Source organism: Caldicellulosiruptor acetigenus, from assembly GCF_026914305.1.
GTDB classification, from domain to species: domain Bacteria; phylum Bacillota; class Thermoanaerobacteria; order Caldicellulosiruptorales; family Caldicellulosiruptoraceae; genus Caldicellulosiruptor; species Caldicellulosiruptor acetigenus.
This window is the reverse complement of the sequence record NZ_CP113866.1, coordinates 2,360,001-2,739,610: the sequence shown is the minus strand read 5'-3', so window position 1 is coordinate 2,739,610 and position 379,610 is coordinate 2,360,001. Positions and strand designations below refer to the sequence as shown.

The following is a 379,610-nucleotide window of genomic DNA, read 5'->3' as shown; positions in this document are numbered from 1 at the left end:
GTGAATTTTCACCCTTTTTATATGTAATTTAAAATTCGCATTTTTCAAATGTTATCCACAATGTTATCAACAACTGTGGAAAACTAATTTCCACAACCGAAAATATGTTTTATAATTTTCAGAAGCACTATTAAATATACCAAAAAAAATTATCCACATCAATAAGAAAATATTTTTTGAGAGACAAATTTTCCACAGTGAAAAATTTGTCTACACCCTGTTAAAAGTCTGTGGATAAAAACTGTGGATATGTGGATTATTTTTGTGAATTGAATTTATCAAAATTAGATTTTCACATGTGGATATCTTGATTAACGATGGTTGACTTTTTATAAGATATTGACTTGAAGAAGATACAGAAAAAGAAAGGGTTTTAAAAGACTAAGTAAACATAGTTTTTTCTGTGGACAATTTTTCATGTTATTTTTGAGAATTTTTAAATTTTGTGTTTACATAAATAGAGAAAATAGCTTGTCAAATAGCTTTTCAATCAAAATGTGTGGATTTGGCACGTTTTTCTTGATGTTCAGGATTAAACTGAGAGCAAGCCCTGTGAAAATCAAAAGGCTTGTGAAAAACATCTCTTTTTGAAGATACCTTCTTTTTAAGATATAATACTCTGTAGCAAAAAGTAGTAGGTAAACAATAACTATAAATCCTATGTTCATGACCCTTTTTTTCTCCTCAATATTCTGATATTTCACTCTTTCATCATACCAAATCGTCTTATGAACGGCTTTACAACAATTGAAACCGAAATAGAATTTTTGTCAAACTTTAAAGGCTTTTTGTATGAAGAGTAATAAATATCGCCAAGGTGCAGAATGTCGCAATTGAGTTCAAAAGATTTTTTAAGTGTATTTTGAATGTCGTTTTTGATTGATTTGCTAAGCTCTTTTTTTATTTTTTCTATCAAAGAGCTTGAGATTAAAGAGTTTGAATGTTTTTCACCAAGGTTTGTCTCAGTAATTATTCGCAAAGTAAAGAAAGCTTTGCCGTCTTTTCTGTTTACATCGATGGTGCTACTGTTTTGTATAAGTTCTAAAGAAAATAATCCTTCGCGAAGCTTTATCGGATATATCCCGCTTTTTATTTTGCCAGTTGCCCATAAAAGTCCTCGCATCTGCTGATGTGTAAGATACCCTGCAAGCTTGTAGTTATTGAAAATGGCCATCTTTTCTACATAAAACATCTGTGTCTGAGAAGATTGTTTGAGAGGTGATTTTGTTGTCACAAAAGGAACAACTGCAGTTTTTGACTTTGTATTTGACATCTTTTGAAATTCGTATAGCCTAACAGGAAACGTTTTTGCGTTTGCAAAGTAGTTCTTTATCACGTTTTCAAGCTCTTTTGCGGGTATTGATTCTATGGGTGAGGTTGTATCTAAAAACTTTTCAATATCCTGCGATGTTACAATAAGGTATGCATCTGACCTCATTTCATGGTCGCGCAGGAGCATATCAAGGACATCTTTAATTCCCTGCTTAGCCATTTTTTCGTTGATGACAATTATTTTGTTATGAGCCCAGAAAAGTTTTTTATCAGACGAAAGGGTTGCATTTCGAATAGCATCAAATATGCTTTTGCCTGTTGAAGAAAAACACCATACACCTTTTTGTTGTGGACTTGATGGCAAATTCAGAGGAGATTTTAGTACCTTTGGTTTTAACACCTGGTACGTGAGCTTAAACTCTCCGCTTCTATTTTTGTCAATTCCAACAGCCTGGATAATCAAAATGTCATTGAGTTCTCTTCTGTTCCAGCAACCTGTCAGAAAAACTGGTATCAAAAGAATGAATAAAAAGATTACAAATTTTTTCATCTTTTTCTCGACCTCAACTTTATTTTTGCAAATATGAGAGTAAAAAGCGGTATGAAAAATATGAAGATGTATGAGTACAGGGTAAAATACCTATAGCTCATGAACCTGTCAAGAGACAAAAAGTCAGGGATTATATAAAACACAAAAGGTGCAAGCACAGATGTAAAAGGAATTGCATATGCAAAATGGTCTGCAGTATTTCTTAGCTCCTGGATGGTTGTAAGAAGGATGTACATAAAATATGTGATTTTGAGAAATATGCCCATTATCCAAATTGCCATGTGAAGCGATTCAAACCTCTCAAGAAACTCTGCAACACTTAGCACCTTTATTGCAGAGTAAAACGGGAACGAAAGCCTGCTTGCCTGTGCATAGCCAAAAAGAGAAAGTACAATCAATGTAATTGCAAGGTAAAATATGTCAACCAGCAAGAAAGCCAGTGAGATGGTTTTTGTCATGTCTTTTAATATACAGTTTTTGTTCTTTACTATATACGGGTTTATCATACCAATTGTGATTATTTCAGAACTCAGTGAACATAGGTATATTCCGCCAAAAATAGACTGTGATATATTTTTTTCTAAAACAGGTTTTAAAGCTGAAGGGTCAAAAAATCTTAAAGATATTATCATGATAATTGCAAGACTTAGCATTGTAATGAATGTTGTTATCTGTGCAAATCTTGCCAAAGGCTCTATTCCTTTTTTAAGTGCATAAAGACAAACAGTCAGCATTGTTACTATCAAAAACAGGATTGGTGTTTCTGGCAAGGCAGCTGTAGCCATGAACTCAACAAACTGTGCAACCTGTATTGCTGTGATGTGAAGGAAAAACCACACATAAAGAATAGACAAAACTATTGATGCTCTTCCAAATATGATACTGAGTATACTTGTAAATGTCTGGTTTGGAAACAAAGAACAAAGATAAATAAGGGGCAGTGATGCTAAGATGGAAAAAGGATACATGAACACAACCGAAAGCCACACATCCTGGTTTTTTGGCGGTGCATTGAATATTGGCAGAAATGTCAGCACCATTACTATTCTGTTGACAAAAAATAGACACAAAAACTGTGAATATGATATCTTTGAGTTTGACATTTTATCTGTCTACCACCCAACCTTAGAAATTTTTATTGAGAACGATAGGTCGCTTTTTCAAAATTCGCCAAGGAAGCCTCACAAACACATCTTTAAGGTCATGGACAACCATTGGAGCTATGGGTGCAAGATAGTTTACCCCAAATGATTTTAAGCTGCAAAGGTGAATGAGCATCAAAATCCAAACAAGCATTATCCCGTAAAGACCGCAGATAGATGACATGACAACACACGCAAACCTTACAATTGTAGCTGCATCAGAGATTGCAGGAATCATAAAAGTGGATATCGCAGTGAAAGCAACTGTCACAACCATCGGAGCACCGATGAGCCCGGCTGACACTGCTGCCTCACCGATAACAAGAGCACCGACAATAGAGATTGCCTGGCCCACCGGCCGTGGAAGCCTCACACCCGCTTCTTTTAATATTTCGTATATTACAAGCATTGTAAGTGTTTCTGCAAACGATGGAAAAGGTATTCCTGCCTGGGCGCTTGCAATGCTGATTAAAAGCGATGTTGGCAAAAGCTCCTGGTGGAATGTTGTAACTGCGATATACAGAGCTGGCAGCGTGGTTGCTACAAAGAATGAAAAGTATCTCAAAAGCCTTACAATGCTGTAGTAGTAGGGCCTTGAATAGTAATCCTCACTTGTCTGGAAAGCTTCAACAAAAAGGTATGGGACGGTTAGAGCAAAAGGTGTTCCGTCAACCAGTATTGCAACTCTTCCTTCCATGAGCTTTCCAACAACAACATCAGGTTTTTCTGAGTTTCCGACAGTTGGAAAGATTGAATACTTGCCATCTTCTATGAAAGATTCTATATACCCTGATTCGAGAATGTATTCCATATCAATTTGTTCGAGGCGCCTTTTTACATCATCTACAAGTTCTTTTTTTGCAATGGATTCTATATAACATATTGCAACATCTGTTTTGGATATTTTTCCAATCTTGATTGACTCAATCTTAAGTTTTGGGTCGCGTATCTTTCTTCTGATAAGTGCTGTGTTAGTTCTCAAATTTTCAGTAAAACCTTCCCTTGGACCTCTTACAACAACCTCTGTGTTTGGCTCCTCAATTCCGCGCGACTCCCACCCGCGCACAGATATCAAAAGACATCTGTCTATACCGTCAATGAAAAGCGCAACATCCCCGCACAATATACAGTGTACTGTCTTTGCCCAGTCTCTCTCTTCAGTTATGCAGTGGCTGTATAAAATGTTTTCTTTTATGAGCATGTAAGTCTCTTCACATGTAGATTGGTCCTTTTTGTAAATACTGATATCTCTCATGAGCGGTTTTAGGATGTGTTCATTTATTACCACCTTGTCAACAAGCCCGTCTATCATGACAAGAAAAGCTCTTATGTTGCTACTACCTATCTTGAACTCTCTTATTATAAGGTCGCTAAAATTTCCAAACTCATCCCTGATATTTTGGATGTTCTGTTCATACGATGAAGTGATTGAGTTAGAAGCAGAACCTTTTTTCATTTTTTCTCCCGCAAGATGCTTTTTCTGATACTAATTTTGCCCAACAGGGAAAAATAATATACAAGTAACTTTAAAAAGTGGTATAATTCTTTAACAAGAGGCTGAAAAAAGGTAATGGTGATGAAAAAGAAAGTTAATAAACAGCAAAAACAACCCTTTGACTTTTTTGCATGATTTGGAGTATAATAAAATTTGTTTTACTGTATGCTGAGAGGCAAGAATGTAGGTATAGCATAAACTTTTTTGGAGGGAGGAGTGCAGAATATGAAAAGAACATACCAGCCTCATAACAAGAGAAGAAAAAGAACTCACGGATTTTTGGTGAGAATGAGAACAAAAGGCGGAAGAAAAGTTTTAAAAAGAAGAAGACTGAAAGGTAGAAAGAGACTTGCAGTGTAGTGGAAGACCACTTTGAAGACAAAAAGTGGTCTTTTTGCTTAAAAAAAAGAAAAGTTGTAATAAGAAAATATAGTAACAAGGAAAGAAAGTGAATGAATAAGTTTGTTACGCTCAAAAAAAATGAGGAGTTTGAAGCATGCATAAGAAGAGGAAGGTTTGCGGCGCAGGAGAAGGTTGTTGTGTATTCATTGAAAAACGGGCTTTCAATTAGCAGGTTTGGAATTTCAATGTCTGCAAAGCTTGGCAAAGCAACAGCGCGAAATCGGTTTAAAAGAATTGTGCGGGCTTGGATTTTAGAAAACATTGATAAAATCAAACAGGGATTTGACATTGTGGTGATTGCAAGAAAGATAAAAGATGATAAAATAAAGGCAAGGGAGATACATTTAAAAGACTTCAAAGATGACCTTGAAAAGGCTTTTAAAAGACTGAGGCTCATGAAAGAGGAATGAAAGATGAGAGTAAAAAAATATATTTTACTAACATTAAAATTTTTGATAAGATTTTATCAGAAGTTTATATCACCGCTAAAGGTTGTGCCAAGCTGCAGATTTTACCCGACATGTTCAGAGTACACACTGCAAGCGATTGAAAAGTATGGGTTTTACGGGCTGTGGCTGGGATTTAAGAGGATTGTAAAGTGCCATCCGTTTCATCCCGGTGGATATGACCCTTTGAAGTAGAAATAATTTGAAACAGAATACAAAAAGTTAGAAAATTAGAGGAGGATAAGAGTTTTGAACCCGACATGGCTTGATTTTTTGGCAATTCCGCTCGGACGGCTTTTGAAGTTCATATACGACTTTTTACACGGCGCTCATATTCCAGGAAGCTATGGCATTGCTGTAATACTTCTTACATTGATAGTAAGAGGGCTTCTTCTTCCTTTGTATATAAAACAGATTCAGTCCACATCCAAGATGGCAGAGGTTGCGCCAAGACTTCAGGAGATACAGCAAAAGTACAAAAATGACCAGAGAAAGATGCAGGAAGAGATGTTAAAGCTGTACCAGGAGACAGGTTACAATCCTGCAGGTGGGTGCTGGCCACTTTTAATTCAGCTTCCTATTTTGGTTTCACTTTACTATGTATTTCAAAACCCACTTGTGTACGTACTTGGAAAATCACACCAGTATGTCAAAGACCTGATAACAGGCGCAACAGGTTACAGTATCACGCAGAGGATTGTTGATGAGGCGCAAAAGCTTGGGCTTGACATGCACTTTTTCGGAATAAACCTTGCCCAGAAAGAGCTGATAGTGCTTCCAATTTTGAGTGCTGCGTTTTCGTTCTTGTCAATCCTATATTCGATGAATAGCCAAAAGAAGTTCAACCCGCAGTATTCCCAGAGCCAGTCAAATGCTATGGCAGAGAGTATGAACAGGAGCCTTATGATTTTCAGCCCTCTTATGTCTTACTTTATAGCGTTGCAGGTGCCATCTGGTCTTGTGCTTTACTGGACGGTTACAAACCTATTTACAATCCTGCAGCAGTTTATAGCAAATGAGGTTGTGTATAAGAAGCTGAAACACAAAAAAGAGGAAGAAGAGAGGAGAAAACAGCTCGAAAAACAGGCTCAAAAAATGCAGGAGATTGAGTCAAAGGAAAAAAGCAAAGAAAGTGGCAATATAGATGAAAAAGAAGAAGTTAAAAGTGAGAGCAAAGAGAGTGATGAGAAGGAAAGAGAGAGAAAAAGAGAGTTAGAAAAGCTCAAGCAACAGATTTCTGGCCAGCACAAAACCAGTAAGAAAAAGAAAAAGTAAAAAATTTCTTGTGCGGAGGAGAAATTTTTATGAAATGGGTAGAAAAAACCGCAAAGACTGTAGATGAAGCAGTTGAACTTGCGCTAAAAGAGCTGAAGATTTCGCGCGATAAGGCTGAGATTGTGGTGATTGACGAGGGGTCGAAAGGAATTCTGGGAATAATTGGGGCAAGGCCTGCAAAGGTAAAGGTGATTGCAAAGCAGACGCCAGAAGAGAAGATTGAAGAGTTTTTAAAAAGTGTGCTTGCTAACATGGATGTCAAAATTGACAGGATGGATATGGTAAGAGATGGAGAGTTCATAAAAGTGAATCTTTTCGGGAAAAATACATTTAAGCTTATTGGCAAGGATGGCGAGGTGCTTGACGCTCTTCAGTTTTTGACAGGTGTTGTTGTCAACAGAGGAGTAAAAGAAGAGGAGACTGTTAGAATTCTTCTTGACTGTCAGAATTTCAGAAAGAAAAAAGAAGAAAGGCTCAAGAGGCTTGCACTGGCTTTAGCTGATAAAGTGGCAAGGAGCAAAAAGAGTATAAAACTTAAGCCTATGACTCCATATGAAAGAAGAATTATCCACACCACTTTGCAGAACCACAAGTTTGTAACAACATACTCAGAGGGTGAAGAGCCGTATAGAAAGGTTGTAATTACATTAAAATAGATAAAAAGAATTTGAAAAGCAGGGTAAAATACTTTTGCCCTGCTTTGTTTGTATTCTGAAAAGTCTTGTAAAAGAGGGGAAAATAAGAGATGGAGTTTGACACAATTGCTGCAATTTCAACGCCAATTGGTACAGGCGGGATAGGGATTGTAAGGATATCAGGAAAAGATGCTTTTGATATTGCAGAAAAACTCATAAGAAGCAGGAAGTATAAAAGCATAAAAGACATCCCTGCAAGGTATGCTGCGCTTGTTGATGTGTATGATGGTGATGAGTTTGTGGATGAGGCAATTTTGATAAAGTTCAAGTCCCCACATTCGTATACAGGCGAGGACATTGTTGAGATTCAGAGCCACGGAGGCATGGTTGTGCTAAAAAGAATTTTAGAGGCTGCAATCAAAAATGGTGCGCGCCATGCCATGCCGGGTGAATTTACAAAACGAGCTTTTTTAAACGGCAGGATTGACCTGTCTCAAGCTGAAGCTGTGATTGATATAATAAATTCAAAGACAAGGCTTTTGCAACAAAACGCTGCAAAACAGTTAAAAGGTATGCTAAGCCAGAGAATTGAAGAGATTTCTCAGCTTCTTTTGAATCTGGTTGCATCAATTGAAGCTTCAATTGACTTTTCAGAACATGAGGTTGATGAGGTGCCGCACACTGAGATTTTATCTACCGTCGATGCTGCGCTACAAAAAATCGATAAACTTTTAAAATCATACGAGACAGGAAAAGCAATAAAAAGCGGAATATACACTGTAATAGTTGGAAGACCAAACGTTGGAAAATCATCTCTTCTTAATAGGCTTTTAAAAGAAGAAAAGGCGATTGTGACAGACATACCCGGTACAACACGTGATGTGATTGAAGAGGTTTTGGACATAGAAGGTATCCCGATAATCCTTGCAGACACTGCAGGGGTGAGAAAAACAGAGGATGTTGTTGAAAAAATTGGTGTTAAGAAGACATTGGAAAGTATCGAAAGAGCCGACCTTGTTCTTTTCATGATAGAATCAAGCGGCATTTTGCAAGAGGATTTGGAGATTTTTGAGACAATCAAGGACAAGAGGTTCATTGTTCTTGTAAACAAGATAGACAAAGAAGTAAAAGTTTCGCATGAGGATATTAAAAGGATTTTTGGCAAAGAAGGGATTTTTATCTCTGTTGAACATGACAAGAACTTAGAGCTTGTTGAAAAAGCAATAGCAAACGAGGTTTTGGACAAAGACATTGAAGCGTTTGACAGCGTCCTTATAACAAACCTTCGTCACAAAGAGCTTCTTTTAAAAGCAAAGGAGTTTTTGCTCTCGGCAAAAGAGAACCTTGATTGCGTCCCTCTTGACATTCTTTCAATTGACATCAAAAACGCACTTGAAAGTCTTTATCAAATAACCGGTAAAAACGTCACAGAGGACATGGTTGACAGGATTTTTTCAATGTTTTGCATAGGAAAATGAGATTTAAGAAGGGGGTAGTGTTTAAGATTATGGAATTTGTTGCAGGTGAATACGACGTTGCGGTGATAGGAGCTGGTCATGCTGGAATAGAAGCTGCGCTTGCATCTGCTCGGCTTGGTCTTAAAACCATAATATTTGCAATAAACCTGGATTCGATTGGCAACATGCCGTGCAACCCGAGCATTGGCGGAACTGGAAAAGGACATTTGGTGCGCGAGATAGACGCGCTTGGCGGTGAGATGGGAAAAGCTGCAGATGCAACAGCCATCCAGGTAAGAATTCTAAACAGGGCAAAAGGCCCTGCGGTGTATTCACTCAGAGCACAGTGTGATAGAAGCCGCTACAGACTCTATATGAAAAGGGTGCTTGAAAATCAGGAGAACCTTGACATTCGCCAGGGCGAGGTGTGCGAGATAATAGTTGAAGATGGAAGGGTAAAGGGTGTGAAAATAACAACAGGTGCAATTTTTTTGGCAAAAGCAGTTGTGCTTGCAACGGGAACATTTCTTGGCGGAAAAGTAATTATAGGCGAGACAGTGTATGACAGCGGACCTGACGGTATGCACCCGGCAAGATATCTTACAGAAAACCTCAAAAAACTTGGCATTGAGATGATGAGGTTTAAAACTGGCACGCCTGCCCGTGTTCACAGAAGGTCTTTAGACTTTTCAAAGATGCAAATCCAGCCAGGAGACGAAAAGCCTTTGCCGTTTTCGTTTGAAAATGAAGATAATTTCAATATTGTTCAAGTGCCTTGTTATCTGACATACACAACAGAAGAGACTCATAGAATAATAAGGGAAAATCTTCACAGGGCACCGCTTTTCACAGGACTTATTTCTGGTATTGGACCCAGGTACTGTCCTTCAATTGAAGACAAGGTTGTAAGGTTTGCAGACAAGCCCCGACACCAGGTGTTTATTGAACCAACAGGTCTTGACACAGACGAGATGTATGTCCAGGGGATGTCAACGTCACTGCCAGAAGATGTGCAAGTAAAAATGTACAGAAGTGTAATAGGCCTTGAAAATGTCAAGATAATGCGCCCAGCATATGCAATAGAGTATGACTGTATAAACCCGCTTCAGCTTGAACCAACGCTACAGTTTAAAAAGATAAAAGGTCTTTTTTCTGCAGGGCAGATAAACGGGACATCAGGGTACGAAGAAGCAGCTGCTCAGGGAATAATTGCCGGGATTAACGCTGCAATGTATGTCAAGGGCAAAGAAATGCTCATTTTGGACAGGTCACAAGCTTACATTGGAGTGCTGATAGACGACCTTGTCACAAAAGGGACAAACGAGCCATACCGAATCATGACATCAAGAGCTGAGTACAGGCTGATTTTAAGACAGGACAATGCAGACCTTCGTCTTACCGAAATTGGCTACAAGATTGGGCTTATATCACAGCAAAGGTACGAAAAGTTTTTGCAAAAGAAAAAGATGATAGAAGATGAAATAAACAGGGTAAAAAATACTGTGATAGCCCCGAGCGAAAAGGTAAATAAGTTTTTACAAGAAAAGGGTTCATCACCTATTTCAACAGGTGTTAAGCTTTCTGACCTTTTGAAAAGGCCTGAGCTTTCGTATGAGGATTTGAAAGAGATAGACCCTGCAAGGCCTGACCTTCCTTGGTATGTTCAAGATGAGGTTGAGATTGAGATAAAGTACGAGGGATATATCAAAAAACAGCTTGCACAGATTGAACAGTTCAAAAAACTTGAAAACAAAAAGATACCCGAGTGGGTTGACTATAGCCAAATACTTGGACTTTCAACAGAGGCAAAACAAAAACTTTCACAAATAAGACCTGCTTCAATTGGCCAGGCATCAAGAATTTCTGGTGTGTCACCGGCAGATATTTCTGTTCTTCTCATCTGGCTTGAGTCGGTTAAAAAAGGTAAGAAGGATTGATTTTAAACCTTTACTTTTTAAAGGGGAATAGAAATGATGGAGCTTTTGGATAGAGTGCTTGAGTACTATAAAGTAAAAAATCCTTTGGTTGTGAAACAGCTTTTTTTAAAGTACATGAACTTGGTGCTTGAGAAAAATAAGCTTTTTAACCTCACAGCTATAGAAGATGAAGAGGAGTTTGTGATAAAACACATTGCTGACTCTCTTTCTCTCTTGAAATTTCTTGAAGAAGAAAGTTCAAGCCAAAACCCTGTTGCCATTGACATAGGCTCTGGATTTGGCGCACCGGGACTTTTTGTTAAAATTGCAATGCCGAGCATAAATGTCTGGCTTAATGACTCAAACAAGAAAAAGTGCAATTTCATGATTGAGGCAAAAGAAAGTCTTGGGATTTCTGGTGTGAACGTTGTGTGCGAAAGAGCAGAAGTTTTGGGCAGAAAAGAGGATTTTAGAGAAAAGTTTGATTTTGTATTTGCCCGGGCAGTTGACAGGCTAAACGTCTTGTGTGAGTATGCCCTTCCGCTATTAAAAATTGGCGGTGCATTTTTGGCTCAAAAAGGCTATGTATGTGAAGATGAGATAGAATTGGCATCCAATGCTATTGAACTTCTCGGTGGCAGGCTCACACGCGTTGAGAAGTTTGTGCTACCGTTTTCTGATGAGAAAAGAAGCGTTATTGTCATAAAAAAATTGCGACAAACACCGTCAAATTTCCCCAGAAATACAAAGCAAATTGTAAAAAAACCGCTGTAGTCAAATAGAAATTTGTTTTATCCTGTTTGAAAATGTCTGAAAAATCTTGAAATAAAAAGAAGGAGTTTTTGAAGGAGGAGAGAATATAATAAATAGATTACCAAAGAGGAACTAAAGGGAAGGGGAAAATAAAAATTGTTCTCGCTTTTGATACGCCAGACAAACAAGGCTGATATTGAAAAGGAACTATATTTTATTGAGGATGTGCCAATTGAAAAGGTTTTGCCAAATCCATATCAGCCAAGGACCAATTTTGATGAAAGGCTCATTGAAGAGCTTGCAACATCCATAAAATCTTATGGGCTTTTGCAGCCAATTATTGTGAGGAAAAAAGGAGAGCTTTATTATCTCATTGCTGGAGAGAGAAGACTTAGAGCCTGCAAGCATCTGGGATATTGCAAAATAAAGGCAATTGTGATAAATGTAACTGACATTGAAAGTGCCATTTTAGCGTTGATTGAAAACATACAGCGTCAGGACCTTGACTTTTTCGAGGAAGCTCAAGGGTACAAACAGCTTGCCGATGAGTTTGGACTCACCCAAGTTGAGATTGCAAAAAGGGTGGGGAAGACTCAGTCTGCCATTGCAAATAAAATAAGACTTTTGCAGCTGCCAGCCGAAATAAGATGGATGATTCGCGAACATGGTCTTTCAGAACGTCATGCACGAGCGCTATTAAAACTTGAGTCGCAAGAGGATATGAAGTATATCTTATCGCGAATAATTGAGGGCGGGCTTACCGTCTCACAAACAGAAAGGCTTATATCAGATTATCTGAGCGGTAAAAGAAATGCAAAAACTACAAGAGTAATAAAAGTTTCCATGAACGACTGCAGGGTGGTATATAATACCATAAAAAAGGCCTTGAAAATATTCCAAAAAACTGATATAAATTATGATATAAAAGAAAATAAAACCGATGCATACTACGAAATAATCGTTAGAATAAATAAAAAATCCCCGCAGACCTCCTCATAAAAAGAGGAGGTACTTTTTTTTTCTTTAAAAAAATAAAAGCCGCTCGACTTTTTGAGCGGCTATGTTTTAAATGTTTAGGGGCGGTTATTTAATCAAGCTTTCAACCTCGCTTGATACAAAGAACCTTTTCGCACTTGGAATATACACACTTACATATTTTAACTTGTACTGATTAGAACCTTCTAAGACCACATTCTTGTTTTGCGGAATGATGTATGTCCTGCTTCCTTTGTTTATCACAAGTTGGACGTTTGTTGGGTTGCTTGTGTCAAGGGAAACATCATATCCTTTTTCTTCTAAGTCGATGTTAGAAATATACGCACTTTCATTAAAGCTTCCAAGGTCAATGCCAAGAATCTCTGCCATATAGTCGCAGACCTCTGTGTTATCAATTACACCTCTTGGGATGTATCCATTTGGGTGATATGCATATAAAACTACCTCTTCACCTGTATGTTCATTTGAAGTCCAGCCAATGTATGAACGCTTGCTTATCATTGGACCTAAAACATAGTTTAACCTTCCCTGTGGAGCGTTTTTGATTGCATTTATCTCATCCTGTGTGAGATTGTCAATGCCGTAATACTGGGACACAACCTTTTTGATATTTTCATCTGTTCTGTTATTTCCAAGTATATCTTCCACTCCAGCTGCCGTTCTTGTTGCTCTTCTGATGTACTTCAGAAAATCGTTCAGTAGGATGCTGTCAATTGAAGTTGTGCCCATTCCAAGTGTCATGCCGCCGTTGTTATGGTCAGCTGCAATAATTACTGCTGTGTCCTCCCTTGATTTTGCAAAATCAAGAGCAACTTTTACAGCCTTGTCAAAAGCCAAGACCTCTGATACAACTCCAACAGGGTCGTTTGCATGTGATGCCCAGTCAATTTCACTGCCTTCTACCATCAAGAAGAACCCGTTTCTATTCTTGGATAGAACCTGAAGTGCCTTTTGAGTCATCTCTGCCAAAGACGACTCACCTGTGCCATTTCTGTCAAAGTCGTAGTGCATAGCATCCTGTGCAAAAAGTCCCCAGATTTTCTGACCAGAAAAGTTTTTTGCGTCCTGCCAGCTTGTTGTTACAAAAAAGCCGTTTTGTTTTAGGTATCCTGCTAAATCCTCTTTATCTTTTCTCTGATTTTTGTCGATGTATTTGTATCCACCACCGAGCACAACATCAACCTGGTTGTATACCATTTGCTCGGCGATAGATTCATAATCATTTCTGTTATCAGTGTGCGAGGCAAACGCAGCAGGTGTTGCGTGCGGGAACTGGCATGTAAAAACAAGACCGGTTGATTTTCTGAGCTTCTTTGTAGCTTCCAAGATGGTTACAATTGGCTTGTAAAAATCTTTTTCTTCTACCTGGCCTACACCTGGCATTGAGACCATCTCAGGGTAAATTGAAAGGTACCTGTTTTGTGTCTTGTACCCTGTTGCATATGCTGTTGCAGCAGGTGCTGAGTCTGTAATTGGATTGTTTGCTGAATATGTTCTCACAAGTCCACAGGCAATCTCATCCATTGCAAGGGGCTCTCCACCTTGGTACCAGCGCGCAAGTGTTGTGTGAGCTATTGTCATACCATCGGGAATCATCAAAATGACGTTTTTGACCTTTTGCTGGTTTTCTCTACTTTCCTGCTGCGCAAATGCAAGTGTTGATAAAATCAAGCACAGAATCAAAATGGAAGCAAGAAAAATATTTTTTCTTTGTACAAAGAATCTTTTCATGTTCTTCAAAAAACCTCCTTACTTCAAAATCCTTTTTGCTCGACCTTATTTTACAGATATATAGTTTTTAGCAACTATTGCCTGGCCTTCATCAGAGAGAACAAAATCTATAAATGCTTTTGTGACCTTGCTTGGATTTTTGGAAACTAAGAACAGGAACGGTCTTTTGATTTTGTATTTCCCAAGCTTTACGTTCTTTTCTGTTGGTTCAATTCCCTCAACCTTTACGCCTTTAACAGTGCTATCCAAAACACCTATTGAGAAATAACCGATTGCATTTTCATCCTGTGAAACTGTTGTTTTGACAGCACCTGTTGATGGCTGAACAATTGCTGAGTCTGTTATCTTTGCAGATTTGCCCATAACTATTTCTTCAAAAGCTCCTCTTGTGCCTGACCCCTCTTCTCTTGTGACAACAACTATTTTTGCGTCTTTGCCGCCAACTTCTTTCCAGTTTTTAATCTTTCCAGAGAATATGTCTCTTATCTGGTCAATTGTAAGGTTTGACACAGGATTGGATTTGTGAACAATCACAGCAATGCCATCTTCAGCAATCTTTATCTCCTGCCAGCCTTTTGAAGAAAGCTGTTTTGCTTCATCCTCTGTTAGCTCTCTTGATGATGTACCAATATCAACAATTCCCTGGATAGCAGACTTTATCCCGACCGATGAGCCTCCGCCCTGAACCTCAATTGATACCTTTGGATACTGCTGCATAAAATATTTTGCAAGCTCATCAGCAAGTGGCTGAACAGATGTTGAACCAGCAATCATAATTCTTCCTGAAAGGTTTGCTGAATATGCCTGAGGAATAAATGTGTACTTGAGCTCTGGGTTTGGCTCTCCTTTTGCTGACTTTACTGCATTTTTGGGTATTGTCAAAAGATACTGTGCTTTTGGAACAATGTTTTCTTTTATTGTTATAATAAGCTTGTTGTACGAAACTTGCGCTGAGAATTGAACCTTTGATTTTTTGTTCTTTAAAAGAGTTATCTTATCAAAGTTAGGACCTTTTGAAATTTCTTGTGAAAATGTAATTACAACCTGTTTTTGCGTGGTTGTTGCTGGAAGCGATTTAGACTTAACTGTCAAGCTTTGAGAGTAAGAGACAAAAGGTATTAGACTAAGCGTTGCAAAGAAGCACACAAGTACTATTGTAGCAATAACCATTTTAAAAAGCCCTTTTTTCATGGTACTGTACCCCTCCTCAAATTGTTTTTGCAACTTATAATATACTCCTTAAATGTTTAAGTTCTTTTAAATCTATGTTAAATGTTTGTTTATTTTGGGTTAAAATTGGATTAAAGAAATGTTAAAGATGTGTTAAAAAATGTGAATTGTCAATGAAAAGTTTGATGAATGCAATGTAAAAATAAAAAAGCCACTTAAACTTCAATCTCAATAAGCTCTGCTATTTGCTGGTCTGAAAATCCTCGTCGAATAAGCTTTTTTTATTATCTCTATTCTTTCTTCCAGTCTACCTTGTTGAATCCCTTGTTGAATTCCTTGTTGTATTCCATATTCAATTCCCTTGTTAAATTGTCTTTGGTTTGTTTCATCTAAAAGTCGTGCAACATTAGATATAAACTCTCCCATCTTTTTTCCCCTTCTGTTTGTACTTCTTGTTTTTATTGTCACTTCTTACCTTCAATCACCACCCAATTTGCAAACGGCTACTAGCTTTTTCACAAACTCATCATATTTCTTATATTATACAAATTTATTCTGCGTAATAAAATGTTAATCGAATGTTCCACGTGGAACATTCTTGTGATATAATTTAATTAAAAAACTCAAAGTGGGAAGTTGAAGATGACAAGAATTGTTGCAATTGTCAACCAAAAAGGTGGTGTTGGCAAAACAACTACCTGTGTAAATTTATCTGCAGCAATTAGCAAGATAGGGAAAAAAGTTTTAGCAATTGACTGTGACCCGCAGGGCAATCTCACAAGTGGTTTTGGGATTGACAAGAAGTCTCTTGTAAGAACCACATACGATGTTTTGATTGGCAGCTGCTCAGCTGAAGAAGCTATTATAAAGAACAAATTTGAAAACTTGAGCATTCTACCTGCCAATGTGAACCTTGCAGGTGCAGAGATTGAACTTGTATCTATGATTGCAAGAGAATTTAGATTAAAAGATGCTATCGAAAAAATAAAAGTTGAATATGATTACATCTTTATTGACTGTCCACCCTCTCTGGGGCTTTTGACTCTAAACGCTTTGGCAGCTGCTGACTCTGTTATAATTCCCATCCAGTGCGAATACTATGCCTTAGAAGGTTTGACTCAGCTTTCTAATACAATATCGCTTGTAAGAAAACACTTAAATAAAGCCTTAGAGATTGATGGTGTTGTTCTTACCATGTTTGACTCAAGGACAAACCTTTCTTTAGAGGTTGTTGAAGAGGTAAAAAGGTTTTTTGGGCAAAAGGTTTTTTTGAGTTTAATTCCGCGAAATGTAAGGCTGTCGGAAGCACCTTCATTTGGTCTCCCAGGGATAATTTATGACCCTGAATCAAAAGGTGCAAAGGCATACATAGAGCTTGCCGAGGAGTACATAAGCAGGATAGAAAATAGTTTGTCAAGAGGTGCAAATAAATGAAAAAGAGACTTGGAAGGGGTCTTGATGCCCTGTTTGGGGACGATGTAATCAGCTCTGAAAAGGAGAAAGAAGAAGTTATAAGCGAAGAGGAAAATATAGAGAGAATTGAGGAGATTGACATTGATTTGATAGACCTATCAGAAAATCAACCGAGAAAGATTTTTAATGAAGAAGAAATAGAGGAGCTTGCAAACTCAATTAAAAGTGTTGGGCTTATACAGCCTCTTGTTGTACAAAAAAAGGGTGACAAATATGTTTTAATTGCTGGGGAAAGAAGGCTCAGAGCTTGCAAACTTGCAGGAGTTCAAAAGGTAAAGTGCATTGTAAAAGAGTATGAAAATCCTTTAGAGATAGCCTTGATTGAAAATATCCAGAGAAAAGACTTAAATCCATATGAAAAGGCGCTTGCTTTTAAGAGACTTATGGATGAGTTTGGATATACACAAGAGGAGCTTGCAAAAAGGCTTGGTATTTCACGTTCAAAAGTTGCAAACACCCTTCGAATACTAAATCTTGGTAAGAAGATTATTGACCTTATTATTGAAGGCAAGATTTCAGAAGGACATGCAAAGGTCTTGCTTTCGGTTGAAGATGAGGAACAAAGGAATAAACTTGCCGAGCTTGTTGCTGAAAAGAATTTGAGTGTGAGAGAGCTTGAAAGTATTATAAAATCGAGCGATGATAAAAAGGAGTTTGAGGTTGAAAGTGAGATAATTCGAGAGATTGAAGAAAACCTCATGAAACTATTTGGCTTGAAGGTGAAGATTCAGAAAAAGAAAAATAAAGGCAAAATAGAAATAGAGTTTTCATCTGATGAAGAGCTTGAAAAAATAATTTCTATACTCATGCCATAATGATTCTTTGAAGCCAAAAATTTGTGTTTGAATTGTTCCACGTGGAACATTTTGCATAACTGCAAACAGTAAAATGTCAAGGGGGAAAATCGATGAAAAGTTTTATCACTACATATGCAACTGAGATAATTATCTTCTTTCTTGTTCTCAACATGGTACTTTTCATTGCACTTTTGATAGAGCTTGCAAAAAATAAAAATCTTAAAAGAAGATTTCTTGACCTTACATCAAACCAGGATTTCAAAAGTTTAGAGCAGATAATAAAACAGACAAATGAAAAGGTTGAATACTTTGAAGAGGTACTCAAAGCTTTGACAAAAAGTCACAGGATACTGAGTGAAAATGCAAAGCTGTGCATAAAAAAGGTTGGTATTGTCAGGTACGATGCTTTTGAGAATGTTGGTAGCAAGCTCAGCTTTGCTTTAGCGCTTCTTGACGAGTTTGACACAGGGGTTGTGATAAACAGCATATATTCAAGAGAGGGTTGCAGTGTATATGCAAAACCCATTGAAAATGGGCTTTCTAAATACCCACTTTCTGCCGAAGAGATGCAGGCAATCGACATTGCAAGAAAAAACTACATTTCAAAGGAGATAAAAGAGTAAAGAATATCACAAAAGAAGGGAGGGTACCTGCCAATGATGCTTGAGTTTGTCATTGGCGGGGAGAAAAATGGATTTTCAAAAAATAGAGTTTTCCAAAAGCTTTTATGAGAGCATCTTAAATGGAATGCTTGACCTTGTCAGGGTCATTGATATAGATGGAGTTGTTGTTTTTTGCAATACAAAGATGAAAGAAGAATTTGGCGACCAGACAGGCAAAAAATGCTATGAACTATTCTGCAAAGACTCGCGGTGTGAAGACTGTATTGCAATAAGGTCGATGAGAGAAAATTCAAGGTTTATGAAGTATGCACAGCACAAAGATAGGTTTTACTATGTCATAAGCTCACCAGTTCACAGTGAGGATGGAAAAGTGATTGGCACTGTTGAAGTATTCAGAGATATTACAGAGCAGAGAAAGATTGAAGAGAGGCTCAGACGTCAAAACGAAATCCTAAGGCGTGACTTGGAGTTTGCAAAGAGGCTTCAGCAATCGCTTCTGCCAGTCATACCAAGAATTGAAGGGTATAGAATTACATATACATACAAGCCGTGTGAAAGGCTTGGCGGAGATTTTTTGGATGTTATCAATATAGACGACAAGATAGTTTTCTATGTTGCAGATGTGGCAGGGCATGGCCTTTTGGCTTCAATGGTAACAATATTTGTCAAACAAAGCATCATCAAAAATGCTCACACTTACATAAACTCAAGTGCCCAGGAGATAATGAAGGGAGTTCTTTTGGATTTTATAGAGATGAATTTTCCAAGCGAGATATACATCACCATAGTGCTTGGCATCCTGGAAAAACAAAGTGGAAAAGTTACTATGATTTCTGCCGGGCATGTGACAGAGCCCATTTTGGTCAAGGCAAACAAGAAGGTTAAGATGTTTTCGATGAGAGGGCAGCCCATTGCATCAATTGACCTTGAACAGGGATTTGAGATGAAAGAGACAACTCTTGAGAAAAACGACAAGCTGATATTTTACTCAGACGGTCTTATTGAAAGCAAGAACAAACAGGGTGAGATGTATGGCAAAAAGAGGCTCATAAAAAGAATTCTGAGTATTAAGAACATCAACACAGAGCTTTTGATAAGAGATGTGAGAAATTTTGTGTCTGACATAGACGACGACATTGCTGTGCTGATGATTGAAAAGATGTAAAAAGTGTGGGAAAGCAGGATGAAGGTTTTAAAATTTATATATAGGTTAATTGTTATAGCTGCGCTGATTGTGTCTATTCTGCTGAGCTTGAACCTTTTTGGCATAGAGTTTTTGAGCCCTTATATGTTCATGAAATTTGAATACATAAAGACATATCCAAACATAAAATTCTATGAGTATGTCTTGCCGCTGAAAGACGGTGCTGTAGTGATTTTCAGAGGCAAGATTGGCGTTTTGACCGGCGATACAATAAAGTGGACAAAGATTGTGTACCAGAACCACAAAGGGTACTCTGATGGGCAGATTGCAGTGGCATATGTTCAGGGCGGAAAATATCTTCACATAATAACAGCATCTGAACAAAAAGATATCATGTACCCTGTAGAAATAAAAGATGTTAAAGTAAAAGGCGGAAAAGTTTGTGTGCTTCTCTCAAGCGGCAAAGAAAATTATCTCATTGGCTATGACACCAAGCAAAACATTCTTTTTTCGGCAAAGCTAAACGAAAAGGTGATAGACTTTGACATTGCAGGTGATTTTGCAGTAGCCATAGTTAAAAGTATCTCAACAGGGGATTTGGCTGTATCGTACATAGACAAACGAGGAGTTTATATGTCAAAAGTGCTTCCTGCCACATTTTCAAATTCAAAGAAATTGTTTGTGATACAAAACTACATTGTTCTGTGGGATGGCAAGACGCTCAGTGTATACGACCTGCAGCTTCAGAAAAAGAAAAAATCTTTTAGTCTCAGCAGCATTCCACAGCCTGCTGTGGGAAATCCAGAGGTTTTGGTCACCTCAAAAGATATTTTTGTTTACAACAGGTACACAGACAGGTTTTTGTTCAAAAGCCTAAAGCCGTTTGACTGGGCTGTAGCTACAAGCGACAAGATTGTAGTAGTAAAAGGCAACGATGTTGAGATTTACTCTTTGAACATAAACAGATTAAAGCAGCTCAAAGTTCCTTCTTTCGGGTTTGTAAAAGCTGTTCTAAGCCAGGACAAGTTGTACTATATATTTAATGATAGGATTGAATGTTATAAAGAAAGGTGGTAAAACCCACATGCCAAACGCAGCCGACTTGATAGTACTTGCGGTAATTTTGATAGGCAGCTGGGTTGGGTACAAAAAAGGTGTGCTCAGGATGGCATTTGATATAGGGTCGTACATAATCTCGTGGTTTGTTGCAGTGTTTGGATACAAGTTTGTAAGCGGCTTTATACTTCAATCACCGACTCTTAAAGAGGCTATCTACAGCTTTGTTAGACAAAAGGTTGTGATAAAGGACGATATTCTACCAACAGTGCCTCAGTTTTTTAAAGGTGCAATAATACAAGCGCAAGAGACCCTCAACAGAACCCTGCAAGATGCTGCAGCAGTTGTCCTTGCCAATTTTATTGCCATGATTCTGATATTTGTGGCAACAAAGATTGTAATCTCAGGCTTAAAAATGTCCATTGGGTTTATGAGAAAGGTGCCGGTTGTGGGGCAGGTGGACGGGTTTTTAGGGCTTTTGGCAGGTGTGGCTGTTGCGCTCATAATCATCTACATAGCTTTTTCAATTCTCTACTTTTTCCCAAACGCAGAGATTTTCAAGACAGCCCAGAAGGTCATAAAGACTTCAATGTTTGCTGAGTTTTTGTATGAGAACAATATAATTGTGATGCTCATGAGACAGTATTTGAAGATATAAGGTTTTAAAAACAAAAAAGGAGAAATGTAAAGAAATGAGAGTTGTGCCAGCAGAAATTATCGAACAAAAGGTATATGAAGCCATAAACCAGGCGGTATGCATCTTGCCAGACGATGTTAAAGATAGCCTGCACAAAGCTTATACCTCAGAAGAGGGAATTGCCAAATACACCTTGGAAAATCTTATAAAAAACATTGACCTTGCACAGCAAAAAATGCGACCTGTTTGCCAGGACACAGGCGCTGCAGTGTTTTTTGTAGAGATTGGTGAAGATGTGTTTGTTGAGGGTTCTTTAAAAGATGCCATAAACAGAGCAGTATCTAAAGCATACACAGACTTTTACCTTCGAAAGTCAATGGTAAAAAGCCCGATTGAAAGGGAAAATACACTTGACAACACACCAGCCATAATTCACATTGATATGGTAAAAGGCGATAAAATCACAATCCATTTTATGCCAAAAGGGTTTGGGAGTGAAAATAAAAGCGCGCTTTGCATGCTGACACCTGCTGATGGTGTTGAAGGGATTGAAAAGTTTGTTGTTGAGACAGTCAAAAAAGCCGGGTCTGACCCGTGCCCGCCAATTTTGGTGGGAGTGGGTATTGGCGGGACATTCGAACTTGCAGCACTTTTGTCCAAAAAAGCGCTTTTGAGAAAAGTAGGGCAGCGGCATCACAAAAAGTACTTGGCAGAGCTTGAAGAAAGGCTTCTTGAGAGAATAAACTCTCTTGGAATAGGTCCTGAAGGGTTTGGTGGCAAAACAACCGCGTTGGATGTCTTCATTGAAGAGTTTCCCACTCACATTGCAGGGCTTCCAGTTGCAGTGAATATATGCTGTCATGTTGCAAGGCATGTGAGGATAGAGATATAAGTTTTCCACAAACTGCCACAGATGCACAAAATTCCGAAAGTCATCTGTGGCACTTTATTTTTATGATGCCAAACAAACCCATACCTCTCAATTTCTCAAAACAGCAAAGTTTTGAGTGTAGTAAACATTCTCATAGTTCGGGTCAACAGCACATCCAGCTCCAACCACACTAAAACTTTCTTCAATATTTTGGCGATGCCCTTTTGAGTTCAAAAGAAGATGGTTTGCAAAAAATGGAAGCAGTTTTGTTCCCATTGCAATGTTCTCGCCAAGCTTAAGATATAAAATCCCTGCAGCTTTGAACCTATCTTGAGGAGTTTTGCCGAAACTATCTGTGTGAGAAAAGAAGTTGTATTTCGCCATGTTCTGGGAATGAGCTCTGGCAACTTTTGATATATTGTCTGAAAAAACAAAGTATGGCTTTTGCAGGTAAGCTCTTATTGAATTTAAGTGTAGCAGGTGTATCTTTTCAAAAGACAAAAGAAGACTTTGCATAGTATCCTTTTTTGAAGAAATGGGGTGTTCATTTAACAAAAACTCATCCCACAGACTCTTTTTCACCATGAAAATGCCACAAACCACGTTTGGCTTGGCAATTCTATCATAAAATATGAAAAGATAGTATGAATTTTTTATAACTGCAACGTCGAAGTTTTCCCCTAAATTGTTGTCAGTATAGGAATACGTTGAAATCCCTTTAAATATGACAAATTTATCGATAAAAGAAAGCTTCGATTTTTTAACGTTTTCAACCGTCGAGCCAATCTTTATGTTGCTAAACCCAGCAAACATCTTTGAATTTGTATAGTAAAAAACCAGCCTATCATTTTCAAATCCAGCAATGAAAAAATCTGAAAGATTTTTTGATACATAAAATGGAAAATCAAAAGGGCTTTTAAATGTTTGTATTTCAGCATCTGAATAAATCTTGTCAAAGTATGACTTTGAACAAAACATGTACACATTTCTTTTTTGCTGGCCTGCGGCAATGACAGCATTGTTGCCTGCCAGATGCATACTGATGTTTACAATAAATATTAATATTAACAATAGTGCGCAACATCTCAATAGATAACATCTCTTTGCAAACATCTTTAAAAAATCACCCACTCGCTGAGTTTTGCCACAATTCAATAATACCACATCCAAGAGTAAAAATATCAGCTTAAAAAAATTAAAGGTTTTAACAATCATTTAACACACTCAAAACAAGACTTTAACAAAAAAACAGTACAATTCATAATGATAGAACACCAGAAAAAGGAGATGTGAGCTTAAGATGAAATTCTTCAAGTTAACTTTTAAAAAACTATCAGGGTCATTAAAGACACGAATAATGTCCTGGTTTGTTATAATCTCACTCATACCCATTGCAATTTTTCTTATATTTTCCCTCTCTCTTATTCAGAAAGATGCAGAAAAAGAAATAAAAACAAGGCTTGAAAGCGCTAAAAATGTTGCATTGCAGGAGATAGAAAGGCTTTGCAAGCTCTCACTTGACTATAGCATACTAATCTCATCCAATCCGGAGCTCAGGGAAGCTGTTGCCAAAAAAGACCACCTCAAGGTTATTCAGATAATATCACCGCTTGCAAGCGAGCTTGGAATACACCGAATTGTTGTGACAGACGACAAGGGCATTTTAATAGGTCGAAGCGATGTTCTTTCAAAATTTGGAGATAACCTGAAAGACGATTACTTGGTCAGATGCGGGCTTGCACGGCTAAAATACACCTCTGTGCAAAGCGAAGACGGCACGGTGTATGTAAAATCTGTGTCAGACATAGTAACTAAAATGTCTGCAAACAACATGAGGGTGATAGGCACAATTATTGTTGGCTACAAGCTTGACAAAAAGTTTGTCGAAAACCTCACGCAGCTTACCAAAATGGACATTGCAGTATTTTCGTCAGATTTGAGCAGAAGAATCTCTTCTTCAAACAGCGAAAAGTTGATAGATAGTCACAACTTGCAAGAGATACTTTCTGGCCAGTACGAATACATTGCAGCAAGCACACCAAAAGGTGACTACCATTATATCCTTCTTCCCATCAGAAGAAGTGAAAGGATGGATGTAGCAGGAGTTTTAGCACTAGTTAGCAAAAATGGAATGGTTTCTAACTTTATAAGAGCATCCATGAGATTTTCTATTCTACTTTTCATTGCAACACTCATACTTGTTGTAATTGTGAGCCTATTTGTATCAAACAGGATAACAAAGCCTATTATTAAACTTGCAGAAAGTGCAAAGAAGGTTGCATCAGGAAGCTTTGACATCCAGATAAAGGTAGAAGGTAGCGAAAATGACGAGATTTCACTCTTGACTCAGGAATTTTCGCGCATGGTCAAAAACGTTCGTACCTATGCAACCAACATTGAACAGACCCTTAGCACAACTCAGCAGTACGTCGACAGACTCAACAAAATAGCCTCCGATTCTGCAAAGACAAGTAGAATAACAAGCGAGCAGATAAAAGAGATTATAGCTTTAGCAGAAAATCAAAAAACTGCGTTTGAGCAGACAACGCAAATGGTTTCAGAGCTTGAAAGCCAGATTCAAAAGATGTTTGACATCTTCAAGATGGTACAAAATGAGGTTTCAACAATCTACACCACAACATTAAAAGAACAAGAGTCTATAAAGATGCTGATAAATCACATGTACACTGCAAATTCAGCTATCAACGAGGTAGCAATGGATTTGGAAAAAGCAATAAAGGATTTTAAGGGTATTGCAAGAATGTCACAGAGCATCTCCAGCCTTGCAGAGAGGATAAAGATAATTGCTCTCAACGCATCAATTGAAGCAGCAAAGCAGAATATTCCAACTTTTGAGGTAATAGCATCAGAGATTTCAAGGCTATCGCAGTCGGCAAACGCTCTTGCAAAGTCGGTTCTTGATGCCATTGAGACAGGGCTTTCATCTTTTGACCAGACAAGCCGAAAACTTGAAAATACCCTTGGCATTGTAGAGGCAGGTGCTGAGGTTGCAAAACGCTCATCAGAATCGCTGTCAAGAATAGAGATGACAAACCAGCAGATAAAGACAAGAATTGAAAATGTTATGGATACAGTATCCAGCCAGCAGGAAAAGATTTTTACTATAAATAGCGTGCTGAAAAACCAGACACAGACAGTTTCGCAGTACTTTAAAATGCTTATATCAATAAGAGACATCTTTCAAAATCAGAAAAAGGCTGTTGACAAGCTGATTGACCAGTTTTCGGATGTCCATGAAGGCATTGTAAAGCTTGCTTCAATTTCTATGGGCTCAGAAAATAATTAGAGATATTTGTATGTTATAAATAAAAACAGGAAAAGGAGGCTTGGAAAATGAAAATGGCTATGTTTGTGTCCAGAAAAGTTGCGTTATTGGTTTTCATATTCGTTGCGGCAAATGGTATATTTTATCTTAGTCTGTGCATGAGCAATGACATTCTTTTTAGCCTTTTTAAATCTGGGCTTTGGTATACCATCTTTCAGCTTTGTAAAGATATCATACTTCTGTTTCAAATTTTAATTGGGTACGTCGCTGCACTTTTTATGGTTTTTATACGCTAATCTGAGAAAAAAGAATTTGCAAAAATCAAAGTCAAAGCGCAGGCAGTCTGTACTGTCTGTGCTTTTTTGTTATAATATAATTATATTGCATATTTTTTTATCATAAACTCAGCAAGAAGACTCCATCTTCTACAAGAGGGAGATGAATTGCTGAAAATATGCTAAAATACCACTTAGGTGATGTCAAATGTACAAAACTCAGAAAAATCATATAAGGTGTGATAAACAAACATACAGGTTGCTAAGAATTCTATGCCATCTTTCAAAAAATCTGTACAACTACGCTCTTTACCACGTTAGGCAACACTATTTCAGAACTCAGCAATATTTGCGATATGAAAGCGTATATCATCTTGTAAAGGAAAACGAAAACTACAGACTGCTTCCATCACAGGTTGCCCAGCAGACAGTACAAGCAGTAGACGAAGCTTTTAAGTCGTTTTTTAAACTACTGGCAACTAAGAAAGAGGGAAAAATCGATTGGAAAGTTTCTCCACCGAAGTATCTGCCCAAGGACGGAATGTTTCTTCTCATGTTTCCCAAAGACCAGTTCAAGGTAAAAGGGGATAAATTGAGATTGAGCCTTGGCAGGAATTTTTACAGGGAGTTTGGAGTAAGATACCTGTATTTTGACCTGCCAGCTATGGTTTTAGGCAAGAGGATAAAAGAGGTCAGGATATTGCCAAAGTTTCATGGCAGATGGTTTGAGATTGAATATGTGTATGAAGAGGAAGAGAAGAATTATAATTTAGATAAAAGCAAGTACTTATCTATAGACCTTGGGCTTGATAACTTTGCAGCTGTGGTTGATACCATCGGGACTGCCTTTTTGATAGAGGGCAGGTATATAAAGTCAGTTAACCGATGGGTTAACAAGGAAAGGGCAAGACTGCAATCAATTTACAGCAAGCAGGGAATCAAATGTGGCAAAAAACTTGCTCAAATTTCTTTCAAAAGAGAGCATATACTGAATAACTTTTTGAATCAGGCCGTGAGCCATATAATTAAGCATTGCCTAAATAATCAAATTGGCACAGTAGTAGTTGGAGAAATGAAGAACATAAAACAAGAGATAGAACTTGGCAAAGTGAATAATCAAAACTTTGAGAGTATTCCGTATGAGAAGTTTAAGAGAAAGCTTGAGGCAAAATGTCATTTCTATGGTATATGGTACGTAGAAGTAGATGAAAGTTATACTTCACAGATGTGCAGTAGATGCGGGATAGTAAAAAAAGACAATAGGAAACACAGGGGATTGTATGTATGCAGCGAATGTGGATATGTAGCGAATGCGGATATAAACGGTTCGATAAATATTTTAAGAAAAGTAGCTGGTGAGTCTGCTTTAAAGCAGATAGTCAGTAGTGGGTGTGTGAACCACCCTGTGAGAATAAGGGTAGCATAAGGCTACCAAACTTCTCACGAAGCTACCACCTCTGTAGGTGGTCGGTAGTTCACTCAGCTGCAAAAATCAAGACTGTAAAAGAAGGTGCTAAAATTATGCCGCCGTTTAATCCGTTTGTTAATGATTTTAACAAGCTCAGAAACTTTTCAAGGATTGTGTATCTGTACGGATGCTATTCAAGAGAAGATGCAGAAAACTTTAACATTGCAAAAAGGACGTTTGACGATGAACTTCGAAGAATGAGAATATTCTTGGGCGAAGAGAAGTATTTAATTGATGAAAAAGATGGGAAAAGAAAACTACCCTGTATTGTCGAAGACTTTTTCAAAGATGTGGAAAACCCGCTTGTAAATATATATTTTTCGAAGACATCAACAGCCCTGCAAACAACACTGTTTTTTATGACCCTACAGGTATTAAACGCAGAACATGACAAAAAAGCATCAGCTGGTCAAATATTGGATAAAATTTCTCAGGTGCTTGACCGCGATGTTGCCGATGCAGACCTTGAGTCAAGCCTTAAAAGGATTTTAAAACAGATGCAGCAACTGGGGATTATCAAATATTTGAAAGACGAAAAAGTGTATCTTCTTTGTTCTCAGGCAAAGGAAGTCTTTAAAGATTTTTCGATAGACGAAATAAAAAACATTTACATATCAGTTTTGTTTTTCATAAACTCACATGTGCCGAGCGTGCCGGGCTGGTACTTAAAAGAGAGCTTGGAAAAGTATCTTTTAGAGCTTGGCGAAAAAGAGTTTATAGAAAATGCCAGTAGTATGTTCTGGTTCACATATGTTCCGCATCACTACATCCTTGAAGAAGAGCTTGTATGGAAATTTTTAGAGGCAGCATCAAACAACAAAAAATTAAAAGTGTGGTACTGGCTACGCAAGAAAAATAAGAAAACAGAATTTGTTTGCCTGCCTGTCAGGATTGTATACGATGTAAAGCTTGGCAGATGGTATTTTTTAGTTGCAAAAGAAGAAGAGGTTTTAGCTCTTCCGGCTTGGAGAGTGGAGAAAATAGAGATTTTGCAAGAGAGCTTTAATCCAAAGCAAATCTTGCCGCTTGCAAATCTTATTGAAAAGTGTTTTTTTGTATCTGTGCCCAAAAGAAAAAAAGGTTTTGAGAAGATTACAATCAGGTTCAAAAATCCGTCTAATTCTTCATATAACTTTGTGCTTGCGCGGGTTAAAAGAGAACTCAAAAACGCAAGGATAAACAGGGTGGATGAGGAGACATTTGAAGTTGAGTATGAGCTTAGCAACATAAAAGAATTCAAAGGATGGCTGAGAAGTTTTGGTGAAAGAGCCTTGGTACTTGGCACAACAGAAGCTTCAAGAAAACTCAGAGAAGAAATGATAAACGAATGGAAGGAGATTTTGAAAAACTATGGAGATATTTCTTGAGGCAAAAAGTACATTTTACAAGGCTTTAGAGGAGATTATAAACAATGCATATGAGAAAGGGACAATTTCACAAAAGGAAATCTATGATATTCTCACCAGATACAACTGTAACTTCCAGGTAATTGAAGATAGGTTATTTGCAAAAAATGCTCAGTACCAGAAAAACATCTATGTGCTAAAACAGCAAGATAACAAAACCTACAGTCTCAGGATAGACTCTAAAATTGAGCCGTATGTTACAAACTTAGAGATAATGTGGCTGAAATTTATAATGTCAAGCAGGTATGCAGAGCTTTTCCTTGATAAGAATACAATTGAAAAGATAAAAAAGCTAAAAAGTAGCTATGTGCCGTCAATTGACACAAATTTGATTGTGCCAAAGAACTATTCAAAAATTTTGAAGAGAGAAAGCGTAAAAGATTTATCACCAAAGTTAAAGATGATTACAAAAAGTATACTTGAGAAAAGGCTTTTGCGATACACCTACACAACAAGACAGGGAGAGACTTTAAAAGATGTTGTTGGCATTCCTGTAAAGATTCAGTACTCTTTAAAGGATGACATGTTCTATGTTATATTTTACTCTATTGAGCACAGAAACTTTGCGAAGTGTATTATTCAGAACCTTGAAGATGTAAGATACGAAGAGGGAAGTTTTAATAGGGAATATGTTTTGAAAGAATATGAGCTGTATTTAAGAAACGCAAAAGCAAAACAGCCTATAATCATTGAAGTTATGAATACAAGAAACGCTTTAGAGAGAGCATTTTGCCTATTTTCTTCTTTTGAGAAGAGTGCGCGTTTTTTGAAAGAAAAAAACAAGCACAAGATGAAAATTTACTATTATGAGTTTGAAGAGGCAGAGATAATCTCAAGAATACTGTATTTGGGCAGAGATGTTGTTGTAACTCAGCCGCAGCGCATCAGAGAAAGTATAATCTCAAGGGTAAAAAATGCACTTAAAATGTATTTCGACAATGAGATAGTTTAAAGTCACTTTAAAATGGGTATATATTCTGTTAGAATTATAACCATACATACTCTGTGAAAAGGTAGAATTAACCATGAAAAGAATTAGAATGTTAGTAAATGCAGTTTTAGCTGTAATTATAGTCTTTTTCTTATCCCCTGCATATGCCAGTCATACACCGGTGAAATTTGAGGTTGACAAAAGCTATCCACCGTTTTCGTATACATCAGGTGGTCGAATCTATGGGTTTACCATTGACCTTGCAAACCTTGTGTTTGAGCCTGACAAGTTTAAACTTGAGCTTTCAAGCGATACATGGAATCAAGTTTACAAAAAACTTGTCGAAGGGAAAATTGATGTCGCAGCCCCTGTTGCCATAGTTGAAGAGAGAAAGAAAGAGGTGTATTTTTCAAAACCAATATTTACACGCCATGTGGGACTTTATACATCCAAAGAATTTTCGAAAAATATATCGCTTAAAAACCTTGAGGATTTCATGGTAGGAGTTATGCAATCTGATTACACAGAAACCTTTTTAAAAGAAAAGCTGGGCGTAAATAGATATTATACGTACCCTACAATTGAAGATTTGATTTACGCCTTGGTGGATGGAAAGATTGATGCTGCCTTGATGTCCCAGGAAATAGCCAATTACTTTCTTGTCAAAAATGGCCTGAGAGACAGGGCAGAGCTCAAAATCAAAAACATCTTTACTGTAAAAAGTGCATTTGCTGTGAGCAAGAAAAGACCAGAACTTGTTGCGTACATAAACCAGAGGTTAAATTTTCTTACAAACAAAGGTATATTTGATGAGCTTTACTATAACTACTTTTCTACATATTCACCTGAATATTATGAGAGAAAAAATAGGCAAATAGTAATTTCTACCCTGTATCTTTTGCTCATAATACTTTTTGCTGCATCTATGGCAATATTTGTAATGACAAGAATAAATAGAAGGCTTGAACATGGCAAACAGGCGTATGAAAAGTATGCCCAGCTTCTTGCAGAAAATGCAAATGCCATTGTACTAACTCTTAACTTAAATGGCGAGATAATTTATTTTAACAAGTTTTCTCAGGAGCTCACAGGCTACAAAAATGAAGAGGTTGTGGGCAAAAAGTGGGTTGATATTTTTATCCCACCGCACAGGCGTGAATATATAGAAAATCTTTTTAAGAGAATAGCCGAAGAAAAAATTTTAAATAACCACGAAAATGAGATTGTAACAAAAGATGGCGATATAAAATGGATTTTGTGGAACAATACCCTCATCGAAAGCCCATACTTAAACGAACCTATGATTATTTCAACAGGGCTTGACATAACACAGATAAAAAAGACGCAGCATCTTTTGGAAGAAAGCTATGAAGAAATTGAACAGACAAACCAGGAGCTTATAAATACATTAGAGATTTTAAACAAGCAGTCGGAAGCCTTGGAAGAGGAAAAGGAGAAATACAAGTTTTTGATAGAAAATGTCTCTGACTGCATCTTGGAGCTGGATTTCAAAGAAAAGAAGATAGAGTTTTATGGGAAACTCAAGGACATTTTTGATATTGAAGCTATAAAATCAAAAAATGATTTTTCAGCCTGGCTTGAATTTTTCCATCCTGAAGACAGAAGCGCTGTATTCAAAAAAATGCAAGATGCTATATTTCTTCATGAAGAAAATTTAGAATTTGAAGCGCGCATATTGGACAAAAACCGAAACTGGCGCTGGATATGCGCTCATGTTCAGATTTTTTACAATGTAGAAGGCAAACCTGAGAAGATTATTGCAGTAAACATTGACTGGACAGCAAAAAAAGAGTACGAGCAAAAAATAGAATACATTGCTTACTATGATGCTCTGACCAGCCTGCCAAACAGGAAACTATTTGAAGAGGTTCTGGAAGATTTTATCAAGAAAGCTGAAGAAGAAAAAGCTCAAGGAGCTGTAATACTCATAGACATTGACAATTTCAAAGACATAAACGACCTTTACGGGCATGAGGCAGGAGATGAGTATCTAAAAGCTGTGTGTCAAAAAGTATTAGAGTATCTCAAAAGCTTAAATCTGAATACATTTTTTGCAAGAGTTGGCGGTGATGAGTTTGCAGTAGTTTTGCACGGTCTTGCCAAAAAGGAAGAGGTAATTGAGGTTTGCACTCATCTTCTTAACATCTTTGAAAGTGAAATTTATATAGAAAAGCTGGAAAGAGACCTTTTTGCCTCAGCATCAATGGGCATATCCTTCTATCCTGACGATGGCAGAAGCGTCAAGGAAATATTCAGAAATGTTGACATGGCACTGTCTTCTGCAAAGGAAAATGGCAAGAACGATTTTCAGATTTTTTTGCCTTTCATGCTGATGAAAAATCTTAAAAAGATTGAAATTGAAAAGGGTCTCAAAAAAGCCATTGAAACTGACCAGTTTGAGCTTTATTATCAGCCTGTTATAAACTTAAAGGATATGGAAATTCATTCTGTGGAAGCGCTTTTGCGATGGATTTCACCTGAAAAGGGTATGATATCACCCCTTGAATTTATTCCTGTTGCCGAAGAGAGCGGGCTTATAGTAAAAATTGGAGAGATGGTCATAGAAAAGGCTTTTTCGGACCTCAAAGAGTGGGAGAAAAAGGGCATTGACTATCTGCACATGGCGATAAATCTTTCAGCACGGCAGTTTAAAATCAAATTTTTTGAGAACATGGTTCAAAAGCTCATTGAACGATATAGCATTGACCCGAGAAAGATTTCGTTTGAAATAACAGAAACAGGTGCTGTTGAAAACTTTGATGTGTCGCTCAAAATTTTAAGTTTTCTATGCCAGATGGGAATAAAGTTCTTGATAGACGATTTTGGCACTGGGTATTCGTCACTGGTTTATTTAAAAAGACTTCCAATTGGCGGTGTGAAGATAGACAGAAGTTTTATATCAGAGCTTGAATTTTCAAAAGAGAACAAGGCAATTATTGAAGGTATCATCTTGATGGCCCACAAGCTTGACCTCAAAGTTGTAGCAGAGGGCGTTGAGACAAAAAGACAGCTTGAGATTTTAAAAGAAGTAGGATGTGACCTTGCACAAGGGTATTTATTTTCAAAACCCCTGCCAAAAGCTGAGGTTGAAAAACTTTTGATAGCAAGGAAAATAACTGTCTAAAAGATTGATGGAGGCTGCCAAAAGGCAGCTTCTTTTTTATTTTTTGCAATGATATTTCGCAAAAAATTTGACTTTAATCAAAACCCATTGTGGGTATATAAAAATATGTGTAAAATTTTTTCTTCTTCAAGGCACAAAAGCTATTTGAAAAGAGGGGAGTATAAGGTGGGGTTTGTTGCACTTGAAGTAAAAGAACTTGTAGATATTCTTCTTAAAAATGTTGATATGCCCGAGATTATCACAAAGGTTGAGGTAAACAAAAATGAGGTGGTAGTAGGAGTAAAACCTGCTGCATTTTTGCCCCAGATGTCTTTAAAGTTTACCATAACATCCATGCAAAACAAACTCTCAATATTGTTTGACCCTTCCAAAAATCTCATTGTATATGGTTTTCTACTTGGAAAGTTGAAAGATGAAAAGATTGAAGGTTTGCAGCTTTTTAAAGACAGGCTTGAGATAGACCTTCAAAAGATTTTGGCTGGGAATGTAAAGGGAGTAAAAGTAAATAGGGTTGAGGTTGACAGTGGAGGTAAAATTGAGATAGATTTTTGTTGCGGATAAAAAAGAGTTTGTTAAGTAAAGAGCTTTTTTTGAAAATTGGCAAAACAAATGGGCTGCCGTTTTAAAGAAGAGGATGTAGCAGCCCATTTGCTATTTTTTATTTTATCTTGACTTTACGATGAACTTGATAGCTGTCTTCTTCTCACCATCGATGACGATATCTGCAAATGCAGGGATTACATAAAGGTCAATGCCGTTTGGAGCAACTTTTCCGCGAGCAATAGCAATAGCTTTTACAGCCTGGTTTACAGCAGATGCGCCAACAGCCTGAAGTTCTGCTTCACCCTGTTCTTTCACAATTGCAGCAAGCGCGTTTGCAACTTTTTGAGGCATTGATGTAGCAGCAACTTTTAAAACTTCCATACAACCACCCCTCCATATTGTTTTTTGATTTGTAACAAAGAAAAAGTTCAAGAATATATACTGATACAATATAAATTTTAATGGAAAAAAGTATAATTTTGCAAGAGTCAAAGTTGAATAAAATTTGAATTTAGCATTTGTAATTTTGAATAAGTTGGGCTAAAATAGAATTCAAATAAGAATTTTTAGAAAAATGTTCAAGGGGGTTTCAAGCATTTTAACTTTTTCAGAATTTTTAAACACCGTAATCCAAGAAAATAAATGGATATACACACACGAGCTTTTAGAAAAGATAAAAGTGCCACTGCCTTCGCAAAATCAGCTCAAAAGCTTTGAGGTTGCAAATTCGTTCTACAAAGAATTTTTGCACGTTGTTTATGCCGTAGATATTCTTTCCATGCTAAATTCACTGAAAATCTGGGCTGCAAACAACAATTTAGAAATGTTCGCGCTGCTCACAACAGACATGATTCCGATAGTATGGCTTGGCGAGGGCTATTATGGCATTATTGCAAAGTATAAAGAGAAAATGATAATTCCATGTGCTCTTTACCAGCACTTTGAAGACCTTTATATAAACTTTCCAATGTCTGATTTTGTGCCGTTTGACATATGCGATGCGTACAGGAAGCTCATGGAAAATGAAGAGAATGTTGCGATGAATATTGTGTACGCAAGAAGCATCGACGAGCTGAAAAGAGAGTTCAAGAAGAATTTCAAGGAGTTCGAGATAGTATTCAAAGGACCTGATTATTATGACCTGTACGTAAGTCCCATTGGCAAAAAGTACGTTGTTGCGCCACTGAAGGAGATTTTAAAAGACTTTTTCCAGAACCAGATTATATATTTCTCACAGCTTTTATCTGTTCAGGAGAATTTAAACAAGAAATAAAACTATTGTAGACCCAAAAGGAGAGGATAGAAAATTAGGAAGGTAACAGTTACATTCTATTCTCAGCAGGTGCTTCACAAGTTCAAGTGTATGTTTGAAGATGTTGATATTGGCATATTCTCTCAGATGTCACCTGTGTTTGAGATATTCATTGACAGAATTGTTCAAACTTTAAAATCCATGAATTTGAATGTACAAAAGGACATTGTAGATGATATAATAATAGAAATAAAAGAGTTTAAAGTACACTATGCACATTCATCAAAAGATGTCACAGAGGCTTTAAAAGAGCTAATTTTGCTTTCACAGAGAGAGTTTTTGGAGTGCAAAATAAAGTGCAATGTGTTTTTGAAAAGCAAAATTGGTACATCTTTGACAGCAAGAAACGTAGAAGTTTTGTATTCGCCAATTGAAGAGGAAAAGGACGAGACAGCAAAACTTTTGCGAGATTATCTTCTTGACATCCAGCCACTGAAAAGCATGGCAGAAAAGGATGTGGGATTTGTTAAAAAAGCTATTGAGACTATTTTTGAGTGAAAAATCTGTGTTCAAAGCTTTTGTAAAGTGGTATAAATATTATGAAAGCTTATTTTTTGAAAAAGAGGCTGGTATTGTTATGAAAAATAAAGATTATAAAAACAAAAATTTAATAAAGCCTGCTGAAGAACAGACAATTCTTGACTTTGTTGAAAAGAAGCTTTCAGAAAACGCGGCAATAAGAGAGCTCATGAAAGATGAATATATAAGCTTTGGCGGGATAAGAGACTTTTTGTACTTTAAATTTTGCCCGCTGTACTTTGGCCTGTGCCCGCACAAAAAGGACAAAAAAGATGAAGCTTGCAATGCCAATTTGTGCTGGCTTGAAAAGTTATCAGATATACACCCTTCTGGGGCAGAGAGCGACCATCAGTTTTTCCACAACCTTGTAAAGGACACTGTGCAGCCGAGCATCTGTCCTGAGTGTGGGGAAGATGAGCTTGAGCTCAAATGGCAGGACGAAGGGTATCTTGCAAAGCTTGGGCTTATAAACTTTGCAGATGTTGCGTACTTAGAATGCAAAAACTGTAAAAAGAGGTTTGTAACCCATGCAGACAGGATGGCAGTTGAATTTTTGCTCAAAGTATTTCTTGCAAAACCAAGCAAAAAATCACCTGTCAAAGCCGGACAGACAATAGTACTTGCGCTTGATAAAGTCGGGCTTGAAATTTTCATTGACCATCTTGATAAGGAAAAAGATATCAAGACACTGTGGAAAAGGCTTGACCCGTTTTCAATATCAGACCAGATAGGCGAGCTTGACCTAAACATTGCTGTTGCAGACTTTATGTGTGAATATTATAACATAGAATATGAAGAGAAAAACGAGGTTGACACCTTTTTTGAAGAAGAGGACACCGAAAAGTTCGACATCTCAGACCTATTCGACGATTTTGACGAAAAGTAAAAATATTTAAAAAGCTGCAGCCATTTTGGCTGCAGCTTTTTTGTTTTTTTAATGAACATATGTTTAAACCATCTCAATTTACCATGGATTTTCTCAACTCTTTAACTTTTTCAATCTGAAGATCTGTAAGTTCTGCAACCTCTTCATCGCTAAAACCCTTTTGTATTAACCTTTTCGCAAACTCGATTGTTGCTTCAAATTTGCCTGCCAAAAAATCTTTTGTCTTTGCCTCATCCAAAAGTCTTGCAACATTTGATATAAACTCACCCATAGCTTCCACTCCCTCCTGTTTAACCCGTTTTGCAATACCATCATACTCTGACTTTTGCTCTTCAGCCAGTCTCGGTCTTATAATATGATACGACCACTCCAAAAATCTGTCTACATTCTTTTTACTCAGCTTCTTTAAGTTCTTCTCAACTTCCAAAAGCCTTCCTATAAGCTCACTCCTGTCTTCTCTTGCCTGCTCAAGATAAAACACTATCGGTGTCAGCACATCCTCTTCTCTTTCTAAAAGCTTCTTCGCATCAAGCTCTATTATGTCAACTACTCTGTACCTGAATACATCATCCTTGAATATGTCAAACGCCTCCATAAGGTCTGTTGATACATTCCATCTCTCACCTATTCCGTTGTACACAACTATCGGTATAATTGCCGGCAGGATTTGTACCCCTTTTCTTATTTCTTCTGCCCATAGACTTATCATGTATTTTAAAATCTTTTGTTGCATTTCTCTTTTTACCTTCGATTGGTTCTCAATCAGGATATAAAAATACACTTCTTTGTCCTTTAGTTTTGCTTTTGCTACAACATCAACCTCAACCTGCGAAAACTGCTGAGTTACATAGTTTGTCTTGACAAGCTCAATTGTGTCTTCTTCAATGTTGTCTGCCCATGTGTAGTGCAGTATGTCTTTTACAAGCAAAAGTATCTCCTCTTTGTCTGCAAACAAAAACTTGAACGTTGTATCGTGCTCTTTTGGTGGTAATTTCTCGCACACAGTTTTTTCTCCTTTTTCTCAGGTTGTATATTTTTCTGTACACTTTTATTATACCACACTATAGAAACAAAAAATACTTTGCAAATACAGTTCCCCAGAGGTGGCTTACCCTCTTTTCTTTTCGATCCACAAAGAAGTGGCTACGAACACAACCTACACCTCAATCCCCAAAGGGCAGGCTACAAACCTGATTTGTTAGAAGATTTACTATCTGAGATGTATGTTTCAATCCCCAAAGGGAAGGCTACAAACAGAGCGTATATCTTGCTTGAATACGACCAGTTACCTTTGTTTCAATCCCCAAAGGGAAGGCTACAAACTAAACAGCCTCTTAGCTGCGAATTAGCAGTTTACATGTTTCAATCCCCAAAGGGAAGGCTACAAACCTATCAGAGAAGCGGTGCGAAATAATGCAAGAAACAGTTTCAATCCCCAAAGGGAAGGCTACAAACAGGAAATAGCTGGGGCAATGATGAACAGTATGAAGGAAGTTTCAATCCCCAAAGGGAAGGCTACAAACCGATGAAGTTGCACAGGGAAAGGTTTAAAGATTTAGTGTTTCAATCCCCAAAGGGAAGGCTACAAACTGGCGGTTTAGTTTTGGAATATTATAAAGCACCTAAGTTTCAATCCCCAAAGGGAAGGCTACAAACAGAAAAAGGACTCAAACAAAAAGAAATGGCTGAGATTTGTTTCAATCCCCAAAGGGAAGGCTACAAACAGGTTGGGAAGCTTGATTTTATTATATCAACTTTATGCACCGCTGTCAATGTTTTTATTTTAATACATGCCATTAAAACTGGAACAAATTTAGGTGTATCAAAGAAAAGGAGCCTATCAAACCTTTCCGTCTATCCAGCTGCTGCCAGAAATCCATTCAAACCTACAGCCCACAAGTATGAAACCGAATACAAACCAAACTCAAAAAATTTTGCACCTGAGGTCGACAGATATGACTTTTGGTCAAAATGTATTGGTATTCACGATTTCTTCAAAGATTATGAATAATATTACAACAATAGCTATATTAAAAGTGCTGCAAGGAGAATAAAACAAGGTAAAATCTCTAAACCTACAGGTATGACAAGGGAGAAAGCAAAAAGTGTTAAAAACTCAGGTAGCTTTCCCCCTTTGTTTTAAAACCTGTAATCGGGTCATAAAAGTCGCTAAGCTGGCTGTGTGGTATACGAAATATAAGATTTTCAAAATTAATAGGGAGATTTGTTGTCTTTGGAACAGAGATGATGTAGTCATAAAAACTTTTTCGTATCTCCAAAAATCTCTTTTTTCTTTCAAAAAAGTCTTTAATCTCACAAATTTCTTCAAATCCCTGCCAGATAATTTTTGCCTCTTCATCTGCCTCAACAAACACATCCACTTTGTAAGGTTCATCCTCAATAAGTTTAAAACTTCCGATTGCATCTGTCTCAGAGTCGGATGAGGTGTAAAGAAGTCTGTAAATTGCCTCAAGAAATTTTTGTGATGTACCTTTGTCATCGCTGCTTGTCTCGATTACGCCGCGCCTTGCAAGCTCTTTGTAATACTCAAAGATTAGCTCTGCAAACTTACTTTCATCAACCTTTTGAAATTGACTTAAAATCTTTTTGGTTGCATCAATCAATAGACTGTCATAGACCTCTGTTGCGAAAAGCCTTCCTCTATCAGATACAAGTTCAATAACTGTTACTTTGCTCTTTCCTTTTTTGCCTTCCCTGTTTGCCCTCCCTGCTGCTTGGATGATTGAGTCAAGCGGAGCAATGTCTCTTACAACATGGTCAAAGTCAACGTCAACTCCTGCCTCCACAAGCTGGGTTGATACAACAATTTTGTATTTCTTATTTTTAATTTGCTCAATTCTTCTCAATCTTTCTTTTGGAATTATATGAGTTGTCAGAATTGTAATTTCATCCTGCATATCAGGAAATCTTTGATTTATAAGTTCGTACAATTTTTTTGCACTGCTTACAGTGTTCATAACAAAAAGGTATGTTTTTTCTTTTTCAAACTCAAATTTTGCCACAAATTCTTCAAGCCCTATTTTTGAAAAATTATTGTCAAAATGCAGCACTGTTCGACAAAGTTTGTCAAAATACTTTTCTGGCTTTACTATCTCAACAGCAGTTTTTTTGTCAACAATAAACGGCATTGTGGCAGTTGAGAGTATAATGAAGCAGTTCAAACTTGAGCACATCTTCTCAAAAAGGTTCTTGCACAAAAACCAATACTCTGAGTTTATAGCCTGCACCTCGTCAAGAATAATAATCGAATTTGCAATTCTGTGGAATTTTCTCATGTTGGAGTTTTTGTTTGTCATAATACTCTCCAGAAACTGGACAAATGTTGTGACGATTATGTTTGAGTTCCAGCCTTCTATCAGAAGTTTTGCAATATCTGTGTCAAAGATTTCCTCTTGGTTGTTCTGAAGCCCATCTTTAGTTTTGTAGACGATATCGCTTAAGTGATGGTGCTTCAAAAGGATGTCTGAGGTTATGTCAAGGCCGCAAAAGCTCAAAATCTTAGATATGACGTCATAATTTTGCTCAATGATAGATAAAAAAGGAAGAGAATAAATTATTCTAAACTTGCTGCCAAATCTCTTCTGTGCAAGTTCTCTGAGCTTTAGTGCAAAAGCAAAAGAGATAATAGTTTTTCCAAGCCCTGTTGGAAGACAGAGAGTATAGATTCGTCTATTTTCGTCAATCTCACAATTTATTGCTTCTTCAAAAGCACTGTCTCTTAAAGCTTTTATTGAATTTTCGAAGTTTTCAGGCTTGAAAATTCTTCTCCTGAAACTGTCAACGTCGGTGTAAGAGAGGTTTAGCTCTGGAATATCAACCAAAGTGCCAAAGATTGCCTCTGTTTTGTCTGCATCCAGGAGGATAGAATACAACAGATTTAGCATGAAAAAGAATTTCATCTCTGTGTCAAAAAGTTTTCTGAAAGCTCTTTTAAAAAGCTTTATTGAGACTTTTGCATGGTCTACAAATTCTCTTAAGCTATCAATTGTCAGAAAACCAATTTCAGGGCAAAGGCAGGAAATATTTAAAATAAGAGTATTAAACTTCTCTTTGTCAATATTCTCAATTTGCTCGTAGCAAAGTTCTATATCATCTTCTGAGAGCAAGAGCATATCTGATGCTGCTTCTAAATCGCCATGGTGTTTTAAAGTCGCAAAAAATGCTAAAATTGCAGTAAAACCTTCAAAAGTTTTATCCTCTTGGATTTTCTTTTCTTCAATGAGCCTATTTAATGTTCCCCACACGCAAATAGCAGAGATCAGAGAGTGGCGCGTGTGCCTGCTTTTTGTTTTCTTTTTATCAAAAAGATACTTTTGAAAAAAAGAAGTTGCCTTGCCGATGTCATGCAGCAAGGCTGTAATTTTTGCAATCTGGGATAGAAACTTTGTTGAACAAAGTGCAATGTTTTTCTCCGAAGCAAAGCAGTTGGCTAAAATGCTTGTGTTTGTAAGATGAACCTCTAACGGTTTTGCTCCTTGTATACTGCCGTCTTTGCCGGGATGAGAAAAAAGGCCAGACAAATTTTTGCTATCAAAACAAAAGGATGTTCTTTCCATTCTGGACCTCCACATAACTTGATGGTCTTGCTAAAAGTTCTTTACCAGTAGGTTCGAAAATGACATCTTCGTATTTTACAACTTCTCGTGTACTGAGCATGTAAAGTGGCATTCTCTCTTTAAAGTAGCTTTTTCCGGCTTCAATCCGAAGAGGTATTTCCACTTTGCTATCTAAATAGCTTAAAGGAATTGGCGTGCAAAGGTTTACATAATCATCTGGCATGGTCTTTTCAAAAGCCTCAAATATACCAACAAATTCAAAATCAGCAAGAAATTCAGAAAGACCCATTGAAAGTGTAAAGTAACTTCTGTGCTGTTGCAAAAACTCTACAAGCCCTGAAAAAATGTTCTCTGATGTATGTGTGGCGTATATCCTAAAACAAGGATCTTTTAAAAGCTCAAACCTAATCTGTGTTCGTGGCTGGCGGTTTTTAGTTTTTATAGGCTGCCATCTTCCTTCTTTTGTATCGATATGATTTATTCCCATTCTGATTTTTTTCACAGGATTTAAAATTCTAATCCCGGCGCGAAACTTACCATATTCTAAAATGTCAAGATATTCTTTTTTGTCAAGTCCCAAGATAGCTCCCACCATTCCCTGAATGGTTGGGAATGGTGGGAAGGGGTATGTTATTGGCGAGGATGTTGAGTAAAACTTCCCAAAAAAACCAAAGTCGGCTTTGATATCAAATACAGCTACTTTCATCTCACATCACCTTGAAATTTAATTACTCAAACTGAAGAAGTTTGACCCTGTCACCCAAGAAAGAAAGAGCATCTTTTAGCTGGACAAATTTTCCTTCATAGACAAAGCTGATAGAATCGTCAACAGAAACTTGCACCTTTTGAATCTTATCCTGATGCTTTGTGAGTTTTTCAACAAGTCTTGTGATATCAAGCTGAAAGTCCTCTGGTGAACGTATAGCAGTATCTGACTTTTGGGAGATGAGCTTTACAAGTTTGTCAAGTTCACCAATGTAAAAACCGCTCTGGTTGTATTCAACCCTTACAAGAAGCCTTGGCATCTGACCAAACTTTGAACGTGAAATCAGGTTTTTGGTTCCGCACCAAAGAGCCTCTAAAAGAAGCTGGATATCTTCTTCTGTTACAGGCAACTCTTGGCATAAAGCCGCATTTTCATTTACAACACCATAAAAAGCAATCAACGCATACGGTAGAATATAGCATTCTGTAAATGTTCCTTGGTCTTTACCCTCTCCAGATGGCATAACTGTTGTGCCCTTTACAAGCATGTACTCAACTTTATGCAAAGACCTTCCGAATTTAAACTGAACAGGTCCCGTAAATGTAATTGCGCCGGTTTCCTCTGATAAGTCTTCATCTGACTTGCTTTTTCTCTTTTCGTCCTTGCTTTTTAAAGTGGTAGTACCACCAAAAAGTCTTATGTCAATGTAATCTTTTAGCTTGTCTTTGCTGAGATTGTACTTTGAGAATTTGTCAGATTTTGTCATGAGCTTTCCATCTTCAGAGATTTCTCTTAAGATGAAAACAGGAAGGTTTTTGTACTCTGCCCAGTAATCCCTGCAAGTTCTTTTTAAGCGCACATCTGTCACTATGCATGTATCTGTCTCAGGGTCAATTCTTGGTTTATTTTCATCAAGTGGGTCTCCGTTTGGGTTTGCATCTGTCACATCGTATAAGAACAGAACTTCAGACCTGTTTTTGATAATGTTATTGTTTAAATTTTCCATATTGAAAATTCCCCCTTCTGATTATTTGAATTTTTTTAAAAACACAAGGTTTTATTCTTCATCTTCAGCCTCTTCAGTGTCATTTGTCAATTTCTTTGCAAGGTCCCTGATTTTTTGACCAAGATTCATACCACAGGCAAAGTAAAAGCTCACCTCATCGCTTGAGAGCTTCCAGTCAGCTGGGGCTTTTAGCAAAAGCTCTGATGCTGTGGTAGCAACAAGTTTCTTTGCCTTGCCAAACGCTGAGTATTCCATAAGTTTGTTCTCAATCTTTGGCAGAAGTGAGATGATATCAGCTTGTTTTAACCTAAGCCCTTTCAAATTTTTGGCAAACGGCGGCATTCTTCCGGGCGCTTTTTTAAGACCCACTGACTGAATTCTCAAAAGCATGTCACAAAGCGCGCCAACAAGGATAATTCCTTTCACAGCGGGGTTTGCAGATGCAACAGGAAATTCATTTAAAATCTCATCAAACGGAGTTTCATAAGACATACCAAACTCATCTCCTTTTAGCTTTAAAATTTCAAGCTTGTTTAAAAACTCCAAAACCTCTATTGCATAGCTGCAGGAAATGTAAAAGTCGAAAAAGTCGTTATTTGCGATGCTGTCTTGCAGTCTTCGGCAAAAATGAACTGCCAAAAATTGAAAATCTATAAGTTTTTTCTTGAAGATGCTCTCAGTTATCTCTAAAAAATAGCTGTCAAGGTCAGACTTTTTCTTTAGACGGTTGCTCTTTGAGAAAAAGTGTTTAATTTGCTGGAAGGTAAAATTAATGTCAGGATTATTAAAAACCATTCGGTATTTTCTTTCTGTATGTCTTTTTGCATCAAATATGTTCTTGAGGTGTGAGGGAAGGATATCTTCAATCATCAGGACTATTCTTTCAGCACCCATTTGTGGAACCATGAACAGGAATGTCACTGAGATTGAATCATTGAATGTGCTTATTACATCTAAGATTTCATTTTCATCATCAGTAATCCTTTCCAAGACCTTTTCACCAAGGCTAATTTCTTTTTTGGTATTTTGTAAGATGTCAAGCACCTCTGAATATGCAGAGCTTGTGCTGAATATGAGCTTGGGAATGAGAAGGTATTTAAAGTTGTAAAACTTAAACTGCAGTTCTTTTTCCAAATATTTTCTTCCCTCACTGAGGTGTATCTGACAGTTTGAGCACACGGGGAAGTTTTTCCATGCGTTCTCAGATGAAAACCCACCCCTGATAAAACCGGGCTTGTCTATTGTATAGAATTTGAAAACATTGACCGTGCCAGATACATTTTCTCTTTTTTGTTTGCAAATAGAGCAAGTCTTGTCCTGTGAGCTTGACCTTTCAGCCCTTTCTTTTATAAGTTCCAGCAAAAAACTTTTAAATATTTCATATTCACCGATGTATTTTCCATCAATTGAAAAGGTCAAAAGAGCACTGCTTTTTTGTTTTTCAAATTCAACATCAAAAAGTAGCTCAGAGATATCTTCAATTATCTTTTCTCTGTTTTCATTCACAGCCTGAGAGATACTTTGAATAAAATAGGCATCTTCTTTTGATATATCCCCCTGCTTTGAGAGCTTTTTTGCAAGAGGCAGTGCCTTGTTTAAAAACCAGTTCTCCACTTTTTGCCTAAACACCTTTTCAACCTGTTCTTTTGTGGCTTGTTTTACCTGCTCCTCTGTCATGGTTTTTGAAGTTTTGGGTTTGGTCAAAATGCACACAGGTGAATAGTTTGTACCACCGCCTTTTGCTCCTTGACTGAAAAGATAAAGCTGAGCTCTTGAGACAAGGGGATTTTGAAGGTCAAGCCCACGGTATTCAAATCCTGTCTGTTTTTGTTTAAGACAAATCAAAATCACCTTTTCGCTTTCCACAGGTGTTAAAAATGATGAAAGATTGCTTGATTGGTCATCAGCGCAGCTTTTGCCTGAAGCTTTTGATTTTTTCTCAATCAAGAATTTTCCAATCTCAGCAACAGCTTCAATCATATTTTGCACCTCTTTGATTTTACTAAAATTTAGCTTAACACAACTAAATTAGAATTTCAACCATTTGACTTAATTTTCATATAAATCTGTCTAAGTTGTTTTTCTCAACACCCAGTATCTCTCTTTGGGAATAGAGGCGGCTTTGAAAATTGTAGATAATAACAGAGTCTTCATGGAGGTTTAGCTTTTGGGAAAGCTCAAACTTTAACTTTTTCAGCTTTGCCTCTGAAATTTCACCTTCAAAGACAGAGTTTTGCACCCAATTGAGGTATTTTCGGCACACCTTTAGAGCTTTTGCAACCCTCTTTTCATTAACATCGTACACAAGGATAGTGTACAACCTTTCTTCACCCCGCTACCACTGGCTCACATACGGCTGATATTCCTTTTCGCCCATGAGATGCTTTTCAATCTTGTAAAGCTCTATTCTTATAAGCTGCCTGTATGAAACATAATTACCAATGTTCTTAACAGAGATTGTTGTTGAGAGTCTTTGTTCAAGTTCATCAATAAAGAGCTTTTTTGCAGAATCTGTGATAACTATTCCCTCTAAATCCTGCTCAAAGTGCTCTGGCTTCAACATGTTCTTTGAGATTATTGAAAAGATAAGCCTGTCGACAATTATTGGCTTGAAGATTTCAGCAACGTCTAAGTTGAGTGTAAACCTTCTGAAATTTGTAGTGTGAAGATATCCTATTCGCGGGTCAAGGTGAGTTCTGTAAATTTCTGAAAGAACAATTGTGTACATCATTGAATTGCCAAAACTAATGAGTGCATTGAGTGCATTTTTTGGTGGACGTTTTGATCTTTTTTCAAACTTGAAGTCATCCTTGTCTATGATGAGGTCAAAGGCTGAGTAATAGGTTTGCCTGATGTTTCCTTCGATTGCCATGAGAGTATTAATATCATTGATGTTGGAAATGCTGCCAAATAAGTTTTCCATCTGCTGGATATATCGCTCAAGCTCATCAATGCCGCGGCTCTGGTAGTATTTTAAAACTTGTCTCATGTTTTTGTAGCCGCCTTCAACAAATGTTCTGGCAAGAGAAAGCCTCTTTTGTGTATCAAGGTAATGCTCTGCCTGTTTTAAAATCATGTAACCAGAGTTTAAGTATTCGCGTGGATAAAAGCTTCCAACGTAGTAGCCATACCTGTTGAAAAAGTGTAGAATTATCTCACTTTGAGTCAAAAACTCTAAAAATCTTTTGTTCAGCTCCACCTCTCCGAAGATGTAAATTTCAGAAGTATTTTCAACAGGTATGAACTTTTGCACACCTTCACTTTCAAAGTACAGAGTGTTGTTTTTTCTTTTCAAGACACCGTCTGAAAAAATGTAAATAGGTCTTTTCATGCCCAGCAAAACTCCTTATACGAACATTTTGCACATGCCTTGATTTTTTGAGGCAGCGGAGGGAGAAAAGATGAAAGAACTTCAGTGATTTCGCTGAGCAAACTTTCAATTGTTTCTATGTCTTCAAATGTCAGCTCAACATCATATGTTTTTTTCTCTTCAGGGATAAGCAGCTTTCCGCGGGCCTTTATGTTGTGTTTTAAAAGCTTGTAAAGGTAGAATTTTAGCTGAAGTATTGCTGCAGCAACTTTTTTTGATGACTTCTTTATTTCTCCCACCACCAAAACCTCATCTTCTTTTCTGATAAGGTCTAAAACAACGCCGTCAAAATAAACTTCTTTTTTGTCGTGCTTGTAAAACTGTTGCGATATTAACTTGCCAATCTCCAAAAAAGGATTGTCTTGCACAGGGCTTATGTTGCGCGAAAGAAGCCAAGCCTGCCTTTTGCAAACTACATATGCCTGCACAATGTGTCCTTTGATATCTAAAAACCTTTCCAACTTCTTTTCCTTCTTTCAAGTGATTGTCCCACAAACTTTGCAATTTTAATTATATCTGTTCGACACTACTTTTTAAGGTCAAATTTTATGCGAAGTTAATGTAAATTTTACTTTATTCATTAAAGTTTTTTTAAGACAGTTTTAAAATCAGTCGCCCCACTCATAATCAAAAGAATCCCAAAAATCAGGGTCGTCAACTATATCATCCATTTCGCTTGACATTTCATAGTCTGCATCAAAAAACTCAAAGTCGTTTTCGAATTCTTCTTTGCAATATTCATCTTCTTCGGCATAGTATTCCCACTCTTCTTCGGTTTGGGGCTCAACGTAATTTTCAATTTGTTTGCTTTTCAACATTTCTTCATATTCTTCATTGAAAGTGGAATTGCAGTACAGATAAAGGACATTTTCAGGATCGTGTGGCAGGTAACACTTTCCTTCTATTCTTTTTTTAAACTCTGAATAGGCTTGGTATTCAAGTAAAATCTGTTCATAAACTTCCTTTGGACTCTTTGGAAGATAAGACATGTTTTATTTCCCCCTTCTAACAAAAGGGATTTTCTAATTTTGATGATAGGACAAAAAAGAGAAAAGCTGAAGTCAAATTTTTTGCGAAGTTTAGGATTTGCAATTCCTTTCTTCACAATTCCCAAAGGAAAGGGTAAAAACTCTCTTCTTTTCTCAATCCCCAACGGGAAGGCTACAAACATGATGAGGTGCCTGAAAAGAAAATTTTTCAGCAATGTTTCAATCCCCAAAAGGAAGGCTACAAACGAAACAATAAGTCGCATTGAGAATGGTGCTTGTTCTCCGTTTCAATCCCCCAAGGGGAGGCTACAAACCCCTTCCCCACCTCAATCCCCAACGGGAAGGCTACAAACCCACTTTAAAAAAGCAATTGCCTCTTCTGCACTCCAACGTTTCAATCCCCAACGGGAAGGCTACAAACGAGGGGAAAAGCAATGATTGAAAGTCTCAAGATTTTGTTTCAATCCCCAACGGGAAGGCTACAAACCCTCATCAATCCATTCATAATCTTGGTATTGAATTGTTTCAATCCCCAACGGGAAGGCTACAAACTTATCATTGGCTTTACGTGGACTATATCCAGAAAGCGTTTCAATCCCCAACGGGAAGGCTACAAACATTGCAAGCGAGAACGAGAAAACGTCGCTGTTTAATATGTTTCAATCCCCAACGGGAAGGCTACAAACATGTTCAAGTGCTTGAAATTATTATATCAAGATTATACACCTATGTCAATGTTTTTATATCGAAACATCTGTGGATAAGTTACCTCATAAGAAGAAAATCAAGCAATGAAACTTGATGTTTGCTTTCCGTCTATCCAGCTGCTGGCAGCGTTCCAAATAAAGCCGTACATCACCTAAATGAAACCGCATACAAAACAAACCTCAAAATTTTTGCACCGTAGGTCGACGGAAGTGACTTTTGGTCAAGGTGAATATAAATTCTCAAAACAGTTTATATTTATAATAAATGCAAAGAGGATGATTTACAGAGTTCTTCTGAACATAATTTTTGCTTTTTTGCACTTTAGCTTCGATATAGTTAAATTAAGAAATCTTAGAGATAGAAGGTGAATGAATGAAAAGATAAGATTCAGCAGTTTTCACAGGGCTTTAATATGATGCTCAGAATTGTTGATGGCTTGAAGGTATTTACAATTGTTGTAGTTGTCGATTTTGTAGTAAAGGAATTTTGAATGGGATGAAAAAAGAACTAAAGTGAATATAAAATTATAACAGAAACAAATACAAGGCAGAATCAAAAAGAGACAGATAGTATCAAAAAGTCAAATTCATTACATTTCATACAAGAACATTGAATAAAATTTGCTTGATTGGTATAATAAAATAAGACAAAATAAACAGCTAATAAGAAGGTGAAAAATTCTAATGATAAGAAAAATTGGATTGGGGATTTCTCTAATATTTCTTCTTGGCTTTGTTATTGGTGCAAAAGGAGAGTTCTTTGCAAGTGAAGAAAGACAGTGGTTTTCAGTTTTAAAAACCTTTGAAAATTTTAAAAAGATTGAAACTGCACTTTTAAACTCTGACCAAAAAGTAGGCTATGTAAGACCATATGAGGCAAAATATACCTGGTATTGGTCAAAGCTTGATATGATTATGCCAGATGGTATAAACTTTGTTAAAACAGTGTTTGATGATGAAGTGGTTAAACAGGGCAATATGATAGCTTATGATGGGGAGTATATTTACAAAGCTTTCATCTTGGGTGATACAAGAAAGATTGTTATAATAAAAGCCTATCCTCCGAGGCAAATGGAAAAGACCACTGAGATAATACTGAATAAAAATTTTATGCCATGTCAGATTTATGTAAATGGTACATGTCTTGCTGTGGTTGGTTTGTATCAAAAGGTATCTTCTCTAAAAGAAAATATTTACTTTGATAAGCTGCGAACCCTTTCAATAGACAGTGTTCTTACAAAAACAGCATGCTACATTTATGACATTTCAAATAGGAAAAAGCCAACTCTCGTCCGAACTTTCTATCAAGATGGACGGTTATTTGACTCAAGACTTGTAAGGGATACTTTGTATTTAGCCTCTGTCAGATGGTCTGAAGGCTGGGAGCTTTTAAAGGGAGAAGGCAGCTGGAAGAACGACCCAAATTTTTATAAGCCATGCTATTATGACTCTGCAGTAAAAGGCGGGGAAAAGCAAATAGACTTTTCTGAGATATACTACGTTCCGAATTTTGTGTTTGATGAATATACAATAGTTTCATCTTTAAAACTTGGAACTTTGAAACCAGCTAAGATAATTGCAATTCTTGGTGGTATGGAAGATATGTTTGTGTCTCAAAAAAATCTGTACATTGCAATACCATGTAGGGCTAAAGTAAATACATCAAATAAAGCGAAAAATGATGGAAAAGAACTTAAAGGGCAAAGTCTTATCAGCACAACTGTGAGCAAGTTTAAGCTGACTGATGGAGGTTTTGCACCTGAGAGTTATGCCACTGTAAAAGGGAAAATTGTCTACCAAGGAGCTATGGATGAGATTGGTAGCTACTTTAGGATTGTTACATCTTCGTGTAGTTCAACACAAAAGCTTCTCAAAGGAGAAGTTGATTCAAACAACGTATATATTTTAGATAACAATATGAAGATAGTCGGCAAACTTGAAAACTTTGCTCCAAATAAAAAGATATATTCAGCAAAATCATTAGGAAAAAGAGTATATTTAGGAACATATCCCAATCCACCGCAAAATCTTTTTACATCTGAGATTCCAAAAAGGAAAGGCCCATTTATTGTTGTTGATATTTCCAGCCCACAAAAACCTAATCTCCTTGGCTATCTTAACATGCCCAGCTATGCTACATCTTTGTATTCGTATAATGAGAAATATGCCTTGGTTACATCTTATGAGCCAATTGAGAAATACAAAAAAATGGGCTATTACAACAGTATTAAAATTGCAATGTATGACCTATCAGATGTAAAAAGGCCAAAAGAGCTGTTCAGCACATTAATAGGAAGTGATGCTGGAGCTTACTGGGATGATAATAAAGACCAAAGAGCATTTCTTTTGGATAAAAAAAGAGGCATTGTAGCTTTAGCTGTAATAGTCTACAAAGAGGCTAAATTGCCATTTATGTGTTTTCGTGGAGCGTACGTTTACAAAATTGACTTTAAAAAAGGATTTGAACTAAAAAGCAAAATTTCTCATCCTCTTGAAGATAGAGATATTGATTTTAAACTCCCCGAACACGTAGAGGAAAAATATAAAAAAGCTGCAAAGTCAGATGGTATCATGGGCTTTTTGGTGATTAAAGATGCTTTATATACCATCTCTAATTCATACATAAAGGCAAGTAGATTGGATAATATGCAAGAAATAAAGTATATCAGGGCAAGTGGGAAGAGTTTTTGAAGAAAATAATAGTTTTACATGGTGACCATCTTTCGTATATACATTTAACTCTTACACTGATTGTGATAATTTGGCTCGCAGTATAGAGAAATAATTAATACTCTTGCATTTGCAGCTTTGATGCATGATATTGGGGAATTTGTCTGCAGAAGTGGTCTTGGGCAAGGTTCTCACTGGGATGAGTCAAAAGAATTTCTAATGAAACTGATGAAGTTTTGCGTCAAGGCAAAGATGGTGAGGTTGACAGTTATCTTTCACGAATAAGTTTTCTTTCTTAGAAAGGCTTTTATTAATTGAAGGTGATGAAAACATAGTTGAAACAGTTTATGATGCAGGTTTAAGGCTCAAAAATGCGCTTGGATTTGGATATATAGAAGACATTAAGTTAAAAGAAGAAAAGACCATTTTCAAATTGGAAGTTGGCTTTACGTAATTTTTAACCTTGCTTGTGCGTCAATTATGTTGAAATGGTCTTTTTTGCGGCGAAAAAGTATTTGCTATTATACTTGGTTTGTCATTCTTAATAAAAGGTACTTTTCAAAAAGGATTGCGATGCTTAACGTCACGATTAGATTTAGTGAAGAAAACCAAATATAAAGGTAGGCAGGAAAAAAGCATATTCATTGCTCCTCTTTCCTGCCTTTTTTATTATATATGCGCATTAGAATTTAGTTTCAATCTCTCTTCTCAATTCCCAAAGGGAAAGCTACAAACCTTTTGTACCACTATCAAAATTTATCCCATCTCCGAACAGTTTCAATCTCCAAATGGAAGGCTACAAACCCTCCTCCATCCTCAATTCCCAAGAGGGAGGCTACAAACCCCTCCCCACCTCAATCCCCAAAGGGGAGGCTACAAACGATACAGTTTATGTCAATGAATCCCTTATAACCACTGTTTCAATCCCCAAAGGGGAGGCTACAAACTCCTTCTTGGGTTGGTGGACTTGTGTGTATACTATTGGTTTCAATCCCCAAAGGGGAAGCTACAAACAAAATTGAAAAACATTGATTTTATTGATATGGATACGTTTCAATCCCCAAAGGGAAGGCTACAAACCAATTTAGATAAGCTTCTAAAAAACAAAATTGACTCTGTTTCAATCCCCAAAGGGGAGGCTACAAACTTATGGCGGCGGCAGGTGTAACTTTTGCAACGGTTGAGTTTCAATCCCCAAAGGGGAGGCTACAAACATTTTCCCTTTGTTTTGTTGTTTGTAAAGCTTTTGTGTTTCAATCCCCAAAGGGGAGGCTACAAACTTTTATAGAACCTTGTCTTTTCTCTATTATTTCTTTGTGTTTCAATCCCCAAAGGGGAGGCTACAAACTGGACTTTTTCAAGGGTGTATTAGATTTGTTAATGCAAAGGTTTCAATCCCCAAAGGGGAGGCTACAAACGAAAGCAGTGTACAAAAACACTGCTTTTTTGTTTGAGTTTCAATCCCCAAAGGGGAGGCTACAAACTCGATAGCGGTTATTTGCCGGTGTGTGCCTTGCTGGGTTTCAATCCCCAAAGGGGAGGCTACAAACTTTTTTCTTCTTTCTTTTTCCCGCATATGATTGACTTCGTTTCAATCCCCAAAGGGGAGGCTACAAACAATAGCCTCATCTATGTTCTGCTCAAGCTTTTTTCGTTTCAATCCCCAAAGGGGAGGCTACAAACCTTGGTTCTATTCCCCCCTTTCGAAACTTTTAAAAAGTTTCAATCCCCAAAGGGGAGGCTACAAACAGGTTGAAAAGCTTGATTTTATTATATCAACTTTATGCACCTCTGTCAATGTTTTTATTTTAATACATCCCCTCAAAATCAACACAAACCCAGTTGCATCAAAGAAAAGAAGCCTTTTAAAGCCTTCCGTCTATCCAGCAACTGCCAGAAATCCGTTCAAACCCACATCCCACATACATGAAACCGAATACAAATCAGCTTAAAAAAATTTTGCACCTGAGGTCGACGGATATGACTTTTAGTCAAAATGCATATCAATACATAAGTACCTCAGTAATAATGAATAATATTACAAAAGCATGTATAGTACATGTCTCCAAAATCAATTTTCTAACCTGGAAGTTATAAAACTGAATACAAATACTTATTAATAAACAAGCAGCCTCGCATGATTTTTGAACTTTAAAATTTTGCTTAACAATTGTATCATATAAAAAGAGTCTTTGCTTGCTACCCACCTATTGAGTTAAAGTTTTATGAGAGGAAGTGGTAATATTGAACAAACTATTTTTAATTTTCAACCACCAGCTTTCTGAAGAACAAGAAAAAGAAGCAAGAGAAGTTTTACAGGTTGAAGAGATTGTAAGCCTTCCGCCACAGCTTCAAGATTTTTGGAGTAGCATTCCGCCAGATGTAGAGCTGACAGAAGAGATGTTTGAAGGCATCACAGCTTTTTTGCTGCAAAACAAAGGAGAAAAAGAAAACTTTTGCCTTGTTCAGGGTGACTTTGGAGCAACAGTTTACATTGTGAGCTGGTGTTTTAAAAACGGATTTGTGCCCATTTATGCAACAACAAAAAGAGTGGCAAAGGAAGTTGTAAGGCCAGATGGTTCTGTAGAGCTTCACAAGATTTTCAGACATGAAAGGTTTAGAAAATACATTCTGTGTCGCTAATAAAAAAGGATGCAACCCGATATATGTTTTAGCTCATCCCAAATTTTACTATTTACTCCTTGGATTAAAAATCAGCGAGATTACATACCCGAAAAACACCGCAGCAGAGATTCCGCCAGCTGTTTTTGAAACGCCACCTGTGAACGCTCCAACAAGCCCGATTTTTTTAACCTCTTCGATAGCACCTTTTGCCAATGAATACCCAAAGCCGGGCAAGGGCACAGTTGCCCCTGCCCCGGCAAACTCAACAAGCTTTTGGTATATTCCAAGGCCTTGCAGCACTGCCCCGAGCGTCACAAACAAAACAAGCACCCTTGCAGATGTCAGCTTTGTTTTGTCAATAAGAATTTGCCCGACAACACAGATAAGCCCTCCAACCAAAAAAGCCTTCAGGTACTCCATTTTTCCCACCACCCCTTCATGAAAAATCTTAATCTTCGACAAGTTTACTGCACCATCTCAATGGCAAGTGCATGGGCAATTACAGGGATGCTCTCACCAAGCTGAACTGTTGATGCAGACATCAAAGCACCAGTTGGTACAATCAAAATCCTCTCAAATGTGCGCTCACGCAAAAGCTTGTAAAGATAGGCGCCAAACACACAGGCAGAGGCTGCACACCCGCTTGCACCTGCACCCGTGTTTTGAGTCTTTGGGTCGAACATCAAAATTCCACAGTCAAAAAGCTCTGAGCAAAAGCTTATCCCTTCCTTTTTAAAAAGCTCTTCTAAAAGCTTTCTTCCGACATACCCCAAATCACCTGTGATTATCATGTCGTAGTATTCAAAACTTCTTTTTGTGTCAGAAAAGTGCCTCATTATGGTATCAAACGCAGCAGGTGCCATTGCAGCTCCCATGTTGTTAGGGTCTTTTATTCCAAAATCAAGTATCCTGCCAACTGTAAAGTGTGTTACTTTTGGGCTATTTAGGCTATCTTCTTGCCTTATCAAAAAGGCAGCAGCGCCTGTCACAGTCCACTGGGATGTTGGAGGTCTCTGTGTCCCAAGCTCTAAAGGGTATCTGAACTGCTTTTCGGCAGAGCAAAAGTGAGAGGATGTTGCGGCAATAACATTTTTTGCAAAGCTGCTATCGACAAATATTGAAGCAAGCCCAACAGACAGCGCAAAGGTAGAACATGCACCGTAGATGCCAACAAACGGAATGTCCAAATCCCTTGCAGCAAAGTGTGAGCTTGACAGCTGGTTCAAAAGGTCACCGCTTAAAATCAGGTCTATGTTATCTGGGTTTTCCCCTGTTCTTTGTACAAGCTTTGTAATGGCAATGTTCAAAAGCTTTCCCTCTGCAAGTTCCCAAGATTTTTGTCCTGCATACTCATCTTCAATGACCATGTCAAAATATATTGAAAGAGGTCCCTGCCCTTCTTTTTTCCCAACAACTGTGAAGCAGTCGGATATAGCCACATTTGATTCAAATCTGTATGTTGACCTTCCAAGCTTCATCGCAAGGCTACCTCGCTTTCATATCCCAGGAAATACTTTCACAAGATAATACAAAAGCCCTACCAGTATGGATGTGGAAATTCCGTATACAAGAACAGGTCCTGCAATCAAGAACATCTTGCTTCCAACGCCAAACACAAACCCCTCTTTTTTGTACTCAATGGCAGGTGAGACAATTGAGTTTGCAAAACCTGTGATTGGAACGATGGACCCTGCCCCTGCAAAAGCGCCAATTTTGTCATACACTCCAAGACCTGTCAGAAAAGCTCCAAGAAAAATCATTGTGATGGATGTGAGAACTTGAGCCTCATCTTTTGGGAAGAAGCTGCTGTAGAGGTTCAAAAACGCCTGGCCAACATCGCAGATAGCACCGCCAACTAAGAATGCCAAGATGCAGTTCTTGAAAGAGTTTGTCTTTGGCTCATTTGCCTTTACAAGTGCCTGGTATTCAGAGGCTTTCTTTTCTTTGATGTTCACTTTGCAAAGCACCCCCGCAAACAAAACCTCAAGATGATATTATTTTAAATTTTTTTGAGATTTATTCACATCCAGCTGAGATTTGAAATAGTCTGATTGAGATTTGGTTTAAAATATCGATTGGATTTTACAAACAAACGTTCGAATAATTTTTGAAAATGCCCCTACCAAGGGTTTAAAATAAAGGCAGAAAGGAGGTGAGGCGAAGATGGCAGCAAAACCACTTATAGGCTCATTGCAACTCAAGCTTGAAAACGGCACGACATCCACTGGAAGAATAAGGCTCAAGACGCTCTCTTTTGACATCAAGCCAGATGCCCAGGATATGGATGTGTATCAGGTTGGCCAGGCAATTGCAAGCCTTCAGTCAAAGCCGCTGTACACAATTATAAGAAGCAACAACTTTGAGCTTTTATACTAATTGACGCGGCAGCTTCATGAGAGCTCAAAAAAATAGCAGAAAGGAGGTGAGAAAAACATGCTCACTCTGGTTTTAACATTCAAACTTCAAAACGGCAAGACATTCAGGCTTTCCATCCCCGACCCAAAGCCAAACTTGACAGCTGCCGAGGTTGACAGCGTGATGAACTTGATTGTTCAAAAGAACATATTCGCAACATCAAGCCCAATTGTTGAGAAGGTATCAGCAAGAATTGTTGACAGAGAGGTAAACACATTAATCGGACAATAAAGAACTAATAAAGATGCGTGCCGACCTGACCTTTTTATATTTGGCAGGTCGGCATGTTTTTAAAAAACTTTTTAAACGTACATAAACAAATTCAAAACGGGAGGTGAAAAACATGCAAGATATAATTGCCAACATTGCCAACATAGGTTTTCCAATTGTGCTTTGCATATATCTTCTCACAAGGTTTGAAAGCAAGATAGACAAGCTTTCTGACAGCATCGACAAGCTCTCTGAAAAGATTTTGCAGATGAAAAACAATTGACATGCAAAAGAATGTTCGATATAATAAAAATATACTTTTAAAAATATGGAAATTAAAGCCTTTCTCAGGATGGTGATAGCTTTGAACAGCATTCCAAAGGATATCATATACTTTGTGCCACACTACACAGAAAATGGTGATAGTGTGCTGATTCTTTTTTTGAGCGGTGAAAAAAAGATTGTGCCAATGTCAATTCGAAGTTTTTCCAAGAAGCTATATTCACTTTATGCGATAGACTGCCAGGCAATCAAAAAGCTTATCTCCCAGCGGATTGGTCAGAAAAATCTTCTTCCCATTGTTCTTCCGGATGCCACATTCATTCCTGTAAAGACAAGAAAAGCAGTTGTGAAAACAGACCCCATTTTCGGTTATGTCAACATGAGCCAGATATTTAGAATTGACGACAAAATCGACCATTTTGAGATGCTTTTGCGCTGCGGTGCTGTTTTGAGATGTCTTGGTTCTGCGAAGTACTTTAAAAAGAGGATAACTCTTGCTTCTGTTATAACAGACTATCTGCAGGGTATCTGGTCACAGGGTGCGCTTATAATAAAAGAAGAGTGTGAGCTTGAGAATGTGTTCGGATTGGAGTAAAATAATGTAGCAGGCAAATTGCAATTTTTGAAGGGGAAGAATCAACAATATGCAGCAAAACATTCAAGGAATGGTGAGCGATATAATCTACAGGAACTTGGGAAATAGCTATACGGTGTTTGAGATAATCTGCGACGATGAGGTGTTCACAGCAGTAGGAGTTGTGCCAGACATTGCCATCGGCGAAAAGGTGAGCGTTTACGGTGAGTTTTATGTTCATCCTGTTTACGGTCAGCAGCTGAAAGTAAGCTACCTTGAAAAGCTTTTGCCACAGACAAAGGATGAGATATATCTTTATCTTTCCTCTGGAGTGATAAAAGGTATCGGGCAGAAGACTGCAAAGAAGATTGTTGATACCTTTGGGGACGACACTGCAAGAGTGCTCCAAGAAGAACCTGAAAAGCTTCTGCAGATTCGCGGCATGACACCAGAAAAGGTTGAGCGAATAAGAAACATGTTTGCATTCCAGAAATTTTTGAAAGACATCATGTCAATCTTTTCCCAGTACGGACTTTCACAGAACCATGCAATGAGACTTTTTAAACTTTATGGATTTTCTGCTCTGTCGCTTTTGCAGGAAAATCCATATTTTCTTTTGGACGTGTTCCCAGAGCTTGACTTTAAAAAGGTTGACAGACTTGCACTTGACATGGGAGTTATGCCGGATGACAGAAGGAGAATATCTGCCAAGATACTCAACCTTTTGACTCTGGCTGCAAACAACGAGGGGCACACCTGCCTGCCAGAAAATAGGCTCAAACAGCTTTGTTCAAAAACCCTTGACCTTCCAGTGGAAAAAATAGAAGAGGCACTTGAAGCTTTAGAGGTAGAAAGAAGAGTTGTGAAAGATGAAGTTGACTCTCAAGATATGGTGTTTTTGTACGGTTACTATGAGTGTGAAAGGTATATAGCAGATAAAATCCTTTCAATGCTAAAAGAGTATGATGACATTGCCGATATAGATGAAAAAATTTCACTGTTTGAAGAGAGAAACGGCATTGCATTTTCACCAAATCAGAAAAAAGCCATCAAGATGGCGCTAACTCAAGGTGTTAGCATCATCACAGGCGGACCGGGAACAGGTAAGACCACAATTATAAAGTGCATAATTCAGATTTTCGAGAGTGAAGGCAAAAAGGTTTTTCTCTGCGCACCAACCGGAAGAGCTGCAAAGAGGATGCAGGCAGCCTGCGAAAGAGAATCAAAGACAATCCACAGGCTTTTGGAGATGACAGTTTTAGACACACATGTCATTTTCCAGAGAGGACCAAGCAATCCTTTAAAATGCGATGTCATCATTGTTGATGAGATGAGCATGGTAGACAGTTTCCTTATGAACTATCTTCTTGCTGCAACAAAGCCGTCAACCAGAATTGTGCTTGTTGGAGACAAAGACCAGCTTCCATCAGTTGGTGCAGGAAATGTCTTGAAAGACCTTATAAAAAGCGAAATTGTTCCCTGCACTACTTTGACAGAGGTGTACCGCCAGAGCGAAAATAGTTTTATAGTCCTCAACGCTCACAGAATAAACAGAGGAGAGTTTCCGCACCTTCAAAAAGAGAGCGATTTTTATTTTATCCAGAAAAACTCTCAGGAAGAGATTTTGAAAACTGTGGTTGAGCTTGTGACCAAAAAACTTCCAAACTATCTTTCGTGCGACCCGATGACAGACATCCAGGTCCTGTGCCCTTCTAAAAAGGGGATTGTTGGGATGTACAACCTAAACCGCGTGCTGCAGCAGCATCTCAACCCACCTCATCAATCTAAAAAAGAGTATGCTTATAAAGAAAACCTGTTCAGGGTTGGAGACAAGGTCATGCAGATAAAAAACAACTATTCGCTGGAATATGAGATTGTACAAGGAGAGGAGAAGGGCAGGGGTTCAACAGGGATATTCAACGGCGACATCGGAGTTGTCAAAGACATCGACAGGGCGCAAGGTGCGCTGGAGATTTTGTTTGACGATGAAAAGCTCGTGTATTATGACTTTTCGCTGCTTGACGACCTGGAGCTTGCATATGCCATGACTGTTCACAAATCGCAAGGGTCTGAATTCAGGTGCATAGTGATGCCTGTTGTTGAGACCTACCCTATTTTGATGACAAGAAACCTTCTGTATACGGCAGTTACGCGTGCAAAAGAGCTTGTTGTGCTGGTGGGGAAAAAAAGTGCCTTAGAGTACATGATTGCAAACCAAAAAGAGGCTATGCGATATTCAGGACTTTGCGACTTTTTATTGCGCGGGCAATCAAATACGCAATTGCAAGCTTTATGACATCAGGAATTATAAACGGTGCAACACCAGCGGCAAAAGCTTTTTTAAGTGTCATGTGTGCAGCCCACGACAGATACAAAAATCCTAAGATGTAGATGATTGCAAGACCTAAAATAAGTGCCACTGAGGCATTTGCTGCCTCATTTTTTATTGGCTTTTTTGTATTTATATAACTTGTAACAAACGCTGCAATCGGGAATGCCATCAAATACCCACCAGTGGGTCCTACAAATTTAGATAGACCGCCGGTAAATCCAGCAAACACAGGCACGCCCACAGCCCCTAAAAGGTCATATACAAGAAGGCTCAAAAACGCATACTTTGGCGGCAAAACAAGGCTTGCCAAGAAAATTGCCAGAACCTGCAGTGTAAATGGAACAGGGCCAATTGGAATTGAAACTTGCGCACACACAGCAACTATTGCAGTAAAGAGAGCAGATAAAACCAGCATCTTTGTAGTACTTGTGCTCTTTGCACTTTCCATTTTCATACCTCCCAAATGTAAACTTATTATTATGATATGGTTTACTTAAAATATATCAGCAACTTATTGTATCTGTCAAGAGGGAGTTGAAGTCCTCCGTTTTGGTTAAGTATTACATTCTTGAAAATAGAATGCTGTAAAAAATTTGATTGAAAATTGCTTATAAAAATGATATCAAATGTGGTATTATGTTAAAAAAGCTTTGAAACTTATAAATGAATTAAAAAACAATTTTGGGAGTGATAAAAATGGATTATAAAGTGGAGATTATAAAGCTATCAGAGGAAGATGGTGGTGGATATATTGCTATTGTTCCAAAGCTGCCTGGGTGCATATCTGACGGCAACACCCCCCAAGAAGCATTGGAAAATGTTCAAGATGCAATAAAGTGCTGGATTGAAACAGCAAAGGAAAAAGGTTTGCCAATTCCATCCCCCGAAGAATATAAAGAGGACTATAAAGATTTAATTTCATATGCTTTAGGATGTAGAGATAATGATTTATCCAAAATGTTAAAGCAACCTTATATTGTTCCACCTGTGATTTCAGAGGACTTAAATATTTTAGAAAGTTGTGAAAAGAGAAAGACAAAAACATAAAAAGCGGAGCGTACTGCGCTCCGCTTCTGCATTTACGGAATAAGTAATGGGTCGCATATGGTAATAATACAGTTATATCCACCACTGCTATTAGTTAATGTTTCAAACTCAAGAGTCAAATAATTAACTCCTGTTAAATCTATACTTGCCAAGCCAGGATCATCATAAAGTTCGGTTTTGAACTCTCCAAGAATTTCATTGTCTCCATACACTCGAACAGCTGCTTGTATTCCTTTATCTGAATCATCATCGATACCATATTTAAATTGAAGCTTCTTGTATTTTCCATGTAGTTTATATGTGAGATTAAATTTGTATCCTTTCCAGCCATGGAACTTCCACCATATATTTTTATAGAATTTTTTACCATTTACAACAATATCAGTTGCATTGAAACCAAAACCATTATAACTTCCTTCTCTATCAAAATACTCCAAGTCACTTAACCAAACTCCATTTTTGTTCTTCACAAATGCCCCTATTTCAACTCTTTTCGTTTGGTCATTAAAGATATAACCTGTGTCTCCAACATTCAAAAATGTTTTTAGCATAGAATCAAAATGAACATACCTTCTTCCACCGTAACTTATAAAGGGCACTTTTTGAGCTGTAGGAACACCATTGACTACAATGTCATAGTAGGATAATTGAGGCAGAGACGTTACTTTTTTCTGCAGATCATCAGTTTTTTTCTTCAAGGTTGTAACTTCATTTTTTAATTTCTGGTTTTCACTTTTTAACACGTTGTAGTCTTTCAAGAGCTTTTCATAAAGAACTTTGTAGTTTGTAGGTGAAGATGCCACAACACCAAGGGCAAAACTTATTAGAATGACAAACGACAAGAAAGCAAGTAATCTCTTTTTCATCACTTGACCCTCCCTGTGAAAAGTATTTCTCTTAGCCATAAATATACAAAAAAAAATAAATATGTCAACGCATTAAGCCAATAAAGTAGATAACCAGAAAAAGGTAATTTCTCTAATAAATATTTTTTGTTTATCATATAATCAAATTAAAATATAGAAAATTCAACTTATGTCTCCAAACATGATCTTAGAGATAAGTGAAAAATTTAATAGAGACAAATGCTATGAGAGAGTTGCAAAATTTGACGTTTCAAACAGGACAAAAGAATAAAAATATAAAAAATGGGTATAAAAAATACGAGAACACAAGCAGCATTTAAAAAAGGAGGCAAAAAAAATTGATTCCCTTAAAAGACACCATCCCGAGCAGGGAAAAACCGTTTATGACATGGACGCTGATATTAATCAACGTTTTTGTGTTCCTGTACCAGGTGTCAATGCCGCAAGAAGCTGCGCAGGAGTTTGTCTTCAGGTACGGATTTGTTCCAGAGCGCTTTACCCAGCTTCTATCTCACGGATTTGTGGTTGCAGCGAGCGTCTCAATCTGGTCTATCATTACATCAATGTTTTTACACGGAAGCTGGATGCACCTTATATCTAACATGTGGAGCTTATGGCTGTTTGGCGACAATGTCGAGGACAGGGTTGGGCATTTTAGGTTTTTGATATTTTACATTTTGAGCGGTATTGCAGCGGCTTTGACCCACTGGTTTTTCAACGCAAACTCACCCATCCCAACAGTGGGAGCATCAGGCGCAATCTCAGGTGTGATGGGTGCATACTTTTTGATGTTCCCGCTCTCAAGAATCGTGACGTTAATTCCTCTTGGATTTATACCTCTTTTTATCGAAATCCCGGCTATCTTCTTCCTTGGCCTATGGTTTTTGTCGCAGGTATCATCTGGAATTCTGGAGCTGTTTGGGCCTGTCTTTGGAAGCGGGATTGCATGGTGGGCACACATAGGCGGATTTGTGTTTGGAGTTCTTACAATCAATATGTTCAAGAAAAGATACAGAAGATACCATAACTTTTTTGATGATGAGATATTCTATTACAGATATTTCTAAGTTCAAAAATCACAAAGGAGAGATGATACATGAGTTTTTGGGATTTACTAATACTTTATGTCATTGCCACATCCCTTCAGCCAATTATGAAACAGAGAATGATTGAGTCTGCAAGGCAGAAGCTCATTGCAAGGATTGAAAAGAAAAGAGGCTCAAGGGTAATACTGCTTGTCCACAGGCAGGAGACAATGAGTTTTCTTGGCTTTCCAATTTACAAGTACATTGATATAAACGACTCTGAAGAGGTCATCCGCGCAATTTCAATGACAGACCCATCTGTTCCGCTTGACATAATCCTTCACACACCGGGCGGGCTTGTGCTGGCATCGCTTCAGATTGCAAGGGCTATAAAAAGACACAAGGGCAAGGTCACAGTTCACGTTCCGCACCATGCAATGTCAGGCGGAACGCTCATTGCTCTTGCAGCAGACGAGATTGTAATGGCACCAGATGCTGTTTTGGGACCTGTTGACCCGCAGATAGGTGAGTTCCCGGCTGTGTCTATCTTGGAGGTTGTGAAGCAAAAGCCAATTGCGGATATTGACGACAAAACTCTGATTTTGGCAGACGTTGCTAAAAAGGCACTGAGGCAAACCAAAGATGCTGTTTTGGAGCTTTTGAGCGAAAACTACCCGGATGATGTTGCTGAAAATATAGCAACCCAGCTTGTTGAAGGCAGGTGGACTCACGACTATCCAATCACTTACGAAAAAGCAAAAGAGCTTGGACTGAAAGTTCGATGCGACATTGACAGGGAAATCCAGCAGCTTATGAGCCTGTACCCTCAGCCAGTTGTGAAAAAATCATCTGTTGAGTATTTGTGGCAGCCAAGGAAATAGTCAAAAATTTCACACATGAAACTCAAAGCTCAAGCGAGGGTGAGCACATTACGTTTTATGAAGAAGGCTTAACCTACATGTACTCTGAACTTGAGAAGGTCAAAATCTATTACACTTCCGCAGGCTACACCAATGTAACCTTTGCTGTGCATCACTTAGCAAGCTTAATGAGTATGAAGTAAAAGGGCAGTTTAAAGCTGCCCTTATTTATTTTCTGTTCCCTTTCCATATACCCTATCAGGACAGAAATATCTTCACTGTTTTTTACTTCCCTTCCCACCAACTTCGCAAATTTTTTGACCTTAAACTGCCTGAAAGCATCTCTTAAAATTATTTCTGTCTTTTGAGCTCCAGCTTCAAAAGGGGAGTGATAAAAAGTGTGTCTGCTTGTATATGACGTTATGAGAATGGCAAAGGAAAGACACTCTTCAGTATGTCTTAGCTCTTTAAATTCGCTCTTCCAGAGAGAAAGCAACTGCGAAAGATGTCTTCCAAAGGTTCACTTCAAAAGGAAGAACAATGGCAATGTTCGTGATTATGATTGCAAGAATATGATATACTATTACTGCGGGAGATACTCTCTCAAACATGCTGGAGAACTTTTTACTCTCCTTCACCAGATTAGCCATAGACTTCCAGACAATCCCAGAATTCTTTCGATTGGATGCGGACCGTGCACAGACCTTTTTGCATTTGAAGCTTACTTCAAGACATATAAGCCATATAAAAAAATTGAGTACCATGGACTTGAGAAGAACATGCTCTGGAAAGATATTCACGATTTTATAACAAAGCATGAGAAAAAGCACAATTTGTCAAGATTTAGAATTACTTATATAGATGTAATGAGTGAAGTTCAAAAAGTTGAAGAAATTATCAAAAATGAAAAGCCTAATATCATCTCATTTCAGTATGTTCTATCGGACATGGCAAAATACCACCCTGTAAGTTCTGTAAAGCGATTTGCAGAAGAGTTTGTGCAAAAAGCTTTCGAAATATTGCCAAAATCAACCATGATAGTTTTTAATGATACAAATGTGCTGCAGAGCTATGCTGAAAGAAATCCAGATGAAGTCAAGGGTCGTGATATCCTTGAACCTTTGGCTGACAAGTTTTGGCACAGCCGCAACATATCAGTGTTCAAATATTACTTTCCGTATAGAAATGATCCAAGCCTTCAATTTGGCGGTGCTCACTCTAAATGTGAAGTTGACATGGGAAATGTCCCAGCGGATTTGAAAAACTATTTTGAGATTTGGTACGAATACCGAAGTGCCCAGCTTGTGCTAATTAAAAATGAAGATATCTTGATTTGAGTGAGGAGTTGATTTGGATGATTATAAGTGCAAGCAGAAGGACAGATATCCCAGCTTTTTTTGGCGATTGGTTTATAAATAGAATAAAAGAAGGATTTGCAATGTATCGAAATCCTATGAGACCAACCCAGGTTTTTGCTGTATCGCTTCATCCAAAAGACGTTGATGCCATAGTCTTCTGGACAAAAAATCCTAAGAATTTTTTGGACAAGCTCAAATATCTGGATGAATACATTTATTATTTTCAATTTACAATCACACCTTATGCTCAAGACCTTGAACCGGGAATTCCGAATAAGGATGAGGTCATTGAGACTTTTATAAAACTTTCAGATATGATAGGGGAAAAGAGGGTTATCTGGCGGTATGACCCAATAATTATCACTGATAAGATGCCTCTGGACTACCACAAAGAAAAGTTTGAAGAGCTTAGTGAAAAGCTTTCTCCTTATACTCAAAAGTGTATAATAAGCTATGTGGACTTTTACAGCAAGGCAGAAGATGAGCTGAATAAAATAAATGCCAAGAGGCTTGAACAGAATGATCTTTACAACCTCTTTAGTGCAATAGGCAGTATTGGGAAAAAATATAACCTCAGCGTTGAGACCTGTGCAGAAGATGTGCCGGTCGAATATCTTGGGCTGAAAAAAGCACACTGTGTAGATGGTGATCTTATAAATGATCTCAGAAAAGAAAAAGGTTTTCAAGATAAAGAATATAGAAAAGACAACAATCAAAGAAAAGCTTGCGGATGTGTGCAGAGCATAGACCTTGGAATATTCAACACATGCAAACACTTTTGTGTGTACTGCTACGCAAACTTCAGCAGAAATTCAATAATCAAAAACGCTCAAAAATATGATGTCAACTCACCTCTTTTGTGCAGCGCACTTGACCTTGAAAAAGATGAGATAAGAATAAGGGAAAAAGATGGTTCTAAAAAGCTTGAAATCAGCCATATTTTGGAACAGGATAAAAATCAGGAAAGAAGAATATCTCAACTTGATTTTTGTGTACAACAAATCAATTTTGTAGAAAAAAATACTAACAGCTCTCTTGAAAAGAAGGTTTTAGATCATATTAAAAGAATAAAACAGAGGACATTGCTGTAAAGAGGGCAGCATTGCTTTTCTTTGCAGCTTTTTCTTTTTTTAGAGTGAAAAATAATGTATAATTGAATCAAAAAAGATAGGAACTTAGCAATATTACAAAAAAGATTTTCAGATAAAGAAAGGAGCAAATCAGATGAAAGTAATATATCAAGTTGGAAGGCTTGACAATCCTGCACAAGCTACCAAAGAGTTTTATATCAAAAATTTTCATGGAGAAAAGGTTGATGAAAGTGGAAAAGCTGAGCTTTCATCAATTGTCCTGAGAGACTTTTTGCGCAAAAGAAATTATGAAGCAAAAACTGTTATTATTTATCCTGTGAGCATTGTTTTTAACAGCAAGCTTCCAGAGTACATCCAGCCAGAGGAGCTTAAAAACGAGCTTGTAGATATTTTCAAAGACCCATCAAATTATCTGAAAAATCCACATGAATTTATAGACAGAATAGAACTTGAAAGAAACAGAGACGAAAAGCTGATTGTTCACTCTCTTGGCGAGTATTTAGGAATATCTCTTGATGCAAGTTATGATGACATTGTACTTGAAATTCTTTTTGATATGATAGAAAGATACCTAAAAGGTGAACTTGAAGAGCTTTACCTTGACATCTCAAGCGGGCACAACATCTACATCTCTGCCATCTTAGAAGCTGCAAGGCATTTTGCTGTCTTTTCGCACCTTGTTAATTGGATTGATGATACTAAATCCCCAAAAATATATATCACTTTTTCTGACCCGATCATAGGAAGCTCAGCAAAAAGTTTTGAGATACACATCCAGCAGCAAAGATTTACAGCGTTCTTCTCATCACCAATAAAGAGCAAGGAGGCAGCGGACTATAATTTTTCATTTTTAAGAGAAATCTACCCTGACCCGAACAACAATTCAAAAGGCTCAGAAGCAGTCAAACTAAAACAACAGGCAAGGGAAAAGCGTAAAAAACTAAAAGAGAAGATAGAAATGTTCTGTCTCTTATTTTCGGCTATTAAAAACAATGTTCCCCTGTATCTTTACTACCAGCACTATCACTCTGCAGATGAGATAAAAGAAGAGACTTTTAAGCTAATTGACCATGCTAAAGCCCGGCTTTGCAGTGACTATCAAAAATCTCCCAACCTCAACAAAAGAGCTTACATAGATGCAGTTTTGAGTTTAGGATTTTACATTGGAATTGTAAACGTGCTGGAAAAGTACAATGTGACCATGTTCTGTCATGATACAGGAATTGATATAGAGACTGTCAAGAACAGTTTTTCGGAGATTTATTTGATTTTTAGACTTCATACAAACATAGTAATGCTTGGCAATGAAGTTTCAAATACACAGGAAAAATTAAAACAGATAGGTGATATCTCCACATGGACAGGGCTTTACAGAATAATTGACCCAGACAAATCAGCAGGTGAAATTGACCCAAGAAACTTTTTTGCACACAGCGGATTTGAGAGAAATGCAACAGAAGTTAGAACAGAAGATGACAGGGTATTAGTAAGATATAGTTTAAATGTTAATTTTAATGATATAAACTGCTGGCTGAAAAGAAGACTTGAGTAGAACTTTAAGCAAAGCTTGACAGGGTGATTTTTACATTAAGTATCTTTTTGCAGCCATCAACGCTTTGAAGACAAGCCTTGCATGTTTTAGCATTCTAATTAGCTCAAAGAGTGTCACATAATCATCTTCGATTGGCATTCTGAAATCCCACCAGGAGTTTAAGCCTTCTTCCTCCTTTTTTTTACTTTTTAGCTGCAAGCTGCAGCGAAAAACATTTTAAAACATTTTATTCTGTTATAAAAAGGTCAATTTTTATGCGAATGTGTGCGAGAAGAAAATTTAAATGTTTCAATCCCCAAAGGGAAGGGTACAAACCTACGAAAATAACACAAAGAAATGTTTTTTGACCAATCCAACTATCGTTTTGGACAACCCCCTAACTATTTTATGTTTAAACCATCTCAATTTACCATGGATTTTCTCAACTCTTTAACTTTTTCAATCTCCAATTCTGTAAGTTCTGCAACCTCTTCATCGCTAAAACCCTTTTGTATTAATCTTTTCGCAAACTCGATTGTTGCTTCAAGTTTTCCTTCAAGTTTTCCTTCAATCTTCCCTTCAAGTTTACCTGCCATAAAATCTCTTGTCTTTGCCTCATCCAAAAGTCTTGCAACATTTAATATAAACTCACCCATAGCTTCCACTCTCTTCTGTTTAACCCTTTTTGCAATCCTATCATACTAACTATAAAAAAAAAGAAACCTTACTTATTTAGATTCCCCAGAGGTGGCTTATCCTCTTTTCTTTCCAATTCCCAAAGAAGAGGCTATAAACTGTAGTTTATGACAAGTCTCTCACCTTATGCGGGTTTCAATCCCCAACGGGAAGGCTACAACCCCCTCCCTCCTCAATCCCCAACGGGAAGGCTACAAATTAAGGTTCAATTCTTGTTATCTTGTCAATATCCACCAGTTTCAATCCCCAAAGGGAAGGCTACAAACTGGAACTCGGCGAGCGTATCCCAGCCATTCTGGATGGGTTTCAATCCCCAAAGGGCAGGCTACAAACAGATGCCATTGCACCTTTTGGATTCCTGGTGAAACTGTTTCAATCCCCAAAGGGGAGGCTACAAACATTAGAAGCGCAGCTTCAAGAGAGAGATAAGCAGTTAGCGTTTCAATCCCTAAAGGGGAGGCTACAAACAAACCGAAAATCTTAGGGAAGAATTCACTTATGAAGAAGCGTTTCAATCCCCAAAGGGAAGGCTACAAACAGTATACTGGACGGGCTTATTGGAGCAGCATTTGAAGAGTTTCAATCCCCAAAGGGAAGGCTACAAACGCTTGCTATGTAAATCGAGAATACAAAAAGCAAATGTTTCAATCCCCAAAGGGAAGGCTACAAACAGGTAAAATTCCATTATCAATCACCCTCTATTCTGTGTTTCAATCCCCAAAGGGAAGGCTACAAACCTTAACAATATCAGACAAGCCCATTATATCTGAAAAGACGTTTCAATCCCCAAAGGGAAGGCTACAAACATGTAGAAGGGAGTAATCCAACGCATTGGGATTTGAGTTTCAATCCCCAAAGGGAAGGCTACAAACCTCCATACTCTACTGTAACACCTAACGTTGCATACCCGTTTCAATCCCCAAAGGGAAGGCTACAAACTCTTAGAAGGCTTGGAGCAAGTGAGGTCTTATTAGCGTTTCAATCCCCAAAGGGAAGGCTACAAACTTGCCTCTTCTGCATTAAATCCCATAGCGATAAGCATCGTTTCAATCCCCAAAGGGAAGGCTACAAACTCGAAATTGATAGGATGGCAAGGATAATTGACAAAAAGTTTCAATCCCCAAAGGGAAGGCTACAAACACACCGTCATCGTAATACCCCCTTTCCTTGTTCTTCTGTTTCAATCCCCAAAGGGAAGGCTACAAACTAAGTGTGGAGTTGTGAAGCATTAAACCAAAACAAGAGGGTTTCAATCCCCAAAGGGAAGGCTACAAACTGCAGTTAGCATACGTTATGTTGAAACCATGCTTATGTTTCAATCCCCAAAGGGAAGGCTACAAACAGGTTGAAAAGCTTGATTTTATTATATCAACTTTATGCACCCCTGTCAATGTTTTTATTTTAATACATCCCCTCAAAATCAACACAAACCCAGTTGCATAAAAGAAAAGAAGCCTTTCAAACCTTTCCGTCTATCCAGCTGCTGCCAGAAATCCATTCAAACCTACAGTCCACATGCATGAAACCGAATACAAATCAGCTTCTTAAAATTTTGCACCTGAGGTCGACGGATATGACTTTTGGTCAAAATTAATAAAAATACGCAAAATATTCAAAAACAATGAATAAAATTTCAGCGCTGCCCTTTTCCTTGCCACAAATATTCCAGATCTCAGCAAATCGAATCGCTATTGCTTGGAAAATAGCAATTTCAACTTCGCATATTTTTTGAACTTTGCAGTTTACAAAACTGAGTGTATTTTATTATATAATCGAAAAAAACTGCTCGAACTAAGATAAGGTTTTTTGACTGTAAATCTTTTCTTCAAATATATTTTGTTGTATAATGGAATAAAGTGTAACTTTGTTACTGAATCTGTCGAATACACAACAAAAAAGAAGGTGGGCAAGAAAGATGATTTTTTACAGTGCTCATCAAAGAGAAGAAGATAGGAACTTTGACTATACTCTCTTTCTTGGCGCGATTTTGCACGATATCGGCAAATTTTATATAAGAACAGAAAATCCAGATGCTAAAAAGAACATCTCAAAAGAATATGAAGCATTTTACCAGGCAGAAGGGAAGTATGCTCCGCGACATCAGGAGTGGGGCGCGTTTTTTGTCGAACATTTTTTGCCAGAAAGCTTAAAAGGAGTCACATCTCTTGTTCTGTATCATCACAGACCATCTTCATACCAGCAGCTTTTAATAAGCGTTGCTGACAAGATTTCAGCAAAAGTTGACAGGAAAGACATAAGCGAAGAAGAATCAACAGGTGACAAGTCAAAGTACTTAATTTCTGTTTTGTCCCAGATAAGCCTTGACAGAGATAAAAAAGAACCGAAAAAGCCTTTTTATAAGCTTCTCAAGAAAAGGTATAATGTTGAAAATCCTATAGAAGGTTTTAGCTCAAGTGCAAAAGAAGATTACCAAAGCCTATGGGCAGAGTTTTCAAGGAAGATAAGCATTTTGAGAGATGGCTTTGAAAGTTCATTTGACTTAGAAGACTTTGCAACAGCCGTTTACAACTTGCTTAGAATTTACACATACAATGTACCATCAGCCTTTTACCATTCGCAGCCTGATATTTCTCTCTGGGCGCACAGCAAATCAACTGCTGCAATTGCATTTTGCCTGGACAGGCAGCTGAAAAAAGAGTTTTCGCAGGAAAATGAAAGAATAAGAGATTTGGAGGCAATCAACACAAAGCTTTTGCCTGGAAATGAATCTGTGATAAAAAAAGGTGACTACCCATACTTTTGCCTTGTGAAAGGCGATGTCTCTGGAATTCAAGACTTTGTTTTTGACACAAGTATGGACGGTGCTCTGAAAGCACTAAAGGCAAAATCATTTTACATCTCATTTTTGCTTGACACCATTGCAAGATACATTCTAAAAGAAGAAAACATGCCAGTATGCAATCTTATATACAACGGTGGAGGGCACTTTTACCTTTTGATGCCGAGGTATTTTATGGAAAAAATTTCACATTATCAACAAAAAATCGACAAAATTCTCTTTTCTGCGCACAGAGGAGCACTTAACGTGCTTTTAGAAGCTGCAGAGGTTGATCTTTACGACTTTGCACGCAACTTTGGAGACTGTTTTGATAGGGTCTCAAGGAATATCCAGAAAAAGAAGGCTTGCAAGCTCAAGAATGTGCTGGAAGAGAAGAAAATGGAATTTTTCGAGTCGTGGGAAGACCATGACCTAAAATGCCCTCACTGTGGAAGGAAGATAGAGCCAAAGGAAGATAACCCAGATTATTGTAGATTTTGTGACAGTTTTGTAAAGCTTGGCGATGAGCTTATGAAAAGTTTGTTCATTATAGACTCATGGGGAGAAGAAAAAGAGTTTTCAGAATTTTTTAACATTCACAATGTGCTTAAAGCGTTTGGCAGAACCATTGAATTTTCCAATCACTATGAAAGCGTTGCGAACACGCTGATTTTGGACAGAAGCAGGATAGAAGATTTGCAGATAAAGAAAAAAGAAATTGAAAGAGGGCAAAAAGGTTCAAAGCAGGGTTTTGAGAGCGAGTTTTATGAAGACCTTGACATCTCAACCCATGTACCGTTCAAAGATGTAAATGAAGAAGTATTGATGCTTATAGATGACATAGCAGAGTCAGCAAAAGGAATTAAAACATGGGGCATTGTTCGAGGCGATGTTGACAATCTTGGAAGCATCTTTAAAGATGGTCTTGGGAAAGATAATTCAATTTCAAGAGTAATGACTCTATCGGAGGAGTTTTCGCTTTTCTTTGGCTACTACTTCAATAAACTGGTAAAAAAGCAAGATGGTAATATCATGGTCATCTACGCAGGCGGGGATGACTTTTGCATACTTGGCCAGTGGGATGTGCTTCCACAGATAGCGTATAAAATTTACACAGAGTTTAGAAACTTTTCTTGCCACAACCCAGACGTTACCCTTTCGATGGGCTTTGAAATAGCACCAGATAAAAAATACCCCATTTACAGGGTAGCGATGGTTTGCGGTGATCATCTGGACCAGGCAAAAGAGTATGAAAGAGAAGATGGAAAGAAAAAGGACTGTTTTGCATTTGGTGCAAACTTTGTTGGCTGGGAAGAGTTTGAAGATTTGAAAAAGCTCAAAGAAGCAATTGCTGACCTTGTTGGGAACAAGAACGTCTCAAAAGCGCTTATAAACGGCATCTATGCCGTTTGCAATCTTAAAAAAGTGGCACAGGCCCAAAAAGAACTATTCAAGGCATGGAGATTTGTGTATTTCATGGCAAGACTGAAAGAGAGACATTCCAAATTCTCAGCCGAGCTTGAAGATGTTTTAGACAAAATTATTGATAAGAAGACAAATACTCTTTACAAACACTCTTACCTGGCAGCACGCTGGGCTGAACTTGAGCTGAGAAGATAAAAATTAATTTTATGGGAGAGGGTGAAGTGGTTATGCCAGCACAAGGTGGTAACGTTGCATTGTCATTGAAAAATGATATTCTGAGCAAGATTGAGACTGCTATTGACCCTGAAAAAGACAAGGACGGCAAGGCTTTTTCAGATGTTGCCGAAAAGACAGGGCAGCTTCTGAAAGAATCTGGAGTTACTGTTACTCAGATAAGAAAGGTATTCACTGAGGTAAAGAGGCTTTCGCCAGAAGATGCTAATTATAAGTACAAATTAAAGCTTTTGAAAGCAAAACTTGCATACACAGCAGGAAGATTTAATAAAATGAAAGACTTTCAGGAAATAATTAACAAAGCTTTACCTGTTGCAGAAAAGAGCCCAGAGGCTCTAAACAGGTTTAAAGACTTTTTTGAAGCAGCTGTTGCATATCACAAGTACTTCGGTGGTAAAGAATAATAATCTCAAAAGGGGGAAAGTATTGCCATGGATGTAATCTTAAAAGGAAAATACATTATAAAGTGCAAGATTAAAGCTGTTACAGGTCTTCACATTGGTGAGGGCAACAACAGCATTGAGATAGGCGGAATTGACAATTCAGTTGTGAAAGATGCAGAAGGCAAGCCTTACATTCCAGGTTCTTCTCTCAAGGGTAAGATGAGGGCTTTAATGGAGTTTGCTGAGGGCAAGGTAAAGGATAATTTGCTTATTGTATCAGTTAAAAGAAGCGGAAAACCAGAGATATGTATTCACATGTGTGAAGATATAGACTGTCCTGTTTGTGGTCTTTTTGGTCGAAACCACGGCAAGCATGTTACCAAAGAGGAATTTATAAGAAATCCTAACGCAGAGGGCAAAGACTTTTCAGACGCAGTCATCCCTACAAGGCTCATTGTTCGCGATGCAAAGCTGATAGAAAGCTCAATCACAGATGAAATGAAAGAGAACCTTGACCTTGAGTGGACAGAAGTAAAGTTTGAAAACAACATAGACAGAATAACCTCAAAGGCAAATCCCAGACAGAGCGAAAGAGTACCGGCAGGTGCGCAGTTTTTGGCAGAGTTTGTTGTCAACAGGTACGAGGTTGACGGCAGCGATGATGGTCAGCGTTACTTGAGTAAGTTTATCAAAGCGATGAAGCTTTTAGAAGATGATTACTTGGGCGGACAGGGTTCAAGAGGAAACGGCAAGGTCAAGTTTGTGGACATTGAAATAGTTTATAAAGATTCAAGCGACTATGAAAAGGATAGTAGCGACCTAAAACCAATTGCAAAAGCAGACAGTTTAGACCAGTTAAAGCTTTCAACAAATTAGAATTTGTTGTTTAAAAAGGTGATAAAGATGAGCAAAGGAAAACTGTACAGGGTATCAATGCGCTTTACCAACCCCCTTCACATCGGCGAAAAGGAGAAGATATACAACATAACCCAGACATTTGCACATTCAGACACGCTAATGTCAGGAATAATAAACGCATACTCTTTGCTGTATGGGAATAGCAGCACAAATGAACTTTTAGATGGTTTTTTGCGAAAAAGTCCGCCTTTTGAGGTTTCATCTACCATGCCGTATGTTCAGGGCGAGTTTTTTGTTCCAAAACCGGTAGGTTTGAACCTTCATCATTACAAAGATGAAGGGAAAATCGAGGTTGAAAATGATAAAGAACTAAAAAAGATAAAATTCATAAGAGAAAACGACCTGCTTTACAATTTTCCAGATAAATACAAAGTAGCAGGGAGTTTCTTGCTGCCCAAAGATATGCTTTACAAATTTGTTGAAAGCAAAAAAGCAATCTCATTAGGAAAAGTCAAAGAAAGGGCAAGGGTTTCAATAGACAGGCTGAGTTCTTCCTCAAACATTTACTATTTTTCTCACTTTGAGTTTGAAAGCAGTGCGGGTTTGTGGTTTTATCTCAGAATAAACGACCAGAGCTTGGAAGAGAAAATCAAAGCAGCAATAAGGCTTTTGGGAGACGAAGGACTTGGCGGCGACAGAACCTGCGGGCTTGGAAGCTTTGAGGCTAATTTTGAAGAAAGTAGCATGCCAGAAGAAAATGACAACGCAAAGTACTACATGAGCCTGTCACTTGTAAATCCTAAAAGTGAAGATGAGATAAAGAGCGCGATCAGCTACGAAATTTTGACGCGAAGCGGCTACATTTACTCAAAGGCAGGGCTTGGTATAAAGAGAAAAGCTGTGCGAGTATTTTCAGAAGGGACTGTATTTTCAGGGAAAGTTTGCGGCAGGGTGGTTGATGTGACACCACAGAAGTTTTCTCAGCACAGGGTATATTGTTTTGCACTTGCGTTTTTGCTTCCCCTGCCGGAAGGGGTGATGATGATTGGCTCATGAACCATTTGAAAGCAGGACTTATGAGATAGAAGTTTTGACCCCAACAATAATTGGTGGGCAGGACAAAATCCAGAGTTTTGAGTTTGTCAAAGATGGAGATTATTTGTATTTTATAAACTTTGACAGACTGCTTGAAGAAAATCTTTTCAAGGAAAGTTTTATTGATGAGCTTTCGCGCGGGCTTTCAACCGGTGGCAGGGATTTTAATATAAAAGATGTTTTGGCGCGCTATAACATAGATTTTAAGAATTCTTCAAAGTACAAGTTAAAACTTGAAGGGGTTAAAAGGCTCTCAAAAGAAGTTGTTCCTTTTGTCAAGAGCGCAGGCAGGTTTTATATTCCAGGCTCATCCTTAAAAGGTGCGATAAGGTCTTTTGTGACAAAGGCTTTGAACAGGAACTTTATACAGCTGTATGAGAATGATCTTTCAAGTGCGTACCAGAAGACTTTGAATTCTGCTGATAGAAGAAATAGTGTTGATCCCAAATATGTCAGCAAAGACGCGGAAGAAAAAATTTTTGCAACCCCTTACGAGTCACCGTTTAAGCATCTTAAAATAAGCGATAGCGATTTTGTAAGTTCTGAAAATGCAGGTGTTTATGAAATAAAGGTTATGAACATATGTGGCGGCCAGGTTAAATGGTTTGCTGGCAGAAGCAATGAAGATGACCCGGACAGAGCTGTTTCTATAATTGCAGAAGGAATAAAGCCTGGTGCAAAACTTATCGGCAGCATCAAGATTGAAAAAGACTTTGTTGAGGGCAATCAAGTTGTCAGAGGGATAAAAGAAAAAATCGGTGTGAATGCTACAGCAACTTCTCCGACAGAGTTTTTAGCAGATGTTTTGAAAGCTGTCTCTAAAGATTACATCCAGAGGGAAATCAATTTTTACACAAGATATAAGCAAGCTCAGATTGTTTCGGAGTATCAGAAGCTTTTGAATGTTCTAAATTCTCTTGATAAGAACCAGTTTTTGATTCAGATAGGATTTTCCACTGGATATCTTTCAAAGACTGTCGGAATATTTTTCAACAAAAACCACTTTGAAAAACTTGCAAAAGTTGACAGACAGTCAAAGATTTATCCTGAGCTTTTCCCAAAGACAAGGAGGCTTGTGTTCAAAAACGGACAGGTCTGGACAGTACCAGGCTGGATAAAGGTAACTATCAAATGATGGGCTGTGATGAAAAAGTGGCAAAATACTTTACATTTCATTTCTGGGCAAGGGAGGATGGCGTGTTTTTGCCATCCTCTTATTACTCTAAGGTATATGAAGTTTTGAAAAGTCTTCTTGCAACCGAGCAGTTTACCATCTCTCCCATTAAAACAAAGAACAAAAAAGAGGTTGAAGATGGCGTATGGGTGTTTGAAGATTTTAGAATATACCTTGCAACACCTTTTTTAGAACTTGTCGCACAGAACATATTAAAGGTTTATGAAACATTAAATGGCTTGTTTGAAGGTATTTACTTGAAGAAAATTTCATGCAAGGGGCAGCAGCCAAAGTCAAGTGGAATTTTGCTCAGCGGTGTGTTTGCTCAAAAAGACGGTGTTTGCTTGGAATATGACAGGCAGCCAGAGATTTTTTCTGATGGGTTGAGAAGACAGCTTTTGAACATCTACTACCAGAGGTTTGGGACATATCCAGAAGACCAGAGGTTTTTCTTTGTTATAAAAGATGGCTTGAAAAAGCAGCATTTGATTAAATCAAGAATTGAATATTTTGGCAGGTACGAAATTTTTGCTTCAAGCGAGCTTCTTGACATGTTCTGCCAGATGTTCTGTGTGAAGTAGGTTTATAAAACTTTGCTTTTCAGCTTGTTCATAAGATTAAATTTTCTTCGCATAAAAATTGACTTTTGTAAGCTTTTTATAGAGGGTAAATTATAAGTAGCAGGAAAGTACTGCGAGGTGAAAAGGGATGTCGCTGAGTGCTCTTCTTGGCGCATCAATAATGATGCATGGGCTTGTTCAGGGACTAAAAGTTTTTGCAGTTGTTGTTGTCCTTGGGTTTGTTATAAAAGGACTTTGGCAGGGATTTAAAAAGGAGCTTGCTTGAAAGTTAAATAATGTTTTAAAAATCAAATTGCCATAGCTTCAAACCCTATTCCAGACATGACTTTTATTTTGTCACTTTAATTTTTGGTTTGAAGCTATGGCTTTTTTCTTTTGATACCAGATATCGTTGAAAAATTAAACCTTAAACTTAGTGAAAATTATTTTTTCTGAAAAATATATAATAAAGAGGATTTTGTCAATATGTGTCGAAAGTTATAATAAAGAATAGCTGTCAAGGACAGAAAACAAACAGAAAGGGTATTAAAATATTTAAGTGAAAAATCAGATTTTGAGAGGAAAGATTGACCATGTCAAAGCTCTCTCAGATATATGGATACTGGAAAAATTCTATCAAGGCTTCAATGAAGAGATATGATGAGAACATGGAAAGAAGTTTAAAACACCTACAAAACTTTTACAGCACGGTGTTGAAGTATTACATAATCGACTGGAGCAGATATTTTGAGAGCCAGCCTTTCAGACACAGCCTCAGGCAGAAGATAGAAAGCTTTTTTGGTAAGAATGAGATAAACTTTGTTGCAATAGATGGGACATGTGTTAAAGATGAAGGCAGCGATTTTATAACCTTCTTTGCGGGTGCTTATGGCGCAAGAGGAAAGATAATAATCAAGCATGAAGGTGAAAAGATCAAGTACGAGCGGTGGGATTTTGCACGAGATGTAACCATGGTGGCACAGATTCCAGTGTTTCCTTACGAGATAGAATTTGTGGCAAATTCGCCCGAGCTGAGCCAGATGCAGTTTTATTCGGATAAAGACATACAGGAGATTTTAAACCTTCACACATCGCTCATGAAGCTTGCAGAGATTTACCTTGCCTACCATGTTGTGTCATCATCGACGGTTGACATGCCGCAAATAATCCTGTTGGACTTGGCACCGAGCACACTCTTGAGAGTGCCATATGTAAACTACAAGAGTACAAACTATCTGGGATATAAGTATCTCAACGACACGATAAAGTTGTCAGATGTTATAGTTGCACTTTCACATCCGTATAATAGTCTACTTGGAGTTCCTTCAAGGAAAAAGTATCGCAGATATGCTCTGCTTTTGTCAAAATTAGATGAGGTTTGCAGCCAGAACCAGAAAAACTACTTTACATACAGAGAGCTTACAGAAATTTGCCATCTTTCCATAGAAGATGTAAAAGAAATCGTAAGATTTTTAGATGCAACAGGAGTTGTGGAAGATGATGAAGCGGCGGGAATAAAACTATTGGTAAACTTAAGCCAACGATGGAGCTATCTTGTAAGCTTTTTTGATTATATCTGCAATCAGATATTTATCCGCAAAAATCCGACAGCGTTAGAGTTTTCTAATTTCTCTGAAGAAAGCAATATTAAAAAGCTGATTTCTCATGATGATATAAATTTTTTGATTTCAATTGGCATAAGAGCTCTGATTGAAAAGTGCTGGGAGAAGAATGTCTTTTTAATTGGGATTGTGAAAGACTCAAAATCGCGCTATTTTTGTCGAAATTTTTTAAACGTGCTTTCAAGTCAGAACATGCTGGGAGACGGAAATGAAAATGTTGATATAAAGAACTTTCAGATAGCCATGAGCGATAGGCTTGTTTTCGAAAACTGCGCAGCTTTGAGCACTGAACTTTGTGCCCCATGGTCTTCTGTTGAGTTTGACTCTGCATTTGCTACTTTGTTTGTGGACAGGAATAACAGCGTCACAGGCGTGAAAGGCCACATAGTAGCAGATGACAGAATATTTGCAAAGTCAATAGCCCAGTTTTATCTGCAAAGGTCAAAAAAGCAGTGCAAGATGGGTCATGCCATTTTTGTTGAAAGGCTGCTGCATCCCAGTCTTGACAGACAGTTTTTGGATGTGATACTGCTTGAAAACAGCAAGCTGGGGAGACTATCGCCTTTTATTCACCTTGACAAGAAGGTTATCAACTGGGGCCAGGCAATGAACATCTATTTTTTAGATGTTCTTACAAGAAACCACTTTCCGGAAGTGATTGGATATCCAGAACCGCTTCACAAGGCAGACAGAGGTGCTAAAACCCTCTTAAGATTTGCAAAGGGAATAATCCATAGCAGCCAGCAGCTTTACAGAAAAGACCCACTGAACATGACTTTCAGAAAATTTAGGGATAAACTTGAGTTTGAAGACGAGGAGTGAAAAGAATGTTCAACACTGAGATTGTTGGGCGTATGATGAAATATGATAGCGATGTATATTCAAGATACAGAGCTGAAATCTGGTTTGATTATACAAAAAAGGCTATGAATGAAATAAAGGAAGGCGCACTTCTGGCGGTTCAGAATTTTTCGTCAACGTCTGACAAGATTCGATACTGCATATTGGAAATTACATCTGTGATACCGCTTCACTATGGGCTTGACAACGACCTTTCGGGGTATCCGGGATTTTTGACCGAGGCAGCAGAAAATATTTATCGTGACTGGGAAGAGCAAGAAGAAGAGCCTTTAGACGATGCCACAAAAATAAGATGCCTTGCAATTCCGACAAATTTTGAGATTATAATCGACAAGGACCAAAAAGTTTCGATAGGGATAGAGTCAAATCTTCCCATGGTTGGTGCAGAGGCATTTTTGCTTGATGAGGAGCTGACAAATCGTATCTTGAACTATGACATAGACAAAAGCGGTGATGTGATTGAGATTGGTCATCTGATAAGGGATGAAAATGTTAAGATTTTGCTGAAAGTAGAAGAGCTTTTGAGAGTGCACTTTGGCGTGTTTGGTTTTACAGGAGCAGGTAAATCAAACCTTCTTAGCACTCTTGTAAGAAAGATATTAACAGAATCAAATCTTCCCGTGAAAATTGTAATATTTGACCTGATGGGTGAGTATTCAACACTGCTTGTGGACCTTTTGGTGAAACTCAACAATAGCATGATTGTGGGCATTGGGGAGAAAACGTTTGTAGGTTCTCTTATTTCCCTTATGAAGGCAGACAGAAGCCTACCTGAGTACAAAGATCTTTTGAAAAAAGCAACAATTGATGTTGTAAATTCTTCATTATATCCCAAAGGATTAGTAAGCCACAAGGATTTGTTCAAAAAAGCCTTTTTCAAGATTTTGCTGAGCAAGAAAGTGAAGGTTTGGCAGAGTGGCGATATAACTGTTGCTGATTTTGTCAGAATTCATGAGAGGACGCTTTTTAAAGGTTATTTAGGCAAGAGCGAAGCTGTAGTGAAAAAGCTCTATGAACAACTTTTGAAAAGTACAACCCCTTTAGATGCCAACAATTGTCAAAAACTTATTCAGTACATTAAAGATAAGTATCTTTCGGGTGGGAAGCTTGGCTCAATTGCTCTTTCAAATTTGGAGCTTTTTGTAAGTGAGCTTGAAAAGAGATATGACGAACTGAAAGAGTTCGGATTTTCAAATGAAAATGTTATTGACCAGAAAAAACTTATTGACATTCTCAACAATCCAGATGACAAGGCGCTTGTGATATTTCAGTCGCACGACCCGGATGAGCTGAGAAATCTTGCGTATCAGATTGGCATGGCCATTTTTGAAGACAGGCGTCGAAGCGGCAAGATTGACCCTGTTGTGAGTTTCATATTTGACGAGGCTGACGAGTTCATTCCACAGGATGCAAAGGATTCATACGAGCGTTCAAGCGAAGTTGTGATGCATTTGGCAAGGCGCGGAAGAAAATTTGGCTTAGGGATAGGTATTGCAACCCAGAGAATAACTTATCTTAACACAAACATAATGGCACAGCCTCACACATACTTTGTTAGCAAGCTTCCAAGAAAATCTGACCAAGAGAGAATAACAGACGCTTTTGGTATAAGTGAGGATATGTTCAAGCAGACATTCAAGTTCAAAAAAGGGTGCTGGCTTCTTGTGAGCTATGATGCAATTGGGCTGGAGGCTGTACCACTGCCCATCTATGTTCAGAACGCAAACGATGCTGTGCTTGAGTTTTTAAGGACTCTTCAATAAGAATGCGAATTATTTAACAATCAAGTTATGTTAATTTACCATGGATTTTCTCAACTCTTTAACTTTTTCAATCTGAAGATCTGTAAGTTCTGCAACCTCTTCATCGCTAAAACCCTTTTGTATTAACCTTTTTGCAAACTCGATTGTTGCTTCAAGTTTTCCTTCAAGTTTTCCTTCAATTTTCCCTTCAAGTTTACCTGCCAAAAAATCTTTTGTCTTTGCCTCATCCAAAAGTCTTGCAACATTTGAAATAAACTCACCCATAGCTTCCACTCCCTCCTGTTTTACCCGTTTTGCAATACCATCATACTCTGACTTTTGCTCTTCAGCCAGCCCCATTTCTCATATATCTTATAACAATTAACGTACTCATCACCATTGCAAAAGCAAAATTAATAATAACAATGTTTGATACGCTTGTTAATTTTAAAATTAGCCCACTTTCTAACATACATAGCAAAGAGCCAACTCTTCCACAACTTGATTTTAAGGAAGTCAACGAAGAAATACGTTCATTAGAAACGTTTTTTGCAAATATATAATTACTGATAAAGTCAAATACTGTAAAAATAAATACCCAAGTTATATAAACAAGAATGAATAGGATATTATTTGTAGTCTTTAATAAACCTAAAAAGAGTATGAGCAACATAGCTAAAATGCCAAAATGCCTGCCAAGTTTGTTACTGGATACTTTTGAAACCTGAATACTGTAGGCAACAATACTTAAAAGTTGAAAGACCACATAAAATAAGTAAAAATTGTGCTTATTAATTCCCCTACTTAGAAATAGGGCTTGCCACAATTGAAAATGTGTTTGAAAGAAGAATTGTCCAACAAACGTCAGAGCAATCATTAGCTTCAAAGATTCTTTCTTTCTCATTTCTTTAATTCCATCTTTACTTTGTGCAAGCATTCTTTTGAGGATTTCAAATAAAGAAATTTTTGTCTTTTCACTTGTTTCCCCTTTGTAAAAAATTCCCACACAAATAGTTGAAATAATAGTAAGTATTATACTTATACAGTATAATTTAATGCCTATTGCATAATAAATAAAAGATCCTATAGAACTTCCGATTAACAATGCTATAAAGTTTAATCTATTTGAGTTGCTTATAAACTTGTCTATCTGCATCCCAGACAATTTAAGCTGATTAATTATTTCTGCTTCTATTGTTCCAGTATCAAGTGCCGACGAAATACCATACATAAACCAGGCTATTAACAACATCCAAAAATTATTCATTGAAATAACAAGACAAAACATCAATAGTAGAAAGAGCTTAGAACATATAAATACCATTTTTTTAGAATACATATCTGCTATCAAGCCACTGGGATATTCGCTGATAAGAACAGCGAAACTGTAACCTGCTTGTATTATCATTATTTGAGATAATGTTATGCCTTTGGCCAATAATAAAACTGTCAGCACAGAATGCGGCAATGAAATAGCAATTGTAAGAAGTACTAATGAAACATAATATGTATATATGTTTTTTATTACACTTGATTTTGCCACCATTTAACATTACACCTGCAATCATCCTATACTCAATCAATCTTTTGGAAATTTCTTTTTCAATTTCTTTTATATGCAAAACCGAGCAAGTAGATTATAAAAAAATAAGATAATATGGCACTAATATGCACCATATTATCCAGTATATTGATTAATTTCTTATTATCAACTCTATGGATAGCCCATCCTTTTGCAACAGCAATAGATACTATAGCATATTCTAAAAAAACAAACATATTTTATCAATAACTTTAGATAGTGTCAAGAGTTAATAAAGAAAATGCTCTCTCATCAATCCCCAAAGGGGAGGCTACAAACGGAAAGAAAGGGGTTGTTGTGGATGATTCAGTTATGTTTCAATCCCCAAAGGGAAGGCTACAAACCCGTAGATAGTTTGAAAAAAGCCGCAAGGAACAAATGGTTAAGTTTTCAAGCTGCTGTAGGTTATTTCTATTATACCCCACAAAAGCTTGAAAGTCAACACATTACAGAAATTACCTTTTGCTGTCGTCCCCCGGGGGTTTTTAGGGGAGATTACAGGTCGACAGCAATTGGAAAATACAAAATAAAGTATTGGCTTATATTTCAAGATACAAATGGCAATCTACCATAATATAGCAATACATAAAAGGTAATATACAGATGTAATAGTAATAATCGCAAAAGGTCTTCGCATAAATTATGATTTGTTTGAGCTAATAGATTGAAAAAATATAAAATCGAAGCTGATAATTACTCTGCCTCTGAACACCTATATCCTGATGATTTAGGTGAAGATGGACGGAGCAGCGGTAATTAATGACTGATTTCAAAAATTTTTGTTCGCTAAAATAGGAGTGTATTTTTTATATGAAGGATATATAATATTTTTAGATGATAATAAATTAAATGGGAGAGATTAAAAATGGAAGGAATAAAAATTGAGATAGAACTTCCAAAGGAAATATTAAACTACATTTCTCTAAATGAAATAACCAACGATAAGGTATTAAAAGAGTTGATTATCTATAAATTGATAAAAGATGAGAAGATTTCGTTTGGTAAGGGAGCAGAAATTTTAGGTATGTCAAAAATTGAGTTGATTAAGGAACTAAGTGAATATGGTATCAATTATTTTGACCAATCAATTGAAGAAGTGATAGAGGACAAGAATGCAATCGAGAAAATGTAGGTGATAGAATGTGATAGTAGTTTCTAATACCACACCTATAATAGTATTTGCGAAACTGGAGAGATTAGATATTTTAGAAAATTTGTTTGGTACTGTATATATTTCTCCAAGTGTTTATCACGAACTTACGTACAGTTCAAAGTTTGAGGAAGAAAAAGGTAGAATAATGAATGCTGCATTTTTAAAAATTAAAGAGTTAAGAAATGAATTTGCAGCAGAAATCTTGCAAAGAACACAGGCCATCGATAAAGGAGAAAGCGAAACCATTATATTGGCAAAGGAATCAAATGCGGATTTATTAATAATGGACGAGAAGAAAGGAAGGAGTGTTGCCAAACTATTGGGGCTGAGACTAACAGGTTCCTTGGGAATTTTATTAAAAGCAAAAGAAGTTGGGCTTGTTAGTCAAATAGAACCGCTTATAAAAAAGTTGATTGAAGAGAACATAAGAATTTCTCCTCAACTTGTTGAAGAAATTCTAAAACAAGCAAAAGAAAAATGAGAGTTTAAAAAAGGCAGCGTCAAGAATAATTTGACGACTGCTTTTTTCATTTTCCACACTGAAACCATAAAAATAACTTTTATTATTAATACTTCCAATACACAAGCAATAAATCTTTTGTTCTAAATTCCTCTCACCTCAATCACCACTTGGGAAGGCTAAACTCTCTCCTTCCCCCTCAATCTCCGAAAAGAAGGCTATAAAACGCTTTTTCAAGCCTTCAAACTCCAAAAAGGAGGGCTAAAACCCCCTCCTCAATCCCCAAAGGGGAGGCTACAAACCCTCTCTGAGTACCAGGTATTTTGGAATTTGTAGAGTTTCAATCCCCAAAGGGAAGGCTACAAACCCATAGATAGTTTGAAAAAGCCGCAAGGAACAAATGGTTAAGTTTTCAAGCTGCTGTAGGTTATTTCTATTATACCCTAACATATCTTGTAATTAGATACATATTAAAGGTTGCATTTTGTTTTTCCAAATTATTATACTTTTATACTTATTTAATTAGAATAAAATATATGCCATTAATGCCAAAACTGAATAATAAAAAATTGCCAACCAATAATTAATAAAAATTTAACTAAGAATTTGATATTTGATTTTGAATACTAATAATCATAATCCCAGGGCATTGTAGTCGTTATTATGAAGACTAGTCCCGTTGTACAGAACTTTGAGTAAATTTTCTGTTTGAAAAAACCATTTATTTTTTTTTCTCTGTAGTTTGATATCTTTATTAGTTATCAAACTAAATATTGAGCTGCTCAAAATTTTCAAGAAATCGTGAATTCCATTGATGTCGAGGACTTCATTTGGAGCAGGTCTTTCTTCATTTGGCAAGAAACTTAAAGCTCTGCCTAACTCCAGAATCATTTCAGCTTCTTTTGGTTCAAATATTTTTTCCCCACATTCATAACAAACATAAGCATGAACACCCTCTATTTTGAAAGTGTATTCTCCCCATCCGCTTTCAACATTTGTTATTTCTTTCTTCATTTCTGCTCCACAAAAAAAGCATTTTTTACTCATTTCCCCTTTTTCCTCCTCTTCAATATTCCATTACACACTTCCCATATTTCATCTTTTGTTCTACAAACAGTTACAACCATTGGGGGATTACAAGCTGCTACAACAACGTAAATACCAGGTCTATCAGAACTTTCCTGAAACAAAACGTGTACATCTTTAAAAAAATCTTGTATTTCAATTGTTTCCCCTTTTATAATACAGTCTTTTATTTCTTCAAGAGTTATTTTTCTTTCCTTCATTCTTTGCAAAGCATGTGCTGATAATGTAAACATATCCTTTTTGAAGCATTCTTGAATGTACTTTATTACTAAACGCTTCATAAATTTTTATTATCCCCTTTCATTATACCACCACTAAAAAATTTATAAAAGCAAAAGATAACAAATCTTCTCTTCTTCTCAATTCCTAAAGGGGAAACTATAATCCATGAACCGCATATAGATTTCCACAGAAAGGTTGTAAACTCTTTCTCCATTCTCAATTTTCCAAGGATAGGCTACAAACAATTCTTACTCCTCAATCCCCAAAGGGGAGGCTACAAACCCCGTAGATAGGTTGAAGAAAGCCACAAGGAACAAATGGTTAAGTTTTCAAGCTGCTGTAGGTTGTTTCTATTATACCCCACAAACTCTTGAAAGTCAACACATGCAAGAAATTACCTCTTGCTGTCACCCCCCGGGGGTTTTTGGGGAGATTACAGGTCGACAGCAATTGGTAAATACAAGATTTGGCTGTATGTGAAAATACAAAGCACACAAATTGAATTGCAATATATTAGCAATACAAAAATGACAGGAAATAGAACAGAAAACGTTAATCATATTTTATATTCACATAATTTTTACATTTTTATTAATAAGTTAAACAAAATAAAAGATGCAAAATAAAAATTGAGCCAGCATGAAAAAAGTCAGTCTAATCAATTTGTAAGGATAAAGCAGAATATAACCATACCTGCATTTGATTATTCAACAGTTTATTTTGATTTAAATTGTAAGAAAAGGGCTATCCAACTATCGTTTTGGACAACCCCCTAACTATTTTATGTTTAAACCATCTCAATTTACCATGGATTTTCTCAACTCTTTAACTTTTTCAATCTGAAGTTCTGTAAGTTCTGCAACCTCTTCATCGTTAAAACCCTTTTGTATTAACCTTTTCGCAAACTCGATTGTTGCTTCAAGTTTCCCTTCAAGTTTACCTTCAAGTTTACCTGCCAAAAAATCTTTTGTTTTTGCCTCATCCAAAAGTCTTGCAACATTTGATATAAACTCACCCATAGCCTCCACTCCCTCCTGTTTTACCCTTTTTGCAATCTCATCATACTCTGAGTTTTGCTCTTCAGCCAGCCTCGGTCTTATAATATGATACGACCACTCCAAAAATCTGTCTACATTCTTTTTACTCAGCTTCTTTAAGTTCTTCTCAACTTCCAAAAGCCTTCCTATAAGCTCACTCCTGTCTTCTCTTGCCTGCTCAAGATAAAACACTATCGGTGTCAGCACATCCTCTTCTCTTTCTAAAAGCTTCTTCACATCAAGCTCTATTATGTCAACTACTCTGTACCTGAATACATCATCCTTGAATATGTCAAACGCTTCCATAAGGTCTGTTGATACATTCCATCTCTCACCTATTCCGTTGTACACAACTATCGGTATAATTGCCGGCAGGATTTGTACCCCTTTTCTTATTTCTTCTGCCCATAAACTTATCATGTACTTTAAAATCTTTTGCTGCATCTCTTTTTTTACCTTCGACTGGTTCTCAATCAGGATATAAAAATATACTTCTCTATCCTTTAGTTTTGCTTTTGCTACAACGTCAGCTTCAACCTGCGAAAACTGCTGGGTGACATAGTTTGTCTTGACAAGCTCAATTGTGTCTTCTTCAATGCTGTCTGCCCATGTATAGTGCAGTATGTCTTTTACCAGCAAAAGTATTTCCTCTTTGCCTGCAAACAAAAACTTGAACGTTGTATCGTGCTCTTTTGGTGGTAATTTCTCGCACACAGTTTTTTCTCCTTTTTCTCAGGTTGTATATTTTTCTGTACACTTTTATTATACCACACTAAAAAAACAAAAAAATACTTTGCTAAATACAGTTCCCAAGAGATGGCTTACCCTCTTCTCTTTTCAATCCACAAAGGGGGATGCTACAAACTGGAGTTTATGACAAGTATCTCACCTTATGCGGGTTTCAATTTCCAAAGAGGAGGCTACGAACATACCTATTAAGACACCTAAAGCAAAATCAGAATGGCTTTCAATCCCCAACTGGAAGGCTATAACTCCTCTCCCTCCTCAATCCCCAAAGGGGAGGCTACAAACAATGAATTGGTGGAAAGTGGCACTGTTTATAGTGCCGTTTCAATCCCCAAAGGGAAGGCTACAAACTCTGTAGTGCTTGACAGGTCAACGCCTCCTATCGCAATTTCAATCCCCAAAGGGAAGGCTACAAACCGCCGAGAGTGAATTGCCAGAAGTTTTGGACGAGGTGTTTCAATCCCCAACGGGAAGGCTACAAACCCGTAGATAGTTTGAAAAAAGCCGCAAGGAACAAATGGTTAAGTTTTCAAGCTGCTGTAGGTTATTTCTATTATACCCCACAAACTCTTGAAAGTCAACACATGCCAGAAATTACCTTTTGCTGTCGACCCCCGGGGGTTTTTGGGGGGATTGCAGGTCGACAGCAATTGGTAAATACAAGATTTGGCTGTAACTGTTCATTCTAAGTACACACATTGATTTGTAATATAATAGCGATACAAAAATAGCATAAAATAGAAATAGAAAACATTTATCATAATTTATCTTCGCATAATTTTTAAATTGTTATTATTATATTGATGGTGTTGCATTGCTTGTTTACAATTTAGCTTATTTTGGGAAATTAATAAGTATTAGATTTTTCATTTCATTTGCAAAATCCAAAAATCTCTCTGTAAATCCAGATTTACTAAATATAACATAATACTCCTTGGTTTTATTTTTCACATTTACTTTACTTGCTTTTTGTTTGAGAGAATAAAACAGGTCAATATCTACTTTAGCATTTGTATATTTGCATTCCCCGTACAGTATAGAACCAGAAGTTTGGTCTATTCCCACAATGTCAATTTCATTATCTTTGTCCCACCATTTCCCAATCTTATTCACTTTTAAAGGCAATTCATTCCTATATGATAGTTCTGACACATATTCTCTGCAAATATCTTCGTACACATAACTTATGTGTTCAGTCACAATTCTTCTCTTTATATTTTCCAAAACAAATTCCACATTATCAAGTTCTAAATCTTCTTTGTAAGGATAAACAAATTTGAACCAGAAGCTTAAAAAGTTGTCGTTGATAAAATATAAGCCCTTTTTACTTTTTTCAGGATATTCTTCAGTCACAGGAGTTTCTCTGCGGAGTATATCTAAGTCTATCAAGTTACTTATATACTTTGTCAGTCTTGTCTGGGGAACAGAAAGGTTTTGAGCTATTTGGTGAAGCTTATGATTACCCAAAGAAATAATTTTAATGAGAGAAAAGTAAGTACCAATATCTTGAATTTCTCTTTCAAGCAAAAACAAAGGCTCTTCATATAAAAAACTTTGCTTGTTTAAAACGTTTTCTCTTATAGATTCAAAAATATCATCCCTGTAATTAAATACTTCTAAATACTTTGGAACACCTCCCAAGATGGCGTAAAGCCAGATAAGTTCATCTTCTGTTGACTGTGGGAAGAACTCTTTCAAATATTTGAATTTTAAAGGTTTCAACTTTATCTGCCCCGTCCTTCTTCCATACAAAGGGCTGGAGTAGTTCAAAACTTGTTGTTCCATCATATTAACAAGGGAACCACAAAGAATTAAAAAGAGGTTTTTTTCTTTTAACCTTTTGTCCCAAATTTTTTGTAAAATTGATGCAAAAGACGAGTTTACTTTGCAAAGGTATTGAAATTCATCAATAACTATAACTACTTTTTCGTTTTTAATGTTATTAGCTATAAACCCAAAAATTTCCTCCCACGTAATATTTTGAACCTTATCTAACAGGCTATTATTAAAAAATTTTGCAACCAGAGTTTTGAAATTATTGATATTTTGACTTTCAACTTCTTCGGTGGCCAAAAAGTATATTGCTTTTTTGTCTTTTATGAACTCCTTTATTAGGGCAGTTTTGCCAACCCGTCGTCTTCCATAAATAACAACAAAAGCTGAACCGTTTTGGGAAAATTGGTTTTCTAAAAACCGTAGCTCAACTTCTCTATCCACGAATTTTTTCAATATTTTCACCTCAAAATTATTATACCACAAATTATTATACTTTAAAGTATTCAAATAGATATAAAGATATTTACCACAGAAAAAGAATGTACGAAAACACTAAGGAGAAAGTTATAAAAAGAGTTGAGGCAGCCACCATCCTGTTTGATATAATTAAAAAGAGAGGCATCTTTTAGACAAAGAAAGTCTCCCGTTCCACTATAAGCAAAATGCTTGATGGGTATAATTGAAAGTTCACATAGAGCGGATGATGAGTATTTTTTGATGATTCATGTTAAAAGATGCAAAACAAAAGATGAATTTATCCAAAGAGCTCAAAGATGGCAAGATACATGGAATTTCTTCAGGCCTCATAATGATAAAAGAATGAATGGGAGAACACCACGTGCCTTCAATCCTATCTTGCAAGGTATGCAGCTATGATAGAAAATGAATACCCTAAATCTTCTATACTAAGTTAACAAAAAAAGGAGTTGAAATATTTTGTAGTAAACATTATAATTTTTACATAATTATTTGAGAAAGTTTACAGCTTCTTTATATAGTTAAAAACTTTAATAAATCTATTGAGATATATTAAAAATTTTTGTTAAAATATACTTGTACTTTCTTAATTCTAAGGGACTATGAACTTATGCACAGAGGTTGAGAGCCCCTTGGTGGGATTCGCTCACTGCAAGACTAAAAGTCTTGTATAGTTAGACGCCAAAATAATGGTGTGCATAAGGGAGTTAACCAATCAAGAATTAGAAAGTATTCCCCAAAGCGTTTGCAGAGGGGATAGAGGGTGTGGGGTTACACCCAGTTAGGTTGAATGTAGCCTAACAAAGAATAGTGTTTAATAAAATTATGAATAGTTTTTAATACTTTAAACACTATTCATAACCTAAGGGGGAAAGTAACCATGAGAAAGAAAGCCGCCTTTGTATTATGTATTTTCCTTTCAATTTGCCTTTTAACTATTTTATATTCAAGTTCCACAGGAAATGCGCAATCTAACAAAACAGCGTTTAATATTTCCTTGAAAGATGCGTTAGATAGCTTAAATAAAGCATCTAAAGTTAGGTTCAAACAAACAACAGTGATAACTCCTCAAAGTTATGAGCTTGGGTTGTTGAGTTATCAGGAAGAACTGATTCTGGATAGGAAAAATAATCAATTTTATATCATTTCACAAACGGATGATACTATCTATTTTGTGAGGGATAAAAAACTTTACATAAAAAGTCCAGCAGATTCTTTTATTATTTGCGAAGTTCCAGAAAATAGCCAGATATATAAGTTATTTTTTGCTTCTTCAGGACTGTCTGAAATAAATCCAGTTTTTGAGAAAAGAGAGAAAAAGATTTATGAGCTCGTTTTAAAACAAAAAACAGTAGTTGAAGAGACCTATTTGAATACCAACAACACAAAAATCCCTGTATACAAGGTCAAGGTCCAAGTACCTGCTAAATATTTTGAAGGTGTTATGAAAGAGTATTTAAAGTCGTATTCTCTTGAAAGGCTAAAGATTTTAAATCCTAAATATTCATCAAACGATGTGAAGACATGGGAAAAACAGCTTGACATGTATTTAGCTCAATTTAAATTCAGCGATCTCGTTTATGTATACTTTATTGATAAGAAAGACAAAAATATACGCTTAATTGAGTCTTTCTATACCATAAATGTAAGCAATCAGCCATATCTGATTAAATCATTATCAGAAGTTCTCGAAAGTGGCGAAAAAGTAAAAATTCCTCAAATAGATGAAAATATGATTGAGACGCTCCCTGACATCAATATTGAGGGAAAAGGCTTAAGCTCTTAGAAAATATATAAAGCAGCTTGGTATTGCAGGACATTTGTTGCGGTAGATAGGACACTTCCATCGTCAAAAGTGTGTAGCAGATGGGCTATATTTACCGAGAGTTCAAATTATCAGAGCAGATGTGGGAATGTCCTGTATGTGGAGCTATTTTAGTTTACCATTTTCTAATGCTTATATAATTAGAGCACAAAAGAGAAATAAATTTAAAAAAAGCCACAGACGTTGAGAAGTTCACAACATCTGTGGCTTTGCTTTTTTGTACGTTCTTACTGTTGAGTAGTGTAGGTACTCTCTGTTGTTGTGCTGTTTTCAGTAGACTGGCCTTCTTGAGGGTTTTGCTGAACATTTTGCCCGGAAGAAGGTATCTGTTCTTCTTGGGATGAAGACTCTTGCTGCGATGTATTGCCTTCCTGCGGTACAACCACCTCTTGCGGTGCTTTGTGAATATCACAATATTCTGTGGGTGCCTGGTACATATAATCATCAGGTGGTACAACTGAGGAGTTTTTGCTTGGCCAAATAGGATTATCTCTTTTTATAAATACCTTTTCGATTGTAGTTGGACAGTACTGTGTTGCAAGCTTTTTAGACTCTGTACAAACTTTGAGTTTTACATGCCTGTCGCAGTACTCTGTTGGTTCTGTTCCCTCGGCAAATATCTCTTTTATAACCTGGCTTCCGCGGGGGTCTTGTTTGCAAAGGCTTGTTGCAAGTTTCCCAGACTCTTTGCAGATGTACCTCTCAACAATCCCGGCAGGTCTTAAAAACTCCGGGCTTACACCCTTTTTGCTAACAACCTTATCCATTATTCCCTTGAAGATTTTCAAAGCTGGGTTTGTGCCGGTAAGATAGTTCAAAGCAACAGGCTTGTCTTCTCCAACCCATACGCCAAGCGCATAGTTTGGGGTGTATCCCACAAACCATCTGTCTTTGCTATCATCAGTGGTACCGGTTTTCCCTGCAACAGGGTATGAAAATCTGACGCCAACTGTTATCCTTGCGGTGACAACGCTTTGCAACATATTTGTAAGTATATATGCATTCTTTTCGTCCATCACTCTTCTTTTATAGGGCGTTCTTTCAAATATTGTGATACCGTTTTTGTCTTCAATTTTTGTTATAAAATATGGCTTTATATACACACCACTGTTGGCAACTGCGGCAAACGCGGCAGTCAGCTCAATGGGTTTCACACCATAGGTAAATCCACCAATTGCAATTGAAAGACTGTTCATATCCTGCGGAGCTAAGGTGGTGAACCCAAACCTTTTTAAGTTCCTGTAGACATTTTGAATTCCCAGATTGTATGCAACCTTTACAGCAGGGACGTTTGCCGACCACTGCAGAGCTTCTCTTACTGTCATAAACCCTTTGTATCCACGCTTGCCAGACACAACATTGCTTTTATACCAGTTTCGCGGTGTGTAGCCACCAATGGAAAAAGGTACATCGTCTATAACAGTTGCAGCAGTATATCCATTTTCAAGCGCAAGAGCATAGTCAGCAATTGGCTTTATGCTAGATCCCGGCTGGCGCACAGACATTGTTGCGCGGTTTAAAAGCCGCACGCCTTTTAAATTTCCTCTTCCGCCCATGATACCTTTCACAGCACCTGTTCTAAAATCAATCAAAACAGCTGCTGCCTGTGGCTGCGGTACGCCGGATGCATCGTAGTGTCTTATCTTTGGCATGATTGACGGGTCTGAAAAGACATCTTCCATTGTGCTTTGTATAGCTTCGTCCATTGTTGTATAGATTTTAAGCCCGCCACCATAGATTAAGTTTTCTGCCTCATCCTCGGAAATTCTTTTCTTTTCAGATAGAATTTCAATGGCTTCATCAATCACAGAGTCAACAAAGTACGGATGTTTGTATGCGTTTTGAGCAGATATATCTTTTTTTACATAAACAAGAGGCTGATTTTTTGCCTCTAAGTACTCTTGTTCGGTTATATATCCAAGCTCAAGCATCTTCTTGAGAACAACTTCCTGCTTTTTCTTTGCATGGTCTGGAAATACATAAGGGTTGTAATATGAAGGGTTTTGGGTAATTCCTGCAATGAGAGCGCACTCTGCCAAGGTCAGCTGCGATACATCCTTTCCGAAATAGGTGTACGCTGCCGCCCCAACACCGTATGCTCCGCTTCCAAGGTTAATTGTGTTGAGATACTCTTCCAAAATCTGTTCTTTTGTCCATCTTTTTTCAAGCTGGATGGCAAGGTACTGCTCTTGAATCTTTCGCTTGAAGGACTTTTCAAAGGTTAAAAGTTTGTTTCTTACAAGCTGCTGGGTGATTGTACTTGCACCTTCTGAAAGAGAGCCGGTTTTGATGTTTTTGAATATTGCACCGAATATTCTTTTGATGTCAATCCCGTTGTGCTGCCAGAACCTCTCATCCTCGATTGCAACAAAAGCGTTTATAAGGTTTTTTGGAATCTTGCTGTACGGCACTCTTATTCTGTTTTCATTCCCATGAAGCCGGGCAATTTCGTTTCCGCTCTGGTCGTAGACAATTGTTGTCTGGCTATCTGCTGAAGAGGTTATGATATCCAGAGCGTTTGGCGGTATTGCCTTTATGTATCCTGTGACCATTCCAAAACCGGCACCGATTAAAACTGCCATGCTTGCAATCAAAAGCACAAGAAGAGTTCTTACAAAGCTTTTGAGAAAAAGCCTAAACGGCGTTTGTTTTTTTACTTTTTTATTTTTGCTTTGCAACGAATATTCCTCCCCTCTTTCCTTATTCAATTATACCACAAAAATAAATATGTATACCATTCTGGGAAAAGGTGGATGGAAATTGACTTTTAAACCTGTTTAAAATGTGGTATAATAAAATCAATACCGGCAAAGTAGATAGAAATACTCAAAATTTTCTTTATGACAGGAGAGAGCCGATAAGATGAAAGTGAGAGATATTTTAGAAAAAGCGTGTCATGAGAATATTCTTACAAAGGATGAAATAAAGATTTTGCTGATGGCAGAAGGTGAGGATAAAGATCTTCTTTTTAAAACAGCAGACAGGGTTAGGAAAGAGCATGTTGGTGACGAGGTCTTTTTAAGAGGGCTTATTGAGTTTTCAAGCTACTGCAAAAACGATTGTTTTTACTGTGGCCTGAGACGAAGCAATAACCAAGCTCAGCGATACAGAATGCAGGAAGATGAGATAGTAGAGGTTGCAAAAAGGGCATATCAAATGGGATATCGAACGGTAGTTCTACAGTCTGGTGAGGATATGTATTACAATAAAGACATGCTGTGTTCAATCATAAAAAAGATAAAAAGCAGCGTGGATGTTGCTATAACCCTTTCGATTGGTGAAAGGTCATATGATGAGTACAAAGCTTTCAAAGATGCTGGGGCGGACAGGTTTTTGATGAGGTTTGAAACTTCAAACAGGCAGCTATATGAAAAATATCATCCCGGAATGAGCTTTGAAAACAGGATAGAATGTCTCAAATGGATCAAAAGCCTTGGGTATGAGCTTGGGACAGGTTTTTTGATAGGCCTTCCGGGGCAGACTATTGATGATTTGGCACAGGACATACTTCTTGTAAAAGAGCTGGATGCAGATATGATAGGCATCGGACCTTTTATTCCTCATCCGCAGACGCCTCTAAAAGATGCAAAGGAAGGGTCGGTTGATTTGACACTCAAGAGCATTGCCATTTTGAGGCTTTTGATTCCAGATGCCAATATTCCGGCAACAACTGCGCTTGGCACTTTAGACCCTCTTGGAAGACAAAAGGGACTTATGTGCGGTGCAAACATTGTGATGCCAAATGTAAATGACCTCAAGTACAAGCTCAAATATGAGCTATATCCTGGTAAGATTTGCATAAATGAAGATGCGACAAAGTGTAGAGGCTGTATTGAGTCAATCATTGTTTCGCTTGGAAGAAAAGTAGGACAGGGGAAAGGTCAGAGCAGGCACTACAAAAGAGCTGCTGCGTCTTAAAATTCCATTGATTTTGCTTTGGCTTTGCTGTAGACTAATAGGTATAAATTAAGAATGTGGGTTTGTTTTTTTTGCAGCCGAAAGGGAGTTTGGAATGTCTATGAAAAGAGGTAAAGACAATACCAAAAAAGTTTGGCTTGTGGTTTTGATCGTGGCAGTATGTGCTCTTGGTATTTTGGCTGGATATTACATGGCAGGACATTTTGCTAAAAAACCTGCTACTGTCGACCAAACTTTACAGGGAAATAAGCCGTCCCAGCAATTGCAAGAGGAAAATGACCAGAACGCAACCAGCCAAGCGCAAAAGGAGCAGACTACAAACTCGCAGCCATCCGAACAGCAACAGCAGGATACAACCATTTCATCAGAGGTTTACAAAGCTTTTGCAAGATTTGATGGCGGTGTTGATGCACATACTATACAGCTTTCGCTTCTTAATACTGAGTTTGACTACAAAGAATTTGAGATTGATGAGAAGGTCAAAAAAGGGGTAGAGCTTTCAGAGGGTGAGATTGTTGAAATTGACTTTGAAAAACCTCAAGATGATGGCAACCCCCGAATTGTAAGCTTAAAAAAGCCTGACAAGGTGACTCTAAAGGGTAAGTTTGTGGGGCTTGCAGACAACAACTTTGCAGAGTTTGTGTTTGACCAAAAACATGTTGTTCTGCAGATAAGCAATGTTGCAGACAAGGTCTCTTATCTTGATGAAAATACCGATGTTGAGGTTACTTTTAAGACAAATCAACAAAATCCCCAGTCAAATCCGGTTGTTGAGGATATAAAGGTTCTGAAATGAAAAGGGGCAGTTCACTTTTTTCAAAGTACTGCCCCTTTTTCTGCTCAGCTATTTCTACCATATATGTTACCTCTCTTGTACGACGCAACAATTCCCAGAATGGAAAGGCTTGCGAACACTAAAAAGCTTGTCTTCATGCTCTTCAGAATAAGAAGATAGTTTTCGTGTGAAAGCTTTACACCCTTCAAAAACATGATTGATACAAAAGAAACAATTGCCATTGAGAATGCCTGACCTACAACTCTCATGACAGATATTGTTGATGATGCCGTGCCATAGAGCGATTTTGGCACACAGCTCATGACAACATTTGTGTTTGGCGATGAAAAAAGTCCAAAACCAATTCCCATCAAAAGAAGGTTGGCTACTGCCAAGACAAGGCTTGTCTTGCTGCTAAAGAGCGAAAAAACAAAAAGACCTATGGTTGTAAGGACCATGCCGGCTGTTGCGAACTTTCGCGGTTCTATCTTTTCAGATGCTCTACCAGAAATCAATGAGGTTATAACCTGCGAAAGTGGCTGGACAATCAAGACTGAGCCGGCAAGCTGGGAGGGCAGAGCTTTTACAAGCTGGAGGTACAGTGACAGAAGGTAAGATGCAGAAAATGTGCAGCTGTAATTTATAAGTGCTGCTAAGTTTGAAAATCCAAACTGCGGGATTTTTACAAACAGTTTTACGTCCAAAATAGGATTTTGAAGTTTTGCCTCTGCAACAACAAAAATTATCATCAAAATTAGCCCTGCAAAAAACAGAATTTTAGAGGTATTCCTAAGCTCAAATGTAGATGCTCCGTACATCAAAAGAAAAAGCCCTGTCATCGACAGGATTGTACCTATTTTGTCAAGCGATTTGAGACTGTCGAGTAATTTTGCCTGCCTTGTATTTTTCACTTCTTTGTGAAGCAAAAACAGGCTCACAAATGATCCAACAAGTCCTATGGCAAATCCGAACAAAAATATGCTCCTGTATCCCCACAGCTTTACAAGCACGCCACCCAAAAAAGGTCCTAAAGATGTTCCAAGGTACACAACTGCTGTGTTTATCCCCAAAAGCCTTCCTCGTATTTGTGGTGAGTGATTCTCAATCAATATTGCCATTGAGGTCACAAATGTGAATGCTGAGAAAAATCCCTGCAGTGCGCGGAAAACAAAAAGAATTTCTACCGTGTTTGAAAGTGCACACATCAGGGTTGAAAGGGTAAACAGCAAAAGTCCTGTTTTGAATATCTTTGTTCTGTCAAATGTGTCAGAAAGTTTTCCCATGGGTAGAATGAAGGCTGCAGAGAATATCAAAAATATGCTTATCACAAGGTTCAGCTCTTCAGCGTTGAGCTTGAAACTTTTTGCTATATCTGGTGCTGCAATGTTGACTGCACTTGACATAAACGGCACCAAAAAAGAAGAAAGTGTTGTTGCGATGAGTATATTTTTGTTTATTTTTCTGTTTTCTTGACCGTGCATTGTCCCTGTCAATCGCTCCCTTCAAAATTTTTAAGTACTTTGAGTTTTTCAGGATTACACATATAATAATATCACTTTCTGACAAAAAATAAATACACCTATGAAGAACAATTTTGCACATTTTAAGGCTTTTGAGAAGAATTTTGAGGATGGTAAAATAAATTATATAAAGTATTAAATGAGAATTTGACTAACCAAATATTGAAAAAACTAAAGCACACAGGGTGAGAAAAAGGATGAAGGTTGCATGGAGCGCAACTCACCAGGAGTTTCTGCTCACAGACGGCTATTACTTTTCAGGGCTTTACAAGGAGCTTTGTAAAAGAAAAATTGAAATTGAAGAGGTAGACCATTTTGACAGGCTTTTTGAGTATGATGTCATAGTTTTCAACTATCCAGAAAATCCTTTCAGCGATGATGAGAAGGAAAAAATAAGAGAAGCCTTGGTACAAAAGGGCAAAAGAATCGTCTTCACAGCGCATTTCAAAAACAAAGATGGTGTTTCTGAGATTTGCAATAGCATAACAAGAGAATATGGAATAGACATACTGCCAGAAGGTATAAAGGATGAGATTCACCATTTAGAAGATGACCTTTTTATAATAACAACAGATGAAGTAAAACTTTACCGCGAAGGTGTAAAAGAGGTTGTGTTCCCGTACTCAGCTCCTCTTGAGGTAGGAAAGGGAGCTGAGATTGTGCTGAGGGCAAGAAAGACAAGCCTCACAGACAGCGGCAAAAAATCGCCTGTGCTCATTGCTCAAAGAAGATTTGAAAGTGGCGGAAAACTCATTGTGTGTGGAAGCTGCATCTTCTGGGACAACTTCTCGCTTTTTAGGCTTGACAATCTACAGTTTGTAGTGAATATGTTTGAAGGGGCGGAATAAAAGATAGAGGATCAAAAAAGTGGCAAGGTGTCATTTTTCGTACCTTGCCACTACTTTTGTTGATATTCCCCCGCGCTCATGGAACTCTCCAATCACTTCCATGAACTTTGGTCAAGTAGTTCGTGTCCATAAATGTCAAATCTTCTTTACTGGGATTTATATTCGAAATCTTAAACTAAACTGAAAAACTCAAAAATTTAAACATAAGTAAGAAAAGATATAAGATTGATTGTTATGCAGAGTGCAAAAGCATTTAACCGACAATATTAAAATAATTTGGTCATAAAAAGAAGTTCATTCAAAAGCCAGCAAATCAATGAAATAATAAACAATTTATACAGAGAATTACCACCACTATTATTATGATGGTAAAAGGACTTAGAATTTTATATGATTACTTTTGAATTTTTACTGAAAAAATGTTCTAAATCATTATCTAATTGTTCATATTATATGTTCGAAAAGTTTTTAAAAATGATTCATTACTTGTACGTATACAACTTTAGCATAAAAAATAGGGAGTGATAAATTGACTTTTTTATAGAAAATTCATATAATTTAGTTGAACAATAAATTCCAAAAGCGAGGAGGAGTTAAAATGAGGGTTAGAAATTTTAAAATTAGCAGAGTTGTAGGTATTTTGTTGGCAGTGGTTTTTCTTGTTGCTGTGATTGGAATTGGTTTGATAGTTTCTGATTCGGGTAAGGTTGTTGCAGCTTCCAAGAAAGCTACAAAAGGAGAAATAGCTTTTGTTCCACCAGGAATGGTTTCGCCATTTTATGCAGGAACCATCAGTGGTGCAAAACCCATGGCAGAAAAGTTGGGGTATAAGTTTACTGTTTTAGCACCAGAGAGAGAAAGTGATTTTGCAGGACAAGTCAAGATTGTAGAGGACCTTGTCACAAAGAAGGTAAAAGGAATAGCTCTTTGTGCTATAAACGCTGATGCTATTGCGGCAGCAGTCAGAAAAGCAAACGAAGCTAAAATTCCAGTTGTTGTGTTCAATTCACTTACTGAACTTCCAAAATGTAAAGTAGAAGCATATGTTGGGTACAATCAACGAGAAGGCGGCAAAAAGGTTGCAGATTATATTGCAAAAGTAAAAAAAGGCAAGGCTAAGGTAGCAATCATCGAAGGGCTGCCAGGTTATCACACACGTGAAAGAGAAGGAGGATTTATGGACCAGATAAAGAAGAAGTATCCTGGAATCAAAGTAGTTGCAGTTCAGCCGGGTGATTGGGAGCGAGAAAAGTCCATGAATGCTGCAATGAATATGCTTCAGGCACATCCTGACATAGAAGTATTCTATGGTCTTTCTGATGAAATGGCACTTGGTGCTGCTCAGGCATGCAAAGCTGCAGGTAGAAAGGACATCTTAACAATTGGAATAGATGGTAATCCAAATGCTTTGGAGGCAATTACAAAAGGCGAACTTACAGCTACATTGTATGTCTACCCGGATGTTATTGGAGCAAAAGCTATTGAGGCTCTGGACAAGGTTATAAGAGGTCAGAAGGTGAATAAGTTTATAGTGACACCTACTGTTATAGTTGATAAAACAAATGTCGACAAGTTCTTGAAGAAAAAATAAAAAGGGAATAATTTGAAGCTTCCACAGGTAGTCTTCTCTGGCTACTTGTGGAAGCTTAATTCTCATAAGTTTTTATATTGTTTTTGAGGTGATGACAAAGTGGCTGAGACAATCCTTGAGATGAGAAATATTCGGAAAGAATTTCCGGGCGTTTTAGCCCTTGACAATGCTTACCTTGAAGTGAAAAAGGGCGAGGTTCATATTTTGGCAGGTGAAAATGGTGCAGGAAAATCAACCCTGATGAAGATATTAGCAGGAGCTTACAAAAAAGACAGCGGTGAGATAGTCTTGAAAGGGAAAAGGGTTGAGATTCTTTCTCCTAAACATGCACAGGATTTGGGAATAAGTATGATTTATCAAGAGCTCAATTTGGTTCCATATCTAACTGTTGCAGAGAACATATTTTTAGGAAGAGAACCAATTTCTCAAAAAGCTCCTTTTCATATAGACTGGCAACAGATGTATAAAAAGACCAAGGAGATTTTAGAAGGTTTACATATTGATATAAACCCCAGAATAATTGTAAAGGACCTTGGTATAGCAAAACAGCAGATGGTAGAGATAGCAAAGGCGCTTTCTTTGAACTCGGATATCATTATAATGGACGAACCGACGGCAGCTTTGACAAAACAAGAAATAGAAAATCTATTTGAGATTATAAAGAGAATAAAAAATGAAGGTGTTTCGATAATTTACATTTCTCACCGACTTGAAGAGTATGCTGAGATTGGAGACAGAGTAACAGTTATGCGAGATGGCAAAACAATAGCTACATTAAATGTAAAAGATACAAGCATTGAAGAACTCATCAGATTGATGGTGGGACGCGAACTGAAGGAGAAATATCCCAAGATTTCTATTCCTATTGGCAAGGAGATATTTAAGATAAAAAACCTTGAAAGAAAAGGGGTGCTGAAAAATATCTCATTTTCAGTAAGAGAAGGTGAGATAGTAGGTATTGCCGGGTTGGTTGGTGCTGGCAGAACTGAGCTTGCAAGAGCCATTTTTGGTGCTGATAAGATTGACAAGGGTGAGATTTATGTAGGGGGGAAGAAAGTAAATATTTCTAAGCCAAAGGATGCTATAAATTGCGGAATTGCACTTGTTCCAGAAGATAGAAAAGGACAGGGTTTGGTGCTTTCCATGAGTGTAGCTCACAACATTACGCTGGCTACCTTAGATAAGTTTGCAGGTTTACAGAAGGTTAACCTTAGCAAAGAGTTAGCAACAGTCAAGGAATTTATACAAAAACTAAAGGTAAAAACCCCCCATCATAACCAGAAGGTTATGTACTTGAGCGGTGGGAATCAGCAAAAAGTGGTGCTGGCAAAGTGGCTTTTGGCAAATTCAAAGGTTTTCATTTTAGATGAACCCACGCGCGGTATTGACGTTGGAGGGAAATTAGAAGTGTATTTACTCATTAACGAGCTTGCAAAAAATGGTGCAGGAGTAATTTTGATTTCTTCAGAGCTTCCAGAAATACTTGGTATGTGTGATAGAATCTTAGTTATGTGCAGGGGCGAAATTGCTGCTGAGCTTTCGCGCGAAGAAGCAACTCAAGAGAAAATTTTATACTATGCAGCAGGAGGTGGCAAAAACATTGCCTAATAATGTGAAGCTTTTTTTGAAAAGTAGAAGTGATGATATCGGAATTATTGTAGCACTGATAGGGCTTTGTATCATTATGACAATCCTATCACCTACTTTTTTGACAGTAAACAACCTGCTAAATATTCTTCAGCAAATTTCAGTAATTTCAATTATTGCAGTTGGAATGACATTTGTAATTATTCAAGGTGGAATTGACCTGTCAGTCGGCTCTATTGTAGCATTCACAGGTCTTATCATGGCGGGCTTAATGAAAAATGAAGGCTGGAATGTTGGGATCTCTGTTCTCACTGGAATTTTGGTAGGAGTAGTTCTTGGTCTTATAAATGGCGTGTTGGTTGCTGAGGTTAAACTTCCTCCTTTTATCGCTACACTTGGTATGATGTCTCTTGCAAGGGGTGCAGCATTTACTATTTCTGGAGGCCAGCCCATTTACACTTTGCCTGAGAGTTTTGACGCTATAAGTGGAAAAATAGGAATAATTCCTATTCCAGCCTTAATTATGATTGGTATATACCTATTGGCAAGTTATGTGTTAAAATATACGAAACTTGGTAGATATACATATGCAATTGGTGGAAATGAAGTTGCAACAATTTTATCTGGTATAAATGTAAAATTATATAAGATAGCTGTATATGTAATTTCAGGTCTTTGTTGTGCAATTTCATCTATATTACTTACGGCAAGGCTTGACTCCGCAGTACCAGTTGCAGCAGATGGATACGAACTTGACGCTATTGCAGCTGTGGTAATTGGTGGTACAAGCATGATGGGTGGTGAAGGCAAGATAAGTGGAACATTTATTGGTGCTCTTATTATAGGAATTGTTAATAATGGTCTCAATCTTTTAGCTGTTCCGCAGGGTCCTCAGAGAATGATAAAAGGTGCAATTATTGTAGCTGCTGTTGCCTTTGATATCCTGAGAAAAAGAAGACAGAGGGAAAAGTGACAGTTGCGAATTAAAAAGAGACCAAAAAAGTGGCAAGGTGTTATTTTTCGTACCTTGCCACTACTTTTGTTGATATTCCCCCGCGCTCATGGAACTCTCCAATCACTTCCATGAACTTTGGCTCAAGCAGTTTTACAAGATCATCCAGGATTCTGTTTACTGCATGCTCCTGTAGTATCCCAACGTTTCTGTATGAAGTTAGATAATACTTCAGAGATTTTAGCTCAACAAGTTTTTGGTGAGGGATATATCGAATTGTGAGTTTTGCCGTATCAGGAAGACCTGTCCACGGACAGACTGATGAAAACTCTTCTGTTACATATTCAACAACAGTGCTTTTTTCAGGATATTCGTATGGGATTGCTTCTAAAACTTCTGTGTCAATCTTTTCATACCCATAGATGTCAAATCTTCTTTGCTGGTATTTGTCAGCCATAGAATTTACACTTCCTTTCCTTGTTTTTTTGACCGGGGTTTGCCGCGACCCGGGCAGCGCTTTGATGCACCTGCAAAAAAGATTTTAGCACACTTTAATTTGCATTGCAAATTGGGGTATAATAAAAACTAGCACGAGAATTTAAAATTATCAAGGAGAAATGATAAATGCCTGAAAAAGAGCCTCTTTACATAGAAGAGATTTTTGACTATGTTAGCCAGCGGCCACAGAAGTTTGCCCTGAATTTCTGGGAAGACCCAAGATATTTTAAACTTCACAGGCACAACTTTGTTGAGTTTATGTATGTTGTAAAAGGCGAGGGGACAGAACACATAAATTCAATCAGCTACAGCTTAAAACCCGGCACATTTTCAATTGTCATGCCGTACCAGATTCACAAGATAGAGTATTCAGAGCAAAACCCTCTTTCAATCTATGTTGTTGCCATTTCGTTTGAGGAGCTTTTAGCACCATCAAGCATTTTTTACAGAATAGGTGAGCTTCTTTTGAGCTATGACGAAAATATTCTTCCTTATTACTACTTTGAAGGCAAGGAAAAAGAGGTGATGGACAGGCTCTTTAAAGAAGCGTGGACGTATTTTAACCAGGATGATGTGTGGGCAGAGATAATACTCAAAGCCAAGATTGTTGAGATAGTTGCGTATTTTGACAGGTGCAGAAATTTGGCATGTGCTAAAAACTCTCAAAAACATGCCTCTGACTTTGTCCAAAACAGAGCTTATAAAGAGAGCATTCATGTTCCGACAGACTACTGGCAGCTTGTGTACTATGTACATAAGAATTATAATCAGAACATAGACCTCAAGGTTTTGTCAAAAGAGTTTCACTTAAGTCCCTCTTACATAAGCCAGCTTTTTAAAAAGCTTGTTGGCAGCAACTTTCACAACTTTTTGAATGAAGTTAGGCTTCAGCACGCATGCAGCCTGCTTCTTTCAACCGACAAACCTGTAACAGACATTGCGCTTGAGGTTGGCTTTGATTCATATTCCACCTTTGCCAGGGTTTTTCACAAGCACAAAGGCATGAGCGCCCAGGAATTCAGGAAAAGAGGGGGAGCTGGGTAGGTTTAATGTATAGCTAAAACCTTCAGAATTTTTGTCAAATTTTTATGTTGCTTATGAAGAAGTTTAAATATATTGGAGTTAATATCATACAAAGCGATTGTCTTGAAAGAGGTGATTAAAAAAATGCTAAAACAAATTATAGAAAGATTGAATAAATTTCCACCTATAATAAAGGTATCTTTAATTTTCATTGTTTTTGGTTTATTATTTTTTATAGCTTTGAAAATTGGAGAAGTTGTGGGCAGGCTAATATATGATATTGTTCATTAAAGTAATAAAATAAAAATAACATGTAATTCAAAAAGCTCCTTCCCAATTGTAAAAACATTAAAAAGATAACAAAAGAAGAGACCTCTTTATTTTAATACTTTCGAAAGCATATTTTCTTGACTTTGTCAAATGTTAAATTTAAAAAAAGCTTGAGAATAGCGAAATCGGAAATAAAAGAGTGGAGAAATTATCACTACACTATTTTATCACTTTGTATTTTTCTAAATTAAATTTTTAGGGTTCAGAAAAAATTTTTATAATAATAAATTGCAATCTGTGTTCTATTTTGAAGCTGAAGCTTTTGAAGAATTGAAGATATATAATTTCTGACTGTTCCTTCTGAGATGAAAAGAAAGTTTGCGATTTCTTTGTTGGAATACCCTTGCGCGATGAGCTTCACAATGTCAAGTTCTCTTTCTGTCAGTTCATTTTTCAAAACATTTACATTGCCAGAAAAGCTTGAAGCCTCCTTTTTCAGGGTATTTGAAATGAAAAGTGCAATTTCTCTGTCGAAGACAACTTTGCCGTCCAAAACAGCGTATATTGTATCTATGATGTGTTGAGCGTCTGAGCTTTTGAGGATGTACCCGTCTGCGCCAAAGCTCAGGCTCTTTTTTATGTAATCTTCTTCACAGAATGTTGTTAGTATTATCACTTTGACATTTGGAAATTTGGTTTTTATATTGAAAGTTCCCTCAATGCCATCCATAACAGGCATTCTGATATCCATGAGAACAACATCTGCATTTCCCTTTTCAAGAAATTCTACAGCCTCTTTTGCATTTGTGAAAAGACCAACCACCTCAAACTTTTCAAGCTCAAGGATGATTTTAAGACCATCCAAAACAGCGGGGTTATCATCCACAATTAAGACCTTAGGTTTTTTCACGGTAATTCTTCCCTCCTGCTTTTCATTGGCACAAATACCACTATTGAAAATCCAGCATGGTTGTCAATGTTGACTGTTGCGCCCATGGACTTTGCTCGAAGTTTTATGCTCATAAGCCCAACGCCCTCTTTTATTTCTCCTTTGTTCTTGCCATTGTCATGCACAGCAAGACGTACATATGTTGGTTTCACTTCAAGCTTTACAGTCACAAGAGTAGCATTTGAATGTTTTGCAACGTTTAAAAGAGCTTCTTTAAGAATTGCCATCAGGTTTTCAAATACGTGTGATGGTATGTTTTCAATATCTCCGCTGCAGTTTAATGTTATGTTGCAGAAGTTAAAATTTTCTATCAATTGAGATAAGTACTTTTCTTTGGTTTCAAAAGAGTTTTTCATTGAATAGACAAACTTTCTCAAACTTTCGTAAGATGTTTGGGTCTGCTGCAAGCATGAAGATATAATTTGCCTTATTTGAGTATCTTCAAGTACTCCTTTTTTCTCCAGCAAACTCTTGATGGCATTGAGCTGGATATTCAGCGCTGCCAAGTTGTGCCCGACTGTATCGTGCAAAGAAGTTGCTATTTTCATCTTCTGATTTTGTGCAGAAAGACGTTCTATTGTCTGCTGGGACTCTAAAAGCTGTGTTTTTAGCTTGCTCAGCTGCAGGTTTAAAAGTCTAAGATTGTCAATTTTTTCTAAGTATTCATGCTTGCTATCCTTCAGCATCTGTGTGACTAATCTTAGAGAAAAAACAAAAACACAGACAAAAACATATTCTCTTGCCAGATTTGAAGGGATAAGAAAGAGGCCAATAAAGAGTATAGAGGCAATTGAGTAAATTGATAACTTGTTTCTATGGTGCAAAAATGTACACACAGCGGCTGGAATTAAAAAAGAGAATTCCCATCCGCAGAGAAAAATAGCAAGACATATTATAGTCAGCTCTGCAAAGACTGCCGCTGCTGTATGGTATATAGATTTTAGATATTCAGTTTTTAAGAATTCTAATGACAAAAATAGAAGCAAAAACAAAATGGCTATTTTGGAAAGCTTGCCGTCCTCATATAAACCCCAAAGAGTATAGGCGCTTACAATGAATGAAAACATTTTCTTTTCACACAAAGTTGTTATTGCTAAGACCCATTTTATCATATTGAAAGGAATTTAGTGAACATATTCTTTTAACAGCTGTTTCAAAAAAACATTAGAAATCTCCTGCAAACATTCCATCTTGCTGAAATTCACAATGTAAATTTATAATTATATATAACTGGTATTATTTCAATAGGACTAAGTTTACCAACAACTCAAAAAGACGGAGGGGCTCTCCAAATGAAGGAAGTTAATTTAAAGGTGTCAAGTGAGAAATTCCTCTTTGGTGTTTTAGCGTTTTTCAGTATTATTTCCTACATAGTTCTCATAGTCAGCATGGTAGGTTTAGTTTACTTGATTCTAATAGCCCTTACCATTTTAATAACAAATGGAATTTTTATTGGCAACATCAAGGGAAATGCGGTAAAACTTTCACCTCAGCAGCTTGGCGATATTTATAATGAATACGAACAAGTGGCAAGACAGATGGGATTTGATGAGGTACCAGATATTTACTTGATTCAAGGTGGGGGACTATTGAATGCATTTGCTACGAGATTTATTGGAAGAAATTTTGTTATTATTTATGCTGACGTTTTAGAATTAGCTTACCAGCAAGGGATGGATGAGGTGAAGTTTATTCTTGCTCATGAACTTGGTCATCTTAGAGCAAATCATTTAAAATACAGATGGCTTATTCAGTTAGGTTTTATGATTCCTTTGCTTGGCCAAGCGTATTTGAGGGCATGTGAATACACAGCTGACAGATACGGAGCTTATTACTCACCTAAGGGAGCTGTTAGAGGCTTGATTTTGCTTGCTGCCGGAAAAAAGTTATACAATAACATAGATATTGAACAGATTTTAAAACAGGCGAGAGAGGACAAAGGTTTTTGGGTAAATTTTTCAGAACTTTTTTCTTCTCATCCTCATTTAGTGAAGAGAATAGAAGCTGTGACAGAGTTTGTGCGATATATTAGCCCAGCTCAAGAGAATTCAGAGGTTTTTAGTGTTGAGTCTGTTTAAGAAAATAATTAAAAGATAAAAGCAGGGGCTGTCCAAAAAGATAATTGGTTAGCCCCATTTTTTATAATATTTAGTTTTAACTACATATTGTGGGAGTACAAATTTCAAAAATCTTTTGAACGGTTTTTCTATTAACTCACAGCTTTGATATTACATTTTTAGAAAGCTGCTTTATGCCCGCAAGTGCAAAAAACAGACAAAATGCTGCCACTAACGCAATGTCAACCATCATACTTTCTATGAATTTTCCAGTTAACACATTCTTTGTCAAGTTTACTGCGTATGTTGTTGGAAAAATTAATGCAATCTTTTGAAGAAACTTTGGCATAATGCTGAGAGGCCAGTAACAGCCTCCGAGCATGCACATTATGGTCACTACCATGGAGTTTAGTGAAGAGAGTTTTTTGATGTCGCTGACTGTGCTTATGAACATCACAGAAAATGAAACAAACATAAAGCTGCAAAGAGATAAAACAAGAATTACAATAGCAGGGTTTGACCCAAAGGTTAGATTAAAAACGTATTTGGAGATTCCTACAAACAAGCAGAGCTGCACAAATGTTACTGCAAAAATGCTGAGGATTGACTGAAAAATGTAGTTTTGCTTTGAAAGTGGTGAGCACAAAATTCTGATTATAACTTTTTCATGATAGTCTTTCAAAAGAACGCTTGATGCGTTGAGTGCAAGCCAGAAAAGTGACATTACAAAAAATCCTGATGCAAAGCTGATGCTTATATATTTTGAGTTTTCCACAAGCTTTTTGCTAATCACTTTTGGTGAAGAGGTGGACAAACTTTTTGCCACATTCAAAAGTTCAGCTTTGCTTGAAAAGTTCTGAGAAAGTATCATTTTAAATACGCTGGTAAGATATTCTTTCAAGTAAACATGAGCTTCTGATTTTCCCAATGCATATATTTTGAGTTTAATATTTTTTCTTGAAAGCATTGCATCTTCTATATTTTTATCAAGCACAATAGCACAGTCAACTCCAGTTTGAATCATCTGGCTTACAATAGACTTGTCTTTTGAGAATACTACCACATCAAAACATTTTTGAAGCTCAGATTTTATGATTTTTGATATGCTATTTTCCTCTTCCACCACAATTCCTACTTTGTACGGCGACTCAATGTTTGATGCAAATGCAACTGACAGAACGATTATTATAGCTGGAAGAACAATGGTAAGAAACAGGTTCAGTTTGTCTTGCAAAAGTCTTTTTATATTTACCTTAAAAATTGGCATACTTTCACCTTCCTCAGAAGAAATAAAGAAATCACAGCCAAGCTTAAGCAAAGAACAATGAGGTATATGACAGAATGTTTTACATATCCAACTTCTGAAGGATTGTAAATAAGAGTAAAAAGACTGCTTTGGACAACATAGTTTGGCAAAAGGTTTCTTATTGTTTGCAAAAGCCCTGGGCGAATATCAACAATGAAATATCCTCCTGCTATAAATGTTGATGCAACTGCAAATGAGCTTATCAAGACATTTGAAAGCAACAAATTCCTTGTCAGAAGCGCAATACACAGTCCAAAAAATACTGCAAATATGGAGTATATAAGAAGTACTAGCAATATTGCTGAAATGTTATTTCCCCAGTTTGCCTTGTAAATGTACTTTGAGAACAAGACTATTATACAAAGCTGAGCATACAAGAATACAAGCTGAGCCATTGCTTTTGACATTAGAATCATGAGAGGATTTTGCGGTGATATGTAAAGACGAGTAATGGTATTTTGCCTTTTTTCAGTTTCTATGACTGCACTTCCACCCATTGCACCATAGAGAGCTATCATCACAACCATTGTGACTGCATAGTAGTCAAGCGCTCTTGGCAAGCGTGTGGCCATTGCAGACTCAAAAATAATATCTGGTATTTGGAAATCGTTTTGGCGGTGCTGCAATGTTTTATAGTAGTTTGAAAATATGTTAAAGTAAGCTTTCACAAAAGCAACATTTGTGGAATTTTCTTTTGTAAAAATTTCAATATCAAAACTGGGAAGGTAGCGGGTATTTGCTGGGCTGTTTTTGAGATATTTAATATGAATAAGTGCTGAAAACTTGCTGGATTTTTCAAACTGCAGTTTTGATTGGTTGTATGAAGAGGAATAATCAGGGTCAAATAGTTTTTGGAATGTTTTGTCAGTAAGTAAAATGTTTTTGTAGATGCTAAACTGCGAGGGCTCTTCAACAACCAAAATCTGTGTCTTTGGCAGTTGTACCTCTGAAAAGTAAGTAGAGAGCGCGCTTCCCAGAATAAGTATCAAAACAATAGGGAAAAAGAGCATTATTGCGATAAGCGGCACGTTTTGAATGTCTTCTTTGATGGTATATAAGAAGGCTTTAGTTAAAGCTTTCATATTTTATCTCTCCTTTTTCATCTATGGAATATCCCATTATCGCAAAATAGAGCTTTTCCATAGTAGGTTTTTCAAATGAGATTGAAAGTATTTCACAGCCATCGTGCGAGACTGTCTCAACCAGTTCTTTAATCAAATTCTTTGTCTTATCAATTGAAACGATGAGGTCATCATTTGAAAGTACACAGCTTTCAACACCTTCGAGTTTTTTAATTTTGTCTACTAAACTTTCAGAAGATTTAGAAAGCTTTATTTTCAGTATGTTTGTTTCAGAAAGCTTTCCAAAAAGCTCTTCTTTTGTTCCACACTCAATTATGCTTCCTTTGTTTATAAAGGCAACAGATGTGCAGATTTTGTCAGCCTCTTCAATGTAATGGGTGGTATAAAGAATTGTAACACCGCTTCTTGCAAGCTTTGTCACAGAATCAAGTATGAGCTTTCTAGATTGTATGTCAATTCCAACTGTTGGCTCATCCATAATTAAAAATTTCGGGCTGTGAAGAAGCGCTGCAGCAATGTTTAGTCTTCTTTTCATCCCTCCAGAGAGATTTTTTACATACTTTCTGGCTGCGTCTTTTAGCTGAACAAACTCAAGCGCAAAATCGATTCTTTCTTTTAAGAGTTTTCCAGAAAGATTGTAAAGAGAACCGAAAAAGCTGAGGTTTTCGTAGACGGTAAGATTGTTGTAAAGAGAGATTTCCTGTGTAACAACGCCAATCTCTGGTTTTATTTTGTGCAAAGCTTTCTTAAGAGGTTTTTCGAAAATATAGATTTCTCCTCTGTCGACGGGGGTAAGACCAAGTATACAGTTTATAAAGGTTGTCTTTCCTGCACCATTTGGTCCTAAAAGCCCAAACACTTCACCCTCTTTTATCTTCAGCGAAAGATTGTCAAGCGCAAGAAGATTTCCATACCTTTTAACAAGGTTTTTAACCTCAAGTGCAACCATATAATTCCATCCATCCTTTGAAAAGGTTTTTATATTTTTATGGTATATCAATCCAAAACTTTTTTGTAGTGACATTTGTCATATTTTTGTTAAAAGATTGTTTACAAATTTTTAAATATTTCTTTATACTTTTTTAAAAAATTTTGGGTTAAATATTAAGTAGAAAGGCTGATAAGAAAAGAGCAGATGATGCAAAAAAGAGACTCCTCCTTTTAGAATAGATTTTGGAAGGGGCGGCAATTAGCAAAGGGGTTTTATCCTTTGCCACTGCCCCTTTCTTTGTTGAGAACTTACGAACCGGCATTTTATTAGTCGGGTGCCGGTTACCGACAAAACTTGCTAATGAAAAATTTCTTTCTCTACTTTAAATTATGACTAAAACCTTATTTTAAATCGACAATATTTCATAATTAAAACCAATCAAATTGAGTTTACAAAATCCGAAACTGTTTTTAAAAATTTATAAACATATTCAACTTTTTCATCAATAAAATTTTTTAAATATTCCCATCGAATGTCTAAATACTGGTGAGCAAGAATATTACGTAATCTTGCAACTTCTGCAATGGATGTTGCAAGCTCAGTGTCTATTATATTGAGTTCAGAAAGCTTTAAGATCATCTCTCTGTAAGAGTCAGGTACTTGAATATCTGAGGTTGCAATAATAATTTTTGATATATCAATATACTTAATTTGTTTTGATACTCAAGCACTTTTATTCCTTCTCTCCTGTCTTATTTTAAAAATTTCTAAAAGATCTTCTCTAAAATCTTCTGCTTCCTGAGAAACTTCTAAGAAATAATTAATGAAAAATTGATTATCTCTTATTAGAATTTTCTTTCCTTTTATAGCTTCCCATGCAATGTCACAATTTGCTTTGTTTAATACAATCAAATCTACATTTTTCTTTAACAAATCTTCAAGTTCATTCCAAAGCTTAAAAACTCTTTTTTGCTCATATTTTGTGAAATAAACGGCTATATCTACGTCTGATTCTTTTATACTTATATTCTTCGCAACAGAACCAAACAGAAAAGCCATTAATACATCATCTTGCTTTTCAAAAAAGCTTCTCAAAATTTCCAAATAATCCAATTCATACACCTCTTATCCAATACTCAAAAATAATTATACCTTTTGGCTTTGTTTTTTGTGAATATGCTAAATAAACATAGTCACAACATACCACAGGGCCGGCACAAATATTGCAGGGAGAAGATTGCCAACTTTTATCTTTGAAACTCCAAGCATGTTGAGGCCTATTGCAAATATCAAAACTGACCCCACCATTGACATCTGAAGCACCACAGTGTCTGTCAAAAGAGGTTTCAAAAGCCCGGCAAGAAGTGTAATTGAACCCTGGTATAAAAGCACAGCAACGCTTGAAAACATAACGCCTATTCCCAGTGTTGCAGAAAATATCACAGAGGTCACACCATCTAATATTGACTTTGCAAAGAGAATACTAAAATTGCGGTTCAGCCCGTCTTCTAAGCTGCCTACAATTGCCATGGCTCCAACACAGAACACAAGGCTTGCCGTGACAAACCCTTCTGTAAATGTAGAATTTTCTGATTTTATCACCTTCGATATAGCCTTTTTTATTCTTTCGCCCAGCCTGTCCAAAAAATCTTCAATCCTCAATATTTCGCCTACAAGCCCGCCAATTACAAGCGAAAATATCATAAGCATTATGTACTGCCTGTCAATCTTACCACTATTTAAAACTTTGAATATGCCCTGCAGCACACCTGATGTTCCAATGAAGATGACAGATAGCGATATTGCCTGCATGATTGTAGATTTGAACCTTTCCGGGATACCAAACTTTAACACAAGCCCCAAAATCGAGCCTACAATCACAGCAGCAGCGTTTACAATGGTCCCAAGACCTATCATTGATGCCCTCTCCTTCTTGATAAAAATTTTTTGACTGGCAGATAGTTATGTTAGTATAATAATTATGAAAGTATAAATCATGATTTCTTGAATTTTACCAACCTCACAACTACAAAAAAACAAAAAATTATGTTTTTATAAGCTAATTGCCTTTTTGAGGATTTGTTCAAAAGTGCATTTTTGATTATTATATTACTTTCCAGAATTTTTTTCAAACAAAAGTTTAAGGAGTGATTGAGGGTGCAAATAACTCAAGAGCTTTTAAACCAGATTGCAGATAATATTCTTTCCATATTTCCGATGCTCACAAAAAATGTGCTCAAAAAAGACGAATTTACCGAAAAGTACGGACTTTCACCGCGTTTTATCCACATCCTGCACATTTTAGACGATTTTGGGCCAATGTCCATAAGCGAGATATCAAAAAGGCTTTCTATTCTTGCTCCGAACATGACGCCACTTATTGACAAGCTGATTTTACAAGGGTATGTCAAAAGAAGCCAGGATGAATCAGATAGAAGAGTATCTATTATTGAGATAACTCAAAAGGGAAAAGAGCTTACCCATCTTCACACCCAGTGGGTCAACCACAACTTGAAAAAGCATCTACAGAAGCTATCTGATGATGAGATTGAAGAGCTGTGGTATGTGCTAAAGAGGCTTAAAAAACTTGTCATAAAGATGATAGGCTCAAGCCCGCAAAAGGAGGAAGTGACTAAAGATGATAAAGCTTTTTAGGTATCTAAAACCGTATATGTGGGCGGTGGTATTAGCTCCGCTTTTTATGCTTTTAGAGGTTGTGATGGACCTCATGCAGCCAAGGTTTTTGGAAAGAATAATAGATGTTGGACTTAAAAACGGGGATATGGCATACATTTTCAAAACCGGGCTTTTGATGATTTTTGCAGCGTTTCTTGGGATGGTTGGTGGCGGCGGATGTGTTGTGTTTTCAAGCATTGCAAGCCAGAACTTTGCGTATGATTTGAGATGTGACCTTTTCAGAAAGGTTATGTCGTTTTCGTTTAAAAATGTTGACAGGTTCAGGCCAGAGACTCTCATCACAAGGCTTACAAACGATGTTATGCAAATGCAAAACGTTGTCATGATGATGCTGAGGATTGTTGTGCGAGCTCCACTTCTTTTCATTGGCGGGCTTGTGATGGCTCTTACCATAAACGTCAAACTTTCCTTGGTGTTATTTGTTTCAATACCCTTTGTCATCTTGATTTTCTATTTCATGATAAAAAAGAGCTTTCCCATGTTTTCAGTGCTGCAAAATAGAATTGACAGGGTAAACGCTGTTATGCGCGAAAACCTTTTAGGTAGCCGTGTTGTCAAGGCATTTGTAAGGCACGAACATGAGAAAAACAGATTTTATGATGCAAACCAGCAGCTTTTGCAAACGTCACTCAAAGCATTTGGGTTTGTGGTCATCTCAATGCCTCTTTTTGGACTTGTGATGAACATGGCGATGGTAGGTGTTGTGTGGTTTGGCGGATTTCAAGTAAAATATGGTGATATGGAAGTTGGTCAGCTCATGGCATTTATAAACTACACAATGCAGATTTTATTTTCCCTCATGATGATAGGAAATATATTCTTGTTCATCACAAGGGCAAGTGCATCTGCTGAAAGAATCAATGAGGTATTAGAGTGTGAGATTGATATAAAGAGTAAAGAGAATGCAGTCAAAAAGCCCATTGAGTTTGGCAAGGTAGAGTTTAGAAATGTCACGTTTTATTACAACGAAAATGAAGAAGGTCCCGCTCTTGAGAACATCTCATTTGTTGCAAACCCGGGCGAGGTTATTGGAATCATTGGCACAACAGGTGCTGGAAAGTCCACCTTGGTAAGTCTTATCCCGAGGCTTTACGATGCAACATATGGAGAGGTTTTGATAGACGATATAAATGTGAAAGACTACGACGTTGATGTTTTAAGAAAGAGCATCAGCATGGTTTTGCAGGAAACAATACTTTTCACAGGAAGCTTAAAAGAAAACATTGCATGGGGAAATGAAGAAGCCTCAATGGACGAGATAATACAAGCGGCAAGAGCTGCACAGGCGCACGATTTTATAATGAGCTTTGAAAAAGGGTATGACACAGACGTTTCTGAGCGGGGTGTGAACCTCTCTGGCGGGCAGAAACAGAGAATATCAATTGCAAGAGCTATTTTAAAAAAGCCGAAAATTTTGATTTTGGACGACTGTACATCTGCTGTTGACATGGCAACAGAAAAGAAAATTCAAGCAGCTTTGAAAGAGTATATTGAGGGCACAACCACCTTTATAATCGCCCAGAGGATATCTTCTATAAAGCATGCAGATAAGATTTTGGTCATGGACGCTGGCAAAGTTGTGGCAATGGGAACACATGAAGAGCTTTTGAAAACATGCCCCATTTACCAGGAAATTTACTATACTCAGATGGGAGAGGGGGACCAAAAAAGTGCCTGAAGAAAGAAATAAAGCTTCATCTTCTTTTCAGCCACCTGCGTTTGGACCAGGACCTGCACCGGGAAGAGGACCTGGTCACAGATTTTCTGCCAAAAGTGCAAAACCAAAGGATTTGAAAAATACATTCAGAAGGCTTTGGAAGTACTTTGAAGAATTTAAACTTTTGCTTTTTGGAATATTTTTGGTGATACTGGTTGGCTCTTTCATCCAGATAGTATCGCCTCTTTTGATAAAAAAAGCCATAGACCAGTACATCATCCCAAGAAGGCTTGAAGGGCTTTTTAAAATAATTTTGGCAATGATTATTCTGTATATCTTAAATTCAATCTTTGCTTATATCCAGGGCTATGGGATGATGATAGTCTCGCAAAGAGCAGTTTTCAAGATGCGAAACGACCTGTTTTCAAAGCTCCAGAAAATTCCTATAAAGATTTTTGACACCAGGGCACATGGAGATTTGATGTCGCGTCTTACAAACGACATAGATGTTGTCAGCAACACTTTGAGTGCAAGCTTAACATCGATATTTTCAAGCATTATCACCCTTGCGGGCTCTATTTTGGTTATGTTAAGTTTAAGTCCAGTTCTTACAATCCTTACCCTGCTTGTTGTTCCTTTGATGTTCGGTCTTACAAACCTGATTGCAACCAGGACAAGGAAGCTTTTTTCACAGAACCAGAAGCTTCTTGGAAGTTTGAACAGCGTGATTGAAGAAGACATCACAGGGCAGAAGGTCATCAAAGTATTCACAAGAGAGAAAAATGAGATTGAAAAATTCGAAAAGGTAAACAGAGAGCTTACACAGGTTGGGATAAGAGCGCAGATATTTTCAGGAATCATTCCGCCTCTTATGAACCTTTTGAACAACCTTGCGTTTATCATTGTTGCAGCATCGGGTGGTTTTTTGGCACTCAAAGGCTTTATCACGGTTGGTACAATTGCAAGTTTTATTCAGTATGCAAGGCAGTTTACAAGACCTTTAAACGAACTTGCCAACCAGTTCAATCAAATCCAGTCTGCTTTTGCCGCAGCAGAAAGAGTGTTTGAGATAATGGATGAGGAAGAAGAAAAGCATGCAGAGGATGAGACTGAGATAGATAGCTTAAAAGGTGAGGTGGAATTTAAAAACGTTTGGTTTTCATACAACAAAGGTCAGCCTGTTTTGAAAGATATTAGCTTTCATGTAAAGCCGGGGCAGATGGTAGCACTGGTAGGTCCCACAGGCAGTGGCAAGACAACAATTGTCAATTTACTTACCCGATTTTATGATATCGACAGTGGCCAAATACTGATTGATGGTATCGACATTCGAAAAATCAGTAGAGAATCTTTGAGGAAAAACCTTGGTATTGTGCTTCAGGACACATATCTTTTTTCTGAACCTGTAAAAGAGAATATCCGGTATGGTAAACTTTCTGCAACAGATGATGAGGTGATAATGGCTGCCAAGACTGCCAATGCTCATGAGTTTATAAGACATCTTCCACACGGGTATGACACAGTACTCACAGATGGAGGAGCAGACCTTAGCCAAGGCCAGAGACAGCTTTTGGCTTTAGCCAGGGCAATCTTATCTGACCCGGCAATACTCATCTTGGATGAGGCAACAAGTAACATCGATACGAGAACAGAAAAGCTTGTGCAAGAGGCAATGCTAAAGCTCATGCAGGGAAGAACAAGTTTTGTGATAGCCCACAGACTTTCCACCATCAGAAATGCAGACCTCATCCTTGTCATATACAACGGCAGAATTATTGAACAGGGAACTCATGAAGAGCTTTTAGCAAGGAAAGGATTCTATTACAACCTCTATATGAGCCAGTTTGCAGTGGTGTAAAAGTGCAAGGGAAGAAAATTTGAAAAGTTGTATGTTTTTTTTGAGCACAATCTTGCCATTTTAGAAAGTATTAAGGTATAATGAAAGCGGTTAAGAAATAGGAAATGAATAAATATTGAGGTTATATCCATCAAAGGCAGGGGTAAAAATATATTAAACATTCGAGGGGGACTGGAGGCATTTAATTTATGTTTTCAAAGCTTTGTCTTTCGAAATGTTTCAACAAAGGTTTTAAAGCTGCCCTTGCGTTTTTTATCTTGAACATAGCTTATTTAGCAGGGGTAATCTACTTAGTATTTTTTAGAGGACCACTTTTTGAAAAGTATAAACTTATTGTTGCTATTTTTACAACTGCAGTAGTTATAGCAGACAGCTTATATTTATTTTACGTGCTCTACAAACTCTTGCAAGAAAAATATAAGCTTAAAATGTTTTTGCACAAGACAGCTGCTGAGTGTGATGTTCTCAAAAGAAAACTTTTTGAGATAACAAAAAAGGAGTATAAAAAGTTTCCAAATGGAAAAAAGACAAAGATAGTTGAGATTGCATATTTTGACATGATTACAGGGCTTCCAAACAAACTCCAGCTTGAGATATTCTTTGATAAATTGAGAAAAGATGTGCCTTCATATTTTAATGAAATAGCAGTTGTTGTAGTGGATATAGAAAACTTATCAGAATTTGAAATGGTGAATTTTTATTCGCTTTCTAATGTAATATTAAAAGATATTGGATACAAGCTAAAAAATGGGCTTCCTGAGAAGAGCTTTGTTGCCAAAATAGAGGAAAACAAATTTGCGATACTCTTTTATGATTACGGTTGTAGGGATTTGCTTTTGCAGTACATAAAGGTCATAGAGGAAATCATAGATGGCAGATGGTATCTTGTTGGTGAGGAGCTTGAACTGAAGAGTATTATAGGAGTTGCTTTTTATCCTAATGATGGTAACAGTATCCATGAGGTTTTAAAATCTGCTACAAAAGCGCTTGAGAAGGCGAGAATAAAGGATGATAAGAAGGTACATTTTACAAGCGAAGAAGAGAACTCAAAATTTTCCATCTGCATTTCGGTGGCAAAAGAACTCAAAAAGGCTGTGCTCAAAAAGAACTTTTTGCTTGTGTACCAACCATTGGTTGATTTGAAGAAGCACAAAGTTGCGGGGGCAGAAGTGTTTTTAAGATGGATAAACCCACAAAAAGGGATAGTCTCTGCGAAGGAATTTATATCGATTGCCCAGAAAGAAGGTATGATTCCTGAGATTGAAGAATGGGTGTTAGATACAGTTGCAGAGGATATGGAAGATTTTGAGAAGACGTGTACAGAGGATTTTTTTATCTCATTAAATGTGTCGTTTTTAGACTCTTATGTGGTTGAACGCATTTTTTCGAACAAGGTTTTTACCTACTGTGACAAGTATAATGATATGATGGTATTTGAGATAAGTCAGCAGGATATTGACACAAATCTTTCTGAGTGTTTAAAAGTTGCTGAAGAGGTTAAACAAAAAGGTTTTAGGATAATTGTAGATGACTGGTGCAGCGATAATATATCTATTGATACTATAAGATATTTCCCTGTTGATGCAGTGAAGGTTGATAACAGATGTATAGAAAATGCGGTTTTTGACAAAAGTGTAGGAACGATAGTAAAAGGAGTCGTTGATATAGCTCATGCTTTGAAGATAAAAGTAATTGCTGAAGGTGTGGAAACACCATTTCATTACAAGATTGCAAAAGATCTTGGCTGTGACCTTGCTCAAGGTTTTCTATTCTCAAAACCACTTTTTAGAAGTGAGTTTTTAGAGTTTTATAGAAGACATGAAAATCAGTTAATGGTTTTGTAAAATGATCTAAATTGCCAGTATTGAGTGCAACTGATTAGTTTTGGAGATTATTCTTTTGTTGATTCAGGTATTTTTTAGAAATATCACAATTTACATAGAGATTTAGATAGATTTTTTAAATCGAACGTTCGCTCAAAAAATTTTTGTATCATTCGGAAGTTGTGATATAATTATTTTCAATAAATATTTAATATTAAAAGTATCCCATGTTCTTTTGTTTTTCTGGAGGTGTCTTTTTTGCAAAAGATTGGTAAATCAGAACGGCTCATTTTTATAACAAGCACACTTGTGCAAAATCCTATGAAGCTTTTTAGTCTCACTTTTTTTTGTGAAAAGCTGAGCTGTGCAAAATCCACCTTGAGTGAGGATATAGATTTGATATCACAAATATTCGAGCAGACAGGACAGGGCAGGCTTGAGACAGTTAGCGGGGCTGCCGGTGGAGTTTATTACATCCCTGTTATGAAAAAAGAGGATGAGATAGAATTTTTAAACTTTCTGAAAAATGAGCTGCAAAATCCCGAAAGAATCGTGTCAGGCGGGTTTGTATATATAAACGACATTGTCTTTAATCCAGAGGTTATAAAAAAAGCTGCGAGAATATTTGTGAGGTTATTTTTAGAAAAAGAAATAGACTACATTGCCACTGTTGAGGCAAAAGGTATTGCGCTTGCATCGTATGTTGCCCAGTATTTCAACAAACCACTTGTTGTTGCACGAAACTCAAGCAAGTTCACAGAAGGTTCAACTGTCAATATTTCGTACATCTCAGGCACAACAGGCAAGATTGAAACAATGACAATGGCAAAGAAAGCTATTAAAAAAGGTGCAAAGGTTTTGTTCATAGACGATTTCATGCGCGGCGGTGGAACAGTGCGAGGCATGAAAGACCTTCTTTCTGAGTTTGAATCAAGCTTGGTTGGAGTTGGAGTGCTCATTGCAACAAAAGATAAAAAGTCTGTGGATGTGGATTACAAAAGCCTCTTAGTTCTTGAGGAACTTAATGCCGAAAATAAGAAAATCACCTTTTCTATCAACCCTCAGGTTATTTCATAAAAATTAAACAAAATGCACCAAATAGAAAGAAAATTTTGTTAAAAATGCTAAAGGGAAAGATTAAAAAGTGGAGAATTATATAAAATAACAACACTAAATTTTAACATGGAGGATGGACTTATGCAGGTGACAGATGTTAGGATTAGAAAGATTACAAATGAAGGAAGAATGAAGGCTATTGTGTCGGTGACCTTTGACAACTGTTTTGTTGTTCATGACATCAAGATTATCGAGGGGCAAAACGGGCTTTTCATTGCTATGCCAAGCCGCAAAACGCCTGAGGGCGAATTTAAAGATATTGCTCATCCAATAAACCAGGAGACGCGAGACATGGTTCAAAAAGCTGTGATTGAGAAGTATGAAGCTGTTATCTCAGCAGGAGAATAAAATGAAAGAAAGAATCAAAAGGAAGAAAAAGGGACTTTAGGCAATAGATTAGCTCCTAAAGCCCCTTTTGTTTTTATGGTATTGTAATGAGATTTACACCTGGAAGCAGATTAACTGTGGTTCTTTTTTCCTGACCATTTGGCAAAAGGGTAATTAAGGTAAAACCTTTTATCTCAGAGTAGTTTTTATTGTCTACAACAAGGGTTGTTGAGTCAAGCGGCGTTATTTGCACATTTTTCAATGCAACCTCATAGTCGATAAACTCTTTTACTGTTGGTACCCACAGAAGTTTTTTGCTCATGAGGTTTGAGACTAATCTGAGACTTTTATCAAACTGCGGCGAGATATACACGTTTTTGTTCTTTACAACAAAAAGCCTATTTTTCTGCATAGGATGTGCAAAGTAGTCGTGGATGATACACACTCCGTTTTCATTTATAAGTTTGTCAAGTTGATTTTGAGTGAGCATCTTTGGAAGATTTCTGTATCTTACCGAGTTCCACTGGTAAAGCGAGTCACCTTCTCCAAAGTTGTAGTTCTTGAAAAAAATCTGCGGATGCCAAGTGACTTTGTCAGGCTGAAGCATGTTGAGCGAGTCTATCTTTACGTCAAGGTACGACCAGCAGTATTTGTACCCGTGTTTCAAAAAAAGGTCAAACGAATAGTTTTTGCTACCTTTGATAGCACCTTCGCTCTTTAAAGCTGCACTTCGTGTGCCGTCAGATAGACTGTGGTCAATCCAGTCATCAAGCTTTAAATAGCTTGTATCTTCCAGTGCTTTTTTGATAAGCTGCACAGTGTTTTCTTGAGCAACTGGCGATGCTGTGTGCAACACAACCTCTATTTTCTTTTGAGCCAAAAACTCTATGAGCTTTTTGTATTCTGGATTGTCAAATCCAGGTATTCCCTTTACTGATTTGTAGAAGAATCCCCATGTTATTGGTATTTTATATCCTACAAATCCCTTTTTCATATAAGAAGGGTCTTTAGTATCTGTTGTGCCAAACATCATAGCTTTTATAATTGATATCATATTTGAGTCAGAGTGATGAGAAAAGATTAAAATAGCTTTTGTGGCGTTTGGTGACCTTGATTTTATCGAATATGTGTAATTCTCAGGAAAGATGGAATACACATATGTCTTTTCGAATCCTCTTCTGAACAGCTGTGTTGTGGTGTATATATGTTCTTTGTTTTTTCCAATTACAAAATACTTTATATCATCAGAATTTGAAAGAAACATAAACACATTTGCCTTATTTTTCAGGTTATATGTTTCGATTGAATCATAATTGTTTGCATAACCTATGGCACAGTTTTCAAGCTTTAAATAAAAATCTGAAAGAGAGTCTGTAACATACATAGGTTTTGTGAATTTTTCGAGTTTGTAATCTCTTTTCAGAATAAAAAGGGGTCTTGACTCAAATTCAACTAAGGAGTATTCTTTGAAAATTTGATGGTCTTCTTTTGCTTTTAAAGTCTCTTCAACATTTATGACATCCTGTGAGGAAGATACAAATATTTTTCTGGTAAACTTTTGGAAACCATTTTCAAAATCCTGCTGAATATAGTTGTTGTAAACCTGAACGTTTTTCAGCAAGAAGGTGTACTTTGAGGGTTTTACAAGGGTTATCTTGAAATTTTCAAACTCACAGCTTATAAGATTGCGGCTTGTCTGAGAAATCTCAAAGCTTATAAACTTACTATCAACCGGGACAGAAAAAGAGGTTTTAAATGTTCCCTTGCCAGAAGTTAGTTTTATCTTTTCAGGTAGTAGAAGTATTTTTGTTTTGTTTTCAGAAAAAATAGAGATTTCTACATTGATGGTCTCATCGTCTTTGAGCTGGGGCGTTCTTTTAAATTCGAAGTTGTAGCTAAAGGCAATCTGAGCAGATTGATATTCATCTTTGAGGGCAATATACGGTGATGTTATTTTATAAAAGACGTCAAACGTATGAAAGTTGAGCTTTAAAGTATTATTTTTACCGTCTGACAAAAATAAAAGGTCTGAAGGTTCACTTTTTTCAAACCTCCAGTTAACTACTCCATTTTCAATAAACGGCAGCAGAATTGTTTGGGTCTCTTCCTTTTTTGCTGGAGATTCATCTAAAAGTTCTGGTGGCAATATCTTGGCAACAACTTGACTGCCTTTCAAAATCTCAACATAGTTTCCTTTTGGCTTTACAGAAAATAGATGCTTTTCTGGTGCGCTTTGCGTTGCTTGTACCCTGCCGAAAGAAAATAAGTTTATGAAAAAGACAAATGTTATCAAAACTGCAACAAGGTTTTTCTTCATGTCTTCTATTCTATCTTCTCCTTCCTGCTTTTTGTTCTTTTGTAGTCCTGAATATTAATTATATTGCGATAAAAAGAAAGATTCAATTAAAATTACTTAATATTTTCCTTTTGAAGCCTTGAAATCTCTGAGACAAATACAAACTTTATATTTTCTTTTTCAGCCCTTTGAATGGCCTGCTTGAATGCTTCAATTGTTGTGATACCACCATCAAGCCCAAGGTGACCTATTGCCACTGCAAATCCTTTCTTCTTTGCTATGTTAAAAAGAAGATTGAACTTGTCTTGTATTGGTTTTAGCTCATTTCTTGAATCAACTACAATGTCTGGGATGACTACTTGAAGTCCCATCTGCTTTCCTATTTTTGCAAAGAGTGACTCTGAGGAAAAGGTAGAGTCTACTATAAACAAATTATTTTCTTTTGCAATGGTAGAAAGCTTTTTTACTATTCTTTCATTTTTGCAGACAAGTGTACCAAGATGAATACTCAGTCCCTTGCTATTTGCTACATTTGCCAGGGCATCTTTGAAAATTTTTTCAATCTCATCATCTGGTGTTGCATTCATAATACTTCGTGGGCAAAGCCAAACAGTACTTCCCTCTTCAGGTTCCATTGAAAGATGAAGCATAACTTCCTTTCCTTTTTCATGGCACATGAGAGATATCTTGTTGGAAAAAGGCAAAAAGGGAATGATGGCAATGTCAAACGGCACATTTATACTCAAAAGCTTTTGTACTTCTTCCTCGTCCATTCCAGCATCTTCAAAAATGATAGCAATATACGATGATACTTGGCTGGCAGCTTCTTTTATTTTGGGTTTTGGATTGTAAAAAAGATACACTAAAAGCAGTACCATGCAGCACAAAAGAGCAAGAAAGGGTATAAAGAACTTGCTTAGCTTTGTTTTTTCTATTATCACAAGAACATATCTTTTAAATCTCATTTGCTTTTTTAAAAATCAAAAATCCAGCCTCTCAATAAATAACTTATTCGGATATTGCTTTTTGTATGCAAGTTTAAAAGAAATAGAATTATTTAAGGTTTTTCAAAAAGCGCTCAAAGTTCTCAGTGGACAGTACCTTGTATTCTCTGTTATATCTAACTTTATTATATTCTTCAACAAGCTTGTTCACAACATCAGCGTTTAAAAGCTCACCTTTTGAGATGGTCTTTCCCATCTCAATTGGGGTGTAAGAACTTTTGAGCACATAATTTTTCCTGTGATGGAAATATTCCATTGTGAGTTTGAAGATGATTCGAAGTCGCAGGTTTAAATCGTTTATTTTCTCAAAGCTTACTCTTTTTGTTCTGGCATTTTTTAATTTTTGATGAGGGGATTTTTTTGCAAAGATAAATGTCTTCACATCTGTGTAGTTTTGCCCTCTTTCTTCAATCTGAAGATTACCAGCAATGCTATTCAAAAAGAGCAAAAAGTTTGCCATCATCTGTTTCAATATGTTTACAAAAATCCCAAAAGTCTTGTATAACAAAAATCCCAAAATTGACAGTGCAAGGACATAACCAATAAAGTCAAGGATTTGAGAGAGCAAGCTCTTTTTTGCTGGTCTCATATTTTTGAGAAATTCTTCTAATCCATTTCCGGTATTTGTCTGTGGTTTTGTTGTGGCAAACAAAGAGTTTAAAAAGTCGAGGATTTTCTTTATCACTTTGAGCACAAACTTTACCACTTCCACAATAAATGCAACAATGTATGGTGCAAGCCCCTTGAACTTGAAAAGAAGAAGAAGCATCACGATAAACCCAATGCTCAAGAATAGGTTAATATAACTTATACTGTTTGATATGCTATTTTTTCTTCTATATCTTCTGCTCAGCAGATTTTCCAAGTTAACCCTGTTTATGAGATAAACACTTGTCACCAAAAATATTATTGAATAGGTAGTGTATTGGCTTGTAATATTTCTTGGGATGTTCATAAAACTTGAAACTGCTCCCACGATTATTATAGCCCAAAGACCTGCTAAGATTGCTCCCAGTGAGAGCGAGACCTGCTCTTTTTCGAATATCAAATATGAGTGTATATAAAGTCCCATGCAAAAAACTTGACCGAGAAACATTTCAAAAAAACCATAGGGCTTTAACACAATTAATGCAAAACCTTGGGGAACTACTATTATAAACAGGATATTTAAAATCTTTTCCCACATTCCCTGGCTTTTTGCGCGAATAAGATGTGGTATTAGCAAGAACAAAATGTCCATGACCACAAATGCCAAAAAAATATTGGATACGTCCACTGGAGCAACCATGGAAGAAAACATAATAAATATTGGAAAGACAAGGCTTGTTATTGCAAAAAGGTATATATATTTTGTGATAAACTGGTTGACTTTCTCCATATTTTTCACTCCAATTGAGGATTAGCTATTAATATAGTACCAAAAAATGATAAGAACTTTCAAAAAATTTTTTAGCTTTAAAAACTTAAAGCAATTTTGAGATAGAATGAGAAAATATAAGAATAAAGAAGAAAAATTAACAATAATCAATTATTATAAACTAAAATGAACTTTGACATTCCATGAAAGTATAGAATAGAATATTGCCATAAATTTCAAGGTAGTAGATGGTACATAAAAAAATAGTATCCACTACTTATATGATAACCCAGATTTCAGTATCATTAAATAACCGGATATAATTTGGCGCAACTGCTCCATTAAAAAACTTGATAGGGTATATAATAACTATCAGAAAAATATAGAGCATAAGTAGCAAAATGGCTGATGATGCCTTTGAATTTAAATGTTGATGGAGAAAGCCTATAAAATTCTGGAGGTAATAAAATTGAAAAAGAGAACAAGCAGATTTTATTTTGTAATAGTTTTACTGGTATATTTAATTTTTAGTGTTGTTATAATTATATCTCTTACCAATAAAGCAAATAAGTTAGAAGTGTTCAAGACAAATTACAATGCCAAAATACCCAATATCTTCTTTGCTGAATATTCGCACAAGCTCTCTGATGCAAAGGATATCCTAAAGCATCTTGTAGAGGACCAAAATGTTGATTTTTCGTACTTGAGAGGAAGAACAGAAGAATATTTTTTAAACAATACATTGACAATGTCAATTGCAAAAGAACCTGATATCTTTGAAGAAAAGGATATTGGCAGGATAATGGATGAAAGGTATGAGCTTGTTGTTAATGTAAGAGATTTTTTAAAAAAGATAAACGAAAAGATAATTGCGCGCAAAGACAGAAACCTTGCTCTGCAAATTAAACCCGATATCGAAAAGATAATATTTTTGCTTGACACTTTGAATGAAGATTTGCAGTCATTCAGAGATTCTAATACAAAAAAGGTATATAAGGAGTATGAAAAGGAGCTTTTGGAGTATTTTAAAAAGGTTGAGAAGAAAATTTTGCAATAAAGTCAAGGGTAAATTGTACTAATATAAATCAATTCAAGGCTGCCTCGATATGGTAGCTTTTTTTATTATCTCTTGAAACATTAGATTATTTTTAAACACCTAAAAATTTTAAATTTTTTCAAAAAGAAAGAAGGATTTTAGCAATTAATGTCGAAATATAATAATCAATGCAAATTGATGCTAATGTTAAAGAAAAAGGTGGGATATTTACATGAGAGCAAAATTTATCTTTGAAGTATCTGAAAAACAAGGACAGGTTCATGAACTTCCTATCTATTACAGAGCCATTTTTATGAGTTTTTTAAAAAGAGCACTATCACTTTACAATCAAGAATATTTCAACAGGCTTTACTGGTGGGAAGATAAAAAGAATAAATGGCAAAAGCCTTTTGTCTTTGCAGTAAATCTTCCCAATATGAACTTTCAAGATGATACCGTTTCTTTCAGAGGAGATATTTTGCTTAATCTTTCCACATCTGACTATGAGTTTTTTGTAAACATGTACAACAGCTTACTCAACAATCGTCTCTATCCATACCCTTTAACAGATAGCTGCAAGATTGCGCTTAAGCGAACGTATTTGCTAAGAGAGCCAGAAAAGTTTGACTCAAAAATGACCTTCAAAACGTTTGCTCCAATTTTGATTGAAAAAAAAGAAGGCAACAAAAAAGTGCCAGTTTTGCCTTTTGATGAAGAGTTTGAAGAAGTCTTCAACGATGTTATTGACTTTGAGATTAGAAATATTCGTCTTTTGCGAGGGCAAAACAGAGAACTGCAAAAGAGGTTAACTTTCAGGCCAATAAATGTACAAAAGACTGTTGTAAAACACAGAATATCAGATTTTGTTGAAACTACAGGCAAAGACATAATGTTTTTGACAGGATTTTCTGGTTTGTTTGAACTATCAGGAGACCCGGAGGATTTAAAAGAATTGTATCAAAATGGGATAGGATTTAGAAGAGGACAGGGATTTGGGTTTGTTGAGGTGGCAAAATAAGCAAGATAGCAAAGGGGAATATTTGGAGATGGTAGAGAGGGTATATTTAGGAGATTGGGCTTATAATGCAGGAATTATTGGTTTTATTGAGATTATGCTGGATGGAGAGGATATAGCTTCTCAAAATATCATAACAGTCGGGCCAAACTACATAGAGTTTAATAGAAATAGTTTGCAAGGGTTTTCTGATAAGTTTTTCAAAAAAGCTTACCAGAGGTATCCACGAACAGATGAGTTGATTGATTTAGGCAATAAATTATTGCAAAAGCTGAAAGATAATGAATTTGATAAAAATTTAAAACAAGAGGTAAGCAATTTTAAAAAAAGAGTGGATGGTTTTTCAAAATTAAAACAATTAGCAGACACACAGAATATAGCTTTGCCAAGAAATTTTAGCAAGGATGATGCCGAGCAATATGTTACTCAAATAATTGGATTGTTAAATGAGAACAAACAAGAGTTTATTGAAAATGACGTCAAAACGTACTTAGCAACCATAAGCTCCATTTATGGGCAAAAGAGTTTTTTGCAACGCAGTGTTACCACTGGATTGAAAAACAGGTTTTATAACGATTTTGAAGCTCCTATAATCCAAAGAACAAATAAACAGGACAAACATCACACCTGCATCTTTTGTGGGTTAAGACCTGCTAAAAAGGATGCTTTATTAGACACTGGGCTTGTAAGCTTTCTGGGTGCTAATAAAGACAATAAGAATTTTTTCTGGAATTTCAAGCCGCAGCTGCCCATTTGTGAGATTTGTGAATTGATATATTTTTGCATATTTGCAGGATTGACCGAATTTAGAATAGGACAAACCAAAAAGTTTTATTTTGTAGATAGGAATACCTCTATGTTGGAGCTCTATCAGACAAATAAGCTATTTATGGAAATGATGTCAAGAGAAGAGAACATATTAAAAGAAAAAGGGATTTTGAATTTTCTCAATGATTATCTGCTTTTGAAGCTAAGGGAAGAGAGCAAATTTAGCTTGGCCAATATTTTGTTCATTGAGATAGATTTAACAACTGTTGCACCAAAGCTTTATGGATTTAATATTTCTAAACAGAAGGCAGAATTTATAACCTCAAACTATGATGTGTTTGAAAAAATTACAGGAAATTATATTAGGATAAATGACAATACTATATATCCTTTTGGAGGATTTATGCAAAGATTTTTGAATAACACATTGAGTTTTCAGTTTTTATCATTCTTGGAAGGGCAATATTTGAGTTCCCAAAAACCAAATTCCAAAATAAATACAAATCTTTCTCCTTATAGACTCCAAATGTATAACATCCTTACGTATAAATATCTAAAAAGTATAAAAAGAGGTGGAGAGTTAATGGATGAAAAATGGTTGTGGAAAATGTATTTCTTTGGCCAGGAACTAAAGAAAAAGTTCTTAGCCTCAAAAGCTGAAAACAAAATAACCAGCCTTGCTTACAGACTAATTTCGGCACTCAGAATAGGCGACGTAAATACATTTATGAATCTGATTATTAGAACCTATATGAGCTATAACATGGAAGTTCCTGCTTTGTTTGTGTCGTGTATAAATGACAGAGACAATTTTTGTGCACTGGGGTACAGCTTTGTAAATGGACTGCTTGGAAGCGAAAAAGATGAAAAAGTAGAAAATAGTGAGGAGGTTGTTGATAATGAATAAAAATGCAGGAATTACAATTACAGTTGTGTTTGAAGCAATGAGCTTAAACTATGGAGAAAGTTTGGGGAACATCTCTGAGCTTAAAAAACTTACAAGAGAAAATAAGATATACACCTACATGTCACGACAGGCTTTAAGATTTGAAAAGTACAAATTTATGTTAGAAAATGCAGGTATTAAGGAAACCCCAGTAACAGGGGATGAGCAGGTAGTTCAATTTAAAAAAGAAGCAACAATTGCTGAGTATCCGGAGATAGATTTGTTTGGTTACATGAAAACTTCAGGGCAAGGTCAAAATGCACAAACACGAACAGCGGTTGTGAAAATTACTCCAGCCGTTTCTTTGGAAGAGTACAAAAACGACATAGAGTTTGCAACAAACTTAAATTTAGCAAAAAGAGCAAATACTAATCCAAATCCATACCAGCTTGAACAGCACAAATCCTTATATACCTATACAGTGGCAATTGACTTAGACAGACTGGGCAAGGATTTTAATGAAAAAGGAGAAGTGGTTGAAGAGATACCAGTTGATGAAAAACTTAAGAGGCTTTATAGCTTATTTGATGCAATAAAGTTTTTGAGCAGAGAAATTAAGGGTAGAAGAGAAAATTTAAGCCCGCTTTTTGCAATAGGTGGTCTTTATCCAATAAAAAATCCGTTTTTCTTAAATAGAATTAGAATTATAAAAGAAAATTCAGCCTATGCAATTGACCCAAGGCTGCTTCATAGCACATGTGAGCTGACACTACCAAATGGCAAGAAGGTCTTTGATTACACTCTATTAGGAATATTAGAAGGCTTTTTTGCAAATGAAGAAGAGCTCAAAAAGCTTCTGCCAGCTTCAAGCGGCACAATTGATTACTTCTTTGAAAATTTGAAAGAAAGAGCAAGAAAATATTACGAAGAGGGGACAGTTTAAAGATGCTCAATAACCTTCTAAAAATTAAGATTTATCAGCCTTTTGCAAACTTCAGAAAACCATTTTCATATGGAATAATAGACTCTTATCCTCTACCACCACCATCTACCGTGAAGGGGTGGCTTCACAATATTTTGGGTGCAAGAGATGGAAAATATTACAAAATGGCAGTATCCATATGTGGAAAGTTCAACTCTGTTGTTTATGATATTCAAAGGATAATAAAGTTTGATAGACTAAGGGGAGAAGATGACACTGCTCCTGTTGTAAATGAGGTTTCTGCAAGAGTGGTAAATGGCGTTATATATGTGACAAACCTTGTTGATGTTCAGCTGTGTATTCATGTAAATGCTGAAAAGGATGTTTTAGAAAAAATATATGAAAATATCTTTGACTCTTACTGGGGTTTGGGCCGAAAAGAGGATTTGATGAGAATAGACGAAGTAAAATTTTTTGAGCCAAGTAAAGTAGAGTACAAAAAATATATAAAGAAAAGACCACCAGAGATAGGAATGTATTTGAAAAGCTCAACTGCTGAGAAACTTATGATTGATGGAATCAGGTTCAGACTCAACAATAGATATGAAAAGACCAAAGATGGTTTGAGGATATTTACTCACAAAAAAGATGTAGTTTTTATTGAAACATTAGAACAGTTAAATCCAATGGCAATGGTTGACCAAGAGGTTATGGTAGATGATGAGAATATAATCATTGATTTAATAGGTGATGAGGAGTATGAAAATTGATAGTTACAAGGATATAGAACTTTATGCCAAGAAATTTAAAAGTGACAAAGGAAGTGAATATCAAACCATATATCAACACACGATGGATTTGTTAAATAACATGGAAAAGCTGTTTGAAGAATATAAGGAAGAGATTGAAGAAGGTTGTAAAAGGCTGCAAATAGACTATCAGAAGCTCAAGTATCTTCTAAGATTAGCGATAATATATCACGATTTGGGCAAGGCAAATTCGAAATTTCAGCAAAAAATAAGGGATAAGACAAAAGTGCATGAGGTACCTCAAGTTAAGGGTTTGTCTAAGGAGGTGCCTCATAACTTTATATCTATAGTTTTTGTCAATTTGGAAGATGAAATTGAAAAAGGTAATATTACCTGTGAAGATTTTCAAAATTTACTTTTTGCAATTGCATTTTCGCATGACAGAGATTTTGATGTTAATTTCCAATATTTCAATAAATACATCTGTGAGGACGTTTCAAAGTATATAGAGAATCAAACGCTAAAACCTCTGTTTGAGTTACTTCCTTCAGTCCCTGACAGGGATAAAGTAGTGGAAAGTTCGAATTATACATATAGGGTAATTAATCAATTAAGAGAATTGATGTTCAAAGACTCATATGACCTTTCGGACAAAAAGGTGATTTTTAGAATTTTTTTAAAAGGGCTTTTGCACAGGATTGACCATTCAAGTTCTGCAGGAATCAGTGCAGAAGAGGCAAAGATTAATAATTTCCCTGAAAAGGTTGAAGTTTATTTGAAGAGCAAGTGCAGTTTTACCGGATTTAAAGATTTTCAGAGAAAGGCGATGGAGCTTTCTGAAAAAAACGTAATTTTATTTGCTCCAACTGGCAGTGGGAAGACAGAGTTTGGGCTAAACTGGGCATTCAAAAGTAAGCTCATTTACACTCTTCCAATTCGTGTTTCTATCAATGCAATGTATGAGAGATTAGCAAAAATCTTTGGCGAGGATAAGGTTGGGATTTTGCACTCAGATAGTATGATATATTTACTTGAAAAATATTTGAATTTGGAGCGCGAAAATCAAGAGTTAGAAGCTCTGTTTGATAGCGTTGATCTTGCTAAGAATTTAAGTCTTCCAATAATTGTTACAACAGGAGACCAGATTTTTACATCAGCTTTGAAGTGGCCGGGATTTGAAAAGATTTATTCATTATTCTTATACTCAAAGATTGTAATAGATGAACCGCAGAGCTACTCTCCAGAGTCTTTGGCAATTATAATAAAGACCTTAGAAGAAATCATAAATTTAAATGGAAAGTTTTGCTTAATGAGTGCAACAATTAACCCGCTTATCCTAAAACACCTTGGAGAGTGGGCTGAGTATTTGCAAGCATATTCAGATGAAGAACTGAAAAAGAGATATTCTCATATTATTGCAATCAAAGAACTTTCAATTTTAGACTGCGTAGACGAAATAGTTGAACATGCAAAACAAAAAAATGTGCTTGTTATATGCAATACTGTAAAAAGGTCACAGGAAGTTTACCAAGTTATAAAGGAAAATCTAAAAAGGTTTGGAGAGATTCCTGTTGAACTTTTGCATTCAAGGTTTTTAGAGGGACAAAAGAGGCAAAAAGAGCAAATTGTTATCTCAAATCACAGAAAAAACGGTATTGTAATATCAACTCAGCTTGTGGAAGCTTCACTTGACATAGATTATGATATCTTGTTTACAGAACTTGCATCGGCAGATTCGCTACTTCAGCGAATGGGAAGGGTATATAGAAAAAGACCATATAATGAGCTATGCCCGAATGTTATCATTTTGACCAAAGACCCAAGTGGAATCGGAAAAGTTTATCAGAGAGAGATTGTCGACAGGACAGAAGAGTTTCTGAAAAAATTTGATGAAAATAAAATTACAGAATATGACAAGAAAGAGCTAAATGAATATGTATACGATATTGATGCACTCTCAAGTACCAATTTTATAAGTAAATTCAAAAAGGCATATGAACTTTTAGAACTTGGCTTCAGAGCAGATAGAAAAATTGAAGCACAAAAGATCTTCAGAGATGTTGTTACAATTTCTGGCATACCGAGAGAAATATTTGATAAAAATATCGAAGAAATAAATGAAGCTCTTAAAAAAATAAATTCAAGGTCTATAAGGTCTATAGAAAAATTGAAATTAATTTCCTCCATCAGAAAATATACCGTTACAGCCCCGGCATACTTCTTTGCCAAAGGCGGAGCAAGTTGTTATAACAAAGATTTAGGGATCTATATACTTGATTGCGAATATGATGACCAATTAGGTTTGATACCACCAAAAGGATTAGAACAATCTGATATATGGTAAATAAGTGAGTGAGAGAAAAATGGAAGATATACAAGAATTTTCTGAAGTCAAATTTCAAGGCATAAAAATCAACTACCTTTACATCTGCAAAAGAAAACTCTGGCTATTTAGCAAAAACATAACTTTTGAAAGTACATCAGACAAAGTTCTTCTGGGCAAAGTTTTACATGAGTATTCGTATCCAAAAGAAAACACAAAAGAAGTCTTGATTGACAACCTTGTCATGATAGATATTTTATCAGACGGCAGCATCAGAGAAGTAAAATATAGCAGTAAAATGAAAGAAGCTGATATAATGCAGGTTGTGTACTATCTTTACTATCTCAAGCAAAAAGGAATTCAAAAGCAAGGAATAATCAATTATCCGAAAGAGAAAAGAAAAGAGGTGCTGGAGCTGACCCCTGAGTACAAAGAAAAGGTAAAGCAAGCTTTAAAAGAGATAGAAGAAATTACAACAAAGCCCATTCCACCACCTGCGCAAAAACAAAAGATTTGCAAGTCGTGCGCGTACTTTGAGTTTTGCTGGGGGTAAAATAGTATGCAAAAGAGCTTGTATCTTACTTCTAACGGAAGGCTCCGAAGGCACGAAAACACCTTATACTTTGAGACCGAAGTGGAAAAAAGGTCTATTGACATTGAGAATGTTGAGCAGATTCACATCTTTGGAGAGGTAGACTTAAACACCAAAGCTCTAAATTATATCTCTCAATACGGCATTGTTCTTCATTTTTACAACTACTACGGCTTTTATGCTGGGAGTTTCTTGCCACGCAAGAAAAATGTATCTGGAGACGTTGTTGTAAGACAAGCTCTGCATTATCTTGATAGAGAAAAGAGATTATTTTTAGCGTATTGTTTTGTTGAGTCGGCAGTATACCACATGATGCGAAATTTGAGAGAAAGAAAAGAAGCTGAGGCTTTTTTGATTGCAATTGAAGATGAGTGGGGAAAAGGCAGGTTCAATATATCAAACATTGCAGAGCTGATGGGGCTTGAGGGAAGAATTCGCAATATATATTATCAGTCGTTTAATCAGTTCTTGCCAGAAGATTTTGCAATGGAAAAAAGAGAAAAAAGACCACCCACAAATCCTATCAATGCCTTGATTTCATTCGGAAATAGCCTAATTTATAGTCACACTTTGTCTCAAATTTATCAAACGCAACTTGACCCAACAATAAGTTTTTTGCATGAACCAAGTGAAAAAAGATTTTCACTGAGCCTTGACATCTCTGAGATTTTCAAACCGTTGATTGTTGACACAGTAATATTCAAACTTCTCAACAACCGCCAAATTAGTCTTGAACATTTCGATGAAGATTTGAACTATTGTTATCTGAACCAAGAGGGAAAGAAGATATTTATAAAAGAGTTCCAAAGCAAGCTTGAGACTACAGTTCGTCACAGACAGCTAAATAGAAATGTTTCCTATAAGGGATTTATAAGACTTGAGTGCTATAAGCTAATAAAACATTTTATAGGCGATCAGGTTTACTCACCACTCAAAGCATGGTGGTAAGTTGGCTTGAATGTGCTATAAGGCACTTAAATCTTTTCAAGTCCAGCAATTAGTCTTTGATGACAAATTTTTGCTCGGAGGAGTGATAGAACATCTTTGTCATAGTAACATACGACATCAATGAAAAGAGAGTCAACAAGGTAAGAAAGATTTTGAAAAAATACTTCACATGGGTTCAAAACTCAGTTTTTGAAGGAGAGATTACACTTGGAAAGCTTGAAAAGTGCAAACGAGAACTTTTATCGGTAATAGAAAAAGATGAAGATTCGGTCTATTTTTATGAGATGGAATATAAACTTGTGTGCAATAAAAAGGTTTTGGGACAAGAAAAGAACTATGATTCTATTATAATTTGAAGATTTTGAAATAAAGTTAGAGATGAACCTGTATTTCCGAACAAAACCATTCTGCAGCGAGGCCTATAACTAATTTAAAGTTTCTGCCTTCTCTTCCTACAAGGCTTTAAAAGGTATTTACCAACTCCTTACAAAACCCAACCACCCCCTCGCTGCAATTTATTTTTGTTGAGAAGATTTTGCTAATGGGTTATAATAAAGATATAGCATAGAAAAGAGGATATTTTTTATTAATGGGTTTTATCTGAACTATGAGGGATGTAAACTATGTCGTTCCAAACGCTCTTCCAATCGCCCTTGGTTTTATCTGAACTATGAGGGATGTAAACATTCGCTAAAACCTTGAAATATCAAACTTTTCAATATAGGTTTTATCTGAACTATGAGGGATGTAAACATATATAGTATATACGTAATTACGTAATAAATCAATACAGTTTTATCTGAACTATGAGGGATGTAAACATACCAATTTGTTCTATGCTTGTTAACACCATTACCACGTTTTATCTGAACTATGAGGGATGTAAACTGAACTTGTCAGCACAAAATATCTTTCTCGCTCAAGTTTTATCTGAACTATGAGGGATGTAAACTGCTACGTTCTCGTCTATTTTGCCTAACAAGTGCCGTTTTATCTGAACTATGAGGGATGTAAACAAATCAACATAGTAAAATTTCTTTCCTTCAACTTCTTGGTTTTATCTGAACTATGAGGGATGTAAACTGCTTTCTTCATCGAAGGTATCATGATTGTTGCGTAGTTTTATCTGAACTATGAGGGATGTAAACATATAAACAGAGCTCTCTCCTAACTTGACATTAAAATGTTTTATCTGAACTATGAGGGATGTAAACTTGATGGTGTACTGGCAAAAGTATGGATAGAAGAAAAGTTTTATCTGAACTATGAGGGATGTAAACATAGGCATTTGAGGAAAACGTGAGTATAGCCAATTAATGTTTTATCTGAACTATGAGGGATGTAAACTTGTTTGAACACAAGTTAAGAGGTTTACCGCCTGATTTGTTTTATCTGAACTATGAGGGATGTAAACGTGTATTTGAGGAGAAGGGTTCTAATATAGTATTTGTTGGTTTTATCTGAACTATGAGGGATGTAAACTTAAATCATTAATAGAAGATTTAGAATAACACAACCTGTTTTATCTGAACTATGAGGGATGTAAACAATAATTTTACGTCTCAGGTTAAATCTTTGTTAGGATAGTTTTATCTGAACTATGAGGGATGTAAACTTGTTACAAAAGAAAAATCAAAAACAAGAAAATAAAGGTTTTATCTGAACTATGAGGGATGTAAACGCAAGCAATTTTCAATCAAGAAAGGCAAAGATTTAAGGTTTTATCTGAACTATGAGGGATGTAAACAATCGTCAAAAATACGTTCTTTATTGCATTCCATGTTGTGTTTTATCTGAACTATGAGGGATGTAAACATGTAGACAAAGTGGACGGGTATGATGCAAGCGACTTTGCGTTTTATCTGAACTATGAGGGATGTAAACTGGAATAGGTTTAGGGAAGTACAAAATAGGTGCTTATATGTTTTATCTGAACTATGAGGGATGTAAACGTTTTGAATTATCGCAAGGGAAATGTTTCTTGTATGGTTTTATCTGAACTATGAGGGATGTAAACGACGGATTATGGACCTTGGAAATGGAGTTCGAATCCGGTTTTATCTGAACTATGAGGGATGTAAACTCACTTTTTAATAAAGTATTTCAACAGGTTAAAAACCTGTTTTATCTGAACTATGAGGGATGTAAACATTTGTGCGGACATTTCACCGTAAAAGTCAACAGTGAGTTTTATCTGAACTATGAGGGATGTAAACAATTGAAGCTGCAGCGAGAAGCATAGACCAAAACAACGGTTTTATCTGAACTATGAGGGATGTAAACACTGTAGTGAGCATAATTTCAAAGTTAGCTGACCCTAGTTTTATCTGAACTATGAGGGATGTAAACAAAGAATATGCTTGGGATTTTTCAACTAACGACTTTAAGTTTTATCTGAACTATGAGGGATGTAAACTTTTTCCAGCTACAAGAAGGGTATTTCGTCGATGTATAGTTTTATCTGAACTATGAGGGATGTAAACACAACTATTCTTAGATTATCCCGCAACGCTGATAACTGGTTTTATCTGAACTATGAGGGATGTAAACGTAATAAAATGGAAAAAGATAAAGTAAAAATTTTCTCAGTTTTATCTGAACTATGAGGGATGTAAACCAAGATGGAGAAGTGTATTTGATTTATATCGACGGGTTTTATCTGAACTATGAGGGATGTAAACACAGTTACCTCGGTCAAGCTTCTTCTTCTAATCCTGTCAGTTTTATCTGAACTATGAGGGATGTAAACATTTACAATCAGGACGATATCCCTGTAATTCCTGCTGGTTTTATCTGAACTATGAGGGATGTAAACCTAAAAAGCAATAGCAAATCACAAGAGCAAATACTTGAGTTTTATCTGAACTATGAGGGATGTAAACGAAATGGGTCGTGCGGTTGTAAGTATCGCAAATTGCCGGTTTTATCTGAACTATGAGGGATGTAAACAGCCTTTTGCAAAGTTTGCAGCTCTCGACGGTGCTTGTTTTATCTGAACTATGAGGGATGTAAACAGCGAGAAAAAAGCTGCATTTTTCAAGTTTATGCGTGGGTTTTATCTGAACTATGAGGGATGTAAACTCCAAAATAGATTTTGCCACATTGTCAATATCCATGGTTTTATCTGAACTATGAGGGATGTAAACATATGCTACCTTTAGAGCAATACACAACAAAGAAGCGTTTTATCTGAACTATGAGGGATGTAAACCAATAAGAATCTTGCAAGTACCAGCTGCATAATAAGGTGGTTTTATCTGAACTATGAGGGATGTAAACATATTCTATTAGGCGTGGTGTCATATTTGAACCTTCGTTTTATCTGAACTATGAGGGATGTAAACCTTAAAACTTGATAAGTTTTCAGTGCCAATTCCCAAAGTTTTATCTGAACTATGAGGGATGTAAACCCAGAGAAAAACGTATTGGAAGTTGCACCGGCGGAAGATGTTTTATCTGAACTATGAGGGATGTAAACATGAAGTAATTTGGAATTTCAAGCAACTGCTGGTTATCGTTTTATCTGAACTATGAGGGATGTAAACTTTACTTGCAATGTATAAGGTAAGATTGAAACTATATGTTTTATCTGAACTATGAGGGATGTAAACTTAACAGAGCCACCTGTTATTGAATAATTTATATTAGTTTTATCTGAACTATGAGGGATGTAAACAACCCAATCCTTACCACTCTGTCACCGTCTGCTAACTTGTTTTATCTGAACTATGAGGGATGTAAACATCCCTAACAGTCATCTGTCATCTTCCATCATCTAACAGTTTTATCTGAACTATGAGGGATGTAAACTTTTGATGAGAGCTTTTGCTATTTTATCCCTTTTTTCTGTTTTATCTGAACTATGAGGGATGTAAACTTAATAATGTCATTCTCAATTGCAACTGCAATATCTTGTTTTATCTGAACTATGAGGGATGTAAACTTACTTGTTATGATTACCACAGCAGGAACAGTCAGAGAGTTTTATCTGAACTATGAGGGATGTAAACTTTAGAAAGGCGTGTAGTCGAAGACAAAATACCATACGGTTTTATCTGAACTATGAGGGATGTAAACGAAATAAAACAAAAGCCAAGCACGATCCAGCAGTTAGTTTTATCTGAACTATGAGGGATGTAAACTATGGTGTGGAAATTTGTATGCACTTTTCGTCTCTGGGGTTTTATCTGAACTATGAGGGATGTAAACGAGGAGTATTGGGTAGACCCAGAACTGCAGCAATACACGTTTTATCTGAACTATGAGGGATGTAAACGATAGCAAGGACAGAGCTTGCTCTTGCGTATAATCAGTTTTATCTGAACTATGAGGGATGTAAACAAACTAAGTATTATTAATCCCCAATACCAATCCATCGCGTTTTATCTGAACTATGAGGGATGTAAACTTGATACACAATTTCTTGCAGTATCCCAAACTGAATTTGTTTTATCTGAACTATGAGGGATGTAAACATTGAACCTAACCTTGGATTTGCTTTTATCATTCCAGTTTTATCTGAACTATGAGGGATGTAAACGAGGGGATAATTGGGGATATACAGTATTATTTTGAGTTTTATCTGAACTATGAGGGATGTAAACTATGAAGTAGTTATATTGATCAAGGCTATTATCAGGTTTTATCTGAACTATGAGGGATGTAAACTTCTTAATTACATACTTGAATATCTTTTCTCCAGACTTAGTTTTATCTGAACTATGAGGGATGTAAACTTTAGTTTTATAACGAGTGCAATAAATAATGTTGTAAGGTTTTATCTGAACTATGAGGGATGTAAACATTAATTTATCACTTAAACTTTTCGCTGTCTCATAGTCAGTTTTATCTGAACTATGAGGGATGTAAACTTATCGCATGCAACTCGTCTATTATCACACAATGAGGTTTTATCTGAACTATGAGGGATGTAAACATCACCGAGCTACCCGAACATTATATCATTGTTGCGTCGGTTTTATCTGAACTATGAGGGATGTAAACCAAAATAACTGGATTGCGAAAGTACAAAGAAGTTTTCAGTTTTATCTGAACTATGAGGGATGTAAACGATAACAAGTTTGCATAGGTTGCTCCAAATTTCATTGTTTTATCTGAACTATGAGGGATGTAAACCAGTCGGTATTTAATTTGATGATTACATCACTTGTTGTGGTTTTATCTGAACTATGAGGGATGTAAACCTTACTGTTACAATTACATATCCTATGATACCCAAACTGTTTTATCTGAACTATGAGGGATGTAAACTTTTATGTGCTACAGGAACCCACATCCAAAAATCTGCGTTTTATCTGAACTATGAGGGATGTAAACTCAATTTTGAGCCAAACAGGACAAAATATTAAAGATGTTTTATCTGAACTATGAGGGATGTAAACTACTGGTATATAGGAAATTACAGAAAGGTGCGATGGGTTTTATCTGAACTATGAGGGATGTAAACGCAAAAAGCTGAGGTGCTTTTTGTTCAGGTGATAAGCGTTTTATCTGAACTATGAGGGATGTAAACATGTATTGTGTTACTATTAGCTCATCATTTTGGGTAAGGTTTTATCTGAACTATGAGGGATGTAAACACAATACCTGTGCATGTAATTAATTTAGGGTCACATAAGTTTTATCTGAACTATGAGGGATGTAAACAAACTTGGGGAGGGAGGAGATACGAAATGAATAGCAAAGGTTTTATCTGAACTATGAGGGATGTAAACACTATTTCTTTCGCTACCTTAGCAACAGCTTGCGGGAGTTTTATCTGAACTATGAGGGATGTAAACGAGAAATCGAAATTTAAAGGCAAAAAGGTTTATCAAGGTTTTATCTGAACTATGAGGGATGTAAACCAGCTTGCTGAGTAACTGTTGTTAGCCTTCCGCTTGTTTTATCTGAACTATGAGGGATGTAAACATATTTGTATGATTGGAAGGTGGGATTATGAAAATGGGTTTTATCTGAACTATGAGGGATGTAAACTTTGCATCATAAGAAAGCGTAATTGTTACAGTCTTACGTTTTATCTGAACTATGAGGGATGTAAACTCAGATGTTGTTTTTGCTATAGAAGCAATAAGATTGAGTTTTATCTGAACTATGAGGGATGTAAACTTCACGATTAGAGACGACTTACTTTTGGGATTAATTCCGTTTTATCTGAACTATGAGGGATGTAAACCAAGATACTTATTTTCTTCAATTTTTACTGCACCCTTGGTTTTATCTGAACTATGAGGGATGTAAACAAGAACGTTTACGTTTTAGGTGATTTTACAATCAAATGGTTTTATCTGAACTATGAGGGATGTAAACGCAAATGCAAGTGAACAACAAACTCAAAATTTAGCGTTTTATCTGAACTATGAGGGATGTAAACCCTATAAGCAGTGCTATAGCTTCCTCAAGTTCTGCTGTTTTATCTGAACTATGAGGGATGTAAACTCCCTTTAATTTTACAATAAAAAGTACTAAAATAAAAGGTTTTATCTGAACTATGAGGGATGTAAACAATGATGCTAAACTTTACAGCTATCTGGTATCTCACGTTTTATCTGAACTATGAGGGATGTAAACCTTAATCCTCCTATTGGTCCTGGACAATTTATCCCATCGTTTTATCTGAACTATGAGGGATGTAAACGATAGAATTGAGGAATTCAGAAAAGCGGGTTTCAGGGTTTTATCTGAACTATGAGGGATGTAAACTGTTATTCTGTTGAATACAAATATGTATCGCAAATCCTTGTTTTATCTGAACTATGAGGGATGTAAACAGTCGATTACGAATAGAACTATTCAATTCGCTAAAACCGTTTTATCTGAACTATGAGGGATGTAAACTTTAGCTTTGTCTGGCGATTATACGATTTATACGACTTGTTTTATCTGAACTATGAGGGATGTAAACTTTAGCTTTGTCTGGCGATTATACGATTTATACGACTTGTTTTATCTGAACTATGAGGGATGTAAACTTTAGCTTTGTCTGGCGATTATACGATTTATACGACTTGTTTTATCTGAACTATGAGGGATGTAAACTCCTTGTCTGATAATCTTCTATAATCTCAAGCACTGGTTTTATCTGAACTATGAGGGATGTAAACCTGGATAAACTCACGTTCTTTGATTTTTAGCTCTTTTGTTTTATCTGAACTATGAGGGATGTAAACACCCTTTGGGGTTTGAAAAATAATTAAAAAAATGGAGGTTTTATCTGAACTATGAGGGATGTAAACGTCTGCATTCTCTGGGTCTTCGAATTCTCTGTTGAAGTTTTATCTGAACTATGAGGGATGTAAACCGTCGGACTATTTTGGGATTGTACCTGTCATCTGGTAGTTTTATCTGAACTATGAGGGATGTAAACCACTTTGGAGCTCTTCTTCTTTTTCTTGCCCTTCTTTGGTTTTATCTGAACTATGAGGGATGTAAACATATTAGGCATTAAATGATTGCTCGTTGTTTCAGTTAGTTTTATCTGAACTATGAGGGATGTAAACCAGGAACAGCAATTGGACCAGTTATTACTACATCCTTGTTTTATCTGAACTATGAGGGATGTAAACGATAAATCCACCGTTCACTACCCCTGCCCTTATAAGTAAGTTTTATCTGAACTATGAGGGATGTAAACTCGTAAGCTGTAATTCTCACTGTGTCGTTTTCTGTGTTTTATCTGAACTATGAGGGATGTAAACGTTGTGGTAACGACAAATCTGACAATGACAGAATTGAGGTTTTATCTGAACTATGAGGGATGTAAACACGAAATTCGTCGCCTTGGTTTAGAAAGACCACAAGGCGTTTTATCTGAACTATGAGGGATGTAAACGGTGGCGGACAGTAGACCCCTTGGCCCAAACGTTCAGTTTTATCTGAACTATGAGGGATGTAAACGTGAGTGAAGGCTGCGAAAATTGCTATGCAAGACGAAGTTTTATCTGAACTATGAGGGATGTAAACTTCTACAATATCATCAATTCTGTTACTTCCTACTTCTTGTTTTATCTGAACTATGAGGGATGTAAACTTTTGTAAAAAAGAGATATCCTGCTACTATAACTGTGGTTTTATCTGAACTATGAGGGATGTAAACTCTATACCACTTTTTAAACATGTTAACCACCTACTGGGTTTTATCTGAACTATGAGGGATGTAAACTGTGTAAGCTTTTTTAGTTTTGTTTACAATGTATGTTAGTTTTATCTGAACTATGAGGGATGTAAACTGTGTAAGCTTTTTTAGTTTTGTTTACAATGTATGTTAGTTTTATCTGAACTATGAGGGATGTAAACTCTTCTGTTTGTTTCACAACCATACATATTGAACAAGTTTTATCTGAACTATGAGGGATGTAAACGACTTTGTAAGTAAAAAATTCAATAAAATTTTGAGCAGGTTTTATCTGAACTATGAGGGATGTAAACGCAGGAACATATTGCATGGCATTTGGTGCATTAACAAGTTTTATCTGAACTATGAGGGATGTAAACCGTGGAATCGCATAAAGCTTGCCGTCTATTACATCAGCAGTTTTATCTGAACTATGAGGGATGTAAACTACTTCAACATGTACTTTGAAGACTACCTTGTGAATGTTTTATCTGAACTATGAGGGATGTAAACTCAACAGTAGCTACCTGACCAGTCAACATCTTAGCCGGTTTTATCTGAACTATGAGGGATGTAAACATTTTACGATTTCGTTTATGAGCTTCTGTCAAGGCTGTTTTATCTGAACTATGAGGGATGTAAACGTTAAAATAGCAGGTGCAATTAATGCGAGAATTAGGTTTTATCTGAACTATGAGGGATGTAAACATTGCACCACCAGAGAATAGCATATAGAAAATTTCAAGGTTTTATCTGAACTATGAGGGATGTAAACTATGAGTTGAGTTTGTTTATAGACGCATACACGGAGTTTTATCTGAACTATGAGGGATGTAAACAGCTGTTCTAATATGTCATCAATAGCTCGAATTGCTAGTTTTATCTGAACTATGAGGGATGTAAACGCTAAACTGGGTTCTATCTCAGTTTGACGACACTGTTTGTTTTATCTGAACTATGAGGGATGTAAACTGAAGCGCCTGGTGGCCAGGAACGATTTGCTTTTCGAGTTTTATCTGAACTATGAGGGATGTAAACCGCCCAGCAGTATTCGGAGCAGATTCATGCGGCGTTAATTGCGTTTTATCTGAACTATGAGGGATGTAAACCAATCTGCGACGATACCAACAATACTCCTGAGACCAGTTTTATCTGAACTATGAGGGATGTAAACATGGAAATTTCTTGACAAAACAATCTTTGGAACAAGGTTTTATCTGAACTATGAGGGATGTAAACCGTTTCTGTTTTTTTCTTTACATCTATAATTATACCCGTTTTATCTGAACTATGAGGGATGTAAACACTGTTAAAAAATTGGACAAGATAAAAGAACCTATCCGTTTTATCTGAACTATGAGGGATGTAAACATGGAAATTTCTTGACAAAACAATCTTTGGAACAAGGTTTTATCTGAACTATGAGGGATGTAAACGAGGGAGATATTTACAGATTAATTGTCAAAGCAGCTGTTTTATCTGAACTATGAGGGATGTAAACGAAATTGAAGCTATATTGAAACTTTTAGAAAACAAAGTTTTATCTGAACTATGAGGGATGTAAACAACTGTGCAAAGCTTGTTTTTAAAATCTATGTCATCCGTTTTATCTGAACTATGAGGGATGTAAACGTTGTATTTGGAACGTTGTTGCTTATGAAAATCTCAAAGTTTTATCTGAACTATGAGGGATGTAAACCCTTATGTTCCTGATACACGGAAAATGAAAAAAGCTGTTTTATCTGAACTATGAGGGATGTAAACAAAAAGAATTGTTTCAGAAACTAAAAGAAAATGGTTTTGTTTTATCTGAACTATGAGGGATGTAAACTTATGAAGGTTACGCTTGAAGAATGTCGCAAGATAATGTTTTATCTGAACTATGAGGGATGTAAACGACTTTTATTTTTTATACCTGCGTCTTTTTTGAGGGTTTTATCTGAACTATGAGGGATGTAAACTTCCTTCTAACACACTTTCAAGAATAACCGACTCTGGGTTTTATCTGAACTATGAGGGATGTAAACAAGAGTAGTTACATGTTCCTCGGGCACTGGCTGTGGTGTTTTATCTGAACTATGAGGGATGTAAACGCTACTTCCCATATTAAGCCTGTTTGCTTATTCTTAAGTTTTATCTGAACTATGAGGGATGTAAACCATTTTGAACTTTTTCTTGAAAAGACAATTTGTAGGTTTTATCTGAACTATGAGGGATGTAAACTTATCATCGTAAAGATTAATTGTAACTTGTACATAAGTTTTATCTGAACTATGAGGGATGTAAACAAAAATTTGTGCAATTTTACGATATTGACTTTTGTATTAGTTTTATCTGAACTATGAGGGATGTAAACTGCAGGCTATCGGTCATTGCCCTGGCGACAATTTCTATGTTTTATCTGAACTATGAGGGATGTAAACGAAAGTATTTCTATATTACCATGTCCTCGATATCCGCAGTTTTATCTGAACTATGAGGGATGTAAACTCTTTTATCTTGTTGTCAACAAAAAACTTCTGTAACGTTTTATCTGAACTATGAGGGATGTAAACGCAGTTGCACTTATAATTGCGTATACGATTTTTACACGTTTTATCTGAACTATGAGGGATGTAAACCTTGCAGCAGCTGTAAACATGCAAACAAACGAATTGTGTTTTATCTGAACTATGAGGGATGTAAACCTTTTCGATTTTTGAATATTTAGTTTCATACTCGAGTTTTATCTGAACTATGAGGGATGTAAACGCTGAGTTAGTCAAACCAGATGATTGGAACCAGCCCGTTTTATCTGAACTATGAGGGATGTAAACATATTTGTATGATTGGAAGGTGGGATTATGAAAATGGGTTTTATCTGAACTATGAGGGATGTAAACTCATCAAAAATCCACGGGTCTCGTGGATTGTTTATCTGTTTTATCTGAACTATGAGGGATGTAAACTGTTTATATAACTGAATAGGTTTTAAATCATACTCTGTTTTATCTGAACTATGAGGGATGTAAACGCGAAAATTACACCCTTGTGACAAATCATGCCTTCCTGGTTTTATCTGAACTATGAGGGATGTAAACGTTTTTAGCTTCGTCACAATGCCACTGAAAGTCCACTGGTTTTATCTGAACTATGAGGGATGTAAACTTGTCCAAATATTTACTCTTATATCTCCATACTTGGTTTTATCTGAACTATGAGGGATGTAAACTGCAAGATACTTTGCCATCATAAACCACCACCTAAAGTTTTATCTGAACTATGAGGGATGTAAACCGTTGCAGTATCGACTGTTATTGTCAATACTTTTTCGGTTCTTTCCTAACTTAGTTGAAATTAAATAATAAAACCTTACTTCTTAACATTTCAAAACTACAGCGACCATACATAATTCTCTTAATAACTTTTATCTTATTTATAATCCCCTCTGCTAAGCCGTTACTGTATTCATACATAATACAATTTCTTACAGCTTCATAATCTCTCTTTACCCCTGACACAAAACTATTCAACTCGGGAATATCTAACTCTTCACTCTCTTTAAGCCACTGCTCTACCTTAAACACTTCTTTTTTCAATAGGATTTCTTTAAACTGCTTGACTAATCGGTAGATTATCTTTAATTGGGGATAAATCTCCATTACTTTTTCCAATTCCTCACCTGTTATGGCTTTTTCTTCTTCTATCCCTCTATAAAGCAAACTTATCAGACTCTTTCTCTCGACTATCTTAATTGTCTCACTTCTATCTTCTAAAAATATCATTTCTTTATTCGTATTAGCAATAAAGTATCTTACTAACGAATATGAACCATCGTATCCCATTTGCTTTATCTTTTCAAATATTCTTGCGCCACTATATCCCTTTGAAAAAAGTTCTAAAATGCATTCTTTATAATTGTCTAACTTACTTTTAAATTTTCTTCCTTTCGATGCATGATTAAATCTACCATCTGATTCAAGATATTTTTTTACTGTTTTTCGATCTAAACCTAATTCTCTCGATATCCCAGTAATGCTATATCCTTTCCTTCTAAGCAATTTGGCCTGTTCAATTAATTCTTCCTTTCGTTTACAAATATTTTCCTGCTTCGATTTCCCAATCGGCTCCTTGTCATATTTTTCTTTTTCGCTCTCATTTATTTTTGAATACTTTATAACAGTTTTATTCCCAAGTCCTAAAACTCTACATACTTCATTTATTGTACAACCATTCGAAATCATCTCTTTCACAGCAAGTATTAATTCCCATTTTGTCTTATAATGGTATTTCATCTTTGTCTCAGTTGAATATTTTGTTTCTGCTTCCCTTACTGTTGGCATTTCTATTTTTATCTTATTTTTAATCTCTCTTTTTATATATTCTCTGCAATAATCGGTTAAATTTTTTAATAAATGAAATCTATCACTTATTTGAATTGCTTCACAATGTGAATCTTTTATTGCTTTAGAATAAGTTACAGAACCATCTCTACATACAACCTCTATATTTGGATATTCTTCCAACCATTGTTTTACATCGTCGTAGTCTCTGGAATTTAAAATATCAATAACCTTCCTGCTTTCAATATCTATCATTACTGTTGCATATTTCTCCCTGCGCTTTAGGGCAAAATCGTCAATACAGACTCTTTTAACTGTATCTCTATCAATTAGAATTGCTTTTTTTTTATCATTTCACAAATTGTGCTCTTACTTATGTTTGCAATGTTTCTCCTTAATATCTTTGACGCAGCTACAGAACTTATATTCATTGAAATGTTTAATATTTCATCTTCAAGTCTTTTAGTTCTTTTTGCGTTATCAGAGATAAATTGAAATCTTTCAGCAAATGTTTTTTTACTGCACACAGGATTTTTACAAAAGAATTTTCTATTCTTGAGAACTATAACAACTTTTTTATCTTGTATTGGAAGATCTTGAAAACTTCTCGAATAGTAAGAATGTATTTTATTAGAACTTTGATTGCAATAAGGACACGTAGCTTGTGAATTTTTAGATTTAACATAGATGTAAATTGTATCATCAATTATTTCGTATTTCTCCATGACAAGATTATTATCTAACAGGTTTATAATTGACTCCATTGTATTGATTTCTCCTTTGATCTAATAGTCCTTTCATTATAGCCGAAAAATAAAATTTATTCAACTGACTTCGGAAAGAACCGATTTTATTTTATCATTAACAATTGCAAGTATCTTATGAGCAATCGGCTTCAAATGGTTTTATCTGAACTATGAGGGATGTAAACAAATCTCTGCTTATTTTTTTTATAATTGCTCCTTTTGTTTTATCTGAACTATGAGGGATGTAAACGCGTAGCCTACCCGTTGGGGATTGAAAAAATAAAAAAGTTTTATCTGAACTGTGAGGGATGTAAACTTTTGAACCCGAGAAAGTTATCCCAGTAGTCAAGTCCGTTTTATCTGAACTATGAGAATTCCCTGGATGCTTTTGAACGTCTCAGACCCGTCAAGCCGCACCGTATTAGATGACAAAAGGACTTTCAAACAACTTTCAAGGGATATGCTCAGAACAACAAAAACAGATGGGTTTGTATTTTACTGTGCGCTTTTTGAAGACCGAAAGCTTGGTGATGTTCTGCCAGGAAACAGCAGCTTTGAAGTTAAAAAATACACCTGGCAGACTTGGGAGAATGTTGAGTATCTCGAAAGACTAAAAGAGAGTTATAAATACATTCAAGAATTTTTCGCAACAATTGAATAGATTGATGCGTTTATAATATTGTAAAAATAAAATGTCAAATTGATACTGTTGTATCAGTAATAGTATTGTGATATCATAGTAAGAAACAAAAGAATTTACAGCAACATTTAGCACAATCAGGTCGAATTTTGTCGAAATTAAGAGAAAGTTGTCAAAAAAGTGAAAGGAGTGGAGATTTCAAGTGGTCGTATTGATTGAAGTTGCTGGTGTGTTAATTTCCATTTATATTTTACTTAAACTCATAGGTCTTAGAGTTATTCCTAATGACAAAGTAGGAATTGTTGAAAAGTGGTGGTCTTTCAAAGGTTCACTGGATGAGCAGATTATAGCCTTGAAAGGTGAAGCAGGCTTTCAGCCAGAAGTTTTAAGAGGTGGTATTCATTTTAGGACACCGCTTATGTACAAAGTCCATATCGTTCCTCTTGTTACAATTCCACAGGGTCAGATTGGATATGTATTTGCAAGGGATGGAAAGCCTCTTGAACCTACCCAGACCCTTGGCAAAGTGATTCCAGAATGTAATAATTTCCAGGATGTCAGGGCTTTTTTGGAAAACGGTGGGCAGAGAGGGCCGCAGCGAGCTATTCTTCGTGAAGGAACATATGCTTTTAACCTTGCGCAGTTTATAGTCATCACAGAGGACAAGATTTACTATCTTCCAATGGGCAACAAAGAAGAAAAAGAGATGATAGAGAAGATGGTCCAGACTTTAAAATCCCGAAATGCTTTCAGGCCGATTGTAATCACAGAGGACAAAGTTGGAATTGTGACTGTGCACGACGGACCATCACTTCCAAGCGGTGACATTATTGCACCAACTGTTGGAGATGACCCGTCTGACCCTGAGACTTACCACAACAACTTCCAGGACCCTGAAAAGTTTTTAAAAGCAGGTGGATTTCGTGGAAGACAGCTTCAGGTGCTTGTTGAAGGAACATACTTTATAAACCGCCTCTTTGCAACAGTTGAGCTGATTGACAAGACAGTCATTGAAGTTGGTTATGTTGGAGTTGTTGTATCATATGTTGGGCCAAAGGGGCAGGACACGTCAGGTGAAGACTACAAACATGGTGAGCTTGTTGAAAAGGGATACAGAGGTGTATGGAGAGAACCTTTAATGCCTGGGAAGTATGCATTCAACACATATGCAGGAAAGATTGTCAAAGTGCCAACAACAAATATCATACTAAAATGGATAAGCAACCAGACAGGCACGCACCGCTATGACGAAAACCTCAAAGAAGTAAGCCTTATCACAAAAGATGCGTTTGAACCGTCGCTGCCATTGGCGGTTGTTCTTCACATAGACTACAGGAAAGCTCCGCTTGTTGTCCAAAGATTTGGAGATTTGAAAATGCTTGTTGAGCAGACTCTTGACCCGATGGTATCTGCATACTTTAAAAATATAGGGCAGAAAAAGACACTCATTGAGCTTATCCAGCAAAGAGATGAGATTCAGAAGATGGCGTCTGAGGAGATGAAAGAGAGGTTTGCTCATTACAACTTGGAACTTGAAGAGGTTTTGATTGGAACTCCAATGTCATCTCCAAACGACAACAAGATAGACGCAATCTTAGAGCAGCTTCGAGATAGGCAAATTGCCCTTGAACAGATAGAGACATACTCACGCCAGCAAAAAGCAGCAGAAAAGGAAAGAGAGCTCAGAGAGGCTGAGGCAAGGGCTGCCCAGCAAAAACTTCTAACAGAGTCTGAGATAAACATCCAGATTCAGACAAACCAAGGAAAGGCAGAATATCAGAGGTCGCTTCAAGAAGCTCAGAAGATAAAAGCTTTGGCAGAGGCAGAAGCAGAAAAAGAAGCACGAATTGGTATTGGCCGGGCAATTGCGATAGAAGAGCAGGTAAAGGCATACGGCGGACCTCAATATCAAGTTCTGCAGGATGTCATGGGCAAGTTTACTCAGGCTTTAGAGAAAACGGGCATCGACATTGTTCCTGAAACTGTGGTTGCGATGGGCGAAAAGGCTTCTTCTGCATCTTTCAATGCATTTGAAATGCTCTTGACTTTGCTTTTGACAAAAGAACTTGGTGTTGAGTTCAAGGCAAAAGAGACAGAGGATGAGAATGTCAGAAGGATAAAGCAGGAGATACTAAACTCAATCCTTCTTGCAAAGGAAAGTGAAAAAGAAGAGAAAACTGAACAGGTTTCTCAGGATTCACAACAGCAAAGTGCTGTATCTTAAGCTGTAAGATTTTAAATACCCTGTACCTGAAAGTGCGGCTCTGGGAAAGAGGATTTTACAAGATGCACCAGAGCCGCTTTACTTTTCAGAAAAAACCACTACAAATTTTGAATTTTGTATGCTAAAATAATTTCATATAGATTGCAAACGTTTGCTTAAAATAAGTTGAGGGTATAAATTTATCAGAAGCAAAATGAAAAAGGGGAGAAATAAGAAAAATGTCAGCTTTAAAAAAGCTTGTTGAGATTCTGAATAATAAAGCAAAAGAATGGGATGAGAAAAACGATTTCAGAATACCAAAACTGTGGGACAGTTTCGGCTATGATGGGCTTGAGAAAAAAGAAAATAGCGATGGCACAATCTCAGTAAACCCTTATAAGTTTGTAGCAAGGGCGGCAGAAAAAGCAGTTTTGCCTTACCAAAAGGAAGAAATTGACTACCTTCAGCCGCTTTCAAAGATACTCTCTCAAGACAGAAGCGTATTTAAAAAACCATATAGTAGCTGGATTGAAAAGAGCAACGTATATGGTATGCAAATAAGAACATTTTCTGCTTGGGACCACGACGGCGACAAAAAACTTGAACTTGAAAATAGCTTTGGGCTAAAAGACACAGGGACGTTTATAAAAACAATTGCGCTTTTGCCTCTTATAAAAAAGATGGGTTTTGATGCTATCTACACTCTTCCGATTACTAAAAACAGCACAAGGTATAAAAAAGGTGAGATGGGATCGCCTTATGCAGTGAAAAACTTTTTTGAGCTTGACCCAGTACTATATGACCCTATGGCAGATGATCTATCAATAGATGAACAGTTCAAAGCGCTGATTGAGGCATGCCATATTCTTGGTATAAGGTTTATAATTGACATCATTCCAAGGACATCTGCAAGAGACTCTGATTTTATATTGGAACATCCTGACTGGTTTTACTGGATTAAAATAGAGGATTTGAGAGACTACGGTCCGCCAAAGCTGACTTTGATAAAAGAGTTTACAAAAGCAAATGAAGATAACATTGAGCTTATATACAAAGACCCGGCTGTGCAAAAGCACATTAAAAAGTTTGTGCCATCACCTGATAGGTTTGCCCCACAAATGTGGCAGAGTATAAAAGAAAGGTGCGAAAAAGACAAAAACCTTGACTTTTTTGAACTGATTGAAAAAGAGATTGGGCTTACAACGGCACCAGCTTTTTCAGACTGTCTTAATGACCCGCAGCCGCCATGGACAGATGTGACGTACTTAAGGCTGTATCTTGACCACCCTGTTCAGTCCGCAAAGTATGTAGAAGAAGACCAGCCGCCATATATCTTGTTTGACATTATAAGAGGAAATATATATAAAGGCAAAAAGCCAAACAAAGAGCTTTGGGAAAAAATTGCAAACATCATTGTACACTACCAGAAGAACTTTGGCATAGACGGTGCAAGAATTGACATGGGTCATGCTCTTCCAAAAGAACTGGAAGATATGATAATTTCAAATGCTAGAAATGTAGATCCACAGTTTTGCTTTATTGCAGAAGAACTTTCAATGGATGCGCACAAAAAAGCAAAAGAGTCAGGGTATGACATGATAATTGGCGATCTTTGGGCAAGAGAGCCTCGATACTATCAAGGGACACTAAAAAAGGTTTTGGATATACTTTTGCAGCTTGAAGTCCCTATTTTTGCGGCATGTGAAATCCCAGACAGTCCGCGCGCAACTTCAAGGCTTGGAAAAAAAGAGTTTTCACGGTTTGCAACCGCTTTGAACTTCTTTTTGCCAAACAGCGTGCCTTTTGTCACGTGCGGGCAGGAAGTCTATGAAGTTCAGCCAATGAACTTGGGTCTTGACCCACAACCAGAAAGTAAGTACATGCTTCCAAAATCAGACCCTCTTTATGGCAAGCTTGCGTTTTTTGACAAATACGCTCTTCACTGGACAAACGAAGGTGCAGATGAGATGATAGCTTTAATTGAAGAAGTAGCCAGAATAAGAAAAGAATATTTGGACTTTATAAGCAAAGAAAACTTTTTCAAGATTCCTCACAACAGTAAATTTGTTTTGGCATTTGGATACAGACTTTTTAATGAACATGGGAAGCAGTATCTAATTGTAGTTGCAAATGCCGATATTCTGCGAAAAAGGAAAGTCAGTTTGAATTTGATGAAAGCAGGTTTATTTGATGTGGGGAAGGGCAGACAAATTGACTGTATCTATTCTCTAAAAGGAAATAAAGAGTATATGTACGATTTTCCGCAGCTTACAATTGAGATGGAGACTCTTGATATAAAAATTTTGAAGGTTAAATAAAAAATTGGCACTTTCCTTGCACAAGCGCAGAGGTAAAATAGAAAGTATAAACTTAAAGTGCAAGGAGATGAATTTTGCAAAAGATGAAAAAGATTTATTATTGCTTTCCTGGTGGCAGGTTCAAAGCGCTGACTTTGAGTTATGACGATGGCAAAAAGCAGGATAGAAAACTTGTTGAGATTTTCAACAAGTTCGGTATCAAAGCCACATTCAATTTGAACGCTGGGCTTTTGGGACAGGATGATAGAATCTCTTTAAAAGAGGTTGCTGAGCTTTACCAAGGTCATGAGGTTGCAGCGCACACATATTCACATCCGACCATTGCAAGATGTCCTCATGACCAGATAGTTCAGCAGATAATAGAAGACAGAAAGATTTTAGAAGACCTTGTTGGATATCCAGTAAGGGGCTTGGCTTATCCAAATGGCTCTTATACACCTGAGATAAAAAAGCTTTTGCCATACTGCGGTATTGACTATGCGCGAATTGTTGGAAATAGCAGCGACTTTTCTCTTCCTACCGACTTTTACGAGTGGAAGGCAACCTGTCACCATAACTACAATCTTTTAAAGCTTGCAGAGCAGTTTTTGAGCTTTTACAAGAAGCAATATCTGTATCTTATGTACGTTTGGGGACATAGCTATGAGTTTGACAACGACAACAACTGGGATTTAATTGAAGAGTTTTGTAGAATGGTTGGCAATCAACCGGATATCTGGTATGCAACAAACATTGAGATAGTAGATTACATAAAAGCCTTGCAAAATCTTAAGTTTTCGGCAAACGGCGAGTTTGTATACAACCCATCTTCAATTGACGTCTGGATTTCTGTAGATGATAAGATTGTTAAGGTTGAAGGTGGGAAGATAACAAGGTTTTAACAAAAAGGAAGCATACTCAAGTAGATGACTATTTTGGGAGGAAATATTATTGACAAGAGAGGGGTTTGGAAGTAAGTTTTTCCAAAACCCCCTCTTTTTTATTATCTTATAAAATTGGTAACTACTTTTGGTTCTTTTGCAGGCTCTAAAACACTGCCTTTTCCATTTTCAACAAGCTTCAAAAGCCAAGCCATGTTTTTGCCAAGCACTCTCATAATTTGAACACCTTCTTCATCTTGCAAAACCTCGCCAGGAAGAGTACCGTGAATGATGTTCCAGTAATTTGATGATGCAATAAGCATTTCTGCATAGTTTAGGTATTGCAAAAGCTGCAAAAAAGCTTGTGTTCCACCAGAACGTCTTACTGCCACCAGAGCTGCACCTACTTTGTGGCGCAACAAATTTCCATTTGCACCAGAGACATAAAAGGCTCTGTCCAAAAACGCTTTCATTGTAGCTGAAATTGATGAGTAGTGAACAGGAGAACCCAAGATTATTCCATCTGCGTTTTTCATAAGCCCAATCCACTCGTTTACCTCATCATCAATTACACATCTTTCGTTTTTGTTTTTTGCGCACATTCCACAGGCAAGACAACCCCGAATTAGTTTGTCACCAACATGGACAATTTCAACCTCTATTCCTTCCTTTTCCAGCTCCTGTGCTACTATTTTTATAGCATGATATGTATTTCCTTCTTTTCGTGGACTTCCATTGAATGCAACAACTTTCACTTTTAAATCACCTCATGCTCATACTCTCAGTTTTTTCAATATCAATATACTCCTTTGATTTCTGACAGTCAATATTCTTCTTTTTCACTTTTCACAATACCATCTTATTATATATGTGCAAATCAAACAAATTTAGACAAGAAGGCATATATTTTTTGTAAAAGGTGCTTGACAGGGCAGCTTTCATGTTCTATAATGAAATTAATCATAAATGAGCATAAATGATTAAATTCATTCATCGAAATGAGCACAAACGAAAGGTGAATAAAATGTTTGCAGAGGAAAGGAAAAGTAAAATAGCGCAGATGATAAAAAGTGGGCAAAGTGTCAAGGTTTCAGAGCTTGCAAAGCTGTTTGGTGTGTCAGAGTCTACTATCAGAAGGGATTTGGCGGAGCTTGAAGCTCTGGGGATAATAAAAAGAACTCATGGTGGGGCGGTCAACAATTTTATTACCTCTTTTGAGCCTTCTTTTGCAGAAAAAGAGGACAAGTTTGCAAAAGAAAAGGAGTACATAGGAAAACTTGCAGCAAGCTTTATCAAAGATGGTGATACCATCATCCTTGATTCTGGAACAACAACCCAATACATTGCACGAAACATAAATGCAAAAAATATAACTATAATAACCAACTCAGTAAATATAGCATACGAACTTTCTAACAATGATAATCTTGAAGTGATTGTGACAGGTGGAGTGATAAGGACAAAGACAAAGGCTCTTGTTGGAGATATAACGCAAAGCATACTAAGACAATTTAGGGTTGACAAAGCTTTTGTGGCAGCAAACGGAGTGTCGATAGAGTTTGGAGTTACAACTCCAAGCCATGTTGAAGCTGCTATAAAAAGAGCAATGATAGAAAATGCAAAAGAGGTGTTTTTGGTTGCAGACAGTTCAAAATTTGGCCAGGTTACTTTTTCACTCATATGTCCTGTAAACAGGCTTGATTATATTATAACTGATAAGATGGATGACAGACAAAGAGCAGAGTATGAAAAACTTGGTGTGAAGGTCATCACGTAAAACTTTAAATTTCAAGGTGGGATCAAATTGATTTATACAGTTACACTAAATCCAGCAATAGACATGACAATATACATCGATACTCTAAAAAAAGGGCAGGTAAACAGAAGTTATTGTTGCTTGATTGATGCTGGTGGGAAAGGCATCAATGTCTCAAAGGTTATAAAAGCATTGGGCGGGCAGTCAATCGCTCTTGGTTTTTTAGGAAATGACAACAAGGATTGGTTTTTGAAATATTTAAAAGACATGCAGCTTGATTTTGACTTCATTCTTGTGGATGGTCTTACACGAACAAACATCAAGATTGTTGAGACAGCGCAAAAGGTTTATACCGACCTCAATCAAAATGGTTTTGAAGTGAAGAAGAAAGACATAAGTCTTTTGTTTGAAAAGATAGATAGGATAGCAAAAACTGATGACATCTTTGTGCTCTCAGGAAGCCTTCCGCCTGGTGCAGATGAGGATGTGTATGTAGAGCTTATAAGAATGCTAAAACAAAAAGGTGCAAAGGTTATATTTGATGCTGACGGAAAAGCGCTTGAGAGAGGCGTTTTAGAAAAGCCAGATGTTATAAAGCCAAATATCCACGAATTTAAATGTCTTTTTGATGTTGATGAAAATGATTTAAATTCTATTGTAAGTTCAGCAAGAAAGCTCATAGAAAGTGGGATAAAAAAGGTTTTGATTTCGATGGGAGCAAAGGGTGCAGTTTTTGTGACAGAAAACATGTGGTTATTTGCAAAGGCAGCTGAGGTTGAGGTAAAAAGCACAACAGGCGCGGGCGATTCAATGGTTGCAGCTATTTCTTATGGGCTTTCGCAAAATATGGATGATGTATCTATTTTCAAGCTTGCTTTAGCATGTGCAGCGGCAAAAGTTTCAAAGGAGGGTGTAAAACCGCCTGAGAAAAATGAAATTGAGGAGTTTTTGGAAAAAATAAAATTAGAAAGGCTGGGGGAAATAAAATGGATATAAAAACTTTGTTTTCACCATCAAGAATGAGTTTTGATCTGCAAGCAGAGACAAAAGAAGCAGTTATTGACGAGCTTATAGATCTTCTCTATAAAGATGGAAAACTATCTGATAAAGAAAAGTTTAAAAAGGCAGTTATAAAACGTGAAGAAGAATTTTCAACAGGTATAGGTATGGGCATTGCAATTCCTCATGGGAAAGATAGTTCAGTTTTAGAGCCTTGTATTACCTTTGGTGTTTCTAAAAAAGGGGTAGATTTTGATTCTATGGATGGAGAGCCTGCATATATATTCTTTCTAATTGCAGTTCCTGAAAATGCGGATGATACACATCTTCATGTATTAAGTTTTATATCACGAAAACTTATGCATGAAGATGTGAGAAAAAAATTATATAATGCTAAGTCTTTTGAAGATGTCATAACTGCTTTTGAAGAAAAATAAAAAATGAGGAGGAATGGGAAGATGAAAAAAATTGTGGCTGTCACATCTTGCCCCACTGGAATTGCCCACACGTACATGGCGGCAGAGGCACTTCAGATGGCGGCAAAAGAGCTTGGGGTTGAAATCAAGGTCGAAACAAGAGGGTCTGTCGGTGCAGAAAATGAGATAACTCCAGAGGATTTGAAACAAGCACATGCGGTAATTTTAGCCTGTGACACCAAGATTGACGAAGATAGGTTCCAAGGATTGCCAATTGTACGAGCAAGTGTGAAAGATGCTATCAAAGATCCCAAAAGGCTTATCACAAAGGCTATGAACATGGAGAAGAAGGACTATGTTGATAAGGTCTTTGAGGCCAAGAAAGAAGCAAAAGAAAAAGCAACTGGTGTTTATAAGCATTTGATGACAGGTGTTTCTTATATGATTCCATTTGTTGTTGCAGGTGGTATTTTAATTGCAATATCCTTTGCGTTTGGTATCAAAGCTTTTGAACAAAAAGGAACACTTGCAGCAGCGCTCATGGACATAGGCGGTGGCAGTGCATTTTATCTCATGGTTCCAATACTGGCTGGCTTTATTGCATTTTCGATTGCAGACAGGCCTGGGCTTGTACCAGGAATGATAGGTGGGCTTTTAGCAAATAAACTTGGAGCAGGTTTTTTGGGCGGCATTGTTGCAGGGTTTGCAGCCGGGTATTTAGTTGCATGGCTTAAGAAAACCATAAAGCTACCAAAGACAATGGAAGGTTTGATGCCGGTATTGATACTCCCTGTTTTGTCAACATTGATTATTGGTTTGGGTATGATATATGTTGTAGGCGAACCTGTTGCAGCTTTAAATAAGGCAATGACTGAATGGCTCAAGAGCATGAGCAGTGGCAGCGCTGTGTTACTTGGAATAATTTTGGGTTTGATGATGGCGTTTGATATGGGTGGACCTGTCAACAAAGCTGCATATACATTTGCTGTATCAACTTTGGCGGCAGGTCAGCCTTCAACAATAATGGCTGCAGTGATGGCAGCAGGTATGACACCACCACTTGGTTTGGCACTTGCAACCTTGATAGCAAAGGATAAATTTACAACAGAAGAAAGAGAAGCAGGAAAGGCAGCATTCTTCCTTGGGATTTCATTTATAACTGAAGGTGCTATTCCATTTGCTGCAGCAGACCCGCTGAGGGTTATTCCATCTATTATGATTGGATCAGCAGTAACTTCGGCCCTGAGCATTTTGTTCAAATGTACTTTAGCAGTTCCACATGGCGGGATATTTGTACTGCCGATACCAAACGCTGTAGGAAATTTGCTCTTGTATGCGGTGGCTATTGCAATAGGAACAGTTGTAACAGCACTTATAGTTTCAGTTTTAAAGCCAAAGAAGGTTTGATAAAAAGCTTTCGAGGCAGGTGAGTGCCTGCCTTTTCTTCTTTCAAATAAACTTATCATATGTCGGAGGAGGATTTTAAATGGTTGAAGCTAAAGTTGTTTTAAAAAATCCAACAGGTCTTCACGCAAGGCCTGCCAGCATATTTGTGACTGAAGCGGGGAAGTTTAAAAGTGATATTTTTATTATAAAAGACGGGAAGGAAGTAAATGCAAAAAGTATTTTAAACATCTTAGCAATGGGCGCTAAAAAAGGTGATGAAATTATTCTCAAAGTTGTAGGCGAAGATGAAGACCAAGCTTTAAAACGTTTAGTGGATTTGTTAGAGAATCTAAATGAGTAAGTTGATGGGGGTAAATAGTGTGGTGATAAAAGGCATTCCTGTCTCAGAAGGAATTGGATTAGGAAGAGCAGTTGTAATCAAAGAAAGTGAACATACAATCAAAAAGACAAAAATAGAGGATACTGGTGCTGAACTGAGACGCTTTTTGGATAGCATAGAAAAAGCAAAAGAACAGATAAGGAAGATAAAAGCCGCGACTCAGGAAAGTTTGGGCGAAAAAAACGCAATGATTTTTGATGCCCATCTTTTAATCCTTGATGACCCAGAATTTGTAAGTATGGTAAAGGGGAAGATAGAAGAAGGGATAAATGCTGAGTTTGCCATTGATGAATCGGCAAGATTTTTTGAAAATATTCTTTTGAGCTTAGAAGATGAATATATGAGAGAGAGGGCAAATGATATAAAAGATGTAGCTTTAAGACTAATTAGAATTTTGAATGGAGAAGAACAAATAGACCTAAAGAATCTTCCTGATGGCAGTATTTTGGTTGCTCATGACCTTACCCCTTCACAAACAGCCCAAATAAATAAACAAAATGTGCGGGGATTTGTCACAGAGAAAGGTGGCAAAACTTCTCATACAGCAATAATTGCAAGAACATACGAAATTCCTGCAGTTGTTGGTGTAGTGGACATAGTCAATAGTGTAAAAGATGGAGATTTTTTGATTGTGGATGGATATGAGGGGTTTGTCTATGTGAATCCTGAAGAAGATTTAATAAAGGAGTATGAAAAGAAGCTTGTGGAAGAAAAGAGGAGAAAAGAAGAGTTAAAAAGCTTTTTGTATGTTGAGTCCAAGACACAAGATGGGAAAAGGATAAAACTGTTTGCAAATATTGCGCATATAGAAGAGATTGACGCTGCCCTGAAAAATGGAGCAGAAGGAATTGGGCTTTTCAGAACAGAGTTTTTGTTCATGGATAGAAGCCAGCCACCATCAGAAGATGAACAGTTTGAAGTTTATAAAACTGTACTTGAAAAGATGGAAGACAAGCCGGTTATTATAAGAACTTTGGATGTCGGGGGCGACAAGAATATTTCATATTTAAATATAGATAAAGAAGAAAATCCTTTTTTGGGATACAGAGCTATCAGGCTCTGCTTAGGAAATAAAGAGCTTTTTAAAACTCAGCTGAGGGCGCTTTTAAGAGCATCTATTTATGGAAAACTCAAAATAATGTTTCCTATGATAACCTGTATTGATGAAGTGTATCAGGCAAAATGGATTATCCAGGAAGCCAAAGAAGAGCTCAAAAAAGAAAATATTAGCTACTCACAAAACATCGAAATTGGTATAATGATAGAAACTCCTGCTGCAGCAGTTATATCAGATGTTTTGGCTAAAGAAGTTGACTTTTTTAGCATAGGAACAAATGACCTTATCCAGTACACCCTTGCAATTGACAGGACAAATGATAAAGTGTCGTACCTGTACAATCCTTTGCACCCGGCGATTTTGAGACTTATTAAGATGACAGTCGAAAATGCTCACAAAAGAGGCATAGAGGTTGGAGTGTGCGGAGAGATTGCATCAAACCAGGAATTTGTTCCTGTTTTGATAGGACTTGGTGTTGATGAGCTAAGCGTAAATCCTTCTAAGATATTAAATGTAAAGAAGAAAATTTTACAAACAAGGTATGAAGGAGAAAACCTTGGTGTAAAAGAGCTTTTAAATTGGCAGTAAAGTAAAAAGAAAATAGCAGGGCTGGATTTGAGAAGCTAAAGTGAAAAAACAGTCCTGCTTTTTGTTTTCTTAAATAAACGCAATCTGCCCACCATCTACCCAGTTTGCAGCTTACAACAAGATACAATCCAAAAAACAAATGCTCATCTACCCTGACTTTGGCCATGAGACTATATTTGGGCTAAATGATAAGATTTTTATGTATTTTATGGAGATGCTAAAGTAATCAATTTCAAAAAAGATTAAAAGCAAACGGCAGGGGTACAGTTTAAGAAAAACTTGCCTCAGCCTTTTTTGTTTTCTAAAGTAGTATTTTATGGTATAATTATGACAAAATGAGGCTATAAGATGATTGTATTGAAGCTTTTATATAAAAAGGGTGGTAGGGTTGAGATATATATTGTCGGTAAAAGACCTCTACATGGACTATGGGCAGGGTAATGTCCTCAATGGTATTAGCTTTGATGTAGAACCTGGCCAGATTGTGGGCTATATTGGGCCAAATGGTGCGGGCAAAAGCACTACAATAAAAATCTTCTTAGGGATTATTACAAATTACACGGGCAAGGTTGAGATTTTTGGAGAGGACATTAGAAACAAGTATCTTTATAAAAAGAGGATTGGGTATGTTCCGGAAATCATAGAACTATATGAAAGTCTTACTGCAATGGAATATCTGAATTTTGTCGGTCAACTTTACGGGCTTTCTGAGCGGCAGATAACAAAAAGAGCTATGAAACTCATTGAAATGTTTGATTTGCAAGAAGCAATTAATTCCAGACTTTCTACATATTCTAAGGGTATGAGACAGAAGCTTGCTATTGTTGCAAGCCTTATTCACAATCCTGACTTGTTATTTTTTGATGAACCACTAACAGGCCTTGATGCTAATTCTGCAACGGTCTTCAAAGAACTTATGAAAGAGCTCAAAAATGAAGGCAAAACCATATTTTATTCTTCACATATTATGGAAGTGGTTGAAAGAGTGAGCGATAGAATTATCCTTCTAAATCAAGGGACAATTGTTGCAGATGGTCCTTTTGAAGAACTTGCGCAAAAGCTCAAACAAAAAAATTTAGAAGAGCTTTTCAATCAGTTGACTGGCTTTACAAATCATCAGGATATTGCAAAAGAAATTATAAGCATTATAAAGGGGGAAAGGGATGAGTAATAATAATTTTTTGGCTATAAAGATTTTAGAAATGTTCTCTGGCATAATTCGAAAATGGGGAATAAATTTTGATGTTGCAAAGACAATTCTTGTGTATAAATTTTTAATGTCGAAAAGAACTCTGCCGAGTTTTTCAAGAACCTCTCAAATTGATAGGGTGACAAAAGTTTTTGTAATTATTATAGAACTAGTTTTAGGTTTCATCCCAGCTATATTTATACTTATTGATGCACCAATATTTGTTAAACTTTCACTTAATATAGCTATTTTAATGTTTCTTCTTATTAGCACAATTATTTCTGACATTTCATGGTTTATATTGGACATAGCTGAAAAAAACATCATTTTATCAAAACCTGTAGATGATAAAACATACTCATTTGCTAAAAATTATTTTATTGTAGTTATGATTTTTTCAAAAACAATCCGAGTTTTTATTCCATCTTTAATTTTAGTTTTATTCAAATACAATATAGTTTTTTTCATTGTGCTTGTATTAATTTATTTTCTCTTGGTAATTTTTTCTTACTGCATTTGCCACTTACTTTATGCAGGTATCTTGGTTTATTTTGATGGTGAAAAGCTAAAGGATGTAATTGTGAGTTTTCAGATAGTTTTTATGATTATAGCAACTGCAGCTTATCAGCTTGCTGGAAGAATAGTGCAGATAATCGGCAGCGTACACTTCGGAAAAGTTCAATATTTCTGGGTATATCTACTTCCTTCTTCATGGTTTGCGGCTGTGTTTGAGGTTTTGTTTGGTAAAAACAAGAATTCAGTATATATTGTGTTAAGTGTATTTTCGATTGTCATTACTTTAGCAGTTTTGCTTCTTCAAATTTTTTACACAGGCAAGATTTTGGAAAAGAATCTTGTAAAACTCAACAGCGGAGAAGTAGAGGTAAAACCCAAAATATACAAAATAGGATTTTTGACAAATCTTTTTTTGAGAAATGGCATTCAGAGAGCTTCGTATATCTTTGCAAAAGCTCAGCTTAAAAGAGATAGGACACTGAAAAGTATTATTTACCCTACTATTGCAACATTTTTGGTAGTTGTTATTGCACCGGCTATTCAGTTTATTTTCGATAAATCTGATCATCAAAAGTATTTTAACATTCAATTTTTCTTCTTGTATTCAATGTATGCTTTCATAATAGGCGTTATCAGTACACTGCCAGCTATTCAAATTACAAGTAACAAGAATGCTTCATGGATTTACAATGCTATGCCCATTGAAGATCCATTTGATATAAAAAAAGGTGCATATTTAGCTTTTGTTTTCACAATTGTTGTTAGGTTATTTATTCTACTATCAATTGGCATGTTCATATTCTTGAGAAATTCATTGATAGACTATTTAATAATATTCTTTGTTCTCATATTCTTCTCAACTTTAATGTTTCCACTTGCAACTGCCCAAATGCCATTTTCACTCGATATCAAAGAAAGAGGAACAGGAAAAAAAGGCTCAGGTTTGACTTATTTGATGTATATAGCAATTGGTATAGGATTAGGATTTGTTCACGGATGGTTGCCGAAAGAATACAAACCTATTTTTTTGGCAGGATTAATCTTGCTTGATACAATTTTGTGGATCTTGACATTTGAAATGTCAGGTCTTTTCAAAAGCATAGATAATTCTGTGGCTAAACAAACATACAAAAGATTGTAGTTTAAGGTGGTAAGATTTGAGCATGGTAAAGGCTATGAAAGAGATTTTTAAATATATCGGCTTATTATTTTTAAGTATGTTGATAATTTCAGTGGGAGCATTAATTTTTACATCCACACCACCAACTACCCTGCTTTATATAGGGGGTGCCTTTTTGTTTATGGTGTTTGCTTTAATTTCTTTGAAAAGAAATAAAGTAAATATCTTAGAGCTCTGTAGTTTTCATAGAATAACAATAAAGGATATTATTTTTTCAGTCTTATTAGCAATATCTTTTTTATTCGTATATGGTGGAATTTGTGGACTTACGGGAATAGAGAATTTGATTCCTGACAGAAATGAGTATTACAATAGATATCAAGAATGAAAAAGAGCGGAATAGTTTCAATGGGCATATCAATGGCATTAGTAGCTCCATTTTTTGAAGAATTCATATTCAGAGGATTGATTTTTGGGGTAATGCAAAAAAACAGATTAAATATTTTTGTAGCGATTGTTGTTCAAGCATTGCTGTTTGGTTTAATTCATTTAAATTTATATCAGGGTATATTTGCATTTTTCATTGGAATTTTTTTAGCACTTGCGTTATATTGGACAGGTTCAATTTGGAGCTCAATTGTGATGCATTTTACAGTTAATTCTCTTGCTGTTATTGTAATTTTGTTTTCTGATTCGGTCAATTTAAATGAAGAGGTTTCCCCAAAGGCCCTCATTTTACCTTTTATAATTGGAGTTGTTTTGATGTGCATAGCAATTAAACATTTTCTTTCTATTAAAATCAGGGCCTCAAAGTAATTTAAGGTATGAATAAGATATCCTTATAATAAATGCTGCAATAGACGCCCAATTAGAGAGTTTTTTCGAAATCCAAAGGGGGAATATCAGCAATCCTACAACAGACCTTTTTTGCTAGGAATGAAACTCCCCCTTTTATAATTTCAGCGTAGATTTTTGAACGATTATAACTTTTTTTATGTCTAAAAAAAATTGTCGAATTTTAAAATCTTATTAAAAAACAAAAGGGATCTGCTATTTGGAAAGTATTGGCAGACCCCAAGATCTTATAAAGGTTGTTACTACATCTTCATTCCTTCTATTGGCAAGCCCAGCTTTTTGAATATATTTTCTAAATTCTTCTGCATGATTTCAAAGTCTTTGTCAGTAAGCTTTGTCATATCAATGCCTTTTGATATATCGATTTTAGGTACCTTAATATTTGCATTTATAGAGTTTATAACACCCTTCATGTCAAACATAATCTTAAAACCGTTAGAGTCTTTTAAGTAAAAATACAATCTCTCGCCCTTTAGGTTATTTTTGTCATCAATCATGATTCTATACTGAAGGGTAAAAGGTGGAATTTGTGGCTTTACTTCATCAATGGCATAAACAGCACTGCCAACAGCTTGAGTGTAGTTTGCACTTACTTGATTTAAGATTTCATTTACGTTAAAATCCTCAGGTTTAAGTCCTTCTCCTTCAGATAACATCTGTGTCTGAAGGATTGCTTTGGAATCTTCAAGTATTAGCTTTAAAACTTGAAGTATAAACTCTTTTGTTTTAGCGTCATTTGCTGCTTTTGTTAAAATGGCTTTTACAATCTCTAAGCTTGAGTCTTTGTTAAATTCAAAAATGACCTCGCTACAGCTCTGTTTTTTACCATCGCTGAAGACAACTTCCACCTTTTTGTCAGAAAGCTTAGCAGCAGCTGCAAGTTTAGGCATCAGAACCTCAGCATAGCTCGCCACCAATTCTTGAAGCTGTTTATTAGATCTTACATCAAACAACTTTGTATATTTCTCGACGTCAATCTGAATAGGCATGTTCTTGTAGGCATCGCTGAGTTTTACATATAGTGGTTTTGAATAAATTTGTGGGAAGTTGTAAACAGCCAATTCTTTGTTGACGTAAATAGATCCACTTAAAACTTGTTTGTTGTTGTAATACAGGTTTAGTGCCATATTAGTTTCATAGTTGTAAACATCTGCTACAACTCTTGCTTTTATATACATTTTCTTTAAAAACTCTTCCAATTTCTTATCTTCTGCTGTTGCATTTTTGCCTGCAGAGAGTCTGAAGTCAATTCTTATCTCTTCATCAACCGTTTTTGCGTTTTGTGCCTGCAGATAAGCAATTCCCGCCTTCAAAAGTGCAGTAGAATTTGTTTGAGAATATGCAACAGAAGAAATCACAACACTTAAAACAACTACAAATGTGATGAGCAGCTTTATTGATCTTTTCAGTTTCAAAAAAATTACCCCCTCGTGTATTTTTAATAATTGAATATATGCTAAGTATATCCAAAAAATCTTCTACTGTCAATAATTTTTTGAAATAACAGATTAATACGCCGGAGAAAAATAATAATCTGACTATTTACAAGTTATGCTTTTTCAAACATCGACTAAATTGAATTTACACATTCTTTACAATTTAATCATACTTTCTTCACATTAAAGGGGTATTATAGATAATGTAAACAAAACCTGATTGAAAGGAGTTGACAATAACAATGATGAGACATTTTTATAACGACTTTGATGGTCTTTGGGGACTTCATATGATAGGAGGTTGGCTTGTGGGTATTTTATTTTTGATAGTATTAGTTGTTATAATAATTTATGCTATTAACAAATTTAGCCAATTGTATATGCAAACTAAAAGAAATGGTTTGCAATCTTCCTCACCAGAAGACGAAGCGCTTAAGATTTTAAATATGCGATTTGCAAATGGTGAGATAACTGAAGAAGAGTATGAGAGGAAAAAACGATTGATTCAAAATAAACAACTTTAAAAATTTAAAGGCTGCCACATGCTACTTCAGGAAGTTCAACCCCAAAGTAGGTGGCAGCCTTTAAAATTTTTAATAGTTTTCAGCTCTTATCTCAAAGAACGACTGTGGATGTTTGCAGGTTGGACATACCTTTGGAGCTTCTTTGCCAACATGCACATAGCCGCAGTTTCTGCATTTCCAAACAACAACATCATCTTTTACAAATACCTTGCCGTTTTCAACGTTTTCAAGGAGTTTTCTGTATCTTTCTTCATGTTTTTCCTCAACCTTTGCAACAAACTCAAAAGCAATAGCTATCTCTTCAAATCCTTCTTCTCTTGCAACCCTTGCAAACTCTTTGTACATCTCAGCCCATTCGTAATGTTCGCCTTCTGCAGCAGCTTTTAGGTTTTCTTGAGTGTTGCCAATTCCGTTTAAGAACTTGAAAAACAGCTTCGCGTGTTCTTTCTCATTTTCAGCAGTCTCCTCGAAGATTGCTGCAATTTGCTCATATCCTTCTTTTCTTGCCTGGGATGCAAAATAGGTATACTTGTTTCTTGCCTGAGACTCACCAGCAAACGCCGCCCACAAGTTCTTTTCTGTCTGTGTTCCTTTCAAATCCTTCATTTTAAAACTCAACCTCCCATAAACTTATGATAGATTTTTATTTTTACAATAAGGGCATAAGCCCTTATAGTAGACGTAAATTTCCTCAACATCAAAGCTTGGGTCTAAAGAAGTCTCAATTGAGTCTTTTGAGACTAAAAAGTCGTAAATCTTTCCGCATACCTTGCACTGAAAATGTCCGTGGACAGATGTGTCAGCATCAAACCTTGCTATATTCTCTTCAATTGTTATCATCTGTGCAAGCCCTTTTTCAATAAAAAGGCTTAAAGTGTTATACACCGATGTTTTAGAAAGTGTTGGAATCTCTTTTGAAAGACTACTGTACACTTCTTCTGCTGTGGGGTGTGTTTTGTGCTTTGTCAAGTACTCATAGATTTTCAGCCTTATTAAAGATGGTTTTATTCCTTTTTTCTCGAGCTGCTCTTTCAATAGATTTAGATCATTAATCTTGGTCGCCCCCTGTGAACTTATTTTAGTATTGAACTAATTACAATTTTATTATAATTACAACTTTTAATTTTGTCAATAAGAATTTTGAAAATTACTTTTTAAAAACAAAAGGGCTGTTTTTGTCATCATTGACAGCCCTTTTTACCTTCTTATATTTTATATACCCTCGACTCATATGGTTTTAAAACAATTTTTTGTTGAATATCATCTTCAACCTCATAATTGCTGATTAAAAGCTCAGGTTGATTGGAGAATATTTCTTTTGGTGCGCAAAATTCCACTTCTTCTTCTGAAAAGTTCATAACAACAAGAAGTTTTTCATTTCCATAGCTTCTTGTGTATGCAAAGATTTTTTCATCATTTTCATAAAGCATCTGAACATCACCATATACAACTGCCGGATGTGTTTTTCGCAGCTGGATAAGTTTTTTGTAGTAGTAAAAGATAGAATCTTTGTCAGCAAGAGCCTTCTTCACATTTATTTCTTTGTAATTTGGATTTACCTTTATCCACGGCTTTCCTGTTGTAAACCCTGCGTTATTTGAGTCGTCCCATTGCATTGGAGTTCTTGCATGGTCTCTGCTTCTTTTGTTCAGGATTTCTAAAATGCTATCATCTGACATACCTTTTTCCTTCATTTCACGGTAAAAGTTAAGTGTTTCAATGTCTCTGAATTCATCAATACTTTCAAACTTGCAGTTTGTCATGCCAATCTCTTCGCCTTGATAGATGTAAGGAGTTCCCTGCCATGTATGAAGCAAAGTTGCCAAAAGCTTAGCAGACTCAACCCTGTATTCTTTATCATTGCCGAAACGTGAGACCATCCTTGGCTGGTCGTGATTGTTAAGGTAAAGCGAATTCCAGCCTTTGTCTTTCAATGCCAAATACCACTTGTACATTATTTTTTTCAAATCAGTTAATTTCCAGGGATTTACATTCCATTTGCTACCTTCACAGTCCATGTCCATATGTTCAAAATGAAAGAGCATATTAAGCTCATTTCTGTCATACTCCACATACAGCTTTGCAATCTCAGGAGTTACAAATGGAGTTTCACCTACTGTCATAATGTCGTATTTGCTCAAGACTAGTCTATTCATCTCCTGCAGATATTCATGAACGCGCGGACCGTTTGCATAGTATTTGAAACCAACAAGTCCTCCTTTTTTTTCGCCTTCTCTATCGTCTGGTAGTCCTTCCACCTTGGAGATAAGGTTTATCACATCCATTCTAAAACCGTCTATACCCTTGTCAAGCCACCACTTCATCATTTTATAAACTTCCTGACGGACCTGAGGATTGTCCCAGTTGAGGTCGGGCTGCTTTGTTGCAAAAAGATGTAGATAGTACTCTCCAGTCTGTGGGTCATACTCCCAGGCAGAACCACCAAAAAAGGATGTCCAGTTATTGGGAGGTCCGCCGTTTTTCCCAGGTCGCCAGAAATAAAAGTTTCTGTAAGGACTATCTTTTGATTTTCTTGACTCCAAAAACCATTTATGTTCGTCAGATGTGTGGTTCACAACAAGGTCCATTACAATTTTAATTCCTCTTTTGTGGGCTTCATTCAAGAGTCTATCAAAGTCTTCCATTGTACCAAACTCATCCATGATGTCATAGTAATCGCTGATGTCATAGCCGTTGTCTGCATTTGGAGATTTGTAAATAGGATTTAGCCAAATGACATCCACTCCAAGTTCTTGTAGATAATCAAGTTTTTCTATTATTCCTGGCAAATCTCCAATTCCATCACCGTTTGAGTCATAAAAGCTTCGAGGATAGATTTGATATACAACAGCTTCCTTCCACCACTTTTTGTGCAAGTCAATCACTTCTCCTTTCAATAAAGTATAGCATATAAATAGTATAACATAAATTTTACAAAAACAGTAGGCATTACTTGCTATACAAAACATTATCAGGACAAAAGATACTAAACTATTCTTTTGAGGAAAAAGAATTTATTTTTTTATCTCATGTTGTCTATCAGTGAGCGAAATATAAAAAGTAGCAAGTTTTTCCTTGTTTTTATATATCATTATAATTAGGTTTAAAAACCACAAAGTCAAAAGATAGACCGAAAAGTTATTCAAATAAAGATATGCTCCCACAATTGTAAAACCGAGCACTACCATAAAAGCATCCTCTTCTGTTGAGGTAGGACCACCATGCTTTAGCTTTTTTGCTATTAAAAAGAGCAGGGCAAGTACTACCGCATAGAAAAGAGAAACCCTAAAACGAGTTGTAGCACTCCACACTCCAAATGTAGTTGCAATTGCTTTTCCGCCTTTAAATCTTAGGAAAGGCGAAAATGCATGGCCCAAGATTGGTGCAATTGCTCCGGCAATTATATACGATTTTGGAAGGTAGCCTTTCTCAACAAAGTACACAAGAGGAAAATAACCTTTTAAAAAGTCTAAGGCAACACCTAAGAGCCCAATTTTAAACCCAACTGCCTGTATCAAATTAAATGCACCGGGATTTCCATCTCCAACAGCTGTTATATCCTTTTTAAATAGCATTCCAAGCCAGTAAGAGAACATGAGAGAACCGCAAAAAAACTCTAATAGCACGATAAAAACAATCATCCCTATTTACCCCCTACTTCTATTTGTCTTCCTTTCCACCACACACTTCCTGTAAATTTGACCTGGTAAAATGAGTATAAAACCATGAACAGGAAAAAAGCTGTAGATACAAAATGAAAAAGAGGCATCACAATTCCAAAATTTCCTATGTATCTTTGAAGGTAGAGAATCTGGACAAAATAAAGTAAATATGCTAACAAAAATATCTTAAAAAGAGAATGGTGTGCAAAAAACAAAAAAGGTGTCAAAAATCCTGACAACGAAAGTCCTAAAACCCACAGAGCAATTAAGATTGTGGTCTTTCTTTGTAGAAGCTGCATTGAAAGCGCTGCACTTTTTGCAATACCATGAACCTGGCTTTTAATACCATTTGGATACATTCTGAACCAGACTGTGTCAATACCAAGATAATTTTCTATATTGATGTTGAAGCTACTCAAGCGTTTGCCAAGGCTCAAATCATCTGTCACTTTGCTGCAGATGCTTTTGTGACCACCTATCTTTTGGTAATCTTCTCGGAAAAGTGCAATGCATGAACCATAAAGTCCTTTTTGTTTGCTTTTTCTCTCATATGGTGATGTGAAGGCAAAAACACCAAGTATGTTGACAATCATGCACAGCTTTTCGTAAAACTTTTCAGTTTTATGATATGGAATTACAGAGATTGCTCCTTTGGATTTAAAAAGTGCTTTTGTGAGCTTTTCAATGCCATCTTCAGAGAGTCGAACATCAGCATCTAAAAAGATTAGAATCTGTCCTAATGAGTGCAAATACCCGTTCCACAAAGCCCAGTTTTTTCCTGTCCAGCCCTTTGGAATTGGAGGGTTATCGATTACTTTCACATCAAAGCTTTTTGCAATCTCCTTTGTTTTGTCATCTGAAAAGTCGTTTACAACTATTACTTCATAGGGCTTTAAAGACTGTCTTTTGAGCGACTCGAGCAAGAAGGGAAGGTTCTTTTCTTCATTTCGAGCAGGGATAATGACCGAGACTTTCACATCAGGCAGTTCAGTAGTTTCTTCTTGATCTAAGGAGATTTTTGCGAAGAGGATAAAACCTACTGCCCAGCATATCAAAAATAAAAAGAAAACAGCCATTTTATTTCAACTCCTTTTGCCACTTTTTTGTTGCTCATTGCTTATTTTTTGTTGCTCATTGCTTACTATCATTATATCATATATGCTGTAGTTTGAAGTGAATAAAGATATTTTTGCTGAAGGAGATTAAAATAGTGTTTTAATTTACTAAAAACTATGTTATAATATTAACAAACAAAACATTTGCTCCTGACTTAGAGGGCAAAGTAGCCTGATAAGGAGGGGAATTGGATTGAAGTCAGCAAGAATAAGGCTTGTATCCACCTCTTTTGGCTAAAAAGGTTAAAAAAGTCAGGAGAGGTGGATTTATTTTTTTAGAAAAGGGAATGGTGTTTTTATGGAAAGGCGGATTGGAGTTATTGGAATTGTGGTTGAGAACAGGAAAGAGGTGTCAGATAAGCTCAACAAAATCCTAAGTGACCATGGTGATATTATTGTTGGGAGAATGGGTATACCATATAAAGAAAGAGGGCTTTGTGTGATTTCGCTCATTGTTGATGGGACAACTGATGAGATTGGTGCGCTCACAGGTAAACTTGGTAGCTTGCCAGGTGTTAAGGTAAAAAGTGCTCTTACTAAATAAGAAATTGGAGTGTGATTTTGAGATGTTTAGAAAAGATCAATGGGAAAGAGCTGATTTTATAAATGACCAGATGGTCTATGATATCCTTGAAGAGGGAAGCAAAAATATTGAGAGAGCAGAAGAAATAATTGAAAAAGCTTTGCAGCTAAATGGACTTGAGCCTCAGGAGGTTGCAACCCTTCTTTATATAGAGGACAAAGACCTTTTAGAAAAGCTTTTTAAGGCGGCAAGACAGGTAAAAGAGAGGATTTATGGTAAAAGAATTGTACTTTTTGCACCTCTTTACATCAGCAACTTTTGTGTAAACAACTGCCGATACTGTGGTTATCACAGGTCAAATACAAAGATGAAAAGAAGAAAGCTCACAATGGATGAGATACGAAAAGAGGTTGAAATAATTGAATCTCTTGGGCACAAAAGAATTGCTCTTGAGCTTGGCGAAGACCCAAAAGAAGCGCCAATTGAATATGTTATAGATAGCATTAAAACAATATATTCAGTATATAAAGAAAAAGGAAACATAAGAAGGGTGAACGTCAACATCGCTGCAACAACCATTGAAGAATACAGAATGCTAAAAGAAGCAAAAATAGGCACCTATGTACTTTTCCAGGAAACATACCACAGGCCAACCTATGAATACATGCACCCCGAAGGGCCAAAGTCAGATTATGACTGGCACACGATGGCAATGGACAGAGCAATGCAGGCAGGAATTGATGATGTTGGGCTTGGAGTGCTCTTTGGGCTTTATGACTATAAATTTGAGGTTGTTGGACTAATCTTGCATGCAAAGCATCTTGAGGAAAGGTTTGGAGTAGGTCCGCATACAATTTCTGTGCCAAGAATTAGACCTGCAGAAGGTGTTGAGGTGACAAAAGAAAGATACCCTTATTTGGTCTCTGATGAAGAGTTTAAAAAGATTGTTGCAATAATTCGACTTGCCGTGCCCTACACTGGCATGATTTTATCTACCCGTGAAAGGCCAGGTTTTAGAGAAGAAGTAATTGACCTTGGGATATCGCAAATCAGCGCTGGTTCTTGCACAGGTGTTGGCGGCTACACACTTGAGTATGAAGGAAAATCCACGGGTGATTTAGATGAAGACCTTGCACAGTTTGAGGTAGAAGATAAAAGAAGTCCAGATGAGGTCATAAGAACCCTTTGTGAGGCAGGTTATATTCCAAGCTACTGCACTGCATGTTATAGGAAAGGGAGAACAGGGGATTTGTTTATGCAGTATGCAAAGACAGGTGATATTCAAGACTTTTGCACACCAAATGCGCTTTTGACTTTTATGGAGTATTTAGAGGACTATGGTTCTGAAAAGACAAAAGAGGTTGGAAGACGCTTGATATATGAGAGCTTAAATCAAATAAAAGATGAGAGAATGCGCAAAGAGACAGAAAAAAGACTTGAGATGATAAGAAACGGTGTGAGGGATTTGTACTTCTAAAATTTTTCAATCAAAAAGGGGCTTATCGCACAGCCCCATTTTTGCTATTTTGCTCTTCTTCAATTTGTTTTAAAACATGCTCAATTGCCAGCTTTGAAAATGGCTTTCTTATAAACTCAAAAGCACCACATTTTTTTGCTTCTTTTTCAATATCTGGCTGAGAGATGGCAGAAATTATGATAACATTTGTTTCTGGTAGTATATTTTTAATGATACGCGTCGCAGTAAGTCCATCAATATCAGGCATGGTTATGTCAAGTGTTACAATGTCAGGTTTGAGGTCCTCTATCTCCTCTATGAGATCTGAGGCGGAAGAAAACTCTGCTATAACCTGGTGCCCAAGTGATGTAAAGATGTCTTTTAACATTATCCTAATAAAATGGGCGTCATCTACAATACAAACCTTCATAACAAATCTCCTCTTTTTGAGATTGTCAAATATTTTCAAGGGCACTATAATATATTATAATGCTTTTACTAAAAAAAACAACACTAAATGAATAGAATTTTTTCATCTGAATAATAACATTGTCATATTATCAATTTTGCAGGCAAAGAGGTAGAAGTATGCTCAGGAAGGAAAATTTAAAGATAGGGAACTACTGTATATATCAAGATACAGATTTTTTCTTGTATGGTACAGATGCCGTGGTTTTGAGCGATTTTATACAGCTTAAGAAAAATGACATTGTAGTTGAGTTTGGCACAGGGAATCTGATAATCCCCATTTTGCTGTGGGCAAAAGGCAAAAAGTTCAAAAAACTCTATGTTCTGGAGATACAAAAAGAAGTTTGTGACCTTGCCATTTTGAATAGGAATATAAACAATCTTCAGGACAGAATTGAAGTGATAAATGCTGATTTGAAAGATGCACTCAAGATTTTTGGCTCTGAGTTTGCAAACGTAGTTTTTACAAACCCACCTTACAGGAAGGTAAGCAGCGGAACAATAAATCCAAACATCAAAAAAGCCATCGCAAGACATGAGATTATGTGCACCATTGAAGATGTTGTGAGAAGCGCAATGCAGATCTTGAAGTTTGGCGGGCGTTTTTACATGGTCTACAGGAGCGACAGACTTACAGATGCACTCTATTATTTGAGACTTTACAAGTTAGAACCAAGCCTTATACGATTTGTTCACCAGAACAAGGAAAAAGAGTCTTCACTTGTGCTGATAGAGGCAAAAAAAGGCAAACAGTGTTCGCTAAAAGTTGACAAGCCACTGTTTATAGATGAGATGGAATATTACCTTGAGGAGCAAAATGGCAGCGAGGATGAAAAGGAATGAGTGGGAAACTATTTATTGTTGGAACACCAATTGGAAATTTAGATGACATGTCAAAACGTGCTATAGATACTTTAAATTCGGTAGACTTTATTGCATGTGAGGATACACGGGTCACCATAAAGCTTTTGAACCATTTTGGGATAAAAAAGAAACTTGTTTCTTTTCATGAGTTCAGCCCAAAAGAAAAAGAAGAGAAAATTATACATGAGCTGAAAAGCGGCAAGAAGATTGCGCTTGTGTCTGATGCGGGAATGCCTCTTATTTCAGACCCTGGGTATGAGCTTGTTCGAAGGTGCATAGAAGAAGGTATAGAGGTTACAGTGGTGCCCGGACCTTCTGCTTTTGTATGTGCTTTGGTGCTCTCTGGGCAGAACACCTACGGCTTTGTGTTTGAGGGATTTTTACCCAAAAATAAAAGAGCTAAGAGAGAAAAGCTTGAAAGCTTAAAATATGAAAAGCGGACACTCATATTTTATGAGGCTCCCCACAAACTTTTAGATACACTTTCTCAGATGGCTGAAATTTTTGGAGTGGATAGGGAGATAAGTATTGTCAAAGAGATAACAAAAGTGCATGAGAGTGTCATGCTCACAAATCTTTCAAAAGCGATAGAGTTTTTCAAACAAAATCCTCCCAAGGGTGAATATGTGCTTGTTGTGAGAGGTTATGAAGATGCTAAAGAAAAAACACAAGATGATAATGTTGAGCTTATAAGAGAAAGGCTCAAAGAAAAGTTTTTGCAAGGATTTTCAAAAAAAGAGGCAGCAAAGATGGTTGCAGATGAGCTGAATTTGCCTAAAAACAAGGTATACAAGATTATGATTGAAAGCAATGAATTTAAATGAAAAAGAATAGAGGGCAGAATGATTTTTTCTGCCCTCTATTCTTGTTGTGTCTTTCTTCTTTTGCTCAATTAGCTCTTTTTGAGTTCATCCATGCAGTCTTTGCAGATGTTTTTGCCCTTGTAGTAGATAACATCCTTTGCATTGCCGCAGAAGATGCAAGCTGGTTCATACTTTCTGAGGATTATCTTGTCACCATCAACGAAGATCTCAAGAGCATCCTTCTCAGCAATGTCAAGTGTTCTTCTAAGTTCGATAGGAAGAACTATTCTGCCAAGCTCGTCAACCTTTCTAACAACGCCTGTTGATTTCATTTCAAATCTTCCTCCTTTCAACAAATTTCGACATTTTTCTTACACTGCTATTATACCATCGTTGCAATTTTATGTCAAGGAGTTTTTTAATCTTTTTACAATAAATTTTATTCAAGCAAACAATCGCTTTTGCAGGGTTTAAGTGTGCAAAAGAGAAATGATAACAGTTATGAAGTCATTTGATCGAAAATAGATTAAAATAAAATGTGTTAATGTCAGGAAAATAATAACAATATATAAATCTTTAAACTGTAAAATTTAAATAGCAAATTTAAAGTCATAATTCGACATTATTCGACAGGTTACAACAAATTCATCTTAATTTTTATTCATTTGTTATTACTCGAAAAAACAACAAAGTTTTAAATGGGATTAAAATTCATGTTGTATACGTACAACTTTTTTAATATAATGCTACTAAAAACTATTGACTAATGAACGTTTAAGATAATATAATATAGACGAAACATAACTTACCTTTTGGAATATTAGAATTTGAAAAGGCTCTCAACAGTAATTAGTTTAGTAAAAATTACGCTTTTAAAATTGACCAAATCCTAAATGAATATAGTCTAAGTAAGAAATGTATAAATAACAAATCTTCTCAAGCTAATTGTAGTTTAATGAAGGAAAATGCAGCAAACTTATTAAAATAAAAGGAGTTGATAAAAATTGAATAGGTTTTCAAAAATATCGAAGACACTAAAAATAACTTTTGCGTGTATTATAGTGTTCTTGCTTTTGAAAACGATGTCGTTCGGTTCTGAAGGAATATCAACTCTTCAAGAATATTTGAAAAAGGTAGAAAATGCAAAAAAGCCTCAAAATACAATTGTTTTTAAAGCGATAAATTACACCAACTCAGAGAATGCATTTCTTAAAAAAGTGGCGGAATTTAAGGGACAGAATGATGTTCTTTTGTGGGAAAAAGAAGGGGGCTGGGTCGAATGGAAGGTACATATTCCTGAAACAGGTCTGTATAATATGGCTCTTCAGTATTATCCTTTGCCTGGTAAAGGTTTGGGTATAGAAGTTGCTGTGATGATTGACGGTAAAATCCCGTACAAAGAAGCTCAGAAAGTGACTTTTTACAGAGTATGGAAAGATACAACAGGGATAAGAAAGGATAAAAAAGACAATGATTTGAGACCGAAATGCCAGGAAGATCCGAGATGGCAGAAAGTAGATTTCATTGATACAGAGGGATTTTATAACAAATCATTGCCTTTCTATTTTACTCAAGGTGAGCACACGATAAGACTTGTAAGCATAAGAGAACCTTTTGCATTAAAACAGCTAATCATCTATAACCCAGAAAAGTTGCCTTCCTATGCTGATTACATAAAAAAGAATGACATGACAAATAAAGTTTCAAAGGACATTGTTATCAAAGTTCAAGGTGAGCATCCATATCTAAAATCTGATCCTATTCTATATCCTACATATGACAGAACAGATCCGGCGACAGAACCTTACCATGTATCAAAAATTAGATTAAATACAATAGGTCAATGGAACTGGCGATATCCAGGGATGTGGATAAGCTGGAAGATTGAAGTTCCAGAAGATGGCTATTATAAAATAGCAATCAAAGCACGTCAGAACTTTGTTCGTGGCTTGTCTGTTCACAGAAAACTTTATATTGATGGGAAAGTTCCGTTTAAAGAGGCAGAAGATATTGAATTTCCTTATAGTATAAGATGGTATATGAAGACTATAGGGCAGAAAGACAAACCATACTTGGTTTATCTGACAAAAGGACTTCATGAAATCAAATTAGAAGCTACCCTAGGTTCATTTGCAGAAATACTTAGTAGAGTTGAAAATACAGCCAGAGGACTGAATGACCTTTACAGGAAGATTATAATGATAACAGGTACATCTCCAGATTTGTACAGAGACTATTTTCTTGAAGAGCAGATACCTGGGCTTGTAAAGACTTTGTTGAAATTTAGCAATGAGTTAGAAGAAGAAGCAACACTGTTTGAGAAACTGGCTGGGCAGAAGGGTGGAGAAGCTGAATTCTTACGAAGGGTTGCTCTCCAGCTGAGAGATATGGCTAAAGATACTGATAGTATACCTGGTAGGATTTCAAATTTCAGAGATAATTTAAGCGGTTTGTCATCTTGGCTTGCTTACAGAAGAGATCAGCCATTGGAAATTGATTATATACTTGTTGCTTCACCTGATGCAAAACTTCCATCGCCGACAGCTTCAATGGCTAGCAAATTCATAAATTCATTTAAGGCATTTATATACTCCTTTATTGAAGACTACACCAACATTGGAGAAGTATATGAAGGTCAAAAGGTAATCAAAGTATGGGTTGGTGGAGGGCGTGACCAGGCCCAGATTATACGAGATTTGATAAATGATTCGTTCACACCGCAGACAGGGATAAAAGTGAATGTAAGTTTAGTGCAGGCAGGCTTGATTGAGGCTATACTCGCTGGAAAAGGACCTGATGTGGTCTTAACTGTTTCGAGAGCACAGCCTGTTAACTTAGCTGCTCGTGGTGCACTTGTTGATTTGAGTAAGTTCAAAGATTTTGAACAGGTAAAGAAAAGGTTTGCACCTACAGCGCTTGTGCCGTACACATATAATGGTGGGGTTTATGGACTGCCAGTTACACAAGATTTTTACATGATGTTTTACAGAAAAGATATCTTGGAGGAACTTAATATAGAACTTCCACAAACATGGGATGATATGTACAGAGTTATTGCAAAATTACAAAGATACAATCTTCAGGTAGGTTTGCCTTATCAAAGAATAGATGCGCTAGAAGCTATTGACGCAGGTCTTGGAGCAAGAAATCTATTTCCGACCTTGTTGTTGCAGTTTGGTGGTAACTTCTACGACAAAACAAAGACACGAACACTGTTAGATAGGCCAGAAGCTGTTGCGGCATTCAAGACATGGACAGATTTTTACACAAAATATAATCTGCCGCTCATTTATGATTTTTACAACAGATTCAGAACTGGTGAAATGCCTCTGGGTATTGCACCTTATACAACATATAATCTGCTTGCAACAGCAGCACCAGAGATCAGAAATGAATGGGGCATAGCACCTATTCCAGGTGTTAGAAAGCCAAACGGCGAAATAGACCGATCAACAGGTGCTTCAGGCACGGCATGCATTATATTAAAGAAAAGTAAGAATAAAGAGGCTTGCTGGGAGTTTTTGAAATGGTGGACGTCTGATGAGATACAAACACAGTTTGGTAAAGAACTTGAGATGCTGATGGGAACAGCGGCAAGGTACAACACAGCAAATTTGACAGCTTTTCAAAGACTTCCGTGGAACAAAGAAGAGATGGAAAATTTAGAATCACAGTGGAAGTATGTAAAAGAAATAGAGGAAGTTCCTGGTAGTTATTATATTACAAGAAGTATAGACAGTGCATTTTCTGCAGTTGTTTATCAGGGAATAAATCCTAGAGAGAGCTTGTGGAAGTATACAAAAGAGATCAATGATGAGCTTGAGAGAAAGAGGATAGAATTGAGTTCGTACAAGCAATAAAAGACGGTTTTTTGAAGCCTGTTTTATAAATCCAGGAAGGGAGATTTTAAAATGGGACTAATTGAAGATATAAAAAAGAACAAAGCCAGTTATTTAATGATTGCACCCTATATGTTGTTGTTTACAATATTTACGTTAATACCAGTTGTCAGTTCAATATTTATAAGTTTTACAAACTACAATATGCTTCAGCCACCCAAATGGGTTGGTTGGTCCAATTACATAAGATTGTTTCTAAGCGATAAGATATTTTTAAAAGTTTTAAGGAATACACTGATATTTGCATGCTTAACAGGACCGCTTAGCTATTTTATGTCTTTTTTCCTTGCATGGTTTATAAGCGAATTTAATCCAAAACTGAGAGCATTTTTAACCCTTGTATTTTACTCTCCATCGCTTGCTGGCAATGTGTTTTTCATCTGGTCATTTATCTTCAGCGGCGATGTATATGGGTTGATAAATGGATGGGCAATGAAACTTGGCATTATAAATGAGCCTATCAACTGGTTGCAGGATCCAAACTATATCTTGTGGGTAATTATAATAGTTCAACTGTGGCTTAGCATGGGCGCAGGATTTTTAGCCTTTGTTGCAGGGTTTCAGAACCTTGACAGAGAGCTGTTTGAAGCAGGTGCAATTGATGGTATAAGAAATAGATTTCAGGAACTCTTTTATATAACTATTCCTCAAATGGCACCGCAGCTTATGTTTGGTGCGGTTATGCAGATAGGTGCATCGTTTGGTGTGAGCACAGTTGTAATGGCTCTTGGTGGACTCCCAACAAGAGAATACAGTGCTGATACTGTGGTGACTTATCTTATTGACTACGGGACTGTCAGGTTTGAGATGGGCTATGCATCAGCAATTGCGGTAATCCTATTTATAGCGATGCTTTTGACTAACAAGGTTATTGCATCAATTTTGAGAAGATACTCCTTTGATTAAACAATTATTAAATTTTAAAAAAAGTGGGTGAAATCAATTGAGCAAAAAAGCAACATTGGCATGGAGAAAGCAAAACAGGAGTATGGCTGGTAATCTTGTTATATTTGCTATTCTGGCGATTTTAGGCGTATTTATGGCATTGCCACTAATTTATACAATAGTCAATGCGTTCAAGCCGTTTGATGAGATTTTTATCTTTCCACCGCGTCTTTATGTAAGACGTCCTACGCTTGATAACTTTGTCTTACTATTTCAACTTGCAACAAACATGTGGGTGCCATTTTCAAGGTATATTTTTAATAGCTTGTTTATTTGTGTAGTTGGAACTGTAGGACATATTTTAATAGCTTCGTTGGCTGCTTATCCACTTGCCAAACATCAGTTTGCAGCAAAGAGGATTATAAACGAGGTAATTGTTCTTGCATTGCTTTTTACACCACAGGTTACCTATATTCCTCTTTACATTATTATGTCGAATTTAAAGCTTATCGATACTTATGGTGCTCTGATTTTCCCTGCTTGGCAAATGACGCTAGGGCTTTTCCTGATGAGACAGTTTATGACACAGATTCCAGATGCACTTTTAGAAGCTGCCAAGATTGATGGAGCAAGTGAATTGAGAATTTGGTGGCGAATAGTTATGCCAAATGTCAAACCAGCATGGCTTACACTGATGATTTTGTCGTTTCAGCAGTTGTGGAATCAGACAGGAGGTTCGTTTATATTCAGTGAGAGTCTCAAACCATTGCCTACACTTATGTCCCAGATAGCAGCAGCAGGTATTGCACGTGCTGGAGTTGGAGCAGCTGTTGCATTGGTGCTAATGATACCGCCAATAGTCCTTTTCATAATTTCGCAGAGCAGTGTTATGGAAACCATGGTGAATGCTGGTATAAAGTAAAAGGTGTTTCTTATTAAATATTCTATGTTAAACTATGAAAGTAAAGGTGAGGACAGTGAAAATAAAAAGAAGAGTATATGCAAAACTAATTACTGTATTTTTAGTAGGTTTAATATTTCAGTGGTTCGGTAATATAAGTGCATATGCGTATATAATAGAAGACATGCGAGAAGTGCCTTATTATCAGTACAATTATGATGTATATCTGCACGAGATTCCAAGTGCAGCAGGTTATTTTCCTAATAAATGGGTTAGAGGCGAAGATTTGGGTGTTGGAGCATTTAAAAATCCATCAGATATTTATGTAGATAGTAAAAACAATGTTTACATAATGGACAGTGGGAATAAAAGAATTGTGATTTTTGACCAGCATTTCAAATTGATAAAAGTGATTGATAAGTTCTTTGATAATAATGGCGATATTCAGCTTGTAGAGCCAGAAGGCATATTTGTTGATAAAGATGGTTTTATCTACATTTGCGACAAGGGTGCAAAGGTGGTTTTAGTAGTAAATCAAGATGGTAAATTAGTAAAAACTATAGAAAAACCGGTGTCAGATTTAAAAGCAGCAAAAAAAGATTTTGTCCCGTTCAAAGTTGTTGTTGACAATGCAGGGGTTATTTATGTGCTCTCCTTGGGTAGCTTCGAGGGTGCTTATATGTTTGATCAAAATGGAAACTTTTTAGGGTTTTATGGTAGCAACAAAGTTGTTGTAACTTGGCAACTCCTTGTAGATAGGATTTGGAAAAGTATTCTTACAAAAGAACAAAAATCATCAATGGTACGATACTTGCCGACAGAATGTACGAGTATTGACATAGGGAAAGACGGGTTTATATATACGACATCAAATCTTACAGATATTAGTGAAGGTGAGATTAGAAAACTAAACTACTTAGGTGAAAATATTCTTTGGTATAAGAAAAAAGGTCAAACAAGGGATTATGGTGATATTCCAAAATATTCTGGGAAAGAGCTTGAAGATACATATTTTATAGATATCGACGTAACAAACGATGGCTTTATAAATGCTCTTGACTACGAGAGAGGAAGGATATTCCAGTATGACCAAAATGCTAATTTGCTATTTATATGTGGCGGCAAGGGTGACCAGATAGGAACATTTAGGGACCCAGTAGCAGTTGATAGTATAGGAAATACTCTGCTTGTACTTGATAAGTTGAAAGGAGCAATTACTGTTTTTGAAGAAACCAAACTTGGCAGCTTAGTACATAAAGCTACTATTTTGTACAACGAAGGTAAGTATGATGAGGCAAGAGATTTATGGAGGCAGGTTCACAAGATGGATTTCAACTTTGCTCTTGCGCAGGTTGGTTTGGGCAAAGCACTTTTGAGAATGGATAGATATTCAGATGCAATGTATTACTTTAGATTAGCAAATGACAAAGAAGATTATTCAGAAGCAAAAGAGAACCTCAGAAATGAGTTTTTGAAAAGAAACTTTGGAGTACTTGCAACAACTTTAATAGTATTGATAATAGCTTTGTACATTATAATAAAGCGATTCAAAAAGCCTGTTTCGGCTCAAGAAATATATACAAAGAAGATAAGCAAATACAAATATCCAATTCATACAATGTTACACCCATTTAGAGGTTTCGAGGAATTAAAAGAAGAGAGAAAAGGTTCTATTGGATTAGCAATTTTAATAGTATTTCTGTTTTTTATAACAATGGTCATAAATAGACAGTATACAGGTTTCATATTTAATCCGTACAGGCAAGACAAAATCAATATAATATCCCTTTTCTCAAGTACTGTTGGGATATTCTTCTTCTGGGTTCTTTCTAACTGGATGGTAACAACACTTATGGAGGGTGAGGGTAAATTCGGAGAAGTGTGGGTATTCTCAGCATATTCACTGGTGCCATATATTATTTGTACATTATTGGCAGTTATAATGAGTCAATTCTTGATAGCAGAAGAAGCAATGTTTATAAATTTTGTAAGGATGATAGGTGTTTTGTGGTTAATTGTGTGTTTGTTTAATGCGATGAAAGCAGCGCATCAATTTTCGGCAGGAAAAACTGTTGGAACAATGGTTTTGAGCGTAATTGGAGTTGGAATTATACTTTTCATACTTGTTTTGATGCTTACGCTTTTTGGACAGTTAATAGATTTTATTTCGAATATTTACAGCGAGATTTTATTGAGGATATAGCCGAGGTTTTGAAAAAGGAGGCATTCAAATTGATTTTGCATAGAAGACTTAAAATTATTTTAAAAATATCAATTAGTGTTTTAGTTCTTCTGGGGTACGTGCAATTTTCTCAATTTGCTTTGGCAAATAATGTAACTTACAAAAAAATGGCATCTAACGACAGATTTGAATTGTATGTAAATGAAAAATATGGATATATTAAAGTACTTGACAAAAAGACAAACACAGTTTGGCTAAGCAATCCAGAAAACTGGCGTGATGATCCTATTGCGGCAGGTAGTATGCGAACCCAGCTCGCTTCGCAGATGGTTTTAAAGTATGCATTCATGGAATCATACACTGTGCAAACAGTAAACAGTTATGCTGGGTCTGCCATGAAAAAGGGATTAAAAATTAAAAAGATAAAAGACGGATTTATTGCAACATATACCTTTAAAAAAGAGGGTTTTATATTGCCTATTTCGGTCACTATTAATAATGATTATGTGAATGTTGATATTCTTGTGAATCAAATAAGAGAGATAAAGAAAGATAAATATAGATTAGTTTCAATCCAACTTCTGCCTTTTTTCGGTGCAGGAAGCATTAAAGAAAGTGGATATATAGTTGTTCCAGACGGTTGTGGTGCTGTTATAAACTTTAATAACAAGAAGGGCAACGAAGAATATTCACAGCGTGTTTATGGTCCTGATTATGCCTTGGTTCGAGAACATAATGTTTATGTGACACAGTATGCAAGACTTCCAGTCTTTGGCTTAAAAAAGGGGAATGTTGGATATTTAGCAGTGATAACTGAAGGTGATTCAAAATCAATCATAAATGCGTATACAAGTGGTTCAAGAACCTCATACAATCAAGTTTTTTGTGAATTTATTGTAAGAGAGCAAGATAGTATAACCTTTAAAGAAAAGCAATGGAATGAAGAGACATTTAATATATTTGAAAATAGCATACCCTCGCAGACAAAATATTCGATAAGATATTATTTCCTCGATAAAGACAAGTCTGATTATGTTGCAATGGCAGAAAGATATAGGGAGTATTTAATAAAAGAAAAAGGGCTCAAGAAAAATAATCAGGATAAATTACCAATTTATATTGAACTCTATGGCGGGGTTAAGAAGATTAAATATATTGTAGGAGTGCCAAGAAATATAACAATTCCATTGACAACTTTTAAGGATGCTCAAGAAATTGTCAAGAAAATCAAGAATCTGGGGATTAAAGATGTAGTTGTAAAATACACAGGGTGGTACAATAACGGTGTTTACTACAATTTGCCAGTAAATTTAGATCCTGAAGGTGTTTTGGGTGGTAGAAATGATCTTCAAAAAATGCTGAACTACTTTTCACAAAATAGAACAAAGGTATACTTTGATGTAGATTTTGTAACCTTCAGAAAAGGTTCATTATTATACCCGATAAATGTGGTTGCAACAAAGTCAATGAAAAAAGTTCCTACAAAGCTTATAAGATATTCGCCTGCAACGTGCTATCCAGACGACAATTATCCAGTATTGTTTATGTTATCTCCTAATTATGTTGGTAGATTTGTCAAAAGTGCTATTTCTAATAAACTTAATTTTACAAAAAATATTTCTATTTCATCAATTTCGAAGATGCTATATTCAGACTTCGGAACAAGACGGATAAATAGATTGCAAACAGAGAAGATATTTGAGCAAATTGTTGGGTATGTAAAAAATAAAGGTTATAATTTGCTGCTGACTGAGCCAAATGGATATCTCATTACAAACGCAAATGAAATTGTTGATATTCCCATTTACAGTAGCAAATTTGCAATAGAAGATTATGAAATACCATTTTATCAGATGGTACTGCGTGGCTATATTCCATATTCAACACCATCACTCAATGACTATTCAAACGAATGGCTTTGGAAGCTGAAAGTATTGGAAAGTGGTTCGTATATAAAGTTTACTTGGACTGCACGAAATGAAGATGAATTAAAAGAAACTATATGCGATTATTTATATTCATCAAATTACAAGTTATGGCTTGATGATTTGAAAAAGGCCTACAAAGAACTCTATCCAGTTTTAAGTAAAATCAAGAACAAGAAATTTTTAGAACACAGATTATTAAAAGAGGGATTAGTACTTGTAAAATTTGAAGGTGGGACGGAGATAATAATTAACTATACATCAACAGACCAGAAGGTATATAATACAGTGGTTAAAGCGAGAAACTTCAAAGTGATAGAATAAGAGGTGAATTTATTAATGATTAAAACAAATCCTTTTAAACAAATTTTTAGAAGAAAACTAACATTGAGACAGAAAGAGGCAATGTATGGTCGACTGTTTGTTCTTCCATGGGTGATCGGATTGATTGTCTTTTTCATAATACCATTTGTAAATTCGGTCTACTATACATTTCAGAAATTAAGTTTAGGGGACCAAGGATTGGAGTTTTCATTCATTGGTTGGGAAAACTATATATACGCGTTCACAAAAGACCCGAATTATGTCAAAAATCTTACATCTTCAATTACCAATATGTTATATGAAGTGCCTATTGTCATTGTATTCAGTATATTTGTTGCATACCTGCTAAAAGATGAATTCAAGGGAAGAACTTTTGCCAGAACAATATTTTTCTTTCCTGTAATAATTGCCTCTGGGGTTGTAATAACTGTGTTAAAGGAAAATGTTTTAGGTGGAAGTACCTCTAATATGGTGGCTTCATCTACAACAATTTTTAAGGCAGAAAATTTAAGAGCTGTGTTAATAAATGCCGGTATACCCCGATGGTTTAGCATGTATGTTGTAGATATCGTAAATAAAATATTCGATTTAACCTGGAGATCAGGGGTACAGATTCTCCTGATATTGGCAGCATTGCATAACATACCGAAGAGCTTTTATGAAGTTGCAATAATTGAGGGTGCAACAGAGTGGGAGAAGTTTTGGAAAATAACATTTCCAATGATATCCCCCACAGTGTATGTAGCAATCATATATTCAATCATCGATTATTTCACCGATTATGGCAATCAAGTAATGAGAATGGTTGTAGATGAAGCAAATAAAGGACGGTTTGAATATAGTACTACCATTGCCATCATATATTTCTTAGTAGTTATGGTTATTATACTGATAGTTAACAGAGTAATTGGAAAACGAGTGGTATATTTGACGTAATGGTTTTCAAAAAAAAGTTGAATTTAAAGTGAGGCGAACTGAGTTATGAAAAGTGTAAAAAGTTTAAGTATGTCATATATTGGTAAAAAATTAAATGTAAATGAGGTTACAAAATCAGTAGCTAAGAAACATTTATTCATTGTGCTAAAAAATGTATTTCTCTATGCATTTTTAATATGTATGAGCTACATATTACTTTACCCAATATTGTTTCTGATTAGCAATGCGCTGAGGTCGAAGGAGGACTTGTTTGATCCGAGCGTTATATGGATACCCAAATATATTACATTTTCCAACTTTGAATATGCTAATGTACTTCTATCATATCCAACAGCAATAAAAAATACACTGCTTATGCTCATACCATCAGTTATTATTCAAACATTTATATGCATGATGGTAGGATATGGATTTGCGAGATTTAGATTTGCAGAAAGAGAAATACTTTTTACAATCTTGCTCTTTACCATCATAGTACCGCTACAGACAATAATTGTTCCGCTGTATGTAAAGTTCAGGTACTTCGATTTTCTATACATTGGAAAACTTTTAGGTTTTATTACTGGCAAACCTCTTACTGTGAATCTTTTAGACACACCATGGCCGTTTTACATTTTAAATCTCTTTGGAATGGGTATAAGATCAAGCTTGTACATCTTTGTATTCAGGCAATTTTTCAGAAACATGCCTGTTGAGTTAGAAGAAGCCGCTAAAATTGATGGATGTGGACCATTTTCAACCTTTATAAGAATAATGGTACCGAATGCAACAGGTGCAATAATCACAGTTATGCTCTTTTCAATAGTTTGGCATTGGAACGATTATTATGTCTCGGCTATGTTTTATAATGAAAACCTTCCAATTTCAGTTATGCTAACTGTTTTAAATAACAGAATGAGTATGATACAAGATGCATATAACCTCTCTTCAGAAGATATATATCTAATGGGCTCTACCGTGTTAGAAGCCGGGTGTTTGATGGTAATCTTGCCGCTAATAGTGATATATATAATTGGTCAGAGATACTTTACAGAGAGCATCGAGAGAACAGGTATTGTTGGCTAAAAATGGTTTTAATTCCCTCTAAATTAGGAGGGATTAAAATACATCAAAATAATAAACAGAGGGAGGTTGATATCATGCTAAAATCAAAAATTTTCAAAAAACTTGTTTCAATTGCACTTATCGTTTGTTTAATTACCTCAGTTGTGGTAGTCATTAGCAACACAACCCAAAAGGCAGAAGCATCATCCAAATTAGGTGACATTTCGTTCCTAAGGCCTGGTTTTTCTAAAGAAAGTCTTAAAAGCACAGATCTTTTCAACAAAGCAGTAACAAAAGCTATAGAAGATTACCAAAAGAAGTATGGTGGAAAAGTTAACATCGTATACTCAGATTGGAACAACTGGCAGAACAAAATAATAGCAAGAATGGCTGCAGGCGATCCAATTGACGTTATATTCGGTGGTGTTAGCACTTTCCCATCACACTTTACACGAGGACTTGTTCAGCCGCTTGATAAGTATGTTGATTTAAATGCACCGTACATTAATAAAAGAGCAATGGACTATGCATTTAAGTACAATGGTCATTACTACTTGGCATCTCAAAAAGGTTCCAATGTTCCATGGCTGGTTATATATAATAAGGATTTAATGTTAGAAGAGGGTATAGATGAAGAAGAGATGCCACTTGCACTTTACAAGAAAGGTAAATGGAATTGGGATACATTCGCTGCACTGGCAAAGAAATTGACTGCAGACACAAATAAAGATGGAAAGATTGATAGGTATGGTGTAAACTTCTGGGCAGCAACTGCACTGGTTTATGCAAATGGTGTTGCATTTGTTTCGGTTGACAAATCAGGAAAAGGAAAGTTAAATTTTGACAATGCAGCACTACAAAGAGCATTGAATTTCTATAAGAAGGGTGCAAAAGAAGGATGGCTTGCACGTGACTGGGACATAACAGTTTCTGGTCTTAAGAAGAGACAGACTGTTATGCTTGTTGCGCCTCAGTACAAATTTGACCAGGATAAAAGAGAAGTTGAAGATGAACTTGAAGCAGCTCCATTGCCATTAGGTCCTGATAACAAAGCTGGTTTGTATCCGTTTGATGCTGATGGATACGGAATTATGAAGGGATCAAAAAATCCTGTTGGTGCTGGTAAATTTATCAATTTACTATTAGAAAGCGTTCAGAAAAATCATGATGATGTCAATGCAAAGAATAGACCAAAGTATCTTGTAGACTTTGTCAATGAACTTGCTAAAAAGTCCTTCTATCCAGCATTAGGAGAAGGTTTAATGGGTATGCCACATTGGGATATCTTTGGAAGAGTTGATAGTTCTGATTCTGTTGCATCAGCATTGTCGAGCTTAAGACCGCAAATTGAAAAGAACATAAAAGATGCACAGAGCGGAAAGGTTGAAGTTGTGTATAAACCATTCAAACCATTTACAATTAACTTCGATGATGGAAAGAACAATTTCAAACTCTTAGATTCGTCAAAGAAGACTGTTAAACTTTCTATAGTATCAGGCAAAGAAGCTGTAAAAGGCAAATCATTAAAAGTTACATGGGATCAGTCAAAAGACGGAAAAGAAATTTATGTAGTAACTGATCCTGCAAAAGTAAAAATATATGGTTGGCATGATTACAAAATTAGCTTTGAAGTAAAAGTATTAAAAGCTGTAACAGCAGGCAAGACGACAGTATCCTGCACAATACTCAGCGAACCAAAGTCTGGTGCAAAGTCGTACGGTAATGTTTCAAAGACAATAGATAGAGGTCAGACAGTATACAAAGTAGAAGGAAATATTACAAATATTCCCGATAACTCACAGAACATGTGCTTGAGAATTGGTATAACAGAAGGTGGAGACTTTGTAATTGACAACATTAAGGTTGAAGAGATTGAATAAAATAGTTTGGCTAATTTAAGGCATGCTCCATTTTTTGGAGCATGCCTTAAATTCAATCAATTCAGATGAGGGGTTAAAGAAATGATTAAAGAATATTTGAAAAAGGGAAAAAAGATGGTAATACCTGTTACATTTATTATTTGTTTAATACTTTTTGCATTTGTGAGCAGTCAAATTAATGAAGTATACAGTTCATACAATCTACAGGGAGGTTCAAAATTGCTACAAGATAATATGATTGCTTATAATCCAATAATCTTAGCTGATATTCCTGATCCTGATATCATTAGAGTAGGAAATAACTATTATATGGTTAGTACAACTATGCATATGACACCAGGTGTTCCCATAATGCACTCAACTGACCTTGTTAATTGGAGAATAATAGGCTATGTTTATGACAGATTGGAAGATAATGATGCGCATAATTTAAAAAATGGGATGAATATTTATGGCAAAGGACAATGGGCTCCATGTATTCGCTACCACAAAGGCAAATATTATGTTTTATTTGGATCATTAGATACTGGTAAAACATATCTCTTTAGTTCAAAAAATATTACAGGTCCATGGGAAAGAGTTGAATTTAATGAATATTTACATGATCCATCTCTTTTGTTCGACGATGATGGAAAGGCGTATATAATTTACGGCAGAACTGAAATAAGAATCAGAGAACTTACACCCGACTACAAAGCTATTAACCCTAATGGATTGAACAAAGTTATTATTCCTTCTAAAAAAGATGGCATGGAAGGGTCACATGCATATAAAATTAATGGTAAATATTACATAACTACAATTTGGTGGGAAAAAGGAAGCATAAGAAAACAGTACATATATCGGGCAAACAAGATTGACGGACCGTACGAAGAGCGGCTTGCACTAAGTGATACTATGGGCTATAAATCTAATGGAGTTGCTCAAGGAGGTTTAATTGACACTCCCGATGGAAAATGGTTTGCAATGTTGTTTCAAGACCATGATGCGGTAGGACGTGTTCCTGTTCTTGTTCCTGTTAGATGGGAGAACGGGTGGCCGATTTTTGGCGATGAAAATGGTAAAGTACCGCTCAAATTTATAAAACCAGGTAAAAGCAGTTTTGAAAGTGAAGTAGTAAAAAGCGACGAATTTTATCAAGAAAAGCCAGAAACCAACGCAAGGAGATTTGAAGCGGTTAAGAATTTAGAGATGACAAGAAATGAAGAGCTGACTGTTAATAATGATTTTAGTAGAGGGACAGCTGGATGGAAAGGCAGAGAGGGAGCAAAATTAGAAATTGTTAAGGAAGGAAACAAAAACATAATACACGTATATTCTCTGTCAGGTTCGAATTCAGGATTGCAGCAGAATTTTACTGGTAGAATTGAGAAGGGCAAAAGATACAAAGCAGCGTTCAGAGTGAAGTACAAAAATGGGCCTGAAACGACAGAGTTTATTTTGTGTGCCAAAATAACATATAATGGCAAAGAAATTTATAAAGATCTCATAAAGGGTTTTGTAAATAAAAATGAATGGGCATCCATTTCAGGAACATTTGTAATTGACCAGGACATAGAGACGATATACTTGTTTATAAAGACCACACCAACAGGAAAACAAGGTAAAGAAAAGGGCTTGGTAGATTACTATGTGGATTTTGTTTCAGTAAAAGAGGTTTTATCAACAAACAAGGAATCAGAAGAAACTGCACCAAATGGCTCGGTGTTGGGATTGACTTGGCAATGGAATCATAATCCTGACAATTCCAAATGGTCTTTGCTTGAAAGAAAAGGCTTTCTGAGACTGAGAACTTGTAATGTTGTTGAGGATCTGCAGCAGGCAAGAAATACATTAACCCAGCGTACATTGGGACCAAAATGTTCAGGTTGGATACTGATGGATGTAAGAAATATGAATGATGGTGATTATGCAGGGCTTGCTGCATTTCAAAAGGAGTATGGTTTTATTGGTGTGACAAAGCAGGGGAACAGATTCTATGTTGTTATGGTTGAGAAAGGCAAAGAGGTTGCAAGAGAAGAACTTATGCAGACGATGGTATACTTAAAAATTGATTTTGATTTTGAGATAGACAAAGCATATTTTTACTACAGTTACGATGGAATTAACTGGACAAAATTTGGTTCTGATCTGGCAATGATATATACGTTACCTCAACATTTTATGGGATACAGGTTTGCGATATTTAATTTTGCAACTAAAAAGACTGGGGGCTATGTTGATATAGACTTTTTCAAGTTTGAGAATAAACTCACAGGTACAAAAACAGATAACAACTGGAAGGTCTATTTAGAAGAGAGCACTATTTCACTTGATAATACACTTGATACAAAACATGATATTTCGGTTTGTGTTAATTCCATGCCTGACAATAAGGAAGTAAAACAGATTGAAGTTGTATTAAAACATCCAGAGTGGCTTGATGTTGTTGGCATTTTAAAAGTCGATAAACTACTTGAAGATGCAACTGTAAAGATTGTCAAGAGAAGTGAAAATGAAACTGCAATAACCATCAGAGATATAAATAAAGTACTCTGTGACACAGATGGAATGTGGAAAAAGTTAATAAAGATACAGTTCAGACAGAAGAAAAAGTTCAATGAATCAATAAAAGAAGAAATATCAATTAAGTCTTTTGAATTATTATGCGAAAAAGAAAAGATTAGTTATGGGAGTGACTCTGCAGTGACACAGGTTGAATATACAGCACCAAACAGGCCACTTGGTAAAATCCCACCGAATGCGAATCCGTTGATAGCACACAAATTCGGTGCAGATCCGGCTGTGCTTGTGTATAAAGACAGGGTGTATGTATATTTGACAAACGATATTTTAGAATATGATGAAAACGGGAACATAAAGGATAACACATACAGCAAGATAAATAAGATTACTGTAATATCATCTGATGACCTTGTCAATTGGACAGATCATGGCGAAATTGAAGTAGCAGGTCCAAACGGAGCTGCCAAGTGGGCAACACAGTCATGGGCACCAAGTATAGCATATAAGAAAATAAATGGTAAAGACAAATTTTTCTTATATTTTGCTAACAATGCAAGTGGCATAGGTGTTCTTACCAGCGACAGTCCAATAGGTCCCTGGAAAGACCCGATAGGCAGACCATTAATTTCGAGATTTACACCGGGTGTTGAAGGAGTTGTGTGGTTATTTGATCCCGCAGTGCTGGTAGACGATGATGGAAAAGCTTACATCTATTTTGGTGGTGGAGTACCGCAGGGTCAAGATGCGATGCCAAACACTGCACGTGTTATGCAGCTTGGTGATGATATGATAAGTGTTGTAGGTGAGGCGAAAACAATACCTGCACCATTCATGTTTGAAGATTCGGGAATAAACAAAATAAATGGAGTTTACTATTACTCCTACTGCACAAACTTTTACAGTGGACCAAGACCGCAGGGCAGTCCACCAGCTGGTGTAATAGCTTATATGACAAGTAAAAATCCAATGGGACCGTGGGAATACAAAGGAGTAATACTAAATAATCCAGGATATTTCTTTGGAGTTGGTGGCAACAACCATCACCAAATATTCCAATTCAGAGGCAAGTGGTACATTGCGTATCATGCACAAACACTTGCAAAGGATATGGGGGCTGCCAAGGGTTACAGGTCTCCGCATATTAATGAACTTTACATTGAGGGAAATAAAATTAAAGAAGTTATTGCTGATTACAAAGGTGTTAATCAAATTAAGTTTGTTGATCCATATAAAACTGTTGAGGCAGAAACATTTGCATGGTGTGCAGGAATTTCGACAAAGAAAGCAAATGCAAGCAATAACATGTGTTTAACAGGAATAGACAGTGGGGACTGGATTGCGCTTTCTAAGGTTGACTTTGGCAATATAGGTCCGAAGAAATTTGAGGCGATGGTTTCTAACATCAACGGGAAAGGCTATGTAGAAATCAAGATAGACTCGGTTGATGGCAGAACAATTGCAGTTGCAGAGGTTCAGCCACAAAATAGTTCTTCTTCGCAGTGGGTCAAAGTAGAAGCAAAGGTTGAGAATGTGACAGGTGTACATGATTTGTATTTTGTGTTCAAAGGAGAAAATGGAAGTAACTTGTTTTATATGGATTGCTGGAGATTTGTGAAGTAAAAGGAGGGTAAGAAGTATGAAAAAAAGTGCGTATAAGATTGTGATACCTTTGACTGTGGTTATTGTTTTTATCATATCAAGTATCTTTTCACTGATATACCCGGTGATACCAGGCGTAATAGCTCAGACAGCGTCTGTGACAACAGTGAATTTTGAAGGGAAAGATACATTGACCTTCTTTGCATATGGTAATGCCAAAATAGCAACAGATCAAAGCTCGGCGATAGAAGGGAAAAAGAGCATCAAGGTTACAAACAGAAAATCTATATGGGACAGCCTCGGTATAGATGTAAAGGATGTTTTGAAAAGAGGCAAGACATGGCTGATATCAAGTTATATAAGGCATGAGGGTAAAAAGCCAGTAGCATTTTCCATAACGGCTTTGTATGATGACGGCAAGGGTCTAAAATACATTCAGCTTGGCGAAAAAATAATAATGCCAAACAAATGGGAAAAAATTGCTGTGAAATGGAAGCCAACACTGAAAAATCCGGCAAATCTGATAATTGCAATTCATCCAACAGTTGATAAGACAACTGTATATAACGTTGACAATATTCAGATAATGACCGAGGAAGCTTATCTATCGCAAGCTATAGTATATAAGGATACGTTTGAAAATAAGACTACTAACTGGCAGCCAAGAGGAGAGAATGTAAAAGTAAAATTAGATGATTCAAAGTTTCATGAAGGTAACAAGAGCCTTTATGTATTCGGTCGTACAGCCTTCTGGCACGGAGCAAAGATTCCAATTATCAAATATGTTGTTCCAGGTAAGCGCTACAGATTCAGTATCTGGGTACATCATACATCAATAGATTTTGAAAGATTTTCGATTTTGGTTCAGAGAAAAATGGCTGATGAAGCACAATACAGGTATGACTGGATAACTTCAAGCGAAGTTGCAGGTGATAGTTGGGTAGAAATAAGTGGAAGTTATGCTGTGCCCAAGAACGGTAAAATCGAAGAACTTGAATTTTACATTGAAGCGCAAGACCCAACATTATCTTTCTGGATTGATGACTTTACTATATCCGATCCATTGAAACTGCAAGAACCAAATTACGATCTTCCATCTTTAAAAGAAAAGTATAAAGATGACTTTAAAGTTGGTGTAGCTATTGGATATGGGGAACTTATGAATGACACAGACACACAGTTTATCAAAAAGCATTTTAACAGTATTACACCTGGCAATGAAATGAAACCAGAAAGTGTATTAAGAGGACCTGATAAATACGATTTTACAATTGCAGATGCTTTTGTTGAGTTTGCGACTAAGAATAACATAAGTATTCGGGGACATACCCTTGTTTGGCACAATCAGACACCGGACTGGTTTTTCAAAGATTCCAATGGTAACTTTTTGAAAAAGGATGAGCTTTTAAAGAGGCTGAAAAAGCATATATACACAGTTGTTGGGAGATATAAAGGCAAGATATATGCATGGGATGTTGTGAACGAGGCCATTGATGAAACTCAGCCAGATGGGTATAGAAGGTCGAACTGGTACAACATTTGTGGTCCAGAGTATATAGAAAAAGCATTCATATGGGCGCATGAGGCAGACCCTCAAGCCAAGCTTTTTTACAACGATTACAACACCGAGGTACCGCAGAAGAGGATGTTTATATACAACATGATTAAAAAGATGAAGTCTAAAGGTATTCCTATTCACGGTGTAGGGCTTCAGTGTCATATAAATGTCAACAATCCGTCTGTTGAAGAGATTGAGGAGACAATAAAACTGTTCAGTACAATTCCGGGGCTTGAGATTCAGATTACAGAGCTTGACATGAGCTTTTATCAATGGGGTTCTTCTGTTTACTACGTTGAACCGTCAAGAGAGATGCTGCTGAAGCAAGCAAAGAAGTATTATGAACTGTTTAACCTATTTAAAAAATACAAAAAAGTAATAAAAAGTGTTACATTCTGGGGACTCAAAGATGACTATTCATGGCTCAGGGGAGTTTTCAATAAGCCAGACTTTCCACTATTATTTGATGAATACTATGATGGTAAACCAGCTTTCTGGGCACTCATAGATTACTCAATAGTACCACAAAATATTAATTTGCCCACACCCCCGGCTATTCCTAAATTGAACACAAAGAGATAACCAAAAAGCCAGAATATGATTGAATGGGGGAAAGTTTAATGACGCATATAAAGATTGAGAGAGGCAAGCAAATAGGCATATTTTCTGATAACTGGAAGTTTTGTGTTGGTAGTGGTCGCATAGGTCTTGCGCTTCAAAAAGAGTATATGGATGCACTTTCTTTTGTTAAAAGACATATAGATTTTAAGTATATAAGAGCTCACGGACTGCTGCATGACGATGTAGGAATTTATCGTGAAGATAAGGTTGGTGATACTGAACAGCCTTTTTACAATTTCACATACATTGACAGAATATATGACTCATTTTTGGAACTTGGAATACGACCGTTTGTAGAGATTGGGTTCATGCCGTCGAGACTTGCTTCGGGCACACAGACAGTATTTTACTGGAGGGGGAATGTCACCCCTCCCAAGGACTATGGTAAGTGGGAAAAGTTAATCAAAAGTGTTGTAAAGCATTTTATAGACAGATATGGCGAAAAAGAGGTTATTCAGTGGCCATTTGAAATCTGGAACGAGCCTAACTTGAATGTATTTTGGAAAGATGCAAACCAGGCAGAATACTTCAAATTATATGAAGTTACAGCAAAAGCCATCAAAGAGGTCAATGAGAATATAAAAGTGGGTGGACCGGCAATCTGTGGTGGTTCAGATTATTGGATAGACGATTTTTTAAACTTTTGCTACAAAAATAATGTGCCGGTAGATTTCATTACACGCCATGCATATACAGGGAAACCACCTTATCATACACCGCATTTTGTTTATCAGGATGTTCATCCAATTGAATATATGCTCAACGAGTTTAAAATGCTGAGAGAAAAGGTGAAAAATTCACCATATCCAGATTTACCAATACACATTACAGAATATAACAGTTCATACCATCCGCTGTGTCCTATACATGATACACCTTTTAATGCAGCTTATCTTGCAAGAGTGCTCAGTGAAGGAGGGGATTATGTAGATTCATTCTCTTACTGGACGTTCAGTGATGTGTTTGAAGAGGCCGATGTGCCAAGATCGCTCTTTCACGGCGGATTTGGTCTTGTAGCATTTAACAATATTCCAAAACCGGTATTTCATATGTTTACATTTTTCAATGCAATGGGCAAAAATATCCTCTACAGAGACGAACATATTTTGGTAACACAAAGAGAAGATGGTTCAATTGCAATTGTTGCATGGAACGAGGTTATGAAAAAGGATGATGAGTATGAAAGAAAATACAAACTTGAAATTCCTATTGACTTTGATGACGTTTTTGTCAAGCGAAAATTGATTGACGAAGAACACGGGAATCCATGGAGAACATGGATTGACATGGGCAGACCAAGATTCCCATCAAAAGAGCAGATACAAACTCTAAAGGAAGTGGCAAAACCTGATGTTAGCACGTGCAGAATGAGAGCACAAAACGGCTATGTCACACTTGAGTTTAAGCTGAGCAGAAATGCTGTGGTGTTGTTTGAACTGAGCAAGGTAAATGACGAGACAGGGACATATATAGGGCTTGATGACAGTAAAATACCGGGTTATTAAAGAAGTCAAAAAGAAAGGGGGTTAAAATTATGACCGAATGTCAAAATGGTGCTGTTCCATCACTGGCAGAGAAATATAAAGATTACTTTAAAATTGGTGCTGCTGTGACAGTAAATGACTTAAAAGGGATACATGGTGAGATTCTTATTAAACATTTTAACAGTTTGACTCCTGAAAATGACATGAAGTTTGAAAGAATACATCCAGAGGAAGGACGTTACAATTTTGAAGCAGTTGATAGAATAAAAGAGTTTGCGATTAAAAACAATATGCAGATGAGGGGACATACATTTGTTTGGCACAATCAAACACCTGAATGGGTTTTCCGCGACAGAGACGGCAAAGATGCATCGAGAGAACTTGTTATTGAAAGATTGAGAGATCATATCAAGACAGTATGTGAGCGATATCGAGATATAGTATATGCCTGGGATGTTGTGAATGAAGCTGTTGAAGATAAGACAGAAAAATTGCTCAGAGATTCAAACTGGAGAAGGATTATAGGTGATGACTATATTAAGATTGCCTTTGAAATAGCAAAAGAATATGTCGGCGATGGTAAACTGTTTTATAACGATTACAATAACGAAATGCCTTACAAACTGGAAAAGTCATATAAGCTATTAAAAGACCTACTTGATAAGGACACTCCAATAGATGGTGTTGGTATTCAGGCTCATTGGAATATATGGGATAAAAATCTTATTGATAATTTGAAAAAAGCAATTGAGACATATGCTTCTTTGGGCCTTGAGATACAGATAACCGAGCTTGATATATCTGTTTTTGAGTTTGAAGATAGAAGAACTGATGTTTTAGAGCCTACTCAAGAGATGATAGAATTGCAGGCAAAGGTTTATGAAGATGTATTTAATGTGTTTAGAGAATACAAAGATGTTATAACATCAGTTACTTTGTGGGGAATCAGTGACAGACATACATGGAAAGATAATTTTCCGGTAATAGGACGCAAGGACTGGCCACTGCTGTTTGATATAAATGGAAATCCCAAAAAGGCCTTTTACAGAATAGTTAACTTTTAGACAGATCATTCCTTATTTTAGTAAGCGATAAAAGAGGTGGTAATTTTAAATGGCCATAATGGAAATCAATTTTTATTCAAAGATGCTAAAGAGAAGCACTACAATTTTGGCCATTTTACCTGTGGACAGACCAGACAGAAATTTCATAAAAGATACTGATAGTGAGACTCTAAAAACACTTTATCTTTTGCACGGTTATGCTGGGAATCATATGGATTGGTTATATGGTGCTCAGATTGTTGAGTTGTCTATGCGATACAATGTTGCAATATTTTTGCCGTCGGGCGAGAACAGTTTTTATTTAGACGATGAAGAAAAGGAAGAATACCATGGAGAATTTGTTGGAAGAGAACTTATCGAATTTACAAGAAATGTATTTCCCATACCTCAAAAGAGAGAAAAGACATTTATTGGTGGGTTATCGATGGGTGGATATGGGGCTCTCAGAAACGGACTTAAGTACAATGAGAACTTTGGAGGGATAATTGCTTTATCTTCAGCATTGATAATTCACAAAATTGCGGGAATTTCTCCAGATTACAAAAATGCTTATGCAAGTTACAAATACTATAGACGGGTATTTGGAGATTTAGATTCGTTAATTGGAAGTGATAAGGATATAAATGCCCTGGCTAAGAAGCTGAAAGAAACAGGCGCATATATACCGAAGATATACATGGCATGTGGGAAGGATGATTTTCTAATTCAAGAAAATAGAGAGTTGTATAATTTTTTGAAAGGAGAAGGGTTAGATGTCACATATGAAGAAGATGAAGGCAGTCACGATTGGCAATTTTGGAATAAGCATATTTTTAAAGCTTTTGACTGGATTAGCAAACTCTCTATTTAAAATATTTATATATTTGTCTACTATACTAACATTAAAAAATTAGGGGGTGGGACTATAATACAAAGTAATTTTTAAATAACGAGGGGGGTGGATTTAAGAGACGACATAGTAATAAATTTTTATTATTCAAATGTCAATTTTAAATTGAAATTTTTATAATTTATTAAACTATTAATACAAAATCAAAAATCAAAAAGGAGGTTTATTGTATGTCAATCATAAAACGTTTACTTTCAATAACACTGATAGCAACATTTTTAATTGCTACAATTTTAAGTATGAACTTAATAAATTCCAAGGATGTAAAGGCTCAAAGTTCAAATAGTACTATAAAGGTTTTTACTTTTTACAATGGAAACACAAACGATGAGCCACACCCGAATTTGTTTGATACACCAATTGGAAAAGAAATTACAAAGCTCACAGGTGTAAAGCTCAAAATTGAATATGCTACAGGTCAAGATGAAGCAACTAAAATTGGATTAATACTTGCGTCAGGCGATTTACCAGATCTAATTTATGGCGGTAATGAACATGGGAAATTAATTGAAGCCAAAGTACTTGTTCCAATAGAGAATTACATTCAAAAATACGGTAAGTATTGTAAGCAGATCTACTCTGATAAAGATTTAAAGAGAATGAAGCAGCAAGATGGTCACATTTACTTTTTGACTCCTCACAGAAATGAAATTTCACCAGATACAAAGCCTGATGGTTTTTGGCTTCCTATTGATTTACTTGAAAAAGCTAAATGGCCAAAAGTAAGATATTGGGAAGATTATTTAAATCTCATTAGAGATTATGTTAAGAAGAACCCCAAAATTGAGGGTTATCCGACTATTGGATTTACATTCATAACTGAAAGTTGGAGATTCTTTACATTAGAAAATCCACCGTCATATCTTATGGGTTATCAAAATGATGGTGATGTTATAGTTGATCCAAAGACATATGAAGCGAAGGTATATTCAACATCTGAAGCAGCAAAGAGATATTATAGAGATTTAAATAAATTGTGGCAGGAAGGATTAATTGACAAAGAAGTATTTGTTCAGAATTATGATACTTATCTTTCAAAGATTGCACAGGGCAGAGTTGTTGGATTTTACGACCAATATTGGCAATTTGGATATGATGCTGAGGCATCCTTGAAAAATGCTAAAAAATACAATAGAATGCATATTTCATTCCCAGTAGTTTACAAAGGAGTTCAAAGGGCAAAATATGTAATGAGATCACCTATAGGTTCACGTGATGGAATAAGTATTACAAAAAAATGCAAAGATCCTGTTGGAGCATTTAAGTTCTTAGATGCTTTGTGCTCATTGGAAGCTCAAAAACTTATGTATTGGGGTATTAAAGGTGTTGATTACAGCGTTGATAAGAATGGGAAAATGTATTTAACTGATCAACAGAAAAAGAACAGAGAAGATTCCCAATATAGAAAGAAGAGAGGACTTGGTTATTGGTGGACATTCCCACATGCATATTTAAAATTACAGGATGGGAATTATAGAGAACCAGGTTTTGATCCTGAGTATGTATATAAGAACTTTACACCAGCAGAGAAGAAAGTTCTTGATGCTTATAAAGCAAAAACGTTTATGCAACCTCCATTTACTGATCCTCCATTAGAAACACCATATGGTTTTGCTTGGGAAATCAGTATTCCTGCGGAAAGAACAGATGTTACAATTGCTCAACAGAAAATGAGTGAGGTAAGGAGAAAATATTTACCAAGACTTGTTATGGCGAAACCAGGTGAATATGATAAAATATGGAATGAATTTGTAAAAGAATTTGAAAAAACAAACTATAAGGTTTACGAGAAATTTAAGACAGAAATAATCAGGTGGAAAGTTAAAAATTGGAACTAATATTCAGCAAGAAATAGAGAGAGGAGGAAAATATTTGCCTCCTCTCCTTTCCTTTTTTAGCGTTTAAAATATGAGTGCAAAAATAATAAAGATTCTAGCTTTCTTTTTTAATAAGAAAGGAGTGCAGCATATTATGAAAATAACCATTTATCCCGATAATAAACTCCACAAAATAAACAAATTTTGGACAAAATGTGTGGGTAGCTGTCACGCTGCTACTGCATTGAGAGAAGACTGGAGAAATCAACTTAAAAAATGCAGACAAGAGCTTGGTTTTGAATACGTCAGATTTCACGGCTGGCTCAACGATGATATGAGTGTATGTTTCAGGAATGATGAAGGCAAGTTGTGGTTTTCATTTTTCAATATTGATTCCATAATTGACTTTTTATTGGATATTGGGATGAAGCCTTTCATTGAGCTGAGTTTTATGCCTGAGGCGTTAGCGTCCGGGACAAAGACAGTTTTTCACTATAAAGGCAATATAACTCCACCAAAGTCATATGAGGAATGGGGAGAGCTTATTGAAGAGTTAGCAAGGCATCTTGTTAAGAGATACGGCAAAAATGAAGTGAGGGAATGGTTTTTTGAAGTATGGAATGAACCAAATTTAAAAGACTTCTTTTGGGCAGGGACAATGGAAGAATATTTTGAGCTTTATAAATCTGCAGCATTTGCGATTAAGAAAGTGGATTCTGAACTAAAAGTTGGTGGTCCAGCTACTGCAATAGATGCATGGATACCTGAACTAAAAGATTTTTGTATAAAAAATGGTGTTCCAATAGATTTTATTTCAACTCACCAATATCCAACAGATTTGGCTTTTAGCACAAGTTCAAACATGGAAGAGGCTATGGCAAAAGCAAATCGAGGGGAATTGGCTGATAGGGTAAGGAAGGCTTTGAGTGAGGCTTCACCGTTGCCTCTGTACTATACTGAGTGGAATAACTCACCAAGTCCACGGGACCCATACCATGACATTCCCTATGATGCGGCATTTATTGTAAAGACTATAATAGACATTATTGATTTGCCTTTAGGGTGTTATTCTTACTGGACGTTCACAGACATATTTGAGGAATGCGGGCAGAGCTCCTTACCTTTTCATGGGGGATTTGGACTTTTGAATATTCATGGTATACCAAAGCCATCATACAGAGCATTTCAAATTTTAAATAAACTAAATGGAGATAGAATAGACACAGAGGTAGAAGATAAAAGTCCAACTGTAGATTATATAGCTGTTCAGAATGACAGAGAAATAATCCTTGTTATGTCGAATCATAATGTTCCATTATCTCCTATAAACAGTGTAAGTATAAATGTTACTATAAGAGGACTTAAAGGGTGCAAAGAAATATCTGTAGAGAGAATAGATGAGTATAATGCAAATCCAAAAAGAAAGTGGATTGAAATGGGCAGTCCTGAATATCTCAATAAAGAACAAATTGAAAAATTAATAGAAGCCTCAAAACCAAAGAAAGAAGAAGTTTCATGGTGGATTACGGATGACAACCAGCTTACATTTGAGTTAAACATTTTACCTCATTCAGTTCTGGGAGTTACAATTAAAACTGAGTGATATTAAAGCTAAAAAGATAGAACAGTCAGGTTTGTTTTTTAACCTTTTTAGACCCTCCTCATAGCAACGTATTTGTTTCATAAAAACATATTTTACTGCAACTATGAGGAGGAAGACTAGGCTTTTTTTGAAGTTTAATGAAGTGCTTGAAAGTGCTTATTATAAGTGTTTTTGGTAAATAAGGAGGGAAAATAATGAAAGTAAAAAAGAAATGGATGGGTATCCTATCATTTCTGGTGTTAGGTATAGGGATGATTTTCTTTCTCACTTCATGTTCAATTCAGTCTCCTGTAGATCAGAAGAACACTGTTGAGAGAATCCTTAGCAGGATAGAGGAACGTGAGGACAAAACAAATTCAGGGGGGCGGTCAAAAGTGATTGAAAAGGATGGAAACGTGCAGGATGAGTCAAAGAAAACTCAGAATAATTCTGGAACTAAAGTTATGAAAGATTATGCATTGAAGGATGTATATGCAGACTATTTTTTAGTTGGAGCAGCAATTAACGGTTATTCTGTTGAAACTGCTGCTATCAATCACCCTGGTATGGCTGCAATTTTGAAGAAACACTTTAACAGTACTACCCTCTCTAATTTGATGAAACCTCAATACCTTTTAGATTATGAAGCTACAAAAGCCAGTAAAGATGGAATGCCAGTGTGTAAATTTGATAGCTGCATACCTGCTTTACAATTTTGTAAGGAAAATTGTATAAAAATGAGAGGACATGTGTTAGTATGGCATAATCAGACTCCAGAATGGTTTTTCCACAAAGACTATGATGTATCGAAACCGCTTGTAGATGCTGCTACTATGGAACGCAGACTGGAAAGTTATATCAAACAGGTAATGGAGTTTTGTCAGAAAAATTATCCTGGTGTTGTCTATTGCTGGGATGTGGTTAACGAAGCCATAGAGGATGACGGAACTTGGCGAGAAAATAACAACAACTGGTATACCATCATGAAGGAAAGCTATGTAGAGAAAGCTTTTATCTATGCAAGAAAATATGCTGAAAAGGATGTAGCGCTGTTTTACAATGATTACAATGTTTTTCTTCCTGCAAAAAGAGAAGCCATTTATAATCTTGCCAAGAAACTCAAAGAAAAAGGATTAATTGACGGGTTAGGTCTTCAACCCACAGTTGGCTTGGATTTCCCTGAGTTAGATTCTGATGCTACAGATTCAAGTTTTAAAAAGACACTGGAAATGTATGCAAAATTGGGTTTACAGATTCATATTACTGAATTGAATTTTGAGATAAAAGGAGATGAAAGTAATCGCACACCTGAAAATCTTAAGAAACAGGCGGACAGATACTATGAAATGATGAAATTATTGTTAAAGGAAGACACAGATAATGGAGGTCCCTGCAACATAACTTGTGTTACTGTTTTTGGTATCTGTGACGATTATCCTTTGTACAATAATTTCAAACAGTGTTTATATCTCTGGGATAAAAACTGTAATCCCAAGCCTTGCTTTTATTCATTTTTACAGGCAGGTTTAGACTGGAAAGCGTCCCTGTCTGGAAAAAATAGATGATAAATATAAAACGAATCTCTGGATTTTCTTTTTTGTTTGAAAAGATTTTATATTTTTATAAAATGCTCTATAAAGCTATTTATAATAAAAAGATAATTGCCAAATATTACCTATTCAATTTTTGGTTTTGACATCTCAAACAATGTTAATTAAAATAGAAGTATAGTATTTTGCATATTCAACATAGTATAAATTATATAGAAGGGTAATTTAAATACCCTTTTATTTTTTGTTAGCTAGGGGGTGTTCTTGTGGCAAAGAACATTGCAAAATCTAAAACATCTGCCACAGCCACCGTTTTGGACCAAAAGAAAGCAAGGTTTGTTTCAAAAGATACAAGGGATAATGAATTCAAACAGAATTTAAAAGAGCCATCGATAAAACCTGAAAAACCTCTTGTGTTGGCAGATGCAAAAAAAGAAAAGAAAAAATTAAAAGATAAAAAAACAACTAAGAAGGAGAATAATAGTTATTTACATAGATTTTGGAAAGCTATATCTTCCAAGGCAAAATCGACGATAATTAAGAAAGCCCGCGTTTTCAAAAATAAACCACAAAGCTTTATTTTTTCTCACAAGCATTTCAGAAAAAATCCTCTAAAAAGTATATTAGAGGAGATATTAAGGATAGTTATTGGGCTGAGGTTTATTGGCAATATAAGAAATTCAAAGGAAGGTATGCTGAAGCTAAAGATATCTGCTACTTTGGCATTTATGATTTTTATGATTTTTGCCATACATAGAATTCCAACTACATACCAGAAAGCTTATGCAGTTTTACTCAATGGAAGCGTTGTAGGATATGTAAAGGACAAAACAGAGGCCCAAAAACTTTTCAGTAACTTGAAAGAAGAAATTTCAAGTAAGCTTAGAACAGACCAATTTGTTTTTCAAAACAAACCTCAGCTAAAGGAAATTCCGCCCGGCCAGTATAAAAGTACAAGTTTGGATGACCTTAAAAACACCATAATAGAAAAAGGTGTTGTGCTTGTAAAAAGGTATGCGCTTTTTGTGAACTCAAAAGCTTACATGGTATTTGAAAATCCTCAGATACCACAAAAAGTCTTGCTTAAACTAAAAAGCGTTTATTACAAAAATGAGGCAGCATCTGCAAGATTTTTAGAAAAGGTTGAGATAAAGCCTGTGTATGTAAAACCAAGCGTCTTTGTTGCAACTGAGGACCAGGCGCTTACTAAAATAATGTTTGGAAAAGATGAGGTAATAGAGTATACTATCAAAGAAGGAGATACACTGTGGGACTTAGCCAGAAAATACGATATCTCTGTGGATGATATATTTGCATCAAACCCGGGCTTGAGTGAAAAGATAATGCCAGGGCAGAAGATAAAACTTTCTAAGATGACACCGCTTATCAATGTTGTGCTTGAAAAAGAAGTTGAGTTTGAAGATATTCTGCCCAAGCAAGTAAAAGTTATAAAATCTGAAAACTATTATACAACACAGACTATTGTAAAGCAGGAAGGAAAAGATGGAAGGGCAAAGATAAAAGCTAAGATTGTGTACATGAACGGTCTTGAGTATGACAGAAAGATACTTTCCCAGCAGATTTTGCAAAGGCCAGTTGACAGGATTGTAGTTGTTGGAACAAAAAAACCTCCAAGATATTTTGCAACAGGAAGATTTTCGTATCCTGTATGGGGGCTACTTACATCGCGATTTGGCTACAGAGGAAGAGAATTTCATGAAGGGATAGACCTTGCTGTTCCGTGGGGTTCAAATGTATATGCAGCAGACGGTGGTGTTGTTGAGTTTGCTGGGTGGTCAGGTGGTTACGGCAAGCTTATTATTATCAACCATCAAAATGGTTATCAAACTTATTACGGGCATTTGAGCAGATTTTTGGTAAGTCCTGGGCAAAAGGTTGCAAAGGGGCAGCTTATTGCCAAAAGCGGTTCAACTGGTAGAAGTACAGGTCCTCATCTTCACTTTGAAGTGAGGAAGAACGGCGTGCCACAAAATCCGCTGAGGTATCTGCGGTGATAAGCACTCTCAAGACATACAAAAGGCTGGTTGCGCTCTGAAATAATGGCAAACCAGCCTTCTGTTTTTACCAATCAATCTCAATTTCATATTCAATGGGGTCTTTCATGCCAACCTTTTTGAAAGCTTCAATTCGCTCTGTGCAAGTTCCGCACCTGCCACAGGCTTTTTGACCACCCTTGTAGCATGACCATGTCAGGCTGTAGTCTACTCCAAGTTCAAGTCCTCTTCTAAGTATGTCTTCTTTTTTCATATCAACATATGGTGCTTCAAGCTCAAGACCTATATAGTCGGCAAGATATAGTGCATTTTTCATTGCTTCAACAAACTCTTTGCGACAGTCAGGGTATATGGGATGGTCACCTGCGTGCGCGCCATAAAACAGCTTTTTTGCGCCAAGCGATATAGCATATGCTGCAGAAATAGAAAGCAAAACCATGTTCCTGTTTGGAACAACCGTCTGTTTCATGGTGCTATCGGTGTAATATCCTTCTGGCACGTTCCAGTCAGGCGTTGTGAGTGCAGATGGTGCAAGCTCTGCAAAAAATGAGATATCCACAATCTTGTGAGGGACAGAAAGAAGCTTACAAGTTTTTTTTGCAAACTCAAGCTCTTTTGAGTGTTTTTGCCCGTACAAAAAGCTTATTGCAAAGACTTCATAGCCTTGACTTTTAACGTCATAAAGAAGTGTTGTTGAGTCCACACCGCCAGATAAAACCACAACTGCTCTCATTTTTTCAAGCTTTTCACTCCTTTGCTGCTATAACGTCAACTTCAACCAACGCACCTGGCAGAAGCTTTGCCTCAACCGTGGTTCTTGCAGGGTAATTCTGCGTAAAGATTGTGGAGTAAACTTCGTTAAACTTTGCAAAATCCTCAAGTGAGGACAAATATACATTTACTTTTACAACATCTTCAAAAGAAAATCCAGCTTCTTTCAAAATAGCTTCAATGTTCTTGAAGACAAGCTGTGTTTGAGCTTTTATATCGTCACCTTCTATTTTCCCAGACATTGGGTTTATGGCAAGCTGGCCTGAGACAAAAAGAAAATTTCCAACCTGCACAGCATGCGAATACGGACCAACTGGTTTTGGAGCATCATTTGAAACAATACATTTTTTCATTTTAAAATCACTCTCCTTGAAAAATTTATTCAAGCTTGCTGCCGCAATACGGACAGTACAAAAAGGTTTTAGAAACCCTTCGCTGACAGTTCGGGCAAAAATCTGACCGTCCATCTTCATATCCAAAGTCCTGCTCAAATCTTCTGAAAAGCTCAACATCTGCCAGGGTTATTGGTATATTCTCTCCTCTTTCCAAGTCGCGGGCAAGCTGGGCATTTGTTATAAGATAAACCCGATTGCAGCAGCTTGTTTGCAAAAAGTATCGCACATTCCATCTGAAAATGGGTATAAAAAAGAAATGAAAGTAGCTGTACACTTTAAACAACGTATGTGTGCCTCTTTTGGTGCAAAAAGGGCACATGCTGACTTCTATTTGCCGTATAGCCTTTGCTTTTTCTTCAATCCCGAATATTCCTATGAAAAACATTTTAAAGCTTTCAGCTCCATCAAAAAGAGTCTCATTATATTTTATCATTTCAGATTTAATTTTTAAACATTTGTGATATAATTGTTTTTGCAAAACCTAAAAGGTTTTAAGTCTTTGAAAGGAGGCAGAAGCGTCAGTGAAGGTGATATTTGTAGGCAAAAACAAAGAGATTGAAGTCAAGGGGCCAAAGAGTGCTTTAAGCCTTGCAAAAGAGCTTGGGATAAGCTTAGAGGCAAATGTTTTTATTAAAAATGGTGAGATAGTTGCGCCAGACGATGTCCTTAGCGATAACGACACCATTGAGATAATTTCTGCTGTCTCTGGCGGCTAAATAGCGAAAGGGGATGGAAAGTAAGTTGAAGTGTGTAAGATGCAAGAAAAAGGGTGTCATTCATCTCAAAAGACACAACGCAGCTTTCTGCCATGAATGTTTCTTGTATTACTACAAAAATCAGGTCAAGAAAAACATAAAAAGACACAGGATGTTTGACAAAAAGGACAAGGTTTTGGTGGTAATCTCCGGCGGGAAAGACAGCATGGCGCTGTGGCACATATTGGCAAGCGAAGGGTACAATGTCACAGGGATGTATATAAACCTTGGAATTGGCCAGTATTCTGACAAATCACAGCAGGTTGTGGAAAGCTTTGCGCAAAAAAACGGTCTTGAGCTTATTGTAAAGGATATTAAAAAAGAATACGGGCTTGACATATACAAACTTTCAAAGCTTTTAAAAAGAAGCACATGTTCTGTTTGCGGGTCTATAAAAAGATATCTATTTAACAAGGTAGCATATGACGGTGGGTTTTCTGCAGTTGCAACAGGGCACAACTTGGACGATGAGGCAGCAACACTCTTGGGCAACGTTCTTTCATGGGAAGAAGGGTATCTGGCAAGACAGTCACCTGTGCTGGAGTCCACCCATCCAAAGCTTGTAAAAAAAGTAAAGCCGCTTTATACTCTCACAGAGCGTGAAAACCTGTTTTATGTTCTTATAAACAAGATAGAATTTTTGCACGATGAATGTCCGCATGCTGTTGGTGCACGGTCAATCCTGTACAAAGAGGTTTTAAACAGGCTTGAAGAGGAAAGCCCGGGGACAAAACAGCGCTTTATAACAAGCTTTCTTGAAAAGGGAAGAAGGCATTTTCAGGATGCTCAAGAGAAGCTTGAACTGAGAGAGTGTAGCATCTGCGGCCAGGTCACAACAACAGAGGTGTGTTCGTTTTGCAGATTTGTAAAGCTGTCAAACCAAAATACAGAAAACTAAAAGGGTTGCCAAAACCGATGAATTCCAAAGCGGATAAAAACTTCTTGGCAACCCTTTGATTTTTCACACCCCTCTTGCATCTGGTGACCAGATTATCTTGTGAAGCTGAAGCTGAAGCCTTGCGTCAAAAAGCTCATTTTCAAGCAAAAACTTTACAATCTCCCTTGGTTCTATTTTGCCAAAAACTGGACTGAAAAAGATGTTGCACCTTGGTTTGAATGTCTTTATTATTCTTTCTGCACTTTTTAAATCTTCATATGTGCCAACGACAAACTTGAGCACATCTTTTTGACCAAGAAAGTTGATGTTGTCGACAATCATCCTGTCTTCCATACCGCTTGATGGGCACTTGTAGTCCATGGTGATTATGGCATCTCTCGGTACATGCTTTATGCTGACGGACCCATTTGTTTCAATGTTGACCTCAAATCCTTCGTAAATGAGCCTGTCAATCAATATGTAGATGTACGGTTGAATAAGAGGCTCTCCACCTGTGAGAGTAACTCTTTTGATGCCGGTTGAAGCTATAAAGCTCAAAAGAGTATCAATATCAATTTGCTCATATTTTGGATTTTCAGTTGCATACTTTGTGTCGCACCAAGAACAGCTAAGGTTGCATCCTGCAAACCGCACAAACACAGCAGGATATCCGCTTCTGATACCTTCCCCTTCGATGCTTACAAATTTCTCTACTACATTAAATTTAATAGGATTTTCGCTTTTAGCGTTTTGGACCAACAATTGATATCTTCACCCTCTTGCGAAAAATCAAATATATCTTAATTTTATAAAAAACCTTAGGACGTGCGTCAACCTTTTCGCCCTACCATATATTTACTTTGTTTCTATTTTTAATTACATTCCGCTTTTCAATAGATTTTCAACTTTTAATCACTGTTTAAAAAGACCACAACACCCCTTTGCTTTCTGTTCCAAGCAGAGAGGCTACAAATTCCTTTTTTTCACCATCCCCAAAGGAGAGATTCTTTTCTTCCTTCCTCAATCCCCGACGGGGGAGGCTACAAACTCCACACCCCGCCCTCAATCCCCAAAGGGGAGGCTACAAACTACAAAAGAAGGTGCAGGACAATGACAAGCATTCATATGTTTCAATCCCCAAAGGGGAGGCTACAAACATTATAAAATTAATAAAATACCAAGGGTTTTTATTTGTTTCAATTCCCAAAGGGGAGGCTACAAACTCAAGGTTAGGTGGCACTCCCCTTGTACCAACAAATTGTTTCAATCCCCAAAGGGGAGGCTACAAACCAAGGCTTCATATACATCATCAAAGGGGATGATATTTAGTTTCAATCCCCAAAGGGGAGGCTACAAACATGATTTGTAAAGACCCAGCTTATATTATTCCTGGCACGTTTCAATCCCCAAAGGGGAGGCTACAAACATGATTTGTAAAGACCCAGCTTATATTATTCCTGGCACGTTTCAATCCCCAAAGGGGAGGCTACAAACTGAGCTTATGGGTGAAATTCTGATAAACGAGGAGGTGTTTCAATCCCCAAAGGGGAGGCTACAAACAGGTTGAAAAGCTTGATTTTATTATATCAACTTTATGCACCACTGTCAATGTTTTTATATTAATACATCACCTCAATATCAACACAAACCCAGCTACATCAAATAGGAAAAGCCTTTCAAGCCTTTTCGTCTATCCAGTTGCTGCCAGAAATACATTCAAACCCACATCCTGCAAACTTGAAATCGAATACAAATAAGCTTCTTAAAAATTTGCACCTGAGGTCGACGGATATGACTTTTAGTCAAAATGATAATTTATGCAATTAAATTCTAAAACTCTGCATATTTATGAGTAGTAAAAGCACTGTAAATGTGCTTGACTTAAAAACCTAATAGAATTATAAAGAATATAAAACCTTTTGTATGTGTGGATGATAAAGATGAGTTACATGATGCTTTATAGCAGGCTATTAAATAGCTTGATTCAAAACAACAAAAACGGATATTGGCTTTTAAAAAGTGGGATATTGATTGGGAAAAACTATGTTAAGTATTTTCCAGACAAAAGACTTCCAAGGTCATTTCAATATCTGCATGAAGTGGTCTTTGATTGGACTTACAAAGGAATTGCAAGCAAAAGTAGTGTATGGGTAAATCTATTTGCTCCAAGTGAAATTTTACTTGCTTTTGGCTTTAATCCCATCTTTGTTGAAGCAATTTCTGCGTTTTTATCAGGACTTGATGTGGAAGACGAGCTCATCTTGAGAGTAGAAAGCCAGGGAATAAGCGAAAGCTTTTGTACTTTTCACAAAGCTTTTTTAGGTGCTGCAATTTCAAATCTTTTAAAAAAGCCAAAATTTTTGGTTGCAACTTCAAGTATCTGTGATGCCAACCTAAATACATTTAGATTTTTGTCTGAGACTTTAAAACTGCCATTTTTCTTTTTAGATGTTCCATCTGAAGATTCCAAAGAGGCAAGGCAGTATTTAAAAGCACAGCTGAGCAGTATGATAAAGTCCATAGAAAAGCTGACAGGTCGAAAACTTAATCTTGACTATTTAGCTAAGATTATAAAAAAAGAAAATGTAACAAAAAAACTTATAAAAGAAAGCCTGAAACTGAGGGCAACAAAAAACATTAAAACCACACTTACATTTGAGATGTTTATGCTCTATCCTTCGCATGTGTTCTGTGGCACTGACCAGGCTTTGAGGTTTTATCAGATGTTTGTTGATGACCTGAAAAACTCAGAAGAAAGAGACGGTAAAAGTATTTTCTTTATACACACACTTCCTATATTTGAAGAAAATTTTAAAGAGTATTTCAATTTCAGCAACAAAATAAATGTCCTTGGGATGGACCTGAATTTCGACTTTTTAGAGGAAATAAACGAACAAGACCCAATAGAAGCAATTTGCGAAAAACTTTTGAAAAATCCATATAATGGTGATTTTAAAAGAAGATTTGAGCACATCAAAACTTTAATAGAAGTTTTAAAGCCAGATGGAGTTTTGCAGATATGCCAGATGGGATGCAAACAGTCTATAGGATGCTCAATGCTTTTAAAATCGAACATTGAAACTCTTGGTATTCCATTTACCTCTATAGATGTAGATTGCGTTAACAAGAAGAACAATAGCAAGGGACAGATAAGAACTCGGCTTGAAGCATTTTTAGAGAGAGTCAAATGAGGAGAGTGGAGCTGAATGATAGCCTATGTCTGCAAATACACTCCCGTTGAGCTGATTAAAGCTTTTGGTGAAGAAGCTTATAAGTTAGAGCCGAAAGTAGCTTCGGTTGAAAATGCGGAAAGGTTTTTACACACAAATCTTTGCAGTTTTAGCAAGGCAGTTTTGGAGTACATATTACAAAATGATATAAAAAGAATTGTTCTGACAGCTTGCTGTGATAGCATGAAAAGAGTTTATGACGTTTTAAAAGATAAAATGGAATTTATAGATATTATTGACGTTCCGCGGATGGATTTGCCTCAGTCAATTGAATATTTCTCATTTGAGCTAAAAAGGTTTAAAGAGAAGCTTTCGCATTATCTGAAAAAAGAATTTGACAGGGAGATATTCGAAAGAGAAGTAAGAAAGCTTACTAACAATTACAAAAGTGAAGAATGTGAAATAGCAATTTTAGGAGCACATGCAAGAGAAGATATTGTGAAGGTAGCTACTGAACTGTCAAAAGGGAGGGTGTTGAATCTCACTTGTTCAGGACTGAGGACTTGTTTGCAAGATAATAAGTTTGATGGGAGTATTGAGGACTATGCAAGAATTCTTTTAAGCCTTCTGCCATGTATGAGAATGAATATGAAGAGGGATTTATTAAACAAGAATCATTACAAAGGAATCATTTATGACACAATAAAATTTTGTGATTTTTACTCATTTGAATATGCAAAGATAAAAGATAGGCAAAACATTTTAAAAATTGAAGTGGATTATGCTCAAGAACTTTCTCAGCAGATTGTAACACGCATTGAGGCATTTATAGAAAGAATAGAAAAGCCTCAAATAAAATCTATGGAAAAACAAGGCCGAAAAAAATATTTTGCCGGCATTGACAGTGGGTCAACCTCCACAAAAGTTGTGATTATTGATGACAACAAAAACATCTTAAGCTATTTTGTCACAAAAACAGGATTTGATGTTATAAAAAGTGCCAAGTCTTCCCTTGAAAAGGCTTGTGAACTTGCTGGTTTGAAAATAGAAGATATTGGTTTTATTGTCTCAACCGGTTATGGCAGAATTAGCATACCATTTGCCAACCTTCAAGTTACAGAGATTACCTGTCATGCAAAAGGGATACATTTTCTTTTTCCATCTGCAAGGACCATAATTGACGTAGGTGGGCAGGACAGTAAAGTTATAAAAATAGACCAAAACGGCAATGTGGTTGACTTTGTCATGAATGACAAGTGCTCAGCTGGTACAGGAAGGTTTATAGAATATATGGCAAGGGTTTTAGAGGTTCAAGTTGAAGAGTTTTCAAAATGGCAAGAAGGAAAAGAGGATCTGACAATTTCAAGCATGTGCACAGTGTTTGCAGAGTCAGAGGTTATAAGCCTGGTAGCTCAAGGGAAAAGAAGAGAAGATATAATAAGAGCTATAAATAAAGCTGTTGCAACTAAGATAATTTCACTTGTAAATAGAGTAAAGGCTGAAGAAGACTTTATTTTCACAGGTGGTGTTGCAAAAAACAAAGGCATTTTTTCAGAACTTGAAAAAAGATTGGGGCTAAAACTTTTTACTCCTTTTGAACCTCAAATAACAGGTGCGCTGGGTGCAGCTTTGATTGGGTTTGAAAAAAGAGGATAAAATTTTTTTAAAAATATTGACATTTCGAAGGAGAACGTTTAATATAATAAATAAGTGTACCAAAATAGTATACTTTAAAAACAAGGGTGAGTATATGAAACTTACACAGGCAGCAGACTATGCTTTGAGAATGGTATTGCATCTTTCAAAGAAAAGGGGGATGGTAGTAGAGGCTGATACAATTGCCCAAGAAGAAAAGATCCCCAAAAGATTTCTGTTAAAAATAAGCAGAGATCTTGTAAAAGCAGGAATAATAGAATCTGTGCGAGGAAAAAATGGTGGCTATACCTTAGCTAAAAAACCGGAAGAGATTACTATGAAAGATGTAATAATAGCAGTGGAAGGAACTTTGGCACTGACACGGTGCCTTTATGATCCTCTGGCGTGCAATAAAAAAGCCACAGGATATTGTGCTGTTCATAAAGCTTTCTGTTCTGTAATGGAAAAAGTTTCTGACGAACTGGAAAAGTATACCTTTGATAAACTTGTATCAATGGATGGAAACTAATTTAGTTTCTATCTTTATTTTTGAATAAATGTATACCAAATTAGTATACATTCACAAAGATGAAGTGTTAGTCTCACAATATACTACTAATACTGAAGAGGGGGTTTTGACAAATGAAGGTGCAAGAATTTTGCGAAATTGCTGATAAAGAATTAGAAAAGTTTGTTAAACAAAAATCAAATCTTGAAACATCTTTTAACCGTGTTCGACCGCAGAGTCTCAAATGTGGTTTTGGAATTCAAGGAATTTGTTGTAGGCTATGCGCAAATGGTCCCTGCAGAATTACTCCTGACCAGAAAAGGGGTGTATGCGGAGCTGATGCACACACCATTGTTGCCAGAAATTTCTTAAGAGCTGTGGCGGCAGGAGCTGCATGTTATTTGCATGTTGTAGAAAATACAGCAGAAAACCTCAAGCAAATGGCTCAGAATAGTGTATCTTTCAAGGGTAAAAGAACCTTACACAAGCTTGCAGAAATTTTGAATGTGCCAAATAGAGATGAAAAGGAATTAGCCTTGCAAATTTCGCAGATGGTTCTTGAAGACCTTTACAAACCAAGATGGAAGAAGATGGAATTAACGAAATTTTTATCATATCCAGCAAGATATCAAAAATGGGAAGAGCTAAATCTATTGCCTGGTGGAGCAAAGTCAGAAGTTTTTGATGCACTTGTCAAAACAAGTACCAATCTTTCAAGCGATCCTGTTGATATGCTAATGCATGCACTTAGACTGGGAATTGCAACAGGTCTTTATGGTCTTATATTGACAAATATGCTCAATGACATAATTATGGGTGAGCCTGTTATAAGAACAGCTCCTGTAGGATTTAGAGTGATTGATCCTGACTATATAAACATTATGCCAACTGGACACCAGCACTCTCTTTTCTGGGCACTTATGGAAATGATAAATCAAAAAGAGGCCGAACAGTTAGCTCAAAGCGTTGGTGCAAAAGGTTTCAGAATTATTGGATGTACCTGTGTCGGACAAGACTTTCAACTAAGAGGTGAACATTCAAATTCTGTGTTTTGTGGCCATGCAGGAAATAACTTCACAAGCGAAGCTGTATTAGCGACAGGTGCTATAGATCTTGTGGTTTCTGAATTTAATTGTACAATTCCCGGCCTTGAGCCTATTGCTGAGAAGTACATGGTAAAGATGATGTGTCTTGATGATGTTGCTAAAAAATCAAATGCTGAACTTGTTCAATATTCTCCTCAAAATGCCTATGAGATTGCAAAGAAAATTTTAAATGAAGCTGCGGAAAGTTATAAACTCAGAAGGACCAAAGTCCAGATAGACATACCTGTTGACCATGGATTTGACCAATCGTTGACAGGAATAAGCGAAGATTCTTTAAGAGAATTTTTGGGAGGAGATTACAGACCACTTATTGACCTCATTGCAAGAGGTGAAATTAAAGGAATAGCTGCCATTGTTGGATGTTCAAATCTTACTTCTCTTGGGCACGATGTATTTACTGTGGAGCTCACAAAAGAATTGATAAAAAGGGACATTCTTGTTCTTTCTGCTGGATGCACAAGTGGTGGACTTGAAAACTGTGGATTTATGTCAAAAGGTGCAGAAAAGATGGCGGGAGAAAAACTCAGAAAAGTATGTGAAAAGCTAAACATTCCTCCTGTATTGAACTTTGGTCCTTGTCTTGCCATTGGAAGGCTTGAAATGGTTGCAGCTGAACTTGCACGAACATTAAATATAGACATTCCTCAGTTGCCGTTGGTATTGTCAGCTCCACAATGGCTCGAAGAACAAGCACTGGCAGATGGGGCTTTTGGGCTTGCGCTTGGATTGCCTTTGCATCTTTCAATTCCACCGTTTATAACAGGTAGCAGTCTTGTTACAGAAATTTTAACAGAAAAGCTTTCTGACATAACAGGAGGAATGCTGATAATTGATGGAGATGTTAAATCATCTGCTGATAAGCTTGAGGCTATTGTGAATGAAAGAAGAAGACAGTTGGGTATCTAAAAAAGAGGTGTAGATAGCAAATGAAAAGAGTTTTTATAAATCCAGAGATGTGCATGGGGTGTTTAAATTGTATATTAGCATGTGCAGTGCATCAGAAAAAACTTAAATCAGTACTTGAGTTGGATATTACAAGGCAGGATATAGACTTTGCAAACCAAGTTGTGATAAATCATAACAGACAAATTATTCCCCTTTCTTGTCGTCACTGTGAAACTCCTGAATGTGTTCTTTCGTGTATGTCAGGAGCTTTGACGAAAGACCAAAAAACGGGGTATGTGACAGTTGACAAGGAAAAGTGTGCGGGCTGTTTTATGTGTGTAATGTCATGTCCGTATGGGATGATAAAGCCCACAAAGGATAAAAAGAAAGCCTTAAAGTGTGATATGTGCTTTGACAGAGAAACACCTGCATGCGTAGAAAGCTGTCCTACAAAAGCTATTTACCTCATTGAGGTTTAAATGAAGTGAGGGGATTGTAAAAATGAGATACGTAATAATTGGTGCAAGTGCTGCAGGGATAAATTGTGCAAAGACCCTCAGAAATCTTGACAACAATGCAGATATAGCAGTTATCTCTAAAGACAATAAGATATATTCTCGTTGCTTATTACCTGAATTTATTGGTGGTAAAAAAGACTTTGACAAGATGAGTTTCATAAATGAAAACTTTTTTGAAGAAAACAATATCAATTGGATAAAAAATACTACTATAAAAAATATACAAGCAAGCAAAAAAAGAATTGTATGTTGTGATGGAAGGACATATGAATATGACAAACTATTAATAGCCACTGGTTCTTGTCCAGTTGTGCCTCCCATAGATGGTTTAAATGAAGCGCTGAAAACAGGGAAAGTATTTGTGCTAAGGGATATTGAGGATGCTATAAACATAAAAGAAGCAGCAAAGTATAGCAAAAGTGCGGTAGTTGTCGGTGGAGGATTTATAGGACTGCAGGTGGCCGAAAACCTCAGAGAATATGGAATTTTGGTTTTTGTAGTGGAGATGAAAGATCATATACTTCCTCAGCAGTTAGATAAAAAAGCTGCAAAAAGGTATGAAGCTCTGTTTAAAAAACATGGTGTTCGGATCGTCACAGGAGAAGTGGTTAAACAAATAATTTACTCAGAAAGACAAAACACTATTGGTCTCATACTCTCAAATGGAGATTTTATTTACACTGACATGCTGGTTATAGCCAGTGGAGTCAGACCATCGTTTCCAGATATAGAAGAGGGAAAAGTAAAAATAGAACACGGAATAATTGTAGATGAATATCAAAGAACAGACGACCCAGATATATTCGCAGCAGGGGATGTATGCCAGTCTTATGAGACTTTTTCGGGAAGTTATAGAGTTGCTCCTATATGGCCATTAGCAGTTAAACAGGGACAAATAGCAGGTTATAACATGGCAGGTTTTTGTAAACCTATGGAAAATAATTTTGGCTTCAAGTATTCCATGAAGTTTTTTGGCATTCCTACTATAAGTTACGGTTATCCAGAAGCTCCTGACAACACTTATGAGGTAGTTGCATTGGAAGGTGAAGATTATTACTACAAGGTTATATACAAAGATGGGATTTTATATGGAGCAATAATTCAAGGTGATATAGTTGGTGCAGGGGTTATGGGCAAATTGATAGAGGGAAAATATAATTTATCGAAAAAGTTGGATAAAGGAGATTTATCTAAGATTTTTAGCTTGAGCTATGGTGATTTTTTTAGTGAAAAGGCAGACGGGAGTTTTGAATTTGTAGTTTGAACAAAAAATTTGAAATATATATTAAAAAAGGTGAATAAAACTATGGGTGAAAAAGTTAAACTTGAGTCATTTTTGGAGCACCTTTTGGTACTTTCAAAAATGTATGATATGGTAAGAATCGTTGACCCCCTGAGAAAGACAGCTAAGTTGATAAATGAAAAAGGAATAAGTAATGTTGAAGAAACATGTTATGAATTATGGAAGAAAAATAAGATTTGCAAAAATTGTATTGCTATTAGGTCGTATTATGAAAACAAATCGTTTTTCAAAGTTGAATATAATGGTAGCACTATCTTTATGATAACAACAGTACCTATCTCAACTCAAGAAGGTGAATATGTAATTGAATTTATAAAAGATGTCACCGACCTTTTTACAATTCAAGGAATAGATGTAAATAATACTACAGAAACTTATAAGAAAGTTAATAGGCTAAATGAAATATTTGTTATAGATGAACTCACAGGAGTTTATAATAGAAGATTTATAAAAGAAAGATTAGAGGTTGAAATATTGAAGGCTATATCTAACAACCAATTTTTGAGCATAATACTTTCTGACTTAGACAATTTTAAGAATATTAATGACACTTATGGTCATATTGCAGGTGACAATGTACTGATAAAGTTTGCAGAAATTATAAAAAGAAACATTAGAGATGAAAGTGATTGGGTTGCAAGATATGGTGGAGATGAGTTTTTAGTGTGTTTGACAAATGCAAATGAGATTGCTGCATATAACGTAGGTGAGAGAATAAGAAGAGAAGTTGCCAAAACAGAATTTTTCTATGGTCCTAACAAGATAGTATTTACTGCAAGTTTTGGTATTGCAATGTTATCTGAGAAAATCTCAAATGTAAACCAGCTTATTGAAAGTGCAGATGAAAAATTGTACGAAGCTAAGAAGAAAGGAGGCAACTATGTTGCTATATAGTTAAAATAACTATGTGAAAAATAAAACATTGTTGGAAGTACAACGGCTGAACTTTTCAGCCGTTTTTTGTTTTGTGAAAAATTTTCCCACTTGACACTATTCTTTTGAGGGAGTAAAATATAATTCGCATTCAAAATATTCGTATCAGAAATATTCGACGCGAAATAATTTGCTATGTGGTGGTGTTAATGGAATTAAGAGAGAAAAAGATTAGGTTGTTGAAGCTTTTAAAAGAGGTGTCCATCAAGGTTCGGGATGCTCTGAAGTACAGGGGTGATGATGTTGAGATACCTGCCTCTCACTGGATGACGATGAGTATTCTTGATAAGAACGGTAAGATGAAAGTGGGGGATTTGAGCAGCATTCTTGGTCTTTCAAACAGCACAGTGTCGGGTATACTTGACAGGTTGGAAAAGCAGGGATTTGTTGAAAGAGAGAGAAGCACAGAAGATAGAAGAGTTGTGTGGGTTAAGACAACTCAAAAGTTCAAAGATAGTCTAAAAAAACACTTTAAAGGGGCAGAAAAACAGTTTGAAAATCTGCTCAGCAGAGCAACAGAGGAAGAGATAGACAAGGTTCTTGAAGGTTTTGAAACTCTAAAGAGAATTTTAGAAAGGCAATAAATCAAAAAATCTAACAAAAAAGGGTGATTGCAAGTTGAAAAAAGTAGCAAAGTATCTTAAACCTTACACACTACTTGTTTTAGCAGCAATTTTGTTTGTATTTATTCAAGCCATGAGCGAACTCACACTGCCAGATTACATGTCAAAGATAGTAAATGTTGGGATACAGCAAAGCGGTATCGAAAATGCAGTACCTGAGGCTATAAGAAGCTCTACCATGGAAAAAGTGCTTTTGTTTGTTCCGCAGAATAAAAAAGATGATATTTTGAGCATGTATGAGCTTGTGACAAAAGACTCTCACAATTACAGTAAGTATCTTAAAAAGTATCCCATTTTGTCCAAAGAGGATGTCTATGTATTAAAGACAAAAGAAAAGGACAAGATTGATAAGGTAAATGTTGATTTGGGCAGGGCGATTTTGGCTGTAGCTGGCATTGAAAAGATGATGTCAAGTGCAAAAGGCAAAAGTTTTAACTTTAATGGCAGGCAAATACCAGCCGGGGTAGACCTTTTTGCTATCTTAAAACAGCTTCCACAGCAACAGGTTATGCAGATTCAGCAGGAGATTAACAAAAAGTTTGCATCGCTTGGAGACAGCATGATAGTTCAGGCAGCAGCTTCTGCAATAAAAAATGAGTACAAGAAAATTGGCATAGACATAGGCAAAATACAGACTTCATATATCATCAAGATGGGGCTTTTGATGCTTCTTTTGACATTGATTTCAGCAATCTCAACCGTTTTAGTTGCTTTCTTTGCTGCAAAATCTGCAGCAGGCGTTGCAAGGGATATGAGAAAAGATGTGTTTTCTACAGTTGAGAGCTTTTCGATTGAGGAGTTTGACAAGTTCTCAACAGCATCACTCATCACAAGAACAACAAACGATATCATGCAGATTCAGATGCTTCTTGTGATTTCAATCAGAATGATATTCTTTGCACCTGTAATGGGAATTGGAGGCGTGCTTAAAGCACTTTCAAAGAGCCATTCAATGTCGTGGATCATTGCGCTTGCTGTGATTGTACTTCTGGGGCTTATCATGATTTTGTATGCCATTGCAATGCCAAAGTTCATGATTATGCAAAAGCTGATAGATAAGCTAAACCTTGTGGCAAGAGAAAATCTGTCTGGTATCATGGTTGTTCGGGCATTCAACGCCCAGAAGTTTGAAGAAGAGAGGTTTGACGAGGCAAACAAGGATCTTACAAAAGTAGGTCTTTTTGTCAACAGGGCAATGGCAGTGCTTTTCCCGTCCATGATGTTTATCATGAACGGTGTTACGCTTTTGATTGTGTGGGTAGGTGCACACTATATTCAAAATTCAAGCATGCAGGTTGGCGATATGCTTGCGTTCATGCAGTATTCTATACAGATAATCTTTGCGTTCTTGATGCTTTCCATGCTGTTTATTTTAGTGCCAAGAGCAGCTGTGTCAGCAAAACGTATTGAAGAGGTGCTGTCAACTCAGCCTTCAATTAAAAACCCTGCAAAGCCTGAAGAGTTCAAAGAGGATATGAAAGGGATGGTAGAGTTTAAGAACGTGTCTTTCAAATATCCCGGTGCAGAAGAATATGTCTTGCACAACATAAACTTTAAAATCCTGCCTGGTCAGACAGTTGGAATTATTGGAAGAACAGGAAGTGGCAAGAGCACACTTGTAAACCTTATCATGAGGTTTTATGATGCAACAGAAGGAGAGGTTTTGGTAAACGGAGTTGATGTCAAAAAGGTGAGACTGGAAGATTTGAGAGCAAAAATAGGGTATGTGCCACAAAAAAGCTGGCTTTTCAGCGGTACAATCAGGTCAAACCTCAAGATCGGCAACCACTTTGCAACAGATGAAGATTTAAAGCAGGCTGCTGAGATTGCTCAGGCACTTGAGTTTATAGAGGAAAAACCACAGAAGTTTGATACAGAGATTGCGCAGGGTGGAACTAACGTCTCAGGTGGGCAAAAACAAAGACTTTCAATTGCAAGAGCGCTTGTTAAAAATCCTGATATTTATATATTTGACGAGAGTTTTTCTGCTCTTGACTTTAGAACTGAACTTAAGCTCAGAAGAGCTTTGAAAGAAAGGCTAAAAGATAAAACTGTAATAATAGTATCTCAAAGGATTGCAACCTTGCTTCACGCAGACCAGATAATAGTGCTTGAAGATGGCAAAGTTGTCGGTATTGGCAAGCATGAAGAGCTACTAAAGAGCTGTGAAACTTACAGGGAAATTGCGCTTTCGCAGCTTCCAGAGGAGGCAGTTTCATGAGTGAAAGACAGAGTGCACCTTCTCAAATGCATCTAAGAAGACCAAGAAGACATGGCCCGGGACCTATGGGACCGGGGTTTGTGGGTGAAAAACCCAAAGATTTTAAAACTGCTATGAAAAAGCTCATAAGGTATTTATCTTCTTACAAGGTTTCACTTGTTGCAGTGATGGTTCTTGCAATGTTATCTGCTGCATTTTCAATCGCAGGACCTAAAATCCTCAGCAAAGCCATAACAAAGATATTTGAAGGCATCATGAGCAAGATAAGCGGCACAGGAAACGGCATTGACTTTGAGTACGTTGGTAAAATCATTTTGATTTTGCTGGGACTGTATATTGTAAGTGCACTTTTTGGTTACATCCAGGGTTGGATAATGTCAGGCATTTCGATGAAGCTCACTTACAGGCTCAGAAAAGAGATATCACAAAAGATTAACAGACTTCCGCTGAAGTACTTTGAATCTACTAACCAGGGTGAGATATTGTCAAGAATCACAAACGATGTTGACACACTCACACAGACATTAAATCAGAGCCTCACACAGATAATAACCTCAACAACGATGGTTATCGGCGCGCTGGTAATGATGCTGAGCATAAATGTCTTGATGACCGTGGTTGCACTGCTTATAATCCCTCTTTCTTTTTCAGTTGTTGCGCTCATAATTGGGAAGTCACAAAAGTTTTTCATGCAGCAGCAAGAATATTTAGGGCATGTGAATGGTCATGTTGAAGAGGTTTACGGTGGTCACATTGTTATCAAGGCTTTCAATGCTGAAAAAAAGAGTATAGAAAAGTTCAATAATCTTAACAACAAGTTATATGAAGCTGCATGGAAATCACAGTTTTTGACAGGCGTCATGATGCCGCTTATGAACATCATAGGAAATCTTGGATACGTTGTTGTGACTGTCATGGGCAGCTATCTTACAATAAAAGGAGCAATTGAGGTTGGCGACATTCAGGCGTTTGTCCAGTATATAAGGTCGTTCACACAGCCAATTGCCCAGATTGCTAACATATCAAACATCCTGCAGCAGACAGCTGCATGTGCTGAAAGGGTGTTTGAGTTTTTAGAAGAAGAGGAAGAAGTGCCAGATACACCAAATCCGGAGATTAAGCTTGACAGCATAAAAGGAGATGTAGAGTTTAGAAACGTCAAGTTTGGCTACAGGCCAGACAAAGTTGTTATAAAGAACTTTTCAGCAAAAATCAAAGCTGGGCAGAAGATTGCAATTGTTGGTCCGACAGGTGCGGGGAAGACCACAATTGTAAAGCTTTTGATGAGGTTTTATGATGTCAATGACGGAAGCATCTTGATAGACGGTCATGACATAAGGGAATTTAGGCGCGAGGATTTGAGGTCACTTTTTGGCATGGTGCTTCAGGACACATGGCTGTACAATGGCACAATCAAAGACAACATCCGCTATGGCAAGCCAGATAGCACAGATGAAGAAGTAATAAGAGCTGCAAAGCTTGCACACGTTGACCATTTTATAAGGACATTGCCTCAAGGGTACGACACAGTTTTGAATGAGGAGACAACAAATATTTCTCAAGGGCAAAAACAGCTTTTAACAATTGCAAGGGCAATCCTCAAAGACCCAAAGATTTTGATACTTGACGAGGCGACAAGCTCTGTTGACACTTTGACAGAGATCCAGATACAAAGAGCAATGGACAATCTCATGAAAGGAAGAACATCGTTTATAATAGCGCACAGACTTTCAACAATAAGAAACGCAGACCTCATCTTGGTCATGGACCATGGCGACATTGTTGAGCAGGGCACGCACAAAGAGCTTTTGCAGAAAGGCGGTTTTTACGCTCAGCTTTACTACAGCCAGTTCGAAAAAGAAGAAGAGCTTGCAGGATAAAAAGACATTTTAGCATAAAAGTTATGGGCCCTGGGTGGCTTTATTTCCCAGGGCACTTTTGTTTTCTTACAAAAATTTAAAATACTGTACAAAATTTTGCAATAAAGAGAGTAAAAATGTCCATTCTATTTTCATTTTGAACCTTGAACCAGACGAGCTTTTGCTTGAATCAATTCAAAATTTTGTCAGAGAAAAGGGGATTAAAAACGGCTGTATTGTAAGCGGCATAGGGACGCTTAAAAAGCTTGTGTATCATAGGGTCACAACAGTTGAGCCGAATCCAACAAATGAGTTTTTAGAGGTGCAGGGGCCTATAGAGCTTTCAAGTATGCAAGGGCTTGTGGTGGATTTTCAACCGCACATCCACTTTGTTGCCTCAGACCTCAAATCCACTTATAGCGGGCATTTAGAAAATGGAAGCATTGTGCTTTACCTTGCAGAAGTTTTAATTTTGAAATTGGACGATATTAACTTAAAGAGAATTCCAGATGAAAAAGGAATCTCTTTTATAAACCTTCTACAAGAATAAAAGTATTTTTGAAAGGTGGTTAAAAATCAATGTTTGACCAAAGAGAGAATTTGGAGCTAATTGAGATGTTTTCACAGCTCAGAGTTGCTGATGTTCGAGATGGTCTTGATTATCTTCTTTTACATCACAGATTTAGTCTTCCGTACACAATAAAGCCACTTTTCAGAACAAAAGCAGTTGGGATTGCAAAGACTGTAAGATACTTACCATACGATGGAGAAATTCCTAAGATGACACCGCAGGAGTATGAAAAGTGGTGTGGGTATTACTATACAAACATCTGCCCATATCCCTGGATTTCTGAGATTCAAAAAGGAGATTTTATTGTCATAGACCAGAGCGGTGTTGATGCCGGGCTGATGGGTTCGAACAACTCACTGGACGGCTTTTCAAGAGGAGCTGTCGGGTATGTAACAAATGGTGGGCCGCGCGACACAGACGAGCTGATAATCCAAAAGATACCTTTCTGGTCGAAGTTTGTATCACAAAAGACGGTGATTGGAAGACTAAAGTTTGATGCAATGAATATTCCTGTGAATATCGAAGGGGTTTTAATAAAACCAGGCGATGTGATTGTTGCAGACGGCGATGGTGTTGTGGTTGTTCCACGCGAGCTTGCATATGATGTTTACAGCTTTGCTAAAAAAGAACTTGACAATGACAAAGTCTCAAGAAGAAAACTGTATGACCTTATGGGCTGGGAGTATGATGAGACTGTGAGATAGATTAAGATGATTATTTTGAAGTGAAGGCTATTTTGGACTTTAATATCTTTTAATTTTAGCAACGGGGGCTATCTACTTTTCTTTTGGACAGCCCCTTGCATTTATAATTTTTACAATATAAAATACTAAGTTTAACACAACTTTAACGTAAATATAATTTAAATTTAAAATGAGGGCGCCATTATAATGTCAAAAGAAGAAATGTTTCGAAATATTGGTTCGCGAAAAGGATTGTATATGTTACTATCTTCTGTTCATACCAATATCATGTTTTTGCTATCTCAATTTTTGCTTTTATTTTTCCTTCAAGCCTTCCTTCTTTCATATATTACTAAATCTACTACTTTATATTAGAAATGTAAGATTTGATGCAAAACTCTCCTGCTTAATTAAATCCAAGTTTTTGGTTTGATGAAACTCGTTCTAATATGGTATACTATTAAGTAGATAAATCAATCTACAGGGTGATAATTATGATGAGCAAAACCACAACAGTAAGAGTGGATGTTGAAACATATGAAGGATTAAAGAAACTTTCTCAGCAGCTCAATCAACCAATGCAGAAGATAATTCAGGAGGCTCTTGCAGAGTATAAAAGAAAAGTTCTACTTTCAGCAACTGCGGAAGCTTTTTCTGCTCTTAGAGAAAAGAGAGAACTATGGCAGGAAGAAATTGAGGAAAGGCAGCTGTGGGAAAGCACGTTGCAGGATGGGATTGAAAAATGAACCCTACAAGAGGAGAAATATGGCTTGTAGATTTAAATCCTACACGGGGCCATGAACAGAGCGGTGTTCGACCAGCAGTAATAATCTCTGTTGATGAGTTCAATTCATGTCCTGCTGACTTAGTGGTTGTTGTGCCAATCACAAGCAAGAACAAGAATATACCCATGCATGTAGAGATACAGCCTGAACACAGTGGACTTGCAAAAACATCGTTTGCAAAACCGGAAGATATACGGTCAATTTCAAAAGAAAGACTTGTAAAAAAGATAGGACAATTACCAAAAGAAAAATTGAAAGAAATGGAAGAAAAAATAAGAATTCTGCTGGGATTATGAAATAAGCTTTGACCTTCTACCAATCCGCTGAGGAGGATAATAACTTAGCTAATTTTTCTCTTTTGTGTCTGTTGTAAAAAGGTAATGCAAAATTTCCAAGTCTATGGTAATATTGTATTGAGCCATTTTGAATTCCTTCTGTGAGATTTGATTTTGGGTTCTTCTTTATTTCTATTTTAACCAGACGGTGAGAGGTGGCTCAATCCCTTTTTACACAGTTATATAGACTCAACTGAGGCTATCCATTTTTCTTATGGAGAGCCTCTTTCTTTGTTACTTACAATAAAAAATGTGAAATTTAACACAACTTTAACATCAATATAATTTGAATTTAAAATAAGGGTGGTATTATAATGTCGGAAAAATAAAGAATAATGTTTTAAATTGTTGGTTTGTGTAAAGGGGATTGTATGGGTTATGGAGTCAAAAATAGAGACAATTGATTTAAACCTTTTTTACGGAAATGAACAAGCTCTCAAAAATGTAAACATTTCTATTCCAGAAAAAGCAATCACAGCTTTAATAGGACCATCTGGATGTGGCAAATCTACTTTTTTAAGAACCTTAAACAGAATGAACGACTTGATAGACGGAGTTAAGATTTGGGGAAAGGTATTTATTGATGGTACTGACATTTATGCAGATGGTATCAACCTTATGGAACTTCGTAAAAAAGTTGGGATGATTTTTCAACATCCAAATCCTTTTCCTATGAGTATTTACGAAAATGTTGCTTATGGTCCAAGGATTAATGGGGTAAAAGACAAGAAAAAATTAGATGAAATTGTCGAAAAATGTCTTATAAGAGCAGGACTTTGGCAAGAGGTAAAAGATAGGCTTTCAAAAAGTGCTTTGTCGCTTTCTGGTGGGCAGCAACAAAGACTTTGTATTGCTCGGGCACTTGCAGTAGAGCCACAGATTCTTCTCTTGGATGAGCCAACCTCAGCGCTCGACCCTCTTTCCACCCTTCGTATTGAGGAGCTCCTGATTGAACTGAAAGAGTATTACACTATAGTGATAGTTACACACAACATGCAACAGGCAGCAAGAATTTCTGACTGGACAGGTTTTTTCTTAAATGGTGAACTTATTGAATTTGGTAGAACAATAGATATTTTCCATGCACCAAAAGATAAAAGGACAGATGATTATATATCTGGAAGATTTGGTTAATATCTAAGAATTTACTTTGGGGATGAGGTAGGTAGAAGATGATACGTTCGACCTTTTTGAGAGAGCTGAAAGAAATAAACTTTGAGGTTTACAAAATTGCAAGTCTTGCGCTTGAAGCAATTGAAAAGGCTATGGAAGCTTTTATAAAACAGGATGTAAATTTAGCCACTGAAGTTATCAAAAACGATACTGACATAGACAATATGATAGAGGAATTAGAGAAAAAGTGTACTATCGTTATAGCAACTCAACAGCCTATGGCAAGTGATTTAAGACTTTTGATTGCAGCTACCAGAATAGCAAATGATATTGAAAGAATTGCTGACCACGCTTCTGACATCTCCAAACTTGTATTAAAGCTTGAAGGTCAACAGCTTGTAGACATTAGCAGTGAAATACCTTATATGTCAGAGCTTGCCAAGATGATGTTCAAAGATGTAATGGAAGCGTATATGCTCTCAGACATAGAAATGGCAAAAAAAGTAAAAGCTATGGATAACAAAGTTGACCAGATGTTTAGATTTCTCTTAGAGAATATAGAGAAAACAATAAAGGAAAAACCTGATTTCACATCTCAATGTGTACTGCTTATTTTAATTGTAAAATATATTGAAAGAATAGCTGACCACGCAACAAATATAGCAGAATGGATTGTGTATAAACTCACAGGACTTTTAAAACATGAGTGGGAGTGGAGTGACACAACTTCTGAGACGAATAGCCAAGAAGATAAAAAAATGAACGAAAATGGTGAAGAGAAAAATGTCGGGCAAACTTGATTATTTGAATTTTCTGGTGGAAAGACAATGTGTAGAGCTTTCATACCAGCCAGTGGTGTTTGCTACTTCTGCCCAGATAATTGGCTGGGAAGTATTTCTTATAAATCCATATGAAACAGGTTATATTGATTTAAAGCTTTTGTTTGATATCATGAAAGAAAATAACCTCATTGTTAAGATTGATAAAGCGGTTTTAAAAAGGGTTTTAGATGTTTTAAATGAGAAAAAAGATATTTTTGAAAATAAGAAGTTTTTTGTAAATATTTCGCCGATATCTCTGATGAGTGATGATTTTATTACATTTGTAACAGGTATTCTTTCTACCAATCCTATGATTACAAAAAATATTGTATTTGAAATAAGTTTAAGGTCGTGCGAAAATTTGTTTATAGATGACTTGCACTATACAATCAGAACGTTGAAAAAACAAGGGTTTGCATTTTCTGTGGAAAATATAGGCTCACTTGGATTTTCTCTTGATTTCATTTCTATCTCAAAACCCGCCTATGTTAAACTTGGTAGGGAGGTATATCGTGATATAGCCGTGGATTCTATAAAAAGCAAATACTTGCATTCTTTTTTGGAATTTTGCGACGACAGTCGTATAAAAGTTATTGCCACCATGATTGAAAAGATGGAAGAACTTCTAAGTCTTTTAGAAATTGGAATTGAATATTTGCAAGGATATTTCATTATGCCTCCGAGTATGGAACTAAAAACTTCAGTTTCTAATGACATAAAAGAACTTTTAGTAGAGACCATAGAAAACCAGAGAAAACATTATTTTCTTTCCACTTCAAATATTCAAATAGGAACGCTTTGTGTAAAGGTTCCCTCTGTTGAACCAAATATATCATGCGAAAAAGCTCTTGAAATTTTGGAACAAAATCCAAAACTTCATGGTCTTGTTGTTACAAAAGATAGTAAAGTAGAGGGACTGATAAAGAGAGAAAAATTTTTGCTGAATTTGTCTACAATGTATGGATTTGCAGTGTATTCAAAGAGACCTGTTGCACTTTTGATGGATGCAAATCCAATTGTAGTAGAGTACAGTACTTCTTTGCACGATGTTGTCAAAGAACTTTCTGCCAGGGAGGATGAGGATATTCATGATTATATAATAATAACAAAAGATGGAATATATGAAGGAGTAGTTACAATAAAGGATTTGCTGAGAAAATCAACACAGCTGGAAATAAGTTTTGCTAAACACCTAAATCCGCTTACCAACCTGCCAGGCAATTTATTGATTGAAAAAGAAATAAATAGCGCTTTAGAAAAGGAAAGAGATTTTTACATCTTTTATATTGACATTGATAATTTTAAACCTTTTAACGATTACTATGGATTTGAAAAGGACGACAAAGTTATCTTACACCTTGCATCAATATTAAAGGAAATACGAATGGACTGGCAGGAAAAGGTGTTTGTTGGTCATATAGGGGGTGACGATTTCATTGTAATTGTTTATGACAAAGCAGAAGTTGAGAAAATTGCCAAAAAGATAGTTGAGGAATTTGACTCTTCGATTCTATATTTTTACGACCACTGTGACCTTGCCAGAGGATATATAGAAGCTAAAAACAGAAAAGGAGAGGTAGAAAAGTTTGGACTTATGAGTTTATCAGTAGCTGTTATGAAGGTTGTACCTGGGAAGTTTTCAAATGTTGAGGAGATTTCAAATCGCCTTTCTGAGGTCAAAAAACTTTGCAAACAAAAAATGCCAGCTGCTATATAATATGGGAAGGTGGAACATGAAAAAAAGAATAGGGATAATTGACATTGGCTCAAATACAGTAAGGGTTGTGGTGTATGAGATTGATAAGGGAATATTTTTCAGATTAATTGAAGATGAGAGTATAGTGGTAAGACTTGCAGAATATGAAGAAAAAGACCGGATACCTTCTTATAAGGTTTCGCTTTTGATTGAAGTGCTCAACTTTTTCATAGGGCTTTGCAAAATGAACGGGGTTGCAAAACAGGATATATTGGCAGTTGCTACCGCTGCTATTAGGGATGCAACCAATAAGATGGAAGTTTTAGAAAATATCAAGAAATATACAGAATTAGAAGTAAGAGTACTTACAGAGTTTGAAGAAGCACACTACAACCTGTGGGCAACAAAATGCTCTTTAAACTATCAGGATGGGCTTTTGGTTGACATTGGCGGAGGAAGCACTGAGTTTGTTTATTTCAAAGATAAAAACCTAAAGTATTGGGGTTCAATCAAACTTGGTGCTGTAAACTGTTCAAAAAAGATTTCACAGATTTCGGAGCCTTCTTTATCATTGAGAGAAGTAGAAGCTGAAGTAATGTCAGTTTTTGAAAAATATAAATGGATGGAAGAGCTAAACAATGTAAATCTTATTGGGATTGGTGGAAGCATAAGAAATCTTGGCAGAATTATTCAACATAAAAAAGATTATCCCATTACTACTTTGCACAACTTTGCAATTTCGTACCAAGAATTTATTGAGGTTTACAATATGCTCCAAAGTGTAGAGGTTGAAAAACGAAAGAGCATTCCTGGACTTTCTGAGAAAAGAGCTGATATCATTTTAGGAGCTTTTGTGATATTGAAAGTACTGTTTGATAGAATAAAAACTCAAAAGCTTTATGTCAGTTCATATGGACTACGCGAAGGTATTCTATTTGAAAATTTATTCAAAGATGCAAATTCAGCAGCTTTCTCTTCTGAAATTTTATTAGAGTATAGTATAAACAATTATCTAAATTTTTTTAGTTTCAGCAAAAAACATTCAAAAAATGTCTGCAGATATGCACTTATGCTATTTGACCAGCTGCTATTAGTTTTTCCACACTATTTTGACAAAGAAGACAGGATTATTTTAAAGGCAGCTGCTCTACTTCATGATATAGGGACTTATTTGAGTTTTTATCAGCATGCTCAGCATTCAGCTTATGTTATTTTAAATTTGCCGCTCTTTGGACTTTCACACCAAGATATAATACTTACTGCAGAGATTGTATCTTTTCATGAAAATTCAAAATCAAAAGCACCTTTTTTGGCAAGGTATATAAAGGTATTAAGCCCTGACAGAGTAAAAAAGATAAAGCCGCTTGCACTTATTTTAAAACTGGCAGAGATACTTGATAAAAGAGAAAATGGACTTGTTACATCTATAAGATGTAGTCAAGAATGTGAAAAAGTGGTTTTAAGAATATACTCAAAGTCTAACCTTGAAGTTGAAATATCTCTCGCAGAAAGATTAAAACCTCAGTTTGAGAAAATATTTGGCAAACAGCTCATTATAAAAAACAATATGTAAAAGGAGATGGAGTGTTCCAATGATATTCAAGGAGATAAGAGGTTTGGGACTTACAAAAACATATGAAGGGAGATTATTTGTTGTGGAAGGATGTGATGTTTCTGGCAAATCTACCCAGGTTCATCTTCTAAAAAAGTGGCTGGAGTTTTTAGGATATACTGTATTTTTTACCGAATGGAATTCATCTGACTTAGTAAAGAGCGCTACAAAGAAGGCAAAAAAGAAAAATCTATTAACTCCCACTACTTTTTCCCTTTTACATGCTTGTGATTTTGCTGATAGATATGAAAGGCTTATACTTCCTCATTTGCGGGCAGGATATATAGTATTGTGTGACAGATACATCTATACAGCCTATGCACGGGACATTGCAAGAGGCTGCAATCCAGAGTGGGTAAAGACAGTATATGATTTTGCGGTAAAGCCAACTGTAACATTTTATTTTAAAGTGCCGGTTGATGTAGCAATTGACAGGATTTTAATGGGTCGAACACAAATAAAGTACTATGAAGCAGGGATGGATTTGGGATTAAGTTCAGATACCGTTGAAAGTTTTAAGCTTTATCAGTCAAAGATTATTCAGATGTACGACATGCTTGCTGAGCAGGAAGGGTTTATTACAATTGATGGAACCCTTTCTATAAGGGAACAACAAAAGATGGTCAGGGAGATTGTCCAAAGATATCTTCATGACTACAGACCACCTACTCAAAAGTGGATATTGAATACTTATAACAAAGAAGGTGAAGCTAAATGGCAACTGAAATGAAATTTTATGGTTTTGAGCTTCCAAATTTTGAGTTGTTACAAAAGCGAGGTAAACTGATTGTAATAGAAGGCCCAGACTGTTCAGGTAGGTCAACACAGATAGAGCTTTTAAAAGAATGGCTTGAGGCAAGCGGTTATGCAGTGCTAAATACTGGGCTTAAAAGGTCAAGACTGGTGGGCGATGTTATAGAAAGAGCTAAAAAGGGCAATACACTTGGTAAGACTACCTTGAGCCTTCTTTACTGTTGTGATTTTGCTGACCAGCTCGAAAATCAGATAATACCTGCTCTTTCTGCGGGTTATGTCGTTCTTGCAGACAGATATATTTTTACTCTCATGGCTCGTGATATTGTCAGAGGGGCAGATAAAGAATGGCTTAAAAAACTTTTGGGTTTTGCGATAATTCCAGACCTTATAATTTATCTTGATGTCAGTATAGATATTTTGCTTGCCAGAACATTTCAGAAGTATGGGCATCTTGATTACTGGGAATCTGGAATGGACATTCAGCTTTCTGCTGACATGTTCGAAAGTTTTAAAAAATATCATTTCTTGCTCAAAAAAGAATATGAAGAAATGGCGAAAGAATATAATTTTGTAGTTATTGATGGCAATCAGGGTGTAGGTATCATCCAGAAAAGAATTAGGGAAGAAATCTTAAAAATACTGCAAGAGGAGGATAAAAATGAATCAGTTAGAACTGTTTGATCATAACGTGCTTCAACTTGCTCAAAAATATGGATACGACCCGCGACATGCGAGTTTTGTAAAAGACCAGGCTCTGTTTTTATTCGACAGTACCGTAAATCTTCACAACTTATCAGATACTGAAAGAAAACTCTTGGAACATGCGTGTATATTGCATGATATTGGTACGTTTATTAATGAAAAGAAACACCATAAGCATTCATATTATCTGATTAGAAATGACCTTGCCTTGAAGGAGTACCCAAAAGAACTTAAAAAGATTTTAGCTTTGGTGTGCTATAACCACAGAAAAAAGATTAAATCAAAGACCTTTAAATTGAAATCGAAAGACAAAAATATGACCCTTATATTGAGTGCAATTTTAAGACTTGCAGATAGCTTTGATTATTCGGGTGAAGAAATACAAATAAAAGGAATAAAAATCGAGGATGATTTGGTAAGGATTGTTGTCGATGGAATTATAACACCTACTCTTCTCAGCCGGGTGGAGAAAAAAGGAGAACTGTTTTTATATCTATTTGAACTGCAAAAGATTGAGATTGAAAACAAAGTAAGAGTAAGCTAAGAAGGAGGTATGCGGGGAATGAACAATGAAAATAGATTGGCTGTAGAGATGGAGGATTTAAAAAAAGAAATTAAAAATCTGACGCAAGTTGTGTGGGCGCTCAACCAACAAATGTTTACCATATGTTCGAGTATAGAGAATTTCAAGTTTTTGTTGGATGAGAACTACAAAATAAATGAAAAAGCACTTTTAAAAATAGAGATTCTGGGGAGAGTCCATCAAGAACTTCTGAAATGGAGGAACGAGAAACAGCACAAAGAACTTCAAAAAGAACTTGATTGCAAGATAGAAAAGCTTGAAAATCTTGTAAATCTTTTATTGGACAACGTATACTGTCTTCATTCCCAGTTGTCTGATACCAAAGAGTATACGCAAAAATAGACTACAAAAAACAAGGGGGATTGGCCTTTGAAAAATGTTAAAGGACAACCCCCTTTTTTTTATCGTATCTTGTATTTTTTGAGCCTCTTTTCAAGCTCATCAACAAGCTTTTGAAGTGACTGGGCAGAGTATTTCATCTCATTTATGGAATTTAACTGGTTTTCAACAGTTGCTGCAACCTCTTGTGATGCTGCAGCCGTCTCTTCAGACACAGAAGATATGCTCTCTATTGCCCGAATAACTGCATTTCTTGCCTCTTCCATTCTGCTGAGCGCTTCTTTTACCACATATGTCTTTTCAACAATTGCGTTTATCTCATCGGAGATTTTTGCAAAGGACTGCTGTGATTCCACAACCGCATCTTTCTGACCAAGTGCTGCCTCTTTTATCTCGTCAATAATCTTTATTGTATTTTCTGTCTCACCCAAAATGACATCAACTATAGAATTTATCTCATCTGCTGCCTTTTTGCTCTGGTCGGCAAGTTTTCTGACCTCATCTGCAACAACTGCAAACCCTCTTCCTGCCTCACCCGCTCTTGCTGCCTCAATTGCAGCGTTGAGTGCCAAAAGGTTTGTCTGCTCGGCGATGGTGTTTATCACCTCAACAAAGTTTGAGATGTTTTTAATCCTGTCAATGAAAGACATGATAGTGTCGATTACCCTTTCAGCTGTTGACACTGCAATTTCGCTCTTTTCTCTAAGAGTGCTCATCTTTTCAATACCGTCTTTGTTGAGAACGTCGATCTTATTTGCCTCTTCAATCACGCCGTTGTAGCTTTCAGACACAGCGTTTATCTGTTCAGAGAGGTTATTTACAAGCAGCACACCATGCTGTGCCTCTTCAGCCTGCTGGGAAGCACCTTTTGCAATCTCCTCAACAGTCTTTGCAATCTCTTCAATTGCAGCGGCTGCTTCTTCGGATGTCTTTGTGACCTTTTTGGATGCACCGACAATTGCGTTTGACAGGTCAAAAAAGCTTTCAATCAACGTCTTGATATCAGAAAGAACAATGTTTACGCTTGATGCTACTCTCTGGATGTTGCCGAACTCTTTTGACGAAATCAGCTTGCTGTAATCACCGTTTTTGATTTTTTCGAGAACATCTTCAAGTTTTGCAATCATCTTGTTCATCTCATACCTAATCATAAAAGCTGTGATGGCTAAGGTCAGGATGAATGTGATTGTTGCAACCAAAATAGCATTGAGCTTTAAGCTTGCATTTGGCATTATTATGCCAAGCAGAATATCAAGGATGATTATAAATGCAAGGGCAACGTATGTAAGACTTATAACTCCTTTTTTGACAGCACCGTTTTGCTCATTTTTTGGCGGCATTAATTTCACTCCTTCTACCCAAAAATTTCTTTCGTTACTTCTATTATAATACAAGATGTGACCTTTTTGCTAATATTTCTTTTCAAAATAATATCAAAAATAATATCAAAGTTTTTGTCTAAAGGTATGAAAAGATTTCAATACTACTATAATAAACAAAACTTTAAGGCAGGGGAAAAACAAATGTCGAAATTTGTAATAGAAGGTGCAAATAAGATTTCAGGATGCATAAAGGTTCACAGCTCGAAAAATGCGATATTGCCACTTTTGGCAGCGTCCTTGCTGTCAAATAATCAGATTGAAATTCTGGATGTTCCTTTGCTGGAAGACATCAAAGTGCTTTTGCAGCTTCTTTCCCACTGTGGGTGCGATGTAAAGATTGAGGACGGCAAACTGCAAATCACTCCTGATATCAAAAACGGTGATATAAACGTAGATGGAGTGAACAAGCTCAGAGCTTCAATACTTCTTTTAGGAAGCCTTCTTGCACGTGGGAAAAAGGTTGTACTTGGAATGCCGGGCGGGTGCAATATTGGCACACGTCCGATTGACCTTCACATAAAAGGGCTTTCCCAGCTTGGTGCAGAGATTAAACTCAATCAAGGGTACATTGAAGCAAAGGTTAAAAAGCTAAAAGGTGCCAAGGTATATTTAGACTTTCCGTCTGTTGGAGCAACAGAAAATATCGTGATAGCAGCCGTTTTAGCAGAGGGGGAGACCATAATAGAAAACGCTGCAACAGAACCTGAGGTTGTGTGTCTTGCAAATTTTTTGAATTCAATGGGCGCAAAAGTGATGGGTGCCGGCACTGATACCATCAGGGTTTTGGGTGTGAAAAAGCTTTTCGGCTGCTCATTTGTGCCAATTCCGGACAGGATTGAGGCGGGAACGTACATGGCAATGGCTGCAATGTGCGGTGGCGTGCTTGAACTTACAAATGTGATTTGTGAGCATATAAGACCCATTATTGCCAAGTTCAAAGAGAGCGGTGTGAAGGTCTATGAAGGGGAAAATGTTGTACGCATTGAGGCACCGGACAGGATTTTAGCAACAGACATAAAAACCCTGCCTTACCCTGGTTTTCCAACAGATATGCAAGCGCCAATGATGAGCATGCTGAGTATAGCAAAAGGTACAAGCGTTGTTATTGAGACAATATTTGAAAACAGATTCTTGCACGTTGGAGAGCTTGTCAAGATGGGCGCAAATATAAAAGTGGAAGGAAGAGTAGCAGTGGTTGAAGGAGTAAAAAAGCTCAAAGGTGCAAAGGTTGAAGCAAAAGACTTGCGCGGTGGTGCTGCACTTGTTTTAGCGGCGCTTGCAGCAGAGGGTGTGAGTGAGATTGAAGGTGCTTTTCATATCGACAGGGGATATTTTGAATTTGAGAAAAATATCGCAAGCCTTGGCGGAAAGATAAAGAGAGTTTAAAGGGATTTTGTCTTCCTTGCTGAAAAATTGTGGTATAATTAAGTTAAAAAGCTTGTTTTGCTGAAAGAAAATGAGCAGAATAAAAGTGCCAATTATAATCAGAGCACATCATCTTTTGTGTTTTCTGGGCTTTAGAGGGGCAGGGTACAGCAAGGAGTTTGTTGAAAATTTTGAGAGGGTATATAAAAGCGTTTATCTTGAAAATTTGCCTATAAAGATTGTATCTTTTCCAGATGAAATTTGCAGGTACTGCCCAAATTTGAACACTACAGAGTGCAGGTTTGAACAGAAGGTAAAAGAGTATGATGAAAAAGTAATTGAGCTTTTAAAGTTTTATGGGCTTTCTGATTTAGAAGATGTGCTGCCATCTGAAGCTTACAATGTTTTGAAAAAGGCTTTGCCACAGCAGCTCGAGAGCATCTGCCGAACATGTGAATGGTTTGCCATTGGTTTTTGCAGAGAAAGCTTTTATAGAAAGGACTTGTGGAAAAATGGATGAAAAGGACATCTTCATATTAAGAAAGCTGTATGAAAATAAGTATATCTCTGGTGAAGAGCTTGCCTCTTCTTTGAATATTAGCCGAATGGCAATAAACAAGAGGATAAAATCGCTGAAAGCTTTGGGCTACAAGATTGAGTCTGCCAGGAAAAAAGGTTATGAGCTTTCTGACAAAGATATAATAAGAATTTGGGAGATAAAAGACTACATCCAATCTTCAAACCTTTTCAAAGAGTTTATATACCTTGATGAGGTGGACTCAACAAATACATATGTAAAACAGAACCAGCAGCATCTTAAAAGTAGCACAGTTGTATATGCTGAGAGGCAAACTCAGGGAAGAGGCAGACTTTCGCGCAGGTGGGTGGACCTTGAAAAAGGTATAAAGATATCCATATTATTGAAACTTCTTTTGCTGGATTTAGAAAAAATTGTACCGCTTACACTTTTCACAGGACTTGTAATAAACAGGGTTTTGAGAAAATATGGAGTTAACTCTTTTATAAAATGGTCAAATGATATATACTTAAACGGCAAAAAGGTTTGTGGTATTCTTTGTGAACTTTCAGGTGAGGTTGAAGGTTTTGGCAGTATTATAATTGGTATAGGAATCAACGTCAATGCAAAAAGCATACCGGATGAGATAAAAGACATCGCAACAAGTTTGAAGGCTGAAACATCAAAAGATTTTGACAGAACTGAATTAATCATTGACATTTTGAAAGAATTTGAAAAAGAAATTCCCAACTTTGAAAAATATGGTTTTTCACATTTCAGGGATGAGTACAAAAGCTTTTGCATAAATCTTGGAAAAGAGATTTTGGTAAATGGACAGAAGATGCTTTGCATGGACATTGGCGAAAATGGGGAGCTTGTATGTGAAAAGGATGGGAAAATAGTAGAGATTTCAAGCGGTGAGGTTACGATAAGGTTTTAAGAGGGGATGATAAAACTTGAGGCTGATATCAAAAGATGCGAATATAAAAAGGATTTTGTATCAAAAAGGTTTTGATGAGAAAGATATTTTGGAGTTTGAAAAAGAAGCAAACTCGATAATTTTAAGGTTTGATGATGTAAAAAATCCATCAAGGTTTGTCCAGCTTCTTTCAAACCTCGGTTATTTTACAATCTCAAACGGCAATATGTGCTTTGCAACAACATCACTTTACAACTTTGAAAAGACAAGATGCGTTCTGGCAGAGGAAGGAATACAGTGCAGCTTTGATGTAGACCTTACCATTTCGCAAAGATACTTGCTGGCAAAAGATAAAAAATTAAGCCTTTTGAAGACAAACGTGATGGGGATTATAAATGTCACACCAGACTCGTTTTATGAGGGCTCAAGAGTTCAAGTTGAAAAGGTAACCCAAAGAGCACTTCAGATGATTCAAGATGGTGCAGATGTTCTGGACATTGGCGGTGAGTCGACAAGACCTTTTTCAGAGCCAGTTCCAGAAGAGGAGGAGCTAAAAAGAGTAATTCCTGCAATTGAAGCGATAAGGGAAGTGGATAAGAACATTCCAATTTCGATTGATACATACAAAAGCAGGGTGGCTCAAAAAGCAATAGAGGCCGGTGCTGACATTATAAATGATATCAGCGGTGGGACGTTTGACAAAGAGATGTTTTATGTTGCAGCGCACTACAATGTTCCTATCGTAATCATGCACATCAAAGGCACGCCAAAGGATATGCAGAAAAATCCTTACTATGAAGATGTTATAGAAGAGATTTTGCAGTTTTTTGAACAAAGGATTGAACAGGCACTGAAAGCTGGCGTGAAGCTTGAAAACATCATTTTGGACCCTGGCATTGGTTTTGGGAAAAGGCTTGAAGACAACTTAGAGATACTGCGAAGGTGCGAAGAGTTCAAGGTTTTAGGAAGACCCATTTTGATTGGTGCGTCCAGAAAATCGGTGATTAGCCATGTACTTGGCAATCTCACACCTGAGGAAAGGCTTGAAGGTACTTTGACAATCTCTGTGATATGTGCTCAGAAAAAGATTGAATTTGTAAGGGTGCATGATGTGAAAGAAAACAAAAGAGCCATCTTGATGACACAGGCAATCTTCCAGTCTTAAACCTTTAATTAAAAGAGGTGTACACTTATGACAAAAAGAGCAGTCATCGACAGGTTTGAAGGGAACTTTGTCATAGTTGAGCTTGAGGGAAGGAAAATGGTAGCCATTCCCGTGGAAATTGTGCCTGAGGGTGCAAAAGAGGGTGATGTTCTTGTAATTTCTATCGATGCACAGGAAACGCAAAAGAGAAAAGAAAGAATAAAAGACCTTTTTGAGAGTTTAAAGGAAGAAGGCGAAGAATAAAAGATGATTGAGAAGGTTATATTTTTAGGGCTTGGAAGCAATCTTGGGGATAGAAATGAAAATATACAAAAAGCAATTGAGCACCTGAAATATAAGGTGACAATTGAAAAAATATCAAGCATAATTGAGACAGAACCATATGGAGTTGTAAATCAGCCAAAGTTTTTAAACTGTGTTTTGAAAGGTAGGACGCTTCTTTCGCCGTTTGAGCTTCTTGAGTTTGTGCTTGAGATAGAAAATAAAATGGGGAGAAAAAGGCTTTTTAAATGGGGACCGAGGAACATCGATATTGACATTCTTTTTTATGATGACTGTGTAATAGACACAGAAAATCTCAAAATCCCTCATCCAGAGCTTCACAAAAGACTATTTGTACTTGAGCCTCTTTGCGAAATTGAAAAAAATTTTGTCCATCCAGTGCTAAAAAAAAGCGTGTATGAACTTTACATAGAGCTTATCTCTTCAAGAAAGGAATGATAGAAAGTGTTAAATTCACCTTTTCTTTCAATGCCTGAGTTTGAAGGCAAAAATGTGGTTATAACAGGTGCTGCCCAGGGAATTGGTCTTGTCACAGCACTTTCTTTTCTGGAAAATGGTGCAACCGTTTTTGCCATTGACAATGACAGAGAGGCAATTGAAGATGCTACTTTCGACTTTTTTGATAAGTTCAAAGACAGGATAACCTTTTTTGAGTGTGACTTAGCAAGCGCAAAAGAACTTGAGCTTGTCTGCCACAGAATTGGTGAAACTGCCGGCAAAATAGATGTTCTTGTCAACAATGCGGCTGTATCATCAACAAAGTGGATTGAAGAAAGAAGCGTTGATGAGTGGGACAGGGTGATAGATGTTAACTTGAGAGCACCATACTTGATGGTAAAATTTTTACTTCCGTACTTGAAAGAAGGTGCTTCTATTGTAAACATAGCATCAACAAGAGCTTTGATGTCTGAGCCAAACACAGAGCCGTATTCAGCGTCAAAAGGTGGTATACTTGCACTTACACACTCTTTAGCTCTGTCGCTATCTTCCAGGAAAATCAGGGTAAATGCCATAAGCCCGGGGTGGATAGAAACATCCAACTACAAGAAAAGAAGACACCGTCAACAGCCACAGCTGCGAGAAATAGACCATCTTCAGCATCCGGCAGGAAGAGTGGGTGTTCCCGAAGACATTGCAAACGCCATTTTGTTTTTGTCATCTGAGAAAAGCTCATTTATCACAGGCACAAATCTCATTGTTGACGGTGGTATGACAGTTAAGATGATTTATGAGGAGTAAAAAATATCAAAAAGGCAGGTAAACAGGGATGATTCCTGAAATGAAAAGGGCAACATATGAGGAGTTTTTAAAAATTTCGCAGGAAAAAAGAGCAGAGTTTATAGATGGAAGTATCTATCTTTTAGCGTCACCTTCGTTTGAGCACCAGATGACAATATCGAAGCTGAACCTTGAATTTATGAGATATTTTGAGGGGAAAGAGTGCATCCCTGTAATCTCTCCGTTTGATGTGATTTTTGAAGATGAAAAGACGGGAGATATTCACGTTGTACAGCCAGACATTGTGGTAATATGCAACAAGAAATTCATTACAGAAAAAGGATACAAAGGTGTGCCAAAACTGATTGTTGAGGTGCTCTCACCATCAAGTGCTTCTGTTGACTATATAAAAAAGATGCAGCTTTACAGCTACTTTGGTGTTTGTGAGTACTGGATTGTAAATCCGCGTAACAAATCTGTGCAGGTTTTCGTTTTAGATAATGGAGTATATATAGAGTATGCTGCCCTGTCTCAAAAAGGGATTGTAAAGTCAGCTGTATTTGAGAACTTAGAATTTGACATAGAGAATGTGTTCAATTTCTAAAAAATAGAAAAGAGAGGCTTTAAAGTATGTGGGGAGGTTTTTACAGGATTGAAATAGACTTTTCAAAATGGCTGTGGATACAGCTGCTTTGGCTTTTATTGGGGTTTGCGGCTATAATAGCTGTGGTCATTGGAGTTGTTGCTATCAAAAGAAGAAAAGCCGAAAAGATGAGAAGACTTAAAAACTTGCAAAGGGTGGAAGAGTATTTTGAAGCAATTTCAAACAGGATTTTGAATTTAGAGGACAAGGCAAAGTTTTTCAAGTTACTTGATGATGGGAGAAAGCTTGAGAGCAAGTTCGAAGAGGTCACCATAAATTTCAAAAACCTAAAAGAGTATTATGAAGGGATAAAAAAGAGCTATTCAGACAGCGAGTTTAAAACTTTTTTAACAATCTACAACATACTCAAGAGCGATTTGGACTTCCTAGAAAAAGTTTTAAAAGATTCTGAAAAGACACTTCAAAAGCAATTAGAGTACATTGAAAAGGTGCAAAAAGCTGTAGATGGGATTAAAAATAAGGAGGTTTTAGAGCAAAAGATAAATGAACTTTTCACAAAAAGATTTTCTGACGATGATTTGAAAAGGAAAGTTGAGGGTATAAGAAAAATTGATGAGAAAATAGAATATTTTAAAAGCCTTGATGATGAGAAGAAAAACAGCTATATAAATACGCTTTTACAGCTTTTGACAAAGAGGTTTGAAGAAAAATACCCTCTTATTCTATCAAAATTACCGGCAAAAGCTTTGGAGCTTCAAAAGAAGTTTGACGATGTGCTTTTAAAACTTCAGGTGTCAAGCGACTTTGAAAAGATTATCCTGGCAGAAGACTTTTTGGAAGAACTTATGCAGGTTGAAAATGAATTAGCACAGGATTTTCAGAAAAAGATGAAATCTCAAAAAGAGCTTGTCGACAAGTTTGAAAAAATTGTGTCAGTTTACGACAAAATTGGCTTTAAATTTTATAAAGTAGACCTTGAGATTGAACGGGTGAAAAACTTGCTTGAAAGCTGCACTGACAATGAAAAGTTAGAAAAAGAGATATCTGAGCTTGAAAGCACCATTTTGACCTTTACACGGGAGTTTTCAGAGTGCAAAAAGCTTCTTGAAAATTTCGAGAGATTTTTGAAAGAGGCAAAAAATAGGCTAAAATTTGGTCTATCGTCTGACCTTTTTGACTCATATTATAAAGACTTGAAAGAACTTTTGTACAGTAGCAACTTTGACGAATTCAAAAAACGGTATATAGAGTACCAAAACGCTATCTCAGATGCGCTTTTGAAGTCATCTTCATTTTCAACCAGTTCAAGCGATACAATTAAAAAGGTCATAAAAGACCTTTTTGATGAGTTTTTTGGATAAAAATAAAATATTACATTTTCGGGAGGTTATATTGCTATGGGGGTATTTCAAAAGATTGCCCAGCTTCTCAAGGCGAATATAAACGACCTTATTGAAAAAGCAGCCGACCCTGAAAAGATGTTAAATCAGCTGATTGAAGACATGGAAGACCAACTGCAAAAAGCAAGGGTTGAGGTTGCAAACGCTCTTGCAGATGAAAAGATTTTACAAAAGAAGGTTGAAGAAAACAAAAAGGCTGCTGAAGAGTGGCAGAAGAAGGCTGAGCTTGCAGTTTCAAAAGGCGAGGATGAACTTGCAGTAGAGGCGCTCAGACGAAAAAGAGAGTTCGAAAGACTTGCAGATGAGTATCAGAAACAATATGAGGCACAGCATGAGGCTGTTGAAAAGTTAAAGAGCGGGCTTAAGATGCTGGAAGACAAGATTGAAGAGGCAAAGAGGAGAAGAGATTTGCTCATTGCCAAGTCGAAAAGGGCTGATGCCCAGGTAACAATTACACAGACAATGAGCAAGCTTACAGACACATCTGCGTTTGAGTCGTTTGAAAAATATGCGCAGAAGATTGAACAGAAAGAGGCAAGGGCTCAGGCGCAAGAAGAGCTTTTAAATGCGTCAAAGACACTGGAAGACAGGTTTAAAGAGCTTGAAAATAGTGATGAGGACATTTTAAATGAGCTTCAAAAACTAAAAGAGAAGATGGGCAAGTAAAAAGTAAAGATTTGTGCGAGCAAAAGACTTTTTGAATTGGGTGCAAAAAGGTTTTTAAAAGACCTTTGCACCCTTTTTTTATTTTTTGTCGTAAAAAATTTTTTAGCTATCTTACTATTTACAACAAAAAATACAGAGGAGGGCAAGTACAATAAATTGTACAGGCAATTAGCATACAAAAGATTTTGAGAATTTATACAAAAGGAGATGATGTTGCCTTGGAAAGACTTGAGGTTTTGCAGTTTAAAAGACAGCAGACAAAAAGTTCAAAGGATACTATATCAGACCGGTTTTTGGTGTTTAGTGCACAGGAGTTTTTTATTCTGATTTTAGCTTTTTTGCTTGGAAGATGCAGCCTGTTTTCAAGGAGTTTCTTTTCTTGTGCATATGTTGCAAGTTTTAAAAAGAAGGATTACATGTACTATTTAGCCTCACTTTTTTCCATCTTCGGGATAATTTCGTGCTCAGATAGAAGCTCAGTATTAAAATATGTTCTTTCCATTCTTTTGATAACCACAATAAACCACTTTTTTGACCTAAACCTTTATTCAAAGGCATTGCTTTGCGCTTTGAGCGTAGGTAGTAGCGGCAGCATTTCTATTTTCCTGTTTTCAAAACCGCCGATAGAGTTTTTATATCTTGTGCTTGAGATGATTGGCTGTTTTTGGGCAACAATTATGTTTGAAAGGTTTTTTGATGCAGTTTATTCCAAAAAAACATATGCAGCTGAACAGACAGTGATTGTGGTTGTAGTTCTGGCTTTGAGTTTTTTGGGGCTTTCAAATGGTTTTGATTCGGTGCTTTCTGTAAGATGCGTGCTGTTTTTCATTCTAATTTTTGCGATATCGCTTTTCCATGGGATGACAATAGCTACTGCAATGGGGTTTGTTATTGGACTTTTAGAGAGCATAAAAGGAGGAAGAAGTATAGAGGTGGCGTGTGTATTTGCATTCTCAAGCCTTGTTGCAGGGCTTTTCAAAGGGTTTGGCAAGCTTGGAATTGCTCTTGGGGGATTTTGCGGATACGTCATATCCATGTTTTACATATCGTCAAACCCAACGGTAAGAGTCCGCGAAATTTTGGTAGCTGCCGTGCTTTTCTGCTTGTTTCCATTAGAAAAAATTGTAAAATTAAAAAGTACTGATGAGAGGGAGGTACAGAGGATGATAAAAGAAAAGATTTTTGGAGTTGCGTCTGTGCTTGAGAATATACAGCAGAATGCTTGCAGCAAACCAGCAGTTTTAATTTGCAAGGACGAAGCAAAGAATATTGTTCAAAGTGCATGCCAAAAACTTTGTTTAGATTGCAGCAATTCCAATGTGTGCTGGAACATAGATTATCAAAGGACAAATCATAGTTTGAACGAGATAAAAAATATAATATTGAAGAAAGGAAAGCTTTCTCAAGAGGATTTAAAAGAATTTAGATTTTTGTGTGAAAAATCCAAAGAGTTTGTAAAGGTTATAAATGGTTTCTTGGAATCTTTGAAATATTCAAAGCTTGTTCAAAAGGCGTCAAATCCCAAGGAAAATGTGTTCAGGACGCACATAGAGATTTTAAAGGACATTGTGATTGATGCTGCAAAGATGGCTGAAAATGAAGCAAAAAAAGACAGGGGAACATCAAGAGAGATTGAACTTGAACTTGCGCGGTTCGGGTATGAGGTTGAAAAGGTTGAGTATGTTGTATATGATAATTATTTTCAGATAGATATAGACCTCAAAGATGGGTTTAAAGCACCAAAGAAAATGGAGATAGAAGAGATTGTAAAGGGGGTTGTAGGCTGCGGTGTAGAAATTATATCAGAGGTACCAAAAATCTCAGGTGGATATACAATTTCCATTATTAAAAAGCCAGAAGTGCAAATAGATTATTCTATATATTCAAAGAGCAAAGAAAACATAAACGGTGACAGGGTATGTTTTTTACAGCTCAAAAACGGAAAGTTTTTAGCTTGCATATCAGACGGTATGGGCACAGGAAAAATGGCTTCAGAAAACAGCTTCATTGTTATAGATGCTCTTAAAAAATTCTCATCGCTTGGGTTTGACAGAAAAGTTGCGATAAAGTTTATAAACTCTCTTCTTTCAATTAAAAATGGTGAGGGGTTTGCATCTGTTGACGTTGTGTGCGTAGACAGATTTACACTTTTGTGCGAGTTTTTAAAAGCCGGGGCAATGCCAACCTTCATAAAAAGAGGAAATGAGGTTTTGACGGTAGAGTCAAACTCTCTTCCGGTTGGAATAGAAGCCGAGAGTCAGTTTGATTTTTCAACCTGCAAGCTTCAAAAGGGTGACATGATATTTATGTTCTCTGACGGGCTTTTTGAGCTCTTGGGCGAGGATGGTGACAGGATTTTGAAAGAGTTTATTGCCAAAAACCAGTTTGTGTCAACCCAGAGCAGTGCTAAACAGATTTTTGAATGGGCAATTTCTAATTCGTTTTTGATAAAAGATGATGTAACCATAATTGTCTTGAAAGTTGGAGGTGGACTTGAAAAAAGAGGTGAGTAAAAGAAGGTTTAATATATCTTGGCTTGACACAACTTTGATGCTGCTTGCTCTCGTTGTGCTTTTGATTGCAAATATTGTTGCAAAACCTGCACTCAATAACTCAAAAAACGTGCAGAAAGAAAAAGACAATATTGTACAAGAAAGCAAAACTCAATCTGCATCCACCACTCTACAAAGCAAAAATCAAAAAGATGATATTTATATAAGTCTTCTAAGAAAAGAGAAAAACAAGATTGAAAGGATTTCGCTTGAAGAATATGTCATAGGCGTTGTAGCAGCAGAGATGCCTGCCGAGTTTAACTTGGAGGCTTTAAAAGCCCAGGCAGTTGCTTCAAGGACATACGCTGCGCGAAGGATTGTAGGTAAAGCTTTGCACGAAGGATATGAAGGAAAAAAGGTTTACCTTTGCGATGATTTTTCCCACTGCCAGGCATACATTGACAAGGATGAGATGAAACAAAAGTGGGGCAAAAACTTTGAAAAGTACTATAAAAAGATACACATGGCTGTGAAAGAAACAAAAGGAGAGGTGCTGGTGTACAAAGGGCAGATTATAGATAGCCTGTTTCATGCCGCATCCGGAGGAAAAACTGAGGATGCTAAAGAGGTGTTTGGAGAGGATGTTGCTTATTTGAAAAGTGTTGTGAGTCGTGGTGAGGAGGCATGTCCAAAATTTTCAGGTGAATTTTATTTTACCTATGGTGAGTTTATAAAAAGATTAAAAAAATATTTTCCTGGGTTGAGGGTGGAGACGAAAAATATATCTTCCCAGATAAGAGTAATTGAAAGGACAACTACACAAAGAGTAAGATGTGTTAAAGTAGGAAATACAATTTTGAGTGGGAATCAGTTCAGAAACATCTTTGGACTTTATTCAACAGAGTTTTGGATTTACCCTGACAAAAGGGGAGTGAGAATTCAAACAAGAGGGTATGGACATGGGCTTGGGATGAGCCAGTGGGGGGCAAACTATCTTGCACGCCAGGGAAAAAATTATAAGCAGATTCTTCTTTATTACTATCAAAATGTCAAGATTTGTAGGTTAAAATATAGGTAAGAGAAAATTTAATCTGCTCTTAAGAAAGGGGAAATTTAAAATTGAACTGTTATTTGGTGGAAAATGATATAGAAAAGCTAAAAAAGTACATTGAAAAAGTGGGGCCTGACAAGTACGCAAAGGAGTATCTTCTCAGAAAAATGGTGTATCTTCACATATATATTGAAGACCTGACACCCACACAGGCAAATATAATAAAACAGACAATGCTTTCCATTGGCTCAGACGCTGTTGTCAACAAAGGCTCAATAGACCACTCAGTCCAAAAGAGTGACTGTTTGGTATTTGGAAATGTCCTGCAGCTTAAAATGCTGTGTGAAAAGCTAAAAAAGCAACCTTTTAAACTGAAAGAACTTGCAGAAAAAGTACAAAAGATTGTGGAGGGATTTGAACGTGATTGTCTATGTCCCGGTAGACCCAGCCAAGAGAAAGATGATACTTGAAAATGGGATAAATATAGAAGAGGACTATAACAAGAAAATCGGGCTGTGGGGCGTGTATGTCAAGTGCATATCAGGGTTTTTGACGCCTGAAGATATAGCAGCAGACTGTGTTGCGGTAAATGTGGATATTCAAAGAGCATACATTGCAAACTATGACCTTTGGCTTGCTTACAAGCTTTCGAAAAATGAGATTTTTAATAGGATGTACATTGCGTCTATTGTGAATATAAAAAAATACAGGTTTGGAGAGTACAGAGTGCCAGAGGTTTTGATTGTATCATCTGTCAGGAAAGAGGATATAGTGGATATAAAAGAAACAACAAGTCTTTGCGATAAAATACTTTATCAAAACGACCAGATATATATAGATTGTCTTGTGGAAAAAATCTCTCAAAACACAAATGTGGCAAAACACCTCATTGTAGACTATTTTACAAAACTCAGCCTCCAAAATAGCGATATCACTGCGCAGGTTGTGGAAAAAGAAGGCGGCAAACTTTATGTGTTTATCAACAGAAAAGATGAGTGTGCGTGGACTGTTGAGATTTGACAATAGTACCCCTTGAGATTTTAAGCAAACTTTACAAAGTTGGCTTTTGGGTAGTATACAAAAAGGAGCATTTATTATACAATTTCTATATAAAAATTGTTTTGAGGTCTTTTCTTTCTTTTGAAAACTCAAGGGGGATTTTTATGAAGTTCAAATTGATAGCCATTTTACTGGCAATTCTTTTTATGCTTGCTGCTTGCACGCCTCAAAAAGCAAAGACAAAAGAGTATTCACAGGAAGGAAGGTGGATGGTTTTAGATTATAAAGGAAAGGCTTTTGTCATTGACTGTGACAGCTCTTCTATTATCATCAGAGGGAAAGTCACGTCTGACATTACTGTAAGGTACGTCAAAAAAGTGGTATGGACATATAATGAAAGTGGCAGCAATGTCAAGGAGCTCGATAGAAAGCAACTGCAAAAGATTTTTGATGACATGGATGCCAGCATTGAAAATGAAGTTGACAGGGTCTATGTAAAGGCAAGGGCATACGGCAGTGCTGAGGCAGTTTTAGCTAACAAGGTTTCAAATCCAAAAAGAGAATTTGAATTTGAGGTTTTCCTGCCGCAGGACTGCAAAGTAGTTGTTCAAAACAATAGCGGCAATGTAAGCATCTCAGATGTTAAAAATGGTTCTGTTTACATAGTAAATGGAGTGGGGAACATTGCAGTGACAAACACAGATGCACCGCTTGACATTAAAAATGGTGAAGGTGATATCAAGCTTGACTATGTCAGTGGTGAATTTTCAATAAACAATGGAAAAGGCAACATAAACCTCAAAATCGAAAAAACAGGCAGCTTCAAAGTTTCAACAACAAAAGGGAATATTGTTGCAAAGATTGATAGAATAAGTGGGTATGGGATGAGGTCTTTTCTAACTGTTGGAGGAGGTAATATTCAGCTATTTACAGGAAAGTTACTTGAAGCAAATATTATAGTAAAAACAAAGAGAAAAATAGAAACAGACTTTAAATTAGAAAAAAGAAATGAAATTTATTATTTACAAGGAACATCAACATCAAAGAACTTAATAGAGATAGTGAATTTGAATGGTACAACAAAAATTCTTAAGAATTATTAGTTTTGAAAAAAGGAACTTTCAGCTTAACTGTTGTGCCAACTAAAGGAGAGCTTTCTATTTCAAGTCCATAATCTTTACCATAATATATTTTTATTCGTTGATGTACATTGAGAAGTCCAAAACTAATTTCTTGGAAGTTATTATTTTCATCACCATTGTATAAAATGTTTTTCAAGGAATTTAACTTATCAGGAGGTATGCCCACACCATTGTCTGTGATTTCAAACAACATAGTATTGTCTACTAACATACCTTTGATAGTAATTTTTCCTTTTTGTCTTTTTGGTTTTATTCCATGATAGATGGCATTTTCTACAATTGGTTGCAAAACGAACTTTAATATTTGTGCATCTAATATTCTATCATCAATCACAATTTCATACTCTAAGATGTCAGAATATCTAATTTTTTGAATGCGTAGATAATATTCAATGTGAGAAATTTCTTCTTTTACTTTTACCCACACTTTTCCTTTGCTCAATGAGATTCTGTAGAATTGGGAAAGGTCTTTAACCATTTTAATAGCGGAAGCGTTATCATTTTTTTCTATCATTCCAATTATAGTATCCAACGTATTATATAAAAAATGAGGGTTAATTTGTTCCTGGAGGGCTTTTAATTCTGCTTTTTTTGCTTTTTCATGATCTTCCATACTCTTTTGAATTAACTTTTCTAATTCATTGATTAATATTTCAAAGTTATTTTTTAAACCTTTTATTTCATTGGTTATATCTTCTTTCGGCAATTTTAAATGTTTCTCAGCAATCAAGGAAGTATTTTTATAAAGAAGTTTTATAGGTCTTGAGATACTTTGAGATATTATCAAAGCATTTATAAAGCAGAAGAAAATAATACACAGCATTAAGAATGTGTATTTAACAAACCATTTTTTAAAGCTTAACTGCGTTTCATTATATATTTGAGCAATTCTGTTGGTCTCAAATATTTTGTATTCATAAATATTTTCTTCGATTAAAGAAGCAATTTCACAAATAGTATTCCAGAGTTTAACATTTTCTTCGTATTTAGATTTTTTACTTATTTTTATTCCTAATTCATCTATGTATTTTTTAAATGTATCAATTGTTCTCGACAAAATATCTAACCTAATTGTACTTTCTTCTGAAGGGTCTAAAACTTTTAATTGATATATTTTATTCTCTAATAAGTTCAGATATTTATATTGTTCTCCGTCTTTAAAATTTTTTCTTCCTGCTACAATAAACCACAGTTCTGAGCAAATTTTTTCTGAAGCAATTTTATTCATGCTATTAGCTAATGTTATGTTAGTAACTACTTGGTTATATTTATCACTGTACGATAAAAAGTTGATCACTAATATCAAATTTAGAATTGTTGAAAGGAGTATTATGAGAATAAAAGAAATAGTCAACTTTATATTAATAGAAACCTTGTTAGTTAAGTAAGCAAACGGTAACTGTAAAAGCCTACAGAGATTACTTATAAAATTTTTTATCATTCTTCATGGATACCTCCCACACTGTTTTTATTTCTAAATTCTTGGGGGGAAAGACCAGTTTTTCTTTTGAAAAGATAACTAAAATAATGAGGTTCATTATATCCAACCATTGTAGCGATTTCGGTAACTTTTAGAGAGGATGAGATTAGTAGTTCTTTTGCTTTATTTAATCGAATATTCGTAAGATATTCTATGAAAGTTTGACCAGTTTCTTGTTTAAATATAAAACTCAAATGGCTCATGCTCATATTTACTTTCTCTGCTACTGTGCTTAAACTCAAGGATGGATTGTTGTATTCCTTTTCTATTATTTCCTTTACTTTTTTAATTGTGGAGTCATATTTTTTGGTAAATAACTGTAGTTTTGCATTTATAGTTGTTTCCAATAATTCCTTAATTATTATTCTAAATCGATCAGTTGTTGCATCTGAAACAGAAAACAGATGATTAATTATTTTATTTATTATTCTTACCTCAGAACTATATTCAGACAGAATATTGAAGCACTTAATTGCAACCTTTAAATAAAGATAATAAACTAATAAAAATGATTTGCTTTTAAACTCAACATATAATTTAGTTATTTCGTCAACAATTTCATTCAATTTTGAGAGGTCGTTGAATTTTATTAATGCGTCAATTTCAATATTATGAATTTTTTCTATATCTTCGTGAGATTCAAAAAGTGAATTTGAATCACAAGAATCTTTTATTTTTATGTCCGGGAAGATTAAAGAAATGCTTTTGGATTTTTGTGATTCTTTGTAGGCCTCAGGGATTTCAGATAGCCTTTCACAAATAGAACTTATTCCTATGTAAGTTTTATAAATAGTAGATCTTTCTATTTCATATTGTAATGTTTCAGCTAAAGAATATAGTTTTTCTTCTAATACCTTTTTGTCATTGCTTTTAAGAATAATTATGATTTCAGACTCTGATTTTTTATATGTTAAAACATTTTCATTATTTAGCTCCAGTAAACGATTTATCATCTCTTGTAACTTCAAAAATTCATCATATGTGTCATATTCAGGTTTTTGAGGATAGTATTCCATTGAAATAATTCCATAATATTTTGCTACTATGTTGAAGTTTAAATTTGAAGCTTCAATAAGCAAATCACTTGTTTTAAAGGAACCCATAAGTAACTTATTAAAAAACCTTTTCTCAAGTACATTTTTATTTTCATTCAATTCTTTTTCTAAATAATGCAAATTAATAGTCAGACGTCTTTCATTTTCTATTTTCTCTTTAACCTTCCAAAGCGTACTAATAATCTCATGTGATGTCAATGGCTTTATCAAATATTCTTCTACACCGATTGAAAGAGCTTCTTTTGCATATTCAAAGTCTTCATATGCGCTTATTATAATAATTTTTATCCATGGCATACTTTGCTTTATTAATTTTGAAAGTTCAAGTCCGTCAACAAGAGGCATCTTTATATCAGTTATAACAATATCTGGCTTAATTTCGCAGATAATTGGATATGCTAATTCACCGTCACTTGCCTCACCGCAATATATAAATTCTTCTTGAAAATTGTTGATAATATCTCTTATTCTTTCTCTCACTGGTGTCTCGTCTTCTACTATGAAAATCTTTAACATTTTATTCCACCTCGTTAAACGCAGTTCATTTTTTAACTATATATTTTCACAAAAGCATCATATATGTCAATAGTATATTAGCTGCAGATAAAAGATTGAGATATAATTTGTCAAGTAGCAATAATTAAATAGCAAAAATAAACTTCATACTCAAAGTATATTCAAAAATTTTTATAATTCTCGTAAAAAATAATTAATCATTTCAAAAATTATCTAAACAAAATAAAAAAATATTTAATTGAATAGTGCAAATCAACTATATAAAATAAAAGTGTCAAAAATTTATAAAAGGTGAGGAGGTTTTATTAATGAAAAGCATGAAAAAATTTATTGCAATCATTATGGTATTCGCATTGTTATTTTCTATTCCTTTGTTTGCATTTTCATCTAAGTCTACATCAACTAAAAAGAAAATTGTGTTAGGATTTGCGCAGATTGGAGCGGAAAGTGAATGGAGGACGGCTAATACTAAGTCAATAAAAGAAGCAGCGGCAAAAGAAGGTATAATTCTTAAATTTGTAGATTGCCAGCAAAAACAGGAAAACCAAATTAAAGCAATAAGATCTTTTATTGCTCAGAGAGTGGATGTAATAGCTTTTTCACCAGTAGTTGAGACAGGTTGGGATACGGTTTTAAAAGAAGCCAAAGATGCAGGAATACCAGTCATATTAGTTGATAGGACTGTAAAGGTAAGTGATCCTAATTTATACGTTTGTTGGATTGGAGATGACTTTGTTGAAGAAGGAAGAAAAGCTGCAAGATGGTTAGTTGATTACATGACAAATAAACTAAAATGGAAAGGAACAGTTAATATTGCAGAATTAGTTGGAACGGTTGGAAGTGCACCTGCAAATGATAGAGCAAAAGGTTTTAGAGATGTAATTAAAAAATATCCTAATTTCAAAATCATAGTTTCACAAAGTGGAGATTTTACAAGGGCAAAAGGTAAAGAAGTGATGGAAGCATGGTTAAAAACGGACTTGAAGAAAAAAATAAATGTGTTATTTGCTCATAATGATGATATGGCTTTAGGCGCAATTCAAGCGATAGAAGAAGCTGGTTTGAGACCAGGGAAAGATATTATTATCGTTTCAATAGATGCAGTTAAAGGAGCATTTGAAGCTATGATAGCAGGTAAGTTAAATTGTACTGTAGAATGTACTCCACTGCTTGGTCCGTTATTGATGAAAACTGTGAAAGATCTAATGAGTGGTAAAAAAGTACCAAGAAAGATATGCCCGAACGAAGGTGTATTTCCAGCGGAAGTTGCAAAGAAAGTTTTACCAACTCGTCAGTATTAGCTATAAAGAAAGGGGATTTGATAAAGTTGGCTGCAAACTTTAATAAGTTTGCAGCCAACAAAATTATAGACGGTAGTTGGGAAGTTTCAAATTTAAAAGGGAGGATTTTTGATATGGCGACTTTACTAGCAATGAAAAACATCCATAAAAAATTTCCAGGCGTTGTTGCATTGAAAGGAGTAAATTTTAATTTGAATAAAGGGGAAATTCACGCCTTAATGGGACAAAATGGTGCAGGAAAATCAACTCTTATAAAAATATTAACTGGAGTTGAACGAATGGATGAAGGAGAAATAATTTTAGAAGGGCAAAAAATATATCCCAGAAATGCAGCACATGCTCAGCAGTTAGGCATTAGTACAGTTTATCAGGAAACGTCGTTGTGTCCTAATTTATCTGTTGCTGAGAATATATTCATAGGTCAGAAAATAAAAGGGAGTAAAAAAATAAAATGGGTTGAAATTTATAGGGAAGCTAAGAAAATATTAGGTGAAATTGGACTTGACATAGATGTGAAGAGGAATTTAAGTGAATACTCTGTTGCTGTACATCAAATGGTAGCTATTGCAAGAGCATTGAGTATGTCATCTAAGGTTTTAATTTTAGATGAGCCTACATCGAGCTTAGAAAAATGGGAAGTTAAAAATTTGTTTAATGTTTTAAAAACGCTAAAAGAAAAAGGTATAGGCATAATATACATCACTCATTTTTTAGATGAAGTTTATGAAATTTCTGATAAAATAACAGTATTAAGAAATGGGGAGTTGATAGGAGAATTTAAAACAGAAGAACTACCTAAGGTTCAATTAATTGAAAAAATGATAGGAAGGGAGCTAAAAGAGTTAGAAACAATCGATAAGCGTTCATTGATGGTTGATGTTAAAAGTGAGGTTATTGTTGAAGCAGAAAATATAAAAAAGAGAAACTATATAGATTCTTTGAATCTTAAAATTAAGAAAGGAGAGATCGTAGGTTTTGCTGGTCTTCTCGGTTCTGGTAGGACAGAAACTGCACATTTACTATTTGGACTTGAAAGTCCGGATGAAGGCAATATTAGAGTAAACGGTAGAGAGGTAAAGATAAAGAGTCCTTTAACGGCGATAAAAAGAGGGATAGCTTTGTGCCCCGAAGATAGAAAATATGAAGGAATTTTTGATGAACTGAGTGTTCGTGAAAATATAATTATTGCGCTACAAGCTAAAAGGGGTATTTTTAAATATATACCAAAAAATGTTCAGGAAGAAATAACAAAAAGATATATTGATTTATTGAACATTAAAACTCCTTCCCCTGAACAATTAATAAAAAATTTGAGTGGAGGAAACCAGCAAAAAGTAATTGTTGCACGTTGGTTAGCGACAGACCCACAACTTTTAATTTTAGATGAACCAACAAAGGGTATAGATGTCGAAGCAAAAACAGAAATTCAAAGGATTATGTTTGAACTTGCAAAAAAAGGAATTTCTATTATTTTTATTTCAAGTGAATTAGAAGAGGTTGTAAGATGTGCTGTTCGATTAGCAGTTTTTAAAGACAAAAGAAAAATAGGTGAACTAATAGATGATGATATAAATGAAAACAAGGTTATGCAGATGATTGCAGGAGGTAATTGATATGCAGAATAAAAGCATTAGCAGAATTACACAGAACAGATTGTTTTGGCCACTTGTCATACTGATTTTAATTACAATTTATAATGTTCTTTTTACTAATGGATTTACAAAAATAGAAATAAAAGAAGGTCATTTATACGGAATGATAATTGATATTATTAATAGGGCGTCCTCACTTATGATTATTTCAATGGGAATGACATTAGTTGTTGCAACTAAGGGGATTGATATTTCAGTAGGTTCAGTTGCAGCAATTTCAGGTGCTGTTGCAGCTTCAATAGTAGGAGGAAATGTATCTGGTGTTCCTCAACATCCTTATTGGTTTGCTGTTTTGGTTGCATTGCTAGTTTCATCATTGATGGGACTCTGGAATGGTTTATTAGTATCACGCTTAGGCATTCAACCGATTATAGCAACGCTTATTTTGTTAGTGGCTGGAAGAGGAATTGCTCAGCTTATAACTGAAGGTCAAATAATAACAGTTTACTATAAACCTTATAGTTATCTGGGAAATGGTTTTTTATTAGGATTACCATTCTCTATTTTTCTTGCACTTCTAATATTTTTCATTTTAACTATTACTCTTAAGAACACTGCTTATGGATTATTTCTTCAAGCAACAGGTATAAATCCAAAGGCAAGTAAGTTTGTTGGTATAAATATAAAAAATATTATCCTCTCAGTTTATATAATTTCGGGTTTTTGTGCTGGTGTAGCTGGTTTGATAATTAGTTCAATAATTAAGTGTGCAGACAGCAATAACGCAGGTCTAAATATTGAGCTGGATGCTATACTTTCTGTTGCATTGGGAGGTAATTCTCTCAATGGTGGAAAATTTTCTCTGGCAGGGAGTTTGTTGGGGGCATTGATTGTCCAAAGTATTACTACATCAATGTATGCTAAAGGTGTTTCACCAGAAGTTTTACCTGTAGTTAAAGCTATTGTGGTTGTAATTATTTGTATAATTCAATCAGAACAGACAAGATATTTTATGCGTTCTTTGTTTGCGAAGGGAGGGCAACTGTCCAATGAATAACATTGTGAATAAAAAGAATATTACAGTTGTTATTACTATAGCGCTTTTTATTCTTTTGTATCTTTTTGGTGCAATAAGATACCCCGGCTTTTTATCACCTCAGGTTTTTTGTAACCTATTTATTGACAATGCATTTTTAATTGTAACAGCGGTTGGAATTACTTTTGTTATATTGACAGGTGGAATTGATATATCAGTAGGTGCTGTTATTGCTCTTGTGTGTATGATTTCAGCATATTTATTAGAAAATCTCAAGTTTAACCCTATAATAACGATGATTATTGTGTTAGTTGTAGGCAGTTTAATAGGTTATGTTCAGGGTGTATTAATTCAGATATTTAAAATCCAACCCTTTATTGTGACATTTGCCGGAATGCTTTTCGCACGTGGAATGACAGCAGTTATAAGTACAGAAACAATAAATATTACCAACAAGTTCTACGTTTCTTTAGCAGGTGCAAGAATAAAATTATTTTCAAATGCATTTATAAGTCCTACCGTTTTGATAGCTCTTTTTATAGTGTGTATTTCTTATTATATTGCTAACTACACAAGTTTTGGGAGATATCTATATGCAATAGGTGGTAATGAAAATTCTGCTATTTTAATGGGGATTCCAGTAACAAAGGTAAAAATATTAGTTTATACATTGAATGGATTGTATTCTGCAATTGCAGGAATAATTTTTAGTTTGTATATGCTTTCAGGGTATCCGCTCCATGCTCAAGGAGTTGAATTGGATGCGATAGCTTCGTCTGTCATAGGTGGTACACTTCTTACTGGCGGTGTAGGGAATGTTGTTGGTGCAATGTTTGGTGTGTTAATATTGGGGACTATTCAAAGTATTATTAGTTTTGATGGTACCCTGAATTCTTGGTGGACAAAAATTTTTATCGGAATTTTGTTGACGATATTCATTTTTATTCAAAATCTATTAACAAAAAATAATAATAGGGTGGCATGAAGTTAAATGAGAATAAATATTAAATTTTTAAAAAGGATAAGATTATCGATTAGAACAAAGATTATATTTGTAGTACTCATATTATTGGTGTTTACGATTATGGTTAGTATATACTTTTTATGGCGGCTTTATTCTTATGTTGAATCATATAATAACATTATTACCAACATAACAGATATAAACGGCATAGCAGGAAAGTTCAAAGAAAATTTTGACAATATTATGAGAGATATAGTTTTTGGAAAAATTGAATTTGAAAAGGGGACTCAAACACAAATTATAAGTGAAGCAAAAAGCAGATTGGAAAATATTAAAAGAAAATTGAAAAACGAAGACAGTATAGTCTCCATAGATTCACTATTAAATATGCTTGAAACTCTATCAGAGCAATCTGCACAGATAGGAAAAATGATAAAAAATAAATCACCTACAGAGAAATTAAATGAGGCGTTAGAAACTATATATGAGAATACTACTAATTTTGAGTCGCTTATTCAAGAATTTATAAGAAATGAGATTCAATATGGTTATAACATTAAGGTAATGATAAATAGAGAAATGAACAACACAGTTTTGGGAATATGTATTGCCCTTGTTTTAATTATTTTTATAGTTGTGAGTGGTAGCTTCGTATTAGCAACTAACATTACAAGACCAATTCTTCAAATGGTGGAATATGCAAATAAAATAGCTGCTGGTGATTTGAGAAATATAACTTTGAATGTTAATTCAAATGATGAGATAAAGGAAGTTTCTTTGGCTTATATGTTTATGGTCAAAGGTCTCAAAGAAATAATTTCAAAAATAAAAAAAATGAGCGGACAAATAAATTTTGTAATGAATGATACAAGCCAAGCTATTTCAGAAAATACTAAAGCAATTAATGAAGCTACAAGCAGTATGTACAATATTGTTGATGGAATAATAAAACAAAATGAAAAAACAAAAGCTACCAGGAATAATATAGAGGAAATAGATAAAAAATACACAAATGTTTTAGAAAAAGCAGATTCTATTAATTCAAATGCTAAAGAAGTATTGGATTTTACTTTAAAGAGCCAAACAACAATAAAGAATTTCTTGTCTGAATTAACTAATATTGGAACTGTAATTAAAAAAAATAATGAAAATGCAAATCTTCTTAATGAAAAAATGAATTTTATGAATAAGATCAGGAAACAAATTGAAAATATTGCTTCTCAAACAAATTTGTTAGCTCTCAATGCAGAGATAGAGGCAGCACGGACGGGAGATTATGGAAAAGGTTTTTCAGTTGTTGCTTATGAAATAAGAAAATTAGCAAAAGAGGTTAAATCATCAGCTTCTGTAATTGGTAGCTATTTAGTGGAAGTTATGAATTTTATTGAAAGGTTAACTGAAGAGCTGAATAATATTAACCAACGAGTAAAGAACTTAATGAATCAATCTGATAATGTTCAAATTCATTTGTTGGAAATAGTGAATAAAAATAATCAGATATCAGAAGAGATCCAGCAAATTTTTGACTCAATGAAAGGACTTAAGATTTTAGTTGAAAATACGAAAGAGCAAGTATTAGATATAGAGACTATTGCAGAGAATAGCAAAAAAGAAAGTGAGAATGTTTATACAGCCTTAGAAGAGTTGACAGCTAATATGGAAGAATTAAATAGTGTGATGTTAGCAATAGCAAGCAATATGAACGAAATGAATAATATTGTAGAAAAATTTAAAATAGATGATGAGAAAGAAGAATAAAGGCCAAGGTTTAAGAAGAAATTTTTTGCGTTTTCCTCCTTGGCCTTTTCTTACACCCATCTCTGGACAATTGGCATGCGCCTGCCAAAACCAAACGCTTTTGATGTTACTTTCAAGCCTGGTGCTGCCTGTTTTCGTTTGTATTCTGCTCTTTCCACCATCTTTATTACTTTGAGTACAAGCTCTTTTGGGTATCCCATTTCCACTATTTCATTTATGCTCTTTTGCTCTTCTATATATGCAACAAGTATTGGGTCAAGCACCTCATATGCTGGGAGAGTGTCCTGGTCTTTTTGGTTGGGGCGAAGCTCTGCAGACGGTGGTTTTACTAAAACGTTGTGTGGTATTATTTCTCTTTCCCTATTTATATACCTTGCAAGCTCATACACAAGCATTTTTGGCAAATCGGATATAACTGCAAGCCCGCCTGCCATATCACCGTAAAGCGTGCAGTATCCAACTGCAAGCTCAGACTTATTCCCTGTTGTTAAAACAAGCCGGTTTTCCCTGTTTGATATAAACATGAGGATATTTCCGCGAATTCGCGCCTGAATGTTTTCCTCTGCCAAGTCCTGCAGAGCAACTTCGCTTCCATTGAACATTTTAAGATAACTTTTAAACGGCTCTTCAATTGAGTAAACCCTAAATTCTATGCCAAGGTTACTTGCTAACTTTTGAGCATCTTTTAAGCTGTGCTCTGAAGAATATCGCGATGGCATAGCAACACCAAGCACATTTTCCCTGCCGAGAGCTTCGACCGCCAAACAGCAAACAACTGACGAGTCAATCCCCCCAGAAAGACCTACTACTGCCTTTTTGGTTATTCCAGTCTTTTCAAAATAATCTCTTATACCAAGCACAAGTGCTTTTTTAATCCACGAGATGTCTTCATGTATGTCAACTTCAGGCATATTGTCAATCTTTTCAAGCTCAATTTCTAAAATATCCTCTTCAAACTCTTTTGCTTTTGCCACGAGCCTGCCGTCTGAACTGAGCACAACACTGTTTCCGTCAAATATCAGCTCATCATTCCCGCCAACCTGATTCACATATATAACAGGAATGCCATACTTTGTTGCAGCCTCTTTCAAAACTTTTAGCCGCTGAGTTTTAAGTTTTGTGTAGTGATAGGGTGATGCTGACAGGTTTATAAACACCTTTGCACCCTTTTGAAAAAGTTCATCAAGTACGTTTATGTCATACATTGCATTTTCATCGTTATTTATGTTCCAGATATCCTCGCATATGCTTATACCAAAGTTTATCCCTTCAATAGTTACAACCTCTCTTGTAGGACTTGGTGTAAAATATCTGTTTTCATCAAATACATCATAAGAGGGCAAAAGAGTCTTGTGCATCATCTTTTCAATTTTGCCCCGGTAGAAAATAATAGCACTGTTGAAAAGCTTTGAAACATGGTGGCTCTTTGTTGGGCTACCTACAATTACATAGCTATCTTCCACTTCTTTTGCAATTTGGTCTATTGCCTTATCAATTGCATCTATAAAATCTTTTTGGAACAAAAGGTCTTTTGGAGGATATCCGCAAATTGAAAGTTCTGGGAATATAAGAATTTTTGCATCTCTGTGGGATTTTATAATCTCAATTATCTTTTTTGTGTTACCCTCGATATCTCCAACAATGGGATTTATCTGGCAAAGTAAAACCTTCACATCTTCCACCTTCTTTGTGCTAAATATCCTTCTGGTCTTTTCTAAAAAATTATTTATTTTTTATACTTTCAAGAATCTTTTGATTATATATTTCAGAATAATAGCTAAAATCAAGGTATTCTCTGAGGACACTTACTTCAAACAAGCTTCTTTCTTCATGGTCTTTTAGAATTATCCCATCCTTGATTATGCTGTACTTAAGAAAAATATTAGCATTTTTCAAGTTGACAATATCGACATCTCTTTTAAATACAGTTTTTCCTTCTTCCATCAAAAGACCTCTCAAGATTGCTTCATAATATAACACATCCACACAGCTTTTTTCAAACTCTTTCATAAAATTATATCACAAAAAAGAAAAAAGCGCTTTTATTTTTGCCTTTCCTCTTTGAACTTTCTACAGAACTCAACCTTTTGTTTAAGCGAAAGAGTGGTTTTGGTGAGGGTATTTAACCTGCACTATTCGGTGCAAGTAGAAATTTAAAGAAAAAAAAAGCAAATTAAAGCATGAATGAGCTGAATTTAAAAAATGAAAATTAAAAAAACGAGAAATGGATGTTGACAAAGGATAAAGAGTTTGGATAAAATTTAGCACAAAAGGCCAGTAAGAAAATAGACATGAAAAAAGATTTTGTTTATATATCAAATAAATAAGAAAAAAGGGAACAAAATAAAATATTGAGATATATTGAGAGGGATTGGGGGTAATACTACCCGTCAACCCTATATTTGTTTGCTATATAGCTCAATATTAACAATTAATACTATTAAATGGCCAATTCTGGTTATTAAAATTATAGTTTTAGGACATCCCCTTTAAGTTTGTAAGCGTTCTTTTATACCAAGCTTTTCTTTTAGGGCTTGCTGCAGAACTTGAGAAAAATTAATATGAGCTTCTTCAGCAGCTTTATTTAACCACCGCGGCAGTGTTACAGTCTTGTTCACACTTTTATTTGCCATTTCTTCTCTCACAGGTGGCATATAAACAACAATTGGAACAACAAAAGCACCTTTAGGAACATCTAACTTTTCAGGTGGAGTAGGTTCAGGGATTTCCTCGTTGTCTTCTTCTAAGCCATATAAATGTAATTCCAAAGCATCTTTAGCCATATATAAAGCTTCTTCAAGTGTTTTGCCTTCTGTTATGCATCCAGGCAAATCAGGGAAATAAACACAATATCCACCATTTTCGCCTGGTTCAAAAATAGCTGGGAAAATGTACTTATCAGCCATTGTCTAACCTCCTTTCGTTCAAAGTATAACCTTTATAATGTGTTACTTTTAAAGAGTATGACTCTATGTTAAAATCTTAAGCAGCAGGGTTTTATTTTAATCCTGCTTGCTTAAGAATACTATTTAGCGTTTTTGGGTCAAGATCTTTGTTATGATATGGAACTGTTACTAATCCTTTTTTCACGGGATGCTTAAACTGTTTGTGAGAGCCTCTTTGTCTAACTTCATACTATTTATCTTTTTCAAGTATTTTTATTAATTCTTTTGGTTTCAAGCTCACCTCCTCCTTACAGCTATATTATAACACGTGTTAATCACACGTGTCAATAAGTCTTAACGCTCTTATCGCAAGAAGTCTCAATCTTCTATAAGATTGAGATAAATTGCGGTTGATAAATATTCAGTTTCGGTATATACTAAACTTGGTGATGATTATGAAATTCGACTCGAATAAACATTCAGTATTTCTTCTCTACTACCATACTTGCCCTAATTGCAAACAGCAAACTTCAAAAGTTCACGATTATAGAATTCAGAGAATATATGCTTCTGAATTAAGGAAGGCACATAGACTCAAGGAAGAATTTAACAAAGTATTAGAGAGCAAGGATAGTTGTGAAGCGAGAGAAAACCTCAAGATGTGGCTGGATACAGCAAAAAGAAGCAACATAGCAGAGTTTAAAAGATGTATACAAACGTTTAGGAACTGGTTTTCAGAAATAGTTGCAAGTTTTGATGTTCCTTACACAAATAGCATAACGGAAGGTTTTAACAATAAGATAAAGGTATTAAAGAGGAACGCATATGGGTTTAGGAATTTTGAGAGGTTCAGGAAGAGGATTTTGTTAAGTTTAGCAAGATAAGAGTAGGAGCAGATATTTAAGGTTTTTTAGTAGGGGTATTAGAATCATTTATGAGCTTTTGTGATAGAAGAGTTACGAATATTATTGATGTAATTAAACACATATTCAGTTAAAAATTAAAAGGTAGCATTCAGAGCAGCCACCCCAACTCTTGACAAAGAGCCTATTTTCAATGGATTGCAGGCTATTTTTTTGACTTTCTGCAAAAGTCAGATTAAAAGTAAGTCCAATGGACAATAAAGGAGGTTGCTTACGTTTATCAATGTAAGCCGCCCCCTCTATTTTTTTCTATAATTCCTTCTATCATCCTTTTCACAGACTCTTTTCTAAAATCGAAAGACTCTTTAAAAATATCTAATCTGTGACCATTAATTATAACCACATGATTGTTTATCCATTTAACATCTGCTTTATCTTCTGGATAGTTCCAGTATATATTTCTAATTTTTAAGCCATTTTTATAACACAGCTCTCCTCTTATTGCAAATGCTGTTGTTGCACCACCGTTACATAAGTAAAATTTAAGTTTGTATTTTCGGTTAGGAGATAAAGATTCATTCAAAAATTCACCATGAGGAAGTCTGTTCATGTCAAAAAATAGCCAGTAAACAAGGAAAGAAAATAATAAGGTTAGTATTAATATTATTTTCAGCACTTTGATTAATATCTTTTTAAAAAAACAAACATTTATTTTAGTTAAGCCATTAGATTTATAAACCTTGCTCATACCATGATATCCCTTTCATAATTGCTTCTTGATCTTTCTGATCATCAAAATAGCTTTTATAGTAAAAAATATCCCATGTTCCAGATAATATTTGAACAAGTCCTGCAGCTGAGCATAAAACTACTGCTGGAAGGGGTAATGATCTACCCGTATATCCATAATTAATATTACCAATATCTTCTCCATAAACATATTTCACATTACCATTAATAATTATTTTATATAATTTATTCCACCCATATATTAGTTTGTAATCCCAATCACCACCTTCTCTTACTTTAGATGTCCAAAATGCAACTTTTGCAGAGTATGCTAAAGCAGCATTTCCATTTGTATATATGAATTTGATTGACTATTTGTAGAAAGATGTATACTGAAGTCATCCTTAAGTCTATAATTCCTTCTTTGATAGCTAAGTTAAGGTATTTTATACATTCTTTGTACTTTACTATTAAATTATTATCTTCAACTATCTCTTTTATTGCTTCCTTTAGTATTAATTGTTCCATCATCATCAATCTTTAAATAATTTTTGGGACTTTTTAGTACGTAATTAATGTTAAGCAAACTTTCTATATTAATTCGCTATCTTGTAGAGAGTGGCTATTGATTAAGCTATATTCTTCATCTTCAGCATATGATAAAGAAAGGTTAAATACAAATATAAATATAAAAATCGTCATGATACTTAAAAATCTTTTTATTATACAAATTCCTCCTCTTTTTAATAAATCCTTTACTTAATTAAATTATATTACAATTACTTTACATATGTCAATACATAATTTTAAGTTACTCTCGAATAGGTGTAGAGATATTTGCCAAAGCGAGAGAATGTGCAAAGATAGTGAGGAAAAACTCATAAAAAGAATTGAGACTGCCTCCACCTGACAGGGATATAGAAGGTGTAATCTTCCATTCAAAAGAAACATCAAAAAATTACAAGGGGCAAAAAATTTCATAACATATGAGGAAGGTTTAGAATTTATTGGTATTAACAAATGATGTAGTGACAAAATCTGTGTCCAAATTTTGTAATTCCCAGTCCTCCCAAGCTTTTTGAGCTTCAAACTGACAAAGTCAAAAAGAAGTACAAAAAAAGATTATAGAAATCTACATAATTGTAAATTTCTCATTCCATTTTCTGAGTTTCAACTTGATATAAAACATCTTTTAGATAAAAAAGCTTTACTAGAAAATATAGGGACTCAAAGATGGCAAGATTCATGAAACTTTTCATTCTCTATTCTGCAATAAATTAGTTGGCAAATATGTCTTAACTAAGTGCTATTTAGATTGTTAAAAAGTTGACTTATCAGGTGTTTAATCTATATAATAAGAGGCAGAAAGGGTGTTGAATAAATGTCGATAATTTTAGGGTGATATGGATGGATATAACTTCATTAAAATATTTTGTTAAAGTGTGCCAGAATAATAGCTTTTCAAGAGCGGCGAAAGAGTTGTTCATTACTCAGCAGGCTATAAGCAGGATAATCAAGAACTTAGAGAAAGAAATTGGTGCGCCTCTTTTTTACAGAGATTCTAAAGGGGTTTATCCAACTGAGCTTGGAAAGTATATTTTGCCAAAGGCAGAAGCTTTAGTAAAAGAGTTCGAGAATTTTGTTGCAGAAATTAATGATATGGTAAACAAGAAAAAAGAAAGGCTGAGAGTAGGTTTTGCGCCAGGGACCTTACAGGTTTTAGGAGTAAAAGAGATTGTTGAATTTGAAAGTAAGTATTGTAACATTGAAATTGAAATAGGAGAATATACAGATGTGGATTGTGAATTGAATGTTTTAAATGGATTTCTTGATTTAGCGCTTACAGTGAAGCCAAAAGATAAGAAGAGATTCAAATACTATCACTTGATAAAAGAAAACCTTATCGCGATAGTGAATAAAAATAATCCATTGTCACATAAAAAAAGTATCAAATTTGAGGACCTCAAAGATGAAAAGTTTATTATTTTAGATGATACTTTCCGAATTCAGCGTGTTCTCATGGAACATTTCAAAAAAGCTGGGTTTACTCCCAATGTTTATTATAAATCCAGTCATGACCTCAATGTTGCTTACGACTTTGTTGAATTAAATAAAGGTATTTTTGTTTTTGTTGAAAAGTTAACTCATGTTGAAAAATACAATAACATTTGTTGCATACCCATAGATGAGCCGGATGTATTTTGGGATGTAGGGTTTATTGTAAAGAAGAATACTAAAATTAGTCCAGCAGCAGAGAAATTCATAAACTATTTTCTCAGCAAGCACGGCAGCAGTAGAACAACCTAAGGCTCAAGTTAGATAAAAAAAGCCATAATCTCAAGCCTGTTTAAAATTTAGAAAATTTTCTTATGTCATAAAGGCTTGAGAATTATGGCTTATATATTCTTTCTAAATTTTTATTTATTATCCAGTTTACAGATTATAGGCGGTTAAAAATCCAGATTCCATTGCATTTCTTATAGTTCCAATTTCTTTGGCATCTCCAAGTACAAACACTTTATCAAAATTAGATTTTATTTCTTCAACATACTCTTTATTTGAAACTCTTCCCAGAGAAAGTACAATATAATCAAACTCATATTCTTCCTGGGCTTTAGTCTCAGTATTTTCGAAGATGGCTATATTTTCATCTATCTTTACCAATTTTCGTTTCGGGTACAGCTTAACATTAAAGGCTTTTAGATGGTTGAGTACATCTATTAAATTTTGAAAATATGCTCCCGGTCCTATTTCGTCGGCCATTTCAAATATGCTAACATCATTGTTATTTTCAGCAAGGTAGTGAGCAGTTTCAAGACCTGTCAATCCAGACCCAACTACAGCCACCTTTTTATTCTTCAATATCATTTTTCCACTCAAAATATCTTCAATAGTCAGCACATTTTTGCTTTCTATCCCTGCAATTGTTTGTGGTATCAATGGCTTTGAACCGTGCGCAATAAATATTGCATAAGGATTAAGAGATTTTAAAGTTTCTATAGTAGGTGCACAGTTGTACCTTATTTCAATACCTAACCTTTCAACCTGGGATTTTAGATAATCTATTAGCCACTTAATTTTCTCTTTTTTAGGTGGTTTACAACCGAGCTGAAGCATACCACCTATTTTATCCGATTTCTCAAATACAATGGGTTTGTATCTTCTGAGTGCTAAAACTCTTGCAGCCTCAAGTCCAGCAGGTCCTGCACCAATTATTGCAACAATTTTTCCTTCGCCATCTTCTTTAAAGCTGCTAAGTTCATCTTCTCTTCCTGCTTGGATGTTAATGGCACATTGACAAGGAATACCTGTCAAGTCAGCCTTCATAAGAGTTTCCATGCAATACAGGCAAGAGATGCATTTTCTTATTTCATTTACTCTACCTTCTTTTGCCTTATTTGCCCATTCGGGGTCTGCAAAATGTTGTCTTGCCGAACCTGCAAAATCGATTTTTCCTTCTTTAATTAACTGGTCTGCATACTCTGGGTCTCTTATAACTGATACTGCTATTACAGGTATGTTTACAGCTTTTTTTATTGTTTCAGCCAAATATATCTTCCACCCTTGCTCAAAAGATATAGGTTCCCATGCTACATTCATAGTTTCATATATTCCACAGCTTATATCGAGTGCATCCACACCCAAAGCTTCTAACCTTTGAGCTATTTTGATGCTCTCTTCAAGGTGCAGTCCTTCTTCAGGAAGGCCTACCAATCCTAAAAATTCGTCAACTGATAACCTTACTAACAGAGGATAGTCTTTACCACATTTCTCTCTTATACCTAAAATTATCTCTTCAAGGAATCTCATTCTGTTTTCAAGACTTCCACCATACTTGTCCGTTCTTTTGTTAGTGTAAGGACTCAAAAACTGGTTAACCAAGTATCCATGAGCTGCATGAATCTCAACACCATCTATACCTGCTTTTTTGACTCTTACTGCTGCATTTATGAACTTGTCTATCATATCTTCAATTTGTTCAATAGTCATTTCTTCAACTGGTTGGCGTACCACCTTGCATTCTATCTTGCTTGGCGCTGGCATTGGCAAATTTCCGTTTATAGCCGAAATTCCCTGTCTTCCAGGATGATAAATCTGAGCTACTATTTTAGCATCATATTTATGAATTTCATCTGCTAAAGCTTTAAGACCCGGGATAAATTTGTCATCATAGACGCATATCTGCCTTGTATTACCTTTTCCTCTTTCGTCAACCACTGTACATTCTGTAATTATAAGTCCGACTCCCCCTTTTGCTCTTGCAGAATAAAAGTGGATATCTTTTTGGGATACGGTCCCGTCGGGATTAGCTAATGCATTACCCATTGCTGTAAATACTATTCTATTTTTTATTTCCATTGTCCCGATTTTACCCTTTGCAAACAGATTATCAAACATCCAAATACTTCCTCCTTTTATGATAGCTTTCTTTGTTAAACAATTCACTTATCCTTCCTTTAATTTATGATAAGCATTTTCAAAAGTTTTGTGAAACATAAAACTATTGTGCCACTCACAACATTTTGTGATACCTCAACAAGCTAAATTTACGAAAGAAGCATTTCCATGGCAGTCCAAAAATTATTAAATTGGCAAGCAACTTCCTGAGGGTTATTTTTGTCCTTCCTCTTTGAACTTCCTGGGAGACAGGCCTGTGTACTTTTTGAATATCATTGAAAAGTATTTATAGTCACTAAACCCAACCTTTTCGGCAACCTCATAAGATTTTAGGTTTGTTGACAGCAGAAGCTGTTTGGCTTTGTTTATCCTCAGCTCATTTAAAAAGTCCACAAAACTTTTACCAGTTTCTTCTTTAAATATTTTACAAAAATAGTTGGGCGAAATTCCGCAAACCTCAGCAATATCAGACAGTAAAATTTGGGTTGCATAGTTTTTCTCAATGTAACTTATGGCATCTTTTATAATTTTCCTGTGCCTGCTTTCTTTTACGTTCTGAATCTTGTCAATACAAAAGAAGGCAAAATCTATTAGGTTCTTTTTCATATTTTCACTTTCCCGCTTATTAAAAGAAAAGGCTGCGCTTTTGGTAAACTCATCTTTTAAAGCAGGGCATATTTCTTTTGCTTTTGTCAAAATAAGCTCAGAAAGCTTCTTATAACTGTTTTCTAAAGAATTTTTATCAACTTTATATTCCAATTTTTCAAAAATCTTATTCACCAGCAAAGCTGTCTTTTCCTTATCAAGAGCCATAAAAGCATTTAAAAGTTCGACCTCGTCTTCAGTCAGCTGAGATGGAAGAAACTTACTATCTGATGCACTTTTTAAAGATAGATGCAGCTCCTTTTTGCTTGAGACAACAATTCCTTTTGAAAATGAGATCTTAACGTTAAGATACTTCTTAGCATTAGATTTTATTTGATTTAGAAGCTTTTCATCTATCTCTTTTGGTTCACTCAAGTTTACTATCAAAATCAAGGTATTATCGCCAAAGTCGCCGTAAAATACAAATCCACAGTATTTTTCCTGGATATCCTCTTCAATTAGGTTTGAAAGTAGATTTAGCACAAACTCTTTGTTCTTGTTTACAGAAGACTCCATTAACATAAAAATATCTTCAACCACAACCAAAATTACCTGAAAGTAAGGACCTTCTAATGAGATTTTCAAAAGCCTTTCTTTCACAGGGTCAAGTACTATTTCGGGGTTTGCAAACAGACTTTTTAAAAACGAAGACCTTAAAACATATATGTTCTCTTCCACGATGTTTTTGTACAGCAAAGTCTCGAAAGACTTTTTCTGCTCCTCAATAATAGATTCTTTTAACCCAACAACTACCTTAATCAGCTCATCTGCGCTCACAGGCTTTAGAAGATAATCAGATGCACGAAGTTTGAGGGCAGTCTTTAAGTATTCTACATCGTCATAGCCTGTAAGAAACACAATCTTTATGTTCGGCAGGCTCTGCTTTATAATCTTTGCAGCCTCAAGTCCGTCCAAAATGGGCATTCTAATGTCCAAAAGGACAATGTCTGGCTGTTTTGAAAAGCAAAGCTGTGCTGCCTCCTGACCATTTGATGCTTCTCCTACTATTTCAATTCCGTATGATGTCCAGTCAATTGAAGATATTATTCCTTTTCGGATTACCCTTTCATCATCAGCAACAACCATTTTAATCATTTCAAATCACCTTCTTTTAAAGCTGGTTGTATAACCGTCACCTTTGTTCCAAGCCCTGGTGTGCTTTCAATTTCCATGCCATATTCATTCCCAAACGCAAGTTTTATTCTGTCATTGACATTTTTAAGTCCTATCTTACCATTTGGATTGTCATTCTTCAGGGCACTTTCGAACACCTCTTTTGGAGCACCAGCTCCTGTGTCGGACACGATAAAATATAGTTTTTCATCTTTTGTAAACACTTCAATACTAATTTTTCCCTTCTTCCCACTTTTTTCTATACCATGATAGATTGCATTTTCCACAATTGGCTGCAGAACAAGCTTTACTGTTTTATAGCATAGAGCTTGACTTTGAACGTTCAACGAAAATTCTATCAAGTCCTGGTACCTGACCTTTTGTATTAGGATGTAACTATTAAGATGTTCTATCTCTTCTTTCACAGTTATGATGTTACTTTTGTTTGCTAATATGGACCTGAAAAGTTTTGAGAGTGCCTCAACAAGGATGCAAGCTTTTTTTGCACCTTCAAGTCGGGCTGTCCAGTATATTGTATCAAGTGTGTTGTAAAGAAAGTGGGGGTTGATTCTTTCTTGCAGGGCTTTTAACTCTGCCTCTTTTTGCTTTATAGTTGCAATGTAAACCTGGTTCATAAGCTCATTGAGTTTTGCAGACATACTGTTGAATGCTTGAATTAGCTTTGACACCTCATCATTTCCCCTTGGCTGCATGTACACATCAAAGTTCTGGTTTGCAATATGTCTCATAAAAATTCTTAGCTGTTTGAGCGGATAGAGGATACTGTTTTGGAAGAAAACAAGAGAAATAGATGCAGCAAAAAGGGCAAGAAGGATAGTAATAAAAAGATAACTTTGTATAGCTCTATTTTCAGCAACAAGACTTGCCTTTTCTACAAAGCTTACAACCTTCCATCCAAGAGGTTTTATGGTAGAGTATATAACAAGAAAGGTTTCGCCAGACAGTTTTGTATAAAAAAAGCCTTGCTCAAAATTTTCCATGGGTTTTGTAGAAATCATCTTGGCAAGGTTCTTTCCGATTAAAGTCTTGTCTGTTGAGCTAAGGATAAAATAGTTCTGGTTACAGATAACAAAGTTTTCAGAAAAATTTGAGCTAAGACTTATTACCTCGTCAAACAAGCTTTTTTCATCAATGTTTATCTCTAAATACCCAATCAGGTTTTTGAAGTTGTTGATGTCTCTTATAGGACGAACAAGAGAAATCACATACGTTAATATTCCTGCCCTGCTTGTTATGACATTAGGACACCATTCAAAGCTCTGGACGTTGATATTAGAAAGATTTAAAGTCTGCTCTTTGATTCCATATGTGTCAAATATAGTATTATTTTTACCCATTATGTATATGGAATGAATATATGGTTTTTCACCTACAAGGTATGTTAAAAAGTCGTTTACATGTACCCTTGCCTTTTCAAGCTCCTGTTGGTCGGTTTCAAGGTCAGATTTCAAAAGCTGCCTCAAATCACCGCTCTGAATAAAGTAAAGCGACGCTTCCTTTATATCGTTTGTAATAAGCTCAAGAGAGCTTGCAATCTGTTTTACAGTGTGAAGATGTGAAAATGCAAATTTGTTCTCCACTATTTTGACAGATTTTATATATGAAGCTATTCCAATCGGGAAGCTTGAAAGAATAATCAAAAAGATTGCACATACCATAATTTTAAACTGGAGACTACTTGATATCTTTTTCACTTTACCGATTCCTTTCTAATATAAAAATCTTTAAGATTAAAATAGCACAGAAGGTGCTTAAATAACAAGGGCAAAAGATTCCGAAAAGATAAAAATTTATGATTTTCGAATATTTGTTTGGAGACTATCTTAAACGAATAATAAAACAGCAAATGTGTTAAAATAATAGAAGTTTTAATAAGATTGTTACCTACAAATTGCATAATCAAATTTATATAATTAAAAGTAAAAATAAAAATAAAGAAAAAGAAGGAGGTAAATTCTGTGAAAAGCTCAAGGCTTATTAAAAGAATTTTAGCCATTATAGTAATTTTTGGACTTGTGCTTTCGCTTGCTGCCTGCAAGAAAAAGGCAGCTGAGCAGCCACAGCAGAGCAGCCAGAACAAAAACATCGAAGAAAAAATTACTTTAACGTTTACTCACATGTTTACAAACGACGGCAGTGCAATAAGCGATGGTTTTTACAATGCACTAAATGAGTACAAAAAAGCACATCCGAATGTGACAATAAAACAAGAAGCTCTGTCACATGATACTTATGAGACAAAGATAAAGACACTGGCTGCCGGTGGGGAACTTCCAGATGTGTTTGTTATCAAGGGTTCAATGGTTGACCCATTTTACAACAACGGTCAGATTGCGCCTTTAAATGATGCGCTTGACAGTGACATGGCATGGAAAAATAGCTTTGTTGAAGGTGCGTTTGACGATTTCAAAAGAGGAGACAAGATACTGGGAATACCAATCCAGGTTCAGCCAACGTCCCTTATATTCTACAACAGAGAAATTTTCAAGGAAGCAGGAATAAATGAGTTTCCAAAGGATTGGAACGAGTTTAAAGATGCTGTCAAAAAGCTCAAAGCAAAAGGGTATATTCCAATCACTGCAGGAAACAAAGGAAAATGGCTTGTTGAATCGTGTATTCTGAGCACTCTTGGTGACAGGTTCACAGGGACAGACTGGTTTGTGTCTGTAAGAGATAGAAAAGGTGCAAAGTTTACCGACCCAGAGTTTGTAAATGCACTCAGGGCAATTGATGAGCTTGTTAAGATGAAGGCGTTTAACAGCGATATCAACTCGCTTGACAACAACCAGCAAAGAACTCTTTATTACAACAAAAAAGCTGCAATGTTCTTTGAAGGCGGCTGGGCAATTTCGCTTGTGACAAACGAAGCTCCAAAGGATGTTTTGGATGCAACAGAGCTTGCTATAATTCCGCCTGTGCCAGGTGGGAAAGGATTGCCAAACACAGTTTCAGGCGGTGCTGGCTGGGCGTTTCAAATAAATGCAAAACTTGATGGGAGCAAGAAAAATGCTGCGCTGGCACTTTTAAAAGCACTCTCAAGCGATGCATATTCAAGACCAATGCTTGAAAAGGGTGGTTTTCCGGCAACAAAGGTTACAAATTATGATGAGAGTAAGCTTTCTACTCTTGCGAAGAAATATCAACAGCTTGCGAAGAATATAAAATATGTTCCTGTTTATGATGTTCAGCTATCACCTGGTGTGATTGAAGTTATGAACAGCGGTCTTCAGGACATGATAATAGGCACAATTACACCCGAAAAGCTTGCTCAAAAGATTCAGCAGGAGTACGAAAGAGAGGCTTCAAAATAAGGAAGATGGTTTACTTTTAAATTTTCACCAATAAACAGAAAGGGGAGGGAAGAGTTCACCCTCCTCTTTTAGTTAGAAAGCATAAATTTAGAAAAATTTTTCAGAGGTGAGCATACTTCTATGGAAAGAGGACTTTTTAAACCAAAATCAAGAGTTTTCATTGGGTATTTGGCTTTGCCGGTTTTATGGTATGTATTTGTTGTTGTCATGCCGCTCATTTTGGCGCTCAGGTACAGTCTTTATGACTGGTCTGGCGGGCCAAGAATGAGATTTGTTGGACTTTCAAACTATGCAGAACTTATAAAAGACACAGATTTTTGGCTGTCATTTAAAAACAATGTAATAATCACCTTACTTTGCATTGTTGGGCAGATTGGTATTGCATTTGTCTTAGCTGCCCTTATGACAACAAGGGTTTTAAAGTTCAAAGAGTTTCACCGCACAGTAATATTTTTGCCTGTTGTTCTATCTGCAGTTGTAATAGGCTTTATCTGGACACTCATGTATAACCAGCAGATAGGAATTTTAAACTGGGTTTTAAGAGCAATTGGTCTTGAAAGCTTGATAAAGCCGTGGCTTGACGACCCAAAGATAGTTATCTACTCTGTTTCTGTGCCACTTATATGGCAGTACATCGGGTTTTATCTTGTGATTTTGATGGCGTCGCTTCAGTCTATTCCGAAAGAAATATTTGAAGCAGCCGAGATAGACGGTGCAGACGGGTTTAAAAGAACAATTTATATCATATTGCCTCTTTTGGCAGACACTTTGAAGGTTTCTGTGATGCTCTGTATTGCAGGAAATATGAAGGTGTTTGACCATATATATGTCATGACAGGCGGTGGTCCTGGTAAAAGTTCAATGGTCATGGCACAGTATGCTTACAATAATTCGTTTATAATGTTCAAGCTTGGTTATGGTTCTACAATCTCTGTTGGAATACTAATACTTAGCCTTGCAATAATTTTGCTTTCGCGAAAACTTATGGGGGGAAGGACACAATGACGCTCAAAAGGATACTATCAAGAATAGGATCTTTGATTATAAACGCTTTTGTGATGCTGCTATCACTTTCATGTATTTTCCCGATTGTCTGGCTTATTTATTCATCACTGAAGACTGAAAAAGAATTTGTGCTAAACATTGCTGCCCTGCCAGCCCATCCAACCTTTGAAAATTATATAAATGCCATCAAAACTGCAAAGATGCACATATACTTTTTCAACAGCCTATTTACAACAGTTGTCTCTGTCATATTGATTGTTTTATTCAGCTTCGTGGTTGGGTACTTCTTTGCAAGATACAGGTTCACAGGGAGAAATCTTCTTTACACAATGTTTTTGGCAGGGATGTTAATACCAATCCATGCTCTGCTTGTTCCGATGTTTGTTGAGTTCAAAGTGCTTGGACTTTTGGACAAAAGAATAACGTTGATTTTGCCATATGTAGGGCTTGGACTTCCAATGGCAATATTTTTGATGGAAAACTTTATAAAAGATATTCCGCACGAGATTGAAGAAGCTGCATACATTGATGGGGCGACACTTACTACAACCCTTTTTAGGATCATTCTTCCCATTTGCAAGCCGATTATTTCAACAGTCGTGATTCTGAGCAGTTTGTCTTCATGGAACGAGTTTTCGTTTGCCCTTGTTTTGATAAAAAGCGATGCTTTGAAGACTTTGCCTGTTGGTCTTACAAATTTCACATCTCAATACACAGTAAAATACACCCAGCTTATGGCAGCAATCACAATTGCAATACTTCCTGTGATTATGGTGTATCTAATATTCAACAAAAAAGTAATCCAGGGGCTTGTTGCAGGCGCTGTTAAAGGGTGATTTGGATATTTTCACCCTTTTATTTTTTCTTAAAAAATGAGATAAAGACTAAAAATAAAGAAAGAAAAACTTGCTGTGAGGAATATTATAATAAATTCTGAAAAGACTATCAAAAAAACAGGAGGAGAAAAGCTGTGAGAATAAATCTTGACGGGAAATGGAAGTTCAGAGAAGTTGGTCAAAATGAGTACTATGAGGCAAGCGTGCCAGGATGTGTCCAGCTTGATTTGATTAACCTTGGAAAGCTTCCCGACCCTTTTTATGCTACAAACGAGGTTTTATTTTATGACTTAGAAGAGAAAGATTTTGAGTATGTAAAAGAGTTTGATGTTGATAATGTCGATTTTCAGGTCAAAAAGCTTGTGTTCAAAGGAATTGATACAGTATCTGAGATTTATTTAAATGACCATTATTTGGGCAAGACCGACAACATGTTTTTGAAGTATGAGTTTGATGTGAGCCTTGCACTTAAAAAAGGGAAAAACATTTTAAAGGTGGTGCTTTTGTCACCAATAAATGAGGCAGAAAGGCTCAAAAGCATTTACCAGTCAAGCTACAGCTATCCACAAAGAAGCTGGATAAGAAAGTCGCAGTATTCGTACGGCTGGGACTGGGGTCCAAGGATTTTGCAGATTGGTATATGGAAGAGCGTGTATTTAGAGCTTCACAATGGGCTTGAAATTCAAGACGAGTTTGTAAAAGTGGAAAGTATTTCAGATGAGGTTGCAATTGTTAAAGTATTTGCAAAGATAAACTGTTTTGAAAAACCATCCGAAGTTGAGATAGAGATATTTGATGGTAGCTCTACCTTGAAAGTTTTACCAGAGGTTTATAAATCAAAAGATGGGTATTTTATTGACGAGAGGATTGAGATAGAAAACCCAAAACTTTGGTGGCCAAACGGGTATGGGGAGCCTTCTTTGTATGAGTTTAAAATAACCGCAAAGAGTTCGAATGAATTTCAAGAAAAGAAGGTCACAACAGGGCTCAGGACTGTAAGAGTAATAAAGGAAAAGGATGAATATGGCGAAAGTTTCATCTTTGAAATAAATGGCAAAAAGATTTTTGCAAAAGGGGCAAACTGGATACCCGCAGATTCAATCCTGCCAAGGTTGAAAGAAGAAGACTATAAAGAATTAATTAAAATGGCAAAAGATGCGAACATGAATATGTTAAGGGTTTGGGGCGGCGGAATTTATGAGTATGACTGGTTTTACGATGAGTGTGACAAAAACGGTATAATGGTGTGGCAGGATTTCATGTTTGCATGTGCAATTTATCCTGATGAGTTTGACTTTTTCGTTGAAAATTTCAAAAAAGAGGCAGAGTACCAGATAAAGAGGCTCAGAAACCATCCATGCATTGTGCTGTGGTGCGGAAATAACGAAAACAACTGGGGATTTAGAGACTGGTGGCACATCGGCGAGCCAGAGTTTTTGGGCAACAGGATATACAAAAAGGTGCTTCCTGAAATTCTGGCAAAACTTGACCCAACAAGACCATATCATATCTCAAGCCCGTATGGCGGTGAGCATCCAAACAGCGAAAAAGCTGGCGACAAACATACATGGGATATCTGGGCTGGCTGGAAAGACTACATCTATTATAAGCACGACAACGCAAGGTTTGTCTCTGAGTTTGGTTTTCAGGCAGCTGCACACCTTGACACAATGAAAAGATATATACCTCTTAAAGACCAGACAATCTTTTCAAAGACATTGAGAATGCACGAAAAGCAGGAAGAGGGTTTAGAGAGACTTATAAGGTACATGGCAGGTTCAATTGGTCTTCCAAAAGACTTTGACTCTTTTATATACCTTTCGCAGTTTGTTCAAAAAGAGGCTATAAAGCTTGCGGTTGAGCATTACAGGAAGAATAAATTCAGAACAGCAGGGGCACTTTACTGGCAGCTTAATGACTGCTGGCCTGTCATCTCATGGTCATCAATTGACTATTTGAAAAGAAGAAAAGCACTTTACTATGAGTCAAAAAGGATATTTGCAAAGTTTTTACCAGTAGTTGAGTATGAGGATGGGAAGCTAAAAGTATATGTTGTGAGTGATGAGTTAAAGCCAAAACAAGGTCAGCTCAATATTACAATCTGGAACTTTGACGGGCAAAAGCTATACGAGAAAAACCTTACTGTGGAAATTCCTGAAAATGGTGTGTTTGAGGCATTTTCTGAAAAAGTAGAAAACATGAATATTTTAAAGGGCGAGTGGTTGTATATACCCAAACATGTTGAGACAGCTGTAATTGGGGATAAGGTGGACAGAGGGCTTTTAGAGAGCATAGTTTTTGTAAGCCTTTTTGTTGACCAAATAGAATATGAAAACTACTTTGTATTTGAAAAGCCAATAAACCTTGAGCTAAAACCCTGCCAGTTTGAGTACAGAATAAAAGATGACTATATTATAATAAAACCCAAAACTCCTGCAATTTGCCTTATAATTGAAGCTGATAAGGATGTAGAAGACAACTTCATCTTTGCAAGACCTGAAAAAGAATACAAAATCCGCTTAAACGGCGCTCAAGTTATCAAGGTTTGTGATTTGATTGAGATGGTGATAAGGTAAACTGAATACTTCTACACAGAATACTCTTGTAACCCTCTCTGGCATGTGGCAAGTTTCAAAATTTGTGTGATGAGAATAATTCAATGCCAGAGAGGGTTTTGTTTTTGAAAACAGAAAAAAGGCAAAAATAAAATTAGTAAAATTGCTGAATGCACAACAAGTCAGATATTTGATATAATATGATTACTGCAAATGTTTGCGCAAAAATTTAAATATAAGAAAGAGGGATCATATTGAGAAAGCCGCACGTAGTAGAAGCTATAATTGGGAATACAAAGGTCTTAGGGCAGCTTGATTCAAATGGCATATTGCAAAGGTTTTATTGGCCTGCAGTGGATTATTATCAGCAAATAAAACTCTTTTTGGCAGCGGTTTTTTTGGATGGGCTTGTATTTTTCGAGGATGAAAGTTTTAAGATAAAAAGCGGGTTTGTGGACGACTTTGCATATTTTTTTGAGTATAAAGTCGCAGACAAAACAATTTTTCAACTTGACTTTGTTGACTGCGAAACAGATAGCCTGGTTAGAAGTTGGGAAGTCAATTTTAAAGACTTTTATGTCTTTTTAGAACCCATGATAAATTCCTCAAGCCTTTTTAATGCTGCAAAGGTTGATAAGGAAAATGAAATAGTCTATGCATATTTTAAAGGGACATATATAGGTCTTGCTTTTGAGAATAAGATAAAAAGCTTTACAGTTAAAAACGGAATTGATGATGCAAACGATAATCAACTGGAAGGCTGGCTTGAGGCAACAAACCCTCAGATTGCTGTAAAGCTCAAAAATGCGGGAAGAGTTGTGTGTTTTCTTGCTTTTGGGAACTCAAAAGATGAGGTCTATCGAAAGCTCTCTTATTTAAAGCAAAAGGGGTATGACGATGTTTACAGTCAAAACAAAACCTTTTGGGAAAAGAAATTTTCAAAAGTGAAGCTCGTTTGTACAGAAGACCCCAAAGACATAGAACTTCAGAAAAGAAGTGCCTATATATTTTATACTCTGCAAAATTCCAAAACAGGTGGAATTTTAGCTGCATCTGAGGTTGACGAGAAGTTTTTCCACTGTGGTGGTTATGGTTTTGTTTGGGGAAGAGACGCTGCGTTTATAACAGCTGCAATGGATGCGCTTGGGCTCTCAAGGGAGGTTGAAAAGTTTTTTGAATTTAAATTTTCTTGTCAGGAAAAAGAAGGTTTTTGGGACCAGAGGTACTATACAGACGGTACTTTGGCACCAAGTTGGGGAGTTCAGATTGATGAGACAGCTTCTGTTGTTTGGGGATTTTTGAGCCACTGCGAAAGACAAAATTCCTTGCATTTGATTGATTTGCATAAAGAACAGCTCAAAAAAGCACTGCTGTTTTTGATAGCTACAGTTGATAGCGAAAAGGGAGTTGTCTTTAGAAGCTTTGACCTTTGGGAAGAAAGAGAAGGAATTCATCTTTATTCTAACGCAAGCATATATGCAGCGCTGGGAAAAGCTAAAAAATATTTCCCTGAACTTGAAAGTGAAATTGAAAGAAAATTAAAAGCGATAAAAAATCAAATAACTACAGCATTTTACAGTCATAAACTTTCACGATATGTAAGGTCTACAGATGTCAGAATTCCAAGAGAGGAATTTTTAAAACTTCCTGAAGAGAACAGGTATGTAGAAAAGGACGAAAAATATGAGATAACCTATTATTTCAAAAAACAAGATGAGGTTGCTGACATTTCAATGCTTGGTGTGTACTATCCGTTTGAAATGATAGATAGCAGCGATAAGGCTTTCAAAGCTACCGTCTTGGCTATTGAAAGGGAGTGTCAAAATACCATTGTCGGCGGCTATAAGAGATACTCTGATGACAGATACATTGGTGGGAATCCATGGATACTGACAACGCTCTGGCTTGCAATATACTATAAAAAAACGGGGCAAGTTGACAAGGCAGAAAAACTCTTTGAATGGGCAAAGGCGCACAGTTTATCTAACGGACTTTTTCCAGAACAGGTTGACAGGCTTACTGGCAAGCCTGCATGGGTTGTCCCTTTGGCATGGTCTCATGCAATGTATGTACTGTACTTAAATGAAAAAAATGAAATTAAATTAAATTAAAACAAAGACCAGCCTGAAAGCAAATTTTTCAGCAAGAGCTGGTCTTTTTTATTTTGTCTTTTTCTCACTGCATTCTTCTACTCTATATTTTCATCTCAACTTGGAAAGTATAATATTTAGACAAATTTTTTAATTCAAATCTCAAAATTTTTGTTATAACTTTGCACAAAGTGGTATAAATTATATAAACCCGAAAAGCCAAACTGTCAGAAAGGAGATGAATGGTTGCGAATACTGCAGCTTACATGGGAATATCCGCCAAGGATTGTTGGTGGCATCTCAAGGGTGGTAAGAAGCATCTCACAAAAGCTCTCCAAAGACGATAAGGTGTATATTGTCACACTTTCAGAAGACTATGAAAGAACAGAAGACTATGGAAATCTCAAGATTTTAAGATGTCCAGTCTATCCTTTGAACTCTTTAAACTTTATTGACTGGGTCATGATTATGAACATGGCACTTGCTGAAAAAGCTATATATATTGCACAAAAGGAAGGTAAGTTTGACATAATCCATGCGCATGACTGGCTTGTAGCTTTTGCTGCGCGGATGGTAAAACATGCTCTTCGCATTCCTTTGGTTGCGACAATTCACGCAACAGAGCACGGACGAAACGGCGGGATACACACAGATATGCAAGGGTTTATTCACAATGTTGAGTGGTGGCTCACATTTGAGGCGTGGAAGGTAATTGTCAACTCTGAATTTATGAAAAATGAGTGTGAAAGGATATTTAGTTTAACACCTGACAAGTGTATTGTCATTCCCAACGGAATAGACTTTGAAGAGTTTGCGACAACGCCATTTGATTGGGATTTTAGAAGAAGGTATGCTTTGGACAGTGAAAAGATAATCTTTTTCATTGGAAGACATGTATACGAAAAGGGAATTCACATATTGATTGAAGCCTTCAGAAAAGTACTTGACAATTTTCCTGATGTAAAGCTCATAATTGCAGGCAATGGTCCGATGACAGGTGAGCTTTACTCTAAAGCCCACTTCTTAGGACTTTCACATAAAGTGCTGTTTACAGGATTTGTCAGTGATGAAGAGAGAAAAAAACTTTTTAAAATTGCTGACATTACTGTGTTCCCAAGCCTTTACGAGCCTTTTGGGATAGTTGCTTTAGAGGCGATGGCATCAGGATGTAGCACAGTTGTGTCTGACATTGGCGGGTTTTCTGAGATTGTAAAGCACCTTCACAATGGCCTTACTTTTTACTGCGCAAATCCAAACTCACTTGCCGACATGATTTTACTTCTCTTAAAAGATGACCTTCTTCGTCAAAGACTCTCAAGACAGGCACAAAGTGATGCAAAAGAGATTTATTCATGGGACAAAATTGTAAAAAGACTAAAGAGTGTATACGAAATGATTGTCACAGAGGCAAAAGGAATGGAGTGGTTTTCAGCACTTTAGAGGAGAATTTTAAAGTAAAAGGAGGAGGTCTCAAAAAGTTATGAAAGGCGTTATAATGGCAGGCGGGTCTGGGACAAGGCTCAGGCCCTTGACTGTGTCACTTCCAAAGCCGATGATACCTTTTTTCGGAAGACCTGTTATGGAGTATGCGGTAAAGCTTCTCAAAACCCATGACATTTTTGAGATTGCAACAACTCTTCAGTATCATCCTGACAAGATAATCAACTATTTTGAGGATGGGCAAAAGTGGGGTGTTCGTATCCAGCACTTTGTTGAGGACAGGCCTCTTGGCACAGCAGGTTCTGTCAAGAACGCAAAAGGGTTTTTGGATGAGACTTTTGTTGTTTTGAGCGGGGATGGAATTACAAATGCAGACCTTACAAAAGCTATAGAGTTTCATAAGCAAAAGGGCAGCAAGGTCACAATTGTGTTAAAAGAGGTTGAAATACCTATAGAGTATGGTATTGTTCTTACAGACGAGGAAGGAAGGATTCAAAGGTTTTTTGAAAAACCTTCGTGGAGCGAGGTCTTTTCAAACCTTGCAAACACAGGGATATATATAATTGAGCCAGAGATACTTGACTATATTGAAGATGGCAACCCTTATGATTTTAGCAAGGATTTGTTCCCAAAACTTTTAAAAGAAAAAGTACCCATGTTCGGCTTTAAAATGGATGGGTACTGGTGTGACATTGGTGATGTAGGGAGCTACATCAAAGCTCACAGGGATGTGTTCAGGTTGGGTGGAATACTTGACCTTGATTTGAAAAGTCCTATAATATCTAGGGAATCTAACATTTCACCAAACGCAAAGATAAGCCAGAGTGTGTTTATTGGAAGCGATTGTGAAATAGAAGACGATGTTGAAATAGGCGAGTTTTGTGTGATTGGTGATGGTGTAAAGATTGCAAAGGGAAGCAAGCTTGAGAGGGCTATACTTTGGAGCGGCAGTTTCATAGGTAAAAACTGTGAGCTGAAAAGCTGTATCATCTGCAGCAAATCCATTTTAAAAGACTATGTAAGAGTGTCTGAAAGGGCAGTGGTTGGGGAAAACAACCTTTTGAAAGATTTTGTTGAGGTCAAGGCAGAGGCTAAAATCTGGCCAGAAAAAACAATTGAGTCTGGCACAGTGATAGACGAAAACATCTACTGGGGAACAGAGGTTATAAAGAGCGTGTTTTGGGTTCGTGGAATTACAGGTGATTTTAACCAGGAGATAACACCCCAGTTTGCTATAAAACTTGGGAATTCCATCGGTTCTGTCTTTGACAAAAACGCAAGGATTTTAATTGGCGACGACTATACAGAAAAGAGCAGTGTTATTCGAAAAGCTATTGAGACAGGCTGCCAAGTAACAGGTGCTAGGCTTTACAGGACAAGAGGAATAATACTTCCAATCTTCAGATACATTGTCAAGGACTATTACGATGCAGGCATTTATGTGCGCTCAAGAGGAAATAGCATAAGGATTGAAATATTTGACCAAAACGGCATTAACATTGACAAATCGCTTGAAAGAAAGATTGAAAACCTGTTTGTCACATGCGATTTCAGAACCTCTTCAAACATTAATTTTGTAAATGAACTTGTCTCATCACCGCTTGAGATGTACTTTTCAAGGCTTGAGGAAACGTTCGAAAGTTCCAAGTTCAAAGGGCTAAAAGTTTGCATAGTTTCGGAAGACAAATCTATAATTTCGCTTTTTGACAAGATTTCTGAGCGATATGGTTTAAAGACTACTTTGATTAGTGGTGGTTCAAAACAGTGTATAGAGAATCTTAAAAACATGTGTGTGCAGAGCGAATATGATGCAGGATTTCTGATTGACAGGCAGGGAGAACACTTTATCATGATGCTGGGAGACTGCACACTCTACGGCGAAAAGCTCAAGATGCTACTTGCATGGCTTGAGATGAAAAAGTTCAAAAATAAATGCTTGATTTTGCCAGAGTTTTTCAAAGCATTTATAAGCGATGTGGAGAGAATTCTGGATGTGCCTGTAAAATACACTGGGAATGAAATAAGAGATTATATGAAAGTAGTTTTAGATGAGGGTATTGACTACTTTTTCTACTATGATGCGGTTTCTTCTGTAATGCTCATATTGGAAAAACTTGCTGAGGTAAAAGATTTGATAGATAGAGTGAAGAAATTAGAGGAAGTTCATGTGTGAAAATATTTAAAATAAAAAGGAAAGGGAGTTTTGGGATTTTACCCTTTCCTTTTTTATTTTTCATCAAGGGGGATTGAAAAAATTGAACAAGCTACCGAGGTACAAAGGTTTTAACCTTCTGGGACTTTTTGTCCCTGGCAGAATCTTAGGCTTTTTTGAAGATGATTTTAAATGGATGGGCGAATGGGGTTTTAATTTTGCGCGAATTCCCATGAACTACAGGAACTGGTTTGTTGAGGGCAGCTCAGATATCAAAGAAGAGATTTTGCAGATGATTGACAGGGTAATTGAGTGGGGAGAAAAGTACGAAATCCATATATGTCTCAACATCCACGGTGCACCGGGCTACTGTGTAAATGAAAAGACAAAACAGGGATACAATCTCTGGAAAGATGAAGAGCCTCTTGAGCTTTTTGTATCTTACTGGCAGACATTTGCAAAACGGTACAAAGGTATATCATCAAAAATGCTCAGTTTTAATCTTATAAATGAGCCGAGACAATTTTCTGAAGAAGAAATGACAAAAGAGGATTTTATACGTGTGATGACATATACAACTCAAAAGATAAGAGAGATTGACAAAGAAAGACTTATCATTGTAGACGGTGTTGATTATGGGAATGAACCGGTTGTGGAGCTTGCAAATCTTGGTGTTGCGCAAAGCTGCAGAGCATATATCCCGTTTGAAGTAAGCCACTGGGGAGCAGAATGGGTTGAAGGCAGCAGAAATTTTACAAAACCTTCATGGCCACTTGTGCGTGAAAATGGCGAGATTGTTGACAAGGAATATTTAAAAAAACATTACGAAAAGTGGGCAAAGCTTATTTCACTTGGGGTTGGAGTTATCTGCGGAGAAGGTGGAGCGTATAAGTATACACCTCATGATGTAGTTATAAGGTGGTTTTCTGATGTGCTGGATATCCTAAAAGAGTTTGGTATTGGCATTGCGCTTTGGAATTTGAGAGGACCGTTTGGAATAATCGATTCAGGGAGAGAAGATGTGGAGTATGAAGATTTTTATGGGCATAAGCTTGACAGAAAACTTTTAGAGCTTTTGCAAAGATTTTAGACCTTACAGAAAGGGCTATCCATACTTTATTGAGGATGGCTCTTTTTTATTTTTTGAATTAATATTATTGAAGTGTTGTTTTAATAATGTTGATAAAATGATCGCGTTAACTTTAAAATTATTAAAATATGTATTGCAATATTTTAAAGTTTAGAATAAAATATTAATTAAAAAACGAGAAAAGGTGAGAATATGAATGAAAGTAAAGCTTATAAATCAATGTCCTGTGTGCAATTCGGACTTGCACATTGTAAAACTACAGTGCTCAACTTGTGGCACAGCAATAGAAAATCACTTTGAATTCAATAAATTCCTAAGGTTATCAGAGGATCAGCTGTACTTTGTTGAGGTATTCTTAAAAAGTAGAGGAAACTTCAAAGAGATGGAAAGAGAACTTGGTATTTCTTATCCTACAATAAGGTCAAGACTTGAGAGTATTCTTTTGACACTGGGGCTAAAAGAAAATGAGTCAAAAACACACAATACACTGGATGTTTTGGAGATGTTAGAAAGAGGAGAAATAACCCCTGATGAGGCTATAAAGATTTTAAGAGAGGAGAATTAAAAAATGAAAGAGGAAATGTTGAGAATATTGAAAATGGTGGAAGAGGGTAAACTTTCTTCTGAAAAGGCACTGGACATGATAAGTATTTTACAAAATAGAGCTAATGAACGCTCTGTTGCTAAAAAAAGCAAAATTCTCAAAATTTCAGTTGATTCACCTGACAAGGATGTTGTAAGAGTTAATATTCCACTTGATTTTGTTAAAAACATGATAAAGGCTGTGGGTCCGGGATACATTCAAAAGATGATAAATCAATATGCTAAAAATGAAAACACCACATCTCAGGGTACTGAAAATTTATCTGTTGGTAGTATCGGAGTACCTGAGGGTATTGATATCAATTTAATTCTCTATGCAATTGAAAATGACTTGGATGGCGAGATTGTAAACATTGAATCACAAGACTCAAGGGTTTATATAGTCATTGAATAGTTTTTAAAAATCAAAGAGGTGATAAGATGAAGATAGAGGTTTGTCCAAGCAATGGAAAGAAGGTAAAAATTGTATTTCCTATTTCTCTTCTTGCTTTTATTTTGAGATTTGGGCCAAGAATTGCAATCAAACATATGTCCAAAGAAATTAATGAGAGTCCGGACCTTAAAGAAGTCGACTTTAAGTTATTAGCAAGAGCTTTTTACCAATTGAAAAGATACAAAGGGCTAAAACTGGTAGAAGTTCAGAGCAGGGATGGCACAAGGGTAACCGTACAGATTTAATCTTTTTGTGGAGGTTTTTTTATTATGAAAGGAAAGTTTAAAGATTTTTCAAGTGTGTTTAATATAGTGAAGAAAAATTTCCATCTTTTATTTTTGACCGCCATTTTATCAATTGCAGTATCTTTTATAAATGTGCTTTTGATAAAATATGAAAAAGAACTTGCTGATGCTGCAGTTTTAAAAAGCAAGGAATTGTTTATTAAAATCTTTTTTGTAGTTTTGGTAGTGGTCGGTACAAAGATTCCTCTTGAGTATATCAAAGCATTTTTCTTTGGTAAGTTTTCCGAAAAAAGCCTTGCGGACCTTAGAATTGAGATAGGGAAAAAACTCACATTTTCACCAATAAGCTATATAGAGAAAAATGCAACAGGCGACTTTTTATCACGCTTAACAAGTGACCTTTCACTAATTCAAAATTTTATATCTGTTTCTTTGAACGACCTTTTTTATCATCCAGTTGTATTTATAATAGGAACAATTTATGCATTTACACTTAACTGGAAGATGACTCTCATCTGTTTTGCTATCATTCCAGTAACTGTAGTAGCAGCCCTTTTTATAAGCAAACCTGTTGAAAAATATACCAAGAGACAGCAAGATTTATATGGTGAAGTGAACGCGATTTCACAGGAGATAATATCAGGAATTGCAATTGTCAAAGCTTTTTTGCTGGAAAAGCATTTTTTCGAAAAGTTTAAACAAAGTCTTGACAAGAGCTTTTTAGCGGGTTTAAAGTCGGCTAAGGTTGAAGTGCTACTTGAGCCAGTAAAAGCCTTGATACAGATAGGACCTAATTTAATGGTGATTTTTACAGGAGGGATTATGGTTATAAATGGAGAGCTTACTTTTGGAGGACTCATGGCATTTGTTGAATTAATGAACATCTTTTTAGCGCCAATGAATATCTTGCCGAATATTATAAATTCTTATAGAAAAGCAAAAGCGGCATCTAAAAGGGTAAGTGAGATACTTGGGTTGTCATCTGAGCCAAGTGGCACTGTAAAGGATGAGATAAAAGATTGTGAATATGCCATAGAGTTTGAAGATGTTTGGTTTTGGTATGATGAGGGTAAAGAAGCTATTTTAAAAGGAATTAATCTCAAGGTGAAAAAAGGTGAGAAGATTGCCATTGTTGGCAGCAGTGGTAGCGGCAAAAGTACCTTGATAAAGCTTATTCTGGGATTTTATAAACCGCAAAAAGGTAATTTGAAAGTTTTTGGTATTTCAATATTTGATTGGGATACAAATTCTTTAAGAGAAAAAATTTCTGTTGTTAATCAAGATGTGTACCTGTTTCCGGAGAGCATTTTTGAGAATATAAAGTATGGAAAATACAGTGCCAACTTTAATGAGATTGAAGAAGCGTCTAAAAAAGCATACATCTATGATTATATTTTGAGTCTACCAGAAAGCTTTGAAAGCAGAGTTGGTGAGAAGGCTGTAAACCTATCAGGTGGGCAGAAGCAGAGAATAACAATTGCAAGAGCAATTTTAAAAAATTCAAAAATTTTAATATTTGATGAAGCAACATCGGCACTTGACATAGAGTCGGAACAGTTTATACAGAATACGCTAAATGAGACCCTCAAAGGAAAAACAGCCATTATTATTGCACACAGATTTTCAACAATAAAAGATGTAGATAGGATAGTTGTTATAGATGATGGGAAAATTGTTGAGGAAGGAACACATGATGAGTTATTCAATCTGAAAGGTAAGTATTATCAGCTTTATTCGATGCAGTTTCAAAACCAGTGTGCCTAATCTTGCGTAAGGAGTGATTGTTATATTATGAAAAATGTCTTTAAAACAAGACTTTTTAGACTTTTTTCTTTCATGTGGAGAAATGGTGGAAATGTTTTTTTAGGTTTATCATATACAATATCAATGCTTGTAATTGCATCTCAGACATTTATATTCAATTACATTGCTGCAATTGGAGTTAAAAAAGTAACAGATTCAATACTGGTAAGAAATACAAAATCTTTTGTTGAGGGCATAGTTTTTGTTGCAAAGAATTTTGGGCTTCTCATAGTCATACTACCTATATTTGGATACATTTATCAGTATTCTATAAGAAAAACCACTGTCATAATAAGAGAAAATTTGTTCAAAAAGATATTGAGTCTTCCGATGCCATATTTTGAAAAAAGGCACAGTGGTGATTTCATATCAAGACTTAACAATGATGTATCAGTTGCAGAGGGGGCATATTCGTGGCAGGTTATGGTTCTGGTTATGGCTTTGATTAGTGCTGCTGGCAGTACTGTTGTGCTATTGTCCATTAATAAAGTACTGTTTTTGTATGCTCTTATAACAGGCTTTCTCAATTTTATATTCAATTCAGCTTTTATAAAGCCATTAAGAAAGATAAGCGATAAAATTCAGGAAAAACTTTCTGATGTAACATCGCGATTTTCAGATATTATCGCAGGGGCATTTGTTATCAGAAGCTTTAACATTGGGAAAGTAATATTTGAAAAGTTTGTTGATGTTAACATGGCTTTGTATAAACTTTCACTGAAAAGGGTTCATTACAATTCCGTACTGGCATCATTTAATTATTCTGTTGGGTATTTGATATTCCTTGGTCAAATTGTTTTGGGTGGTTTTTTGATAATTAATAACAAGCTCACATTTGGGAGTTTAATGGCAAGTATACAGATGACAGGTGGGCTTATTTGGCTATTTGGTGCTGTTGGACAGTTTCTGACAAGTTTGCAGGGGTCGTTGGCAGGTGCGCAGAGAGTATTTGAGATTTTAGACTTGCCAAACAGTGAACTTGGACAAGTGAAATTGGTGCTGGAAAGTAACAGTGCAGGCAATTTCAAGCATCAGGATTTAATTGAAAAGAGCTCAGATATATGCATAGAGTTCAGAGATGTTTATTTTTCATATCAAAAAGATCAAGATGTTTTGAAAGGTATCTCTTTTAAAGTGATGAAAAATTCAAAAGTAGCTTTTGTGGGTGAAAGTGGAGGTGGAAAAAGTACTATATTCAAACTACTTTTGGGATTTTATGAATGCCCAAAAGGGGAGATTTATGTATTCGAAAGACCGATAGAAGAATATTCAAAAGATGTATTAAGAAGCCTTATTTCATATGTTTCACAGGATATTTATCTTTTCGATGGGAGTGTATTTGAAAATATTAGATATGGCTGCTTGACTGCCAGTAAAGAAGATGTCATTGAGGCTGCCAAAAAGGCGAATGCGCATGAGTTTATTATGAACTTGCCTGATGGATATGATACGAAAATAGGGGAAAGAGGTATTTTGCTTTCTGGTGGTCAGCGCCAGAGGATTGCAATTGCCAGGGCTATTTTGAAAGATTCACCTATACTTCTTTTAGATGAAGCAACATCTTTTTTGGATTCTGAGTCAGAAGAGGCCGTTGTTGAGGCTTTGAATAATCTCATGCAAGGTAAGACCACACTTATTATTGCTCATAGACTATCCACAATCCAAAATGCTGATATGATATATGTTGTGGAAAATGGTATGATAGTTGAAAGCGGTAATCATGAAGATTTGCTTAGGAAAGAAGGAAGGTATGCAACCTTATTTAAAAAGCAGTTTGCTGGAGAGATTAGTTAAAGGTCTTGAAAAATATGTAGATATGATTTAAGAAAAAGCATTCCCAAAGCTAATTTACATTGAGTAGTTTTAAAGGTATAATTTATGGTATATTCTTTAAGGTTAATTGCCATTTGGAAAGGACTCATAAGAAGTGAACAAATTCAAATTTTATCTGAACTGGGCGCTTGTATTTTTGTGGATGGCAGTAATCTTTTATTTTTCTTCCCAGGAAGGAATAATCTCTCATCAAAAGAGTTTTTCGGTGGCAGTTTTGTGTGAAAGGATAGTTGAATTTTTTGCAGGAAAAGATATCATTACAAACGCTAACAGAAAAAATTTTGAATTTTTTGTAAGAAAACTTGCGCACGTCACAGAATATTTTGTGCTTTGCATGCTATTTTACAGAGCTTTTCTTGCAGGAGGAAATGACTATAGAAAATCTGCTGCAAAGAGTTTTATATTTTCTTTTCTTTATGCTGTGACAGATGAGATTCACCAGATATTTGTTGCAGGAAGAGGTCCAAGCCCGGTGGATGTTGGGGTTGATTCTATCGGAATGCTTTTGTATCTGCTTCCTAAAACCTTGACAGAAAAGGTTAGAAAAAGGGCTGGGTGATATAAAAAATACTATACTTAAGAGTCACCCTGCCCTTTTACCATTTGTTTTTAAACACAAGCCACATCAAAAAACTTCCCACCGAAAATATCAGTATTGCAAAAATTGCCTTTGTCCTGTCAACACTCTCTTGCACCTTATATCCTCTTTTTACAATTTGCACTTCCAGAGCGTGTATATCGGTATCGCCACCATGAACTTTGCAACTTCTGTTAAATATTCCTTTTACCAAAACGGTATCGCCCTTTACAAGATGCCTGCCCAGATACTTTATCTTTTTTGCATCTTCATATTTCATAAACACGCCAATTGCGTTCTGGCCGTCATGAATGTTTACCCACGCATACTTTCCTCTTTTCATTATCTCACCGATTGCTTCGCCCTGAAACTCTACGGTTTTGCCGTCATATTTAAAACTATTGTTAAGTAAAGTTTTGCTGTCAACAGGATTTGCAAGTGCAGGCTGTACAAAAACTTTTAAATATACCAAAACCAAGATTGTCAAAATACAAATTTTTCTAAACAGCATCTTTGCTTATCCTTCCTTTGCTTCTTTAAATAAGAATGCAAAAAGCGCTATTACAGACATGAACTCAAGCCTTCCCACCCACATCATAAAGATGTAGATGATTTTAAGAGCATCTGGCATGGAAGGCTGAGTAATTCCGATTGAAAGTCCAACGTTGCCAAGTGCTGAGGCAGATTCAAACATCGCAGCTTTCAAAGGATATCCAAAAAATGTGCCTGCCAGTGTTCCAAAAGCAAATGTTGCAATATACAAAAGTATTATAATAGAAGCATTTCGAACGTGTTTGTCCTGCAGTGTTACCTCTTTTAAGTGATGAAACTTTTCAACAACAACTGCTGAATCTGGTTTTATCATCTTTTTTATATCGTTTACAAGAGCATTTGCAAGGATTGCAATTCTGAGTGCTTTTATACCACCTGCTGTTGAGCACACAGACCCACCAGCCAGCATTGCAATAACCAAAAGGATTATCGCTGCGTCTGACCATTCATAGAAAAATTGCTGTGAATAAAGAGTAGCAAAGCCTGTACCTGTGTGGGCAGAAACAAAATGATAAAAGGTTTTTCTAAATGAAACTGCGCCATCTGAATAAATGCCTTTTAAAGCAACAGCTCCAAGAAAACTCAAAATGGTTATTGTTGTAAAAAGGCTTTTTATCTCAGCATTTCTGATACCTTCTTTATAATTGCCTGTGAGAATGAAATAATGGAGTGCAAAGTTTATTGTTCCTAAAATCATAATGGTCATAGATATAATCTCATATGATAGACTGTGAAAATACATTGCGTTTTGAGACTGCGGAGCAAACCCTGCTGTGTCCCAGCCACCAAGAAACATCCACAGCCCCCTGAAAAATGCCATGTCCAAAGGAAGACCTATTAAAACTCCATTTATTGTCAAAGCCAAGGTTCCTAAAACAAGGTATAAAAGGCTCACAGACCAGATTATCCTTGCTGTGTGCATAACGTTTGGAAATATCTGCTCATCTCTTGCCTCGCCCATGTAAACCTTTAAAAGCCCGCGCATACCCGAGGCAAGAAAGCTCAAGGTCATAAGCACCATACCCTGACCGCCGATGTAGGTGATTAAATGTCGCCACATGTTAAGTCCCATTGGTGCATGGTCCAAGTCTTGAATCAGAACAAGACCTGTTGTTGTATATCCGCTCATAACTTCAAAAAATGCGTCCAAGTATGATTTAAAATGTCCCGAAAGGTATGGTGGCACAGCTGAAATTAGTGCGCCAAGCGCCCAGGTTAAAGCCACCATGCTCATTCCAGCGCCCCATGAAAACTTCTCTTCTTTTGTATCCCTTCCGATAAAGATAAATATAAAACTTACGAGAAAAAAAAGTCCAATGCCAATCATAAGATTAAATAACATGTTCCACTCTCGGTACAAAAGAGAGGTTATGGCAGCTACTATTTCTACTATCCCTATTGCACTTAAAGTTTTCCCAGTCATGTAAAGGACATGTCGAAGCTCTATATGACCATCTTTAAACTTATGTTTGTTGTACATTACTCTTCAGCCCTCTTCTTCAGCACTTTTTTATTTATGAGCAAAAAGATAAGGGATTAAAGTGACAATGGCACCAGCAGCGATGAACCCCAGCGCAAGGCCAATCTCTACCAGCACACCAATAAATGTGGTTTTAAGATTTTTTTCCTTTTTCTTAAGCATCCCAATCAATCACCTTCTACATTATTTTGAGCTAATTAAACGCTTGAACTCTCTTTTTGCCTGTTCACTGACAATTACAAGCAGTGTATCACCTGGCAGAATAACACTATCCCCAGATGGTACAAATGTTTCGTTTTCTCTCATGATAGCACCTATTATACTTTCTTTTGGGAACGGAACTTCTGCAATCTTTTTGTTAGCAGCAGGTGAATTTTGCTGAACAACTGCCTGGAAAACTATTATCTCACCATTTTTTAACGTGGCAAGGACAGAAAGAGGTTCTATCTCCACCTCATGTTCGATTATCTTTGCAATGATATCTGTTGAAGATATCACATTGTCAACACCCAGTCTTTTCATCACGTTTATGTTTTTGGGGTTGTTCGCCCTTGCTATAGTTCTTTTTACCTCAAATACCTTCTTTGCAAGCTGACATGATATGAGGTTGTCCTCATCCTTTCCGGTTACGGCAATAAAAAAGTCACACTTGTGAACTTTTGCATCAGAGAGGGTGTCCAAAGAAGTACCATCACCTTCTATCACAGTCACATTCGAAAACTCTTCGGCAACTTTCCTGCAAAGCTCCGGTTGCTGCTCAATCACAGTTATGTGATACCTTCCTCTTTCTGCCAAAAGTTTTGTCAAAAAATACCCAACCTTTCCACCGCCAACAATAGCAACTCTCATTGATTCACCTTCTTTTCAGCAACTACCATGATATCATTTTCCTGAAGTCTTATGTTTTTATTCTTGAAATAAAAGTGTTCGTTTCGGATTATCCCAAAAAGATAACAGTTTTCAGGGAGAATTATTTTGTCCAGACCTTTTCCAATATCATCTCTCTTTGGAGTGATGTACTTGAAAAACACATCGTCCTTGCCGAACCTGTGCTTGTGCCTTATCTCGCGCGAAAGAAGGATTGATTTTATATACTCAACAGCCAAGGTTGTAGGACAGATTGTTTCAAGCCCAAGAGAGTGGAAAATATCTTCTCTCAGAGGGTCATAAATCCTTGCTATCACCTTTGGCACGTTGTAAATCTCTTCAGCAATCTGAGCAGCCATTATGTTTGTACTGTCGTCAGGAGTTACTGCTGCCAGTGCGTCAGCTTTTTCTATTCCTGCCTGTTTTAAAACATCTTCATCAATCACAACCCCCTGGATTTTCATGCCGTTAAAGTCAGGACCAAGTCTTTCAAAGTTTTTAGCGTCAGAATCTATCACCACAACGTCGTGTCCTTCATCAGAAAGAGACTTTGCAAGTGTTGAACCTACTTTTCCACACCCCACAACTATTATATACAATTTTTCTGCACCCCTACTTGATATTACCTTTCAAAATTCATAGATTAAATTATATTCCTTTTACAATAGACTCACAAGAGGGATTTTGTTAAAATAAAATTAATAAAAGGCGCATAATTGCTAAAACAAAAAGGAGAGACAAAAATGGCTAAAAAACTTTTGTGCGGGGTGTTAACAGCTATCTTTTTTATAGTTTTTTCTTCAATTAATATATTACCCACATTTTCACAAACTCAAATTCCGGAGTGGATAAGAATAGGTGTGTTTTATGCTGATGGTTACAAAAAATCAAGCCCGGTGGATTCTGCAAAAATTGAGGCGAAAGGAAGCCTTTTTTTGGCTATTTCTGATGACAAAAACTTTATTACAATTGCTGATACACAAAAAAATAGTCTTACAGTTTCAAAGGATGTATACAAAAAGAATGGTCAAGAAGGACCAAATTATCATGTGGCAGTTGGGAGGTATATTTCATACAAAACAGCAGAGAATAGCTTGAAAAGTTTTTCTTCCTTCAAAGGTGCTTTTGTTGGCTTTGTAAATGGTGGATATAGCATATTAATTGGCTGCTTTGACAATATAAATGATGCAAAAAAGCTGGCGGCAAAACTTTCTGGTGCAACCATTTATTCTTCGGAGATGATGGTGCTTGTAAAAGATGAGAGTGGCAAAGTTATTTTTGGATTTGACGGGCAGAATACAAGGTTTTTGATGTTAATTCCGCAAAAGCAAAATGGGGTTGAGAGAATAAAGATAGGTGACAGATGGTTCAGGGGAAGGGCTGAGTTTAAAAGAATAAAAGGTAGTGATATGACAGTTATAAATGTTACAAAGCTTGAAGAGTATCTGTATGGCGTTATCAGGATGGAGGTTGACCCGCTGTGGCCAATGGAAGCTGTAAAGGCATTTGCTGTGATTGCCCGAACGTATGCTGTGAGGAACCTTGGCAAGCACCAATCAATTGGGTTTGACCTGTGCCCGACAGACCACTGTCAGGTATATGGTGGTGCGGTCGATGGCACATATGGTGAAAAGCAAGCAATTGCAGCTGTTGACTCAACAAGAGGTGAGATTATAACATACAAAGGCAACCCGATTGACGCTGTGTATTTTTCGTCAACAGGCGGTATTCCCACAGAGGATTCTGAAAATGTCTGGAGGTACCCTGTTGAGTATTTGAGGTCTGTTGACAACTCTAAAGAAGCAAAAAATTCAAAGTCGTCGTGGTTATTTCAGTTTACCAAAGATGAAATAAAAAATATGCTCAAAAAAAGAAACATAGACATTGGCGATATTTTGGATATTCAAGCTCTTGAGTACACAAAAGCGGGAAGGGTTTTGAGGCTAAAAATTGTGGGCACGCAAGGCGAGTATGAGTGCCAAAAAGAAGCAACACGCCTTTTGTTTGGCCTTTACAGCCAGGCATATACAATTGCAACAGATGCAGATGTAGCCGTGGTAGATAGCAATGGGAAGGTGAAAAAGGTAAGAATAAGCAGCCAGAAGATTTTGTTCGAAGATGGGAGTGTAAAAAGAGCGGTGGTTGCTGGGCAGGCGCAAAATTTTGAAGAAACTGAGAAGCTTTTGCCACAAACTGCTGAAAGTGTGTATCTTTCGACATATGATGAGGTGTACCAGTCTGAGAATTTTGGAAGTTTTGAAACTGAAGGTCAGACATATTCACAGCAATATATAGATGTTGTAAATCCGGATGGCAGCATTGACAAGGTGCCACTTATTCCTACTACTTACACATTCAATGGCAAGGGCTGGGGACACGGCGTTGGAATGAGCCAGTGGGGTGCAAAAGGCCTTGCTGAAAGTGGTTATAATTATAAGCAGATTATCAAACACTATTACACAGGAGTTGAGATTGAAAAAAGATGAGAAAATGGAAACTCAGCGACTTTCACTATGACCTTCCTGAAGAGCTGATTGCACAAAAACCTGTTGAGCCCCGGGACAGCTCAAGACTTATGGTTATTTTGCCAGACGGTACAATTGAGCACAGAATTTTCCGCGATATAGTTGAATACTTAAACGAAGGTGACTGTCTTGTTCTAAATAACTCAAAGGTCATACCTGCACGTTTGATTGGGCAAAGAGAGGACACAGGCAGTTTTATAGAATTTTTGCTTGTAAAAAGGCTTGATATAAACACATGGGAGGTCATGACACGGCCGGGCAAAAAGGCGCGAAAAGGAAGAAAGTTTGTGTTTGGCAATGGAGAACTTAAAGCCGAGGTTTTGCATGTAAATCAGGATGAAGGCACAAGGATTGTGAGGTTCTATTACGAAGGGGTGTTCGAAGAGGTTTTAGAAAGACTGGGCAAGATTCCTCTTCCACCATATATAAAAGAGGAGCTTGACGACCTTTCAAGGTATCAGACTGTGTACAGCAAAGTGCCTGGTTCTGCTGCAGCACCGACTGCAGGTCTTCACTTTACGGAAGAGCTTCTGGATAGAATATCAAAAAAAGGTGTTGAGATTTTGTATGTGACACTGCACGTTGGGCTTGGAACTTTTAAGCCTGTTAAGGTTGAAAATGTAGAGGAGCACAAGATGCATGAGGAGTACTATGAGATTTCTCAGGATGTTGCAGATAAAATAAACAGAGCAAAAGAGGTTGGAAAAAGAGTCATTGCGGTTGGAACAACATCGTGCAGGGTTTTAGAGTCGTGTAGCGATGAAACAGGAAGGGTAAAAGCAAAAAAAGGTTGGACTGATATCTTCATCTATCCAGGGTATAACTTTAAGGTACTTGACGGGCTTGTGACAAACTTTCATCTTCCGGATACCACCTTGATGATGCTTGTCTGTGCATTTGGTGGGTATGAAAGAATCATGAATGCATACAAGATTGCAGTTGACATGCGATATAGGTTCTTTAGTTTTGGGGATGCAATGCTTATCTTAAGATGATATGTTATTACATGGCATATATAACAATATATACACTTTGAAATATTGGCATCTTTGATGTATAATGTTCTTAAAATATAGAGGAGATGAGATTAAATGGAAGAGTTAAGACAGATGATGACTTTGATGTTAGAGAAAGTGGATAGAATAAACGACGGTCTTGAAGAGGTAAAGCAAAGGCTTGACAGGGTAGAGAAAAGGCTTGATAAAGTAGAAGAAAGGCTTGACATGGTTGAACAAAGGCTTGATGCAGTAGAGAAAAGACTTGACGAAGTAGAACAGAGACTTGACAAGGTAGAACAGAGACTTGACAGAGTGGAAGAAAGACTTAACGCAGTAGAAGAACGACTTGACAGGGTAGAACAAAGACTTGATGCAGTAGAACAAAGACTTGACACTCTTGAGAAGAGGGTTGACAGGCTTGAGGTTGAGACAACCAAGAATTCTGTTATGCTCGAAGACCTCAAAAGAAAACTTGAGCTTATGGCAGAAATCCAGCAGTCTCACTTTGAGCAGGACAAGCGTGAACATGAAGAGCTGAGAAAGTATGTTGATGGAAGGTTTGTTGTGCTTGAATTTGCTGTAAGGCAGCTCTCAAGTAACCTGGAGGAAATGAAGAAAGATTTAAAAGAGCTTAAAGAAAACAGAGTAAAGGTGGAAGTGTTTTATGAGATTTTGGGCAGGCATGAGGTTGAAATAAGCAATCTCAAAAAAGCTGTGTTTTCAGCAAATTAGAGTAAGAGGGGCTGTATAAAAGCAAATTTAAAGCCCCTTTTTTGTTTACCAGGATGTGATATAATTTTAAGTAAGATTTTGATGGAAGGTAGAACGTTAAGATGATAAATAGTTTTCAAGCTCCGCTTTTGGGAAAACTCAAATATTTTGAGTACCTCACAGCACCTAATTCAGAAAGATACAGAACAATTATGAGATACTGTTTTTTGTGCCATTTAGAGTACAAAAATAGGCTTACAAAAGAGGAGATTTTCACATTTTTAAAAAATTTTCCACAGTTTGCAGACTACACAGAGCAGATGTGCGAACAGGATTTGAAAAATCTTGTTGAGTGGGGGAACCTCAACTCAATCCAGGACACCTCAAAGACCAGGACTGTTGAAGAGTTCAAAAACAAAAGATTTTTGTATGAACTTACACCTATAGGTCTCAAGATTGAAAGGTTTTTGTTTGAACTTGAAACTCAAGAAGACACAAAAGCAGAGCTAAATACCAAGCACATTGAAAAGATATATTTCTTGCTTCAGCAAGTGGACAGTGTATTAGATGACCCACAAAAAAGAGCAGTTGACTGGTGGGACGAGCTAACAAGAGCTTTTGAGGAGATTGAAAAGAGCTATTCAGAGTATATCTCAATGTTAAAATCGTATGAAGCAGAAAATCTCATGATAAAAGAAAAGTTTTTGGACTACAAGTCAAAGCTTGTACAGTACCTTTACAACTTCTATGTCATATTTCAGAACTATCTTCCAAGAATAAGATCTACCTTTTTGTCATTGGAAGCTGCTAAAATAGAAAAGCTTTTGAACTACATAATCGCCCAGGAAAAAGAGCATCCCAAAAACATATTCAAAGACCCAGAGAGCATAGAAAAGAACATAAAAGCAAGGTTTGACAATATAAAACTTTGGTTTGTTGCTCCTCATGGCCAGGCAGAAAAACTTTCTGACCAGATTCAGGGACTTATAAGAAAAGTGTCTGACCTTGCAGCAAGGCTTTCAGAGATGTCAAGTGTCAAAGTAAACAGACAGGAAGAGTACAGGCACTTGGCAAAAATCTTCTCAAGCCTTGATTTAGCTACATGTCACAAGCTTTCTGCAGTTGTGTTTGGCGTGCTTTTGCCACGGTACATTGCAGCCGAGGAGAAGAGACAGAGTGAGCTTGCAAGCCTTAGCATTCTTGACGTGCCACCAATGAAGAGTTTGCTACACTCAAGAGGAAGGCTTGTGAGGGAAAAGAGCAAGGTTTTGCCGGCATCTGAATTTTCTGAAGACAAGAAGAAAAGGTTTGAAGAGTACAAAAAGAAGATTGAAGAGGAAGAAAAGCTTGTTGCTGAGCTTATAAAAGATGGAAAAATTGAGTTTGAAAATCTTCCTGTTTTGACTCCACAGGTTAGAAAAAAACTTCTTGTGTGGCTCTCAAGAGGACTTTCGTCAGGTTTTGGTAATACAGACTCAGGGAAAAGATTTAAAGTTGTAAGACCAAAAGATGGAAGGTATTGCGTTCTAAAATCAACAGATGGTGAGCTTGAGATGCCGGCGTATGTAATTGAGTTTGTTAAGTAAAGAAAGGCAGGAAAGAAGAAAAGATGAAAAGTGCTCTTTTAAAGCTACTTAGTAACTTTTGGATTTTAAAAGAAAAAGATGTTGAAAGCTATTATGAGTGCAAGAACATTGACAAAGAGTTAAAAGACTTTATAGTTACCAAACTGGGACTTAGATTTTATGCTACATCTGAAATGGTCAGACTTGAAAAGGTACCCCTTGTCCCAAGAGAGTACATGGGGATTTTGGAGTTTGAAGAGCCGAAAGACTATGTATTTTTCTGTCTTGTTCTTGCATTTTTAGAGGACAAGGGCAGAGACACTCAGTTTTTGCTTGAGGATATCACGCAGTATATACGCTCGAATTATCCTTACGAGGAAATTGACTGGACAATGTATTCTGACAGAAGGTCGCTTATTAGAGTGCTAAAGTTTTGCGAGAGGATGGGGCTTATCAAGATAGATGATGGCAATCAAGACCTGTTTGTGGAAAGAGCTGATGTTGATGTACTTTATGAATCAACAGGGCTATCAAAATATTTTATGAGAACTTTTCCTAAAAGCCTTGTTGAGTATTCGTCAGTTGAAGAGATTTTAAATAGCGAGTTTGAGTTTACAAATGGACTTTCTGACCAAATAACTGACATAAAGAGAATAAAAGCCTACAGAGGGCTTTTGATAGATGGCATTGTGGATTTTGAGAGTGAAGCACCACTTTATTACATTAAAAAACAAAAGACAACAATTTCACAGGACCTTGAAAGGTTTGTGCCAGAGCTTGAACTTCACCTGTTCAAGTCGTTTGCATACCTTAGCGTTGAAGGTGACTACGAGTATACCTATCCTGACAATTCAAACCTGTGCGACGTATTGCTTTTGTGCTCAAGAGAACTTCTTGAAAGGGTTGAAAAAGGGGAGCTGAGACTTTCGCCTGCCCATGAGATGCTTGAAATTTCGCTTGACCATTTTAAGCTAATTGTGGAGGATGTCAAGAAAAAATACGGGCATTTTTGGAACAAGGAGTGGAGGGAAAAATCCACTGATAAAATATTTGAAGAACTTTTAGAATTTTTGCACCTTCACAGTTTTGCAAAGACAAATGACGATGGATATCTTGTCATATCCCCTATTTTTTTAAGAGTTGTTGGTGAGTATCAGGACTTTGTTGCAAATGGTGAGCTTTCTTTGCAAGATGATGGTATAGAAGAAAGATTCTGAGGATATAAATGTAGATGGAGGTTTGTATTTTGACAATGAGCAAGGAAAATAGATGGGTGCTAAGCAGAGCCGGGGTTTTTAACTACTGGTACTATGACGAGGAGTATTTTGACTTTTACGATGGCAGGATGCTTATTCGCGGTCCTAACGCTTCAGGCAAGTCTGTCACAATGCAAAGTTTTATTACCCTGCTTTTAGATGGCAACTACCACCCGTCCAGGCTTGACTCTTTTGGGTCAAATGCGCGAAAACTTGAAGATTATGTTCTTGGCGACCAGGGCCCGGGTCAGAAAAACGAGGCAATAGCTTATCTTTTTCTTGAGTTTAAAAAGCAGAATATATTCGTATCCATAGGCATGGGAATAAGGGCAAAAAGAGGCACAAGCCCTGATACATGGTATTTTGTTCTAACAGACGGGAGAAGGTTTGGAGTTGACATCTTCTTTTATGAAAAGATAGGTGACCAAAAGATTCCACTTACCAGGAAGAAGTTTGAAAACCTCATAGGAGACGGCGGCAAGGTCTTTTCAAGCAGAAAAGATTATATGGAGGAAGTCAACAAAATTCTGTTTGGTTTTGAGAACATAGAAGACTTTGAGAATTTGATAGAGCTGATAGTTCGAATAAGAGCACCAAAGCTTTCTAAGGATATAAAACCTGATACTGTCTACAAGATGCTTCAGGAGTCTTTACCAGCTCTTTCTGAGTCAGACCTTCGTGCACTTTCTGACTCCATAGAGAACATGGACAGAATTCAAACAGAGCTGAAAAATCTTGAGATTATAAAAAACGTGCTGGAAAGATTAAAAAAGGTTTATGATGAGTACAACAAGCTTTTGCTTGCGCAAAGTATATTTAGCGTGCTTGAGAGCAGCAAAGAATATTTAAACCTCAAAAAAGAGGTTGAAAAAGCTAAAGCTGATGTTGAGAAAAATAGAGAGTTGAAAGCTCAGATAGAAGAAAAAATAGAAGAGCTTAAAAAGGAACAAGAGTCTTTGACATTGAGGCTTGAAAGTATAAAAGAAAGTGACATATTCAAGCTTCAAAAGGAGCTTTTAAATATAAAAGAAGAGCTCAGAGAACTTGAGGAGCAGAAAAACAAAAAGCTTTCCCAGATAAATTCTGCTTCACAAAAACTTGAAAAGGAAAGGCAGCAGCTTATAGCTTTAGAAGAAGAGCTTGAGGAGTATAAAAGAAAAATAAAAGATAGCGTCGAAGAAGGCAAATTGCTAATCGAATCTATTGGTTTTCAAAGATTCTCAGAAACGCTTGATATGTATCTTCTTGAGCAGGGTAGCCTTGACATTTTAAAGGATGAGCTTTCATCTTTCTTATCTCAGGTTGAGATTGCACTGAAAAACTATGAAAAGCTGAATGAAATCAAGAAGGATTTAGATGGTCTTTACAGGGAGCTTGATATGAACAGAGCAGAATCACAAAAGGTGGAGGAAGAGATACAAAATCTTTTGTTTCAGCTTGAAGAAGTAAAAAATAGTCTGAAGAATGCTATTTCTATTTACTTTGAACAAAATGAGGTTTTCAAAGCTCAAGATGAGCAGAGAACAGCAATTTTCCAGGCGATAAATAGTTGTGAGAAGAAAGGGGATTATGGCAGAATATATTCAATCTTAGATGATATTTATAACTTCCATTACCTTTCTATCTCAGATACAATAAGAAGACTTGAGTTTGAGATAGAAGTTTTGAATAACCAGATAAAAGCTAAGAAAGAAGAGATTGAGAGGATTAGAAGCCAGAAAGATGATGAGATTATACTCTCATCTCAGCAAAAGAAGGTAAGAGACAGGCTTTTGCAAAAAGGGGTGCCATTTATACCTTTTTATATGGCTGTGGATTTTAAAGACGGTGTGGATGAAAAAAAGAAAGCTATTATTGAAGATGCGCTGAGCTGTCTTGGAATCTTGAATGCTCTGATTGTGCCAGAAAAGTACAAAGATGTTCTTTCGGACCTTTTGGATGATGAAAAAGAAATGATTTTAATTTCAAAACCTGCGTATTTTTCGCACACACTAAACCAGTTTTTAGAAGTTGCCAACTTTGACGGACCTATTGAGCTAAAACAGGAAGTGGCAGCTGTGATTGACAGTATATTCGCCACCGAAAAAGATGAAGGCGTCTACATCTGCGAGGATGGAAGGTTTGGTAGCGGAATTTTAAAAGGTAGGACAACCACGTGCGAAAATGCAAGGTTTATTGGCATTGAAAATAGAAGAAGGTACAGGCAGATGTTAATATCCCAGCTTGAAGATGAAGTGCAGAAACTTTCAGTTGAATTAGATAACAAAAAACAGGAGAGAAATGCACAGAAAAATTTGGTTGAGAAGCTTAAAAACGAGAGAGACAGCTTTCCTTCATTGGTTGACCTTGACACTGCATTTGAGATGATTGAAGAAAGAGAAAATCAAAAGTTAAAACTTCAAAAAGAGATAGAATTTTTAGAGAAGAAGACAAGAGAGCTATTGAGCAAGGAAAATAGCTTGAAGCATGAGATTTCTGTCATTGCAACAAAACTTTCTGTCACAGCTGCAAAGGATAATTTTTTGAAACTTGCTCAGGAAGCACAAAAGCTTAAAAGTGTGCTAGTTGATTTAGAAAACGAGGTCGAAAAAGAAAAATTGGTTTCAAGAACAGTAACATCAAAAAGAGAACAAACTCTGCAGATAGAAGAAAGCCTGCAGAATTTAAGTTTTGACCTTCAGAGCCTGAAGACAAGGTGGGAGAGCTTAAGTTTAAAGAAGGCTGAAATTGAAAAAAGGCTTTCAAGCGATGATGCTCAAAAGCTTTTTGAAGAGCAGCAAAAGGCAATTGAGCGTCTTGATAGTATTCCTAAGGAGATAGAAAGCTTTAACAGAAATCTTCAGGAAGTAATTGCAAAAATTTCGCGGCTTGAGACGCTGATTGAGACAAAAGCTCTGCAGCTTGAGAAAGCCAAAATGGAGTACACAAATTGCCTTGAAGTATTGAAGATTGAACTTTCTTTTGGTTTTGTATGGAAGGAAGAAAATCTTGAGGATGAGACCAAACTTTTAGAGTTTGCAAAGGAAAAAAGTAGCTTTGCTAATGAATTTAAATCTAAGGACTTAAACCAGGTTTTGCAAAGGCTCATCTCTGCACACTATGAAGCCCAAGTGCAGCTTGCAGAGTTTGGAGCAAATCTGAACCTCAAGGAAGATAATAAAACTGGCTATGCAAGATATTTGTGGACAGCAAAGAAGGATGGAAGGGTGCTTTCGCTTTATGAGTTTTTAGAGAGAATAGATTCTGAGATAATCGAGAAGAAAAATCTTATTACCCAGCAGGAAAGAGAGCTTTTTGAAGAGGTTTTGGCAAAGGACATAGGCTTTAAAATCTCACGCAAGATAATGCTTGCCCAGGACTGGGTAAAGAGGATGAATGAGCTAATGGACGGCATGGACCTTTCAGGAAATCTTAAATTCAGGCTTTCGTGGGAGCAGAAAAAGCAGGAACTTGAAGATGAGCTTTCAACATCAGAACTTGTAAAACTTATCAGCAAAGACCCGGCAACAGCTTCAGATAGCGACAGGCAAAAGATTGTCAAGCATTTTAGAGCACGTATTGAAAGAGCAAAAAGGCTTCAGGACTCACCCGACAGTTTTCGCAGTCTTTATGAGATAATGAAAGAGATTTTGGATTACAGGCAGTGGTTTGAGTTTCGGCTCTACTTCCAAAGAGGTGCAGAAAATAGAAGAGAGCTTACAAACAACGCGTACGACAAGTTTTCTGGCGGCGAAAAAGCACTTTCCATTTATGTTCCTCTTTTGGCGGCACTGTGTGCAAAGTACCAGAGCGCTGCGAGTTTTGCACCGCGCATAATTGCGCTTGATGAGGCGTTTGCCGGCGTTGATGAGAACAACATTGAAAAGATGTTTGAACTCATAGAAAATCTTGAATTTGACTATATCATGAACTCCCAGATTCTATGGGGAGATTACAAAACAGTGCCAGGACTTTGCATTTATGAACTTATTTCAGACCGAAGCAAAGGCTGTGTTCTCAAAGTAAAATACATCTGGAACGGGTACAAGAAGGTGTTGGTGGAGCTATGAAGGAAGACAGGCTTTTGCAGGAGTGTATAGAATACTTTTCACACAAGGGTTTTGCGCGTGTACTGGAGCTCATTTACAACAAATACAGGTCGCTTGGCAGGTTTTCGGGCAGGATTGTGCTGGAAAACCTACAGCCAGTTGAAAAAGAGATGCTTTCGCGCTATCTTGGAAGAATTGTCAGCGGAGACAGGGTGATTATCAATGTAAAAGAGTTTGCACAAAAGAGGTTTGAGCAGACCAAATTTTCTTCGCTTGATTTTAAAGATGTGCTATCACACGTATTGAAAAAAGATGTTTTGACAAAAAAAGAAGAAAAAGAAAACAGAGAAAAGCAGCTTTCAAGCTTTCTTGAGAAATTAAAAAAACAAGTAGAAAGTGAACCGGCTGCGGAAAAAGTGTATCTGGTTGTAAAAGAAAATTTCAAACAATTTGAAGGGTATCTTAAAAAGTATTCTGAAGAAAAGTTTTTGGGTATTTTAAACTTATGCATAAAAGCTGCCGCAACAAAGCCAGAAAAAATAGAAAGTCTTGCAGTGTTTGCAACCAAGATAGCGCATGATCCTCATTTTTTTGACGAAGACCGCGACAGCGGCAAGATATTTTTAAGAATCTTAAGCTTGCTCAAAAATGCTGAATATCCAAAGTCTTCAGAGGAAAAAGCTGAACTTTTATACATGCACAACATCATCATAGACGAGCTTTCAAACTGGTGTTTGGTGTATGGTATAGGCGCAATATCAGAAGATGCAGCAGAAGATGAAGCGCTCAAAATCTTTGCTTTGCAACGAAAGCCGGTGATTCTGCCTCTTTATACCATTAAGGATTACAAGCAGTTTTTTGGATATTCAAAAAAGATTGTAGTGGTAGAAAACCCTGCTGTGTTTTCAATGCTGATGCAAGCTTGCAGTGATATTTCTCTCATTTGTACAAACGGACAGCTGAGACTTTCTACAAAGATTGTACTTGAGAGCCTTTCAAAAGAAGGCTTTACTATATTTTACTCAGGCGACTTTGACCCTGAAGGGCTCTTGATAGCTGACAGGATTATTCAAAACTATGGTGCTGTTCCCATTTGCATGGATGAAGAAAGCTATCTTTTGTCTTTATCTAAAAACAAGATTTCTCAAAAGAGGCTTGTGATGCTCCGAAACGTAAAAAGCCCAGAACTTTTTGATGTATGCAGTAAAATGAGAGAATTAAAGCTTTCGGGGTATCAGGAGAAGATTGTTGAGAGGATAGTTGAGAGGTTAAAAAGTTAACATTTTTCAATAATCTAAATGATGCCCAAAAGTAATATTAATAGAAGTTATAAGAAGTTATAAGTAAATTCTTAGGGGCTGGCATTTATTTGCATCCCAGCCCCTTTTAGTACTTAAATTGTTCAATTAACATTTGAGTTTTACCACAAACTCAGCACCTTCTCCTTTTTTGCTAAATACACTAATTTCACCATTATGCATTTGTATTATCTCTTTTGCTATTGATAAGCCCAGCCCACCTATTCCTTTTTTTGCACTTTTGCTGTAAAATCTATTGAAAATATAAGGCAAATCTGCTTCATCAATACCTTCTCCATCATCTTTGATTGATACTTTGATATGGTCATTTTCTTTTTCAGCTTTTATATAAACGTTTCCTGTGTCGTTTGTATGATGAATAGCATTGATAATAATGTTACTAAAAGCCCTTTTTAAAAGTTTGCCATCAGCTTTTGTTACGATATCATCTTCAAAAAGCCAAAACTTCCTATTTCCTTTTATAATGTTTACTTCGCTGATAATCTCATTAAAAAGGTTTTTTAAGCTTATAGGTCGTATATTCAACTGTATAGTGCCAGATTGCAGTTTTGATAGCTCAAGAATTTCATTTATAAGATTATTTAAGTGGTCAGCCTCAATCATGATTGAGTAGGCATATTCTTTAATTTGGTCTTTGTTTAATATGTCATCATATATAGCTTCAGCATAACTTTTTATGATGCTCAGCGGAGTTCTCAATTCATGAGTTGTATTTGCTATAAAGTCTCTCCTTAACTTTTCGGTTTTAGAAAGATTTTGAGCCATAAATGTGATTGTTTTTGCAAGCTCACCAATTTCATCTTTGTTTTTAACATCAATTTTAACGTTATAATCTCCCTTTGCTATAGCTTTGGCAGCATCAATGATTTTAAGAATGGGTTTTGTGAATAAACTGCTCAGCATATATGCACCAATGATTGATGCCAAAAGAGCAGCGATAAAAAGGATAAAAATTTGATTTTTGACATTTCGAACGTCATTTTGAATGTCATGCAAAGGTGTATGAATAAATATTGCCGCTATGATCTTATTATTGTTAATTATAGGCATTCCTAAGGTAATTAATGTACTTCCTTGAAATGTTCTTTGGTCTGTTCGATAGATGGTTTTTCCTGATAAAACATCTAAAATTGTTTGTCTTTCAATATTCCTTGTTCTTCCAAACATGAATCTGCCGTGAGATTCTATCAAACTGCCGTTTGAATCGTATATTGATACCCTGCCATTTATAATATTAGCTATATTATTTGCTTCGCTTGAATAATCAAGGTTATTCTTGAATTTATCAGAAATGTCTTTTGCATATTGAATCATTTTATTTTTTAGGTTAGCTTTAAAACCGCTTGTGATGATATTTCCTTGAAGAAAAAAACTTAAAGCTAACATACAGAAGAGCAAAATAAGTGTGTAAATCAATAGTTTAAAACTTATCCTTCTCATTTTTTCACCTCAAACTTGTATCCATAACCTCTTACTGTTTTAATGTAATCTCTGAGATCTCCAAGCTTCTCTCTGAGGTTTTTAATATGTGTATCCACCGTTCTAAGATCACCATAATATTCATAACCCCATACGCTATTTAAAATCTGCTCTCTTGAAAGGGCAATGTTTTGCCTTTCATATAGGTACAATAAAAGCTCATATTCTTTTTGAGTAAGATTTATTTTTTGACCTTTTACATATACTTCTCTTGCTGCTTTGTCGATGAACAAAATGTCATTTGAATTGGGCTTTTTGGTTCTCTTTAAAATTGCCTTTACACGTGCAACAATCTCCTTAGGACTGACAGGCTTTACAACATAATCATCAGCACCAAGTTCAAATCCAAATATCTTATCATCATCCTCTCCACGAGCTGTTAGCATAATAACTGGCGTATCGTCCTTTTTCCTTATTTCTCTCAGCACACTCCAGCCATCTTTTTGGGGTAGCATCACATCTAAGATTACAACAGAGTACATTGAAGGTTGAAATTTTTCGATTGCTTCGTTTCCGTCCGATGCTTCTTCTACTTCAAATCCTTCTTTTTCAAGATATAACTTTATTATTTTTCTGAGTTTTTCTTCATCTTCAATCAGCAGTATCTTCAACCTATAACTCACTCCTTGTGAATTTTAGATGTGAACAAACATAGTTCTTAAATAAATTTTACCAAAGATTTGAGAAAAAATCTTCATTTTCAAAAAACAATTTATTAAAAAGATTTTCTTCACAAAAACTCCACAATTTCTTCACTTGAGTTTCACAAAACACCTTTATATTTAAACTTGCAAAACAAAATTTTAGTTTTTGGGAGGTTGATTTTAATGAAAAGAAGAATAGGTTTTGTGGTAGCAGTGGCTTTATTAGTGCTTGCCCTGAACTTAGCTGCTTTTGCCGCAACAAGTGTTTCAAACAACAGTGCACAATCAGCAACTAATACCACAGTTTTGCACATGGCAAGAGGATATGGTGCTCAGTTTATGGCATCAATTGTAGCAAAGCTGACAGGTCTTACAGTTGATGAGGTTATAAAATTGAGGTCACAAGGACAAACTTTCTACCAGATAGCTTTGTCAAAAGGTGTGACAGCTGAGAAGTTTAAAAGTGCTGTATATCAAGAAAAAGCTGCTTTAGTTGACCAAAAAGTAAAAGATGGCGTTATTACAAAAGAACAGGCAGAGGCAATAAAAGCACAGATGAAAGCACGAATTGACAGCTGCAACGGACAGGGTTTCGCAAACAGACCACAAACTGGGTATGGAATATTTGGTGGTGGAAATGGGCAAAAGCAGGCTATTGGGCAAGGTAAAGGTATTGGCTACGGCAGAGGTATGAGAGGTTTTGTAAATGGAAATTCTTCGAATCAATCAAAATAAGTAAGTAGACATGTGGGCTTAGCAGGGTGTTTTTGCTCTGCTAAGCCTATTAATTAAGGAAGGGAGGAATTACTTTGAAAAAATTTACAACAGAAAATGAAATCAATAAATATTTCAGACTTTTTTCTCAAATATTGTTTTTTACTATTATTCTAATTACTGCAATAATTCACTCTTTGGCTGAAAAAGGAGTGGAAGTTAAAGTGCCTTTTTTCTCTAATGCATCATTACATAGTTTATGTCCATTTGGCGGTGTGGTCTCAGTATATAAGCTTATAACTGAAGGAACTTTTGTTCAGAAAATTCATGAATCGTCATTTGTGTTGTTAGCTATTGTAATTGTCTTATCAATTCTTTTTGGATCAGTATTTTGTGGCTTTATATGTCCATTTGGCTCAGTGCAAGAATGGATAGGTAAATTAGGTAAGATGATTTTTAAGAAGAGGTTTAATAAATTTATTCCTTCAAAGTATGATAAATATTTTAGGTATTTTAGGTATGTCGTACTTTTATGGGTTGTATACATAACAGCTAAAACAGGCACTTTAGTTTTTGCAAATATTGATCCTTATCATGCATTATTTACCTTTTGGACTGGTGAAGTGGCTATACAAGCTTTGATTTTTCTTATAGTCATAATTATACTTTCTTTTATTGTTGAAAGACCTTTTTGCAAATATTTTTGTCCGCTTGGTGCTTTTGTTGGGTTGTTTAATTTAATAAGAATATTTAAAATCAAGAGAAATCCTTCATATTGTATATCATGTAAAAAATGTAATAGTGTTTGTCCAATGAATATTGACGTGCACAGCAAAGAGGTTATTAATGATCCTCAATGCGTAACATGCTTACAATGTTCATCAGAAATTAGTTGTCCTGTTGAAAATACTATCGTATTTGAAACAAGGAGATGGATTAAAAATGAGAATAAACATTAAATTTTTAATCATTTTAATTTTAGCTATTGTGTTTGGTGGAATAATTATAAGCAATAGTGCAGGAATATGGAAGACGCAATCAGAAAAGATACCTAACAAAATAAATTCAGATGAGGGGCAAGAGATTTACGACCCAATGTCTATAAAAGGGTCGTATACTTTTAGTGATGTTAGCAAGTATTTTGAAATACCTATTGAGGATTTGGCAAAAGCGTTTGGCTTGAACATTTCGAAAGCAAAAAGTTTTAAGTGTAAAGATGTAAAAACTTTAAATACTGAGCCCTCAACATCAGCTTTAGATATAGATTCTGTTAGGTATTTTGTGGCTTTTTACAAGGGAATAAGAGTAGATTTAAATGTTGATGTATATTTGCCCAGTTTAGCAAAAGATATAATTATTAATAAAGGCAAACCGTTGGCCGAACAAGTAGAATATCTTAATAAACACTTAATAGAAATTGAGCGATAGTTTGCTTCTAATTTTCTAATCAAATTTTAATCTGTTTATAATAATCTTTTAATTATCCTCCTACATAATTATTCTCACGAGCAGCTGCTCGAATAAAAATGTAGGGGGTAGGTAAAAAATGTTAAAACAAGTTAAAAAATTTGTGGTGCCATTGCTTGCAATAGCTTTTGTCCTGAGCTTTGTAATAGGGTATGCAAATTCACACTCTATTACAAATTTTACCAAACAAGATAGTCTTGTTAAAAAACAGGCGACACAAGTTCAAAATCAGAATCAAAATTATAATTCATCAGAAGGAAAGAATGTAGACAATCCAAAAGACAATGATATTGAAAGAGCTGATGATGGGCAAAATGTAGATAACCCAAAAGACAATGATGTAGAAAAAGCTGATGAAGAAAATGATGAGAGCAATCTAATTACCAAAGCGAAGATCTCAAAAAATGAAGTGGAGAGTATTGTTAAATCTGCATATCCTGATAGTGTTATTCAGAAAGTAGATGTTGGCGATGAAAATGGTCTAATTATCTATGAAGTTAAAATAACTGATAAATCAGGTAAGGTTTTAAATGTCAAAGTTGATGCAAGCAATGGCAAGATTGTAGGTGTTGAAAATGGAAATTCTCAGCAGGAAGAACAAAAGGATGAAGACAATGGACATGAGACAGACAACCAAGAAGTAGAAAATGAACAATAAGGTTAATAAAAATTTTGGGATTTTGCAAATATCAAATTTTTTAACAAAGCGGGCTGCCCTGAGAGATTATGGGCAGCTTTTCTTGTTAATAATTATGTATTTCACAGGGTAATAAATGTACGGTAAAATATCTTAAAGAAGAATTAGGGGGAAGACATGCAATGCCATCATACAAGATTTTGATAATAGAAGATGAAAAACAAATAGCTCGATTTATTGAATTAGAATTAAAGCATGAAGGCTACGATGTATATGTATGTTATGATGGCAAAGAAGGACTTAAAAAAGTTGAAGAGATACATCCAGATTTGATATTGTTGGATATTATGTTGCCGGGGATAAATGGCATTGAAATTTGCAGAAAAATAAGACAACATTCCAATGTCCCTATCATTATGGTTACAGCTAAGGATGATATTCCAGATAGAGTAATGGGCTTAGACAGTGGAGCGGATGACTATGTTACAAAGCCATTTGCAATAGAAGAATTATTGGCAAGGATAAGAGCAGCTTTGAGAAAAAGCAAACAATTAAATATAATTCGTGAAATTCTCACTATTGCTGATTTGACTATTGATACATCCAAACGGATTGTTAAAAGAGCTGATAAGATAATTGAGCTTACAAAAAGAGAATATGATTTGCTTGAATATTTAGTGAGAAACAAGGGAATTGTTTTAACCAGAGATCAAATTTTAGAAAATGTTTGGTGATATAGCTATATGGGCGATACGAATGTGGTGGATGTATATATCCGATATCTGCGCAGTAAAGTAGATGATGGTTTTAAAACAAAACTAATTCATACAGTAAGAGGAGTTGGGTATAAATGTGAGGAGAGAGAAAATGAAGATTAACATTTTAAAGTTCAGGAAAATTTCTTGGAGAATTACATTTACATATGCCGTAGTGTTTTCCGCAGTGGTTATATTGTTAAACTTCTTAGTTTTATATGGAGTAAGATTTTATCTTCGTCAACAAGCTATAACCCAAGTTGATAGCATTGGTAAGAATATAGAAGGTAAAATATTGGGAGTAGGTGATGAACAGAAAGATATTTATGATGAAGAGCTTGTAAATGATTCAGTAATTAACAGCGATATCAATATAAAGATAGCTGATAGTAGTGGTAAGATTTTAAACCATTCAAAGAATTTTGACCCTCAAGTTAGTATAAAGGCAAATCCCAATAATGTTATGGTAGTTGAAAATGAAGAAAAACATTTAATAGTTAAGAATTTTGTCATATCCGATAATGGCAAGATTATTGGATATGTTCAAGTTGCTAAGAATATGAATAGAGAATACTCATTTCTTAAACTATTGTTCATGGTGTTACTTGTTGCCGATGCTATTGGAATGATAACATCAGTTATTACCGGATTTTCTATCAGCCAAAAAATACTAAAACCTATTAAAGAGATAACAAATACTGCAAAAAGAATTACTGCAACAGATTTGAATGTAAAAATTAATGTAGGTGAAGTTGATGATGAATTAAGCAATCTTGCTAAAACTTTTAATGAGATGATTGAAAGGTTGAAGATTTCGTTTGAAAAGCAAAACCAATTTGTATCAGATGCATCACATGAATTGAGAACTCCTTTATCTGTTATAAATGGATATATAAACTTAATAGATAGATGGGGGAAAAATGATAAAGAGGTTTTACAAGAATCTATAGTTGCTATAAAGAATGAAGTCAAATATATGACAGAACTTGTAGAAAGGTTATTATTTTTGGCAAGAGGGGATAGTGGGGTTATAAAACTTCAAAAAGAGGTAGTTAATTTGAATCAGTTAGTAGAAGAAATTGTTAAAGAAGGTAAACTTGTTGCACCTAATCGTAATTGGAGTTATAATCTTAAAGGGCGAATAGATATTTTTGCTGATGGAAGATTAATAAAGCAAATGTTGCGAGCTATCATTGACAACAGCATAAAATTTACTCAAGAAGGTGGTACAATTAATATCTCAGTAGAGAAACATTTGGATAAAGTGAAAATAGTTGTAAAGGATAATGGCATTGGTATTCCCCGTGAAGAGATTGGCAAAATATTTGATAGGTTTTATAGGGTTGATAAGGTCCGAAGTAAGACCACAGGGGGAAGTGGATTAGGACTATCAATTGTAAAATGGATAGTTGAAGCACATAATGGAGAGATTTTGGTTGAAAGTGAACTTGGAAAAGGGACAGAGGTAAGCGTATTGCTGCCTATGTGATTGTGTTTAGTAAAATAGAAAATTTTATTACAAACTCTTGATGCAATCCCGTGATTTTTCTATGTTGACACCTGAACCAATATTGTTATAAAATCAAAATAGGAGTTTAAAAATTAAAAGTAATGGCATAGTGCACCACGATGGTGCACAAAAGAGATTTGAATGAGAGTTATTAAAGTGCTTTTATTGACCAAGGAAAAACTAAAAAAAACTTAAGCTAAACAAGCCCACGAAGGGGATGAGAAGTCTTCCTTTGTGGGCTTTTTGTTTTTCTGTGTGCCAAAAAACTTGCAAAAAGGAGGTTTTTAGAAAATGTACAACATCAAAAATAGGAAAATATTATTTTTGAATGCAAAAAGGTTACTTGCTTTAGCCTTAGCTATTTGTTTTTTAAGTTTTCTTAGCACAAGTATTTTCAAAGCCTTTGCAAAGGGGGAAAAAGCATCTTCAAAGCTTATTGTCACTGACCTTTTAGGCAGGAAGGTTGAGATTGAAAACAAAAAGAATAAAAGGCTTGTTGCGATAGGTCCGGGTGCGCTAAGGCTTGTGTTATATGTCAATGGGACAAACAATATTGTTGGTGTTGAGAACGCAGAAAAGGTCTGGGAAGAAGGGAGCAGAACATATATCATGGCATATCCACAGCTCAAAAAACTTCCAACAATTGGCCAAGGCGGTGCTGACTCTTCTCCTGACCCTGAAAAATTAATAGCTGTGAAGCCTGATGTGATTTTTGCTGCAAGTTTTTTAGACAAGGCAAAGGCAGACGCGCTTCAGGCAAAAACAAAGATACCTGTTGTGGTACTCGACTATGGTACAAAGCTTCTTTTTGATGAGAATGTGTACAAATCGCTCAGGCTCATTGGAAAGATTGTAGGCAGGCAGCAGCGTGCAGAAGACCTCATAAACTACATGCAAAGGTGCAAAGCGTTCTTAAATGAAAGGACAAAGAACATTCCTGCTTCTAAAAAGCCAAAAGTGTATGTTGGAGCTATTGGCTTTAAAGGCGGGCATGGTTTTGAGAGCACAATGGGAAAATATTTTCCGTTTTTAGCCATAAATGCGCTCAATGTTGCAGACAGCAGCAACAAAGAAGGATGGTTCATGGTTGAGAAAGAAAAGATTTTAGAGTGGGACCCTGACCTTATATTTATTGATGAGGCTAATCTTGAGCTTGTAAAGCAGGATTACAAGAAAAATCCTGAGTTTTATAAATCTCTTTCAGCCTTCAAAAATGGCAGAGTCTATGGTCAGCTTCCTTACAATTTCTACTGGACAAATATTGATACTGTCCTGGCAGACACTTTCTGGATTGCAAAGGTTGTGTTCCCAGACAGGTTCAGAGATGTTGACCCTGTCAAAAGAGCAGATGAAGTTTACAAGTTTTTCTTGGGTAAGCCTCTTTACAGTAAAATGGCGAAGAAGTTCGGAGGTTTTGTAAAGATAAATTTAGACTAATATTGAGCAGAAAGGGTCTTGATATTGAGATGGAAAAAGAGATGCTTCAAAGAGAGTATTTGAAACTTACCACAAGAAAAATTGTATTTTTAATGGTTGTATGCATTCTGACATTTATTTTAGCTGGGTATGCTATTGTTGTTGGGTCGTCAAATTTGAGCTTTTTAGATGTTTTAAAGACGCTCATTGGCAGAGGAGATGAAAGAACGAAACTAATTGTGTTTAATATAAGACTTGTGCGGGTGCTGGCTGCCATTTTGGCTGGCATTGGACTTGCTATAGGCGGTAGCGCAACACAGACGCTCCTTCACAACCCCTTAGCTTCACCTTTTACGCTTGGTGTGTCCCAGGGTGCTGCATTTGGTGCAGCGGTTAGTATAATTTTGCTTGGTGGCGGCACCACTTCATCTTCTGCCTCTGATTCTGTTGTGATTTTGCATCCCTCAATAGTAGTTACCTGTGCGTTTTTAGGGTCGATGATATCAAGTGTGGTTGTTATTTTGCTTGCACAGGTCAAAAAATTTTCGCCTGAGGCGGTTGTACTGTCAGGTGTTGCGCTAAGTTCCTTGTTTTCAGCTGCGACAACAATTATTCAATATTTTGCATCAGATGTTAAGATTGCAGCACTTGTTTTTTGGACGTTCGGCGATATTGGAAGAGCGTCAATGGACGATGTCAAAGTTTTATGTGTGTTTGTCCTGCTTTCATGGCTGTATTTTTTCAAAAATGCTTGGGACTACAGCGCAATTGAAAGTGGCGAAGATGTGGCAAAAAGCCTTGGTGTGAATGTTGAAAGAAAAAGAATTGCTGGGATTTTTATCAGCAGTTTTGTTACATCAGTTGTGGTTGCCTTTTTGGGAATCATAGGATTTATATGTCTTTTGGGACCGCATATAGCAAGAAGGTTTGTAGGGAATGACCAAAGATTTCTGATTGCTGCATCTGGACTTGTTGGAGGTTTTTTGCTTCTTTTGTCTGATACAGTTGCAAGGCTTATAATATCACCCATTGTTTTGCCGGTTGGAGCTGTGACCTCTTTTTTAGGTGCTCCACTTTTTCTATATCTCTTAATCAGGAGGAAGAAACCATAAAAATGCTTGAAGTCAAAAATCTCAGCTTTGCTTTCAAAGATTTTGAGGTGCTAAAAGATATAGAGTTTAGAGCTCAAAAAGGGCAGTTTGTATCAATCCTGGGCAACAACGGTGCTGGAAAGTCCACTTTTTTAAAGTGCATAGCAAGAATTTTAAAACCCCAAAGCGGCGTTATTGTAGTTGATGGCAAGGATATACATCGTTTTTCTTCAAATGACCTTGCCAAGGTTGTCGGGTATGTTCCACAAAGATATGTAAGTACAAGGCTTACGGTGTTTGAATCAATTTTGATTGGCAGAAAACCGCATTTTTCGGGCATAACACCTTCTAAAGAGGATTTGCAAGTGGTAGGAAGTGTTATAGAGAAGTTTGGACTAAAACATCTTGCTTTCAGGTATTTAGATGAGCTGAGCGGAGGCGAGATGCAAAAAGTTGTAATAGCCCGTGCCATTGCCCAGCAGCCCAAAATTTTGCTTTTAGATGAGCCAATAAACAATCTTGATTTGAAAAATCAGGTAGAGGTATTGAGTATCTTAAAAAAGTTGTCAAAAGAAAATGGTATTTTGGTAATTAGTGTCCTGCATGATTTGAACTTGGCAATAAGGTTTTCTGACCACTTTGTCTTCATTAAAGACAAAAGCATATTTGCCTCAGGTGGCAGGGAAATTATCACTCCTGAGATTATATCAAATGTGTATGGAATAGAGGTAAAGGTAGAAACTTCACACGACCAGCTTTTTGTTGTCCCTGTAATTCCGACAATGTAAAAATTATTGAAAAAGGAAAGAGATTTTATGGAGCTTGTCCCAATTGGTATATTTCACACTCCCTACAGGACAAAAGATGAAGCGCCGCGACAGGGAAGACATTCTGAGGTTGTTGCGTATATAGAAATTTTTGAAAAATACCTTGAGGGTTTAAAGGATATAGAAGAAGCCAAATATCTTATAATTCTTTATTGGGCTCACCAGGCTAAAAGAGATATCCTTGTGACAAAGATTCCTTTTTCAGATGTACCTAAAGGTGTGTTTGCCTGCAGGTCGCCAAACAGACCAAATCCAATTCTATTGGATGTTGCTGAACTGGTAGATAGAAAAGGAAATGTGTTGGTTGTAAAAGGAATAGATGCTATTGATAGCTCACCTGTTTTGGACATAAAACCTTTTTATGCAGAGATTGATGTGCCAGAAGAGATTTTGTTTAGTAGCGTAGTAAAAAAGGAGAGTGAAACTTAAAATGGACAGCGCGCTTTGGCAAAAATGCGTAGAGTTTCACGGACACAGTTGTCCTGGTCTTGCAATAGGGTTTAGAGCATGTGAGGCAGCAAAAGAAAAGCTTGGTTTGTCATATTCGAAAGACGAGGAGATTGTGTGTATAACAGAGACAGATGCATGTGGTGTTGATGCAATTCAGGTCATTTTGGGAGCTACTGTTGGAAAAGGAAATCTAATTTTGAAGGACAGAGGCAAGCATGCATTTACCTTTTTCAGGCGCGACACTAATGAGGGAATAAGGGTTGTTTTTAAAGGTTTTGAAGAAGACATGCCACGTGAAGAAAGGCTCAAAATTATACTTAGCGCGCCACTTTCACAGCTGTTTGAGCTAAAACAGCCAAAAGATACTATTCCACCGTCAGCCCGTATCTTCAAAAGCATTGAATGTGCAGGGTGCGGTGAAAAGACAGCAGAAAATAAAATAAGAGTTGTTGACGGCAAATTTTATTGTCTTGACTGCTTTGAAGAGTACTCAAGAGGATGGGGAAGATAAGCTCCTGTCCTCTTTTTTTATGCTGAGTGCTATGTCTTTAATTATCTGATTAAATATCTCTTTGATTGAAAGATTTAGTGTGCCAGGAATAAATATTCCATGCAGATTAAGGGGAATTATGTACTTTTTGCACTCTAAAGAAAACACAATCTGTGCTATCTTTGCTGTTATTTCACCACCAATTCCGCCACACGTCAAAATTCCGATTGGTCCCACAATTGCATCTGGCACAAAATTTGTTAAAAAATAAACAATCTCATCTTCACCACAATATCCCACATCTGCGCCGTTTTTGAGCATGTTCTGCATAGCCACTTTGTTAGTTCCAAGCGCAACGACTTTTATTTTATCCTCAAACTCTTTTTTTAATCTTTTTATAAACTCCCTTCCAATCCCTGCTCCTTGTCCGTCTAACACTGCGATGACCATGTGTTTATCTCAATCCTTTAACATTGTGTCTTTCAAGTAATTTTAATTATAAAACCTTTTTAATTTGGTTGTCAAAGATAAATTATCTATCATCTTTTTGATTTTTTAGTTATATGGCTTTTGTATTATTTTGCCTTCAAAAAATCACAAAAAATTTAATTGAATATTAGCAACAATTTTGTGTATAATTTTGCATGCATAGAATTCCCAAAATACTCAATTAATAATTTTATATGGTGAAGGAGACTATGAAAAGAATTTTAATTGTTGATGATTCTGAACTGATGTGTGAAGTTATAAAAGGGGCTTTGAGGGGTTTGGAAGAGGATAATATTGTTTTTGTAGCTTCAAACCCTCTTGTTGCTATTAGAAAGGCTCGTCTATTTAACATTGATTTAGCACTGATTGATTATGAAATGCCTTATATGAACGGTGTTTCGCTCATTAGCTATTTAAAGGAAATGAATCCATTGACAAAGATTGTAATGGTTTCTGCTTACACTGAACCTGGTGCACAAATTACTCTTGAAGCGCTTGCCAAAGGCGCAATCGATTACATCTTGAAACCCTCAGATAATAAAGAATTTGAAGGGTTTAAAAAAGATTTGTTGGAAAAAGTTCGCTGGATATTGACAGAAAAAGAGTTTAGCTGTAAAAAGAGCACGAGAGAGAAAGCTGGACCTAAAATTTCAAGTTATCTTGAGTGTGTTAAGGCTGGTATTCCGAATTATTTAGTAGATAAACTAAGAGAAAGTAAAGTAATAGCGATTGGGATTTCGACAGGAGGTCCCCCTGTTTTAGAAAAGATTTTCACAAATCTTAAAAAGGATTTTTCAATACCAATCTTGGTTGTTCAGCATATGCCGCCAGCATTTACAAAAGCCTTAGCTCAAAGGCTTTGCAAACTTTCTCAAAGGCAAGTAAAAGAAGCCGAAGATAGAGAAAGGGTTGAAAATGGTGTAATTTACATAGCAAAAGGTGGAGTACATCTTGCTGTTGAAAAGATTTTGGGAAAGTATTACATAAGACTTCTTGAAAATGTAGAAAAAGTCAATAGCCACAAACCGTCTTGCGATATTTTGTTCAGTTCAGTAGCTGAGTGGTATGGGAAAAATGCAACAGGTATAATCATGACCGGAATGGGCTGTGATGGGGCAAACGGTCTTTTGGAAATGAAAAATCAGGGTGCTTTGACCATTGCACAAAGCAAAGAATCATGTGCTGTTTTTGGCATGCCAAGGGTTGCAATAGAAAAAGGAGCAGCAGAAGCAGTGCTGAGTGTGGAGGAGATTATAAGGCTTTTGAATGAGGCATGAAAATTAAAACATGAATAATATCCCTCTTGAAATAAGAAATACATTGTTTTTCTAAGCAAGGGGGATATTTTTTATTTTATTTTGCAAGCAAATTGTGATATATATAAAATAAAGAATTTTAAGAGGTAAAATTATAATGAGAAACAATAGCAGCATTCCTCCAGAATTTAACAAATTTTTTTGGGATGTTGATATTAACAAATTGGATGTCTGGAATAACAGGTGTTTTATAATAACACGTATTTTGAATTTTGGTGATTTAGAAGCTGTAAGATGGCTCTTCAAAACTTATGGTGAGGAAACAATAAAAGAGACGGTAAAAATAAGTAGAAGTCTTTTGCCGAAACCGGCAAGATTTTGGCAGGCATATTTTGATTTGAAAGAAGAGGAAATAAGATGTTTTAAAGTTTATAAAGAAATAGAAGGCTTGTTTAATTTCTAATAATGATTTTGTTTTAGTTGGAAGGTGATTATTGGCATGTTTCGAATAGTAAGCTTTTGCTATTTCGAAGAAGCTGAAAAAGAGGCAATGCCAAAAATGTATATAAAAGTAGAATGGGATGAGGTAAAGAAATTTTTCATAAATGAAAGCAAAATTTTCAAGGAAATGTTATAAGAAAGAAGGTGCAAAAGCATTGAAAATACTCACATTTTCGCATTACAAAGATGTTGATGAAGGAAGAATAAAAGATTCTCTTGCCATTGTGATAGACCTTTTGAGGGCAACATCTGTGATGATATGGGCAATATCAAACGGGGCAAAAAAGATTGTGCCTGTTGAGTCTATTGAAGAGGCAAAACTTTTAAAAAGTTTAAATGAAGATGTATTACTTGGCGGAGAAAGAGGAGGAGTTTTAATACAAGGGTTTGACCTTGACAACTCACCGCTTTCTTACAAAAAAGAGATTATCTTTGGCAGAACAATTGTCATGACAACAACAAACGGAACAAGAGCGCTCAAAAAAGCGGCCATGGCAAAAAGAATCTTTCTTGGTTCGTTTATAAATGCCAGAAAAACTGCAGAGTATATATTCAAAGAGGTTTTAAAAGACGATATCCAGAAAATAGCAATTGTATGTGCAGGGACTGAAGAAAAATTCACACTTGAAGATGTCCTTTGTGCGGGATATTTTGTGGATATATTTAAAACCTACCTTGAGAGTTTTAAGGTTGATGATTTGTCTTTGGCTTCATATGAGCTTTATAAAAAATTTGAAAATGACCCCCATGAAATATTAAAATATTCATATCACTATAATCGTCTAAAACAGCTTGGGTTTGAAAAAGACCTTGAGTTTTGTCTCAAGAAAGACTTTGTAGATACTATTTGTGAGTTCAAAAACCTTGTTGTGGAGAAGGTGCTTGTTGATGTTTGAAATTTATCTATCCTCGTACTCAAAAAGAATTTATCGCAAGAGAGCCAAGATTACAACCTTTGTAGGAATGCTTTGTATTCTTTTGATATCTTCTCTTTTGCACTTTGGATTTGAGTTTTTCGGGAGGATAAAATGGACAGGGGCTTTGTTTGCAGTAAATGAAAGTATATGGGAACATCTAAAGATAGGCTTTTTTGGCGGCTTTATTTTCTACATAATTGAATATATAATCTATGGAAGAAGGTTTGAAAATTTTGTTGTGGGAAAGTCAGTGGCACTTTTTTTGATACCGTTTTTGACAGCTGTCTTCTACTTTTTATACACAGCGTTTTTCACTGAAAACCTGTTTTTTGACATCATGACACTTTTTTTGGCGATTATAATTGCTCAGCTTGTTAGTCTTGGAATTACACTTTCGAAAAAGAAGATAAAAAAAGCACCTTTTGTAATATTGATAATTTTGCTTTTAATCCTTTTTCCGCTGCTTACATACTTTCCACCCAAAATTCCTCACCTTTTTTATGATTTTGCTCATAATAGGTATGGAATATAAAAATTTTTAAAAGGAGGAATAAGGCAGAATGGAAAAACCAAAGTTTTATATAACAACACCAATATACTATCCTTCTGACAAACTCCATGTTGGTCACACCTACTGCACAGTTGCAGCAGACACAATTGCAAGATACAAAAGGCTAAGAGGGTATGACGTGTTTTTCCTGACAGGAACAGATGAGCATGGCCAGAAAATTGAAAGAAAGGCGCAGGAAGCTGGAAAAACTCCCCAGCAGTACGTTGATGAGATAGTGGCTTCGATAAAAGAGTTGTGGAAGCTTATGAACATCTCATACGATGATTTCATAAGAACAACTGAAGAGAGGCACAAGAAGGTTGTTCAAAAGATATTCACAAAGCTGTATGAGCAAGGCGATATTTATAAGAGTGAGTATGAGGGCTGGTACTGTACACCGTGCGAGTCTTTCTGGCTTGACAGACAGCTCATTGACGGCAAGTGTCCGGACTGTGGCAGACCTGTTGAAAGGGCAAGGGAAGAGAGCTACTTTTTCAGGCTATCAAAGTACCAGGATGCTCTGATGAGGTATATAGAGGAACACCCAGAGTTCATAGTTCCCCAGTCGCGCGCAAATGAGATGATAAATAACTTTATAAAACCTGGACTTGAAGATGTCTGTGTGTCAAGAACAACCATCAAGTGGGGAATTCCTGTGCCGTTTGACCCAAAACATGTGATATATGTGTGGATAGACGCTCTTTCAAACTATATAACAGCCCTTGGTTACATGTCAGAAGATGACAGCAGGTTCAAAAAATACTGGCCGGCAGATGTTCACCTTGTTGGAAAAGAGATTGTCAGGTTCCACACAATTATCTGGCCGGCAATGCTGATGGCACTTGGTCTTCCGCTTCCCAAAACAGTTTTTGGCCATGGCTGGCTGCTTTTGGAAGGCGGCAAGATGTCAAAGTCCAAGGGAAATGTTGTTGATCCTGTTGTACTTGCTCAAAAGTATGGTGTGGACAGTCTTCGTTACTTTTTGCTGCGCGAGATTCCGTTTGGTGCCGATGGATATTTTTCTGAAGAAGCTCTGAAGAACAGGCACAACAGCGACCTTGCAAACGACCTTGGAAATCTTTTATCAAGAACAGTTGCCATGATCGAAAAGTATTTTGACGGTGTGATTTACCTTCCTGAGGAAAAAGAAGAAATTGACAACGAGCTGAGAGACCTTGCAAAAGAGGTATACGAAAATGTCTGCAAACTACTTGATGAGTTTCAGTTTTCAAATGCCCTGATTGAAATATGGAAGCTTATCTCAAGAGCAAACAAGTATATTGACCAGACAATGCCATGGGTGCTTGGCAAGGACAAGTCAAAGTATCCAAGGCTAAAGACAGTGCTGTACAACCTTGCAGAGGTTTTGAGGATTGTGGCGATTTTGATAGAGCCGTTCATGCCGCAAACAACACCAAAGATTTTAGAGCAGCTTGGAATTTCAAAAGATAAAAACCCTGAGATAACCGCTTGGGAGACTGCTGGGCAATTTGGCTTGATTCCAGAGGGAACAAAGGTTAAAAGAGGGGAGCCTATTTTCCCAAGAATAGTTGAAAAGGAGGAAAATGCTGTGGAAGATACAAACAAGCAAGAAGTTAAAAGACCTGAGGGAGCTGTGCCCGCAGATGACAAAAATGAAGAGCAGAAAGAATACATTACAATAGATGATTTTGCAAAGATTGAGCTGAAAGTCGCAAAGGTTTTAGAGGCGCACAAAATTGAAGGTGCAGATAAGCTATTAAAGCTTATAGTTGATTTGGGAGATGAAAAGAGACAGATTGTTGCGGGCATTGCAAAACACTACACGCCTGATGAGCTTGTTGGCAAGAAGATTGTGGTTGTTGCAAACTTAAAGCCTGCAAAGCTAAGAGGTGTTGAGTCGCAGGGGATGCTTTTAGCAGCGTCAATTGGCGATGAGCTGTGCCTCATTACACCTGAAAAAGATATCAAAGAGGGTGCAAAAGTTAAATGATAATAGATGTTCATGCTCACTATGATGATGAAGCGTTTTTGAACGATTTAGAGGATGTGATGGCAAGGCTGAAAGAAGAAAATATAATTGCCATCTCATCCTCTTCTTCTGTTGAGTCTTCAAAAGAAAACATTGAAATTGCAAAAAAATATGATAACATTTATATAACCATTGGGATTCATCCTCACGAGGCAAAGGATGCACCAAATGATTTTGAAGATGCACTTTTTGAGCTTGCAAGGTTTGAAAAGAACGTTGCAATTGGCGAGATTGGACTTGACTACCACTACGATTTTTCTCCAAGGGATGTTCAAAGAGATGTTTTTGTAAGACAGATTGAGGTTGCAAAAGCATTAAATCTTCCAATTGTTGTTCATTCAAGAGAGGCACATAAGGACACTTTAGATATTCTTCTTGAAAAGGCAGTTGGAAAGATTCCAGTTTTGATACACTGCTATTCGGGAAGCGTTGAGATGAGCAGGATTTTGAGAAAACATGGCATTTATATTTCAGTTGGCGGTGTTGTCACTTTTCAGAATGCTAAAAAGCTCATTGAGGTTGTAAAAGAATACCCCATTGAACTTTTGATGCTGGAAACAGATAGTCCCTACCTCACACCACACCCCCACAGGGGCAAAAGAAATGATTCTACCTATTTGAAGTATGTGATACAAAAGATTGCACAAATAAAAGAGGTTTCTGAAGATGTAGTAATTGAAAAGACAACTCAAAATGCCAAAAACTTTTTTGGTATAAAATAAAAAGAATGGAGATGGAATGAAGATAAAATGGGAATGATAACATATACAATTGACAACAGGCTATATATAAACGTGACAAACAAATGCACAAACTCATGCATATTCTGTATAAGAAACAGTGAAAGAGGGCTTGGCGAAGGATATGACCTTTGGCTTGAAAAAGACCCAACAGCAGAGGAAATACTTCTTGAGATAAAAGACCCGCAAAAGTATGATGAGATTGTGTTTTGTGGCTATGGTGAGCCACTTATCAGGGTTGATGTTGTAATTGAGGTTGCAAAAAAGTTAAAAGAGATAACATCAGTGCCGCTGAGGGTCAACACAAACGGTCATGCATCTTATATTCACAAAAAGAACGTACCACAGCTTCTCTCTGGCATTATTGACAGGATATCAATAAGTCTCAATGCCCCAAACAAAGAAAGGTACAATGAAATTTGCAGACCGTTTGCTGAAGATATATATGACCATGTGATTGAGTTTATAAAAGAGAGCAAAAAATATATAAAAGAAGTCTGGGTTTCGTGTGTCGATATAATTTCAAAAGAGGAGATAGAAGAGTGCAGAAAAATTGCGCAGAAACTGGGGGTTAATTTTAAGCTGAGAGCTTATGAAGAGTAAAACTGAAAAAACGGGGAAGTGTTATAAGGGATGACAAGAGTGTTTTTGTGCATAGCTAAAGTATACAAAATAAGCACAGATTTTTATTAAAATCGGTCAAATATTCACATAGCCACATAGCTAAAAAAGCGGAAAGAAACTTGAAAAAGTTCATTTATTTTTGGTATTGATTGGTGTATACAAAAAACATATAATTATAACTGTAAACAGCAAGCGGCAAGAAAAATGCGGACAACCCCCTTGTAACTGCTGTATTTGAAAACTTACATAAGCTCAAAATCCCCCCCGTTCATTTCCTCCTTTTATATAGAAAGCGGGCAGGAGCTCACAGAATAAAAGAGCTTCTGCCCGCTTGCGATTTTAGAGGGAAATTTTAATGGAAAATACATCAAAGATAGTGTAAAATAAAAAGAGCATCTTTGCTATAAAAAAGGAGCAGGTCAAAAGGTATATGCCAAGGTTCAAAGCTGCTACTTCTGAAGGTGAAGTATACAGAAAACCCCAGAAAGAAAAAAGAATAAGATTTAAGCGCAAGTATATTCTATACGCGTTTGTTATCTGGATTGTTGCGAATGTTTTAGTGTTTTTGGCAAGAGAGTATATTTCAAACTACTTTTTTTCAGCTCAGCTTCCACAACTTCAGGTTGAAAATTACAAAAGGATACTAATCTTTGCACCACACTGCGACGATGAAACACTATCTTCTGCAGGTGTGATACAAAAAGCGCTTTTGGGTGGAAGTAAAGTCAAAGTTGTTGTCATGACAAACGGTGACGGGTTTACCCGTGCTGCGGGTCAGAACTTTGGCAAGATTAGACTAAGCCCTGATGACTACATAAGGTTTGGCTATCTTCGCCAGAATGAAACAATCCATGCGCTTGAGGACTTGGGCTTGAGGAGAGAAGATATAATTTTCTTAGGATATCCTGATAGGGGTTTGAGGTTTTTATGGGAAAAGTATTTTGATTCAAAGGTAAGCTATTTTAGTCCTTTAACACGTACATTCAAAAGTCCGTATTCAAACTCCTATCAGAGAGGAGTAGAGTACAAAGGAATAAACGTTGTGAAAAATATTCAGAGCATAATAAAATCATTTGAACCTGATTTAATAATCTATCCATACTCACGCGACCAGCATCCTGACCACTGGGCAACATCGGCATTTGTCAAGTTTTCCATCCTGACGCTAAACTATAAGTGTGAGGAATGGCAGTATCTTGTGCACAGGGGCGACTGGCCGACACCTTTTGGCAAGCACCCTCAGATGTATCTTGTCCCGCCTTTCAAGCTTGCGTTTACAGATACAAAGTGGTATCAGGTACCACTGGATGACTATATGATAGAAAGAAAATCAAATTCAATCTCAGACTACCACTCTCAGATGAAGGTCATGAGAGGATTTTTGGAGGCATTTGTCCGTCAAAACGAACTGTTTGCAAAGATTGATAGTAAAAATGCAAAAAAATATGAGGGTGATAACCTGTTTTCAGACAAGTATTTAGTTAGCAAGGAGCCGACACACGACATATGGTCCCTCATTTTTGAAAAAGGTGCTGACATTGAATCGATATTTGCAGCGCACGACAGCAAGAACATCTATATAGGTATCAAAATGGTTGGTTCTGCTAAAAAACTTATTTCGTATTATCTTCACATAAGAGCATTTGAAAATTACAAGTATCTTGGCAGGATGTATGTTTTAGTTTCTGGCAGCAAAATGAATGTAATAAAGACCATGACAAGCCCTGCTTTTTCAGCTCAAAATGCCAAGATGCGCAGAAAAAAGAATCAGATTGAAATAATATTTCCCAAAAAAGATTTACAAAATCCAAACATGCTTTATTTGAGCGTGCGCACAGAATTTCTGGGTCGTCAGCTTGACAGAAGCGCATGGAAGGTAATTGAGCTCAAATAGGTCTTTTTACTGAGGAATTAGCTCTTCGTACTTATAGGTAAACTCTATGAGTTTTGGTGTCATATAAATTGGGCAGTTTACCCTAAGAGCAAGCGCAATTGCATCGCTCGGTCTTGAATCTATGACAGAAATTACATTGTTGTAGTCTTTTAAATAAATCTCTGCATAGTATGTTCCGTCCCTTATATCTGTAATTACAGCTTTCTGGATGGAAATTGAAAACTTTTGCATAATCTCAACCATAAGGTCGTGCGTCAGAGGGCGTGGAAACTTTTGTTTTTCAAGCGCAAGTGCAATTGACTGAGCCTCAAGCGGGCCTATGAAGATAGGGAGTACCATTTTGTTGTTCTTGTCGCAAAGAAGAACCGCAAATCCTCCCCCTTCTTCAAAAAATGCTACGTTTTTAACATACATCTCTATCATCCCAAAACACCTCTTTTTGGCAAACTAAAATAGAAAGCGCAAATCCCCCTCTTAAATATTATACCTCTTTTTTTACTTTTTGAGCACTCTCAAAGAATTCAAAACTGCTAAAAGCATTGCACCGGTGTCAGCCACAACTGCTTCCCACAGATTTGCAACTCCCAAGACTCCTAAAAACATCACCGCAAATTTTATCCCGAGAGAAAGAACAATATTTTGAATGACAATCTTTCTTGTGAACCTTGAATCTTTTATTAAATCTACAATCTTAGATAGCTTTTCATCAAGAAGAACAATGTCTGCTGCCACTGTTGCAAGATAACTTGCACTGCCTGCAAATGAAATTCCAACATCACACACAGAGAGGGCGGGCGAATCATTTGTTCCGTCTCCCACAAATACAACGTATCCCTGCTCTTTATTTTCAAGTTTTATTTTTTCAGCCACTCTTACCTTCTCTTCTGGTAGAAGTTCTGAGAAGACCCCATCTATCGTAAGACGTTTGGCAATTTTTTCTGCCGCCTCTTTTTTGTCACCTGTCAAGAGATATATCTTTGCGCCAAAGCTTTTGAGGTCATTTAAAACCTTTTTTACATCATCTTTTAAAGAATCTCTCAAGGCTACATACCCGCAGAATTTCCCGTCAGATGAGACAAAGATGTACGAAAGTTCAGGAGATACTTCAGAGCTGTGGTCTATTTCAACTCCATTTTCTTGCAAAAACTCTTTTGTTCCTATCAAAACCTTTTTGCCATCAACAATCCCTTCTATTCCTCTTCCGGGATGTTCTTTGAGCTCTTGTACAGAGGAAAGAGAAAGACTATTTTCTCCAATTCCTTTTAATATAGACTTTGCTATCGGGTGGTTTGAAAGGCTTTCAATGCTTATAAGAATTTTCAAAAACTCTTGCTGCGAAATTCCCACAGGTACAATCTTTTCAACAGAAAGAACCCCATTTGTGATTGTTCCAGTTTTGTCAAAAAGGAAACTACCTATTTTTGATGCAAGAATATCAATAAATTGAGAACCTTTTACCAGTATTCCCTTTGAAGAAAGCTTTGAAATTGACGCAAAATATGAAAGCGGCACAGATATAACAAGGCTGCAAGGGCAGGAGATAATTAAAAAAATAGCTGCCCTGTAAATCCACAGTTTAAAAGGCTGGTCAAATAACAGTGGTGGCAAAATGGCAAATGCTGTTGCTAATGCAACTACTGCCGGTGTGTATACCTTTGCAAACCTTGTTATAAACCTTTCCATTTTTGATTTGTTGGCAGATGCATTTTCAACAATCTCTATTATTCTGTGCAAAGAAGAATCTTTGTAAAAACTTTGAGCTCTGATTTCCAAGAACCCGTCAACTACCACAGTGCCGGCTAAAACCTTGTCATTTGGGCCTGCAGCAAAAAGCTTTGACTCACCTGTAATAGCAGATGTATCCAAAAATGATTTTCCAGATACTACAGTTCCATCAACCGGCACTCTTTCACCCGGTTTTACCACCACTATATCACCAGGCACAACATCTTTTGGATTTACTTTCCTGATGCTATTGCCAATTTTCAAGTTTGCATAGTCTATTTCAAGGTGCTTGAGAGCTTGTATGGTTTTTCTTGACTTGTTTAGTGCAACATCCTCAAGTATTTGACCAATTTTGTAAAGAAGCATAACAGACGCTGCTTCGGGGTACTCTTTTAAGAAAATAGCTGATAATGTTGCAACTGTCATCAGAAAATTTTCATCAAATACTTGAAGTTTTCTGAGGTTTTTAAAAAAGCTTAAGATAACATTTTTTCCCGAAAGAAGGTATGAGACAAGGAAAAAGATTAAAGCAAAACCTTCTTTTCTTGTTAAAAGTCCTGCTCCAAAAAACGCAGCAGAGATTACTACAAGTAAGATTTCACCTCTGTTTAGCATTGGCTTTTCTTTTGGCGCCTCTAATACACTTACCCCAGGGTCAATTTCATCTGCAATCCTCTTTACCGCTTCAACAAATGCACTGTAGGACTTTTGTTCAACCTTTGCTGAGAGCTTCTTTGTTACAAAATTCAAAGAGACGCTTTCTGCAAAAGGGAGCTTTGCCACCTTTTCTTCAATCTTTTGAGCACAATGGGCACATGAAAGATTTTCTAAAATTAATTCTACATTTACTTTTGCCAAGTCTGCCTCATCCTCTCATCTACTGGTTTTCGCTAAGATGCGCAAGACCAAGTTCAATTATGCTTTTTACATGGTCATCCGAAAGAGAATAATACACAACTTTGCCAGCCTTTCTGCTCTTAACTAACCTGAAAGCTTTTAGTAGCCTTAGCTGGTGAGATATCGCCGACTGAGATGTGTTCAAGACCGCTGCCAAGTCGCATACACACATCTCAGAAAGCAAGAGACTGCTTAAGATTTTTATGCGTGTTGAGTCTGAAAAAACCTTGAAAAACTCAGAAAGGTCAAACATGGTCTCTTCATTTGGAAGACTTTCTTTTACTTTTTGAACAATGTCATTGTGGATTATACTGCAGCTGCATAAATCAACTTTTTTAGAACCATCTTGGTTTTTCAAGTTCTTTTCACCTCAGTTTCAAGATTGAACATTTGAATAATTGTTCATATATTCATTATAAAAGGACTTTTTCAAAAGGTCAAGGGTGCCTTTAATTTTAAGGTTTAAAATGTTGTGTTGACGTTTTTGACTTTTGAGTGATAAACTCAAAAAAGAATAAAAACAATTTTTATCAAGGGGGAAAGCTAAATTTGAACTTAATTCTTCTTACAATAGGCTATCCACATCCCAAAAGAGATGTATTTGTGGGAAATGAAATAGATATTCTCTCAAGGTTTTTTGATAAAATCTATATCGTGCCGATTTGGCCGGGAAAGGTGCTACCTAAAAAGCTAAAGAATTTAAAACAGTATATTCAAAATCCAAAGGTTGAAGTGGCTGATATAAGCTTTGGATTAAAAGAGATTCTACTTTTTAATCCAAAACTTGTAGGTCTTATGATAAAAGAGATACTTAAGGCTTTATTTTCTCCAAAGCCTTTTTCATACAGAATATTAAATCTATGGATGATTTTTAGATGGACTTTCCTTACAAACATCACAGTTGCAAACTTGAGAAAACTTATAAAAAAGTACAATATTCCTGTTCAGGATACAATACTCTATTCGTACTGGTTTCATTTTTTGGCGCTGTCAACCGCACTTTGCAACCAGCCTTTTGCCCTGAAGGTCTCAAGAGCGCATGGTTCGGACCTTTATGAAAAGAGCTATCCTCAGCCATGCAAAAAGTTTATTATTGAAAACATTGATAAGGTTTTTGCCTGTTCAAAGATGGGTGCTGAGTATATAAACAAGAGGTATCAAACAGACAAAGCAGAAGTGTCGTACTTAGGGACTTTTAATAAGTACAGTGCAGTCGTTGATAAGAAAAGAGAAGAAGTTTTCAAAATTGTCAGCTGCGCGAGGCTTGCCCCTGTGAAGAGGATTGACAGGATTGTTGATAGCCTTGAGAAAGTTGAAAGCGTTAAAATTTCGTGGACCCACATTGGTGATGGGGAGCTTTTTGAAAAAATAAAATCATATGCTCAAGAAAAGCTGGGCAAAAAAAGCAATATTCAATTTATATTTTTAGGTTTTATGAAAAATGAAGATATTTTGAACCTGTATGCAAGTAGTAACTTCAATCTGTTTGTAAACACAAGCAAGTCAGAAGGTCTTCCGGTTTCTATCATGGAAGCAATGTCGTATGGAATACCTGTTGTGGCAACAGATGTTGGTGGAACTAAAGAGATTGTGAAAAATGGAATAAACGGCTTTTTGCTTGACAAAGACTTTTCAGACTTTGACCTTGCAAGCCTTATAGAAAGATTTGCTACCATGAGCGAAGAAGACTATAAAAAGTTTTGTCTTGCTGCAAGAAAGACATGGGAAGAGAATTTCAATGCTCAAAAGTGCTATGAAGATTTTGCAAAAAGGCTTTTAGCTCTGGCAGCATCAAAAAAATGAAAAAAGGGGAAGCTTGCAAATGAAGAATAGCAGTATTCTAAAAAACATAGACCTTTTCCTGCTTGACTTGGACGGCACGGTATATCTGGGTGAAAGAGTATTTGAAGGTGCAAGAGAGTTTATAAAGCTATTGAAAGAAAATCAAAAAGACTTTCTGTTTTTGACAAACAATTCATCAAAAAGCTCAGAAGAGTACTATTCAAAGCTTTTGAACATGGGCTTTGAGATTACAAAAGAAAACGTGTTTACTTCAGGTCAGGCAATGGGAATTTATATAAAGACAATCCACAAAAAAGAAAAACCACCGAGAGTATATGTTGTTGGCACAACATCTTTAAAAAGAGAGCTAAAGTCGATGGGCATCTTTGTTGTTGACAGTCCAAATTACAATATAGACTATCTTGTTGTGGGGTTTGACACTCAGCTTACCTACAAGAAACTTTTAGATGCATGTGAGCTTATGAGAAGAGGAGTTCCTTTTTTTGCAACAAACCCAGACCTTGTTTGTCCTTTAGATGGCGGAAGATATATTCCAGATTGCGGGTCTATCTGCATCATGCTTGAGAATGCAACAAAGAAAAAACCTGTATTTGTTGGGAAACCTTCTTCCATAATGGTTGATATAATCTCAAATTTTAAAAAGGTTGACAGAAGCAGGATTGCAATGATAGGAGACAGGCTTTACACAGACATAAAAATGGCAAAGGATAGTGGTATGGTTGCTGTTCTGGTGCTGTCTGGTGAGACAAAGCTGGAAGATGTTGAGGCTTCATCTTTGAAGCCAGATTTGATATATGGTTCAATAAAGGATATGTATGAGGAGCTAAAGCTGGTCTTTGGAGGCTGATTTATATGTGCGGAAGATACTTTTTAAATCTTGATGAGAACATTGAGGAGATTAAAAAAATTTTAGATGAGATTTCACAAAAATATGAAGGAAGTCCTATTTTGCAGAAAGTAAAGTCGGGTGAGATATTTCCTACAGAGTTTGCTGCTTCAATTATTCAGAAAGACTTTCAAAGAGAAGCTGAGATTTTAAGATGGGGATTGCCTCTTCAAAACAAAAAAGAGGTCATAATAAATGCAAGGGCTGAGACTATCTTGGAAAAGCCTTTGTTTTCCAGCATAATTTCAAACAGGTGTCTGATTCCTGCCCAGGGTTTTTTTGAGTGGAAGAAAGATGGTAGCAAAAAACAAAAGTTTTTCATAAAACCAAAAGATTGCAATATCTTTTACATGGCAGGGCTTTACAAAAGGGTGGAGCTTGAAGGCGGAATACTTGTAGATAGTTTTGTCATCCTCACAACAGAGCCGGCAGAAGAAATAAAGCATATTCACAGCCGCATGCCTGTTATTCTGAAAAAAGAGCATGAAGATTTGTGGCTTTTTGAAAGTGGGAGTCCAAAAGCTTTAAAGAGTTTGTTCTCTCAAATTCTCAGACCATGGGAAGATGGCATTGAGGCAGTTGAGGTAAAAAACAATTAAATTTTTTGTTTAAATATAATATAATAAAATTTGAAACAGAAGCTTTTTAGGTGATAGAAAAATGGAATTTGAAATGTATTTAAAAAATTCAGGTATTGAGTTTCTAAAAGACCATCCGCTAAAAGAGTTTACAACATTCAAGATAGGCGGAAAAGCAAGATATATAGTATTTCCCAAAAGTACCGAGCAGCTTATCGAGATATTGACTTTAGCAAAAGATGAAGCGATAAACTACATTGTTGTTGGAAACTGCTCAAATGTTCTTGTCTCTGACAAAGGTTACAATGGTGCGATAATCACCACAGTTAAGATAGATTCTTTCAAAATAGATGGAAATTTAATTGAAGCAGAGTGTGGAGCTATGCTCTCTCAGGTTGCAAGAAAAGCGTGCGAAGCAGGCCTAAAAGGTTTAGAGTTTTCGGTGGGAATTCCTGGCACTGTTGGCGGTGCTGTGTACATGAACGCAGGTGCATACGATGGAGAAATAAAAGATATTTTTGAATGGGCAGAGGTTTTGGATGAGAACTTAAATAGATTGAAGCTTTCTAAGTCAGACATGAGATTTTCTTACAGGCACAGCCGGCTAAAAGAAGAAAGAATGGTGCTTCTCAGAGCAGCATTTTGCCTCAAGTTTGCCGACAAAGAAGATATTCCCCCTTTGCAAAAAGCAAATGAATTTGCAAAAAGACGGCGAGAAAAACAGCCTCTTTCTTATCCAAGCGCAGGTTCTGTATTTAAAAGGCCGCCAAACAACTTTGCAGGAAAGCTCATTGAGGATGCGGGATTGAAAGGGTATAGGATAGGCGGTGCGTGTATATCAGAAAAACATGCAGGGTTTATCGTAAATGTAGAAGATGCTAAAGCTGAGGATGTAAGAAAGCTCATTTATCTTGCTCAGAAGACTGTATACGAAAAGTTTGGAATTTTGCTTGAACCTGAGATTCAGTTCATAGGCGAGTTTGAGACACCGCTTTTTGTGCCCGAAAATGTCCAAAATAGAAGATAAAAAAGGGTGATTTTGTTGGAGATAGTAATAATAACTGGCATGTCTGGTGCTGGTAAGAGCTTAGCAATAAGGGCGTTTGAAGACATGGGATTTTTTTGTATAGACAACCTACCACCGCAGTTTTTACCCAAGATTGCTGAGCTTGCAAGTGCAACAAAAGAGAAGATTTCAAGGATTGCTGCGGTTGTAGACATTCGTGGTGGCGAGCTTTTTGATGACTTCAAAGATGTTCTTCAGGAGCTGAAAAAAGATGACCGCAACTTTAAACTCCTCTTTTTAGATGCGCATGATGAGGTTCTTATAAAGCGGTACAAAGAGACAAGGCGAAAACATCCTCTGAGTCATGAAGGTGACGGCAGCATTTTAGAAGCCATTCAAAAGGAAAGAGAAAAGCTTGAGGATATAAAAAGGTATGCTGACTTTGTGATTGATACATCCACACTTTTGCCACGTGATTTAAAAGAGAAACTCTTTGAGATTTTTGTCCAGCAAAAGTCAAAAGAGGCAATGCTAATCACCATTATGTCGTTTGGGTTCAAATATGGGCTTCCGCTTGACGCTGACCTTGTTTTTGATGTGAGGTTCATCCCAAATCCATTTTATGTGGATACTCTCAAGCACAGAACAGGTAAAGACCCTGAGGTAAAAGAATATGTCTTAAGGTGGGATGTTACAAAAGAATTCTTGCAAAAACTTTTTGACCTGATTTTATTTTTAATACCAAACTATGCAGAAGAAGGAAAAGGACAGCTTGTTATTGCAATTGGCTGTACTGGTGGCAAGCACAGGTCTGTCACAGTTGCTGAAGAGCTTAAAAAGACTATTGAAAACCAGGGATATAAAGTTTCAATATTTCATAGAGATATAGAGAAAGATATAAAAGGGTGACATGCCAATGATAATTGATTTTCTAAAACCAGGTATTTATATAAAAAGATGGATTGTTTTGATGTTGGTAAGTATTATCTTAATCTCTGCTTCTTTAACAAAAAGCATTGATGTTTTTAATGTCTCAGTGGTACTTCGCACCTCTTTGCGCATAGGACTATTTATTTTAGGAATTGGAGTTTTTTTAATTTCGTTGATGGGTTTAATAAAAGGTTTTATAAGGCTTTTAAACAAGAGCCTGCCGTACAGAATAAGTCAGAAGACCATATTTGATGCTATATATTCAAAAGGGTTTTTGGAAAAAGGACCAAGGATTGTTGCAATCGGTGGTGGCACGGGACTTTCTACAATGCTCAGGGGTATAAAGAATTTAACTGCAAACATCACAGCAGTTGTAACTGTTGCAGACGATGGTGGTGGGTCTGGAAAGCTCAGGGAAGACCTTGGCATGCTTCCGCCAGGTGATATCAGAAACTGCATCCTGGCTTTGGCAAACACAGAAGAGATTATGCAAAAGCTTTTGAATTACAGGTTCAAGGAAGGAAGCCTTAAAGGACAGAGTTTTGGCAATCTGTTTTTAGCTGCAATGACAGGAATTGCAGGGAGTTTTGAAAAAGCGGTAAAGCTCATGAGCGAGGTTTTAGCGGTTCGAGGAAAAGTTTTGCCTGTGACTCTTGACAATATTAATCTTTGTGCTGAGCTTGAAGACGGAAGAATAGTTGTTGGCGAATCAAAAATTCCTGAAGAGGTGAAAAGTTCTAAACTACCTATAAAAAGAGTTTTTATAACTCCATCTGATGCAAAACCATATTCTGAAGTTCTGGATGAGATTGAAAGGGCGGATGTGATAATAATTGGACCTGGGAGCCTTTATACAAGCATAATGCCAAATCTTGTGTTTAAGGAGGTTGTTGAGAGTATAAAGAAAAGCAGAGCAAAGAAGATTTACATTGCAAACATCATGACGCAGCCGGGTGAGACAGAGGGCTATCTACTGTGTGACCATATTGAGGCAATAGAAAGACATTGCGGTGGAAAGATTTTTGACATTGTTATTGTGAACAACCAGCCAATTCCTCCAGATGTACTTGAGAGATACAGAGAAGATGGTGCACAGCCTGTCTGGAGTGACAAGAAAACAGTTGAGAAGGGATATACAGTGGTAGAAGAAGGACTTTTGAGCATTTCTAACGGGCTTATTCGTCACAACTCAGCAAAGCTTGCAAGGCTTCTGAGCAACATAGTCTTTGGCAAGGATGTTATTCATGAGTACAGGTTAGGATATCTGAGATTGAAAAATTTTAGTAAACCGTTTAAGAGCTGAAGCGCGGCAAACAAGCTTTCTGTTTTGGGGGTAAACAAAGATGTCTTTTTCATCGGCTGCAAAAGCAGAGGTGAGCAAAAAGCTTTCTCAAAATTCCTGCTGCGTAAAAGCTGCAGCTGCAGCGTTTTTAAAGTTTGCAGGCTCTATATATGAGCTTGATGGGACATTTTCGTTTAAAACCTCATTTGAAAACGCCCAGACTGCAAGGTCTTTTTTCCTTCTCATGAAAAACGGGTTTTCAAAACACTGTGAGGTTAGCATTAAGAAAAATAGTAAGTTGCAGAAAAACTATGTTTACACCATATTTCTGCCTCCAAGCAATGACAACTTGAGAATTTTAAAAGACCTTCATTTTGTCAGGAAAGGTGCGAAAGAGTATCACCTCAGTTTTTCGCTAAAAGAGGAGCTTGTGAAGAAAAAATGTTGCAGGAAAGCTTTTTTGCAGGCAACTTTTTTGTCGTGCGGTTCTATCACAAACCCTGAAAAGATGTATCATTTGGAGTTTGATGTGAAAACAAAGGATGATGCGGAGTTTTTGCAGAAGGTTTTAAAGAGTTTTGAGTTTGAGGCAAAAATTGTTGAAAGAAAGTCTCATTATGTAGTATACTTAAAAGAAGGTGAACAGATAGTAGACTTTTTAAACATAATTGGAGCACATTCTTCGCTTTTAGAACTTGAAAACATCCGCATAGTAAAAGAGCTCAGAAACAATGTCAACCGTCTTGTCAATTGTGAAACAGCTAACCTTGAAAAGACCATAAATGCCTCTATGAGGCATATTGAGAATATTGAGTTTATCGAAAGAACAATTGGAATTGACAGCCTTCCACAGAATCTACAAGAGATAGCACGCCTTAGGATTAAATATAAAGATGCTTCTTTGAAAGAGCTAGGTAAGATGCTTAAAAAACCTCTTGGCAAGTCTGGTGTCAATCATAGGTTGAGGAAAATAGATAAAATTGCCGAGGAACTTAGAAAAGGAGGAAGAGTATATGCAAAGCCTTCACATGAAGATTGAAAATTCTCAGGGGATCTCCTCAAGAGCTGCAGCCCTGCTTGTCCAGGTTGCAAGTAAGTTCAAGTCCCTAATTTTAATAGAAAAAGATGAAAAAAGAGCCAATGCAAAGAGTATAATGGGTTTGATGTCGCTTATGGTGGACTATGGCGATGAAGTGACAATTATTACAGATGGTGAGGATGAGAAAGAAGCTTTAGAAGCTGTTTTGAAGCTTATTCAGTCAGATTTCAGCGAGCAGGTTGCTGATGAAATTACCCAGCAAGAAACAAAAAAGGAAAACGAAAGAGAAAACGGTGAAGATAACAATGAATAAGTATTTTGGAGGGGCTGCTTAATTTTTTTTAAGCAGCTTTTTTTAAAATTAAGAAGAGAGGATGGTATTAGCTTTGCTAAAAGATGAGCTTTACAGAAGAGTTTTGATTTTTGATGGTGCGATGGGTACCCAGCTTATTCAAAATGGGCTAAAAGAGGATGAATGTCCAGATTTGTGGTCGGTAACACGACAGGATGTAGTTGCATCCATTCACAGGCAGTACTTTGAAGCCGGGTCTGACTGTGTTGAGACAAATACCTTTGGCGCAAACAGAGAAAAGCTTAAAAAATATGGACTTGAAAATGAGGTTGAGAATATAAACAAATGTGCGGTCAAGCTTGCAAAAGAGGTCGCAAAAGAGTATAGCGGGTATGTTGGACTTTCTGTTGGACCAACAGGCAGGCTTTTTACCCCTTCAGGTGATCTTAGCTTTGATGAGGCAGAAGAGATATTTTATGAACAAATTCTGAGCGGAATTCAAGCGGGAGCAGATTTTGTTTCGATTGAAACCATGTCTGACATAAAAGAAGCAAAGGCTGCATTTTTTGCATATAAAAAGGCAAAAGAAGAGATGAATAAAGATATACCGTGTTTGGTTTCTCTTACGTTTGAACAAAACAAGAGGCTTTTGATGGGAACCCCTCCTGAGGTTGCAGCGTACTATTTCAGTGTGATTGGCTGTGACATTGTTGGTGCTAACTGCTCTGGTGGTGCGATGCAGCTTTTAGAGGTTATAAAGCAGATGCAAGGTTTTTCGTTTGTTCCGCTTTCAGTAAAGCCGAATGCAGGACTGCCCAAGGTGGTTGATGGCAAAACTGTGTATGAAAGCTGCATTCCTGAGTTTGTAAATTTGGCAGATGAGTTTGTTGAAAATGGAGTCAGGCTCTATGGAGGGTGCTGTGGTACAAACCCTGAGTATATCAGAGCAATATCAAAGGTTTTAAAAGGAAAAGAGGCTTTGTTTGAAAGCAGCACACAGAAAAGGTTTATAACATCAATTTATTCCTTGCTTGATATTTCTCAAAAATTTAGCGTATATGAATTCAAGCTCACAAATGATTTCTCAGCAGAAGCTGTCTTTGAACTTGCAGGGCTTGAAGAGGATGCAATCTTTGTTGATATTGATGAGAATGTAGAGCCTGAGGTTTTAAAAGAATTTTTAATAGAATCTCAGGATTTTTCAAAAAAACCTTATATTTTTAATATAGAAACAAGGTCTCATGCAGATGTTATTGAAAAGTATTACTTTGGCGTGTATGGGGTAGTAGGAAGCATACACGGCAAAAGCGCAGTCAAAGTGCAGATTTAAGAATAAGATGAGGAGGTTGCGAGTTGAAGAAAAGCTTTAGAGAGTTTTTGAAAGAGCAGTCTACCGTAATTTTTGACGGTGCAATGGGCACAGAGCTTTTGAACAGAGGATTTTCGCTGGACTTTCCACTTGAGTGGGCAAATGTAACAAGACCTGAGCTTGTAAAGCAAATTCACACAGACTATATTTTGGCAGGCGCAAGTAGCATTGAAACTAACACGTTTGGTGCAAATGAGTGCAAGCTCAAGGTTTTTGGGTTTGAAAACGAGGTTGAGAGGATAAACAGAAGTGCTGTCAGGATTGCAAAAGAGACAGCAGACGATAAAGTTTATGTCATAGGCAGTGTTGGACCGCTTGGGAAACCGGTTGGCAGTGGTTTTGAGATAGATGACAGAAGGGCAAAAGAGGTGTACAAAAGACAGCTTTATTTTCTTTTGGACGAAGGGGTTGATGCAATAATCTTTGAGACAGCTGCATCAACACATGAGGTCCAAATCGCAATTGAAGCTTTGAAGGAGCTAAATGATGAAATTCCATATATAATTCAGTTTTCTTTTACCAAAGATCTGAGCACAATATATGGGGAAGATATCTACAGGGTAATAGAATTTTTGAAATCCACAGATGCAGATGTTGTGGGACTTAACTGCGGCAATGGTCCTCAAAAGACTTTAGAAGCTTTAAAAATATTCTCACAGAATTTAAAAGGTCCATTTTCTGTCCAGCCGAATGCAGGGTATCCCCAGCTTGTGCAGGGAAGGCTTATTTATTCAACATCAGCTAAGTATTTTGCATCATTTGTTCCTGAATATATAAAGCTTGGTGCAAAAATTGTTGGTGGATGCTGCGGAACAACTCCTGAACATATAAAGGCTATAAAGGAAAAAGTAAAAGAGTTTTTACCCAGCATAGAGGTTGAAGTAATTGAGAGAAAAGAAGAACAGAAGGCAGTTTTAAAAGACACTCCATCTGAGCTTTCTCAAAAGCTTGGCAAAAAATTTATCTTTACAGTTGAGATAAGTCCACCAAAAGGGATTGAGCTTGAAAAGACAAAAGAGGGTGTGAAGCTTTTAAAAGAGGCTGGAGCAGACACAGTAAACATAGCAGACTCTCCAATGGCAAGGGTCAGAATCTCTCCAATTGCTCTTGCTCATATACTCAAAGAAGAGCTGGGTATGGAGTCAATACTGCACTTTACATGCAGAGATAGAAACCTTATCTCTCTGCAATCTGAACTTCTTGGTGCAGCAGCGCTTGGGGTTAAAAATGTGTTGGCGCTCACAGGCGACCCGCCATCAATTGGCGACCATCCCCAGGCAAAACCAGTGTTTGATGTTAACTCTGAAGGTCTTGTTTTAATTCTGAGCAGGCTAAATAGTGGTACAGATTACATGGGCAATCCAATTGGCAAGGCAACAAACTTTACAATAGGTGTTGCGCTAAATCTCAATGCAGATGATTTGGGAAAAGAAATAGAAAAGCTCAAACACAAGATTGAAAATGGGGCGCACTTTATCGAAACACAGCCAATTTATGAACCAGAAACTTTAGAGAGATTTTTTGAAAAAGTGGATTTTAAACTTCCACCTATTTTAGGTGGGATTTTACCATTGAGGTCCTCCCGACATGCTGAGTTTTTGCACAATGAAGTGCCGGGAATCACAATACCTGATAAAATTCGTGAGAGAATGCGCAGTTCCAAAGAACCTGCAAAAGAGGGTGTAGAGATTGCCTGTGAGATAGTTGAGAAAATAAAACACATGGTAAGCGGCATCTACATCATGCCACCATTCGAAAAATATGAGATGGCTGTGGAGATAATTAAGAATTTTAAATATTAAAATAATTATGAAAAATGCAAAGAGGCTGCGAAAGCAGCCTCTTTATTTTTCTTTGACTTTCAATAGAAAAATATAGTATAATTTTCTTAATATAACACACCATCATTTAATCTTTCCTGAGAGGAGAAACCTCAAAGATGAAAAGAGCATACCTTTTGCAAAAACTTAATTTAAGCGTTCTTGATGATGCAAAGTCAAATGAGCTTGTAATTCTTCCCCGCCGGTTTGTTATAAATAAGCTCAAAGAAAGGCTTGTTGAGAAAAACGGAGTGCTTTTTGATATCGATATATTTACATTTGATGATTTGATAAACCCTGCCAAAAATGAGGTGTTAAAGACACGAAAGATAATCACACGAGAGCAGGAGGTTTTGGTTGTATTTCAACTTCTCAAAAGCATTTTCAAAGGGAAGAAAAGCTTCGAAAATGTTTTGACATACGAGTTTACGAGTCAGGTCATATACCTTTTGAATTTGATGTTTTTAGAGTCAAAAGAGTATTCTCAAAAAGACTTAGCGGCATTCGAAAACTACAATTTCTTGAAAGTACTCTTTCAAAGGTATAAAGAATACCTTGACCAAAACAACCTTGTGAACTTTTCCTACCTTCAGGATTTGGCTATAAAACTTTTTGAAGAAGACAAACTTGAGTTTAAAGAATATAGTGCTGCCAAGATAGCATTTTTTACAGATTTCAGATGCGACCAAAAGAGAATACTAAAACTTATTGCAGAGGAAATAACTGATATAGAAGTTTTCATGCCGTTTTTTGATGATATTGAGATCTGCATAGAAACTGCCAAGTTTTTAGAATCGCTTGGATTTGACATAGTGTTTAGTACAAATAAAGAACATACATCGGCTAATTTAAACTCAACCTCTTGTCAGCTTAAAGTCTATTCCTATCCAAACATAATCCTTGAGATAAATTCTCTTGTGAAGGAGATTAAAAAAGATATTTCTGACAAAAAAATAGATTTTGACAAGATAGCAGTTGTTGTGCCAAGTGTGGAAAGGTACAAAGATGCTCTGGTGCAGACATTTTCTGAGGAGATGCTGCCTGTAAATCTTAGCTGTCAGAAGAGCCTTATAGAATTTGGATTTATCAGGTTTGTATTGGATCTTTTGGAGTTTTTGGGCGGAGAGTTTGACAAGCAAAATTTTGAGAGAATAATATCACACAGGTTTTTGAATAAAGAAAACGCAGACTTTGAGGTTTTGTTTACAAAAATAAAAGAGATTAACATTTTAGAGCTTGAACAGATAGAATTTGTGCTTGAAGAGCTGGAGTTTTTTGCAAATCTGTATGCGTTTGATAATGTGATTGAAAACCTCACTAAAATTAGAAGGATTTTTAACAGGCTCAAGAGAATAAAAAATGAATATGATAAGTTGCCAAAACCATTTGTCAGCTGGCTTGAAAAGACCAAAAAAGTGTTTGAAAAACTTGGTATAACAAAAGAAGCAGAGTTTGTAAATGACATTGAATTTGTCAAGGCGTTTTATCATTTGAATGAGATCTTCAAAAAAGGCCAAGAAGACTTTAAAGAATTTGATTCTGATTTTACTTTTGAAGAGTTTTTGGATATTTTTAAAACCATTCTTTCTCAGAAGATGGTTGACGTTTCGATTAATATCTTAAGTGGCATTGATGTTCTTAGCATTCAAGATGTTCTGGGCGCTGATTATCAAAAGGTTTATCTGATTGGGTTTTCAGATGATATTTTGCCACGCTCAAATTCTGAAGGATTTTTGCGAAACATGAGATTAAAAGAAGAGCTCATGCTTGATGAAATAAAGGATTTTGACTACATATTCCAAAAAGACCTTGTACACTTTAGAAGTATTTTAAACTCCCATGATGTGTATATGTCATATCCCCGTTACTACCAAACACAGACAAACATGAGCCCATTTTTAGAGTTAGAAGGTATTGAAGAAGTACCTGTGTTAAAAAGCTACATGCCAAGTGATGATAAGTTGACATATAGAGAGTATAAGTTTGTAAAAAATATAAATACAAAGGATACTGAAAAAACTTGCAGAACTTTCCAGGTTCCTGAGATTTTTTACATAAGAGACAGAGAGCTTATCGAACTTGATAGTTGTCCGCTTAAGTTTGCATTTAAAAAGTTTAACATTGATGAGATAGAAAAAGAAGAAAAACATTTTTTATCAAACCTGCAGCTTCTGTTTTCATGTATCCAGAAGATGCTTTTGTCAAAAGAGCCAGAGGAAGTGCTTGGGTTTCTGATTTCAAACATTCGATATACCCACAATGAACCTGTGAAAAAACTTGCAGCTTTGGACATCATCCAGATATCCTTAGAGATTGTAGAGAGAATGATTGAATATGGCGTCAAAGAATTTGTCCCTCAAAATATGAAAGAAAGAGTGCTTGTAATAAAAAAGATGGTTGAAGGTATTGAACTTCAGCTATTTCCAAATTTTGTTGTCAAAGTGGGTGATGAAGAGATATTAGGGTTTGTAAAGGCAAGGCGTGAATCTAAAAATGAAGGCATTGATAAAATTTGGCTTGCAACTTACATCTTTGAGCTTGACAAGATTGCGGTTATTTATCTTTTCGAAAATCCGCGATTTGTTATTTATGAGAATACTCATGTTCCTTTGGACAAGTTAAATGAACAGATTTTAAATGGTATAAAAGAAAAAATACAAAAGCTTTCTAATATTGAAACTTACCAGAAGATGCAGTCTTTTAAAAACTGTATGTCATGTGAGTACAGCCATGTTTGTATTCTGTTTTAAAAACAAAAAAGTCAGAGGGATGGTCGAAAGATGAGCAATATAATCATCTATACTGCTTCTGCCGGCTGTGGTAAAACAGAAAGTATAGCAAACCTTTATATAGACCTCATAAATTCCCAAAAAGCTCTGCCAGCTGAAATTGTCTGCATAACATACACTGAAAAAGCAGCAAGAGAGCTTAAAAACAGAATAATCTCAAAAGCAAAGCAAAGATGGCTTGATTTGGTCACAATTTCAAAGATTCAAAACTCTCATATTAAAACCATACACTCATTTTGTATGTATCTTTTAAGATTTTACTGGGCATGGGCGAAGGTTGACACAAACTTTAAAATTGTCCCTGAACAGAATAGACTAATACTAAAGCTTGTGGACCATTATCTTTCAGTTTATCCTGAAACTTTGGGGAAACTGTCACATGAGAGGTTTTTCATTGAAGAGTATTTTCACTTTGCAGAAAGTATTGTACAGGAGTATTTTAATTCAGCAAAGTATGTTGAAAAAGCTTGCCACCTTGAAGATGAAATGTTTCATGTTTTCGATTACTTATCAGACAGGTTAAATGACCAGTTTTTAAAAGAACTCACATACGATTTGGTTTTGCATAGGACTTTTGAACTTTTAAGCATTCCAGAGGTAAATAGAGATGTAAAGAGCAGATTTAAATTCTTGATTGTTGACGAGTTTCAAGACTCAAACTTTTTACAAAAATCAATCTTTGAAAATATAGCTGAAAACATTTATTATGTTGGAGACAAAAAACAGTCCATTTACCGTTTCCAGGGTGCAGAGCCAGAGGTTTTTGATGAAGCTATAGAAAACTGCAGCCAGGTTTTAGAGCTCTGTGAAAACTTTAGAACAAACTCAGAACTTGGCAAAAAGATAGATAAAATTGCCACAATACTTTTTCCAAACTACAAACCACTTTCTTACAAGCATCAAGCTGACGGATTTTTAAAGGTTGTGGAGATTGTAAATAAAGCAAGAGAAGAGATTATTCAAAATGAAGCTATTTATGTTGCAAAAAAGATAAAAGAGATGGTTGAAAGTGGTTTTGAGATAAGTGTGGGCGGCAAGCCAAAAAGAAAGGTGAAATATTCTGACTTTGCAGTGCTTTCGCGAAAGATTCAAAATATTGCTCATATTTACAAAAAGGTGTTTGAAGATTATGATGTTCCGCTTGATATTAATTTCAAAAGAGGGCTTTTGGAGCAAAAAGAGATAGTGCCGCTTTTGGGCTTTCTTGAGATTTTGCAATATCCAGACAAAAAATCTGGGTACTTAAGACTTCTTGCAAATGACATATTTAAAGTGGACAGATTTACGCTTCTCTTTTGCGAGATGAGCAAAATAGAATGTTATGTTCCAGAAGATGTTTTAAAGTTCATTGCAAAACAGCGTGATAATCTGTTTGTGAAAAAGATTTCAGAGATTTTGTATGAGTTTGAAGATATGTTCGAATATAGTTACAAGGTCTATAAGTTTTTTGGCAAGGGTGCATACGAAAATGTCAGACTTTTTTACGACTTGGCAGAAGAGAGCAAAAGCTTTTCGATAGAAGACCTTTACAGTTATGTAAATTATCAAGGCGAAAGGTTTTCGAGCTTTTCTTCTCTTGATGACAGTGCAGTGCTTATCAGCATACATTCAGCAAAAGGACTCAGCTTTCCAATAGTGTTTTTGGTCGGACTTTGTGAAAGCACGGGTTATTTTTATGGCAGAAGCCCAAAGCTGAGAGGTTCTTATGACACAAGCACAAGAGAATATATAATTGCTCCTTTTTGGATGGAAAAAGAATATACAAGAATAAAGAATATATCAAAACAGCAGGAAAAAGAAGAGCTTAAAAGGCTTTTTTATGTTGCCATAACAAGACCGATGGCAGGGCTTTTCTTGATAAACTCAAGCTTAAGAGAAGCTATAAAGAAAAGAGGGGGAGCAAAGTCGTTTGGTGAAGAGGTGGGTTTGAGTTATATTCTCACAAAAGCTGAGGAGATTGGAATTGAAAAAGAAGTTGTGGAGATAAAAGAGGATGAAAAAACATCGCAGGATTTTGCCTCAAGATCAGAAAATAACCTATCTTTTGCTTTGCCTGCTGTGATTTTGCCTGACGAGTTTGAAAACAGGTTTAGGTTTTTGTCACCATCGCACATAATGGATTTTAAAAGATGCCCTGCCATGTTTTCACTAAAGTATGTAATGGGTCTTCCAGTTTTTGATGAACAAAGCTCAAAAGAGGAGATACAGCAAAATGCAAAAGTGCTTGGCACAACCGTTCACAGAGTTTTGGAACTCACAAGCTTGAAAGATATTCAAAGCTTAGATAGCAACATTGCCTTAGCCGTGCTTGAAAATGACTTTGAGAATGAAAGGATTGTGAAAGAGCTTATCTTAAACTTTTTTGAAAGTCAGTTTGCAAAGGAAATCAAAGATAAAGTGATAAAAGAGGAAAGTGAGCTTCGGTTTTATTTTAAACTTGGAAGTCAAATGATATATGGCATAATTGACAAGGTGTACCATCTTGAAGATAAGATTTTTCTCATCGACTTTAAAACAAACCTTCATTTTGATGATGCAAAGTTTAGTAGTTACATCCCCCAGCTTTTCATTTACACAATGGCAATGAAAGAAAGATTTCCACAGAAAAATATTTTTTCTTCTATCTTCTGGTTAAGAGAAGGGAAAAAGTTTGACTATGAGCAAAAAGATGAACACCTTGAAGATGTAATTGATGTGATAAAGAAAATAAGGAATATCAGAACCAGAAAGGATGTACTTGAGCTTATTGAAGATTCTTTAGATAGAAATTGCAATGGCTGTGAATATGAATTTTACTGTAAGGATGAGCAAAATATTAAATTGATAAGGAAAAAGCTTGAATAGATTTTCTTTTTTACTTGTTTTAAAAAAATTAGAGGTTTGCAAAGAAAGACAAAAAGAGGTTAAAATAAAATATGCGCGGTTTTGCTCAGAATAAATCAAAAAACATTTAAAAGGAGATATAGAATATGCTTGTTGATTTTATGAAAATATCAACCGTTGACTATCCAAAAAAAATTGCAGCTACTTGTTTTTTCGGTGGCTGCAATTTTTCGTGCCCTTTTTGCTACAACTCACAGCTTGTAAACTTCAAGGGTAGCTTCATGGATGATAGCATCTTTTTTGAATATTTAGACAAAAGAAAAGGCATAGTTGACGCTGTCTGCATTACAGGCGGAGAGCCAACTTTGAATGAAGAGTATTTAACTGAGTTTATAAAGAAAATAAAAAATCGTTCATTACTTGTTAAACTTGACACAAATGGCTCAAGATCAGAGGTTTTAAAAAGGCTTTTAGATGCTGGTCTTCTTGACTATGTCGCAATGGATGTAAAAGCCCCGCTTGAAAAGTACCCCCAGATCACAGGTTTTTCTGACGTTGATAAAATCAAAAAATCAGTAGAGATATTGAAAAATTCAAATATTGATTATGAATTTAGAACAACAGTGAACAAGAACCTTCATACAGTTGAGGATATATTAAATATTGCAAGGCTTTTAAAAGATAGCAGACTTTATGTCATAAAACCTTATAAATACACACCTGAAGTTTTAGATGAAAAAATAAGCGGAAATAAGGATTTGGAGATGGAATACTTGCAGGAGATCTACAATCGTGCAAAACAGGAAGGTATCGACAATATCAAAATTGGTGGCAAAGTCTAAATTTTTTGCTATTTATAGCGGTTTTGCACATACGAGGTGATTTTTATGACAAAAATCAAGGCACAGCTGCAGCAGATGGTTTTAGCATTCAAAGAGATAAATCCAAACGCTAAAAAGATCCTATTTTTTGAGCCCATTTTTACTATTCCCTATGCCATGTTTATCGTCTACTCCTCACTTTACATGACAAGAGTGGGAGTAAAGGATTACCAGATAGGACTGCTGTCAACAGTGTTGAACCTGGTGATGCTTATCACATCACCATTTGCAGGACTGCTTGTGAACAGGTTTGGACGCAAGAAGGTTCTTCTAATTGGCGATTTTCTGTCGTGGTGCGTGTATGCATATATATTTTTCTTTGCAAAAGATTTTACATGGTTTTTAATTGCTACCATCTTTAACGGACTTATGAGAATTCCTGAGCTTGCATGGCGACTTCTTTTAATGGAAGATGCAACCGAAAACGAAAGAGTGGCAATCTATTCTGTAACTGTATTTGTGTGGAATATGGGTAACCTTTTTGCGCCCCTGATGGGCGTCTTTGTTGCAAGGTTTGGCTTGATACCTGCAACTAAATGGACAGTCCTTGCGTTTGGGATTTTAGTAAATATACTAATTGTTGTAAGACATCTTGTGACATCTGAAAGCTCTGTGGGGCAAAAGATTGCACGGGAAAATTGTGATGCTAATGCTAATGGTTTTTCTGAGTGGTTTGACAGTCTAAAGTATATGGTCAAAAACAGGGAGCTTCTGCTGATTGTGCTTGTTACTATATTTGGTAATGTTGCTCTGATATTCAGAGACACGTACAAAACCATATATTTAAGTGAAGCTTTGCATTATCCAGATAGCATAATTTCGGTGTTTCCAACACTGTGGAGTGCAGTAGCACTTATATTTGTAATATTTTTAATTCCGAATCTGAAAGAACAAAAACATGACACTGTCCTTTTTTGGGGAATGCTCTCAATCACAGTTTCGAATGCTCTGATTTTGGTTGCACCGCCTGGCACATTTGGCTTTATTTTGATGATAGTTGTGACAGTGCTTGGCAGCATAGGAGCTGCAGTGTATTATTCATTTGTTGATGCTATCTTGGCAAATTCTGTTGATGATGAAAGAAGAGCGCATGTTCTGTCAATCACAATGTTTTTAATCTCTCTTTTTTCAATGCCGGTTGGTGCAATAGCCGGGCAGTGTTATACCTTTTCGAAAAGTTTGCCTTTTGTGCTTGCTACAATCTTTACCCTTTTGTGCACAGTTTTGATTTTCTTCAAGGTAAGAATAAGAAGAGCCCAAGAAAGACAGTAACTTGACGCTATTGTTCGGATATAATTCAAAATAATTACAAAGGTTGCAAGGATTTTGCCAAAGGTATAAAATAAAAAGCAGAAGTAAAAGTATCTGGGGGTGTAAAATGCCAACAGTAAAAGATGTTGCGAAAAGAGCTGGTGTCTCTGTTGCAACAGTTTCAAGGGTTCTCAATAACTCAGAGAAGGTCTCTGAACAGACGCGTCAGAAGGTTTTAAAGGCGATAGAAGAGCTGGGATTTAAACCAAACCTTCTTGCAAGAAATTTTCGCAAGGACAAGTCAAATCTGATATTAGTTATACTTCCTACAATTGCTAATAACTACTTTGCACGTGTTGTTAAAGGTATTGAGGATACTGCGCGAAAGAATGGTTATGGTATACTTCTCTGCACAACACAAAACAGTCCTGAAATTGCAGCTGAGTATTTAAAGCTTATAGAAAGAAAACAGGTTGATGGGGCGATAATTGCATCTGCAAAGATTGAGATTGATTTTTGCAAGGGGCTTGACACAAGAAGGATTGTTCAAGCATGTGAGTTTTATCCTTTTTTGGACACTTCATATGTAGCAATAGACCACAAAAGAGCGTTTTATGACGTTGTAGACTACCTTATAAAAAAAGGCAAGAAGAATATTCTATGCGCAATTGGAAACGAAGACATCCCTTCTGAGTTTGAAAGGAAAGAAGGATACAGAAAAGCTCTTGAAGAAAATGGATTGGAGTTTAGAGAAGAGAACGTCATAAGATGCAGCTATGGTTGGGCAGAGCTTTATGAGAAGCTAAAAAATCTTTGTTGTCTTAAAAAATACGATGCAATTGCCTGCTCTTCAGATTTGATGGCAGTTGGAGCGATAAAGGCTGCCAAAGCTCTGGGGCTTAAAATCCCTGATGAGTTTTCTGTGACAGGTTTTGACAATATCATGATGTCAAGGTTGTATGAGCCTTCAATCACAACTGTTGCACAGCCCATGTACTCAATAGGCGAAAAGGCTGCACAGATTTTGATTGATACGCTTGAAAGTCCTGATACTTTTAAAAAACAAAAGATTATACTTCCTCATGAGCTCAAAACACGAGAGTCTGCTTGATGTTTATTTTTTTATTTTAAAACCATTGTAATTGATTACACAATGAGATATAATATTTTATGTAATCAATTACACCAATAAAGGGGGAAGGCTAAATTGAAAAAGCTAAGGTTTGCAATAATCGGATGTGGTTCTATTACAAAGCACAGACATGCTCCGGAGGCAAAGCAAAATCCCAATGTTGAGCTTGTTGCTGTATGTGACAGGAATTTAGAACATGCAAAAGCTATTGCAGAAAAGTTTGAAGTTGAAAATGTCTATGATGATTACGAAAAGATGCTCAAAGAAATAAAACCTGATGCGGTAATAGTTGCAACGCCAAATTATCTTCATGCTGATGCTACCATAAAAGCTTTAAAAGAGGGTGCTCATGTTCTCTGCGAAAAGCCAATGGCAACAACAGAAGATGAATGCAGAATGATGGTAGAGACTGCAAAAGAGATGGGCAAGTTTTTGATGATTGCTCACAACCAAAGGTTTAATAGCGCCCACAAAAAGGCAAAAGAGATAATACAAAGCGGTGAGCTTGGGAAAGTGCTGAGTTTTAAAACTACCTTTGGTCATGGCGGACCTGAGAGCTGGAGCTCAGACAAGCCCGATACATGGTTTTTCCACAAAGAAACAGCAAGTTTTGGTGCTATGGGCGACCTTGGAGTTCATAAGATTGACCTTATGAGATTTTTGCTTGGTGAGGAGTTTGTTGAGGCAGCTGCGTTTGTTACAACTCTTTCCAAGAAGTATCCAAATGGTAAGCCAATTGACGTTGACGACAATGCAGTCTGCATTTTAAAGACACAGAGCGGCGCGATTGGAACGCTCACAGCTTCATGGACATACCCGGGAAGTGAAGATAACTCCACTGTAATCTACTGTGAGAAGGGTTCAATTACACTTTACGCAGACCCAAAATTTTCGATGATAATAAGATATGCAAACGGTCAAAAAGCATATTTTGAGCTTGATACAATGCAGACAAACGAAAGACAAACAAAATCAGGTGTGGTAGACGAATTTATTGATTGTATCTTGACAAACACACCACCCAAAATTTCTGGGGAAGAAGGTTTAAAGACCATGAAGGTTGTATTTGCATGTTTTGAGTCAGCAAAGACTGGCAGAATTGTGAGGATTGATTATTAAGCATTGGTCCAAATTCTAAAGATGGAAAGGGGAGCTGACGGTAATGAAACTTGGATTTTTAACAGCCTGTCTTCCAAGAGAAAGCCTTGAAAATCTTGTTGTGTGGGCAAAAAGCATTGGTTTTGAGATGCTGGAGGTTGCGTGCTGGCCTGTAAAAAATACCAGAGACTACTCTGGTACAAACTTGGATGTTGCAAATCTTACAGAAGAGCAAGCTGAAAGAATCAAAAAACTTTTTGAGCAGAACAATATGCAAATTTCTTCTCTTGCGTACTATGACAACAACCTGCACCCTGACCTTGTGATAAGAAAATCTTACCATGACCATTTAAAAAAGGTGATTGATGCAGCAAACCTTCTTGGCGTCAAGTATGTTGGGACCTTTGTTGGGAGAAACTATAACAAGACAATCAAGGAAAACTTTGATGAGTTTGAGATTGTCTTTAAAGAGATTTTGGAGTATGCAAAGGAAAAAGGAGTTTCTATTATAATTGAAAACTGCCCTATGCCGGGCTGGAACCCAAACGGTGGATGGATGGGTACAATCTCATATTCACCAGAACTTTGGGAAGAGATGTTTTCAAGGCTGCCTTACGACAACTTTGGTTTGAACCTTGACCCGTCACACCTTATTTGGCTTGGGATTGACCCTGTTTCGGTCATAAAAGAGTTCAAAGACAAAATATTCCATGTCCATGCAAAGGATACTCAGATTTTGAAAGACAAGCTCAATAAATATTCTATTTTTGGTAGCCAAATTCAAAGAAAAAATGAATGGGATATGGGATATTGGGTGTACAGAATGCCAGGTCGTGGCGAGATTGACTGGAAAGCATTTTTGAAAGAGCTAAAACAAAACGGGTATAACTTTGTTGTGAGCATAGAACACGAGGACCCAGAGTATGAGGGGACTGAAGAAAAAGTAAAAGAGGGACTAAGGCTTGGGTTTGAATATTTAAAAGGTATCTTGAATGAAATTTAGCAAAAAAATAGTTCATTTAAGTTATTTATGCGGTCGGGAGTAAAATTTTGCCGACCGTTTTTGTTTTGTAACAACTTTTTAATATTTGAGTAGTAGAAGCAGGCACAAAAAAAGGGTAAAATATTATATATGAAAACTTGAAAAAAATCAAAGTAAGGGGCAGGCAAAAATGGTAGGGTATTTACTGCCACATCCACCAGTCTTGATTCCCGAGATTGGGAGAGGCGAGGAGAAAAAGTGCCAGGCAACCTTAGATGCTTTGGAAAAAGTAGCAGATGAGATAGCTGAATACAAACCTGAGGTCATAGTCATAATATCACCCCATGCACCTGTGTTTTCGGATGCTTTTTTCTTGAACGACAAGCCAGAAATTAGTGGAAGCCTTGCAAGATGGGGTGTATATGGAATTGAATTTAGGTTTAAAAATAACCTTGAGATAGTTCAAGACATAGCAAAGATGTGTAGCCAGGAAGGTTTGACAGTTGGGTTTGTGTCAGACAAAATTCAAAAAAGATATGGAGTTTCGCGAGAACTTGACCATGGAGCATTAGTCCCGCTTTATTTTATCACCAAAAAGTATAAAGAATTTGAGCTTATTCACACATCTTACTGTATGCTTGATGATATAAAGCTTTATAAATATGGAATGATACTCAAAAGAGCAATCGAAAAACAAGGGAAAAGAGGCTTGATTGTAGCTTCAGGTGACCTTTCGCACAAACTCTCTTACGATGGACCTTATGGGTTTGCAAAAGAAGGACCTGAGTTTGACAGACTTTTGGTTGAACTTTTGCAAAGTAGCAATGTACGAGCACTCTATAGCATAGACCCTGAGCTTTCAGAAAAGGCGGCAGAATGCGGTTTTAGGTCCATAAAGGTTTTGCTTGGAGCATTTGAGGGGTATGAAGTAGAATCCAAGGTTTATTCTTATGAAGGACCATTTGGTGTTGGATACTGTGTTGCTGCCTTTTACCAGAAAGGGGAAGCAAATTCTTCTTTGCTTGATGAGATAGTGAAAAAAAGAGAAGAGAGACTTAAAAAGATAAGAGAAAATGAAGATGAATATATAAGACTTGCAAGAGAAAGCTTAGAATACTATGTAAGACACCGCAGGTACTTAGACCACATACCAGATTATGTCACAGAAAGGATGCTAAAAGAAAGAGCAGGAGTTTTTGTGTCAATCAAAAAAGATGGGAATTTAAGAGGCTGTATAGGCACAATTTTCCCCACACAGGAGAATATCGCAAAAGAGATAATCAGAAATGCTGTTGCAGCAGGGTTTCACGACCCGAGGTTTGAAGAGGTCAGAGAAGATGAGCTTGAAAGTTTAGTGTATGATGTTGATATTCTAAGTCCACCTGAGAAGGTAAGCTCAATTGATGAGCTTGACCCTAAAAAATATGGGGTTATTGTGAGAAAAGGGACAAGGCAAGGGCTTTTGCTTCCTGACCTTGAAGGGGTTGACACAGTTGAAGAGCAGCTAAGAATCGCCTGCAGAAAAGCAGGAATTGACTATGAAAGTGAAGATTTTGAGATAGAAAGGTTTACAGTTGAAAGACACAAGTAAGGGAAGAGGGTAGAATGGTTGAGGCAAGATATTATGAAAAGCTTGAAGGTAAAAAAGTCAAATGCAAGCTCTGTCCGCATGGATGCATTCTACCACAGGGCAGCACTGGTTTTTGCAGGGTAAGAAAAAATGTTGATGGCAGGCTTTTTTCGCTAAACTATGGCTGTATTTCTTCAATTGCATTTGACCCTATAGAGAAAAAACCTCTTTATCATTTTTATCCAGGGTCAAGCATACTCTCTATAGGGACATTTGGGTGTTCGTTTAGATGCCTTCACTGCCAGAACTTTGAGATTTCCCAGCTAACTCCAAATGTATTCGAGGTTGAGACTGAAAAGCTAATTGCTCTTGCCAAGAAAGACCCCAAGTGCATCGGTATTGCTTTTACTTACAATGAACCTACCATCTGGTTTGAATATGTAATGGATGTGGCAAAAGCTTTTAGACAGGAAGGGCTAAAGACTGTGCTTGTCACAAACGGGTATTTGAATGAAGAACCGCTCAATGACCTTCTTGAAGTGATTGACGCAGCAAACATTGATGTGAAAGCTTTTAATGATGAGTTTTATAAAAAGGTTTGCAGCGGGGATTTAGAGACGGTAAAAAGGTTTGTTGAGATTTGCGCTAAAAAGATTCATATTGAAATAACAACACTCATTATACCAACGTTAAATGATAGGGATGAAGAAATAGAAAGTCTTGCAAAGTGGATTGCCTCAATTGATGATAGAATTCCGCTACACCTTACAAGATATTTTCCAAGATACAAGATGACCCTTCCACCAACTCCAAAAGAAACGTTAATGAGACTGAGAGAGGTTGCTAAGAAGTATCTTGTGAATGTGTATCTTGGCAATATTTAAAAAATAGTGGGGGAGAAAGGTTTGCTGAAAGATTTTTCTTTTTATCTTCAGGAGTTTTTGAGAAATGTAACGCTTATAAGAATTTCGCCGTTTGATATTATTGACATTGCAATTGTGTCGTTTGTGATATACAAAATAATTGTGTGGATAAAAGACACAAGAGCGTATCAGCTCATAAAAGGAATAGCGGTGCTGATTGTTATTACACAGGTGAGCAAGTGGCTGAGTCTTAATGTCATAAACTGGCTTTTGACAAATACACTATCGTATGGTGTGCTGGCTCTTTTGATAGTTTTCCAACCAGAACTAAGACGTGCTTTAGAGGAGATTGGTAGAAGCAAAATCTGGGGCAAGTTTTTGTGGCTTGACCCTGATGAGGAAATGGTAATAAAGTGGCAAAACAGCGTTGAAGAGATTATAAAAGCTGTGATGTATCTTTCCAAGAATAAAATTGGTGCATTGATTGTTGTCGAAGGTCAGACCAAAATAGGGGATATTATCAACACAGGGATTATAATTGATTCAGAGATTTCATCCCAGCTTTTGATAAATATATTTATTCCAAACACCCCACTTCATGATGGCGCAGTGATTATAAGAGATGGGAAGATAAAAGCAGCTGCATGTTTTTTGCCTCTATCTGAGAACAGGTACATAAGTAAAGAGCTTGGAACACGGCACAGAGCAGCACTTGGGATTTCCGAAAATTCTGATGCAACAGCAATTGTTGTATCAGAAGAGACAGGTATTATTTCTGTTGCGTACAATGGTGGGCTTACAAGAAACTTAGGACCTGAGGCTTTAAGAAAAATACTTCTCAGGCCTTTGAAACAAGAAAAAGAGAAAAATGGGCTAAGTATTTTCAAGTGGAGGCGTTAGAGTTTGAAAAAGATTGCAATAAAAAAACCAAAAGACGACAATTTCTGGCTCAAAGTTGTTTCAATTTTGATTGCAATTGTTCTGTGGTTCTATGTAAATAGCATTATAAATCCTATAAAGAAAAGAGAGATAATTATTCCCATTAGATACAACATTGCAACTTTGTCAAAAGGTCTTGTGATGACAGAAGCTGATGCCAAAGAAGTGAGAATAGTTATAAGCGGTACACAGGATGAACTTAGCAAAGTAGATGAAAAGAATATCCAGGCAACGGTAGACTTTTCTGATATAAGACAGACAGGTGATGTAAAACTTCCAATAGCTATCCAGAACCCTTACCACAGGATTAACATAGAGAGTGTGTATCCTAAAAACGTTACAGTGTCTATTGACAATCTTGTGACAATCCAGAAAGATGTTTCGGTTGAGATAAATGGAAATCCTAAGAAAGGTTACATTATAAATAATTATCAGGAAGAGCCTAACGTGATAAGCATAAAAGGTGCTGAGAGTGATATAAAAGAGATTTCGAAATGCGTAGCTCAGCTGAACTTAAGTCTTAACGACAGGTCGTTCAAAGCGTCTGTACCTGTGAAGGTAATAGATTCAAGGGGAAAAGACATAACATCGCTTTTTGACCTGTCCCAAAAGAGCATAGATGTGTATGTGGAGATACTCAAGACAAAACAGGTACCTTTGAGTGTCAAGTTCAAAGGTAGTCTTCCACCAAGCAAAGTGATATCAAAGATAATTTTAAAACCTTCTACAATCAATATAGCAGGAAAAGAAGAAGACATAAACTCAATAAATGAGATTGTTGTGGGGACTATTGATACAAAGATGCTTGAAAATAAATCAACTTTTCAGTTTGACTTCAGTCTACCAAAGAATATAAAGTCTTTAGATAATGTAAAACAGGTTACAATCACTATATACACAGATTCAGTTGTCGAGAAATCTATCAATATCCCTGTTGAAGTGAGAGGACTATCACCAGGGCTTGTTGCAAAACTCAGCCCTGACAAAGCTACAGTGAAGCTCAAATACTACCAAAGTGCGCAAAATTCTGTAGATTTTAATTCTTTGAAGGCGTATGTGGACGTTTCAAATCTGACCAAAGGAAGTTACGACCTTCAGGTGTTGGTTGAAAAGCCTTCAAACATAGAAGATTTTGATGTCTTCCCCACTTACATAAGAGTGGAAATTTTAGAAAATAGTCAGTCTCAACCTCAATCTCAATAAAAGAATACTGGGTGCGAAGAAAAAAGAGGAGATGACCGATGCTGCTTGAGGAAAAGCTTTCTAATCTTCCAACATCGCCGGGCGTTTATATAATGAAAGATGAAAATGGAAATGTTATATATGTTGGCAAGGCTGTAAACCTGCGAAATAGGGTCAGACAGTATTTTCAAAACTCATCAGACATGCCGCCAAAGACAAAGCTCATGGTAAAAAAAATAAAAGACCTTGACTATATTGTGACAGACAACGAGGTAGAAGCTTTGATTTTAGAGTGCAACCTTATAAAAGAATACAGGCCCAAATACAATGTTCTGCTCAGGGATGACAAAAACTACCAATATATAAAGATAACAAACGAGATGTTTCCACGGCTTGTGACAACAAGAAAGGTTGAAAAGGACGGCAGCCGTTATTTTGGTCCGTATGTCAGTGGGTATTCTGTAAAGCAGACGGTGGAGCTACTCAAAAGCCTTTTTATGCTCAGGACTTGCAAGAAAAAGTTTCCTGACCAGCTTGGCAAGGGCAGGCCCTGCCTTAATTTTCATATAGAAAAGTGTCTTGGTGTGTGCAAAGGAGATGTATCTGAGGAAGAATACCAAAAGCTTGTTGACAGAGCTGTAAAGGTTTTGAGCGGCAAAGGCGATGAGATTGTTGAAGAGCTCAAAGCAAAGATGTTTGAATATGCCGGAAATCTAATGTTTGAAAAGGCGCAGGAGATAAAAAATAAGCTTTCAAGCCTTGAGCAAATAATTACAAAACAGAAAGTCGTTTATGCAGATGACAGAAGCGAAGATGTTATAAACTTTGCAAAAGATGACGCACACATTGCAATTGTTGTGCTGATTATCAGAAATGGCAAGCTTATAAACAAGGAAGAGTTTGTTTTGAAAGCTGAGGAGGACACATTTGAGAGGTTTTTAGAACAGTACTACTCTGATGTTGTATCGCTGCCAAAGGAAATCATAATTCCTCACAGAATAGAAAATGCTGACAATATTGAAAAGATGATTGAAAAACTTTATGGATTTAAAGTGAAGGTGATTACCCCAAAACAGGGTGAAAAAAAGCAGCTTCTTGACATGGCAAAAAAGAATGCAGAGATTTCCCTTGCGAACAGGCAAAGAGTAGATGATGTTTATGCTGAGGCGCTTTTAACTCTTAAAAATATCCTTGGGCTTGAAAATGAAATTGAGAAGATAGAAAGCTACGACATTTCCAACATTGCAGGTGCTGATAATGTAGGGACCCTTGTTGTGTTTGAGGATGGAAAATTCAACAAAGAATTTTACAGAAAGTTCAAAATAAAAGGATTTGAAGGGCAAGATGATATAAGAAGCGTCAAAGAGGTTTTGACAAGGAGGTTGACAAACTTAGAAAAACATGGGAGAATCCCTGATTTGATATTGATTGATGGTGGGCAAAATCAGGTCAATGCTGCTTTAGAGGTTTTGAACACTTTGGGATTTTCTATTCCTGTTGCTGGCATGGTAAAGGATGATAGGCACAAAACAAGGGACTTGATTTACAATGGTAAAGAAGTAGGTATTCAAGAGTATCCGCTTGTGTATAAACTTATATATGCTATTCAAGAAGAGACGCACAGGTTTGCGGTGAAGTTTCACAGAGAAGTTAGAAAGAAGCATCTGTATGAGTCAATTTTAGATGAAATAGAGGGAATAGGAGAGAAGAGGAAACTTAAGCTCTTTAGAACTTTTGGGTCAATTGACAATTTGCGAAAGGCAAGCATTGAAGAGATTGTAAAAGTGGCTGATATTCCATATGATATAGCTTTGAAAATAAAAGAAAAGATTGGAGTATAAAAATAAATTGACGCAGAAAGAAAGGTGTGGGTACAAATTGTTCTATACGACAGTTGGCAAAATAATAAAAGAGCTAAATTTAGAGTGTTTGACAGAAATCAGTGGAATTGAAGAGAGAAAGATAAAGGATATGAACTTAAATAGACCCGCTTTGCAGCTTATGGGGTTTTTTGAGTATTTTGATGAGCAGAGGGTTCAGATAATCGGAATCTCTGAGATGGCGTATTTGAAGACTATGACACCCTCGCAGCGAAGAAATGCAATTGAAAGACTTTTTCAGCGAAATATCCCGTGTGTGATAATTACCTCAAACCAGGAACCTTTTGAGGAGTTTTTAGAATTTTCCAAAAAGTATGGTGTTCCTCTTCTTCGCACTCAAGAGGTTACTACAAGGTTCATGACAAATTTGAGCACTTTTTTGACACACGAACTTGCACCAAGGATAACCCGCCATGGCACGCTGGTAAATGTGTATGGTGAAGGTGTTTTGATGCTTGGCGAAAGTGGGGTTGGGAAGAGCGAAACTGCTTTGGAGCTTGTGAAAAGAGGGCACATTCTTGTTGCCGACGATGCAGTTGAGATTCGAAAGGTTTCTGAAAAGACACTTGTCGGTGAAGCCCCCGAGATTATAAGGCATCTTATCGAAATTCGAGGGATTGGAATATTGGATGTCAAAAACCTGTTTGGTGTTGGGTGCGTCAAAGAGTCCGAAAGAATTGACCTTGTTATCCAGCTTGAAACATGGAAACAGGGCAAGGAATATGAACGGCTTGGTCTTCATGACCAGTACATAGAGATTTTGGGGATAAAAGTTCCAACAGTTGTGATTCCTGTACGACCCGGTAGAAATCTTGCTATAATTGTTGAGGTTGCAGCAATGAACAACAGACAAAAGAAGATGGGCTACAACGCAGCAAAAGCCCTCACCGAAAGACTTCAAAAACAGATGAGTAGGGGAAATGGAGCTGAATAAGGTTGTTTCCTTAGATGATGTCAAAGATGCTCTTTCTACATTGTATCAATCAAGCCAGAAGTAAAAACTGTAGCTGATGCTTCTGAAAAGCTATATACTGGTTCGAAACAGATTCAAGAAGGGCTGAAAACTTTTAGCAGCAGCTATGAGAAGTTCCAGAAAGAAGGAATTGCAAAACTGAATTCGAAGGCAAATGAGGTTATTGATAAGATTGAAGATATAAAAGATACTTTAGAAGCCATGAAAGACTTATCGCAGGAGTACAAAGCATTTACAGGTATCTCAAAAGATATGGATGGAGAGGTTAAATTTGTTTTGAAAACAGATGAAATAAGAGCTAAAGTTACAGAAAAGAATGTAGCAAAAACTCAATTAATTCCTACTACTACAAAAAAGACTGAAAAGAAGAGCTTTATCAAATGGCTTTTAGGACTGCTGCACATAAGTAATTTAAGATGAATTTTAATAAACTTTTAAGGGCAAGGCTGCAAGCTTTGCTCTTTTTATTTTTTGAAACTGAATTAATATCTTTCGATTTAACAGAAAGTTATGATTTATTAAGAAATTGGAGTTTGACATTATATATTGGGAAATTATATAATTATCTTATGAAAGTTAAGATATTTTGTAATTTAGGGAGTATGGTTCACAGTGTATAATAATGAAAAATATCCATCAAGGTTATATTTTCTTTTACAACTTGTTTTAATTATTGTAATTGTATTTATATGTTTTTTAAAGTATAAAACTTTACCCCACAAACTTTCAATTAATTTTAACTTGAATTCTGAGTTAAGTGCAATTATTAATAAAAGTGAGCTTATAAAAATTTCTTTACCTCTTGTCATTGTCCAATTAGTTATCTTGGTTATTTTTTATCTTTTCTTTGAACTAACAATAAGAGGGAAGATGAAACTTAGTGTGCCTTTAAAAGGAGACTCATACGAATTAAATTATAATATGAGAAAAATTATGACCTGCTCTTTTATATTGCTTTCTTGGATGGGTCAAATTTTCTTGAGTATTATCTTGCTATATACGTTTAAAGTGATAAAGTTAAACAAAGTTATGTTTCTTTTATTAGTATTTTTCTTTGCTTTCATAATATTCGGAAGTATGATCTATTTTATTATAAGACTTTTTAATGAAAGTGAAGAATAAATTAAAATTTCAATAATATGGTGAGAACAATGGGTGAGTTTGTATCAAATGTGGCAAGGCTTTTAGATGAGACAAAAACGAAAGAATTTTTGGCAGGTGTTCAACAAGGTATCCAACTTCTCTTGCACAACCTGCTTCAAAGTGCTATACTAAAAATGAAAAACTAAATATCTGGTTTTAAGGGGGAGCTGAGCGGGGTAAAGCTCGGCTGAGAGTAGGCACTAAAAAAATCCCTGTGCCTTGACCCTTTGAACCTGATCCGGGTAATGCCGGCGAAGGGAAAGCAAAGATTTAAAAGCCTTTAATGCAAAATAGTCCGGCATTAAAGGCTTTTTGTTTTATAAAAGATGGACCAAAATTTACACAAAAAGTTTAAAGAGCTGCCGGCAAAGGCAGCTTTTTGTTTTAATGGAGGTGAAAGCTTTGATAAGGGTAAATGACAAAGAGATGGAGTTTTGTGGAAGCATACTTCAGCTTTTGCTAAGTCTTAATTTAAATCCTCAAGTCTGTGCAGTTTTAGTCAATGGCGAAATTGTGAAAAAAGAGATGTGGGAAAATTTCTTGCTCAAAGACGGAGATTATGTTGAAATTGTCAGCTTTGTTGGCGGTGGTTAAAAGCTTCAAGTTTTGCAAGTTTAAAAACTATACGCAGAAAGGAGACGATTGATATGTTCGAGATAGGAGGCAAGACCCTCAAATCAAGACTTTTTGTTGGAACAGGAAAGCTTCCTGACTACTCACTTATTGAAAAGATGTACTATGAGGCAGGAGTAGAAGTTTTTGCAGTAGCTGTCAGACGAATTGGTCCAAATACCAAGCATACCAAAAACGTGTTGGAATATATCCCTAAAGATGCAATAATCATGGTAAACACTTCAGGTGCGCAGGACCACAAAGAGGCTGTAAAGATTGCAATGATAGGAAGAGAGCTTACAAATTCCAACTGGGTAAAGGTTGAAATTGAAAAGGATACAAAGTATCTTTTCCCGGACAGCATTGAGACTTTGAAAGCCTGCGAGATTCTGGTAAAAGAAGGGTTCAAGGTTTTCCCGTATATATACCCAGACCTCAACCTTGCAAAGGAGCTTGAGCAAATTGGTGTTGAAGCTGTCATGCCGCTTGGCTCACCAATTGGAACAAACAAAGGTATAGGTTGTGAAGTGCTTTTAAAACCGATTATAAACGAGATAAAAATCCCTGTGATAATTGATGCAGGGATAGGAAGACCATCTCATGCAGCAAAGGCTATGGAGATGGGAGCTGATGCTGTGCTTATCAACACAGCAATTACAACATCTTCAGACCCAGTGAAAATGGCTTTAGCATTTTCTAAAGCTGTTGAGGCAGGAAGACTTGCTTTTGAGGTTGGACTTTTGAAAGAATATGAGTATGCTCAGGCATCATCACCTTTGGAAGATTTTATAACAGGCTAAAATATATATTTCAAACAAAAAAAGAAGGTGCTAAGTAAAAATGACAGAGTTTATAAGAAAAGCTGAAAAAGTTTGGGAAGAGTTTAAAGATTATGTTCCCACTTATGATGAGGTATGTGAAATTTTAGAAAAAGAAGTTGTAAATATTGAAGATGCGGCAAAACTCTTGAATGTGGAAGACAAAAACTCAATCCTTCTCATGGCAAGCAAAGCTAAAAAGCTCACAAGAGAAAACTTTGGCAAGGTCATTCTCTTGTATGCGCCGCTGTATATCTCAAACTACTGTCAAAACGGATGTGTTTACTGCGGATTTTCTTGCAGAAAAAATTATAAAAGAGAAAAATTAGAGTTTAATGAAATTGAAAATGAGCTCAGAGCCATGAAAGAAGAGGGCATCGACTCTGTTATAATCCTCACAGGAGAGGATAGAATACACTCTCCGGTTGATTATATTGAACAAGCTTGCAAAATAGCTGCAAATTATATGTCGGAGGTTTCGATTGAGGTCTACCCTCTTTTAGAAGAAGAATATAGAAGTCTTGCAAGCGCTGGTGTTGTGGGGATAACCATATATCAAGAGACATACCAAAAAGAGGATTATAAGAAGCTGCATCCTTTTGGACCAAAAAAGGATTTTGAGTTCAGGTTCAAAGCTGTTGAAAGAGCACTATCTGCCGGGTTTCATGAAGCGTGCGTGGGACCGCTTTTGGGGCTATCTCATCCCAAAAAAGATGTGCTTTGTACTTTACTTCATGCAGAGTATCTTCTTGACAGATTTCCTAAAGCAGAAATCTCAGTTTCATTCCCGCGCGTAAGATCCGCAGGGACAGATTTTGTTCCAAAGTTTTCTGTTTCTGACAAGGAATTTATAAAGTTTTTGATTGTTGCAAGGCTCTATCTTCCAAGAGTTGGAATTGTTATATCCACACGGGAAGATGCGCGACTTCGCGATGCGCTCATTGATGTGTGTATAACAAAGATGTCAGCAGGCTCTAAAACAACTGTTGGCGGGTACGTAGCGCAGGAAGAAGAAAAAGATGCCCAGTTTGAGGTTGAGGATAGAAGAAGCGTTGCTGAGGTTGTAGATAGTATAATAAAAAAAGGATTGAGACCCGAGTTTACTAACTGGGTAAGGGGTGTTGGAAGTTTATGAGCTTATTTGACCTTATGCTAAGAAACTATTTTGATGAAAAAATGCTTGAAAAACTCTCAAAGGTCAAGATTCTTATCATTGGCTGCGGTGGTCTTGGATCTAATATTGCAGTGTTGCTGGTAAGATGCGGTGTCAAAAATCTCACAATAGTGGATTTTGACAAAGTGGACATTTCAAACCTCAATAGGCAAAACTATTTCTTTTATCAAACAGGGGAGGATAAAACCTCTGCGCTTAAAGACATTCTTTCAAAGATAAATCCTTATGTAAGTGTAAAGGCTGTGAACATGAAGGTTGATGAGTCGAACATAGATAACTTGATTTTGGAACATGACATCATTGTTGAAGCTGTTGACAATGAACTTACCAAGGTTTTGATTTTCAGAAAAGCACACGAGCATGGAAAAAAGGTTGTCTTAGCATCAGGAATTGCAGGGTTTGGCGACTGTGAAAACATCAAAATCAAGCGTGGCAAGAACTTTTCGATTATAGGTGACTTTGTAACATCAATAAAAGAGAAAAAACCTCTTGCTCCAAAAGTGGTTGCAGTTGCTGCAATGCAGGCTGATGAAGTTTTGAGGATGGTGAGCGAGCTTGAGTTTGACTAAAGAGGAAAAATTAAAGCTATTTTCAACGTATACCATCTATGGAATGACAGCCGAAAAGTTTTCAAACGGAAGGTCTAATATTGAAGTTGTAAAAGCCATGCTTGATGGCGGCATAAAAATCATTCAATACAGGGAAAAATACAAATCTTTAAAAGAAAAGTACAAAGAATGTCTTGAAATAAGAAAGCTCACAGAAGATTATGGGGCACTCTTAATTGTTAACGACCATGCAGACCTTTGCCAGATGGTAGGTGCAGACGGTGTTCATTTGGGGCAAAGCGACTTACCAGCAGTTGAGGTGAGAAAACTTTTGGGCGACGAATTTATAATCGGTGTTACTACACACACCAAAGAACAGGTTTTGAAAGCCAAGGAAGATGGTGCTGACTATGTTGGTTTGGGACCGGTCTTTACAAGTTTTACGAAAGACAATCCACATCCACCGATTGGGCTTGAAATGGTAAAATGGGCAGCTGAAAACTCCCCTTTACCTTTTGTTGCAATAGGTGGGATTAAAGAGCACAATTTAAAAGAGGTCTTGGCAAATGGTGCAAGATGTATCTGTGCTGTTACAGAGATAGTGGGTGCAGATAATATTCGACAAAAAATAGAAAGCCTTTTTAAGATTTTAAAAAGTTTTGAAAGGAGCTGACAAAAAATGACTCAAATGAGCTTAGCAAAACAGGGGATATTTACAAAAGAGATGGAGCTTGCTATTAAGAACGAGGAGATAGATAAAGAAGAGTTTTTGCAAAAGGTTGCAGAGGGCAAAATTGTAATTCTTGCAAATAAGAATAGAAAAAGAGACAGATATTTTGCCATTGGCGATGGAACATATGTCAAGATAAATGTTAACCTTGGTGTGTCAGAGGCATGTCCAAACTTTGAATATGAAATCCAGAAGCTTGAACTTGCCAAAAAATTTGATGTTGAGTCTGTGATGGATTTATCCAGCGGGCTTGATGCTTCAAACTTCAGAAAATTCATTCTTCAAAACTATGACTTTATAGTAGGAACAGTTCCAGTTTACCAGGTTGCATCAAGGCACGACGACATTACAAAGGTTGATGGCAAAGAGTTTATAGAAGAAATTGAAAGGCAGGCAGAAGAAGGAGTTGACTTTTTCACAATCCATGCAGGAATTACAAGAAAGGCTTTGGAGAGATTTGAAAAAAATGAGCGCCTGCTCAAGATTGTCTCAAGAGGCGGAGCACTTCTTTATAAATGGATGATGGCAAACGGCAAAGAAAATCCTCTGTATGAGTATTTTGATGAGATTTTAAAGATTTGCAAAAAACATGATGTTACAATCAGCCTTGGCGATAGCCTAAGACCAGGTGCGGTGGCTGATGCAACAGACGCGCTGCAGATAGAAGAACTTATAAACCTTGGCGAGCTTACAAAAATGGCCTGGAAAGAGGATGTGCAGGTGATGATAGAAGGGCCAGGGCACATGAGAGCAAATGAGATTGCAGCAAACATGGTAATTCAAAAGAGGCTTTGCCACGGTGCACCGTTTTATGTTTTGGGACCTCTTACAACAGACATTGCAGCAGGGTACGACCATATATCAGGTGCGATGGGTGCGCTCATTGCAGCTTTGAATGGAGCAGATTTTCTGTGCTATGTTACACCTGCTGAACATTTGAGACTTCCATCTTTAGAGGATGTCAAAGAAGGGATTGTTGCGTTTAAAATTGCAGCGCACAGTGCAAATATAGCGAAAGGGTTCAAAAAGCCGCTTGAAAAGGATATTGAGATGTCAGTTGCAAGAAGAGACCTTGACTGGGAAAAGATGATAAGCCTTTCGGTTGACCCTGAGAAGGCAAGAGAGTACAGAAGCAGTTTCACATCTGACACATGTTCAATGTGTGGAAGGCTCTGCGCTGTAAAAAATTCAAGGGATGAGGCTATTTTGTAAAAACTGTGACATGTTTTTTTAGAGAAGGAGATGAAAGTAGAAAGATGAAAAAAGTACTCATAATTGCCGGGTTTGACCCATCAGGTGGTGCAGGCGTTTTGCTTGACGTAAAAGTTGTGAGGGCGTTAAATAGCTATGCAGCATCTGTAGTAACATCTTTGACAGTCCAGGATACTCAGAGGGTCTATGACTTAAAACCCATAGACCCTCATTTTTTTGAGTATCAGCTTCAAAAAGTGGTTGAAGATATAAAGCCAGATAGTCTAAAGATTGGTCTTTTGGGAAGTTTGGAAATAGCAAAGGCTGTAGTAAAAATCTTGGGGAAATATGACCTTGAAAATGTAGTATGTGACCCAGTTTTGAGGTCCACAAGCGGTTTTGAGTTTTGTAAAAGTGAGTTCGTAGAATTTTTAAAATATGACTTTTTCAAAGCCTGTGATGTAATAACACCCAACAAAAACGAGGCAGAAGTCATTTTTGATGTGGAGATTAAAGATTTTGATGAAGATGTTCTAAGCAGTATTCAAGAAAAAATGAAGAAGATGGGCATAAAATCATGCATCCTAAAAGGTGGGCATCTTCCTGGCGAGGTTGCAGAGGATGTTTTGATAACCCAAAGTAGTATTTTTAGAGTATATGCAAAAAAACAAGGCTTTACAGATAACATTCACGGGACTGGCTGTGCATTTTCGACTGCATTTGCCACTTTCCTTGCAAAGGGATATAATATGTATGATGCCTTGAAAAGTACCAAAGAGTATATTTCAAACCTAATATATAACTCTACAAAAATCGGAAGTGGAAAGCTCATTTTAAACCCATAGTTTTTTCATTATTGTAAATATTTCTAAGCATTTTTAAGGGAAGGGGCAAGGGAAAAGTGGCAATAAAGTTTGAGCTAATTAAAAAGAGCAAGAAATCTAATGCAAGAAGAGGAAGGCTCTACACACCGCACGGAGTGATTGAAACACCGGTTTTCATGCCAGTTGGCACTCAGGCAACAGTCAAGGCTATAATGCACAGAGACCTATACGAGATGGGCACACAGATTATCCTGGCAAACACATATCATCTTTATCTAAGACCTGGGATAGATGTTATAAAAGAAGCAGGCGGGCTTCACAAGTTCATGAACTGGCAAAAACCAATTTTGACTGACAGTGGCGGGTTTCAGGTGTTTTCACTCAGCAAGCTTCGAACAATCACAGAAGACGGTGTTGAGTTCAGGTCTCACATAGATGGTTCTCGGCACTTTTTCACACCTGAAAAGGTGATTGAGATACAAAACATTTTAGGTTCTGACATCATAATGGCGTTTGATGAGTGTGTGCCATACCCTGTTGACCATGAATATGCAAAATGGGCTGTTGAAAGAACAGCAAGATGGCTCAAAAGGTGCAAAGCTCATCATAAAAACACTGAAAATCAAGCGCTGTTCGGAATAGTGCAGGGTTCAACCTATAAGGATTTGAGGATAGAGAGTGCAAAGCGCACAATTGAAGAAGACCTTCCCGGCTATGCGATAGGCGGGCTTTCTGTTGGCGAGCCAAAAGAGCTCATGTATGAGATGATAGAGGTTTTGCACCCAATCCTGCCAGAGGATAGGCCTCGCTACTTGATGGGGGTTGGAACACCAGACTGCCTGTATGAATCTGTCATTCGCGGTGTTGACATGTTTGACTGTGTATTTGCAACCCGCACTGCAAGAAACGGAACAGTTTTCACAAAAGAAGGACGAATGATTATCAAAAACGCTCAGTATGCAAAGGACTTTAGACCCATAGAAGAAGACTGTGACTGTTACACTTGCCAGAACTTCACAAGAGCGTATTTGAGACACCTAATTAAAGCTGAGGAAATCCTTGGTGCAATCCTTCTTTCCATCCACAACGTCAGGTTTTTACTGAGGTTCATGGAAAAGCTGAGGAAGGATATTGAGGAGGATAGGATATAAGTAGAATTAGTTTAAAGGGGAATGTTCCCCTTATTTTTTTGTGCATTATTACCATGTAGATAAATTTATTTTTTACTATAAGTCAATTGATTTAGACGTTACAAAACTATATAATTAAAGTAAAAAGCAAATATCAGTTTTAAATCTTTTGAATACAAAGGAGGATGGATTTGTTTAAGTTAAAAAGACTATCGCAAAAGCCAATATTAGAACCAATTCCGACAAATGCTTGGGAATCAAAGGCCGTTTTCAATCCAGGTGTAATTTACCATAATGGATATGTTCATTTGTTTTACAGAGCGTGTAACAACACTTTTGAAGCTCTTTCGTTTCCTCAGCCTCAGCAGAATTATAAATTTGTCTCTTCAATAGGATATGCAAAAAGTAAAGATGGGATTAATTTTGAAAGGATGCCATTGCCTTTACTTGAGGGTCAGGGCGAACAAGAAGCTTGGGGGATGGAAGATCCACGTATAACTTATCTTGATGGCAAATTTTATATGGTTTATACAGCTTTTGGTGGAAGGAGTTGGGATGATATTAGAATTTCTCTAATTTCATCAACAGATCTTTTAAATTGGACAAATGAAAGAAAAGTTCTTCTTGATGAGCCTAATAAAGATGGTGCTTTGCATCCAGAAAAAGTAAAAGGAAGGTATATGCTCTATCATAGACGTCCTCCTTCTATCTGGGTGGCTTTTTCGGATGACCTTGTACATTGGCAAGATCACAAGATCATTATGACACCTCGAGAGGGCAAATGGGACAGTTACAAAATAGGCATAGCAGGTCCACCCATTTTAATAAAAGAAGGATGGTTATTGATTTATCATGGAGTTGATGAGAAAAAAACATATAGGTTAGGGGCAGCTCTTTTGGATAGACAAGATCCTACTAAAGTTTTGGCGCGTCAAGAAGAACCTATTTTGGAACCTGAACTTGAATGGGAGAGAAAGGGTCTTGTACCGAATGTGGTGTTTAGTTGTGGGCAGTGCATAGTTAATGGAGTGCTGCTTGTTTATTATGGAGCATGTGATACATGCATAGGAGTTGCTGGAATTGAAATAGAAAAGATAAAGTTTTAGTCAAGTTAAATAGCTGAAAAAGAAAGGGGTATAAATATTATGATAAAACTTGAAAGGCTTTCTACCAAACCTGTATTGGAACCCAAAAAAGAGGACGATTGGCAACGCTCTGCTGTTTTCAATGCTGCTGCAATATATTTCAGAGGGCTAATCCATATATTGTATAGAGCAACAGACCTTCCACCACACGAAAAATATGGAGCATATATTTCCCGAATTGGGTATGCCGTATCAACTGATGGAATAAACTTTTTCAGATTTGACAAGCCTGTAATGGAAGCTGTGTGCGAACAAGAGAGAAGAGGGATTGAGGACCCAAGAATCGTAAGAATAGGCGACACTTTTTATATGACTTACACTGGTTTTGGTAACAGATTTGAAGGAGATTATCGCATAATGATAGCCAAATCAAGAAATCTTATTACATGGGAAAGAATTGGTATTGCACTTGATGAACCTAACAAAGATGCAGCATTATTTCCAAACAAGATAGAAGGACGATATGTGATGTTTCATCGCAGGTACCCAAACATGTGGTTGGCTTTTTCCGAAGACTTAAAAAACTGGACAGATCACGTAGAAGTTGTAAAGATAAGACCGAATACGTGGGAAAGCAGTCGCGTAGGGGTTGCTGGGCCGCCTATTGAACATAGGTATGGCTATATTGTAATCTATCATGCTGCTGATCATTTGAATGTCTATCGTTTGGGAATTTTACTTTTGGATAAAAAAGATCCCACTAAAATTTTATCACGTCAAGATGAACCCATTCTTGAACCGGAGCTTGACTGGGAAATAAATGGTTACATTCCCAACGTTGTTTTTAGTTGTGGTCATGTTCAGCTGGGAGATGATCTATTGGTTTATTATGGGGGAGCTGATACTGTTATTGGTGTTGCAAGATTAAACTTGAGAGAGATAAAATTTGAGTAGAAATATTTCAAAAAAGGGGTTTAACATGGATATAGAAATCAGAAAAAAAAGAAAGGAAGTAACATTGGAAGATATAGCTAAGAAATTAAATATATCAAAAAACGCAGTTTCAGTTGCTTTATCTAACAAGCCAGGTGTGTCCGAAAAAACAAGGCAGCTTGTTTTGCAGACTGCAAAAGAGCTTGGGTACAAATTCAAAGAGAAAGAAATTGAAAAAGGTACAATAGGTTTGATTATGACAGCAAATGTACTACAGGACCCGTATTTTTTCAGTGCAATTGTGTACTCTGTAGAGAATGAAATTCGAAAAAAAGGATTTGAGTTTAGTTTATATTGCATTTCCTCTGAAGAGGAAACAAGCCTTGATGAGATCTTATCTAATAGTAGCTTTAAAGGTATAATAATTGTTTCTTCTGTTGGCAAAAGTGTTATTGATAAAATTGAAGAAATGAGAATTCCTACTGTAATAATAGACAATCTTGTAGAAAGTGATTGGATAGATACAGTGAACACAGACAATCGACGTTCCACCAAAGCCGCAATAACTTATTTGATTTCCAAGGGGTATAAACATATTGGTTTTATAGGGGATATAAACCATGCAATTAGTTATAAAGAAAGGTGGCAGGGGTTTGTTGAAGCACATGAACAATTTGGTCTTGAAATAGACAAAGAAGTTTGCAAGATTGAAGGCTTTAAAGACTTCAGCAAAAATCCAGAACCAGAAATTCAGGAATTTTTGAGAGGTTTGAAGAAGATACCTGAAGCATTTTTCTGCGTGAGCGATTTGTCTACACTGGTTACAGCAAACACCCTGAAAGATATGGGATTGCAAATTCCAAGAGATATAGCTATTGTAGGATTTGATGATACTGAACTTGTCAAGCATTTTAAGCCTTCTCTTTCCATGATTCATATCGACAGAGATTATTATGGTAAAAGAGCAGTCAAACAGCTTCTTGAAAGAATAGACTTTCCTTCGAAGCCTGCAGAAGATATAAGAATATTTTGCAGATTGAATATTCGCAAATCTATAAAAAGTATTTAACTTTTACTAAAAAGGAAGCTCAATTGACTGGGCTTCCTTTGTAAAATAAATTTAAATAAAGTCAAAATTCAAGTAAAAATAACTTGACACATTTCACAAAAGAGTATATAATTTAAACATCAGTTGTTTTAAAAAAGTCTTTGTTTTTTATCAAATCATAAAAAAATAATGTAAAGGAGGTTTCAAAATGTCAAATCGTGTCAAAAGATTAATTGCAGTTCTTGTGTTAGGAATCTTCTTTATAGGCTTAATGGGGATTAGTCTTGGTGCTTCCTCAACATCTTCTGCAGGTGAATTAAGGTTAGCTACTGATTGGCCGTTTCCATTCCACGGCAATCCCTTTGGTGCAGGAGCAGTAGGAGGAGCATGGTGGTTTGTTTACGAACCATTTGCTTATTACATTCCACAAAGTGATGAGTACATTCCAAGATTAGCAGAAAGCTGGAAAATAGAAAAAGGAAAAGTTACAGTAACTCTGCGCAAAAACGCAAAATTCAGTGATGGCAAGCCTTTTACTGCTAAGGATGTAATCAATTCTGTCAATTTTATTCAAGCTATGTGGCAATGGCCTTATGAGATTGAGAGTGTGACCGCTCCAAATGACTACACAGTAGTTTTCACACTTTCAAAAGATGCTCCTCAGTCATTTGTGCATACGATATTGACCGACGCTGCAATTCCAGCTTTGGCTCCATATCACGTTTATAGCAAATGGGCTAATCAGGCAAAGGAAGTTGCAACACTTGGCAAAAAGATATTTGCAATAAGCTCTTCTGGTAAAACTCCAGATGCTCAACTGAAAAGCACCTATGACAAAAAAGCTGATGATTTGAGAAAACAGGTAAATGCTTTTTCACCTTTCAAAACTCTAAAAAGAATGCCTGTTGTAGGTTCATTTGAACCAACAAAGATTACCCAATCTGAAATGGTCTTAACTGCAAACAAATATCACTGGTTGTATCCAAAGATGAAAATTAATAGAATCACATTTAGAAGATGGTCTTCTAATGAATTTGTCTGGGCATCATTGATTTCAGGTGAGATTTATGCAGCTCATCCAAACATGCCAAAGGATGTTGTAGAACAGCTTACTATTCTTAATCCATCTTTAAAGGTTAAAACAACAACAGACTTGTCTGAAATAGCTTTGGTGTTCAACTATCAAAAGCCATTGTTTAAAGATGTAAACCTAAGAAAAGCTATTGCTTATGTATTAGATAAATCCAAAGTAAGAGATGTAGCTGTATGGCAGGCATCTACATGCTCACCATATGCTCATGGAATTTTAAAAAGCATGGAATCAAAATGGATATCCAAAGACACTTTGAGTAAATTGACCAAATATACTACAAACGCCAAAATGGCAGAAGAAATATTGAAAAAAGCTGGATACAAAAAAGTTGGCAGTACATGGCAACAGCCAAATGGTCAGCCTGTAGCATTTACATTGTCCGTGTATGGTCCACACAGCGACTGGGTATTGGCAGCACGTGAGGTTGTGCAACAGCTAAATAATTTTGGATTTAAGGTAGAAATGAAGCTTATTCCTGATGGAATGCGAGACCAGGTTATGAAGAGTGGGGATTATGAAGCTGCAATTGAGTTTGGAGTCACATGGCAAGGTTATCCACATCCTTATAGCGGATACCTGAGATTGTATGAAGCAGATTTATACAATATTACGAAGTTCCCGTCAAAAGATAAATATTCAACACCATGGGGTAAATTCTCACCTTATGATTTGACTGAACAGCTGAGAGATGTTGCACAAGACAAGAAAAAATCTATGGATGTTGTTCAAAAATTAGCATATATTACAAATGAGTACTTGCCTATTATACCTTTGTTTGAAAAGGTTCTGCCAATTTACTATTCTGATAAAAAGATCACAGGTTGGCCTGCAAAAGATGACCCTGTTTGGTCTCTTGCTCCTGGTGGAATAGAAAGAGTCTACAATCTTCTGATTACAACAGGCAAGCTTGCAGTTAAAAAATAACATGTGGAGGGCAAATAAAAGTTGAAGTATGTGGTTGATAGACTAGTCTATCTGATTGTTGTACTTCTTATAGCTATAAGCGGGGTTTTTGTCCTGGTGAATAAAATGCCAGGCGACCCCGCTTATGGCCTGGCTGTTTCAATAGCACAACAGCGAAATATGGAAATGGAACGGGCACTTGAAATAGCGCATAAATTAATGGGAATAGACCCACATGAACCTTTAATTGTTCGATACGGGAGATTTATTTCGAACCTGCTCAAAGGTAATTTTGGTTACTCCTCATTTTATCAGACAAGTGTAAATGAAATAATTGCCAAAGCGCTTCCATGGACATTGTTTGTGATTTCTTTAGCTACTTTGGTAAGCTTTTTAGTTGGGATTTATCTTGGGTCTTTTGCTGCTCAAAAGCGTGGTACAATAGTTGATTTAGTAATCTCTGGAATAGCAAGCATAATTCAAGCAATACCGCCTTTTGTATTAGCTGTTTTAATTTTGTTCATTTTTGCAGTGAGGTTACGTGTAATTCCATTAGGTGGCGCATATCCAGTGGATATGGAACCCTCATTTTCATTGAGCTTTATTTTGAAAGTTATACACCATGCGCTCGGACCTATGTTTGCTACAGCCATTCCTCAAATGGCTGCATGGACGCTTGCAATGAGAGGAAATACATCCCAAATTATGGAAGAAGATTATATCAGGTTTGCTCAAGCGCGAGGTTTAAAAGATTCTATAATTGCAAACAAATACATAAAAAACAATGCTATGCTTCCGCTAATTGCAAGTTTGGCCATTTCAATAGGATACATGTTAGGAGGACATACATTGGTAGAATCGATATTTAATTATCCTGGGATAGGATTTTATTTTGGCAAAGCGATTGCGGTGAGAGATTTTGGTCTTTTGACAGGATTATTTTCTTTAATAGTGATAGGGGTAATTGTTGCAACCTTTATCGCTGAGATTGTATATGCATTAATTGATCCAAGGGTGAAGTTAAAATGAGGAAAAAAAGGTTTTCAAATTTCTTTTATGACTATGTTCAGCCACTTATTTCTAATAAAAAATCGTTAGTTGGTTCTATCATCCTGCTATTTTTTATTTTAATGGCAACAATTGGTCCAATGATAGTTCCACTCAACATGAATTCTGATTTTGCAAACAGGTATCAAAGACCTTCTTTGCAACATCCATTCGGGACAGATTATTTTGGAGTAGATATTTTTCAGCAGATTGTACACGGTTCAAGGTCAGTAATTTCTCTTACACTTTTTGCAAGCTTGTTTGCAGTAATTATAGGGACAGTGGTTGGGGTAGCAAGAGGATATTTAGAAGGAATTGGTGGAAAATTATTAGATGCAATAATCACAGTGTTTTTGGTGATTCCCTCTTTCCCTGCACTTTTGATTTTAGCTGCAATATTTGCTGATACAAAATTGAACACAGTAGAAGTTGCCTTGATAGTTGCAATATGGTTATGGGCGCCCTTAGCAAAACAGGTTGCAGCTCAAGTGCTGACGGTAAAATCAAGAGAGTTTGTTGAGGCTTCCAGGATGCTGAATATGGGGCTTGGTTATATATTGTTCAGTGACATTGCAAAATTATTAATACCTTATATATTTGTAAATTTTGTAACACAGCTGAAAAGTGCAATGGAATTTTCCATAGGACTGATGTTTTTAGGTCTTGCTAAATTTGACCCTACTCACTGGGGAGTAATGCTAAACTATGCTTTATATCAAGCAGGAGCACTATATACACCAAAGGGTTTCCATTATCCATTTTTTGTAATACTCAACATTGTTTTGTTGATTTATGGTGGCATATTATTGGCTCAAGGGATTGAAGAAGTGTTTAATCCTAAGCTTCGGGGGCATGAATAAAGATGAATTGTTTATTGGAAGTGTCAAACCTTAAAGCAGTATACTTAGTAAGAGAAGGGACAATAAAAGCAACTGAAGATGTTTCGTTCGAGGTTTACGAGAATACAGTGACGGCAATAGTGGGAGAGAGTGCGTCTGGAAAAAGTACAATTATAGAAGCTATTACAAGGACCTTACCGCCGAATGGACGAATACTCTCTGGAAAAGTATTTTACAGGACTGTGGGATTTGATTTATTAGAATTGAGAGAAGATGAACTGAGGAAGATAAGATGGAAGAGAATAGCTCTTGTTCCACAGGCAGCTCAACAGTCATTAAACCCTACCATGAAGATTATTGACCATTTTAGAGATACCATAGAGGCACATGGGATAAACTGGAGCAAGGATGAGTTAATTAACAAAGCATCAGAGAAGATAAAAATGGTAAGGCTTAATCCTGAAACTGTGCTTTATGCTTATCCAATGCAACTATCTGGTGGAATGAAACAAAGAGTATTAATTGCTTTGGCACTGCTTTTAGAACCAGAGATTTTAATTTTGGATGAGCCGACTTCTGCGCTGGATGTTTTGACCCAGGCACATATAGTGCAGCTTCTGAAAGAATTAAAAACACAGATGAACATAACACTCATATTTGTCACCCACGATATTGCAGTGGCAGCAGAGCTTGCAGACAATATTTTTGTAATCTACGGTGGATGTTTAGTTGAATGCAGCCCCACAGAAAAGATTTTTAAAGAACCTAAGCATCCATATACGCAAGGGTTGATAAATTCGATAATGGCAATAAACGCAGATATGTCAAAAGTAAAAGCTATTCCGGGTGACCCGCCAAGTTTGCTAAATCCTCCTTCTGGTTGCAGATTTCATCCTCGCTGTGAATATGCTATGGAGATTTGCAAGAAAGAAAGGCCACAGCTTATAAAATTGCCGGACAATGTAAAGGTTGCATGTCACTTGTATAAAGAAGGAGGACGTAAAGATGAATGAGATTGCCCTAAGAGCTGAACATGTGAGCAAGGTGTTTTCGCAAGGTCTGTTTAAAAAGAAGTACAAATTAGCATTAGATGACATTAATTTGGAAGTTAAAAAAGGTGATAGATTAGTTATTATTGGAGAAAGTGGAATGGGTAAAACCACCTTGGCAAGAATATTAACAAACCTTGAAGTGCCGACAGAGGGAAAGATATACTGGTTTAATAAGAGTTTAGATGAGTGCAGAAAAGACTACAAGGTTATAAGAAGAAAGGTTCAGTACATTCATCAAGACCCATATGCTTCTTTGCATCCTTCAAAAACCATTTACAAAATAATAGCAGACCCATTAAAAAAGTGCGAAGGACTGAGTGGAGAGAGGTTAGAAAAACGCGTATATGACCTTCTTGAGATGGTAGGGCTTACACCACCAGATTATTTTTTTAACAAATATCCCCATCATTTATCTGGTGGAGGCAGACAAAGACTTGCAATTGCAAGAGCATTGACAGCAAATCCAGAAATAATAGTTGCAGACGAGCCTATAAGCATGATTGATATGTCGCTAAGGGCTGCTATAATAAAGTTGCTCAAGGACTTGAATGAGAAGAAAAACATTGCAATAATTCTTGTTCTGCATGATATAGGCACAGCAAGGTATTTTACTTATGAAAAAGGTGAGATAGCTGTTTTGTATGGTGGAAGGATTGTTGAAAAAGGCTCAAGCGAAGAGATAACTACAAATCCAGTGCATCCTTATACAAAAGTGTTGTTAAATTCCAGCCCGATTGCTGACCCTGAGTTGGCTAAAAAAAGGAAAGTAGAGCAGCTCAGGTCGTATGATCCTCCTGTGAGAAAGCCTGGTGCAAAAGGATGTCCCTTTGTACATGCTTGTAATTATTTTACTGATGAGTGTCTAAACGAAACACCACAGCTTGAGATGATATCTCACAGCCACTGGGTTGCATGCCATGTTTTTAAAAATATTTAGGTAGGGAGAAATAGATGAGGTTAAGACGGTTCTATTTTACCTTATTCTTGATTATAATTATTTTTTCTCTGATGTGGCTTTTGAGTTTCCGAAAAGGTGGTATAGAACTTTACTTGGTAGTTTTATCAATCGCATTTGCCGTTATAGGAATAGCAATAATATTGAGTATGTCAAAACGCAAATAAGAGGCTATTTTGCAAAAAGTAGCCTCATTTTTTATTTTTTCTCAAAAACATTTTATGTTAAAAAAACTGTTTACAAAACGTTCAATCCTTGTTAAACTTAGTAATGTAAAATGTTATAAAGAATAAACAATTAGGAGAGAGTAACAATGTCTCCAAAAGTCTACTTCGTAATCCCATGCTATAACGAGGAAGAAATGCTCCCTTATACAATTAAAAGGATAGCACAAAAATTTGATGACCTTTTGAAAAAGGGACTTATATCAAACGAGAGCAGGATTGTGTTTGTAGATGATGGAAGCAAGGATAATACCTGGCAGCTAATAAAAGAGGCAACCAAAGACAAAAGGTTTGTTGGTGTAAAACTTTCAAGAAACTGCGGACACCAGAATGCTTTAATGGCTGGAATGGGATATAGTGTAAAGTTTTGTGACTGTGTAATTACATTGGATGCTGATTTGCAGGATGATATAAACGTGATTGACGAGTTTATCAAAAAATTTGAAGAAGGCTATGATGTTGTGTATGGCGTTCGAAGCAGCAGAAAAACTGATACATTTTTCAAAAGGTTTACAGCACAGAGTTTTTATAGGCTGATGCGAGCATTTGGAGTTGAAATTGTGTATAACCACGCTGATTACAGGCTTTTGAGTAAAAAAGCCTTGGAGTTTTTGATGCAGTTTGAAGAGAGAAATTTGTTTTTGAGAGGGATAATTCCACTGATTGGGCTCAAATCTACAATTGTGTATTATGAAAGACAAGAAAGAATTGCAGGTAAGACAAAGTATCCACTCAAAAAGATGCTTTCTTTTGCCTTTGAAGGAATAACCTCATTTTCTGTAAAGCCAATAAAGTATATTACCTCTGCGGGATTTTTGATGTTTTTACTCAGCATTGCAATCTTGATTTATGCAATAGTCCAAAAGATAAGAGGACAAGCCATAGCAGGTTGGACCTCCTTGACTATTTCAATCTGGTTCATAGGTGGGCTTCAGCTTGTTGCACTGGGATTGATTGGTGAGTATATCGGAAAGATTTATAAAGAGGTAAAGAGAAGACCGTTATATTTTATCGAGGAGATAGCTGAAGATGCACAAGAGCAGTAGCAGCTGTAAAGGAAAGTTAATTTTAAAAATTCACTCAAAAATAGAAAAGTTACTTGAATTTGTAAAATTTTCGGTTGTAGGAATTATAAATACAGCAATCGATTTTGCAGTCTTTTTTGTTTGCTATTCTATTTTACATTTTGATTCTTCTTTCAGTCAGATTTTTGGCTATACAGCAGGAATGCTTAACAGTTTTTTAATGAACAAAAGGTGGACGTTTGAAGACAGGACAAAAGGGCGAAAAGTATTACTAAAAGCTGTCAAGTTTGGCTTTACAAATGTTGTCTCCTTGCTACTTTCAATTGGAGTGATAAAACTTTCAAAGCTATATTTGTCGAACTCAATTTTGATTGCAAAAATACTTGCAACTTTGTGTGCCCAAGGTGTAAACTATATTTTATACAAGTTCTGGGTATTTACAAAAGTGGAGGTAAAAGATGAAAGTGTCTAAAAAATTGTATTCAAAAGTATTCGAATACTTGGTTGCAATATTGCTTTTAAGTAGCATTTTTTTATCATACTACTACAGAATTTTGCTTCTGGTAGGAAAAAGTTTTAGCATATGGCTTTTGATTTTGTTGACCCTAAGTGCTTTTTGCAGTATAACTTTAGGGTTATACAAACTAAAAGACTTATTGTTCACGAAAATAAATCTATTTACGATATTCTTTTTGATAGCCCTGCCAAGACTTTTGTGGGTATTTTTGATGCCAACAAAACCAGTTTCAGATTATTTTTGTTTTTACTCTTACGCGAGCAAGGCCTCAAGAGGACTTTTTCATGCTTATGACAAGACATTTGTACTTTTTAGGTTCAGGTTTGGTTACTCTTTGATTTTAGCGTCTGTATTTAAAATCTTTGGTAGCAGCGTCTTGGTTGCAAAACTTTTCAATGTGTTTCTTTCAGTTATTCTGGGAATAATCATTTTTTACACAGTTAATTACCTTTTTGGCAAAGATGCAGCTTTTTATAGCATCATTTTATTTGCTTTCTGGCCTTCACAAATAATGTACAATTCGGTTTTGGCATCTGAGCATCCTTTTATTGTATTTTTCATGCTTGGGCTGTATTTTATTATAAAAGGCATAAAAGAAGAAAAAATAAATTTTGCGCTTTTAGGAGGGTTCTTTATTGCAATTTCCAACCATATAAGGCCTGTGGGTGTATTGGTGATTATAGCCTGCTTGGTATGGGCAGTAGTTTGTGGGCTAAATAGAAATCTTACGGCTATAAAGCTTGCTCTTTCCTCTTTGGGAGCATATATTGCAGCTTTTTATACAATAGGCTATCTCATTTTCTGTCTCACAAACGTTCCTGTTTGGCAGACATCAATGGGACTAAATCTCATGATTGGCACAGACTACACTACCTATGGTATGAATAACCGCAAACACTCATTGTTTGTAGAAAAGTTTGGCTATGACTTTAAAAAGATGCATCAAGAGGCTATGAAAATAGGAATACAAAGACTTAAAAAGCAGCCAGACAAATTTCTTTCTATCATTCCGAGAAAGATTTCAATAATATGGGGCGATGATAGTTTTGGGTATTTTTGGAGCACTTTTAAAGTTTATAAAAATACATGGTTTGTAAAATTTGTAAAAAGCCATCCAACAATCTTTTACATGCTTTCTCAGCTTTATTACTACACAATTTTGCTTTATATTGTCTTTGCATCTGTTTTTAGAAAAAAGAATAGTAACGATGAAGTTATTTTGCTCACAAGCCTAATATTTCTTGGATATGTTGCTGTTCATATCTTTTTAGAGGTTCAACCGCGGTATCACTATCCAGCAATATTTACCCTCTTTTTGCTAAGTGGCATGGGTGCAGAAGCTTTAAAGAAAAAGCTAAAAAAGATTTAGAAGTTTAAGTAAAACTCTCTTGGTCCCAAATCAGGTGCTTCTATGTTTTTGTCTAACACCAGAAATTTTCGAATATCAAAACACAGGCTGCATTTGTTCAAAAATTTCTTTGAGGGTGTATAGCCATAGTTTTCTTTTGCATATTCAAAAAGCCCTCTTACTCCTTGGGTGTAGAGCAGATTTACAAAAAAGTATTTGCCTGTGTCAAGCTCTTTTCCAAGGTCATCTATGGAGATTCTAAAGCCCACACATGGATTTGGAATGAAATTGCCAAAAAGGTCCATATGAAAATGGTTTTTGCTATAAAGCTCAAAACATGCAGGTGAATTTTTAACTATCTCATCAGCAGATTTTGTTGGAAAATATTCTTCAAATGTTTTAATTGCCCTGCCGTTTAGGGTAAGATAATACCTTTGGGGAAGATGTCTTATGTAGTTTTCTCCGAATAAATCTTTGTATTCAGAAAGAGAATGTGTTTTGTCTATATTCAGCCTTCTAATTTCATTTGCAAAACCTTCAATCCAAGGGAAAATTCCAATACCAACCTCATTCAGAAGCTGGATTAATCTTAAAACCTTTTTGAATGGAATATATTCATTGTGAAAAGGGCTGATTGAGACAAGTATTGTTTCAATTCCAAGATTTTTCAATTCTTTTAATCTTCTTTTTACCTCATCTTCATTTTCAACCCACGAAGCGTTTGTCTCTATGTACTCAATGTAAATCCCATTTTCATTTGCTTTATTAATAACTTTCTTTAATCCTTCAAAGTTCAAAAAAGGCTCTCCACCGCCTATGTGAACCGAAAAAACTCCAAATTTTTTTAATGTCTTAAATACTTTGTCTGCCATTTCTTCTGGCATATATTCTTTTTTCCAGGATGGCGAGCTGTTGTAAAGGCAGTGTTTGCAAGCAGAAGAACAGTAGTAGTTTGTGATGACACCACCTGAAAAAAGCCTTTCAATTTTAAGCTTCCCAACAGATTTTTCCAATTTTCACAGCCTCCTTTTTAGTCTTTCAAAAGTGCTTGCCTATTTTTTGATAACTGTTATAATATTATTATGCATAATTTTAATCTTAAAAATCAAATGGTGGCAGGGGGATAAAAAGTTTATGAGCTTGAGTAATCTTTTATTTGAAATTGCGTATGCAACAGGCAATCAAAGCTCTCAGCAGCAGGCACCAGCAGGAGCAACAGCAATTGCTTTGCTTGCACAGTTCATACCTCTTATATTGATGTTTGTAGTTCTCTACCTTCTCATAATTGTTCCACAGAGAAGAAGAGAAAAACAGTTCAGAGAGATGATTAATTCTTTAATTGTTGGAGATGAGATAGTCACAAACGCTGGAATTATCGGCAAGATTGTGAATATCAAGGATGATATTTTGACAATTGAAGTAGGAGCAGACAGGGTAAAGCTCAAAATTTACAAGTGGGCAGTCAAAGAGGTTTTGAAAAAGGCTGAACCAAAAGATTAAAAATAGAAATGGTTCTGAGGGCTTTCAGGTCTTCAGAGCCATTTATTTTTAAATGTTATCAACAACTTTAAAAAAGGAGTGAATCCAGCCATCACAAAAACCGAGCTTTTAAGTCTTCTTGAAAAGTATGGACTTTCTCCAAACAAAAAACTTGGCCAGAACTTTTTAGTTGATGAAAATGTAGTAAGAAAAATCATTTTATTTTCCCAGGTGGAAGGAAAAGAAGTTGTTGAGATAGGTGCAGGCCCTGGAACACTTACAGTTTATTTGGCAAAAACTGCACAGAAAGTATTTGCGGTTGAGATTGACAAAAAGATATTGAATGTCTTAAAAGAAGTTTGCCAGGTTATTTCAAACGTCCAAATAGTAAATAGTGACTTTCTTGAACTCAATGTTAAAGATTTAACAAATGGCAACAAGGTATATATTGTTGGCAATCTGCCATATTATGTCACATCGCAGATACTCTTTAAACTTTTTGAAGAAAGAGAGTGTATAGAGAAGTTTACAATCATGGTTCAAAAAGAGGTTGCACAAAGGCTTTTAGCAAAACCAGGGACAAAAGAGTATGGAAATCTCACAGTTGCAATGAACTTTTACTGTGAGATAGAGGATTATTTTTATGTCAGCAAGAATGTTTTTTACCCCAAACCAGAGGTTGATTCTGCGGTCTTGAGAGCAAGGTTCAAAATTGAAAAGCCAAATGTTGATGAAAAGAAGTTTTTTAAAATAGTCCATGCATGTTTTTCAACCCGCCGAAAGACAATTCTAAATGCTCTTTCAAATCAGCTTGATATTGCAAAAGATGAGCTAAAAAAGATTATCCACATAGCTGGACTTGATGAAAATTTAAGAGCAGAGGACTTATCATTGGATGACTATATAAGACTTTACCAATGCTTTGAAGAGGAATTTTTTAAAAGTTGAAAGGAGCTCTTAATACCTGATAATAAATGCAACTCAGTAGACAGATAAATTTCATTTATCCTTAAAAATAGTATTTTGTTTTTGACAATTTCCACTTTAATAATGTATAATATAATACAAATTGCAATTCTCATAAACAAAACTTGCAAGGTGGTGGAGAAAAGGTGGTAAAGGTGAATTTGCATCCCTCGGTATATGAATGGATTGATGAGATGGCAAAACTCACAAAACCAGACAAGATTGTCTGGATAGATGGTTCCGAGGAAGAAAAACAAAGGCTCATAAAAGAAGCTCTTGAGTCAGGAGAACTTATGGAGCTCAACCAAGAAAAGCTTCCAGGATGTTATCTTCACAGGACTCATCCAAGCGATGTGGCGAGGGTTGAGGACAGAACGTTTATCTGCACACCAACAAAAGAGGAAGCAGGGCCAACAAACAACTGGATGGACCCGAACGAAGCTTACAAGATGCTTTACTCACTTTTTGACGGGTCCATGAAAGGAAGAACAATGTATGTTGTGCCATATTTGATGGGACCTGTTGGCTCACCATATTCAAAAGTGGGTATTGAGCTTACAGATAGCATATATGTTGTTTTGAACCTCAGAATTATGGCAAGGATTGGCGATGTTGCACTTAAAGCTTTAGGAAACTCACCTGATTTTGTGAAGGGACTTCACTCCAAAGCGACGCTTGACCCAGAAAAGAGATACATTTGTCATTTTCCGCAGGACAATACAATTATGAGCGTCAACTCAGGTTATGGTGGAAACGTCATTCTCTCAAAGAAGTGTTTTGCACTCAGGATTGCAAGCTATCTGGGAAGAAAAGAAGGCTGGCTTGCAGAACACATGCTCATTGTCGGAATTGAGGACCCAAGCGGCAAGGTAACATACATTGCAGGTGCGTTTCCAAGTGCATGTGGTAAGACAAACCTTGCGATGTTAATTCCACCAGAGCCTCTTAAAAAGCTTGGATACAAGGTGTGGACTGTAGGAGATGACATTGCATGGATGAGGATTGGCGAGGATGGCAGACTTTGGGCTATCAACCCTGAAGCAGGGTTTTTTGGTGTTGCACCTGGCACAAGTTATAAGACAAATCCAAATGCCATGGAGACCATAAAGAGAAATACGATATATACAAATGTGCTTTTAAAAGAAGATGGAACAGTATGGTGGGAAGGCATGGATGGAGAGGTGCCAGAGCGAGGCATTGATTGGCTTGGAAGGCCATGGAAAAGAGACAGCGGTGAAAAGGGTGCGCACCCGAACGCAAGATTTACAGCGCCTGCCAGCCAGTGCCCATCAATTTCAAAGGAGTGGGAAAATCCAAAGGGCGTGCCTATTTCGGCAATAATATTTGGCGGCAGACGAGCAAAGGTTGCACCACTTGTATACGAAGCATTTGACTGGCAGCATGGTGTATATGTTGGCGCTACAATGGCATCTGAAACAACTGCTGCTGCAATGGGCAAGATCGGCGTTGTTCGTCGCGACCCAATGGCAATGCTTCCGTTCTGTGGATATAACATGGCTGACTATTTTGCACATTGGCTTGAGATGGGCAAGAAGATTCCAAATCCGCCCAAGATTTTCCATGTAAACTGGTTCAGGCAGGATGAAAATGGCAAGTTTATCTGGCCGGGATTTGGCGAAAATTTGAGGGTTCTGAAGTGGATAATTGAAAGATGCGAAGGAAAGGTTTCGGCAAAAGAGACTCCAATTGGTTATGTGCCATATGTCGATGACCTTTACTTAGATGGTCTTGACATAGACAAACAGACGGTAGAAAAGCTTCTTGAGATAGACAAAGAATTGTGGTTAAAAGAAGCTGAGGATTCAAGAGAGTTTTTAAGCCAGTTTGGAGACAGGCTCCCGAGAGAGCTCATTGAAGAGAATGAAAAGCTAAAACAAAGACTTTCAAAATAGAAATAAATCACCAAACAGAAGGCCTCCTTCATATACTGATATAAAGGTTATGAAGGAGGTCTTTTGTTTTGATAGAAAATTTGCCGTTTACAAGGTTTGTTGTAATCTTAAAGGGAATTGAACAGAAAGGAAAAATCCCGTTTGGATATGTCAAGGTTCAGGCAATTGTAGACACAGTTAACTTTGAAATTGTTATCCAGGGATTGGAAGAGACAGAGGATAAAATAACTTTTTGGGGTGTTGTGAAAAAATTGAATGAATATTATCCAGTATTTTTGACTGCACTTTCAAAGCCACAAAAAGGGAATATTGTCCAGTTTCTTTCCACAAGCAGGTTTAATTTGTTCAAAAGCAGCTGGAAACTTACAGACCTGGTCGGGTTTGCCATTGCAAAAGAGAAAAAGGGAAAACCCAATTTCATTCTGATAGGAAGCTTTGATGATAGCAGTTTATATGAAATGGAAAGAGATATTCTAAGAGGTTCTGAAAAGGGCGAAAATAAGAAAAATCAAGACAAAAAAGATATGGATAATCACGATGAGAAAAAAGAGGTAGAAGTAGAGAAAGAAGAAAAAACTGAGAGCTTTTCTTCAAAAGATGATGACAAAAGCTTAGGTGAGAATTGCAGCCAGGATGTTGAAAAGGAAATTGTGCAAGAAAAAGAACAAGAAGCAGAAGGTGAGATGCCTCAAGGGTCAGCCGAAAAAGCACAAAAAGAAGAAGAGTCTTCTGAGATAGTTGAAAGTGCCTTACAAGAACTTCAAAAGACTTACCAGGATGATAAAGAAGAAGAAGCAAGCTTTCGCTTGGATGTAGAAAAGAACTACTGC

At 36.4% G+C, this 379,610-nt stretch carries 322 protein-coding genes, 11 pseudogenes, 6 CRISPR repeat arrays and 1 riboswitch (1 of these 340 only partly in view); of the genes and pseudogenes, 249 read left to right on the top strand and 84 right to left on the bottom strand.

Features of this window, described 5'->3' with window-relative positions; translation table 11 throughout:
• Positions 1-449: 449 nt before the first annotated feature.
• From OTK01_RS13220 to OTK01_RS13205, 4 genes are read right to left on the bottom strand one after another with little or no spacing between them, the layout of a single operon-like run.
• Positions 450-668, bottom strand: a complete 219-nt coding sequence (locus OTK01_RS13220) for a hypothetical protein (protein WP_029228569.1) — start codon at positions 666-668, stop codon at positions 450-452.
• Positions 669-700: 32 nt separating this feature from the next.
• Positions 701-1,822 (bottom strand): Ger(x)C family spore germination protein, encoded by a 1,122-nt coding sequence (locus OTK01_RS13215; protein ID WP_029228568.1) that lies wholly within the window; start codon positions 1,820-1,822, stop codon positions 701-703.
• Complete coding sequence (locus OTK01_RS13210) at positions 1,819-2,925, bottom strand: GerAB/ArcD/ProY family transporter (protein WP_029228567.1); 1,107 nt, start codon at positions 2,923-2,925, stop codon at positions 1,819-1,821. The genes OTK01_RS13215 and OTK01_RS13210 overlap by 4 nt, the downstream gene beginning before the upstream one ends.
• A gap of 22 nt (positions 2,926-2,947) precedes the next feature.
• On the bottom strand, positions 2,948-4,420 hold the full coding sequence (locus OTK01_RS13205) for a spore germination protein (protein ID WP_029228566.1): 1,473 nt from the start codon (positions 4,418-4,420) through the stop codon (positions 2,948-2,950).
• Between the two features lie 264 nt (positions 4,421-4,684).
• On the opposite strand from OTK01_RS13205, the gene rpmH reads away from it, so the two are divergent.
• From rpmH to OTK01_RS13160, 9 genes are all read left to right on the top strand, one after another.
• Positions 4,685-4,819: a 50S ribosomal protein L34 gene (gene rpmH, locus OTK01_RS13200; protein WP_013291559.1), complete on the top strand. Its 135-nt coding sequence runs from the start codon at positions 4,685-4,687 to the stop codon at positions 4,817-4,819.
• 92 nt (positions 4,820-4,911) lie between these two features.
• Positions 4,912-5,271 (top strand): ribonuclease P protein component, encoded by a 360-nt coding sequence (rnpA, locus tag OTK01_RS13195; RefSeq protein WP_013433761.1) that lies wholly within the window; start codon positions 4,912-4,914, stop codon positions 5,269-5,271.
• Between the two features lie 3 nt (positions 5,272-5,274).
• Entirely contained in the window at positions 5,275-5,502 is a 228-nt protein-coding gene (gene yidD / locus OTK01_RS13190; RefSeq protein ID WP_013404442.1) for a membrane protein insertion efficiency factor YidD, read from the top strand.
• Between the two features lie 54 nt (positions 5,503-5,556).
• Positions 5,557-6,582 (top strand): membrane protein insertase YidC, encoded by a 1,026-nt coding sequence (locus tag OTK01_RS13185; protein WP_029228565.1) that lies wholly within the window; start codon positions 5,557-5,559, stop codon positions 6,580-6,582.
• A 29-nt stretch (positions 6,583-6,611) separates the two neighbouring features.
• A complete protein-coding gene (jag, locus tag OTK01_RS13180) occupies positions 6,612-7,238 on the top strand; it encodes an RNA-binding cell elongation regulator Jag/EloR (protein WP_013433759.1) in 627 nt (208 codons plus the stop codon).
• Between the two features lie 89 nt (positions 7,239-7,327).
• A complete protein-coding gene (gene mnmE / locus OTK01_RS13175; RefSeq protein WP_013433758.1) occupies positions 7,328-8,695 on the top strand; it encodes a tRNA uridine-5-carboxymethylaminomethyl(34) synthesis GTPase MnmE in 1,368 nt (455 codons plus the stop codon).
• A gap of 29 nt (positions 8,696-8,724) precedes the next feature.
• Positions 8,725-10,611 carry a tRNA uridine-5-carboxymethylaminomethyl(34) synthesis enzyme MnmG gene (gene mnmG / locus OTK01_RS13170; protein WP_029228564.1) on the top strand — a complete coding sequence of 629 codons (1,887 nt, stop codon included), beginning with the start codon at positions 8,725-8,727 and terminating at the stop codon, positions 10,609-10,611.
• A gap of 36 nt (positions 10,612-10,647) precedes the next feature.
• A complete protein-coding gene (gene rsmG, locus OTK01_RS13165) occupies positions 10,648-11,364 on the top strand; it encodes a 16S rRNA (guanine(527)-N(7))-methyltransferase RsmG (protein WP_029228563.1) in 717 nt (238 codons plus the stop codon).
• Positions 11,365-11,499: 135 nt separating this feature from the next.
• Complete coding sequence (locus OTK01_RS13160; protein ID WP_013433755.1) at positions 11,500-12,342, top strand: ParB/RepB/Spo0J family partition protein; 843 nt, start codon at positions 11,500-11,502, stop codon at positions 12,340-12,342.
• Positions 12,343-12,426: 84 nt separating this feature from the next.
• On the opposite strand, the gene OTK01_RS13155 is transcribed toward OTK01_RS13160, so the two are convergent.
• The 3 genes from OTK01_RS13155 to OTK01_RS13145 form a co-directional block, all read right to left on the bottom strand.
• Positions 12,427-14,070, bottom strand: a complete 1,644-nt coding sequence (locus tag OTK01_RS13155) for an alkaline phosphatase (protein ID WP_029228562.1) — start codon at positions 14,068-14,070, stop codon at positions 12,427-12,429.
• 45 nt (positions 14,071-14,115) lie between these two features.
• Complete coding sequence (locus OTK01_RS13150) at positions 14,116-15,261, bottom strand: phosphate ABC transporter substrate-binding protein (RefSeq protein WP_029228561.1); 1,146 nt, start codon at positions 15,259-15,261, stop codon at positions 14,116-14,118.
• Positions 15,262-15,468: 207 nt separating this feature from the next.
• On the bottom strand, positions 15,469-15,666 hold the full coding sequence (locus OTK01_RS13145) for a hypothetical protein (RefSeq protein ID WP_232841688.1): 198 nt from the start codon (positions 15,664-15,666) through the stop codon (positions 15,469-15,471).
• 216 nt (positions 15,667-15,882) lie between these two features.
• Here OTK01_RS13145 and OTK01_RS13140 point away from each other — a divergent pair, with 216 nt between their 5' ends.
• The 7 genes from OTK01_RS13140 to OTK01_RS13110 all read left to right on the top strand — a co-directional run bounded on the left by OTK01_RS13140 (position 15,883) and on the right by OTK01_RS13110 (position 21,862).
• A complete protein-coding gene (locus OTK01_RS13140; protein ID WP_013433751.1) occupies positions 15,883-16,674 on the top strand; it encodes a ParA family protein in 792 nt (263 codons plus the stop codon).
• Positions 16,671-17,528 carry a ParB/RepB/Spo0J family partition protein gene (locus OTK01_RS13135; RefSeq protein WP_013433750.1) on the top strand — a complete coding sequence of 286 codons (858 nt, stop codon included), beginning with the start codon at positions 16,671-16,673 and terminating at the stop codon, positions 17,526-17,528. Before OTK01_RS13140 ends, OTK01_RS13135 begins: the two co-directional genes overlap by 4 nt.
• Before the next feature lie 92 nt (positions 17,529-17,620).
• Entirely contained in the window at positions 17,621-18,133 is a 513-nt protein-coding gene (locus OTK01_RS13130; protein WP_013433749.1) for a DUF4446 family protein, read from the top strand.
• Between the two features lie 67 nt (positions 18,134-18,200).
• Positions 18,201-19,298: a SpoIIE family protein phosphatase gene (locus OTK01_RS13125; protein WP_013433748.1), complete on the top strand. Its 1,098-nt coding sequence runs from the start codon at positions 18,201-18,203 to the stop codon at positions 19,296-19,298.
• 18 nt (positions 19,299-19,316) lie between these two features.
• Positions 19,317-20,354 (top strand): hypothetical protein, encoded by a 1,038-nt coding sequence (locus tag OTK01_RS13120; RefSeq protein WP_013433747.1) that lies wholly within the window; start codon positions 19,317-19,319, stop codon positions 20,352-20,354.
• A 7-nt stretch (positions 20,355-20,361) separates the two neighbouring features.
• Positions 20,362-20,991, top strand: coding sequence for a CvpA family protein (locus OTK01_RS13115; protein WP_013433746.1), 630 nt, complete (start codon positions 20,362-20,364; stop codon positions 20,989-20,991).
• Positions 20,992-21,025: 34 nt separating this feature from the next.
• A complete protein-coding gene (locus tag OTK01_RS13110; protein WP_013433745.1) occupies positions 21,026-21,862 on the top strand; it encodes a fumarate hydratase in 837 nt (278 codons plus the stop codon).
• Positions 21,863-21,949: 87 nt separating this feature from the next.
• On the opposite strand, the gene OTK01_RS13105 is transcribed toward OTK01_RS13110, so the two are convergent.
• Positions 21,950-22,954, bottom strand: a complete 1,005-nt coding sequence (locus OTK01_RS13105) for a CAP domain-containing protein (protein ID WP_029228559.1) — start codon at positions 22,952-22,954, stop codon at positions 21,950-21,952.
• A gap of 187 nt (positions 22,955-23,141) precedes the next feature.
• On the opposite strand from OTK01_RS13105, the gene OTK01_RS13100 reads away from it, so the two are divergent.
• From OTK01_RS13100 to OTK01_RS13070, 7 genes are all read left to right on the top strand, one after another.
• Positions 23,142-25,148: a methyl-accepting chemotaxis protein gene (locus tag OTK01_RS13100; RefSeq protein WP_029228558.1), complete on the top strand. Its 2,007-nt coding sequence runs from the start codon at positions 23,142-23,144 to the stop codon at positions 25,146-25,148.
• Between the two features lie 47 nt (positions 25,149-25,195).
• Positions 25,196-25,423, top strand: coding sequence for a hypothetical protein (locus OTK01_RS13095; RefSeq protein ID WP_029228557.1), 228 nt, complete (start codon positions 25,196-25,198; stop codon positions 25,421-25,423).
• A 187-nt stretch (positions 25,424-25,610) separates the two neighbouring features.
• Positions 25,611-26,828 carry an RNA-guided endonuclease InsQ/TnpB family protein gene (locus OTK01_RS13090; RefSeq protein ID WP_029228556.1) on the top strand — a complete coding sequence of 406 codons (1,218 nt, stop codon included), beginning with the start codon at positions 25,611-25,613 and terminating at the stop codon, positions 26,826-26,828.
• A gap of 95 nt (positions 26,829-26,923) precedes the next feature.
• Entirely contained in the window at positions 26,924-28,237 is a 1,314-nt protein-coding gene (locus OTK01_RS13085) for a helix-turn-helix transcriptional regulator (protein ID WP_029228555.1), read from the top strand.
• Positions 28,221-29,228 carry a WYL domain-containing protein gene (locus tag OTK01_RS13080; protein WP_029228554.1) on the top strand — a complete coding sequence of 336 codons (1,008 nt, stop codon included), beginning with the start codon at positions 28,221-28,223 and terminating at the stop codon, positions 29,226-29,228. Before OTK01_RS13085 ends, OTK01_RS13080 begins: the two co-directional genes overlap by 17 nt.
• A 73-nt stretch (positions 29,229-29,301) precedes the next feature.
• The gene (locus OTK01_RS13075; RefSeq protein ID WP_029228553.1) at positions 29,302-32,352 is read left to right on the top strand and encodes an EAL domain-containing protein; all 3,051 of its coding nucleotides are present in this window, start codon (positions 29,302-29,304) and stop codon (positions 32,350-32,352) included.
• A 165-nt stretch (positions 32,353-32,517) separates the two neighbouring features.
• A complete protein-coding gene (locus OTK01_RS13070) occupies positions 32,518-32,913 on the top strand; it encodes a hypothetical protein (RefSeq protein WP_029228552.1) in 396 nt (131 codons plus the stop codon).
• A 102-nt stretch (positions 32,914-33,015) separates the two neighbouring features.
• Here the strand turns inward: OTK01_RS13070 and OTK01_RS13065 are convergent, their stop codons facing one another.
• Positions 33,016-33,276: a stage V sporulation protein S gene (locus OTK01_RS13065; protein ID WP_013404418.1), complete on the bottom strand. Its 261-nt coding sequence runs from the start codon at positions 33,274-33,276 to the stop codon at positions 33,016-33,018.
• 193 nt (positions 33,277-33,469) lie between these two features.
• Between OTK01_RS13065 and OTK01_RS13060 the strand changes: the two genes are divergently transcribed.
• From OTK01_RS13060 to OTK01_RS13050, 3 genes are all read left to right on the top strand, one after another.
• Positions 33,470-34,168 carry a hypothetical protein gene (locus OTK01_RS13060; RefSeq protein ID WP_029228551.1) on the top strand — a complete coding sequence of 233 codons (699 nt, stop codon included), beginning with the start codon at positions 33,470-33,472 and terminating at the stop codon, positions 34,166-34,168.
• 90 nt (positions 34,169-34,258) lie between these two features.
• A complete protein-coding gene (locus tag OTK01_RS13055; RefSeq protein ID WP_232841687.1) occupies positions 34,259-34,705 on the top strand; it encodes a hypothetical protein in 447 nt (148 codons plus the stop codon).
• Between the two features lie 79 nt (positions 34,706-34,784).
• Complete coding sequence (locus OTK01_RS13050) at positions 34,785-35,612, top strand: hypothetical protein (protein ID WP_029228549.1); 828 nt, start codon at positions 34,785-34,787, stop codon at positions 35,610-35,612.
• A gap of 73 nt (positions 35,613-35,685) precedes the next feature.
• On the opposite strand, the gene OTK01_RS13045 is transcribed toward OTK01_RS13050, so the two are convergent.
• From OTK01_RS13045 to OTK01_RS13005, 9 genes are all read right to left on the bottom strand, one after another.
• Positions 35,686-36,615, bottom strand: coding sequence for an Rpn family recombination-promoting nuclease/putative transposase (locus OTK01_RS13045; protein ID WP_269011620.1), 930 nt, complete (start codon positions 36,613-36,615; stop codon positions 35,686-35,688).
• A gap of 157 nt (positions 36,616-36,772) precedes the next feature.
• Positions 36,773-37,336: a CRISPR direct-repeat array (repeat unit 30 nt; unit sequence GTTTCAATCCCCAAAGGGAAGGCTACAAAC).
• A 384-nt stretch (positions 37,337-37,720) separates the two neighbouring features.
• Complete coding sequence (locus tag OTK01_RS13040) at positions 37,721-40,189, bottom strand: CRISPR-associated helicase/endonuclease Cas3 (RefSeq protein ID WP_029228547.1); 2,469 nt, start codon at positions 40,187-40,189, stop codon at positions 37,721-37,723.
• Positions 40,164-40,895, bottom strand: coding sequence for a type I-B CRISPR-associated protein Cas5b (gene cas5b / locus OTK01_RS13035; RefSeq protein ID WP_029228546.1), 732 nt, complete (start codon positions 40,893-40,895; stop codon positions 40,164-40,166). Before cas5b (OTK01_RS13035) ends, OTK01_RS13040 begins: the two co-directional genes overlap by 26 nt.
• A gap of 22 nt (positions 40,896-40,917) precedes the next feature.
• A complete protein-coding gene (gene cas7b / locus OTK01_RS13030) occupies positions 40,918-41,901 on the bottom strand; it encodes a type I-B CRISPR-associated protein Cas7/Csh2 (protein WP_029228545.1) in 984 nt (327 codons plus the stop codon).
• Between the two features lie 51 nt (positions 41,902-41,952).
• Positions 41,953-43,881, bottom strand: a complete 1,929-nt coding sequence (locus OTK01_RS13025) for a TIGR02556 family CRISPR-associated protein (protein ID WP_029228544.1) — start codon at positions 43,879-43,881, stop codon at positions 41,953-41,955.
• Positions 43,882-43,957: 76 nt separating this feature from the next.
• Positions 43,958-44,221: a CRISPR-associated endonuclease Cas2 gene (gene cas2, locus OTK01_RS13020; RefSeq protein WP_014043408.1), complete on the bottom strand. Its 264-nt coding sequence runs from the start codon at positions 44,219-44,221 to the stop codon at positions 43,958-43,960.
• 15 nt (positions 44,222-44,236) lie between these two features.
• Positions 44,237-45,232, bottom strand: a complete 996-nt coding sequence (cas1b, locus tag OTK01_RS13015; protein ID WP_029228543.1) for a type I-B CRISPR-associated endonuclease Cas1b — start codon at positions 45,230-45,232, stop codon at positions 44,237-44,239.
• A complete protein-coding gene (gene cas4, locus OTK01_RS13010) occupies positions 45,229-45,732 on the bottom strand; it encodes a CRISPR-associated protein Cas4 (RefSeq protein ID WP_013433711.1) in 504 nt (167 codons plus the stop codon). The genes cas1b (OTK01_RS13015) and cas4 (OTK01_RS13010) overlap by 4 nt, the downstream gene beginning before the upstream one ends.
• A gap of 147 nt (positions 45,733-45,879) precedes the next feature.
• Entirely contained in the window at positions 45,880-46,260 is a 381-nt protein-coding gene (locus OTK01_RS13005; RefSeq protein WP_013433710.1) for a hypothetical protein, read from the bottom strand.
• Between the two features lie 322 nt (positions 46,261-46,582).
• A CRISPR array of direct repeats spans positions 46,583-46,946; the repeat unit is 30 nt; unit sequence GTTTCAATCCCCAACGGGAAGGCTACAAAC.
• A gap of 705 nt (positions 46,947-47,651) precedes the next feature.
• On the opposite strand from OTK01_RS13005, the gene OTK01_RS13000 reads away from it, so the two are divergent.
• Positions 47,652-49,658: a beta-propeller domain-containing protein gene (locus OTK01_RS13000; protein ID WP_029228542.1), complete on the top strand. Its 2,007-nt coding sequence runs from the start codon at positions 47,652-47,654 to the stop codon at positions 49,656-49,658.
• A gap of 684 nt (positions 49,659-50,342) precedes the next feature.
• Positions 50,343-51,386: a CRISPR direct-repeat array (repeat unit 30 nt; unit sequence GTTTCAATCCCCAAAGGGGAGGCTACAAAC).
• 495 nt (positions 51,387-51,881) lie between these two features.
• Positions 51,882-52,280: a CRISPR-associated protein Csx20 gene (gene csx20 / locus OTK01_RS12995; protein ID WP_029228541.1), complete on the top strand. Its 399-nt coding sequence runs from the start codon at positions 51,882-51,884 to the stop codon at positions 52,278-52,280.
• 48 nt (positions 52,281-52,328) lie between these two features.
• Here the strand turns inward: csx20 and spoVAE are convergent, their stop codons facing one another.
• The 3 genes from spoVAE to spoVAC are packed head-to-tail and all read right to left on the bottom strand — an operon-like array spanning position 52,329 to position 54,217.
• Positions 52,329-52,682, bottom strand: coding sequence for a stage V sporulation protein AE (gene spoVAE, locus OTK01_RS12990; RefSeq protein ID WP_029228540.1), 354 nt, complete (start codon positions 52,680-52,682; stop codon positions 52,329-52,331).
• 44 nt (positions 52,683-52,726) lie between these two features.
• Positions 52,727-53,740, bottom strand: coding sequence for a stage V sporulation protein AD (spoVAD, locus tag OTK01_RS12985; RefSeq protein WP_029228539.1), 1,014 nt, complete (start codon positions 53,738-53,740; stop codon positions 52,727-52,729).
• A gap of 18 nt (positions 53,741-53,758) precedes the next feature.
• Entirely contained in the window at positions 53,759-54,217 is a 459-nt protein-coding gene (spoVAC, locus tag OTK01_RS12980; protein ID WP_029228538.1) for a stage V sporulation protein AC, read from the bottom strand.
• 208 nt (positions 54,218-54,425) lie between these two features.
• On the opposite strand from spoVAC, the gene OTK01_RS12975 reads away from it, so the two are divergent.
• The 5 genes from OTK01_RS12975 to recD2 all read left to right on the top strand — a co-directional run bounded on the left by OTK01_RS12975 (position 54,426) and on the right by recD2 (position 58,039).
• A complete protein-coding gene (locus OTK01_RS12975) occupies positions 54,426-54,638 on the top strand; it encodes a DUF1659 domain-containing protein (RefSeq protein WP_029228537.1) in 213 nt (70 codons plus the stop codon).
• 57 nt (positions 54,639-54,695) lie between these two features.
• Positions 54,696-54,908, top strand: coding sequence for a DUF2922 domain-containing protein (locus OTK01_RS12970; RefSeq protein ID WP_013433703.1), 213 nt, complete (start codon positions 54,696-54,698; stop codon positions 54,906-54,908).
• Positions 54,909-55,020: 112 nt separating this feature from the next.
• Complete coding sequence (locus tag OTK01_RS12965) at positions 55,021-55,170, top strand: YvrJ family protein (protein WP_013404408.1); 150 nt, start codon at positions 55,021-55,023, stop codon at positions 55,168-55,170.
• A gap of 81 nt (positions 55,171-55,251) precedes the next feature.
• Positions 55,252-55,764: a hypothetical protein gene (locus tag OTK01_RS12960; RefSeq protein WP_029228536.1), complete on the top strand. Its 513-nt coding sequence runs from the start codon at positions 55,252-55,254 to the stop codon at positions 55,762-55,764.
• A 49-nt stretch (positions 55,765-55,813) separates the two neighbouring features.
• A complete protein-coding gene (gene recD2, locus OTK01_RS12955) occupies positions 55,814-58,039 on the top strand; it encodes an SF1B family DNA helicase RecD2 (protein WP_029228535.1) in 2,226 nt (741 codons plus the stop codon).
• Here recD2 and OTK01_RS12950 read toward each other — a convergent pair.
• Positions 57,969-58,523 carry a biotin transporter BioY gene (locus tag OTK01_RS12950; RefSeq protein WP_029228534.1) on the bottom strand — a complete coding sequence of 185 codons (555 nt, stop codon included), beginning with the start codon at positions 58,521-58,523 and terminating at the stop codon, positions 57,969-57,971. The genes recD2 and OTK01_RS12950 overlap by 71 nt on opposite strands.
• A 248-nt stretch (positions 58,524-58,771) precedes the next feature.
• On the opposite strand from OTK01_RS12950, the gene OTK01_RS12945 reads away from it, so the two are divergent.
• Positions 58,772-59,122 (top strand): type II toxin-antitoxin system HicB family antitoxin, encoded by a 351-nt coding sequence (locus OTK01_RS12945; RefSeq protein WP_029672115.1) that lies wholly within the window; start codon positions 58,772-58,774, stop codon positions 59,120-59,122.
• Between the two features lie 32 nt (positions 59,123-59,154).
• Here the strand turns inward: OTK01_RS12945 and OTK01_RS12940 are convergent, their stop codons facing one another.
• Positions 59,155-59,988: an NPCBM/NEW2 domain-containing protein gene (locus OTK01_RS12940; RefSeq protein WP_029228532.1), complete on the bottom strand. Its 834-nt coding sequence runs from the start codon at positions 59,986-59,988 to the stop codon at positions 59,155-59,157.
• A gap of 338 nt (positions 59,989-60,326) precedes the next feature.
• Between OTK01_RS12940 and OTK01_RS12935 the strand changes: the two genes are divergently transcribed.
• The 5 genes from OTK01_RS12935 (at position 60,327) to csx1 (ending at position 65,874) form a co-directional block, all read left to right on the top strand.
• Positions 60,327-61,055, top strand: coding sequence for a rhomboid family intramembrane serine protease (locus OTK01_RS12935; protein ID WP_029228531.1), 729 nt, complete (start codon positions 60,327-60,329; stop codon positions 61,053-61,055).
• A 29-nt stretch (positions 61,056-61,084) separates the two neighbouring features.
• The gene (locus tag OTK01_RS12930; RefSeq protein ID WP_029228530.1) at positions 61,085-61,894 is read left to right on the top strand and encodes an SDH family Clp fold serine proteinase; all 810 of its coding nucleotides are present in this window, start codon (positions 61,085-61,087) and stop codon (positions 61,892-61,894) included.
• Between the two features lie 377 nt (positions 61,895-62,271).
• Positions 62,272-63,210: a response regulator gene (locus OTK01_RS12925; protein WP_029228529.1), complete on the top strand. Its 939-nt coding sequence runs from the start codon at positions 62,272-62,274 to the stop codon at positions 63,208-63,210.
• 17 nt (positions 63,211-63,227) lie between these two features.
• Positions 63,228-64,322, top strand: coding sequence for a DUF1848 domain-containing protein (locus tag OTK01_RS12920; protein WP_029228528.1), 1,095 nt, complete (start codon positions 63,228-63,230; stop codon positions 64,320-64,322).
• A gap of 133 nt (positions 64,323-64,455) precedes the next feature.
• On the top strand, positions 64,456-65,874 hold the full coding sequence (gene csx1 / locus OTK01_RS12915; protein ID WP_029228527.1) for a CRISPR-associated CARF protein Csx1: 1,419 nt from the start codon (positions 64,456-64,458) through the stop codon (positions 65,872-65,874).
• Between the two features lie 401 nt (positions 65,875-66,275).
• On the opposite strand, the pseudogene OTK01_RS12910 reads toward csx1, so the two are convergent.
• A pseudogene (locus OTK01_RS12910) lies at positions 66,276-66,554 on the bottom strand (Rpn family recombination-promoting nuclease/putative transposase); the annotation flags it as partial.
• A 164-nt stretch (positions 66,555-66,718) separates the two neighbouring features.
• A CRISPR array of direct repeats spans positions 66,719-67,891; the repeat unit is 30 nt; unit sequence GTTTCAATCCCCAAAGGGAAGGCTACAAAC.
• Positions 67,892-68,464: 573 nt separating this feature from the next.
• Between OTK01_RS12910 and cas10 the strand changes: the two are divergent.
• The 9 genes from cas10 (at position 68,465) to OTK01_RS12865 (ending at position 79,303) form a co-directional block, all read left to right on the top strand.
• Entirely contained in the window at positions 68,465-70,948 is a 2,484-nt protein-coding gene (cas10, locus tag OTK01_RS12905; protein WP_029228525.1) for a type III-A CRISPR-associated protein Cas10/Csm1, read from the top strand.
• A gap of 32 nt (positions 70,949-70,980) precedes the next feature.
• Positions 70,981-71,391: a type III-A CRISPR-associated protein Csm2 gene (gene csm2 / locus OTK01_RS12900; RefSeq protein ID WP_013433685.1), complete on the top strand. Its 411-nt coding sequence runs from the start codon at positions 70,981-70,983 to the stop codon at positions 71,389-71,391.
• 27 nt (positions 71,392-71,418) lie between these two features.
• A complete protein-coding gene (csm3, locus tag OTK01_RS12895; protein WP_029228524.1) occupies positions 71,419-72,246 on the top strand; it encodes a type III-A CRISPR-associated RAMP protein Csm3 in 828 nt (275 codons plus the stop codon).
• A gap of 27 nt (positions 72,247-72,273) precedes the next feature.
• Complete coding sequence (gene csm4 / locus OTK01_RS12890) at positions 72,274-73,284, top strand: type III-A CRISPR-associated RAMP protein Csm4 (protein ID WP_029228523.1); 1,011 nt, start codon at positions 72,274-72,276, stop codon at positions 73,282-73,284.
• Positions 73,274-74,458, top strand: coding sequence for a type III-A CRISPR-associated RAMP protein Csm5 (gene csm5, locus OTK01_RS12885; protein WP_029228522.1), 1,185 nt, complete (start codon positions 73,274-73,276; stop codon positions 74,456-74,458). The genes csm4 and csm5 overlap by 11 nt, the downstream gene beginning before the upstream one ends.
• Complete coding sequence (locus tag OTK01_RS12880; protein ID WP_029228521.1) at positions 74,455-75,078, top strand: hypothetical protein; 624 nt, start codon at positions 74,455-74,457, stop codon at positions 75,076-75,078. Before csm5 ends, OTK01_RS12880 begins: the two co-directional genes overlap by 4 nt.
• Before the next feature lie 127 nt (positions 75,079-75,205).
• Positions 75,206-75,343 carry a hypothetical protein gene (locus tag OTK01_RS12875; protein WP_014043382.1) on the top strand — a complete coding sequence of 46 codons (138 nt, stop codon included), beginning with the start codon at positions 75,206-75,208 and terminating at the stop codon, positions 75,341-75,343.
• A gap of 307 nt (positions 75,344-75,650) precedes the next feature.
• Positions 75,651-77,501: a hypothetical protein gene (locus OTK01_RS12870; RefSeq protein WP_029228520.1), complete on the top strand. Its 1,851-nt coding sequence runs from the start codon at positions 75,651-75,653 to the stop codon at positions 77,499-77,501.
• Between the two features lie 5 nt (positions 77,502-77,506).
• Complete coding sequence (locus OTK01_RS12865; protein WP_029228519.1) at positions 77,507-79,303, top strand: ATP-binding protein; 1,797 nt, start codon at positions 77,507-77,509, stop codon at positions 79,301-79,303.
• Positions 79,304-79,333: 30 nt separating this feature from the next.
• Here OTK01_RS12865 and OTK01_RS12860 read toward each other — a convergent pair.
• Positions 79,334-79,636 (bottom strand): annotated as a pseudogene (locus OTK01_RS12860) (Rpn family recombination-promoting nuclease/putative transposase); the annotation flags it as partial.
• Entirely contained in the window at positions 79,629-80,828 is a 1,200-nt protein-coding gene (locus OTK01_RS12855; protein WP_029672082.1) for an MFS transporter, read from the bottom strand. The gene OTK01_RS12855 and the pseudogene OTK01_RS12860, both read right to left, overlap by 8 nt.
• Positions 80,829-81,729: 901 nt before the next feature.
• Here OTK01_RS12855 and OTK01_RS12850 point away from each other — a divergent pair.
• Both OTK01_RS12850 and OTK01_RS12845 read left to right on the top strand, forming a co-directional pair.
• The gene (locus tag OTK01_RS12850; protein ID WP_029228515.1) at positions 81,730-81,996 is read left to right on the top strand and encodes a UPF0175 family protein; all 267 of its coding nucleotides are present in this window, start codon (positions 81,730-81,732) and stop codon (positions 81,994-81,996) included.
• Positions 81,997-82,006: 10 nt separating this feature from the next.
• On the top strand, positions 82,007-82,498 hold the full coding sequence (locus tag OTK01_RS12845) for a PIN domain-containing protein (RefSeq protein ID WP_029228514.1): 492 nt from the start codon (positions 82,007-82,009) through the stop codon (positions 82,496-82,498).
• A 612-nt stretch (positions 82,499-83,110) separates the two neighbouring features.
• Here OTK01_RS12845 and OTK01_RS12840 read toward each other — a convergent pair.
• From OTK01_RS12840 to OTK01_RS12825, 4 genes are all read right to left on the bottom strand, one after another.
• Positions 83,111-83,524 (bottom strand): YgiT-type zinc finger protein, encoded by a 414-nt coding sequence (locus OTK01_RS12840; protein WP_029228513.1) that lies wholly within the window; start codon positions 83,522-83,524, stop codon positions 83,111-83,113.
• The gene (locus OTK01_RS12835; protein WP_029228512.1) at positions 83,521-83,844 is read right to left on the bottom strand and encodes a DUF4258 domain-containing protein; all 324 of its coding nucleotides are present in this window, start codon (positions 83,842-83,844) and stop codon (positions 83,521-83,523) included. Before OTK01_RS12835 ends, OTK01_RS12840 begins: the two co-directional genes overlap by 4 nt.
• Positions 83,845-84,582: 738 nt before the next feature.
• Positions 84,583-85,536 carry an Rpn family recombination-promoting nuclease/putative transposase gene (locus tag OTK01_RS12830; protein ID WP_269011619.1) on the bottom strand — a complete coding sequence of 318 codons (954 nt, stop codon included), beginning with the start codon at positions 85,534-85,536 and terminating at the stop codon, positions 84,583-84,585.
• An 867-nt stretch (positions 85,537-86,403) separates the two neighbouring features.
• Positions 86,404-87,798 (bottom strand): ATP-binding protein, encoded by a 1,395-nt coding sequence (locus tag OTK01_RS12825; RefSeq protein ID WP_029228508.1) that lies wholly within the window; start codon positions 87,796-87,798, stop codon positions 86,404-86,406.
• 204 nt (positions 87,799-88,002) lie between these two features.
• On the opposite strand from OTK01_RS12825, the pseudogene OTK01_RS12820 reads away from it, so the two are divergent.
• Positions 88,003-88,182: pseudogene (locus OTK01_RS12820) on the top strand (IS481 family transposase); the annotation flags it as partial.
• A 520-nt stretch (positions 88,183-88,702) separates the two neighbouring features.
• Positions 88,703-89,608 (top strand): hypothetical protein, encoded by a 906-nt coding sequence (locus OTK01_RS12815; protein ID WP_029228506.1) that lies wholly within the window; start codon positions 88,703-88,705, stop codon positions 89,606-89,608.
• A gap of 266 nt (positions 89,609-89,874) precedes the next feature.
• Here OTK01_RS12815 and OTK01_RS12810 read toward each other — a convergent pair whose 3' ends face one another.
• Complete coding sequence (locus OTK01_RS12810) at positions 89,875-92,325, bottom strand: transglycosylase domain-containing protein (protein ID WP_029228505.1); 2,451 nt, start codon at positions 92,323-92,325, stop codon at positions 89,875-89,877.
• Positions 92,326-92,509: 184 nt separating this feature from the next.
• Here OTK01_RS12810 and hydE point away from each other — a divergent pair, with 184 nt between their 5' ends.
• Positions 92,510-93,565, top strand: a complete 1,056-nt coding sequence (hydE, locus tag OTK01_RS12805; protein ID WP_029228504.1) for a [FeFe] hydrogenase H-cluster radical SAM maturase HydE — start codon at positions 92,510-92,512, stop codon at positions 93,563-93,565.
• A gap of 94 nt (positions 93,566-93,659) precedes the next feature.
• Complete coding sequence (locus tag OTK01_RS12800; protein WP_029228503.1) at positions 93,660-94,361, top strand: hypothetical protein; 702 nt, start codon at positions 93,660-93,662, stop codon at positions 94,359-94,361.
• A 44-nt stretch (positions 94,362-94,405) separates the two neighbouring features.
• On the opposite strand, the gene OTK01_RS12795 is transcribed toward OTK01_RS12800, so the two are convergent.
• Positions 94,406-95,821: an MFS transporter gene (locus OTK01_RS12795; protein ID WP_029228502.1), complete on the bottom strand. Its 1,416-nt coding sequence runs from the start codon at positions 95,819-95,821 to the stop codon at positions 94,406-94,408.
• Between the two features lie 236 nt (positions 95,822-96,057).
• On the opposite strand from OTK01_RS12795, the gene OTK01_RS12790 reads away from it, so the two are divergent.
• On the top strand, positions 96,058-96,708 hold the full coding sequence (locus OTK01_RS12790) for a hypothetical protein (protein WP_029228501.1): 651 nt from the start codon (positions 96,058-96,060) through the stop codon (positions 96,706-96,708).
• Positions 96,709-96,738: 30 nt separating this feature from the next.
• Here the strand turns inward: OTK01_RS12790 and OTK01_RS12785 are convergent.
• Positions 96,739-96,819: pseudogene (locus OTK01_RS12785) on the bottom strand (preQ(1) synthase); the annotation flags it as partial.
• A gap of 487 nt (positions 96,820-97,306) precedes the next feature.
• Between OTK01_RS12785 and OTK01_RS12780 the strand changes: the two are divergent.
• The 3 genes from OTK01_RS12780 to OTK01_RS12770 all read left to right on the top strand — a co-directional run bounded on the left by OTK01_RS12780 (position 97,307) and on the right by OTK01_RS12770 (position 100,859).
• Positions 97,307-98,299: a sugar ABC transporter substrate-binding protein gene (locus tag OTK01_RS12780; protein ID WP_029228500.1), complete on the top strand. Its 993-nt coding sequence runs from the start codon at positions 97,307-97,309 to the stop codon at positions 98,297-98,299.
• Between the two features lie 99 nt (positions 98,300-98,398).
• Complete coding sequence (locus tag OTK01_RS12775) at positions 98,399-99,907, top strand: sugar ABC transporter ATP-binding protein (RefSeq protein WP_029228499.1); 1,509 nt, start codon at positions 98,399-98,401, stop codon at positions 99,905-99,907.
• Entirely contained in the window at positions 99,900-100,859 is a 960-nt protein-coding gene (locus OTK01_RS12770) for an ABC transporter permease (protein WP_029228498.1), read from the top strand. Before OTK01_RS12775 ends, OTK01_RS12770 begins: the two co-directional genes overlap by 8 nt.
• A 40-nt stretch (positions 100,860-100,899) precedes the next feature.
• Here OTK01_RS12770 and queF read toward each other — a convergent pair whose 3' ends face one another.
• A complete protein-coding gene (queF, locus tag OTK01_RS12765) occupies positions 100,900-101,295 on the bottom strand; it encodes a preQ(1) synthase (RefSeq protein ID WP_013404354.1) in 396 nt (131 codons plus the stop codon).
• A 167-nt stretch (positions 101,296-101,462) separates the two neighbouring features.
• Between queF and OTK01_RS12760 the strand changes: the two genes are divergently transcribed.
• Together OTK01_RS12760 and OTK01_RS12755 are read left to right on the top strand one after the other, a co-directional pair.
• Positions 101,463-102,380: an AraC family transcriptional regulator gene (locus OTK01_RS12760; RefSeq protein ID WP_029228497.1), complete on the top strand. Its 918-nt coding sequence runs from the start codon at positions 101,463-101,465 to the stop codon at positions 102,378-102,380.
• 72 nt (positions 102,381-102,452) lie between these two features.
• Positions 102,453-102,650, top strand: coding sequence for a hypothetical protein (locus tag OTK01_RS12755; protein ID WP_035168389.1), 198 nt, complete (start codon positions 102,453-102,455; stop codon positions 102,648-102,650).
• A gap of 241 nt (positions 102,651-102,891) precedes the next feature.
• Here OTK01_RS12755 and OTK01_RS12750 read toward each other — a convergent pair whose 3' ends face one another.
• Positions 102,892-103,539, bottom strand: a complete 648-nt coding sequence (locus OTK01_RS12750; RefSeq protein WP_029228496.1) for a response regulator transcription factor — start codon at positions 103,537-103,539, stop codon at positions 102,892-102,894.
• Positions 103,536-104,645, bottom strand: coding sequence for a sensor histidine kinase (locus OTK01_RS12745; protein WP_029228495.1), 1,110 nt, complete (start codon positions 104,643-104,645; stop codon positions 103,536-103,538). The genes OTK01_RS12750 and OTK01_RS12745 overlap by 4 nt, the downstream gene beginning before the upstream one ends.
• Before the next feature lie 225 nt (positions 104,646-104,870).
• Between OTK01_RS12745 and OTK01_RS12740 the strand changes: the two genes are divergently transcribed.
• Positions 104,871-105,656 (top strand): M48 family metallopeptidase, encoded by a 786-nt coding sequence (locus OTK01_RS12740; RefSeq protein ID WP_029228494.1) that lies wholly within the window; start codon positions 104,871-104,873, stop codon positions 105,654-105,656.
• Between the two features lie 136 nt (positions 105,657-105,792).
• Here the strand turns inward: OTK01_RS12740 and OTK01_RS12735 are convergent, their stop codons facing one another.
• The 6 genes from OTK01_RS12735 to OTK01_RS12710 form a co-directional block, all read right to left on the bottom strand.
• Positions 105,793-106,902: an ABC transporter permease gene (locus OTK01_RS12735; RefSeq protein ID WP_029228493.1), complete on the bottom strand. Its 1,110-nt coding sequence runs from the start codon at positions 106,900-106,902 to the stop codon at positions 105,793-105,795.
• Positions 106,884-108,023, bottom strand: a complete 1,140-nt coding sequence (locus tag OTK01_RS12730; RefSeq protein ID WP_014043278.1) for an ABC transporter permease — start codon at positions 108,021-108,023, stop codon at positions 106,884-106,886. Before OTK01_RS12730 ends, OTK01_RS12735 begins: the two co-directional genes overlap by 19 nt.
• The gene (locus OTK01_RS12725; RefSeq protein WP_014043277.1) at positions 108,007-108,972 is read right to left on the bottom strand and encodes an ABC transporter ATP-binding protein; all 966 of its coding nucleotides are present in this window, start codon (positions 108,970-108,972) and stop codon (positions 108,007-108,009) included. The genes OTK01_RS12730 and OTK01_RS12725 overlap by 17 nt, the downstream gene beginning before the upstream one ends.
• A 420-nt stretch (positions 108,973-109,392) precedes the next feature.
• A complete protein-coding gene (hepT, locus tag OTK01_RS12720) occupies positions 109,393-109,650 on the bottom strand; it encodes a type VII toxin-antitoxin system HepT family RNase toxin (protein WP_269011807.1) in 258 nt (85 codons plus the stop codon).
• 27 nt (positions 109,651-109,677) lie between these two features.
• Positions 109,678-110,076 (bottom strand): type VII toxin-antitoxin system MntA family adenylyltransferase antitoxin, encoded by a 399-nt coding sequence (gene mntA, locus OTK01_RS12715; protein WP_232841685.1) that lies wholly within the window; start codon positions 110,074-110,076, stop codon positions 109,678-109,680.
• A 57-nt stretch (positions 110,077-110,133) separates the two neighbouring features.
• Positions 110,134-110,871, bottom strand: a complete 738-nt coding sequence (locus tag OTK01_RS12710) for a DUF554 domain-containing protein (RefSeq protein ID WP_029228490.1) — start codon at positions 110,869-110,871, stop codon at positions 110,134-110,136.
• A 240-nt stretch (positions 110,872-111,111) separates the two neighbouring features.
• On the opposite strand from OTK01_RS12710, the gene OTK01_RS12705 reads away from it, so the two are divergent.
• From OTK01_RS12705 to spoVG, 6 genes are all read left to right on the top strand, one after another.
• A complete protein-coding gene (locus OTK01_RS12705; RefSeq protein WP_029228489.1) occupies positions 111,112-111,609 on the top strand; it encodes a MarR family winged helix-turn-helix transcriptional regulator in 498 nt (165 codons plus the stop codon).
• Positions 111,593-113,329 carry an ABC transporter ATP-binding protein gene (locus OTK01_RS12700; protein WP_029228488.1) on the top strand — a complete coding sequence of 579 codons (1,737 nt, stop codon included), beginning with the start codon at positions 111,593-111,595 and terminating at the stop codon, positions 113,327-113,329. The genes OTK01_RS12705 and OTK01_RS12700 overlap by 17 nt, the downstream gene beginning before the upstream one ends.
• A gap of 112 nt (positions 113,330-113,441) precedes the next feature.
• Positions 113,442-115,166, top strand: coding sequence for an ABC transporter ATP-binding protein (locus OTK01_RS12695; RefSeq protein WP_416352874.1), 1,725 nt, complete (start codon positions 113,442-113,444; stop codon positions 115,164-115,166).
• 188 nt (positions 115,167-115,354) lie between these two features.
• Positions 115,355-117,010 carry a GGDEF domain-containing phosphodiesterase gene (locus OTK01_RS12690; RefSeq protein ID WP_029228486.1) on the top strand — a complete coding sequence of 552 codons (1,656 nt, stop codon included), beginning with the start codon at positions 115,355-115,357 and terminating at the stop codon, positions 117,008-117,010.
• A 237-nt stretch (positions 117,011-117,247) separates the two neighbouring features.
• The gene (purR, locus tag OTK01_RS12685; RefSeq protein ID WP_029228485.1) at positions 117,248-118,066 is read left to right on the top strand and encodes a pur operon repressor; all 819 of its coding nucleotides are present in this window, start codon (positions 117,248-117,250) and stop codon (positions 118,064-118,066) included.
• 120 nt (positions 118,067-118,186) lie between these two features.
• Entirely contained in the window at positions 118,187-118,453 is a 267-nt protein-coding gene (gene spoVG / locus OTK01_RS12680; RefSeq protein WP_013404331.1) for a septation regulator SpoVG, read from the top strand.
• Positions 118,454-118,526: 73 nt separating this feature from the next.
• On the opposite strand, the gene OTK01_RS12675 is transcribed toward spoVG, so the two are convergent.
• The 3 genes from OTK01_RS12675 to OTK01_RS12665 all read right to left on the bottom strand — a co-directional run bounded on the left by OTK01_RS12675 (position 118,527) and on the right by OTK01_RS12665 (position 123,110).
• A complete protein-coding gene (locus OTK01_RS12675; RefSeq protein WP_029228484.1) occupies positions 118,527-120,749 on the bottom strand; it encodes a hypothetical protein in 2,223 nt (740 codons plus the stop codon).
• Positions 120,750-120,841: 92 nt separating this feature from the next.
• A complete protein-coding gene (locus tag OTK01_RS12670) occupies positions 120,842-121,693 on the bottom strand; it encodes a divergent polysaccharide deacetylase family protein (RefSeq protein ID WP_029228483.1) in 852 nt (283 codons plus the stop codon).
• A gap of 88 nt (positions 121,694-121,781) precedes the next feature.
• Positions 121,782-123,110, bottom strand: a complete 1,329-nt coding sequence (locus OTK01_RS12665; RefSeq protein WP_029228482.1) for a hypothetical protein — start codon at positions 123,108-123,110, stop codon at positions 121,782-121,784.
• 448 nt (positions 123,111-123,558) lie between these two features.
• Between OTK01_RS12665 and OTK01_RS12660 the strand changes: the two genes are divergently transcribed.
• The 9 genes from OTK01_RS12660 to cas2 (OTK01_RS12620) all read left to right on the top strand — a co-directional run bounded on the left by OTK01_RS12660 (position 123,559) and on the right by cas2 (OTK01_RS12620) (position 132,684).
• The gene (locus OTK01_RS12660; protein ID WP_029228481.1) at positions 123,559-124,146 is read left to right on the top strand and encodes a hypothetical protein; all 588 of its coding nucleotides are present in this window, start codon (positions 123,559-123,561) and stop codon (positions 124,144-124,146) included.
• Positions 124,147-124,357: 211 nt separating this feature from the next.
• Positions 124,358-125,143 carry a CRISPR-associated endoribonuclease Cas6 gene (cas6, locus tag OTK01_RS12655; protein WP_029228480.1) on the top strand — a complete coding sequence of 262 codons (786 nt, stop codon included), beginning with the start codon at positions 124,358-124,360 and terminating at the stop codon, positions 125,141-125,143.
• Positions 125,144-125,171: 28 nt separating this feature from the next.
• The gene (gene cas8a1 / locus OTK01_RS12650) at positions 125,172-126,815 is read left to right on the top strand and encodes a type I-B CRISPR-associated protein Cas8b1/Cst1 (RefSeq protein WP_029228479.1); all 1,644 of its coding nucleotides are present in this window, start codon (positions 125,172-125,174) and stop codon (positions 126,813-126,815) included.
• Positions 126,808-127,737 (top strand): type I-B CRISPR-associated protein Cas7/Cst2/DevR, encoded by a 930-nt coding sequence (cas7i, locus tag OTK01_RS12645; protein ID WP_029228478.1) that lies wholly within the window; start codon positions 126,808-126,810, stop codon positions 127,735-127,737. The genes cas8a1 and cas7i overlap by 8 nt, the downstream gene beginning before the upstream one ends.
• A 2-nt stretch (positions 127,738-127,739) precedes the next feature.
• Positions 127,740-128,486: a type I-B CRISPR-associated protein Cas5b gene (gene cas5b, locus OTK01_RS12640; RefSeq protein ID WP_029228477.1), complete on the top strand. Its 747-nt coding sequence runs from the start codon at positions 127,740-127,742 to the stop codon at positions 128,484-128,486.
• Positions 128,476-130,809 carry a CRISPR-associated helicase/endonuclease Cas3 gene (locus OTK01_RS12635; RefSeq protein ID WP_029228476.1) on the top strand — a complete coding sequence of 778 codons (2,334 nt, stop codon included), beginning with the start codon at positions 128,476-128,478 and terminating at the stop codon, positions 130,807-130,809. Before cas5b (OTK01_RS12640) ends, OTK01_RS12635 begins: the two co-directional genes overlap by 11 nt.
• A 19-nt stretch (positions 130,810-130,828) precedes the next feature.
• Positions 130,829-131,341, top strand: coding sequence for a CRISPR-associated protein Cas4 (cas4, locus tag OTK01_RS12630; protein ID WP_029228475.1), 513 nt, complete (start codon positions 130,829-130,831; stop codon positions 131,339-131,341).
• A 6-nt stretch (positions 131,342-131,347) separates the two neighbouring features.
• On the top strand, positions 131,348-132,328 hold the full coding sequence (gene cas1b, locus OTK01_RS12625) for a type I-B CRISPR-associated endonuclease Cas1b (protein WP_029228474.1): 981 nt from the start codon (positions 131,348-131,350) through the stop codon (positions 132,326-132,328).
• Positions 132,329-132,420: 92 nt separating this feature from the next.
• A complete protein-coding gene (gene cas2 / locus OTK01_RS12620) occupies positions 132,421-132,684 on the top strand; it encodes a CRISPR-associated endonuclease Cas2 (RefSeq protein ID WP_013433567.1) in 264 nt (87 codons plus the stop codon).
• Positions 132,685-132,921: 237 nt separating this feature from the next.
• Positions 132,922-143,738: a CRISPR direct-repeat array (repeat unit 29 nt; unit sequence GTTTTATCTGAACTATGAGGGATGTAAAC).
• Between the two features lie 50 nt (positions 143,739-143,788).
• Here cas2 (OTK01_RS12620) and OTK01_RS12615 read toward each other — a convergent pair.
• A pseudogene (locus tag OTK01_RS12615) lies at positions 143,789-145,509 on the bottom strand (ISL3 family transposase).
• A gap of 403 nt (positions 145,510-145,912) precedes the next feature.
• Between OTK01_RS12615 and OTK01_RS12610 the strand changes: the two are divergent.
• From OTK01_RS12610 to OTK01_RS12595, 4 genes are all read left to right on the top strand, one after another.
• Positions 145,913-146,191: a hypothetical protein gene (locus tag OTK01_RS12610; RefSeq protein ID WP_029227872.1), complete on the top strand. Its 279-nt coding sequence runs from the start codon at positions 145,913-145,915 to the stop codon at positions 146,189-146,191.
• A gap of 181 nt (positions 146,192-146,372) precedes the next feature.
• Positions 146,373-148,394 carry an SPFH domain-containing protein gene (locus tag OTK01_RS12605; RefSeq protein ID WP_029227871.1) on the top strand — a complete coding sequence of 674 codons (2,022 nt, stop codon included), beginning with the start codon at positions 146,373-146,375 and terminating at the stop codon, positions 148,392-148,394.
• A gap of 218 nt (positions 148,395-148,612) precedes the next feature.
• The gene (locus OTK01_RS12600; protein WP_029227870.1) at positions 148,613-150,691 is read left to right on the top strand and encodes an alpha-amylase family glycosyl hydrolase; all 2,079 of its coding nucleotides are present in this window, start codon (positions 148,613-148,615) and stop codon (positions 150,689-150,691) included.
• Positions 150,692-150,774: 83 nt separating this feature from the next.
• Positions 150,775-151,572 (top strand): polysaccharide deacetylase family protein, encoded by a 798-nt coding sequence (locus OTK01_RS12595; RefSeq protein WP_029227869.1) that lies wholly within the window; start codon positions 150,775-150,777, stop codon positions 151,570-151,572.
• A 101-nt stretch (positions 151,573-151,673) separates the two neighbouring features.
• Here the strand turns inward: OTK01_RS12595 and OTK01_RS12590 are convergent, their stop codons facing one another.
• Entirely contained in the window at positions 151,674-152,306 is a 633-nt protein-coding gene (locus OTK01_RS12590; RefSeq protein WP_013431553.1) for a flavodoxin family protein, read from the bottom strand.
• A 269-nt stretch (positions 152,307-152,575) separates the two neighbouring features.
• Between OTK01_RS12590 and OTK01_RS12585 the strand changes: the two genes are divergently transcribed.
• The 11 genes and pseudogenes from OTK01_RS12585 to OTK01_RS12535 all read left to right on the top strand — a co-directional run bounded on the left by OTK01_RS12585 (position 152,576) and on the right by OTK01_RS12535 (position 161,794).
• Positions 152,576-153,328, top strand: coding sequence for a DeoR/GlpR family DNA-binding transcription regulator (locus OTK01_RS12585; RefSeq protein WP_029227868.1), 753 nt, complete (start codon positions 152,576-152,578; stop codon positions 153,326-153,328).
• A gap of 27 nt (positions 153,329-153,355) precedes the next feature.
• Positions 153,356-154,303 (top strand): 1-phosphofructokinase, encoded by a 948-nt coding sequence (pfkB, locus tag OTK01_RS12580; protein WP_029227867.1) that lies wholly within the window; start codon positions 153,356-153,358, stop codon positions 154,301-154,303.
• Positions 154,294-154,743, top strand: a complete 450-nt coding sequence (locus OTK01_RS12575) for a PTS sugar transporter subunit IIA (RefSeq protein ID WP_029227866.1) — start codon at positions 154,294-154,296, stop codon at positions 154,741-154,743. The genes pfkB and OTK01_RS12575 overlap by 10 nt, the downstream gene beginning before the upstream one ends.
• Before the next feature lie 21 nt (positions 154,744-154,764).
• A complete protein-coding gene (locus OTK01_RS12570; RefSeq protein WP_029227865.1) occupies positions 154,765-156,129 on the top strand; it encodes a PTS fructose transporter subunit IIC in 1,365 nt (454 codons plus the stop codon).
• A 79-nt stretch (positions 156,130-156,208) separates the two neighbouring features.
• Positions 156,209-156,469 carry an HPr family phosphocarrier protein gene (locus OTK01_RS12565; RefSeq protein ID WP_013431304.1) on the top strand — a complete coding sequence of 87 codons (261 nt, stop codon included), beginning with the start codon at positions 156,209-156,211 and terminating at the stop codon, positions 156,467-156,469.
• On the top strand, positions 156,462-158,153 hold the full coding sequence (gene ptsP, locus OTK01_RS12560) for a phosphoenolpyruvate--protein phosphotransferase (protein WP_029671906.1): 1,692 nt from the start codon (positions 156,462-156,464) through the stop codon (positions 158,151-158,153). The genes OTK01_RS12565 and ptsP overlap by 8 nt, the downstream gene beginning before the upstream one ends.
• A 73-nt stretch (positions 158,154-158,226) precedes the next feature.
• Positions 158,227-158,379, top strand: a pseudogene (locus tag OTK01_RS12555) (acetylxylan esterase); the annotation flags it as partial.
• 162 nt (positions 158,380-158,541) lie between these two features.
• Positions 158,542-159,324 carry an ABC transporter ATP-binding protein gene (locus OTK01_RS12550; protein ID WP_029227863.1) on the top strand — a complete coding sequence of 261 codons (783 nt, stop codon included), beginning with the start codon at positions 158,542-158,544 and terminating at the stop codon, positions 159,322-159,324.
• The gene (locus OTK01_RS12545; RefSeq protein ID WP_029227862.1) at positions 159,317-160,999 is read left to right on the top strand and encodes a hypothetical protein; all 1,683 of its coding nucleotides are present in this window, start codon (positions 159,317-159,319) and stop codon (positions 160,997-160,999) included. Before OTK01_RS12550 ends, OTK01_RS12545 begins: the two co-directional genes overlap by 8 nt.
• 22 nt (positions 161,000-161,021) lie before the next feature.
• Positions 161,022-161,366 carry a hypothetical protein gene (locus OTK01_RS12540; RefSeq protein ID WP_232841648.1) on the top strand — a complete coding sequence of 115 codons (345 nt, stop codon included), beginning with the start codon at positions 161,022-161,024 and terminating at the stop codon, positions 161,364-161,366.
• Positions 161,363-161,794, top strand: a complete 432-nt coding sequence (locus OTK01_RS12535; RefSeq protein ID WP_232841647.1) for a CPBP family intramembrane glutamic endopeptidase — start codon at positions 161,363-161,365, stop codon at positions 161,792-161,794. Before OTK01_RS12540 ends, OTK01_RS12535 begins: the two co-directional genes overlap by 4 nt.
• Before the next feature lie 281 nt (positions 161,795-162,075).
• Here OTK01_RS12535 and OTK01_RS12530 read toward each other — a convergent pair whose 3' ends face one another.
• Positions 162,076-163,248 (bottom strand): hypothetical protein, encoded by a 1,173-nt coding sequence (locus OTK01_RS12530; RefSeq protein ID WP_029227861.1) that lies wholly within the window; start codon positions 163,246-163,248, stop codon positions 162,076-162,078.
• A gap of 263 nt (positions 163,249-163,511) precedes the next feature.
• Here OTK01_RS12530 and OTK01_RS12525 point away from each other — a divergent pair, with 263 nt between their 5' ends.
• Positions 163,512-163,793: an SHOCT domain-containing protein gene (locus OTK01_RS12525; RefSeq protein ID WP_013431562.1), complete on the top strand. Its 282-nt coding sequence runs from the start codon at positions 163,512-163,514 to the stop codon at positions 163,791-163,793.
• A gap of 69 nt (positions 163,794-163,862) precedes the next feature.
• On the opposite strand, the gene rbr is transcribed toward OTK01_RS12525, so the two are convergent.
• From rbr to OTK01_RS12500, 5 genes are all read right to left on the bottom strand, one after another.
• Complete coding sequence (gene rbr / locus OTK01_RS12520) at positions 163,863-164,399, bottom strand: rubrerythrin (protein ID WP_013404300.1); 537 nt, start codon at positions 164,397-164,399, stop codon at positions 163,863-163,865.
• A 24-nt stretch (positions 164,400-164,423) separates the two neighbouring features.
• On the bottom strand, positions 164,424-164,828 hold the full coding sequence (locus OTK01_RS12515) for a Fur family transcriptional regulator (RefSeq protein WP_029227860.1): 405 nt from the start codon (positions 164,826-164,828) through the stop codon (positions 164,424-164,426).
• 170 nt (positions 164,829-164,998) lie between these two features.
• Positions 164,999-166,675 (bottom strand): glycoside hydrolase family 13 protein, encoded by a 1,677-nt coding sequence (locus tag OTK01_RS12510; protein ID WP_029227859.1) that lies wholly within the window; start codon positions 166,673-166,675, stop codon positions 164,999-165,001.
• Positions 166,676-166,807: 132 nt separating this feature from the next.
• Positions 166,808-167,434: a glycerol-3-phosphate acyltransferase gene (locus OTK01_RS12505; protein WP_029227858.1), complete on the bottom strand. Its 627-nt coding sequence runs from the start codon at positions 167,432-167,434 to the stop codon at positions 166,808-166,810.
• Positions 167,435-167,436: 2 nt separating this feature from the next.
• Entirely contained in the window at positions 167,437-168,531 is a 1,095-nt protein-coding gene (locus OTK01_RS12500; protein WP_029227857.1) for a glycosyltransferase family 2 protein, read from the bottom strand.
• A gap of 337 nt (positions 168,532-168,868) precedes the next feature.
• Between OTK01_RS12500 and OTK01_RS12495 the strand changes: the two genes are divergently transcribed.
• Together OTK01_RS12495 and hydG are read left to right on the top strand one after the other, a co-directional pair.
• Complete coding sequence (locus OTK01_RS12495; RefSeq protein ID WP_013431568.1) at positions 168,869-169,114, top strand: TM1266 family iron-only hydrogenase system putative regulator; 246 nt, start codon at positions 168,869-168,871, stop codon at positions 169,112-169,114.
• 22 nt (positions 169,115-169,136) lie between these two features.
• A complete protein-coding gene (gene hydG, locus OTK01_RS12490; protein ID WP_029227856.1) occupies positions 169,137-170,570 on the top strand; it encodes a [FeFe] hydrogenase H-cluster radical SAM maturase HydG in 1,434 nt (477 codons plus the stop codon).
• A 22-nt stretch (positions 170,571-170,592) separates the two neighbouring features.
• Here hydG and OTK01_RS12485 read toward each other — a convergent pair whose 3' ends face one another.
• Positions 170,593-170,979: a response regulator gene (locus OTK01_RS12485; RefSeq protein WP_029227855.1), complete on the bottom strand. Its 387-nt coding sequence runs from the start codon at positions 170,977-170,979 to the stop codon at positions 170,593-170,595.
• 158 nt (positions 170,980-171,137) lie between these two features.
• Here OTK01_RS12485 and OTK01_RS12480 point away from each other — a divergent pair, with 158 nt between their 5' ends.
• Positions 171,138-171,860 (top strand): tRNA1(Val) (adenine(37)-N6)-methyltransferase, encoded by a 723-nt coding sequence (locus tag OTK01_RS12480; protein ID WP_029227854.1) that lies wholly within the window; start codon positions 171,138-171,140, stop codon positions 171,858-171,860.
• The gene (gene rsmI / locus OTK01_RS12475) at positions 171,857-172,705 is read left to right on the top strand and encodes a 16S rRNA (cytidine(1402)-2'-O)-methyltransferase (RefSeq protein WP_029227853.1); all 849 of its coding nucleotides are present in this window, start codon (positions 171,857-171,859) and stop codon (positions 172,703-172,705) included. The genes OTK01_RS12480 and rsmI overlap by 4 nt, the downstream gene beginning before the upstream one ends.
• Before the next feature lie 68 nt (positions 172,706-172,773).
• Here rsmI and OTK01_RS12470 read toward each other — a convergent pair whose 3' ends face one another.
• The gene (locus OTK01_RS12470; protein WP_013431573.1) at positions 172,774-173,016 is read right to left on the bottom strand and encodes an AbrB/MazE/SpoVT family DNA-binding domain-containing protein; all 243 of its coding nucleotides are present in this window, start codon (positions 173,014-173,016) and stop codon (positions 172,774-172,776) included.
• A 672-nt stretch (positions 173,017-173,688) separates the two neighbouring features.
• Between OTK01_RS12470 and OTK01_RS12465 the strand changes: the two genes are divergently transcribed.
• The 17 genes from OTK01_RS12465 to OTK01_RS12385 all read left to right on the top strand — a co-directional run bounded on the left by OTK01_RS12465 (position 173,689) and on the right by OTK01_RS12385 (position 203,344).
• On the top strand, positions 173,689-176,544 hold the full coding sequence (locus tag OTK01_RS12465) for an extracellular solute-binding protein (RefSeq protein ID WP_029227852.1): 2,856 nt from the start codon (positions 173,689-173,691) through the stop codon (positions 176,542-176,544).
• Between the two features lie 51 nt (positions 176,545-176,595).
• Positions 176,596-177,489, top strand: coding sequence for a carbohydrate ABC transporter permease (locus OTK01_RS12460; RefSeq protein WP_029227851.1), 894 nt, complete (start codon positions 176,596-176,598; stop codon positions 177,487-177,489).
• A 37-nt stretch (positions 177,490-177,526) separates the two neighbouring features.
• On the top strand, positions 177,527-178,390 hold the full coding sequence (locus OTK01_RS12455) for a carbohydrate ABC transporter permease (protein WP_029227850.1): 864 nt from the start codon (positions 177,527-177,529) through the stop codon (positions 178,388-178,390).
• Between the two features lie 34 nt (positions 178,391-178,424).
• Positions 178,425-180,572, top strand: coding sequence for a YIP1 family protein (locus OTK01_RS12450; RefSeq protein WP_029671901.1), 2,148 nt, complete (start codon positions 178,425-178,427; stop codon positions 180,570-180,572).
• A 29-nt stretch (positions 180,573-180,601) separates the two neighbouring features.
• A complete protein-coding gene (locus OTK01_RS12445; protein ID WP_029227848.1) occupies positions 180,602-182,800 on the top strand; it encodes a DUF5696 domain-containing protein in 2,199 nt (732 codons plus the stop codon).
• A gap of 15 nt (positions 182,801-182,815) precedes the next feature.
• Positions 182,816-183,736 (top strand): carbohydrate ABC transporter permease, encoded by a 921-nt coding sequence (locus OTK01_RS12440; protein ID WP_029227847.1) that lies wholly within the window; start codon positions 182,816-182,818, stop codon positions 183,734-183,736.
• 69 nt (positions 183,737-183,805) lie between these two features.
• Complete coding sequence (locus OTK01_RS12435; RefSeq protein WP_035168064.1) at positions 183,806-184,801, top strand: carbohydrate ABC transporter permease; 996 nt, start codon at positions 183,806-183,808, stop codon at positions 184,799-184,801.
• A 74-nt stretch (positions 184,802-184,875) separates the two neighbouring features.
• Positions 184,876-186,660, top strand: coding sequence for an ABC transporter substrate-binding protein (locus OTK01_RS12430; protein ID WP_029227845.1), 1,785 nt, complete (start codon positions 184,876-184,878; stop codon positions 186,658-186,660).
• Positions 186,661-186,741: 81 nt separating this feature from the next.
• Complete coding sequence (locus OTK01_RS12425) at positions 186,742-190,785, top strand: family 43 glycosylhydrolase (protein WP_029227844.1); 4,044 nt, start codon at positions 186,742-186,744, stop codon at positions 190,783-190,785.
• A 16-nt stretch (positions 190,786-190,801) separates the two neighbouring features.
• Positions 190,802-192,904 (top strand): endo-1,4-beta-xylanase, encoded by a 2,103-nt coding sequence (locus tag OTK01_RS12420; protein WP_029227843.1) that lies wholly within the window; start codon positions 190,802-190,804, stop codon positions 192,902-192,904.
• Positions 192,905-192,942: 38 nt separating this feature from the next.
• Positions 192,943-194,448 carry a GH39 family glycosyl hydrolase gene (locus OTK01_RS12415; RefSeq protein ID WP_029227842.1) on the top strand — a complete coding sequence of 502 codons (1,506 nt, stop codon included), beginning with the start codon at positions 192,943-192,945 and terminating at the stop codon, positions 194,446-194,448.
• Between the two features lie 29 nt (positions 194,449-194,477).
• Positions 194,478-195,491: an endo-1,4-beta-xylanase gene (locus OTK01_RS12410; protein ID WP_029227841.1), complete on the top strand. Its 1,014-nt coding sequence runs from the start codon at positions 194,478-194,480 to the stop codon at positions 195,489-195,491.
• A gap of 49 nt (positions 195,492-195,540) precedes the next feature.
• A complete protein-coding gene (locus tag OTK01_RS12405; protein ID WP_029227840.1) occupies positions 195,541-196,341 on the top strand; it encodes an alpha/beta hydrolase in 801 nt (266 codons plus the stop codon).
• A gap of 209 nt (positions 196,342-196,550) precedes the next feature.
• Positions 196,551-198,218 (top strand): ABC transporter substrate-binding protein, encoded by a 1,668-nt coding sequence (locus OTK01_RS12400; RefSeq protein ID WP_156844441.1) that lies wholly within the window; start codon positions 196,551-196,553, stop codon positions 198,216-198,218.
• Between the two features lie 133 nt (positions 198,219-198,351).
• Positions 198,352-199,800: a GH39 family glycosyl hydrolase gene (locus OTK01_RS12395; protein ID WP_029227838.1), complete on the top strand. Its 1,449-nt coding sequence runs from the start codon at positions 198,352-198,354 to the stop codon at positions 199,798-199,800.
• Between the two features lie 194 nt (positions 199,801-199,994).
• A complete protein-coding gene (locus OTK01_RS12390; protein WP_029227837.1) occupies positions 199,995-201,344 on the top strand; it encodes an endo-1,4-beta-xylanase in 1,350 nt (449 codons plus the stop codon).
• 251 nt (positions 201,345-201,595) lie between these two features.
• A complete protein-coding gene (locus OTK01_RS12385; RefSeq protein WP_029227836.1) occupies positions 201,596-203,344 on the top strand; it encodes a M23 family metallopeptidase in 1,749 nt (582 codons plus the stop codon).
• A 67-nt stretch (positions 203,345-203,411) separates the two neighbouring features.
• On the opposite strand, the gene queC is transcribed toward OTK01_RS12385, so the two are convergent.
• The 3 genes from queC to OTK01_RS12370 are packed head-to-tail and all read right to left on the bottom strand — an operon-like array spanning position 203,412 to position 204,895.
• Complete coding sequence (gene queC, locus OTK01_RS12380) at positions 203,412-204,077, bottom strand: 7-cyano-7-deazaguanine synthase QueC (protein WP_029227835.1); 666 nt, start codon at positions 204,075-204,077, stop codon at positions 203,412-203,414.
• A 13-nt stretch (positions 204,078-204,090) separates the two neighbouring features.
• Positions 204,091-204,468 carry a RidA family protein gene (locus tag OTK01_RS12375; RefSeq protein WP_029227834.1) on the bottom strand — a complete coding sequence of 126 codons (378 nt, stop codon included), beginning with the start codon at positions 204,466-204,468 and terminating at the stop codon, positions 204,091-204,093.
• 25 nt (positions 204,469-204,493) lie between these two features.
• Positions 204,494-204,895 carry a zinc-ribbon domain-containing protein gene (locus OTK01_RS12370; RefSeq protein ID WP_029227833.1) on the bottom strand — a complete coding sequence of 134 codons (402 nt, stop codon included), beginning with the start codon at positions 204,893-204,895 and terminating at the stop codon, positions 204,494-204,496.
• A gap of 136 nt (positions 204,896-205,031) precedes the next feature.
• Between OTK01_RS12370 and OTK01_RS12365 the strand changes: the two genes are divergently transcribed.
• Positions 205,032-205,226: a MoaD/ThiS family protein gene (locus OTK01_RS12365; RefSeq protein WP_013431589.1), complete on the top strand. Its 195-nt coding sequence runs from the start codon at positions 205,032-205,034 to the stop codon at positions 205,224-205,226.
• Between the two features lie 25 nt (positions 205,227-205,251).
• The gene (locus OTK01_RS12360; protein ID WP_014043197.1) at positions 205,252-206,163 is read left to right on the top strand and encodes a TIGR00269 family protein; all 912 of its coding nucleotides are present in this window, start codon (positions 205,252-205,254) and stop codon (positions 206,161-206,163) included.
• Positions 206,164-206,226: 63 nt separating this feature from the next.
• Here OTK01_RS12360 and queE read toward each other — a convergent pair whose 3' ends face one another.
• Complete coding sequence (queE, locus tag OTK01_RS12355) at positions 206,227-206,871, bottom strand: putative 7-carboxy-7-deazaguanine synthase QueE (protein ID WP_029671898.1); 645 nt, start codon at positions 206,869-206,871, stop codon at positions 206,227-206,229.
• A gap of 330 nt (positions 206,872-207,201) precedes the next feature.
• Positions 207,202-207,702: a CRISPR direct-repeat array (repeat unit 30 nt; unit sequence GTTTCAATCCCCAAAGGGGAGGCTACAAAC).
• Positions 207,703-208,082: 380 nt separating this feature from the next.
• Here queE and OTK01_RS12350 point away from each other — a divergent pair.
• From OTK01_RS12350 to OTK01_RS12245, 22 genes are all read left to right on the top strand, one after another.
• Positions 208,083-209,333: a 2-hydroxyacyl-CoA dehydratase subunit D gene (locus OTK01_RS12350; RefSeq protein ID WP_013431593.1), complete on the top strand. Its 1,251-nt coding sequence runs from the start codon at positions 208,083-208,085 to the stop codon at positions 209,331-209,333.
• A 15-nt stretch (positions 209,334-209,348) separates the two neighbouring features.
• Complete coding sequence (locus OTK01_RS12345) at positions 209,349-210,968, top strand: acyl-CoA dehydratase activase (protein ID WP_029227831.1); 1,620 nt, start codon at positions 209,349-209,351, stop codon at positions 210,966-210,968.
• A gap of 94 nt (positions 210,969-211,062) precedes the next feature.
• Positions 211,063-211,476 carry an RrF2 family transcriptional regulator gene (locus OTK01_RS12340; protein ID WP_013431595.1) on the top strand — a complete coding sequence of 138 codons (414 nt, stop codon included), beginning with the start codon at positions 211,063-211,065 and terminating at the stop codon, positions 211,474-211,476.
• A gap of 113 nt (positions 211,477-211,589) precedes the next feature.
• The gene (gene cooS, locus OTK01_RS12335; protein WP_029227830.1) at positions 211,590-213,467 is read left to right on the top strand and encodes an anaerobic carbon-monoxide dehydrogenase catalytic subunit; all 1,878 of its coding nucleotides are present in this window, start codon (positions 211,590-211,592) and stop codon (positions 213,465-213,467) included.
• 20 nt (positions 213,468-213,487) lie between these two features.
• Positions 213,488-213,925, top strand: a complete 438-nt coding sequence (locus OTK01_RS12330; protein WP_013431597.1) for a 4Fe-4S dicluster domain-containing protein — start codon at positions 213,488-213,490, stop codon at positions 213,923-213,925.
• A 22-nt stretch (positions 213,926-213,947) separates the two neighbouring features.
• Positions 213,948-215,228, top strand: coding sequence for an NAD(P)/FAD-dependent oxidoreductase (locus OTK01_RS12325; RefSeq protein ID WP_013431598.1), 1,281 nt, complete (start codon positions 213,948-213,950; stop codon positions 215,226-215,228).
• Between the two features lie 42 nt (positions 215,229-215,270).
• Complete coding sequence (locus OTK01_RS12320; protein ID WP_029227829.1) at positions 215,271-216,161, top strand: GGDEF domain-containing protein; 891 nt, start codon at positions 215,271-215,273, stop codon at positions 216,159-216,161.
• Between the two features lie 188 nt (positions 216,162-216,349).
• Positions 216,350-216,784 (top strand): MarR family winged helix-turn-helix transcriptional regulator, encoded by a 435-nt coding sequence (locus OTK01_RS12315; protein WP_029227828.1) that lies wholly within the window; start codon positions 216,350-216,352, stop codon positions 216,782-216,784.
• Between the two features lie 34 nt (positions 216,785-216,818).
• Complete coding sequence (locus tag OTK01_RS12310; RefSeq protein ID WP_029227827.1) at positions 216,819-219,044, top strand: ABC transporter ATP-binding protein; 2,226 nt, start codon at positions 216,819-216,821, stop codon at positions 219,042-219,044.
• Positions 219,041-220,924, top strand: a complete 1,884-nt coding sequence (locus tag OTK01_RS12305) for an ABC transporter ATP-binding protein (RefSeq protein WP_029227826.1) — start codon at positions 219,041-219,043, stop codon at positions 220,922-220,924. The genes OTK01_RS12310 and OTK01_RS12305 overlap by 4 nt, the downstream gene beginning before the upstream one ends.
• A 34-nt stretch (positions 220,925-220,958) precedes the next feature.
• A complete protein-coding gene (locus OTK01_RS12300; protein WP_232841644.1) occupies positions 220,959-221,453 on the top strand; it encodes a PPC domain-containing DNA-binding protein in 495 nt (164 codons plus the stop codon).
• Between the two features lie 29 nt (positions 221,454-221,482).
• Positions 221,483-222,178, top strand: a complete 696-nt coding sequence (locus OTK01_RS12295; RefSeq protein ID WP_029227824.1) for an RraA family protein — start codon at positions 221,483-221,485, stop codon at positions 222,176-222,178.
• Between the two features lie 473 nt (positions 222,179-222,651).
• Positions 222,652-222,903, top strand: coding sequence for a ribbon-helix-helix protein, CopG family (locus tag OTK01_RS12290; RefSeq protein ID WP_029227823.1), 252 nt, complete (start codon positions 222,652-222,654; stop codon positions 222,901-222,903).
• Positions 222,900-223,238: a type II toxin-antitoxin system PemK/MazF family toxin gene (locus OTK01_RS12285; RefSeq protein WP_014043189.1), complete on the top strand. Its 339-nt coding sequence runs from the start codon at positions 222,900-222,902 to the stop codon at positions 223,236-223,238. The genes OTK01_RS12290 and OTK01_RS12285 overlap by 4 nt, the downstream gene beginning before the upstream one ends.
• A gap of 417 nt (positions 223,239-223,655) precedes the next feature.
• Entirely contained in the window at positions 223,656-224,411 is a 756-nt protein-coding gene (pstB, locus tag OTK01_RS12280) for a phosphate ABC transporter ATP-binding protein PstB (RefSeq protein ID WP_029227822.1), read from the top strand.
• 38 nt (positions 224,412-224,449) lie between these two features.
• The gene (gene phoU / locus OTK01_RS12275; RefSeq protein WP_029227821.1) at positions 224,450-225,190 is read left to right on the top strand and encodes a phosphate signaling complex protein PhoU; all 741 of its coding nucleotides are present in this window, start codon (positions 224,450-224,452) and stop codon (positions 225,188-225,190) included.
• A complete protein-coding gene (locus tag OTK01_RS12270; RefSeq protein ID WP_084694627.1) occupies positions 225,159-226,928 on the top strand; it encodes a GGDEF domain-containing protein in 1,770 nt (589 codons plus the stop codon). The genes phoU and OTK01_RS12270 overlap by 32 nt, the downstream gene beginning before the upstream one ends.
• 16 nt (positions 226,929-226,944) lie before the next feature.
• The gene (locus OTK01_RS12265) at positions 226,945-228,480 is read left to right on the top strand and encodes a Ppx/GppA phosphatase family protein (RefSeq protein WP_029227819.1); all 1,536 of its coding nucleotides are present in this window, start codon (positions 226,945-226,947) and stop codon (positions 228,478-228,480) included.
• Positions 228,481-228,499: 19 nt separating this feature from the next.
• Entirely contained in the window at positions 228,500-229,249 is a 750-nt protein-coding gene (tmk, locus tag OTK01_RS12260) for a dTMP kinase (protein WP_029227818.1), read from the top strand.
• Positions 229,234-229,956 carry a dTMP kinase gene (gene tmk / locus OTK01_RS12255; protein WP_029227817.1) on the top strand — a complete coding sequence of 241 codons (723 nt, stop codon included), beginning with the start codon at positions 229,234-229,236 and terminating at the stop codon, positions 229,954-229,956. The genes tmk (OTK01_RS12260) and tmk (OTK01_RS12255) overlap by 16 nt, the downstream gene beginning before the upstream one ends.
• Entirely contained in the window at positions 229,934-230,521 is a 588-nt protein-coding gene (locus OTK01_RS12250; protein ID WP_029227816.1) for an HD domain-containing protein, read from the top strand. Before tmk (OTK01_RS12255) ends, OTK01_RS12250 begins: the two co-directional genes overlap by 23 nt.
• Positions 230,522-230,539: 18 nt before the next feature.
• Positions 230,540-230,902, top strand: a complete 363-nt coding sequence (locus OTK01_RS12245) for a hypothetical protein (protein ID WP_029227815.1) — start codon at positions 230,540-230,542, stop codon at positions 230,900-230,902.
• A 59-nt stretch (positions 230,903-230,961) separates the two neighbouring features.
• On the opposite strand, the gene OTK01_RS12240 is transcribed toward OTK01_RS12245, so the two are convergent.
• Positions 230,962-232,239, bottom strand: coding sequence for a methyl-accepting chemotaxis protein (locus OTK01_RS12240; RefSeq protein ID WP_029227814.1), 1,278 nt, complete (start codon positions 232,237-232,239; stop codon positions 230,962-230,964).
• A 183-nt stretch (positions 232,240-232,422) separates the two neighbouring features.
• Between OTK01_RS12240 and murA the strand changes: the two genes are divergently transcribed.
• From murA to OTK01_RS12165, 15 genes are all read left to right on the top strand, one after another.
• The gene (murA, locus tag OTK01_RS12235; RefSeq protein ID WP_029227813.1) at positions 232,423-233,667 is read left to right on the top strand and encodes a UDP-N-acetylglucosamine 1-carboxyvinyltransferase; all 1,245 of its coding nucleotides are present in this window, start codon (positions 232,423-232,425) and stop codon (positions 233,665-233,667) included.
• Between the two features lie 70 nt (positions 233,668-233,737).
• Positions 233,738-234,166 (top strand): DUF1284 domain-containing protein, encoded by a 429-nt coding sequence (locus OTK01_RS12230; RefSeq protein WP_029227812.1) that lies wholly within the window; start codon positions 233,738-233,740, stop codon positions 234,164-234,166.
• The gene (locus OTK01_RS12225) at positions 234,159-235,103 is read left to right on the top strand and encodes a biotin--[acetyl-CoA-carboxylase] ligase (RefSeq protein WP_029227811.1); all 945 of its coding nucleotides are present in this window, start codon (positions 234,159-234,161) and stop codon (positions 235,101-235,103) included. Before OTK01_RS12230 ends, OTK01_RS12225 begins: the two co-directional genes overlap by 8 nt.
• A gap of 16 nt (positions 235,104-235,119) precedes the next feature.
• Positions 235,120-236,247, top strand: a complete 1,128-nt coding sequence (gene folP, locus OTK01_RS12220) for a dihydropteroate synthase (RefSeq protein ID WP_029227810.1) — start codon at positions 235,120-235,122, stop codon at positions 236,245-236,247.
• A gap of 27 nt (positions 236,248-236,274) precedes the next feature.
• The gene (locus tag OTK01_RS12215) at positions 236,275-236,490 is read left to right on the top strand and encodes a DUF3006 domain-containing protein (RefSeq protein ID WP_029227809.1); all 216 of its coding nucleotides are present in this window, start codon (positions 236,275-236,277) and stop codon (positions 236,488-236,490) included.
• Between the two features lie 3 nt (positions 236,491-236,493).
• A complete protein-coding gene (folK, locus tag OTK01_RS12210) occupies positions 236,494-236,967 on the top strand; it encodes a 2-amino-4-hydroxy-6-hydroxymethyldihydropteridine diphosphokinase (RefSeq protein WP_029227808.1) in 474 nt (157 codons plus the stop codon).
• A gap of 6 nt (positions 236,968-236,973) precedes the next feature.
• On the top strand, positions 236,974-237,768 hold the full coding sequence (locus tag OTK01_RS12205; RefSeq protein ID WP_029227807.1) for an SDR family oxidoreductase: 795 nt from the start codon (positions 236,974-236,976) through the stop codon (positions 237,766-237,768).
• A gap of 28 nt (positions 237,769-237,796) precedes the next feature.
• A complete protein-coding gene (locus OTK01_RS12200; protein ID WP_013431612.1) occupies positions 237,797-238,351 on the top strand; it encodes a Uma2 family endonuclease in 555 nt (184 codons plus the stop codon).
• A gap of 26 nt (positions 238,352-238,377) precedes the next feature.
• A complete protein-coding gene (locus tag OTK01_RS12195; protein WP_029227806.1) occupies positions 238,378-239,712 on the top strand; it encodes a hypothetical protein in 1,335 nt (444 codons plus the stop codon).
• Positions 239,713-239,748: 36 nt separating this feature from the next.
• A complete protein-coding gene (locus tag OTK01_RS12190; RefSeq protein ID WP_013431614.1) occupies positions 239,749-240,417 on the top strand; it encodes a PspA/IM30 family protein in 669 nt (222 codons plus the stop codon).
• A gap of 218 nt (positions 240,418-240,635) precedes the next feature.
• Positions 240,636-242,930, top strand: coding sequence for a SpoIIE family protein phosphatase (locus tag OTK01_RS12185; protein WP_029227805.1), 2,295 nt, complete (start codon positions 240,636-240,638; stop codon positions 242,928-242,930).
• A complete protein-coding gene (gene spoIID / locus OTK01_RS12180) occupies positions 242,911-243,987 on the top strand; it encodes a stage II sporulation protein D (protein ID WP_029227804.1) in 1,077 nt (358 codons plus the stop codon). The genes OTK01_RS12185 and spoIID overlap by 20 nt, the downstream gene beginning before the upstream one ends.
• 41 nt (positions 243,988-244,028) lie before the next feature.
• Entirely contained in the window at positions 244,029-244,430 is a 402-nt protein-coding gene (locus OTK01_RS12175) for a hypothetical protein (RefSeq protein WP_029227803.1), read from the top strand.
• Positions 244,381-244,980, top strand: a complete 600-nt coding sequence (locus tag OTK01_RS12170) for a hypothetical protein (RefSeq protein ID WP_029671887.1) — start codon at positions 244,381-244,383, stop codon at positions 244,978-244,980. Before OTK01_RS12175 ends, OTK01_RS12170 begins: the two co-directional genes overlap by 50 nt.
• Positions 244,981-245,123: 143 nt before the next feature.
• Positions 245,124-246,062 carry a DUF4097 family beta strand repeat-containing protein gene (locus tag OTK01_RS12165; RefSeq protein WP_029227801.1) on the top strand — a complete coding sequence of 313 codons (939 nt, stop codon included), beginning with the start codon at positions 245,124-245,126 and terminating at the stop codon, positions 246,060-246,062.
• Here OTK01_RS12165 and OTK01_RS12160 read toward each other — a convergent pair.
• Both OTK01_RS12160 and OTK01_RS12155 read right to left on the bottom strand, forming a co-directional pair.
• Positions 246,049-247,542 carry a sensor histidine kinase gene (locus OTK01_RS12160; protein ID WP_029227800.1) on the bottom strand — a complete coding sequence of 498 codons (1,494 nt, stop codon included), beginning with the start codon at positions 247,540-247,542 and terminating at the stop codon, positions 246,049-246,051. The genes OTK01_RS12165 and OTK01_RS12160 overlap by 14 nt on opposite strands.
• Positions 247,539-249,152 carry a response regulator gene (locus tag OTK01_RS12155; RefSeq protein ID WP_029227799.1) on the bottom strand — a complete coding sequence of 538 codons (1,614 nt, stop codon included), beginning with the start codon at positions 249,150-249,152 and terminating at the stop codon, positions 247,539-247,541. The genes OTK01_RS12160 and OTK01_RS12155 overlap by 4 nt, the downstream gene beginning before the upstream one ends.
• 317 nt (positions 249,153-249,469) lie before the next feature.
• Here OTK01_RS12155 and OTK01_RS12150 point away from each other — a divergent pair, with 317 nt between their 5' ends.
• From OTK01_RS12150 to OTK01_RS12130, 5 genes are all read left to right on the top strand, one after another.
• A complete protein-coding gene (locus tag OTK01_RS12150) occupies positions 249,470-250,453 on the top strand; it encodes an ABC transporter substrate-binding protein (RefSeq protein ID WP_029227798.1) in 984 nt (327 codons plus the stop codon).
• A gap of 113 nt (positions 250,454-250,566) precedes the next feature.
• Complete coding sequence (locus OTK01_RS12145) at positions 250,567-252,066, top strand: sugar ABC transporter ATP-binding protein (protein WP_029671886.1); 1,500 nt, start codon at positions 250,567-250,569, stop codon at positions 252,064-252,066.
• 1 nt (position 252,067) lies between these two features.
• A complete protein-coding gene (locus OTK01_RS12140) occupies positions 252,068-253,102 on the top strand; it encodes an ABC transporter permease (RefSeq protein ID WP_029227796.1) in 1,035 nt (344 codons plus the stop codon).
• A complete protein-coding gene (gene yjfF, locus OTK01_RS12135; RefSeq protein ID WP_029227795.1) occupies positions 253,095-254,066 on the top strand; it encodes a galactofuranose ABC transporter, permease protein YjfF in 972 nt (323 codons plus the stop codon). The genes OTK01_RS12140 and yjfF overlap by 8 nt, the downstream gene beginning before the upstream one ends.
• Before the next feature lie 6 nt (positions 254,067-254,072).
• On the top strand, positions 254,073-255,803 hold the full coding sequence (locus OTK01_RS12130; RefSeq protein ID WP_029227794.1) for a methyl-accepting chemotaxis protein: 1,731 nt from the start codon (positions 254,073-254,075) through the stop codon (positions 255,801-255,803).
• Positions 255,804-255,853: 50 nt separating this feature from the next.
• Here OTK01_RS12130 and OTK01_RS12125 read toward each other — a convergent pair whose 3' ends face one another.
• The 4 genes and pseudogenes from OTK01_RS12125 to OTK01_RS12110 all read right to left on the bottom strand — a co-directional run bounded on the left by OTK01_RS12125 (position 255,854) and on the right by OTK01_RS12110 (position 258,983).
• The gene (locus OTK01_RS12125) at positions 255,854-257,476 is read right to left on the bottom strand and encodes an NAD+ synthase (RefSeq protein ID WP_029227793.1); all 1,623 of its coding nucleotides are present in this window, start codon (positions 257,474-257,476) and stop codon (positions 255,854-255,856) included.
• A gap of 49 nt (positions 257,477-257,525) precedes the next feature.
• Complete coding sequence (locus OTK01_RS12120) at positions 257,526-257,747, bottom strand: nucleotidyltransferase domain-containing protein (RefSeq protein WP_269011618.1); 222 nt, start codon at positions 257,745-257,747, stop codon at positions 257,526-257,528.
• A 545-nt stretch (positions 257,748-258,292) separates the two neighbouring features.
• Positions 258,293-258,709, bottom strand: a complete 417-nt coding sequence (locus OTK01_RS12115) for a type II toxin-antitoxin system HicB family antitoxin (protein WP_013431623.1) — start codon at positions 258,707-258,709, stop codon at positions 258,293-258,295.
• Between the two features lie 91 nt (positions 258,710-258,800).
• Positions 258,801-258,983, bottom strand: a pseudogene (locus tag OTK01_RS12110) (type II toxin-antitoxin system HicA family toxin).
• A gap of 274 nt (positions 258,984-259,257) precedes the next feature.
• On the opposite strand from OTK01_RS12110, the pseudogene OTK01_RS12105 reads away from it, so the two are divergent.
• Positions 259,258-259,572, top strand: a pseudogene (locus tag OTK01_RS12105) (ISL3 family transposase); the annotation flags it as partial.
• 259 nt (positions 259,573-259,831) lie between these two features.
• On the opposite strand, the gene OTK01_RS12100 reads toward OTK01_RS12105, so the two are convergent.
• From OTK01_RS12100 to OTK01_RS12090, 3 genes are read right to left on the bottom strand one after another with little or no spacing between them, the layout of a single operon-like run.
• Complete coding sequence (locus OTK01_RS12100; protein WP_013431625.1) at positions 259,832-260,299, bottom strand: DUF5412 family protein; 468 nt, start codon at positions 260,297-260,299, stop codon at positions 259,832-259,834.
• Positions 260,283-260,543, bottom strand: a complete 261-nt coding sequence (locus OTK01_RS12095) for a polymorphic toxin type 44 domain-containing protein (protein WP_232841651.1) — start codon at positions 260,541-260,543, stop codon at positions 260,283-260,285. Before OTK01_RS12095 ends, OTK01_RS12100 begins: the two co-directional genes overlap by 17 nt.
• Before the next feature lie 34 nt (positions 260,544-260,577).
• Positions 260,578-260,808: a hypothetical protein gene (locus tag OTK01_RS12090; RefSeq protein WP_232841641.1), complete on the bottom strand. Its 231-nt coding sequence runs from the start codon at positions 260,806-260,808 to the stop codon at positions 260,578-260,580.
• A 568-nt stretch (positions 260,809-261,376) separates the two neighbouring features.
• Here OTK01_RS12090 and OTK01_RS12085 point away from each other — a divergent pair.
• A pseudogene (locus OTK01_RS12085) lies at positions 261,377-261,502 on the top strand (IS481 family transposase); the annotation flags it as partial.
• 185 nt (positions 261,503-261,687) lie between these two features.
• Positions 261,688-262,587, top strand: coding sequence for a LysR family transcriptional regulator (locus OTK01_RS12080; RefSeq protein WP_029671882.1), 900 nt, complete (start codon positions 261,688-261,690; stop codon positions 262,585-262,587).
• A 126-nt stretch (positions 262,588-262,713) separates the two neighbouring features.
• Here OTK01_RS12080 and OTK01_RS12075 read toward each other — a convergent pair whose 3' ends face one another.
• The 3 genes from OTK01_RS12075 to OTK01_RS12065 form a co-directional block, all read right to left on the bottom strand.
• Positions 262,714-264,678: an oxidoreductase gene (locus OTK01_RS12075; protein ID WP_029227789.1), complete on the bottom strand. Its 1,965-nt coding sequence runs from the start codon at positions 264,676-264,678 to the stop codon at positions 262,714-262,716.
• Between the two features lie 213 nt (positions 264,679-264,891).
• On the bottom strand, positions 264,892-266,418 hold the full coding sequence (locus OTK01_RS12070) for a response regulator transcription factor (RefSeq protein WP_029227788.1): 1,527 nt from the start codon (positions 266,416-266,418) through the stop codon (positions 264,892-264,894).
• Positions 266,415-268,151, bottom strand: coding sequence for a sensor histidine kinase (locus tag OTK01_RS12065; RefSeq protein WP_029227787.1), 1,737 nt, complete (start codon positions 268,149-268,151; stop codon positions 266,415-266,417). Before OTK01_RS12065 ends, OTK01_RS12070 begins: the two co-directional genes overlap by 4 nt.
• A 264-nt stretch (positions 268,152-268,415) precedes the next feature.
• On the opposite strand from OTK01_RS12065, the gene OTK01_RS12060 reads away from it, so the two are divergent.
• The 14 genes from OTK01_RS12060 to OTK01_RS11995 all read left to right on the top strand — a co-directional run bounded on the left by OTK01_RS12060 (position 268,416) and on the right by OTK01_RS11995 (position 286,412).
• On the top strand, positions 268,416-269,768 hold the full coding sequence (locus OTK01_RS12060; RefSeq protein ID WP_029227786.1) for an extracellular solute-binding protein: 1,353 nt from the start codon (positions 268,416-268,418) through the stop codon (positions 269,766-269,768).
• Positions 269,769-269,888: 120 nt separating this feature from the next.
• Positions 269,889-270,773 (top strand): carbohydrate ABC transporter permease, encoded by an 885-nt coding sequence (locus OTK01_RS12055; RefSeq protein ID WP_029227785.1) that lies wholly within the window; start codon positions 269,889-269,891, stop codon positions 270,771-270,773.
• A complete protein-coding gene (locus OTK01_RS12050; RefSeq protein ID WP_029227784.1) occupies positions 270,770-271,609 on the top strand; it encodes a carbohydrate ABC transporter permease in 840 nt (279 codons plus the stop codon). The genes OTK01_RS12055 and OTK01_RS12050 overlap by 4 nt, the downstream gene beginning before the upstream one ends.
• Before the next feature lie 134 nt (positions 271,610-271,743).
• Positions 271,744-274,185, top strand: coding sequence for a beta-mannosidase (locus OTK01_RS12045; protein ID WP_029227783.1), 2,442 nt, complete (start codon positions 271,744-271,746; stop codon positions 274,183-274,185).
• Positions 274,186-274,418: 233 nt separating this feature from the next.
• On the top strand, positions 274,419-276,275 hold the full coding sequence (locus OTK01_RS12040) for a glycoside hydrolase family 15 protein (RefSeq protein ID WP_029227782.1): 1,857 nt from the start codon (positions 274,419-274,421) through the stop codon (positions 276,273-276,275).
• Positions 276,276-276,500: 225 nt separating this feature from the next.
• The gene (locus tag OTK01_RS12035) at positions 276,501-277,694 is read left to right on the top strand and encodes a glycosyltransferase family 4 protein (protein WP_029227781.1); all 1,194 of its coding nucleotides are present in this window, start codon (positions 276,501-276,503) and stop codon (positions 277,692-277,694) included.
• 40 nt (positions 277,695-277,734) lie between these two features.
• Positions 277,735-279,867: a sugar phosphate nucleotidyltransferase gene (locus tag OTK01_RS12030; RefSeq protein ID WP_029227780.1), complete on the top strand. Its 2,133-nt coding sequence runs from the start codon at positions 277,735-277,737 to the stop codon at positions 279,865-279,867.
• An 82-nt stretch (positions 279,868-279,949) separates the two neighbouring features.
• Positions 279,950-280,936 (top strand): glycoside hydrolase family 5 protein, encoded by a 987-nt coding sequence (locus OTK01_RS12025; protein WP_029227779.1) that lies wholly within the window; start codon positions 279,950-279,952, stop codon positions 280,934-280,936.
• 196 nt (positions 280,937-281,132) lie between these two features.
• The gene (locus OTK01_RS12020) at positions 281,133-281,501 is read left to right on the top strand and encodes a DUF2089 domain-containing protein (RefSeq protein ID WP_029227778.1); all 369 of its coding nucleotides are present in this window, start codon (positions 281,133-281,135) and stop codon (positions 281,499-281,501) included.
• Positions 281,502-281,504: 3 nt separating this feature from the next.
• Positions 281,505-281,933, top strand: coding sequence for an SHOCT-like domain-containing protein (locus OTK01_RS12015; protein ID WP_029227777.1), 429 nt, complete (start codon positions 281,505-281,507; stop codon positions 281,931-281,933).
• A 26-nt stretch (positions 281,934-281,959) separates the two neighbouring features.
• On the top strand, positions 281,960-282,217 hold the full coding sequence (locus tag OTK01_RS12010; RefSeq protein WP_029227776.1) for a hypothetical protein: 258 nt from the start codon (positions 281,960-281,962) through the stop codon (positions 282,215-282,217).
• 24 nt (positions 282,218-282,241) lie between these two features.
• Positions 282,242-283,981: an ABC transporter ATP-binding protein gene (locus tag OTK01_RS12005; RefSeq protein WP_035168028.1), complete on the top strand. Its 1,740-nt coding sequence runs from the start codon at positions 282,242-282,244 to the stop codon at positions 283,979-283,981.
• Positions 283,982-284,008: 27 nt separating this feature from the next.
• Entirely contained in the window at positions 284,009-285,814 is a 1,806-nt protein-coding gene (locus OTK01_RS12000) for an ABC transporter ATP-binding protein (protein WP_029227774.1), read from the top strand.
• Positions 285,815-285,947: 133 nt separating this feature from the next.
• Complete coding sequence (locus OTK01_RS11995) at positions 285,948-286,412, top strand: VanZ family protein (protein ID WP_029227773.1); 465 nt, start codon at positions 285,948-285,950, stop codon at positions 286,410-286,412.
• Positions 286,413-286,449: 37 nt separating this feature from the next.
• On the opposite strand, the gene OTK01_RS11990 is transcribed toward OTK01_RS11995, so the two are convergent.
• The 5 genes from OTK01_RS11990 to OTK01_RS11970 are packed head-to-tail and all read right to left on the bottom strand — an operon-like array spanning position 286,450 to position 289,928.
• Positions 286,450-286,941, bottom strand: coding sequence for a hypothetical protein (locus OTK01_RS11990; protein ID WP_029227772.1), 492 nt, complete (start codon positions 286,939-286,941; stop codon positions 286,450-286,452).
• A 6-nt stretch (positions 286,942-286,947) separates the two neighbouring features.
• On the bottom strand, positions 286,948-288,462 hold the full coding sequence (locus OTK01_RS11985) for a TrkH family potassium uptake protein (RefSeq protein ID WP_029227771.1): 1,515 nt from the start codon (positions 288,460-288,462) through the stop codon (positions 286,948-286,950).
• Between the two features lie 30 nt (positions 288,463-288,492).
• Positions 288,493-288,624 carry a hypothetical protein gene (locus tag OTK01_RS11980; RefSeq protein ID WP_269011617.1) on the bottom strand — a complete coding sequence of 44 codons (132 nt, stop codon included), beginning with the start codon at positions 288,622-288,624 and terminating at the stop codon, positions 288,493-288,495.
• Positions 288,625-288,645: 21 nt separating this feature from the next.
• The gene (locus tag OTK01_RS11975) at positions 288,646-289,311 is read right to left on the bottom strand and encodes an NAD-binding protein (RefSeq protein ID WP_013431650.1); all 666 of its coding nucleotides are present in this window, start codon (positions 289,309-289,311) and stop codon (positions 288,646-288,648) included.
• Complete coding sequence (locus tag OTK01_RS11970) at positions 289,308-289,928, bottom strand: potassium channel family protein (protein ID WP_013404198.1); 621 nt, start codon at positions 289,926-289,928, stop codon at positions 289,308-289,310. Before OTK01_RS11970 ends, OTK01_RS11975 begins: the two co-directional genes overlap by 4 nt.
• Before the next feature lie 144 nt (positions 289,929-290,072).
• On the opposite strand from OTK01_RS11970, the gene OTK01_RS11965 reads away from it, so the two are divergent.
• The 7 genes from OTK01_RS11965 (at position 290,073) to OTK01_RS11935 (ending at position 301,692) form a co-directional block, all read left to right on the top strand.
• Complete coding sequence (locus tag OTK01_RS11965; RefSeq protein WP_029227770.1) at positions 290,073-291,815, top strand: SpoIID/LytB domain-containing protein; 1,743 nt, start codon at positions 290,073-290,075, stop codon at positions 291,813-291,815.
• A complete protein-coding gene (queA, locus tag OTK01_RS11960) occupies positions 291,812-292,849 on the top strand; it encodes a tRNA preQ1(34) S-adenosylmethionine ribosyltransferase-isomerase QueA (RefSeq protein WP_029227769.1) in 1,038 nt (345 codons plus the stop codon). Before OTK01_RS11965 ends, queA begins: the two co-directional genes overlap by 4 nt.
• A 96-nt stretch (positions 292,850-292,945) precedes the next feature.
• Positions 292,946-293,584, top strand: coding sequence for a coiled-coil domain-containing protein (locus OTK01_RS11955; RefSeq protein WP_029227768.1), 639 nt, complete (start codon positions 292,946-292,948; stop codon positions 293,582-293,584).
• Positions 293,585-293,685: 101 nt separating this feature from the next.
• Positions 293,686-295,149, top strand: coding sequence for a TIGR02677 family protein (locus tag OTK01_RS11950; protein WP_029227767.1), 1,464 nt, complete (start codon positions 293,686-293,688; stop codon positions 295,147-295,149).
• 23 nt (positions 295,150-295,172) lie between these two features.
• Entirely contained in the window at positions 295,173-296,345 is a 1,173-nt protein-coding gene (locus OTK01_RS11945) for a TIGR02678 family protein (RefSeq protein ID WP_029671878.1), read from the top strand.
• 35 nt (positions 296,346-296,380) lie between these two features.
• Positions 296,381-300,433, top strand: coding sequence for a TIGR02680 family protein (locus OTK01_RS11940; protein WP_029227766.1), 4,053 nt, complete (start codon positions 296,381-296,383; stop codon positions 300,431-300,433).
• Positions 300,430-301,692 (top strand): TIGR02679 domain-containing protein, encoded by a 1,263-nt coding sequence (locus OTK01_RS11935; protein WP_029227765.1) that lies wholly within the window; start codon positions 300,430-300,432, stop codon positions 301,690-301,692. The genes OTK01_RS11940 and OTK01_RS11935 overlap by 4 nt, the downstream gene beginning before the upstream one ends.
• Before the next feature lie 126 nt (positions 301,693-301,818).
• Here OTK01_RS11935 and OTK01_RS11930 read toward each other — a convergent pair whose 3' ends face one another.
• Together OTK01_RS11930 and OTK01_RS11925 are read right to left on the bottom strand one after the other, a co-directional pair.
• Positions 301,819-303,171, bottom strand: a complete 1,353-nt coding sequence (locus OTK01_RS11930) for a sensor histidine kinase (RefSeq protein ID WP_014043157.1) — start codon at positions 303,169-303,171, stop codon at positions 301,819-301,821.
• A complete protein-coding gene (locus OTK01_RS11925; RefSeq protein WP_014043156.1) occupies positions 303,168-303,821 on the bottom strand; it encodes a response regulator transcription factor in 654 nt (217 codons plus the stop codon). Before OTK01_RS11925 ends, OTK01_RS11930 begins: the two co-directional genes overlap by 4 nt.
• 216 nt (positions 303,822-304,037) lie before the next feature.
• Between OTK01_RS11925 and OTK01_RS11920 the strand changes: the two genes are divergently transcribed.
• The 11 genes and pseudogenes from OTK01_RS11920 to OTK01_RS11870 all read left to right on the top strand — a co-directional run bounded on the left by OTK01_RS11920 (position 304,038) and on the right by OTK01_RS11870 (position 313,232).
• Positions 304,038-304,589: a DUF2680 domain-containing protein gene (locus OTK01_RS11920; protein ID WP_029227764.1), complete on the top strand. Its 552-nt coding sequence runs from the start codon at positions 304,038-304,040 to the stop codon at positions 304,587-304,589.
• Between the two features lie 74 nt (positions 304,590-304,663).
• Positions 304,664-305,527 (top strand): 4Fe-4S binding protein, encoded by an 864-nt coding sequence (locus OTK01_RS11915; protein ID WP_029227763.1) that lies wholly within the window; start codon positions 304,664-304,666, stop codon positions 305,525-305,527.
• Entirely contained in the window at positions 305,511-305,996 is a 486-nt protein-coding gene (locus tag OTK01_RS11910; protein WP_029227762.1) for a hypothetical protein, read from the top strand. The genes OTK01_RS11915 and OTK01_RS11910 overlap by 17 nt, the downstream gene beginning before the upstream one ends.
• Positions 305,997-306,114: 118 nt before the next feature.
• Positions 306,115-306,693 (top strand): PepSY domain-containing protein, encoded by a 579-nt coding sequence (locus tag OTK01_RS11905; RefSeq protein WP_029227761.1) that lies wholly within the window; start codon positions 306,115-306,117, stop codon positions 306,691-306,693.
• Positions 306,694-306,854: 161 nt separating this feature from the next.
• Positions 306,855-307,550, top strand: a pseudogene (locus OTK01_RS11900) (response regulator).
• Positions 307,540-308,916: a sensor histidine kinase gene (locus OTK01_RS11895; protein ID WP_029227760.1), complete on the top strand. Its 1,377-nt coding sequence runs from the start codon at positions 307,540-307,542 to the stop codon at positions 308,914-308,916. Before OTK01_RS11900 ends, OTK01_RS11895 begins: the two are co-directional and overlap by 11 nt.
• A 312-nt stretch (positions 308,917-309,228) precedes the next feature.
• Positions 309,229-310,374, top strand: coding sequence for an iron ABC transporter substrate-binding protein (locus OTK01_RS11890; RefSeq protein WP_029227759.1), 1,146 nt, complete (start codon positions 309,229-309,231; stop codon positions 310,372-310,374).
• Positions 310,375-310,415: 41 nt separating this feature from the next.
• Positions 310,416-311,465 (top strand): FecCD family ABC transporter permease, encoded by a 1,050-nt coding sequence (locus OTK01_RS11885; protein ID WP_029227758.1) that lies wholly within the window; start codon positions 310,416-310,418, stop codon positions 311,463-311,465.
• A gap of 2 nt (positions 311,466-311,467) precedes the next feature.
• Complete coding sequence (locus OTK01_RS11880) at positions 311,468-312,232, top strand: ABC transporter ATP-binding protein (RefSeq protein ID WP_029227757.1); 765 nt, start codon at positions 311,468-311,470, stop codon at positions 312,230-312,232.
• Between the two features lie 27 nt (positions 312,233-312,259).
• Positions 312,260-312,700: a tRNA (N6-threonylcarbamoyladenosine(37)-N6)-methyltransferase TrmO gene (gene tsaA / locus OTK01_RS11875; RefSeq protein WP_029227756.1), complete on the top strand. Its 441-nt coding sequence runs from the start codon at positions 312,260-312,262 to the stop codon at positions 312,698-312,700.
• Position 312,701: 1 nt separating this feature from the next.
• Entirely contained in the window at positions 312,702-313,232 is a 531-nt protein-coding gene (locus OTK01_RS11870) for an FmdE family protein (protein WP_029227755.1), read from the top strand.
• Here OTK01_RS11870 and OTK01_RS11865 read toward each other — a convergent pair.
• On the bottom strand, positions 313,212-313,661 hold the full coding sequence (locus OTK01_RS11865) for a DUF3842 family protein (protein WP_029227754.1): 450 nt from the start codon (positions 313,659-313,661) through the stop codon (positions 313,212-313,214). The two genes, OTK01_RS11870 and OTK01_RS11865, sit on opposite strands and share 21 nt — an antisense overlap.
• 248 nt (positions 313,662-313,909) lie before the next feature.
• Between OTK01_RS11865 and cheB the strand changes: the two genes are divergently transcribed.
• The 9 genes from cheB (at position 313,910) to OTK01_RS11820 (ending at position 322,193) form a co-directional block, all read left to right on the top strand.
• The gene (gene cheB / locus OTK01_RS11860; protein WP_029227753.1) at positions 313,910-314,977 is read left to right on the top strand and encodes a chemotaxis-specific protein-glutamate methyltransferase CheB; all 1,068 of its coding nucleotides are present in this window, start codon (positions 313,910-313,912) and stop codon (positions 314,975-314,977) included.
• A gap of 136 nt (positions 314,978-315,113) precedes the next feature.
• Positions 315,114-315,419: a DUF6922 domain-containing protein gene (locus OTK01_RS11855; RefSeq protein ID WP_013431676.1), complete on the top strand. Its 306-nt coding sequence runs from the start codon at positions 315,114-315,116 to the stop codon at positions 315,417-315,419.
• Positions 315,420-315,455: 36 nt separating this feature from the next.
• Positions 315,456-315,593 carry a hypothetical protein gene (locus OTK01_RS11850; protein WP_156844440.1) on the top strand — a complete coding sequence of 46 codons (138 nt, stop codon included), beginning with the start codon at positions 315,456-315,458 and terminating at the stop codon, positions 315,591-315,593.
• A gap of 19 nt (positions 315,594-315,612) precedes the next feature.
• A complete protein-coding gene (locus OTK01_RS11845; RefSeq protein ID WP_029227752.1) occupies positions 315,613-316,353 on the top strand; it encodes a 2-phosphosulfolactate phosphatase family protein in 741 nt (246 codons plus the stop codon).
• Positions 316,346-316,906, top strand: a complete 561-nt coding sequence (locus OTK01_RS11840; protein WP_029227751.1) for a DUF6512 family protein — start codon at positions 316,346-316,348, stop codon at positions 316,904-316,906. The genes OTK01_RS11845 and OTK01_RS11840 overlap by 8 nt, the downstream gene beginning before the upstream one ends.
• 28 nt (positions 316,907-316,934) lie before the next feature.
• The gene (metG, locus tag OTK01_RS11835; RefSeq protein WP_029227750.1) at positions 316,935-318,896 is read left to right on the top strand and encodes a methionine--tRNA ligase; all 1,962 of its coding nucleotides are present in this window, start codon (positions 316,935-316,937) and stop codon (positions 318,894-318,896) included.
• A complete protein-coding gene (locus OTK01_RS11830) occupies positions 318,893-319,657 on the top strand; it encodes a TatD family hydrolase (RefSeq protein WP_029227749.1) in 765 nt (254 codons plus the stop codon). Before metG ends, OTK01_RS11830 begins: the two co-directional genes overlap by 4 nt.
• Positions 319,658-319,684: 27 nt before the next feature.
• Positions 319,685-320,278: a TatD family nuclease-associated radical SAM protein gene (locus OTK01_RS11825; RefSeq protein ID WP_029227748.1), complete on the top strand. Its 594-nt coding sequence runs from the start codon at positions 319,685-319,687 to the stop codon at positions 320,276-320,278.
• Positions 320,279-320,729: 451 nt separating this feature from the next.
• On the top strand, positions 320,730-322,193 hold the full coding sequence (locus OTK01_RS11820) for a PIG-L deacetylase family protein (protein WP_029227747.1): 1,464 nt from the start codon (positions 320,730-320,732) through the stop codon (positions 322,191-322,193).
• 6 nt (positions 322,194-322,199) lie between these two features.
• Here the strand turns inward: OTK01_RS11820 and OTK01_RS11815 are convergent, their stop codons facing one another.
• From OTK01_RS11815 to OTK01_RS11805, 3 genes are all read right to left on the bottom strand, one after another.
• On the bottom strand, positions 322,200-322,616 hold the full coding sequence (locus tag OTK01_RS11815) for a bifunctional nuclease family protein (RefSeq protein ID WP_013431685.1): 417 nt from the start codon (positions 322,614-322,616) through the stop codon (positions 322,200-322,202).
• Positions 322,617-322,688: 72 nt separating this feature from the next.
• Positions 322,689-324,776: a heavy metal translocating P-type ATPase gene (locus OTK01_RS11810; RefSeq protein ID WP_029227746.1), complete on the bottom strand. Its 2,088-nt coding sequence runs from the start codon at positions 324,774-324,776 to the stop codon at positions 322,689-322,691.
• Positions 324,777-324,795: 19 nt separating this feature from the next.
• Complete coding sequence (locus OTK01_RS11805; protein ID WP_029227745.1) at positions 324,796-325,173, bottom strand: ArsR/SmtB family transcription factor; 378 nt, start codon at positions 325,171-325,173, stop codon at positions 324,796-324,798.
• Positions 325,174-325,364: 191 nt separating this feature from the next.
• Between OTK01_RS11805 and OTK01_RS11800 the strand changes: the two genes are divergently transcribed.
• The 44 genes and pseudogenes from OTK01_RS11800 (at position 325,365) to OTK01_RS11585 (ending at position 374,443) form a co-directional block, all read left to right on the top strand.
• Positions 325,365-326,618 carry a glycosyltransferase gene (locus OTK01_RS11800; RefSeq protein WP_029227744.1) on the top strand — a complete coding sequence of 418 codons (1,254 nt, stop codon included), beginning with the start codon at positions 325,365-325,367 and terminating at the stop codon, positions 326,616-326,618.
• Positions 326,619-326,637: 19 nt separating this feature from the next.
• A complete protein-coding gene (locus OTK01_RS11795; protein ID WP_029227743.1) occupies positions 326,638-327,465 on the top strand; it encodes an HAD-IIA family hydrolase in 828 nt (275 codons plus the stop codon).
• A 5-nt stretch (positions 327,466-327,470) separates the two neighbouring features.
• The gene (locus OTK01_RS11790) at positions 327,471-328,103 is read left to right on the top strand and encodes an SOS response-associated peptidase (RefSeq protein ID WP_029227742.1); all 633 of its coding nucleotides are present in this window, start codon (positions 327,471-327,473) and stop codon (positions 328,101-328,103) included.
• A gap of 61 nt (positions 328,104-328,164) precedes the next feature.
• Positions 328,165-329,109: a UDP-N-acetylmuramate dehydrogenase gene (gene murB / locus OTK01_RS11785; protein ID WP_029227741.1), complete on the top strand. Its 945-nt coding sequence runs from the start codon at positions 328,165-328,167 to the stop codon at positions 329,107-329,109.
• Positions 329,110-329,124: 15 nt separating this feature from the next.
• Positions 329,125-329,997, top strand: coding sequence for an RNase adapter RapZ (rapZ, locus tag OTK01_RS11780; RefSeq protein ID WP_029227740.1), 873 nt, complete (start codon positions 329,125-329,127; stop codon positions 329,995-329,997).
• A 1-nt stretch (position 329,998) separates the two neighbouring features.
• Positions 329,999-331,321 carry a gluconeogenesis factor YvcK family protein gene (locus OTK01_RS11775; protein ID WP_029227739.1) on the top strand — a complete coding sequence of 441 codons (1,323 nt, stop codon included), beginning with the start codon at positions 329,999-330,001 and terminating at the stop codon, positions 331,319-331,321.
• A 40-nt stretch (positions 331,322-331,361) separates the two neighbouring features.
• Positions 331,362-332,339, top strand: coding sequence for a DNA-binding protein WhiA (gene whiA, locus OTK01_RS11770; RefSeq protein WP_013431694.1), 978 nt, complete (start codon positions 331,362-331,364; stop codon positions 332,337-332,339).
• Positions 332,314-332,652: an HPr family phosphocarrier protein gene (locus OTK01_RS11765; RefSeq protein WP_014043133.1), complete on the top strand. Its 339-nt coding sequence runs from the start codon at positions 332,314-332,316 to the stop codon at positions 332,650-332,652. Before whiA ends, OTK01_RS11765 begins: the two co-directional genes overlap by 26 nt.
• Before the next feature lie 61 nt (positions 332,653-332,713).
• Entirely contained in the window at positions 332,714-333,961 is a 1,248-nt protein-coding gene (locus OTK01_RS11760; protein ID WP_029671869.1) for a homocysteine S-methyltransferase family protein, read from the top strand.
• Between the two features lie 23 nt (positions 333,962-333,984).
• Complete coding sequence (locus tag OTK01_RS11755; protein WP_029227737.1) at positions 333,985-335,802, top strand: bifunctional homocysteine S-methyltransferase/methylenetetrahydrofolate reductase; 1,818 nt, start codon at positions 333,985-333,987, stop codon at positions 335,800-335,802.
• Between the two features lie 137 nt (positions 335,803-335,939).
• Positions 335,940-338,570: a 3'-5' exonuclease gene (locus OTK01_RS11750; RefSeq protein ID WP_029227736.1), complete on the top strand. Its 2,631-nt coding sequence runs from the start codon at positions 335,940-335,942 to the stop codon at positions 338,568-338,570.
• 30 nt (positions 338,571-338,600) lie between these two features.
• Positions 338,601-341,453, top strand: coding sequence for a UvrD-helicase domain-containing protein (locus tag OTK01_RS11745; RefSeq protein ID WP_029227735.1), 2,853 nt, complete (start codon positions 338,601-338,603; stop codon positions 341,451-341,453).
• 125 nt (positions 341,454-341,578) lie between these two features.
• Complete coding sequence (locus tag OTK01_RS11740) at positions 341,579-342,274, top strand: anaerobic ribonucleoside-triphosphate reductase activating protein (protein WP_029227734.1); 696 nt, start codon at positions 341,579-341,581, stop codon at positions 342,272-342,274.
• A 45-nt stretch (positions 342,275-342,319) separates the two neighbouring features.
• A complete protein-coding gene (locus OTK01_RS11735) occupies positions 342,320-343,585 on the top strand; it encodes an MFS transporter (RefSeq protein ID WP_029227733.1) in 1,266 nt (421 codons plus the stop codon).
• Between the two features lie 106 nt (positions 343,586-343,691).
• The gene (locus OTK01_RS11730; RefSeq protein ID WP_029227732.1) at positions 343,692-344,675 is read left to right on the top strand and encodes a LacI family DNA-binding transcriptional regulator; all 984 of its coding nucleotides are present in this window, start codon (positions 343,692-343,694) and stop codon (positions 344,673-344,675) included.
• Positions 344,676-344,771: 96 nt separating this feature from the next.
• Positions 344,772-345,815: a Gfo/Idh/MocA family protein gene (locus OTK01_RS11725; protein WP_029227731.1), complete on the top strand. Its 1,044-nt coding sequence runs from the start codon at positions 344,772-344,774 to the stop codon at positions 345,813-345,815.
• Positions 345,816-345,858: 43 nt separating this feature from the next.
• Positions 345,859-346,797: a sugar phosphate isomerase/epimerase family protein gene (locus OTK01_RS11720; RefSeq protein ID WP_029227730.1), complete on the top strand. Its 939-nt coding sequence runs from the start codon at positions 345,859-345,861 to the stop codon at positions 346,795-346,797.
• 169 nt (positions 346,798-346,966) lie between these two features.
• Positions 346,967-348,367, top strand: coding sequence for an AmmeMemoRadiSam system protein A (amrA, locus tag OTK01_RS11715; protein WP_029227729.1), 1,401 nt, complete (start codon positions 346,967-346,969; stop codon positions 348,365-348,367).
• 14 nt (positions 348,368-348,381) lie between these two features.
• Positions 348,382-349,230, top strand: coding sequence for an AmmeMemoRadiSam system radical SAM enzyme (gene amrS / locus OTK01_RS11710; protein WP_029227728.1), 849 nt, complete (start codon positions 348,382-348,384; stop codon positions 349,228-349,230).
• A gap of 21 nt (positions 349,231-349,251) precedes the next feature.
• Positions 349,252-350,109 carry a diadenylate cyclase CdaA gene (gene cdaA, locus OTK01_RS11705; RefSeq protein WP_029227727.1) on the top strand — a complete coding sequence of 286 codons (858 nt, stop codon included), beginning with the start codon at positions 349,252-349,254 and terminating at the stop codon, positions 350,107-350,109.
• 3 nt (positions 350,110-350,112) lie between these two features.
• Entirely contained in the window at positions 350,113-351,351 is a 1,239-nt protein-coding gene (locus OTK01_RS11700) for a CdaR family protein (RefSeq protein WP_029227726.1), read from the top strand.
• A 38-nt stretch (positions 351,352-351,389) separates the two neighbouring features.
• On the top strand, positions 351,390-353,171 hold the full coding sequence (gene uvrC / locus OTK01_RS11695) for an excinuclease ABC subunit UvrC (RefSeq protein ID WP_029227725.1): 1,782 nt from the start codon (positions 351,390-351,392) through the stop codon (positions 353,169-353,171).
• A gap of 37 nt (positions 353,172-353,208) precedes the next feature.
• Entirely contained in the window at positions 353,209-354,144 is a 936-nt protein-coding gene (gene hprK, locus OTK01_RS11690; protein WP_029227724.1) for an HPr(Ser) kinase/phosphatase, read from the top strand.
• A gap of 240 nt (positions 354,145-354,384) precedes the next feature.
• Positions 354,385-354,603 (top strand): hypothetical protein, encoded by a 219-nt coding sequence (locus tag OTK01_RS11685; RefSeq protein WP_029227723.1) that lies wholly within the window; start codon positions 354,385-354,387, stop codon positions 354,601-354,603.
• Positions 354,604-355,325: 722 nt separating this feature from the next.
• A pseudogene (locus tag OTK01_RS13380) lies at positions 355,326-355,421 on the top strand (Rpn family recombination-promoting nuclease/putative transposase); the annotation flags it as partial.
• 55 nt (positions 355,422-355,476) lie between these two features.
• Positions 355,477-355,603, top strand: a riboswitch (TPP riboswitch).
• A gap of 125 nt (positions 355,604-355,728) precedes the next feature.
• Entirely contained in the window at positions 355,729-355,920 is a 192-nt protein-coding gene (gene thiS / locus OTK01_RS11675; RefSeq protein ID WP_029227722.1) for a sulfur carrier protein ThiS, read from the top strand.
• Positions 355,921-355,973: 53 nt separating this feature from the next.
• On the top strand, positions 355,974-356,738 hold the full coding sequence (locus tag OTK01_RS11670) for a thiazole synthase (RefSeq protein WP_029227721.1): 765 nt from the start codon (positions 355,974-355,976) through the stop codon (positions 356,736-356,738).
• A 40-nt stretch (positions 356,739-356,778) separates the two neighbouring features.
• Positions 356,779-357,891 carry a 2-iminoacetate synthase ThiH gene (gene thiH / locus OTK01_RS11665; RefSeq protein WP_029227720.1) on the top strand — a complete coding sequence of 371 codons (1,113 nt, stop codon included), beginning with the start codon at positions 356,779-356,781 and terminating at the stop codon, positions 357,889-357,891.
• Positions 357,888-358,499, top strand: coding sequence for a sulfur carrier protein ThiS adenylyltransferase ThiF (thiF, locus tag OTK01_RS11660; RefSeq protein WP_029227719.1), 612 nt, complete (start codon positions 357,888-357,890; stop codon positions 358,497-358,499). Before thiH ends, thiF begins: the two co-directional genes overlap by 4 nt.
• Positions 358,486-359,151, top strand: coding sequence for a thiamine phosphate synthase (gene thiE / locus OTK01_RS11655; protein ID WP_208595874.1), 666 nt, complete (start codon positions 358,486-358,488; stop codon positions 359,149-359,151). The genes thiF and thiE overlap by 14 nt, the downstream gene beginning before the upstream one ends.
• Positions 359,152-359,157: 6 nt before the next feature.
• The gene (gene thiC / locus OTK01_RS11650; protein WP_029227717.1) at positions 359,158-360,420 is read left to right on the top strand and encodes a phosphomethylpyrimidine synthase ThiC; all 1,263 of its coding nucleotides are present in this window, start codon (positions 359,158-359,160) and stop codon (positions 360,418-360,420) included.
• Positions 360,421-360,464: 44 nt separating this feature from the next.
• Complete coding sequence (gene thiD / locus OTK01_RS11645) at positions 360,465-361,244, top strand: bifunctional hydroxymethylpyrimidine kinase/phosphomethylpyrimidine kinase (protein WP_014043113.1); 780 nt, start codon at positions 360,465-360,467, stop codon at positions 361,242-361,244.
• Between the two features lie 56 nt (positions 361,245-361,300).
• Complete coding sequence (tgt, locus tag OTK01_RS11640; protein ID WP_029227716.1) at positions 361,301-362,374, top strand: tRNA guanosine(34) transglycosylase Tgt; 1,074 nt, start codon at positions 361,301-361,303, stop codon at positions 362,372-362,374.
• A gap of 170 nt (positions 362,375-362,544) precedes the next feature.
• The gene (locus OTK01_RS11635) at positions 362,545-363,459 is read left to right on the top strand and encodes a beta-1,2-mannobiose phosphorylase (RefSeq protein ID WP_029227715.1); all 915 of its coding nucleotides are present in this window, start codon (positions 362,545-362,547) and stop codon (positions 363,457-363,459) included.
• A 39-nt stretch (positions 363,460-363,498) separates the two neighbouring features.
• Positions 363,499-364,392 carry a beta-1,2-mannobiose phosphorylase gene (locus OTK01_RS11630; RefSeq protein WP_029227714.1) on the top strand — a complete coding sequence of 298 codons (894 nt, stop codon included), beginning with the start codon at positions 363,499-363,501 and terminating at the stop codon, positions 364,390-364,392.
• 25 nt (positions 364,393-364,417) lie between these two features.
• Positions 364,418-365,440 carry a LacI family DNA-binding transcriptional regulator gene (locus OTK01_RS11625; protein ID WP_029227713.1) on the top strand — a complete coding sequence of 341 codons (1,023 nt, stop codon included), beginning with the start codon at positions 364,418-364,420 and terminating at the stop codon, positions 365,438-365,440.
• A gap of 187 nt (positions 365,441-365,627) precedes the next feature.
• A complete protein-coding gene (locus tag OTK01_RS11620; RefSeq protein ID WP_029227712.1) occupies positions 365,628-367,436 on the top strand; it encodes an ABC transporter substrate-binding protein in 1,809 nt (602 codons plus the stop codon).
• A 21-nt stretch (positions 367,437-367,457) separates the two neighbouring features.
• Positions 367,458-368,444, top strand: coding sequence for an ABC transporter permease (locus OTK01_RS11615; protein ID WP_029227711.1), 987 nt, complete (start codon positions 367,458-367,460; stop codon positions 368,442-368,444).
• Positions 368,441-369,322, top strand: a complete 882-nt coding sequence (locus OTK01_RS11610) for an ABC transporter permease (protein ID WP_029227710.1) — start codon at positions 368,441-368,443, stop codon at positions 369,320-369,322. The genes OTK01_RS11615 and OTK01_RS11610 overlap by 4 nt, the downstream gene beginning before the upstream one ends.
• Positions 369,323-369,324: 2 nt before the next feature.
• Positions 369,325-370,314 carry an ABC transporter ATP-binding protein gene (locus OTK01_RS11605; RefSeq protein ID WP_029227709.1) on the top strand — a complete coding sequence of 330 codons (990 nt, stop codon included), beginning with the start codon at positions 369,325-369,327 and terminating at the stop codon, positions 370,312-370,314.
• On the top strand, positions 370,307-371,290 hold the full coding sequence (locus tag OTK01_RS11600) for an ABC transporter ATP-binding protein (protein WP_029227708.1): 984 nt from the start codon (positions 370,307-370,309) through the stop codon (positions 371,288-371,290). The genes OTK01_RS11605 and OTK01_RS11600 overlap by 8 nt, the downstream gene beginning before the upstream one ends.
• Positions 371,291-371,621: 331 nt before the next feature.
• Complete coding sequence (locus OTK01_RS11595) at positions 371,622-372,578, top strand: glycosyltransferase family 2 protein (RefSeq protein ID WP_029227707.1); 957 nt, start codon at positions 371,622-371,624, stop codon at positions 372,576-372,578.
• The gene (locus OTK01_RS11590) at positions 372,562-373,029 is read left to right on the top strand and encodes a GtrA family protein (RefSeq protein WP_029227706.1); all 468 of its coding nucleotides are present in this window, start codon (positions 372,562-372,564) and stop codon (positions 373,027-373,029) included. The genes OTK01_RS11595 and OTK01_RS11590 overlap by 17 nt, the downstream gene beginning before the upstream one ends.
• Positions 373,016-374,443, top strand: a complete 1,428-nt coding sequence (locus OTK01_RS11585) for a glycosyltransferase family 39 protein (RefSeq protein ID WP_029227705.1) — start codon at positions 373,016-373,018, stop codon at positions 374,441-374,443. Before OTK01_RS11590 ends, OTK01_RS11585 begins: the two co-directional genes overlap by 14 nt.
• On the opposite strand, the gene OTK01_RS11580 is transcribed toward OTK01_RS11585, so the two are convergent.
• A complete protein-coding gene (locus tag OTK01_RS11580) occupies positions 374,440-375,435 on the bottom strand; it encodes a radical SAM protein (RefSeq protein WP_029227704.1) in 996 nt (331 codons plus the stop codon). The genes OTK01_RS11585 and OTK01_RS11580 overlap by 4 nt on opposite strands.
• Before the next feature lie 121 nt (positions 375,436-375,556).
• On the opposite strand from OTK01_RS11580, the gene yajC reads away from it, so the two are divergent.
• From yajC to OTK01_RS11560, 4 genes are all read left to right on the top strand, one after another.
• Entirely contained in the window at positions 375,557-375,922 is a 366-nt protein-coding gene (gene yajC / locus OTK01_RS11575; RefSeq protein WP_014043109.1) for a preprotein translocase subunit YajC, read from the top strand.
• A gap of 78 nt (positions 375,923-376,000) precedes the next feature.
• Positions 376,001-376,849, top strand: coding sequence for a 16S rRNA (adenine(1518)-N(6)/adenine(1519)-N(6))-dimethyltransferase RsmA (gene rsmA, locus OTK01_RS11570; RefSeq protein ID WP_029227703.1), 849 nt, complete (start codon positions 376,001-376,003; stop codon positions 376,847-376,849).
• 164 nt (positions 376,850-377,013) lie between these two features.
• The gene (locus OTK01_RS11565; RefSeq protein WP_029227702.1) at positions 377,014-378,780 is read left to right on the top strand and encodes a phosphoenolpyruvate carboxykinase (GTP); all 1,767 of its coding nucleotides are present in this window, start codon (positions 377,014-377,016) and stop codon (positions 378,778-378,780) included.
• 68 nt (positions 378,781-378,848) lie between these two features.
• Positions 378,849-379,610, top strand: the 5' portion of a protein-coding gene (locus OTK01_RS11560; protein WP_029227701.1) for a hypothetical protein. It continues 405 nt past the right edge of the window; the window shows 762 of its 1,167 coding nt (coding positions 1-762); it begins with the start codon at positions 378,849-378,851; its stop codon lies beyond the right edge, outside the window.

What these genes read in the sequence shown, in the direction of transcription:
- OTK01_RS13220 (WP_029228569.1), bottom strand. Translation starts at nt 668, where the DNA reads ATGAACATAGGATTTATAGTTATTGTTTACCTACTACTTTTTGCTACA.
- OTK01_RS13215 (WP_029228568.1), bottom strand. Translation starts at nt 1,822, where the DNA reads ATGAAAAAATTTGTAATCTTTTTATTCATTCTTTTGATACCAGTTTTT.
- OTK01_RS13210 (WP_029228567.1), bottom strand. Translation starts at nt 2,925, where the DNA reads ATGTCAAACTCAAAGATATCATATTCACAGTTTTTGTGTCTATTTTTT.
- OTK01_RS13205 (WP_029228566.1), bottom strand. Translation starts at nt 4,420, where the DNA reads ATGAAAAAAGGTTCTGCTTCTAACTCAATCACTTCATCGTATGAACAG.
- rpmH (WP_013291559.1), top strand. Translation starts at nt 4,685, where the DNA reads ATGAAAAGAACATACCAGCCTCATAACAAGAGAAGAAAAAGAACTCAC.
- rnpA (WP_013433761.1), top strand. Translation starts at nt 4,912, where the DNA reads ATGAATAAGTTTGTTACGCTCAAAAAAAATGAGGAGTTTGAAGCATGC.
- yidD (WP_013404442.1), top strand. Translation starts at nt 5,275, where the DNA reads ATGAGAGTAAAAAAATATATTTTACTAACATTAAAATTTTTGATAAGA.
- jag (WP_013433759.1), top strand. Translation starts at nt 6,612, where the DNA reads ATGAAATGGGTAGAAAAAACCGCAAAGACTGTAGATGAAGCAGTTGAA.
- mnmE (WP_013433758.1), top strand. Translation starts at nt 7,328, where the DNA reads ATGGAGTTTGACACAATTGCTGCAATTTCAACGCCAATTGGTACAGGC.
- mnmG (WP_029228564.1), top strand. Translation starts at nt 8,725, where the DNA reads ATGGAATTTGTTGCAGGTGAATACGACGTTGCGGTGATAGGAGCTGGT.
- rsmG (WP_029228563.1), top strand. Translation starts at nt 10,648, where the DNA reads ATGGAGCTTTTGGATAGAGTGCTTGAGTACTATAAAGTAAAAAATCCT.
- OTK01_RS13155 (WP_029228562.1), bottom strand. Translation starts at nt 14,070, where the DNA reads ATGAAAAGATTCTTTGTACAAAGAAAAAATATTTTTCTTGCTTCCATT.
- OTK01_RS13150 (WP_029228561.1), bottom strand. Translation starts at nt 15,261, where the DNA reads ATGAAAAAAGGGCTTTTTAAAATGGTTATTGCTACAATAGTACTTGTG.
- OTK01_RS13145 (WP_232841688.1), bottom strand. Translation starts at nt 15,666, where the DNA reads ATGGGAGAGTTTATATCTAATGTTGCACGACTTTTAGATGAAACAAAC.
- OTK01_RS13140 (WP_013433751.1), top strand. Translation starts at nt 15,883, where the DNA reads ATGACAAGAATTGTTGCAATTGTCAACCAAAAAGGTGGTGTTGGCAAA.
- OTK01_RS13135 (WP_013433750.1), top strand. Translation starts at nt 16,671, where the DNA reads ATGAAAAAGAGACTTGGAAGGGGTCTTGATGCCCTGTTTGGGGACGAT.
- OTK01_RS13130 (WP_013433749.1), top strand. Translation starts at nt 17,621, where the DNA reads ATGAAAAGTTTTATCACTACATATGCAACTGAGATAATTATCTTCTTT.
- OTK01_RS13125 (WP_013433748.1), top strand. Translation starts at nt 18,201, where the DNA reads ATGGATTTTCAAAAAATAGAGTTTTCCAAAAGCTTTTATGAGAGCATC.
- OTK01_RS13120 (WP_013433747.1), top strand. Translation starts at nt 19,317, where the DNA reads ATGAAGGTTTTAAAATTTATATATAGGTTAATTGTTATAGCTGCGCTG.
- OTK01_RS13115 (WP_013433746.1), top strand. Translation starts at nt 20,362, where the DNA reads ATGCCAAACGCAGCCGACTTGATAGTACTTGCGGTAATTTTGATAGGC.
- OTK01_RS13110 (WP_013433745.1), top strand. Translation starts at nt 21,026, where the DNA reads ATGAGAGTTGTGCCAGCAGAAATTATCGAACAAAAGGTATATGAAGCC.
- OTK01_RS13105 (WP_029228559.1), bottom strand. Translation starts at nt 22,954, where the DNA reads ATGTTTGCAAAGAGATGTTATCTATTGAGATGTTGCGCACTATTGTTA.
- OTK01_RS13100 (WP_029228558.1), top strand. Translation starts at nt 23,142, where the DNA reads ATGAAATTCTTCAAGTTAACTTTTAAAAAACTATCAGGGTCATTAAAG.
- OTK01_RS13095 (WP_029228557.1), top strand. Translation starts at nt 25,196, where the DNA reads ATGAAAATGGCTATGTTTGTGTCCAGAAAAGTTGCGTTATTGGTTTTC.
- OTK01_RS13090 (WP_029228556.1), top strand. Translation starts at nt 25,611, where the DNA reads ATGTACAAAACTCAGAAAAATCATATAAGGTGTGATAAACAAACATAC.
- OTK01_RS13085 (WP_029228555.1), top strand. Translation starts at nt 26,924, where the DNA reads ATGCCGCCGTTTAATCCGTTTGTTAATGATTTTAACAAGCTCAGAAAC.
- OTK01_RS13080 (WP_029228554.1), top strand. Translation starts at nt 28,221, where the DNA reads ATGGAGATATTTCTTGAGGCAAAAAGTACATTTTACAAGGCTTTAGAG.
- OTK01_RS13075 (WP_029228553.1), top strand. Translation starts at nt 29,302, where the DNA reads ATGAAAAGAATTAGAATGTTAGTAAATGCAGTTTTAGCTGTAATTATA.
- OTK01_RS13065 (WP_013404418.1), bottom strand. Translation starts at nt 33,276, where the DNA reads ATGGAAGTTTTAAAAGTTGCTGCTACATCAATGCCTCAAAAAGTTGCA.
- OTK01_RS13060 (WP_029228551.1), top strand. Translation starts at nt 33,470, where the DNA reads ATGTTCAAGGGGGTTTCAAGCATTTTAACTTTTTCAGAATTTTTAAAC.
- OTK01_RS13055 (WP_232841687.1), top strand. Translation starts at nt 34,259, where the DNA reads ATGTTTGAAGATGTTGATATTGGCATATTCTCTCAGATGTCACCTGTG.
- OTK01_RS13050 (WP_029228549.1), top strand. Translation starts at nt 34,785, where the DNA reads ATGAAAAATAAAGATTATAAAAACAAAAATTTAATAAAGCCTGCTGAA.
- OTK01_RS13040 (WP_029228547.1), bottom strand. Translation starts at nt 40,189, where the DNA reads ATGGAAAGAACATCCTTTTGTTTTGATAGCAAAAATTTGTCTGGCCTT.
- cas5b (WP_029228546.1), bottom strand. Translation starts at nt 40,895, where the DNA reads ATGAAAGTAGCTGTATTTGATATCAAAGCCGACTTTGGTTTTTTTGGG.
- cas7b (WP_029228545.1), bottom strand. Translation starts at nt 41,901, where the DNA reads ATGGAAAATTTAAACAATAACATTATCAAAAACAGGTCTGAAGTTCTG.
- OTK01_RS13025 (WP_029228544.1), bottom strand. Translation starts at nt 43,881, where the DNA reads ATGATTGAAGCTGTTGCTGAGATTGGAAAATTCTTGATTGAGAAAAAA.
- cas1b (WP_029228543.1), bottom strand. Translation starts at nt 45,232, where the DNA reads ATGAAAAGACCTATTTACATTTTTTCAGACGGTGTCTTGAAAAGAAAA.
- OTK01_RS13005 (WP_013433710.1), bottom strand. Translation starts at nt 46,260, where the DNA reads ATGTCTTATCTTCCAAAGAGTCCAAAGGAAGTTTATGAACAGATTTTA.
- OTK01_RS13000 (WP_029228542.1), top strand. Translation starts at nt 47,652, where the DNA reads ATGATAAGAAAAATTGGATTGGGGATTTCTCTAATATTTCTTCTTGGC.
- spoVAE (WP_029228540.1), bottom strand. Translation starts at nt 52,682, where the DNA reads ATGGAGTACCTGAAGGCTTTTTTGGTTGGAGGGCTTATCTGTGTTGTC.
- spoVAD (WP_029228539.1), bottom strand. Translation starts at nt 53,740, where the DNA reads ATGAAGCTTGGAAGGTCAACATACAGATTTGAATCAAATGTGGCTATA.
- OTK01_RS12975 (WP_029228537.1), top strand. Translation starts at nt 54,426, where the DNA reads ATGGCAGCAAAACCACTTATAGGCTCATTGCAACTCAAGCTTGAAAAC.
- OTK01_RS12970 (WP_013433703.1), top strand. Translation starts at nt 54,696, where the DNA reads ATGCTCACTCTGGTTTTAACATTCAAACTTCAAAACGGCAAGACATTC.
- OTK01_RS12965 (WP_013404408.1), top strand. Translation starts at nt 55,021, where the DNA reads ATGCAAGATATAATTGCCAACATTGCCAACATAGGTTTTCCAATTGTG.
- recD2 (WP_029228535.1), top strand. Translation starts at nt 55,814, where the DNA reads ATGCAGCAAAACATTCAAGGAATGGTGAGCGATATAATCTACAGGAAC.
- OTK01_RS12950 (WP_029228534.1), bottom strand. Translation starts at nt 58,523, where the DNA reads ATGGAAAGTGCAAAGAGCACAAGTACTACAAAGATGCTGGTTTTATCT.
- OTK01_RS12945 (WP_029672115.1), top strand. Translation starts at nt 58,772, where the DNA reads ATGGATTATAAAGTGGAGATTATAAAGCTATCAGAGGAAGATGGTGGT.
- OTK01_RS12940 (WP_029228532.1), bottom strand. Translation starts at nt 59,988, where the DNA reads ATGAAAAAGAGATTACTTGCTTTCTTGTCGTTTGTCATTCTAATAAGT.
- OTK01_RS12930 (WP_029228530.1), top strand. Translation starts at nt 61,085, where the DNA reads ATGAGTTTTTGGGATTTACTAATACTTTATGTCATTGCCACATCCCTT.
- OTK01_RS12920 (WP_029228528.1), top strand. Translation starts at nt 63,228, where the DNA reads ATGATTATAAGTGCAAGCAGAAGGACAGATATCCCAGCTTTTTTTGGC.
- csx1 (WP_029228527.1), top strand. Translation starts at nt 64,456, where the DNA reads ATGAAAGTAATATATCAAGTTGGAAGGCTTGACAATCCTGCACAAGCT.
- cas10 (WP_029228525.1), top strand. Translation starts at nt 68,465, where the DNA reads ATGATTTTTTACAGTGCTCATCAAAGAGAAGAAGATAGGAACTTTGAC.
- csm2 (WP_013433685.1), top strand. Translation starts at nt 70,981, where the DNA reads ATGCCAGCACAAGGTGGTAACGTTGCATTGTCATTGAAAAATGATATT.
- csm3 (WP_029228524.1), top strand. Translation starts at nt 71,419, where the DNA reads ATGGATGTAATCTTAAAAGGAAAATACATTATAAAGTGCAAGATTAAA.
- csm4 (WP_029228523.1), top strand. Translation starts at nt 72,274, where the DNA reads ATGAGCAAAGGAAAACTGTACAGGGTATCAATGCGCTTTACCAACCCC.
- OTK01_RS12880 (WP_029228521.1), top strand. Translation starts at nt 74,455, where the DNA reads ATGATGGGCTGTGATGAAAAAGTGGCAAAATACTTTACATTTCATTTC.
- OTK01_RS12875 (WP_014043382.1), top strand. Translation starts at nt 75,206, where the DNA reads ATGTCGCTGAGTGCTCTTCTTGGCGCATCAATAATGATGCATGGGCTT.
- OTK01_RS12870 (WP_029228520.1), top strand. Translation starts at nt 75,651, where the DNA reads ATGTCAAAGCTCTCTCAGATATATGGATACTGGAAAAATTCTATCAAG.
- OTK01_RS12865 (WP_029228519.1), top strand. Translation starts at nt 77,507, where the DNA reads ATGTTCAACACTGAGATTGTTGGGCGTATGATGAAATATGATAGCGAT.
- OTK01_RS12855 (WP_029672082.1), bottom strand. Translation starts at nt 80,828, where the DNA reads ATGGTGGCAAAATCAAGTGTAATAAAAAACATATATACATATTATGTT.
- OTK01_RS12850 (WP_029228515.1), top strand. Translation starts at nt 81,730, where the DNA reads ATGGAAGGAATAAAAATTGAGATAGAACTTCCAAAGGAAATATTAAAC.
- OTK01_RS12840 (WP_029228513.1), bottom strand. Translation starts at nt 83,524, where the DNA reads ATGAGTAAAAAATGCTTTTTTTGTGGAGCAGAAATGAAGAAAGAAATA.
- OTK01_RS12835 (WP_029228512.1), bottom strand. Translation starts at nt 83,844, where the DNA reads ATGAAGCGTTTAGTAATAAAGTACATTCAAGAATGCTTCAAAAAGGAT.
- OTK01_RS12815 (WP_029228506.1), top strand. Translation starts at nt 88,703, where the DNA reads ATGAGAAAGAAAGCCGCCTTTGTATTATGTATTTTCCTTTCAATTTGC.
- hydE (WP_029228504.1), top strand. Translation starts at nt 92,510, where the DNA reads ATGAAAGTGAGAGATATTTTAGAAAAAGCGTGTCATGAGAATATTCTT.
- OTK01_RS12800 (WP_029228503.1), top strand. Translation starts at nt 93,660, where the DNA reads ATGTCTATGAAAAGAGGTAAAGACAATACCAAAAAAGTTTGGCTTGTG.
- OTK01_RS12795 (WP_029228502.1), bottom strand. Translation starts at nt 95,821, where the DNA reads ATGCACGGTCAAGAAAACAGAAAAATAAACAAAAATATACTCATCGCA.
- OTK01_RS12790 (WP_029228501.1), top strand. Translation starts at nt 96,058, where the DNA reads ATGAAGGTTGCATGGAGCGCAACTCACCAGGAGTTTCTGCTCACAGAC.
- OTK01_RS12780 (WP_029228500.1), top strand. Translation starts at nt 97,307, where the DNA reads ATGAGGGTTAGAAATTTTAAAATTAGCAGAGTTGTAGGTATTTTGTTG.
- queF (WP_013404354.1), bottom strand. Translation starts at nt 101,295, where the DNA reads ATGGCTGACAAATACCAGCAAAGAAGATTTGACATCTATGGGTATGAA.
- OTK01_RS12760 (WP_029228497.1), top strand. Translation starts at nt 101,463, where the DNA reads ATGCCTGAAAAAGAGCCTCTTTACATAGAAGAGATTTTTGACTATGTT.
- OTK01_RS12745 (WP_029228495.1), bottom strand. Translation starts at nt 104,645, where the DNA reads ATGTTTTCATTCATTGTAAGCGCCTATACTCTTTGGGGTTTATATGAG.
- OTK01_RS12740 (WP_029228494.1), top strand. Translation starts at nt 104,871, where the DNA reads ATGAAGGAAGTTAATTTAAAGGTGTCAAGTGAGAAATTCCTCTTTGGT.
- OTK01_RS12735 (WP_029228493.1), bottom strand. Translation starts at nt 106,902, where the DNA reads ATGCCAATTTTTAAGGTAAATATAAAAAGACTTTTGCAAGACAAACTG.
- OTK01_RS12730 (WP_014043278.1), bottom strand. Translation starts at nt 108,023, where the DNA reads ATGAAAGCTTTAACTAAAGCCTTCTTATATACCATCAAAGAAGACATT.
- OTK01_RS12725 (WP_014043277.1), bottom strand. Translation starts at nt 108,972, where the DNA reads ATGGTTGCACTTGAGGTTAAAAACCTTGTTAAAAGGTATGGAAATCTT.
- OTK01_RS12710 (WP_029228490.1), bottom strand. Translation starts at nt 110,871, where the DNA reads ATGATAGGTCTTGGGACCATTGTAAACGCTGCTGCTGTGATTGTAGGC.
- OTK01_RS12700 (WP_029228488.1), top strand. Translation starts at nt 111,593, where the DNA reads ATGATAAAGCTTTTTAGGTATCTAAAACCGTATATGTGGGCGGTGGTA.
- OTK01_RS12690 (WP_029228486.1), top strand. Translation starts at nt 115,355, where the DNA reads ATGTTTTCAAAGCTTTGTCTTTCGAAATGTTTCAACAAAGGTTTTAAA.
- spoVG (WP_013404331.1), top strand. Translation starts at nt 118,187, where the DNA reads ATGCAGGTGACAGATGTTAGGATTAGAAAGATTACAAATGAAGGAAGA.
- OTK01_RS12675 (WP_029228484.1), bottom strand. Translation starts at nt 120,749, where the DNA reads ATGAAGAAAAACCTTGTTGCAGTTTTGATAACATTTGTCTTTTTCATA.
- OTK01_RS12670 (WP_029228483.1), bottom strand. Translation starts at nt 121,693, where the DNA reads ATGAGATTTAAAAGATATGTTCTTGTGATAATAGAAAAAACAAAGCTA.
- OTK01_RS12665 (WP_029228482.1), bottom strand. Translation starts at nt 123,110, where the DNA reads ATGGAGAAAGTCAACCAGTTTATCACAAAATATATATACCTTTTTGCA.
- cas6 (WP_029228480.1), top strand. Translation starts at nt 124,358, where the DNA reads ATGAGAGCAAAATTTATCTTTGAAGTATCTGAAAAACAAGGACAGGTT.
- cas8a1 (WP_029228479.1), top strand. Translation starts at nt 125,172, where the DNA reads ATGGTAGAGAGGGTATATTTAGGAGATTGGGCTTATAATGCAGGAATT.
- cas7i (WP_029228478.1), top strand. Translation starts at nt 126,808, where the DNA reads ATGAATAAAAATGCAGGAATTACAATTACAGTTGTGTTTGAAGCAATG.
- cas5b (WP_029228477.1), top strand. Translation starts at nt 127,740, where the DNA reads ATGCTCAATAACCTTCTAAAAATTAAGATTTATCAGCCTTTTGCAAAC.
- OTK01_RS12635 (WP_029228476.1), top strand. Translation starts at nt 128,476, where the DNA reads ATGAAAATTGATAGTTACAAGGATATAGAACTTTATGCCAAGAAATTT.
- cas4 (WP_029228475.1), top strand. Translation starts at nt 130,829, where the DNA reads ATGGAAGATATACAAGAATTTTCTGAAGTCAAATTTCAAGGCATAAAA.
- cas1b (WP_029228474.1), top strand. Translation starts at nt 131,348, where the DNA reads ATGCAAAAGAGCTTGTATCTTACTTCTAACGGAAGGCTCCGAAGGCAC.
- OTK01_RS12610 (WP_029227872.1), top strand. Translation starts at nt 145,913, where the DNA reads ATGCTTTTGAACGTCTCAGACCCGTCAAGCCGCACCGTATTAGATGAC.
- OTK01_RS12600 (WP_029227870.1), top strand. Translation starts at nt 148,613, where the DNA reads ATGTCAGCTTTAAAAAAGCTTGTTGAGATTCTGAATAATAAAGCAAAA.
- OTK01_RS12595 (WP_029227869.1), top strand. Translation starts at nt 150,775, where the DNA reads ATGAAAAAGATTTATTATTGCTTTCCTGGTGGCAGGTTCAAAGCGCTG.
- OTK01_RS12585 (WP_029227868.1), top strand. Translation starts at nt 152,576, where the DNA reads ATGTTTGCAGAGGAAAGGAAAAGTAAAATAGCGCAGATGATAAAAAGT.
- OTK01_RS12575 (WP_029227866.1), top strand. Translation starts at nt 154,294, where the DNA reads ATGGATATAAAAACTTTGTTTTCACCATCAAGAATGAGTTTTGATCTG.
- OTK01_RS12570 (WP_029227865.1), top strand. Translation starts at nt 154,765, where the DNA reads ATGAAAAAAATTGTGGCTGTCACATCTTGCCCCACTGGAATTGCCCAC.
- OTK01_RS12565 (WP_013431304.1), top strand. Translation starts at nt 156,209, where the DNA reads ATGGTTGAAGCTAAAGTTGTTTTAAAAAATCCAACAGGTCTTCACGCA.
- ptsP (WP_029671906.1), top strand. Translation starts at nt 156,462, where the DNA reads ATGAGTAAGTTGATGGGGGTAAATAGTGTGGTGATAAAAGGCATTCCT.
- OTK01_RS12545 (WP_029227862.1), top strand. Translation starts at nt 159,317, where the DNA reads ATGAGTAATAATAATTTTTTGGCTATAAAGATTTTAGAAATGTTCTCT.
- OTK01_RS12540 (WP_232841648.1), top strand. Translation starts at nt 161,022, where the DNA reads ATGGTAAAGGCTATGAAAGAGATTTTTAAATATATCGGCTTATTATTT.
- OTK01_RS12535 (WP_232841647.1), top strand. Translation starts at nt 161,363, where the DNA reads ATGAAAAAGAGCGGAATAGTTTCAATGGGCATATCAATGGCATTAGTA.
- OTK01_RS12525 (WP_013431562.1), top strand. Translation starts at nt 163,512, where the DNA reads ATGATGAGACATTTTTATAACGACTTTGATGGTCTTTGGGGACTTCAT.
- rbr (WP_013404300.1), bottom strand. Translation starts at nt 164,399, where the DNA reads ATGAAGGATTTGAAAGGAACACAGACAGAAAAGAACTTGTGGGCGGCG.
- OTK01_RS12505 (WP_029227858.1), bottom strand. Translation starts at nt 167,434, where the DNA reads ATGATTGTTTTTATCGTGCTATTAGAGTTTTTTTGCGGTTCTCTCATG.
- OTK01_RS12500 (WP_029227857.1), bottom strand. Translation starts at nt 168,531, where the DNA reads ATGGCTGTTTTCTTTTTATTTTTGATATGCTGGGCAGTAGGTTTTATC.
- OTK01_RS12495 (WP_013431568.1), top strand. Translation starts at nt 168,869, where the DNA reads ATGGAAAGGCGGATTGGAGTTATTGGAATTGTGGTTGAGAACAGGAAA.
- hydG (WP_029227856.1), top strand. Translation starts at nt 169,137, where the DNA reads ATGTTTAGAAAAGATCAATGGGAAAGAGCTGATTTTATAAATGACCAG.
- OTK01_RS12485 (WP_029227855.1), bottom strand. Translation starts at nt 170,979, where the DNA reads ATGAAGGTTTGTATTGTAGATGACGCCCATTTTATTAGGATAATGTTA.
- OTK01_RS12480 (WP_029227854.1), top strand. Translation starts at nt 171,138, where the DNA reads ATGCTCAGGAAGGAAAATTTAAAGATAGGGAACTACTGTATATATCAA.
- rsmI (WP_029227853.1), top strand. Translation starts at nt 171,857, where the DNA reads ATGAGTGGGAAACTATTTATTGTTGGAACACCAATTGGAAATTTAGAT.
- OTK01_RS12470 (WP_013431573.1), bottom strand. Translation starts at nt 173,016, where the DNA reads ATGAAATCAACAGGCGTTGTTAGAAAGGTTGACGAGCTTGGCAGAATA.
- OTK01_RS12460 (WP_029227851.1), top strand. Translation starts at nt 176,596, where the DNA reads ATGGGACTAATTGAAGATATAAAAAAGAACAAAGCCAGTTATTTAATG.
- OTK01_RS12450 (WP_029671901.1), top strand. Translation starts at nt 178,425, where the DNA reads ATGAAAGTAAAGGTGAGGACAGTGAAAATAAAAAGAAGAGTATATGCA.
- OTK01_RS12440 (WP_029227847.1), top strand. Translation starts at nt 182,816, where the DNA reads ATGATTAAAACAAATCCTTTTAAACAAATTTTTAGAAGAAAACTAACA.
- OTK01_RS12435 (WP_035168064.1), top strand. Translation starts at nt 183,806, where the DNA reads ATGTCATATATTGGTAAAAAATTAAATGTAAATGAGGTTACAAAATCA.
- OTK01_RS12430 (WP_029227845.1), top strand. Translation starts at nt 184,876, where the DNA reads ATGCTAAAATCAAAAATTTTCAAAAAACTTGTTTCAATTGCACTTATC.
- OTK01_RS12425 (WP_029227844.1), top strand. Translation starts at nt 186,742, where the DNA reads ATGATTAAAGAATATTTGAAAAAGGGAAAAAAGATGGTAATACCTGTT.
- OTK01_RS12420 (WP_029227843.1), top strand. Translation starts at nt 190,802, where the DNA reads ATGAAAAAAAGTGCGTATAAGATTGTGATACCTTTGACTGTGGTTATT.
- OTK01_RS12415 (WP_029227842.1), top strand. Translation starts at nt 192,943, where the DNA reads ATGACGCATATAAAGATTGAGAGAGGCAAGCAAATAGGCATATTTTCT.
- OTK01_RS12410 (WP_029227841.1), top strand. Translation starts at nt 194,478, where the DNA reads ATGACCGAATGTCAAAATGGTGCTGTTCCATCACTGGCAGAGAAATAT.
- OTK01_RS12405 (WP_029227840.1), top strand. Translation starts at nt 195,541, where the DNA reads ATGGCCATAATGGAAATCAATTTTTATTCAAAGATGCTAAAGAGAAGC.
- OTK01_RS12400 (WP_156844441.1), top strand. Translation starts at nt 196,551, where the DNA reads ATGTCAATCATAAAACGTTTACTTTCAATAACACTGATAGCAACATTT.
- OTK01_RS12395 (WP_029227838.1), top strand. Translation starts at nt 198,352, where the DNA reads ATGAAAATAACCATTTATCCCGATAATAAACTCCACAAAATAAACAAA.
- OTK01_RS12390 (WP_029227837.1), top strand. Translation starts at nt 199,995, where the DNA reads ATGAAAGTAAAAAAGAAATGGATGGGTATCCTATCATTTCTGGTGTTA.
- queC (WP_029227835.1), bottom strand. Translation starts at nt 204,077, where the DNA reads ATGAGAGCAGTTGTGGTTTTATCTGGCGGTGTGGACTCAACAACACTT.
- OTK01_RS12375 (WP_029227834.1), bottom strand. Translation starts at nt 204,468, where the DNA reads ATGAAAAAATGTATTGTTTCAAATGATGCTCCAAAACCAGTTGGTCCG.
- OTK01_RS12370 (WP_029227833.1), bottom strand. Translation starts at nt 204,895, where the DNA reads ATGTTTTTCATAGGAATATTCGGGATTGAAGAAAAAGCAAAGGCTATA.
- OTK01_RS12350 (WP_013431593.1), top strand. Translation starts at nt 208,083, where the DNA reads ATGAGTTACATGATGCTTTATAGCAGGCTATTAAATAGCTTGATTCAA.
- OTK01_RS12345 (WP_029227831.1), top strand. Translation starts at nt 209,349, where the DNA reads ATGATAGCCTATGTCTGCAAATACACTCCCGTTGAGCTGATTAAAGCT.
- OTK01_RS12340 (WP_013431595.1), top strand. Translation starts at nt 211,063, where the DNA reads ATGAAACTTACACAGGCAGCAGACTATGCTTTGAGAATGGTATTGCAT.
- cooS (WP_029227830.1), top strand. Translation starts at nt 211,590, where the DNA reads ATGAAGGTGCAAGAATTTTGCGAAATTGCTGATAAAGAATTAGAAAAG.
- OTK01_RS12330 (WP_013431597.1), top strand. Translation starts at nt 213,488, where the DNA reads ATGAAAAGAGTTTTTATAAATCCAGAGATGTGCATGGGGTGTTTAAAT.
- OTK01_RS12325 (WP_013431598.1), top strand. Translation starts at nt 213,948, where the DNA reads ATGAGATACGTAATAATTGGTGCAAGTGCTGCAGGGATAAATTGTGCA.
- OTK01_RS12320 (WP_029227829.1), top strand. Translation starts at nt 215,271, where the DNA reads ATGGGTGAAAAAGTTAAACTTGAGTCATTTTTGGAGCACCTTTTGGTA.
- OTK01_RS12315 (WP_029227828.1), top strand. Translation starts at nt 216,350, where the DNA reads ATGGAATTAAGAGAGAAAAAGATTAGGTTGTTGAAGCTTTTAAAAGAG.
- OTK01_RS12305 (WP_029227826.1), top strand. Translation starts at nt 219,041, where the DNA reads ATGAGTGAAAGACAGAGTGCACCTTCTCAAATGCATCTAAGAAGACCA.
- OTK01_RS12295 (WP_029227824.1), top strand. Translation starts at nt 221,483, where the DNA reads ATGTTTGACCAAAGAGAGAATTTGGAGCTAATTGAGATGTTTTCACAG.
- OTK01_RS12290 (WP_029227823.1), top strand. Translation starts at nt 222,652, where the DNA reads ATGATGAGCAAAACCACAACAGTAAGAGTGGATGTTGAAACATATGAA.
- OTK01_RS12285 (WP_014043189.1), top strand. Translation starts at nt 222,900, where the DNA reads ATGAACCCTACAAGAGGAGAAATATGGCTTGTAGATTTAAATCCTACA.
- pstB (WP_029227822.1), top strand. Translation starts at nt 223,656, where the DNA reads ATGGAGTCAAAAATAGAGACAATTGATTTAAACCTTTTTTACGGAAAT.
- phoU (WP_029227821.1), top strand. Translation starts at nt 224,450, where the DNA reads ATGATACGTTCGACCTTTTTGAGAGAGCTGAAAGAAATAAACTTTGAG.
- OTK01_RS12270 (WP_084694627.1), top strand. Translation starts at nt 225,159, where the DNA reads ATGGTGAAGAGAAAAATGTCGGGCAAACTTGATTATTTGAATTTTCTG.
- OTK01_RS12265 (WP_029227819.1), top strand. Translation starts at nt 226,945, where the DNA reads ATGAAAAAAAGAATAGGGATAATTGACATTGGCTCAAATACAGTAAGG.
- tmk (WP_029227818.1), top strand. Translation starts at nt 228,500, where the DNA reads ATGATATTCAAGGAGATAAGAGGTTTGGGACTTACAAAAACATATGAA.
- tmk (WP_029227817.1), top strand. Translation starts at nt 229,234, where the DNA reads ATGGCAACTGAAATGAAATTTTATGGTTTTGAGCTTCCAAATTTTGAG.
- OTK01_RS12250 (WP_029227816.1), top strand. Translation starts at nt 229,934, where the DNA reads ATGAATCAGTTAGAACTGTTTGATCATAACGTGCTTCAACTTGCTCAA.
- OTK01_RS12245 (WP_029227815.1), top strand. Translation starts at nt 230,540, where the DNA reads ATGAACAATGAAAATAGATTGGCTGTAGAGATGGAGGATTTAAAAAAA.
- OTK01_RS12240 (WP_029227814.1), bottom strand. Translation starts at nt 232,239, where the DNA reads ATGCCGCCAAAAAATGAGCAAAACGGTGCTGTCAAAAAAGGAGTTATA.
- murA (WP_029227813.1), top strand. Translation starts at nt 232,423, where the DNA reads ATGTCGAAATTTGTAATAGAAGGTGCAAATAAGATTTCAGGATGCATA.
- OTK01_RS12230 (WP_029227812.1), top strand. Translation starts at nt 233,738, where the DNA reads ATGAGCAGAATAAAAGTGCCAATTATAATCAGAGCACATCATCTTTTG.
- OTK01_RS12225 (WP_029227811.1), top strand. Translation starts at nt 234,159, where the DNA reads ATGGATGAAAAGGACATCTTCATATTAAGAAAGCTGTATGAAAATAAG.
- OTK01_RS12215 (WP_029227809.1), top strand. Translation starts at nt 236,275, where the DNA reads ATGACAAAAAGAGCAGTCATCGACAGGTTTGAAGGGAACTTTGTCATA.
- folK (WP_029227808.1), top strand. Translation starts at nt 236,494, where the DNA reads ATGATTGAGAAGGTTATATTTTTAGGGCTTGGAAGCAATCTTGGGGAT.
- OTK01_RS12200 (WP_013431612.1), top strand. Translation starts at nt 237,797, where the DNA reads ATGATTCCTGAAATGAAAAGGGCAACATATGAGGAGTTTTTAAAAATT.
- OTK01_RS12195 (WP_029227806.1), top strand. Translation starts at nt 238,378, where the DNA reads ATGTGGGGAGGTTTTTACAGGATTGAAATAGACTTTTCAAAATGGCTG.
- OTK01_RS12190 (WP_013431614.1), top strand. Translation starts at nt 239,749, where the DNA reads ATGGGGGTATTTCAAAAGATTGCCCAGCTTCTCAAGGCGAATATAAAC.
- OTK01_RS12165 (WP_029227801.1), top strand. Translation starts at nt 245,124, where the DNA reads ATGAAGTTCAAATTGATAGCCATTTTACTGGCAATTCTTTTTATGCTT.
- OTK01_RS12160 (WP_029227800.1), bottom strand. Translation starts at nt 247,542, where the DNA reads ATGATAAAAAATTTTATAAGTAATCTCTGTAGGCTTTTACAGTTACCG.
- OTK01_RS12155 (WP_029227799.1), bottom strand. Translation starts at nt 249,152, where the DNA reads ATGTTAAAGATTTTCATAGTAGAAGACGAGACACCAGTGAGAGAAAGA.
- OTK01_RS12150 (WP_029227798.1), top strand. Translation starts at nt 249,470, where the DNA reads ATGAAAAAATTTATTGCAATCATTATGGTATTCGCATTGTTATTTTCT.
- OTK01_RS12145 (WP_029671886.1), top strand. Translation starts at nt 250,567, where the DNA reads ATGGCGACTTTACTAGCAATGAAAAACATCCATAAAAAATTTCCAGGC.
- OTK01_RS12140 (WP_029227796.1), top strand. Translation starts at nt 252,068, where the DNA reads ATGCAGAATAAAAGCATTAGCAGAATTACACAGAACAGATTGTTTTGG.
- yjfF (WP_029227795.1), top strand. Translation starts at nt 253,095, where the DNA reads ATGAATAACATTGTGAATAAAAAGAATATTACAGTTGTTATTACTATA.
- OTK01_RS12130 (WP_029227794.1), top strand. Translation starts at nt 254,073, where the DNA reads ATGAGAATAAATATTAAATTTTTAAAAAGGATAAGATTATCGATTAGA.
- OTK01_RS12120 (WP_269011618.1), bottom strand. Translation starts at nt 257,747, where the DNA reads ATGGAAGAAGGAAAAACTGTATTTAAAAGAGATGTCGATATTGTCAAC.
- OTK01_RS12115 (WP_013431623.1), bottom strand. Translation starts at nt 258,709, where the DNA reads ATGGCTGATAAGTACATTTTCCCAGCTATTTTTGAACCAGGCGAAAAT.
- OTK01_RS12100 (WP_013431625.1), bottom strand. Translation starts at nt 260,299, where the DNA reads ATGAGCAAGGTTTATAAATCTAATGGCTTAACTAAAATAAATGTTTGT.
- OTK01_RS12090 (WP_232841641.1), bottom strand. Translation starts at nt 260,808, where the DNA reads ATGGAACAATTAATACTAAAGGAAGCAATAAAAGAGATAGTTGAAGAT.
- OTK01_RS12080 (WP_029671882.1), top strand. Translation starts at nt 261,688, where the DNA reads ATGGATATAACTTCATTAAAATATTTTGTTAAAGTGTGCCAGAATAAT.
- OTK01_RS12075 (WP_029227789.1), bottom strand. Translation starts at nt 264,678, where the DNA reads ATGTTTGATAATCTGTTTGCAAAGGGTAAAATCGGGACAATGGAAATA.
- OTK01_RS12070 (WP_029227788.1), bottom strand. Translation starts at nt 266,418, where the DNA reads ATGATTAAAATGGTTGTTGCTGATGATGAAAGGGTAATCCGAAAAGGA.
- OTK01_RS12055 (WP_029227785.1), top strand. Translation starts at nt 269,889, where the DNA reads ATGGAAAGAGGACTTTTTAAACCAAAATCAAGAGTTTTCATTGGGTAT.
- OTK01_RS12050 (WP_029227784.1), top strand. Translation starts at nt 270,770, where the DNA reads ATGACGCTCAAAAGGATACTATCAAGAATAGGATCTTTGATTATAAAC.
- OTK01_RS12030 (WP_029227780.1), top strand. Translation starts at nt 277,735, where the DNA reads ATGAAAGGCGTTATAATGGCAGGCGGGTCTGGGACAAGGCTCAGGCCC.
- OTK01_RS12020 (WP_029227778.1), top strand. Translation starts at nt 281,133, where the DNA reads ATGAAAGTAAAGCTTATAAATCAATGTCCTGTGTGCAATTCGGACTTG.
- OTK01_RS12015 (WP_029227777.1), top strand. Translation starts at nt 281,505, where the DNA reads ATGAAAGAGGAAATGTTGAGAATATTGAAAATGGTGGAAGAGGGTAAA.
- OTK01_RS12010 (WP_029227776.1), top strand. Translation starts at nt 281,960, where the DNA reads ATGAAGATAGAGGTTTGTCCAAGCAATGGAAAGAAGGTAAAAATTGTA.
- OTK01_RS12005 (WP_035168028.1), top strand. Translation starts at nt 282,242, where the DNA reads ATGAAAGGAAAGTTTAAAGATTTTTCAAGTGTGTTTAATATAGTGAAG.
- OTK01_RS12000 (WP_029227774.1), top strand. Translation starts at nt 284,009, where the DNA reads ATGAAAAATGTCTTTAAAACAAGACTTTTTAGACTTTTTTCTTTCATG.
- OTK01_RS11990 (WP_029227772.1), bottom strand. Translation starts at nt 286,941, where the DNA reads ATGCTGTTTAGAAAAATTTGTATTTTGACAATCTTGGTTTTGGTATAT.
- OTK01_RS11985 (WP_029227771.1), bottom strand. Translation starts at nt 288,462, where the DNA reads ATGTACAACAAACATAAGTTTAAAGATGGTCATATAGAGCTTCGACAT.
- OTK01_RS11980 (WP_269011617.1), bottom strand. Translation starts at nt 288,624, where the DNA reads ATGCTTAAGAAAAAGGAAAAAAATCTTAAAACCACATTTATTGGTGTG.
- OTK01_RS11975 (WP_013431650.1), bottom strand. Translation starts at nt 289,311, where the DNA reads ATGAGAGTTGCTATTGTTGGCGGTGGAAAGGTTGGGTATTTTTTGACA.
- OTK01_RS11965 (WP_029227770.1), top strand. Translation starts at nt 290,073, where the DNA reads ATGGCTAAAAAACTTTTGTGCGGGGTGTTAACAGCTATCTTTTTTATA.
- queA (WP_029227769.1), top strand. Translation starts at nt 291,812, where the DNA reads ATGAGAAAATGGAAACTCAGCGACTTTCACTATGACCTTCCTGAAGAG.
- OTK01_RS11955 (WP_029227768.1), top strand. Translation starts at nt 292,946, where the DNA reads ATGGAAGAGTTAAGACAGATGATGACTTTGATGTTAGAGAAAGTGGAT.
- OTK01_RS11950 (WP_029227767.1), top strand. Translation starts at nt 293,686, where the DNA reads ATGATAAATAGTTTTCAAGCTCCGCTTTTGGGAAAACTCAAATATTTT.
- OTK01_RS11945 (WP_029671878.1), top strand. Translation starts at nt 295,173, where the DNA reads ATGAAAAGTGCTCTTTTAAAGCTACTTAGTAACTTTTGGATTTTAAAA.
- OTK01_RS11940 (WP_029227766.1), top strand. Translation starts at nt 296,381, where the DNA reads ATGAGCAAGGAAAATAGATGGGTGCTAAGCAGAGCCGGGGTTTTTAAC.
- OTK01_RS11935 (WP_029227765.1), top strand. Translation starts at nt 300,430, where the DNA reads ATGAAGGAAGACAGGCTTTTGCAGGAGTGTATAGAATACTTTTCACAC.
- OTK01_RS11930 (WP_014043157.1), bottom strand. Translation starts at nt 303,171, where the DNA reads ATGAGAAGGATAAGTTTTAAACTATTGATTTACACACTTATTTTGCTC.
- OTK01_RS11920 (WP_029227764.1), top strand. Translation starts at nt 304,038, where the DNA reads ATGAAAAGAAGAATAGGTTTTGTGGTAGCAGTGGCTTTATTAGTGCTT.
- OTK01_RS11910 (WP_029227762.1), top strand. Translation starts at nt 305,511, where the DNA reads ATGAGAATAAACATTAAATTTTTAATCATTTTAATTTTAGCTATTGTG.
- OTK01_RS11905 (WP_029227761.1), top strand. Translation starts at nt 306,115, where the DNA reads ATGTTAAAACAAGTTAAAAAATTTGTGGTGCCATTGCTTGCAATAGCT.
- OTK01_RS11895 (WP_029227760.1), top strand. Translation starts at nt 307,540, where the DNA reads ATGAAGATTAACATTTTAAAGTTCAGGAAAATTTCTTGGAGAATTACA.
- OTK01_RS11890 (WP_029227759.1), top strand. Translation starts at nt 309,229, where the DNA reads ATGTACAACATCAAAAATAGGAAAATATTATTTTTGAATGCAAAAAGG.
- OTK01_RS11885 (WP_029227758.1), top strand. Translation starts at nt 310,416, where the DNA reads ATGCTTCAAAGAGAGTATTTGAAACTTACCACAAGAAAAATTGTATTT.
- OTK01_RS11880 (WP_029227757.1), top strand. Translation starts at nt 311,468, where the DNA reads ATGCTTGAAGTCAAAAATCTCAGCTTTGCTTTCAAAGATTTTGAGGTG.
- tsaA (WP_029227756.1), top strand. Translation starts at nt 312,260, where the DNA reads ATGGAGCTTGTCCCAATTGGTATATTTCACACTCCCTACAGGACAAAA.
- OTK01_RS11870 (WP_029227755.1), top strand. Translation starts at nt 312,702, where the DNA reads ATGGACAGCGCGCTTTGGCAAAAATGCGTAGAGTTTCACGGACACAGT.
- OTK01_RS11865 (WP_029227754.1), bottom strand. Translation starts at nt 313,661, where the DNA reads ATGGTCATCGCAGTGTTAGACGGACAAGGAGCAGGGATTGGAAGGGAG.
- cheB (WP_029227753.1), top strand. Translation starts at nt 313,910, where the DNA reads ATGAAAAGAATTTTAATTGTTGATGATTCTGAACTGATGTGTGAAGTT.
- OTK01_RS11855 (WP_013431676.1), top strand. Translation starts at nt 315,114, where the DNA reads ATGAGAAACAATAGCAGCATTCCTCCAGAATTTAACAAATTTTTTTGG.
- OTK01_RS11850 (WP_156844440.1), top strand. Translation starts at nt 315,456, where the DNA reads ATGTTTCGAATAGTAAGCTTTTGCTATTTCGAAGAAGCTGAAAAAGAG.
- OTK01_RS11840 (WP_029227751.1), top strand. Translation starts at nt 316,346, where the DNA reads ATGTTTGAAATTTATCTATCCTCGTACTCAAAAAGAATTTATCGCAAG.
- metG (WP_029227750.1), top strand. Translation starts at nt 316,935, where the DNA reads ATGGAAAAACCAAAGTTTTATATAACAACACCAATATACTATCCTTCT.
- OTK01_RS11830 (WP_029227749.1), top strand. Translation starts at nt 318,893, where the DNA reads ATGATAATAGATGTTCATGCTCACTATGATGATGAAGCGTTTTTGAAC.
- OTK01_RS11825 (WP_029227748.1), top strand. Translation starts at nt 319,685, where the DNA reads ATGGGAATGATAACATATACAATTGACAACAGGCTATATATAAACGTG.
- OTK01_RS11820 (WP_029227747.1), top strand. Translation starts at nt 320,730, where the DNA reads ATGCCAAGGTTCAAAGCTGCTACTTCTGAAGGTGAAGTATACAGAAAA.
- OTK01_RS11815 (WP_013431685.1), bottom strand. Translation starts at nt 322,616, where the DNA reads ATGATAGAGATGTATGTTAAAAACGTAGCATTTTTTGAAGAAGGGGGA.
- OTK01_RS11795 (WP_029227743.1), top strand. Translation starts at nt 326,638, where the DNA reads ATGAAGAATAGCAGTATTCTAAAAAACATAGACCTTTTCCTGCTTGAC.
- OTK01_RS11790 (WP_029227742.1), top strand. Translation starts at nt 327,471, where the DNA reads ATGTGCGGAAGATACTTTTTAAATCTTGATGAGAACATTGAGGAGATT.
- murB (WP_029227741.1), top strand. Translation starts at nt 328,165, where the DNA reads ATGGAATTTGAAATGTATTTAAAAAATTCAGGTATTGAGTTTCTAAAA.
- OTK01_RS11775 (WP_029227739.1), top strand. Translation starts at nt 329,999, where the DNA reads ATGCCAATGATAATTGATTTTCTAAAACCAGGTATTTATATAAAAAGA.
- whiA (WP_013431694.1), top strand. Translation starts at nt 331,362, where the DNA reads ATGTCTTTTTCATCGGCTGCAAAAGCAGAGGTGAGCAAAAAGCTTTCT.
- OTK01_RS11765 (WP_014043133.1), top strand. Translation starts at nt 332,314, where the DNA reads ATGCAAAGCCTTCACATGAAGATTGAAAATTCTCAGGGGATCTCCTCA.
- OTK01_RS11760 (WP_029671869.1), top strand. Translation starts at nt 332,714, where the DNA reads ATGGTATTAGCTTTGCTAAAAGATGAGCTTTACAGAAGAGTTTTGATT.
- OTK01_RS11750 (WP_029227736.1), top strand. Translation starts at nt 335,940, where the DNA reads ATGAAAAGAGCATACCTTTTGCAAAAACTTAATTTAAGCGTTCTTGAT.
- OTK01_RS11745 (WP_029227735.1), top strand. Translation starts at nt 338,601, where the DNA reads ATGAGCAATATAATCATCTATACTGCTTCTGCCGGCTGTGGTAAAACA.
- OTK01_RS11740 (WP_029227734.1), top strand. Translation starts at nt 341,579, where the DNA reads ATGCTTGTTGATTTTATGAAAATATCAACCGTTGACTATCCAAAAAAA.
- OTK01_RS11735 (WP_029227733.1), top strand. Translation starts at nt 342,320, where the DNA reads ATGACAAAAATCAAGGCACAGCTGCAGCAGATGGTTTTAGCATTCAAA.
- OTK01_RS11730 (WP_029227732.1), top strand. Translation starts at nt 343,692, where the DNA reads ATGCCAACAGTAAAAGATGTTGCGAAAAGAGCTGGTGTCTCTGTTGCA.
- OTK01_RS11720 (WP_029227730.1), top strand. Translation starts at nt 345,859, where the DNA reads ATGAAACTTGGATTTTTAACAGCCTGTCTTCCAAGAGAAAGCCTTGAA.
- amrA (WP_029227729.1), top strand. Translation starts at nt 346,967, where the DNA reads ATGGTAGGGTATTTACTGCCACATCCACCAGTCTTGATTCCCGAGATT.
- amrS (WP_029227728.1), top strand. Translation starts at nt 348,382, where the DNA reads ATGGTTGAGGCAAGATATTATGAAAAGCTTGAAGGTAAAAAAGTCAAA.
- uvrC (WP_029227725.1), top strand. Translation starts at nt 351,390, where the DNA reads ATGCTGCTTGAGGAAAAGCTTTCTAATCTTCCAACATCGCCGGGCGTT.
- OTK01_RS11685 (WP_029227723.1), top strand. Translation starts at nt 354,385, where the DNA reads ATGAAAGACTTATCGCAGGAGTACAAAGCATTTACAGGTATCTCAAAA.
- OTK01_RS11670 (WP_029227721.1), top strand. Translation starts at nt 355,974, where the DNA reads ATGTTCGAGATAGGAGGCAAGACCCTCAAATCAAGACTTTTTGTTGGA.
- thiH (WP_029227720.1), top strand. Translation starts at nt 356,779, where the DNA reads ATGACAGAGTTTATAAGAAAAGCTGAAAAAGTTTGGGAAGAGTTTAAA.
- thiF (WP_029227719.1), top strand. Translation starts at nt 357,888, where the DNA reads ATGAGCTTATTTGACCTTATGCTAAGAAACTATTTTGATGAAAAAATG.
- thiC (WP_029227717.1), top strand. Translation starts at nt 359,158, where the DNA reads ATGACTCAAATGAGCTTAGCAAAACAGGGGATATTTACAAAAGAGATG.
- thiD (WP_014043113.1), top strand. Translation starts at nt 360,465, where the DNA reads ATGAAAAAAGTACTCATAATTGCCGGGTTTGACCCATCAGGTGGTGCA.
- OTK01_RS11630 (WP_029227714.1), top strand. Translation starts at nt 363,499, where the DNA reads ATGATAAAACTTGAAAGGCTTTCTACCAAACCTGTATTGGAACCCAAA.
- OTK01_RS11625 (WP_029227713.1), top strand. Translation starts at nt 364,418, where the DNA reads ATGGATATAGAAATCAGAAAAAAAAGAAAGGAAGTAACATTGGAAGAT.
- OTK01_RS11620 (WP_029227712.1), top strand. Translation starts at nt 365,628, where the DNA reads ATGTCAAATCGTGTCAAAAGATTAATTGCAGTTCTTGTGTTAGGAATC.
- OTK01_RS11610 (WP_029227710.1), top strand. Translation starts at nt 368,441, where the DNA reads ATGAGGAAAAAAAGGTTTTCAAATTTCTTTTATGACTATGTTCAGCCA.
- OTK01_RS11605 (WP_029227709.1), top strand. Translation starts at nt 369,325, where the DNA reads ATGAATTGTTTATTGGAAGTGTCAAACCTTAAAGCAGTATACTTAGTA.
- OTK01_RS11600 (WP_029227708.1), top strand. Translation starts at nt 370,307, where the DNA reads ATGAATGAGATTGCCCTAAGAGCTGAACATGTGAGCAAGGTGTTTTCG.
- OTK01_RS11595 (WP_029227707.1), top strand. Translation starts at nt 371,622, where the DNA reads ATGTCTCCAAAAGTCTACTTCGTAATCCCATGCTATAACGAGGAAGAA.
- OTK01_RS11590 (WP_029227706.1), top strand. Translation starts at nt 372,562, where the DNA reads ATGCACAAGAGCAGTAGCAGCTGTAAAGGAAAGTTAATTTTAAAAATT.
- OTK01_RS11585 (WP_029227705.1), top strand. Translation starts at nt 373,016, where the DNA reads ATGAAAGTGTCTAAAAAATTGTATTCAAAAGTATTCGAATACTTGGTT.
- yajC (WP_014043109.1), top strand. Translation starts at nt 375,557, where the DNA reads ATGAGCTTGAGTAATCTTTTATTTGAAATTGCGTATGCAACAGGCAAT.